Raw genomic sequence first — 461373 nt, forward strand, 5'->3', positions numbered from 1 at the left:
CTGAAACATCTAAGTAGCCAGAGGAAGAGAAAACAAACGTGATTTCCTTAGTAGTGGCGAGCGAAAAGGAAACAGTCTAAACTGTTTTAACATGATAAAGGTCGTAACCGTTGTGTTAGCAGGGTTGTGGGACGTATTTTGACAGAATTACGAATATGTCGAGAAGTTACAAATTATATTATTAACTGAATATTCTGGAAAGTTTAACTATAAAGGGTGATAGTCCCGTAAGTGAAAATAATATAACTTCTTGAAATATGTTCCCGAGTACCACGAAATGAGTGGAATTTTGTGGGAATCTACCAGAACCATCTGGTAAGACTAAATACACACTTGTGACCGATAGTGAATAAGTACCGTAAGGGAAAGGTGAAAAGTACTCCTAACAGGAGGGTGAAATAGTACCTGAAACCGTGCGCTTACAAGCAGTTGGAGTCCCGCTTGCGGGATGACAGCGTGCCTTTTGGATAATGAGCCAACGAGTTACTCGTATGTTGCAAGGTTAAATTCTTTAGGAATGAAGCCACAGCGAAAGCAAGTCTGAAATGGGCGATTAAGTAACATGCGGTAGACGCGAAACCGTGTGAGCTACCCTTGTCCAGGATGAAGTGAGGGTAAAACCTCATGGAGGTCCGAACTAGTGCGGGTTGAAAACCGTTTGGATGAGATTGAGGGTAGGGGTGAAAGGCCAATCAAACTCGGAGATAGCTCGTATTCCTCGAAATAGCTTTAGGGCTAGCCTCGATTAAAAGTATGACGGAGGTAGAGCACTGATTGGGCTAGGGCTGTCACAACGGTACCAAACCCAGACAAACTCCGAATTCCGTACATATGTTTTTCGGGAGTCAGGCTATGTGGGATAAGCCGTGTGGCCGAGAGGGGAACAACCCAGACCACCAACTAAGGTCCCTAAATAGTAGTTAACAGATAAAGGATGTTAGGTTGCTTAGACAACTAGGATGTTGGCTTAGAAGCAGCCATTCATTTAAAGAGTGCGTAATAGCTCACTAGTCAAGCGACCTAGCGCCGACAATACTCGGGACTAAACTACTTACCGAAGTTGTGGACCCGCTTTGCGGGTGGTAGAGGAACATTCTATACGCATTGAAGGCGAACTGTGAGGTTTGTTGGAGCATATAGAAAAGCAAATGTTGGCATAAGTAACGATAATGCAGATGGAAAATCTGCACGCCGAAAGTCTAAGGGTTCCTGAGCAATGTTAATCATCTCAGGGTTAGTCGGGTCCTAAGCTGAGGCCGTAAGGCGTAAGTGATGGTAAACAGGTTAATATTCCTGTACCTGGTTGAATTTGTTTGACTATAAGGAGGGACGTAGAAGTGAAGATCAGCCACCTGTTGGATTAGGTGGTCTAAGTGTGTAGGTGGAAAATGTAGGCAAATCCGCATTTTCTTAACACTGAGGCACAAACGGGAGAGCTTGCTCACAAACTGATCGTAATCATGCTACCGAGAAAAACTTCGTATAGGAGAATTTAATCAGTCCGTACCGCAAACCGACACAGGTAGACGGGATGAGTATTCTCAGGCGCTCGAGTGAGTCGTGGTTAAGGAACTCGGCAAATTAACTCCGTAACTTCGGGAGAAGGAGTGCCTCAATTAGGTGAAATTTTTACTAGTGGAGCCGAAAGAGGCCGCAGTGAAAAGGCCCAAGCGACTGTTTAACAAAAACACATGTCTCTGCGAAGTCAATTAAGACGAAGTATAGGGACTGACACCTGCCCGGTGCTGGAAGGTTAAGAGGAGAGGTTAGCCGCAAGGCGAAGCTTTGAATCGAAGCCCCAGTAAACGGCGGCCGTAACTATAACGGTCCTAAGGTAGCGAAATTCCTTGTCGGGTAAGTTCCGACCTGCACGAATGGTGTAACGATTTGGGCACTGTCTCAACCACGAGCTCGGTGAAATTGTGGTACCGGTGAAGACGCCGGTTACCCGCAGATGGACGGAAAGACCCCGTGAACCTTTACTGCACCCTAACATTGGGTTCGGATGGGTCATGTGTAGGATAGGTGGGAGACTTTGAAGCTGCAACGCTAGTTGTAGTGGAGTCAACGGTGAAATACCACCCTTGGTTTATTTGGATTCTAACTAAGACCCTTGAATCAGGGTTTAGGACATTGTTAGGCGGGTAGTTTGACTGGGGCGGTCGCCTCCTAAAATGTAACGGAGGCTCTCAATGGTTCCCTCAGCACGGTTGGTAATCGTGCGGCGAGTGTAAAGGCATAAGGGAGCTTAACTGCGAGACATACAGGTCGAGCAGATACGAAAGTAGGACTTAGTGATCCGGCGGTAGTGAATGGAAATGCCGTCGCTCAAAGGATAAAAGGTACTCCGGGGATAACAGGCTGATTTTGCCCAAGAGTTCATATCGACGGCAAAGTTTGGCACCTCGATGTCGGCTCATCGCATCCTGGGGCTGAAGAAGGTCCCAAGGGTTTGGCTGTTCGCCAATTAAAGCGGTACGTGAGCTGGGTTCAGAACGTCGTGAGACAGTTCGGTCCCTATCCTCTGTGGGCGTAGGATACTTGAGAAGAGTCGCTTCTAGTACGAGAGGACCGAAGTGAACGAACCTCTAGTGCGCCAATTGTCACGCCAGTGGCATAGTTGGGTAGCTATGTTCGGAAATGATAAGCGCTGAAAGCATCTAAGTGCGAAGCATACTTCAAGATAAGGTATCCCTTGTCAGTAATGGCACTAAAGACTCCTTGAAGATGACAAGGTTGATAGGCTGCAGGTGTAAGTGCAGTAATGTATTTAGCTGAGCAGTACTAATAGGTCGTGAGACTTAACCATTAAATTTATTTAAAGAAGGTATTATATTTGTAGATTTCTCATTCAATCTTAATTTTTGTTAAAATTTCTGGTGGCTATAGCTAAGGGGAAACACCTCTTCCCATTCCGAACAGAGTAGTTAAGACCTTAAACGCCGATGGTACTGCATTTTTAAGTGTGGGAGAGTAGGAAGTCGCCAGTTTATTATTGAAACCTCAATTTTTATAATTGGGGTTTTTTATTTTAAATCATCTAAATTCGAAAACTATTTTATTTCTCTCCCGCCTAATTCTTCAACAATACTTTTAATTATTGGATATTTAAAAATTTCATCTTCCTTAAATTCATTTACACTTTTTCCACTTGAACTATTTTTTTGAGTTTTTCTAAATTCAAATTTTGCTATGATATTTGAATCAAATAAAGTTGATAACCTTTTTGAAATATATTCAGATGAAGAATTTAAAATTGGAATATCTTCTTTATTATCAACCAAAATATGAAGAATATTTTTTTCTAATTTATCTGGAAAAGTATGTTCAAAAATTGATAAGGTAAACTTTTCTTTAATTATTGCTTCTTTTATTAAATTCCATTTTTCTTTAATTATTTCTATAGTTGGAGAGTTCTTAAATTTTACTTCATCGAGAGTTTTACTTTTTGCAATTGGAGAAGGTTTAATTTTTACGGATTTTTTTTCTTCCTTCAATATTGGAAATGCTTCTTCAGGGACAGAATTAATTACAATATTTTCTTCAGATTTTAGCCCAACATTAATTTTTTCAATTAATTCAGTTTTTTTTTTATCAGTTATTTCTTCTGCAATATCAACTTTTGCTATTAGTTCTGACAAAGTTGCGGATTTTACAAATCCAATTAAATGCGAAAGAGAAATCTCAACTTTTAATTTTTGATTTTGCGAAATTTTTATTTCATTTTGAGTTTTTGAAAGGAACGAAAGAATTCGTAACAAATCTCCTTCAGAAAATTTATCAGAATATTTCAAATATTTTGATTTGAGATTTTCTGAACTTTCAATAAAATTTGCAGATTTTGTAATTATAACTGTACTTATATTTCTGAAATGTTCAAGCAATCCATTTATAAAATCAATAAAATTCCAACCATTTGTATAAATATTTTCAGAAACTTCAAAAGCAGTTTTAAATGATTTTTCTAAAATTGCATCAGAAATTTGGAAATATACTTCATCATCAATTAAATTAAGCATTTTTTTAAGAATTGAAGAATCAACGGTATTTCCACAAAAAGAAACAACTTGATCAAAAACGCTTTCGGCGTCACGAAGTGCACCATCTGCTTTTTTTGCAATCAAAGTTAATGATTCATCATCAATTTCTATTCTTTCAGAATCAGCAATTTTATTAAGTAATTTTTTAATTTCAGAAAGTTCAATTCTTCTAAAATCAAATCTTTGGCATCGTGAAATTATTGTCAGTGGAACTTTATGAATATCAGTTGTTGCGAAAATAAAAATGGTATGTTCAGGCGGTTCTTCCAAGGTTTTTAAAAGCGCATTGAAAGATTCTGTGGTAAGCATGTGAACTTCATCAATAATATAAATTTTGTATTCACCGCTTGTTGGTGCATATTTTACAGATTCGCGTAAAGTTCTAATTTCATCAATTCTGCGATTTGATGCGCCGTCAATTTCAATAATATCTAACGATTGAGATTTGAGAAAATTTTCACAAGCATCACATTTGTTGCATGGTTCTCCGCCATTTGGATTTTTACAATTTAAACGTTTTGCCAAAATTCTTGCAGTTGTAGTTTTTCCAACTCCACGTGGTCCGGCAAAAATATACGCATGACCAATTCTATTATTTTCAATTGCATTTTTTAAAGTTGTTGTTATGTGTTGTTGACCAACAACGTCTTCAAATAATTGTGGTCGCCATTTTCTTGCTGTAACAATAAAAGTCATAATAATTTTTCAATTTTTGATTGAGTTATTTTCAATTTTTCCGAAATCATTTCACAAATTTTTTCTAACCAAATTTTATCGGTTTCATTAAATGCAGAAAACTCTTTGCTATCTAGATCTAAAACTCCAATAATATTTTCATCAAAAGAAATGGGAATTACAATTTCCGAATTTGTTTCAATATCGCAAGCAATATGTCCGGGAAATTCATGAACATTTGGAACTACTTGAGTTAATTTAGTTTCAACAGATTTTCCGCAAACTCCTTTTCCAATTTCAATTTTTGTACACGCAACTTTTCCTTGAAATGGACCAAGATATAACAAATTATTTTTGAATAAATAAAATCCAACCCAGCTAATTTTTTCAAAAGTTTGTTTAAATGCTGCAGTAATGTTTGATAGATTTGTAATTATTGGATCATTTGTATTTATCAAATTTTCAATCTGAAGAAATAATAATTTATAAGTTTCTTCCAAGTCCAAATTTTTATCAATATTAATTTCTAAACTCATTTTGAAACTTTTCTTGGTTTTCTTTTAGTTTTTGGTTTTTCAAAAACATATTGGAAAGCTTCTTTAATATCGTCAACCGGAATTATTTTTAAACCATCTTTTATTGCTGATTTTATTTCAACTAAATCATTTTCATTTCCTTTTGGAATTAAAACTGTAGAAATTCCGTTCCGTTTTGCTGCAAGAAGTTTTTCATTCAATCCGCCAATTGGTAAAACTTTACCGCGTAAAGTAATTTCTCCAGTCATCGCAACATCACCACTTGCTGGTTTTTTACTTATTGCCGAATACATTGCCAAAGTCATTGTAATTCCAGCTGAAGGTCCGTCTTTTGGAATTGCTCCTTCCGGCAAATGAATATGAATTTCTTTTCCCTTATGAAAATTTAAAGGTAATTTTAATTCTTTTGCATTTGATCTCAAATAACTAAGTGCAGCTTGTGCAGATTCTTTCATTACTTCGCCAAGTTTTCCGGTAAGAGTTAATTTCCCGGTTCCATCCATAATTGTAACTTCAACATTTAGAATTTCTCCACCGACGCTCGTCCAAGCCAAACCTGTTACACTTCCAATTTTTGATTCTCGTAAATTTTTCTGCATTCTAAATTTTGGAACACCCAAATATTTTTCAATTTTTTCCGGAGTAATTGCAAATCCTTCAAAGATCTTATTTTTTGTGCGGGACTTAGATTTGTTCATCACAATTTCTTTAGCAGTTTTTCTAAACACCGATGCAATTTCTCGTTCTAAATTTCTCACGCCGGCTTCTCTCGTATATTCCAAAATTATTTTTTGAACAGATTTATCATGCAATTCAACTTTCAACTTATTTAAACCGTGCGCTTCCAGTTGTTTAGGAACAATATGTTTTTTTGCAATTTCAATTTTTTCATGTTCAAGATATCCGGGCAATTCAATAATTTCCATTCGATCTTGTAAAGGCAAAGGAATATTATATCTAACATTTGCTGTTGTAATAAACATAACTTGAGAAAGATCATATTCAACATCCAAATAATGATCTGAAAAATTATGATTTTGTTCGGGGTCTAAAACTTCCAACATTGCAGAAGATGGATCGCCGCGGAAATCCATGCTCATTTTATCAATTTCATCAAGTAAAATTACAGGATTTATTGTTCCGGCTTTTTTCATTGATTGAATAATTTTTCCGGGAAGTGCGCCAATATAAGTTCTTCTATGCCCGCGTATTTCAGCTTCATCACGAACTCCGCCCAAACTTATTCGAACAAAATTTCTACCTAAAGCTCTTGCAATTGATTTGCCGAGCGACGTTTTTCCAACTCCGGGAGGACCGACAAAACACAAAATTTGTCCTTTCATTTGCTTAACCAAATTAAGAACAGCAATATGTTCAACAATTCTTTCTTTTGGTTTGTCCAAACCGTAATGATCTTCATCCAAAATTTTTCTAACATTTTCAATATCAAGAATATCTTTTGTTTTATTAGCCCACGGAACATCTGTAAGCCAATCAAGATAATTTCTAATGACCGTAAACTCCGGTGAACTTGGCGGAGTTTTTCTAAGTTTTTCAAATTCTTCTGCCGCTTTTGCTTTTGCATCTTTTGGCATTTTAGCTTTTGCAATTTTTTCTTTTATCTTTTTAAATTCCGGAGAAATTTCTTCCTCTTTACCCAATTCATCTTGAAGAATTCTAATTTGTTCCGCAATAATAAATTTACGCTGAGTTTTTGTAATATTTTCTTGAACTTTTAATTCAATTTCTTTTTCAACTTTTAAAATATCAACTTCAGAATTAAGCAATTTTATCACATCATAAATTTGATCGCGAAGTGAGAATTTTTTTAAGATTGATTGTTTTACTTGAATTGACTGATTAATATTTGCCGCAACGTAAAATAATTTTCTATCCGGTTCATCAATATTTTCATAAGCTGTGATTGCTTCCGCGGGAATATTTCTATTATTCTTTACATAATCTTTAAACTGATTACTTAATTGACGGATAAGTGCATTAAGTTCTTGAGGTTCAATTGGTTCAGAAAGAATTATTTCAACTTCCGCTTCAAAAAATTCTTTTCGGTTCGAAAATTTTTTAATTTTTCCTTGAACAATTCCATCAACCAAAATTTTCATTAATCCGTTTGGGAGTTTTAAAATTTGAATAATTTTTGCAATTGTTCCTTCTTCAAAAATATCTTCGGCTGTCGGATCTTCAAGATTTGCTCTTTTTTGTGCAGATAGAAAAATAAATTTTGAGTGTTCTAAAGAATAATTTGCAGCATTTATTGATTGTTCTCTTCCAACTAAAACCGGAAAAATCATATACGGAAAAATTATATTATCCCTTAAAGGCAATACCGGAAGCAGTTTTGGGATTTCATTAAGAATTGTAGATTCGTCGGAATTATTTTTTTTTGTCGTTGCCATAATTATTAATAAGTTTGAAAATGTAATTATTCAAAATACCAAATTATTGAAGTGCATTCAAATTAAAGAATTAGGAAAAAATTATGCTGCAGAAAATTATTGATATTTCTAAAGAAGCCGGAGAAATAATTAGAAATGGTTATAGAAAAAATATTTCGATAGAATTTAAAACTGATGCATCAAATATTGTAACAAATATTGATAAATCTGCGGAAAAAATTATTACGGATTTTATAATGAAAGAATTTCCAACTCACTCAATAATTGCAGAAGAATCCGGATTAACGACAAAAAATTCAGAATATCAATGGGTAATTGATCCGCTTGATGGAACAACAAATTTTGCTCACGGATTGCCGCTTTTTTCGGTATCAATCGGAGTTCAAAAAAATGATGAAACATTTTACGGAGTAATTTATGATGTAATGAGAGATACAATTTTTGCGGCAGAAAAAGGTTCCGGAACTTTTGAAAATGATAAAAAAATTTCTGTAAGCAAAAATGATAATTTGGCGGAAAGCCTTTTGGTTACAGGCTTTTCTTACGATATTAAGAATAATTATTTGGAAGAAGTAAATTATTTTGCACAATTTTTAACAAAAGTGCGTGCAATAAGAAGATTGGGTTCTGCGGCAATAGATTTTTGTTTTGTTGCAAATGGAATTTTCGACGGATTTTGGGAAGCAAACTTAAAAGCTTGGGATGTTTGTGCGGGGTTATTGATTGTTGAAGAAGCTGGTGGAAAAATTTCTGATTATAATGGAAATTTAGTAAATATAAATTCCCCAAATTTCTTGGCAACAAACGGAAAAGTTCATTCTAAAATGGTAGAAATTTTAAAAAGTAAATAAATTAAACTTTTTTCAAAACATTAAAAATCAATGTAAATCTTTTTTTTCTGTGTAATCAGTTTTCTATTAAACTTTTAATTACTAATAAGTTTTGAAATCCAAAGAATAATAACTGCTCCTAAAGTTGCGACTAAGATTCCGTGAATGTTAAAATCGGTGACTCCAGTTCCACCAAGTTGTGAAACTAAAAATCCTCCGACAAATGCACCCACAATTCCCAGAATAATATTTCCTAAACATCCTTTTTTATTTTTAGGAGTTACAATTTTAGTAGAAAGCCATCCGGCTAAACCTCCAACAATTATCCAGCTTATAAATCCCATTTTCTTCCTTTTAAATTTTCTAAACTATTATAATATAACAAATTAGAGGAAAATTTCTTTGGTAAAAAGTATTAATTTAATTACTTTTACAAACTATGCAAAAATTTATAATTATCGCAATTGATGGTCCGGCTGCAAGTGGAAAAAGTACAGTAGCAAAAAAACTTGCTGATAAACTTGGATTCTTATATATTGATACCGGAGCAATGTATCGTGCAATAACTTTTTATGCTCAAGATAATAATATTGAAGAAAATGAAAATGCTATAATTGATGCAGTAAAAAAAATTGATTTAGTTTTGAAATATTCAAACGGATTAACAAGTGTATTTATTGATGGAATTGATGTAACGGAAAAAATTAGAACTCCAAAAGTAAATTCTAAAGTAAGTGATATTAGTAAAATAAAAGATGTGAGAACAGAATTAGTAAAGCTTCAGAGAAAATTTGGAGAAAATAATAATTTAGTTGTTGAAGGTAGAGACACAACCACAGTTGTGTTTCCAAACGCAGATGTTAAAATTTATCTTACTGCAGATACTAAAGAAAGAGCTAAACGCAGATTTATTGAATATAAAGAAAAAGGTATCGAAATTTCTCAAGATGAAGTTGAAAAAAGTTTGTTAAATAGAGATTCAATTGATAGTACTCGTGAAGTTAGTCCTTTAACAAAAGCTCAAGATGCAGTTGAAATTGACACAACAAATTTAACAATAGATCAAGAAATTGAAAAAATTGTAGAAAGAATTAGAAGTAATGGAAAATATAATTAACAGCCATCAATAAAAAACTAATGTTAAACTAAAAAAGTAAATGTATTTCAAATCTTATGATGGTAAAGAAAAGAAATACATAAAAAAATAGTTGGAGTTTAAATGTCAGAAGAAAAAGAAGTTAAAAAGAGTAAAACTGTATTTGAATCAGCAAAATTCATGAATGCAGATGAATACTCAAATGAAGAACTTCAAACACTTGCCAGACTTTATGATCAATCATTTCAAGATCTTAAAGAAGGTGAAATTATCAAAGGAAAAATTGTTGGAATTACCGAAGACAATATTGTTTTGGATGTCGGTTTTAAATCAGATGGAACAATTTCCCGCAATGATTTCTTAGCAACTGAAGAAATAAAAATCGGTAACGATGTTGATGTTGTAATTGAAAGTGTTGAAGATGAAGACGGAAATTTGTTATTAAGTAAAAAACGTGCAGACTTCCTAAAAGTTTGGGCAAAAATTATTGATGCTCATGAAAATGAAACAATTCTTTCCGGAAAAATTCTTAAAAGAATTAAGGGCGGAATGGTTGTTGATATTATGGGAATTGAATCATTTTTACCAGGTTCACAAATTGACATTAGACCGGTTAGAGATTTTGATGCATTTGTTGGTCAAACAATGGATTTCAAAATTGTAAAAATAAATAACCAAACCGAAAATGTTGTAGTTTCTCACAAAGCATTAATTGAAGAAACAATTTCAGATCAAAGAAAAGAAATTCTTGAAGGTTTGGATAAAGGTCAAATTCTTGAAGGAACCGTTAAAGCAATTACAGACTTTGGTGTATTTGTTGATCTTGGCGGAGTTGACGGTTTAATTCACATAACAGATTTAAGCTGGGGAAGAATTAATCATCCAAGTGAAATTGTTAAACTTGATGAAAAAATTAAAGTTGTTGTTACAGATTTTGATATGGAAAGAAAGAGAATTTCTCTTAGCTTAAAGCAACTTCAACCACATCCTTGGGAAAAAATTGACGAGAATTATAAAATTGGCGATAAAGTTTCCGGAAGAGTTGTTTCTCTTACAGATTACGGCGCATTTATTGAAATTGAAAAAGGAATTGAAGGCCTAATTCATATTTCAGAAATGTGCTGGACTCAACACATCAGCCATCCTTCACAACATGTTTCAATGGGACAGAATATTGAAGCTGTAATATTGAGTCTAGATAAATCAGAAAAGAAAATTTCTCTTGGTATGAAACAATTAACACCGGATCCTTGGCAAGAATTATTGAAAAAATATCCAGTCGGATCTAAACATGTTGGAACTGCAAGAAATCTTACCAACTTTGGTGTTTTTGTTGAATTAGAACCCGGAATTGATGGATTAGTTCACATTTCAGATTTATCGTGGACAAAAAAAGTTCGCCATCCCGGAGAAATTGTAAAAAAAGGTGAAAAACTTGATGTTATTGTTTTAAGTATTGATACCGAAGAAAGAAAAATTTCTTTAGGACACAAACAAGTTTCTGATAATCCCTGGGATAATTTTGAAAATGTATATCATGTTGGAAAATTTGAAGAAGTTAAAGTTGTTAGAATTATTGAAAAAGGTGTAATTGCTGAATTAGCTTTAGGTGTCGATGGATTTATTCCAACATCACAACTTTCTCCATCAAAAATTAAAAATGTTTCACTTTCATTTCCGGTTGAAACAATTCTAAGTGCAAAAATTGTTGAATTCGATAAAGAAAATAAAAAAATTGTACTTAGTGTAATTGCCGCAATGAAAGAAAAAACTGATGCTGAGATTACAGATTATATTGCTAAACACAAATTAGAAAAAGTTACCATTGAAGATGTTAAAAATGCAGATGCCGGAAAATTTGATTCTTCAATTTTCCCCGGATTTGATGAACCTGAAATTCATGTAGCTGAAAAATCTGATGAAAAGAAAAGTGAAGTAAAATCTGATAAAGAAAGTAAATAGTTAGATATTTATTAAAGGCTGTAAAATTTTCACAAATGAATTTTTTGCAGCCTTTTTTTATTATTTTTTTTTTGCATTTTCTTTTTCATAATCTTAATCATAATCATAATCATAATCTTACTCTGTTTTTTAATTTTTTGTTTTAATCATCATATGTTACAAAAAGGATAAAGCTTAAGAAGAGTAAGAATAAGATTAAGAGTAAGATTAAGAAGAAAAAATTGTAAAATAAAACTTTTGAATTTAGAAAATTTATAGAAATGAATAAAAAAGTTTCTTTATATACACTCGGTTGTAAATTGAATTTTTCTGAAACTTCAATTATTGGAAATGAATTTTTGAAAAATGGATTTACAAAAGTAGAGTTTGAAGAAATTGCAGACGTATATGTAATTAATACTTGCACCGTAACGGAAAATGCTGAAAAAGATTGCCGTCAAATTGTAAGAAAAGCACTAAAGTTAAATCCGCAAGCTTACATAATTGTTACCGGATGTTATGCTCAATTGCGCGCTGAAGAAATTGCAAAAATTGAAGGAGTTGATGCAGTTTTGGGAAGTTCGGAAAAATTTAAAATTTTTGAATTGATAAAAGAATTTGATAAGGAAAATGTTTCGTGCATTTATGTAAATCCAACAGAAAATTTAAATGAATTTAATTCAGCACATTCTTCAGAAGGAGATGATAGAACTCGCGCATATTTCAAAATTCAAGACGGTTGCGATTATAAATGTACATTTTGTACAATTCCTTTAGCTCGCGGAGAAAGTAGAAGTTTAAATTCAGATTTAGCTATAAAGCAAATCTCAGATTTGGTGAATCAAGGTTATAAAGAAATAATTTTAACGGGTGTAAATGTTGGTGATTATGGAAAAAATATTCAAGAAAATTTTTATTCTTTGCTTCAAAAATTTGTAAATGTTGAAGGTGATTTCAGAATACGCATAAGCTCAATTGAGCCAAATTTATTATCAGATGAAATTATAAATCTTGCTGCAGAAAATCCAAAAATATGTAATCACTTTCATATTCCTTTGCAAAGCGGAAGTGATAAAATTCTAAAACTTATGCAGAGAAGATATAACACAACTTTTTATAAAAATGTAATTGAAAAAGTTGTAAATAAAATTCCGGATGTTGGAATTGGAATTGATATAATAATAGGATTTCCCGGTGAAACCGAAAAAGATTTTTTGGATACTTATAATTTTTTAAATGAACTTCCGGCTTCATATTTACATGTTTTTACATATTCAGAAAGACCAAATACTAAAGCAATTTTGATGAATGAAAAAATTTCTCATGAAGAAAAAAAACGTAGAAGCAGTATGCTGAGAATTTTAAGTGAAAAGAAAAAAAATATTTTTTACCGAAAAATGATAGGAAAAAATTTGCATGTACTTTTTGAAGAAACAGAAAAAGAAAATCATCTTTATGGTTTTACATCTAATTATGTAAAAGTTAAATATCCCTTTGAAACTGACTTGGCAAATACTTTCAAATTTGTTAACATTAAAAGTGTTAATGATAATATTTGTTTAGTAGAAAATTTTTCCAAAGAATCAAAACCGGTAGAAATTTTATTATGAAAAAATTACAATTGTTGATTTTATTATTCGTATTTACTCCACATTTTGTTGCACAAAATGAATCTTTATTAAATTTGAAAAGTAATCTTTTGGTGAATTACGAAATTAATTCATCATTAATGTTTCAAGATAATTTTGAAAAGAAAAGTGCCGCTTTAGCAGTTTTATATTCTGTTCTGCTTCCGGGAATGGGAGAATTATATGCCGGGAATTATTCAACTGGTAAATATTTTACAATTGCTGATGGGGTAATTTGGGGATTCTTTAGTGGATTTACAATTTACGGAAATAATAAAGAAAGTGATTATAAATCATTTGCAAAAAGTTATGGCAGTGTAAATTTAAGCGGTAAAGACGAAGAATATTTTGCGAATATAAGTTTATACGAAAACATTGAAGATTTTAATACCGAGCAAGAGTTAAACAGAGAATTTGATGCTGTATATAATGTTAATACACATTTCTGGGATTGGCAAAATTCTACACAAAGAAAAGTATATAGAGATTTATGGTCATCAAGCGAAACTGCTTATAGAAATGTTAGGTTTGCGGTTGGAGCATTAATCCTAAATAGAGTAGTTAGCGCAATTTTCGCTGTTAAAGCAGTAAACAATTATAACAAGCAGCAAAGTAATCAACTTTCATGGCGAGTTAACTTTGAATTTCAAAATCAACCGAATTTGACAAATAACTTTAAAATGAATTTTCAGCATTCATTTTAATTTTACAAAATCCCAATTGTGAATACAAAAGCTTTGTCGTTATAATCGTTAAATGTAATAATGTATTCAAAGTTTATAAAAAGTTGAACATTATAAGTATGTAAAACTCTAATTCCAGTTTTAAATCCTAATTCAATTCCATGAGAGTCTAATTCTTTATTCTGATAAATTCCAAATTCATCATAATTATCAAAATAATCATGTTGTACCCAATGAAATCCAAGTGAAGTTCCAACATAAGGACAAATATCCGTCGGCGAAAATAAATAATTACCGTAAATATTCATTGCAAAACCGTTTCGTGCACCAGCCATTAATCCAACAGCATAGTTTTCAATTTCATGATCAAAATAAGCATTTAGTGAAAAAACTTTTATTTCGTTATCATGTCCACTTGTTGGAAAAAGATATCCGAAATCTACACCAAAATTGTAACGTGAATTTCTCCTTAAAACTTCTTCAGATTCTTTAGCAACTATGTTTCCAATCTGCACATTTTCTTTAAACGAATTTTTGTTAGCAACACTAATTGCAACTCTTTTCATAACTGTTTCAAGATCGCCAATATTTGAAGAAGTTGCTTGTTCAATAAGGATTTTCTTCGCTGATTTTACATCAATTAAAATATATTGAACAATAACTTTGTCGCCCAAGGAATTTAATTTACAGATTAGAGATTCATCTGAATTTAATTTTGATCCTAATTCAATTGCGCATTCCTCTTCTGTACATTCACCTTCGGAAACAATTTCATATGTTTTTTTCTCTGAGATAATTTCAACATTTGAAAATTTACTTAACTCTAACCTTAAAATTGCTTCGGCAGTTTTGGATGTTGAATATTCAATTCCATTGGATACAATTGGCAAAACAACAATTTTACTTTGAGTGATATTTTGTGCGTAATTTGGAATGAATAAAAACAACAAAATTAAAAACAATAAATTTTTCATTTTAAAATTCCCCAAAATTACCAAATCAAATTACGTTGATAAAAATTATGTAACAATAAAAATTATATGTAAATATTTTTGACCATTAACATATTTAATTAGATGTAATTATTGAATTATCATTTATTTTTATTTGTTCTGTTGTTTTATTTTCAAGAAATACATTTCCAATTAATTTTACATTTTTTCCGAAAGAATAATTTCCATTAATAACTAATTTTTCGCAATTTACTAAAGAAAGTGGAAATGGAATTTTTTCATCTAAATCATCAACAAGTTTATAATTTTTTGAATCTAATCTTACAAACAAAGGCTGCAATTTTCTTTCCGGATTTATTATTACTCTAAAATTTTCAGTTAAAATATAGTTATCTGATCGAACAGCTAATAAATCATCTGTTGTTTTTACTGGTGCAAATCTTGTTCTGGGAACACAAATTGCCGAAGCATTATTAAAAACAGAAATCGCAGAACCCATTGCCGTTTCTAATTGAAATACACTTTGTGAATTTGAATTTCTCGGATCAACTGTTTTTTTATTTACAATCATTGGCAAGCCAAGGATATTATTATTTTCTTTTAAAATATTTTGCAGAGCTTTTAGGTTGATCCAAATATTATTTGTGTTAAAAAATTTATGTTTCTCAATATTTTGAAAATCGATTTCATCTGACTTTAAACACTGCGCTGATTCACGCAAAACAAATTGGTCGTTTTGGAGTTTTGCTAAATGTCCACCTTTTTTATCTGCTTCAGTTCTTTCTGTAACTTCCATTAAAAACGGAAATTTATTCTTGGCAAAATATCCTAAAATTCTCAAATCCATTACTGCGCCGAGATTATCTGAGTTCGAGATAAATGCAAATTCAAATTTATGCGATAATAATTTTTCCAACATTCCACTTGTAAAAAGTGCAGTATAGATTTCGCCATGTCCGGGCGGACACCATTCAAGATTTTCATTTTCTTTAAATTCCACAGGTTCATAATTATTAGAATTTATTTTTGGAATTTTATGTTGAAGAAAATCAAAAGGAATTTTATTATTTAATTCTGGATATTTTTTTAATACTTCCAATGATTTCTTTTCTGTATTAAAACTGTTCATCAGCACTAACGGAATTTTACTGTTAATTGTTTGCTTTACAATTATGTCTAAAAAAGTTAAATCATTTTTAATTTTAAGTAAAGATTTAGCTTCACTCAATCCCATGCTTGTTCCCAAGCCGCCGTTAAGTTTGATCATAACGGAATTTTGTAAAACTTCTTTACCAAAATTTTCAAACTCGTTATCTAATTTTTCTGAATTTTGTAAGGCATCAATTGGGAAAATTTCAGATTCGGGGAGCATTCCCGTTTCACCGCTTAATAATTGATTGTAATAAAATTCAAATGTATCAGTTACAATTTTAGGAAGATTCTCATCTTCCATTTTTTTTCTAAATTTTTCTATAGAATTTTTATGCAAAATTTCCTCCATCATTATTCGGAAATTACTTTTTTCCTTGAATATTTTATCTGCGATTTGTGTTTTTTTGATTCAATTCTTTTTTCTTTTGATAATTTTGTTGGCTTGGTTTTGTTTCTGGATTTTTCTTTTATTGCAGCTTTTTTAATAATTGCAATTAATCTTTCAATAGCATCTATTTTATTTTTTTCTTGTGTTCTAAATCGTTTTGCTTCAATAAGCAAAATTCCTTTCGAGGAAATTTTCTTACCGCCTCCTTTTATTAATCTTAACTTAACTTCTTCTGGTAAATTTTCGGAGGATTTTATATCAAACTTTAATTGAACAGCAGTTGAAACTTTATTTACATTTTGTCCACCCGGACCCGAAGATCTAATAAAAGCAAATTGTAATTCTTCTTCACTAATTTTTATGTCTGTTGTAACATCAATCAATTTAAAATCCTCTAGAAATTCAATTTAAATAAAATCAAACTGTAAAAATTTTTGACTTTTAATCTAAAATAAGATTTGCAAATTTAACTAAAAATAAAATTTAGAATTTGTCAATTATAAATAAATAGTTAAATGCAGATAAAATATAGCTTAATTGCATTTCAGACAGCCTTTAATTACTTTTAACATTCTGAAAAAATGGAGTAAAATGAATGTTAACTAGTTTAATAAGAAAGGTTTTTGGAGATAAAAATTCGCGTGCGCTTAAAGAGTTATGGCCAATCGTTGATTCTATAAAATTAGAATATGAAAAGGTTAAAGATTTATCGGAAGAGCAGCTTAAGCAGAAAACAGTTGAGTTAAAAGCAAAAATTGAAAGTGAGACTTCGGATTTAAAAAATAGAATTTCTGAATTAACTAACTCTTTAAAATCAAATGATTTTGAAGGCGATATTGAAAATACTCATATTGAATTAGAAGAATTAAATGAACAGCTTGATAATAAATATGAAGAAATTTTAAGCGCAGTTCTTCCTGAGGCTTATGCAGTTGTTAAAGCCACTTGTGCAAAATTAGTAGGTAAAACTTGGGACGCAGCCGGTTCAAAAATTACTTGGAATATGATCCCTTATGATGTACAACTTTTGGGAGGCGTTGTTTTACACCAAGGTAAAATTGCAGAAATGGCAACCGGTGAAGGTAAAACGCTTGTTGCAACACTTCCAATTTACTTAAATGCACTAACCGGAAGAGGAGTTCACATTGTAACTGTGAATGATTATTTGGCAAAACGTGATAGCGAATGGATGGGTGAAATTTTTAAATTTCACGGTTTAACGGTTGGATGTATTCTTAATACAATGGATAACGATACCAGAAAAAAAATATATGAATGTGATATTACATACGGAACAAATAATGAATTTGGTTTTGATTATTTGCGAGACAATATGGCTATTGCAAAAGAACATCTTGTTCAACGAGGTCATAATTTTGCAATTGTAGATGAAGTTGATTCAGTTCTTATAGATGAAGCAAGAACTCCGTTAATTATTTCAGGTCCGGTTGGAAATACCGAACATAAATTTGATGAAATGAAACCTAAAGTTGAAAGATTATTTAGAAAGCAAGCAGGCTTGGTAGCATCAATTGTTCAGGAAGCTGAAGATTTAATTTCAAGAGGAAGTGATAAAGAAAAAGCCGGAATAAATTTGCTTCGTGCTCACAGAGGATTTCCGAAAAATAAAAAACTTGCAAAACTTTTTAGTGAACCGGAAAATAAAAAATTAATGACAGCAACAGAATTAGAATTTCTTAGAGAAAAAGAAAAACGAATGCCGGAAATTGATGAAGAATTATATTTTGCAATTGATGAAAAAAACAATTCAATTAATCTTACCGAAAAAGGAAGAGAAGAATTAGCATACGGTTCTGCTGAAGGAAAAGAATTTTTTGTACTTCCAGATTTAGGAACCGAAATTAGCAAACTTGATAATGATGAATCGCTTAGCACTGATTTAAGACTTAAGAAAAAAGATGAACTTTACCACTTGTATAGTGAAAGAATGGATAGAATCCATACTATAAATCAACTCTTAAAGGCATATAGTTTATTTGAAAAAGATGATGAATATGTAATAACTGAAGATGGAAAAATTGCAATTGTTGATGAATTTACCGGCCGTATTTTACCCGGAAGAAGATATTCCGATGGTTTGCATCAAGCAATTGAAGCTAAAGAAAATGTAAAAGTTGAGCGTGATACTCAAACAATGGCAACAATCACACTTCAAAATTATTTTAGATTATACAAAAAATTGGCGGGAATGACCGGAACCGCAGAAACTGAAGAGGGGGAATTCCAGCAAATATATAAATTGGATGTTGTGGTAATTCCAACAAATAAACCAATTGCAAGAGATGATCAAGATGATTTTATTTATAGAACCAAACGAGAAAAACTCAATGCCGTACTTGAAAAAATAAAGGAATTAAAAGATGAAAAAAGACCTGTTCTTGTCGGTACAACAAGCGTAGAACTTTCTGAAACTATAAGCAGAATGTTAAAACGTCAGGGAATAGCTCACAATGTTCTAAATGCAAAGCAGCATAAAAGTGAAGCGGAAATTGTTGCCTTTGCTGGTCAACCTGGAGCTGTAACAATTGCAACAAATATGGCTGGTCGTGGAACAGATATAAAACTTGGCGAAGGAATTACGGAAAAAGGTGGATTATACATTTTAGGAACAGAAAGACATGAATCAAGAAGAATTGATAGGCAGTTAAGAGGAAGGTCGGGTAGACAAGGTGACCCCGGAACTTCAAAATTTTATGTTTCACTTGAAGATGATTTGATGCGATTATTCAGCAGCGATCGTGTGACAAATATTATGAGCAAAATTGGATTTGAAGAAGGTGAGGCATTAACACATCCGATGATTACAAAATCAGTTGAACGTGCTCAGAAAAAAGTGGAAGAAAACAACTTTGCTATTAGAAAAAGACTTCTTGAATATGATGATGTAATGAATCAGCAGAGAAGTGTTATTTATTCAAGACGACAAAGAGCTCTTGAAGGTGAAAGATTAAAAACCGAAATATTTGAATTATTGACCGAATATGTTGAAGTAACCGTAGACAAGTATTTTGATGATGTAAATGTTGATTCATTGAAAGCCGATTTGCTTCAGCATTTGCTCATTGAAGTAAAAATAAATCCGGAGGAATTTGAACAAAAAGGTAAAGCCGGAATTGCTGATTTAATAATGCAAACGGCAAAAGATTTTTATGCGCGAAAAGAAGAAATGATCGGCTCTGATTTAATGGCTCGATTAGAACGTTATGCAGTTTTAAGTGTTATCGATGAAAAATGGAAAGAACATTTGAGAGAAATGGACGATCTCAAAGAAGGAATTGGTCTAAGGGCTTACGGACAGAAAGATCCACTCGTTGAATATAAATCTGAAGCATATCATTTGTTTGTAAGCTTAATATCAGACATAAGAAATGAAGTTATTTCTTTCTGTTTCAAGTTTTTCCCTCAACAGCCAGATGAAGTTCAAGCTCGCAGAGCGCGTCAACTAAGGATGCAGACAGTTAAAGACAGTGTTCAAAATTTAGGTTTGCAAAATTCCGAAACAGCTAAGGAGAGCAGAAACAGAGGGAAACAACAACCAATTAAAGTTGAAGAAAAAGCCGGGAGAAACGATCCTTGCCCTTGTGGAAGTGGTAAGAAATATAAAAATTGTCATGGACGTGAATAGTGAAAAAAATTGAAGCGATTATTAGAACACATCTTTTAGAAAATGTTAAACAAGCTTTATTTGAGTTTGGAATTGGAGGCTTAACTATTTCTGAAATAAGAGGTTATGGAAGGCAAAAAGGACATAAAGAGATCTACAGAGGGAGCGAATACCAAATTGATTTTGTTCCAAAATTAAAATTAGAAATTGTAGTTAATGATAATATTTTTGAAAAAGTAATTAATACTATTATTGAAAAAGCTAAAACAGGTAAAATTGGTGATGGTAAAATATTTGTTTCGAATATAGAGGACGTAATTAGAATTAGAACCGGCGAAAGCGGACCAGAAGCACTTTAATTTTTATTTGATAAATGAATAAACTAAATAAAAAAAATATCGCTTTAATTTTCGTAACACTATTTGCAACAAGTTGTGGGTTTTGGACAAATTTCAAAACCTATTTTAATACATATTATAATGCAAATGAACTTTTCATTGAAGCTGAAACAGAGGTTTTAGAATTAAGAAAAAAACTCTTCAGTTTTGAAGAAGTAAAAGTTCCTAGTAATATTATTAAAAAGTTTGATGAAGTAATTGAGAAAACATCTGCAATAATGCAATATCACAAAGATTCAGATTATTTTGAAGATGCAATTCTAATGACCGGCAAATCATTTTATTATCAGCAAAATTATTCAAGAGCATTAAGAAAATTTGTTGAATTAGAATCAATACCAGAAAGTGAATTATCTTTAGAAAATAGTCTGTGGATTGGTAAAACCCAGCTTCAACTTAGAGAATTTAAAAAATCTTTGAACAAATTAGATGAAGTTAAATTAAAAGCACTGGAAGATGAAGATCAAATAATTTTGGAAGAAGTTTTTAAAACCAAAATTGGCTATTACTTATATGAAAAGGATTATCAAACTGCATCAAATGAAATTAAGGAATTTTTAGCAACAGAAATTTCAGATGAACTGCGTGCGGAAGTTCTTTATGAACTTGGAACATTATATGTTCTGCTTGAAGATTTTCAAGAAGCTGAAAAAGCATTAGTTCAAGTTGAAGAATATTCTCCAACACCGGAAACAGAATTTAAAAGCAGGTTTGAACTTGCTAAAATTCAAAAAGATTTTGGAAACACAGAGAAAAGTTTAGAACTTTTAAATGAATTAAGAGATGAAGGAAAATTTGCTGATAATTTGGATAAAATAGATTTAGAAATTGGTAAAATAAACTATGAAATTGGAAATATTGAGTCGGCTTTGGATAATTTTACAGAAGTTGATACAAGTTTTACTAAAACTGAAGCAGGTGGAATTGCCGGTTTTTACCGTGCAGAAATTATTGAAAATTATATTCACGATTATGACAGTTCATTGGTGCTTTATAAGAAAACAACCAGCTCTTTGGCAACTCAAGAAATAAAGGAAAAAGCAAAAAGTAAATCAATAGTTCTTGAAAAATATTTAACTTATAAAAAAGAAATTGCAAAACTTGATAGAGATTTTCAATATCTGACAAATGAAGAAAGATTTATTAAAGATTCGCTTGATTATGTTCAACTTTTACGATTAGATTCTTCAAGAACACAAAATCAAAATCAAGGAAATGTTAGAGGCGGAAATAGAAATGCAAAACAAACTACCTTAAAAATTCCAAAACCAATTAGACCAAAAATCAGCGTTGATTCAATACATGCCTTAAATAGTAAACAGTATTTTGAACTCGCAAATTTATTTTTTACTGAATTGAATTTCCCGGATTCTGCATATATCTATTATAAACTATCACTCGATGAAAAAGAGGAAAATCCAAATCAAGCTCAAACATATTATGCAATTGGAAGTTATTATCAAACAATTAATCAAAAAGCTAAAGCTGATAGTATGTTTACACTTGTGTTTGAAAAATTCCCTTTTAATAGATTAAGAAATGAAGCTGCAAAACATTTGGGTAAACCTCTCTATGATTTTGATAAAGATCCGGTTGAAGAACAATATACTATTGCCGCAGAAATGTATTACAAATCCGATTTTAAAAATGCCTTAAAGAATTTATTTAATATTTACAAGAATCATCCGAATTCTATTTATGCATCAAAATCACTTTATACAATTGGTTACATTTTGGAAAATAATTTAAATATGCCGGATTCTGCTGCATCAATTTATGATACATTAAGTACAAAATATAAAACAACAGAATATGCAAAATCAATTCAAGCAAAATTAAACGGACATAAACTTTCCAAAACAGAAAACACAAATAATGTGAAAACAAAAAAAATAAGTTCGGATACTTTAAAAACGAATCCAGTTATAATTGAAACAGAGATAGAAAATAAAACTGAAATTGATGAAGTTTTACAAATGCAAGATGAACAGAAAAATTTTGATGAAATAGAAAAAGTTAAAGTAGATGAAAAAAATATAAATTTTGACTCGAAAGGCGAAATAATAGAAAATGAAATTACAAAAAAGGATAGTATTATTGAATTAAATGAAAATGTTATTAATGATAAAAGTGAAGATAGTATTTTTGATTTAACAAAAATTCCCGTTGTTAGCAGAGATATTTACAAAAATGAAGAAGATTATTTTGTACAAGTTTCATCTTGGCAAACAGAAGAAATTGCAATTTCCGAGGTTGAAAAAATTAAATTAAAAAATTACAATTCCTTTTTTACCAAAACTTTTGTTACTGAGTTAGACAAAAATTACTACAGAGTTTTAGTCGGTCCTTTTAATACATTTACCGAAGCAAAAAAAGTAAGATTTAAGTTTAACAAATATTAATTCATTCTACCAATTCGATTTCCTCAATGAACCACAAGAAAATTTTGAGTTTGATTGAAAATGGTGAATCTCTTACCGTTGAGTTTAAGCAAAGATTTTCTGATTACAATAAAATAGCGAAAGAATTTATAGCTTTTGCAAATACAAAAGGCGGAATAATTTTATTTGGAATTGATGATGACGGTTCGGTGTATGGCGTTGACAGCGAAAAAAGTGAATACGAATTAATTAAAGAAACGTTTGAAAATTATTGCGAACCAAAAATTGATTATGAAATAAGTTATCACAGTTTGGAAAACAAAGAAATTGTTTGTGTAGAAATTTCTGAATCGAAAAATAAACCTCACAGAATTCAAGATTATAAAACAAATTTAGATTTAAAATCAGCACAAGTTTATATTCGTATTAATGATAAGAGTGTTCCAGCAAGTAAAGAAATGATGAAAATTTTGCAAAGCCGAAGCAGCGAACAAATATTAAAAAATTATTCAATTGGAAAAAATGAAAAAATTGTTTTTGAATATTTGGGTGAAAATGATTCTATAACTGCAAAAAAATTAAGTTCAATTGCAAATATTTCATCTAGAAGAGCATCGCGTACACTAATAAATTTAGTGAGAACAGATATTCTTGCAATTCATACAAAAGATGATGGAGAAGATTATTTTTCTAATCTTACATAGAATCAAAAATTTTTCTCAATTCAAAAATTGCAATTCCGTAAGCAACTGCAACATTTAAAGATTGTTTAATACCATATTGCGGAATTTCAATCGAAATATCACAAAGATCAATCAGCTCTTGGTTAACACCACTTATTTCATTCCCAACAATTAGGCATAATGGTAAATTATTTTTTTGTAAATCAGAATAAGAAATATTATTGTTTGTTTGTTCAAGCGCACAAATTGTGTAACCTTTCGATTTATATTCATGAATTACGGATTTTGCATCTTCCGAAAATTCCCAAGTAACACTTTCTTGTGAGCCCAATGCAGTTTTTAAAACGTCTTTATTAGGTGGATGTGGAGTATAACCACATAAATAAAGTTTTTCAATCATTGCACCATCTGAAGTTCTAAAAATAGATCCAACATTATAACTGCTCCTAATTGAATTTAATATTACTACAACCGGTAACTTTTTTACTGAATCAATATTTCCTAATGTTGCACGATTTACAGAAATTTCAGAATGTGTAAGTTTTTTCATAAATACAATATTTAATAACTTTTTTACTTTTGATTTTCGTTTATTGCAAGTTGACCGCAAGCTGCAGCAATATCATCGCCTTGAGTGTTTCTCAACATTACAAAAATATCTTTACTCATTAATTTTTCTGCAAATTCTTTAACTTGGTCCAACGGAGTTGGTTCTAATTTTGCAGAAAATCCGTCTTTTGCAATATGAGAAATACTGTTGAAAGGAATTATATTTACCTTTGATGGAAGTTGACTGCACAATTTTCTTAATGCATCCAAATCTTCTTTTCTGTCATTTATTCCCTTAAGCATTGTATATTCAAACATAATTTTTGTTTTGGTTTGCTTGGCATAATACTTTAATGCCTCAACATTTTCTTGAAGATTATACTTTAAATTTATCGGCATAATCTGATTTCGAATTTCATCAAAACAAGAATGAAGCGATAAAGCAAGTTTTACTCTCAATCCAGTATCTGCTAACTCCCTAATTTTATTGGGAATTCCCGCAGTAGAAACTGTAATTCGAGTTCTACCAATTTTATTTCCTAAATCTTGAAGCAATATTTTTAAAACTTTTTCAGTTGCAGAATAATTTAAAAGCGGTTCGCCCATTCCCATAAAAACAATATTAGTTACTTCATATGGTAGAATATGTTTTGATGTCAGCAAATATTGATCTAAAATTTCACCGATACTTAAATTTCTTGTATATCCCATAACACCGGTTGCACAAAATTTGCAATCAAGCGGACAACCGACTTGGGTTGAAATACAGAGTGTGCGTCTGTCTTTCTCCGGAATTATAACAGATTCAATTTTTTTTCCATCATTAGTTTCAAACAAATATTTTACAGTATCTGTAGATGAAGAAGATTTTTTTTGTGATAATTTTAATGAATTTAGATTTGTTTCTTCTTTTAATTTGTTTCGTAGTAAAATTGGAATGTTTGTCATTTCATCAAAATCATTTGCATAATTTTGGTAAATCCAATTAAAAATTTGTTTCCCTCTAAAAGCAGAATCACCTAAATCTTTAGTAAATTGTTGAATCTCGGAAAGATTGAAATTTTTTATATCAATTAATTTTGGTTGTGTTTTCATACATGCAAATATAAGCAAGTGATGATAATAATCTTATCCTAAACATCTAAAATTAAAAGAAAAATATTTATTTGAAATTTCGAAATACATTGTTAGTTTGAAGTTATTAAAGATGCTTTAATCCTATATTTTAAAATAATTAGGAGTTAAAAATGAATTTTGATTTCACGGAAGAACAACTAATGATTCAGCAAACTGCAAGGGAATTTACCCAAGCAGAAATTGCCCCAACAGCAATTGAGCGGGATAAAGAAGCAAAATTTCCGACAGAAATTGTAAAAAAGCTTGGGGAGCTTGGTTTCATGGGAATGATGATTGATCCCGAATTTGACGGTGCCGGAATGGATACTGTTTCATATGTTTTAGCAATGATTGAAATTGCCAAAGTAGATGCTTCAGTTGCTGTGATTATGTCTGTTAATAATTCTTTAGTTACAACCGGTTTACAAAAATGGGGATCGGATTATATTAAAGAAACGTTTCTTAAACCATTGGCAAAAGGTGAAAAATTAGGTGCTTTTGCTTTATCTGAACCGGAAGCCGGAAGTGACGCAACTCATCAGCAAACTTATGCAAATAAAGATGGAGATTTTTGGATTTTAAACGGAACAAAAAATTGGATAACAAACGGACAAAATGCAGATTATTTTATTGTAATGGCTCAAACAGATAAAGAGAAACGTCACAAAGGTATTACGGCATTTATGGTGGAAAAAGGAATTGAAGGTTTTACCCACGGTGTGAAAGAAGATAAATTAGGAATCAGAAGTTCTGATACTTGTACTTTAAATTTTACTAATTGTAAAATTCCTGAGGAAAATATTATTGGAGAGGTCGGGAAAGGTTTTAATTTTGCAATGGATACATTAAATGGTGGACGTTACGGAATTGCTGCTCAAGCTGTTGGAATTGCCGAAGGTGCTTTTGAAACCGCATTCAAATATGCTAACGAAAGAAAAGCATTTGGAACGGAAATTTTTAATCACCAAGCTATTCAATTTAAATTATCCGAAATGGCAACAGATTTAGAAGCCGCAAAACTGCTAACTCTGCAAGCGGCGGCACTTCGTGATGAGAAGAAACCATATATCAAACAAGCGTCAATGGCAAAATTATTTGCCTCAAAAGTTGCAGTACAAAATTCGCTTGAGGCTATTCAAATTCATGGCGGATATGGTTATGTAAGAGAATATCACGTTGAAAGATTTTTGAGAGATGCAAAAATTACAGAAATTTATGAGGGAACTTCAGAAATTCAAAAAATTGTGATCGCACGTGAATTGCAAAAGAAATATTATTATAAAAAATTCTAAATTTACAGTTATTGAAAAATTTATAAGGATAAAAATTGTGCCGTTAAATGAAAATGAAATTAGAAATCTGACTTTACAAATTATAAGTGAATTAGGCAGTAAAGCCTCGCCGGATTTGGTGAAAAAATTAGTACAAGAAAAAATTGAATCTCAAGAATTAAGTTCTCATTTTTCTCAAGCTGATAAATCAACTGGAAAAGTAATTCTTACTTCGTTTGGAATGAATCATCCCGGAATTATTGCTGCAGTTACAAAAGTTTTGAGCGATGCCAATTGCGATGTTTCTGATCTAAGTCAAAAATTAATGAGCGATTTTTACACAATGATAATTATTCTGGATATTTCTAATTCTCCAAAAAATTTATCTGAATTACAAGCTGAATTAAATAAAGTTGCTGATGAATTAAAAATTAAGATTTATCTTCAACACGAAGATCTTTTCAAATATATGCACAGAGTTTAAATTAGGAGATATCAATAAATGCAATACCAATTTGAGGAAATTCTTGAAACAATTAAAATGACGGAAATTGAGCATTTTGATATTCGCACGGTTACTCTTGGCATTAGTCTAAGAGATTGCGCTGATAGAAATCTGGAAATTACTAAAAGAAAAATCTATGATAAAATTTTAAAGTATGGTAAAAATCATGTTAGTTATGCAAATGAAATTGAAAAACAATACGGAGTTAAAGTTGTTAATAAACGTGTTTCAATTACTCCGGCATCAATTCCGTTTGATATGTTTAATGCAAATGAATTTGTTGAAATTGCTCAAGTTTTAGATAAAGCTGCAGCGGAAATTGGAATTGATTATTTAGCGGGATTTTCCGCACTTGTTCAAAAAGGAATGACAAATGGTGAAAGAGAGTTAATAAAATCAATACCGATTGCGCTTTCTGAAACACAAAGAGTTTGTGCAAGTGTTAATGTTGCTTCCACAAAAGCCGGCATTAACATGGATGCAGTTTTAATGATGGCAAATGTAATTAAGCAAACTGCGGAAAATACTAAAGATAGAGATTCTATCGGTTGCGCAAAATTAGTTGTATTTTGCAATGTTCCGGAAGATAATCCGTTTGTTGCCGGAGCTTTCCACGGAGTTAGTGAACCTGAGGTAGTTTTAAATGTTGGAATTAGCGGACCCGGAGTTGTGCTTGATGCAATTAAAAGTGCCGGAAATATTGATCTACAAAAACTTGCTGAAGTAATTAAAAAAACTGTTTTTAAAATTACAAGAGCCGGTGAATTAATAGGAAGAGAAGTTGCAAATAAACATGGAATTCCATTTGGAATTGTTGATATTTCACTTGCCCCAACACCAGCGCCGGGAGATAGTATTGGCGATATTCTTAAAGCAATGGGAGTTGAAGATGTCGGCGCACCCGGAACAACTGCAGCTTTAGCAATGTTGAATGATTCAGTAAAAAAAGCCGGACTTATGGCGAGCTCATCGGTTGGAGGATTAAGTGGAGCATTTATTCCGGTAAGCGAAGATCAAGCAATGATTGATGCAGTTGAAAGAGGAAATTTATCAATAGAAAAATTGGAAGCGATGACGGCAGTTTGCTCTGTTGGATTGGATATGGTTGCAATTCCCGGTGATACACCAGCAACAACAATTGCGGGAATTATTGCAGACGAATGCGCAATTGGAATTATAAATGATAAAACAACTTCGGCAAGATTAATTCCAGCGTATGGAAAAAAAGTTGGTGATTTTATTGATTATGGAGGCTTACTTGGCAAAGCTCCAATTATGAATGTTCGAAATTTATCAAGCCAAAATTTTGTTGGAAGAGGAGGGAGAATTCCCGCGCCAGTAAGAAGTTTAACAAATTAAAGAAATAAATAGGAGAAATAAATGAGTAAAGGAATAGGAATATTAATTGTAGTTGCAGTAATTGTTATTGGTGCAATTATGTGGGGAATGGGAATTTATAATAACTTAGTTGGTTTGGATGAAGGTGTTTCACAAAGTTGGAGTCAAGTTGAAAATCAATATCAACGAAGAGCTGATTTAATTCCCAATTTGGTTAATACTGTAAAAGGCGTAGCAAACTTTGAAAAAGAAACTTATACAGCTGTTACCGAAGCCAGAGCAAAAGTTAATCAAATAAATATGACTCCGGAAATGTTAAGCGATCCGAATGCATTTGCGCAATTTCAAAGTGCGCAAGACGGCTTAAGCAGCGCATTATCAAGATTACTTGTTACTGTTGAAAATTATCCTCAACTAAAAGCGAATGAGAATTTTTCCCAACTCCAAGCCCAACTTGAAGGAACCGAAAATAGAATTTCTGTTGAACGAAAAAAATTTAATGAAGTTGTACAAAATTATAATACAACAGTTAGAAGATTTCCAGCAAGTTTGATCGCCGGTTTTACCGGATTTACTCAAAAACAATATTTTAAAGCTGTTGCCGGTTCTGAGCAAGCACCAAAAGTTGAGTTTTAGTTGAGTACAAAAAAACTAAAATATTTTCTGTTTTTTATTTTCGCAATAAAAATACTTGCACAGCCGGAAATACCAACATTTTCAAACTATGCTGTTGATTACACAAAAACTTTATCTAATGATCAAATAAATTATCTAGATAATGGATTGAAAACTTTTGATGATTCTACATCAAACCAAATTGTGTTTTTTATGAACAAATCTTTGGATGGCTATCCGATTGAAATGTTTACGAATGAAGTTGCTGAAAAAAATGGAATTGGAACTAAAGAAAATAATAATGGAATATTATTTTACGTTGCAAAAGATGATAGGAAAATGCGAATTGAAGTTGGGTATGGTTTAGAAGGAGCATTACCGGATGCGTTGGCGAGTTCGATAATTAGAAATGAAGTTGCTCCATATTATAAAAATGAATTGTATTATGAAGGAACTGTTGCTGGATTAAATGCAATAATGTCTGCAACGAAAGGTGAGTATCAAGGAAATCCCACTAACCAAGAATCTCAGAAATTTCCTTTTGGACTTATAATAATTATAATTTTTCTTATAATTTTTTTTCTTTCAAGAAAAGGAGGAAAAGGCGGTCCAGGTGGATTTATATATTATGGCGGTGGTTTAGGCGGAAGTTCAAGAAGCGGCGGATTTGGCGGTTTTAGCAGCGGAGGAGGAAGTTTTGGTGGATTTAGCGGAGGTGGTGGTTCTTTTGGCGGCGGAGGTGCGAGCGGAAGTTGGTAAAAAAGATAAATAATACTAATTTATCTTGAATTTAGATATATGATTTCTTATTATTGGATACGTTATGATTGATATTTCTGAAGGTGTTCTTTTATTTAATGATTGTGATTTCTTTTCTGCACATGATTTTTTCGAAGAAATATGGTTTAATTCCAACCAAAACGAAAGAGAATTTTTTCAAGGATTGGTTCAAATTTCGGTTGGGGCTTATCATCTTATTTGTGGAAATCTAAAAGGTGCACAAAGTCAATTAACTAAAGGTAAAAATAAATTAAAAAAATTTTCATCATCATTTTATAAAATAAATAACCTTAAATTAATTGAAGAAATTTCGATTCTTTTAACAAACTTGGATCAAGAAAATATAATAAACAAGATTCCAAAAATTGAATTAACTACTTAACAAAACATTATTAGGAGATTAGTTATGGCAATAATGATAACTGACGAATGCATAAATTGTGGCGCATGCGAACCGGAGTGTCCGAATACTGCAATTTATGAAGGTGGAAATGAATGGACATTAGCTGGAAATACTTATGGTGAAGGTGATACAGCTCCATCCGGTGCAGAAGGATTCTTCTCATCAGATTATTTTTATATAGTACCAGATAAATGTACGGAGTGCAAAGGATTCCATGATGAACCGCAATGTGCTGCTGTTTGTCCTGTTGATTGCTGTGTTCCAGATCCAAATCGTGTTGAATCCGAAGAAGAATTATTGGCAAGAAAAGCACATTTAGATGAAGTAGAAGGAAGATAATTTTTTAATAAAATTAGTAAGAAACCGTATAAGAATTTTCTTGTACGGTTTTTTTATTTTTAAATTAAATTTATTTTGTAAGCTATGGAAATTGGAAAATACAAATTATCAATTTTAGAAACCGGGACTTTTGCTTTAGATGGTGGAGCAATGTTTGGAATAATTCCTAAACCTCTTTGGGAAAAGTCAATTATTCCCGATGAAAAAAATAGAATTAAATTAGGCTTGAGATGTTTACTTCTTGAATCCGAATCAAAAATAATTTTAGTTGATACGGGAATGGGAAATCTTTGGGATGAAAAGTCTATTTCAATATATAATTTAAACAATAATGAAAATGATTTACTAAAATCTCTTAATTCAAAAAACATTCTTGCCGATCAGATAACTGATGTAATTTTAACACATCTCCATTTTGATCATACCGGTGGCTCAACAAAAATTGAAAATGATAAATTAATTCCAACATTCCCGAATGCAAAATATCATGTTCAGAAAAAGCATTTTGATTGGGCGCAAAATCCAACTGAAAGAGATAAAGGAAGTTTCATCCCTAAATTTTACCTGCCTTTGTATGAAAATGGAGTTTTGAATTTTACAAACGGAGATGATTTTTTTGATGATGAAATTCAATTTTTAACAATTAACGGACATACAATCGCTCAGCAAATGGTGAAGATTTCGGATTCTACAAACACATTTTTATTTTGCGGCGATTTACTTCCAACAATGTATCATATTCCAATTCCTTACATAATGGGTTATGATATTCAACCTTTAGAAACAGTAAAAGAAAAAAAGAAATTTTTGCAATTAGCTGTTGAAGAAAACTGGAAACTAATTTTTGAACATGATTCTCAAAATGTATGTGCAACAATAATGAAAACTGAAAAAGGTTTTATATTCAAAGAAAGTTTTAAAGATTTAATATGAATGAATTATCTGATGAATTTACATTTGCTTGCTTTGTTTCTGAACTTAAAGAAAAAGTTGGGAAAAGATTATATATAAATAATGTTGATGTTGCAATATTCAAAGTAAATGAAAAAATTTATGCTGTAAGTAATATTTGTCCGCATCAACATACTGCACAAATTTATGAAGGATTTGTGGAAAATGAATGCGTGTATTGTCCATTACACGGATGGATGTTTAATCTTGAAACGGGAAATTTATTTGGTGGTAGCAAAGGTTTAGATGTTTATGAAACAAAAATAATTGATGATAAAATTTTTGTAAAAGCAGTTGATAAAAAGTGGAATTGGTAGATTTAGATATTTGATATTAAATAAATTCAGCATGACACAAGGAAATGTTTAAACAAAAAATCATAGCAAAAGCTAAACAACTCGGATTTGATCTTATCGGATTTTCAAAATATCACACGCTGGAACAAGAAATTAAAAATTTAGAAAAATGGCTTTCTAAAAATTATCAAGCTGGTATGAATTACATGGAAAAAAATCTTGATAAAAAGAAAGATGTAAAATTAATTTTGGAAAACTGCAAAAGTGTAATTTCTTTGGGAATGAATTATTTTGTAAAAGATAATTTTAGTGAAATAAATAATTCCGGAAAAGTTTCTCGCTATGCTTGGGGAAAAGATTATCATTTAATTATTTTGGAAAAGTTGGATGAACTAATTGAGTTTGCTAAAATTGAAAATCCAAATTTTGAAGCAAAAAGTTATGTTGATACTGGTCCGGTAATGGATAAAGCATGGGCAGTAAAATCCGGAATTGGTTGGCAAGGGAAAAACAGTAATATTATTAATACAGAAATTGGAAGCTGGTTTTTTATTGCTACAATTTTAACAAATTATAATTTTGAAGAATATGATAACCGGATAAGTGATTTTTGCGGAACTTGTACGGCTTGCATAAAAGCATGTCCTACAAATGCAATTGTTGAAGATTATATTATTGATTCAAAAAAATGTATTTCATATTTAACAATAGAAAATAAAAGCGAGATTTCTAATGAGTTTATTGGAAAATTTGATAATTGGATTTTCGGCTGCGATATTTGCCAAGAAGTATGTCCTTGGAATATTAAATTTGCAGAATCTACAAATCAAACAGAATTTTTAGAAATTAAAAATAAAAATTTATCATTTGAAGAGATTGAAAAGATGGAAGATTCTGATTTTAAAAATAAGTTTTGTGAAAGTCCCATTTTACGAAGTAAGCTAAAAGGTCTAAGACGAAATTCTGAATTTTTGCAAAAATTAAAGTGAAACTAAAAAAGGAAAATTGTATCTAACTTTGAAAAATTAAAAGAAATTTGGAGAATTATAATGTCAGGAAATCATCATAAAATTGTAATAATTGGTTCTGGTCCAGCCGGATTAACCGCTGCAATTTATGCTGCAAGAGCAAATATGAATCCCGTAATCTATGAAGGAATGCAGCCGGGCGGACAATTAACAATTACCACAGAAGTTGAAAATTATCCCGGTTTTGAAAATGGAATTCAAGGGCCTGAGTTGATGGATGTAATGAGAAAGCAAGCATGCAAATTTGGCGCAAAATGTGAATTCAAAGAAATTACAGAAGTTGATTTTTCGCAAAGACCGTTTAAGTTAAAAGCTGAAGATAAAGAAATTACTGCGGATGCAGTAATTATATCTACCGGAGCGAGCGCAAAATTATTGGGAACCGAAAGTGAGAAAAACTATATGGGTTATGGCGTTTCTGCATGTGCAACTTGCGATGGATTTTTCTACAGAGGTTTAAAGGTAATTGTTGTGGGCGGCGGCGATACTGCGATGGAAGAAGCAAATTATTTAACAAATTTTGCTTCAGAAGTTTTAATTGTGCATAGAAGAGATGAATTTAGAGCATCTCAAATTATGATTGATAGAGCAAAGAAAAATCCCAAAATAAAATTTGCTTTGAATCAAACAATTAAAGAAGTTCTTGGCGATGTAAACATGATGGGACATAAAAAAGTAACCGGCGCAATTTTGGAAAATACAAAAGACGGAAGCTCTGAAGAAGTAAAAGTTGACGGAATTTTTATCGCAATTGGACATCAACCCAATACAAAAATATTTAACGGAAAATTGGAAATGGATGAAACCGGATATTTAAAAGTTAAAGCTGGTTCTACTTATACAAATATTGAAGGAGTTTTTGCTGCTGGAGATGTTGCCGATAAAACTTACCGTCAAGCAATTACCGCAGCGGGAACGGGTTGTATGGCAGCTTTAGATGCACAACGCTGGCTTGAAGAAAAAGAATTAGTTTAAATATTCAATTTTAAAAAGATGCGGTCTTCTGAAAAGATCGCATCTTTGTTTTTGCTATTAAAAATTTTGTCAAAAATCTATAATATTTCAATATTAAAAATCTACAAACCGGCACGAAATTTTAGCTCAATTTTTCACTTTTTTCATCTTCTTTTTCAAATTTTCTTGAAATAAAAAATGCAGCCACAAAACCAACTCCGGTTAAAGTAATTATAGAAAGTGGAATTAAACCATGATTTAAATGTGCATCTTCTGCCATTACACCCAATCCAATTCCTAATCCGGCTCCAACAATTATAATACCTAACTTCAACCAAACATATGGATTCTTTTTTGATTTAAATAATTCTGCAATTTGTTCAGGTGTCAAACCTTTTTCAATCATCATTTGTCTTTCTTTTGATCGAAAATAATAGTATGTAACAATTACTAAGCCAATTATAAGTACAACTAAAATTCCACTTAATGGACCCATAATTTCTTCAGCTAACATTGCTTGTTCTGACATTTATTTATCTCCTAATTTTACTTTATGAATTTTTCCTTCAATTATTTTGACTAAAATGTAATACCGAAAGGTTACAAATTATTGATAATTATTTTTATGTAACCTTTATAAAAAATTTCAGTCTAAATTAGTGAGATGAAAAAGCTAACTGATAAAGAAATAATAGATTCTGTTTTAAAAGGAAATGCAAATGATTATTCACTACTAATTGATCGTTATAAACACAAAGCTTTTTCATTATTAGTTAATATGCTCAAAAACAAAATGGATGCTGAAGAAGCTTTGCAAGATGCATTCATCAAAACTTATAATTCATTAAATACTTTTCGAAGTGAATCTCAATTCTCAACTTGGTTTTATAAAATTGTATTTAATACCGGATTAACAATTTTATCTGCACAAAAAAGAAAAATTGAAATGCAGATGAACTCAATTGATGATTTTGATTTTTTAAAGGATGAAGACACGGAAATTTACTCCATTTCTGAAACAAAGAAACAATATCTGCTTAAAATGGTTGATAAATTGCCAATCCGAAATTCATTGGTTCTTATTCTATATTATATGGATAATCTTTCCATAAATGAAATTAGTGAAGTAATGGGTTTAACTTTGGTAAATATTAAAGTACTTTTACATAGATCAAGAAATTTGCTTAAAGACTTGCTAATTAAGCATAATTATCAAGAGGAATTATTATGAAAAATTATGATGAATTAATAAATAAATTTTTGGATAATGAAATTGAATCAACAGAGTTAAATGAATTTGATAATTTAGTTAAAACCGATTCTAATTTTAAAATGAATTTTGTTACACACAAATTTGTTCATGAAAATTTATATGATATACCAATTCAAATTGCGCCGGAAAATATAACAGAAAGTATAATGAGTAAAATTTTTAATTCAATTAGCGTTAAGTATAAAAAGAGTTATTTTTTCAGAGGAATTGTTTCTCTATTTATTTTAATGTTGATAACAAGTCTATTTCTATTTTTCTTTTATGCGTTAAATATTCCTTTTGTACAAAATTCACTTTCAAATGTTAAAGAATCAAAGAATTTTATTCAGCCTTTTTTTACTATTTTGAATAAAGTTTTAACAAGCGAATTATTTAAAACAATCTCGGCATCAATTGGATTTATTATTTTACTTAGTTTTTATTTTTCTCTAAACTCATTCAAAGATTTTAAAAATAGAATGAAACAATTTTAGATGATTATTTTTTCTCCTATAATAAATTAGTTTGTCATTCCCGAACGTTTTAATCGGGAATCAAAATACTTAATTAAAAGATCCGATCTTTGAAAAAGATCTGATCTTTAAATAATTCCACATCCACATTTCTTATTTAAAAAAATCCCAAATCATTTTTAATTATCTTTACAAATAATTTTTTATAAAACTATGAAAATAAGATCCGGATTTGTAACAATAATCGGCAAACCAAATGTTGGTAAATCAACTTTGATGAATAAATTAATCGGAGAAGATTTATCAATAATTACAAGTAAGCCGCAGACTACGCGTAAAAGAATTTTAGGAATTTTGGATACAAAAGAATTTCAAATTGTTTTTTTAGATACTCCCGGAATTTTAGAGCCAAAATATTTACTTCAAGAAAAATTACTGGATTACGTTGATCATTCGGTTCAAGATGCCGATATTCTTGTGTTTCTATTGGATGCGCAAAATATAGATGTTGAAATTAAATCTTTCGAAAAAGAAAGTATTAAAAAATTTATTTCAAATAAGAAGCAGAAAAAAATTCTTGCAATAAACAAAATTGATTTATCAAATGAAGAAAAAGTAAAAAATTCAATTTTATATTTTGAGAATGAAAAATTGTTTGAAAATATAATTCCAATTTCTGCTATTGAGAATTACAATATTGGTTCATTGCTTTCAAAAATTGTGGAATATTTACCGGAACATCCAAAATATTTTCCGGAAGATCAATTAACGGATGAACCAGAAAAATTTTTTGTCGCCGAAAAAATAAGAGAAAAAGTTTTTGAATTATACAAGGATGAGATTCCATATTCGGTTGAAGTAGTAATAGATCAATTTTTAGAAAGAGAAAACCGAAAAGATTTTATTTCTGCTTCAATAATTGTTGAACGTGATTCCCAAAAACCGATTATTCTTGGCAAAAAAGGAACATCGATTAAAAAATTGGGTGAACTTTCCAGAAAATCTATTGAAGAATTTTTAATGCGAGAAGTTTTTTTGGAATTGTTTGTTAAGGTAAAACCAAATTGGCGAAAGGATGAAAACATGTTAAAGAATTTTGGTTATAGTAATTAAATAATCAATGGAACGCAGATAATTATGATCATTATGATTTATTATATGATTTATTATGATCTTAAAAAATCATAATGATCTTAAAAATCAACGTTCTATTTTTTTTATGAAATATGATATTACAAAAAAAATACAAATCTGAAGCAATTCTACTTTTAATAACATTACTTTGGGGAGCAACTTTTGTAATTGTCAAAGAATCATTGAATGATATTTCTTCAATGGCATTTATTGCATTACGTTTTTTAATTGCCGGGATTTTTTTGCTTCCGTTTATAATTAAAAAAAAATTTACAAAGCAAAATTTTAATGCGGGAATTTTATTAGGTATTTTGTTGTTCATCGGTTTTGCAGTTCAGACTATTGGATTAAAATATACATCGGCAACAAAATCCGGATTTTTTACTGGAACAACTGTAATTATGATTCCAATTCTTCAAACAATTATTGAAAAAAGAATTCCAACAAAAGGAGTAATTCTCGGTTCTATTCTGGTGATGATAGGAATTGCATTTTTATCGAGCGGTGGAAATTCAATCTTTAGTTTATTTAATGATATTGCAACTAATTTTAATCTGGGCGATGGATTAACTTTGGTATGCGCTTTCTTTTTCGCAATTTATATTATCTATTTAGATATTGAAACAACCAAACATGAATTTTGGGTTTTACTTTTTTTGCAGATTATTACGACTGCAATTTTGGCAATTTTATTTTCCTTCATTTTTTCCGGAATTAATTTAGAACACTTTAAAATTGATTTAACAAATAATTTAATTGGCGGAATTTTATATACATCAATTTTTGCAACATTAATTACAACGGCGCTTCAAACAAAATATCAGAAAGATGTAACTCCGGCTAAAGCGGGAATTATTTTTTCATTTGAGCCAATATTTGCAGCAATTTTTGCATTCTTTATATTAGGAGAAAAAATAACTAATTTTGGATACTTCGGTGCAGCGTTGATTATGCTGGGTTTGTTTATTTCTGAATTGTATGAAAATATATTTATAAAAAATGGAAAACCAAAAAATTAGAGCGGAAATAATTGTTTCCGGTTTGGTGCAAGGAGTTGGTTTTAGATATTTTGTTTTGCAAAAAGCTTTGGAATTAAAATTAGTCGGCTACACAAAAAATCAATATGATGGTACAGTTTTAACGGTTGCGGAAGGTGAAAAATATCAAATTGAAGAATTATTTAATCATTTAAAAATTGGACCAATGCATGCCGATGTTAGAGATATAAAAATTTCTTGGAAAAGTTTTGTTGGAGAATTTTCAGCTTTCGAAATAAGGAGATATTAATGAATTTTAGAACCGGTTTCGGTTATGATGTACATGCATTTTCGGGAAATAGAAAATTATTTTTAGGCGGAATTGAAATCCCTTCTGAAAAAGGTTTGCTCGGTCACTCAGATGCAGATGTTTTACTTCATGCAATTTGCGATGCTTTGTTGGGATCTTTAGCGCTTGGAGATATTGGTCAACATTTTCCGGATACAGATCAATCTTATAAAAATATAGACAGCAAAATATTATTAAAAAAAGTTAGTGAACTAATTAAAAATAAAGGTTATAAAATTTCAAATATTGATTCAACAATTGTGATGGAAAAACCTAAACTGAAAGATTATATGTTTGCAATCAGAAAAAGTATTGCGGAAATATTAAATCTAAATGTTGATCAAATTTCAGTGAAAGCAACTACATCGGAAAAATTGGGTTTTGTTGGTGAAGAAAAAGGTGCGCAAGCATATTCTACTGTTCTCGTATTTCAAGATTTAGGTGATTAATGTTAGAAGAAATTATTGCTTACATCAGCACTTTAGAAACAAGTTGGATTTATATTATACTTTTCTTTTTTGCATTTATAGAAAATGTTTTTCCGCCATCTCCAAGCGATGTTGTGGTTGTTGTTGGGGCTTCTTTAATTTCGTCAACTTCAGTTGGGTTTTTTCCAATTTTATTAATTACAAGTATTGGAAGCGCATTAGGATTTATTCTTATGTATTACCTCGGATATTTTTTAAGCGAAAAAGTTTTACGCTCGGGAAAGCTTAAGTTTATAAGTCAAGATGCACTTCACAAAACTGATGAATGGTTTACCAAATACGGTTACAAAATTATTTTGGCAAATAGATTTTTGCCCGGCACAAGATCTGTAATTAGTTTTTTTTCCGGAGTTCACGAACTAAATGTTTATAAAACATTTTTCTATTCTTTAATAAGCGCACTACTTTGGAACTTTCTAATTATTTATTTGGGGATGACTTTAGGAAATAATATTCAGCAAATAGATTATTATCTTCAAACTTATTCAAACATTGGATTGGGAATTACAGTACTTGTAGTAATTTATTTTACGATAAAATATTTTCTCAAAAAAAGAAAGAACAATGCTGAAAAAGATATTTAGATCATATAAATCCCGTGAACAAAAAAAAGAAAATAGAAAGGAATTATTATTCGGTTTAATTTCCGGAATTTTATTAGCATTATCATTTCCGCCAATTCCGATGACTTATTTAATATTTTCAGCATTAATTCCTTACTTAATTGTAATTGAAAAAAGGAATACGCTTGCGGAGATTAATAGATTTACATATTTCACAATATTTTTCTTTAACATATTTACTCTTTATTGGGTTGGAAGCTGGACAAAAGACGCGGATCCATTCTTAATGCTTTCCGGATCAATATTAATGTTTTTTAATCCAATTGTATTTTTAATCCCTTCTACACTTTACTACTTTGCGAAAAAATATTTAAATAAAAATATCGCATTATTTCTTCTTCCATGGTTTTGGCTTTTTTATGAATATATTTATTCTATAACTGACTTTAAATTTCCGTGGCTTTCTTTAAGTAATGCACTTCCGTATTTAACATCATACGTTCAAATTGTTGATATTATTGGCTCTTATGGACTAACAGTATTAATAATTTACACAAATATTTTTGCGTATAAACTTTTTCAAAATTATAATGAAAACAAAAAGTGCAAATTTAATTATGCAATTTTATTCATACTGATTTTAATTATTCCAATTATTTACGGAATGATTAAAATTAATAATTATAAAAAAAGTACTAAAAAAGTTAAAGTTGGATTAGTTCAACCAAATTTAAATCCAAATAAAAAATGGGAAGTAGGAAATTTAAACGAGCAAATTAATTTGTATTTGGAATTATCGAATGAAGCAATTAAAAAAAATGCAGAATTAATTATTTGGCCGGAAACTGCTTTACCTGTTTATTTATTATTAGATAGTTATAAAAACGAAACTCTGAAAATCCAAAATTTTGTTGATTCAAATAAAATTTCAATTTTGACCGGAATGCCGCACGCAAATTTTTTCACGGATTCTTTATCAGCACCCGAAGATGCAAAACCGATGAAGAACAGTAAATATTTTTATACTAGTTATAACTCTATTTTATTTTTTTCACCAAATAAAAAAGTTGAACAATACGGAAAAATTAAACTTGTTCCTTTTGGAGAAAAAGTTCCTCTTGTTGATATTTTCCCAGTTCTTGGAAAATGGATTAAATGGAATGTTGGGATTTCAAGTTGGAATACTGGCACCGACACTGTAGTTTTTTCCACAAAAAATAATTTTTCTAATTATAAAGTTGGCGGTGTTATTTGTATTGAAGCAATTTATCCGGATTTTATTTCTGCGTTTGTTGATAAAGGTGCTGAATTTATTAGTGTAGTTACAAATGATAGTTGGTACGGAAATTCAAGCGGACCATATCAGCACAAAGAAATTCATGTTTTAAGAGCTGTTGAAAATAGAAGATCACTTGTTAGAGCTGCAAATGGTGGAATAAGTTGTATTATAAATCCATTAGGTGAAACATTATCAGATACGAAAATGTTTACTAAAACTATTTTAGTAGGCGATGTTGAATTAAGAAGTGATAAAACTTTTTTCACCGAACATCCATTGTTGCTGCCATATATTAGTATTGTGATTACATTTTTCGTAATTATATCTACTATTATCGGTAAGTTTTTTAATAAAAAATAAATTTAAATCGTCATTCCCGCGAAAGCGGGAATCTAGAAAATAATAATTTTGATTCCCGATTAAAGCATCCGGGAATGACAAGTTTAATTAAATTAAAGAGAGTTTATGAACAAAATAATTGATTTAAGAAGTGATACAGTTACTCGTCCATCCCAAGGAATGAGAAAAGCAATGTATGATGCAGAAGTAGGCGATGATGTATTTAAGGAAGATCCAACATTAAATAAGCTTCAAGCAATGATTGCCGAATTACTCGGCAAAGAATCAGCATTGTTTGTACCAAGCGGCGTTATGGGAAATCAGATTTGTTTGAATGTTCATTCAAATCCGGGTGATGAAGTAATTTGTGAAGCAGATGCACATATATTCCAGTATGAATCCGGTTCACCGGCAGTGTTAAGTGGAATTCAACTTTATCCAATTAAAGCAGATCGTGGAATTCTTAATCCGGAATTAGTAGAACCATTAATTCGACCAACAAGCGCATACTACATGCCAAGAACAAAAATTATTGAAGTAGAAAATACACACAACAGAGCCGGCGGAACAATTTATAAATTAGAGGAAATTGAAAAGCTTCAAACTCTTGTGAGAAAACATAATTTAAAATTTCATTTGGATGGAGCAAGATTGTGGAATGCTTCAGTCGCAACCGGCATAAAAGTTTCCGAGTATGCAAAATATTTTGATTCAGTTTCAGTTTGTTTATCAAAGGGTTTAGGAACTCCGGTTGGTTCTGTAATTGCCGGAACAAAAGATTTTATAAATGAAGCTTTCCGAGTAAGGAAAGCATTTGGGGGAGGAATGCGCCAAGCCGGAGTATTAGCTGCTGCTGGAATTTATGCAATTCAAAATAATATTGAACGACTTTCAGAAGATCATGAAAAAACAAAAATGCTTGCAAATTATTTAGTTAAAACTGGAAAGTTTGAATTAATAAATAAAGAAGTTGAAACAAATATTATTATATTTAAACCATTACAAAAAAGTGTTGAAGAATCTTTATCAATTTGCAAAGAAAATGGATTGCTTTTTTCGGTTGGACAAATTGGAACTTTACGAGCCGTAACTCATATGGATGTTAGTTTTGAAGATATAAATAAAGTTTGCGAAATTATTGAAAAAGTTTTTTAATAAAATATGGAAATAGAAAATTTCAAACATAAAATTACTGAAGTTGTAAAATTTCATGAAGTTGATATAATGGGAGTATGCAACAATGCAGTTTACTTCAATTATTTTGAAGATGCACGAATTAAATATCTTCAAGATTTAAAGAAGAATTATAATCTCAAAGTTATTTTAGAAAATAATTTATTTTTCATAATGGCTCATAATGAATGTGATTATATTCTTCCGGCAAAATTGGATGATGAGTTAGAAATTTTAACTAAAATTATTGAAATCAGAAATTCAAGTTTTAAATTTGAACATTTAATAATAAACAAAAATAATTCGCAAATTATTGCAAAGGGAAATGGAATTCTTGTTCATATAAATTTGCAAACAAAAAAGTCTGTTCCATTACCGGATGAATTTTATAATGCTGTAAACGATTTTGAAAAGGGGGTAGAAATTAATAAAAATCCTTAACTTTTTTTGAGGTAAAAATGGGAATTGTAATTGATATTGAAACCGTTGGATTTGAGTTGGAAAATTTGGCGGAAAGTCAGCAAGAATTTCTACTCAGATATGCGGAAAAAGAATCTGATCAAATTATAAGAGAAAATAAAAAAGAAGAAGTAGAAAGATTTTTAAGTCTTTATCCTTACACTGCAAAAATAATTTCAATTGGAATGTTGAACACAGAAACAAACGGAATTTTTGTTTTGTACGATGACAATTCCGAAGAAGAAATTATTATTGAAGAAAAAGGAATTAAGTACAAATCCATAAATGAAAAAGAACTTTTAAAATTATTTTGGAATTATTTATCCAAAACCGATAAAGTAATTACATTTAACGGAAGAAATTTTGATATACCCTTTTTAATGCTTCGCTCCGCAATGCTTGAAGTAAAACCTACTATAAATTTAATTCATAACAGATACAACATAACAAAACACATTGATTTGCTTGATCAATTTACATTTTACGGAATTACAAGAAAATTTAATTTGGATTTTTATTGCCACGCATTTGGAATAAAATCACCCAAATCTAAGGGAATTACCGGAATGGAAATTAAGGAATTATACAAAGCCGGAAAAATTAAAGACATTGCAATTTACTGTGGTGAAGATGTAAAAGCAACTTATGAATTATATAAGATTTGGGAAGATTATTTGAATATTTAGAAAAACTTGTTAAATAATTTTTAAATATGTTTTTACAAAATTGATTAAAGCATAAATGAAAAATTTCAGTTGCCCGAATTGTAAAAGTCCAATATCTATTAAAGAAATATTTCGTTTTAGAAAAAATCATCAAACAAATTGTAATAATTGTAAAACAATTCTGAAACCAAAAAATATTAAATCATGGAATTGGGGTTTTGGTATTGGTTTGTTATCTGTTGTAATTCCCGCAACAATTATTTTACATTTTTATGATAACTTTTTAATTGCAGCAATAATAAGCATTTGTTCTGCAGTAATTGCAATATCGTTAGTTGCATTGTATACTTATTTATCGGTTGAATTTGAAAAAGAATGAATTAATTTTGATAATAACAGTGGTTGAGGTTTTTAGAAGAGTTTGTTTATAAATCAAAAAATAGCAACAGGAATTTCATCAAAAAAATATATCATATAATAAGAATCTTAATTTATTGAATTATAAAATATTTTCTCAAAGATGCCATCTTCTAAAAGATGGCATCTTTTTAAATTTATTACTTTTTAGTTCTGCAATTAAAGCCGGAACTACTTCAAAAACATCTCCGGCAATTCCATAATCCGCAATTTGAAAAATTGGAGCATCTGCATCTTTGTTAATTGCAACAATACATTTTGATGATCGCATTCCGGCTAAATGTTGAATTGCTCCGGAAATTCCCAATGCAATATATAAATTTGGCGAAACTGTTTTTCCTGTTTGTCCTACTTGTTCTGCATGAGGTCGCCAACCAGCATCTACAACAGCGCGGGAAGCTCCGACAGCAGCTCCTAAAACTTCTGCTAAATCTTCAACCAGTTTAAAATTTGCAGCTTCTTTCATTCCTCTTCCGCCGGAAACAATTATTGATGCTTCTGCAACATCTAACTTTCCTTCAGCTTTTTTAACTTCAACTACTTTTGTTGAAAAATCCGGTGAAGAAATTCCTTTGACAATTATTTCTGAATTATTTTCAGTTGGTTCTCCCGGATTAAATACATTTGGTCTAATTGTAAAAACTTTTTTCTCTGAATTTATTTTAATATCAACTAATGCTTTTCCAGCGTAAATTGGTCTTGTTGCAATAATATTATTTTCGGATGTTTCAATTTTAATAACATCAACTGCAATTCCAGCATCCAATCTTGCAGCAATCCGCGGTGCTAAATCTTTTCCGAGTGAAGTATTTCCAAATAAAATTATATTAGCATTAATTTCATTTATAAATTCAGTTAAAGATTTTGAAAATGCTGAAGGTGAATATTTGGTAAATTCTGAATTTTTAAGAAGAGTAATTTTCTTAATTCCGTAGTTTCCAATTTTATTTAAATCAGAAATTTCTCCGCCATTAATTACAGCTTCAACTTCACAATTTAATTTTTGAGAAAGCTCAAATCCGGCTTTTGAAATTTCATTAGAAATTTTCTTTATAACATTATATCTTTGTTCAAGAACTACTAAAATTTTATTTGCCATATAATTCTCCTAAATTACTTTAGCTTCTTCTTTCAATAAACGAACTAATTCCGGAACAGCAGTTGAGTCATTTCCAAGAATTTTACCAGCTTGTTTACCAAGTGGTTTACTCATTTGTACAATTTCTAATTTATTATCAAAACTTGTTGCATTTTTTTCTTCAATTACTTTTTTCTTTGCTGCCATAATTCCTTTTAAAGAAGCATAACGCGGTTCGTTCAAACCTTTTTGACAAGTAATAATTGCCGGCGTTGAAGTTTCAATTACTTCTTTTCCACCTTCAATTTCACGTTCAGCAACAATTTTATTTTCATTAATATCAAATTTTACAACAACACTTACACAATTATATCCTAAAATTTCTGCAGTTAATTGTCCGGTTATTGAATTATCAAAATCAACAGATTGTTTACCCATAAAAACTAAATCTGCATTTTGAAATTTTATTTCATCTGCTAGGGCTTTAGATAAACTTAAAGAATCACGCATTCCGTTATCTTTTAGCAAAATTCCATTATCTGCACCCATTGCTAATGCTTTTCGAATACTTTCTTTATTTGAATCGTCACCAAGACTAATTACAACAACTTCTCCACCAAATTTTTCTTTGGTCTTTAAAGCTTCTTCGATTGCAAATTCATCATAGGGATTAAGAATGTAAGTTACATCGGTTGGATCGATTGATTTGGCATCACTGCCAATTTTAATTTTTGTAGCTGTATCTGGAACATGACTTATGCAGACAGCAATCTTCATTGTACCTCCTATTTATACCGAAATATTTTTAAAAATAGTATAAATTTTGATACAAATAAAGTTTTTAAGTCATGAAAAATTTAAAATATTTTTTTTATGGATTTCAGCAATTATGAAAAATATACAACTACAATTGATAACATTAAAATATGTAGAACCAATAAACTGCTGATAAATATTTTTTTTCTGTTTTGTTTTTTTTCATGAAGTTTATCTTCCTCAAAAACTCTTTTGCTGAAGAAATCTCCCATTGAAGGATTCCACTCTGGATGAGACATTGGATTTTGTATATATTGTGACACTAAAACCTCCTTTTTTAAACATATTAAAAATTTAATTAATACACAATTGAATTAATTTTCTTTTAAATTTCCTTGTTTTGATGTTTCAAAGTAATAGAAGTAAATTCCGTAGTTTGTGATTCATCTCACACGTTTTAATTCAACTTTCGCGAAAAAATGCCGATTATTTTTCTAAAGTTTATTACAATTTAAGAGAAATTGATATTTCTGTATTTTGTTATAAATCACTGATTTACAAACTCAATTTCTGCTTATTGCGGATAAAAATTGAGGTAAATTAAAATGAGTCTAATTGTTAAAGGAAATTCTGGTGAATTTTTTATTAAAAATGAATCCAGCATATTAGAAGTAAAAATTGATGAAACCGGAAATCAAACCGGAGAAAGTAAAGTTCATGTAATAACAGATTCTATAGAAAATCAAGAAGATAGAATTTTGGTAATACAAAAATTAAGAGAATTTAGAAAAAATTAACTAAATTTAGGGAAACGGTAATGTTAAATCTTCAAGAAAAAAAAGAAAATAATTCAATTGATCAATTTCAAAATAGATTAAAAAACAGATTTATAATTGAAGGTAGCTCTTTGTTAGGAAATAAAGTAGAATTCTCTAATTTTTTTGAAAAAGATTCTAAGTCTTCTTCAGAATTTACAATTATTAAAATTTTATTTGAGCGCGCAACCTTAAGAGAGGCTTCAAGTTTCAAATCATTTTTAGATAAAACTGTTGCTGAAGATAATAAAAGTATAATTGTTGATTTGAATGAGTGCGAGTTTGTAGATTCTTCGTTTTTCGGAGTTTTAGTTGCTGGTGTTAAAAGAACAAAAGCAATGGGCAAAAAGTTTTATTTAATTTATAATAATCAAAATAGATTACCAATCTTTTCAGCTACTGGTTTAGATAAAGTCTTTAAAGTATTTAACTCAATTAGTGAAGCAGAAAAAGCATAAGTTAGAGAATGTGTTTTTCCCCCGAATCCATTCTTTCAATGTATAACTGCGCAATTTCTGCTCCAATTAAAAATAATATTGAAGCATAAAAAAGCCAAAACAGTAATACAATTACAAGTAAAAATGCTTGGTAAAATTGATTTGTCTGAAGAAAATTTACCACATAATATCCAAAAGTAAATCTTGCAAATTCCCATAAAATTGTTGCCCAAAGTGCACCGATAAATACGGCTTTTTTATTCAATTTTGAATAAGGAATAATTGTGTAAAATAGAAAGAATAAAAATAATACAACAATTATTGAAGTTAAGGAATAAATTGAATGAATAATTTTATCGACTTTAAAATTTACAAGAATATCCAAATTTTCCGTTGCGGTAATAAATAAATTTATTGAAGGTAATACAAATGTGGAAATTAAAATCATAAGAATAACTAAAATTACCATTCCAAAATCTCTAAGTAAACCAAAAATAATTCCTTTCTCTTTATCGTAACCAAAAATTTCATTAAGGATTGTTCTCATACTGCTGAAAATCCATGTGGAAGTAAAAAATAAACCAATTAATCCCAAAACAAATGCAGTTGTGCTGTATTGATAAACTTCCGGAACTCTTTTTAAAATTGCAATTTTCGTAAATTCAGCGTATTCTGGATAAGGAATCATTGTTATAATTATTTTAGAAAGATTTTCTTCAATTGTTAGCGGATCAACAATTTTTCCCAAAATTGCAAAAAGTAAAAGTAATATTGGAATAGTAGATAAAATTAATGAAAATGCAATTCCGCCGCCGGCAAGAAAAATATGATGTTCGTCAATTCTCTTTAATAAACCAATTATATAATGATTGAAAAATCCTAAAATTTCTCTGTAACGATTAAAAGAAAAAAAATTTCCAATTAATCTTAAAAATTTGAATTTACTCATTCATCAATCTTGGAATTGATTCAAAATATAAATCAACAAGTTTTTCTAAAGAAATATTAATATTTGAATTTACAACAAAATCTTTTTCGGTTGTAATTCCCAAAGATTCAAAATGCAGTTTTGATTCTTTCACAATTTCCAAAAATTTATTTTCAAAATTTGGATTTACGGAGACAATAATTCTGCTTTGTGATTCCGAAAAAAGTGTAAAATCTTCTCTATTTTTAATTGGGATTTTAACTTCTGCCCCAATCAATTTTGGATTATTTATTATGCAGCATTCAGCCAAAGCGGAAATTATTCCGCCATCGGAAACATCATGTGCGGAATTTATTATTTTTTTATCAATTAATTCCAAAACTGTTTTATGAAGATTTTTTTCACTTTCTAAATTTATATTTGGAGAATTTCCTTTAACAATTCCATGAATTACGCTTAAAAATTCGCTTCCACCAATTTCTTCAAAATCTTCGCCAAGAACATAAATTTTATCTCCAGAATTTTTAAAGTATGATGTCATAATTTTATCAACATCATTTATCAATCCAATCATTCCAATTACGGGAGTTGGATAAACAGTTGTTTCCGGACTTTCATTATAAAAACTTACATTTCCGCCAGTTACGGGAGTATCAAAAAATCTGCAAGCTTCACCCATTCCATCTATTGATTCTTTGAAAGTCCAATAAATTTCGGGATCATAAGGATTTCCAAAATTTAGACAATTTGTAATTGCCAAGGGATTACCACCAGAACATACAATATTTCGAGCAGATTCGGCAACCGCAATTTTTGCTCCATTTTTAGGATTTAAATAAACATATTTTCCATTGCAATCCGTTTGCATTGCAATTGCTTTTTTTGTGTCTTTAATTCTAATTACGGCAGAATCGCATCCCGGACCAACAACAGTATTTGTTCTAACCATATAATCATATTGCTGATAAACCCATTTTTTAGATGCAATATTAGGCGATGAAAAGACTTTTATAAAAGTTTCCTGCAGATTTTCGGGTTTGGGCAAATTTGTTAAATCGTAATTTTGAACTTCGTCAATATATTTTGGTTTTTTGGTTTCTCTATAATAAACCGGAACTCCGCCGCCCAAAGCTAATTCAAACGGAGGAATATTTGCTTTTTTTTCACTGTGATAAGAAACATCTAATTTTTCTTCATCGGTAACAACACCAATAATTTCACAGTTCAAATCCCATTTATCGAATATTTTTTTCACTTCATCTTCGCAGCCTTTTTTTGCAACAACCAGCATTCTTTCTTGACTTTCAGAAAGCATAATTTCGTAAGCCGTCATAGTTTTTTCACGAAGCGGAACTTTGTTCAAATCTATAATCATTCCGGATTTTCCTTTTTCGCTCATTTCTGAAGTTGAGCAAGAAATTCCGGCTGCGCCCATATCTTGAATTCCAACAACCAAATTCTTTTTTATTATTTCTAAAGTTGCTTCAAGAAGTAATTTTTCAGTAAATGGATCGCCGACTTGTACCGACGGTCTTTTAGCTTCGGATTTTTCACTAATTTCTTCTGAAGCAAAAGTCGCGCCATGTATTCCGTCTCTTCCCGTTGCGGAACCCACAATCATCACCGGATTATTTTCGCCTTTTGCAACTGCCGAAACAGTTTTATGAGTATCAACAATTCCAACAGCCATTGCATTTACTAATGGATTTCCTTGATAAACTTCATCAAAATAAACTTCGCCGCCAACTGTAGGAACTCCGAAACAATTTCCGTAATCTGCAATTCCTTTTACAACTCCTTCAAACAAAAATTTGGTTCTGGGATTTGTAAGTTTTCCAAATCTTAAAGAATTTAGAGCTGCAATTGGTCGCGCTCCCATAGTAAAAATATCACGTAAAATTCCACCAACTCCAGTTGCTGCTCCTTGATAAGGTTCAACTGCAGAAGGATGATTGTGACTTTCTATTTTAAATGCAATTGCTTGTCCATCACCGATATCTACAAGTCCGGCATTTTCTTCTCCAGCTCCAACGAGCAATTTTTTTCCGCTTCTCGGCAAAGTTTTAAGCAATGCAATTGAATTTTTGTAACTGCAATGTTCGCTCCACATTACACTAAAAATTCCCAATTCCGTATAATTAGGAGTTCTTCCTAATTTTTCGCAAATTTTCTTAAATTCTTCTTCGGTTAAGCCATGTTCTTTGGCTAGTTCAAAAGTTACTTTTGGTTCGTTCATAATGTGATTTTTTAGATTTGATTAGAATTAAAGTGTAAAGATAAATTTTTTTTCACTTAGATGAAGAAAAAACAAATCTGCTGGAAAAAGTAAAATTGCTTAAGATTTAAAGTGATGTGATAATTCGATAAATGAAATTACAATAAATGCCCAGAAAGAAAAAATTAAATCATTCCCGGAAATTTCAAAATTTATATTGGTTTTTGAAGTAACTGCTAAGATTTTAAAAATTTCTATAAATGTTAAAACAATGCTAAACGCAAAAATTCCGCTTTTTAATGAAGAAAAAATCTTATTTTCGATGGAAATTGAAGATTCACTGTTTTTTACATTTTCAGATTTTACTTCAATTGGTTTCGTATTTATTTCTTTGTTTGTCATAGTTTTTCTTTTTTTTGTCTCAAAAAATTGTAGCTTCTTAAAACATGGAAGTTTATAAATGAAACATATTTTTGATTCAAATCTATTGAAATAATAAAATGTTGAAATGATAGAAATCACACTTTAACAATTGTTATTTATTAAATTGGCCAACTTCAAAACACAGCAAGAAAAATTGCTAAAAGATCAAAATTTATTAATCGTAAAATATTATAAAACAATATGTTAGCGGTATTTAACTTAGAATGTAAATTAATTTTGCCAAGGTTTAGAAATATTATTCAAAATTTGGTTTATAAAAATGAGTTAAAACACAAATTTTAGCTAAGTTTTTTCAAAATGTGATTCTTGGCATAAATAATGAATTATTCTTAAATACTTCAAAAAAAAGAGTGAAAAATGTATTTAGTAGAGTTAGATAAAACTTCAAAAGATTTATCAAAATTTGATAATATACAATTAGTTTGCTCATATTTTTTCTTGAGAAAAACTTATACTTACCTCTATAAAGAAAATTTGCGAAAATTGGATAAAAAGGAAAAACGTGCAATTATTTACGATTTAAACTTATTTCAAAATATTAAGAATAAAATCTACTATTTAAGAAATTGCAGTCCGCAAAAATGGCTTGAAGAATCTGAAGTTTATAGCAAATTAGTAAGCGAAATTGAGAAAAGAAAATTACCAATCAATCAATCAATTTAAAGTTTGTTAACAGAAAAATCAAAATCGTAAATTAAAATGAAAAACAAAAAATTTTACTACTATTCACCGGAAAATCAAAAACTGGTGCAAGTAGAAAAAATATATTTCAAAACAGTTTTAATATTTTTGATTGTAATAATTTCTACAGCAATTTTAACTTTTTTTGTAAGCAGTAAAATTCTTCTAAACAATTCAATTGACATTTCATACTTTAAAATTCATGCCGATAACAATGTTTTAGAAAATGAAATGGAAATTCTTGAGAAAAAATTTGAGGAATTGAATAAAAAAATAATTTCGTTAAATAATGAAAAAAATACATTACGATTGGCTGTAAATCTTCCGGTAAATGAAAATGAAAAGTTTGGAATAGGTGGTTCTGAATTTGAAAGTTTTTTTCCAGTTTCGATTAACAAAAAGAATAAAATTAAATCTATTTACGATTTTGTTAAAAATGTAGAAACCGGAATAAAACTTGAAAAGGAAAATTTCTCGGAAATAAAAACTAAACTGAACGAAAACCAAGAATTATTTAATCATATTCCGGCAATTAGTCCGGTAAATTCACAAATAGGAGATAGATTTGGGGTGAGATTTCATCCAATACTTAAACAAAAAAGAATGCATAACGGATTGGATTTTCTATCAAATATTGGCGAAAAAGTTTTTGCTCCCGGAGATGGAAAAATTACATTTATAGGTGAAGTAAATGGTTACGGAAAAGTTTTAAAAATTCATCACGGATTTGGTTACGAAACAGTTTATGGACATTTATCAAGTTTCAAAGTTAAGAAAGGACAAAAAATTTCTCGTGGTGAACTAATTGCATTAACTGGTGATTCCGGAAGTTTATCAACAGGTCCACATTTGCATTATGAAGTTCGCCACAATGGAATTTCACTTAATCCAAGAAATTTTATTTTTGAAAAAACAAATTTGTTTGATGAAATAAAATTTTAGAAAAAACTCCTCACAAAAATAATTAATAATTTACATAACAAAATTAATTTTAGATTTCTCGCACTCATTTTACATCTTCGCGTTTAATAATTATGATATATGAAGACTATTAATTCTTAGAAAACTCACACCAAAATTAAATTTAATTTTATTGCAACTTTCATCTCACATTTTTAACTTGCTTATAACATTTCAAGATGCAAAGAGGTTGTATGAAAAAATCGGATAAACCTATAAACCCATCACGCAGAAATTTCTTAAAAGGTGTTAGCTCCGGAATTGTAGGAGCCTATGCAATAACACCAAATTTAAAAATTGAAAATCTGCCAAAAGAAATTTCAGATTCAATTGAAGGAAAAGTAAAATTAACTTTAAAAGTGAATGGAGAAAAAATATCAAAAAGTGTAAAACCCAATACCACATTAGCTGATTTTATAAGAGAAGAATTAAAATTAACCGGTACTAAAATTGTCTGTAATCAAGGCGAATGCGGAAGCTGTACAGTATTGATGAACGGAGAAGCAGTTTATTCCTGCCATCTTTTGGCATTGGATGCAGATGGATCAGAAATTATTACGGTTGAAGGTTTATTAAATAATGATGAGTTAAATTCTGTGCAAAAGTCTTTTATAGATAATGATGGATTGCAATGCGGATTTTGTACTCCGGGACAAATAATTTCTGCATATGCTTTATTGAAAAATAATCCAAATCCAACTGATGAAGAAATTAAAAATGGGATGTCCGGTAATGTGTGTAGATGCGGAGCTTATCCCAAAATTTTTGATTCGGTGAAAGATGCAATAAATAAGAAAATTTGATATGTGGAGGAACAATGGCAATTAAAAAATCCAAACATTTTTTTGAAGAAGATTTTGTAGAAAAAATTGGCGAAGTCTCAGATGAAAAATACAAACCGCTTCCTCCTAATAAAGAATTAAAATTTATCGGAAAGAAAATTCCAAGATACGATGGATACAATAAAGTTAACGGAAAAGCTGTTTATACTTTCGATATAAATTTACCAAATATGGTTTATGGAAAAATTCTTCGATCAAATATTCCTCATGCAAAAATTAAATCGATAGATATTTCAAAAGCTAAAAACATAGACGGTGTTTTAGAAATTTTAACTTTTGAAAATACTCAAGAATATAATTGGTACGGTAATACAAGTAAATTATTTGATCAGCATCTAAGATATGAAGGTGATGAAATTGCATGTGTTTGTGCAACATCTCAAAAAATTGCAGAAGAAGCGGTAAAGAAAATTATAGTGAGTTTTGCAAAATTACCATTTGAAGTTGATGCGGAAAAATCTCTAAAATCTGAAAATCTAAAAATTCATGAAGCCGGAAATATTAGCAGAGAAAAACCGGATGAATATTCAAGAGGCAATATTGATGCTGGTTTTGAGCAATCTGAAGTAATTCTTGAAGATACATTTACAACACAAATTGCTATTCACAATCCAACGGAAGTTCATTGCAGTGTTGTAAATTGGGAGGGCGAAAAATTAAAAATTTGGGATTCTACACAAGGAATTTTTGAAGTTAGAAATTCAATTGCAAAAAGTTTGGGATTGAAAGAAGAAAATGTACAAGTAATAAAAGAATATATGGGTGGTGGTTTCGGCAGCAAATTGGAAGCTGGAAAATATACTTTGATGGCATCATTATTAGCTAAGAAATTAAAACGTCCGGTAAAAATTGTTTTAGATAGAAAAGAAATGAATTTGGCAGTTGGCAATCGACCGGATTCAAAACAAACTTTGAAAGTTGGAGTAAAAAAAGACGGAACAATTTTGGCATTAAGCCATCATTCAATTGCAAATGTTGGAGCTTATCCAAGCGGCGGCGGTTGCAGTTGGCCCGCAAGAAGTATGTATCAAATTCCTAATGTAAAAACTGTTGATTACAGCATTTTTACTAATACCGGAAGAGGACGCGCTTTTAGAGCTCCCGGACATGTACAAGGAACTTTTGCACTTGATTCAATTTTGGATGATGTTGCAGAAAAAATCGTAATGGATCCATTGGAGTTTAGAATAAAAAATTATGCTGAAAAAGATCAAGTTTGGGGAGCGAGTTATACTTCTAAAAAATTGAGAGAAGCATATAAAATAGGTGCAGAAAAAATAGGATGGAAAGATAGAAATAAAATTCCGGGAAAAGTTGAAGGATATTTAAAAACCGGAATTGGGATGGCATCACAAATTTGGTGGGGAGGCGGCGGTCCGCCAGCACACGCAAATATGAAAATTTCAAAAGATGGAATTGTTAATGTTTATTCCGGCACGCAAGATATTGGAACGGGAACTTATACTTTTATCTCCCAAATAGCAGCAGAAATATTAGAAATTCCTTTAGAAAAAATTAAAGTTCATTTGGGAAATACAGATTATCCTTTTGGCCCATCAAGTGGAGGAAGTACAACAGCTCCTTCAATTTCACCGGCAGTTAGAGATGCAGCGGAAAAAATGAAGAGAAAATTATTTTCAGCAGCTTCGGCATTGACTAATATTTCTGAAGATAGATTGGATTATTCTGAAGGAGTTTTTTCTTCGGAAAATAAGAATCTAATAAATATTGATGAAATTGCAAAACAAGTTGATGATGAAATGTTATTTACAAAAGGATCTCGCGAAGAAAATGTTGAAGGATTAATTGCTCAAACTTTTGGTGCTCAATTTGCAAAAGTTGAAGTTGATATTTTAACCGGAAATGTTAAGGTTAAAAAAATTGTTGCAGCACATGATACCGGACGAATATTAAATAGACAAACTTTGGAAAACCAATATCACGGCGGAATAATGCAAGGTTTAGGTTTTGCATTAACAGAAGAAAGAATTATGGATTCGGATTATGGGAAAATGTTAAACCCCAATATGCATGATTATAAAATTCCTACAATGCTTGATGCACCGGACGAGATTGAAATAATTATTGTAACTGAAATGGATGAACTTGCTAATAATATGGGAGTTAAAGGAATTGGTGAACCGGCAATTATTCCAACAGCTGCGGCTATTGCCAATGCAGTTTACAATGCAATTGGAGTAAGAATTAAAAGTCTTCCAATAACTCCGGATAAAATTTTAAATGCACTTTATAAAAATTGAGGATAAGCATGAACAATTTTGAATATATGCAACCGCAATCAATTGAATCAGCTTCAACTTACATAAAGAAAAATAATAAATCTTTTTTATATGCCGGCGGTACAGATATACTTGGGTTAATAAAAGATGATATTATTTCACCAAATCAATTGGTGAATTTGAAAAATATAAAATCGCTTAGTTACATTAAGTTTGATGATAAAGAAGGTTTGAAGATTGGTGCATTAACAAAATTAAGCGAAATTGAAAAAAGTGAAATTGTTAAAAATAAATTTAATGTTTTGCAACAATCAGTTAAAGAAATTGCAACATTACAATTAAGAAACGTTGGAACAATCGGGGGAAATATTTGCCAGCGTCCGCGCTGTTTTTATTTTAGAGGAGATTATGATTGCATACGCAAAGGTGGTGATACATGTTTTGCGGTAACCGGAAATAATAAATACCATTGTATTATTGGCGGCGGACCTTGTTATATTGTTCATCCTTCAGACTCAGCGGTTGCACTTTTAGCATTAAACGCAAAGTTTAAAATAAGTGATGGAAAAGCTGAAAAAATAATCCCGGCGAAGGAATTTTTTGTTCTGCCAAATGTAAATGATCAAAAAGAAAATATTTTAAAAGACGGAGAAATTTTAACTGAAATTATTATTCCAAGTGTACCTAATACAGTTTCAAAATATATAAAAGTTAAAGAAAGAGGTGCTTGGGATTTTGCCTTAGTTAGCATTGCCGGAGTTTTTGAAATCGAAAATAAAATTATTAAATTTGGAAAAATTACTTTTGGCGGAGTTGCTCCCATTCCTTGGGAAGAAGAAAAACTAAATGCAGAATTGACGAATTTTAAAATTGATGAAAGTAATATTGAAAAATTATCTACATTTGCCTTTGCAAAATCCGAAGCTTTAGAAATGAATACTTATAAAATTCAAATGGCGAAAAATTTGGTTAAAAAATTGTTATTGGAATTCGCTTAACAAAATTATTCCGGAATTAACATGGCAGAATATAAAGTTAAAGCCGATAAATCAAAAAATTTTTCTCTAACAAATAATGAAAAACTTCTTGGCAAATTAATTTATGAACATTGGTATTCGTTAAAAGCTAATGTAGAATTGATTGATAAGCTATTTAAAATTGAACCAAAAGGATTTTTAGGAACAACTGTTGAAGTTAAAGATAGTGATAAAATTTATTTAAGTTTTACGATGAGTTGGAACGGAAATATTGTAATAACTTCAAAACTTGAGAAAAAAGTAAAGCATTATTTTTTTAAACACAAGGGGATATTAAAAGATAATTATCTCGTTATGGATGAAAATGATAAAGAACTTATGGTTGTTCGCCCTAGTATTAAATGGAGTAAATTTAATTATGAATTTTCAATTTCAACTTCTGATACTTTTGAAAAGTTTAATAATAAAGAAATTTTATTAATTACAATCGCTCATTGCGCAAATTACTATTTGATGGTTTTTCCCACCATTTTTACTTAGTGAAAATTTAACGAATAGCAAAATATTTTCTTCTTTTCCAAATAAACCAGACTAATTTATAATCAAACATTTATTTAGTTTAATAAAATTTAGAATTGATTTTCGAAAACACTATTTTTCCTAAAATAAAATTTCACTTTATATATGTTTAAAAAAATCTGGAAAATATTTCTTTCACTTTTTCTTTTTTTTATAATTACAACAATTTTAATTGTGGGAATATTTAGATTTCTTCCAATTCCTACTTCATCATTTATAATTCAACAAAAAATCAAAAATGTTATTGATGGTAATTTTGAATCGGTAAAATATGATTGGACAGATTATGATGAAATATCTAATTCTGCAAAACTAGCGGTAATTGCAGCAGAAGATCAAAAATTTTTTGATCATTTTGGATTTGATTTCCAATCGATTGAAAAAGCTTTGAAGAGGAATAAAAAAAGTAAAATTACACGTGGTGCAAGTACAATTACTCAACAGACGGCAAAAAATTTATTTCTTTGGTCAGATAAAAGTTTTGTTAGAAAAGGTTTGGAAGTTTATTTTACTTTGCTTTTGGAATTAATATGGTCGAAAGATAGAATTTTAGAAGTTTATTTAAATGTAGCTGAGTTTGGAGAGAATGTTTATGGAGTTCAAGCAGCTGCAAAAAAATTTTTTAAAAGAGATGCTGATAAATTAACAAATCAAAATGCAGCAATGCTCGCTGCTGTTTTACCAAATCCAAAAAAATATAAAGTTAATACTTTAACCAATTACAGACAAAGAAGAGTTATATGGATTCAGAGACAAATGCGGCAATTGGGTGAGGAAATATTGAAAGAGCAAACAAAAGTGAAAAAATTATAAAAACTTTTATCTCATATCTATTACTAAAATTTGATTCTTGGTTATATTTCACACCATATTTTAATAAGGTATAATGGAAAATAATATTAGTGCGGTTATTCTTACTGCAATGGATCTTGAAGTTCATTACGGTGAACAAATTGTTTTAAATAAAGCATCGATTAGTATTCATGAAGGTGATCGGATTGGTTTAGTCGGCAGAAATGGTGCGGGAAAATCTACTTTTCTTAAAATTATTTCTGATCATATTCAACCAGATTTCGGGAATGTTGCAAAAAGAAAAGATCTTCAAATTGGATTTTTAACTCAAGAATTTACACTTAATCAAAATAAAAATGTTTTTCAAAATGTTATGGATGGTGCTGATTATATTTTAAAAATTATAAATGAATATGAAGAATTAAAATATGATTCGCCGAGAAAATTAATTTTAGAAGAAAAAATTAATTCTGTTGATGGCTGGAATATTGAAAATAAAATTAAACAAATACTTGAATCTTTAAATGCTCCAGAAGGAAATAGAGAAATTCAAAATTTATCCGGCGGAGAAATGAGGAGAGTTGCTTTATGCCGATCAATTATAGCTCAACCCGATTTACTAATTTTAGATGAACCTACAAATCATTTGGATACAACTTCTATTGAGTGGATTGAAAATTATTTAAGCAATTACAAAGGTACTTGCATATTTGTAACTCACGATAGATATTTTTTGGATAGAATTGCAAACAGAATTGTTGAATTATCTCAAGGTGAATTTATTTCGCACAGAGGAAATTATACCGATTATTTAATAAACAAAGCTGAAAGACAAGCTATAAAAGAAGTTGAAGAACGAAAGCGTCAAAACTTTTTGCGAAGAGAATTGGAATGGGTTGTGCGTGGACCAAGAGCCAGAAGGACAAAAGCTAAAAGTCGTTTAGATACTTATTATGAAATTGCTTCTCAACAAAATTTAGAAGTTGAACTAGATGTTGATTTGATAATTCCACCACCGGAAAAACTTGGGAATACAATTCTTGAGTTAAAAAATATTTCCTATTCAATTGAAAATAATCTTCTTATAAAAGACTTAAATTTCGTTTTTACTCCGCAAAGAAAGTTAGGAATAATTGGCGAAAATGGAATTGGAAAAACATCTTTACTTAAGATTCTACTTGGCAAGCTTAATCCGGATAATGGAGATATTTTAATTGGTGAAAAAACTAAATTCAATTATGTGGATCAGTCAAGATTGATATTGAATGACGAAGATTCTGTAATTGATGCAATTAGTGAAGGTAATAATTTTATAAAATTTGGTGATCAGCAGTTAACAGTTTGGTCATACTTAAGGAGATTTCTATTTACTGATGACAGAATAAATACATTAGTAGGCAGACTTTCCGGAGGTGAAAAAAGCAGATTAACACTTGCACAAATACTAAAAAACGGCGGAAACTTTTTAATGCTGGATGAACCGACAAATGATTTAGATTTACCAACATTAAGAATTCTTGAAGAAGCACTTCTTGCATTTAACGGCTGCGTAGTGGTTGTTAGTCATGATAGATATTTTCTAAATAGAATTTGCAATGGAATTTTAGCATTTGAAGGTAACGGAAATATTTTTTTTAGTGAAGGGAACTATGATTATTTCATTGAAAAAAAAACAAAGAGAAATTTTGCTGAAGATAAAATTACTCCAAAAGTTGAGAAGGAAATAATTTATGAAAAAGCTAAACCAAGAAAATTAACTTGGAAAGAAAAAAAAGAACTAGAAACTATTGAAGAAAAAATCATAAAAGCTGAAGAAGAAGTAAGCAGAATTGAACAAATTTTTTCGTTGGAAGATTTTTATGAAAAGTACGGAACTAAAACAACCGAATTAAATAATGATTTAAATTTAGCTCAAGAAAAAGTTAAAAATCTTTATAACAGATGGGAAGAATTGGAGAAAATAGGGAAAAGTTAAAATCCGTTTGCCAACGGATTCTAACTACTTTACAACTCAATTTCTTCTAAAATATTTTGTAAAACTTTTTTATCAAAATCATCTTTATTTTTAGTAATTGATTTTTCAATCTCCTCAATTTTATAAGACAATTTAGCTTTGATGTAAAAATTTTTCATTCTAACAGAAGCCAATTCTTTTTCTATTCTATCATATCCAATTGTTAGAAATGCAGCGCCTAAAATAAAAATTATGTGGTAAGCATAATGAACATCATATTGTATAAATGCCGAATACACTACAATAAAAAATCCTAAAATTAGAATATATTTTTTATTATTTGTTTTAATTGTATTCAATTCTTCTGAAAGCCTATCCAAAATTCCCCCTTGAAAATTTGTATGACTTGATTGTGAAAGGAATATTTTTATTTCCAACTAAAAATTAATAAAAAAATTTATAAGGTTTTAGAAAATTTAATTTTTACAATTTCTTGACAAGATTATGACATTTAAACTTTATTGAAATTTTATCTTTGAATAGAAATTCTCTGAGGTAAAAATGAAAAATGTAATTCTGATTTTGATAATTTCCATTCTTTCAACGGGCTGCAGCTTAATAGGTTTTGGTTTAGGTTCGTTTGTAAAAGTTGAAACAGAAAAGAATATTTCAATTGAAGATAAAATAGATCGAGATATGAAAATTACGGTTACAAAATTTGATGACTCAAAAATTGTGGGAAGTATTAACCAAATAAAGGAAAAATCAGAGGAAATTTATAAAACTGAATTTGAAAATTTTATGAATAAAAAAAAATTATTTGGTGTAATTCCAAATTTTGGCGAAACCTTAAAAGCCGAAAATATAAAAATTGATAATTATACCGAAGGTTTAAAACTTTATAATAAGAATTTCCTTGGTTTTGATTTCAATTCAATTTTAATTGGAGACTCTGCTTATAAAAACACTATAAAAATTCCATTTTCTTCAATAACATATTTTGGAAATGGGGAAATTGAAAACAATCAAATTAAAAATCTTGCAAAATTATATGAGAAAGGAGAACTTCCACTAATTTCAGATTTTGAAGTTTTTACACAAAATAAAATTTTAACTATTCCAGGTAACCAAATAAAAGAAATTAAGATTCATGATAAATCAAATTTGGCAGCTTATGGCTTAATTTTAGGATTAGCAGTAGATGCGTATATCATTTCAAATTTTAAATATGAGGGGATAATACATTTGGGAACAATAAGGTAAATGTAAATTTTCTTTAAAATAAAAAATGCGAATCTTAAATAGAATCGCATTTTAGTTGTAGCGGGACTAGGACTTGAACCTTATATATTTTGTGATATATTAAACCCTCCCGTTATAAGAAAATAATTATATAAGTATAAGTAAAACAATAAGATAGTCACATTTCAATAGAACAACCGTATACCTATAAATACAAAGTATATGTACTATTATGTAGAATAATTGTGTAGAATATGTGTAGAGAATATTGACATAGATTTCTTTAATGATTAAATTACACATATAAGAAAAATTATTAAAGTTATTATGACAATTCATTTTTATCTGCCTAGATATAAATCTAAATATCCAGAACAAACTATTTTTTGTCGATTTTACGAAAACAAAAAGGAATTTAATTTAAATACTGGGGAAAAAGTAAATCCAAATTATTGGGATAAAGAGCAGCAGCGAGCTTCTATTCGTAGTACGAAAAATCCTCTGTTGAAAAGTGTACTTTCAGACTTAAATGAAACTCTTGATTTGTATCAATTTAAAGCAAAAAAAATCTATAAAGATATAAAAGATAGAAATTTTTCAGCATCATTTGAAGAAATTAAAAGAGGTATAATTGGTGGTTTTGACCAAAAGGAAGAAATTACAGTTGTATCAATTTATGATGAGTTTTTAAAGTTTAAAGAAAGAGAAGGGAAAATAGTTTTTAGAACTATCCAAAAACATAAAAGAGTAAAAAGTATTTTACAGGATTTTGAAAAATATAAGAGAAAGAAATTACTTTTTAGTGACGTTAACGAAGATTTTATTAATGAAATTTTTCAATATATTGTAAATGAAATAAATCTAATAAATGTTACAGCAATAAAAAATATCCAACATTTCAAAACATATTTATATTGGTGTGCAAATAAGAAGAGAGGTTATTTAGATAATACCGATTTCGCAGCTTACAAGTTTGAAAAAAACAATGAATTTGAAGTAATTTATCTTACTAGTGATGAACTAATGAAATTATATAATCTTGACATTGTAAATGAAAAACTTCAGAGAGTAAGGGACTCATTTTGTTTTCAATGTTTTACTGGTGTTAGATTCTCAGATCTTGAAAAAATAGAATGGGAAGATATTAGAAATTCTACATGGAGTTTTAGATCAATGAAAACAAGGGATTTACTTAATATTCCGTTAAGTGGTTTTGCTCTTAGTATCATAACAAAGTATAAGGATCATGTAAAACCTCTTATAATTATATCAAATCAAAAGACAAACTTATATCTAAAAGAACTTTGTAAACTTGCTGAAATTAATTCATTGACCACCATAACAAGGCAACAGGGGAACGAGTGGAAAAAAATAACAAAACCAAAATATGAATTTATAGGTACACATACAGCAAGACGTACTTTTATCACTTTGTCCATTGAAAAAGGAATGAAGCCAGATGTGATTATGAGTATTACGGGACATAAATCTTATAGAATGATGCAGAAATATTTAACGATAGCTGAAAAACATGCACGTGATGAAATGGATAAAGTTTGGGGAAGCCCGCTTAGAATATTAAAATAAATTTTTAGCTTATCATTCAAATGAATCTCATTTCTAATAAAATTATCTGAAACAAAAGCATTTCAATTACCTCATTTATATCGGAATAAAACAGTCAAAAATGATCTAATAATATTTTGGAATTCTTGCTTTGAATATCATCACACAAAAAGACAAATTGTTGTTACTTATGATTTCAGAATTTGGAATTTTACTAAATGACCAAATAGCATTATTGAATAATTCTGGGAAAAGAATCATTCAAAAAAAAATCGCAAAATTTTCAAAGCACTATCTGGTAAATTTAAAACAAAGATACTCTTCAGAAAATCATGGTCGTCCGGAAAATATTATTTCAATCAGCGAGAAAGGAGTTAAACTTCTTCAAAATGAAAATTTAATTGATAGCAAAATTCCAGTTGAAAGATTTACAGCTGATAAAATTTATAACACTGAACATGAGATATTAACAAATTGGTTTAGAATACATTTGCAATATATTCAAGTTAAGATCTCTAATTTAAAAACAGAATTTATTTCATCAACAACACCATTTATTCCATTAAACAAAAATGGACAAACTTTAATATCAGAAAATCTGTTGATAGAAAATTCAACTGTGACATTAATTCCCGATGGAGTTTTTTATATAAAAAGTGAAAATCAAAATAAAAGTTTGCTATTCTTTCTTGAAGTTGATATGGGAACTGAATCACTTCAAAATAAAGGATTCAAATCAAACAGTATTGCTTCCAAAATCCAAAATTATCAAGCTCATTTTCAGTCAGAAAAATATTTGCGATATCAAAAAAAATGGAATACAATCTTTAATGGATTTAGATTACTCATTATAACGAACACAGCAAAAAGAAAAATTAGTATTTCGAATTTTATAAATTCTGATAGCTCAAATGATTTCGTTTGGGTAGCAGATCAATCCGAAATGTTTGAGAAAGGATTGGGTGGAAGAATTTGGTCAAGAGGAGGAAAGTTATCGATTCCGCAAGATTCTATTCTTGGTCCAACGATAAATTTTGAAGAAAGAATTATCCAGTCTAAATAATATTTCAAATCAATTAGAACATAAAAAAATCATTTCTCTCATTATTATTCAATAAATTTTTGTTCGTTTAGTCATTTAAAAAGTACGTTAAGTCCGGCGAAAAAGTTCGTTAAATACATAAAAAAAGTACGTTAAGTAAGGAAAAACAGTACATTTAACGAACACCAAATATCCTTGTAATCCTATATAAAACAATCAGTTATAAAGAGTACGTTAATTCGACTATATATAAATAAAGAAGTATTGATAGAAATTAATTAAATAGAATATTATTGCTTATTAAATATCATTTTAAATTACCTTAAAACTCTAAATATTATTTATGAATTAAGATAATACTTTTGAGAATGGTTTGAGTAATTTAATATTGAATATTTTTTATTAAGTAGGAATGTTGATTTAATTAAAAACCAATTTTCAATATTCTTCAGAGACAAATGACTGCGATAAAGATAACTTCCGAATCAATAAAAAAATAGAACTATCATTAGCTTGAATATATTTTGAATTAACAGAGGTTAAAATTTTTTTGATAATTATTTTATCATTTTAGTTGAAAGTATGTTTATTATTTGAGCTGGTGTAAATTATTTTACGCTTTTAATAAGTCTTGAGATAGTATGATAATTAGAAATACATAAATAAATCCATTTGAAAGTGTTAATGTGGAATTTACTCTTTTGAAGGATTCAGTAATTATGAATAATAGCGGTTCGACTAATGGAGGGTTATATTGTTCAAATTGTTTTTTAATTGAAAATATTTTTGGAAATAACAAAATATCGAATAATATTGCGAGAGATTCTGATTCTCATGATTTTGAGCATCAAAAATTTGCAAATTAAAAATCCGGTTAAATTTTTAGAGTAAATCTTCTATTACAATCTCTGCAGATTCTTATTTTTTTTGTTCTGGTTTGTGTTTGTCTATAACCTTTCTTAGTTGTATTAGTTCCGTTGCAATACGGGCATTTGAATGGTCTTGCCAATTTGTATTCACCTCCTTATAAAAATAATTTAACATTTCCCTATATTAAATTAGAGTTGGGTCTTTACGCCTAAAAGTTTATAAATCGGATACGTCATTTCATGACTTACTCATCGTAATCCGACTTTATAAACTTTTCCCTTTTCAAGGTCGGCTAACCCAAAGAACAATAAAAAAAATCACACGAAATCCTTATTCCTCCAACGGGGTCTCATTAAGTGAAGACCCCGCCGGAGTTAGAAAGGTAGGGCAAGGAGGAAAAGAAAATGGAATCGAAGATGTATTCAAAGAAACTTGTAAACACAATTAGGCAGATTGAAGCCGCAGAAACAATACACGAATATTTCGATGTAGTGGATTTCGGAATCGATGTAGTACTTTCTTGGTACGGAATCGTTGAAGAGTGGAATGAAGATGAATGCAAAGTATTAAAAGACTGTTTGCTTTCAAAAGCTTATTCAGATGAAATAAAAGAAGTAGATAGAATCGTTGAATTTGAAAACGATCCGTTGCTTGCTTCGATCCCGGATAGAGAAGCTCCAAGTCTAAAACTTTTAATAATTGAACATGCGATCTGGAAGAAAGAGATGGCAAACAAGAAGAAAACCGTTGAGAATCCTAAGGATTCTCAACTAAGTGTTGAGGTGAGAAAATGAATGGAAATAGACCGGTAAGGGTTTTTCGGGCGGGAGCGATTAAGGCTTCCGTTTTTGAAAATTCAGCGTTTGTTAAAGGGGTGAAGTCAACGATATTTAATGTGATTGTAAGTAAGACTTATAAGGATAAAGATAATAACTGGAAATCAACGAACAGTTTTTCGGTTTATTCTGAATTGCCAAAGGTTATTTTGGTTTTGCAGAAAGCTTATGAGTTTGTTGTTATAAACACTGATAAAGAAGCGGGGGAGGAAGAAGATGATGAGATGTGAGAAGAACTAAATAGTTCTTCTTGCACAGCTTAAAATGATTTTGGGTTTTTGATGTAAGTCATTACTTGAAAGTAATGACTTTACTTTTGATTCAATTTTTTCGTTGACTGCAACAACAATGATTCTATCGAAATTTGCTTCCAAGCATTTTTTTATATTTGTTAAAATATCGGATCTTCCGGTTTCAACTTCGATAGCAATACTTATATCATTTTTTGATGCTACAACATCAACATATTTTCCGTCGCCGATTGATTTTTCAAAAGTTATATCAAAACCCTCATTCTTTAATATCTGTGCATATTTATTTTTCCAGAATTCGTGAGTTATTCCGCCTTCACGAATATCTTGTGATATTGGTTGATCGATATTTGATTTGCCAATTTTGGTTAATTTAAGTACGATAACCCTTCCGCTTTTCGTTGGAATTTCTTCGGTTTCAATGAGTTGTTTTTTGAGTAATGAATTTTTAATTCATTACCTTTTCTTCTACTCCATTGTAATCTTGGTATCGTTCTACTACACCGGATAATTTATTTGAATGAATATCATGAAGTAAGATTTGTTCTTCCGAGGTTATTCCAACCTCTTTACTCCGTTGGTCATCATTTTGCGGAATCTGTCTCTCTTCGGCAGTGGTTAATGTTTCAGAGGCGGAACAAGCGGAATAAGGTCTCATTAGATCACTTATCATTAGATCACTTACAGAACCCTTTCTAATAGGAATATAAGGAACATTTATGAGAAATGGTTTGTTATCTCCTTGAATTTTAGCTTAGGCTTGGCCGGTTTCAAGCCTTCCTAAAATTTTTTTATCAGAAGATTCCTAAAAGAAGTGCACTCGCTGCTGAGTTAACATCTTTTGAATCCTTAAGGTTTAATACAATTGTACACCAAGTATTTCCACGAGCCGGTAAGGATAAAAGACTCGGGCATTGATCAATAATGATTACGGATTCTCCGAGTTCTCTGATTTCTCTTATAATTACATCGGTTATTGATTCACCGCCGACCAGATCACTTTTATCTTTGCCGATAACGTGATGAGCTTCTTCAAGAATTATTGCATGATCAAACTCCTCACGTTTTTGAGAAGGAGACGATAGTCTGTAATGATGTATCCATAATAAAATACTTTCCACTAAAAAATATTTTATCTGTATTGGTAAGGAATCCATCTCGAGTATTACTTGTTGACTTAATAAATCAACCATATTAGATTGCTGTCTTACATTGAATGTTTTCCCAGTTTCTCCGAAAGTTAAGGCACCAAGAGCTCTTAGAGTACTGCTCATCCAACTGGATTCTACCTTTACATCTGTGTGCTCAATAGTATTTAGTAAATCTTTGAGTGTCGGATAATTTACAACGGGTTTATTGCTGTATAATCCAAAATCATTGTAAGTTTTATCAAGAGCTTTTTTGTAATAAATACATTACTCCTTCACCGACAAAAGTAGCATGTGCAATTATTTCAATTAACTTTTTAACCAAGTTTTCGGAGAAGTACCCGGAGGAGGAATAAGAGGATTAAACATAAATGGAGCAACGTCTCTTCCAACTGTATAAACTCTTATATCTTTGCCAAAACTTTCAGTTACAATATCCCGGTAATTTCTTTTCCAATCCAAAACAAGAAAAGGTTTATTTTTATGTATAAAGTTCTTTAGAACTTGAAAACATAAGTTTGTTTTGCCCGAACCCGAAGCGCCGACTATTAACACGTGTTTTATCCAGTCATTCTCTCTTAAGCAAAATGGATAAAGTTTTTTACCGGCGTACATGATTTCTCCGATTGGGTATTCGCCTCGGACATTTTCAGCCGGAGGTGGAGCCAATAAATTATCAGCATTGTCTGAAGAAATTTCAGTATTCAAATTGTCTAAATAAAGCATATTAAGAATTTGTTCGATTTCTCTTTTGCCATCCATATCTTCAACTAAATAAGCCCGCCACAGACTATCAATTTTCTCGCCAAGTATTGGTCTTAACTTTACACAAATATCTTCAACTAACAATTCTAAAAAACCCCCGGATAACATTTTTGATCTTCTCTGAACATTTTTATATTCGCCGAGTGTTTCAAGTAATTCTTTGTAAAGCATGTTTTGATCCTTCCAGCAATTAAGCATTTCTTTTTGTTTTTCCAATTCCAGTTTTTGAATACTTGTCTTAAAGTCGGCTCTTTTCTTTTCAACCAATTGATTTGTAAACATTGGCCAAGACTCCAGATTCATAACTCCCACATCACACTCCCTTATCATTTTGTCCAGATCTTTTACTTGATCATCACGAATTTTACTTCTTTGTTCGATTTGAGATTTAAGATGATTTACCGTTGTTCCCAAGAAATTTAATTTATCATTTGTTATCATATCGGCTATATCGGTGCCGGATTTGTAGTTTTTATTTGTTGTTTCTAGAGTTGAGAAGTAATTTTTCTCTTTTGAATTATTTATCAAGTAATTTGAGTTTATTGGTAAGGCATAATTTTTTGAATCATTGTTTTTTATGCTTTCATATTCTTTTGTCTTTGGTAGGTATTGATAGTTGAATATCATTGGTATCACCCGTAATAAAATATTGTGATACTAGTATATAAACTTTTCGGTTTTTACTACCTTTTAGTAGAAAACTCTTTAGAAAATTTTAATCTGAACTGCACATGTTCAAACTTAACGACATCAATAAAAACCTCATGATCGCCATTCAACTTAGAATCAATATAAAAATAATTACTTAAAATATATCTAACACTACCCGGACTCTTACCAATCTCCCTAGCAATTTTCTTTATCGGAACTCTATCAAAATAATCCTCAAAAATATTAACGACAACATCCTTACAATCGGAATCAACAATAACATCTCTGCCAATAACTTTATAACCAAAAGGAGGACGATTCATAAAACGGGCATTAGACTTTGCTTTTTCTCTTCCACGATTTATTCTCCATTGCCTAAGATCAGTCTCAAACTCAGAGAACACAGCCCTAATCTTTTGAAATGCTTTTTCAAAAGGGCTGTCAGCCTCTCGTTCATTAACCAATAATAATTTTATTCCTTTCATTGATAAGTGAGTATCAATCCAACCAAACTGCAAAGTATTTCGTGAAATGCGGTCAGACTCAGTTGCAATAACTGTACTAGGCTTATCTACATCAATACGGTCAAGAAGATCCATCAGACCTTTTCTCTCGGTTAATTTTGTTCCGCTCATTGAATCAGTAAATTTTTCAATAATCTGAATATCATTATTCTCACAATAATTTTTAATCTCATCGAATTGAGCATCCAAAGAATAACCTTTTGCCTGTTCACCGGTACTAACTCTTAAATACACAAAAGCTCTTCTCATTTAATATTAACCTCCTTTAACCTAAACACCAAATCACCGCGTTCAATAAAAGCCTCAAGCACATCACCGCAAACCAAACGCAAACTTTTCGCAAGACCCCTCGGAATGGTAATCTTAAACTGACCGTTAGATTTTTGAAATTGGATTCTGACAAGATTATCACTTAAGCGGGGAAGCCGTTTAACTATATTATTCTGGAATTTTTGAATCGCAGCCATATAAATTTTATATGTATAGACTTATATATAAATCTATCGATAAATACGGTTTAAAGAGGGCGGGGAAGTAAAGTCTAACTTACTGCCCCCAAAATTATTGAAAGAAAAAATTACTACTGAAAAATGAAAATTAAAATATTACTACAAACAAATGATAAAATAAAATCATCACTAAAAAATAGAGATTACCATTTACAAATAAGGGAAGTAATTTTCCACTCTTAAGTAATAAAAATATAATTTAATTTAAATTTCAACAAAATTTAACAGACATTCATTTTCTTCATTTACTATTTCTTGATAAACATTTTTAATAACCTGAAACCTTTCAGAATTTAAAGGTACTATCTCCTTCCTATCCTTATGACCATTTTTGAATACTTTCAAATAACTTTGTGGTTTATGAGTATTGATATAAGCAGGGTGATAGTACTTAAATAAAATTTCATTTTCATTTATATTAATGCGCCATTCCCAGCTTATTACTTGTGTTTCTATATTCCTCTTACAAACCACATTACTGAAATTACTTTTCAGCCAAGTATTGTCTTCTGCCCTAAACGTATTCAAATCATCAACGGGTTGAATGTTTCTAGTTAATAATTCATTATGCTGAAAATTTGATTCGAGTTTAGAATTTGTTAATGTGTTAAAAAATTTCAACAATTCGGTTACCTTATTTTTTACTTTGGTTTTCCTAATATATTTTTGTTTGATTTCAAAAAATGTATTTTCACCTCTAATAAAAAGATAATATCGAATGAGCAATTGGTTTTTCGTTACATTAGTTACGAGTATTGCAAGAAAAAAATCTAAAATATAATTAGGATTATTTACATCACTAAAATAACTTCTTATATCACCGGTACTTAATTCCCCAAGTCCATTGCAATGATGGCTGTGCCAAGAACCAATATGATTAACTTTATCATCAAATAACTCAATTGTTTTGAATACTTTTTCTTGATAATTCCAATCCGGGTATAAATGAGTTTTTGATTTACTATCATTTATTCCAGAATCAATATAAGACTCAACATTAATTTCAAAATGGTTATTAATTTTTGAAATATTACCGATTAGTTTTCCGCCTTCTTCAACATCTGAACTTGATACTGTATAATAAATCCGGTCAAAAACTTCATCTGATATTTTAACTATTAAATTATTTGTATGCATTAGCCTTATTCCTATAGTTTGATTGGTTCTAGAGTTCTATTACAACTACATTCTTTCATAGGAGCAAATAAAAATTGTTTTGCTTCAAAATGTTTTTCAAAAATATTCTTTGCCGGTCTATTTGACCAAATAATCCAATTTGAATCCAATAACGGTAGTTTATTCTCTTCTGAATTTCTTAATAAAACCGAGAGTGCCATTCTTGACTGAATTAATGAAACCATTTGAATATCAATAGATAATCCAGAAGCTTTAAAATCTGCATCGTTCAAACCATAATTTCTTTTTTCTTCTTCAGACGTTAATCCTAAATCTTCATCTTTTAGATTAAGATCATTCAAAGCTGCATATAACTCTAAACATCTATAACAACCGGTTTTATATGGGATATAGGCAAAAATTTCCCCGCCAATACCTGTTCTAAAAACAGAAGCGGTAACAAAGGGTATTTTTGCTTCGACACAAATATCATTAATGTACTCTCGTACTGAGTTTTTATCAGGGCATGAAAGAACAAGATGTGAACTTTTTACCGAATCAATAAAATTTTCAGAATGCATTATATCTTCCGCAAATGAACTTACATTTGCGGAAGGGTTTCTATCAAGTATCCATTCCTTTTGAATATCAACTTTTAATCGGCCTAAGTCCTTTCTTTGACGGGGATGCTTGACTAAATTAATTCCATCAAGAGTATCGGGATCATAAAGATCCCAATTTCTGATTCCGTTCATCGTTAAGTTGTCGCAAATAGGTGCTCCGCCGCTTCCCAATCCGACGATTGTAATTTTAATATCATCGAAAATATCCGGATTAAGCAGATATTCAATCCTATCGAACTGCAATGTCTTCAATATGTTTGTGTGAATCTTTACCCGGCCATTCTTCTTTTCCATTTCTTCTCCAAATATCATATTTATTTAACCAAACTGCTGTTCTGGCAACTACGTATGCAAGGGAATATACTGAACTCCAATGATCTGGTCTCATAATACAGAGATTACCTGCATAATACTTATGAGGACATTCTTCATCAATTTCAAAATCAATTAATTCTATAATAGGGATTTCATATGGATAAGAATCTGTAACAGATATTCGAACATTATAAGAATTGTTTAGATTTGTAGTCAACAAACCTCTTACAGAAGTTATTTTCTTATCAATACCATAAAATTCGAATTGCGGAAAGAACATTTTAAGTTTTCTTTTTTCAGCGATAATTCTTGGTTCTAGAAAATCACTTCCTATAAATAATATATCACGGTTAACTTGTATTCCTTGCATTTCTGCCTCCTCGTTTATATTCGCCTTTGTTATCTCTGAAAATTACTGTTTTCTCTGTAGTACTTCTGGGAGCTTCTCCTGGAGCGTAGATATTCCCTTTATCGTTAACTTCAATAATTTCTTCTTTTTCTTTTTGTTCTTCGAAAATTTTCTTGGTTTCATTTTCTGTCGGCACATTGCCTCCTTTTAATTTATTGAAAAATATTATTAGCTTTATCAAAACTTGATAAGAATAAGGAGAATATTTGCTATTTATTAAATCTCTTAAATAGCAGATCGAGTAGTATCCATAGTAGGTTTAGAGATTTATGCACGAAATGAAAAAAATAATTTGAATATTGTCAAGGTAAATAAATATAAAATTAAATATTTTTTTTTATTTAAGCTTATCTTCTAATAAATTAAACTTGACTAATATTTAATTAATAAATTTTTTGTGATATTGAATTCAATCATTTAATTCTTGTTGTATATGAACCACAAAATATATAAATAAATATTCTTTACTCTCCAGTTATGACAACCAAAAACAAAACATTAAAAAACAATGAAAATAATTTTCAAGATGAAGCAATGAAATTATTAAAAGAAGTAAATCAAAAATTAGATTACATAATAAAATTGTTAAGGGAAGAAGAACTAAAATATCCATTTCATAATAACTATCAAGAATTCATTGAACATAACGATCATAAAAAATTATAGGACACTCACAAATCAAACTCACATTCACAACAACTAATTAAATTACAGCAGGCATATATCTCCATGATCAAAGAATCGGGATTGATAAAAGCTGCTGTAGTTTAATTATACCAACAGAAGTTTTCAATTAAAGAAAACAGTTATTTGGCCCGTTCCGGCTGAAATAAGCCCAAATACGACCAAATCCCCTAGATGAAAGACTGCAATCCTAATTCTCCAAAAAACTAAGAAAATAATTCTAAAATATTTTGCAGACTCAATAATAAATCACTTGAGTCTGCAAACTTAAGCGGAGGAATAAAAAATGAACTTAATCGAAAAACAAAATAATGGGACACTTTTCATAGACCCATCAAACAAAATAAAAACCGAATTAACGGAAAAAGAAGTAACTGAATTATTAACAAAATTAGATGAAGAAATTGAAAAGGATTCTTCATTAAATCTCAATATGTGGTCATTAAATTTTAACAACAAAGAAATCTATGGATTACTGGATGCAAGAGCCGGACCAAACGAAGAAGATCTACTAAGAATAATCTTTTCCGAAGAATTCTGACCCGAAACACTAAACTCAAATAAATAAAATAATTCATACAGACTCAATTAACATTACTTGAGTCTGTATAAAATAATCGGAGGTAAAAAATGAACATATTAAAAAACAAAATGAAGGCTCGCTATGCATAGTAGCCACAAGAGCAGTAGCAGCAAAACTGACACCGGATGAAATGCATGAAGCACTTCAAAAACTTGAAGTAAAAATGCAAAAACAAGATCCGCTTAACCCGGATCTTTGGACAGTATACGTCAACAACTATAAACTTTGGGGTATACTTGACCATAGAGCCGGACCAACAGGAGAGGATTTGCTAACTGTATTATTCCCGGAAGATTATTAAATCTTCCATATTTTTTTTACAGCCTCAATCACAAAGTACTTGAGTCTGTAAAACGAGGTGGAAAAGATGGAAATGCAAGAAAATAATACACTAGGAAGACTATATGTTATATATTCAAGGAAAGTAGCTTCAATATTAAATCAAGAAGAAAAAAAACAATTATTGGAAATACTAATCGAGAAAATCAACAACGAAAATCCGCAAGATATGGAAACATGGACTGTTAAAGTTAATAAGCATGAAATTTGCGGAATTTTCGATAAAGATGATGTTAACTTTTCCGCCGATTCACTAACTGTAGTATTCCTTAACGAATTCGAAAACCCTAAATTTTACATTTAACAATTTTGGAGATCAAGCATCAAAACTTGACAGTTGTTTAGCCTTATAGTAGTTTATAAGTATGAAAAATACTTCAATGAACATCATACCCACAATAGCAGAAATTCAAAAAGCCGCTAATAAAAACCTCATATTAAAATTCTCAACCTTTGCAAAGTTAAAAAACATCAACAGAAACATGGTTTATCAATTAAGAGATTCAAACTCAATTGATACCATAAAAATTGACAAAGTTGAATTCGTAATAATGAACGATAAAGCAAAGAAATACCAAAAATCCAAATAACATCAAACCCTCAAATTAAAACCAATCACAAAATAAAATAGTATCGGAAATTACTATAATAGGAAGATTGTGACCAACTGCTAAACAACTGCAAAGGAAAAGTTTGATCTCCTCAAAAAAAAAGGAGACCAAAATAATGCAGCACCAAATCAAAGAACAAATTTGCCAGTGTAATGACGGCAAATACAGACTAAAATCCAACTGCACCGAATTTAACGATGAATGGTATGAAACTTATTACCTAAACGAACAAACAATAGTTTTTAACCATGAAAGATTTTGGATAGATGATTGTATCTACTCAGAATACTTAAACAAATACTTACCCGAAGATGAATTTTACGACTCTCACTATTATTGTAATGGATGTGATAGATACTATCACCAAAACGAAGAAAGTGAACACGTATACGGCGGAACAAGTTATTGCAGTGAATGTTACTATCAAAACCACACATACTGCCATAATTGCCAAGAACCAATAACCAATGATGAATCATACTATTCGGAAATCACAAACAACGATTATTGCGATAACTGCTACCACGATTTACACAGCTACTGCGAAAACTGCGGAGAAGATTACTGGAGTGACGACGGTTGTGACTGCGGTGTCGCAATACATAATTACTCATACAAACCCAACCCAATATTCTTCAACAGTCCAAAAGAGAAAAACAAATATTACATAGGCGTAGAACTTGAAACAGAATCCAAAGGAAACGACAGGCAAAAATGTGCACAAGAAGTATGTGATATTTCTGAACTATTCTACTTAAAAAACGACAGCAGTATTGATGACGGATTTGAAATAGTAACACACCCATTCAGTTTTGAATGGTTCAAAGAACATAAAAACATATTCAAAAGTCTACTGGAAACCCTAAGAAGTAATGGATATAGGTCATATAACACAACCACTTGCGGAATACATATTCACATATCCAAAAAATATTTATCCGGACTGGACATAGCTAAACTGCATTTATTCTTCTGCCAAAATGAAGGATTTATAAAAACAATATCTCAAAGAAATCCAAACAACCTTGACCAATGGGGCAAGATAAAAAAAGACAAAAAAGCAATTTATGACCAAAGTAAAAAAAAGGGAGGAAGCGAAAGATACACCGCAATAAACCTTCAAAACCAACACACAATAGAATTTAGAATATTCAGAGGAACACTAAACGACTATTCATACTTCAAAAATATTGAATTCATAGCTGCAATATGCTCCTATGTGAAAACAACCTCACTACAACAACTAACATCAGAAACATTTTACAACTATGTAAAAAAAGACAAAAACTTCAAAAACCTAACAAAATTCATGGAGTCAAAAAAATGTGCATAATAATATTAAACACAAAAGAACACTTAACAAAAGAACTGTTAAATGAATGCTGGCAAACCAACAGCGACGGAGCCGGAATAATGTACGCAATAGATGGAAAAATAAACATCTTCAAAGAACTGAAAAATTTCAATACGTTTTATGAATATTACTCAACACTAAGAAAGGAATTTAAGAAAACAAAAATTGCACTTCACTTCAGAATAGCAACATCCGGAAACATAGATCTTTATAATATTCATCCGTTTTATGTAAATGAAAATCTCGCATTCATGCACAACGGAATAATAAACATACTGCTACAGAAAAAATCCAAAATTAGCGACACAATAGCATTCAACCAAAAAATACTAAAACAACTACCGCAAAACTTCCTAAACAACCACGCATTAGTTGAACTTATTTCAAGGTACGCAGAAAGATCAAAACTACTATTTATGAACAACCACGGCAAATACTGGATAATAAACGAACACCTTGGACATTGGGACAAAAAAGGTAACTGGTACAGCAATTACAATTACTGCGAACTGCCATTCCTAAAACAACAAAACATAACTTGGACACACGATCTACTCGACTACGAATTTTGCCAATACTGCGGAATAGAATTACTTGAAGAAAGGGAAGTGGTAAATGAAACTTGCTACGGGTGCATGCAAAAATTTGCAACTGAAATAGGGATATTTTAATAACTATGTTTTAAAGTAAATTCAGGAACAGAGTCTTGTTAAGATCTGTTCTTTATTAAAATAGAAATTGTGAATTAAAATAAAAAAGATTTTTTAGAATTTTCAATCATAATTTATGATTGAACAAGAGAGTGTAAAGTTTTTGTGTAAATAGAAAAATGAGATATTAAAATCAAGAAATCTTTCCTTAAAATGAACAGAAAAATTTGACAAAATAATAGCCCAGTTTTGAAATGGTAGTGTCCATTTTTTAGATAAATCTCTATAAGCAAGATAAAGCATTTTTTTAAGAACATCATTGTTTGGAAAAAGAGCTCTGTTTTTAGTTACTTTTCTAATCCGTTAGCTAACGGATGCCATTGTTCTGAAATAACAACTATTTTATCTGTAATATTTGAAACCAGAGTATGACTAATATCAATACCATATAACTCTGTTATATGAGATTGTATATCTCGAATTGTCATTCCTTTTGCGTACATAGAAATGATTTTATTCTCAATTGGTCCAATTGTTTTTTCATACTTTTATTACAATTATTGGATCAAATTCACCACTACGATCACTAGGAACAGAAATCTCAATTTCGCCGTTATCGTTCTTTAGAGATTAATGTGTTTTACCCTTTCTGGAGTTATAGTCGTTTTTACCAGCTGGTGAATATTTTTCATATCCTAAGTGTTCGGTTAATTCATTTTAGAGCATTTGTTCTAAGGATTGGGCTATAATTTTTTTTATTGCACCATCTTTGCCCATCAGACCATCATATGTTTTTGCTTTTGTAAGATCGCCTTTAATTGCTCAATCATTTTTTCGGTGAGCCTGCCTGCGGTAGACAGATTTCAATTTGTAATCTCCTTTTGGATTATGATATTAAATTAGTAATAATTTTTGAACAATTAAATGCTGTTTTGCTACAGTTTACCCCGCAATAGCGTTGTTCAACAGCATAAAATTAAGCTTCTTTATTAACCATTTACACAAATCTTTTTACACTACTAAAAAACTGTTAATAATTTAAAAACTATTTAATAAGATATTCTTTCAATTTTGCATATGCAATTTGATGTTTTTGTTTACTCATTTTTTCTAGATTCAATAGTTTCCATTTAACAGAAGGATATTGATCAAGATTTTTTATTCCGGATAATCCCCAATCCGGTTTTATATTCTTAAACGATAGGATAAACTCTTTTTGTTCTTCCGTTAATTTATTTTTAATATCAGTAATTAAATTTTTTCTAATATTAAGTAAATCTTCAAGAGAAACAATCACACTTGTCATTCCGATAAACTCGTTCTCATAAATTTGTTTTATTTCAATGAGATTTGGATTTAATACTTCCACCATTGGTCTATCGTGACTAATTAAATAAAAGATAAATGCAGTTATAATATCTTTGGTTATTCCTTCAATGCCAAATAAGAGTTTTATGTCAAATAAATCTCTAGGATGCTGCCTATCAAGAGCTGCACAAATCTTTCCTCCATATAAGTCAGCTAAAGATAAGCATTTTGCAGTGAGCGATAATTCGAATTCATCTTTTGCATTTTTGCATAAACTTAATTCTTTTGGATCAAAGACACTACCCCGAATAACTGTATTTGGTTCTATCTTTATTGTTGTTCCATTTTTATTTACAACAATTCCTCTAATAAATTTTGTACCGGATAAATATTTTTTTTGAATTGCAATTTCTGGAAATTGTCTCCCAATTAAATTACACACTTCATCTAGCCTTTTAGTAATATCTGCAAGTGATTCATCTCTAGATTTTAATTCTAAATATGTCAAATCGATATCTACAGATAATCTTGGAAGGTTTCTCACAAAAAAATTAATTGCAGTACCACCCTTAAGTGCAAATACTTTATGTTGATTTATAATTGGAAGAACTTGTAATAATAGTTCAGCCTGATTAAAATATTGAGTTTTGTTCATACTCTTTTGGTACTGTTATTTGATATTTTTTATCTAATGAACCGTCTTTTACAATGCTTATTTTACCTTTCCCAAAATCTACTTTCTCCAAATTAAGTTCTTTTATCCATGCATGATTATTTTTTTCTGCCATCCACATAAATATTCTTTTTACTTTAAATGAATCAACTTTTTGTAGTAATTGTTGAACTAGATCTGGACGGAGAGTTGTCAAATTTTCCATTATCAACATAACTTCATTAAATGATTGTTCAGAAGGTATAGAATATATCATTTCCATTGCAGCCAATTCCGCGGCTGATATTTTTATTTCAAAATTTCCCGCATTGTGATTAGTGAAAAAGTTTTTTTCATTATAGGGAAATACTTCTGTTTTCTTTAATACAATTCCTTGAAAATTTTTTAATACTAAGCTGTAGCTTTCATCTCTTTTTCCAAAAAAGTATTTGTCAGCTTCTCGAGCAAAATGTCCAAAACCTTTCAACTCCAATGCTGTTCTCGCACCGGCATGTATTGTTGTTTCTGTTTTATTCTGTATTCCATACAAAACTCCCATCCAGGTTATTTTATCTTCAGACAATTTATAAACTCCGCGGGAATATAGTTCAATCCAACCAGAATTTGAATACATTTTTAGTAACTGTGGAGAATAGCCTAATCTTTTCAGTTCTGTAACAGTTTTTATTGTACCGCGGGGCCAACTTTTTATAAGTTGGTTAGTTTTTGTTGTTTTTCGTATATGATTCATATATCATTATCTACATTTTTTAACCAAAGTTAATATTTGTTGAATTATGTATATAATATATATACGAAAATTAATATTTAATAACTAATAAATTTTCAAGAATTGTAATAATGTGAGTTTTAATCCGCATCGTTTTGGATTATTGGCATTTAGATTAAGTAATTAGGCATGGATACATCTCCAAATTGGAATTGGCGGGTTATGGTGTTGGAAGGAGTTGTGAGAAAATACTAAAAAATGTTTAAAATAATTAGTATAAATACTTATTTTAATAAAATGGCTTTAACACTGGTTACGAATTCTTTTTTTTGATTTTTATCACTAGCATAAATTCTTACAATATAAATACCACTTGACAAATTTATCGGTTTCCAGTTGAATACATGATATCCAGGATTATTTTCACCAATAGATATTGTTGTAACTTTCTGACCTAAAATGTTAAAAATTTCAAATTTAATTTCATAAAAGTCGGGAATGCCATATTCAAAATTTGTCTGATTATTAAATGGATTAGGATAATTTTGTGACATGACGAGTTTTTCGGGAATTGAACCTTCCAATGTTGTAAAATTCCAAATTTTTGACCAAGAACCAAAAACATTTTTTTTGCATTGTCGTACACGCCAAAAATATTTAGTTAATTTATTTAGATTATTGAAGTTGTAAATTGTATCCGGAAAAAAAATATTTTCTTTTAATACGAGTTGTACAAAATCTGAATCTAGAGAGATTTGTATTTGATAAAAATCAATATCAATTGATTTTTGCCAAACAAGATCAACTTTTTTTGAAATTTTTTCTGAATTATTAGTTGGAAAATTTAATTTTGGAGCTTGAATTTTACTTAATTCTTGGCCAAAGTAGGTATATGCTTTCCCATTATTATTGTATTCTTTTGAACTAGTTAGAATATCCATATAACCATCACCATTTATATCCCCAGCATTAGATACGACGGAACCAAATAAATCATCTCTATTTTCACCAATTAAAAAAATATCAGGTATTATATCCATTGAGCTTCCACCAAAATAAATGTATGCACTACCGGTATATGCATCGTAACCATGAGCACTAACAATAACATCATCATATCCATCTTTATTTATATCGCCTACTGTTGAAACTGAATAGCCAAAAGCATCATAAAAATTACCATCAGAAAGTTTAATATCAGGTTCAGAATCCATAGCATTTCCACCGAAATAAATGTATGAAGAACCAATCGATGTAGCAGAACCAGCCCCAATAATTATATCGGCATATCCATCGCTATTAACATCACCTGCAGCGGAAACCGATTGCCCAAAATTAACATCTGTTTTCTCGATAACAATAAATGAATTACTAATATCCAGTAAATTTTTATTGCCAAAATATATTGATACTGCATTATTATTGGGAACAGCGTTCTGATATGAAATTAAAAAATCATCATAACCATCATTATTAATATCGCCAGCAGAAGCTATTGAATGACCAAAATTAGAAGAACCATCTTTTTGAAGTATTAAGTCAGCAACATGATAAATATTATTACTACCCAAATAAATATTAACAGATCCATTTCCATTTTTATTTGAACCAATAGCTAAATCATCATAACCATCTCCGTTTATATCTCCAATTCCAGAAGCAGAGCTACAAAAATGATCATAAAATTTATTACCGATAAAAACTATATCGGGAATATTATCCATGAAACTACCACCAAAATATAAATATCCTTTTCCCTTATCAGATTCAAAAGAAGGTGCTCCAATAAAAACATCATTATAACCATCATTATTAATATCTCCGATCTTGGAGATTATTGTTCCAAAATAGTCTTGAGAGTTTTCTCCAAAACAAATAACATCAGCATAATTATCAACATCTGTACCTCCAAAATAAATATATGCACTTCCTTTATTTGAATCATAACCTCTTGCACTGATAATAATATCGTCAAATCCATCTTTATTAACATCTCCTAATGAAGATACAGAATAACCAAAAACGTTCTGTATGCCACTTCCTTGCATTGAAATTGTTGAAATATCATTAATTGAAGTGCTACCTAAGTAAATATTTGCTTTACCCTTATAATTGTAAAATCCATGAATTCCAATAATAAAATCAGCATACCCATCACTATTCACATCGCCAGCTTTTGAAACACAATTACCAAAAAAATCTACATTAGATTCACCGCTTAAAATAATGCTTGGCGAACTTGAAAATGGTTCACCTCCTAAATAAATATAAGCTCGACCTTGCGAAGATAAGTACGACGGATCTCCAATGCAAATATCATCATAGCCATCATTATTTATATCGTCAATAGAAGAGATGGAAAATCCGAACTCATCGTATTCTATATCATTACTTAAAATTATGTTTGGAGCGTCATTTAAGGATTCTCCTCCATAATAAATATAAACATTACCTTTTGTTGATGACTTCAATCCAATTATAATATCATCGTAACCATCTCCATTAACATCACATGCACCAGAAACAGATCTCCCAAATAAACCAATATCTGGCGAAGGAATTAATTCAATTTTAATGATATCATTTATTTCCTTATTCCCTAAATAAATGTAACATTTACCATTTGTCGAATTGTATCCATAGGCTCCAATAATAAAATCAGCATACCCATCGTTATTTATATCTCCTGCAAAAGAAATAGAACTACCAAAATAATTTTCTCTATCCTCTCCTTTTAATATAAGATCACAATTTAAATCAAAATCCTTACTCCCAAGAAAAAGATACGCTGCGCCGATGTAAAAATCGTTATCCGAACCAATTATAATATCATCATAACCATCATTATTAATATCCCCAACAGTTGCAACAACTTTACCAAATGAATACTCATCATAATTATAGCCGTTTATAATATAATCAACAATATCATCCATATTATCTCCACCTAAATAAACATATACCTTATTTGCAAGTGGGTCTCCAACTATAATATCATCATAACCATCATTATTGATATCACCTGCTGAGGAAACAGATTTTCCAAAAGAGTATCCATCTTCTTTTAAAATAATATCAGGTTTATTATTCATTGATGCACTCCCAAAAAAAATAGAAGCTTGATTGTTAATAAAGGCACCAATTATTACATCATCAAAACCATCATTATTAACATCACCTGCTGTGTTTACAGAATAACCAAATTGAGAATCGCCGGCTAAGTTATCTTCGGTAAAACCTAGAGAAAACTGGGTTTGACCATAAATATTTGAAAAAAAGTAAATATAAAAGACAAATAATATTGAGAGACTAGAGATAAAAGAGGTCATAAAGGAATTAAAAAGTTGTATAATTATTATTATTAGACTTTAACATTTTGATTAGTTTTGTATAAATAATAGTAATAACTTAAATATTAATAAAATGGGTTTCAAGTTTTTTTATATAGGATAGTAATAATATTTTGTTTTTTTTAATATCAGCTATTTCCTTTTGTATACTTTCTTAATTTTTGTAACCATGCCATTTCTCAAAATTACTTTCAATATCTGCATTTAGGTTAATTAATGAAGCTTGGACACTTCTCCAAATTGGAATTGGGCTTATGTTGTTGGAAGGAGCGGGGAGAAAATTGTGAAAAAAGTAAAAAATCAAGAATAGTTTATTTACAATGAACTTTATTTATTTCGTATTGAATGACTTAACAAAAACTAAATCAGTTCAGGATAATAATATTTTAATAAACCAGTAGTTAATTGATAACCTCGTAAAATTATTTTGCCCATTTCTTCTTTAGGCATTTTTGCAAAATCTGTTGGATAATCAATTACAATTTCTCTTGGAATTAAATCTTTAATATGTGGTTCTAATTTACCATCAATTTGGCCTAAGTATGCATTAACAAAACCATAAATTTTCTTAGTCTCTTTATAAATAAAAAGTTTATCGGTGTATAAATGGAGGACATTTTTAAATACTGTCGAAAAAGCTCTCGTCATCCTTGTTGCCCACCAACTAGGTTTGCAGTTTTTTCTAAATTGTCCATGGCCAGCGTTACAACAAATTATAAAATCCGATGGATAGTGGTTATAACTATATAATTCTTTCTTATTTGGTTCTAATACCGACACTCCAAGATTCTCGTATACTCCACCATCAGTAAGAAACAATCTTTCTTTTTTTATATCTCCATTTCTTTTTTCAATTTCCCAAATTCTATTCATAGCTGGTAGTAATACTGGAAAAGCTGCTGATGCTGTGACTGCCGTTGAAAGTTTAACATTATTACCTTTTACTTTACCATAACGCCAACAACCAGATTCTTTGTTGCCAAACCGAAATGCTGTGCCGGTAATTAATTCACATGCATTAAATACAACATTTATATTGTTTCTAGTTTTATCGGTTATTTTTTTTCCTTTTAGATATTTTTTTTCTAAATATTTTTCAAACAATGTTGTTCTATTAAACTTACGTGGTAAAGAAAAAGATATTTTTTTATTAAGTTTTTTAAAATCAAGAAAAGTTATTTTTGAAATTATTGTAAACACTAGTTTTATGAACAAAAGTAAAGCTTCAATCGGCAAGAAGAATAAGTAATTAAACATAATAAGTAAACCATAAACAGTATTAAAACCAGTAAAGAAAATACCCCATTGTAAACCTTTTGCTAACAATTTCTTTGTGTCCTTTTCAAATTTTTCAAAAGAATCATTATTATAAGAATATAAGGCTGAAATTACTGATCCACCGGATACACTAGAAATTGTATCAATGTCCTTTAATAAATTTAATTCATGTAATGCTTTCAGACAACCTAAATGAAATGCAATAGCCCTAGAGCCTCCGCCAGAAAGTGCCAGACCGACAGATATTTTTTTTTCATTAATGATTTTCAATTTTTATTTCTCACCAATTTAATTTGAATCTTTTTTTTCTATATAGCTTAATTAAAAAAATTGAGATTTATTAAAAACATATCCACCAAGATTTATATTTTTATTATTATATGCTATAATTAAAAGTAATGATTTTGGAGGAGACAATTTCGTGACAACTACCTTCATACTTACTTTATCGGTATTACTAAAACCTTTATCACCAAATGGATGGGAATGCCAAAGTCCAACAAAGTAAGATGAATTTCTATATTTTTTTTTAATAACCTCATTATATTCTTTTGTTCCCTCAATCCCACATTCAAAATAATTTTTAGATGATTTACTATCTTTAGGAGGTCCACTAACTTCATCAACATATAATACTTTGTTGAGATCATCCCATCCTCCAAATATCAAACCACCGGTTTCAAGTGGATAATGTCTATTTTTATTTTCTTTTTCTATAATCTTAATGATCTTTTTGTATGCTTCTTCATTAATAAATATTTTATAATTATTAATCGGATCATCAGTACACAAGTAATCCTTATATTCAGGTACTAATGTTTCAAAGTATTTTTCTTCACTAGTTTCAATGATATTTTGAGAAACAAAAATACACTTACTTAAATTGTTGTCATCAAATAAGTTTCTTGATATACAATTTAACATTAAGCCAGATAGTGTACTTAAATCAGTCTCAGATCCATAAAATGTCGGATCCGAGCAACCGGGTTCAGGTTGAATTAAAGAATCTGAATTATCCATTTGTTTTGGGAAAAATGCAGATAACCATTGTTCATTATTGTTTTCGCAAAGAACTCTATGGGATCTTCTAATTATGTCGATAATACCACAATTTGATTTATCAGCCTTAATAACAATCATTCCTCTCATCGCTTTACTATCAATAACAATTGAAAGTATTTTTCCTTTTAATTTTCTATTTAATAACTCACCATCTAATTTTCTTAACACTTTTTTCGAAGCAGTTGTATCAATAATAATTCTGCTGTTCTCCATCTGTTTTTCATCTAATAGACTAAGAATATTTAAATTGTAAGATTGAATTTCAACTTTATGTAAATGCGAATAAATTTTATTAATTCTATTCCCTAACGCTTTTGCTTTATTTTCCCCAATATCATTTTCATTAAATAATTGTCTTGATAATAATCCTGGCTTAACTATGCCATTGTCAAAAATATTTAATTTTTTAGGCTTAACTCTTACAAGAAATTCAGCAATATGGCTACCAACTGCACCACAACCCCATAAGTCTATGGTTTTGTTTCTAAAATAAGTTGTTGGAGAATTATTATCACGTGGGATTATTATTTCCTCTCGATTCTCTAAAATTTGACACCATTGTACTTCTGATTTTTGAGCGTACTCTATAAATTTCTCTAAATTTATATTTCTACCAATTGAATTTATATTCCTTTTAATATTTGAGAATCCTAATAAATATCTTGTCGCTTTAATGTTGATATACCATGCCAACAAATGTTGTTTGCGATTTATAGTAGGTCCTCGCATTGGAGTTCCTATTATTATAATTAATGGATTTGTAGATTTGTTTTTTTCAGCTACTAATTGAAGATGCTTAATACATTTTACTATATCTAATCCATTTTTTTCTAAAAGGAAAATAAGATGAGAAAGAGAAGATGGATATTCAAAAGGCATATCTTTTTTCATTAGAATTGCTGCGGCATTCAAAGCACTTTTTTTAATTTGTTTTAAATCTTTCCAATCGGAAATAATCAAACTTTCTTTGTTAAGTTTTATTAATTCAGTTGCTCCAAGCCAAAAATCTCCTTCAAAACTGGGAGTATTTTTGTTGGGAATTATTTTATAATCAATTTTTGCACTTAAATATGCTACCGGGGGATGCAAAGGAGCATCATCTAAATCTAATTGATTTAGAGAAGCCTTTTTAAGAAACAAATCTAGTCTTGATATATAACCAAACATCCCGTCTGCTGGGTCCCATTCAACATCTGGTGCTTGATATAAACAAATTTTTTTACCCCATTGAACGTGAGGTTTCCCTATATACCTATAGTCAGAAAAATACGTAGATGGAATTGTGTATGGAAAATCAGTATGAATTAGTATTGTCATTCTTTCTCGTGGGCGAAAATTAAAACCATCGGTACATTTTTCATATAATTTTGTCGGTATTGAAATATTAACAAATATATAGTCTGTATTAACCTTAAGTTCATCAATTTTTAATATTTCAAAATTGCCCTTATCTTCAGATTCAATAGCTTTTAATTGTTCAATTGCAAATTCTTGATTAGTATTCATAACAATCCAAAACCTGTCCTTGTAGATGGGGGTTCATGATTACCCCGTGCAGCTACTATTGATCCACCCAACGTTTCTTTAATAGAATTCATCTTCTTTTTTTCATTTTTAAGTTTTAGGTTATCTCCATCCAGTTCAAATACAATGGGTTGAGGTTCATCTTCTCCTTTATGTTCCATAGTACAAATAAATTCTTTTGAGACTATTTCTTCATATCGATTTTTCGCTTTAGCATGGGGAGGATTATCTCCTGTTTTATTCGTTGTTGGAATAGGCTCTGAAGATGCAATTATATATGAATCTTTTTCTCCAGATTTTTTTAGATCATCCAGTATATCTTGTTTTAACTTTTCTTCGACATCATTTTCACCTTTCCAATACATCACTTTTTTTGAACAGTGATGAGGAGATAACAGAACATCCCATTTAACATCCTTAGAATCCGATCTCTCATAAATCTTTTTAATTGTAAGGTAAGATAAATCTCCAAGAAGCATGAAATTGCAACAACATTTATCATTTATTAATCTAACTTGCATCGCAAGACTAGTTTCATTCCTATCATTTTCTGAGTCTTCCTTAAAGGGAGCATGAATAAATGCTCTAAAAACATCGGAGTGATCAACACCGTTAATTTCTTCAACTGAACTTCCAGGAACAGAGATAAATTTTTGGGGAAAATCTTTATAATCTTTGTTTTCCTTTATGTAATCATCGTATCCTATTAATCTTACTCGGTCACCATCAGTAACATTTCCATTTTTCTCAATCATTATTTTTGCTCTTCTTTTAACTTCACTTTTGAATGATATAGCATCATCACAAAGATCTTTATTGTATTCTCTAAAAACTCTAGGTGTGTGCCATATTTCTCCTATTTTTACTTTTTTCAACAACTCATTAAACCCTTGAATATGATCTTTATCTGGATGAGTTAAGATGAAGGCACTAAGAAATGGTTTATTATCTTTCCTTGGAAGAATTTTAATTAATTCATCAATTATTGCCACATGTGGATCATCTCTTTCATTACTTTTTTCCATATGATGTAAATCAACTTGTGCAACAGTATCTTTTGTAATACAGATTGTTGTACTATCACCATTTCCGATAGGCCAAAATATTATTCCTCGATCAGGTTTTAAAATTCCCATTTTATAACTCTCCTTTTAATTTTCAAACTTTTTAATCACAAATAATGCCAATTAATTTATTTGGAATATTAGTCGAATTATGAACTTATTAATTGTGGAGATGTTACTTATTTAACTTTGAACGTTATTTTAGTAACGGAAGTTTATTTATTTTTATTTTTTTCTTTGTGATTTCTTTGTCTTTCGGTACCAACATGCTGTTTCAATAGTTGGTCTACTTCACTATGTGTTTTTGCTATGGCTCTAGCTTTCTCAATAATTTTGTGTGAATACTCTGGAAGTGGTATTAGTAATGGTAATGGAGGTAAAAATACATCTATTTTATCATCAGCTAAAATACTTTCAATAAATCTTTTTGGTAAATCTTTATAATTAATTTTGCCACCGGAATTAAATCTTCTTAAAAGCCTACTTATAAAATTTTCTAAATCTCTAATGTTACCTGGCCAATTATAATCAACTAATACATCAACAATTTTTTGATCTAATATGACTGGATTTTGAATACTGTTCAATTTAGAATTAAGGTTAATAAAGTAGTTAACTAAAAAATTAATATCTTCTTTTCTTTCTCTTAACGGCGGGAGATTAATTATCTCATGAAATCTATCTTTAATATCTTGAGCAAAAATATTATCATCAGAAACATCTTTATTTGTTGCAGCAATTATTTGAATCTCTATTTTACTTGGTTTTGTTGAACCAACTTTTCTAAATTCACCATGAGTTAAAACTCTCAACAATTTTGATTGAGCTTCAAGAGAAAGATTTCCAATTTCATCAAGGAACAGAATCTTCCCTTTATATTCTTCAATAATACCTTTCTTGTCTTCAACCGCTCCAGTAAAAGCTCCTTTAACATGACCAAATAATTCAGAGGTAGCTAATTCAGTTGGAATACCACTGCAATCTATTGTATTTAGGATTTCATCTTTTTCACTATGATATTTTTCCCAAATAGCTTTTGCAACAATTTCCTTACCAGTTCCTCTTTCACCTATTATTAGAACATGAGTTTTTTGATTAATATCATTTAATATCTGATCCTTAATTTCAAGTATTTTTTTACTTTCACCAATTATTGAAGGAAGTTCTTGTTTAAGTTTTTCAATTTCTAATTTTTCTTCTAAATTTTCTTTTTCTCTTGAAAGTATTGTAATTTGTCTTTTCATCGAAGAAGGGGCAGTAATTTTTGGAAAATCATCAATATTAAAATTTACTTCTTCGGTTGTTTTACCTTTCCTAGAAAATTTTGATTGAAAAGACTGTACTGGAGTTGCGTTAGGAATTATACCAGATTGTGAAAGCAATACCCAGCAAGCCGTCATTGTTGGAGTGCCAGAAGTAATATTAATAATACTTCTCTCTTTTTTGATTTTATTTTTTTCTACAATCTCTAAAACTTTATCTAAAAGGATTGGATAAACAATATCATAATCAACGGGGTTTGGAATATTAAATTTTATTATTTCAATTTCAATTTTTGGTTTTAACTTTCTTATTTGCTCAATATTATCAGATGCAATTTTGTTATAGTTTACAATTCCAGTTGAAGGAGTAACAAATAAAAATATTCTATTTATCTCTTTTTGATATTCGTTAAATATGTTTATAAAAGCACCATATTCTTTTGAATCTGAATTGATTGAATCGTGGTTCCCGATGAATGAAAAATAAATCATATTAATAATTTTTAATATTGGTAAAATCGGTATCTGTTATTAAATTTCTTAAAGGATCGCTAAAATACTTCTGAACTTCATGCGTATAATAATAAATGATCCTATAATTAGAAATGGAATTGTTTTTTGAATAAAATGTATCTACACCCTTATTAATTTCTAAAGCAATTTTATCATCAAACATAATAAATCTGTCATGATCAAGTTTAGCGCTTCTATCGCAAAGCAATATTTCAACTTTTACATTATCAATTGATTTAATTGATTCTAAAATTTGCTCTTTAATTTCATGTTGTGAATATGCATGATGAGAATGAATCGATTTATGTTCACCTTTACGGGTAATAATTTTTAATTTAATATTTGAATTAATTTCAGCAATTACTTCGGCAAACTGTTTTAATCCATTCAAATAATTATCATCCCATTTTTCAAATAAGATAGTATCCAAAATAATAATTTCATGTGTACAAAGATTTATAATTGGGTGCCACATTTTTTTTATTATATTTTTTCCAATTTCAAATGAAAGCTCCAACTCACTTTCATAACAAGTCTTAATAAAATTTTCTTTATAGTACCCATTTGTTCGGTAATTAAAAATATTAATAAAAGAGTATTCTGAAATGTCGGCTGTTGTCAGCACAAATGATGGGAAATTTGAAATATACTTTTTGATCTCATTAATATTCTTGTCCAAATTACAACTATGCTCATCACAATCACAATTTCTGTTTTTGATATAAAAATGGTTTTTCTCTATTTTATCAAACCATAATACTTCTAACTCTTTCTTAAGAATCTCATCATCCGCTTCGCTTAATAAGTTTTTGTGTATCTCCTTTACTTCACATGCAAGATTATTAAATCTCTGCTCATCACTGCAATCAACTAAAATAGAATTTTTATTTATCGCATCAATAATATTGTTAGTTTTTTCTAAGCCTATTTCTAGATCATTTTCAAAGAGGTTATAGAAAAAATTATCCTCAAAAGTATAAGTAAAAACCATTATCCAATCTCATCTATTCGTTCTTCAAAAAATCCTTTTGGCCATTTTTCATTAAATCTTCCTCTCTCATTTACAGTTATTTTCTTAACATTGGTAAATATATCATCATTATCGATGTAGTAAATGTTTAGTTGTTCAGGAGTTAACTTTAGTGACTTGTCATCACTTTTTGAAGCATTTCTAACCCTTCTTAATAATCTCAAAATAAAATGTTCACTATGAGTTTCAATTAAGTAAATTGCTTCTGGATTTTTGTTGATCCCGTCAATAAATAAATCTGCAAGTTCAACTTGTAAAGCCGGATGAATATGCAGTTCAGGCTGCTCTATTGCCAATATTGGATTTTTTTGTGTTAATACAGCAATAATAATTGGAAGAACTTGAGAAATACCAATACCAACATCATGAGGCTTTACTTCTATTTTAAGATTGTTTTCAAATAAAGCCCAAATTGAATTGTCATCAATTTTCTTATTAAGTGATTTATCAAATTTATCAAATCCATCTTTTATTTCTTTATAGATATTAAATTCTAAACTATTTTGAAAAAGCGGGACATCTAAATCAACACTTTCAAATATTTGTTTTATTTGTTGTAATATTTCTTCTTCGGAATTATTCAACAAGCTTTTTAATTCTACCGAAGTTAAAGAAGTAAGTTCTTTTTTAAGTTTAAAATGATAATTGATCTTTAATTTTTGCAGCCATTCATTCAGTAAAATATAATTCACTTTTCTATTCAGAATTAAATCCCAAGCGGCTAAACCATTTGACCATCGTTCAATTTCATCTTCAAAATGTGGATCATAATTTCTGGGCGGTATTTCTCTTATTGGACCAATATATCTAAATCGGTTTAGTTCATCTTTTGCAAGAATGCCAACGCTTAAAATTACTTTCTTATATAATTCAATAATTTCATAGTAATTTTCATGTAATTCATTTGCTGTTTGTTTAGTATCAAACCAGTCCATTTCACTAGATGATAAAACTCCTTGTTCAAAAAATATATCTTCGTCAAGATTTGGGATAACAGAAGAATTACCCTTTATATTAATCCTAAACTCATCCTCACTTATAGCTGAATCCAAACCAAGAGCACTTAAAAATAATTCAATATTGTCGGAGAATGTATCATATCCCCTTATAACAGGATGGTTAATATTTAAATTAGATATATAAGTATGTAAGTTTCTGGGACTATTATAATCAAGACTGATAGAAATAAAATCTTCGTCATTGATATCAATACTATAATAAGTAGCTTCGGCTCTATTTAAAGTATCAATCCATTTCACGTGTATCATTAATGCTGCTGATTTAACTTGAGTGCTAAAATCAGTAAATATATCAAATCTATTTTTCTCTGAATCTAAGTCATCTGCCACATTTTGAGCCCCAGGTAAGTCTCCCATACTTAAATCAAATTCTAATTCCATTACAATAGGAATGCTTAGATCATGATTAAACACAAAATTCTTAAATCCGCCTAAATCTATTGCATTTCCGCCAAGTTTGGTTCCTCTTGGTGAATAATTTCTTCTATCTAGTATTTCTTTCAAGTAATGTATTACTTGAATTACTGAACTCTTGCCGGCACTGTTAGGTCCAAATAACAAAGTAATCGGCTTCAATTCAATTTCATCAAAGATCTTACCTTTAAATCCGGAGAAATTAATTTTCTTTAACATTTTTACAACTCTCCCTTAAATGCTCTTTGCATTAGTGAGTTAAATAGGTTTTCTGATTCTTCTAGACTTTGCTGGTATTTTTCTTTTAGCTTTTCTGTTTTTTCTACTATTTCAGCAAATTTGTTTTGGAGTTCGGGTGGAGGAATTGGAAACATAAATTCATTTACTACACTCATAGGTGGAAAATTTGGAATACCGCTGCCTCTTTGCGAACTGAACATTCTATTTTGTATACCGCGATAACTAAAAACAAATTTGAAATATTTGTTATTAATGACACTTTTGTCTAATGTAATTTTTAATAAGGCTTGATTTATAACACCAATTGGTGAATCTTGAGGAACTTCAGCTAATTTTCCTAAATAAACTCCAGAACAGCTAATTATAAAGTCACCAGGTTGAACTTTAAATGCCTTTAGTTCTTCGAATTTATTTTCATCAATAAAATATCTTTGATAAGAAAAATCGTTATTTAATGCGTGATATTGTTCATAAACTAAATAGCCTTCTGGGACAAATATATCTTTTCTTAATGAACTTCCAAACGGTCCTCTTCTTATAGCATTATCTTCCTCTTTTGCCAATTTCTTAAATGGCAGTTCATTCCAATTAAATGGATTCTGAACCGGATCACCAAACATTTCTAAAAATGTGGAGCGGAGAAATTCATCTGCAAGTTTTATTGTTTCTTTTCTTTTTTTACGGATTGAATCGGCTTTGTCGAGTAGTACGACTATATTTTGTTGATTTTTTTTATCTTTCGGAATAATAAATTCAATATCCTCCAAGACATCACGCTTTATATGAGGTATCGTAGCCCCATTTGTATTGTCTCTTAGGAATTGATATTTTGATTGTAATACCTTGCCGACCAATTCAGGTAGAACATTTGAATCAATTACATTTAATGATGCTAATGTACTTCCAATTATTCCTTCTAGACCGAATGACACTGTACCAGCATTTGCACCATCCCAAGCAATAATTATATCTTGCTTTTTTACTTCAACACCATCTTCAGTTGTATATTTTAGATTATTATCATTTCTTAAATCATCAATTTGAATAAACCTTTTACTATTCTTAGTTGGTTTATCAAAAATTTGATTTACTTTTTTCCCTTTTTTTATTTTGACAATTTCACCTACTCGGTACTTAATCATATTCCCTTCAATAATGTTTTCTGTGTCCTCTTCAATTCATCAACTAATACTTTTTCATCCGGCAATTTTAATTTATACTCTGCGGCTAAAACTTTATTTGGTAATCCTTCAAGAGAATATTTTGCAACAGCATTATCCTTTTGCGCACAAAGTATTAATCCAACAGGCGGGTTTTCATCTTTGTTTGTCCAGTTATCTTTTGCATAGTTTAAGTACATATGCATTTGTCCGGCATTGGCGTGTGTAAACTTCCCAACTTTCAAATCAATAACAACAAGGCATTTTAACTTTCGGTGAAAAAAGAGGAGATCAATTCTATACCATTCTGTTCCAATGCGCAATCTTTTTTGTCGACCTATAAAAGCAAAATCACTTCCCAATTCCAAAAGAAAATTTTCCAAATGCGTTATAAGTGCTTCTTCTAAATCGTTTTCAGAGTATTCATCTTTCAAACCCAAAAACTCAAGTATGTAAGGATCCTTTATTTCTTCTTCCGGAGTAACTAAATCATCCTTAATTGCTTTTTCACCTTTTTTCAGCATTGCTGCTTTATTCTTAGATAGCAATGATCTTTCATAAAATTGTGAGGATATTTGTCGGTTTAACTGCCTTACCGACCAGCCGTTTCTCAATGTTTCTTTCTCGTAAAATATTCGTGCTTCCGTATCTTTTACCGTAATTAAACTAACATATTGAGACCATGATAATGTAAAGTTTTTTGAAAGTATTTCGAAAACATTCTTTACATCGGGTTTATCGTTACTAACATTAGCTAAAGATTTAACAGACAGTGTCTGGCTTATCTCTGTTGTTTTTGAAGATTTGCCAGACGGTGTCTGGCTAATCTTTTGTATTGGGTAAAGTTCATAAAATTGTTTCATTAACTGTAAATTTTGGCGGGAAAAACCTTTGCCATATTTTTTCTTAAGATCGGAAGAGAGATTTTCCAGCAGTTTATCGCCGTAATATTCTGATCTTTCCATTCCGTGATATTCAAATTCTACAATACGCTTACCAACTAACCAGTATGAAGTTGTAAGAATTGCATTTACAGAAGTAGCAGTAAATTTGCGGGCACTATCCAGCAAAATGCTTATTTCAGAAAAAAGACTTTTATAATCTTTCTGATCATCAGCCTTATTTTTTATTTTACCCATTATTAATTAACTCTTTAATTTCTGCAATATCTTTATTTATTTCATTTTCCAGTGAAGTTATTTTATTAATAATAAATTCCGGTTTATCATATTCTAGTTCTTTATACTTAATTTCTTTATATCTGCTAATGCTTAAATCATATTTATTCTCTCTAATTTCATCTGCACTTACAAAGAAAGATTTTGCAGATCTATCAATTTTTTTACTTTCATCTCTTTTTTTGTATTGCTCAATTACATCAGGCAAATCATTCTCTTTAATTGGCTGCCGTTTATCATCTAAAGAAAATCCATCATTTTCTACATTGTAATACCAAACATTTTTTGTACTTCCGCCTTTTGTAAAAATTAGTATTCCCGTACTAACACCGGCATAGGGCTTAAATACACCGGAAGGTAAAGAAATAACCGCTTCAAGCTGGTTATTTTCAATTAGTTCTTCACGCAAAGCAACGTGAGCTTTGGAAGCTCCAAATAAAACTCCATCGGGAACAATAACAGCAGCTTTTCCGCCTAGTGTTAACATTCGTAAAATGAGAAAGTTAAAAAGTAATTCAGTTTTTTTAGTTTTAACTTTTGCAATTAAAGAAGGTTCAACATCTTCTGCATCCAAACTTCCTTTAAATGGCGGATTTGCAAGAATTATATTAAAACTATTTTCTGCATACTTTGGAAATCTTTCAATAAATCTACCGCTTAAAGAATCTTGATTATGTATTTGGGGATTATCAATTCCGTGCAGCATTAAATTCATTGCGGCAATTCTTAACATTGTTGCATCAAAATCAAATCCGGTTAATAATTCTTTTTGAATATGTTCGTTATGGTCAAATAATAAATCACCGGGATAAAATTTAGAACCGTCTTCTCTTGTTTCCACAAATTCGGGAGAAGTAAATTTTTTATTTATATATAAAAGCGACTCAAATAAAAAACCGCCGGTTCCGCAAGCAGGATCACAAATTCTATCTTTGGGTTTTGGATCAATAAGTTCAACCATCATTTGAATAATATGACGCGGTGTTCTAAACTGTCCCGCAATTCCCGATGTTTGAAGTTTGCTTAAAAGATATTCATAAAGATCACCTTTTGTATCACCTTTCTGTAAGGGTAAAGCATCTATAGTTTCAACAGCCATAACAAGCAGACTTGGTTTAACAATCATTAACTGAGCATCTTTCATATACTCAGAAAATGTTGATCCGTTTTGAATTGCTCTCTTAAAATGAGGAAACACTTCATCCCTAACTGTTACCAATAATTTTTGCGGATCAGAAATTTGTTTTAAGCTTTTCCAACGAAAATGCTGTTCATTATTTTTAAATATTGGATTCGGATATTGCTGATTTATTTGCTGAAATTTTCTTTCGTTGTTGCTCTCTTTTATATCCAACATGCGTGCAAACATTAAAAATGTAATTTGTTCAATTACAGTAAACGGATTAGTAATTCCACCGGTCCAAAAGTCAGTCCAAAGTTTATCTATTTTACTTCTCAGTTCAGCATTTAACATTAATTTAATTCCTAAGATTTATTCTTCAGCTCTCGGCTGGTCTGCTTGATATGGGTAATTATTAATTTCTCTAACAATATTTATTATTTGTGATGCTTGATGTTCATTTGGGAAAACACCGTAAACTCCTTCTGTGTGTACGGTTGTAAATGGAGGTTCAAATAAAGTCTCTAATTTCAACGAGCCGTATTTTGCAATATGATTCTTTAACATCTGAATAAACTTTATTTGAGTAGCATTTAAGTTTGTTTGATTGTCTACAAATTTAGTGAATTGCTCATCTAAGAATTTTGAATCGAGTCCAATAATTCTTCTAATAGCCAAATCTAAATGTCCGGCAGTTTCCGGGTAAAATTCATAAAGTAATTCCAAGTTCAAATCCGGGTGTTGAGTTAAAACCAATGAGATCAATTCTTGAATGTCTTTTTCATTTACCGGTTTACCGGATTTAATTTTTTGTAATGTCATACTTTCGCTAAACAATCTTGCTAAAACATCATCAACTCTTTCCTTATACTTTACCATTTCAGTACCGATTTTTATCGGTGTGTATTTATTTATTTCTATATCGCTGTCTTCTACATCTATTATTGGTCTTGTTACTTGCGGTGTTACAACATTATCACTAAATTTCATTATCGATCTCAACTCAAGTCTTATATTTTCTAAAGATTGAATAGTTGGATTTACCCAAAATTCATTATTAGTTACAAGCTTAATTGTTTCAGATTTTTCTTTAACTTGGTTAATATTTTTTGATAATGAGTTTAGCTGCTCAATAATATCATCTTTAAAATCATGTATTTTACCGCTTTTTGTTAACACAGCTTTTTGAGTATTTGCAATAAGTAAATCAAACTTATAAGCTTCTGAGTTGCCTCTGACATCAATCCACTGCATTAATGGAGCAACAACACTTTGCAAAAGAATTTTTGTATCAGTTGAAAATTGTTGTATTACATTATTTGATTGTAACTTCTTCAGATCAATCATTTTTTCTTTAACGGAAACAGTATCAATTTCCACTAAAGTATTTACATCTTTTAATAATAGGTCAGCAACAATGTTAAACGTATCTTTATCAAATTTTTCTAGTGCGGTTTCGGCCAAATCAAAACGGGCTTCAAATAATCTTTGAGTTAAAACTTTTGTTAGTGTAGGATCTTTTAGTTTATACTTAAAATCAAACCATTCAAAATTTCCCCAATGATCAAAAATTCTAAATGTTGTTTTATCTTCACCTGAACCGAATAAATCTTTTCTTATTCTTGTTCCTCTACCTATCATTTGCCAAAATTTAACGAATGATTTAACAGGTTTAGCAAAAACTAAGTTCAATATTTCGGGAACATCAATTCCCGTATCCATCATATCAACAGAAATAGCAATTGTTAAATTATGGTATTTAAAATCATCGATTAACTGATCAGCTCTTGGATCATAGTTATCAATGATTTTACAGAAGTTTCCACCGTAGTGAGGATACAACTCATTAAAAACTTCATCCATTAAAACCGCATGTCTGTGGTTTCTTGCAAAGATAATCGTTTTACCTAATGAACCATCCGGCATTTTCATTCCGTGATCCATTAGGTTACGCAAAATTTCTCTATTAGTATCTCTATTAAAAATGTAATTATCAATTTTAGGTGAATCGTATTCAATCTCATCGGCAGCTTCACCGAGTTGATCTTCAAGTTCAAGCTGCTGCGATCTTGACATTTCAGAATATCTAATTCCTTCACGTAAAAATTTAGTTGTAACAGTAAAAACTTCAAATTTTGAAAGGTATGGAGGTTCGTGTGTTACAGCATCTTCGTAACTAAAATGAGCCGTTGGATCTTGAGGTCTACAATCAAACATTGTAAAAGTGCTTCTATGAACAAAATTAACTGGTGTTGCTGTTAATCCAATTTGGTATGCGTCAAAATATTTGAACAATTCACTATAAACTTTGTAAATACTTCTATGTGATTCATCCGCAATTATCAGATCAAAAAAACCAACATCAAAATTTTGAAAATATTGATTCATTGCCGGATAGGTAGCAAGATAAATTCTACTTTCTTTATCATTTGCTGAATTAGCATTTAAAATAGTTAATGGTGCACCATCGATAAATTCTCGAAATACATTTTTAGCTTGTTTTCTTAATTCTCTTCGGTCGCATAAAAATAAAACTCTTTTAACTCTATCAGATTTCATCATAACATCAACTAAAGAAACTGCAACTCTAGTTTTACCGGTTCCTGTTGCAAGAACAATTAAAGCTTTTCTTCTTTTAGATTCAAATTTTTCTAAAACTCTTTTTATCGCTTCTTTTTGATATAAACGATTTGTAATATCATTATTTATGCTAATTGTTGTTGGCTGTTTAGCACTATTCCTTTGATAGATTAAATAATGTAAACTATCTTTTGAGTACATTCCAAAAATTTCTCTAGGCGGTTCACCAGCTCTATCATTCCAAATAAATGTTTTGTATCCATTCGTATAAAATAAGATCGGTCTTTGACCATATTTTTTTTCTAATCCATCTGCATAAAGCTCAGCTTGTTTTCTGCCAACAATTACATCTGCAGAAGTTTTTTTTGCTTCAATTACAGCAAGTGGTTTTTCATTTTCCGGATCAAACAAAACATAATCAGATTTACCCTTAACAATCCCTTCATCATACACATATTCAGTGGGCCATTCTTGTTTAACTTCATCTGTCCCTTCACCATTAGCTCCAACTTTCCATCCAGCTGATGAAATCATGGAATCAATAATCAACCTGCGTGTTTGTTCTTCATTAAATTCAAGTTCATTTGCAACTTCTTGAGAATGTTCCTTAAATTGCTCAGAATTAAACTTACTTTTAGATAATTCTATGTTCTCATTTTTAATTTTTTCCAACTGATCTTTCAGTTCAAATAATTCTCTTTCTTTATCATAAAGTCTTTTTTGAATCTCAAATGATTTTTCATCAAGTTTAGTTGGAGTTATATAATCAGAGAGTTCCTTTACATTACCACCGAGATAAGAAGCATAAATCCATTTGGCGATTTGATGTGCTTGTTTGATAACTTCTAAAATTAAAATACTATCAACAGCAGAGCCGTGTGCACCTCTGTTTCCAGTAATTCTAATTGAATGCAGGTAATGAATTACGGTTTGTGGCACAGAATTTTTAAATTCGTCAGTAGTTATAATATTGTACAGATTGGATTCTTCGAAATCATTTTGAAGATTTAAAATCGTTGAAATAATGACTACTACTTTCTCCGCAAACAATCTTAGTTTTACAGCAGCGCTTGAAGGATCAGCATAAACATACTGTTCTGCAAAGTCACCAAGAATTGCTAATTCAGGTAATTTCTTTTCAAGAAATTTAAAGTTGCTTGTTGACACTAATTCAAACATAGTTTATTAAAAGATTTATTAAAATAACAAATGATTTAGATTTTCTAAAGATTAAGTTACTTTTGTAGGAAACTATACACTTTCTGTGCCAGACTAAGAAAATATGATTTTTAAACTAAAATTGTATTTTGTTAAAAGGAGAGCGTTAGAGATATAATTATAGTGTTACTTAAGTAACGTTGTTTGGAACTGACATAATGAGATGTGTGCAAAACTATTGTTCATAAAATAATTATGAAATGATTAATATTTTTGAACTAAATCTATTTAAAATTCTTTTTAACTAAAGTAGAACTGAAGTCAAAACGCGATGGACTCGCATTAATTTTTATTTCAAAAAAATAACCAAAATTCATTTAATAAAAAAAACTGAGTCGAAATATTTATATACCAGCAGTTCGTTTAATACGTTAAGTGGAGTTTATACGTGGTAGGTAAATGGATATTAAATCATATATGCTTGAGAGGCGAAGTAATATTAATAACCAATCAAGTAAGATTTCAGACTATTCAATTTTTGATTTTAACTATGTTCCACAAAATCCACTCATAAGGGAAGAAACCAAGCAAATTATTGATGCATTTCTAAAGTATGAAAAAACAAATATTCCGGTTAACCAGGTTATTTTTGGATCACGTGGCAGCGGTAAAACATTAATGATCAAATATTTGCATCAAATTTTTAGTGAAGAATCTTCACTTAATATATTATATGCTAATGTCAGATATTATTCAACTTCATTTAAAATTCTTGCGCATCTATTAAATGTAAGTTCAAGAGGATTATCTCTTTCTGAATTATATAACCGGTTTAGAGAAAAGTACAATTCAAAAACAATAATCATACTTGATGAAGTTCATTTATGGGCACCAAAAGAACGTCAAAGAGAATTACTGTATTTTCTTTCAAGGGATAACAGAAACTATATGATTTTAATGTTGAGTAATGATCCCAGATTTTTGAATGAAATTGATCAAAGCGTAAAATCAACACTTCAACCAGAGTTAATTCACTTCCGAAATTATGATGCAGATGAGATAGAAAAAATTCTAAATGAAAGAACAAAAACCGGATTAAAAACAATTGAAGACGGAATAAATTCAAAAATATCAGCTTATACAGTAAGAGAAGCAAATTCAGATGTTCGGATTGCACTCAAGTCTTTGTTTTACTGGGCAACAAAAGACGAAGAAAATATTGAGCAATGTTTTGAAAATGCCAGACGGGATATATATGTTGATCTGATTGGAGATCTTTCGGATACTAATCTTCTAATTCTCAAAGCAGCTTGTCAGATTGTAGATAAATTTGCAAAAAAGGTACACACGAACTATGTGGATTTGGCAAGGAGCAATCGGGAGCAAGCGTGCTCCTACGTACATTTTTATAATCAATTATCATATCTTCAATCATTAGGACTAATTATGATGCTCTCAACTAAAGTAAATAAAACATATGCAAATAGAATTACAATTCTATGCAATGAGAAAATTGTGCATCAAATTTATAAAGTTCGTTATATTTGAATAATATTTACCTTGACTTTTCTATTTAAAATGTTTTATGTGTACGAATGTAATTTTGAATAATTAATTCCTAAGATGATAAATAATTCTGTTTCGGTGTGTATAGTTTATACGTAAATAAATAGTTCTTTAAAACTGAACTCGAATTTAATTACTACTGAACAGTGAAATATTTCCTCAAATAATTTAAAATTTTAAACGTATAAACTCCACACACTCTTTTCAAAATACAAATTGTAATTAAGTTAAAATAACAATTGCCATATTACCAAGAACAAAACTAAGAAAGGAGATGCAAATGTTTACTGGGAATATTAGATGTAGTAAATGTGGAAGAAGTAAATATTATTGCAAAGATTGTGGAGATGAAATTCATTTTTGCAGTACGGATGATAATTTCATTATTCCTGATTCTCACAAATGTTATCCTAAATACAATAATTTTTATCTTGTTGAAGATATTTATAAATATTGTCCTAATTGTGGAAGGAAATATCCTGAACCTTATTATTGTGAAAAATGCGGAGAAAAAATTTATCGCAAACACTATTGTAACGATGGTAAACCCATATATTTTTTTGATCTAGAAGACAATCATGGACATACATGTAAGTAATTTATAAAATAAGAAAATTAAGTAATCATTCATTTAATTCATTATTTGATTCAATTCTTTTTGTGTAAATCTCGTTAATTTTTTTTCTAAGTGTTCAATTTGATTTACTGCAGAATGTAGATTTTTTTCAAACTTTATTGTTTCATTAATTTGTGTTATTGCGTTATTGATGTTGTTTGTTTTTAAGGATTCGTATAGTAAATCAAGGTGGTATTTGACTAGTTGATCATATTTGTTTACTGCTAATTCAAGATTTAGTAGTTGTTTTTCGATATCTAATTTTTTCCATTCAATTCTTAGTTGTTTTTCGATTTTTATTTTTTCTTCCGGGGGCAAGGTTTTAAATTCTTGTTGTAGATTTTCAAAATTCTTGATATCAAAATCTGATACTTTTCTTACCATTTCTCTAAGTGTTAGTATTTTTGAGCTAATTTGCCTTTCTTTTGGAATTATTGCTTTAATTTTTTCTGCAATTAAGAATTGACCTTTTTCCGAATCCTTAAATTCCGTGATGATTTTTTTTAAGTTTTGGAAATCTTCAATTAGTTGTTTTGAGTCTTTCCCGGTTTCGTTTGATATTATTGCCAATTTCTTTTTGATATAATTTTCTTCTTCCTTTTCTTCTTTAACTTGGCTAATGAATTCAGTGGGTTTGGAGATAATATTTTTAAGATTTTTAGGAGATTTCTTTTCAGATTCAGAAGGTTCATCTTTGTTAGAAAAGAATAGCTTAATAATCTTATAAATAGATATTACCACAGCAATTAAAATAACAGAATGCAGCCATCCCATGTACTCATTATCTTTCATCCAGTCAAAGTAACTTGGAGCAATAGATCTAATAGAAAAATAAGTTACAACAAGAGATATTGAAATTGCTCCAATTGCTTCCATACCGGTAGATTTAATACCGTGATAAATTACAAATCCGACTAAGAAGATAAAAATGGTTGCTGCTAAAGGGCCAAAGGATCGTAAATTAAAACCTATAATAGATTCGCTTATAACTAATCCTATTGCCAGCACCAAGCCAATAGCAACAACCATAGCTTTACCGCCTCTGGAGTCGAAGATTTTACCAATAGTTACTTGAGAGAGACCAACAAAAAGTATTACGTATATAATAAAATCAATTATTGAAGAATAGGAATCATAAATTTCTGAAAAGTTGGTTGTTTCAAAAGGGGAGAGTATTTCTGTGAGTAAATTACCACTAGCGAATGACGAGTTTATTAATATTGAAAAAAATTATAAAAGAACCAATTATGAAATATTTATTGACGATCATAAGTGACCTAAAATCATTCAAGTATATAAATATTTCTATTTTAAGTTAAAATAAATTAAAAATATTAATATTCTTGAAAAATATTATTTAATTTTATTAAATTTAAATTATGTTAAAAAAAATCAATAATTGAATTGTTGAATGTGCAGATAAATGTGATATTTATTATGCTTGTCTAAAAAAGGAAAGTCATAGCTTTTACTTTATTGAAAAATGTATTAACGATGAACTTTTATTCATAACATATCAAAAAAGAAAATGTAATTATTTTGCAAAATATGGTGACAGCAATTTCTGTATGTGCCTGGTAAGAAAAGAAATTTATAAAAGATATCAAAATTAAGTTAAATAAAACCTTTTTTAAAAATAAATAAGTATTAAATATTAATTATAAAATGAATCTGTATTATAAATTCATTTTGAATATAATGATATATATTGCAATAATTATTAATAATAAGTTTATCCTCCATTAAAATAAAATATTAAAATAATATTTCTCAAACGTTAGATTTTGAAAAATCTTTGAATAGTTCAAAACCGAGAACATTTACACTCTAATTCTCTTTAACTCACCATTAATTAATTCTAGCGTCTATATGAGAATTTAAAGAGTAAATTAAAAATGTAAAGTATTTGTACTTACAAATTATTACTAAACAGTTACTAAAATTAAAAAAAACAACCATTTAATTAAATTTTCAATTATTTAAAAAATTTTTGAAAGTAAGTAGTTATACTGATGTTTTAAATTAAAATATTTTGTATATACGATTAACTTTAAAAATAAAACAATGTTAAATAATAATATTTGGCACAGTTTTTACTTTCTCTCTCTCTCTCTCTGATATTCCGGATAGAAAATCTCCTTTTATCTTTAACACCAATTTTTACTATTGCAACAACGAGCAATTATTTTTATAAATAGGTGGAATAATGTTAAACTTGGATTGTTATTTTTGTGGGTTTACTTGATAAAACCAATATTTTATTACGTTAAACAATTTCTTGAGGAATTTATGAAAAAAATATTTTTGGTAGTATTGTTAATAATAAACTTGCATGAAAAATTAAATGCACAGTGGGAAACCCAAGAAAGCAGGGTAACCGTTGACTTAATTGATGTATGTTTTGTCGATTCGTTAAATGGATGGGTAATTGGAGATAGTTCAACTATACTTGCCACAAACGATGGAGGTGAAAATTGGAAACTAGAAAAAATAGAAGAAGAAATTGGTTTTAAAAAAATATTTTTTATAACTAAAGAAATTGGTTTTGCTTGTGGAGTACTTGGTAGATTATTTTCAACAAAAGATGGTGGTAAAACTTGGTTGAGATGTGCAAATATTTTTGAAATAGATTTCCAAGATATTTATTTTGTTGATGAAAATCATGGTTGGGCAGTTGGCGAAAGATGGGGTGAAGATTTTGGAAGAGGTATGATTGTTCACACTTCAGATGGAGGTATAAACTGGGAAATACAATATGATACTATGTCAACGGAAAGATTTAATATGATATTCTTTAAATCTATCCGAATGAAGAATACCCAAGAAGGTTGGGCATTGGGTGGTGACTATTTTGATAATTTTTCACCAACATTTATTTATAAAACCGTTGATGGGGGGAAGGTATGGAATAAATCATCCTCCATTGATAGAGTTGGCTGTAACCTTGAAATTGCGAATATTGATACACTATGGATTGATGGATATGGAATTGGACCGCTTTCAACATCTACCGATGGTGGACTTACATGGATGACGTATAAAAATGAATACAAATATATTGGCAAAATATCGCCAATTAGTGGAGCTATAGGGTGGGCTTTTTTTAATGATATAAATAATCAAAATAGAAGTGCCTTGTTATACACTTATGATAGAGGGGAAACATGGAAAAAAGATCTAACTATAAGTGGAGTAATTGATATCGTTCAAAAAGATGGATATATATGGATAGTTGGTCAAAACGGTTTAATTATGAAAAGGAAAGAAATTATTTCATCAATTGATAAGCATGAATATTTTAATAATAGTTATAAATTATTTCCAAATTATCCCAATCCATTTAATCCAACAACTATTATAAGTTACTTTTTGCCTATATACACAGATATCGAAATAAAGATTTTTAATGTTATAGGGGAAATTATTAATGAATTTGTTTTTTATAATCAAACACCTGGAATTCAAACGTTCAGTTGGGATATAAGTAACAATTTACATATCTCATCAGGAGTCTATTTTTATCAAATTACGTTTATTCGAAAAAATAATAATGACATAATTAAAAAATCAAAAATGTTACTTAAAGTGAATATTTAAAAGGAGAGAAAATGAGAAATCTGATAATAATTAGTAATGTAGTAATAATCACATTTTTTTTGTTTAATAAAACGTTTGCTCAAGAAAAAATATATAAACTTGATGAATTAGTTAAGCAAAGTGATTTAATTGTAAATGCAAAAGTAATATCTATTACCCCCTGGTTTGGCGCAGATGATAGAATATATAGCGATATAAGCTTAAAAATAACAAAAGTATATAAGGGAAAACAAGAAGGATTTAAGAATTTAAAGTTTAGTTTTCTTGGTGGAAGAATTGGAACAAGGGGAACCACAGTGCTTGAATATCCCCATTATGAAAATGATGTAGAATCAATGCTATTTCTTAAAAATTTTAATGCTGATAATAGTGCTAAAAATGCATTTATGCCAGTTGGTTTAACTCAAGGGAAGTTAGACTTTCGGTATGAAAATAATAAGATTTATTTAACAAGAGATAAAAATTGCAATTTTGATTTGGATATTAAAATTAATAATAAAACAAAAAGTTTTAATAATGATGAGAAAGTATTTATTGATGAATTTGAAACTTATTTAGAATTGCTAATTAATAACTAGAGAGGGCAAAATGAAAAAAATATTGTTTGCATTTTTTTTTGAATATTTAACTTTTATACAAATAATTTATTGTGAAAATTATTTGGGAGGCACAAAAGGTTCTAACACTTTATTACACTGGAATTCCCAGAGCATACATTATAGAGTAGATTTAAATGGTGCTGTTGATAATGGTTTAGACTATAATGCCACTCGTAACCTCATTAATGCAGGATATTCCACTTGGGAAAATGTCTCATCAAGTACAGTTACATTTATAGATGATGGCTCTGTAACTGGGAATAGATCTCCATCCGATGGAATTAATGGTCATTATTGGATTTATCCACCCGATGCTCTATTTAATATAAATGGGATTTTTTATGACGATCCCAATACACCTAATAATGAAGCAGCTTCAGCTCTTACAATTATTGAAGACAATAATTATATTATAACAGATGTTGATATTGTTTACAATGGAAATAAAGAATGGTTAGGCAATAATCATTTAATATGGTGGAATGAAGTTCAGTCTGTTGCTATACATGAAATAGGCCATTCTTTAGGAATTGCACATGCAGACATTGGATTAAACCCAATTCCAGTAATGACAAAATCTTGTTTGCCATCAAGTGATAGACGAACTTTGAAATTTGATGATATTGATGCTGTTTCTTTTTTATACGGGGGCAATTTAATAACAAACGAAACATTTTCTGATACTGATTATTATAATTGGAATTTAACAGTAATGCCTGGTGTTACTTTAACAATAAATTCTGGTACAACATTAAATTTTAACAATAATGCGTCATTAACAATAAATGGTATTTTGGATGTAAATGGTGCAACTTCCAGCAAAGTGAATTTTAATTTCATCGCGCAAAGCTCAAGTCCAACAAATGGGATTAAAGTAAATTCATCGGGTTCAGTTGATATTCAACATGCAAATATTTATAATGCAAGATATGGTGTTTATTCAAATCAAAGCGATGTAAATATAAATAATAGTAATATTCACCATTGTTTCTATGGTTTATATTTTCTAAATACAAATACTGCTTCTTCAAATCCAATTGTAACAAATACCTATATTCAAAATAACACAAATTATGGTATTTACTTGTATAGGTCATCACCCACAATAGATAATAATAAAATAGAAAGTAACGGCTCAAAGGGAATTTATGCAGAGACCTATAGTGATCCGGAAATAACAAAAAAACACAATTAGATCAAACATCAATGATGCCATTTATGGATATTTATATAGTGATTTAGATTTTTATAAAAGCGGCGGTGGTAAAAATTTAATAACAAATAATTCAGGTGGTATAAAGATCGCCTATGGTTCAACAACTTATTCGAGCGCAATACCTAGTCCTGGTCCAGGTTATAATAGTATCTACTCTAATACCGGTTATGAGGTTTCTGCAATTAGCAGCAGCAATGCATCGATGATGACAAATTATTGGGGAGCTTCTTCACCGCCCGCAGGAGAATTTTATGCAGATGGAACAAGCAGTTATAACAACACTTACTATTTTTCCAGTGATAACGGAGCTGGTTCAACATTACCAAAAACAGTATTTAACGAAAATGATATAAATCTTGCTTATTCTTATATGGATGAGAAAAATTATGTAGAAGCAGAAAAGATATTCAAGAAAATAATTGAGGAAGAATTTAATCAGAATAATTCTGTTTATGCAACTATTGGTCTTAGTAAGTGTTATGATAAATCGAATAAAAAAGGATTTAAAGAATACTTAAAAAATAATGTTCAAAATAAAATACAAGATAAGAATGATAGCAAACTTACAATCAGTCTCGAATTAGATGCTTATTGGTCAGAAAAGGAAGGTAATTATTCAGAGGCAATAGAAACATATAATAAACTTCAAAATGAATTTATTGATAATAAAGAAGTCTGGTCAAATGCAAAAATGAATGAAGCTTTGATTTACTTAGACAGACTTGGTGATAAGAAAAAAGCAGAAGCATTATTTTCAGAATTGTTAAGCAAAAATAACGATGAGCATGTTTCGCAATTTATTAACACATGTTTAACTGAATTTAATACAGCAAATATTGTTAACAAGAAACTATTTGAAAATAAAGAAGACGAAAGCAATAATAATGAAATTGTGTTAGATTCTTACGAACTACTGGGCAATTTTCCAAATCCATTTAATCCAACAACAAAGATAAAATACAATATACCATATAATTCTCAAATTGGAATAAGAATTTACGATATAATGGGTAAAGAAATTAAGAGTTTTAATGATATTTCAAATACTTCCGGTGTTTACGAACTTGAGTGGAATGGAACAAATAATTATGGTGAACAAGTCTCAAGCGGAATTTATCTAATGAAATTTAATGCAAATTCTATTGAAGGAAATAATAAGAACTTTTCAAAAACGTTAAAACTTATGCTATTAAAGTAAAACTCGTTAAAATTATTCTATGCTACCATGAAATTAAATGTGGTAGCATAGAACTTAATATTTTTTGATAAATCATTTTTTTAAAATACCCCATAGAAACCTAGTAACTACAATTAGTATCTCTTTCAATAGTTTAGAACATATTGACTTTGTTTTCACTATTTGAGATATCACTTAAAGAACCTTAATAATCGGTGCTCTCTTGCTACATCAAATTGGAACAATTAAAAAGTTATCATTAAATAAAATTTATTTTAATAAAGAATTTAATTTGATCATATAATGTGAATTAAATGCTAAGGAAAGGATAAAACATCATTTTAAGCGCTAAAATTTAGGTTATACTCAACAATTATTTAATAAAGGTCTTATCCTCAACAAAAATAAATGTGGCTTAAAATCAAAAAAAAACGGCATTAAAACGATTTTATCTATTGTAGCTTTTTCATTTACTAATTATATTATTTTAATTGGAATAAAAATTAATTCTTTAATTAACTATTTAATGATTCTAAACAATCAATTAAAATGGTTATAAAATGAATGTCAAAGATACATATGGCTCAAAAGCCACATTAGAATTAATTAAAAACATTGTTTTAGAAAATAATGAAATTGCACTAAATTATTTTTTATCCAATCGAAAAGTTATTGCTTATAATAATAAACGTATCCTCCTCCCGGAATTCCTCAAAAAACTAAGAGACAATAATTTCTATGCAATAATTACTATATCACGCAATGAACAACATTTGGAAGAAAAATTAGATTTAACCTATAACCGAACATTGCAAAAGTTTTCCGTATTGCAAACGAATCAAGAAAAAATAGAAGGGCCGTACTGCAATAATCAATACCAAGAACTGCTAAATCAAATATTGGAATATCAAAAGCAAAAAAAGGAAGCAACTCAGATTGATGTAGAACTTAAAATAGAAGAACTTCTGAAAAGAATGATTATTAGACATATTAAATATTCTTGGCTGGAAGTATGCCGAATGTCAAATAGACTGTATCAGAGATACAGATGGGAGTTACAAACTGGAACAATTGAACTAAAAAAACCACAAGGAATAGATGGACGGGATTTCACTGAGTGGCTAAATAAAAATATTAAAGATCCAAATCCATTGCAAAAAAATGAAAAATACCGGGTTCAAAAAGAAATAGACGATTGGTTCGGACATTATGTAGAAGTTGATTATTCAGACGTAGAAAACTATCCTAGTAAAAATGAAAATATTTATTCGGAATCAGAAAAGTATCCGGAAAACTTTACAGAACTAATTGCGGACGAAAAATCAAAAACAGCGGATCAGCAGAGACCAGCAATCAGAAATCTTGGTCCAATGAAAATAAAATCACTTGTCATAAGAATTTTAGAAGACATTTTATATGAAAAGAAAAGCGATATAAAAATCGCACAAGAATTTGGAATAACAAAAGCAACTTATAGCAGATTTGCCGGAAGTGATTGGAAAAAGAATGAAGGCGGGGAAGTGCCGGATCTTTGGAAAAATATCGCCAAAATAATAATGCAAAATCCGATACTTACAGAACTTACATTTTCCTTGGGAATAAAAACAGCAGTAAATAGAATTTTAGAAATGAGGACTTAGGTTAAATTATGAGTAATAATAATTTATATTTTATACCGATTTTAATAAATGCAATGGAAAAGGAAAATCAACAAGAAGCAATTAAAAAAGCATTAATTGAGATACAAAACTTAGGCAAGCAAGACAGTTATAAAGAAGGATATCAGCAGTTCAATCAATTTCTTTTAAGCGGTTATGATCAAAATAAGAATATTACAGATTCAGATTTAAGAGAGTTAGTTGTAAAAATAGTCACAAACGAAATTGAATTATCAGAAACGGATAGAGAAACAATACTTAATAAAATTAAAACAGAAAATAAATTAGAATATGAGAAAATATTTGAAGTATTTAAAAATAAAGACGCAATTGAGATTGAGATTTATAAAGACGGACAGTTATTTAATCAAATAACAATAGATGAAAAAATAAAAGAATATAACATTACCAATATAGAACCCGGAGACTATGACATCAAATTATCTAACGGAAGAATATTACTAAAAGAACAATTAACTAACGAACAATTGGTATTAGATATTGAAGGACAAAAGTTCAAATATAATTTAGCCGCAGAAACTGACGAAATTGAAAAACAACCAAGTCTAGTTTTTGAACTAATAAAAGATGAAGTAAAATTGGAAGTCTACGCCGGATTAGAATACGGAAAATTTAAAATTCGAATAGAATAGAAATGAATGATTATATTGAACCGGAATCGATAGGCAGAGTTAATACAGTCTTAGTTGCCAATGAAGGGAAGGCAATTATTACATCCATAATTACTGGCATAATAGAAACAAATCTAAGTGAAAGAATAAAATTCACTGGATTAGTTGAATTTGATCCAAAAATACAAAACCACATAATACAAATTATAATACCGCACTTAGATGATATTCTTCAAAAATTCGGAATAGAAAAACAAACATATTCGTTATCGGTAAAAAATATTAGTGCAACATCTTCGAGTGATACTGAGTTTGCAATAAACGGATACTCAGCCGATACACCAATATTCTTAGCATTGCTATCAGCTTCATTAAAATTAAAAATTGACAATCAAACTGTAATTACCGGGCATATATCATCAGAAAAAGGAGATATATCCCAAGTCAAAGGACTTGCAGAAAAACTTGAAACAGTAGTATTTGAAAATAAATATAAGAATTTTATATACCCGGCAATGGATGGGGACAATTCATTAAAAATATTAAAACCAAAAGAATACGATACGTCCAACTCAAAACTAAGAAAGGAAAGAACAAATATAAATCTAATCGAAGTAAAAAATACATTTGAACTAATTCAAAAAGCAGTCGCAACAGAATCAATAGTTAATAGTTCTCTTGATATGAATTATTTCGAAAAACAAAAAATAACGGGCGAAGGATATTCAGATCAAATATTTAATTACCTAGTTGAAGAAAACAATAAAAGATTCTGGAAAGTAATTGAAGAGTTGATGTTAACAAAAAAAATAAATCAAGTACATCATTTGATAAATAAATACATAGACTATTTTATAAATAATAAAAAGTATCCCAATAATTTTGGAGTACAACTAAATAATATTATCAGATCGTTACCTTTATCGACAAAAAAGATGGCGAAACTATTTCCAATAGTACCTAAATCAAAATACTTGGAACTCATACAGTACGCAGATGAAAATGAATACGAAGACATAACAAAATTTCATGAAATAGCTTTTTACGATAAAATAAAAACTAATTCATTGGTGAATAATTTAGATGAAAATTGGACTAAGGAAAAAAGAGAAAAACAAATAATAGATTACATACTTGAAAAAATAAACCCATATAACATTGACACAAATCTATTATCAAAAATAGATGAAGCAAGGGCAAAATATACATTAGACAAAAATCAAGTTGAAACATATGAAGAACTAATTGAAACGATAAGCAGTTTTTACCTTTTTATATTAAAAGAAACCAATAATTCAAATATGAATATCGATGAAGAAAAACTTCAAATTGAAGCACTTAATTTATTCCGGAAAACATATAAGTACAAACATGAATATCAACAGGCAATTGTAAACGCATTAAATGGATTTGAAGGAGGGATCAGAACTATACTTGATGATATTACAAAGTATATTAAAACAGATACGAAAGAAAATTATGTAAACGCAGTGATAAATGAAATTGATCCCACAAATTATGAAATCAAAAAATCTTTAATACAAGAAATAATGAGTAGGGAAAAAGGTGATTTAAAAATCGACAAAGAATTACTAATCTCGGATAAATATATTGATGATTATATTGAAATAATCAGAACATATTCACAAAGCAAAGAACAATTAAACAAAATATTTGCAAGATTATAAAAGGAGGATGAAGTGAGCATCTTAAAAAATATTCTTGAAGAATTAGACGAAACATATATACTGGAACATGTAACTAAAAAACACGACGAAGCAAGAATACAATACCGGATATCAAGCATAACCGTACCAAACGACATCACATTTGATAACTTAATTGCAGATTATTATAACTATCATTTCACAAAATGCATATCAAACGGGGGATCATTACCAAGAGCAGAATCAGCCGGACGGGCAAAAGAAATAATAGAAAAACAATATAAAAGAAAAGGACTTGATAAACTCAATGCATATTCCGATGGAAGAACCGGAATGAACGGAGGCATGAGACTAATACTGGATATCATTATGGAAGCGATGAAAGAAGAAGCAGTCGAAAGACATTTCAGAGATGTAATAGACAAATACATTGCACCCAGCAGTTGGAATGAACAAGTAGAAATTATTAAAGAAATATTAAAAAAAATAAATGACTCACCTTATTTGGATAGAAATAATCCGGAAAGATATGCCAGAAACTATGAAGAACTGATAAGATTACTAGTAGAACAAATTAAAACAGAATCAAGATTATTTAGAAGAATGTAAAAATGATGAAATTAAAAATATTATTAAATGAAATTGAATATGGCAATAAATGGAAAACCTATGAATTAAAAATCGAAGAAGTAATTTCAAATTACAATCTGCGCGAAAATACTGTAAAAACATATGCTGAATATAGAAAACTGCTCGCAAATTTTATGAAACAAATATGGGCAGCTTTCTTTGATAACCCAAATTCAATAAATCATATTGATGAAGGTATTTTAATAAATAAAGCATTAGAAACTCTAAAAAATACTTATCACGATGATACAGATTTAGTAGTATTTAAAATAATGAATACCGGAGCAGAAGGAGGAGTATATCAAGTATTAAAAACTCTGGCAAAAAATTGGATAAATAATTTATATAATCAACACATTAGATTAAAGGTCAATGAATTTGTGGAAAAGCTGACTTGGCAAGAAAGAGAAACCACGGCAAGCGAATACTTGAATGAATTCAAAGATATACTTCCAAGCAATTATGTAAATGATCCATTGCAAGTTGCAATATCATTAAAAAATATTCTGATTGAACATCCCAAAATGATTAAACGTTTAAATGAATTATCAAATTTAAATTCTTAAAACCCGCACTGCAACAAAGACATTCAAAACACCACAATTACTTGAAAAAAACTAATTTTCAAATGTCAATTGAACGAACGATAATAAATAGATCACAAGCTAATAGTATTTCAACAATAGCAAAAAGTATAATAAGTATTGAAGCAGAAAAAGGCTGTTCACCAATAATTTATAACTATCCGGTTGAATTAGAACCAACATATCTAAATCCAATAAATTGGACAAATGAAAATCAAATACATAACAATAAAAATTATAAGAAATTAGAAAATCATTCCTCAAATGAATATGAAAGTTTTAATTGCTGGATATCAAAAGAACATGCACCAGATTGGATAAAAGCAGAAAGATTTATAAAATTATTAAACACCATTGAAAAAAGAATTTGTTTTGAGATAAATGGAAACAAAGAAAAAATCAATATTACTTTACATACTTCAAGAAATGATTCCGAAATACTAAAACTTGCAATAATGTCCGAATATCCAAATTGCATCATTACTCAAAACGAAGAAAATAAAAAACAATTTGGAAATATGTATTTCCGAGATTATTACCCGCAACCGCCTTATCATCATTTATTTACAAGACCAAGTGAAATAGTAAATTCACCTTACGATACGTATATATATGCGCTTACAAATTTGCCAAATGAAATAAAAGGATTTCTGCAAATATTATTTATACCGGTTAAAACGATTGGCATCAAAATGTAGAAATACTTAATGATCTGGAATTCATGAGCAAGACAATAAATGATCCTAGATCATATCAACGTATTAAGCAGCAGTTACCTTCGGGCGACATTAGAAATATGGCTCGTGATATAGAAACAAAAGCGCATAATGACAAACCATTCTTTTCAGTTTCAATCAGAGTTGGAGTAACAACAGAATATGATAATTTTAATTTAAGCGGATTAACATCTTTTATGAATTTATTTCAACACGGAGGAAACAAACTCAACTACATAACACAAAATGAATATTTAGAAAAAATTGATAACAAACAAATTATAGATATGATTGAAAATAATTTGACATATCGCTCCGGATTTCTATTAAACTCTTCAGAACTATCCGGCTTGGTACATATTCCAGCAATCAGTCATTTCACAGATAAAAACATTTATATGGATTATTTGGCAAATATTGAAACAATACCAATAGAAAAAGAACAAGAAGAAGGAATAATAATTGGTTACAGCAAATACTCAAATAAAGAAATTCCGGTAAGAATAACAGATCAAATAAGAAAAACCGGAATACATATAATCGGCAGATCCGGAAGTGGAAAAAGCACACTAATGGAAAATCTAATACTGCAAGATATTGACAACAATATTGGAATTGCACTAATTGATCCGCACGGCGATACAATACAGAGAATATTATCTCTTATTCCGGAAAATAAAATCGAATCAACAATTTATATCGACTTCGGAAATACAGAATTTATCCCCATTTGGAATCCCCTAAAGAGAATAAATAATCAAAGTATCGGCAGAACAGCAGACGATTTACTTGCTTCATTTAAAAGTATAATTAAAACCAATATGTGGGGACATAGACTTGAACATCTGTTAAGAAACGGATTTAACGGATTACTGCACATAGAAGATTCAACATTATTTGATCTTCTTATAATATTTGAACAATCAAGAAACATGAGCAGAGAAAAAGAATATTAACCGACATAATTAAAAATGCAGTTGAAAATGAGGTAGCAAAGCGATTTTGGCAAAAAGATTTTCCAAGTTATAAACGGGACGATTTTGCACCATCACACCACAAATTAAGTATGCTGTTAAACTCAGATGAATCAGTTTCATTAATGCTCTCACAACCAGACAACCAAATAAATTTTAACGAGATAATTAAACAAAATAAAATATTACTGCTTGATCTATCAAATGTAGGACCGGATACAAGAAAGATATTAGGATCATATTTGCTGTCAACTTTACATAATTATTCAATTTCAAGAAATAATATAGATATGAATAACAGAAATCCATTTAGTATTTATTGCGATGAAGCCCATAAATTCACACCGGATACATTGGAAGACATGATAACCGATGCTCGTAAATTTGGAATAAATCTAACTTTTGCACATCAATTTCTCAATCAATTCAATACGGATCAAAGAGATGCGTTATTAAGTATGGGTTCATCCATAATATTTAATGTAGATTTATTTGATGCAAAAAACCTCACAAACAATTTACAATCAAAAGTAGAAGTAAAAGATATCCTAACGTTAAAGACTGGTGAAGCATTCTCAAGAATCGGAACACAAATAATAAAATTCGAGACTAATAAACCAAAACAAATACTTGACGAAAATTTTAAAAATGAAATAATCAAAAAATCCATTGAAAAATATTACAAACCAATAAGTACAGTTAAGAAAATTGTCAATGAAAGATTAAAGAGATTCGGAATAGACATAGAACCAATCAAAATAAATGAAGAATTAGAATTAGATAAATCAGACTTTAAATTTGAATATGATGAATTTGACTGAAATACTACAACTTCTGGATGAAGATTTAATTAAACAAAAAATTGATAAACCAATCGATGAAATATTCAACCAAGTTTATTCAATAACTGAGCAAGTAAATTCACAAAGGAAACTAAAAAGAATAATTTATTTCTTAATCCGGAAATTAAAGAAGAATAAAATAATTTTAACAACGAATAGTCAATACTCGGATTTAGTATGGTTCTTAAACCAATATTATTCGCTAGATGGTTCGCTAGGTTATGAAAGAGCAATCTTTGACATAAATAATTACAAAAAAGAAGGGATATTTCTAATACTCGAAACAACATCAGAATCACTCAAAAAAGAAGAAAAAGAAAAATATTTACAATGGATTTACACAACAAAAATAGAACAAACTAACTGGGAATCTAAACTTATAATTGTAGAACAAATAAATAAAACTTCACAAATTTCTTCAGAACCAAATAGCCTAACTAACATTCAAAAAGCATTATATCTAAAAGAAATAATTCAACAACAACTTGAAACAAATCAATCCATAAAATCATTGTTGAAGCCTAAATCGTTTTAACAGTGAAACGATTTAGAAATAGTAACCACAAATCAATAAAACAATTGATTAAAATGATTGATAACAAAAAATTATCGGACAAAGAAAAAATAAGATTATTCTTTTCACTCTTCCATGGATTAGAAAGTGTATATGGTACATACAGTACACAAAGTGGAAAACACTGGCAGATCAAAGGGAAAGTTACAGAAAAGGTAATCGAAAACCATCTGAAGGGAAAACAACCATATGGATTCTACCCACTTATTGGTGAAAAAACTTCTGTTGCAGTTGCAGACTTTGATAATCTCGATCCAAGACCACCTATCGAGTTCATTAAAAAAGCGGAACACTATGGATTATTTGCATATCTGGAAAAAAGCAAATCAAAAGGATATCATGTTTGGTTGTTCTTTCCTAAGGATGGAGTAAATGCTAAAAAAGTAAGGCAAGTTATAAAATTTATTCTAAAAGAAATTAATTCAATAAATACAGAAGTTTTTCCAAAACAAGATTCAATCACAGATAGCGGATCATTTGGAAATTTTATTAATGCACCATTATTTGGAAAACAAATTTCAAAGAATAAAACATTTTTTATTGAACCAAACTATTCCTTAAAACCTTTCCAAGATCAATGGGAATTTCTAAACTCAATCAAAATAAACACAGAACAATTATTAGACTCAATAATATCTAACAATGATATAAAAGAAGAGAGTAAAGCAAAAGGATCAGTTAAAAGTAAATATGTAAATTCAAAATTCGGATTACCAATTTGTGCGAAGAAAATATTACGAGATGGAGTTACATATGATCAAAGAATCGCTTGTTTCAGATTGGCAATAAACCTCAAAAGAATAGGAACTTCAAAGGAACAAATAATAGAAATACTAAATTCATGGAAGCAAAGAAATAAACCAATAAATGGAAAAAGAATAATCACAAAGAAAGAAATAATAGAACAAGTCAAATGGGCATTTTCAAAAGATTACAAAGGTTATGGATGTGAAGTACCAATAATAAAATGTTTCTGCGATTCAAAATGCAAAATAAATAAATGATAAAATTTAATTACATGTAAAATAATTTTGAAAATCAATAACTTAAATTGAAAATGGAAAATAAATTTGTTTTAATAGAAATCGATCAACTTTATGCTATCATAAAACAAGCAATTTTAGAAGTAATCAAGAAAAAAGATAATGAAGACCAGCAAAAAGAGATACTGAATTTTAAAGAAACATGCGAATTTTTAGGAATCCATCCATCAACATTGAACAAATGGAAAGCTCAAAACAAAATACCATATAAACGATTAGGGAAGAGAATTTTCTTTTGTAGAAAGGAAATAATAGATACCTTAAAAAAATCTAATTATCAAAAATTTTGAAGTAAAAAATTTATTTAACTTAGTGGCAATTTTTTTGGATAATACCTAAGTATTTTATCAAATTCACAAAAAATATTATAATACTTCAAGTGCTTCTCATAAAAATGCTAAACTCAACCAACAACTTTTTTTTACAATATATTATTAAGCATGACCAACTATTATAAATTTTGATAATTTCTTTTTGAAAAAAGATCTGGATTTATATTATACTTATATACTTATAATGAGTGATAATTAATACTTTATAACTTATTTAAAATTATAATTAAAAATATTTAAAAATAATTTGATTAAATAACTAATTTTTTGTATAATTCAATCGGATAAGATTTCTAGAACCGTATAGAGATTCATACTCCAGATCCTTTTACACTAGTACATTGTCTTTACCACAAACCACCTTATCCAAAGTTACATATCTTAATTTTGTGGGAGTAGTACTTAAATGAAAGCTCTGAGTGGAATTACATTTACAAGTTTAATACTTACCCTCATTATTGTATATCTATTACAACCACTTAATGCAGGTGCTGTTGCAGTTGTATTTTTAATCACCTTAAGTTTTGTAACTCTTTTTTTTAAAGCTCTACATTTATTATTTAAATTCAAATCAACTGGGAATAAAAATGTCAATAAAAAATAGACTGATCGTTTTGCAATTTTTTATCCTTTTTCTTTATAGTTGTGGGGGATCGGTTTACTTGCCAGTTAGAGATTTTCTAAAATCAGATGAAGATCCTCAAGAAGGGTTTGGCGCTTATGGATACCTTTTATTTACACATCGTCCTATTGATTCTGAAAAAGAAAGATACTCCATAATCTGTAATTCATTCTTTTCAGAGATCATTGATATGAATGAATATTCTGAATATGACATCTCAAAATTTATGGTGACATTCTGGTTGATAAAAGATTCAAAAGATTTAACATCGAAAAATAATAATTGTGAAGAATATATTAGTAATTATGATTTTGCTAGAGCACAAGTAATTGCATCTAGTATTAATAGAAATAGTGTTGAAGGTCCTATCTTGGTTGCTTGGACATTACCTTTTTTATTGAACAATAATAAATCAGCACAACTAATTCTTGATATGTCAAATTTCTCCAATGAAGATATTTCTAGAGCATTTAGAATATGGAAAGATAGAATAACTCAAAATCCTGAAGTCTGGAATGACGGATTTGTAATGCAAATAATAGTAGAGGAATTTAGGAGTTTAATTCAAAAATATGGTCAAACATTTATTAATATTTTTAATTGAGGACAAAAGTTGCTTACACCTTTTTCTAAATCTATTTTATTAGAATTTAACGAAATTAAAATATTTTACGGAGTCACAATGAAATTTGAGACTAAAAAATACCAGAAAAATATGATTACCTCGCTCCAGATAATTCCGAAATAAGATTATTACCAAACGTTAAAGGTGGGGGTTTATGTCATTGCACACTTCCCTCTGGAAATATGATCAAGTTATTAATATATTATAACTTGGACATTGGCTAATAATAATATTCTTACAAATTACTACTACCTAAAACATTCTGCAGTAGTATAAAAAGATTTGTGTAAATGGTTAATAAAGAAGTTTAATTAAATGCCACTCTACTCAGCGGGATAAACTCCGCGAAACAGCACTTAATTGATTGAAAATTATTACTAATTTATTATCATAATCCGAAAGGAGATTACACAATGGAACCTGCCTACCGCAGACAGGCTCACCGAAAAAATGATCGAGCGACTTAAAGATGATCTGTCTAAAACCAAAACTTATGATGATCTGATGTGCAAAGATGGAGTAATAAAAAAACTTATTGCACAGTCTTTAGAACAAATGTTAGAAAGTGAATTAACCGAACACTTAGTTTATAAAAAATATTCACCAACTGGTAAAAACAACGGTAATTACAGAAATGGCAAAATTCATAAATCTCTCAAAAACGATCCGTTAGCTAACGGATGGTGAAATTGAGATTTCTGTTCCAAGAGATCGCAATGGTGAATTTGATCCAATAATTGTTAAAAAGTATGAGAAAACAATTGGACCAATTGAAAATAAAATTATTTCCATGTATGAATAAGGAATGACAACTCGAGATATACAATCACATATAATTGAGCTTTATGGAATCGATATTAGTCCTACTTTGGTTTCAAATATTACTGATAAAATTGTTGTGCTCGCAGAACAATGGCAGAGCAGACCACTTGAGAAAATTTACCCTATTGTTTTCTTTGATGCAATTCATTACAAAGTAAGAGATGAATCAAAGAAAGTAATATCAAAGGCAGCATACACTTGTTTAGCAGTTGATATTGAAGGACATTAGGATTTACTTGGTTTATGGGTTGGAGAAGCAGAAGGAGCTAACTTCTGGTGAAGTGTTTTAACAGAACTTAAGAATCGTGGGGTTGAAGATATTTTCATTGCTTCGATTGACGGCTTGAAAGGTTTTCCCGAAGCCATAAATTCTGTTTTCCCAAAAGCTGAAATCCAGTTATGTGTTATTCACCAAACCTGCTTGCAGCAGGCAAGTAAGAAATACTCTAAAGTATGTTGCATCTAAAGATCAAAAACATTTTATGTTAGAACTTAAAGAAGTTTACAAAGCTCCAACTGAAGAAGCTGCTTTGTTAAATCTTGATATCTTAGAAAATAATTGGGCTAACAAATACTCCCTTGTTATTAGGTCTTGGAAAAACAACCAGAATAATATATCTACTTTTTTCAAATATCCACAAGAAATTGAAACTGTAATTTATACTACAAATGCGGTTGTAACTGTGCACCGGCAGTTCAGAAAAGTAACAAAAAATAGAGCTCTTTTTCCAAATGTCGATGCTCTTAAAAAAATGTTATACTTAGCTTATAGAGATTTATCTAAAAAATGGACACTACCCATCCAAAACTGGACTCTTATTCTTTCTAATTTTTCTGATTATTTTAAGGAAAGATTTGATGAGTATTAGTAACTTAAAATCCCATTTACACAAATTATTTTACAAATTCAAAAAATCAAAACTCAGTATTACTACTGATTTTATTTAAAATTAATTTATTTATTTTCATTTCCATAGACGATAAGATAAATATCCTTATTCTAATTAACACCATATATTTAATTGTTTTGAACAACAATAATGTAATTTACATGGCGAAGCTACAAGTTATAATGAGATTGTAAGTTAATAAATATTAAAAAGTTAAATCAATCTTAAACGTAAGTCTAAAATAGAAGCAAAGTTAAGGAAATAGTACAGAGACAAATATTGACATTTTTATTTCAAAAAAAAATGAGGTAATACAATGAAAATTAACTATGGTAGTTCAAAGGGACTCGGAGAGATTGTTTTAAGTTTTGATGATGGACCTCATCCTATCAATACACCAAAACTTCTAAATTTATTAAAAAGGAAAATATCAAAGCCTTATTTTTTATTGTGGGACAAAATATTGAATCTGGTAAAAATTTTGATATAGTAAAAAGAGCTTTTGATGAAGGACATGTAATTGGGAATCATACTTATTCGCATAAAAATTTAAAAAAGTTATCTGACATGGAAATAAAATCAGAAATCTTAAGAGCAGAAGAATTAGTTGGAAATTATTTAACAATTCCCAAATTAATTAGACCACCATACGGTGCGGCTGACATGCGTGTAAATAAAATTATTCATGAACTCGGATATTTTAGTGTACTATGGAATATTGATACTCTTGATTGGAAAAATAGAAGTATAAATTGGGTTAATGATGCAATCAATCAAGTTAAGCTACGAGAAGATAGTATAATTTTAATGCATGATATACATAAAACCACTGTTGATAATGTTTCAAATTTAATTGCAAAAATTAGAGATCAAGAAAAGCAATTTAATTTTATTGCTTATGTATAAAGCATGTAAAATAAACTTATACGATTGTTTTTTTTTGTATGAATTACACATAGTACTCTATTATATATGGCATTAAGAATAAATTAAATAGCACGTTATTTGCAATACCTTTATGCCTATTTTTTAAATTAATAAATAAATCGGCACACAAATTTTATGAATGTTACAAAATTTGTTCAATCATGGTTACCACATGATGAAATATTATTACCATTTTATAAAGGAGTTTTTGAATTTATAGATAAACATTTAAACTATAAGTATTTAGAGGATAACGAGAATATTAAATCAAAAATAATTTCGGATCCTTTACTTGGTTATATCCATTTGACAGCTATTGAAGTTGCTATAATGGATACGCCACTTTTTCAAAGGTTAAGATACATCAAACAATTAGGTCTAGCATATCTTATCTTTCCATCTTTGGGCTATTCAAGATTTGAACATTCTTTAGGTGTTTTAGGAAGGTTAAATCAAATATTAAATAAGCTTAAAGAAAATAATTACAGAGTATATGAAGATGATACAATTGATAAAATTATTAAAAAATACGAAACATCAATCAGATTGGCTGCTTTATTACATGATTTAGGACATACTTTATTTAGTCATTGCAGTGAAAGAATTGTTAATAATTTGTCTCCAGATGAGAATTATCCAAATTCTAAAAAAATTAGCGAAATATTTACTGCTCATTTTCAAAAAGAAAAATTAATTCCATTCGCTGAATTATTTGCGATAGTCCTCATTGGGAGTAATAACTTTTTGGATTTTTTAACAAAAACTCAACTATATACACATAAACAGTTAAAACAGATTTTAGAATGGAGCGGTAGATTTATCCTTGGTCTACCGATTATTGAAGATAGTAGTAGTGTGTTTTTATCACAATTATTAAGTAGTGGGCTTGACGTTGATAAAATTGATTATATGACAAGAGAGCAGCACTATTCCGGCATTCGTTTAGAAATTGATTTGGATAGAATATTAAGTAAGATTCAGGTTTATGAACTAGAATCAAATGAAATTCCAAAACAACTTGAGTATTTAAATTCTCTTTATGAAGAAAACTCAAAATATAAAATTTTAGGATTTTCAAAAGGTGGACAATTTGCATTTGAAGAATTTTGTATAGCAAGACTAGCATTACATGTAAAAATTTATTTGCACCAAAAAGTCAGAGCTGCAGAATGTCAATTAGAGAGTTATTTAAATCAACTTACAAAAATTGATAATTTTAAATTAGCACATAATTGGCTTTTACTGCCTGAATCGTTAGTAAGATTTCCACAACTAATTGATTCAGTAATTAGTATTGAACCTGACTTATTTGCTGATCATCAAATTAGTAATATTGATCTTTCAGGTTTTAACAAAATTACAAATAGAGAATTACTATTAAGAGCATATGCTTTTGGTCCACTTAATAATTTTTCAGAAGGGTATGCTGATATAAATATCTCAAATATTTCTAAACCAGAAATTGATAACTTTTTCAACCAATTCAATACACATGAACTACTTGAAAAAATAAAAATTGAATGTATTGAAATATTTCGTTCATTAAATTTTGAAAATAATTTTGAATTAATAAATACCATAATAATTGATTTGCCGAGACTAATTAATATTCAGCAAGGGCAAGAATCAATTTATTTTGAAAATCCACCTTTAATGCCAATAAGATGGACCATTCCCATTGATAAAATTGTTGTTTATTTCCAAGAAAATAGAGCACTAGCTTATGTATTTTCCCCAAAAGAAATTGCGCATATTGTAGCAATTGCTTCAGAAAAAATTATCTTTAATTCAATTAATAAAGTTTTTAATCAAGAAAATATTATATCTAACCGCATTTTTAAACAGACCAAAGAAATTAAAAATGAACTAACAGATAAAGAGTATTATAAAAAATATCCCCAATTAAAGGGGGTTTCCGATTATCTTCAAAAGGCAGATGCATCCACCAAAATTAAGCAAATATATGAAAACCTAGCGAGTTTTAAGTCGTTAAATGATGAACGTATTACACTTAATAGAATTTTAACTTTTGTAAATCAATTTCCACAAGAATTACAAAGAGCATGCTTGGATTTTTTACAACATCTTAAAGTTTATAATGAAAGTTTATTAAAAATTGAATTAGATAAAGTTCTTGAAAAAATTGGTTCTGGTAAAAAAATTGGATTTGCATTTTTAGGAGGTGTTGCTGATAGTGGAAATAGGTTAGTATATCATCTTCGGGAAAGCATTGAAAGTTACAGTCTGGATGAGCCTAGTAAAATTGATGATGCATTGATAAATAACTCTGATTGTCTATTAATATTTGATGATAACGTAAATTCTGGATTACAACTAATTAATATTATTGGTGAACTTTTAAATGAAAAGGACAAAATAGATATTGAATTAATATTAAATGAGGCACATATAAACCCACTTACAACTGAAAGAGCAAAAAAGAGAATAAAAGAAATGGATATTTATTTTGTATATATAGTTGGCAAAAATAAAAGCGATAAACAAATAAAAAAACATTTAAATAAATTTTTCGGTTTCGATGAAGATAAAATACATTTTTCGATAAATACGATTTTAAAAGATGAGGATAGATTGTTTACTGGATCAAATTCTGATTTCAATCACGAAAAGAAAAAGGAATTACGTGTCTATTTGGAAGAAATAGGAGAAAAACTTCTTAGAAATGAAGGGAAAAATAAAGATAAAATCGATCGATGTAAATTAGGTTATTCTGCTGCGGAAGCTATGGTATTATTCCCATATAATGTCCCAACTATGACAATAACTGCTCTTTGGTGCAAAGGAAATTTGGATGAAGATATTCCTTGGTTTCCACTTGCCGAAAGAAGAAGAAGAAGCAAAAACGGAAAATATATTGGGGAGGATTAAAAAGTATAAATTACTAATTGATCTTTTCGTCATTCTTAATGCAAAGATTTGTAAAATCAACATAGTATTGCATAAGTTTTGTCTCAACAAATTCAATATAAATTGGTAGAAGTAAATTACAATTAAATAAAAAAGTAAGTTACAGTTTTTTGCTAAAGTAGATTTCCAAATTCGTGAGGACGGAATGATAAATTGTTAAGGTAATATTAACAAAAGTTATTTTGTAAATTTTAAGTGCTAGGCAGCAAGTTATGACAAAGGCATCCCTTTAGGATGTATCAATCCGTTATGTTACATTAGATACTTGGAGTAAATATGGATTCAATAAAATCCTTTAAAAAAAAATATGTTAAAGCTTTGAGAGATGATAATGCGGCAATTTTTGCTGGTGCTGGATTATCAATGCCTTCAGGTTATGTAAATTGGAAAGAATTACTTAGGGAAATCACAGAAGAGTTAGGACTGGATATTGAAAAGGAAAATGATTTAGTTGCTATTGCTCAATATCATAGGAACGAAAAAGGTAATCGTGCAAATTTAAATCAAGAAATTATATCGAAGTTTACGAAAGAATTTGAATTATCAAAAAATCATGAAATATTAGCAAGGTTGCCAATTAAATATTATTGGACAACTAACTATGATAAAATTATTGAAAAAGCTTTAACAAATTCAAATAAAAGGATTGATGTAAAAATCACAAAAGATAATCTATCCATAAATGTACCCAAACGTGATGTAATAATTTATAAAATGCACGGAGATGTCGAGCATCCAACAGAAGCTGTTATCACGAAAGATGATTATGAATCTTACAATTTGACCAGACAACTATTTACAACTACATTACAAGGTGATTTAATATCGAAAACATTTTTATTTATTGGATTTAGTTTTGACGACCCCAATTTGGATTATATTTTAAGTAGAATAAGAATTTTATTAGGTGAAAGCGCTAGAGAGCATTATGCAATTTTTAGAAAATTGAAAGAAATTGATTTCATAGACAAAGAAAAATACTTATATGCAATGACAAAACAAAAATTAAAAATTGATGATTTAAAGCGTTATTCAATTTCAGCTGTTTTAGTGGATGAATTTGAAGAGATTGAAGATATTTTAATAGACATAGAAAAACTATTTAATCTTAATAAGGTCTTTATTTCTGGAAGTGCTGTAAAATATGGCTCATGGTCGGAAATAAAAGCTAATACATTTATGCATGACTTATCAAAATCGCTTGTTGAAAAAGATTACAAAATTGTTTCTGGTTTTGGTATTGGTGTTGGGGGAACAATAATAAATGGAGCACTTGAAGCAATTTTTGAATCAAAATACAAAAATTCTAGTAATTATTTAGAACTTCGACCCTTTCCACAATTTAAATCTGGAAAAATTACTCTACACGAATTGTGGGAAAAATATAGACATGATATGATTTCAAAAAGTGGGATAGCAATTTTTCTATTTGGCAATAAATTTAACAAGAAAAAAGTTATTCAAGCAAAGGGTGTATACCGTGAATATCAAATTGCTAAAGAACTCGACTTATCTATCATACCAATAGGTTCAACAGGTTATACTGCCAAGAAAATATTTTATGAAATTAGTAAAAACATTGATAAATATGATTATTTAAAGGATTACCTAGATGTTTTAAAAAACTCAAAAGATTCTAATTTAATAATTAAAACTGTTCTAAAAATAATTACAAATATTTCGAAGGATTATCTTAATTAATAGGAGGAAAAAATGGCTCGAAAAGTTTTTTTTAGTTTTCACTATAAACCAGATAACTGGCGTACCTCACAAGTTAGAAACATTGGTGCAATTGAAGGAAACAAACCTGCTTCAGACAACAAATGGGAGGAAGTCACAGATGGTGGTGACGAAGCTATTCAGAAATGGATTGATGATAATATGTACGGTAGAAAATGTACAATTGTTTTAATAGGGGAAAATACGGCAGGGCGAAAATGGATAAATTATGAAATTAAGAAAGCTTGGAAAGATGGAAAAGGTGTTCTAGGAATTCATATTCACAATTTAAAGAACTCTTTGGGTGAACAAGCTAAAAAAGGAAATAATCCTTTTATTGGAATTTCGATAGACGGAACAACTCTAAGTGACAAGATAAAAGTTTATGATCCGCCTTACTCAACTAGTACATACGTCTATGACAATATAAAGGAAAATATTTCAGATTGGATTGAAAAAGCAATTGAAATTCGAAATAAATATTAAAGCGACAAAACTAAAAAAACTACATGTCCACTGCAATACAACCTAAATTAAAACAAGATCATCATTCCATATTACTATGGTTAAAAATTACATTTAGGTCAAATTAGAAAAGAGGATTATTTTATACTAAATCCAAATAGTAACCTTTTAAAACTATTTTTTAATTGTGTGAGTTCTTTTCTATATACATATTAAAGTAAATTAAAATAGTAGGAGATTAAATGACAAAAATTAAAGATTATTTTGGAATAGAAATACTACCAGAACCTAAAAGCCCTTCAATTAATTTTAATGCTTTAGAAACAAATGTTAGCAATTATGTTAAACAACTAAACAACTACGACGCTGAAAAGTTTAAAGTATATTTATATACAATTGCATTCAGTTTTCCTGCGGATAATAGGGCTGAGTCTATGACTAAACTTAAAAATGTTATGTGTCGTCTTAGAATACCAAAATATGAATATGATAAAAAAAGGATGATGATTTGGAATCCTTATATTCCAAAGGAGATAGCTCTAGTTAAACATACCGATGAAGATAAATACCAACCCTATAATCCATCTGAAATTAAAATTATTCCAAGTGTTAAAAGAATAGTATATCAGTTTTCTCAAAATTCACTTTCTAACATAAGATCATTTTTGCACACAATTGTACTTTCTGTCCATAATGATGTACCTGAAAAAAATCGTAAATTTAGAGTTGTTCTTACCTGCATTCCTACAATAGACTTTAAGAAGACTTTATTGAATAATTACAACCTCTCCGGGGCAACTTTAAAAGAACTAAATGACGAAGGTATTAAATCAAGCCATGAAATTAATCTTATTGAAGAACAACAAATTAATATATTCGGAGATGATTCAAGTTTATCTTTACCTACTTTTCATTCATTCTTGGCTTATCCCTCAAGTGATGAAACAGATGCTATAATATTTCAAGAAAGATTAGAAGAATTTGGAATAAATATATGGATCGATAAAAAACATATGATACCTGGATCTAATGTTTTAGACGAATTATCAAAAAGAGTGATAACTTGTAACTCAGTATTAATTGCAATTGGAAAATCAGGAATTGGTCCTTGGGAAAAAAAAGAGTTGGAGATTGCTATTCATGATGCTGTGAAAAAAGAGAAAACAATAATTCCTGTATTTTTACCAAAAGCACCTAAAGATGTAAAAATTCCACCTTACCTAAATAATTATTTATGGGTTGATTTTAGAAAGGGCTTTAAAACTGAAGAACTAAAAAGAATAGCAACAAGTGTAAAAAATAAAAGAGTTTTATAACTACAATAAAGACTATACATCGTTAAAGACGGCCAAATTAATTCACTCAGTTATAGTTAGGTTGTTTGCACAATGTTTTCATAGAAAAATAATAACTGTACTACCACAGAGGTAAATAATTATGATAAATTTAATCAAAATTATTTTAGAATATCGATTCATAAGCACAATCTTTTAACTCACTTTATTATCCTAAAAAGTTAAGAAATCAATCATATGAAAAATTTAAAATTGCTCATTTACATGAACAAGGGCAAGACATGATTATTGTCCCACTTAAATCTTCATTTGGACAACTTTCACAACACGAACAAAATGAAAACTTAAATGCACTACAATTATGTGCTTCAGAGGCTGGTTTAAGAGGTATTGTTTGTTTAGTTTGGAATATAGGGAGTGTGTTTAATTTTATGGCACCAGATGAGTGGTGTCCATTTTTCAATAGTATTGATATTCAGTTCGTTATGATGAATATTAATAGAGAACTTACCTGCACAAATGGATAATCTTTAACAAATAATGAAATGTTTTATGTTTCTTCATTTAATGCGATGTTCTTCAAAATATACTTTAGTATATAGTTATTATTTATTGTTTATTTATAAATTTTCAAATTTGATTGATATTATTAAACTTCCCCTCATATGTGGATACGAAGAATAAATTAGTAAATTGATTGTCAAAAAATATAATTAATTATCGTACACATGCAATGTAAACGAAAAAACTTTCAAGGTGTTTTACAATTCAGTTTTAACAAAGATATTACAAGTTAGCCTTCAATTAAATTTGATTCTAAAAATGTTTTCTTAAACTTAAAAATAAAAATATAAGTACAGTAATTTGTTTATTGCATATGAAGTATATTTTACAGGATTTATGAACTTGTAGCTAGTTTTAATAGTAGTTTCCAATTAAAGCTATTCAAATTCTTTTATAATAATTTGGAAGTAAAGGAACAGAAAATCATGCTCCCTTCAAATTCAGAAGAATGTGAAAAAATTTATACAATCCTTTCCGGAGATTTCAAAAATTATAGCAATCAAATAAAAAGCGTGTTAAAATCTCTAAGAAGTTCGGCAAGTCATTTAGCTGTTTATAGAGATTTGGTGATGAGTTAAATTTATGAAATTGATGCTGGGGTATTCTTATTATCAGGCATTATGGTTTATCTTAAACTTCAATTAATGTTCGGAAATAACGGAAAGAATAAATAATTCAAAAAAAATAGTTGTGAAAAATCATTTATCCATAATTGATATTAATGACAAAAGAATAATCAAGAGTTCTTCCGAATTAGCAAGCCTTTTACACTATTTAAAAAATGAACAAAAATTACTTGGACTTACATTTGATAACAACACTTTAAAACTAATTGATTATGATGAATTATTTAGTCCAAACAGATTTGAAGATTTTAATTTCAACACTACAATAGTACTTGATAGAAATCTATTAATTGCAGCGAGGAATATTTTTAATAATAGGTGTGCTCAAGATAATGTCGACAGATTCTTTCTCATGGTTTTATCTTATGCGATGTTTACAAATTCACTCATTGATTATAACATTTCACTATATGAGGGGGGTAATAATAAATTTATTTCTGCAATTGATGATCTTAAAAAAATTAGAGTCTTAGATAATTTATCTCTTGATATTATATTAAAATTATTATTTGGGGAAATAAAGAAAATACCCGTAAATGAATTTAAGAAAGCGAAACAAAAAACAAAGCAAATATCAGAATTTTTGCGAAAAGAAAATTATAATAAGCAATTAAGATTATACAAACAAACCTATCCTTATTTTTTAAAAGCTGCATCCTTACTCAGAGATAGAAATCTAAGCATTCAAGTTAGAATAAAACGATTCCGGACGTGGATTTATGATGAATATATCTCAATGAACATACCAATCATTATTGTTATGCATTCGATTCTTAATGAAGAAAATATCATGAAAAGTATATTTATTAATAATAAGGAGAAGTTGCTTAAAAATTTACGAAATGCAACATGGGACACAACAATTTTATCATACATGCGAGAACAATGCACCAAAAATCATGGACACTTTTTTATAATGGCAACATATGATGTAAAATTAGTTGAAATGATGAAATACTGCTTTGTAGCTGATGAAGAAATTGATAATGTCTTTAATGAAAATAAAATCGAGATAAAAAAAATTATTGAACAGAACAATAAAATTTTAAAATCAAAAAATAGAAAAAATGATGTTGAAGAGAGACTAAATAAATTAGATATAATTACTGAAGAATTAGAAAATGAACTTTTAAACCATATTTATGAGGCTCAAATGAAATCATTTGAAGATTTATTTATTGAAGCAATTCATAATTTAAAATTAGTATCCATTAAAATGAATTCTAACGAAAAAGGAATTATTCAACGAATTTGTGTTCCATTTGATTTTGGACCAAGTAAAAGATATAAAGACGGAATAAATAGATATCATGTACTTGACTTAAATAGTCCTGATGGTAAACATAATCTTGCAATATTACCAACTCAATTAATAGATCTGGAAATATTAGATGAAAGTTTTGAACCCGGTGATTATGTTACATGGAAAACGAATTGGATAGTTCCAAGGGATTGGGGTAAATATTCATGAAATATGTGAAATTTGAAATAGAAGGTTTACGTAGAATTAAAAAAGCCAATTTTATTTTCAGTGAAGCGACTTTTTTAATGGTGAAAATAATGTTGGTAAATCAATTGTATTTTGAGCTTTGGAAAAATAATTTACAGTTGATGCAAGATGCAAAATAGAAGATTTCTTTATACAAGAAAATGGGGAACAAGCTTGTTAATTTCACTATATGTCATATGTATTTGTATTTCTTGATGACATTATATTCTTAATATTAAATGAAATTGCTTGATAAAAAATGAAATACACCAATAACAAAAATAAAAAGAAATGGCAAAAGAAATTCATAGATGAAGTACTTAATCAAAATGTGAATACTGATTTCACAAAATCACTCTTAAATGATACAAATAAACTGAATGAAAAATCAAATTATATTCCTAAAAGTCTTTGTAAATATTATTGTCCTACATCAGAAAATATTTTAGATATACAGAAAAAATGCCTTTGGCTTTCAAATCCATATTATTTTAATGATCCTTTTGATTGTAAAACCGGTTATGATAGTATTGCTTATGAAAAGAATATAATTTTAGAATTTTTTAAAGAAAATGGACTTATTGATAAAACTAAAATTAAAGATGGATTTACAGAAGTTGAAAAGAATAGGATTTTAAACTCGAAAATTGTTGATTATGATTATTTGTGGACAAATTACGAAAATTATGATAGTGTAATTTATAAAATCCTAAATGAAAAGAATTATGATTTTAGGCGTAAGATTCATTCATTAATTAGAAAGTTGAAATTAGATATCGAAAATAAAATGAATCTACTTAGAAAATCAGAAATCAGAGTAGCATGCTTTTCAGAATTTAATCGATTAGAAAATTTTAAAAAAAATCTTCAAATGTGGTCTCATTATGCTGATAACCATAAGGGATTTTGTATTGAATATGATCTAACCCCTCTAAAAGAATTTACTTCATTTACAAAATCTGAGTCAGATTATTATTTAAATAAAAATGAATATATTGATGAGAAATTGAAAGCTGCCATTATAGCCGGATTGTTTCCAATAATTTATACATCAAATAGAGTAAACGTTCATGTTACAAAACTTAAAAAATTAAAAATAGATGATAATGGGAAATTGATAAACAATATTGATTTAAATAAGATATTGTTAAAAACCTTTATCATAAAATCAACAAATTGGAGTTATGAAAAGGAATGGAGGATAATAATTGATGAAGAAATTGCCGATCATTTTGATAATAAAATTCCCTTTCCATATATACATAGAATTTATCTTGGATGTAAAATGGATCGCTATACAGCAGATATGATATTTGAAATTGGGAAAGAGTTAAATATTGAAACTATACAACTTAAAATGGATGGGAAAAGATTTTTATTAGGAGAAGAAAGCTCATATTTACGAGAATGGGAAAAAGAAGAAAAAAAGAGGAGCAATCCTTTTAAACAATATTAAATATTACAACAACAAAATAAAAAGCGTATTACAATCTCTAAAAAGTTCTGCAAGTCACTTAGCTGTTTATAGAGATTTGGTGATGAGTTAAAATTCAAATCAAATTAAAATTGGAGGTGTTATGAATTCACTAATATGTGATGCTATACGCAATAAAAAATTATTGCAGTATTATTACAATGGAGGAACAAGGGTAGTAGAACCTCATTGTCATGGAGTAACTACTGCTGCGAATGAAGGTCTGCGTGCTTTTCAAGTAAGTGGTTATTCAGAATCCGGTAAATTAGGCTGGAAAATGTTTGATTTAGGAAATGCCAATAATATTACAAAATTAGATGAAACATTTGATGGACCAAGACCTGGTTATAGGAAAGGCGATAAGGGGATGTCTCATATTTATAGTGAACTTTAATTTATATAAATAATAATAAATATTTATTGGTTTAAAAAAAGAGGTTAAATTATGGAACGAAAACACGTGAATTCATCTAATTTAAAATCAGTCGGCTATGATAATAGTTCAAATATTTTGCAAATTGAATTTTTAAATGGCGGTCTATATGAATACTATAATGTACCGGAAAGTAAATATAATGGGCTAATGAATGCAACATCTCATGGTCAATATTTTGATCAACATATCAAAAAAGGCGGATATAGATTTAGGAAACTAAGATGAAAATTCGCAAAGTTGAGATTAGTAATTGGAGATCTATAAAACATGTAGATATTGAATTTCAAGACCTAATGATTTTTATAGGTCAGAATAATCATGGTAAATCAAATATCCTGACTGCCTTATTATTGTTTTTTGGTCAAATTCAAGCAAATGACATGGATTTCCATAGAGTGGAAAACGAATTATTCGTTGAAATCACTTTTGGAGAACTTAATGAAAGTGAAAAATCAACATTCACAAAATATGTTACTTCTCAAAATACAATTCGTGTTAGAAAGACTATTTCTAAGGAAGGAAGAAACGAATATAATGGTTACATTGAACAACCAAATGTAGAATGGTTAAAGGAAGAAAACATTACAAAATTCACTAAAAGAGAAATTGCCTCTACACTTCCTTTATATAATTTATTGCCAAAGGCTGGAAAGATTACACAAGAAGATTTTAAACAAGGTCAATTAGAATATATAAAAATAAATAATTCCAAGTTGAAGTTTAAGTATTCAATTGAATCTACACCATTTTTAGGTTTTAAGAATGTTGCAAAAGGTATTTTTGGTGAAGTCTTTTTTATACCATCAGTTAAAAATGCTAAAGAAGAATTATCAACTAGAGAAAATTCAGTTTTTGGTCAGTTATACTCTAGAGTTATTACAAGAATGTCTATTGAAAACAAAGAATATATTGATGCGAAAAATAAAATAACTCAGTTAGCTGGTGTTTTAAATAAGTTAACTGAGGATGGAAAACCCAACAAACAGAGACCCGAAGAACTCTCTAAATTGGAAGAATTATTAGATTTAGAATTAAAACGTTGGGATACAAAAATTGATGTTGAAATTACGCCACCGAATATAGATGATATATTTAAAGTCGGTGCAGAAATTTGGATTGACGATGGAATACGAACAGATATTGAGAGGAAAGGACATGGACTTCAAAGATACTTGATTTTTGCTTTAATTAAAACTTGGGCAAAAATTATTAGGGAAGATGAGAAGGAAAAAACAATCACTAACAAAGAAACTAGTATAAAAAAATCAAAAAGGAAGGCTTCTAAAACCAATTATTTTATTTTTGAAGAACCAGAATTATACCTGCACCCTCAATCTCAAAGAGAATCATTTTCTGCATTAGTAGAGCTTTCAAAAGAGGAGAATCAAGTGGTACTGTGCACTCATTCAAGTTCATTTATCGATTTAAATTTCCATAGATCGATATGCATTGTAAAAAAAGAAAGTATTGAAGTAGGATCAAAGATTTTACAATGTAGTGAAGATATTTTTTTAAAAAATGAAGACAAAAAACAATTTGATATGATACGTTGGATTAATCCAGAAAGAGGTGAATTATTTTTTGCTAAGAAAGTTATATTGCTCGAAGGATCCACAGAAAAATCTGTAATCCCATTGATTGCAAAAATTCTAAATGAATTTAAATATGATGTAACACTTATTGATTGTGGAGGGAAGGATAGTATTCCAGCATATATTAAATTATTGAATAAATTTTCACTTCCTTATACAGTAGTTTATGATATTGATAATCAACCTGAAAAAACTAAAGAAAGTAAAAGAAACGCTAATGAAAAAAATAAATTAATTGAAAATGCAATTGACAATACGTTTGGGAATTCAGTGAAATTTAAAAATGATATAGAAGACGAATTGGGAATAAAAGATAAACCTAAATCTGATAAACCATATAAAGCAATTAAATATATATTGAGCGATTCTTTTAAGATTAGCAAAAGTTTAAAGAAAAAAATAGAAACTATATATAATTAGATGAAAATATATTTTTAAATAAAAAATTTATTAAAATGAATTTTATAGACATATATTTTGATAGTCCAAAATCATTTGAATTAAGCAATGTTAAAACACTTTCCGGCATTGTTGGTTTATATTTTATTTTCTCAAGTACCATAGAAGTTCAATATCCTTTTACTACTTCAAAATTATTATATATTGGAATGAGCGAAAGGAAAACCAATAGTATTGGAACACGGCTTGATGGCCATTTTAAAGGTACATCTAAAAATGTTGGATTGATGAACTACAGAAAAGTTGAACCTTTGTTATTTACTTATATAAATTTTGATATAATTAAAAGTAATTGGAAACATAGAATAGAAGATTTAGAAAGTTATTTCATTTTGGATTTTGTTGATAAGCATGGAGTTTATCCAATTTGCAATAATAAAACCGGTTTTGAAGTACAAAATTCTATTCTGAAAACTGAATTTAAAATCGATTGGTCATATTTTAAATAAAGGTGTTTATGAGCAAAAAAGTAAAATCCGGTAAAGAAATATTAGATGAATTCTTCAATGATCTTAAAGAAATACAAGGTGTTGATTCAACAGTAGCAAATGCTTTATATGACCTCTATAATGAAGATAAATTTTCAGATGCTAACGTAAAAAATAAACTCCAAGAATTGCGAGATAAAGATGCCAGTAAAGATTAAAAATATTGAGATAAAAGGTTTACGAGGAATCAAAGAAAAACTTACTATCAAATTAGATGGTAAGTCAATATTGTTGTTTGGTGAAAACGGCTCCGGGAAAAGCAGCATTACAGATGTAATTGAATGGTATTATACGGATAAAGTTTCGCATTTAAGTGGTTCTGAGATTGACTTAAAGGAAGCATTAAGAAATTCCAACTTATCAGAAGCTGATGAATCTACTGTGAAAATAAATTATAGTTGGAATGTCTTAGATTGTGAAAAGAAACTATTTTTTAAAAGAAAAAAACTTAGTACTGAATTATCAATTAATTCTGAGGATTACACGAATTACATAAAATCTTCAGAAAGTGAAAACTTAGTGTTAAGATATCATGCGTTAAGAAACTTCATTGATATAACAAGGGGAGAAAAATTAAAATATCTTTCAGATATAATTGGTTACTCAGATGTTACGAAAGTAAAAGAGATTTTAAAAAAAAGCCGTTAATTCGATAAAATCAGAAATTAGAAGTCAGAATTTTGAAAATCAAACTAATACTCAAAAACAGATTTTAATAGATAAGATAAAAGCTACTGTCGGTCGGGAGAAAGATTTATTTGAAAAAATAAATGAGATTATAAAACCTCTGAAGATAGGTATTGAAATAAACTCTTTTGCTGAAATAGATGCAGCTCTTGAAAAAATTAATAAACCTTCCAACAATACTTTTGTTTTAGAAAAAGAATTTCTGGAAAAATGTAAGGAATCACTTAAAAGCATAAAAAATGAAATAACCTTTTATGACGAAGAATATCTTAAATACTATAACGAATTTGAAAAAATTACCAAAGATGTTCAAGGTATAATGCAAACATTTTTATCAGAACTTTTAATTGCCGGTAAAAATGTTATTACTAAAAAGTATCACGAAGAAGAGACTTGTCCTTTGTGTTTGCAATCAAAAAAGCTTGAAGAATTGAAACAAGAAATAGAAGCTAGACTAAAACTAATTGAAGAATCCAGCTACAAGAAATCCAGTTTTGATAATGCACGACAAACTGTAATTAATTTTAGCACTGATAGGATCAGAAGACTCGATACATTGTTATCTGAAAGATTGTTGAGTGGGGAAAGTAATAAAAACATTAAAGATGCTGTTGAATCCATCAAATCAAAAATTGGTGAGTACCAAAAAGCCGGAAAAATAAAGGTTACTTCCGGTGATAATTTAATTGAATGTAACACTTTAAAATTAACCGAAGATGATTTCAAGATTATATCTGAAATTGATAACAGAATATTAGCTATTGATAAATCATTTGAAGAAGATAATTCAACAATTATCTATTCGAATATTACTTCCTCTAAAGACGCATTTTTACAAATCAAAAATATAGAAAAAGCTCAAGAGAAACTCGAAAAGCAAAAAAGTTCATTACAAATTATTTATGACGAATTTATTAAAAAGCAAAAAGAAGAACTTGAGAATTTTATTTTATCTTTTTCATCACCGATTAATGAATTCTATCAGTTTATGAATCCTGGTGAACTTATCCATGAAATTAAAATTGTTATTATTGGCGAAGAAGATGAGTTAAACGGATTAACGATTGAATATGATTTTAACGGTAACTTAACCACTGCACCACAAAAATATTTTAGCGAATCTCATTTGAATTGTTTTGGATTAGCATTCTTTCTAGCTTCAGTAAAAGCATTTAATAATAAAAATCAGTTTATAATATTGGATGATGTAATTTCTAGCTTTGATACAACACACCGTGAAAGATTTGCAAACCTATTATTTGAAAAATTTGCAGACTACCAAATAATATTATTAACACATGAACATGAATGGTTTCAATATGTTAGACAAATAGCGAAAAAAAAGAGTTGGTTAATAAATGAAATAAGGTGGTCAAACGAAAAAGGCACTTATTTAGATCAAGAGCCTAAGGAGTTAAAAGAGCAAATAATTTATAAATTAAATAATGGTATTGTAGATAATCTTGGAAATTCCATCAGAAAATATCTTGAACATTTACTTAAAGAAATTTGTTATAATCTTGAAGTAAAAGTTGGTTTTCGTTATAACGAGGTTAATGAGAAAAGAATGTCTGATGAATTATTGAATGAACTTAAATCTAAAATTTCAAAACATAGTAACGATTTAAAAGATAAAACCGAAATTATAGACAGAGTTGCAAACTCAGCAATTCTGGGTAATTTATCTTCGCATGACAATCCTTTCAACCTATCTCTTGGTGACTTGAAAGCTTTTTGGGCAGATGTAAAAGAATTAGAAAAACTATTTTATTGCGGTAATACTGAATGTGAAAGACCAATTACATTTAATAAATATGATGATGTAAATAAAAAGATTAGATGTAGTTGTGGTAATTTAAATTATCATTGGAGAAGATAGGCAATCTAAATTTGCACAAACTGAATAAGAAATAACCTAACATGAATTTAATGGAAAGCTCATTGTTGAAGATTCCTAAGAAAAAGAAAAAGTAAATATTTTGGATTTGATGTTAAAGGGGGACTGGGAAAGTTTTATAAATATTTGGTTCTGAGTATGAAAATCTTTTACAAGAAATGAATAGAGAATTAGCAGCATAATGGAAAAATATGTAATTTTCATAAATTCAATTTATACTTATTACATAAGTAGTAATAAATGACTTGATAATCTACGATAATAAACATAAATTTGGATATCCACTTGGATTGGGAAATTAAGGATAAAGAGCTGATAAAATTATATGAAACAGGAAAAAGTAAAAAGTTTCGTATTCAAAAATATGTATTAGAAAAATTTTTTATTAGAATACAGCAAATTGAAGCAGCAAATACCATTCATGACTTATGGCAAACTTCTTCTCTAAAATTTAAATATCTTGAATCAGAAAAAATATACTCGATGCGTATTGATGGAAAATACAGGTTAGAAATTGAAGTTGAATGGGAAAATGATGAGAAAACTATCGGTAAGTTTAATATAATTAACTTATCTAATCATTACGAGGATTAACATGGCTAAATTAAAACCATATTTAAATATTGGTCCGGGAAGTTTTATAAAAGAAGAAATGGAAGAAAGGGGTTGGTCGAATGAAGATTTAGCCCAAGTATTAGGTTTAAATCCGAAAACAATTAGTGAATTGTTAAATAACAAACAAAGAATAAATATTAATACAGCTACATTATTAAGTAAGGCGTTTAATCAATCTCCTCAATATTGGTTGAATCTTGAGAATAATTATAGATTGCGGTTAAAGGAAAATGATTTAAAAATTTCAGATGTTGAAATTAAAAGCAAGATCTATGAAAGAATGCCAATAAACGATATGGTTAAAAAAGGTTGGATTAAGAAACCTAAAAATACGGAGGAACTTACATCTATATTTACAAATTTTTGGGATGTATCAACTTTAGATTTCAGTTTTATTGACAATCTGGCATTCCCGAATTGCAGAAAATCTGATGCTTTTGAAAGTTTTAATAAGTATTTTTTACTTGCCTGGACAAAAAAAGCTCAATCTGTTTCTGAAGAAATCTCAGTAAGTAAATACAATAAAAAAGGCTTAAATGAAATTGCTAATGATTTAAGCGCTTATTCAGTTCAAAAAAATGGAGTATCTAAATTTATTGCAGATTTAAATGAAGTTGGTGTTAAATTCTTATGTCTTAGCCATCTTTCAAAAACATATCTGGATGGTGCTGCTTTTATTCACAAGAATAATCCAACTATTGTTTATACAAAAAGATACGATAGACTTGACAATTTTTGGTTTACTATAGCGCATGAAATAGGACATATTTTATTGCATGTAAAAAACAAAAATGATGTTTTTATTGATAATTTGAATGATGAATCTAATTTAGATGTTGAAAAAGAAGCTAATGATTTTGCTGCCAGTATTCTTAAGACAAAATTGATATTAGATTATTTTGAAGATATCAGACATTATATTTCAGCTTATAGAGTTGATGCTGCCACAAGAGAATTAAATCTTAATCCTTCAGTAATTGTTGGTATACTTAAATACTACAAATACCTTACATATAATAGATTAAACGATTATAAAGAAACAATTGCAGATAAAATTCCAAAAAAATATTTTGTCGAGAATTAAATTTAAGTGAGTAATAAAAGTAAATTCCCTCCCTTTTCGATTTTAGTCAAACTTGGTGATGCCAGTGAGAAGTAATAAGGTGTTAAATAAGGCATAAAATACATAAAATTTAGATAGAACTTCCATTTGATGCGAAGGTGAGCTTGGCAAGTTCTATAATTTATTTGGTTCTGAGTATGAAAAATTTTTACAAGAAATAAATAGCGAATTAGCAGCTTAAATATTATTAAGTTTGGGAGATGAAATGGAAATAAATTTAACACAAATAATAATAGCTCTTATTAGCCTTTTTACAATGGGTTTAGTTATTAAAACAGTAATAAAAAAAAATCAAAATAAAGTAAAACAGAAAAATATTCATGCAAAAGGAGATGTTGCTGGTAGAGATATTAAAAAATGAATAAAGTTACTCAAAAAGAAATAAATACTGGCGGTCATGTTGCTGGTAGGGATATAAACATTTTTAACGAAAGTGAAAAAAGAGCTAGTTATTTATGTAAGTTAATGCAGAAATTCAAAAAAGAAAGAGATGATAATATTCTTGTTGATAAGATTATTGACGAATTAATGCATTATAAAGAAGCAGTTGATAGAAATGAAATTATTGGGCTTAATGAAAAACTAAAAAGAGGTAACCGCGAAGATCTACTTGAAGATGCTTTAATTATGAAAGAAAAGTTTGCAAAGAAACTGTTAAAATATGAACTCTTTGAATCTGCGCAAGAAATTTATGCAACTCTTTTAGCACATGTTAATTATAACTTTAAAACTTTTATACTACCCAAAATTCAAGAAAATAAATTAAGTAAAGCTGAAATAAATCAGCTGATTGATTCAAAAGTGATTCAGCCATTATTTGATGAACTTGATGAAAATTATCTTAGAATTTACAAGGATGAAATAAATGGAATGTTATATTTTTTAACAGGTAATTGTCATATAAAATGGGAATGAAATGTTAATTTATAATCCAGTTTTCGATCTTTTTCATTGTACTTTTAGAATGCTACAGATTCTTGAAAAGAAAAAGGATGAAATTCAAATTGAAAAGTTAAGAATTTTTGATTTTTACTTAGCATTCCCAAATGAAATAGGAAGAATTAGATTACCAAAGGATATTGGTCATTTGAGGAGAAATTTAATTGGCACATACAATCCTTATGAAATTATAATTGACAGCACAAAAATTTTTTTGAAAATGAAACCTTATCAATTAAGCGCAATAAATTTTTTAAATTCTTTGAATTTAATCCAATCAGATTCTTTAATGGACAATTTAGTTAAGCGAAATGATAGAAAATTACCAGGAGTGTTAAAAGAGCAAATTGAATTAAGAAATAAAGAGAATGAGTTGGTTATTAATACAATTACACAAGTACTAAATAAAATTTCACTTAATGGTCACGACGGATTAAAAGCACGTACAAAATTGATGGAATACAAATATGATGTATTATAAACCATATCTAAAATTACAACGGTTAGTTGTTATTGGCCAAAATGGACAAATTGGTTTTGATGAGAAATTTATGTCAAAACTAAATATTATTAGAGGAACAAATAGTTCTGGAAAATCCACCATATCTAATTTTATATTCTATGTTTTAGGTGGTGATTTTAATAATTGGACTACAGAAGCTAGCAAAGCAGACTCTGTAATAGCTGAAATTTCTGTAAATGATTCAATTTTTACACTTAGGCGTTTAGTTACCCAAAATTCACAGCAACCGATGTATGTTTATTGGGGAAAATATGAAGATTCTAATTCATCTGAGGGTTGGCAAATATTCCCATATCGTCAAACTGATAACCAGAGAAGTTTTTCGAATATTTTATTTTCAACTTTAAATATGCCTGAACTTAAAAATGACAATGAAAGTAACATTACACTTAATCAAATTTTGAGACTTATTTATATTGATCAAAAAAGTCCAACTTTATCTTTGTTCAAGCATGAAGATTTTGATTCACCATTAACAAGGAAAGCAATAACTGAATTATTATTTGGTATATATGACAATGATTTATATAACGATAGACTTTCTCTAAGAGACTTAAATAGAACTTTTGATGATAAAAAAAAGGAAACGCATGGTATTTTACAAATATATGCTGAACTTGGTAATAAAATAGATATTAATGAAATTGAGATGGATATTCAAAAAGCGGAGGAAGAATTAAAAGATGTTCAGAATAAATTAAAGGAAATAAAAGAAAAAGAACATGTGGTTTTAGATAGTCGAAAAAAATTAGTTTATACTAAGTTAAAATATGAAATTATTAATGAAAAACATGCTTATTCACAAATTCTTGAGGACATTAAAAAATATGAATATGATATTGAAGATTCAAATTATTTTATTGAGTCACTTATTAAGAGAAAAAAGTCTTTGGATGATTCGTCTTTAATAAGAGAAAATCTTGGATATCTTAAAATAACACATTGCCCAAACTGTTTATCTCCATTAGAAGATAGCTCTATTAATGATATTTGTTTTTTATGTAAAAACCCAATTAATAAAAATGAAGAACAATCAACTCTTTCCCGAATGGGAATTGAATTAGAAAATCAAATAAAAGAATCAAAGAAATTACTTGAAGAAAAAAAAGAAAAATTAAAAGGATTGAATTTAAAAACTGCAACGATCATTGAAAATATAAAAAGATATCAAAGAAATATTGATGAAATTCTTGAGGAAGTTAGAAGCACAAGGGACAGTGAAACTGAATCTTTGTATGTTAAAAAAGGTCAATTAGAAGCACAAATCCAATTTCTTGGAAAAGAATTGAACGCATCAAACCAGTTAAAATTACTAAAAGAAGAGTTATTAAAATTAGAAAAAGAAATTAACTTAATAAAAGATAAAATTTTACTCGCAGAAAGAAAACAAAACGAAAGATATGGTAAAAGTCTTGCAACAATTGAAAAATATACATTATTGATCTTGAAAAAAGATCTTGAAAGACAAGATGAATTTAAATATGGTCTAAATGTCGAACTTAGTCCTACAAAAGATACTTTTACACTTGATGGTAAGAATAACTTTTCAGAAAGCTCAAATACTTTATTAAAAAATGCTGTACGTTTCGGAATTTTCTTTGCCTCACTTGAATTAGATTTTTTCAGATATCCCAGATTTATAATTTGTGATAATACCGAAGATAAAGGTATGGAAGAAATAAGAAGTCAGAGGTTTCAAGAAAATATTCTTGAATTATCAAGCAAGTTTGATGTTGAGCATCAAATTATACTAACTACATCAATGATATCATCTGATATGAATAATGACGAATTATGTATTGGAGAAGAATACTCTGTAAATAATAAAACTCTTAAATTTAATGACTAAAACCCTCCCTCCCAACTGGTCTCTGATTAAGCTTGGTGAAATTAGTGCTAAAATTCATTATGATTATACAGCATCTTCAAATATTACAAAAGTTGGTCTTAAACTATTGAGAATTACAGATATCCAAAATGGAAATGTAAATTGGGAAATTGTTCTTTTTTGTGAAATTGAATATGATGAATTGAATAAGTATTTATTAAAAGACAATGATATTGTTTTTGCTCGTACAGGGGCGACTGTTGGGAAGAGTTTTTTAATAAAAGGAAAAATTCCAGCTTCTGTTTTTGCATCATATTTAATTCGAGTTCAATTGAAGGACAATACTTGCTCCAATTATATTTATCTTTTCTTTCAGTCAAATAATTACTGGATTCAAATCAAAAAAGTTCAGCAGGTATTGGTCAACCAAATGTTAATGCAAAAAAACTTGTAATTTGGAAATCCCACTCCCCCCACTTCCAGAGAAAAAAAATTGTTGAGAAAATTGAAAAACTTTTTAGTCAGCCAGAAATCAGAGTTGCTTCACTCAAAAAAGCAATTGAGCGAATAAACTATACCGCCGTAGGTTTAGGTATATAGAGAATCAGTATGCCAAAGGTTAAAAATAAAAAAAAAAGATGTATTACCTGAAGGTGTAAAATAAAACATTTTTTGTTACCGATAATAGAGTTAGTTATTTTTAGAATCAAAACTAAAAAAAATATTATATGTACTATAGAAGAAAAATACTGCTAGCACTTTTGGATGTTTTCGATTCTAATTAGGAAAAATAGATTTACAGAAATTATTATTTTTATTTACTAGAGAGCAACCAGAACCTTCTTTTCATTTTGTGCCTTATAAATACGGTACATTTTCCTTTCAGACAAATGCTGATTTAAACACAATGATTAAGTATAATCAAATTGATGCTAAAAATAAAGCTTGGATTAAAATTGACAAGAAGAATTATCTTAAGGAGATTAAAAATCAAGATAGAATTACAATAATAAATTTGTTTGAAAAATTTAAAAATTATAACACGGATGATTTAATTAAATATACATAGGTAAATTATCCTTATTATGCAATTAAAAGTACAATTGCTGAAGATAGATTGAGTAAAAAAGAAATTGAAAAAGTAAAATCAGTAACTCCTAATTCTAGTATTAAAAAACTTTATACAATTGGGTACGAAGGTTTAACTTCAGAAGAATATTTTAATAAACTGATTGGACTGGATGTAAAAGTTTTATGTGATGTAAGAAATTTTCCGCGAAGTATGAAATATGGATTTTCTAAAAATCAGTTAAAAAATGCATGTGAAAATTTGGGACTAAAATATGTACATCTTCCGGAATTGGGAATTGTATCTGATAAAAGAAAAGAATTGAATACGCAATTAGATTATGATATGCTTTTTGAGGAATATAATAAAACTACATTAAAATCGAATTTGGAAGACCAACAATTTATACTTAATCTTCTGGATAAATATAAACGAGTTGCATTAACTTGTTCTGAAAAAAATACACATCAATGCCATCGAATCCCATTAGCAATGTCGATAAAAGATTTGTCAACGAGTAAACTTTCTGTTCAAAATATATACTGGCAATTAAGAAAATTCTTATTACTGTTAAAACATATCCAACTTTATCAAGAAGATATGATGAATTAGTATTTACTGCAGGTGTTCTTGAAGACGGGACCTGGATAAGATTATATCCGATACCGTTTAGAAAATTAGATTACATATTTCAATATAAAAAATATGATTGGATAGAAATTGATATTATAAAAAATAAAAGTGATTGCAGACCAGAAAGTTTTAGACCAGTTACTGAAGATTCACCAATTAAAATTATTAAAAATATTGGAACCGAAAATAATTGGTTTGAAAGAAAATATTTAGTTCTACAAAATAAAGTATATACTAACCTCACAGAATTGATAAAAGATGCGAAAGATCGTAATAAAGTAGTTTCTCTGGCAACATTTAAACCAACTATAGTACATGATTTTATAATTCAAAAAGATACTAATGATTGGGATACTCAAAAAAAAGAAGCATTATCTCAAATGAATTTATTTGAGAAAAAAAACCAAAATTTTCAAATTGTTAGAAAACTACCATATAAATTTTCTTATAAATTTGAAGATGATTCCGGTAAGATTAGCAAACTAATGATAGAAGATTGGGAGACAGGTGCATTATATTGGAAAATGTTAATTAAATATAAAAATGAAAAAATTGCAAGTGAGAAAGTAAAAGAAAAATACTTCGATGATTTTGCAAAAACAAAAGACCTTCTCTTTTTCTTAGGAACAACAAAATTAAATCAGTTTAGAGCGCCAAATCCATTTATTATTATCGGAACTTTTCATCCAAAGAAAGAAGAAAAAAATTTGTTTGAATGATTGTAATGATTTTATGTGTCTTCTTATTTGAGTATTATTTTTTATACAAATAAGAAATAAAGGTTTCCGAAATATTCAATTTGTCATTGCAGTGCAGACCTACCCGAAGCAGAATGGTAGTACTCTATTAGATTTTCTCTGGATTCCCACTCCTGCTTACCGCAGGCAAGTCCGTGGGAATAACAGTTTGTAAAAAAATTTTCAGAAGTCTCAAATAATTACTTCCTACAAATTATTTAATACAAGTGAACTGACTTTTGGTATAATTTGATTTTTTTTAATCAAATCAGTAGTTCTACTGATTTAATGGCGATTTTTTTGTAGTATATTACTTTTTGAAAGAGAATGGAAATATTTACGAAAGAGAAGAAATAAAAATTAAAAAAAAATCATTGGAGGATTTATGAAATTTCATGTTTACAAAGATAGCAGAGCAGAATGGCGTTGGAACTTAAGAGCTTCAAATGGTAAAATTATTGCAACTTCCGGAGAAGGTTATAATAATAAATTAGATTGTTTGCATGCTATTGATTTAATTAAAAAATATGCACCAACAGCAGTAGTTGTTGAAGATTGATTTAATAATTGCTTTTAGTATTGAATAATGAATTTTATTATCAAGATAGAATTCAGTAAATAAACTATTTTTCAACAAAGGATAACTAAAGGTTAACTGTTAAATGCTACCAACTTTTGTAGGTTTATTTTTGATTGCGTTACTTTTATTTGCCCATTATTCAGTAACCAATAAAAAGAAATCGCTAAAATTGGATATTGATGAGGATTTACCTTTTCCTGCCGCAGGTCAAGGTAGTTCAATTTTTTCATTAACTGCATTGTTCGGTGCATATTTAGCGATCTTATTTGTTGTAGGAATATTAGCGGTTTTAGGACTTGTTGTAGGAACTATTTTAGGACTTTCTTTAATCAGGTACCGATCTATAAAGTATAAAGAAAATTCATTCCAAAAATTTCTTTTTGAACATTTTAATACTAAAGACAAATCGAATGTGATCTTTATTAGTCTCATTGCGATCACACAAATACTTTTTGCAACTTCAGAATTACTATTATTGAAAGGTGTCCTATCAATAGGTTTTCAAATTTCTTCTAACTATGCAGCAGTAATTTCCGTTCTTTTAGGCATGATAGTTTATTTTTATAGTTTAACAGGTGGATACCTAACTGTCTTTCGGACAGATATTGTTCAATTTATTGCAATTATTTCGATGTGTCTTGTAATTATTTTTCACGTTATTGTTTCCCCACCTATGGTTTTTTCTTTCAAATCCTTAAATATTCTTTCATTAAGCTGGTCACTCGGCATAACGAATTCTTTTATTGTTTATATATTTCAAATTTTTTGGGGCTTCATAATGGGATTTTCTTTTATAATAGCTAGCCCTGATACCTGGAAGAGAGTCTTTATTTCAGTAAAAAGTAGACATAAAAATCAATTTCTGATGTTAGTACTTGCGGGTGTATTACCATTTGTTGTACTATTACCATTAAAATTTTATTACGACCCAGGAAATATTCTTAGCGTTGCTAGTCTAAAATTTCTTATATCAACGATAATTAATGAGAATCAGTTATATCTGTCTATTGTACTTGTTGGAGTAATCTCAAGTTTTATGTCATCATTTGACAGTTCACTAATTACTTCAGTTCATTTATTTGCAATCAATGAGACAAAGTCTAGTACTTTATCACAGGTTGAGGATAAAAAAATATTTATAAAATACATGGGAATTAATTTTTTACTCATAAACCTTATGTTCATTGTCATTCCAGGTCTGAGTATTAAAAATTTATATTTCCTTCCCAATTTATTAATCGGAGCATATGCAATTATTGGGGGTTATTTAACTGGGACAAGGGGATTACTTAGCAAACTACCATTAAAAAGCTTACTTGTAGTAATAATTATTGGATTAGTTTCATGGTTTATTTATTTAGTAAGTATTCCTAATATTATAGAATATCCGCAAGTGAATCAAATAGAAACCGTACCTTATGGGATTTTACTTTTTATTATTATTGTCAGTTATTCATTTTTTTTTTCTAAAAAAGATGAAAGTATTAAAAATAGCTGAGAGTATTTTATGTCAATTACACTAGAAACATTAATCAACATAATACAAAGAATTCGGGAGTTAAGTCCTCCTAAAAGATGGTCTTTTTTTTCTTATTTCTTACTACCAATTTTTATTTTTCTTTATTGGATACCTACTACGGGAATATCAAATTTGTTGAGTGCAAATAATGATCAATTAATAGCGTATCCCCTTATTACCACAATTAATAATAATGGTTTAATAAAATCACAAGATGGTATTTTATTCTTAGTTGACAATTTTCAGTCAGAATTTGCTATTCCCACAAATAATGACTCCAATAAGATATGGACTTCATTAAGTAAAGATGCTCTCGATTTAAATAAGAATAAGTTTTTTATTGACAATAATTACCTAAAAGTTTCTTCTAATATTTTAGGTGAAATGAGTCCTTATGCAGTCATTATTAATGGAGTGAGGCCTAATACAGTGGTTTTACCAAGAGAAAAGAAAAATATTGAAGATTTTTACCCTACTTCAGTAGAAAGTAAATCCGTTTTACTATGGATTTTTATAGCTTCCATATTTGGGTTTGGATTATTAATCCCTGCTTCTGAAGTAAATTCTCTCTCTGTATAGAAACGCCGTAGTTAGTATAGAACACAAAAACATAAACCATAAATCGTTTATTGGCACACTAAATAATCTAAGCCCAGGATCATTTGGATATGACCAAGCGCCTATCTTAATTGCGAAATAATCCCAAGGGTATCCAATTAGTATAATTATAAGAGATACGTTTAAAGTTACTTTCAGACATTTAATTGACTTCACTTTAATTATAAGAAACACAAGTGTAAAAATTGTTAATGATATGTTAAATAGAAAATAGTTACTCATTTCTAAATATTTGAATGAGCATATAGCATACGATTGAATGAAGTAAGAACAATATGTATTCTTCTAAAGGTAAATTAAAAAATCTGAAATTTAACGTTTTACCTATAGGAAATGACCAAAGATTTAGATGTATCGCAATTTGATCAATAATAAACCAGAAAATAATCAAAGCAATAAATTTTAAAATTAATTGCTTATTCAAAAACTCTCTGAACTGAATAAAATTCTGTGCAATTATAGCGATTGTAATAAAGATTGCTATTTCAAGAAATATATATGATAGGTTATTATTCATTGAATATTATTAAGAAATAACAGTTAACCTTTAGTTATCCTTTGTTGAGGAAAACTAAGATTCAAGCATAATGAGTTCTTTACGCGGGTGTTTTAATTTTAGGATTTGTTTTTGTTTTGTGTTATTTACTTGAGTATAAATTTGCGTTGTCAGAATGGAACTATGTCCTAACATTGATTGGATATATTTTATATCAACATCTTTTTCGAGTAGCAATGTTGCAAAAGTATGTCTAAACATATGGGGAGTAATTTTTTTTTGAAAAGATGAATTTAATGCAAGGTTGCGAACTATGGTTCTTACAGATTGGTCAGATAACTTTTTACCTAATCTATTAATTAAAAAATATCCACCACAACCTTCGATTTTTTTTATAAATAATTTGTAGTAATCTTGTAATATTTTAAATGTTTCTTTATTACAAATATTTATGATTCTTTCCTTGTTTCCCTTCCCTTTAATTTTAATCAATCCGGAATAAATATTTACATTCTCTTTTTTAAGATCAGCAATTTCCGATACCCTCGCACCAGTAGCAAATAACAACTCTATTACAACAATATTTCTTAGTTTTTCTGCATAAGAATATGCTGTTTGACTACATTCTGAAGATATTTGCTTGTATGCGGTCTTAAAAATACTATAAACTTCAGTCTTATTCATGGCTTTAGGAAGTACTTTTGGTTCACGTATTTTGATTCTCATTTTTCTAAATGGATTTATTACTATTGCATCTTCAAATTCAAGATAATTGAACATTGCCTTAAGCACAGCAATTTTTCTTTTCACTGATTTCGGCCTTAACGCGGAAATAGAAATAAGATATTCTCTAAGTTCATGTTTTGTTATTTCAGAGATATCAACAGAGTAATCATTATTAATTAAGAAATTAAATAGTTGACTTAAATCAATTTTATATGACTTTATGGTTTTAGGACTTAAGTTTTTTTCGTAGATACAATGATTTATGAAATCATTTATGGCTTTGTTGATTTTAATCATAAGTTTTTAGGAAATTTGAATTGTAATTATGCAAAGTGTTTAATTTGGTATTGATTATTATTATAAGCTTATAATTGTAAAATTTATAATCGGTTATTATTAGCAATATCTTAATTCATTAAAACTGAACTTCCCATTATTCAAGCACCAATTGTTAAGAAATTATATTCGTAAAATAATTCGTTATCTTACGGAAGTAATATTAATTATGGAAAAAGGGCAAAAAGCAATCACTATGAAACTGAATTCAGGAGATAAGTATTCCCGCGGAAATATACTTTTTAAATTAAGGAATTTAAATTGTGATATAAATTAGCTTAAATCAACTGAAAAAGAAATAAGAGAATTAACCTTTTGCAAAATTAACTATTTAGAATCTTTCATAATTTTGATTTTAATTTAACTACACTTATCCCCATGGATATTATGGTTCAAGTAGAATTTTTACATACAAATACAATGAATTTTGATCCTTGAATAATATTTGGATCACTTTTTAAGGGGCATGTCAATCTAGATTAAAAGTGATATTCTAACTGGCATAAGAAGGTAAAACCTCTAGTAAGTCCCTTGAAGTAACGGATGGGTCTGTTCTTATAACTTTTTTATTATTTTCATCTATAACTGTTAAATAAATTTTACCAACATTTGGAATACTTACAAAGTATTTATATAATCCGCCTTCTATATGCTTAATAGCATAATCAGCAGCAACCGGTGACCAACCCATAAATTGATTTCTAAGGGCTACAATATCACCTAATTGATTTCTCTCGATTTTAATAATTTCTCGCTCTAGCATTGTGATGTTCAATTTTGCTAGTAATATACAATAAAATGATAAGTAGTGAATCAGTAGTACTACTGATTTAATAAAAAAATTATTTTTATATTTTTATATAAAATAATATTTAATAAATGAGATATTCACTAGAATAAAAATGGAACCAAAACATATATTCGACATATTTTTAAGCTTAGAAAATCCAGCGCTATATGCACTAATTTTTCTGATTGTCGTTTTGATTTTGGTATTATTAATAAAACGAGAATTTATACATCCTCTTGCTGTTAGAAAAAGGAAATTAGAATTGGAGAATGCAAAACTAACTGCATTATATTCTGAAGTTGATCCAGATCCAATAATAAGAATTAATAATTCATGGAATGTAATTGATATGAATAATGCAGCTAAAATTATTTTTGAAAATGAAAATCATTCAATAAAGAATATATTAGATGAATTGAAAGAGAATTTAAATGATCAAAGAAAGCATATTGTAAAAATTAATGATAATTATTATTCATCAACTATAAAAGAAATTGAAGAATTGGAATTTAAGCATATTTATTTACATGATATAACTCAAAGGAAAAGTTATGAAGAAAAAATCAAGAATTATCAAGAAAATTTAAAAATGCTAAGAACTAAAGTAGATACGGTAAATGAAGAGGAAAAGAAGAAAATAGGAGGAGAATTGCATGATAGTGTTGGGCATAGTATTTCACTTTTGAAAATTGATTTACAAAACATTATTGAAAAAGAGCAAATAGTTAAGGACAAAAATGCCTTCAAAGGATTATTTAATTCATTAGATGAACTAGCTCTGGAAGTAAGGGATATATCACATGAATTAAAACCTCCAATATTGAATGAATTTGGTCTATTACATGCTATTCAATCATTAGTCGACAAAATAAATACTAAAACAGATATTCAGGGTTATGTTAATTATAATACTGAATTTCGAATTGAGTATCAGGATATAGAAGTACAAATATATAGAATTTGCCAGGAAGCATTTACCAATATAGAGAAACATTCATGTTGTACAGAATTTAATATTGATTTTTATTTTCTGAATAAGTTACTACAAATATCAATTTCCGATAATGGAAATGGATTTGATTTAGAAACAAATTATGAAAAAAAATCACCTTCCTTAGGACTACTTAACATGAAAGAAAGAGCAGAATCAGTTGGCGGAACATTCGAAATAGACTCAATAATTAACATGGGAACATCTATAAACTTGGAGTTCAATTTCAATGAAAAATAAAATGATAAGAGTATTTATTGCAGATGATCACAATTTATTTAGAGAAGGTATTATCACACTTTTAGAGAAACAAAATGATATTATTGTGGTAGGAGAAGCTGAAGATGGATTTTCTTTGATTGCTCAGTACAATGAGAAAAAGCCGAATATTCTTTTAGCAGATATTTCGATGCCCGGAAAAAGTGGACCCGATGCAGTAAAATCAATTACAAATGGGAATAAGGATATTAAAGTTTTGTTTCTCTCACAACATACGAGTGATGATTATATTTATGCCGTTATTCAATCCGGCGGTAATGGATTATTAAGTAAAAATTGCATGAAGTCAGAATTGATTTTAGCCATTAAAACAGTAATGAAGGGAGAAAAATATTTTTTAGGAAAAACACAGAAAGAATTAGATGCTATAATGAATAGGTTTAACTTACTTAGTAAGAAAAAATCTAAAGAAAACACAGATGCATTAACAAAAAAGGAAAAAGAAGTACTAATTTTAGTTGGTGAAAATTACTCAAGTAAAGCAATCGCTGAAAAATTAAAAATATCAATCCGAACAGTTGATTCACATAGAATGAATATTATGGCAAAGTTACAATTAAAATCCTTACCCGGATTGATTGTTTTTGCGCGTGATTATGTTAGAGAGCAAAATACCGAAAATTTATGATTTATATATTTTTTTAATATTGATAAATGCATCCTCTTTTAAAACTATTAAAAAAATATGTATCAGAATTATTCCAATAATTCCAGCAAAATAAATATCCAATCCAATTTTTAAATCCCTAATAAATTGCATAAGATTAAAAATAATTAACAATTGATATAAGGTTAAAATTAAATATAAGATTCTAAATTCATCTTTTTGAACAAATTCTGTAATTAGTAACCTCAGAAATAAGAACATGATAATCACATTTATCATTAAAACAAAATACTGTTGTATTTTTACTGTTGAGTATTGATTTAATAATAAGATTAAAATTAAACCAAATAAAATATAAATCTTCCATTTTTTAATGAAAGATTTATTTGTGGAAAACAATATTAAATAAAAGATAGGTATCCAACTGGATTGCCCAGAAATTGAGAAAAATGTCCAGAGAACAAATCCAATTATATCATTTAATGCCAATAATCCAAAGAATATACTTAATGAACTTGATCGATATTTAAAAGCAGCAATTAAAATTGTAATTAATGATAAGTATTGTAAAATTTCAAAAAATTTCATTTAAGGACAACTTGGTGGACACGGGAATGATAATTCCAGTGTAAATTCACCATTTGAAATGGAAAAAACATTTTCTCTGTTTTCAAAATAAGTTTGTGTGCTGCCTCCCATAGTTAGAAGCTCAATCACTTTACTTTTACTATACATATGAAAGATTTCATTAGATTCATTATAATTTAAATTTGAAAAAAGTAAATTTCTTTGATCGCCTAAAACAACCAAATTATCTTTCTCTAATTTAAACATAACTTTATCACTTGTAGAATTCAACCATTCTTTTAAAATTGAACTTGAAACTGATTTACTTTCAAGCACTTTACCAAAATTAGCATTTGCTTCATCTAAAGGGAATATTTTACCAATCTCTTGGCCAAATGTTAAATTATTTGATAATGTAAATATGCAAAAAAATATAATGAATGAGATATTTTTGTTGAACATTGAAGACTCCTATTAATAGATTGTTAAAAACTTCGTAAATCTATCTTTGATGGAGTTTAATAACATCAGTAGTACTACTGATATTATCAGCTTAAGCAGAAATGATATAATTGTTAACTGTTTTAATTAAAAAAAAATAATTTTTTCGTAATATTTTTTTTTTGAAATGAATAAAACTAAGTAGTACTACTGATAAAATTTTAATTAAAGGCTAAAATTTTAATAATTAAGAAAAATATTTTGATTCTAATATTACTCAAAAGGTTTGAAAATAGATTAAAAATGAAAGATTTTTAATTTTGTGTATTCTAAAAGGTAAAATGAAAAAATTAAATACGAAAAAATAACTTTTTCCGTAGTACTACTGATTCATTAAAGTGTCATTTAGTTTATTTTATAATCAAATTTATTAGATAGGAATGAAGATATAAAAGAAACTTAATATTGGAGGAATTATGGCTGGTGCGTTTACCCATATGGCAGTAGCCTTTGAAGCGAAAAAAAACCTTTTTAGGTAATTCAGAATTTGCAAAATTATTCGAGAATTTCATAATTTTTTTACATTAAGTAGTATATGTCCCTATATACCATATCTTACATATTTAAGTGCCGATAATGAAGAAAAAAGTTTTGATTGGGCAAACTTTATGCATTATCATCAGACCGGAAGAATAGTAAGTATTCAATATACTTAGTTGAAGAAGGATCGAAAGAAATATTAGCTATGCAAGATTTGTATTGGTTGAAGAACTTGACTTTCAATTATAACAACAAACTTAAATTGAGAAATTAATCCATCAGTTTATGTACACAATTAGTCAAGTATATAAGTAAAGTAAAACGAAATACAAATTCAGAAATGAAATTTAGTTGGATTGCAGTAGCTACTTTGGAAATTGGAAACAAAATGAGAAGAATCAATAATTACAAAAAAACTACATTTACTTAAGAATATCAATAAAAATCGAATTAAATATCAAACAACATAAAGTGACATTACATTAATTTGGAGTCTCGGTTAGAAATAAATTACAACTAATTTTGATTTTATACTAATTAAAAATATTAGTAATATTAAATAAATAATATAAGATATTAATATATTTAATATTAAAAACTGTTTAATACATTTTAAATATAAAAATTAAGTAAATGCTATTTTAGTAATTTAATTTTGAGGTACTTTTGAAAGCTAAAATAAAATCAACTGTAGAAAATAATTTTACTGATCCTAATTTTGATGTGAATAAATTAGCAGAATTATTAGGGATTTGTAGAAATTACTTATATCTAACGTGTCAATTTGAATAAGACTGTTCCCCACATGAATATATTGAATTCTTTAGAATTCAAAAATCAAAAGAACTTCTCTTAAATGGATTAAAAATCATTGAGGTATGTAAAAAGTCAGGTTATAATAATAAAAAAACCTTTTATTCTGCATTTAAGCGGAAGTTAAAAATAACTCCAATCGAATTTGTTAGGAAAAACATATTAATTATTTCATTAGCTAATTTAATTTTGAACATTTCCATGTTACAAATTTACACTCCATTTTGAGTCTTGACAAGTACAAATTTAAATACATAAATTTAAAACATTATAATATATAAATAAAACAAATCATACAATTATGTATAATTATTGGAAATTACTAGTCGTCATTATATTATTTACATATGTAATAATATTTTATTTTAACAAAGATGCAAACAAAAAGTTTGATCTTGTTGACGATAGAATTTCTCATTTTAAAGTTGATAATCAATTTATAAAATTAAATGATTCATATAATAATACACAAAATCAGTATATAGCTCTTTTGTTGATGGAATACACTACTTGCTCGCCCTGCATATATGAAATTACAGAGTATTATAACTTTATAAAAATTACCAAAAATATAATTCCATATATCGTAATACATAATTGTCAATTTGAGGATGCGAAAAGATTAGTAAAAATAATTAATTCAAATTATAATTTCATGTATATAACAAGACTACCCGAAAATATTAATATAAATTCAAATAGTAATTCCATATTATTTATTAATACAAAAAGTAATCAAATATTTTGTAAAAGATTTTTACCTAATAGTATTATTAGTTCAACATCAAAAAAAAATGAATTTCTCAAATGGGTCCAAAATAAAATATGGACTCTTAATTCAAATAAATAAAATAAGGAGTTAATATGGAAAAAATCAAAAAGAGAAGTTTAAACATTGCGTTAGTTTTAGGATTTGTTTTATTCCTTTTTACATTCATAACTCAGACTTTCGCTTTAAGACAAGCCGCTTGTTATTTTTGTGATAATAATAAGTGTTTGCAAGCTAGTGGAAGTGGCTGGAGTGGGTGTACAACTGGGAATGAATCTTGTGGTTTTTACGGATCATCTTGTGGAAGTTAGTTAATACTTATAGTAAGAAAGCATCTATTGATGCTTTCTTTTTTATATAGGAGCCTTATGAAAATAAAAAATAATTTTGTTGTAACATTGATTTTTATTCAATTATTTATAAATTCAATTATTTATTTACAAAACGAAAAAAAAGTTAATTATGAAACTTTACTGACGATTGGCAAGGATGTTTTAGGGGATGTAGAGTATTTGTTTAATGATCCGAAATTTGTCTTAACAGATAAGGAAAATAATATTTATGTTGCTGAACGATCTGAACTAACAATAAGAGTTTTTGACCCAAATGGAAATTTTCTAAGGAGAATTGGAAGACGCGGTAGAGGTCCAGGAGAATTTTTAGATATTACGTTAATGTTTATAAATTCAGATGACGAAATAATTGTTTTTGATAATTTTAATGCCAAAATAAATTTCTTTAAAATTAATGGGGTATTTATTAAACAGATCACATTCAAATTTGATGATATTTTATGGCCAAGAAGTATTATTGAAAATAATAAACATTACTTATTAGGTTTTAAATTACCAAATATTAATGGCAGTTTTCATTTATTTAATAAAAACTTTTCTAAATCAAAAATTAAATTTCCCAATAAAATATTTAATGAAAGTGATGACAAGCTTGTGGATGAAATAATGTCATTAGCATTTAAAAACAGCTCTGTATTTTATAATAATAATACTATTATTTTAGCAAAGCACTTTTATGATGGAATTATATATATATTACAAGAGGAATCATCAGGATGGATAGTGAAGTCAAGAATTAAAGGTTTTGTAGGAAAACCATTTGCATATGAAAGAGTAAGTTCAAATAGTAATGTATATAATGATGATGGAGAGTTAATTTATGAGTTAGTGACACAATATGAAGGTGAGAAAATAATTGCAAATATTTTTAATGAAAGTTTTGGTTTTTTCAAGTTAAAAAATGGACATATTTTACACTTTACTAATGTTCTTAATAAAGGTCGAAAGTATTTAGGATTTGAACATTATAATAATAAATATAACTTAATTGAATATAACTATTTGGAATTTAAAAATTATGATCAAAATAAAGCTGTTTTCTTTGATAAAGAAATTGTATGGAAAGATAATGAAGATAATTTCTATTTAATAGATAGATCAAAATACCCTAAAATTCTAAAAATAAAATTAAAAATGTGACAATGTTTACAATATTCATTAGGATTTTTATATTTCTTGTTTTTTTTCTTTCTGGAACAACAAAATTATTAAATTCAGAAGGCGCTGAAAAGCTAATTAATATTTCGTTCAATTTCCCTTATAATAATTTAATAACAAAATATTTTATAATGATTTTATCAATTTTAGAACTATTATTATCTTTTCAAATCTTGATATTTAATAAAAAAAAAAATTGGATTTTTGCACTTGGATTAATTCTTATTTTTTCATTCTTTTTGGTTTGTGTATCATTATTTGAGATAAAGATTCCTTATTGTGGTTGTTTTGGATCTCTATTACCTGAAAATTCGATATTATTAACTATTATGCGCAATATAATATTAATTGTTCTAATCACAATTTATTTGCAAAAAATGAATAACAAGTAATATTTATTCTTTTGCTTTATAAATTATTTTAACATCGATTATTAAGTATAAAAAAGTAATAATACTTCTATTAACCTACTTATTATTTCATTTTATAATAAATATTAGCACTATTGTTAGTATTTATAATTTCTTTATAATTGCCCAACAATATTCGACTTATTTGAAAAAAAAGAATTCCTGCTTTAGAAAAACATTTTAATGTATCAAGTGATGTAATTAAATACAATAAATAGTGTATAGATTAGAATAATTTGTATCTAAATCATAATAAAAATGCATTAATTGAGATATATAAATGAATATATTAAAGAAAATATAAAAAAATTAAACTAATATTATTAAAAATAAACTATTTAATAAAATACATTTATAGTTAATATTATATTTACTAGAACAAAATTAAATATCCTAATTCTATGTTTAAGTTCCATGTTACAAATTTACACTCCATATTGAGTCTTGATTATTAAATAATTAAATAAGTAAATTCACACAGTAAGATTTTATACTTAGAAAATTATATAAGAGAAACAATGGAAATTGCTGAAAATAATTTTTTAAATAATGTAAAAAAAATTGACTATTCATTAACTTTATTCAACATAACTTATTATTGCATTGTCATAATTTTACTATTTAGTGGATTATCAAAAATCATTAATCCTTTACCTTTATTAGAAACTCTTGAACTTTTTTCTTTCTCAGAAGATCTAAATTTAATCGTTACACTACTATTGCCAATATTTGAAATTATTCTTGGGTTATTACTTTTATTTAAGATAAAGATTAAAACAACTTTACTTATAGTATCAATATTATTTTTATCTTTTGTTGCATTCAGTATATATGTAACAGTAATTGGAACTGATGGCGATTGTGGATGCTTTGGAAATGTAATTAAAAGTGAGTTTGGTTGGGGTATGATTATAAGAAACATCATTTTTTTTATTTTTTCAATAATATTATATATTAAACAAAAAAGTCTAAATAAATTAAATAGAAAGTTAGTTACTGAATTAATTAAATAAAAAATGTTGACTATAAAATCAATACTAATTCATTTACATTCAATAAGCCCATTTTACTTTGTATTATTTTTATTTCTTATTGATATCGTAATAAGATTTAATGTAATAAATAATTATAATTTTATTGAATGGTTAATTTACTTAAATAGTGTTTTATTCCTTAATGAGTTAATCAAAACACTAACAAAATTAAGTTATAATAAATATAAACATCCAAATTATATTTTCTTTTTTTGTGTAATTATATTACTTATTCTGCTTATTCTCCTAACTTTAATATCATATGGAGTTTATTTCTATTTTGGAATGATGCCTAATAAAGGAATTATCAAATATGTTATTAACGAACCACTTTCGACATGGTCACTTGTAAAAAATTATATTGAAAATTGGGAAATTTTATTAACAATTATTGGAATAAGTTTGTTCTTTTTTCTTTTCATTAACAATGCTCCCAAAATATATCTTGATAGAAAAAATTGGTTAGTAAATTTCGGAATTAGTTTATTTACTTTAGTTTCAATACTTAGCATTACTCAAAAATTTGACCAATGTGGTTTACCAGCTTCTCAGACTATAACCGCAGGCTTGGATTTCATTTTAATAAGTAATGAAGAAAAGAAAACAAAAACCTTAGTAAAAACCGGGAATATAAAAATTCCTAAACTCGATAAAACTGCGGATTTTAATGTTATTTTGATTATTAATGAAAGTGTTAGGCGTTCTGCTGTGCAAATATTTAATGATACATTAAAAACAACGCCTAATTTATTTGAATTTAAGGATAGACATAAAAATGATTTTTATCAGTTCAATTGGGCACGTACAAATGCAACACTTACTTTCCTATCAGTGCCATCAATTCTAAACGGATTATCGCCATTTGCAGATAAAAACCTATGGCTCGCTACTCCACTTTTTTGGGATTACGCAAAATCTATATCGCTGGAAACATTTTTAATTTCTTCCCATTGTTTTACGTGGGGAGGATGGAAAAACTATATGCTACAAAGTGAAAATTTAGATTATTATTATACAGAATGTGAATTTAACGATGAAAAGAATGACCAAATTAATCATCCTCTTGGAATTGGAGATGATAACATTTTTATTACCAAAACAATTAATCATATTGATTCATTATATAAATTGAAAAAACAATTTTGTGGTGTTCTTCACTTGTTTGGCCCCCATGCACCATATTGGTACAAGGCAGAAAATAGAAAGTTTACACGGAATTCAAGAGAAACAGATTATTTTAATTCTATATATGAGCAAGATTTATCGTTAAACAAATTGTGGAATTATCTGGAAAAAAATCAATTAATTGATAAAACAGTAATTGCATTTACTTCAGACCATGGAGAAGCATTTGGTGGCAGAAATATCAACGGTCATCTTACTAGTTATTTTGAAGAAACGATTGGAATACCATTATGGCTTTATATTCCCAACAATTTACTAAACGAAAATGAGAAAAAAATATTACAAAAAAATAGTAATAATAATGTATCAAATATTGATATACTACCAACTATTTTAGACCTACTTAATATACCAGTTGTTAAAGAGATAGATGAAAAAAATTATGGGAAATCTCTTTTACACCGGATGGATAAAAAAAGAGAAATCTTTATCACAAACTATAATAATATAAATTATTTAAGATTCGATAAAAGTTATTGTTTAATTACAGATTCATTGAAATATATTTATAAGAAATTCAATGAGAAATTAGAAATAAGAGTATATAATTTTCTTAAAGACCCAAAAGAAAAATTTAATTTGTTTAATAAAAAGATACCTATTGTTGATGAAAATACAACTTTGATAAATAACTTATAATTAGAAAATCGGATTAAATTAGATTAAATATAAATTTTATAAAAATTGCTTGGCCGAGCATAAAATAACATAAACTAAAATAGGAGACAATAATATGTCTGTACAAACTAAAAAAAGGTTTAAAAATGTTGGTAGAATTATAGGAATTTTACTGTTTGCAACAATTATGTTAACTAATATTAAGGTTGCATTATTAAGTGATGAAGAAATCATGAAAGGTGATTTAAATTTACTTGGCTATAATATTGAATTATTTTCACCAGCTGCAGCAGAAACAACATCAGCCTCATGTGGTGATATTTGTACTTCACAGCCTAACCAAATTTGTACTTATCTTATTTCAGTTGGCTGGTGTTTTGGTAATTTTAGATAAGGAAGAAAGGCTAGTATATTTAAATACTAGCCTTAATTTTTTGAATGAGGGAAAGAGAATGAGAAACTGGAAATAATTGTATATAACTTTCTTGAAGACCTAAATGAAAAATTCAAATTGTTTAATATAAATGTTCCTAATGTTGATGAAACTTCAATTTTAATTAATAATTTAAAATTTAAAAATGTTACTAAATTAGATTAAGTATAAATTAATAAAGCCTGATTGGCAAAGCAAATAAACATCATTATCAAAAATAGGAGATAATAATATGTCTTTACAAATTAAAAAAAGGTTTAAACATGTTGGTAGAATTATGGGAATTTTACTTTTTGTAACATTTATGTTTACTAATATTAAGGTTGCATTATTAAGTGATGAAGAAATCATGAAAGGTGATTTAAATTTACTTGGCTATAATATTGAATTATTTTCACCAGCTGCAGCAGCAACATCGACAGAATTATGTCGAGATATTTGTACGCCTGCTCCTAATGAAATATGTACTTATCTCTTGTTTAATGGTTACTGCATTGGCCGTCCTATATAATATTTTAGAATGTGAATTTGGTTAGTATATTTAAATATATTAACCAAATATTACTTTAGGAGGAAAAAGTTTAATGAGAAAATTAAGACAAGATATATTTTACTTTATTGTTATTATACCAATTTTATTAAATACTTGTACGGAAAATTCAAATAGTAAAAAAGTTGGTATGGAGAATAATGAAACTAGACCTATACAATTCGGAAAGACAAAAAAGGAATTAGTATTTACTTTTAATAAGGTAGATGATGATGATTCACAAAGAAAAATATCAGAAATAAATTTGAATTCTAAATTAGAAATTGGTGGAATAGACACAAATTTATTTCTTTATCCTTCAAATGTAAGAATTGATGAGAAAAAAAACATTTATATCGTAGACAATCTAGATTGCTCGGTTTCAAAATTTGATAAATCCGGAAACTTCATTACAAAATATGGTAGGAAAGGAAAAGGTCCAGGAGAATTTGATAATGCCTTTTATTTTGACGTAACACAAGATGGTAAGGTTGCTATTGTTAGTCCTAATGACTTTAAATTTACTGTATTTGATAATGATAAAATGTTTGAAGTTAAAGATAAAAATAGCCCAAATAGATTGTGTTTCTTTTCATCAGAAGAAATAATTATCTTTCAATTATTTGATCCAATTACCACATCACCAATTGTAAAAGTTAATTTTAAAAATAGAGAATTATTCGAATATCAAAATATTTTAAGTAAAAAAACATTTGGAGGAGAAAATTTTGGAATGCTACCTTTACTCTTAGGTGATATACATAATTATAATAAAAACCAAATTGTTTACATTGCTCGAGTTCTGGGTTATATTATTATTTATAATGAAACCGGAAAAATTTCAAAAGTCTTTAAACAACTAAATAAGTCTAAAACTCCTGGTTATGAAAGAATTGAGAGCAAGAATAAAGATATGGATTCACCAATTATTAGATTCCCGCGTCGAGAAGAACTACTATTTAGATGTACTAATGTTTACAAAGACAATCTATATATTTTACTTGAAATGGAAGATGAAAACTCCGAGGAGTTTATTGTAGACATCTATTCTTTACAAGAATGTAAATATAAAAATTCAATCATTCTGAAAGGATTTGGAGATATTATTGGGACATACTTTACGGATAAAGAATTATATGTTATTAAAGGAAACACAGAACTTGAAGTTTTAGAATATATAATTATAGATGAGTAGATTATGAAAACGAAAATTTATAAATATGGATTTTGGTTATTATTATTAGTTTCGCTAACATTATTTAATTTATGGCGTATTTCTAAAAACCGTTCAGAAAAAGAAATATTAAAGTATGAGGAAAAAAACAAATTCAGGATATCTTCACTTATAAATATTCATGCAACAGGAAGAATTGATAAAGTTGTTGGTAAAAACGTTTTAAACATGGGAAAAAAGACGGATCTATTTCTTAATAAAAGTATTGCTATTTTGCTTTCTGAGTTTAGATGTAATAATTGCCAAGAAAAAGAACTTTTAAGACTAAATTCATTGCAAAAAAAATTAAAAACTTATGGAATTGAAATAATTGGGATTACTACACAAGCAAAAAAAAATATGACTGCCATTCAAAAAAAAAAATTAAAGTTAAATTTTCCTATTTATTGGGTTGATGATACAACGTTTAGTGAAATATCTGTTAGTAATGACTACCCTCAAATAATTTATGTAAAAAGTAAAATTATTCAATCAAGTTTTATTCCCATTCCGTTAGATGATGAGTTTTCAGAAATTTATTTTGATTTTTTTCTTAAAAAAATACATGGATAGTTGACATTTATTATCATTTTATCAAAATTTAATAAAAAGTATTTTAAATAAATCGATTAGTATTTATTAATTTTTCTTATACCTTAATGACAGCAAATTACATTTAAAAATATGATTTACCTGTGTTGCTAATAATGTTTTATACATAGTAAAAACTATGATTGCCAAATTATTAAAAATTAGTCGCATATTTTAATTGGCGTTACATATTACTTACAAATAGATTTGAAAAACTTAATACTGAATTTCTAGAAAGAGAATTTAGAAAATAAAAGAATAAAAAAAATAATTTATAATAATAATAATATCTAATTTATATAATTACATAATTATTTAAATTCAAATTTGGCTATTGTTAAAACATCCATATCCCGTCCAGTAACAATAACTATGCTATTCATTGGTATAGCATTCGTGGGTATTTATTCTTTTTCAAAATTGGGTATTGATCTTCTTCCAAACCTTACTCTACCTCATTTGGTTGTTCACACAACATATCAGAACTCTACACCAGAAGAAATAGAAAAACTTGTTACCGAACCTTTGGAATCAGCAATTGGAACAGTAACAGGCGTTAAGAAAATAAATTCAATATCAAAAGAAAGCATATCGGTTATTTCAATTGATTTTCTTTGGGGAACAAATATGGATATGGCTGTGCTTTCCCTAAGAGAAAAACTTGACAATATCAGATTTGCTTTGCCCAAGGATACTGGTAGACCAACAATTATAAGAGCTGACCCATCTTCTGAACCGGTTCTTAGTTTAGCATTGACGTATAGACTTAAATTAAAAGAAGATAGATGGAAAGCGAGTAAAAATGGAAGCCATGTGTCTGAATCAGCAATACGGTATGTTGATCATGATTCACCGGAATATGATATAAAACGATTAATTGACTTAAAAGAGGCAGCAAGAGTTATATTTAGAAGAAGATTTGAACAATTAGAAGGAGTTGCTCAAACAATCGTTACAGGTGGTTTGGAAAGGGAAATTTTAGTTGAGGTTAATCCACAGAAATTAACTTCCTACAATATTTCATTCAACGATATTGAATCAGCATTAAAATCCGCAAATATAAATATGCCTGCCGGTTCAATAATGAATGGATTATTTAGATATTCTTTAAGAACATTGGGTGAATATGACAATATAAATGAAATAAAGAAAACCCTCATTAGTTACAAAAATAATAGAGCAATATTATTAAGTGATATTGCCGATGTGAAAGATAACTTTAAAGAACGAGATGGTTTAACGAGATTGGATGGCTCTGAAACAGTTGGATTACTTATTTATAAAGAATCTGGTTCAAACACAGTTTCAATTTCCAAAACAATAAAAGAAACAATAAAAACATTAGAGAAAGAATATCCAGAATTTAAATTAATTGTAGTTTCTGATCAGTCTGGTTTTATTGAGAATGCAATTGCTAACGTAAAACAAGAAATTCTATATGGGGGTATTCTTGCAGTATTTGTTTTATTCTTTTTTCTCGGAAATTTACGCAACGTATTTATTATTGGCATAACAATTCCTGCTTCACTTGTTCTAACAATATTACTTATGTATTTATTTCAAATAAATTTCAATATTATTTCACTTGGCGGTATTGCCGTCGGTGTCGGTATGCTTTTGGACAACGCAATAATTGTTATTGAAAATGTTGTTAGGTATAGAGAAGAGGGATTATCAATTCACCAAGCCGCTCTTAAAGGTTCGAGTGAAGTTTCAATGCCGATAGTAGCCGCAACACTTACAACTATTGCAGTATTCTTACCATTGATATTTGTTAAGGGAATTGCCGGTGAATTATTTAAGGATCAATCTTATGCAATAGCCTTTTCGTTGACTTCATCAATAATTGTTGCACTTACGTTAATTCCAATGCTGGCATCAAGGAAGAAATATTTTTCTTTAAATAAAGATCAAAGAAAGGAATTTATTTTAATAGAAAAAGGAAATCGTTCAAATATTTTTATAAGTATAATATATTGGATAAAATTTCCATTTCAGCTAATAATTAAAACCATACAGTTAATTTTATTAAATGTGTTCATTTATTTATCAGAAAGATTATCTTTTTATTTCAATAAATTTTATAAGATTTGTAATCGCTGGCTTGATAAATTAATAGTTAAATATGAAATACTCCTTGAGTGGTCACTAAATAACAAAAAATTAGTTCTCTCAATAACTGCTTTTTTACTTTTCATAACAATATTGGCAGGAATTGATATAAAAAAAGAATTTATTCCCGCATATGAACAAGATGAATTTATTGTTGAATTAATTTATCCAAAAGGTACTTCGTTAAAAGGCAATGCATATTTAACATCGGAAATAGAAGAAAAAATATTAAATATTCCTCAAGTGAAGAATATTGTCTCAAATATAGGACGTGTAAATGAATTTGATTTTATTAACAAAGAACAACAATCTGTCAACAAATCAAATCTGATTGTTAAGCTTGATTCGTATAAAAGTTTTTATAAAGTTATTTCAATACTAAAGCAAGTATTTAAGAATATAGGTATCACTAAATATTCTTTTAAACATATAAAAACAACTTATTCTGAAATTATTCAACCTTCAGAATATGATATTGAAATAAAAATAAAAAATAAAGACTTAGATATAGCTTATTCAACTGCCAATGAATTGACTGAATCTTTAAACAATAATAAAATTGAGGGAGTAACAAATATAAGAATGGGGGATAATAAAGGAATTTCTGAATATAATTTAACAATTGATGAGAAAAGGTGTAATGTATATGGCTTAACAACAGATGAAGTATCAAATAGAATTTGTTATTTAGTTAAGGGTAATGAAGCAACTTTATTTTCTGATTTTGATAAAAAGATTGCAATAAATATAAAAACAAAAAGTAAAGCTCGTGATGATATCAGTAAAATCTTAAGTCAATATATAATTAAAGGTAATACAAGTATACAGATTAAAGAATTAGTTGATGTAAATTTAAAGAACAGTTTTAGTCAAATTCGAAGAGAAGATCAAAGCCGAACAATCTTTATTTATGCAGATATTAATAATATTAGTGTTGATGATGCAGTGGATAAACTTCAAAAACAAATTGGTAAATTACCTAAAATAAAAGATCAAACAATTATTATTGGCGGTGCAAATGAAGAACTGCATAGTTCATTTTCCCAACTGTTTATTGCATTATTAATATCAATATTTTTAATGTATATGGTTCTAACAATGGAATTTGAATCTTTTTTATTTCCTTTTATAATAATTATTGCAGTCCCTTTGGGATTGATTGGTGGTATTTTATCTTTATATATTTTAGGTGAAAGTATAAGTATAATATCAATTATGGGATTAATTATTTTAGTTGGTATTGCTGATAATGATGCGGTTGTAAAAGTAGAATTTATTATAAGGAAAAGAAAAGAAGGATTAAATATACATGATGCAATATTGCAAGCTGGTAAAGAAAGATTTAGACCAATAGTGATGAACTCTATGACAGTTATCTTTGCTCTAATTCCAATGATAATAGGTGTGGGAGCTGGAACTCAATTAAGAATATCTCTTTCGTTGGCTGTTGCTGGCGGACTTTTCTCCGCAACTTTTTTAACATTAATAGTAATTCCGGTTTTATATACTTATTTGGAAAGATGGTCAAAAAAAAGAATTTTAAACTGATATTTTATTTTAAGATTATAGAATTAAATATTTAGAATTTAGAAGTGAGTATTTTATGAAAATTTCAAATAAAATTATTTATATCATTGTTACAATAATTCTCTTATCATTATTTGTTTATTCAGTTATACCGAATCAAACAAACGAAGAAACAGAGGCAAATTCTTATAATGTAGATTATAATAAACTTGATGAAATAATTTTTAATGTTAAAACAACTAAAGTATTTAAAGGTGATTTGGTTCAGACGATTACTGCAAATGGAATTGTTCGTGCCGAGAAAGAATTGGATATAACATCGAATATTAATGGCATTATAAATGAAATAAATATTTATGAAGGGAAATATGTTAATAAGAATGAGGTTTTAATTTCTTTTGATGATAGAGAGTATAAAGTTGATTTAAGAGAAGCAGAAGAAAGGATTATTGAAGCAAAAGTTAGTTATGGATTGCTTATAAAAGATGCACCAGCTGATACAGTTGGCAATATAAAACAAATTGAAATTGAAAAAAAATTAAAAAAATTAGAAGAAGATTATACAAACAATCAAATAGCTGAAAATGAGTACTTAAAATTAAAAGAAGACCTTGAAATGAAGCTAATATTTACGGGAGCCAAACGAGAAGAATTAATACTGAACAAAAGCGGTTATAATGCAGCCATTAATCAAATTGATCGTGCTAAATTAAATTTGGAATATACAAAAATTAAAGCTCCATTTAGCGGAGTTATAGGCAATTTCGATTTAGTAGTAGGGCAAAGAAGCACTGCCGGCAATACTCTTTTCAAATTATTCAGTTCAAGCATAATGCAAATTTCTATAGATGTTTTGGAAAGTGAATTAAATAAAATTAAGATTGGCAATAAAGCTGAAATTGAAATACCTGCCTTTCAAAGTGAAAAATTTATTGGCAAAGTTGAAAGAATAAGTCCTTATATAGATACTGAAAATAGAACATGTAAAGTAATTATTTCGTTAAAAAATATTGATCATAAGGTAAAACCAGGAATGTATGTAAATGTTAAAATTACTTCAAACATTTTAACCACAAGAAATTTAATCCCAAAAGAAGCATTGTTAAATAGAGATAAAAGAAATTTAGTGTTTACGGTTGAAGATAGTTTGGCTAAATGGAAATACGTTGATATTGGGGAACAAAACGATGAATATATTGAAATATTAAATGGAGTTGAAGCTGGAGAAAATTTAATCATAGAAGGACAATTTAATTTAGCTCATGATTCTAAAGTTAGAATAATTAATTAGTCAATCATGAAAAAGATTTTCTATATTTTCTTATCTCGTCCCGTTACGGCGTCAATGCTTTTTTTTTCAATTATAATTTTAGGATTAGTAGCATCATTTAATTTGCCTCTTGAACTTTCTCCGCATGTTGAATTTCCCAAATTGACAATTAGTTTTTCCTGGTCAAATGTATCACCAGAAACAATTGAAGCTTTTGTTACTTCACCAATTGAATCTGAACTCGCCGGAATTAGGGGAGTAAAAAGCATTAATTCTAATTCTTCGCAGGGTTCTGCCTGGATAACCGTGGAGTTTTATCCAGATATAAATATGGATTTTGCAAGAGTTGAAATTAATGAGAAAATTTCCGCATTGAAAGATGAATTGCCTTATGGTATTTCACCGCCAAGAGTTTCATCATATATACCAGATGATTTTAAAGATTTACAAGGATTTATAACATATTCCGTATCAAGCAATGAAAGTGCAAACGCTACAAGGAAATATGTGAAAGAAAATTTGCTTTTTCCGCTTAGGTCGATTTCAGGTATTTCAGATGTTTCAATAAGAGGCGGAAACGAAAGAGAAATTAATATAGAAATCGATTATGAAAAAGTTAAAAATTTGGCAATAACTAATGATGAAATCTCGAAGAGTATAGCTGGTATTGAAAATATGCAATCCCTAGGTAAAATAACAAAAGATGGTAAACAGTATTTTATAAAAGCCAATAATTCAGTTACCAGTATTGAAAAAATTAGCAATCATACGGTAAAGATTTTTACAAACGGTAAAATTATTAAATTAAAAGATATTGGTTCAGTTTTCGATGACTTCAAAGAAACAAGCAACTATTATCGAATAAATGGAAAAGAAACTATATCATTGGTTATCAATCGAGAAGAAGGTTATAATGCATTGGATGTTGCAAAAAAGGTATATGAAAAAATTACGGAACTAAAATCTAAATTACCCGCAGATTATATAATATTGAAAGAAATTGATAAAAGTGAATCAATACGCGAGGAAATAAGGGAATTAACAAAAAATGCGGTTTATTCATTTATAATTATTGTAATCGTATTACTTCTAATATTTCGTTCAATTAAAATTTCACTAATAATATCGGTATCGATTATTTTTTCATTATTCTTTTCCTTTTTACTTTTTTTCCTTTTTGATATACCGCTAAATATTATTACCATTTCTTCTTTTATACTTGGTTTTGGTTTTATGGTAGATAATTCGATAGTTGTCGTTGATTTTATTGAACAACATTATTCTAATGATGGTATAAAACGGCTTTCAATTTTATTAACAAAGATATTTAAACCTGTTTTTGCGGCAACATTAACAACGGTTGCAGTTTTTATTCCATTGCTTTTTTTAACGGGTGAGCTAAAGCTGTATTTTGAACAATTTGCATTAGGAATAATATTTACACTGTTTGCCTCGTTGGTCGTTTCTTTTACAATAATTCCAATGCTGGTTATTAAATATCACAAAAAACTAAAAAATTCCAGTGCTGTTAAGAAGATAACAATTTGGGATAAAAGTTATTGTTTAATTGAGAGGTTTATTTTCCACTGGAAAAAAATGAGTCTTATTTTATTGATTCTAATTATTGGATTGCCTGTATGGCTTATTCCCACTAGGCTCGAAGAATCAGCTTTTGCTCCAATATACAATTCAATTTTCGATACTGAAACTTACAGTGAAATCAAACCGTACTTAGACTATGCCTTAGGAGGCAGTTTAAATTTATTTTTTAATCATATTAATAGGGGAGAACCCTGGCAGTTTGGAGAAGAAACATATATTTATGTTAGACTGGAATTGCCCAATGGAAATAAAATCGACAGAATTAATAAACTGACGAAAGATTTTGAGAAAGAAATTTTAAGATATAAAGATAATATTAAAACACTCATAACTAACGTATATGATGAAGAAAATGCAAATTTGAGAATAGATTTCAACAGCAAACAAGGTCAAACGGCATTTCCATATATGTTAAAAAATTATTTGACCTCTTACGCAACCCGATTAGGCGGATTAAATGTTTCCGTGTATGGTTTTGGTCCGGGCTTTTCAAATGCGGGCAGTTCATTTAGTAATTTTTCCGTTATATCCAAGGGTTTTAATTATCTCAATACAAGAAAGCTGGCGGAAGATTTTAAGTCGCGATTAATCCAAAATCCCAGAATAGATAATGTTGATATTGATAAATCTGAATATTTTTGGGATAAAGATACTTATGAAATTATTGCAAAAGTAAAAAGAAAAGAACTTGCAGGTTTTAATATTTCACCAGATGAAATTATTAGTACTATTGCAAAAAACACCGAGGGCAACTTAAGCTGGAATACATTTCGGATGGATAATGACGAAGTGGAGTATAATATAAAATTCTCCAATTATAAAAATATTCAACTTAACGAATTAGAGAATTTATTTGTTGTTATTAAAAACAGCAGTTTGTTAAAGGTTAAAGATGTAATGGATTTTGAAGTAAAAAAAGTTCTTTCGTCAATTAATAGGGAAGATCAACAATATATACGCTATATAACTTTTGATTACAAAGGTCCATTTAAATATGGAGATGAATTTATAAAATCAGTTATTTCAAAAATGAATATTAAAGAAGGGTATTCACTTGCTCAAAGAGAATTTTCTTTTCGATTCGGAGAGGAGGAAGAAGTTGAAGTTTGGAATATTTTATTCTATGCAGTAATCCTAATATTTATGATTACTGCTAGTCTATTTGAATCATTAATAAAACCGATTTTAATTATAACCGCAATACCATTTGCTATTATTGGTACTTTTTTTCTTTTTTATTTTACTGATTTAAATCTGGATAGAGGTGCTTATGCAGGTATTCTTTTGCTTATTGGACTTGCAGTTAATAACTCGATTATTTTAACTGATTATATTTCAAAGAATAAAAATGTTCTTGATTTTAACGAGATTATTAAGTTATCCTCACAAAGATTGCGTCCAATATTTACAACAACACTAACTACTATTGCCGCTTTAGTACCTTTGTTGATTAGGTCAGAAGCTACTTTTTGGCGAAGTCTAAGTTATAGTGTTTTGGGAGGACTATTATTATCATCAATTGTTGTAGTTTTGTTTATACCTATATTTTATTATTTAATTTCAAGAAACAAAAAAACAATTAAATTGTATTATTCTCATAATTAACTCATATAGTTATTTTATAATAATCTGATAAAAATTTTTATATATATTTTTTTTCAAATTTATTAGTTTCATATTTATTTTTAGATCACTTCTAAGGTGAAATGTAAATTATCATAAATCATTAAATAATTTTATTCCAGCAGATGTTTATTTTGGAATAAATATAAAAATTGAAAAAAAATAAATAAAATAAAAAGTAGGAAATTAGGACTAAGAAAAAAAATGAATTTATTTCCAGATTAATTATTTTTATTCATTAAGAATATTTAAATCTGCCTATTAAAATATTAATACTTCTGTCCATTTTCTTTTGAAGACTTACAGTTTTTTTTTTAATTTCATCATTCAGAAATTATTTCAGTCATATCCATCCAAATTTATTACGCTTTGATTTCTCCATTGTGGCTTTAACTCGTTCTCCGGTAAGGTCTCTTTCAAACTCAGCTAAAGCGAATATCATCGTAAACCATTTATTCCAGTAGGGGTTGAGGTATCAATATTTACATTGTAAGGAAAAAACAAACATCTAAAGTTTTAAATTCCACAGAGCATCCACATTCTCTTTGGTTGATTAAGCTAAGCAGTCAAGCTTCCAAACTCACACAACATCACATTTTCTTTTTCTTACATCATCAAACATCTTGAGATAGTTTTCCTGGTCGCTTTTACTACCGGACCCATAGTCAACATACTCTTTAACTATTTTGAATTTCCGGGCTTTAGCATAATATCGAAGATCCTCAATCTGCATTTCCGGATTTTGGTCTCGAGTGGAAACTCGGGAGTAGATAAGGGCTTTTTTCATATATCCAAAATATTAGAAAATTCCAAAAAAGACAAGATTTATGGAAAAAAACAAGTTAAGGTTTTATTTTAAATTAAATCAATTATAAAAAATTATATTTTAATTTTAAAAGTTTTTTTTTATTTTAATAAAAGATAATAATATCAAATTATAATTTTAAGGGAATTAGAGCTATGATTAGATTTATGATATTTACAATTTCTTATTTTCTTTCCGTAAATACTTTTTTCTCACAGAACCTATTTAATAATCAATGTGATTCAAGTGAAATTTTAGGAAAAAGATATATAGTAGGAGGAGGAATAGGAATAAAATATTTATTTCCCAATTCTCAAAATAAAACCATAGATAATAACACATCACTTTCAAGTTTATTTGAATTCGGTTTTCTTCTGGGGGAATCCCGTAAAAATGTTGTAGGCGTTGAGTTAAAGACTTATTCTTATAAACATAGAATAAAAGGTGAATATAAGCCCGCATTATATTATATAACTATATTTTATAGACACCCATATCAGCTTTTAAATAATTTTTACTTATCGCCTGAAATAGGAGTTACAGTTTTTTCAAATAATCTCTATATGTTACTATCAACACCTCTTTCTTTACAGGTTGAATATAATTATAGAAATATTGGATTTTTTGTGAAAAATACAATTTTTATTAATCTAGATTATTTAGCATACTTCCCTTTAACAACAAATGTAGGAGTTAATATTAAACTATGAAGAAAAAACCCTTAATACTTTCTGTAGAAACTATTTTCTTTATTATTTTACTTTTTAACATATCTAATTTTGGACATTCTCAAAGAACCCACCAATATGCCGTAAGAGAGGCCTATAAATTACTAGAGAAGCATTATAGAGGTTCTGTCCCTGATATAAAAAATAATTTAGGAAACACGCAAACTGGAAATTTTAATGGACATTTTCCACTTGATAATGGTACTCCCTGGACGGATGGAAAAATTGTGGCAGGTGCATTTCGTGAGGACGAAGAAGATGTTATTTATCACATCGGTGAATCTATTGGAGATGTTTCTAGATACGCATGGGCTTCAGTATCTCACTTTTGGAATGCCGATGATGGACCAAATGCTCTTACAAACCTTTCTTTTCTTGCTGGGTCCGATCCTAAGCCGAATGCCTATCAAAAAATAATGACTTATGCAACAAGTGGAAATGGAATATATATAATGGTATTATGTCGTTTGCCGGGGAAAGTGTGGGGTACTGCAAATTTATATATAAAATATAACTCTCTACCTGATTTATATAAAAATCGTAATTTATACATAACCAGAGCTGAATATTTGGGACAAGGTTCTACGAACTATAATCCAGCCTTAAAATTGGAAAACAGCTATTTTAGCAATGGAGTGCTTCAAGATTTAATAAATATAATTAGTTGGGAAGTCTTGGGACGCATGACACATCTAATTGCTGATATGTCAGTCCCAGCCCATGTTCATAATGATGACCATGCTGGAGGAGATGGTTATGAAGATTATATGGGACATGGTGTAGACGATCCTTTGCCCTCTGCTACAACTTACTGGGACGCGAATAGGGTGTTTAATGCTTTTGGGAATATTATGAACCCTTATGTAAGTTATGAGGGTCCACTTTATCACCTTATGTATACAGTAAATCAACTTGCTGATCATTTTGCTAGCAATGATGCTAACGGAGATGATACCTTTGATCATAATAATAATGAACTGGAGCAATATTATCCTTACGGTATTGGTCCTACAACAAAAGCACAAGTCAATCAGGGATCAACCACAAATTATAATAATATTAGGAATGCAACATTTCCTCATTCAATAAGAGCAATAGCAGGTTTATTCCATTGGTTTGTTACAGAGTCCAATTTACAAATAATAACACCAAGTTATGTTATCAATCCCACGGTAAGAAACGTAGGAACCGTCTACGGTGGATACGCTCAAATCCCAGGGTCATTTAGTATATACAATAATGGACAAATACCAATTCAAATAAAGGTTAAGACAACCAATCCTCTATATGATCTTGATATTTCTACTACACCTAAAGACTATGAGAAAACAATTTCCCTTGCTCCGTGGCAAACACATACTATTAATTATCACGCAGTTGCACCTTTATATGCTGGCTCTTTTACGGAAGTGATTACTATTGATGCAATAGACTATAACATACATAAAACACATACTATTATTGGAACTGTACCTATTCCAGATTTTTGCTTTGCAGAGACCAATAGAATGATGCTCTCTCCTGAGGAACAATTGTTTGACGAAGCATTTTTGGATTCTTTTTATGAGCTTGATACACTAGATGCTATGGAAAAAGTAAAACTTAAACCGAAAGACAAGATGAAATTTGCTTATGAAATGTTTGAGCTCCCTGAGACTGAGTTGGTAAGCAATGTTTGTATGCAAAGCATTAAAACCTATCCCAATACAGAAATGGATATGGCTTTTTATGCATTAAATGTATTATGGGAATCAGCGCTGGAAGAGCCTTCTTCCAAAGATTATGATATTAAAGATTTTATAAAATATCTTAAGAAACTTGCGAAGGAAAAGAAAAAATATCGTGTTTATGGTTATGGAGAGTTAATTTTATCATTAATTGAAGAGGAAGAACGTTTAGAAAAATTAACTAATGTGTATAATAACTATTCTGATCAACCGTTGGCGGAAATATCATTGTTTTATCAGTTCATTTATTATTTTATTCAAAAAGATGATATAGCAACAGCCAAATCACTGATCAATCAAATGGATAAGGAATTTAAATATTCCAAATATACCTATCAAGCTCATATGATTTTAGAGGATGTAGGATTCACTTTAGAAGGCTTAAAAGATTTAATTGATAAAAATGATGAACTCTATTACGAAAAACCATCATTAGCAAAGAAAAATATTAAAAATCTATTAGAAAAAGAAAATATAGTTCCCAACGAATATTTGTTATCTCAAAATTATCCAAATCCATTTAATCCAATAACTTCAATTAGCTATTCAATTCCCGACAATTTACAAGTAAGTTTAAAAGTTTATAATTCCATGGGACAACTTGTTAAAACATTGGTGTCAAGAGATAAACTTGCTGGAACATATAATATTGTTTGGGATTCAACAAATGAATCTGGGAATATTGTTTCTAGTGGAACTTATATTTATGTGTTGACAACACCCAATAAGGTATTATCAAATAAAATGATTTTATTGAAATAAAATGATTTTATTGAAATAAAATGTATTTGATAAATTTAATGGGGCTATTTATAGCCCCTCTTATACTCTTTTATAACAGTATTTTATCTAGTACGATTGATGATACACAATTATTAATTCTCAATAACAAAAAAATTATTATTCAAGCCGCAGAGGCTTTTGATATTAATCCAACCTATCTAGCCTCAATTATTTATACAGAAAGAAGCTTAAACTATGATTGGACAGACGATGTTTTTGACAAAGCATTGGCTCTGGTTGGCAAAAATAGTTCAATAGGCTTTTGTCAAGTTAAACTCAAAACAGCATACTTTATTGAACGTCAATTAGCAGATTCTAATAGTATTTTCTATCCTGGAAATAAATATAAAAATATCCTCAAGGTTAATAATAATCCCTATAAAATAATTGAATATTTACAAGTTGATTCACTAAATATATATTACGCAGCAGCATACTTAAGAATTATACAAAGTTTTTGGTCAATGTCGGGGTTTTCTATCGATAATAAACCAGAAATTATTGGTTCATTATACCAACTTGGTTTATTTAGAGAAAATGGTGAGCCCAGGGAACCACATTTTAATCCCCAAGAGAATAATTTTGGAAAGACGGTGTTGGCTTCTTTATATTTATTTTCTGATTTCAGTCGGAACGGTCAAAATTTTATTTTTAAGTAATAAAAAAATCTATGTCTTAGAAATTTTCCATAAAACTAAAGATTTACGGAATAATAAGAGTGGTATAGAGTTAAATTTCTATATCCACACAAAAAATTATTTTTTCTTTTTTGATGATTCCAAAACAGTTGTTTTTGGATGGCTTTTTGCGTAACCTTTAGTAACATATTTGCCACTTATAGCACTTCGTGCTTTTGATCCTGAATTTCCTTTCGATTTTGACACTATATACCTCGAAAGAATTTATTAATTAGTCCTTTAAGTGAAAAATGCGATTTGTTTTTAACCCAAATTATTTTACTATTTTTTACAAAGAAATGACTTTTACAACCTTTATTTCGCCATATTGAAGGGGAGACAGATATTCTATCATTAAAAAATTTTACTTTCCAATGAGGTTTATCAAACTCAACCAAGCTTAGTTTAATTAGTTCATTACAACCGCAAGGACATTTCATTTCTAGGAAATCAAAATTTGATTCATATCCAATTAAACAAATTGTATTCTTACTAACATTTTCCTGAAAATCATCACAAATATTATAACTATATTTTTTTTTAAATAATTTAATAAACCATTTTTTAATCTTTATCATTTGGTTTCTCCATTTTAGAAAAAACAGGCATATCTAGTAGAGGATACATATCACCCCTGCCCACATATTTGTTAAAAATGTTAATCTGATTAAAAGATGTTTCATCATTATAAACTAAACTCCAATCACAAAAATTAAAGCTTGTCGAAGCATAATTACTATTCTCCTCATACCTATATTGGTGAATCCTTGCAAGAAAATCATTTATAGCTAAAGCTGAGATTTGGTTATTTATTGAAATTACAGCAGGTTTTTCAACATCAATGCCTTTAATATATTTTTCTTTGATTTGCTTTTGATATTCTTTAGGATCTGTTCTAAATAGATCTGCACTATATAAACCATTTAATGTATAAACATTACGACTTTGTAAAGTTGATTTTCCAGGTTGTAGATAATGAACAGTTCCTACAATATTTTCAATACCACCATTCCCATCAGAAACTAATTTTACACCTAAATCAAAAAAAGGTAATAAGTAAAAATTAGAAATCCTATTAAGTAGGTGCCTTCCATCAATTGAATCCATGCAACCAAACAATATATCAGAATTAGCAACTTCATTTACAACATTGTAATTGTATAAATTGGAATGAAAAGCTTTTACCTTTGTTCCTGTTTTCATATTTTTGATGGCTTTTTCAAAAACAAAAACTTTTGGTGTTGAAGCAACAACATCATTATAAAATGAATTAACTATCCTATTTAAATTTCTTAATTCAATAATATCTGGATCAACTAAGATTAATTCTCCTACACCTAATCTAGCTAATTGTTCAATAATAAAACTTCCAGTTCCTGAACAACCAATAACTGCAATTTTTAATTTCTTTAGTTTACTAAAAGTCCCTTCACCAAAGGCTTGTCGATGGCTTAAAGCAAAATCATCATCGTTTTCAGAATATTTTTCTTCAGAGGATAATAATTCAATATTATTACCTATTTTATTTATTTTGCTAATATTAAGAAATTGTCCATTTTGTAGTACTATTCGACCGATTATTTTACCATCAGAAAACATTATAAGACTACCATGTTTATTATCAGAATCTAACCAATTATAGATTTGCGGAAAAAGTTTTTTATCAGACTCATCATCTATTTCTGAAAAATTAGAATATATTTTATCATGGTTATGGATTTTAAAAACAGATAATTTTTTCTTTTCGGCTTCTTCTAAAATAGGTTTTAAAAAATCGGTTGACCATTTAACTTTTACATTAGTTCTCAAAAGATATTCTTCAAAAGGAATGGAAAAAATTTTATGTACAAAAAATTTTTCAGTATCAGAATAACTATGGCAACCACAAAGAATTATAGAAACAGCTTCTTTATTATCACCAGAAAATAGGTGTTTTTTAATATTATCGTGTTGAGAATCTGTGAGATTAAATGCAATATTCACTTTATATTATCCCTTTTTTAATTCATTTTTAAGCCATTCGTTTACTAGTAACAAGTGAGTTGAAATATCATCAATTCCAGGTCGCCAAGGATTATTTCCAGTTCGGTGGCGTGACCATCTCTGCCATACTTTACCATCAAAAGAATCAATTGCAATTGCTTTTATTTCAACATTATCATTTCTTGAAAGGGGAGGATTCAAATATACCATATCAATTTGTGAATCGGGATAACTTGCCTCGATTCGTAAATTCAAATCAACCTTTTCGACATTATAACCAACGGGAATAGGATAGTCATAAAAAACTATCCTTTTTAAATTATTTTCAATTACAGTTTCCCAATTAAGTTGTAGCAAAGAAAGATTTTCTAAATCTGATTCTGGCAAGTCAAACATGCGCCGAAGACTCCCCCGGCCTTCAGTTTGATCTAAGGGCAAGGTGACAAATCTTTCCACTCCGGGAAAAGTGAAATCTACTTCTTCATCAAGGGTGATTCTCTTGGTAAAACCACCATGCAATTTCTGGTAAAGTGCATGTTGTTCTATTGGAGTTTTATTAGCTAATTCTAACAGCTCTCTACCCGACATGTGGTCTATAGAAACGGTGTAAAGAGTTTTATCAATTCGTATACGGTATTTTTTCCCTTTCGGAATAGGTCTGTTTGATTTTGAATATTCTTCAATATCAATAATTTCTTCTTCTCTTATTTGATCCCCAGACATTATATGTCTCCTTTTTAGGTGTTATACAAATGTTGCACAAAAGATACAATAAAAAATATTGTATTGCAAGTAATACTTTTGTATTTTGTATAATACAAACAAATAAAATGGAGGCAAAGTATGAGTTCTCAATTAGATACTGAGAAACTCGCAACCATGTTAAAAACAAAAAGGGGGACATTAGGGCTCAGAGGTTTAGCTTATGAAATTGGGGGAGTAAGTGCTTCAACTCTGTCAAGAATTGAACAAGGTAAGCTTCCCGATATTGATACTTTCCTAAAAGTATGTGAATGGTTGGAAGTATCACCAGATTTTTTTAGTAAAAATAAAAAGGGAGATTATAACACAAAAGAAAAAGTAGTTGCACATCTTCGAGCTGATAAAAATTTATCACAAGAAACAGCAGAAGCAATAATACATATGATTAAAATGGCTTATAACACTAAAGTAGGATATTAATGAAAGGAAATACATTAAGAAGAGGTTTTAAAGCTTGGGCGGATGATAAAGCTATAGAATATAGGAAGAAATTAAATCTATATTATTATGATCCCTTACCTGCAAAAAAATTGGCGACTCTTTTTGATGTATTATTAATAACTCCAGATAAATTATTACATGACAATCCAAAATATTTATCAATTCTAAGCCAGAACGGATCATCAGAGTGGTCAGCAATAACTGTAAGAAACCAAGAAAACAAATATGTTGTGGTCCATAACCAAAAACATTCAAAGTCAAGACAAGAAAGTAATATAATGCATGAACTTGCTCATATTATTTGTAATCATGAACCAGAAGAATTTGAAGCAAGAGAAAACTTCCCTTTTCAATTTTTAAGAAATTACAATACGAATCAGGAAGAAGAAGCAAAATGGCTAGGTGCTTGTTTGCAGTTACCAAGAAAAGCTTTAGAGTGGTCATTTAAACAAGGTATGAATGAAACAGATATTGTTGATTTCTATAATGCTAGTAGTAGTATGGTTAAATTTAGAATAAACACAACAGGAATTAAATATCAATTTTCTAGGTATAAAAATAAACTGAAAAAATTATCCTAGATATTTCCCAAATAATTTTAAAGCGTGGACACAAAAAATTGTTCCACGCTTTATGAGAAAATTTCTATTTAACAAATATTAACTTAGCAGATTTTTCAAAATGTTGATTGTTTTTTAGAGTAGTTGCTTCAAATCTATAAATATAAATACCACTTGCTACTCTTGCACCATTACTATTCGTACCATCCCACATAATCTTATACTTACCGACATATTGAATATCTGATGTCAATGTTTTGACCAATTCGCCCATAATATCATATATAATTAATTTTACATTTGCATCTTGAGGTAGTGAATATTCAATTGTTGTAGTTGGATTAAATGGGTTGGGGTAAGCCCCATTTAAGATTATTTCATTTTCATCGCTTTTTATTAAAACATCTTTTTTTTCTAAACCTTCATATATGTTTAAAGTTTGAGTTTTGTTACCAATATACGCTATTTCATAAATAGAATTTATCGTATTTAATACGGCTACCGATGATGTTTTTGTTATAAGCTCTTTAAAAATAGTATTTGCATTGTTAATATCGTCATACTTAAAAATTAAATCATTAGCATAATTTATTCTTAATTTGACCTGCCCCCGATAAATGTACCAATGATTAAGTCAGATCTATACTCTTACCTTCCGTATGCATTACTTCTGCTTCTCGCAATTTATTTATGATTTGTTCTGTTGTAAATTTGACCTTTCCCATATTTTTTCTCCTTTTGATCCTAATATACAAACTGGATCACTTTTTGGGGGGCATGTCAATTGGGGGCAACATAAACTGTTCTCCAACTCATGGATAATAAATCTCTCTAACAAATAATAAACGATTCTATAACTAAATTATTTTGGATTTGCTATTCTGTAATTCAATATTTATTAATTAACGAAACAAATTTATAATTCTACCACATTATTACTTGAATAAAGTTAAAATTTAGAATAATCTTAGTGGAAAGAGTGATGGAAAACAAACTAGTATTGATGGAAAGAGATACCCTCTATACTCTAATCAAACAAGCTTTGAATGAAGTTTTAATAGAAAACCAAAAAATAAAAACTAAAAAAGAACTTATGAATTTTAAGGAAACATGTGAATTCTTAGGAATTCATCCATCCACATTAAACAAATGGAAAGCAAACAATAAAATCCCTTATAAAAGGCTAGGTAAAAGAATATTCTTTCAGAGAGAAGAAATACTTAAATCACTTAAAGAATCTAATTACTATAAACTAAAAAAGATTTACAGTCAATATAATTGACATAATAATTTTCATATCTCACTTCACGAACATCAAATTATCCTTAATTTTATAACAATAAAAAATATTGCTAACCAAATTTTTTTTTCAAAAATTAAAATTATTTTAAAAATTTTTTTTCTATCATTGATTTTTTATAGTTATTGTAAGTTGTTGCAAACAAAAAAAATCATGGTTCATTTGAATATTATGTGAATTAAAACTCAGCTTATGAACAAATTAAGATAATTGTATAATTAAATACGAAAGGAAAAAACATAAAAATTTTGTAAAATCGTGTGTAGTAATTGTGTAGATAAAAAATAAGCCCTTATAAAATAAGGGCTTTAGTAGCGGGACTAGGACTTGAACCTAGAACCTTCGGGTTATGAGCATGGTTAATAGGTTTATTTATACGCATTTAACCCAGGTAGTGCGTCATTTAGTGCTAATTTGATAGTTAAGTGTTTAGGAGATTATATATGTATCTGTCTAAACACAAAAGCGGTATTTATTATATCTATTATACTACGGAAGAAGGGAATAGGTCCAAAGTTTCAACCAAAACTAAAAACAAAAAAGAAGCTAATAAAGTTTTCAAATCTTTTAATATCAATACAGTAAAAAAGAGCAAGATTGTTACAAATATCAAATTAAAAGAACTCACCTGGAAATTTCTTATTCATTCGGAAAATCTTCATACTTGGAAAACTACACTTCAGTATAAAACGACCTTCAATTTTCTTATTAGATTTTTGGGAGATATTAGTGTCAGCAAAATTAAAACTTTTCAAATTGAAGAATTTATTCAATATAGAATTCGAAAAATATCATTGCATGCTGGAAGGAAAGACTTAATTAATATTAAAGCTGCTTTTAATTGGGGGACAAAGATGGAAATTATTGAAAATAACCCAGCAAAAAATTTAAAAAGGATAAAACCTCCTGAAAAATTGCCTTTATTCTTTTCGAAAGAAGAATATTCCAAACTTATTGACTTAATTGATAATCCAATAATTAAGTCTATTGTTGTAATTGCTGTTAATACTGGAATGAGGCAGATGGAAATACTTTCACTAAGATGGAATCAAGTAAGTCTAATGGAAAATTTAATTATACTAAATAACCAAAACCATATTACAAAAGGGAAAAAAATAAGAACAATTCCAATAAATAATAATTGTGTTAAAATATTTGAAGAGATGCAAAAAATGAAGAATGGAGATCAAGTTTTCCATATTGATGGTAAGCAAATAAAACAAGATTATATTGTAAAAAATTTTAAAAGGTATTTAAAGAAATGTAATATTAATGATAAACTGAATTTTCATTCTCTACGACATACTTTTGCCAGTTGGCTGGTTCAAAGTGGAGTAAGTATATATCAAGTATCAAAGTTATTAGGTCATGCTGATATTAAAACAACTGAGATTTATGCACACTTGAGAGCGGAGGATTTAAGAGCATCTGTTAATGTATTGAGTGATAGTCTGTAGATACTCATATTTTAGTTAAATGTTCTAATTCACGAGAGGATTTTAGAAGAAACTATTATTAGCAATGGTTTTCTATATCTCCACTTAGTTTGATAGAAATTCACCTCTTAATTCTGACATTTTATTGGTTCTGAATCAAATCTAAAGGATATACCTTTGCTAATTGAAACGAGTAACCATCTGTCAATTAAGTAAGCTTTTAATTCATTCAGATTTAAGAGCAACATAAATTTATACTCATTAAAGAAGTGAAGATTTGAGAGAATCCGTTGAAATGTTAAAATAAACTTAAGAGTGAATTATTGAGGAATTGCTCTTAACCATTTTGAGATTTTCAAAATAAAATTGTGTTAATAGAATTACTAGTATGAGTAATTACTAATTCATACTAATTTTTATTAAATTCCTATTATTAAAATTTATATAATTTGTCGAATATGAGAAATCTACATTTCCCAATTTTTGTAATTCACTTCAACTTATTTAATCATAAATTTTTAAGGACCCGAAATGAAAAATTTTATTGAATTTATACCAAATAAGGTCAAGAGTATTTATGTACTTTGGATATTATTAAATATTTTCTTTTGGTTTTATGGCGGATTGGGTGGTTTGAAATACCATAGGGAGTTTTTCCCTTATTATCATTGGCATTGGGTTAGTTTAAGGGAGTATGATTTGTCAGAATTATTAGTATATACAATAGTTCCAATTGTATTGTATTTTGCATACTATCTTTTTAAAAAAGACAATTTACTTAAATAGTATAATTAAAATTACTCTACTAAATACAATTTGATGTTCTTAAAATTACTATAAAATTTTTACTTGATGATTCATTAATCTAATCTTCAAAAACTTTGATAAACTTGAGATTGATAATTTTATATGCTTAAAGCAAGTTATTTAATACTAAGTAACTTAATGTAAATATTTAATAAATCACAAATTGAGTTGGAAAATGAAAATCATTGTTTTAATAGCTATCTCTTTGCTTTGGGGATGCAGTGAAAATATCGAACATGTAAAAATCCGATATAATAATGGTAACCTCTTTTGTGTTGGTAAATACTGGATTTCTCATTCATTTTATTCTTTTAAAAGGCATAAAATAGGAGAATGGAAATTTTATAATATTGACAATAGTTTGCATTCACAACAAAATTTTGATGATGATGGAAAATTAATTCAGTTAAAAACTTATTCTGAAGATAATAAACTTCTAAAAAGTTTTATAAAAAAAGAAGGTATCTCATTTACCACTAATTATTACACAACAGGCGAAATAAAAGAGGAAATTATTGAAACAATAGAAGTTGCGGGAAATGAGGAAGATAATTGGCAATATAAAAATTCTGAGTATAAAAAGTATTATAAAAATGGAATTCAGAAAGAGAATTGTACTTATGAAGATGGTGTAATTCAAGGTATATATAAAATCTGGGATGAAAATGGAAATCTCATGGCAGAGATTAAATATATGGATGGAATGGTTGTGCCAAATGATGAAGATAAAGGAACCATTTTAAAACTTTGGTAACTCAACACAACATTTTCTTTATTCACCCATGAACCAATAAATAGTATCAAAATTACTTTGTTTTTATTGGATTGTACCCTTGAGTTAGACTTTTCTATTGAAAAATTTGAAGATTATAATGCAATTAACAAAGAAATTTTTAAAAAATTAATAGCAAAAATATATGAAGTAAATACTTACTAGAAATAATCACAAATAAAAAACTACCCCCCCCCCCACTTGATTTATCTTTTCACTAAATATTTATGAATAATGTTAATAGCCGTTTGACTAACGCTATTAACAAAAATATCAGAGGTGAAAGGTGATCACATTTAGAAAAACATCTTATTTGACCTATCCAAATAAATCTGTTCCATATATCAGACTAAGCGGTAAATGGTTAGAGAAGTTAGGATTTAAAATTGGTTCTAGTTTTAAGATTGTCAAACTTGAAGATAAACTATTACTGATACCTTCCGAATCAACAAATCTGAATAATTAAATAAACTTGAGTTAACTCATATAATTGGTACAAGAGCGAAAAGAACCGCTTAGAGCATTGGTTAAGTAACTTTTGTACCAAAATAATTAATCACAAAATAAAAGGAGGTTGTATGAATCCATACACAGAAATTGAAGTTACTCCACTTTATTCCAAAGATGGCATGATATCAAACGGAAAATCTGTTAGAATCAAAAATGATAAAGAATGGAATGAAATCGGAATAGTTTCACCAAATTATTTATTGGTACACAATAAAAAAGTTAAAGATGTTGTTGACCAATTAGCACGCTACTCACCATATAAAATATGGAAACCTACAAAACAATTCTTTGACGGCAGAAGATTTATTTATTCGCTCGTTACTGATAATCTTACAGTTGAAATTACACCTGGAGATTTAATAAGATTTGGTTTAATTGGTTACAACAGTTATGATGGTAGCAGAGCTTTATCCGTTGGTATGTATGCCGAACATTTAGTTTGCAGTAATGGAATGACAAGTTCATTATTTTTTTCAAGATTCACATTTAAGCATAATCAAGGTAATTTCAATTGGAATGAACAAATTGAATCTGCATTTAAAACTATTCTTCCTCACTCAGAAAATAAACTAATTGAATTTGCAAATTCTTTAAGAAAACTGAAATCAAAAAGTCTTGATACCAATTCCTTAAAGCAAATCAGAAAAGAATATTTAACAGACTTAAATATTTCTTCTTGGGGAAAAGTTGTTGATCAGTTTTTATTAAATGAACAGCACAATGCATTTGGTTTATTGGATGCCTGTACAAATATATTCTGGCATAATAAGAAACAAAATTATTCAGACTATAATAATAATTCCTATGTAACAGATTCAATGCTTAAGTATGCCAATACTTTTTTGAATTAGGTTAGTAGCGTTTCTTAATAAAAAATAAATGGAGGTTAAAATGTGTATGTCTTCAAAAGGTTATGGACAAAAATAGTATTTATTTAATAGACAGTTTAACTCATTCTGTTATGTTAAAAATAATTAATTAGTGAATAAGTTTGATTTTTTTCTTTGCCTTAAAGTCCTCCATTTTATTTCTTTTCTTTTTGCTTCAATGTCAATATTTCTACCAAAATAAACATCAGCTGGTGTAACATTATTTAATGCTTCATGGTAACGATGGTTATTATAATTGTCAATAAACCTTCCAATCTCAGCTCTTAAATGATCCGGGAAATAATAATTATCAAGCTTTACTTCATTCTTCATAGATCTGTGGAACCTTTCTATTTTTCCTTGAGTCATTGGATGATATGGTGCTCCTCTTGTATGAGTTATCCCATTGTTCTCAAGATATTCTTGTAATTCTCCAGCTAGATAACACGGCCCATTATCAGATAATAATCTTGGTTTGTGTCTGACTGATACTTTCGATATTTCTGTTTTTTCTACTGCCATATCAAGCAGTTCTTTAACATCTTTTGCTGCCATAGTTGTAAATAATTCCCATGTGATTATATATCTTGAATAATCGTCCAATATACTTCCCAAGTAATACCAACCCCAGCCGATTACCTTAAAATATGTGAAATCTGTTTGCCACAATTCATTTACTCTTCTTGTCGGATGAATAAACTTATCCCTGGCACTCATTACAATATACGCCGGTGATGGTATTAAATCATACTCCTTCAATATTCTATAAACACTTGATTCTGATATATAATACCCATATTTATCAGTTATATACCATGCTAACTGTCTTGGTGATTCTTTCGGTCTTTCCAAAGCTATGGCTGCAACTTTTTCTCGTTCTTCTTTGGGTATCTTGTTCCATACCTTCTTTGGATTACTTTTCTGATTTGAGAGCCCTTCAAATCCATTCTCCTCATACTTACGGTACCACTGATAGAATGTGCTTCTGTTGACTTCCAACTCTGACAATGTCTTTCTAACACTTAAATCTGAGTTCTCTACCAGCTTTATTATTTCCATTTTCTCTGCTTGTGTATATCTCATCAGTCGTCCGATTCTGCTTCCATACCAACTAAACTTTTTTTAAGTATTCTATTCCTCAAACTAAGTTCTGCTACCAAGTATTTTAACTGTGAGTTCTCCTCCTTCAATTCACTTACTTCACTACTGGTTGCTTCTCTCTGTGTATCTCCTTGTAATCTTTTCTTCCCCGATTCTAAAAACTCTTTGCTCCATTTATAATACATATTTGGATTTATTCCTTCTTTCCTGCAAAGTGAGGCTATGCTTTCTTCTCCTCTTAATCCTTCCAGTACTATTCTGATCTTTTCTTCACTGCTATACTTTTTTCTAGTTCTTCTTTTTATCTCTCTTACTATGCTTTCTACTTCTACTTTCTTTTCCATGGTTTTAATCCCTTCTCTTATCTTCGAATATCCTAAAACCATCTCTTAATTTCAATACCTTTTTGGTCCTCTACGTGCTGAAGGTTTACAGAGAAAATTAAAATGACACTTACAACAGAAAGCAGATTAAAGCAAAATTTATATGGAAAAGGAGTTTATATAAATTTAGTTAAAATTATTGATGCAGAAGATATTTCAAATACACAGCCATTTTTCCTTAATAGTCCAATTGATATTGGTGTAAAATTAACATTAAATATTGGTCGAGAAGATTTCTTTCCGGAATTATCAATATTTGGTCAATTTGAAAGAGATACAAATACAAATGAAATTATTGGCTGGGGTAATTCGTTTTGCACTCAAGAATTATTTTATAAGCTTGGTTTCCGAGGTCATTTGAAAGATAATAATGAAATTCCAAATGAAGCTATTGAATTATTAAAAGGTAAGAAATTTTACAAGTTAGCCTATGTATCCGGAATTAAAGATGATGGAAATCTAAAATATTCTAATTGGAATTTAATTGCTGCTGAAGAAGAAGATCCTAAAACTCTTGCAGATAGATTTCATAAAAGTGTTAATAGTGGTTACCCCAGAAATTACCGTCCTGAGTTAGTCGATATTTTTGAAGATTCAATTGCTGAAGAAGTAAATCAAATGATTTATTAAATTATAATCCCCTAATTTTTTAGGGGATTTTTTTGTTATTGGCGGTTTGAAAATTTATTAAGTGATTTGTTCTTATAATTCTTATAACAAATCCATTAAATAAATTTAAAGTTATTAAATGCACGTATATTAATTTATTGCTCAAATTATAATTTAATAATAATGGGAGGCGTCAAGCCTCCCGATAAATAAAAAGAAGTTTGTAATTTCTAATCCATATACTCAAACCGCTATTAACTCAATAATCAAAAATTTAATTTTGTTAGTAGCGGTTATAAAAAATATGAATATTTCAATTTATACTTGAGTATTATAATTGAATCTAGTTTATTGAATATATTAATGAATCTATATTATTATGATTCTATATTATGTTAGTCAACTTTGTATAGATATGAATACTCACATTTGACGTCAGCCTATGCCATAAATGCTATGAGGATAGGAACCTCTTTCTGAATGTTGCCAAATATGATTTAATACATAATAAATACTTGTTTTACTTTCTCCTCGATTAACAACTTCTATAAGTTTGAGATTTTTTAATTCATTAATATATCTGCTAATTGTTTTTTTTGAAACTTGCAATTCAAATGCGAGTTTCTTTTGTGAAGGAAAACAAAACTCATTCTTACCAATAAACATAAGAATCCTACCGTATAGTAATTTTGCTCCCGATGAAACTTCTTTTTGCCTTAATAACCAGATTGGAACATTAATACAAATCCATTTTTTATAAGGTTGTATTCTACTATTATCATATTCCATTTGATATAATTCCATTTCATACTCCTTTTAATTTTCAATTTTCTTTTATTTTTTTTCTAACTCAACATCACTGTTTGAGAATAACTTAGCTCAGTAATGTTTTCCTTAGGCGATTGATTAATATCTATATTTTTAAGGTTGAGATAAGCATTTTTATTGCCAATTCCTTTACGATTTGGATTCGTCCCCATTCTAAATGGATATAGTGGACAATCTGTAATGTGACATTTTTTTACTCTCACTAATTCATAAGCAGAACACTCAAGACAATTTTCAAAAATATCTTTAAGATTTAATCTTCCAAACGGAATTGACATTCTTGGATTTTCATTTTTTGCTTTTGCTAAAGTTCCACAAACATCTTGACGGATATATTCTTCTACGGCTTCAGTTGGAGAAAGTACTTTATTTTTCATTTTTTCCTCCAATTGATTTAAAAGATTGAAAGTTATCAATGTGTAAATAGTTTAGCGGATTAATGCAGTCTTCAACATTACCATTCCAACGCCAAAATGATCTGCTAATTGAATAAATTCTTCTTTTTGTTTGAATTAGAATTTTATCATAATCCAAAGATTGATCAGTTAATAAAATATGAGGGATACCAAAGGACTCAAAAGTTTTAGAATATTTACGGTGATTTTTAGAAATGAAAATTGTTTTGCGAATAGGATCGAATGTGCAAAGTTCTTTTTTTTGCTTTTTAACAAAACAATAAATCTTAATTAAAGATTTGTCATTTGTTGATTTTTTAAAAAGATTTTCTTTATGTTGTATCAACATAATTAATCTCCTTTCGATTGATTATGGAATTAGCCGATAAGTAAGCAACCTGCGAAAGGGTTTTACTTGTTGGCTTTTTTTATATTTCTAATTTAATATGGGAGACAAACAAAGACGTCTCTAGGGTTTGTCTTTTATCGATTGGTTTTTGAATAATCGTGACGTTGAAGAATTCTTCTTATTGTTTTTATACTTGTTTGAGGAGTCGTTAATCTTTCTTTTTTTACTATTTCAAATATTTCTTCTAGCTTTTTCGAAGGAACTGTTTTATATTTTTCCAAATTCAATGTTTCTGCAAGTTCTATTACTCTGTAAGAAAGCTTTCCATGATTCGAATTTGATATTTTTTCATTATACGACAGTGGGATCAATTGATTTCTAGAATACCATTCAAGAAAATTATTTTTTAATTCGTAAAATTGTTTTAATAATAAGGGATGATCATTATTATTTGGATATTCTAACTTGTCTTTTTCAATGTAATTTATATACTCATTTATAAATTTTAATTTAAAATCGTTGTAGATTTTACATATAGTAATTTCCGATATGTTGCTGTTTTGTCTGAATGAATTTATTATGTGACTCTCTAATTCGCCCTCCAAGGTATCTAAATGATTGAGATTTCTATGCCCTTTATGATAAGTGAATCTTTTATTTTCAATTTTTAAATTTTGTTTATCAATTTCAAAGCGTAAATAAAGCACTTCAAAGTACTCTTCATACTGTGTCTCATAAAAATCATCAAATAAAATATATTCCATAAAAAATCCATTCACTCGTTTGCTTACCCATTGCTGTGGGCTCTGGTATTCCAGAACGAATGAACGGATTATTAAACTTTCTTTAGCAATGTTATAAGCGATTCAATGTTAAAATAATAAATCTATTTCTAAATTTGAATTTAATTTATGTGTTAGTAGCGGTGTTGATAATAAAATAAATTAGAAAAAGTATTTATATAAAAGATAAATGTTATATTGAAGAAAATTTAAAATGATAGAAAATAAAAAAAACGACTTTCTCTACTTCGTTATGTTGTAATAAGAAAAGCAGTTTATAATTAATTATTATTTCATATTAATAATGACTTAATAATTATTAAATTATCTTGAAACACGCAATTAACCAATTTCAAGCCATCAAATTCTTATTTTTTTAAATATTTTTTGCTTAAATTAAAGTTAAATCTTATAAAATTTTAAGATACTTTATGCCAACTCCAGAACAACTTGCTCGTGAAAATATAGACGACCTACTAACCAAAGCTGGCTGGAAAATTCAAGATGTAAATCATCTTAATTTGGGTGAAAGTTTAGGAGTTGCTATTCGTGAATACCCGACAAATTCTGGTCCTGCTGATTATATACTTTTTGTTGAAAGAAAAGCTGTTGGAGTTATTGAAGCTAAATCTGAAGGAACTACTTTAAGTGGAGTTTCAGAACAAACCTATAAGTATGCAGCTAATTTTAAATCTGAAATTCCTCATGTAAAATTACCGCTTCCTTTTTTATATGAAAGTACTGGAACAGAGACCTTATTTAGGGATTTAAGAGACCCAGAATCACGCTCAAGAAGAGTTTTCGCATTCCATAGACCAGAAACATTACTTGAATGGTCGAATCAACCTGAAACTTTAAGGAGCAGAGTTAAACAATTTCCTAAACTTCAATTAGACAGACTTTGGAAACCTCAGTTTGAAGCTATAAATAATTTAGAAGAATCACTTAAGCAAAACAGACCGAGAGCTTTAATTCAAATGGCTACTGGTTCTGGAAAAACTTTTACTTCCATTAGTTTCATTTATCGTTTAATAAAATTTGCTGGTGCAAAAAGAATTTTATTTTTAGTTGATAGAAATAATCTTGGTCGACAGACAAAATCAGAATTTACTCAATTTGTTGCTCCCGATGATGGAAGAAAATTTACTGAACTTTATAATGTTCAGCATTTAACATCAAACACTATTGATCCAGTTAATCGAGTTGTAATCACAACAATTCAGCGTTTGTTTTCAATGCTTAAAGGTGAAGATCAATTTGAACCAGATTCCGAAGAAAGTTCGATGTTTGATATTACTCCAACCGCTAAACAGCCAATTGAAGTAAAGTATAATCCCAAAATTCCTATTGAAACTTTTGATTTTATTGTAACGGATGAATGCCATCGTTCAATTTATAATCTTTGGCGGCAAGCTTTAGAATATTTTGATGCTTTTCTAATTGGACTTACTGCAACTCCATCAAAACAAACAATAGGATTTTTCAATAGAAATTTAGTTCAAGAATATACTCACGAAAGAGCTGTTGCTGATAATGTTAATGTCGATTTTGAAGTCTATAAAATCCAAACAAAAATCTCAACCGAAGGAAGTAAAATTGATTCTGGATTCTTTATTGATAAAAGAGATAAACTTACAAGAAAAGTTATTAGTGAAAAACTGGATGAAGAATTTCAATACGCTAATAACCAATTAGATAGAAGTGTTGTTGCTATTGATCAAATCAGAACAATAATTAGGACTTTTAGAGATAGATTGTTTACTGAAATATTTCCTGGTAGAACTCACGTTCCTAAAACTTTAATATTTGCAAAAGATGATTCTCACGCTGAAGATATTGTTAATATCGTTCGTGAAGAATTTGGCAAAGGAAATGATTTCTGTAAAAAAATTACTTACAGAACTACTGGAGATAAACCAGAAGATTTAATTGCTAACTTCCGTAATTCGTATAATCCAAGAATTGCAGTTACCGTTGATATGATTTCCACTGGAACAGACATCAAACCTATTGAATGTGTTTTCTTTATGCGCGATGTAAAATCTCCAATTTATTTTGAACAGATGAAAGGAAGAGGAACAAGGGTAATAAATTCAGCGGATTTGCAGTCGGTTACTCCCGATGCAAAATATAAAACTCACTTTGTAATTGTTGATGCTGTTGGAGTTACGGAAAGTGAAAAGGTTGCTCCTACAACAACACTTGAGAAAAACAGAACTATTCCTTTTGATAAACTTTTAAAAGATGTTGCAGTTGGTATCAGAACTCCAGATATTCTTTCTTCGCTTGCTTCTCGTTTAACCAGACTTGATAAAATTATAGATAAAGATCAAAAAGAAGAATTGAAAAAGCTTTCTGAAAATAAACCACTTTCAATAATTTCAAACGGACTTCTTTCTGCTATTGATCCAGATATACAGATTGAAACTGCAAAGAAAGAATTTAATACAGAAGAACCAACCGACCAGCAAATAAAAGAAGTAACAAAAAAATTAACTGATGAAGCTTGTAAAGTTTTTGATAATCCCAAATTCAGAGACAAGCTTTCTGAAACAAAAAGATTATCCGAACAAATTATTGACGTTGTAAGTTTAGATGAAGTTTTGACCGCTGAGTTTGATGAAAAATCTAAAGAAAAGGCAAAGAGTGTTATTGATACATGGAAGAAATTTATTGATGAAAACAAAGATGAAATTACAGCACTTCAAATAATATTTAATACACCTTACGGAAAACGTCATTTAACTTACGAGCAGATTAAACAGCTATCTTTGGCAATTGAAAAACCGCCTTATAATTTAAGACAAGAAGTTGTTTGGAAAGCTTATGAACAGCTTGATAAAAGTAAGGTTAAAGGAACACCGTTAACAATTTTAACAAATATAATTTCTTTGCTAAGGTTTACAATTGGTGAAGCTGAAGAACTTATTCCTTTTAATAATATTGTTGAACAAAAATTTGCAAATTGGATTAGCGAACAAGAACAGAAAGGAAGAATATTTAGCATTGATCAAATTGAATGGCTTACAATGATTAAAAACCATATTGCTACATCTCTTGAAATTTCAAAAGAAGATTTTGATTCAGTTCCATTTTATGAAAAGGGCGGATTGATGAAAGTTTATAATTTATTTGGAGAAGAATTAAATACACTTCTTGAAGAATTGAATAATAGGTTAGTAGCGTGACAAATAAAGATTTAGAATCTTTAAATTTCCCAAACACATGGATTAAAATTACCTTAAATGAACTTTTAGAACTAATTAGAAATGGATTAAGTCGAAAGCAAAATAAGAGTAATATTGGAATACCAGTTTCTAGGATTGAAACAATATCTAATGAATTAATTAATTATGAAAAAGTTGGATTTATTGAAAACTTAACTGAAGAAGAAGTAAAAAAATATTCTTTGCAATACGGTGATATATTATTTAGTAACATAAATAGTGATTCTCACCTTGGGAAAACTGCAATATTTTTTAATCATCAACCATTATTACATGGGATGAATTTGTTGTTAATTAGAGTGGATAAAAATATAATTTCATTTTCATTTTTGAATTCAGTTTTTCAGCTATATAGATTTAGTGGTGTTTTTATTTCTATTGCGCAACATGCTGTAAATCAATCATCAATAAATCAATCCAAACTAAATAATTTACTTTTTCCACTTCCTCCACTAAACGAGCAACACCGAATTGTAGAAAAAATAGAAGAACTATTCACCAAATTAGATGCATCAGTTACAGAACTTAAAAATGTAAAAAAGCAGCTCAAACGCTACAGACAGTCAGTCCTAAAATCCGCCTTTGAAGGAAAGTTTGACTCTTCAAAAAGTAAATGGAATATATATACTTTAGGTGAATTAATTCTGGAAAGTCAACTTGGTTTGGTTCGTTCAAAAAGAGAACAAAACAATTTACACCAAGGGACAGCATACATAAAAATGAATAATGTAGGAATGGATGGAAGTGTCTCTCTTAATAATCTGGTATACGTTGAAGTTAGCAATGAAGAAAAAAATAAATATTTACTTAAAGAAAGCGACATTTTATTTAACACTAGGAATAGTCTCGAATTAGTAGGGAAAACTGGAATAATAACGAGGTTATCAGAAGAGATTATTTATAACAATAATTTAATGAGAATAAGATTTGGGGAGAACATCAATCCACAATTTATAGTTTACCAAATGTGTTCTTTAGAGTTTCGCGCAAACATGGAATTAGTTAAGAAATCAACAACAAATGTTGCAGCAATTTATGCAAAAGATTTATTCCCATTGAAAATTAAAGCTCCTTCAATTGATGCACAAAAACTAATAGTTGAAGAAATCGAATCTCGTTTATCAGTCGCAGACAAAATAGAAGAAGAAATAGACAAGAACTTAAAGCGGACAGAACAACTCCGCCAGAGCATACTCAAGAAAGCATTTGAAGGCAAACTAGTTCCCCAAGACCCAAACGACGAACCAGCAGAGAAACTTTTAGAGAGAATAAGGAAAGAGAGAGAATTGAAAAAATGAGGTTAAAATGATACCTGATAATATAACACATTCTCATTTAATTCAAGCAATAAAAAGAATCAAAGTACAAGGATATGATCCCAAAAGAAAATCTAGAGATTATGATTTATATTTTGGGAAAAAAAGATATCCTCCAAAAATAGTTGTTGAATATGCAAATGAAATTGCTGGCAATGCTCCAATTGAATATCATAGTGGTGGAATTGAACATGATAATGAATATCTTCAAAAAAAAGGTTTTGTGATAATTGGTAAAAATAACAAACCAGAAGATGAATTTTTTAATGAACATGAAATACAGTTTTTATTAGCACATAGCTTTCAAAGATATTCTGATAAGAGTGACTTACATAAAACAATTAGTAACTTGTTTAATAATTCTCTATTTCCAAAAACAGATCGATGGGCTTCAGAAGTAATTCCCAATAAATTTGAGTTAGTGAAACACCATAGATATTTAAAACGTGATTCTGGCTTTATGAGAATACAAGGCTATACTTGGGCTAGTTTTTTTCCAAAAGGTAAAAAAGATAAAAATATATACTTCACTGTAGGTATTCATGCAAATACTAAGGTCTTTAAACCTGGTCTTATTTATAAAATTGACTATCAAAAAGATGGATTATCAAATGAACAGAGCATTTTATTTGATGAACTTTATCAAAAATATAATTTAGAACCTATAACCATTCCTATTTCAAATTTGAAAAGTTATACGTGGGAAAAATTATTTGAAGAATCAAAAAAATACTTTGATGATAATATTGAAAATCTTAATAAGCTCATTATAGAAGTTTGGAATGATTCAATTCCTAAAAAGAAAATTGGTGGACCAAAGGTCGAAACAAAGATTTGCAGATTATGTTGGAATACTAATAGTTGGATAAAACCTTCTGGAAGACTTGGTAAAGCAAAAACTAAATCTCATGAGTTAGAATTTGGATTTGGCCATGAAGAATGGCTTTTTGATTTTGATAAGATTATTGATGGATATAAATATGCATTCTTGGAACCAGTCAGAAAATTTCAAAAAAAATATGAAGGAGAAAAGTTTAATATTCTACTTTATTCTATTGATGGAAAAACTAAACAAAAATATTGGATTGGTAAAATTAATAATTTGGAAGTTATCTCTGATAATACCGCAAAAATTATTTTGCAAAAATTTGAAGAGAATTCTTGGTTGAATGAAATGGAAGAGGATTTAATAAATTTAGGAATTGATCCTAAAGTTATTACAAATAAATATATAGAACATACTGAAATTCTAAACGTTAGATTCAAAAGAAAAGACTGTGAAATATTTAGTGAATTAGTTCCTATTATCGATAATTCTATAATTACCTCAACAAGATACAATCTACTTAATCTTAAAGATGGATTCGGTGCAGATGATATAAAATTTTCAGACAAACAATATGATCCAAATAGCGGTTCAACTGATGTTTCTAATTTATCAAAAAAATATAAAAAAACATTTGAAAAAAGAGAGATTGAATTAAATCATAATCATAATATACTTACAGAAACTTTTTTTAATCATTTGAAGAGTGCATACCCAAATGATACTATTAGAAATGAAAGTACTGCGCATGGGCAAGCGAGAATTGATATTGTTCGACAGACACAGAATGGCGATATATTTTATGAATTAAAAACTTATAATAATTTTATAACTAGTTTAAGAGTAGCATTTGGACAGTTATTTGAATACTGTTTTTATCCAAATGCTCAAAACGCAATTAAATTAGTCTTAGTTACAGACACTAGCCCAAAACAACAAGAGATAGAATATGTTAAACATCTAAATGATTTTATAAAAATACCTTTTGAAATTATTTACTTTAATACAGATACAAAGACAATTGAAATGGAAATAAAAGTATGACAGACTCAGCAACAATTGTATCAAAACTTTGGAATTATTGCAACGTGCTCCGTGATGACGGTGTTAGTTATGGAGATTATGTAGAACAATTAACCTATCTCCTATTCCTAAAAATGGCAGATGAACAAACTAAACCACCATTTAACAGAGAAGCAATTGTTCCAGATAAATATAACTGGCAAAAACTTACTACTCTAGACGGTGATGCTTTAGAAGTCCAATACCGACATACGTTAGAAAACCTTGCAAAAGAAGAAGGAACACTTGGAATAATATTTCGTAAATCTCAAAATAAAATTCAAGATCCAGCAAAACTAAAAAGGCTAATAACACTTATAGAAAGTGAAACTTGGATTGGCTTAGACATTGATATTAAAGGTGAAATTTACGAAGGACTATTGCAAAAGAATGCTGAAGATACCAAAAGTGGAGCTGGTCAATATTTTACACCAAGAGCGCTAATAAAAGCAATTGTTGAAGTTATAAATCCAAAACCAAGTGAAACAATTTGTGATCCTGCTTCTGGTACTGGCGGATTTTTGTTAGTAGCGCATGATTACATTTCTCATAAATATGATTTAGATATAGACCAAAAGAAATTTCTAAAAAGTAATACTTTTTTTGGTAATGATATTGTCGATGGAGTTGTAAGACTTTGCGTAATGAATTTATATCTTCATGGTATTGAAGCAAATATTTCAGCTGAAGATAGTTTAGTTTCTGATCCTGGTAAGAGATATAATATTGTAATTACCAATCCACCTTTCGGAAAGAAGAGCAGCATAACTGTATTTAATGGTGAAGGTAAAGCTGAGAAAGAATCTTTGGTTTATGAAAGACCAGACTTCTGGACTACCACTTCAAACAAGCAATTAAACTTCTTACAGCACATTAAAACGATTCTTGATATAAACGGAAGAGCAGCCGTAGTACTCCCAGATAATGTTTTATTTGAAGGCGGGGCTGGTGAAAAAGTTCGTAAAGAATTACTCAAGCAATTTGATTTGCATACAATCTTAAGATTGCCTACTGGAATTTTTTATGCACAAGGAGTAAAAGCTAATGTATTATTCTTTGATAAAAAACCAGCAAGTGAAACTAACTGGACAAAAAATGTTTGGATTTATGATTTACGAACAAATATTCATTTTACATTAAAGACTAATACACTGAAATATTCAGACTTAGAAGATTTCATCAAATCCTTTAACTCAGCTAACAGATTTGAAAGAAAAGAATCGGAAAGGTTCAAACCATTCACCTACGAGGATATAATCAAAAGAGACAAGACTAGTTTGGATATTTTCTGGTTAAAAGATGAGTCCTTAGAAGACACCGACAACTTACCAGATCCAGATATTCTTGCTGATGAAATAGCAGATAGTTTAGAATTAGCTTTAGAACAAATTAGAGAAATACAAAATTTTTTGACGACATAAATAATGAAGACATTTGATAAAAAATTTTGGTTATCACTAGTTCCAATTATAATTCTAATACTATTAGCTGGATTTACACCATATCTGTTTACTAGAAAAGAAATACTTGGTTTTTGTTTTTCAGAGACAGGGCAAATAGGTGACACAATTGGTGGAATTTTTGGACCAATGATTGCAATAATTGCAGCAATACTCACTTACATGGCATTTTGGGTACAATACAAAGCAAATATTCAATTAAGGGATGATATTAGAATTGATCGTTTTGAAACTAAATTCTATGAAATGCTAAAATTACATAGACAAAATTTATCAGAAATTGAACTTGATGAAATGACTGGTAAAAAAGCTATTGAAGCAATGTTCAATGAATTGTATTATGGCTTTATGATTGTTAAGGAATGTTTAGATGGGACTTATCCACTAGAGACAAGAGTTTTTGATCGAAATTTAACCAAACCAGAATATAAAAATGATGAGAAGTATTTAGATTTAGCTTTTAATGTCTTCTTTTTTGGCAAACAATATTTTAACAGAGATCATAAAAATTATAATTTCATCTTTGATTATAATAGAGAATTTATATTAAAACTATTCAGAGTATTCCATAATATTAGCGAAAATAATGAGTTCAGACGTATTCACTTTTCTAGTCTTGAACCAATTGTTCCAAAACATAAACTATTTATTGGTCAAAGTTCAAATCTTGGAAATTATTTTCGTTTACTTTACCAAACTGTAAAACATATTGATGAAATGAAACAAGAAAATATTACTGAGTTAGATAAATATAATTATGTCAAAACTCTACGTGCTCAGTTATCAAATCATGAACAATTGTTATTGTACTATAATTCACTTTCTAAAATGGGAGAAGCTTGGATAAAAAATAATTATATTCAGAAATATAAATTGATCAAAAATATTCCACTCCCTTTAGCTGATTTTGGAATAAACCCCGAAGAAAAATTTAAAAAAGAAATTTTATCTTATAAGGAAAAAGGACAGAAATTTTTTGAAATGCAATGAGTCTAACAAGTAATTAAGGAACTCCAATCATGGATACAGATAATGCAATTCATGAATCTAATAGAGCACAACATCTAATTCGATTTCTGAAAAAATTACCAATCTCTAATTATCTTAATAAATCACTGGAAAAAACACTTGAGGACTATTTACAATCTGAAAATTCAAAAAAGAGAAAGTCTTGTGAAGAATATAAAAGTTATGATAAATCAAATAAATTAGACAATTTTCATAAAGTATTGTATATCGAACTTAAAAAAATACACACACCAAGAAAATTTGCATTGATACCTTTAAGTATTGAAAATAGGAAATATTTTCCAGGCTATAAACAGGACTTTTATTTAGATACTGAAACTGGTCGATTAATTGTTCATGTTACATCGGGAAATGATGGTGATATTTTGGGAGATAGAGAAGCTGGAAATTATATTGTTGGTAAATTACAAGACTGGTTTAGATTTCATAAGAAGTTAAAAGATGGATCAATTTTAAGAATTGACATTATTGAAAGAGAAAAACTTTATAGATTGTCAGTGCAATCTTATTAAAATAATAGTAAGAAGTGCTCTATTCAATGTTAGTATCATTTTGCAATATTTAAACATTATAGAATAAAATATTTTCTCAGAATTGCTTAACTCACCATCTTAATATTTATTTACTATTCTCATCCTTTGTTCGACTACTACATTGAATTGTATTCCAAAAATTCTATTACTGAGTTAAACAAATCAAATCAAGAATTAAAGGTTAATAGCGTTGCACAAAATAAAATAATTTATTTATTACACACCGCTATTAAATTCTTGATTTTTATTTAGATAATCCTATTTTTGTAGTATAGTCAAAAACAACTAAATCACCATATAAAAAATAAGTTTTTAATAATGATTAAGCCTATTTGGTTTATTGGTTTGTGGTGAACCAGTTGTTCCAGATGGGCTTTTTCATTTTAAAAAAACATTTAACTATCTGTTCTTTTAGTAATGGAAGTATTGAAAAAATGGTGCTTAAAGTAGTGCGTAAACTGGTGCAAAAATTATTAAAATGTTGCTCTAATTGCTTTTTGGATAACCCCCATAAAATAAAAAAGCCTCAATTTTGTTAAATTAAGGCTTTAGTTGTAGCGGGACTAGGACTTGAACCTAGAACCTTCGGGTTATGAGCCCGACGAGCTACCAATTGCTCCATCCCGCGATCAAAATTTATTTTAATAACAAATCATTTCATAAATGGGTTACTAAACTAATTCCTTTTAGCATTAAATGCAAGAAACTTTTAATATTATTACATAATCACTAATTTTGAAGAATAATTTTCAAGCACTATTATTGCATATGCTAACTTCATTAGAAATTAAAGATTACGCCCTTATTGAAAAAATTCATGTCAATTTTGGCAGCGGATTAAATATTATTACCGGCGAAACCGGAGCTGGTAAATCAATTTTAATTGGTGCTCTTGGTTTATTACTTGGCGAAAGAGCTTCAACAGAAACAGTTAGAAAAGGTGCTGAAAAATCTGTAATTGAAGGAATTTTTGAAATCGGAAATAATAAAAAAGTATCAAATTTGTTGGAAGAAAACGAAATTGTAAATAATGCAGAATTAATTTTAAGAAGGGAAATTTCCGTAAAAGGTTCAAATAGATGCTTTGTAAATGATACTCCGGTTCAGCTAACTTTTGTTAAACAAATTGGAAATTTGCTTATTGACCTACATGGACAGCATGATCACCAATCGCTTTTAAATAATGAAACTCATATAGATTTTCTTGATGAATTTTGTGATTTGGAAAATGAACTTTTGGAATATTCGAAATTAAGAAAAAGACTTTCAGAAATTTTAACGCAAATAAATTCTTTAAAATCGAATGAAAAAAATCTGAAAGAAAAAGTTGAGCTTTATCAATTTCAGTTAAAGGAAATTAATTCTGTTTCACCAATTGAAAATGAAGATGTAAATATTGAAAAAGAACTCATAATTTTAGAAAATTCAGAAAAACTTTTTGAAACTTCCTCACAAATTTATTCATCGCTTTACGATGATGAAAATTCAGTATTTGAAATTCTTACGGTAATTAAAAATAAAATTGATGAACTGAAGAAAATTGACGAAAGTTTTATCCCAAAATTTGAAGACGCAAATTCAGCTTTGGAATTGCTTAAGGATGTTGCACATTTTACTAGAGATTATAAAGATAAAATTGATATTGATCCCGAAAAAATTGAAGAATTGCGAAATAGAGCCGGAGCAATTTATTTACTCAAAAAGAAATATGGCGGAACTTTAGAAAATGTTTTAAAACACAAAAATAAAATTGAAGAAGAATTAAATATTGCTGAAAATTTTTCGGATAAAATTGAAAGTTTGACAAATGATGTTAATGAAATTAGAGAGAAGATTAAAAAAATTGCACTAATAATCAGCGAAAAACGAAAAAAAGAATCATCAAAAATTGAAAAGGAAATTGTAAAAATGTTGAGTTTCCTTGGAATTAATGATTCTCAATTTAAAATCAATTTTGATTACGATAAAAACAATTCAACCGAAAATTTTATAAATCTGAATTCGCACAAAATAAATCTGCAAAATAACGGAATTGATATTGTTGAATTTTATATTTCCACAAACTTAGGTGAAGATTTAAAACCGCTCTCCAAAATTGCTTCTGGAGGAGAAATTTCTCGCGTTATGCTGGCTATAAAATCCGTTCTTGCAAAAACTGAAAAACTTCCGTTATTAATTTTTGATGAAATTGATACTGGCGTTAGCGGAAGAATTGCTCAAAAAGTTGGTAAAGTTTTAAGCGGACTTTCACAATCTCATCAAATAATTTCCATTACACATCTTCCTCAAATTGCTGCTTATGCAAATCAACATTTCTCAATAGAGAAAGAAATAAAAGGTGAAAGAGTTATAAGCAAATTAGTTAAGTTAAATGAAGAAAATAGAATTACCGAAATTGCAAAACTTCTTAGCGGTGAACATATTACAAAAAGCAACATTGAAGCAGCCAAAGAATTAATTTTAAATATCAGAAATTGAGTTATTAATTTTAGAATAAATTTTTCGATTATATTCAGCTTAACTTTTCAGTTGCAGTTTATCTGAAATTCATTAAATTAGTTTTAACTTTAAAAATGAAATAAAATTTTACCAACAAATTAGGGGGGTAATAGATGAAAAAAGTACTATTCCCAATATTGTTCATTTTACTTGCAATACAAACACAAGCCCAGTTTGAAGATCGAATTAACGAACTTTCCGAAGATTTACAAAAGGGTTATTCAACTCCTTTGGCTACCTGGACGGGAACATATCTAAATTCCGGTGGATATTTTACTGCTGGTGTTTCAAAAACTTTTGGGTTCAAATTAAGTTTAATTGGAATGATGATTATGATTCCGGAAGATCAAAGAACATTTAAACTTGAAGATGGAACTGAAACCGCAACATTTTTTGGAGAAAAAGGCGCTGCTATTCCAGAAAGCGAAGGATACTTAGTTTATCCTCCCGGGGTTAATCAAACATCAGTTCCGGCTGCAATTCCGCAAGTTGCTTTTAGTGCTTTGGGTTCAGAAGTTATGTTAAGATTTGTACCTGAAACTGAAGTTGAAGATGTAAAAATTGATTTACTTGGAGGAGCTTTTAAACACAGTATTAGTCAATATATTCCGCTTTGTCCGGTGGATATTGCGGTGCAAGCAATGTATAATAAATTATCTATCAATTCACCAGATTTGGAAATGTCTACAACCAATTTAGCGTTTAATGCTCATGTAAGCAAATCATTTGGAGTTGCAATTTTATACGGCGGACTTCAATATGAACAAACAAAGATGGATGTTGAATATACTTTCAAAGGTGATGATTTGGAAGGTGTTTTTGAAGATGATAAATTAAAAGTTAACTTGGAAGGTGAAAATCAAATTAGATTAACTGTTGGGGCAGCATTAAAATTAGCCGTTTTTGTTATTAATGCTGATGCAAACATTGGATCTCAAACTGCATTTGTTGCCGGTTTAAACTTTGTATTTTAAGGAGAAATAAAATGAAAAATATATTTAACAAAATTTTAATTTTAGCTTTTATTGTCGGTATTTCTTTTTCCGTTGGTTGTGATGAATTAAATAATCTTCCAATAAATGTTCCTATTGTTGTTAATTTTTCTACTTCTGGAAATAATACAACAATTTCAGAATCTGAAAACTTCTGTCTTTCTGATTATGAAAAATGGAGAGAAAATCAAGATAAAGTGCAATCTGCAACATTTGTTTCAGCTGCTTATTGGACTGAAAGCGCATCAGCTGGATTGCAAGGCGATGTAAGTGTTCAACTTTCCGACCAATTTGGAAATACAATTTTTTCCGTTACTTTAAATAATTACAAAGCTGCAGATAATATTGATAAACCATTTACTTTAGAATTAACCGAAACTCAAATTCAAGCAATGAATGAATATTTGGAATCATTGAGTGAAAATGAAAATGATCAATGTTTTAATTCAAGTTTAACAATTTCCGATATTACCGGAACGGTAACTCCATATCAATTAACCGGAAGAGTTGAAATAGTAATTGAAGCTGATGTTGAACTTTAACAATATTTTGGAGGACTAGAAATAGTCCTCTTTTTTACACATCAAAAATTCCCCAAAGTTTGTTATTATACATCTCAAAATATTTACAAATTACAAATTGAAAAACACAGCAATTTATATCCACATCCCTTTCTGCGATCACAAATGTATTTATTGTGATTTCTACTCGCTCATTAATTACGAAAATGTTGAAGAATATTTGAAAGCTATAAAAACTGAAATAAATTTTTATGCAAAAAAATATTCTGAAAATAGAATTATAAATACTATTTTTTTTGGCGGAGGAACACCGTCTTATATGACTCCAAATTATATCGGTGAAATTATAAATGAAATTTCCAAGAACTTTAAAATTGCTGAAAAAATTGAAATTACACTCGAGACAAATCCCGGAACAGTTGATAAATCAAAATTGATTGATTTCAAAAAAAGTGGAATTAATCGAATTAGCATTGGCATTCAAACTTTTGATGAAAATGAATTAAAATTTCTTACAAGAATTCATGATAAAAAAACTGCAATTCAAACTGTAAATTTTACGGCAGAAACAGGAATTGAAAATATCAACATTGATTTAATTTTTAGTCTTCCAAATCAAACAAAAAAAACTTGGGAAGAAAATTTAAATATTGCTGTAAATCTGCCGATCAAACATATTTCTGCATATAGTTTGATTTTAGAAAAAGGTACAATTTTAAATAAATTAGTTTTAGATGGAAAAGTTAAAATGGCTTCTGAAAATTATGATGCCGAACTTTATGAATTTACAATGAATTTTTTAGAACAAGAAAATTTTATCCAATATGAAATTTCAAATTTTGCAAAACTTGCTTACGAATGTTTACACAATAAATTTTATTGGGAATATAATGATTATATCGGCTTTGGAACAGCAGCGCATTCTTTTGTAAACGGTAAAAGATGGTGGAATTTCTCAAGTCTTAAAAAATATATTTCTGAAATAAAAATTAATGGGAATGCAATAAGAGATTCTGAAATTTTAACACAAAATCAAAAACTTGAAGAATATATAATGCTAAGCCTTAGAAGTAAAGGAATTAATATTTCAGAAATTAATAAATATTCACCAGAATGGTATTTTGAAAAAAAAGAAATTATAAATAGCTTTATAAATGAAAGTTATCTGGTAAAAAATGAAGATTTACTTATCTGCAGTAAAAAAGGTTACATTATTTGCGATGAAATTATTTCTAAGCTGCTTTTAAATTAAAAATGAGAAAAATAGCATTACATTGGCAAATTTTAATTGCACTAATTATTGCAATAATTTACGGAATTTATTTTACCGAATATGTTTATTTTATTGAATGGATGGGCAAAATTTTTCTTAGATCACTAAGAATGATTATTCTTCCACTTTTGCTTACTTCAATAATTTCCGGTGTTGCTAATATTGGAAGTGGAGAAAATTTAGGTAGACTAGGAATTAAAACATTTGCATATTATATATCTACAAGTCTGCTTGCTATTTTAGTAGGCTTATTTTTTGTTAATATTTTGAAACCGGGTGTTGGTGCTGAGTTAGGTTTAGCAAAAAAAGTAGAAGGTCTAAATGCATCAACAGAATCGCTCGGAGACACTATAATAAATATTATTCCGTCTAATCTTTTTGTGGCGTTTACCGAAGGTCAGATGCTTTCAATCATTTTTTTCTCTTTACTTTTTGGGTTTTTTATAACAAAAGTCGAAAAAAAATATATGTTAAATTTAACAGAATTTTTCAATTCGGCATTTGAAGTAATGATGAAAATGACAATGTTTATTATAAAGTTTACTCCATTGGGAATTTTAGGAATTGTGGCCGGAATTGTTGCTGAGCAGGCTGGAGATGTTGATAGTTTACTAACTATTTTTGGCAGACTTGGCATTTATATGTCAGCAGTTTTATTGGGATTATTTTTACACGGAACCTTAACCTTACCTTTAATTTTAAGGTTTGTAGGTAATGTAAATCCATTAAAGCATTTTAAATCAATGAGAACACCATTGCTTACTGCATTTTCTACTTCATCATCCGGGGCCACTTTACCGCTTACAATGGAAGCTGTGGAACATAATTCGGGCGTTTCGAATAAAATTACTAGTTTTACTCTTCCGCTTGGAGCCACAATTAATATGGATGGGACAGCACTTTATGAATGTGTTGCGGCAATTTTTATTGCACAAGCTTATGGTGTTGAATTAACATTTGTTCAACAGCTCATTGTTATTTTTACTTCTTTACTTGCTTCAATTGGAGCAGCAAGTATACCAATGGCTGGTTTGGTTATGATGACTATTATTCTTACAGCCTTAGGTTTGCCTTTGGAAGGCGTTGGATTAATTTTAGCTGTTGATCGTATTTTAGATATGTGCAGAACAACAATTAATGTTTGGAGTGATAGCTGCGGTGCGGTTGTTATTGCCAAAAGTGAAGGTGAAACTTTAAAAGTATAGAGGAAATAAATGAGTATTAAAAAAACTATTTCAATTATTGGTTGCGGAAATATTGGCACTGCAATTGCAAATGGATTGGTTAAATCAAATTATAAATCAAATAAAATATTTTTGACAAAAAGAAAACCAGATGATTTAGTTGAGTTTAAGTCGCTTGGATTTAAAACAACAACAGATAATAATAAAGCGGTTTTACAATCAGATATAATAATTTTAGCAGTAACTCCTCAACAACTAAATGTTGTTTTGGAAGATATAAAATCTGCAATTCAACCAGAAAAACATATTGTAATGTCGGTTGTTTCTGGTGCTTCAATCAAGCAAATTAAAAAACATTTGGCAAGCGAAGTTCCGGTTGTGAGAGTTATGCCGAATACAGCAATTGCGATTCAGGAATCAATGACGTGTATTTGTGCAGATGAAAAAGATATAGAATCCGTTAAGATTGCCAAAGAAATTTTTGATTCGGTTGGAAAAACAATTCAGATTAATGAAGATTTAATGGGAGCCGCAACTGCATTGTGCGCTTGCGGAACAGCGTTTTTCTTGCGCGCAGTTCGTGCTGCATCTCAAGGTGGAATTGAAATTGGATTTCATGCACATGAGGCTTTAATAATGGCGGCACAAACAGCAAAAGGCGCTTCATCAATGCTGCTCAAAGAAGGAAAACATCCCGAACGAGAAATTGATAAAGTTACTACTCCGCAAGGAATTACAATTTCCGGTTTGAACCAAATGGAGCATAACGGATTTAGTTCATCTATGATTAAAGGAATTGTAACTGCTGCTGAGAAAGCACAAAAAATTTATGCAAATAATGATTAGTTTTTTTCGAAAATCTTGATATAGTTTTTTTTCTTAATCATAATCTAAATCTTTTTCTTACTCTGCTTTATTTTATTTCTCTTTTATGATATAAGCAAAAAAATAGATTAAGAATAAGAATAATAATTTAAAAACATTATAACGCATTATTTAACAAAACTGCAATTCGTTATATAAATGTTGGAATTGTGTAATATTTATGTTAAATTTTGCAGTCTAATTTTCGCCCGTAAGGGCGATTTTTGTTTCAATTACTTATGAAAAATACAGTAAAAAATATTGCTCAAGAAATTGCAAATGAACGTGGTTTATATCTAGTAAATCTTGTTATTAGAGGAAGTAATAGAAAACCTAGTTTTGAAATTTATATCGATAACAAAGATGGCATAACTACTGATATTTGTGCCGAATTTAGTAGAGAATTAAAAGCTAGAATTGAAACTACTGAATTTTCGGAATATGATTATCAACTTATTGTATCTTCTCCCGGCGTTGATGAACCGTTAAAATATCTTGATCAATTTTATAAACATCAAAACAGAGAATTTAAAATTTCTTATGATGATGGAACAACAATACAAAGTATAGAAGCGAAGTTAATTCTAATAGAAAATGATGAATTAACATTTTTGTTTAAAAACGAAGAGTTAAAAATAAATTATAAAAATCTTAAAAAAGCAAAAGTAAAAATAAGTTTTTGATGATGGAGGCTTAACAAATGAATAGTTCTATTGTTGAATCGTTTTCCTATATGGTAAGAGAAAAAGGTTTAGATAAAGACGTTCTCGGGGGAATTATAGAAGATGTTTTTGGCGTTCTTGTAAAAAAACAATACGGCCAAGAAGCTAAATTTGAAGTTGTTGTAAACATGGATAAAGGTGATATCGAAATTTTCCTTGAACGTGAAATTGTTGAAGAAGTTAATGATCCAAATACTGAAATTAGTATTGATGAGGTAAATGCAAAAGGGAACGAAGATGAACTTGAAGTTGGGGAAGATTTTATTGAAAAAATTGACTTAAGCGCATTTGGAAGAAGACATATAAATCTTGCTCGCCAAAACTTGAATCAGAGAATTAGAGAAATTGAAAAGGAAATAGTTTATAAAGAATATTCAGAAATGATTGGTGAAATTGTTGTTGGCGATATTTACCAAGTTAGAAAAAATGATATTCTTGTAAATCATAACAAGAATGAATTGATTTTACCTCGCTCAGAACAAATCTTAAGGGAAAAATATAGAAAAGGCGATACAATCCGCGCGGTAATTAAAGAAATTAAGAAAACTCAAAATGGTCCTGTAATAGTAATATCAAGAGCAGATAATCTTTTCTTAAAACGACTTTTCGAAATTGAAATTCCGGAAATTTATGATGGAATAATTGAAATAAAAGATATTGCAAGAGAACCCGGAGAAAGAGCAAAAGTTTCAGTTGTTTCGCATGATGCAAGAATTGATGCTGTTGGAGCTTGCGTTGGAATGAAAGGCGTACGAATTCATGCAATAGTTAGAGAACTAAGTAATGAAAATATTGATGTAATTAATTATTCTGATGATCCAATTATTTATATTCAGAGAGCAATTGCGCCTGCAAAAATAAAGCAATTGGAATTAGACGAAGAAGAAAAAAGCTGTACCGTTACTGCGGATAGTGATCAAGTCTCTTTACTTGTTGGAAGAAACGGCGTAAACATAAGACTCGCAATTAAATTAACTGGATTTGAAATTGAAATAATCCGTGAAGAAAAACATTTTGATGAATATGAAGATGACATAGAATTAGTAAGTCTTAGAGAAGAATTGGGTTCAGATATCGTTGATTTGCTTATTAACAACAGATTTGATACAGCCGTTGAAGTGCTTTCTGCTGGTGTTGATAAACTAAAAGACATTGAAGAACTGGACGAAGCAAAAGCAAAAGAAATTATTGAAATTATTAAAAGTCAATTTGAAGAAGAAGAATAAAAACGGTACATAAACTATGTCTGATGATAAACTAAAGAAATTAAGAATTTATAAATTTGCGGCTGAGTATAATCTTTCGACGGATTCATTGGTTGAATTTTTAAAATCCAAAAATTATAATGTAAAATCTCACTCCTCAATTTTAACAGATGAAATGATTGACGATATCCGCATTCATTTCAAGAAAGATATTGAAAAATCAGAACACCACTACAGAAAAATTTCTGAATTTCAAAAAAGTCTGGGTAACATTAAAAAAGAAGATGAGCCAGCTCCGGTTAAAGAGCAAGAAGTTGTTGAGGTTGTTGAAAAAGAACCAGAAATTGTTGAAGAAATAAAAAATGATGAAGTTGAAGAATTACAAATTCCGATTGATGAAAAAGTAGTTGAAGAAATTATAGACGATAAAATTGAAGTAGTTGAAGAAAATGAAAAGGTTGATCAACCGTTACCTGTTGAAGAAAAAATTGGTAATTACAAAACTCAATCAGAACTTGAGCTTCAGAAAAGAAAATCTGGATTGAAAATTGTCGGGAAGATGGATCTTCAAACCGAAAAGAAACCCGTTAAACCAATAAAAGAAAGAGAAATTCCACAGCCAAAAGTTACTGAAGTTGTTCCTCCGGTTGTTGAAGAAAGTGATGATGACCCAGATGGTAAAAAAAGAAAGAAAAAATTAAAAGCTAAAAATAAATCAAAATCAATTGAGCTAAGTGAAGAAACAATTAAAGCTAAGAAAAGTAAAAAAGTTAAAAAATTTGTTATTGATAAAAGAGAAGTTGATGCTTCAATTAAAAGAACTTTACAAGGAGTAGGCACTACTGGATTAGGCGAAAGAGCTGCAGCAAGAAAAAAGAAAAGAAAAGAAAAACATGAAATTCAAGAAGAAATTTTAGAACAAAAACAAATTGAAAAAAGCACAAAAATTTCCGTTACAGAATTTATTGCCGTAAATGAATTAGCTAACTTGATGAAAGTTTCTGTTAGCGAAGTTATTTCGAAATGCATTAGTTTAGGTTTAATGGTTTCAATAAATCAAAGATTGGATGTGGAAACAATAACATTAATTGCTGATGATTTTGGATTTGAAGTTGAATTTCAAGAAGAATATACTTCTGATGTACTTGAAGATAGTGATGATACAGAGGAGAATTTAGAACTTCGTCCTCCGATTGTAACAATTATGGGTCACGTTGATCATGGTAAAACTTCATTACTGGATTATATTAGAAAAGCAAATGTTGTTGCTGGGGAAGCCGGTGGAATTACACAGCATATTGGTGCATACAAAGTTGAACTTGGCGAAGGAAAAGAAATAGCATTTCTAGATACTCCGGGTCACGAAGCTTTTACTGCAATGCGTGCAAGAGGAGCAAGAGTTACAGATATCGTTATTTTAATTGTTGCTGCGGATGATGCCGTAATGCCGCAAACTGTCGAAGCGATAAATCACTCACTTGCAGCCGGTGTTCCAATAATTGTAGCAATAAATAAAGTTGATAAACCCGGTTCAAATATTGATAAAATAAAACAACAATTGGCAGATAGAAAAATTTTGGTTGAAGATTGGGGCGGTAAATATCAATGCGTGGAAATATCTGCAAAAACTGGTTTGAATATAGATTTATTGTTGGAAAAAATTCTTCTCGAAGCTGAATTGCTTGAACTCAAAGCAAATTATAAAAGATTAGCAAGAGGTACCGTTATTGAAACTCAGCTTGATAAAGGCAGAGGAATTACATCCACAATTTTAATACAAAAAGGAACTATGAAAGTTGGCGATCCCTTTGTTGCCGGTAATTATCATGGAAGAGTAAGAGCAATGTTTGATGAACGAAATTCTAAACTTACTGAAGCTGGTCCATCAACTCCGGTTTTAGTTTTGGGTTTTGAAGGAGCTCCGCAAGCTGGTGATACATTTGTTGTGGTAGAATCAGAAAGAGAAGCACGTGAAGTTGCTATAAAACGTCAGCAATTGCAAAGAGAACAAGATCAGCGTCAAGTTAGAATGGTAACATTGGATGATATAGCAAGCAGAATTGGTAAAGGTGAATTAAAAGATCTTCCGCTTATTGTTAAAGGTGATGTGGATGGCTCGGTTGAAGCTCTTTCGGATTCGTTAATGAAATTATCCAATAACGAAGTTAGAGTTCAAGTTATTCATAAAGGTGTAGGAGCAATTTCAGAAGGCGATGTTCTTTTAGCTACAGCATCAAGTGCAATTATAATTGGTTTCCACGTAAGACCAAATACAAATGCACGTCGACTTGCTGAAAGTGAAAAAGTTGATATAAGATTGTACAATATTATTTACGATGCAATCAATGAAGTTAAATCTGCTTTAGAAGGAATGTTGTCACCAATTTTATCAGAGAAATTAGTTGCAACAATTGAAGTTAGAGAAACATTCAAAGTACCAAAAGTTGGAACAATTGCCGGCTGTTATGTTCAAGATGGAAAAATATTGAGAAATAACAAAATCAGATTATTTAGAGATGGAATAAAAATTTACGAAGGTCATTTATCAACCTTAAAAAGATTTAAAGACGATGTACGTGAAGTTGATGCCGGTTATGAATGTGGATTAAACATAAATAATTTTAACGATATTAAAATTGGCGATGTTATTGAATCTTATGAAATAGTTGAAACAAAACAGAAACTTGAGCAATAATGTCTTTACGTCAAGAAAAAATATCAAACCTTGTTAAAGAAACATTGAGTTTAATTTTCCTTCAGAAAGTTAAAGATCCAAATCTTGGATTTATAACAATTTTACGTGCAAAAGTTAGTCCGGATTTAAAAATTGCGAATGTTTACATTTCAGTTTATGAAAAGGAAAAACGCAAATATGTAATGGAGCATATTGAATCTATTAAAGGATTTTTGAGATCCGAATTAGCAAAAAGAGTAAATTTAAGAATTACTCCGGAGCTGAATTTTTTCTTAGATGAAACTCAAGATTACGTTGATAAAATGAATGAGATTTTGAACTCGATTAAAAATGATAATAAAGAAAACGACGAAAAAAATTAATCTTTCTGATTTAACAGAAGGAGCTGTTCTTTTAATTGATAAACCAAAAAATAAATCATCTTTTTTTATTGTTAATGCTGTAAAAAAAAAGTTTGGAATTAAAAAAGTAGGGCACGCCGGAACTTTGGATCCAGCAGCAACGGGTTTATTGATTGTATGTATTGGTAAGAAAACAAAAGAGATAAGCAAATTTCAAGAGATGCATAAAGTTTATACTGGAACAATAACTTTAGGTGCTTCAACATTATCAATGGATTGTGAAACGGAATTAATAAATATTGTTGAAGTTAACGAACTTGATAAAAATAAAATTCTTGAAATTAGAAATTCATTCGTAGGTGAAATTGATCAAATTCCGCCGATGTTTTCTGCATTAAAATATAAAGGGAAATCTCTTTATAAATATGCAAGAAAAGGAATTGAAATTGAGCGAGCTCCAAGAAAAGTTAAAATTTATAGTTTCGAAATTGTTGAAATAAATAAACCAAATATTGTTTTCGAAATAGAATGTTCTAAAGGTACTTACATTCGAGTAATTGCAAATGATTTTGGAAATAAAACTGGTTTCGGCGGTTATTTGAGCGAATTAAGAAGAACTCAAATTGGAGAATTTAAAGTTGATGATTCCTTCAATTTAGATGAAATGGAAAAATTGGCAATTGAAAATTATAATTGATTAAAATTTAGTTGTATGGAAATTATTAAGGATACGAAAAAAGAATTAAATGTAATTAGTAGTGTTGTTACAATTGGTACTTTTGATGGGGTTCATCTTGGCCATCAAAAAATTATTAAAAATTTAAAAGAAAAGGCAAAAGAACTAAATTTAAAAAGTGTTTTAATTACCTTTTATCCGCATCCGCGAGTTGTTTTGGGTGAAGGAAATGAAGTAAAACTATTAACTCCAATTGATGAAAAAATAAAAATTTTTGAAAAATTAGGAATTGATTTCGTTTATATTATTCCTTTTACAAAAGAATTTGCTACAAAAACTTATCAAGAATTTATTGATGAAATTGTATTTGCAAAAACAAAGGCAAAATATTTGATAATTGGTTACGATCATAAATTTGGTAAAAATAGAGAAGGTGATAAAAATAAATTACAAAATTACGTTGAAGGGAAAATTGCTGAAATGATTGTTGTTGGTCCGGAAGAAATTGATAATCAGCCGATAAGCAGCACAAAAATTAGAGTCGCAATTAAAAATGATAATTTAGATTTAGCGAATGAAATGTTAGGCAGATATTATTTTATTGACGGAATTGTTGTTGAGGGAGCAAAACGGGGAAGAACTTTAGGATATCCAACAGCAAATTTAAAACCTTCGGAAAATAATAAATTAATTCCGCAAAACGGAGTTTACTTTGTTAAGGTTTTATATAACAATCAAAATTATTTTGGCGTTGCAAATATTGGGCTACGCCCTACTTTCAATAACGTGAAAGAACCGATTACGGAAGTTTTTATATTTGATTTCAACAAGGAAATTTATGGTGATAAAATTTCAATTGAATTCATAAAAAAAATGAGAGATGAAAAAAATTTAATTCAATTGAAGAATTGGAAAATCAAATACACAAAGATGTTGATGAAGCAAAAAATTTAATAAATGAAGTTAATTAATTAGTTCCGGTATTCAACTGGAACTTAATCGAATAAAAATAAAGGAGTAAAAAATGTCTGTTACAAAAGAAAAAAAACAAGAAATAGTAAAAAAATATGGAGCAACTGACAAAGACAGCGGTAAAGCAGAAGTTCAAATTGCAATATTAACAGAAAGAATTAATGATTTAAAAGAACATTTTACAAATCATCTAAAAGATCATGCATCAAGAAGAGGTTTAATGCAAATGGTTGGTAAAAGAAGAAGATTATTGGATTATGTTAAAAGAAAAGATGTTGAAAGATACAGATCTTTAATTAATGAATTAAATATTAGAAAATAACGGGGCAATGAATGATATATACTAAAGAAGTAGAAATTGATGGTAAAATAGTTTCAATTGAATACGGAAGATACGCAAAGCAATCAAATGCTGCAGTTATGGTAACTTCCGGTGAAACAATGGTTTTGGTTGTTGCAACAATGGCGCAAGAAGCTAAAGAAGATCAAGACTTTTTTCCACTTTCGGTTGAATATAGAGAAAAATCATTTGCAGCAGGAAAATATCCAGGCGGTTTTATTAAAAGAGAAGGAAGACCATCCGAAAGAGAAATACTTTCTGCAAGATTAATTGATAGACCAATTAGACCATTATTTTCTAAATCATTTAAAAATGAAGTACAAGTAATTGCTCAAGTTTATTCGTACGATGGACAAAATGATCCGGATGTTTTGGCTGCTATTGGAGCATCGGCTGCATTAACAATTTCTGATATTCCGTTTTTAGAGCCAATTGGCGAAGTAAGAGTTGCAAGAAATGATGGTAAATTTATTGTAAATCCACTTAAATCTCAAACAGCAGTATCAGATTTGGAGTTAACAATTGCTGGAACTGAAAGTTCAATTGTAATGGTTGAAGGTGAAGCTAAAGAAATTAGCGAAGAAGAATTATTAGAAGCTCTTAAAATTGCTCATGATGAAATTAAGAAAATTGTAAAAATTCAAAATGAATTAAGAGCTGAATGTGGAAAAGAAAAATATTCTGTAACCGAAAAACAAATTGAAGAAGAAATAATTAAAAGTGTAAATGAGTTAGCACTTGGAAAATATTCAGAAATTGTTGCAACAAAATTGAGCAAAGAAGAAAGAGCTTTAAAAAATTCTGAACTAAATAAATTTGTATTGGAATCTTTATCAGAAAAATTTCCTGAAAAAGAAAATGTTATAAAAGAACTTCTTCATGATCTTGAAAAAGATTTAATGAGAAAACAAGTTCTTGATGGCGGACAGAGATTAGATGGAAGAACAACAACTCAAATTAGACCAATAACAATTGAAAACGGATTGTTAAAGAGAACTCACGGATCTTCACTTTTTACAAGAGGTGAAACTCAAAGTTTAACTACATTAACTTTGGGAACAAAATCCGATGAACAAAGAATTGACGGATTGGATGAAGAATATTCAAAAAGATTTATTCTTCATTATAATTTCCCTCCGTTTAGCGTTGGCGAAGTTGGAAAATTTGGTGGTACCGGAAGAAGAGAAATTGGTCACGGAAATTTAGCGGAACGCGCGCTTAAATTTGTAATTCCTGCAGAAACAGTTTTTCCATATTCAATTAGACTAAATTCCGATATCTTAGAATCTAACGGATCATCATCTATGGCAACAGTTTGCGCCGGTTCATTAGCATTAATGGATGGAGGAGTTCCATCAAAATGTGCAATTGCCGGAATTGCGATGGGCTTAATAAAAGAAGGTGAGCAATATTCAATTTTATCAGATATTTCTGGTAACGAAGATCATCTTGGTGATATGGATTTTAAAGTTGCTGGCTCAGCAAATGGAATTACTGCAATTCAAATGGATATTAAAATTCAAGGTTTATCACTTGAAATTATGGAAAACGCTTTAAGGCAAGCAAAAACTGGAAGATTAGAAATTCTTGAAAAAATGAATAGCGTACTTTCAGAACCTAAGAAAGAACTATCAGTTTATGCACCAAAACAATTAACTACACAAATCAATCCGGAGAAAATTGGAACAGTAATTGGCCCCGGCGGAAAAATGATTCAAGGAATTCAGAAAGAATTTGGTGTTATAATAAATATTGAAGAAAATGGAAATGTATTTATTTCTGGTCAGCTTTCTGAAAATGTAAGACTAGCAAAAGAAAAAATTGTTGGATTAGTTTCTGAACCAGAAGTTGGAAAAGTATACAAAGGTAAAGTTGTTAAAATTGCTGACTTTGGTGCTTTTGTTGAATTTTTACCAAATCAACAAGGATTGTTACATATTTCTCAGATTGACGTAATAAGAGTTAATAAAGTTGAGGATGTTCTTAAAGAAGGTGAAATTATAAAAGTGAAACTTTTAAAAATTGAAAATGGCAAATTCAGTTTATCAAGAAAAGCTTTATTAAAAGAACCTGAAATTGAAAAAAATAATTCAGATGAACAAACGGTTTAATTATTTGATTTCAGTTTGAAATAGATTTGTTCTTTAAAGTTAAATTTGTTGTTTGGTAAAGAAAGGAAAATCAAATGCAGATTGGTAAATTAAATGTTAACAGTCGTGCTTTATTGGCACCAATGGCTGAAGTTACCGATTTTGTATTTAGAAAAATTGCTAAAGAATTTGGCGCTGGCTTAACATTTACACAAATGGTTAGCGCCGAAGGCGTTTTAAAAAATAATTTTGAAACATTAAGGTTATTCACATTTAACAGATCTGAAAAACCAATAGGTGTTCAGTTATTAGGTAATGATCCGGAAATTATTGGTAAAGCTGTAAAAGAAATTGCAAAATTCAAACCGGATGTTATTGATCTTAATTCCGGCTGCCCGGTAGAAAAAGTTTACAGTTGTAAAATGGGAGCTTATTTACTTTCCCAACCGGAACAGCTTGGAAAGATTGTTAAAGAAATGGTTAAAAATTCTCAAGGAATTCCAATTTCTGTTAAAATTAGATTGGGACCAAAAGACAAAATTAATGTTCTAGAAAATGCAAAAGTAATTGAAGAAAATGGTGCTTCAATTATTATAATTCATGCAAGAACAAGACATGATAGATACGAATCTGAAGCCGATTGGGAATGGATTAAAATTGTAAAAGAAAATGTTAGTATTCCGGTAGTTGGAAATGGATCAATATTTTCTGCAAAAGATGCAATTGAAATGTTTAACCAAACAAAATGCGATGCTGTGCTTATTGGTCGTGGAGCATTAGGAAATCCTTTTATCTTCAAACAAATTAATGCTTTGCTTGATGGAAAAGAATTTAATCCAACTATTTCTGAAATATCTGAAGTTGCAATTAACCATATTGATTTGCTTGAAAAAGAACAAGGCTTTGTTAAAAATTTAGATAAAGCTAAAAAAAATGTAATTTGGTATTTTAAAGATCATAACGGTGTGTGGGAATTAATTGATAAGCTCTATGCCGAAAATACTTTTGATGGAATCAAAAATGTATTAAAAGATCATACTGAAAAATTACATGAAAATTTTTACCCGCATTTAAATGTGGAAGACATAAATAAGAAATTTAATAATAAAGTTCTTTTTTGGTTAGCAAAAGAGGAAGAAAAAATTTAAGTAATTATTTTATGAAATACTTTTTGAAAAATCTCTTTTATCATTTTAAGTATAATTTTGGTTTATAAAAATTACAAATTATATAATCCCAAAATTTTTGTAAATTAAAATGATTTAAATTTGTTTAATCGTTATTTCAGAAAAAGTAATTATCCTCAAATCTTAAAATTTCTTTCCGCTTTTGCAAAATTGAACTAATGTATACTTAGAGTTTATATGCAAAAAGAAATTATAATTAATTCATCCACAACTCAAAACAGAGTTGCAATAACCGAGGATGGAACATTAATTGATTTTTTTGTTGATAGTGCAGAAAAAAGCAGAATGGTTGGCAATATTTATCTTGGAAAAGTTGCCAGAGTTTTGCCGGGTATTAGAGCTGCATTTATTGATATCGGTTTAAAGCACGATGCGTTTCTTCATTTTTCTGATATTGGAGATCAATTTCGAGAATTTCAAAATGTTTTGGATGAAGATGATGAAAACGAAATTGGAATTGACGAAGATGATCAAACAGAAAATGTTAAGCAAATTGAAGCAGAAAAAAAACCTCCGCAAATTCCAAAACTTCATAAAGGACAAGATATAATTGTTCAAATTATAAAAGAGCCGGTTGCGAATAAGGGTGTTAGAATTACATCATCAATTTCAATTCCCGGAAGATTTTGCGTACTTCTACCGTTTGATAATAAAATTGGAATTTCTAAGAAAATTTCTGATTTCAAAGAACGGAAAAGATTAAAAATTTTATCTAGAAGTATATTGCCGGAAAATTGCGGATTAATAATTAGAACTGCGGCAAAAGAGCAGGAAGAAAATTCTTTAGAAAGTGATTTAAAATATTTAGTAAATAGTTGGAAAAATATTCAAGCAAAAGTAAAAGAATCCAAACCGCCAGAATTATTATACAATGATTTAACAACCACCACAAGTGTAATTAGAGATTTATTTACTCCAGATGTTTCAAAAGTTTTTATCGATTCAAAAAGTTTATTCAGAGAAATTAGAGATTATGTTCAATTGGTTCAGCCGGAATTAGTTCCCAAAATTGAGTTTTACAAATCGCGAATGCCAATTTTTGAAACATTCAAAATTGAAGAGCAAATTAAAACTTTAATGGGTAGAAAAGTTCCGCTTCCAAACGGCGGACATATTATAATTGAACATACAGAAGCAATGACTGTAATTGATGTAAACAGCGGAAGATATGCTGCTAAAAAAGAACAAGAATTAAATTCATTAAAAACAGATTTGGAAGCCTCTCGTGAGATAGTTAGGCAATTGCGTTTAAGAGATATCGGCGGATTAATTGTTATAGATTTTATTGATTTGGAAGAGGAAAAAAATAGAAAAAAAATCTACGATGAATTGAAAAAGGAATTTAAAAAAGACAGAGCAAAAATTGCTTTGCTTCCAATGACTGATTTTGGAATTGTTCAAATAACAAGACAAAGAGTACGTCAAAATATTATTCAATCTATAAATGAAGTTTGTCCTTACTGCAACGGCTCCGGATTGATGACTAAAAGATCAAGCGTAATTCACGATATTGAGGAATGGTTTAAAAGATATAAATCGCAAGGAAAAATTAGAAGTTTCATTTTAAGTGTACATCCATCATTAAGCAATGATTTGAAAATCGGATTTTTCTCAACTTTAAATAAACTTCAACTGAAATATTTTTTTAGAATCAGATTAGAAGATAATGAACATTTAAATCCGCAAGATTTTGAAGTTAAATCAAAAAAAACCGGTGAAAAAATAGCTTAAAAAATTCTTAATAAATTTGAGGAATTCAAATGAAATTTTTTATTGATACGGCAAATATTAGTGAAATTAAAGAAGCGGCTTCAATGGGATTGTTAGATGGAGTTACAACAAATCCATCTTTAGTTGCAAAAGAAGGAAAAGATTTTAAAGAACTTCTTAACGAAATTGTAAAAATTGTTGATGGACCAATCAGCGCGGAAGTTGTTTCAACAGATTATAGCGGAATGCTGAAAGAAGCAGAAGAATTAGCTGCAATTCATCCAAATATTGTTATAAAAATTCCCCTAATTCTTGAAGGAATTAAAGCTGTAAAAACTTTAACTTCAATGAATATTAAAACAAATGTTACGCTTTGTTTTTCTGCATCTCAAGCAATTTTAGCAGCAAAAGCCGGTGCAACATATGTAAGTCCGTTTGTTGGAAGATTAGATGATATAAGTCATTCCGGAATGCAATTGATTGAACAAATTGTAACAATTTACAACAACTATAATTACAAAACACAAGTATTGGTTGCAAGTATTCGGCATCCGCTTCATTTGGTTGAGGCTGCAGAAATTGGAGCGCATGTTGCCACAATACCATTTAGTGTAATTAAAAAATTATTCAATCATCCTTTGACTGACAGCGGATTAGAAACATTTTTGAAAGATTGGAAAAAATTAAACGGATAAAAAATGAAACAGACAAAATTTATTGATGTTCACAAAAAGTTTGGTGCAAAATTAGTTGAGTTCGCTGGTTACGAAATGCCAATTCAGTATTCTTCAATAATTGCTGAACACAAAACTGTTAGAAATTCGGTAGGAGTTTTTGATGTTTCGCACATGGGTGAAATTTTTATTAGAGGAAATAATGCATTAGATTTTGTTCAATATATTACCGTAAATAATGCTGCAACTTTAACAGATGGAAAAGTTCAATACTCTGCAATGTGTTATGAAGACGCCGGAATTGTTGATGATTTACTTGTTTATAAAATTTCTGATACCGAATTTTTACTCGTTGTAAATGGAGCAAATAAAGATAAAGATTTTGAGTGGATGAAAAAGAATAATAAATTCGACGTAGAAATTTCAGATGAATCTGATGAATATTCCTTGCTTGCTGTACAAGGACCAAATTCTCAGATCGTAGTTGAAAGATTATTAGCTCAAAAAATTAATTTGGAATATTATACATTTTTCAAAACTCAGTTTGATGGAAATGAAATTATTGTTTCAAGAACCGGTTATACCGGAGAATTAGGATTTGAATTATATTTCAAAGGTTCAAAAGAATTTGCTGAAAATGTTTGGGAAAAATTATTTGAGTACGGAAAAGAATTTGATATTCAACCAACCGGATTAGGATGCAGAGATTCACTTCGATTAGAAATGGGATTTTGTCTATACGGTAATGATATTGATGAAACAACAAATACTATAGAAGCTGGGTTGGGTTGGATTACAAAATTGAAAAAAGGTAATTTTATTGGGAAAGATGTTTTAGAAAAAATTAAGGAAAATGGAATTACAAGAAAATTAGTTCCAATAATATTTAATGATAAAGTTTTTCCGAGAAAAGGTTATGAGATTTTAAAGGATGGAAAAATTATTGGTAAAATAACTAGCGGTACAGTTAGTCCGATTACAGATAAACCAATTGCATTAGCTTATGTTGCAAATGAATATTCGGAAGAAGGAACAATTCTTCAAGCAAATATAAGGGGAAAGGGGGTTGATTCGATAATCACTAATTTACCATTTATAAAAGAAAAAAAATGAAAATTAATACTTTACTTACCCCGCTTAGTGTTGATGAACTCTATTTTACGAAAAAAAATGTTGTAGTTATTGATGTACTTAGAGCAACAACAACAATTGTTACAGCTTTGAAAAACGGTGCAAAGGAAATTATTCCAGTTAGTTCTGTTGAATTTGCCATGACTGTTTCTGGAAATTCTTTTAAAGGACATACTTTACTAGGAGGCGAACGAAATACTCTAAAAATTGAAGGATTTGCTCTCGGCAATTCTCCACTTGAGTATATTAGAGAAATTGTTGAAGGGAAATCAATTGTACTTTTTACTACTAACGGATCAAAAGCGATAGTAAAAGCTAAATATGCTACAAATCTGATTATTGCATCATTTCTTAATGCAAATGCAATTAAAGAAAAAATGCTTGAAAACAATGAAGATTGGGAAATTCTTTGCTCAGGAAATAACGGAAAATTCTCATATGAGGATTCAGTTTGTGCGGGGATGATAATTTCACAAATTCTTGATTCGAAAGAAGATATATTTTTAGATGATTCGAGTAAAACCTGTAAAATAATTTTTGATAAACACAAAAAGAAATTAAGTAAAATGCTTGCCGAAACCGAGCATGGACAAAAATTAATTGAATCCGGTTTTAAAGAAGATTTAAATTTCGCATCACAACAAAATATTTTTGAAATTGTACCTTTTTATCAAACCGGTGTAATTAAAACGACAGCAAAATAAATGGCTAAACAAAATAAAAATAATCAAAATTCCAGTGATCAAGGCTACTTTATTGTTTCTCTTGAGAAGAAGAAAAAGTTAATTGGATTATTTTTAGTAATTTCTGCAGTTTTACTTTTGCTAAGTATTTTATCTTTCTCAAGTTACGATCAAGCAAGATTACATTTTAATTTTACTGATTTCTTTAAAGTTTTTTCAACAGATCCGGATTATATTCATCGAACTCAGTATACACATAATTGGCTTGGAATTTTCGGAGCATATACTGCACATTTTCTCATTCATTCAACAATAGGATATTTCTCAATTGTAATTCCAATTGTTTTATTTGTTTGGGGTTACACAATCTTGAGAAACGGTGAAAAAAAACTTGCCTTAAATATTTCAAACTTTCTATTAATATTTGGAATTATTTTAGCATCTTTTTTTGGTGTAATCAGATTTAATACTGATCAAGAATTTTTTTTAAATAATATTACTTTAGCTGGAAATATTGGTGATTTCTTCGGCACTGCATTAAGCAGAATGTTTGGAATGCTTGGGGGAATAATTGTTTTATTAACTTCAATCTTTATTTCATTGTTCATTGCCTTTGATCTAAGATTTAGAGCAGTGAGAAATTATATTTCAAATTATCTAAATAGAGAAAAACCCGAAGAAAAAATTAGAATAAATATTGAAGAAAAAGATAAAATTTCTGAAAGCATTGAGAAGATTAAAAAAATAACAATTCCAAAGAAGAAATTATTTAAGTCGGATGAAAAAAATGAAGATGAAATTGATGAAGAACAAATTCAACCGGAAACTAAAATTAGAATTGTTAGAACCGAAGAAGAAGTAAAAGTATCAAAGCCGCAAATTGAACCCGAAGTAATAGTTACAAGCAGTAAAACAAAAGATACTGATGAAATTATTCAAGCAGTTGATAAAAAAATTGAAGCTGATCTTCCGGATCAATGGGAAGAAAATATAAAATTTATTTCACCTACTTTAGAATTACTTGAATATTCAGAAGATGAATCTGTTGCTGTTTCTGAAAAAGAATTAAAACAAAATGCAGAACTTCTTAAAGAAAAATTAAAACTTTTTGATATTGATATTGAAGATATTTCTGTTACACCCGGACCGGTTGTAACTTTATATGAAATTGTTCCGGCACCTGGTGTAAAAATAAGCAGAATTGTAAGTCTAGAACATGATATAGCATTAGCACTTGCCGCACGTGGAATTAGAATAATTGCTCCAATTCCAGGTAAAAGTGCAATTGGTGTAGAAATTCCAAATGAAAAATCACAATTAGTTAGCGCACGTGCAGTTCTTGCTCATTTAGGAAAATCAAAAGCGGAATTACCTATTGCATTGGGTAAAACAATTACCGGCGAAGTTTATATTACTGATTTAGCAATTATGCCGCACTTACTTATTGCCGGTTCAACCGGTTCTGGAAAAAGTGTTGGAATTAATATGCTTCTCACAAGTTTAATTTATGCAAAGCATCCATCGGATATAAAATTTGTAATTATTGATCCGAAGAAAATTGAACTTTCTTTTTACGGAAAATTAAACAAACACTATTTAGCAATTTCACCGGATTTAAGTGAAGAAATTATTACGAATCCGCAAAATGCATTGTTAGTTTTAAAATCTGTTGAACATGAAATGGAAAAACGTTATGATAAACTTGCTAAACTTGGAGTTCGTCATATTGTTGATTATAATAAAAAAATTGCAAATCCTAAACAGCGACCTTTAGATACGGAAAATATGAAGCATTATAAACTTCCTTATATTGTTGTTATAATTGATGAGCTTGCTGATTTGATGATTACATCTGGGAAGGAGGTGGAAGCACCAATTACTAGACTTGCACAATTAGCAAGAGCTGTTGGAATTCATCTTGTTGTTGCTACACAAAGACCTTCCGTAAATGTTATTACAGGAGTTATTAAAGCAAATTTTCCGGCAAGAATTGCATACCAAGTTGCAACAAAAATTGATTCAAGAACAATTCTTGATATGAATGGCGCAGAACAATTATTGGGCCGCGGTGATATGTTATTTCTTCCAGGAGGTGTTCCAAAACCAATTAGAATGCAGAACGCTTTTGTATCAACGGATGAAGTTGAAAAAGTTACAAATTTTATTTATGCTCAAGGCGGATATTCCAAAAGATATTTTCTTCCCTCAATGTATGATAAAAAAAGCAGCGAAGGAGCTAATTTTCTTGAAGATAAAGATCCAATGTTTGAAGATGCAGCACGTGTAATTGTTCGTCATCAGCAGGGTTCTGTTTCACTATTACAAAGAAGATTAAAACTTGGTTATTCTCGCGCGGCAAGAATTGTTGATCAACTTGAAGAAGCTGGAGTTGTTGGTCCATCCGAAGGAAGCAAAGCACGTGAAGTAATTATAGAAAATGAAGAACAACTTGAAACTTTGTTAAGGTCATTATGATATTATTATTTTTGCTGATCATTTCTCTTTTTCAGAATCAAACTGAAACATTAATTAAAAAAATTCAAGAAAAGTTTGAAATAACAAATAATTTAAAAGCAGAATTTGTTCAATCGGCAAATAATGTAAATGTAATGAATGGAAAATTTTATTTTTCACAAAAAAATAATTACAGAATTGAACTCGAAAAAAATACAATTATTTCAGATGGAAAAACTATTTGGAATGTTGATAATTCTAAAAAGAAAGTAATAATTTCAAATGTTGAAGATGATCCTCTGGCTTTTTCCTTACGAGAATATATTTATGATTATCCAAAAGGATGTAAAGTAACGGAAGAAAAAATTGATGAAAATAATTTTATAATTTTTTTAGATGCAACCGATTCAAATTTTAATTTTAAGAATGCCAAGCTTTGGATAAATTCTGATTTTATTATTACAAAAATTTTAATTGAAGATTTCAACGGCGGTAATTTCGAATTCAGATTTTCAGAAATAAATATTAATACAAATTTGTCTCCATCAATTTTTAACTTTCAAGAAAATAAAGGATTGAAAATTATTGACCTCAGATAATTCAATTTTTGCAAAACTCAAAAAAGTATTTAGTTATACTTTTCCGGTTTTATTGATGTTTGTATTTCTTTACATGGCATTCAGTAATATAAATTTTGAAGAAGTTATTTCAATATTGTCAGATATTTCAATTCCATGGTTTTTACTTTATTTATTGGTTTGGGCAATGTCGCATATTGTTAGAGCCCACAGATGGAAAATTATAATTAAATCCGTAAAAGAAAATACATCTCTTCTCAATTTGTTTGGTGCAGTAATGGTTGGATACGGAGTTAATTGTGTTGTCCCTAGATTAGGTGAACTTTATCGCGGATTATTTTTAGGAAGATGGGAAAATATTTCTCGTTCTTCCATGGTTGGAACTATTGTTGTTGAAAGAGTAATTGATATTTTAGTCCTAGGTTTTTCTGTTTTAATTAGTGTTGCAATTTACTCGGGAAATCTTTATTCAGAAATCAGCTGGCTTAAATCAACAGTTTATGTTGGCTTTGCAGTTATTCTTGGTATTATTGTTTTCTTAATTTTATTAGTTCAATTCAAAGAAAAATTTTACAATGCAATTTTGCAATTCGTAGGAAAATTTTCTGTAAAAATTGCAAATGTTTTAGCAAAAGGCTTTCATTTACTTACTGATGGATTTGCAAGTTTAAAGGGAACAAAAAATTTCCTACTTGTAATTTTTCTATCCGCACTTATAATGTATCTTTACGGCTTAACGGCATATATTGCTTTTTATGCAATTCACATGGATGAAATTCAAACTGTTAGTTATTCAATGGCTTGGATAGTTATGACTATAAGCGCATTTGGTGTAATAATTCCAACACCCGGCGCAACCGGTTCTTATCATTTAATTGTAATTTCCGTGTTAGTAACTTTATATAATTTTAATAGTGAAATCAGCGGAGCATTTGCGATATTAACTCACATAACTTCATATATTTTATTTATTGTTTCTACAATAATTTTATCTTATGGAATAAATAAATTACAAGTGAAAAAAGGTTTACCGGTAGCAAATTTTTTAACAGTATTTAAAAGTAAAGAAAAATTATAATGAAAAAATCATTTTTAATTTTATTCTTCTTTTGTGTAAGTAATTTTTTTGCACAATATGAAATTGGTGGCGGTATGGGACTTTCATACTTTAATGCACCCGATCTTGTAAATTATATTGAAACAAATTTTTCAAATGATGAAGTTCCTTCTTTTTCATCTTCTGCAGATTTCTTTCTCCAATTTAATTATAATATAACAACTTTATATCAATTGAGTTTAGAATATAATTATAACATTTATTCTTACAATTCTGATTTTAGTGTTGGCTTTTATGATTTTGAAATAAATCAACATAAACCTTCCTTAATTGGATATTATTTGTTAAGAGGAGAAGGTTATAAATTTAAATTCGGCGGAGGTTTTGGATTAAGAATTGCTCAAGCTCAAGAAAAAATAGGTAGTTATGGAAGCTCGAGCATTTATAAAACTACCGGTTTTGGATTTATTGGTAAAGCACAAGGTGATACGAAAATAGGAAGCGATTTTTATGCATTAATTTCCGGTGAAATTATTTATGATTTAACCGGTGAAATAACAACTGTAACTAATAATAAAATTGATTTAAGTTCCTTTGGCATTGGAATTAAACTTGGCGTAATTTATTACTTTTAGGAAAATTAAGTGAATATTATAGAAGCAATTATTTTAGGTATAATTCAAGGTTTAACAGAATTTTTACCAATTAGCAGCACCGGTCATCTAACCGTTGCTGGAAAATTAATGGGACTAATTTCTGAAGAACATCCGGAACAGTGGACATCATTTATTGCTGTAATTCAATTAGGGACATTAGTTGCAATATTAATTTATTTCTGGAATGATTTGTGGAAAATTACAATTGAATTTCTTAATGAAAATTTGTTGAAAAGAAAAAGTTTCGGAAAGCAATCAGAAAATTCTAAAATGGGTTGGTATATAATTTGGGGTTCAATTCCGGTTGTTTTAATCGGAATGGGATTTAAAGATGTTATTGAAGGGGCACTTACAAAAAATTTATATGTAATTTCAATAAGTTTAATTGTGTTGGGAATTATTCTTTCAATTGCTGAAAAATTTGGAAAATTTAAAAAAGAGCTAAAAGATATAAAATGGTATGATGCATTAATTGTAGGATTTGCACAATCACTAGCATTAATTCCTGGTTCATCAAGATCTGGTACAACTCTTACTGCTGGAATATTTTTAGGATTTAAAAGAGAAACCGCTGCAAGATTTTCTTTTCTTCTAAGCGTGCCAGCAATTTTAGGAAGCGGTTTGCTTCAGCTTTATGAAGCTTTAGAATATATTGATGGTTCCGGAATTGTAACTTTAGTTGTTGCAACAATTGCATCGGCAATTAGCGGATATCTAACAATAGAATTTCTGCTGAAATTTCTTAAGAAAAATTCAACAATGGTTTTCGTTATTTATAGAATTGTTATTGGAACTATAATAATCTTTATGATTTTTAATAATCTTATAAATCCATAAGGGGGAAAAATGAAATATTTTGGAATATTTTTTTTAATTTCAATAGTATTCATTAGTTGTAACGAAAAACAATCATTAACAAAAGATGAAAATTTAAAACAAAATCCATATGAGGTAAAAGTGAAAGAACTAATGACTTTAAATCCAAACGAAATGTTAGTTGCAAAATTTAATACAAGTATGGGAGATTTTGAAATAGAATTGTTTGCAGATAAAACTCCTAAAACCGTTGAAAATTTTGTGGGATTAGCAATTAAAGATTATTATAATGGAATAAAATTTCATAGAGTAATTGATAATTTTATGATTCAAGGGGGAGATCCAACCGGAACCGGCTCCGGCGGTGATAGTTTTTGGGGAGGATCTTTTGCAGATGAATTTCATAAAGATTTAAAACATACCGGACCTGGAATTTTATCAATGGCAAATGCCGGACCAAATACTAATGGAAGCCAGTTTTTTATTACGCTTGTCCCAACTCCTTGGCTCGATGGAAAACATTCGGTTTTTGGAAAAGTTGTTTCCGGACTTGAGGTCGTTCAAAATATTGGAAAAGTTGCAACATCCAAACCTTTTGATAAACCGTTAAAAGATGTTGTGATGAACAAAGTATCAATTGAAAAAAAATCCAAATAAATTTTTTGAGTTCATCTAAAAATAATTTATATACTTAAATTGAATAAAGTTTATAAAGCAAAATAAAATTTTCGTAAATGCAAAAAGTTAATTTTAGATGAACTCATTCTCAAAATAATGTATAGAAATAAAGAAAATACGGCTTCTATATATTCGCTAATATCCGAATTACCAAAATCAGATTTGAAACCGATTTATTTCTTTTTTGGTGAAGATCATTTTACAATTAATAATGCAATAAAAGTTATTGAACAAAAAGCTTCGCAATTTATTTCAAGTGATTTTGATAAAGAAATTATTGATATAGAAAAAAAAGATTCAATAACAAATTTGGTTGATCTTGCATTAACTTTTCCGTTTGGTTCTGGGAAAAAATTATTAATTGTTAAAAATTTTGAAAATTTTGCAAACAAAAAACAAATCAATTCTTACATTATAAATCCGGCTGAAAGTACAATTCTTGTAATTGCAAATTATGGAGCAATTTCAAATTTAAATTCAGAACCATATAAAATTCTTTCAGAGAAAAATTATCTTTTTGAAGCAAAAGAATTAAAAGGTGCAGATTTAGAAAATTGGGTAAAAAGAAGATGTTCGCAGCTTGAAATTGAAGTTACTTCAGAAAATATTAAAATGTTGATTGAAATTATCGGCGAAGATAAATCACTGTTAGAAATGCAATTTCAAAAGTTAAAAAGTTTTTTAAATGATAAAAAAGAAATTACTGCTGAAGAAATTAAAAGTTTATCTTCTGCAACAAAAGAATACACAATTTTTGATTTGCTAAATTCCATTGGAAAGGGAAATAAAAGCAATTCTTTAAAAGTATTGTTTAATCTACTTGAAACCGGTAAAGATTTAATTTTTGTAATTTCAATGCTTACAAAATATTTCATGGTAATTTCTCAATCATTTGAGTTAAAGCAGCGCGGATTAAATGATGCAGAAGCATCTCAAGCAATTGGAGTTTCAAAATATTATTATATTAATTGTAAAAATGCTTCGTATTTTAATAATGAGAAAAAAGTTCAAAAAGCTTTCATTGCACTTTTTAATGCAGATTTTACGTTAAAAACATCCGGAATTGAAGAAAAAACTTTAGCAACAATTTTATTAACAGAAATTTTTGAAGAATAGAATTATTTGAATAGAATTACGTAATTTTTGAAACATTTTTTTAAACTAAAAGTATAAAGATCATTGGATAGAAAACTAAACGATTTAACTGACGAAGAATTAATCCAAGAATTTCAAGAAAATAATACTCTTGAAGCTTATGAAATTTTGGTTAACAGATTTAAAGATCCGTTAACAAATTATGTTTATCGTTTTTTAGGCGATAAAGATCTTTGTACCGATATTGTTCAAGATACGATGATTAAGTTTTATTTGCATAAAGATTCATATAAATCTTTTGCAAAATTCTCAACTTGGATTTACACAATTGCCGGAAATTTAGCGCGCAATGAATTGAAAAGACGAAAAAGACGAATGATTTTTTCTCTGGATAATGATGATGATGAAAAGAAAATTCAAGTAGAAGATACTTCTTTTGTTTCGCCGGAGCGAGCAACAGATAGCGAAATGAAAGGTGAAATTATTCAGAAAGCATTGTTAAAAGTTAAACCGGTTTATAGAGAAGTTGTAATTTTAAGAGATATTGATGGTTTATCTTACGAAGAAATTGCTGAAATTACGGATTTGTCAATCGGAACAGTAAAATCTAGAATAAATAGAGGAAGAAGACATCTTCAAGAATTATTAAAAAATATTTACAGTGGGTAATTTATGGAGCAAAAATTCTACAATTCTAATGATGAGCAATATAAACATGTAATTAATTTGTTAAGGGAACTTCCTAAAGTTAAAGCGGAAAATAATTTTGAATATAATCTAAAAGTAAAAATTCAGAATAAAAATTTTGCCTTAAAGACAGAAAAAAAATATTCGTTTTTTCCATGGAAAGTTTTAATTCCGGTTGGAAGTTTTGCAACTGCAGCAATTGTAATCTCATTATTTTTTCTAAATACAGATCCAGAAAATTTTGAAAACCCGTTTCAGATTTCTCCTAAACTCAGAACAGAGATTTCTGGAAGTTTGTTGAATTCAAAAAATCTTACTGCAAATAGTGAAATCAATCAAAATGATGTAATAATTAAGAAAAAAAGAGAAATTGCTCAAAATAGTAAAAATTCTAATTTACAAAACAAAGAAAAAGAAAATCAAATAATTACCGAAAACAATAATAGTACAAAATTTCCGTTTAGTAATTATAAATCAACCAATTTGGACCAAGCTTTGCAAAATGAAAATAAATCAACAAATATTGATAGAAGAGCAACTTTAGCAAGTAGAAATAATTCTCCGTTTTTTAACGGATTTTATATGCGAGAAGAAGTTGATAAAAAGTATGTTGAAACTTTAAAAGCTAAACTTGATTCATTAAAAAGAGAAATGTACAAACAAAAAGAAAGATAAATTAAGAATATTGAATTTTACTGAAAGATTTAATATTTTTATGGGCTAAAATTTATCGGGTTCAAAATGAAAAAAAATATTCATCCAAATTATCAAAATTGTGAAGTAACTTGTGTTTGCGGAAATACTTTTACAACAAAATCAACTGTTGATCATATAAAATTAGAAATTTGCTCTGATTGTCATCCATTTTTTACCGGAAAACAAAAATTGTTAGATTCAACTGGTAGAGTTGACAGATTCAATAAAAAATACGGTTTAAAAAAATAATTTAAAGCTTTCAAAAAAATAAGCACACAAAATTGTTTATTTTATGAAAGCTTTTTCATTTCTTAAAATCTAAAATTCTTTATTTTCTTTTCTTTTTGTTAAATTTAACGCACATTTAATAAATTAATTATTTGAACTTTTATGCAACAAGTCGTAATTGGTTCTGAAACAAATCTATATTCCGGTGTTAGAGGAATTGCAGTTAAACTGCTTAATAGGGTTGATAGAACCGACGCCTATTTAGAAAAATTATTAGATATTGAAATAAAAAATTCGGAATTATCCGGCAAAGATAAAGCGTTATTATTTGAAATTGTGCATGGTGTAATAAGATGGCTTGGGAGAATTGACTGGATTTTAAATGGATTTTACAAAGGTCAATTTTCTAAGTGCATTCCGAATGTAAAAAATTCAATGCGTGTTGCACTTTATCAAATATTGTTTTTGGATAAAGTTCCCGAGCATGCCGCGGTAAATGAATCAGTAGAGTTTGTAAAAAAACTTCAAGGTGAAAAATCTGCAAATCTTACAAACGCAGTTCTACGAAATATTATTAGAAGTAAAGATTCAATAAGATATCCAAATAAAGAAGAAGATATTGTTGGATATTACGCTGCTTATTATTCGCATCCAACTTGGATGGTAAAAAGATGGATTAAAAGATTTGGAGAAGAAGAAACAAAAAATTTGTTAATCGCAAACAACAACCGACCAAAACATACACTTCGTGTAAATTTGCTTAAAACAAATATTGAAGAATTAAAAACATTATTAGATTCTGTTGATCTCAAATATAAAAACGGGAAATATTTAGATGAATATCTTGAATTAACTACACTTACAAATATTACAAGCTGGGAATATTTTCAAAAAGGATATTTTACAATTCAAGATGAAAGTACCGGATTTGCATGCAAAGCACTTGATGTAAAACCGGAAATGAAAGTTCTCGATCTTTGTGCCGCTCCCGGTGGTAAAACTGCATTTTTAGCTGACGAAATGAAAAATCAAGGAGAAATTGTTGCTGTTGATAAATTTGAAAATCGCTTAGATATTCTAAAGAAAAATATTGAAAGATTGGGAATTAGTAATGTTAGAACAGTTGTAAAAGATTCTTTAAATTTTAATGAGAATGATTTTGATAGAGTTCTTGCAGATGTTCCATGTAGTGGAATTGGAACTTTAACAAAAAAGCCGGATATAAAATGGAAAAAAGATTTTGGTGATATTCGAAAGCTTAATGATATTCAAATTAAATTATTAGAAAAAGCAGCAATGTCTGTAAAAGTTGGTGGAATTTTAGTTTACAGCACTTGCACAACAGAACCCGAAGAAAATATAGAAATTGTAAATAAATTTTTGGCATCAAATATAAATTTTGAGTTGGTAAATTTAAATGGAACTTTCAATCCGGAAGTTATTGATGAAAACGGATGTGTACAAACTTTGCCAAGTAAAAATAATATGGATGGAGCGTTTGTAGCAAAAATTATAAGGAAATTCTGATAGGGGGAAAAAATGAATGAAATGTTGAAAAAATTTTCGGAGCAATTAAAGAAAAAACGTGAAGAAAAGAAAATTTCCATTGATCAAATTCATTCAAAAACCAGAATTGATAAGAAATTTATTGAAGCAATTGAAGAAGGCAATTTTTCAATAATGCCGGAATTTTACATGAAAGCATTTTTAAGAGAATATTGCGGAGCAGTTAATCTAAATACGGATGAAATTGTTTCCAAATTTGAGCTTGCAAAACAAGGTTTGAATTTTGAACCAAGTGAAACAAATGAAAATGCAAATGATGAAAATGAAAAAACAAAAGAATCCAAATTACCAAAGAAAAAAAATGTTAAAACTCCAGAAATAATAAAAGATGTAAATCCTCCCAGCATTGAAAATTTTAAACAGCCACAAGTTTCAAAACATATAGAAAAAAATTATCCAGTTTATTATTCTCTACTTGCAATAGTTTTAATGTTAATAATATTTGTGGTGTATAATACATTTTTACGCGATAAAGAAAATTCATTTATTACCGAAAAACCGTTTGAGGAAACTTTACCGCAGAAAGTAGTAATTGATACACTTTCTTCAGATACTTCATTTGTAAAAACAGATAGTTTAAATTCAACAATAAAGGATACTGTTAATCAAATTGATGAAGAAATCTTAAACTCGCAAATTGTTCAACCTCAAAAAAATGGACTTGAACTAAAAATTGTTTGTGATGATAAAGCTTGGATACGCGCAGTTATTGATGAAAAAGATAATAATGAATTTACTATAACTTCCGGCATGACAAGAGTTTTCAATGCGCAAGAACAATTTTTATTGCATATAGGAAATTCCGGTTCAGTGAAATTATTTTTAAATAGTAAAGAATTAGCTTTTAATAAAGCAGTTGGAAGAGCAAGAAAATTAATAATCACAAAAAATGGAATTGAATATTTATCATTGAAGAAAGCAGTTACAAATGAGTAATAATATTCAGAAAAATATTGAAGAACTAAGAGATAAAATAAGAGAATATGATTATTATTATTACGTTTTAGCTGAAAGCAAAATTTCAGATTTCGAATATGATAAACTTTACAAAGAACTTCAAAAATTAGAAAATGAAAACCCACAGCTAATTACTCCAGAATCACCAACTCAAAGAGTCGGTTCCGATTTAACAAAAGAATTTTTACCGGTTATACATAAATCTCCAATGCTAAGCATAGAGAATTCATACAATGAACAAGATCTTCTTGATTTTGATAAGAGAATTAAAAATTTTTTTAAAACTGAAATTGATATTGAATATGTTGCCGAATTAAAAATTGATGGCGTTTCAATCAGCATAACTTATGAAAATGGAATTTTAAAAAATGCCGCAACAAGAGGAGATGGAATTACCGGCGAAGATGTTACAACAAATGTTAAAACTATTAAATCGGTTCCTTTAAAATTGACTTATGCAGAAAATATTCCTCAAAAATTTGAAGTACGCGGGGAAGTATTTATGGAAATTGCGGAATTCGAAAAATTAAACAAACAAAGAGAATTAGAAAATTTAAAATTATTTGCAAATCCAAGAAATTCAGCAGCTGGAACATTAAAATTGCAAGATCCCAAAATTGTTGCCTCCCGACCATTAAATATTTTTACGTACTATTTTTATTCTGAAGAACAAGATCTATCTACTCATGAGAATAATCTTAAATTATTAAAGCAATTTGGATTTAAAGTAAACGAGAATTATAAACTTTGTAAAAATATAAATGAAGTAATTAAGTATTGTGAAGTTTGGGAAAGGAAAAGAGAAAATTTACCATATGAAACTGATGGAATTGTTATAAAAGTTAATAATTTATTTGACCAAAAATTATTAGGAAATACAGATAAATATCCAAGATGGATAAGAGCATTTAAATTTCCTCCAAAAAAAATATCTACAAAATTATTAGCAATAACTTGGCAAGTTGGAAGAACGGGTGCCATAACTCCGGTTGCAGAACTTGAGCCGGTATTTTTAGCCGGTTCAACAATTAGTAGAGCAACTTTGCATAACAAAGACGAAATTGAAAGAAAAGATTTAAGAATTTGTGATACTGTAGTTATTGAAAAAGGCGGAGATGTAATTCCGAAAATTTCTGAAGTTGTGTTTGAAAAAAGGGAACCAAATTCTGCTAAAACTGTAATCCCCAAAGTGTGTCCGGTTTGCGGAGAAAATTTATACTTTCCGGAAGAGGAAGTTGCAATTTATTGTATTAATAATTTATGTCCAGCGCAAATTAAAGGAAGCATTGAACATTTTGCATCACGCGGAGCAATGGATATTGAAGGATTAGGCGAATCAATAATTTATCTTTTTGTTGATATGAAATTGCTGAATTCATACGTTGATATTTATAAACTTCCCGAAAGAAAAGATGAATTAATTTCAATTGAAAGATTTGGCGAAAAAAGTGTTTTAAATTTGTTTAACGCAATTGAAAAAAGTAAATCAAAACCATTTGAAAAAGTTTTATTTGCAATTGGGATAAGATTTGTAGGAGCCGGCGCTGCTAAAAAGTTAGCAAATCATTTTGGAAATATTGATAATTTGATAAATGCCTCAGCAGAACAGATTGAAGATGTTCCGGAAATTGGACCTAAAATATCTGCAAGTGTAAAAAAATTTTTCAGCAATCCGCAAAATTTAGAAATAATAAATTCTCTTAAATCATTTGGATTGAATTTTGAGTCTGAAAAAAAAATACTGCAAAATATTATTTTTGAAAACTTAACTTTTGTACTTACTGGAACTTTATCAAAATTGACTAGAGATGAAGCAAAAAAAATAATTGAACTAAATGGCGGCAAAGTTTCATCATCAATAAGTAGTAAAACTGATTTTGTTCTTGCAGGTGAAAATGCAGGATCTAAATTAGATAAAGCTCAAAAATTAAATGTAAAAATTATAGACGAGGAAAAATTTAACCAAATGTTAGAGAAAAAATAATTGTTTGAGGAAATTAAAAATAGAATTGGTTATTACGTTTTCAAAAAGAAAATGTTAAAGAATTTTGATAACAAATTTTCATTTAATAATTTCATAGAAGAATCTCTAGATTATATTTTGATTTTACCTTTAAATGATAATGATTTTAATAATAGTTTGGATGTTGCAAAATATTTTCAGATACATAAAAAAAATGTAACTTTATATTTGCCCGAGCATAGAAAAAATTTAGTTAGATTGCCAAATAATTTTAATGCAATTACATATAGTTTTGATAATTTGACCAAACTGGGTTTGCCGAATAAACAATTGAAAGAAAAAATTGACAACCAGAAATTTGATGTTCTTGTTGATTTGGAAAGAGAAGAAAATCTTTTTTTAGTTTCTTCGGTAACTTTAATAAACGCAAAATTTAAAGTCGGGTTTAAAAAATATAACGTAGAAAATCTATATAATTTTCAGCTTGTAAATACGGAAATAAATTCTGAAATATCATACAGAAATTTGTTAAATTCATTAAAGATGTTTTGATTTTAAATTTACTCAAAATGAAAAATAATGTATTAATATGAACGAAAACGTAAACTTTGAATTCAAAAAAAATGGCGATGTTGCAATTTTCAAATTACATGAAAAAACATTTGATGCTTCAATTGCCGGCTTAGTAAAAGGCGAATTAACTATTTTATTATCAAATGAAGATATTCAAAAATTAGTTTTTGATTTATCTGAAATTGAATATTGCGATAGTTCCGGTTTAAGCGCGATTTTATTATCGTTTAGAATACTACAAACAAATGACGGACATATAAGATTAGCGGCTCCTCAAAAAAGTGTAAGAACTTTGATTGAAATTTCGCAATTAAATAGAGTTTTACCAATAAAAGAAACTGTTGAAGAAGCCGTTAATGAGTTAAAAGCAATTTAGGTCTAATTGTGGATAAAACTTTTGACTATGTTATAATTGTTCTTTTTCTAATTGGAGTAGCATTATTTGGAATCTTTAAAGGTGGAAAACAAAAATCAATTGAAGATTATTTTCTGGGCTCTAAAAATATTCCTTGGTGGGCAGTTTGTTTTTCAATTGTTGCCGCAGAAACTAGCACATTAACATTTATTTCAATTCCCGGTTTAGCTTATTTAACAAATCTAAATTTTCTTCAGGTAACTTTTGGATATTTATTGGGAAGAATTATTATCGCAAAATATTTTCTTCCATCATATTTCAAAGGAGAATTAAATACTGCTTATGCGTTTCTTGAAAACAGATTTGGATACAAAACCAGATCATTTTCATCAATAATATTTTTGTTTACAAGAACTGCTGCTGATGGTGTACGACTTTACGCAACCGCAATTCCTCTAAAATTAATGTTGGGAATTGATTATACAACAGCAATAATTATTATTGCAATTATTACTCTGCTTTATACAATAACCGGCGGAGTTAAAGGAATTATTTGGGTTGATGTTCTGTTAATGTTTATTTACTTAGGCGGAGCTTTACTTGCAGGATATTTTTTATTATTTAAATTTTTACCGGATGGATTTACAACATTAATTTCATCGGCAGTAACTGAAAATAAATTAAATGTTATTAATCTGAATTTTGGTAATTCAATTTCAGAATTTTTTGGGCAACCATATACTTTGCTAAGTGGAATTATCGGAGGAGCATTTTTATCAATGGCTTCACATGGAACAGATCAATTAATTGTACAAAGATTATTAAGCACAAAAAATTTAAAACAAGCTCAAAAAGCTATTATTGGAAGTGGAATTATTGTAATTATACAATTTGTAATTTTTCTTTTAGTTGGAATTGCATTATTTGCATTTTACGGAAAATTAGATTTACGATCTGATGAAATTTTTCCCAAATTTATAATTGAAAATATTCCTTCACCTTTTTCCGGAATTATTATTGCTGGTTTATTTGCTGCGGCAATGTCAACTTTAGCCGGTTCAATTAGCGCACTTTCCTCTTCAACTATGATGGATCTTTATCAACCTTTTTTTAAAAATAGAAATAAAAATATTGATTTAACGGTTTCAAGAATTTTCACAATAATTTGGACAATAATGTTAATTTTTGCTGCATTATTTTTTATGAATTCTTCTCAAACTGTTGTGGAATTGGCGTTAAGTATTGCCTCATTTACATACGGTGGTTTATTGGGAACATTCATGCTCGGATTATTTGTTAAGAATGCCAATCAAGAAGATGCGTTGGCGGCATTTACCGGCGGCATTTTTATTATGATTACGGTAATTTCATTAAAGTTAGCTGCTTGGACTTGGTTTACACTTATTGGAGTTACTGCTACCATACTACTTGGAACTTTTTTATCTTACTTGAGTAAAAAATAAATTTTTCCTACATCAGAATATTTTATGGTTGATCCAAACAGATTAAAAAAAATAGAATTAGTAGTTTTTGATCTAGACGGTACTTTGCTAAATGAATATGCAGAGATTGGCTCTAAATCTATTGAATTAGTAACCGAATTAAAAAAACTTGGTGTTAGGTTTACTTTTGCAACCGGCAGACTTCATAATTCAATGATTGAATATGCAAAGATTTTAAATATTGCTACACCGTTAATATCTCTGGATGGCGCAATAATAAAAAGTTATCCGGCAAATGAAATAATTTTTGAATCATACATAAAACCAAAATATGTAAAAAAAGCTATTAATATGGCTGATGAATTATTGCTTAAAGTTGCATTAAGTCATGATGAAGCAATTTACTATACAGAGCAAAATTCACTAATTCCGAGATTGATGGATAAATACGAAGCAAAGTTTGAAGAAATTGAATCGTATGATAATTTAATGGATAGAACTTTAGAAATTGTAATTACTGGTGATTATAAAAATTCAATAAAGTTAATTGAGAATAAAATGAAGTTTCCAAGTGCGTTTGGATTGAAAACATCATTTTACAAATCTCAAGATCAAGACGGGGTTTACTTTTTAGAAATTAGAAATAAAAATTGTTCTAAAGGTGATGGATTATTGAAATTACTCAAACATCTTAAAATTAATATTCATAATACAGTTGTAATGGGTGATTGGTACAATGATAAATCGTTATTTAGTACAAAAGCTTTAAAAATTGCTGTTGCAAATGCTGTAGATGAAATTAAAAAATTGGCAGATCACGTAACATCAAAAACCAATGAAGAAGACGGAACCGCAGAATTTTTAGAAATGATACTAAGAGCTAAAAAATGGCAGCAATAATTAGCAAAGATTCGATAAATATCGCAAAGAAAAATAAACAATTAAGAGTTTTAATAATCTTAATCGGAGCAGTTCTAATCGCTTCTATGTTTCCAAGAGGAGAGGCATTAGAATTTGATGTTCCTGTTGGTGCAATATGGATTCAAGATGATTTAATTGCAACAATGCCGTTTGAAATATTAAAAGAGCCGGAAACTTATCGAATCGAAAAATTAAATGCTTCCGAAAGTGTTTTACCGGTTTTTGAGATTAAAAGAAATATTCAAAAAACTGTTTCAGACTCAATTAAGAATTTCAATGTAAAACTTTTAGCAAATATAGATAAACAAATTGATCAAAATGAAATTACAAATAGTTTTGGATTTCTGAGTTCAGAAAGTTTTGCAAAAATTAAAGAAATTAGAAAATTTGAAAACTCACTTTCTGTTAATTATCCAATTACAACCTCAAAATTATTTTCAAATATTTTAAAAATTAGTGAAGAAATTTATAAGAATGATTTCTTCAATTTAAATTACGATGAAATTGAAAAGGATACAATAGCATTAAGAGTTGGAAAATTTGAAAACTTAATTTCTAAAAAAAGAATTTTAGATAAATCGGCATATGAAAAAATACTGAACAATTTGATAAGTTCAACCAAACCGGATGATCCGGAAATTATGTCCATATATATTGAATATGCGCAACATTTTTTTAAACCTTCGGTAAATTTTAATAAAGAACTTACTGATATAGAAATTAAACTTGCACAAGATAGAGTTTCAAGGAATATAGGAATTGTTGAAGAAGATGAAAGAATAGTTGCAAAACATAATAGAATAACCCCTGATATAAAGCTTAAAATTGATTCATATAGAATTGCGCGAGGTGAAGAAAGAGGATTTTGGTCAAAAATGCTTCAAGGATTGGGCAAAGTTCTTCATATTCTTGTGATAATAGCTTTATTTAGTGTTTACATATTTTTATTCCGCCCCAAAATTTTTAATGATAATTCAAAAATATTTTTAATAAGTGTAATAATTGTTTTAATAAGTTTTATTGCATTTCTAATAAATCAGATAAATGTAAATGCCCCAATTGAATTATTGATTTTAGTTCCGGTAGTTTCAATGCTGATAACAATTTTCTTTGATTCTCGAATAGGATTTTATTCAACAATAGTAATGTCATTAATTGTCGGCGGCTTACGTGGAAATGATTATTCCTTAGTTGTTATGAATATTGTTGCCGGAGGTTTAGCAGCTTATACAGTTAGAGATATAAAAAATAGAAATCAAATATTCCGATCTTTCTTATTTATTTTATTGGGTTATATGACAAGCATTCTTGCTTTCGGCTTGGAAAGATTTGCTCCATGGGAAGAAATTGCTGTGCAGATTGGATTTGCTGCATCTAATGCTTTATTTAGTCCGGTGCTAACTTATGGCTTAATTATTTTCTTTGAAAAAATATTTAAAATTACAACTGACATAACATTACTTGAACTTACTGATTTTAATAATCCACTTTTAAAAGAATTAGCTAGAAATGCACAAGGTACTTTTAACCATTCCCTAACAATGGGGAATATGGTAGAAAGCGCTGCAGCGGAAATTGGCGCAAACCCTTTACTAGTAAGGGTTGGTGCATTATATCATGATATAGGAAAATCTCAAAATCCGAGTGCATTTGTAGAAAATCAAATTGATAATTATAATATACATGATCAGCTTACAACTGAACAAAGTGCTGAAATGATTATTGAGCATGTTGCGCAAGGTGTAATTATGGCTCAAGAAGAAAAATTACCACAGGAAATAATTGAATTTATTTTAACACATCATGGCACTTTACTAGTTTCGTACTTTTATGAAAAGGCTATCGAAGAAAAGGGAATTGAAAATATTGATATTAATAAGTTTAGATATCCTGGACCAAAACCAATAAAAAAAGAAACTGCACTTTTAATGTTAGCTGATGCTTGTGAATCAGCAGTTAGAGCTATGACAGAACCAACTCCAGAAAAGATTGAAAATATTATTTCGAATATTTTTAGCAGCAGATTGAAAGAAGAACAACTCGAAGATTCACCGCTTACATTTTCTGATTTGACGAAAATTAGAAAATCATTTTATTCAACTTTAGTTGCTTTGCATCATAAGAGAATTCGTTATCCAAAACAAGATGAAATGGAAAACGAAGTTAAAGATAATTCAAATTAGTAATGCAAGAATTTGTAAAAGAATATTTATCTTTATTGAAAATTGAGAAAAACCTTTCGGAAAATTCTATCTTATCATATAAAAATGATTTGAATAAATTGATTGATTTTTTTGATAGAAAGAAAATATTAGATTTAAATGAAGTTAATAGTAAACTTATTGTTGAATATTTTGCTCGGCAGAGAGAAGATGGTATAACTTCAACTTCAGTGAGTCGATATTCATCATCTGTAAAAGGTTTTTTTTCTTACTTAAAACAACAAGGTTATATTCTTACAAATCCAACTACAAATTTAAACTCTACAAAATTATCGAGAAAACTTCCGGCAGTTTTGTCATTCCTCGAAATAGAAAAAATTCTTGATTCTCCGGATTTAAACGAGAGATTAGGATTACGTGACAAAGCGATTTTGGAAGTTTTGTATTCTTCCGGCTTGCGGGTTTCTGAAGCAATAAATTTAAAAATATCAGATTTATTTTTGAATGATGAGATAATTCGTGTTTTGGGAAAAGGATCAAAACAAAGAATTGTGCCAATTGGATCTAGTGCAATTAATTGGTTGAAAGAATATCTAACAAAAGTTAGACCGCTGCTCCAAAAAAATATGAAAAGTGAAAATATAGTTTTCTTGAATTCAAAAGGTTCAAAACTTTCAAGAATGGCAATTTGGAAAATTGTAAAAAAGTATTGCGATATAGCTGAAATTAAACGAGAAGTTCATCCGCATACTTTTCGTCATTCATTTGCAACGCATTTATTAGAAGGCGGAGCTGACTTACGCGCAGTTCAAGAAATGTTAGGTCACTCCGATATTTCTACTACACAAATTTATACACATATTGATCGTGAATATGTGAAACAAGTTCACAAAGATTTTCATCCAAGAGGTTAAATTTGCCCGAAATTGAAATAAGTGAAAAATTAATTTTAATGTTTTATTTTCTTCCAATTTTCTTAATTTCATTAAGTATACATGAATTTGCACATGCATTTTCTGCAAACAGATTTGGTGATGATACTGCAAAATTGCAAGGGAGATTAACATTAAATCCGTTAAAACATATTGATCTTATTGGAAGTATAGTTATGCCTATATTAGCATTTACGTCCGGATTTATGTTAATCGGCTGGGCAAAACCGGTTCCAGTAAATCGAAGCAAATTAAGAAATCAATTTCGTGATGATGCAATTGTTTCATTTGCGGGACCATTATCAAATTTGGTTTTAGCAATTTTAGTTTATTTAGTTTTTAATTTATTCTCTTTTATGCAAATTGAATTAAGCAATATTTTTTACAATATAATTAGGTTAACTATAATTTTTAATATTTTTTTATTTTGTTTTAACTTACTTCCAATTCCACCACTTGATGGCTCACATATTTTATTTGATATTTTTCCAAATCAATACACTGCTAAATTGTTAAACTTAGGAATTTATGGAACTGTAATTTTGTTTGTATTTATTTACAGTCCACTTTGGAATGTATTTATGGAATTTGTTAGTTGGCTGAATGGATTTTTTATTTTATGAGAATTGTGTTTTGAGTTACAAGAACTTGTTATTATTTTTCAAAATGAAAACATGAAATGTGATAAAAAATAATTATGAAAATTAGCGGATTTTCTTTTGTAAGAAATGGAATTTCACTTTACTATCCGATAGTTGAGTCAATAAAATCAATACTTCCTATAGTTGATGAATTTTTTATTGCAGTTGGAAAAAGCAGTGAAGGTGACGATACTCGCGAAAGAATTGAGAAAATTGGCGATCCAAAAGTTAAAATTATTGATACGGTTTGGGATGAAAAATATTTTAAAAAAGGAATTATAAATTCAATACAAACTGATATTGCTATGCAAAAATGTTCCGGTGATTGGCTTTTTTATTTGCAAGCAGATGAAGTTATTCATGAAAAATATTTAAATGTAATTCAAAAAAGATGTGAAGAATTATTGGATGTTGAAGAAGTAGAAGGATTACTTTTTGGGTATAAACATTTTTGGGGTGATTACAAACATTATCATAATGGTCACGGCTGGTATCCAAATGAAATTAGAATTGTTAGAAATTTACCGGAAATACATTCTTGGCAAAGTGCACAATCATTTAGAAAATTTGAATTTTATGATAATCCGCGACAAGAAAGCGGACATTCTAAATTAAATGTTGCTAAAGTTGATGCCGAAGTTTATCACTATGGATGGGTTCGCCCACCGCATTTGATGCAAAATAAAAAACGTGCATTGGATTCTGTCCATTGGGGATTGAACCGTGCAATAGATTATTATGAAAAAGCTCCAAAAGAATTTGATTATGGTCCGTTAAATTTACTTGCTGATTTTACTGAAACTCATCCAGAAGTTATGAAAGACATAATTAGCAATTTTAATTGGGAAAATAAATTGCAGTATTCCGGAAAGCCAAATAAATATAGAGAACCACATAAGCATGAAACTTTAAAGTATCGATTTATTTCATTTGTTGAAAAATATTTACTTGGCGGCAAAAATATTGGCGGATTTAAAAATTATAATTTATTAAAAAATGTTTAATGTCGTTTTTCAAAACAAAAATGAATTGTAGACTTTGTGGTTCAAATACACGAGAATTATTTTCAGCAAAAATTTTAAAGAAATTTGATATTCATTATTTTCAATGTAACAATTGTAATCTTTTGCAAACCGAAAATCCTTACTGGCTAGATGAAGCTTATAATAATCCTATCAATTTAACTGATACGGGTTTATTAAAAAGAAATATTTATTTCCTTGAGAAAACTAAAACAATATTATTCTTTTATTTTAACAAAGAAGCAAAGTTTCTTGATTATGCCGGTGGATATGGTGTTTTCACGCGTTTGATGCGAGACAATGGTTTTGATTTTTATTGGCACGATCCATATACACAAAATATTTTTTCCAAAGGGTTTGAATTAAATGAATCAACTAATAATTTCGAATTAGTAACTGCTTTTGAATGTTTTGAACATTTTGTCAATCCTTTGGATGAAATAAAAAAAATAACAAAGTTTAGTAGAAACATTTTATTCTCAACAAATTTATTGCCGAATCCAATTCCCAAGCCGGAAAAATGGTGGTATTATGGTTTAGAGCACGGACAGCATTTATCATTTTACACAAAAGAGACTTTAGAATATTTAGCAAAAGTATTTGAATTAAATTTATATTCACCCGGAAAAATTTTACATCTTCTTACCGAAAAAAAAACAAATAAAAATATTTACAAATTTGTTCTTAATAAAAGCAGTAACTTAAGTTGGTATATAAATAAAAAACAAATATCTAAAACATTTCTTGACTCGCAAGAATTGAAAAAATAACTGGTTAAGAATTTTGAAAGTATTTTTTGATTATCAAATATTTTCCTTGCAAAAATATGGTGGAATTTCCAGATATTTTTTTGAGCTTATGAATCACTTTTCAAAATCTGAAGAAATTAATTTTGAACTTCCAATTTACTTTTCAAATAATCAATATTTAAGAAATGCAGAATTCGTTAAGGTAAAATCTTTTTTCCCTAATTTAAAACTAGGTATAAAAAATTATTATACTCGATATTTAAATTCAATTAATTTTAAAATGAGTGTGGATTTTGCAAATAATCAAAATTATGATGTAATGCATCCGACATACTATAATTCATATTTTCTGAAATCAATTAAAAAAAAACCTTACGTAATTACAGTGCATGATTTGACTTATGAAAAATTTCCAAATTTACTAAAGAACTCTGATACCGAAACAAAAAGGGAAATTTATAATTCAGCCAGAAAAATTATAGCAGTTTCGCAAAACACAAAAGAAGATTTATTAAAGTTTTACAAAATCAAAGATGAAAAGATTTGTGTAATTTATCATGGTAATTCATTATTGGTCAATAATGATGATTTAAATAACAGGAAAATAGATTTACCAGAAAAGTATTTACTATTTGTTGGCAAAAGAAATAATTACAAAAATTTTTTGAATTTTGTAAAAACTATATCCCCATTGATGAATGAAGATCGCAAATTATTTGTTGTTTGTGCTGGTGATGAATATTTTAAACCAAATGAAAAAAAAATATTTCATGAACTAAATATTGTAAATCAAATTAAGCATATTAAAATTGATAATGATATTCAATTAATTCAGTTGTATAAATCGGCAATAGCTTTTGTGTATCCCTCACTTTATGAGGGATTTGGAATTCCAATTCTTGAAGCATTTGCGTGTGATTGTCCGGTGATTGCAAGTAATAATTCTTCGCTTCCGGAAATTGCAATAGATGCAGCAATTTATTTTGATCCGCAAAACAATAATGATATGAGAGAAAAAATTTCTGAGGTAATTAGAAATATTGACATTCGAAATCAAATAATTAATCGCGGAAGAAAAAGATTAGAATATTTTAGTTGGCAAAAAACAGCAAATGAAACAAAGAAAGTTTACGAAAGTGTAATATAAAATTATGACTGCTGATTATAAAATTTCAATAATGACAGTATGTAAAAATTCCAGCCGAACAATTGAGAAATCAATAAAAAGTGTTGTTGAGCAAAATTATAAAAATATTGAATACATAATTGTGGACGGGGCTTCTGATGATAACACACTTGAAATTATAAATAAATATAAAAATACGATTGCAAAAATTATTTCAGAAAAGGACAGTGGAATTTACAATGCAATGAATAAAGCATTGGATTTTGCAACCGGTGATTTTTTATTTTTCCTAAATGCAGATGATAATTTGTACTCACCAAAATCAATTCAAAATTTTGTTAATAATGTATCGGAAAATATTTTTAAGAATAATGATATTTTCTACGGCGATGTAATTATTAAAGAAAATGAAAAAATTGTTAATCATTGGAAGAGTTCGCCGGTTTCAAAGTTTTCAATTTTTAGAGGATCAATTCCTCATCCGGCAACATTTTATAAAAAAGGCAGTTTTGAAAAATGTGGTAAATTTGATGAGAGTTTTAAATTGGCTGCGGACTATGAATGGTTTATGCGCGCATTGATAAAATATAATTTAAAATTTTATTACTTCGGTGAAATTATTTCAGAGTTCTATAAAGGCGGAGTTTCTACTAAAAAGAATTACGCTAAATTAATTAAAACTGAAAAACAGCAAGCACGAAAAAAATACTATTCTGATATTGAAAGATTATATTATAACTTTCGGTGGCGATTGAAAAAAATATTTAATATTTAATAAGCTCTTAATTTTTTATAGATGGAAGATTTTTCGGTTATAATTATTGTTTATAATAAAGTTGAATTACTGAGAAAATCATTAATTTCTATTAATCATCAATCTCTAATTCCTAAAGAAGTTATCATTACTGATGATGGTTCTGAAGATAATATTATTGCAGGAATTAGTGATCTTATTCCATCATTTAAATTTGAATTAAAATTTATTAAGCAACCTCATAATGGTTTCAGAGCTGCCAAAGCAAGAAACAATGCAATCAAAATTGCAACTTGTGAAAAAATTATTTTCTATGATCAAGATATTATTTCTACAAAAAACTATGTTAAAACCTTTATTGAAAATCTGAATGAAAATAAATTTATTGTTTCGTATCCAATTAGATTAACGGAAAGTCAATCAATAAATATTGATGAAAATAAAATTGTGAATTTTGATTTTTCTAACGATTTATTTATCAAACAAAAATTAAAAATTAAGCAACAATTCCTAGAAGATGGTTATGCTTATTTAATGAAGAAAAATAAATTAATTAGAAAAGGTGTAAAATTACGTGCCGGAGTTTTTGCAACTAGAAAATCAGATTTAATTTTGGTTAATGGATTTGATGAAAATTATTCGGATGGTGGTAGAGAAGATGATGATTTGGGGAATAGATTAAATGCAATAAATATTATTGGTTTCAATCCATTTTGGAATGAATATCCTTTACATTTGTTCCATTTGCCAAATTACCAAAGCGAAAAAAAAATTAATAACAATTATTATAAAAATCGTAAAATTGAAATTTCAAACGGATTAGTAAAATGTGAATTTGGTTTGGATAATCCAAAAGGTGAAGATAAAGTTGCTGTTTTGCAATTAAAATAATATGAATAAAAATAATTTATCTGTTGTGATAATTACACATAATGAAGAATCAAACATTGAACGATGTTTGAAATCTTTATTTTGGGTTAATGAAATTATTATAGTTGATTCATATTCTACTGATAAAACAATTGAAATTTGTAAAAAATATAATTGCAAAATATTTCAGACTGAATGGAAAGGATTTGGGAAAACAAAAAAATATGCAGTTGAAAATTCTACTAATGATTGGATTTTATCAATAGATTCCGATGAAGTTGTAACAGAGCAACTAAAAAATAAGATTGAAGAAATTTTAATAAATCCAAAATTTAATGGATATAATATAAAACGAAAATCTTTTTATCTTGGTAAAGAAATTAAACATTGCGGTTGGGATAAAGATTTTCCGTTAAGATTATTCAGTAAAAAACATGGAAATTTTAATGAGGATTTAGTTCATGAATCAGTTGTTTTAAGTGGTGAAAAAACGAAAATATTTGAACCGCTACTTCATTATACTTATCCTACAATAAGTCTGCATATTAATAAAATGAATCGCTACACTGATTTATCAGTAATTAAAATCGGCGATAAAAAATATTCAATTTTAAGTTCATTATTTTTTGGAATAAATAAATTTCTTAAAATGTATTTTTTGCAGAAAGGTTTTCGTGATGGAAAGATTGGATTTATTCTTAGCATTCATTCTGCGTTTGGTGTTTATCTTAAGTACATAAAAATTTGGCAAAAGAATAATGAAAATTCTCCACATTGATACCGAAAAATATTGGCGTGGCGGTCAGCAGCAAGTTTTATATCTTCATGAAGGTTTAGTAAAACGCGGAATTGATTCAATACTAATTTGTAATAAAAATTCAGAATTGAAAAAAATTTGTATTGAAAAAAAACTCCCCTTCATTGAAATAAATATTTTTGGAGAACTAGATATTCTTTCTGCCTATAAAATCTCTAAAATTTGTAAAAAAACAAATGTTGATATTATCCAATCCCACTCGGCACATTCTCAAACAATAGCAATTTTTGTGAAATTATTTTCACCTAAATTGAAACTTATTGCAGTAAGAAGAGTTGATTTTAATATTAACAAAAACGTTTTAAGCAAGTTAAAATATAGTACAAGTAAAATTGATAAAATAATTTGTATTTCGGGATTTATAAAAAAAGTTTTATTGGAAGATGGAATTAGCGATAATAAATTATTAACAATTAGAAGCGGTACTGATATAAATAAATTTGATAACTTTATTGCTGATGAAAAATTTTCTAAATCTTTGAAGGAAAATTCAAATGCATTTTTAATTGGAACAGTTGCGGCATTTGTCGGACACAAAGATTATCCCAATCTCTTAAGAGCTTTTAAATTAGTTAAAGAGAAAATTAATGATACAAAATTATGTATTGTTGGTGATGGGCCACAAAAATATGAAATTGAAAATCTTGCAAAAGAATTAAAAATTATTGATGATATAATTTTCGTCGGATTTCAAAAAGAAATTGGAAAGTACCTTAAAGTATTTGATATATTTGTGTTATCATCAAAGAAAGAAGGATTAGGAACATCTATAATTGATGCAATGTCTATCGGACTTCCAGTTATTGCTACAAATACTGGAGGAATTCCGGAGCTAATAAAAAGCTATCACAATGGAATTTTAGTTGAACCTAAAAATCCAAGCCAACTTGCTAAAGCAATTTTTGAAGTTATTGCAAATTCTGATCTTAGAAAAAGTATTTCTGAAAATGCAAAAAAAGAAGTAGTTAATTTTTCAATTGAAAATAATATTGAACAATATTTAAAACTTTACAATGAGTTACTTTTAAAATAAAATGCCAAAATTACAATTAAGTGAAAAAGAAAAAAAAAGTATCAAAAAAATTCTTGTTATACAAACGGCATTTATTGGTGATGCAATTTTAAGTACTCCAATTTTAAGAGAAATAAAAAAAATATATCCAACTTCAAAACTTGATATTTTGGTAATTCCTCAAACAAGTAATTTGTTTAAGCATAATCCGCACATTAGTAAAATTATTGAGTTTGATAAACGTGAAAAATTAACACGGATATTTTCTTTCTTTAAAGTTCTAAAAATAGTTTTTATAGAAAAATATGATGCTGTAATTTCAATTCAAAGTTCGTTTACATCTTCAATCATAATGTTAATCGGAAGAATAAAAATTAGAATTGGTTATCCGCGACAAAAATTACTTACTCATACAATTAATTTGATTAAAGGATTGCATTTAAGGAAGCGTGTTTTAAAGTTATTAGAACCTTTTGGTGATTTTATTTTTAACGATGAAACTGAATTATTTTGGAGTGAACAGGAAGAAAAAAAAATAGATATGTTGTTAAATAGGTCAGATGGAATATTTAGACTTGGAATAGCTCCAAGCTCTGCACAATTTACAAAACAATGGCCTAAAGAATATTTTAAAGAATTAATAAAATTATTGAGCAATCATAATTTAGAAATATTTTTAATTGGCGGAAAAGAAGACAAGTTATTGTGTAACGAAATTGCAGAAATAAATGCAGCAAAAATTAAAAATTTAGCTGGAGAATTATCTCTCCTTGAATCAGCAGCATTAATTAAAAATATGAATTTAATTTTATCAAATGACAGCGCACCGATGCACATTGCAAACGCGGTAAAAACAGATGTTATTGCTATATTTGGTCCGACAGTTAAAAATTTTGGATTTTATCCATACAGAGAAAATGATAAAATATTGGAAGTTGAATTAGATTGCCGTCCTTGCGGAAAACACGGTGGAAGCAAATGCCCGTTGGATCATTTTAAATGTATGCTTGAATTAAAACCAGAATTTGTTTATCAAAAAATAAAAGAAAAATTAACTTAGTATGATAGAATTGGATAAAATTGATTTTTCTAAAATAATTTTACTTACTGGAAAAAATAATTTTTTTGGTCAAACCAGAAAACCTTGGGTAAGTATGGATACTCAAAAAATTAATAAGCAACTTATTGAAAATGATTTTAAAGTTGAAACTTACGAGTTCCAGAAAGTTGTAAACAATAATATTGAAATTATAAATTCAATAATATTTTATACTTTTAGTCAGAATGAAAACGTTAGAAATTACATAAAAGATTTAATCTATCATCTTAGCAAGTTTAATAATCTAATTATTCCTTCATATGATTTACTTTTGTGCCATGAAAATAAAGGTTATCAAGAACTATATCGAAAGCAATTATATTTAGATTCACTTAAAAGTTTTTATTTTAATGATAAATCTGAAATAGATTTTTCCCAATTATTTTATCCAATTGTCTTAAAGCATGTAAATGGGTCGAATGGTAAAAATGTTTTCCTTGTAAATAATAAAGAAGAGCTAAAAACAAAACTTGATAAGTTTGAAAAAATTGGAATATTTACAAAATTAGATTTACTCCGAAGAAAATACTTTAGAAAGAAAAAACATTATAAGCTTTATCCAAATTACAGTAATGAAATTGATTACATAGAATACAAAGAATATGTAACCGAAAGAGATAATTTTATTCTGCAAGAATTTATTCCAAATCTGAAAGCTGATTATAGAGTTTTAATAATTTATGATAAATATTTTATAACTAAAAGACACAATAGAGATAATGATTTTAGAGCAAGCGGTGCAAAGAAATTCGATTTCAATTTTGAAGTAAATAAAGATCTTCTAAGTTATGCAAAATCCTTTTATGAAAAATTCGATTCTCCGTTTTTATCAATAGACATTTGCGAATCAAATAATAAATTTTATACTTTCGAATTTCAAGCATTACATTTTGGTATAAATGTTTTTGTGTATTCCAAAGGTTATTACTACTATAAAAATAATGAATGGAATTTTGTAGATAATAAAAATTCAATTGAAAATGAAATTGTATACGGATTAACAAAATTCATTAATTCAAAAAAAGCAAATTAAGAAATGGTATTTTCAGAAATATTTTTAAAAATTCCTTATACAATTGCTTGGCACCTAACAAATTCAAGAAATAATCCTTTTCCGATTGTTTTTTATTGCTCTGATTTTATTGACTATGAAATTTTTGAACCACTCTTAAATTATTTCCCAGAAGTATCTATAGCTTCCAAAAATAGAAATGTTCAAGAAAAACTTTTTGAACATGGCGTTTCCTCAATACTGTGGCCAGTTTATCCGGAAGTTGTAATTATGGCAAGACATTCTTTACATATGTTTCCCGTAAAAAACATTATTAAAATCGGTTTGCGGCATGGAGCTTATAATTTTAAGAATTTTATTGGAAAAGAAAAATATAACAAATTTGATTTGTACTTTTTTACTTCGCAGACAGAATTAATCGAAGCAAAGGAAATGGGAATTAAAAATGGTGAAATCGGCGGATTTCCCAAAATAGATATTTTACATAATGATTCGATTACAAAAGAAGAATTAGAAAAGTTAAAATCAAAATTTAATTTTAATAATAATAAACCAATAATTTTATTTTCAGCAACATGGAATAAATCGAAATTATCTGCAATTGAAAAGTGGTATGACAAACTAAATCTTTTAACAAATAATTATAATATTTTAGTTACTGTTCATTCGTTCACAGAAAAAAAAATTGTTGAGAAAATAAAATCCACACCAAAAATTTATTTTATAGAAGATGAAAAAACAGCACCGTATTTATTACTTGCAGACGTTTTAATTGGAGATTCATCATCAATAATTGCTGAATATTGTACTTTAGATAAACCTATAATTACCTTCAGAATTGATGAAAAAGAAAGACTTACAAATAAAATTGTTACAATGTTAAACGAAATATCTTTTAGAGTAAATTCATTTGAAGAATTATCTGAAATTTTGCCGAATGTTTTATTAAATAGCAATCTGCATTCGGAAAAAAGAAAATATTATTCAAATATTATGATTAATAAATTTGATGGAAATTCAGCAAAAATTATGGCTGAGAAAATTAAAGTATTTCTTGAACAAAAGGGAATTTTCATAAAATAGATTTTTGCCATCAATTTGTATTGCTATTAAGCTTTGCCTATTTTTACATATCACACTAAATAACTAATAAATTTGAATACCTATAAAAGAATTTTAACCTTTGTAATTCCTTTCTGGAAACACTTAATTGTAACAATTATTTCTGTAATTTTATTTTCACTTCTTCATGGAGCAACTGTATATTTAACTATACCTTTGCTTGATACACTTTTTCAACAAAAAGAAATTACTGCTGCTAAAATTGAAAAAACGCAGATAGAAGAAAAAAGTAATATTCTTCCAAATTGGATAAATGAAGAATTGGAATCAATATCCAAAACTTTCCATAAATTTATTTTTGCCGGAGAAACAAGCGATGTTTTATTTAGAATATGTTTGCTAATTCTTCTTTCTTTTTTAGGTAAAAGTATTTTCTCATACATTCAAGAATATTTTCTTGCATATGTTCAACAAGGAATAATAAAAAATATTAGAGATGCTGCTTATAAACATTTGCATAAACTTCCAATGAGTTTTTTTAAAAATGAAAAAACCGGTGATTTGATTTCAAGAATTACAAATGATGTTTACATAATGGAAGCGAGTTTATCTTCGGTGTTTTTTTCACTTTTCCGTGAACCACTTACACTTGTAATATTTGTAATTATTGCTGTTTCAATCAGCTGGAAATTATTTGTAATCTCATTATTAATTCTTCCATTCTCAATCTTAATTATTGTTTGGCTTGGAAAAAGATTAAGAAAACAATCAAAAATTCTTCAAGGTCAAATGGGAAATTTAACAACCATTTTACAAGAAACTTTGAGTGGAATTAAAATTGTAAAAGCCTTTGGAATGGAAAAATATGAGAATGAAAAATTTGTTTCAGAAACAAGAAGATTCTTTAAAACTTTTTTAAAGAAAGCTCGAATTCAAAATATTGCTTCGCCAGCGACTGAATTTATTGCAGTTTCAGTTGGTGTAGTAATTATTTATTATGGCGGATTATTAGTGCTTGAACAAAAATCATTAAGAGCAAGTGAATTTTTAACATTCTTGTTTGCAGTTTTTCAAATGATTCCTATCCTCAAAACAATTGCAACTGTAAATAATAAAATTCAAGAATCAATCGCCGCTGGTGATAGAATTTTTGAAATTATTGATACCGAACCAAAAATTAAAAATGTCGAAAACCCAATAGAGATCAATGGTTTTAGTGAAAATATAGAATTTCAAAATGTAACATTTAAGTATGATGATTCGGATGAAATTATATTAGATAATATTTCACTAAAAGTTAACAAAGGTGAAATCATTGCACTTGTTGGCGGAAGTGGTGCGGGAAAAACTACTTTTGTTGATTTGATACCAAGATTTTATGATCCAACTTCCGGCAGAATTTTTATTGATGGAAATGATACAAAATTAATCTCGCTGGAAAGCTTACGAAAATTAATGGGAATTGTAACGCAAGAAACAGTTTTATTTAATGAATCGATAAAAAAAAATATTGCTTATGGATTAAAAGATTTTCCAGTGGAAAAAATTATTGAAGTTGCAAAAATCGCAAATGCACATAATTTTATTGAAGATATGCCTAACAAATATGAAACTGTAATTGGGGAGCATGGTACAAAAATTTCCGGCGGACAAAGGCAAAGATTATCAATTGCGCGCGCACTTTTGAAAAATCCACCAATTATGATTTTTGATGAAGCAACTTCGGCGCTTGATAATGAATCGGAAATGTTAGTTCAAGAAGCAATAGAAAGACTTATGGCAGAACGTACAACATTTGTTATTGCACATAGATTAAGTACAATAAGAAATGCAAGCAGAATTTTAGTTTTAGATAAAGGTAAAATTGTTCAGCAAGGAAAACATCAAGAATTATTAAATGATGAAAATGGTTTATATAAAAAGTTATATGAACTTCAATTCAGAAATTTAGAATAAAATTAAAATAGAAGATCATAAAATGATTGTTGGAATAACACCAAACTATCAGAAAAAAGAAATATTATTATTTCTTAAAGAATTTATAAATAAACTATCTGAAGCTAATTTAGATTTTGCAATAAGTAATTCTGTATTAAAAGCTCAAAATGAATTGGAAATTAATTGGGAAAATTTCTCATTATACAGTGATGAAGAATTATCGAAAAAATGTGATGTAATAATTTCAATCGGCGGCGATGGTACTTTACTGCACACAGCATTTCATGCAAGATTTACGCAAACTCCAATTATCGGATTAAACTTTGGCAAACTTGGATTTTTAACCGAATATGATTCAGATAGAATTGATGAATTAATTTCGAATATTAAAAAAGAAAATTTAATAATTGAAAAAAGAAATACACTTCACGGAAAATGTTTATCAGAAGAAGGTGAAACATTTTACGCAATAAATGATATTGTTATTGATCGTGGTAAATATCCCAAAATGATTGAAATAACAATTGAAATTGATAACGAACACGTAAGCACTTTTTCTGCAGATGGAATTATAATTGCAACTCCAACCGGTTCAACCGGATATTCTTTATCAACCGGCGGACCAATTGTAAATCCTCAAACTCATGCAATTACACTTAGTCCTATTTCTCCGCATACGTTAACAATGCGACCTTTAGTTATATCAAGCAATCAAAAAGTTATAATAAAAGCTTTTTCTCCGTTTCAAAATGTACAAGTAATTTGCGATGGGCAAAGAGTAAGTTATTTAAAACCAACAGCAGTTCTTGAAATTACAAAAAGTGATTTTGATTTAAATTTAGTACACAGTTCACATAAACATTATTTTGAAATTTTAAGAAAAAAACTATATTGGGGAATTGATATCAGAAATACAAATAATTAACGGAATATTTATGAAATTAATTTTATTCTTTTTTATTACGTCATCATTATTTGCACAAAATTATAAATTGGTTGAAGATGTGAAATCAAAAAAAATAATGCTAATTGGAATTTCAACTCGTGAAGCATTTGAAGATTCAAATTTTGCAGGTTGGTTTAATGTGGAATATAAAAATTATCTAGTTGATACAAATTTAATTAATAATTTAAAATCTGAAATTGTTGGGAAAAAAATAAAAATCGTTTTAGGAACTTGGTGCAGCGATAGCAGAAGGGAAGTGCCACGATTCTTTAAAATCCTTGATTCTATTGGCTTTTGTGATGATAATTTAACTATCATAAATGTAGATAGAACTAAAAATGGATTAACAAATGAAACCGTAGATTTAAATATTGAATTTGTTCCAACATTTATTATTTTAGAAGATGATGAAGAAATTGGAAGAATAATTGAAACACCGAATGAAACTTTAGAAAAAGATTTATTTGAAATTATTGATTGAAAAATTATCCAATTGTTGCATAACGTAAATTTTCTGAATAATAATCTTTTAGTTTTTTCTTAATCATAAAATGTTTTGGATCTTTTAAACTATTATCATTTGCAACAATATTAAATGCATCATTTTTTGCTTTAATTAAAATTTGCTGATCAGCAACTAAATCCGCAAAAACTAAATTGGGGAACCCGCTTTGCATTTTACCAAAAATATCGCCAGGTCCGCGAAGTTTCAAATCAATCTCAGATAATTCAAATCCGCTTGAATATTTTACCATTGCATTCAATCTAATTTTTGATTTGTGGAAATCAATTTGTGCTTTTGACAAATAATCAAAATTAAAATTAAAGTTTTTTGTTTTTGCTGATAAATCATTTTTTGTAACTAAAATACAATATGCTTGCTTTGTACCTCTACCAACTCTTCCTCTTAATTGATGAAGTTGAGAAAGTCCAAATCTTTCCGCATCATTTATAATAATAATATTTGCATCTGGAATATCAATTCCAACTTCTATAACCGTTGTAGAAATCAGCACGTCAAATTCTTTATTTTTAAATCTGTGCATAGTTTCGTCTTTTTCTTTCCAACTCATTCTTCCATGAAGTAATCCTAATTTTAATTTTTGAAGATATGAAGACCTTAATTTATCATAATAAACTTCTGCGGCTTTTAATTCCATTTTCTCTGATTCTTCAACTAACGGAAATACAATAAATGATTGATATCCTTCATTATGCTTATCAATTACAAAATTATAAATTTCAGGTAAACTATTTTCACCTCTCAAAACAGTTTTTATTTCAATTCTGTTTTTTGGAAGTTCTTCAATAATTGATAAATCCAAATCTCCATATAACGTCATTGTTAAAGTTCGCGGAATTGGAGTTGCAGTCATTATTAATACATCCGGTGAAATGCCTTTCGTTATTAGCTTTCCGCGGTGTGCAACTCCAAAACGATGCTGTTCGTCAATAATAACTAATCCAATTTTTGCAAATTCAACATTTTCTTCAATTAAAGCATGAGTTCCAATAATTATATTGCAGTTTCCATTTTTTATTGATTCAAGAATATTATCCTTTTCACTTTTTTTTGTTCCACCGATTAATAGTTCAATTCGGAAATTAAAATTCTTCAATAATTCCATAATTGTTAAAAAATGCTGTTGAGCAAGTATTTCCGTTGGTGCCATAATTACAGCTTGATAATTATTACTAACTGCAATCAGCATACTTATTATTGCAACAATTGTTTTTCCACTTCCAACATCACCTTGAAGAAGTCTATTCATTGGTTTTGTTTCTGTCATATCAAGTTTTATTTCATGCAAAACTTTTAACTGATCTTTTGTTAATTCAAATGGAAGATTGCTTAAAAATTTTTTAATAGTATCAGCATGAATTAAAAATGATATCCCCTTAATATTACTAATGAATTTATATTTTCTAATTGCTACCAAAGTTTCGATGAAAAACAATTCTTCATATTTAAATCTATTTTTAGCAAGATCGAGTTTTTCTAGATTTTCTGGAAAATGAATATTTTTTACCGCATATTTTAATTGCATTAAATTATTTTCGGAAATAATATTTTCCGGAAGTGTTTCTGAAATTAAATCTGAATAATCATCAACTGCTTGTTTAATAATTCGCCTTAATCCGATATCACCAATATTTTTATCCTTTAATTCTTTTGGAATTGTATAGAATGGAATTACTTTTCCGGTGTTTACAAAATCATTAGTTTCGTCAATGCTGAATTTATCAAAATCCGGATGCGTGAATTGAAGATTTCCATATTTTGTTAAAACCGGTTTTGAAGAAATAGCATAGTATTCATCAACTTTAAAATATGTTTTAAAATATTTTATTCCTTTAAACCAAACACATTCAAACAATCCGCTATTGTCTTTTAAAATAACTTTGAAAATTTGTTTCTTGCCATAATTTATAAATTCGGAATCAATAACTTTTCCAACAATTGTAACCTCACCATCATAACCATTCACAACTAATTGAGAAACTTTAACAGCACTTAAAATTTTTGTTCTGTCTAAATATTTTGAGGGGAAATAAAAAAGTAAATTTTCTATAGTTTTTATTCCAAGCAGATTAAAAGATTCTGATCTTTTAGGACCAACTCCGCTAAGAAATTGAATTGAATCTGATATTTGTTTGGTTTGCATATTTTTATCGGAGGGAAATTATAAATTATTTAATGTTCCGATTTCATATCTCTTGCCATTAATTCATAAGTTGCTTTCTTAGGATCTTTATCAAGAAAAAGTGCGCTAAATACTGCATCAACAATTGGTGTAGCAACATTATGTTTTCTTGCTAATTCATACGTCGATTGACAAGTTGCAACTCCTTCTGCCACCATCTGCATTGAGTTAAGAATAGCTTTTAATTTTTTCCCGGAACCAATTTGTTCACCAACATATCTATTGCGACTGTATTTACTCATGCAGGTTACAATTAAATCTCCAACACCGGAAAGTCCGGAAAATGTTTCCGGTCTAGCACCCATTTCAATTCCAATTCTGGAAATTTCAGCAATTCCTCTTGTCATAATTGCAGCTTTGGTATTATCGCCAAATTTTGCACCGTCAACCATTCCGGCGCCTATTGCAATAACATTTTTTAAAGCTCCACCTAATTCAACACCAATAATATCTGTTGAATAATAAACTCTAAAATATGAAGTAGTAAAAGCGGCTTGAATTTGCTGGGCAGTTTCAATATCACTTGATGCAGAAACAACTGCTGTTGGAATTTTTAATGCAACTTCTTCAGCATGACTTGGTCCAGAAAGCACGCCAATATTTCTATTTTCAATACTTGGAATTTCATCTTTAATAATTTGTGAAACCGTAAAAAGTGTTTTCTGTTCAATTCCTTTTGCAACACTTATAAATGTTGTATCATCAAAATCAAAACTTTTAATACTTTTTAAAACACCTCTTATAAATTGTGAAGGAATTGCAAGAACAATCATGTGTTGATTAATGCATCCTTCTTTAAGAGAATTCGTAATATTTATTTCTTTAGGAATTTTTACTTTTGGGAGATAAATCTTATTCTCACGAGTTCTTTTAAGTGTTTTGTAATAACCTCTTTTGTATTCCCAAAGAGTTACGTCATGACCGTTGGATTGAAGAATAATTGAAAGAGCCGTTCCCCAGCTTCCAGCTCCTAATACTGAAATTCGCATTAATTATTTAATTTTTTTTTGAATAGTGAAATTTTGTTTTCACTTCCTTTTATTAATCTATCAACATTTGCTCGATGAGTGTAAATAACTAACAAAGCTAAAGCAATTACAAATGGTAAGATATTATGGTAGCTTGGAATATCAACACCAAAAATATTTTCTCTAATGATCATGATTAAGGGAACAGAAACTGCTGCTGACATTGAAGCTAAAGAAATATATTTTGAAAAATAGACGACAATTAAAAATACACCTAAAGCCATTATCATATCTAAAGTAACAATTGAAACTAAAACGCCTAATCCGGTTGCAATTCCTTTTCCACCTTTGAATCCTGCAAATATTGTCCAAATATGTCCGATTACGGCAGAAATTCCTGCAATAATTTGAATCAATGTAAAATCATCAAATGGAGTATTATTTGGGAAAGGAAAATTACCAAAGTATAATCTTGAAATAAAAACTACAGCAATTACACCTTTGAATGCATCTAAAATAATTGTTAAAACTCCATATTTTTTACCAAGTACGCGAGAAACATTCGTTCCACCTGCATTTCCACTTCCAAAATTGCGTACATCAACACCTTTAACAAGTTTTGTTAAGATTATGCTTATTGGTATTGATCCAACTAAATATGATAAAACAATTATAAAAAGAAGATTTGGCATATTCTCCTCAAAAATTTATTCAAGATATTGAATTACATAATTATTTTCAATAGCAAAAATTGATATGTAAATAAAAAAGTTAAGAAAAATTTTTAATTAATTTTTCTACTAAATCTAGATCGTTGTTTTCAGTTACTTTAAAATTTGTAAATTCACCGTTAACAATTTTCACATCAAATCCTGCGTTTTTAACAAGCATCGATTCATCCGTTGCCATGAAATTTTGTTTTATAGCAATATTAAAAGCTTTGATTAATATTTTAAATCTAAAAATTTGTGGAGTTTGAGCATAATAAATTTTTGATCTATCTTCATAATTTTCTACAATTTCATTTCCGCTGATTAGTGTATCTCTTGCTCTAATTGCAATTACAATACTATCGAATTTTTCAGCTACTTTTAAAGAATTCTTAAGCAGTGATTGAGATAAAAGTGGACGAGCAGCATCGTGAACGAGAATTAAATCCTCATCATGAAATTTTTTTGAAGTTAATCCATTGTAAACTGAATTTTGTCTTTCTTTTCCACCTTCAATTATTTTTGAGATTTTTGTGATATTATATTTTTCTTTAAGTGAAAGTAGAAATTCAAAATATTTTTTTTCTGCTGGGATTATAATTTCATCAATTTCATTACAATTTTGAAATATTTCAAATGTGTAAACAATTAACTCTTTCCCCAAAACCTTAACGTATTGTTTTGGAATTGGGGAATTAAATCTTGAGCCTGAACCAGCAGAAGGAATTATAACAATATTGCTCATTATAAAATCAGCATTGCATCACCGTAACTTAAGAATCTATATTTTTCTTTTAATGCTTTTTTATAATTTTTCATTACTTCATCATAACCGCCGAAAGCAGCAGCAAGCATTAATAAAGTAGATTCCGGTTGGTGGAAATTGGTGATAAGTTTTTTTGTTATTTTGAATTCGTAAGGTGGAAAAATAAATTTATCAGTCCAGCCATAATTTGGTTTAACAAAACCTTCTGCTGTAACACTACTTTCTAAAGCTCTTGTTGCACTAGTTCCAACAACAAACACATTCTTTTTTGCTTTTAGAGCTTCATTAATTGTTGTAGCAGTTTCTTCCGGAATTTCAAAATATTCTGAATCCATTTTATGTTTTGTTAAATCTTCAACTTCAACAGGTCTGAAAGTTCCTAATCCAATATGTAGAGTAACTGGAACAATATTTACACCTTTTTTCTTAATTTTTTTAATTAACTCAGCGGTAAAATGTAAACCGGCTGTAGGAGCAGCTACTGATCCATCGGTTTCTGCAAAAAGTGTTTGATAATCATCTCTGTCAGTTTTTTCTGTTGCTCTCTTTATATATGGCGGAAGTGGAGTTTGTCCAATTTTTTCAATTGCCTTATAAATATCATCACCATCATAATTGATTCTAACGGTTCTACCTCTAGAGGTTGTATTATCAATAACTTCGCACCAAAGTTTATCATTGAAATAGATTCTATTTCCAATTCTTACTTTTCTTGCCGGATCAACAATTACATCCCAAATTTTTTCTTCTCTATTTAACTCACGTAAAACAAAAACCTCAATCTTTGCATTTGTTCTTTCTTTTTGCCCGAATAACCTTGCCTGCATAACTTTTGTATTATTCACAACAAGAACATCACCCTTCGCCATATAATCAGAAATATCTTTAAATTGCTTATGCTCAACATTTGTGGTTTCTCTTTTAAAAACCATCATCTTTGCAGTATCTCTTGGTTTAACCGGATATTTAGCAATTGACGGTTTTGGCAAAGTGTATTTAAAATCAGATAATTTCATTTATTCTCCTATATCATAAAATTATTGCTAATTAAATCTAATTAGTTTTAATCTATAATTATTATTTATTAAAACAACTAACCAAACTTATAAAGCTTGGTTAGTAAATTTTAGATTAATCAGCTATTATTTTCTTAGTGCAGCTCTTGCTGCAGCAAGTCTTGCAATTGGCACTCTAAATGGTGAACAACTTACATAATTCAACCCGGTTCTATGGAAAAATTCAACAGATTCAGGTTCTCCGCCATGTTCGCCGCAAATGCCAACTTTAAGAGTTTTGTTAACCTTTCTACCTTTTTGAGTTCCGATTTGAACCAATTGACCAACACCATTTTGGTCAATACTTTCAAACGGATCGCGAGGTAAAATTTCTCTATCAACATAAAGTGGTAAAAATTTACCAGCATCGTCTCTTGACAAACCAAATGTAGTTTGAGTTAAATCATTTGTTCCAAAGCTAAAGAATTGTGCAACTTTTGCAATTTCATCGGCAATTAATGCAGCTCTTGGCAATTCGATCATTGTACCAACTAAGTATTCAACTTTTTTACCTTTTTCTTTGAAAACATCAGCAGCAACTTTTCTTACAATTGCTTCTTGAAGTTTTAATTCTTCTAGAGTTGCAACTAACGGAATCATAATTTCCGGTTTAACTTTTACACCTTTTTTAGCAACGTCAACTGCAGCTTCAAAAATTGCACGAGCTTGCATTTCTGTAATTTCGGGATAGCTAATTCCTAAACGGCAACCTCTAAATCCAAGCATTGGATTGAATTCGGCAAGTGATTCCATTTTGGTTTTCAATTTTTCTACCGTAACTTTTAATGCATCTGCAACTTCTTTTTGTTCTTTTTCTGAATGAGGTAAAAATTCATGTAGCGGTGGATCTAAAGTTCTGATAGTTACTGGTTTACCTTTCATTACTTCAAAAATTTCTGAAAAATCTTTTCTTTGTAGAGGTAATAATTTTACAAGAGCTTTCTTTCTTCCTTCTTCAGTTTCAGCAAGAATCATTTCTCTAACTGCAAGAATTCTATCACCACCAAAGAACATGTGTTCGGTTCTGCACAATCCGATACCTTCTGCACCAAATGCAATTGCATTGGCAGATTGATCAGGTTGATCCGCATTTGTTCTAATTCCTAAAGTTCTTGCAGCATCAGCCCAGCTCATTAAATCTTTATAAGTTCTATATACTTTTGATTTGCTTGGGTCCAATTCTTTTGTAATTAAAACTTGTACAACTTCTGATGGTTTTGTTTGAATTTCACCTTGAATAACTTCTCCGGTTGAACCATCGATTGAAATATATTCGCCTTCTTTAACAACTAAATCAGAATTAGCAACTTTCATTGTTCCTTTTTTATAATCAATTTCCAAAGCACCGCATCCAGCAACGCATACTTTACCCATTTGTCTTGCAACCAAGGCTGCGTGAGATGTCATTCCACCTTTTGCAGTTAAAATCCCTTCGCTTGCATTCATTCCTTTAATATCTTCTGGAGAAGTTTCAATTCTTACAAGAATTACTTTATCACCTTTCTTAGCCATTTCTTCTGCATCTTGAGCTGAGAATGCAATTTTACCTGCAGCAGCACCAGGTCCAGCATTCAATCCTTTTGCCAATAATTTGCCTTGAGAAATTGCTTGTGTTTTTTGTTTTGTATCGAAAATAGGTCTTAATAATTGATTTAATTGTTCAGGATCGATTCTCATTAAAGCTTCATTTTTAGAAATTAATTTTTCTCTAACCATATCAACAGCAATTTGAACAGCTGCAAATCCGGTACGTTTTCCAACCCTTGCTTGTAGCATCCACAATTTACCTTGCTGAATTGTGAATTCAATATCCATCATATCTTTATAATGTTTTTCTAATTTTTTTCTGATATCATCTAATTGTTTATAAACTTTAGCATTGTCTTTCTTAAGTTCAGAAATTTTATGCGGAGTTCTAATTCCAGCAACAACATCTTCACCTTGTGCATTAAATAAATATTCACCATAAAATAAATTTTCACCGGAGGCAGGATCACGAGTAAATGCAACACCGGTACCGGAATCTTCACCCATATTTCCAAAAACCATTGATTGAACGTTTACAGCAGTTCCCCAGCTTGCGGGAATACTATTTAATTTTCTATAAACAATTGCTCTTTCATTCATCCATGAACTGAATACTGCACCAACTGCTCCCCATAATTGTTTCATTGGATCAGTTGGGAAATCATGTCCGGTAATTTTCTTAATTTCTGCTTTAAATTCAGCAACTAATTCTTTTAAATGTTCAGCAGTCAAATCAGTATCTTTTACAATTTTATTATCACTTTTCTTTTTCTCTAAAATAACTTCAAAAGGATCATGATCATGCTTATCTTTTGGTTTTAATCCTAATACAACATCGCCGTACATTTGAACAAATCTTCTGTATGAATCATACGCAAATCTTGGATTATTTGTGCGAGCTATTAAACCTTCAACTGTAACATCATTTAATCCTAAGTTAAGAATTGTGTCCATCATTCCCGGCATTGAAGCTCTTGCACCACTTCTTACTGAAAGTAATAAAGGATTATTTTTATCTCCGAATTTTGCACCCATTTCTTTTTCAATTTTGGTAAGATTATTAAGAACTTGTGCTTCTAATTCTTTAGGATATTTTTTCTTATTATCATAATAATAAGTACAAACTTCGGTTGTAATTGTAAAACCTGCCGGAACAGGTAAACCAATATTTACCATTTCTGCAAGGTTAGCTCCTTTGCCACCTAAAAGAGCTTTCATTTCAGCTTTTCCATCAGCTTTTTTACCGCCGAAGAAATAAACGAATTTGGTATTTTGTTTCTTTGCCATCTCTTTTCCTCGAATCATTATTGTTTGAATAATTAGTTAAATATTTTTGAATCTATTTTTTCAAAAAATTTTTTTTCATCTTCTATAATTAATTCTATTTTTAGAAAATAAATATCTATGTCATCAAGTTCTTTGTTGAACTCCATTAATTTTACTGCATCTTTTTGCGTAGTTAAAACTGAATGAGAATTTGTACTGTAAAATTCTTTTCGAATTTGTTCAACTTCTTTTATTGTATATTCTTTGTGATCAGTAAAAATAATTTTATTCTTAATATTAATGTTATTTTCTTCCAAAACTCTTAAAAATGAAAATGGTCTTGCGATTCCGCAAACTACTAAACTATTTTGACCTTCAAACTCATTGATGGAATATTTTTTATAGTTTTTAACATCATAAATTCCTTCAACTTTGTAATAAGAAAAATATACTTCCTTTTCGGAAAAATGATGTTTGAGTTTTGTTGGAATATTAATTTTTGGTGAAAATTTTCTATTTATGATTACCATATCTGCACGACTAACAGATTCAAATGGTTCGCGCATATTTCCCAATGGTAATAAATTTTGTTCGATATCATTAACACTACTTAGAAATTTTTGATCAATTATTGCTATATCCAAATCACGCTTAATCCATCTGTGCTGAAATGCATCATCCAGAACAATTGTTTCTAATTCAACATCCATTAAAAATTTCTGTGCTCCTTCAACTCGTTTTTCAGCTACTGCTGCTGGAACTTTACATTCATTTGAAACGAGAATTATTTCATCACCGGATTTATTAACATTTAGCAAAGGAGTTCCATCTTTTGAAACAAGCAAATATCCATTGCTGTTTCTTCCGTAACCTCTACTTAAAACACCAACTTTATTATTTTTACTTTTTAAGTACTTTGTTAACATAATAACAAAAGGAGTTTTGCCGGAACCACCAACGGTAATATTTCCAACTGAAATAACCTTGCAATCAACTTTCGTTTGTTTGAAGATATTTTTATCAAACAGATCATTACGAAGATCAATAATGAGCTTATATAAAATTGTTAACGGAGATAAAATTATTCGGATAAACTTTATCAATTTATCTCCAGACTGGTTTCCAATTTAATTAATTCTTCTTCTAAGAATTTTATCATTTTATCAGTTTCTTCAAAAGAAAGATTTTTATCAATTTTATAAGGTTGAGAGTATTTTAAATTAATTTCACTAAAAAATTTTGGGATTTCAAATTTATCCCAATTCCTTAAAACAAATTTATTCTTATTTGAAACTCCCAAAAGAATTATAGGGACATCACTTTTTTTTGCTGTAATTACAGCTCCGGCTTTCATTTTATGAATTGGTCCTTTGGGTCCATCCGGAGTAATTAAAACATTTTTTCCATTTTGGGCAGAAAGTATTAAACTTTCCAAAACCTCTTTTCCACCTTTACTACTTGAACCTCGATGAACATCGTAATTCCATTTTCCCAAAATATTTGCTAAAATGCTTCCGTCTTTACTGCTGCTTATTATTGTTGATGAATTTGTATTTCTAAATAAAAACCATGGAGCAATCATTTTTCCGTGCCAAAATGCTAAAACATAATTTTGATTTTTTTCATCAAGCGATTCAATTATTTCCTTATTCTGTTCAGTTATTTTTAGTGAACCACAAAGCATGTTTACCAAAATACTTGCAAAGTGTTTTCCAATAAAATTCAAAGAACGTTTTTTAAAACTTTTAATTAACATTTAGTTCCGAATAAATTATTCCCGCAGCTTTTTTACTCGGATTTCCTTCCGTGTATAATTTATTTTTAATCTCACCCAAATCAATTTTTAATTTGGAAATTTTTTCTTCACTGCTTAAAATATCATCAACTACTTTAAAAATATTCTCTGGATTTACATCATTCTGGATTAATTCTTTTACAATAGTTTTTCCCGCAACAATATTTACCAAAGCAATATTTTTAATTTTGATTAAAGTTTTACCAATTAAATAAGTTAGAAAATTTGTTTTGTAGACTACAATAAAAGGTGTTCCAATAATTGCGGTTTCCAAAGTTGATGTTCCAGATTTAACAATTGCAAATTTTGAATTTCTTAATAAACTGTATGTATCATTTTTGATTACTTTGAAATTTTGTAACGATGAAAAATTTCTGATATAATTTTCATCGATATTATCTGCGCAAGCAACAGCTATTTGATAATTATATTTTTCGCTGATTTTTTCAGCGCTGACCATAAGTTCATTAAAGAACATACTAATTTCTTGTTTTCTACTTCCGGGAAGAATTGTAAGCAATTCTTTATTTGTATCTAAATTATATTTTTTAATTATTTCATCTTTTGTTAAAAAATTATAATTATCAATTTTACTTACCAATGGATGACCAACAAAATCCGAGTGAATTTTGTTTTCATCATACATAACTTTTTCAAAAGGGAAGAATACAATCATTCTAGAAATTAGATTTTTAATTTTAGAAATTCTTCCTTTTCCCCAAGCCCAAATTTGTGGCGAAATGTAATAAATATTTTTTATGCCTAATTGTTTAAAACTTTTTGCAATACTTAAATTAAATCCGGGATAATCAATAAGAACTACTGTTTTAATATTTTCATTTTTCACATGAGTGATTAAATCATTTTTAACTTTTTTTATAAACGGTAAATGTTTTATTATTTCAAAAAAACCAAGAAAGGACATTTCACTTATGTGATGTAATTTTTTCAATCCGCTCTTGATCATTCTATCGCCACCAATTCCGGAAATTTCTAAAGCTGGATCAATCTTTAAAAGTTCATCAATTAAAGATGAACCGTGTAAATCTCCAGATGCTTCACCGGCAATTATCATAATTTTTTTATTCACATTAACTAAAAATAAATGTCAAAATAATTATTAAAGAAATTATTACAATTGCTTGTAATGTTCTTCTTTCTGATTTTAATCCAGCTTTCAATTTCAACGGTTGATTTTTTGTATCTTCAGTTTTATACGCAGAAATTCTTGGAAATAATTTTGGAACATTGATTTTATATTCTTCATATTTCTTACCAAAAGTTTTTGTAAGAAATTCTTCTTCTTCAGCAATTATGAAAAAATATTGAAAAATAAAAAATGCCAATGCAATTATTTGAAGATATGGAAATAACGCCATTGACATTATTCCAATTCCCAAATAGATCAAAATATTTCCGAGATAAAGCGGATTTCTCAAGTGAGCGAATGCACCGCTAATAATTAACTGATTTGCACCAACGCCGGATGTAGTTCGTGTTGCGCTTCCAGCATAAACAACTCCCCAATATCTAAAAAGTTCACCGATTACGACAACTGCAAAACCAATTAAAATACTTACTAAAGTTGCCTTTTGAAAAATAATCATCAAAATTACAAATGGAATTGGGGTGTAGCTTCTGTTCTTAAAAAGTATTTTCCCTAATTTTTTACTTATCGTCATTATTTATCCTTGCATAAATGCATCTCGTCTTTTCAAAGATGCTTGATGTCTTTTTTTAATTTTTTTCTTATTCGCTAACTGAGTTACAATTTTCAAAACATCATTAAAATTGTTAAATGGGAAATACGGAATTCTATTTTTCTCACAATATTTTAGAAGTGATCTTTTTGCAAATATATAATCACAATGTTGAGCTGCGCAAGTATCGGAATATCCATCGCCAATATAAATATTTATATCTTCCTCACTTGAAGAATTGAGAATATGATTTCTTTTGCAATTTGCACAATCTTTGCATTCCTCATCTCCATAAGGGAAAGAGGGAATGAGCGAATTATTTTCATTGATCAACAGTTTATTTGAGAAAATTTTTAAATCATCAAATTTATATTTCTTAGAAATTTTATTGATGTAATAATCTAAACCATCACTTAAAATAGTTGTGGAAAAATTATTTGTTTTACAATATTCAACAAATTCAAGAAAATAAGGATCTAATTCAACTTCATCTAAAAATTTATCAAATTCAGTTTCATTAAAATTTTTTACTGTTTTGCATAACTCAATCCATACTTTTACGGAACTAATTTTGCCGTCAACCCATTCATCAATCACACTTTGACATTTTTGTGGATCACCGAATTTAATAAACATATGCTCGCCAACATCAATGTTGGTAATAGTTCCGTCAAAATCTATATAAATATTAAATTTTTTATTTTGTAAGTTTTGCATTAAGCAGAAACACTTATTTCTTCGTTAAATTGAACACCGACTAATTTTGAAATTCCTTCTTCTTGAATTGTAACACCGTACATATTTTCCGCTGCTTCCATAGTTCTTTTATTGTGTGTAACAATTATGAACTGGGTATTATCACTAAAATCTTTCAGCAATTTTGTAAAACGATCAATGTTTGCATCATCAAGCGGCGCATCAACTTCATCCATAATACAAAACGGACTTGGTTTAACAAGATAAATTGCAAACAGTAATGCAGTTGCAGTTAAGGTTTTTTCCCCTCCGGATAAAAGTTCAATTCCGGTTGGACGTTTACCTTTTGGTTTTGCAATAATTTCTATTTTTGCTTCTAACGGATCTATGCCTTCTTCAAGAATTAAATCTGCTTCATCACCGGGATTAAAAACGGACTGAAATATTTTCTGAAAATTTTGTTTAATTAAAGCAAATGTTTCCATAAAAACCGTTTCAGCAGATTCATTAATTTCTTTAATTGTATTTATCAAATCTTTTTCAGAATTGACTAAATCATTTCGCTGTTGTTCTAAAAATTTCAACCTTTCATTTTCTTCTTCATATTCTGAATATGCAAGTAGATTAATTGGACCAAGATTTTTTAATTTTTCTTTAAATGAATGAACTTCTTCCGAAGTTGACTTGAAATTAAAAGTTTCGATATCATCAAATTGTTTTGGCTCAAGCTGAATGCTGTATTCATCTTTTATATGATTTGTGAGATTTTCCAATCTAATAGAAATCTCATTTTCTTTAACTTGAATTTGATGAATTCTATCAGAAATATTTTGTCTTTCATTTCTAACGGAATTTAATTTATGTTCAAGTTCAGATGAATTATTTTTCTTTTCAAATAATTCTTTTTCAATTTTTGTGATTTCTTCAGCTTTAATAATTTTATCGGCATTTATTTCATCATATTCCGCTTGAGTATCTTCAATCATTGAGCTGATTGAATTTATTTCGCTCTGAGAATTATTTATTTCTTGCAAAAGTTTTTCTATTGTTTTTGAAAGTGAATTGCTCGTTTCTTTCGATTGATTAAGCAAATTGGAAGTATTCTTACTCTCACCTTTTAATCTTTCAAGCTCAATTTGGAGTGTATTAAATTCTGATTGGAATTTTGAGAAATCTTCTTCTTGATGCTTTAGTGAAATTTCAAATTGACCTAATTCATTTTGTAAATTATTAATTTGAGTTTTCTTTTCATCGAATTGCAAATTATAATTTGTTAATTCATTTTCTGTAAGATTTAATCCACTAACAGTTTCTTGAATTTCTTTTTGAATTCGTTCGATATCATTTGCAGATTTGCTTTTTTCATATTCAAGTTGAGAAATTTGTTTTTCAATATTATTAATTTCGTTGATTAAAATTTTTCCTTGATCGGAAATTATTTTCAAATTAATTCTTGAAGCTTCCTCTTCTTTCTCTTCAATAAAATTTCTTAACTTGCTTAAATTATTTTCCAATTTTGGATATTCATTTTTCAAATCATCAAGCAATTTTCTTCTTCCGAAAAGAGAATCTTCCAAACTTTCCGAAGAACCAGCTTCTACAATTCCGGAACTTGTGATATAATCTCCTTCAACAGTAATAAAATTAAACTCCGGAAAAATTTTAATTAAATTAAAAGCACTTTCTAAAGTTTTGATAATAGCTGTATTTGATAAACTTTGATCAAAATAATCTTTCCATTTTGGTTCAACTTCAATTAAAGTATTTGCCCAGCCAATAAAATCAATATGTTTTTCAATCTTTTTAGATTTGCGTGATAAGGAATAATTATTAATTTTATTCAACAATCCTTTCTTCTGAGAAGTTTCTTTAATTAAAAAGTATGCTTTACCTAATTGATTTTTTTTGAGATAATCAATTGCAGATTTTAATTCATCAACAGAATCAATCAAAATATTATTCAACACAGTTTTTAATGTTGTTTCAATTACAAATCTGAATTCTTCTTTTGGCAATCCAACATCGGCAAGAATAAATTTATCTTTTGTCGTCCAGCCTTCGCTTTCAATCAAAGCTTTAGAACCTTGCGAAACACCTTCTAAATTATTAATTAAATTTTGGAAAAATTCTATTTTGTCTTTTACGTTATTTATATTACTTTTTTCTTCAAGTTCTTTAACTCGTAATGCAGAAATTTCTTTTTCTAAATTCTCTTTTAGTTCAAAATTCTTAGCATAAATTTGTTCAGATTCTTTAAACTTTTGCTCGACTTGCATTTTTTCATTTTCTAAATCTTCTAAAAATCCAACACTTTTAGCAATGCTTGAAGTTATTGTTTGAATACTATTATTAAGCTTTGCCAAAGTTTGATTGAATTGTTCAATAGATTTTGTGTTGTTTGAAATTTTATTTTCTAACGATGAAAATTCTTTTTGAGAAATATTAAAATTTTCAAAATTGGATTTATAAATTTCTCTATTTGAAAATAAATCAGATCTTTTTTGCTCAAGAATAGTTTTATTTTCCGAAACAATTAATTCTTTTTGCTCAAAATCAGAATTTAACTTTTCTAACTTTTGTGAAAAATTTATAATGTTTTGTTCAGCATCTTCTTTTTCAATTTTATAATCTTCAATATTATTTTCAAATCTGTTGATATTATTTTTTAATGATTTTGTTCGTTCTTGAGAAACAGAAATATTTTTGTTTAGGTTAAATATTTTCTCGGTGAGCTGAGAAATTAAATTTGATTTTTCTCTGTAAGAAGATTCAATCAAACTTATTTCTTGTCGAAGCTGAATTAATTTTGCTTCAATATCTCTTCGCTGATTATCGATTTCTTCTTTTTGATTTTGTAAAACTGAAGATTCATTTGCAAAATTACTAAGCTGATTAGTGAACAATAAAAATTCTCGTTCGGCCAAACCAAGTTCTAATTCACGCAATTCTGTTTGCAATTGATTATATCGATCGGCTTTTTTCGCTTGTCGTTCTAAAGATTTTACATTTTTATCAACTTCAGAAACAATATCATTAACGCGTGTTAAATCTTTTTTTACTTCATCAAGTTTATTTAATGAAAGTCGTCTGCGGAGCTTGTATTTATTAACTCCGGCAGCTTCTTCAAACATTCTTCTTCGCTCTTCAGCTTTATTGCTTAAGATAGTTTCAATCATTTTTAATTCGATAACGGAATAAGCATTTGTTCCCATTCCGGTATCCATAAAAAGATTTGTAATATCTTTCAATCTGCAAATATTTTTATTTAGCAAATATTCGCTTTCACCGGATCTGAATATTCTTCTCGTAATTGTAACTTCGGAAAAATCTGTTGGAAGAATTCCTTTGTCATTCATTATTGTTAACGAAACTTCAGCCATTCCCATAGGTTTTTTGGTTCTAGTTCCATTAAAAATAACATTCTCCATTTTGTCACTTCTTAAAGTACTGCTTTTTTGTTCACCTAAACACCAGCGAATTGCATCAACAATATTTGTTTTGCCGCAGCCGTTTGGACCCACAATTCCGGTAATTCCTCTTGTAAAATCAACAACGGTTTTATTAGCAAAAGATTTGAAACCGAATATTTCTACTTTTGACAGATGCAAATAATTTTTCCTTTATATCAGTTCAAACTGCTTAAGAGCTAAACTGATGTAATCAATTGTGTTTGTAAAATATTGAAAATAGATTACAAGAATTACTGTTGCAAAAATTAAAAAGGCAAAACTAAACAAATAGACGAAGAAAGGTCTAACATCAAAAATAACGTAAATGCCTTTAAGAAATCTTTGAATGTTCCAGACAAGAAAGACAATTAAAATTCCATATATAAAATAATTGTATGAATTTAATTGAAGAATTTTATAAAGTATTGTTTCAAATGGAACTAATAATGCTAATGGTAGAAAAGCCCAAATTGCAACAGCATATACACTTGAAAACAAAACTCTCGTTTTCACAAAGAAAGATGATGCATGAAATATTAAGCTTAAAACTATAAAAAGTACAATTGTGAAAATGAATAAGTAAATAAATGATTCAAGTGGATTCCAAGATAAATAAGATATAATCGAACTTAGTTTATAACTTCCAAAAGCAATTATAATTTTTTCAAAAAGAATATTTGATTTTAGATAATATAGAATTATTGAAAAAAGTAGGGAATTAGAAACTGCTAACAATACCATTAAAATATTTGATTGAAAACCGGTTAATATTCTTTGGTCTCTAATATCAGCATAAAAATTGTAAGGTCTCAACAAAGCGCGAGTTGTATCTTCTCTGAATTTCCTTTTGGAATTAATAAGCAATGCAATAATTATTGAATTTAACAATGCAGCAATAATAAAAATTAAAGGTGCATCATCGCTGGTGTTTCCAATTGGAATTGAAGTTTTAGAATCTGAAGTTAATCTTGATTTTATTACATTATAACTTAAACGAGATTCTTCATCATTTTGTGGTAAGATTCCAATTGAATAATTTCTTTTTGCATTATATCCGGAAAAAAACGGAGAGAAATCGCCATTAAAATCAAACATGGAGTTGAAAATAAAACCTTTTAAATTTGATTCATTTGTAACATCCATAATTCCATCAAAAAATTTAGCTTGTCCTTCAAAAGAAAATTCATTTAAATATCCGTTTGTGGCACCATTGTATGTTGGGTAAGTAGCTTCACTAATAAAATAATAAAGTGAATCATCTTTTGTTTCATTGGTAAAATTATTTATAAATAGAGATGGTTCTTCCGCATAAATTTCAATTCCGTATAAATCTAATCCTTCAATAATCTCGCCATTATATTTTCCAAAAAACGATGAATATGTAAGTTTATTTTTTGCGTTGGATTTAATTGTTTTATTTATAAAACTTAAAAACTGTGAGTGACTTTCTGAATTTCTTAAATAAGAACCACCGGCTCCAAATGCTAATATTGAATTGTATTTATTAAAATACTTTATTGTATTGGTTAAATATGAATTTGCTCTATTTCTAAAATTATTATCATCTGTAAAATTTTCTGGAATGGAATTTACAGGTAGTTCAATTAGTGAAAACAATCCATATTTTTCGCAAAGATAAACTGCATATGGATGTGGAGTGGATCTGCTAAATCTTACTGTATTAAATCCAGCTTCTTTAATTTTTCTAATATCATTTTCAATTCTGCGTAAACTTGAAATTGATTCAGAATTAGATCTAATATAAGTAACCCCTCTAATAATAAAATCATTACCATTAACGGTAATGGATTTATTATTTTTTTTTACATCAGTAATGGCAATACTTCTTTTAAATTCATCAAAAACATAACCAGTGTTATTCGTCAATTTTAAAGATATAATATATGATCTTGGAGATTTTGGATGCCATAAAGTTGTTTTATTTAACAGGAAACCAAATTCAGTTTTAAAATTTCTATTACCGGTTGGGTTAATGTTCCAAATATTATAATAAATTCCGGAAGTATCGAAATTCATTTTTACAGAAGCTTGAAGTTTTAAATTTCCATCATAATATTGAAATGTAGTATCAGAAAGTATTTTTGAAATATTTTCTAATTCAACTTCAAAATTTACGTTGTTTTCAATTTTATATGAAATATCTTTAATACTGATTTTTGGTTTGATCAACAAATAAACATCTCTAAAAACTCCGCCGAAATTTGTTGGAAATAAAAATCTCTGCAAAAGTGGAATTGTGCTTTCAGAATTTATATCATATTGAATTTTAATTCTTAGTGTATTTGGTGAATCATAATTTAGTAAAGATTCGGAAAGATCAATTTTAAAAGGAATTTCCCCGCCAGCGTGTTTATAAATGGTTGCATTATTTAAAAATATTTCTGCTGAGTAATTCAATCCTAAAAAATTGAGTTGAAATAAATTTTTCGAAATTTTTTCACCGTCAAAAGAAAATTCTTTTTCAAATATTACAGTTTTTTTAGATGTAAACTTTAAAGGAAAATTAACTTCACTGTAATTCTCCGGTTCATCAACAAAAAACACTTTCCAAGATTTATTTAGATTTTGAATCGATCTTGTTTTTGTAATTCCCAAAAATAATGAGTCTTTTAATTGATCCAAATCAGATGGTAACTGATCAATTTTAAACTGAGCTAATAAATTTGTTTGAAATGTTATAAAAATGAAGAGAAGAAGATATTTTTTTAGCATTTAAGTAAGAAATTTGTAATAAAATAGTCTGAAAATATACTAAAAAAAAGGAGGGAAATCAATTTGTTGTAAATTTGTTAAATTATTGTTATTAAACAAGTTAGAAGATTTTTACAAAATTATTTTAAATTTTTAGCAAACATGCCATATTTATAAATACGGCATGTTATTTGTAAATTTAAACACTTAATATTATATCTCTGAAAGAATCAGCTTTTAAACATGCACCGCCGACTAATGCTCCATCAATATCCGGTTTTGATAATAATTCTTTTGCATTTTTTGCGTTTACGCTTCCACCATATTGAATTGTAATTTCGGATGCAATTTCTGAGTTTGTTAAATTTGTTAAAAGTTTTCTTATAAATTCATGAACTTCTTGTGCTTGTTCCGGAGAAGCTGTTTTACCGGTTCCTATTGCCCAAATTGGCTCGTATGCAATTACGGTATTTTTGATTTCCTCATTTGATAAACCATTTAAACATGCTTTAATTTGAGTTTCTACAACATTAAATGTTGTTGCGTTTTCTCTTTCTTCCAAAGATTCGCCGCAACATAAAACTGGAATTAAATTATTTTTTAATGCTTGTTTAACTTTTAAATTGATAAATTCATCAGTTTCACCAAAAATAGTTCTTCTTTCTGAATGGCCCAAAATAACGTAATCGCAACCGACACTTTTTAACATATCTGCTGAAATTTCACCAGTAAAAGCGCCGGAATCAACAGAATGCATATTTTGTGCACCTAATTTTATTACAGAATCTTTTATCAATGATTTAACAGCTTCCAATGAAACAAATGGTGGGGCAACAACTACTTCTGCATTAATTGTCTTTCCATCTAATTCAGTTTTCAAATCTGAAACTAATTGAATTGCATCGGACAAATTTTTGTTCATTTTCCAATTTCCGGCAATAATATACTTTCTCATTTTTCTCCAAATTTAATTTATTGATTCAACTCTTTTTATTTGTGGAATTGCGTTCATTAAAACTCTTTCAACACCGGCGCGTAATGTCATTGTGGACATTGGACAATTTAAACATGCGCCAATTAATTTAACTTCTACAATTCCGTCATTCGTGATATTTACAAGTTCAATATCACCATTATCTTCTTTTAAAAATGGTCTTATTGATTCTAAAGTTTGTTCAACAAGATTAAAATCTATTTGTGTCATTTTACAATTCTATTTCAATTTCTGATGATGAGGAAGCATTATTTTCAACCGATGTAATTAAATTTTGTGCAATTCCAATTATTATTTGTGATTCTTCACTTTCAGGTAAAACTTGAACTATTGGTTTCCCATTGTCTCCGCCTTCACAAATTCTTGGATCAATTGGAATTCCGCCCAGAAATCTTGAGTTTAAATCTTTTGCTAAACTTTTACCGCCGCCGGTACCAAAAATATTATATTTATTGCCGGTATCTGGAGCAATAAAATAACTCATATTTTCAATAATTCCGTAAACTGGAACATTAACTTTTTCAAACATTTTCAAACCTTTTTTCGCATCAATTAATGAAACTTCTTGAGGAGTTGTAACAATAATTGCTCCGGTTAAGGGAATTGTTTGCACCAATGTTAATTGAATATCTCCGGTCCCAGGAGGTAAATCATAAATTAAATAATCAAGTTCTCCCCAATCAACATCAGACATAAATTGTTTTAATGCACCGCTTGCCATTGGTCCGCGCCAAATTACGGGATTATCGTCATCAATTAAAAATCCAATTGACATCAATTTAATACCGTAATTCTCCAACGGAATCATTTTATTATTTCCTTCACTTTGAAATATTTTTGGTTTTCCGGTAATTCCCATCATTAATGGAATACTTGGACCATAAATATCCGCGTCTAATAAACCAACTTTTGCACCTAATTTTGCTAAAGCCAAAGCTAAATTTACTGAAACTGTACTTTTTCCAACTCCACCTTTTCCACTAGCAACAGCAATTGTATATTTTACGTTAGGTAAAAGTTTTGTGTGTAAAGTTCCTATTTGTCCACTTAAATTTTCCGCCATTTTCAAAATCTTTCTTTTAAAATTTTTAATATCTAAAAATATGAATATCGAGTTTGATAACCAAGTTACAAAGTTTTAGAATACTTAATTAAATAAATAAATTATACTTGATTCTAAAATTAAGTATACTTAACTTTAGTTTATATATGGCAACAATATCTAAAGAAAACTATTTAAAGACAATTTTTTTGCTGAATAGTATTAGTGGGAAAATTATTACTTCATCTGAATTGGCAAAAGAGATGAATGTAACAAAAGCAGCAATTTCAGAGATGGCAAATAAATTATCTGAACAAGGTTATGTTGAATATCAAAAATTCAAAGGAATTAAATTATTAGCAAAAGGGAAAAAAATTGCTGTTGATGTAATTCGTAAGCACAGATTATGGGAATTATTTCTTATAAAAACTTTAGGATTATCTTGGGATGAAGTTCACGCAGAAGCTGAAAAATTGGAACATTATACAACTGCAAATCTAATTGATAAAATAGATGAACATTTAAATTTTCCGGTTTTTGATCCGCATGGAGAACCGATTCCAAATAAAAAAGGCGAGTTTCGCGCCGAAAAAAATGATATTCCTTTGAAAGAAAGTTTAGTTAATAAAAAATATATTATCGCTCGAGTAAATGACAGATCAGATGAACTGATGAAATATTTATCAAAAATTAATATTTCCCTCAACAAAGAAATTTCTATTATGGAAAAAATAAATTTTGATGGATCAATAATTATTGAAAGTGATAAACATAGACAAATGTTAAGCGAGAAAATAACCGAAAATATTTATGTGAGGGAAATTGAAAAATGATTATTAATCCAATAATATCTTTGATATTATTTTTAGTTCTTATAATAATATTGATTGCAATTTTTTATCCGCAAAAAGGAATTTTTGCAAAGTATAAAAAATTGAAAATTTCCAGTCAAAAAGTTCAACTTGAAGATGCATTAAAACACATTTTTGATTATGAATACCAAAATTTAAAACCAACTATAAATAGCATTGCCGGAAATCTTGAAATTTCAACAGATGCAACTTCTAAAATTGTAACAAAGTTAAAAAAGTTTAATTTAATCGATATTAATGAAAATGGAATTTCGCTTACGAACTCTGGAAAAAATTATGCTTTGAGGATTATAAGAGTTCATAGATTATGGGAAAGTTATTTAGCAGATGAAATTGGAATTAAAGAATCAGATTGGCATGATCAAGCTGAATTAATTGAACATTCCATGACTCCGGAAGAAGCTGATATTTTATCGGCAAAAATTGGGAATCCTAAATTTGATCCGCATGGCGATCCAATTCCTACCAACGATGGAATTTTACCGGAGAAAAAGGGAATATCATTAAATGAAATTTCAGTTAACTCAACAATAAAAATTCTTCATATTGAAGATGAACCGAAATCAATTTACTTAAATCTTGTTGAAGAAAAACTGTTTCCCGGAAAAGTTATAAAAGTTGTAAATAAATCATCAAAAAAAATTACAATTCTTATTAATGGAGAAGAAAAAAACATTTCTCCATTATTAGCACAAAATGTTCACGTTGAATTAGTTGACCAAAATGAATTTATTGAAGAAATTCAAAAAGATTTATTAAGCTTAAAAGTAGGTGATACTGGAGAAATTTTACAAATTCTTCCGGAGTGCAGAGGTCAACAACGAAGAAGATTATTAGATTTTGGAATTGTTCCCGGAGCAAAAATTTCTGTTCTGATGAAAAGTCCATTAAATGATCCAATTGCATTTGTTGTAAAAGATACAATTGTTGCATTAAGAAAAGATCAAGCAAAACAAGTAATACTCAAGAAAGTTGGTTAGGAAATGATAAATCAAAATAGTGATTGTGTAAACTGTCCGGCTCATAATTTACAAAATCTTGTAAAACTTGGTGTTGATATGCAAGGCTTTAATTATGTAGTTGCGTTAGCCGGAAATCCAAATACTGGAAAAAGTACAATATTTAATAACCTTACTGGTTTACGTCAACACACTGGAAATTGGCCCGGAAAAACTGTTACTCGTGCAGAAGGTGGATTTGAATTCAGAAACAATAAATTTAAAATTGTTGATTTGCCTGGAACATATTCACTTTTATCAACAAGTTCAGATGAAGAAATTGCGCGAAATTTTATTTTGTTTGCACAGCCGGATGTTACAATTATTGTTGTTGATTCCACAAAACTTGAACGAAATTTGAATTTGGTTCTTCAAATTTTAGAAATTACAAACAGAGCAATTCTTTGCCTAAATATAATAGATGAAGCTCAAAGGAAAAAAATTATAATCAATCAGCGTGAATTATCAAAACAGCTGGGAATTCCAGTTGTATCAACATCTGCAAGAAGTAAATTTGGAATGGATAATTTACTGGAATATATTCATCAAGTTGCAAAAGGTGAATATGTTTGTAATCCGCATAGAATTAAAGGATACTCAAAAAGAATAAATAAAATTATTGATCAACTTAGTGAAAAGATAAAAAATGTTTTTCCTGATTTACCAAATGTAAGATGGGTTGCAATAAGATTGCTAGAAGGTGACCAAACAATTATTGATGCAGTAAAATCCGGTGAAATTGGAAAAATTGGAAAAATTTCTCCGGTTCAATTAGGGGAAGCAGTATGAATAAATTAGATAATTCTTTTACAGATAAAAATATTGAATTATTAAGTTTTGCTGATTCTTTGCGTTGGGATTTGAAAGAAAATCTTCATGATTCAATTACTGAATCAATTTTCAAAGATGCAAGTTTAATTGCATCTAAATCCATCACAAATGAGAAAAGTAATTTAAGAACCAATTGGGAAATTTCTTTAGATAAAATTGTTACAAGCAGAATGCTTGGTTTTCCGATAATGTTTTTTTTGTTAGCAATAGTTTTCTGGCTTACAATTCAAGGTGCAAATTATCCATCAAGTTTAATTGCAGAATTCTTAATTGATAAAATTCACCCAATATTAAAAACATTTTCTGCATCAATTGGAATACCATTTTTTATTGATGGACTTTTAATAGATGGCGCATATTTAGCTATGGCTTGGGTTATAAGCGTTATGCTTCCTCCAATGGCAATATTTTTTCCGCTTTTTACTTTGTTAGAAGATTTTGGTTATTTACCAAGAGTTGCATTCAATATGGATAAATTATTTCAAAAAGCCGGAGCTCATGGTAAACAAGCTCTAACAATGAGTATGGGATTTGGCTGTAACGCTGCTGGAGTAATTGCTGCAAGAGTAATTGATAGTCCGAGAGAAAGACTAATTGCAATTATTACAAATAATTTTTCATTATGCAACGGAAGATGGCCCACACAAATTTTAATTGCATCAATTTTTATTGGGGGGTTGGTACCGCCAAATTTAGCAAGTTTAGCTTCAGCATCGGCAGTAGTTGGTATTGCGCTTTTAGGAATATTTTTAAGTTTAGTTACATCTTGGGCACTTTCAAAATCTGTATTAAAAGGTGAGGCTTCAGCATTTAGTTTAGAACTTCCGCCATACAGACCGCCTAGAATTTTACAGACTCTTTACACATCTTTAATTGATAGAACAGTTTTTGTTTTATGGCGTGCAATTGTTTTTGCTGTTCCGGCGGGGATTGTAATTTGGTTAGTTGCAAATATTAACATCAATGAAATTTCTTTAGCAAAATATTTTATTGATTTTACAGATCCCTTTGCACTATTTATTGGGTTGAACGGAGTAATTATTCTTGCTTACGTTATTGCAATTCCGGCAAATGAAATTGTAATTCCAACTATTTTAATGTTAACGGTATTAAGTGCGGGAATTACTGATGCTGGAGCCGGTTCCGGAGTTATGTTTGAATTGGATTCCGTAAATGAAACTGGAGAAATTTTAAAAGCCGGAGGTTGGTCACTTTTAACTGGAATTAATTTAATGCTTTTCAGTCTTTTGCATAATCCGTGCTCAACAACTATTTATACTATTTATAAGGAAACGGGAAGTTTAAAGTGGACAATATTTTCTACATTATTTCCGATAATTTTGGGATTATCAGTTTGTTTTTTAGTTGCTCAAGTTTATAGATTATTTTAGTAAAGAAATAAATTTATTTTAACGAATATAGAGAATTACCTTTCATTAAAATTTCTTGAACAGAAATTTCTTCTTCACCTTCAGCTGGAGAAATTCTAAAATATTCACCATTTGAATCTAAAATTCTTGCTTTCGTATTATCATCAAGAAAAACTTGCAGAACATTATTAAAAATATTTTCCTTAATCTTTTTATTTTCAATAGGGAAGGTTGTTTCAACGCGTCTATCTAAATTTCTCTGCATTAAATCGGCGCTACTTAAATAAATATCATTATTACCATTATTGTAGAAATAATATATTCTTGAATGTTCTAAAAATCTTCCAATTATACTTCTAACATTAATATTTTCACTAAGTCCTTTTACTTGAGGTTTTAAGCAGCAAATACCTCTAATAATCAAATCAATTTTAACACCATTCTGAGATGCATCATAAAGTGCAGCAATTATTGCGTTATCTACAAGAGAATTAAATTTAAATATTATTTTTCCTTGGCCGCCATTTTTAACATTTTCAATTTCTCGACTAATTAAACCAATTATTTTATTTCTTGTATTTATTGGTGATACAATTAATTTTTTAAATTCAGTTTTTTCAGAGTATCCAGTCAAATAATTAAATACTTCGGAAACATCTTCGCAAATTTCTTTATCGGCTGTAAATAAACCAAGATCGGTATATAATTTTGCAGTTGATGCATTATAATTTCCAGTTCCTAAATGTACATATCTTTTAACACCGTCACTTTCACGTCTTACAACCATTGTCATTTTTGAATGAGTTTTTAACCCAACCAAACCATAAACAACATGAACTCCGGCTTTCTCAAGTTCTCTAGCCCAAAAAATATTATTTTCTTCGTCAAATCTTGCTTTTAATTCAACTAAAACTGCAACTTGTTTTCTGCGTTCAGCAGCTTCAATTAAATATTTTACAATTGGGGAATCTTGTCCTACTCTATACAAAGTTTGTTTAATTGCTAAAACATCCGGATCTTGCGATGCTGATTTAATAAAATCAATAACCGGAGCAAATGAATCATACGGATGATGAAGTAAAATATCACCTTTTCTAATAAGTGAAAATATGTTTTCATTTTCATCAATATTTATAAATGGTTTTGGCTGGTGCGGAGTTTCTTTCAAATGATGAAACGGAAGATTATACAATTCCATAATGTTGCTTAATCCCAAAGGACCATCAATAAAATGTATATCAGTATTTTTGATATTTAAATTTTCAATAAATGTTTCAATCATAAAATTTGGAATATCTTTTTCTACCTCTAATCTAACAACCGAACCGAATTTACGTTGCTTAATGTTTTCTTCAATTACTTGAAGCAAATCATCGGCTTCATCTTCTTGAATACTGATATCGGTATTTCTTGTTATTCTAAAAAGATGAGAACATTCAATATTAATTCCGGGGAAAAGAAAATGTAAATTCTCTTTTATTAAATCTTCTATCCAAACAAATTTTGCAGATAGTTTACCATTCTTTTTCGGCTGATTGGGATATAAAATTTTATCAATTCTTAAAAGTCTCGGAAGTATATTTGGAATTTTAACCCGCGCAAAATGTTTTTCTTTTTTTGATGTAGAAATTAATACTGCAAAACTTAAACTTAAGTTTGATATATATGGAAAAGGTCTTCCGGGATCAAAAGCAAGTGGAGTAAGTACTGGAAATATTTCATTATGAAAATATTGGCTTAGTGCATCTTGTTCATTTTTGGGCAGATCAACTAATTTAGAAATCAAAATATTATTTTGTGTTAAATCTGGAATTATTGTGTTTTTCCATAGTTCAGAAATTTGATTCAACAAACTATTAACTTCTTTATCAATTGCACGTAATTCTTGGAAAGGTGTTAATCCATCTATTGTTGCCGTAATTATGTTCGCTCTAATTTGTTCTTTGAGTGCAGAAACTCTGATCATATAAAATTCATCAAGATTTGTAAAAAATATTGAAATGAATTTTATTTTATCAAGCAAAGGTAATTTGGGGTTTAAAGCTTCTTCCAAAACGCGCTTATTAAACTCAAGCCAGCTTAAATCCCGGTTTATAAAATTTTCGGCTTTGTAATATTTTTGAAAAATATCATTCGACATTTTACTCATCTTTCTTAATTTCCTTTGCGGAAGAATAATTTTTCAAATCATAATTAATAGAATTTTTCGGAATTTCCAATCGTCTAATTTCAACATTTGCAATTTTAAAGAATTCTTCAGCTTTTGTATCATGATAATCGGAAAAAATAACAATTTCCTTAATTCCCGCTGCAATTAAAGCTTTTGAACAGTTTGTACAAGGCATATTTGTAATATATGCAGTTGCGCCAAGCGTGCTTACTCCGTGAATTGAACATTGAATTATTGCATTCATTTCTGCATGAATTGTTCTAACACAATGATTATCCACAATCATACATCCGTCATCTTCACAATGTGCATCTCCGGGAATTGAGCCGTTGTAACCGGTTGATAGAATTCTTTTATTTCTAACTAAAACACATCCGCAATGCATCCTTGGACATGTAGCTCTTTCCGAAACGAGCATTGCAAGTTTTAAAAAATATTCATCCCAAGACGGTCTATTGTCGCTCATAATTATTCTTGAACCTTAATAAATTTTTTATATAAAATTAGTAAAAAAGTTGTTCCCTCGTTAGGAATTGAAGATTTTAATAAAAGTTTTCCCTTGTGATAATCTTCAATTATTCTTTTTGATAAACTTAATCCCAAACCCCAACCTCTGCTTTTTGTACTGTAACCAGGTTTGAAAATATCTTTTCTGTTTTTGGGATTTATTCCTTTACCGTTATCTGAGACTTCAATTTCAATAGTGCTTTCTTTTTCTTCAACGGAAACTAAAATTTTACCTTTTTTGCTCCCAATTGCATCTATAGAATTTTTAATTAAATTTTCAATCACCCATTCAAAAAGTGAAGCATTTAAATTTAAGAAAATAGATTTCTGATTTAAATATATTAACTCTACTTCTTTGCCGGTTTGTGGAATTCTTTTTTCAAAATATTTTAATACCGAATTTATTACTTCATTTAAATCATTTTTTTTGAGAACCGGTTTTGAACCAATTTTAGAAAACCTATTTGTAATTTTATCTAAACGAGTTAAATCGCTTTGCATTTCATTTGCAACATTTACAACTTCTTCCGGTTTTTGATATTTTAATTCGAGTAATTCCACCCAGCCCATTAAGCTTGAAATTGGAGTTCCCAATTGATGAGCAATTTCTTTTGCCATTCCAACCCAAATATTACTTTGCTCAGTTTTTTTAACATAACTAAAACTAATGTAGGAAATTGTTAAAAACAAAATTGCAAATAAAACTTGAAGAAAAGGATAATATTTCAACTTTTGAATTAAAACAGAATTCCCAAAATAAATTTTATTAAATACTTTTTCTTTTCCGTCTAAATCTTTAAAAGAAACATTTATTGGGTTATGCACAGTTGCTAATTCTTTTACTTTGTTTATTAAAAAGGCATCAATTTCTGGTTGTGTTAGGTTTGAATCTATTTCAATATTTTTAATTCCAGCACCTTGACTTCCGCTTATTGGAATACCACTTGTATCAGTCAAAATTAATGGAAAATTTATTCTCTTAATTATATTTTCAAAAATGAAAGTTAAATCAGCATTATTATCAGAATTTGGATTGGCAATAAATTCAAGAGTATTTGCATAAAGTTCTGCTACTTGAATTTCTCGTTTTTGTAATTCGTTTACAAGAGATTGTGTGTAATAAAATGTTCCTGCAGTAATTGACAAAGCAATTACAAGTAAAACAAGTTTAAAATTCATATTACATTTTTTAGAATGTTGAAAATTTTTAGTTTAAAATAATTCTATTGAAAACTAATAAATATGCGGAAGTTTTAAAAGTTATTCTGTAGTACTTTTTTAAAGTTCAATAGTTTGTGATCTTTTAGGACCAACAGAAATATATTTGATTTCAAAACCGCACTGAACTGAAATAAATGTAAGATATTCTTTAGCTTCAGTCGGAAGTTCATCATAATTTTTGATTTCAGAAATATCTGATTTCCATCCTTTTAATGTTGTATAAATTGGAACAACATTATTCAATTCAGCAGATGAAGTTGGAAAATATTTTAATTTTTTTTTGTTTAGTTCATAACCGGTGCAGACTTTGATTTCATCAAAATGACCAAGCACATCAAGTTTGGTAATTACAACTCTTTCAATTCCATTTATCTTTCTTGAATAATTTACAAGAAATGCATCAAACCAACCGCATCTCCTTGCTCTTCCGGTTGTTGCGCCAAATTCAGCACCAATTTTGCGTAAATTTTCACCGTCTTCATCAAATAATTCTGTTGGGAAAGGACCTAAACCAACTCGTGTTGTGTATGCTTTTACAATTCCGATTATGTCTGTAATTTTTGTTGGAGGAATTCCGGTTCCGGTACAAGCTCCGCCGGAAGTTGGATTTGAAGAAGTTACGTAAGGATAAGTTCCGTGATCAACATCAAGTAAAGCTCCTTGAGCTCCTTCTAATAAAATTGATTTATTTTTTGAAATTGCATCATTCAAATATTCCGCAGTATCAGTAATATATTTATCAATTTTTTTATCGAATTCAATACATTCATTAATTATTTCATCAATATTTAATTCTTCTTGATGATAAATATTTTTTAGCAAGTTATTTTTTTCGTCAAGATTTTTTTTGATTTTTATTTTCAATTCTTTTTTATCAAGTAAATCTGCAATTCTAATTCCCCTTCTCGCATATTTATCAATGTAGCAAGGACCAATTCCTCTTCCGGTTGTTCCAATTTTGGAATTTCCTTGTTCATTTATTGAATCAATTAATTTATGATACGGCATAATTAAATGTGCGTTATGACTTATAAATAACCTTCCTTCAAAATCAATTCCTTTTTGATGCAGCATTTCCAATTCATCAAGTAAAGCTTTTGGTTCAATTACAACACCGTTTCCTATTACACAAATTACATTTGGATGCAATATTCCGGATGGAATTAAATGGAAAATATATTGTTTATCACCAATTTTTATTGTGTGTCCCGCATTTGCGCCGCCTTGATATCTAACAACTATATCAACTTTTGAACCTAGTAAATCTACAACTTTTCCTTTTCCTTCATCACCCCATTGACTTCCAACGACAATTGACACACCCATAAATTTTCCTCAAAGAAATTTAAATTTGATCGAAAGATTTGATTGAAATTAAATATTGCGAAAAAGACAAAAAATAACCCAAATCATTTATAATAATTTGGGGTAAAAATATTTAATTTATAAAAATAAATTAGAAACTTTTTACTGCTTCATCAACAGAATCAAAATTATCAAATATTGTTATTAATTTTGTTATAACAAGCAGACTATTAATTTTTTCTGTTGCTCTTGCAAGTTTAAGTGAACCGCCGCCGTTCTTCATTGTTGTAAAACCACTTATTAACATTCCCAAACCGGAACTGTTCATGAATTTTACACTGCTTAAATCAACAACAACATTTTTTTTATCTTCATCTAAATAACTATGCAAAAGTTTGCTAAATTCTTCAGCTTCAGGACCGCCAATAACGTTTCCTTTAAGTTCAATTACAACTGCTGAATATTTTTCAGAAGTTTTTATTCTCATCTTTGCTCCTAATTATTTGATGGTAAATTAGTTATAAGTAATTTTTAAATCAAGAAAAGTTTATTAAAAAATGCTTAAAAACATTAGAAGTAATATAATTCTTAAAGTTTATTTGTGCAGACAATTTTATATATTTATAAATAATGAATAAAATACATAATTAATATTTTGAACTTTATTTCAACAAACATCGTCTAAATTTTGAACTCAGAAGAAACAGAATTAAATAATATCCTTGATGATGATTTCCCGATAATTGAGAAATTTAAACAAGGTGATGAAAGAGCTTTTACGGAATTGATTCAAAAGCATAAGGATAAAGTTAGGAATTTGGTTTTTCTAACTTTGGGCGATGTTGATTATGTTGATGACATTTCTCAAGACGTTTTTATAAATGTTTATCATAAGCTTAAAGAATTCCGCTTTGAATCAAAATTTACAACTTGGCTTTACAGAATTACAGTTAATAAGTGCAGAGATTATTTACGAAAGAAAAAAGTTAGAAGTATTTTTGTTCCAATTCATGATGATGATTATGAGAAACGCGGCAAAACTGATAATGAAAATTTTGATTTACAGAAAATTGTGCAGAAAGCAATTTTGAAACTTCCGGATAAATTGAAAACTCCACTAATTCTTAGAGATATTGATGGTTATAGTTATCAAGAAATTGCAGAAAAACTTGAGTGCGAAGTTGGCACAATTAAATCAAGGATATTTAGAGCTCGTGAAACTTTGAAGATTATTCTTGAACCTTACAAAGATGAAATTAGAGGATAAAAGTTAATAATAAATTTTGGTAAACAATTTTGCAAATCAAAAATTCCAATTCGTTTAGCAATAAAAAATTAGAAAACGCAGTATTCATTTCCGTTGTTTTTTTTATTTTCAAAATTATTTTTCCTGTTAATGATTCTCTACTTTTTTTAATTGTAAACGAACTTCTTGTTTTAATAAGCGTTTTTGCTTGGGTAAACTATGTTTCGGAATTTATTGATCCAAAATTAAGCAAACCACTTTCACTTGTTGTAAATGTTGGAATTTTAAACGCGTTAATCTTTTTTATAATTTCATTAACATCTTGGCTCTTTAGCGAAAGTAATGCGGGAATTTCATCCGGTTTAGTTTACATTTTATTCTCAACATTTATTGTTTTTGTTTTTATTGGATCCTTGGCTTACATTTTTTCCGTTTACAAAAAACTTTGTTTTCACCGACAGAAAAAAGATCCGAGTTTATACTTTAACACATTAATTATTTTTATAATTTTAACTTCACTTTCCGCATCATTTTTAAATGTTACAAAATCTGGAAATGGAATTGTTGTAATTGCAGACGGCGATTATGATATTGTATATAACACATTTTTTGCAATATCAGTCGGACTAATTTTTTTAAATTCCTTACGTGTTGCATGGATTGCATTTCTAAATAAAAAACAAAAAATTACACTTTTAGTAATTTCTATCTTGCTGATTTCATTATCCGCAATAAATTTTGCAACAACGCAAGAAGAAGATTTCAGCATCATCAGAAACTTCTCGCCGGCGCTTGAATATTTTGCAAGTTTAGTAATGCTTTTTGGAATCATATATTTTTCAGTTATATTCTTCACAACTTTATTTCATCTTCCAACCGCAGAAGCTATTGATAGAAAATCCGAAGAACTTACAAGCCTTAAAGATATAAGTATTTTGATGAGCCAAGTTTTTGATTTTGAAGAACTTTCGGAAACAATAACTTCTACAACAATTAAAGTAAGTAACTCTGATGCCGCATGGATAGTAATCAAAAAAAATAGCGGATTTGATATTCACTCAATTTCGGGAATTGGCTTAGTTGATGCAAATCATATTTCTACATTTTTAATGAATAATAATTTATTGATAGAAAATGATGTTAAGACAACGGATTTACAAATATTTGATAAGAAACATAAATTACCAAATTCAATAAAATCAGTAGTTTCCGCTCCGTTACTAATACAAAATAAAAATAACGGATATTTATTTTCGGCAAGAAAAACAAGCAGAATATTTGAAGAAGAAGATAGCAAATCAGTAAGCACATTTGCGGGCATTGCATCTGTTGCAATTGAAAATGCGAAGCTTTTGGAAGAATCAATTGAGAAAGAAAGATTAGAAAAAGAACTCGATGTTGCACGAGATGTTCAATATAAAATTTTACCTCAGCAAACTCCTAAATGTGAAAGTTTAGAAATTTCTGCATTATTTGTGCCCGCGTTTGAAGTTGGCGGCGATTATTATGATTTTTTCAAAATTGATGAAAATAAATTAGGAATTGTAATTGCTGATGTTTCTGGTAAGGGAATTGAAGCGGCATTTGTTATGGCGGAAGTTAAAGGAGTTTTTTCATCACTTTCTAAATTGATAAAAAATCCCAAAGAAATTTTAGTTCAAGCAAATTCCATTTTAGAAAACTGTTTATCCAAAAAAAGTTTTGTTACTGCAATTTATGGAATTATGGATACTTCAAACGGAATTTTTAATTTTGTAAGAGCTGGTCACGCTCCATTGTTTTACTTTAATGGAAATAATGTTGAAAAATTGATTCCGGAGGGAATTGGACTTGGTTTGGATTTTACAAACAAGTTTAGCAACAATTTAAAAGAAATGGAAATTCAACTAAATAATAACGATATTTTGATATTGTTTACGGACGGAATTAATGAAGCTTTAAATGAAAATAAAGAAGAATTTGGATACAATAGATTGGTTGAAGTAATTAATAGTAATTCACAATTATCGGTAGATGAAATATCAAATCAAATTATGACATCCGTAACAACGTTTTCAAAAAATAATTCTCAGCATGATGATATTACGTTAGTTTTATTAAAGTGGAATTCCCACAAAATAGAGGGAGAAAGTTAATGGCAGATTTTTATGTTCGCAAGGAGGGGGTTGGCAAAGTTAGTGTGCTTAATGTTAAAGGATTTTTAGATGCGCACACAGCGCCCGAGCTTGAAAATGCTTTTAATTCGCTTATTGATAATAAGCAGTTTAATGTTGTTGTAAATTTTAGAGACCTTCAATATATAAGCAGTGCCGGTTTGGGTGTTTTTATGGCTTACGTGGAAACTATGCGCGAAAATAACGGCGATATTAAATTCACCAACCTTAAAGATGATGTTTTCAACATTTTTGATTTACTTGGATTTCCTTTATTGTATGAGTTTTACAAAGAAGAAAAAGAAGCAATAGATAAATTCAATTTGGTAAAATAATTTTGAACAATATTAGGAAAAATATTGCCAAGAGAATTTCTGTAAACAGCAGCACGGATAATTTATCTGTTATTAGAGATTTTATTCGCTCAGCAGCAAACGAAGCCGGATTTGATAATGATACTTCTGGAAAAATTGTTTTAGCTGCCGATGAAGCTTGTACAAATATTATTAAACATGCATATAAATTTTCGGAAAAAGGTAAAATAGGAATTAATGTTTCGGTCAAAAGTAATAAATTCACGATAGCTATTACCGATAGCGGAGAACATTTTAATTCAACTTCAATTCCGGAGCCGGATTTGAAAAAATATTATCAGGAAAAGAAAGTTGGCGGTTTAGGAATGTTTCTGATGAAAAAATTAATGGATGAGGTAAAATATTCTCAACCAAATGACAAGAAGAATAAAGTAACACTTGTCAAATATCTTTCATAAGTACTTATGAACTTGCCAGATAGTAACATTGCACTTCGTAATTTTTCAGCTCTCGTTGATTTTTCAAATAATATTAACTCAAATTTAAATTTAGATTTTGCGCTAAACAATTTGCTTTTAACGTGTTTCGGAAAACTTCAAACCACAAAAGGAATTATTGCACTTTTCGATGAAAATAATCTTGATCCTAAATTGTTCAAAGGTTTTAATCAAATTGATGCAAAAAGAATTTCAAGTTTGATTGAAAATAATTTAGATAAAAATTTTGATGATTTGTTAATTCAAGAAAATATAAAAATACATGAAAAAATAATTTCATCTGATCAAACTATCGGATTTATATTACTCGGTGGAAAACTTTCTCAAAAAGATTATGATGAAGAAGACAAATTATTTCTTTCAACAATTGTAAAAATTGGAAGCGCAGCAATTAAAAATATTCAAAATTTTGAAAAGTTGAATGAGATCAATAAACAACTTGATGGAAAAATCAATCAGTTAAATTCTTTATTTGATTTAGGAAAAGAATTCAGCAGTATTTTGGATATTGATAGAGTTTCAAAATTGTTAACTTTTGCAATAAGTGCACAAATGCTTGTTTCAAAATTTGCAATTGTGTTAATTCAAAATGAAACTTTTAATATTCTTGAAAGCAAGTTCAACAATAAACTTTTAACAGATTTAATAAATCATTGCGAGTGTAAATCTGTCTCAACCCCAATCCACGCAAGCAGTTCGCCAAAGTTTGATGAATTAAAAAAAATTGGAATTGAAGTGATAATTCCGATGATAATTAAAAATGTTACAAAAGGAATTATTTTTCTCGGCAAAAGATTATCAAATAAGAATTATACACAATCAGATTTGGAATATTTATCATCAGTTGCAAGTTTGGCAATTATTTCAATTGAAAATAGTTTACTTTTTCAGCAAGCTTTGGAAAAACAAAAAATTGAAAAAGATTTAGAAATCGCAAAAAATATTCAAAGAAATTTACTTCCGCGCAAATTACCAAAATCAGCAAAGTTTGAAATTGAAGCAATTAATAAAACTGCTAAAATGGTCGGCGGAGATTTTTACGATGTTGTTCAGCTTACTGAAAATAAATTGCTAATTGCAATTGCAGATGTTTCCGGCAAAGGAATTCAAGCATCATTGTTAATGGCAAATCTTCAAGCATTTCTTAAAGCAATCTATAAACAGAACTATAAATTAGAAGAAGCGTCTAATTTTTTGAATGATGTAGTTTCTGAGAATACGACAAACGGAAGTTTTATAACATTTTTCTGGGGAATTTTTGATTCAAACACAAAAGAATTTTCGTATGTAAATATGGGACACAATCCGCCGCTATTGATTAACAAAGACGGAATTAAAAAATTAAGAAAAGGCGGAATGATTCTTGGTGTAATGAAAACAATAATTCCATACGAGATGGAAACTATAAATTTAAATTCTGATGATGTAATTTTATTATTTACTGATGGAATTACCGAAGCAATGGATTTTAACAATAATGAATATACCGATGAACGATTGGAAAATCTTATGTTAAATTGTTTTAATCAAAATTCGAAAATGATATTGAACAATATTTTAGAAGATATAAATCTTCATACAAAAGGATCAGAACAATCTGATGATATTACGTGTCTAGTACTAAAAATAAAATAAATTATGTTAAGTAAATTTTTAGCAAAATACAGAAAAAAATTAATTCTTCCAGTAACAATTTTACTTGGAATAATTGGGTTTATTAATCTGTATTTCATACTAAATATAACGCCAAGAACAAATGATGAATGTTTGTGGAAGCAAGAAAAAATTGGAAAAGACAGCGTAAGAATTTATTTCGATTTGGTAAAACACAAAGGAATAACTTGGAACGCTGGAATTAGAGACGGCGATACATTCTTAAAAATTGACGGGAAAAAATTAAGAAATTTATTTCACGCTTCATATTTGGCAGATAGAAAACCAACCGGCGATTCGCTTGTATTTACGGTATCAAGAGAGGGAAAAGTTTTTGATACAACAATTAAAGTAAAGAAAATTATTGATATCGGCGGATTGGCTTTTGCAATTCTTGGAATTATTTGGCTTGCTGTTGGATTTGTTGTTTTATCATCAAAACCTTATGGATTTCCGCAATTATTATTTTATAGAATTGGAGCTCTATTTGTTCTCACAAACACAGTTTACCTTTTTTCCGGAAATCAATTATTAAATCCATTTTTTGAGTATAAAATTTTAACGCTTTTTGCTGATTTAAGCTGGGTAATTTCATCAATATTTCTTCCGTTTATTTTTGTTTATTTCTTTTGGGTTTTTCCGCTTGAAACAAAAATTATTAAAAAGAAATACACTTCTAAATTTTTAATTATTGCACCAACAATTTTTGCATCAATTGCAGTAATTTCAAGAATATATTTTATTTATTATCCAGTTGCAAATTCAAATCCATTTGATAATAAATCCACATTTATTCTAATTGGTTTTATTAACATTTTAATTCTCCTTGCGTTACTTGTTGGTTTAATTTCTTTATTCAGAAGTTTTATGAAATTAAAGGATCCAACCGAACGAGCTTCAATATTTGTTGTATTGATCGGTTATACAGTTGGAGTAATTTCAATAATTTATGTAAATACGTTTGCAAATGTTTTGGCAGATTCAATATTTAATAATCCGGAATATTATCTACCAATATTTTTAATAATTCTTCTTCCGTTAAGTTTTGGATATTCTATTTTCAGATATTCACTATTAGATGTAAGCGATGTTTTAAAAAACACAATTTTATATGGAACAGCAACAATTACAATTGCCGGAAGTTATTTTTTAATAATTTATGTTTTGGGTCAATATATAAGTGAAGCAGTAACTTCGGAATATCAAGGAGTTGTAGCTGGAGGAATTTTTATAATTTTTGCTCTAATATTTCAATCCACAAAAGACCGATTTCAAAATGTTATAACAAAATATTTTTATCCAGAGCAATTTGCATATCAAAAAGTTTTGATGAAATTCAGCAACGATATTTCTACAATTGTTGGAGTTGATAATATTTTAGATTCGGTTTTAGAAACTTTTGTTGATTCATTAAAAGTTGAAAAATTTGGAATTGCAATAAAGGATTTTAATTCAAGTGAATTTATACTAAAAAGGGAAGATGGTTTTGCAAATAAAAATTTAACATTTACAAATTGTGAAAATTCAATTGAAACAAGAATAAATGAAAAAGTTGACCTAAAACATCCTATAGCTTTTGATCAAACCGAATTTGAAAATATTTTTCCTTGTGTTTCCAAAGAATTAATTACGGAAGGAATTTATACAATAATTCCTCTTTATATTAAAAAGAAAATTATTGGATTATTACTATTTGGATTGAAACATTCGGGAGCGCAGTTTGCTGGGAAAGATATTGATTTATTAATCGCCGCAGCAAATCAAACAGCGGTTTCTTTAGAAAATGCAAGATTGTATGAAGAAGAAGCCAAGAAAATTAAGCTCGAAAGGGAATTAGTTGTTGCACGTCAAATTCAAGAAGGATTGCTTCCAATTAATATTCCGAAATTAAATAATTTAGATATTTCTGGAATTATGATTCCCGCAATGCAAGTCGGCGGAGATTATTATGATGTAATTAAAATTACAGATACACAAATGTTTATTGTTGTTGGAGATGTTTCCGGCAAAGGACTTTCAGCATCTTTTTATATGTCAAAACTTCAAACAATGATACAGCTTTTTTGCACTGATACAAGATCGCCAAAAGAAGTTCTATATGAATTAAACAAAAGAATTACTGGAAATATTGATAAACAATGGTTTATAACATTAACGGTTGCGTTTATAGATGTTGCAAAAAGGCAAATAAAAATTTGCAGAGCTGGTCATACCCCAACAATAAAAATTACAGACGGAGTTGTTCAATACTTAAAACCAAAAGGGATTGGAATTGGTTTAGAAAACGGTGATTTATTCAAAAATAATTTAGAAGAATTAGAAGTAAGTATTTCACCTCATGACATTTTTATATTTTCTTCAGATGGTGTTAACGAAGCTATGAATTCCAATAATGAATTATTCGGTTACGAAAAATTAATTTCAGTTATTAAAGAAAAATCTCAATTAAGTGCTAAAGAAATTTTGAATTCATCATTACAAAATTTAGAAGTTTTTAGAGGCAACACTGCTCCAAATGATGATATAACAATGGTAGTTTTAAAAGTTTTATAATCTTTAATACATTTATGATCTAAAATAAAAAAGGCAACAAATTAAGTTGCCTTTTTACTTTACAAAATATAATTCATTTTAGAATTGAATTTTCTGTCCGCGTTTTTTAGCATATTCTAAAACAAATGCGCTCGCAACAAAAATAGATGAATATGTACCAATTATAATTCCGAAAAATAATGAGAATGCAAATCCGCGTAAAACTTCACCGCTGAAAATAAGAATTACAATTACGGCAAATAAAGTTGTTAAGCTTGTAATTACGGTTCTTGATAAAGTTTTGTTTATTGCTTTGTTCATTACGTCTTCAAGATTTGCGGTTTTGTGAATTTTTATATCTTCTCTAATTCTATCAAAAACAACCACAGTATCATTAATTGAATATCCCACCAAAGTTAAAAATGCCGCAACAACGCTTACAGAAATTTCCAAATTTAATCCGGGTATTAATCCGTACAATAATGAAAATGCTCCAAGCGTAATTAAAACGTCATGGAAAAGTGCAATTACTGCACCAAGCGCAAACCCAAATTTAAATCTGAAACCTAAGTAAATTAAAATTACTATTAACGAAAGTATAACAGCAACAATTGCATCAAACTTTAATTCTTCACCAACCTTAGGACCAACTTTTTCTTCTTTCAAAACTTGGAATGGATTATCAGAATGCAATTGAATTAAATTTTCTTTAATCCAATCTGCAATTGTTAAATTTATTGTAATCTTTGTATTGTTGATATCATCAGTAGCACGCGAAGTTTGGAACCCATCAATAAATAGTTTTTCCATAAGTGTACTTGCTATTTCTGAAGAAGGGAATTGATAAGTAAATGAATTTAAAGAAGAATCAACAATTGATTTTTGAACTCCCGGATAATATTTATTAATTGCTTTATCTAATGATGAAACAACGTTTGGAATAATATTAGCGGGAATTTCTTGTAATTCAGTTCTAATTAAAACTCCGGAATTATCACCAAAAGTTTTTACTTCAACATTTCCTAATCCAATTGAACTCAATTCTTGTCTTATGTCGGTAATTTCAATTGGTTTTTCAAATTGAACTGCAATTTCGGAACCACCTTTAAAATCTATTCCTAATTCAACACCTCTAATAATCAAGCTGAAAATACCAATTAAAAGAAGAACGCTAGAAATTATATAACCAATTTTTCTATTTCCGAGAAAATTATAATTTAAAGAATCAAAAATTCGTGATCTGCTTCCAACATTTATTGAATAACCTTTAGCAATTGCAAATTCAAATAATAATTTAGTAATTACTAAAGCACAGAATAAACTGGAAAGAATACCAATCATCAAAGTTAATGCAAAACCCTGAATTGGTCCGCTGCCAAATTGATAAAGAATTATTGCTGTAAAAAATGATGTAATGTTGGAATCAAAAATTGCTGAATAAGAATGAGAAAAACCGCCTTGAACCGCAGCTTTTACAGTTTTACCGGTAGATAATTCTTCTCTAATTCTTTCGAAAATAAGTACGTTAGCGTCAACTGCCATTCCAATTGTTAAAATAATGCCCGCAATACCGGGAAGTGTTAAAGTTGCGTTGAATGCTGCTAAAATTCCCAATATAAATAAAATCGTAAAGAACATTGCTAAATCAGCAAAAGCTCCCGATTTTTTGTAATAAGTAAACATGAAAAATGCTATAATAATAAAAGCAATTATTGTTGAATTAAAACCTTGATTAATTGAATCTTGTCCTAAAGATGGACCAACTGTACGTTCTTCGATAATATCAACTGGAGCCGGTAATGCACCAGCTTTTAAAACAATTTCAATAAGTTTTGCTTCTTCCAAATCATCCATTCCGGAAATTTGAGAACTTCCAGAAGGAATTTTTTCATTAATATTTGGTGCGGTATAAACATATCCATCCAAAACAACGGCACATCTTTTATTAACATTTGCGCCTGTAATTCTTGCCCATTCTCTTGCGCCTTCAGAATTCATTTGCATATTTACAACTGGAGCGGTTGTTTGTTGATTAATATTAGCCTGAGCATCAACAATAACTCCGCCGGTTAATTCAGCCTGTTTATTTACTAAATATAAACTGTAATATGTAATTCCATCTTGAACGGCGTAAGGTTTTGCAGAATATAAAAATTCAACATTATCAGGAATAACTTTTTTAACTTCCGGTCTGTTTAAATAATTATTCAAAAGTTCTTTTTTACTTTCCTCAACAATTGCATCGGCGCTGTTTTGAGATATTAACTTTGCAACAGAAAAGAAAGGATGTTGCTTTTCAGATTCTTCAGTAGAAAGTTCAGTATCCGATAGTAAAGAATCTTTTATTGCAGTATCTGTTGTATCTTTATTTGAATTTGCAAGAACTTCATCAATTTTATTCATAATTGGGAAAGTAAATTCCGGGTCTTTCACCAATTTGAATTCAAGCATTGCTCTTCCTTGAAGAAGATTTTTTGCTTCTTCTTTTTTTGCAACGCCCGGTAATTCAACAATTATTCTTCTTGCACCTTGTTTTTGAATTGAAGGTTCTGATACTCCGTATTGATCAATTCTATTTCTGATAATTTCGATTGCTCTTGTTACTGCATCTGATTCTTGTTCTTTAAGTTCATCAATAATTTCAGAATCTTCTTGCCTAATTGATCCAAAATATCTTCTAAGTTCTATATTATTTTGAGAAAGTTTTCCGGTTAGAATAGAAACAAAATCTTGATCGGAAGTTTTTGCAATTTCCGTAGTTTCTTTAAGAATATTTTGAAAACGAACATCGGGATCATTTGCTAGTCTTTCAAGTAATTTTGCAGTATTAACTTCCATTACAAGATACATTCCGCCTTGCAAATCCAAACCTAATTTTATTCTTTTTTCGCGCGCAGCTTTTATATCGGGATCTGCAACGCGAATGCTATCTTCTTTAAACTCAAGAATGTTTTGAATTTGCTCATCGGATAATTTACTATTTGATGTCTTAATACTGTCTTTAAGACTTGAGATTGTTTTTGTAATTTCTTTATTATTGTTATAATCTTGAAAAGTAGGATACAGCAGATAAACACTTAGTGCAACTGCTGCAATTACTAAAATTGACCTAAATCTTAACTCTTTCATAATGCCCACAGTGTAAATTAATTATTGTTTTATTTTAACTAAGTTTGAAAATATAGATAGATGAGTTATGAAAATCAATTTTTCTATTTTTGTACAAATCATCAATCTATTCTTAAATAAAAAAAGCCTTCGTTAAAATTGCGGAAGGCTTTTATATTTTTTTTCTTCTCAATATTATTCTCTTACAACCCAAGTTTTTACAACAGCGCTAACTTCGGGATGAAGTTTAATATTAACACTATAAATTCCCAATGCTTTAATTGGTTCTTCCAAATCAATTTTTCTTTTATCAATATCATATTTCTTTTCTTTTAAAGCATCTGCAATCATTTGGTTTGTTACAGAACCGAATAATTTATCTTCTTCACCAACTTTAACGGGAATTGTTATAGAAACATTTTCTAATTCCGAAGCTAAAGATTTTGCAGAAGAAAGTTCTTTTGCTTCTTTTTTCACAATTTGTAATTTTTCTTCTTCTAAGGATCTTATATTTCCTTTAGTTGCAATGTATGCAATTTGCCTTGGTAATAAAAAATTTCTTGCAAAACCGTCTTTAACATCAACAAGATCACCAATTTTACCAAGCTGATCATAATTTTTTCTTAGTATTACTTTCATTTTAAACTCCTACTTAACTGCTTCTGAGACAAATGGTAAAATTGCAACTTGTCGTGCTCTTTTAACAGCTTGAACAAGTTCTCTGTGTTGTTTTGCGCTTAATCCGGTAATTCTTCTTGGGATTATTTTACCTTGATCAGAAATAAATTTAATAAGTTTTTTACCATCTTTGTAATCGATGTATTCGTCTATTACTCTTCTTGCTTTTTTATTTTTCATTTGCTCCCTCAACTATTTATCATCATTGATAAGATTAGATTCTTCATCATTTAAGAATTTATCAAATGATGTATCTTCAATTAGGCTGTCATCAGAATCTTCGGAAGCAGTATCCGGAAATTCTTCATTTGATTTACCTAATTTATTTAAAAATTGAATTCGTTTTGCTTTAATTTCTACTATTGTTCTATTCTTTCCGTCTTCTGTTTTAAATGTTCTGCTTTGTAATTCGCCATCAACAAGAACTGCACTACCTTTTCTTAATCTGTCTTTACAGCTATCTGCTAATTTATTCCATGCAACAACACCAACGTAGCAAACATCTTCTTGCCATTGATTATTGCTATCTTTGTATCTTCTATTTGCTGCAACGTGAAAGTTAGCAACAGGTGTATTATTTGAAGTTTCTCTAAAAATTGGATCTTTTGTTAGGTTACCAGCAACAATAACATTATTTAATTCAGGCATTTTCAATTCAGCCATTTCTTTCCTCCATCTAATCGTTTTTTGTTTAACTTATTCTAACGTTGATTTTTCAAGAACTTCAGATCCTTGTTCAGAAGCTGGTTCTTCTTTTTTATTTGCAGCATTTTTAAGATATTCTAAAGCTTTTTTATCTAATGCAATTGTAAGATATCTAATTACATTTTCATCAAGCTTAAGTGATCTTTCAAATTCGGAAATCATTGAAGGCGCTGCTACGAATCTGGTAATTAAGTAGTATCCGCTTTTAGCATTGTTAATTGCGTAAGCGAGACGTTTTCTTCCCCAATTTTCTACGTCAGTAATTTCACCGCCGTTAGTTTTAATATTGTGATGAATTGAAGTGATAATTTCCTCAATTTGGGGGTCTTCAAGTGTTGCGTTGAGTATTACAACACTTTCATATTGTCGTGTTGCCATTGTTCCTCCCTTTGGCCTTTAGGCTATTAAAATTATTTTTAATAGCAGGGTTTATAAAAAATAGATTGTAAATTTACTTAATTAATGGCGCAATTACCAAAGAAACTACAGACATTAATTTAATTAAAATATTTAGCGATGGTCCGGATGTATCTTTTAAAGGATCGCCAACCGTATCACCTACAACCGAAGCTTTGTGTGGTTCCGAACCTTTTCCATACATCTTTCCGTCAATATTTAAATTTCCTTCAATCAATTTTTTTGCATTATCCCAAGCTCCGCCGGCGTTTGATTGAAAAATTGCCATTAAAACTCCGGAAACTGTAACTCCGGCTAATAAACCGGCAAGCATTTCTTTTGAAATAAATCCTATAATTACTGGAACGGAAATTGCCATTAATCCGGGCAAAATCATTTCTTTGATTGCTGCTTTAGTTGAAATTTCTACACATTTTGAATATTCGGCTTCAGCAGTTCCTTCACGCAAACCGGGAATCTCTCTAAATTGTCTACCAACTTCAATTATCATTTCTCTCGCAGCTCTTCCAACGGCACCCATTGCCATTGATGAAAATAAAAAGGGAAGCATTGCGCCAATAAATAATCCGCCCATAATAATTGGTTTTGCTAAATCAATAACACTAATTTCCGCTTGCTGCATATAAGCTGAAAATAAAGCTAATGCAGTTAAAGCGGCTGAACCTATCGCAAAACCTTTCCCGATTGCAGCGGTTGTATTTCCCACGGCATCTAATTTATCAGTTCTTTCTCTAACTTCTTTTGGTAATTCAGCCATTTCGGCAATTCCACCAGCATTATCAGATATTGGTCCATAAGCATCAACCGCTAATTGAATTCCCGTTGTTGAAAGCATTCCCAATGCGGCAATTGCAATTCCGTATAAATTAGCAAATTCATAAGCGCCAATAATTCCAAGTGCAATAATTATTATTGGAAGTGCAGTAGAACTCATTCCAACGCCCATACCGGAAATTATTGTTGTTGCCGCTCCTGTTAAAGATTGATATGCAATTTTATGGACTGGTTTATAATCTGTACCAGTATAATATTCTGTGATAATTCCAATAAGTGTGCCGGCAACTAATCCTATTAAAGTGGCAAAGAAAACACCAAGACTAGTATATTCAAAATTATTAAATGACCAAGCTTTGGGAAGCATTAAATTAATTATAAAATAAGAAGCAACAACCATCATTCCAGCAGCTCCAAACTCGCCAAGATTAAGTGCTTTTTGTGGATTTCCACCTTCTTTAACTTTTACAAGAAGTGAACCTAAAATAGATAAAATAATTCCTACTCCGGCTAAAACTAAAGGTAATATTACAGCTTCTAATTTCAGTTCGGGAACATCTGGAGTAACAAAAACTGCACCCAAAACCATTGTCCCAACAATTGCACCAACATAACTTTCAAATAAATCCGCTCCCATTCCGGCAACATCACCCACATTATCCCCAACATTATCAGCAATTGTTGCGGGATTTCTATGATCATCTTCCGGAATTCCTTCATAAACTTTTCCGGCTAAATCTGCTCCAACATCTGCAGCTTTTGTATAAATTCCTCCGCCTACTCTTGCAAACAATGCAATTGATGAAGCACCTAAAGAAAATCCGGATAAAACATTTATAATTTTTACGATATCCCAATTTAAGTTTGAGTAAAAAATAAATAATGTACTTAATCCTAAAACACCCAAACCAACTACGTTCATTCCCATTATTGTTCCACCGGAAAATGCAATTTCAAGTGCTGGACCAAGTCCTTTGCGCGCAGCTTCAGTTGTTCTAACATTTGCTTTTGTAGCGGCATTCATCCCTAAAAATCCCGCCAATCCAGAACTAAATGCACCAATAATGAATGAAAGTGCAATCATCCAAGACGATTCTTTGCTTGAATAATTAGAAAATGCAAGTAAAATTGAAACAATAAGAATTACCCAAAAAAGAACTTTGTACTCTGTTTTAAGAAATGCAATTGAACCATCTCTTATATAATTTGAGATTTTTGTCATATTTTCAGAGCCGGTACTTTTTTTGGAAATCCAAGAATTCTTGTAATATGAAAATGCAAGTGCAGATAAACCAAGAATCGGTATAGTGTAGATTAGTAATTCCATAATTTCATTCCTCATTGTAAGATAATTTGGAAGTATTTTTATTTGATTCTTTACTATAAAAATCTAACATCTTTTCATAACCTTTAATAATATATTCAGAAAGTAAGTTAAATATAAAAGGAAGTTTTTCTTGAATTATATTTATTTCATCATTCGAAAATTTACTTAAAACGTAATCTGCTAAATTTTGATTATCGTATTCGCTTTTTATTCCAATTCGGATTCTGGGAAATTTATCCGACTGCAAATGATAAATAATAGATTTAATTCCATTATGTCCGCCATCGCTTCCGTTTTTTCTTATTTTAATTTTTCCAAGTTCAAGATTAACGTCATCATAAATTACTAATAAATCATCAGCAGTAACATTAAAATTATCAACAAGTTCCTTTATTACCAAACCAGTATTGTTAACGTATGTAGTTGGTTTTATTAATAAAAAATGGAAAGTATCAATGTTACTTTCCATTTGCCAAAAATCACTTTTTGTTGGAGAAAATTTTTTTTCGAATTTATTTGCAAAATTATCTAAAATGTAAAATCCTATATTATGTCTGGTTCCAACATAATTTTTTCCGGGATTTCCAATTCCGATAATAAATCTCAAAAATTATCCTTCAGAATCTTCTTGGGATTTACCTTTTCCAATAAGTTCAGGTTCTTTTGGAGCATCTTGAAGTAAATCAGTTTTATCTTCATCGGTTGTTTCTTTAATGCTTGTTACGGAAACAACAACCGTATCTTTTGCACTTAAGATTTCAATATTTTCATATGATAAATCACTCACAAGTATTGATTTTCCGATATGAAGATTTGTAATGTCAATTTCAAGATGTTGAGGAATATCTTTCGGAAGACATTCAATATCTAGTTTATGAATATTTTGCTGAATTTTACCGCCTTCTTTAACACCTATAGCAGATCCAACAAATATTACCGGTACTTGAAGTTGAATTGCTTTTCCAAGGGTTACAGCTTGAAAATCAACATGAATAATACGATCGGTTAAAGGATCAAATTGAATATCTTTTAAAATTGACCTAACACCTTCTTGTTCATCAATTTTAAGATTTACCAAATGAACTTCAGAAGTGTAAACAACTGGTTTAAGAGAAAGCTCATTAACAGTAATATTTATTGGTTCCAATTCTTTTGAATATAGAACACCGGGAACATTTCCTTCTCTTTTAAGCTTATTAACAGCTCCTTTTGTTGATTTTATTCTTTTCTGCGCAGTAATGTTAATATCTGACATAATTTATTTACTCCGATTTTTACTCTAAATTCTAACCTTTATCAATATCAAACAATGAACTAATAGATTCATGATTGTGAGTTCTTCTGATAGCTTCGGCAAGCAAATTTGAAGCTGAAAGTACAACTATTTTATTTAAATTTTCATTTCCCTTGAGAGGAATAGAATCTGTTACATATAATTTTGTGATTGCAGAATTTTCAATTTTTTCAATTGCATCACTGGAAAGTACGGGATGTGTTACAGCACCATAAATTGATTTTGCACCATTTTCAATTAAAGCATTTATTGCAGAAATAAATGTTCCGCCAGTATCAATCAAATCATCAACTAATAAAACATCTTTTCCATTTACATCGCCAATAATATTCATAACTTCTGCTTGATTTTGCTTTGGTCTTCTTTTATCAATAACAACTAAATTTGCATTAAGTTTTCTTGCGTAAGAACGAGCCAATTTAATTCCGCCAACATCTGCAGAAACCACAACTAAATCATTTGAATGATTTTTGAAAACATCTAGGAAAACCGGAGAAGCATATAAATGATCTGAAGGAATATCAAAAAATCCTTGAATTTGAGCTGCATGAAGATCCATTGTAATTACTCTATCAGCACCGGCAACAGAAATTAAATTTGCAATTAATTTTGCGGTTATTGCAACTCTTGGCTGATCTTTTCTATCTTGTCTTGCATATCCGAAATAAGGAATTACGGCTGTAACTGTAGCAACAGACGATCTTTTTGCAGCATCAATCATAATTAATAATTCTAAAAGATTTTCTGCTGGCTGATGAGTTGATTGAACTAAATAAACATCACTTCCACGAATATTTTCTTTATACTTTACCCAAATTTCTCCGTCTTTGAATTTCTTCAAATCAATTATTCCAAGCGGAATTCCAATATAATTTGCAATTTTTTTTGCTAATTCTGGATTTGAAGAACCAGAGAATATTTTTGGACCAGCTGCAGCCATTTTTTAAAATTCTGTTTGATTTTTTTTATACAAGCTATAAATATAAGTAAAACTATAAGTTAAGTCAAACAAGATATCTTTAAAAAATATTCTGGAATTCTTATTTTTTGCTTTTTTTAAGCAAGAAAACTAGAACAATAAGTATTACTAAACTGGCTAAAATGTAAATCCAAATAGGTGTTTCTTTAAGTTTAAAAGGAATATACGTTGCAGAAATAGTTTTTCCGCTTCCTACTTCATCAGCGGTAAAATTCCATTCAAGTTTATTTCGGTAAAGTGAATTGGCATTATGTCTAATGATATTTCCAGGTAAATAATATGTATATATAATTGAATAATTTTTTTCAGATAACCCGAATGTTGTTGTAATTGGTTGAATGAATTGTGAGAAAATTTTTGTATCGTCCGGTCCATCAATAATAGAAAGTTCAGAGTGTTTAAAGAAATTTAAAAAATTCAATGAATCGAAATTTGTAAATTCAAATTCTATTTGAGCATGAAGTGTACTGTCGGTAAAATCATTAAAAATATTCGTATAAATAATTGACGTAAAAGACGAAGAAAAATTTTGAGTTAAACTTTCTTTGTTAAACAATCCAATTTTGTTTATTAGAAGTGAATCAAGGTCCGGATCCATTTCCACCCAATAATGTATAAACATTTTTCCGGAATTATCAGTTTTTAAAGTTGTTATTTGATTATAATTTAAGCAAGAATTTAACAAAATTGCAATTATCGCAAAGGCTGTAAGTTTTATTCCTTTCATATCCATAAATACTTTTTGATAAGTTAGTTAAATAGAAATTGTAAATTAAATTTTATTTTAGATATAAAATCTATAAATTTGCCACTCAAATTTCAGAGGTTTTTATGCCGACTTATGATTATAAATGTATGGAATGTAATTTTACATTTGAAGAACTGCAAAAAATGACAGATGAACCGTTAAAAATATGTCCAAAATGTTCAGGTAAGTTAAATAGATTAATTGGTGCAGGAGCAGCACCAATTTTTAAAGGTTCAGGTTTTTATCAAACAGATTATAAAAATTCGAAAAATTCTTCGGAAAATACTGTAAAAAAAGACACAAATTCAGAAAAAGATTCTTCAAAAAAAGAAACTAAAAAAGAAGTTAAATCTTCAACAGAAAATTAAAAATCTAATCCTAACGAAATATAATATTTAGGTTTGGAGTATTTTTGAGCATCATAAGACCATGCAACATCAAATTTCCATAGAAATAAGAAATATAATCTTGCTCCAAAACCGCCGCCTAATAATAAATCATTAGTAACAGTTTTTCCTTCTGAGGTTTTTCTAAATAATCTTAAACTGCTATTTTCATTCCAAGCTGTTCCGGCATCTATAAAAGCAGTTCCTAAAATATTTTGGAAAAACAAAGGAATTCCTCCGGTTAACAAATATCTTATTAATGGAATTCTTAATTCCAAATTTATCAACGAGTATTTTGTTCCAATTTGTTCCGCGTAATCAAAACCTCTTAAAGGAAGTGCCGGAGTAAGAAAAACAAAATCCGAAGCAGATGTTAATGGAATATCTTGAGTGGCAAAAGTTCTGTTAATCCAACTATCTGTTCCGCCAATAAAAAATCTTTGAGCATTTACACCAAAAGAATATCCTCCGGAAAATCTTGCTGCAAATCCATTATCATAAAAAAATCTAAAATATTTTCTATAATCCCAAGTTAAAGTTCCAAAACTTTGCTTTGAATTTGTTAAACCGGGATTTCCCATTAGTGTAAAATTGTATCTTGAACCTTCAATTGGTGAAGTGTATCCCCACATTACGTTATCTTTTACATAACTAATTGAGGGGATTATAAAAGTTTCTTTCTCAATCGGTTCTTCAATAAAATCTAAATTTTCTCTGGAAACTCTTAAAACACTTAAATTTGCTTCAATTCTGTGAAATGTATTTATAGGATAACTTGCAAATAAATTTCCACCGTAACTTCTAAATCTGTATAAATCACTTCCAAAAAATCCGGAGAGATATACAAATCTTGCAGTGTGATATGCTGCAATTCCAAAATTAATTCTTTCGGGTAAATAAAAATATGCTAGACCGTAATCACTATTTTTTAAATCTATCTGTAGACTTGTAGTTCCAATTAATCTATGATTTCCTAAAACATCGCTGAATGATAAAACTGTTGTTCCTAAAACGCCGTAAAGAGAACTGTAACCCGCATTGGCATAAATTAAATCCGGAGAAAAATCAACTTTGTATTTATTTACAAGAAAATTTCCCTCATTATCTAATTTTTCTCTAAATAATAATTGCGGTTTATTTTCGAATTCATCGTTATTCAAAACATCATTTTTTGCAAAGACAAAATCGGTATAATCGGTTTTTATTGTATCTTTTAATTCTTCGCCATGATCAATTATTTGTCCGATAAAAATCTTTGAATTGTTTTCAGAAGAAGAATCTTTTTTCATTTCATTAGAAATTATAAATTCCTTGCCAACTTCAGGTTTTTCTGTTTCAACAATTTCCGTTATTTGAGGAATATCTTCTTCGTAAAATTGACTCATATATTTTGTGAATTCAATATCTTTAACTTCTTCAATTTCAAACGGGTTATTGATCATAAAAATATTGAAGCCGGCGTTATAAAATGCAGAGAATACTAATTTTTTTGCATCTTGCGAAAGTGAAATGCTTTCAATTTTATTTAATGAATTTGTTAAAGCGATTGCGCGTGTTTCCAAAATTGAATTTACTGTATCATCTTTAGTAAGTGAAATTCTTTTCTTATAAAGATTATCAATTCCGTTAAAATCCGAAATAAAAATTATTTCATTTCCATCACTTGAAAATACAGCTTGTTTTTCATCACTAAATTGCCAATCTGTTACTCTATCAATTTTTGAAGTTTCAACATCAACTAAATAAAGATCCATTTGAAATCCTTGCAAAGTTGACATTGAAAATCCATCTTGCTGAAAATTATTTTTCGTAAATCCATTTCGATCAGATGAAAAAATTATTTTTTTACTATCCGGAGACCAGCTTGGAACGTATTCGCTAAAGACATCATCTGTTATATTTGTAAGTTTTTCAGTCTCAAAATTATAAATGTAAATATCGGATTGTTTTGAATTACTCCCAAGAAAAGCAATATTTTTTCCGTCCGGTGCCCAGCTAACAGATTCAACTCCGTGTAGTTTAAATGGCAAATTTTCTTCTTCCTCAGTTTCAGTATTTATAATTTTTATTACATCATATCCATCGCTTTTGCTGGAAAGAGCAATTCTGATATTATCCGGAGCCCAGCTTATTGCGGGAAAAAGAACATTTAATTCTTCCAGATTTTCGGTTCTTCCGCTTTCAATAACTTTTTTTATAACTTCGCCATCAAAGGAATTCATTAAATAAATATCGAAATAAATATTTCTATCTGAAATGAATGCAATTTTATCACCTTGCGGAGAAATTGCCGGGCTAATATTATAAAATCCGCCAAGTTTTTTATTATCTGTTAATCTTTTTGCAAATTCATCGGGATCTTTTCTTGATGCAATTTCCGGCCAATAATTTCTTTTAATATCTTTTTTCCATTTTTCATTTAATTCTTCTAGATCAATTCCAATAGATGATTTAAATCCGCCAACAACATTTCCTTTTCCTTTAACATTATGTAAAAGTTCTGCAATTTTTTCTTCACCATAAGTATCTGCAATATATTTGAAGAGAGCTTGTCCGCCTCTGTAAGCAAAATATCCATCAAGTCTATTAATATCCGGAAGATATTCATTTATAATTGCATCACGAATAAACATATCGGAATTTGTTTCCCAGCCACTTGATAAATATTCAGCCATTCCTTCATGATACCAAATTGGTAATTGCAGAGTAATTCCTTTTGCAATAATATTCTGAATTGTTCCGCCGTAAAGCATATCGCGCATAACTGCGTGAACTAATTCGTGATGTATTACATGTCTATATTTACTGTACGATCCTTCGAAAGGGAATACAACTCTATTTTTGAATGGTTCTGTAAATCCGCCAATTCCTTGTGAAAGATATCCATCGGTTGTATTTGTTTCTTGAAATTCATTATGTGAATTATATACAACAAGAGAAATTCTGTTATTTAATTGGTAGTCCAATCTTTTCTGCAAATCTTCCAGTGCAGATTCTGCAGCTTGTGCAGTAAATTCTGCAGCGTCTTCACCATGCTCAGAAAAGTAAATATCAAAATGTTTTGTTTGAATGTAGAACCATTCGTGTTCTCTGTATTGAACTCTATTCTTTCCAAATTGAGCAAATATTATATTTGAAATAAACAAAATTGCTAAAAATGTTTTCAATGTAATTTTCATCATAAATTCCGAATCATTTTTATATAATTATAAAAATTATTTAATCATTAAGAAAGAGTAAAATCAATCGCTCTTTTTTCTTCATTAACGCGTTTTAATTTTACGACAATTTTATCACCCAACCTAAACTGCTTATTTGAATGTCTTCCTTTTAATGAATAAGAACTTTCATCAAAAATATAATAATCGTCATCCAAATCTCTCATTGAAATTAAACCTTCAGCTAAATTTTCGTTTAATTCTACAAAAATTCCAAAATGAGTTATACCGGAAATAATTCCATTAAATGTTTCACCAATTTTATTTTGAAGAAATTCAATTTGTTTTAGTTTTACAGAAAGTCTTTCAGCACTTGCAGCATTTCGTTCGGTAAAAGACGAATGTTCGCAAATTTCTTCTAATTGCTTCCAAGTGAATTTCGGTTTTTCATTATTCAAATAATCGTAAATTAAAATGTGTGCAATTAAATCCGGAAATCTTCTAATCGGTGAAGTAAAATGCGAATAATATTTAAATCCCAAGCCGTAATGACCGATGTTCTGAGTTGAGTAAACAGCTTTAGCCATTGATCTAATTGCGATTTCATTAATTACAGCTTCTTCTTCCGAACCCTTTACTTTTTCCAAAAGATTTTGTAACTCTTTACTTTTATTTGTTACTTGTGGATTAAAAGTATAACCCAAAGATTGAACAAATTTTGCAAACTCTTGAATTTTTTCTTCGCTTGGTAAATCATGAATTCTATAGACAAAAGGATTTTTTTCTTTTTTTCTTGTTTTAGAAATGTGCTGCGAAATTATTTTATTTGCCAAAAGCATAAATTCTTCAATAAGTTGATGGCTTTCATTACTTTCTTTAATTTTGATGGCAACTGGAACGCCATTTTTATCTAATTCAAATTCAATATCCGGAGTTGTAAAATTTATACTTCCGTTCTTTGTTCTTTCTGATCTTAAAAATTTTGCGATTTCATTTATATCTTTTATTTCATTAACAAAATCACCTTTTGAAGTTTCCAAAATTTCTTGTACTTCTTCATAAGTAAATCTGCGTTTGCTGTTGATAATGGTTTTTGTAATTTTATAATCTTTCAACTTAAAGGATTTATCAAATTCCACAATTACGCTGAATGTAAGTCTGTCTTCATTAGGAACAAGCGAGCAAATATTATTTGATAGAATTTCCGGAAGCATGGGAATTACTTTTCCAACAATGTAAACACTGGTTCCTCTATTTTCAGCTTCCTTGAAAATTGAGGAATCTTTGGGAACAAAATGACTTACATCCGCAATATGAATTCCAACAAGCGAATTTCCATTTTCCAACTTTTGAATTGAAACTGCGTCATCAAAATCTTTTGCGGTTTTCGGATCGATTGTAAAAACATTTACATTTCTAAAATCTATTCTATTTTCAATTTCACTTTGCGGAATTTTGTTTGATAAATTTTTTACTTCCTTCAAAACTGAATTAGGAAATTTGTATTTTATTCCAAACTCTCTTGCAATTGAAGCAATTTCCGCATCGTACGAACCAGCTTTACCAAGAATTTCTGTAATTACTCCTTCCGGATTTAAATGCGAATTTTCCCATTCAATTTTTGATACAACAACTTTATCACCATCTTTTGCTTTATTAACATTTGCAGATGAAATATAAAAATCCCGATGAATTTTAGAATCATCCGGTTCTACAAAATAAAATGATTTAGTTTTTTTTAATACTCCAACAATTTCTTTTCTTTTTCGCTCAATTATTTTTGTAATTTCACCTTCTAAATTTTTGCCGGTTCTTTTTGCAAAAAGCGCAACTTCAACTTTATCACCATCAAATGCCGTATTTAGATTTTTTTCAGAAATAAAAATATCTTTCTGATTTTTATCTTTAAAAATTACAAAACCATAATTCTGTCCGTTTACAAGTTGTAGTTCACCAATAATTTTCTTTTTAGCTTCAAGGTTAAGTTTATATCGTTTGCCAGATTTTTTTATTATTCCTTCTTTAGCAACCGCATAAAGTTCTTGTTTAAAAAACTCGAAATCTTTCTTTTTGATATTTAGAATTTTTCCAAGTGATTTTGAGTTAACGGAAATATTTGGATTTGCGATAAAATATTCTTTAATAATTTTTTTCATTAAAACTCAAATTTATATTTTAAACCTAATTCTTGAATTTTTTCTCCGGTTGTAGTTTCCACAATCGGGTCTTTTTGTTCAACGCGAATTAAAAAACTCGGATTAAACATATACTCAAATTTAATATCTGTTTTATTCCATTCCATAAATTTTGTATTGCCACCGAATGAATAACGAATATTATTATATTTTCCGGAGAAGAGTAATTTATAACTATCGCTTGAATATTTATTAAAACGGATATTGCTAACCAAACCGCCAAGTGCTGAAGAAAAGTAACTTGTCAATTGTGAACCAAGAAAAGAATAAGCAGTATTTTCCGCAACATCATACAAAGTTGATTTTTGTTCATCAGTAATATCATCCATACTTAATTGATTTAGAAGAATGAATGAAAGCGCATTTGATGCATCATATTTTGAATCGGGAACATCATTTTCAATATTTGATCTTCCGACATAAACCGATAGATTTTCATTTTCTCCGGTTAGATTTTTCCCTAACGTTGAAAGGGGAGAATTGATTTTTAATTTAACGGCAACTTCTTCAACTTTCCCGGATTGTGCAAAATTTTCGATCTCACCAATATAAGTTGCAACAATATTTAAATGTGGATCTGTAACATCACTTTCAAATCTGATAGTTCCTTTAGCGTCAAAAGTTTTGAAGAATTCCATTCGAGAACCATCTAAAAGAGCAAGTGTACCTTGAGTTTTAATATCATCAGCAATTGTTTGAAATTCCAATTGTCCGGTTGTTTCCACATTTAATTTTTGGTTTAATTCCGGATTAATTAAAAAATTTAAAGTAGCAATATTTTTAATAATTATATTTGTGTTAAAATCAAATTTAGTTGAACTGGGCTTTGTTATATTTTTTTTGTTATTACTTTCATTAAGAATTTTTATAAACTTTTGCGTCTTCCAATTTATTTTAGAACTGTCTTCAACAAATTTGTAAATAAGTCTGTTGTTAAATCTTGAGTTTTGTTGGTTTCGTGAAGCATAAACTAAATCAGCTTTATCAACAATAATATCTCCGTTAAAAGTATAAACATTGTTAGCAAATTCAAATTTCCAATTATTATCTGTCTTTATAAATAAATCTCCATATATATTTGCATCTTTTGTTTTTGATCTGCTGCCAAGTAAAGCCAAATCGCCATTAAGGGTGATATCAATATTATTAAACGGAAATTCTTTTAATTCAATTATTCCATTTGCAATTATTTTGCCAGAGTAAATTGAACCAGCGTGATTAGAAATTTCAAACTTATCAATTGTTGCATATTGATTTCTAAAATTAATATTTGAAATAAGTGAATAATCTAAATTATTTTCGAGAAATGTAAATTTCCCGTTATCAAGATTTATAAATCCGGTTGTAATTGGATTTGCATAAGTTCCGCTAACTTCAATCTGCGAATTTATAATTCCAGTTTGATTTGTAACATATGGAATCAAATTTCCTAGAGCGCCAACATCAAAATTTTCAGAATTTAAATTAACTTCAATTTCAGATTGTGGAATAATAAAATCATTTCCGCCAAGATAATTAAGATAAATTGGAAGTCGTGCAGTTAAAGTTAAAATAGGGTCAACGGAATTTATATCCGAATTATTAAAAAAAACGGCAACACGCGATAAATTTTTGTAGTGATTTAATGAGCCAATGAGTGTTCCAAATTTCGAGTTATTATACGAAATATCGTTAACAGAAATTTCCATATCCAAATCTGGTTCTGTTAAAAATCCGGAAGAAGAAAATTTTACGTTTACATCACCTTCAATTGGTTTTCCATTTTCATCAACAAAATATGTTGATAAAACTGCCGCCGGAAGATTTTCAACATCAACAAAGAAATTATGACTTTTATCATTATTAATTTGACCATTTAATTTAATTTGTGCATTTGTGTTTTCTAAATTTAAATTGGAAAGCTGAATTCCGTTTTCTGAAAAACTGACAGAACTTGTATCAAAACTATTCCAAGGAATATTTTTGTAATTCAAATTAATATTAAAAAAATCAATTTTATCCGTTGCAAAATAAGTATCAACTGAGCCTTCAAACTCAGCGGTCAAATCGTTTTCAATTCCTAATGAAGAATTAAAGAATAATTCATTTTGATTAAATATAAAATCAGCTTGAACATTATTTAGTTCAATCCCGGTATATATTTTTTCACTTTCTATTGAAACTGTTCCGAAAATTTTATTAAATAATATTTCTTGATTATCTCTATTAAAATTTAAATTTGCCGAAGTGTTTGAAAGATAAAATAAAAGACTATCGCGTTTGTTCAAAAGATTTTCAATATTTATTTCTGTGGTTATTGTAAAATTCAGCGAGTCATTTTTTACTAAACCTTCTCCGGAGCCTGAAATATCAAGCTCATCATTCTTCAAAAACAATGCAATTAATTTGAAATCTTTAAACTTAAAATTATAATTAAATTCAACTTTCTCATTTATAATTGGATCAATTTTAACTGAATTATTTGAATGGGAACTACTGTCTTCCATTGGATTTAATTCTTCAATTTTCTGTGCAATTAAATTTGTAATTGTTTCCACCTCGTAAACTAAAAGGTTTACAGCCTTCTCAAGAGAAAAATTTCCGCTTATATTAAAATCAACAAAATCAGAAATCAAATTTATATTTCTTTCTTGCTCATTTTTTGATAAAGCAATACTGATGTTGGTTTCATCAATATTTATTTCTCGTAAAAACGAAGGCTCTAGTTTAATATTAAAATTCCCAACTATATTTTCCAAATCAAGATTGTTTCCCTTTGCAGAAAAAGCAAAATTCAGATTTGACGAATCATTTTTTTCATTTGTAAAAGTCTGCAAGTTTAAATTATTTATTGTTCCATCTAAATCATAAACTGGAAGATCAGAATTAGTTAAATCCAAAATACCTTTAATTGAAGTTTTGGCATTATTAACAAGTGAATATAAATTCAGATTAAAAATTTTTGAGTTGATTTCGCTTTCAATATTTAGTGAATCAAATTCAATATTATTAAATATTGAAGAATTTATTTTTGCATAAAAATTTGAATTCATATTTTTTGGATTTGTGCCAACACCTTTTAGTTTTCCGGAACTATTTATTGATGAAGATATTCCGAAAATAGGGAAAAGGTCAATATTTTCCGATGTGAAATCAATATCATATTCCATTTTTGATTTTTGCAGATTAAGAAATGATTTGATGTAAACTTTTCCATTATTTACATTTCCAGTTAACTCCGCATTGAATTTTGTTGGTTCCCCTTGATATTTAACATTTGCGTTTGTTAAAATTAGATTGTCGTATTTAGGAATTTCCAAACCTTTTATTAAAAAATAAACTTCGGATTCAACAATTGTAGAATTATTTATTTCCACATCTAAAAATAATTTCTCCGGAGTATGTAGATTTTTAATATTTCCGTGCATATTTAAGTTTGTATTTTGATAATTCATACTAAGTTTGGAAATATCAAAATCCCCAAAAAATCCTTTTGCTCTCATTTGAACATCAACATTTCCCTTAATAAAATTAGTAGCTTCAATAAATGTAGAAAGATCATCAAAGTTGAATGGGCTTGCATTTAATTCAACATCAAGCGGATAATCATTAAAGTCTTTAAGTTCAACATCGCCAAGTAGATTTAGTTTATCAATTTTAGCGTTCAAAGAAAAATTTGAACTATCTGTTTTTATTTTAAGATTTCTTACTTGAGCAAAATTTTCATTTAATTCAAACTCACCGGAAAATTTATTCAAATTAAAAGAATTAAAATTAGGATTAACGGAAAAATTATTTAGGTACAATCTTATAAGAGATGAATTAATATTTGCAAAAATTTTAGCATCTAAAAAAATCTCATTTAATTTGAGATCCTCAGTATTTACATGATCATAGAATTTATTAGAATTTAAATTTGGAAATGTCTGTCTTGTGAAAGAAAGATTTTGAAAATTTAAATTGTTAACTTGAATTGTAAAGGGAAATGTTGATTTTGATGTATCTTCCGGCTCATTATCTGGTTTAAATATTTTATTAATATTCCAATTTCCGTCAATATCTTGAAGTAACTTTATTGAAGTATTTTTAATAGAAATTTCTCTAACCAAAATTCTCTTTAAAAGTAAATGAACCGGACTTGTTTTAATCACAATTTCATCAGCATTTATTAAGGTATCTTTTTCGGAATATAAAATTGTGTTGTGTAAAATAACAGAAGAAAAAATAGATCCATCAATTTCTTTAATAAAAAGATTCCCGTTAATTAATGGAGAAACTTGAGAAATAATTTGATTTCGTAAAAATTCTCTAAACGTTTTTGTTTGCGAGAACCCAAAAAAAGCAACTAATAAAAAAAGAAAAATTGCAAAGAAGCCAATAAAGGCATTTACAATTTTATGCAATAACGATCTTTTAAATCCGTTATTTTCTTTTTTTTTATCATTCATTATAAGTATCTAGAACTTTCTTAATAATATTGGTTGTTGATTGCGAAGTTACAAATTGAATATTTTTTACTTCACCGCCATTTGCTTCCACAACATCACGACCTACAATATTCTCAATTGCCCAATCGCCACCCTTAATTAAAACATCCGGAATAATTTTATCAATTAATTCTTTCGGAGTTGGATCATCAAATAAGACAACATAATCAACACATTTTAGATTATTTAAAATAAATGCTCTCTCTTCTTGAGTAACAATTGGTCTTTTTTCGCCTTTAATTTCTCTAACAGATCTATCACTATTTAATCCAACAATCAAAATATCTCCGCATTCTTTTGCTTTTATTAAATAATCAACATGACCGGCATGTAAAATATCAAAGCAGCCATTTGTGAATACAACTTTTTTATTATTTTGTTTCAATTGTTTTCTAATTTCAATTAATTTATCAAAGTTTATAAGTGCATTTTTCATTTTAATGATTCCCGCATGATATTAAAAAGTTTTGATTTTTCAATTGGTACAATTCCAATTTCTTCGCAAACAATTCCCGCCGCAAAATTTGCGATATAGGCAGCTTCAATAATTGATACACCACTTGCTAAAGCTAAACTTAATGTTGAAATTACAGTATCTCCGGCACCAGAAACATCTGCAACTTTCCTTGCTTTTGTTGGAATTCTGATTTCATCTTTTCCATTTTCAAAAAGTGCAATACCTTTTTCACCTAATGTTATCAATACATATTTTGCTTTTAACATTTCTAATAATTTGTTTCCAGCTTGTGAAATTTCCTTATCGGAATTTATTCTCATTCCAAGTATGTCTTCAGTTTCTTTTCTGTTAGGTTTAAATAAAGTTACATTTTGAAAATTTTTGAAATTAATAAATTTGGGATCAACGGTTACTATTTTATTATTCTCGTTTGCAAGTTGAATAATTTTCTTGATTAAATTTTCTGTTAAAACACCTTTGTTGTAATCTTGTAAAATTATTGCAGAAATTGAATTGATATGTTGATAAAGAAATTCAATAATATTTTTTTGCAAATTATCATTTAAAAAATTTTTACTTTCTTTATCAATTCTTACAACATGTTGTTTCCCGGCAATTACACGAGTCTTTGTTGTTGTTGGTCTTGTATTATCTTTAAATATTCCCGAACTATTAATATTTTCTTTTTGCAATAATTTTAAAAATATTTCGCTATCAGTATCATCCCCAATAATTCCAATCGGTAATGCTATGCCTCCTAATGTTTTAATATTTAAAGCAACATTTGCTGCACCGCCAAATCTGAAAAATTCATTTTCAATTTCAACAACAGGAACCGGTGCTTCCGGAGAAACTCTAGATACATCACCCCAAAAATATCCGTCAAGCATCATATCGCCAATTACGGCAACTTTATGATTGCCAAACATATTTTCTATTTCATATAATCTATTTAATGATATCATGTTTTTTGTTTTGAAAAATCTGGAAGAAAATCTGTAACTAAATTAATCTTGAATAATCCATTGCTCGAACCGAGCCAAACATTGTTGCCATCAAAATGAATTGATAAAATTGTATCAGGAATGAAATCAGAATTTATTTTTTTTATGCGGAAATTTTTTTTATCAATTAGAAAAATTCCTTGCCCAATTAATTCTTTTGATTTTGGATCAAATTTGTAAATAGATGTCCAAACATATTTGCCGGATTTTTCCAAAGAAAATATTCCGTTAGCTTCAAGCTTATTTAACTCGCTGAATTTTGTCCAATTAATTTTTCTATCGAATAAAAATAATCCTCCGATATTAAATTCCGGATTATCTTCTGTAATAAATTCATCGGTTCCGAACCAAATAAATTCATTGTCCGGTAAAATTCTTGAAACCGAAACTTGCTTTCCTTCACCTAAAAAATAATCGTCATTATTATCATAATAAATAATTTTTGGATTGCCATCACTATTTTTAGCGTTTTTAAGTAATTTATGTAGCCCAGCTTCAACGCCAATCCACAAAAGGCTATCACCATCTAATGATAAATGTTTAATCGTATTTGTTTGATCATTTTTATTTATGGTTAAATCTATATCTGAATATTTTTGATTTGTCAAATCATATTTAGTTAAATATTTAAATCTTCCAATCCATAAAATATTTTCAGATTTATCATATTCCAAACTTCTAATCCAATTTCCAAATTGTCCGCCTAGTGAAAATTTTCTTTTATCCCATCTATTTCTTCTTTTATCGTAAATGTATAAGCCGTCAGCTGATCCGGCCCAAATAAATCGTGGACTTACTTCAATGCAGTAAAAAAAATCTTGTTTAAGTTTACGGTTATCTGATGAAAAATTGGTCCACTGATCTTTAAATTTATTGTATTTGTAAACTCCGTTTCCTTCAGTTGCAACCCAAAGATCAATGCCGTCACTTTTAATATCGGTTATTATTTTTCCGTTAAGAAAATTTTCAACAGAATCTTTTTGTGAAAAAATAAAATTATTGCAAAATAAAGCTAAGACAAATAAATGAATGATTAAACTTTTAATATTCACTTTAGTTAAATTGATCATATAAAATTTTGCTTAGGTTAGAAGAAGAGAAGATTCTTGTTTAGCGAATTCTGTGTTAAAAATATTTTCAAAACCCAATATTATATTATGCTGAAGTTCAAAAATGTTTATGCTTCTTTTTAGGATTGAAGATATTTCTATGGTTTTATTTTGCATTTCAGTTTTAAGCTCTGTTTTATTTTCTTCTGCTATGTTTAAATAATTAACAATATTTAAATGATTTTTCCCAATTAATATTGATCCATGCTGAAGAATTTTATCTCCTAATTTTCTTTGTGCACTACCTACAAGTTTTTTACCTCTGAATTTGATTTCACTTTTTGCAGTACTAGCAAAACAGAGTCCGCCGGAATGTTCTTTTATTAAATCGGAAAAGTTTGGCTGATGATTTTCTAATTCAACATCATTTAGTTGGGAATCATATTTTCTTAATCCAATAACTATTGCTTCAGAAATTTGTTCATAAATTAATCTGCCGCTTAAATTTTTATAGTTAGGAATAACAACTGAATAAGTTAATTCTTCGGAATGCAGAATTGCGCGTCCACCCGTAGGACGTTTAACCATATCAATATTTTTTATTTCAGCTAAATTTTTATTAATATCATTATATGATTGATTTGCTCCAAGAGAAATACAATTTGGTTCCCAACCATAAAATCTTAAAAATGCTTGTTCTGAAGTACAATTTTTAACTAATTGTAAATCGAAATCCATATTGAATTTACCGGAAAAAGTTTGATATTCTAAAAGATTCCAAATCACTTTTTAATAATTCCTCTTTTGCTATTAGCAAGAAAAGTTAAAATCGATTCTGCGAGTTTGTCATTCGGAAATTTATTTACAATTTTTTCTTTTGCTTGTGTTAAGTTAAAATCTTGCATGAAAATTATACTGTACAAATTTTTTAATCTAGAAATTTCATCATTCGTGAAACCCCTTCTGCGTAAACCAATTGTATTTAATCCTTCAAATTTAAGAGGATCTCCGGCAGCTAAAACATAGGGCGGAACATCAACAACAACTCTGTAACCTCCGCCAATCATAACATGCTGTCCAACTTTCCCAAATTGATGTACAAGTGAACCGCCACCTAAAATAACCCAATCACCCAATTCAACATGTCCGCCTAATTGAACGCTATTTGCCAATATACAATTATTTCCAACAATACAATCATGTGCAACGTGCGAGTAAGCCATTAACAAGCAATTTTTACCAACTTTAGAAATTTTGGATTCTTTTGTCCCTCTATGTAAAGTGGCAAATTCTCTAACCACGGTATCATCACCAATTTCAAAAACAGATTCTTCATTCGCAAATTTTAAATCTTGAGGATGATTTGAAACTGAAGCACCTTGATAAATTTTTACTCTGTTTCCAATTCTAGCACCTTCATAAATTCCAACATGTTGACCAATTATACAATTCTCGCCAATAATTACATTTTCTTCCACAACAGAATAGGGACCAATTATTGTCCCGTTTCCAATTTTTGCATTTGGACTTACAATTGCTGTTTGATGAATTTTTATTTCCATATTTACTCTTGTTCTATTCTATCAACAATTGCTGCTTTTAATTCTGCTTCAGCAACTAAATTATTATTTACAAAAGCTTTTGCACCAATTACAATTATACTGTTTCTTTTATTTAACAAAGTCACTTCCATTATTAATTGATCACCTGGAACAACTTGTTTTCTAAATTTCGCTTTATCAATTCCCATAAATAAAACTAATTTTTCTTCTGGATTTGGGATTGAATTTAACATTAATATTCCACCGGTTTGCGCCATTGCTTCAATTATCAAAACTCCCGGCATAACAGGTCTTCCAGGAAAATGTCCGGTGAAAAAAGGTTCGTTTGCAGTTACTGATTTAATTCCGACAACTTTTTTATCCAACTCAAGATGAATTATTTTATCAACTAATAAAAATGGATATCTGTGAGGAAGAATTTTTTGAATAGCAATATTATCAAATACAATTCCTTCTTTTTTAACATGTTGATATTTTTTTTCAAGTTGTTTTTGCTGATATAATTTTCTAATCTTTTTTGCAAATTCAACATTTGATTTATGTCCTGGTCGTGCAGCAAGAATTTGTGCTTTTATTGGAGCACCGATTAAAGCTAAATCGCCAATCATATCAAGCAGTTTATGTCGTACAGGTTCATTTTTAAATCGCAAACTGTATTCGTTTAAAAAACCATTTTTACCAACTGTAATTTTTTCTTCCAATCCTAATTTTTCTGTTAATTGATCCAAATAATCTTCGGATACTTGTTTATCAACAATAACAACAGCATTTTCTAAATTTCCACCTTTTATTAAACCTTGATTTGCAAGAGTTTCAACTTCACTTAAAAAACAAAATGTTCTTGTTGGAGCAAATTCAGAAACAAATTCTTTTTCCAAATCAAATAAACCGGTATGTTGACTTCCCAGAGCCGGATTGTGATAATCAACCATAACTGTCATTCTAAATCCATCTAGCGGAAGTGCAACAATATCTACTTGTTCTTCTTCATTGTGGAAAGTAATTGTTTCATCAATTATTAGATAATTTTTTGGCTGAGTCTGTTTAACAATTCCAGCTTCAAGAAGTTTATCTACAAATGGTTTTGAACTTCCGTCAGCAATTGGCGGTTCAATTCCATTGATTTCAATTATTATATTATCAATCTGCAAACCGGCTACTGCAGCTAAAACATGTTCAACAGTATGAACTTTTATATCGCCAATTCCAAGAGTTGTTCCCCGAGAAATATCAACCACATATTCTGCAAAAGCTGGAATTTCAAGATGATCCGCCAAATCAGTTCTAATAAATTTTATTCCAAAATTATCCGGAGCGGGTTTAAATGTTAAAGTGCAAGATGTACCGGTGTGAAGTCCATCTCCAGAAATTGAAATTGGGTTAGCTATAGTGGTTTGGAGATCAAGCATTAAATATTTTCCTTTAATTTTATCGATTCATTTTCAAGTTGATTAATTTTTTCTTCTAATTTTTTTATTCTTTCTAAATAGTTTGGGAGTGCTCTAATGTGTGCTTCTAATTTTAAAGTTGATCTTAATTCCATAGCCGGTGAACCAAAATAGGTTCCGGATTTAGTTAAGGATTTTGATATTCCACTTTGCGCACCTACCATAACTTTATCAGCAATTTCAATGTGACCAGTTGCACCAACTTGTCCGCCGAAAACACAATTTTCACCAACTTTTGTACTTCCCGAAACACCACTTTGTGCAGACATAACGGTGTTTTTTCCAATTTTTACATTATGAGCAATTTGAATTAAATTATCTAATTTAACTCCTTTTGAAATTATTGTTGAACCAACTGCAGCTCTATCAATTGAAACGTTTGAACCAATTTCAACATCATCTTCAATTATAACATTCCCGATCTGTGGGATTTTGTGATAAACTCCGTGTGAATCTGGAGTATATCCAAATCCATCCGATCCAATAACAGTTCCGGAATGAATAATTACATTATTTCCAATTATGGTATTTTCTCTAATTGTAACATTAGGAAAAATCAAAACGTTGTTTCCAATTTTACAATTTTCTAAAATTACTGTGTTGTGATAAATTTTAGAATTGGATCCGATTGAAGAATTTTTTCCGATAAAAACATTTACTCCAACTGAAACATTATTTTCGAGTTTAACATTTTCATCTAATACAGCGGATTGATGAATTCCTTCTAGTCGGAATTCCGGATTAAAATATTCTAAAATAATTTTTTGAAAAGCTAAGTTTGGTTTGTCAACAATAATGTAAGTTAAATTTTTATTTGTTTGTTCAATATCTTTATTTATTAAAATTGCTGAAGCTTTTGTTGAATTTAGAAAGTGATTATAACTTGACATGTATAAAAATGTTAAATCTCCATATTCTGCATCTTGTATATTTTGTAATCTAGAAATTTCTAAATCTGAATTTCCAATAATTTTGCCGTTTACAAGTTCAGCAATTTCTTCAATTTTCACTTTCATTTTTTTATCAAAATAATTTCTATTATTGTAATTTTCTTAAAACATCCGGAGTAATATCATATTCTTCTTTTGCATAAAGAAATATTAAATCTCCGCTTCTATCAAAAACAAAATCTAATTCTTTTTCAACGGCAACTTCTTCTATTACTGCAAAAACTTTATTTTGGATTGGTTTCATTAATTCGTCTTGTTTTTTATAAAGTTCTCCGTTAACTCCAAATTTACCTTGTCTAAACGTTTCAATTTTGTCTTCCATTGAAACAAGTTCTTTTTCAGTTTCGGCTTTTTTCTGATTGCCCATAATTAATTTTCTTTTTTCGTAATCATCAAACTTAACTTGCCATTCTTTTTTAAGAACATCTAATTCTTTCTGCCATTCATCAATTTGAGCATCTATTTTTTTTTGTGCATCTTGTGCATCAGGAAGTTGACTAATTACTGTTTCGGAATCAACATAACCAATTTTTAATTGAGCAAATAAATTTGTTGAAACAAGAAGAAAAATGAACAATATTAAATGCTTACTGATTTTCATAACTAATCTCTCCTAAATATGCTGTTTAAAATAACATAGAGGTTTGAAACTTGCTAATTTTATTTATGCAAATCCCAAACCTCTATAATAATTGTTAAAAAAATTATCCTCTTTTTAATTTGTCTAAAACAATATTTGTTAAGTCAAATTGAGGATCTGCAAAAAGTAAAAGTACATCACCGGTTTTATCAAAAACAAAGTTCATGCCTTCTTGCTGTCTTACTTTATCAATTGCATCAAGAATTTTTGCTTTAATTGGTTTTAACAATTCATCTTGTTTAATAAAAAGTTCGCCGTTCGGTTGAGCAAATTTTTGTTGGCGGAACTGTTGAATATTTTGTTCCTTTCTAACCAAATCTTGTTGAACTTCTCTTTGTTTTTCCGGAGTCATATTTGTGAATTGTTTTTGAGCATCAGCGTAAGCAGTTTGCAAATCTGTTGTCATGCTATCAATTGATTTTGACCATTTTGAAGTAAGCGCATCTAAATCACTTTGTGCTTTAATTGCCGGAGGATATTGTTGTAAAATAATTTCAGAATCAACCCAGCCGATTTTTTGTGTTGATTGAGCAAATAGTGAAACACTAATTATAAAAAATAGTAGAAAAAGAATTGTTGTTCTCAATTTAACCTCATTTTTTGTTTGATTTTGTTATTAAAATCCCTTTCCAAATTGGAAATGAAATTCCCATTTAGGATCTTCGCCATCGACAGCTTTTCTGTCAAAACCGTATCCATAATCAAATCCAATTAAACCAATTGGATTTATTAAAATTCTTGCTCCAATTCCGGCAGATTTTCTTAAATTAAATAAATCTGCTGTAGGAAGATCTTCAAAAGTATTTCCAGCTTCTGCAAATGCTAAAACATAAATTGGCATTGGTTCAAGTGTAAGAGCTGCTCTAATTTCTGCAGTATATTTTGTTTTTACTCTTCCGCCAATTGTTAAACCTGTACTGCTTTGCGGACCAACGGATCTATCTGCATAACCTCTTAAGGGAGTTGTTGCAATTACTAAACCGTTTCCACCCATGTAGAAAAATTCAAATGGTTGTATTGTTGTTCCTTCAACAATTTCATGAATATATCCAATATCAATATTGGAATAAAATGTTAAACGATTTGAATTAAATAATCTTCTATACCAATCCGCTGAAAATTCAATTTTGTAATAATCAACATCACCGGGTAGTATTGGTCCTCCGGATAATTCTCCGCTTAACAAGAATTTTGATCCGATTGAAGGGAAAATTGGATTATCAATATCATTTCGTGATATATTAATTCCACCGGTATATTGGCGCGAAATTCCTTCTGCATAATAACTTCTTCCGTCAATAACATCATTATATTGAAATCTTAGCAATCCTTGAATATAAAATCTATCATCCGGCCAAGTTAATCGTCTTCCGGCGCGTAATGAAATTCCACTTTGTCTTAAGTAGTAAATATATTGTTGTCTTGTATCAAATAAATCAAATCCAAGGGATGTTGGTGTATCCATAAACCAAGGTTCTGTAAAACCTAAAGTAAAAGTTCTATAATAATTTCCTACTCCAAATTGCCAGCTAAAATTAACTATTTGTCCGCCGCCAAGTTGAAAAGGTTCCGTGATAGAAAAGTTTGTTAACGTAACTCCAACAGATCCGCTAAATCCGTAAGATTCGCTGTAACCCACCGAAGCGTTAATAAAATCACTTGATTTTTCTTCAACATTATATAACAGATTTACAATACTATCAGTTGCTGGTCTGTAATCTACTCCTTTTTGATAAAGTTTTTCTACATTAAAATAGTTAAGATTTGCAAGTTGCTGAATACTTCTGAAGATATTGCTTCTTCTAAAATAATCACCCGGAATTGTATAAAGTTCTCTTCTAATAACTTTATCTTTTGTTCTATCATTTCCGTTTATTTCAACTTTACCGATTCTAAATTGATTATTTTCAGAAACTTTTATTGAAATATCTATTGAATCTTCTGCAACTTTATTTTCAGTAGCTTCTTGACGGTAAGTTAAATATCCATTATCTAAATAAAGAGAAGCAACATCTGTTTGGGCTTGATTTCCGGATAAATTTTGATTAAACAATTCCAAATTATAAATGTCACCTTTTTGAAATCCAAGTCTTTCCGTTAAAATTGCACTTGGATAAACCGTGTTTCCAATCCACTCAATATTTCTGATTTTATATTGCGGTCCTTCATACACATTCAAAGCAATATCCATAAATTTTTTATCATCTGAAAGTTTTATTGAGTCATCTAAAATTTCAAAATCTCTATAACCATTTTTTTGATAAAATGTTGTAAGCAATTTTTTATCTTCCACAAAATCTTCTTTTTTAAAATTAGCAGAACTCCAAAATCTCCACCATGCATCTTGAACGGTTTCTTCAAGCTCTGATCTTAAATCATCATCTTCAAATGCTTCATTTCCGTTAAAAGAAATTCTTTGAATAATTACTTCATCACCTTCTTCAACATCTAAAACAAGAAGCAATCTTTCTTTTATTCTTGAGATAATATTTGATCTTCTTTCCGGACTGTATTCATAAATTGTTTCTTCAATATCATTTGGATTGTTAATATTAACCCAAGTAACAATTATTTCTTCGTCGGTTGTATCAGCTTTTTGAAATGAAAATTTTTGCGGAGTTATAATTGCGTTTAAATATCCGTCATCAATATATAATTCCTTAACTTTTGTAATGATTCTTTTTATTTCTTGTGGTTTTAACGTTTGTCCGCTAATAAAAGAAATTTCTTTGGTAATATCTTCTTCGTCAATTTCATCATTTCCACGGAAAATAACTTTTTCCATTCTTTGAAATTCTTTTACTTTAATTAGAAGGAAAACACCGGTATCAATTTTTTTATCAATTAAAATTTGAACATCTTCAAAAATTCCTAATCCCCAAAGTCTTTTAATCGCATTATTCGTAGCATCACCAGGAATTTCTAATTCGCCGCCTTCCTTCAAACCACTGTTTGCAATAATTGTATTTGCATCGGCGGTTTTGTTACCTTCAACTGTAATTCCTAAAATTTTATAATTTACTCTATTAAACTGTGCAAAAGTTATTGAGTTAAAAATTAAAAATGTTACAAACAGATGAATAAACAGGTTGTTTGGTATGTGTTTCTTATGTCTGAATTTTTTTGCGGGTATCAGAAACCTGTTTACTGATGAGTCCAAATCTTCTCTCTCTATTTTGATAATCTTCAATTGCTTCAATTAAGTTTTTACAAGTAAAATCTGGCCAAAGTACTTTTGAAACGTAAAGCTCAGAATAAGCTATTTGCCAAATTAAAAAATTGCTAATTCTGTGTTCACCGCCGCTTCTAATCATTAAATCCGGATCTGGAATTCCAGCGGTTGTTAAATTTTTTGAAAAAAATACTTCGTTGATATCTTCAACCTTAACCTTTCCATCTGCAAAATATTGTGCAATTTTCTTAACTGCTTCAATAATTTCCCAACGACCACTATAACTTAAAGCTAAATTTAAAACAAGAGCATCATTATTTTTAGTTTTTTGTTTAGCTTGTTCAAGTTCATTTTGTACAATTTTTGGTAAACTTTCTGAGTTACCAATTGCAACAATTTTTACATTATTTTTGTTGAGTTCATTGGTTTCATTTTTTAAACTTCTAACCATTAACCTCATTAAAGTAGAAATTTCTTGCTGAGGTCTATTCCAATTTTCCGTTGAAAAAGTATAAAGTGTTAGATACTGAACACCTAAATTGATGCAAGATTGCACCATTGTTCTAACGGTTTCAACACCTCGTTTATGACCAGCAGCTCTTGGCAACCTTTTACTTTCTGCCCATCTACCATTGCCATCCATAATGATGGCAATATGTTTAGGAATATTTCCTTTTACTTTTACAGCTTCAATTAACGCTAAGTCTTTTGAACTAAGTGTTTTGGACAAAAAATTCTCTCAACTTGTTTTAAATCCGAATTTGCAAAATAACCGACCTAAAACTAAATGTCAAGGTTCTTTAAATATAGATTACTTACTCAATTCAATTGGTTTGTACAATTTGATTGTGAATAAGTTCTCAAAAATTATTAAAAAATTTAGGTCAAAAATTAAGTTGGTAAATAATTATATTTTTTGCGAATTGAATTACTAAGAGTTTTTATATTTGTTTTCATCACTAATAGCAACTACTTTAATATTTTTTTGAGCTTCTGAGGTAAGATTTGTTAAACAAATTTTTACTTTATTAAATAATTCCTTTGGAACGCCAACAAATAAAGTAACTTTGCTATTGGAAAACTTAGTATGCCGCGTAGCTAAAAATTCCAATTTAGAATAAACTTTCGGATCATTAAGTTCTTCTTCGGATAATGTAACTCCGATGGCATATTTTTTCTTTAGTTTGCCAATTGCATCAACTTCATAATTCCCAATATTAGTCGGTTCCGGTAAATACTTCCCATATTTTCTGCTTAATGTTAAATATCCATTCCGCCAAAAATGATTTACCAAATCATCTACTTTTCTTTGTCGTAAACTTTCTTTCATATCTAATCTCCAATACTAATTTAAGATTGGAATAATTGGAGAAAATTTTGATTTACCCAAAATTTTAATATTGAAAATTTTGTTAAACTCAAACATTTTTATTTCATTAGAAGAATTTACTCTTCCATAAATAACTTTGTTCCCACTTTTATTTTTTGATAAATAATATGGTTCAACTTCAACTTGATTTAAATTATATAAGAATTTCAACCTTCTTCTTTGATTTATAGCTGAATTAAAAATTTCTGTTTTCATTTTTCCCCTTAATTATAAGTTCTAAATACTGCAACAACTTTACCCAAAATTGAAAAATCATTTTTTCCTTTAACAATTATTGGATCAAAATCTTTATTTGCCGGAATTAATTCAATTCGATCATTCTTTTTATAATATCTTTTTACCGTAGTATCATTATCGAGCATTGCAATTACAATATCATTATTTATTGCATCATTTTGTTCTTTTACAATTACAGTATCACCTTCTAAAATTCCATCATCAATCATACTTTCACCACGAACTTTTAATCCAAAATACTTAAAACCTTTCTTAATTAGACTTGCATCAATTAGCAAAGTTCCATCCATATTTTGATTAGATAAAACCGGATAACCAGCTGCAACTTTTCCAAGTATTGGTATTTCTACTGAATTATTTTCTTTTTTTGTATTAAATAGTGTATCAGATTTTTCTGTTAAAGTAATAGATCTGTTTGAATTAGTAAACACATTTAAATATCCCTTTTTCACTAATGCATCAAGATGACGTTTAACACCGAATGTACTACTTATATTAAAATGACTTCCAATTTCTCTATAAGAAGGTGGAAATCCGTTTGTATCTACAAATTCTTTAATAAAATTTAGAATACTATTTTGGCGTTCAGTCAATTTTACCTCTAGTGTTATTTTGTACACTATAAAAATAGTGAACAAACGAGCACTTGTCAAGTAAAAAAAATATTATTTTTTTTTGAAGATTTATATTGACAATTATCAAAATTTTATGTTATGTATCGACGCAATTTTTTATAAATAATTAAATTTTTCGATGATTTATTATTCTTTAAATAACAATTATTTTCTAACAATTTTTGTAGAGAGGAAACATACAGTCAATGGAAGAATTGCAACTTTTTGGGGAGAAAGACGAGCCTCCGAGTTCGACCTATTCTCTAGAAACTTCAATAGAAGTTTCACCAACCAACATTCAAACAAAAACCTCATCAACTAATATTAGCACCTTATCGGAAAAGCTAAATAACAAATTTACCCAAAGACAAAAAACAAAAAACGAAGAAACAACTCTTAGTGTTGTAAGTAAATTACTTTTTCCTATAAGTAAAAAAAGTCAGTCTTTCCGTAAAAAATATTATCCTACAATTACAAATGAACAATGGAATGATTGGCATTGGCAAGTTAGTAATAGAATTAGAACAATTGAAAAATTAGAAAGAATAGTAATTCTTTCTAAAGATGAAAAAGAAGGAATTCTTGCTCATAGAGGACCTTTGCCATTTGCAATTACTCCATATTATGCAAGTTTAATTGATGGAATGGACGAAAACCAACCTTTAAGACGAACTGTAATTATGGTTAGAGACGAAGAAATTCTCTCACCTGGAGAAGCTGCAGATCCGTTAAATGAAGAAGGTGATTCCCCCGTAAAAGGTTTGGTACATAGATATCCTGACCGTGTATTATTTTTAGCAACTGGTTTTTGTTCTGTTTATTGTAGATATTGTACCCGATCAAGAATGGTTGGAAATCCCGGCGGTGAATATAAGCATGATCTCAAGCAATGGGAAAATGCAATTGATTATATAAAGTCACATCCAGAAATTAGAGATGTTTTAATTTCTGGTGGTGATCCACTAACTTTAGCTGATGATAAAATTGAGTGGCTACTTTCGCGATTGAGAAAAATCCCACATGTTGAATTTATTAGAATGGGTACAAAAGTACCGGTTGTCCTTCCGCAAAGAATTACTCCGGCTTTAACAAAAATATTGAAAAAATATCATCCGCTTTGGATGTCAATACATTTTACGCATCCTGATGAATTAACTCCGGAAGTTCAAGAAGCATGTTCTAGATTAGCTGATGCCGGAATTCCTTTAGGAAGTCAAACTGTATTATTGAAAGGTGTAAATGATTCAGTTGATATTCTAAAACCTCTTTACCAAGGCTTACTAAAGATAAGAGTAAAACCTTATTATTTATATCAATGCGATCCGGTTCAAGGTACAGCACACTTTAGAACTCCAATTTCAAAAGGATTGGAAATGATTCAAGGTTTACGCGGACACACATCAGGTTACGCAGTTCCTCAGTATATTGTTGATGCACCTGGCGGCGGCGGTAAAATTCCTTTATTACCGGAATATTTTCAAGGCAGAGAAGGGAATTATATTTTATTGAAAAATTATGAAGGGAAAATTTTTAAATATTATGATGAAATTTCTGAAATTCATCAATAACTAAAAGGTAAATTGCGAATTAATGAATATTGGAATTACTTTTGATCTTCGCGATCAATATTTGAAACTTGGTTTTGGTGAAGAAGAAACTGCTGAATTTGATAAAGAGAGTACAATTTCGGCAATTGATGATACTTTAAAAGAATTAGGTTACACAACAGAAAGAATTGGAAATATTTGGGATCTTACAAAAAAACTAAATAAAGGTAAATCTTGGGATTTAGTTTTCAATATTGCAGAAGGCTTAAGAGGAATTGGCAGGGAAGCACAAGTCCCTGCTATTCTTGATGCGTATAATATTCCATATACTTTTTCTGATCCGTTAGTTTTATCACTTACTCTTCATAAGGGAATGACAAAAAGAGTTTTGCGTGATTTAGGAATACCAACTCCAAATTTTTTTGAAGTTCACAAAATTGGAGATGTTAAAAAAGTAAAATTGAAATATCCGTTATTTGCAAAACCTAATGCAGAAGGTACAGGAAAAGGGATTTCTGCAAAATCAAAAATCAAAAACAAAAAAGAACTTTTTGAAGTTTGTGAAAACCTCTTAACTACATTTAAGCAACCAGTTTTAGTTGAAGAATTTTTACCGGGAAGAGAATTCACAACAGGCGTAGTTGGAACTGGAGAAAATGCAAAAGTTATTGGTTCAATGGAAGTTATACTTTTAGATTCTGCAGAACCTGATGCTTATTCTTATGCAAATAAAGAAGATTGGCAAGGAAAAATTAATTACAAATTGGTAAATGATAAAGTTGTAAAGAAAGCTGAGAAATTTGTGCTTGATGCTTGGAAAGGTTTAGGATGCAGAGATGCGGGTCGAGTTGATGTTAGAGTTGATAGAAATGGAATTCCAAATATAATTGAATTAAATCCGCTAGCGGGAATTCATCCGACACATTCTGATTTGCCAATTATCTGCTCAATGAAAAAAATTGAATATAGAACATTGTTGAATTGGATTATTGAAAGTGCATCAGAAAGAATTAAAATAAAAAATATTTCTGCAAAATAAATTTCCACTAAATGAAAGTTTTAATTGTTTATAATCTTCCTTCAGAAAAAAATGCCGCAGATGATTTAGATGTTCTTGCTCAAGTAAATGCAGTTGAAAAATCCTTAATAGAATTAGGTCACTCAACAGTAAAATTTGGTGTTGATTTAAATCTTGAAATGTTTGAAAACTTTCTACATCAATATAAACCAGACTTCGTTTTTAATTTAGTTGAATCAATTAATGGTGTAGAAAAATATCTTCATTTTATTCCTGTAATTTTAGAAAAATTGAAAATCCCATTCACGGGCGGAAATTCAGAATCGCTTTATGTAACAACAAATAAAGTTCTAACAAAAAAAATATTCGATTTACAAAATATTCCAACTCCTAAATGGTTTACATCAAAGAATTTTTCAAATAAATTAAATTTTCAAATACCATGTATAATTAAACCAATTTTTGAAGATGCTTCGGTCGGACTTGATGACACTTCAGTAATTTTTGAAAATCAGAAATTAAATGAAGAATTAACCAATCGAATAAAAAACTATGGCGAATGTTTTGTTGAAGAATTTATTGATGGAAGAGAATTTAATATTTCCATTATTGAAACGAAAAAAGATCCATTGGTTTTACCAATAGCAGAAATTAAATTTGAAGATTATCCAGAGAATAAACCAAAGATTGTGAGTTATGATGCAAAGTGGAATGAAGAATCTTTCGAGTATTCTCACTCAATTAGATATTTTGAAAATAAGGAAACAGATAAAAGTCTTTTTGAAAAACTTAGAAATATAACAATTGATTGTTGGGAAAAATTTAATTTAAATGGTTATGCACGAGTTGATTTTAGAGTTGATAAAAATAATAATGTTTATGTTTTGGAAATAAATGTAAATCCATGCATTTCTCCAGATAGCGGATTTTATGCGGCTAGTGAAAAATTTGGCTGGAGTTATACTAAAATGGTTGATGTGATTTTAAATTCAGAAATAAAATGAATTGAATAAATGTCATTCCCTAATGACTTTTTCGGGAATCCACAAGAAAGAAATAAAATTTCCTTTTGCTTAAAAGCTATAAAAGAATTGGCTAACAATTTAAAAAAGAAAAAATAAAATGAATTATGTATTAAGAAATACCGCAAAAAAAAAGGATATTGAAAACATTAGAGAAATTGTTTCATCTACCGGATTTTTTTCTAATGATGAAGTTGATATTGCAGTTGAACTTGTTGAAGAAAGATTAAGCAAAGGGATTGAAAGTGGTTATTACTTTTTATTTTTAGAAATGGATGGAAAAACAGTCGGTTATTCTTGCTTTGGACCAATACCAGCAACGAAATTTAGTTTTGATCTTTATTGGATTGCGGTTCATAAAGATTTTCAAAGTTTAGGATTAGGAAAAATTCTTTTAGTTGAAAGTGAAAAAGTCATTTCGAATTTAGGCGGAAATAGAATTTATGTGGAAACATCAGGACGTGAACAATATATTTCAACACGTAAATTTTACTTAGCTTGCAATTACAAAGAAGAAGCAGTTTTACAAGATTTTTATGCTCCTGGTGATGCAAAATATTTGTATTTAAAAGTAGTTGGAAGTAAGCAGGTAGCAAAGGAAATTTAAGGAGATTCCCGCAAAAATCATGCGGGAATGACAAATAGACAATTACTAATCTATATAATCCAACCAGCCAAATTTATCTTCTCTTTCTCCGTATTGAATTCCCAATATTTCTTCATACAATTTTGTTCCTAATTCTCCGGCATTTTCATCGCTGAATTGTAATAAATTTTCATTGTATTTTAGTTTACCTATTGATGAAATTATTGCAGCTGTTCCGGTTCCGAATAATTCAACTAAATTTCCATTTTTGTAACCTTCAACAACTTCATCAATAGAAATTTGTCTTTCATTCATGTTATAACCCCAATCTTTAAGAATATCAATTACAGACATTCTTGTAATTCCAGGTAAAATTGATCCGCTTAAATTTGGAGTAACAACTTCATCTTTAAATTGAATAAAAATGTTCATTGTTCCAACTTCTTCAATATACTTTTGATGAATTCCATCAAGCCACAAAACTTGGGAATATCCTTCTTTCTTTGCTTCGCGCTGAGCTAATAAACTTGCTGCATAATTTCCTGCAGTTTTGCAATCGCCAATTCCTTTACGAATTGCGCGAACATATTTATCTGTTGTTAAAATAGGTACTGGTTTAAATCCTTCGGGATAATAAGGTCCAACCGGACTTAACATAATCATAAATTTAAATTGATCACCAGCTTTAACCCCAATATATGGATCGCACGCAAACATAAGTGGACGAATATATAAAGAGTGCCCGGGTTTTGTTGGAATCCACTCATGTTCTAATTTTACTAGTTCTTTTAAAGCAGTTAAAGCCAAATCCATATCCAATTCTGGCATACATAATCTTGCAGCGGAACGGTTCATCCTTTTCACATTTTCATCTGGCCTAAAAAGTGCAATTTTTCCATCTGAATGCTTATAAGCTTTTAATCCTTCAAAAATTGCTTGTCCATAATGAAATACTAAAGCCGCCGGAGAAATTTGAAAATTTCCAAATTTTTTAATTGTTGGATTATACCAACCTTTTCCAGTTTCATAATCCATTTCAAAATAATGTGTTGAAAAATTTTTGCCAAAAACTAAATTGTCCGGAATTTGCACATCCGATGATTGTTCAATTGCTAAATAATTGATTGCAGACATAATATACCTAACTAATTTTTTTAGAAGTTTATAAATCTATTTAAAATATATAAGAAAATATCAAGATATCAACACAAAAAGTATTCTCAAATACTCAATTTTCTATTTATTATGAGTGTGATGTTTTCAAAAATTTCACTTTTTTAACTACTACAATGTGTAGTTATATTTTGATAAATAATTTTATATATTCTTTACGAAAAAAAATTTGAGTTTAAAATTGTTTGAAAATATTTTCTCCTTTGTTGGAAGAAAAACAATTAACTTCTTTCAAGAATTTGGACAAGTCTCAATTCTTTTCCTAAAAGTAATCGGATTTTTTCCGAAAATATTTAAAAATAGAAAATTAGTTATTGCACAAATGGAACACATTGGTGTTGGCTCACTTCCTCTTGTAATTATTATTGCAATTTTTACTGGAGCTGTTGCTGCATGGCAAGCTGCTTATCAGTTAAAAGGTTTAGCGCCAATTTCATTTTTGGGAACTGCAACAAGCAGAGCTATTATAACAGAACTTGGTCCAGTTTTAACAGGAATTATTATTGCAGGAAGAGTCGGTGCTTCAATTGCGGCAGAATTGGGTTCTATGAAAGTTACCGAACAGTTGGATGCTCTTGAAACAATGGGAATTAGTCAAATTAGATATTTAGCAATGCCAAGATTTTTTGCATCAATTATTATGCTTCCCATTTTAATAATTTTTGCAAATATTATTGCTGTACTTGGAGCTTATTTAGTTTCAAATTTTTTCTTGAATGTTTCATATGCGGTTTTTTTTGATTCCGTAAAAAGATTTTTTACGATGGGTGATTTTTTATTCGGGATGTTTAAGGGAATGATTTTTGGTGGAGTTACTGCATTACTTGGATGTCATATAGGATTCAGAACCGAAGGCGGTGCAGAAGGTGTGGGAAAATCAACAATCCGTTCTTTTGTAGTTTCATCTGCAGTAATTTTAATTTTAGATTATGCATTATGGTCAATAGTATTTTAGGGTATAAATGTTAAGAAGAATTTTCGATTTAATTTTCTCATTGGTATTCTTAATACTTTCAATTCCTTTTCTAATAATTTCATCAATCATAATATTATTCGAATTAAAAAGTTTTCCATTTTTTATTCAAGAAAGAGGACTTACTTTAACAAAGAATCGATTTAAAATTTATAAAATTAGAACACTTCGAAAATCCATAAAACCAATTACTCACAATTCTGAAAATGATATTTTTTTCAAATCAGTATTACGTACAAATATTACACCATATGCTAAATGGCTTCGTAAAACCGGACTAGATGAACTTCCTCAATTATTGAATGTTTTAAAAGGTGAAATGAGTTTAATAGGTCCAAGACCATTAATGTTAGATGATCTAATTACAATTCAGAAAACATCTCCAGAGCTTTATTTGAAAAGAGGGAATTTAAAGTATAAATCTGGAATTTCGGGACTTTGGCAATTATTCGGAAATAGAAATGACGGACTAATGGGAATGTTAGCATTAGAATCACTTTACGAAAAAGTTGCTGCACCAATTTTAGATATAAAATTAATTTTATATACTACATCTGTGGTACTTCAGGCAAAAAACTCAGATTCAATATTTTTTACACCAAGTTCAAATGGGATGAGAGTTGATACATTTATCGATAATTCTTCAAATTTAAAGGTATCATTAAATATGCCGGATGGTATTGCAAAATTTATTTTGGAAAAAGTTAAAAAAACAGAAGGAAAGTACACAATAGAAATTCCATCAGATTGGTGGTATGTTAGTGATAGTTACAAAAATGCGAAAAAGGAAAAATCCGAATTTGTACTTTACAAAAATCCTCAAAACCAGCCAGATAAAAAAGACATCAAAAACTCATAACTTAAATTTAATGATTAGTAATTTATCTAATTATTCAAATTGCAATTAATCTATTTAAAAACATTCAATTATTAATTTGATTGAATGGAAAAGAATTGCTATTATTAATAGTAAAGATTCAAATATTTTAAAAATAGTATTTCTAAATTTCTATTGTATATTTAAAAAAGGAGTAATTTTAAAATAAATGGAGGTATAATGAAGAGGACAATTACATTTTTGTTGTTATTAAGTAGTTTGGTTTTTGGACAAACTTTTCAAAATGGAACATTTGAGTTTTGGACGGGAAATAATCCTGATGGCTGGTTTCTATTTGATGAGAGTGGCGATGTTGTTTTTAAACGTGGGGAAAACTTAGGAAAAACCGGAGATGCATTAATAGTGGAAGCAGTAAATAATAACTCTGGTTTGGACGGATACATTCAAGCTTTTATAACAGAAATTTCCGGAAACACTGATTATAATTTCTCTATTAATTTGAAATCAAATGATGACCAAATAAATGCAAGATTTTATAATTGTGAATGGATTGATAATAATGAAGAAGTAATTTCATCTTTTAATATTTCTGGCTATAGCCAGCCAACAGGAAATAATTGGATTGAATTATCAACAAATAATATTACTTCACCATCAAATGCTGTTAAAATCAAAATTGATATTAAATTTTATATTCAAACTGATTTCATTCAAAATAATTCTCAAATTCTTGTTGACGATTTATCAAATAACAATTCACCTCTCCCCGTAGAACTCACAACTTTTTCAGCTTCAGTTATTGATAAAAATGTAAAACTCAATTGGGAAACCGCAACTGAAGTAAATAATTATGGATTTGATATCGAAAGAAAATCTGAATTTGGAAATTGGAACAAACTTGCATTTGTTCAAGGTAACGGAAATAGTAATTCACCAAAATTTTATTCATTTAAAGACAACTCAATTAAAGAATCTGGTAAGTATTTTTACCGTTTAAAGCAAATTGATATTGATGGAAAATTTGATTATTCTGATGAAGTTGAAATCTGTTTTGCCTCACCACAAAAATATGAATTATTGCAAAATTACCCCAATCCGTTTAATCCGGTAACAAAAATTACATACTCAATTCCGGATAATATTCTATTTCAAAACCAAAAAGTCACACTAAAAATTTACAATGTTTTAGGTCAATTGGTAAAAGTACTTGTTGATGAAATTAAGCAACCTGGTATTTACGAAATTGAATTTGACGGAAGTAAATTCATTAGTGGCGTATATTTTTACAAACTTGAAACTGGTGATTTCACCCAAATGAAGAAAATGATTTTAACAAAGTAAATAGAAAAATTTATTATATAAATAAAACCCGTTCTGCGGGTTTTTTTATTTAACTAAACATTTAGCATACAAATTATCAGTTTTGAATAATTAAAAAATCACTTGCGAATCATATTTTATGCTCTTATGTTTAACATACTAAGATATCCGATATAGATAATTTCTACATCGAAGAACTTTGGGGATAAAATGTCTATTATTACAAAAAATTCTGGATATAATAACAAATAATTTCCCCAACTTTCGTTATAAATTTTGATGATAGTAAACATTCTATATTAATAATTAAAAATTCATTAAAAATTTTAGAGAGAAATTTATGTCAGATTACGTAAAAAAAATTATTGCTGATGTAAAAGCAAAAAACCCAAGTGAACCGGAATTTCATCAAGCAATTGAAGAAGTAACCGAATCTTTGGATTTAGTATTAGAAAGACATCCGGAATATCAATCCGCAAAAATTTTAGAAAGAATGGTTGAGCCGGAAAGAGTAATAATGTTTAGAGTTCCTTGGATGGATGACCAAGGTGAAATTCATGTTAACCGTGGATTTAGAATTGAGATGAATAGTGCAATTGGTCCTTATAAAGGCGGTTTGCGTTTTCACCCTTCTGTTACTTTAGGAATTTTAAAATTCTTAGCATTTGAACAAGTATTTAAAAACAGCTTAACAACTTTACCAATGGGTGGAGGAAAAGGCGGATCCGATTTTAATCCCAAAGGAAAAAGTGATAACGAAATTATGCGATTCTGCCAAAGTTTTATGACGGAATTATTTAGACATATTGGTGCAGATACGGATGTTCCAGCCGGTGATATTGGAGTTGGAACCAGAGAAATTGGTTATCTTTTTGGCCAATACAAAAGATTAAAAAATGAATTTACTGGAGTGTTAACCGGAAAAGGTTTGAATTGGGGAGGTTCTTTGATCAGACCAGAAGCAACGGGATTTGGCGTTGTTTATTTTGCGCAAGAAATGTTGAAAACAAAAAAGACTACTTTTGATGGAAAAACTGTTGCTGTGTCTGGATTTGGAAATGTTGCTTGGGGTGCAGTTCAAAAAGTAAATGAACTTGGAGGAAAGGTTGTAACATTAAGCGGTCCCGATGGATTTATTTATGATAAAGATGGCGTTAGCGGAGAAAAAGTGGATTACATGTTAAAACTTAGGTCAAGTAATAAAGATATTGTTGAAGATTATGCAAAAGAATTTGGTGCTGAATTTTTTGCCGGAAGAAGACCTTGGGAAATTAAAGTTGATGTCGCTTTACCATGCGCAACCCAAAATGAAATTGAAGAACAAGATGCAAAAAATTTAGTTAACAATGGATGTATGTGTGTTTGCGAAGGTGCAAATATGCCAACAACTATTGGCGGATACAAGATTTTTAGTGAAGCCGGAATTTTATATGCACCCGGAAAAGCATCAAATGCTGGCGGAGTTGCAACATCCGGATTGGAAATGTCGCAAAACAGTATGCGCCTTCCTTGGTCGAAAGATGAAGTTGATAAACGTTTGCATGAAATTATGGTTCGTATTCATAATACATGTATAACAACCGCAGATAGATTTGGAACTCCGGGAAATTATGTAAACGGTGCAAATATTGCCGGATTTTTAAAAGTTGCCGATGCAATGTTAGATCAAGGATTAGTGTAAAAAGTAAATATGATTAAAAATCTATTGACAGATAACGAAGTTAAAGACGTTTTTGGTAGCCGTCTTAAAAAATTTCAAAAATTAATGAAATATAAAATAAGAGACATACTACTTGTCTCTAGTTTATATGATAATTATTTATTTGAGGAAGACGGCAGACTTTACGAACTAATCCGAGAAGAATATCATACATTAAATTTAAGTCACACTCCGGAAATTGTACACGTTACAACTGGCGTCGAAGGAATCGATCTTATTTCAAACATCAATAGTTTTGATTTGGTTATAACCACTATGCATATTGAAGATATGCATGTTATAGATTTTGCCAAACGTGTTAAAAAAATAAATCCCGATTTGCCAATTGTACTTTTGGCATATGATAATCAAGAACGAAAAGAAATAAAACACACACCAAATTCTCACATTTTTGATAGATTTTTTATTTGGCAAGGCGATTACCGTTTGCTAATGGGAATTATAAAATATATTGAAGATAAAAAAAATATAGAAAATGATACTTCCGTTGTTGGAGTTCAAGCAATAATTTTAGTTGAAGATGATGTAAAATTTTACTCACAATATTTACCACTTATTTATACACAAGTTTTTAAACAATCACAAAGATTAATTTCTGAAGGTGTAAATACTTCTCACAGATTTTTAAGAATGCGCGCTCGACCAAAAATTCTTCTCTGCACAACATATGAAGAAGCTTGGGAATATTTTGAAAAATATCAAAAATATATTTTGGGAATAATTTCCGATGTAAATTTTCCTCACAATGGAGTTAAAGATCCCGAAGCTGGTTTAAAGTTTGCAAAACGTGTAAAAGAACTTCAAGATGATATTCCGATTTTACTTCAATCAAGTCAAGCAGATCACGCATCAATGGCGCAAGAAATTCAAGCATCATTTTTGCAGAAAACTTCACCAACATTATTAGCTGACTTAAAGAAATTTTTAATGACCAATTTTGGATTTGGTGATTTTATTTTTAAAATGCCGGATGGAACAGAAGTTAGTCGCGCAAAAAATTTAAAAAATCTCGAAGAACAATTAACAGTTGTTCCCGATGAATGTGTAGCTTATCATTCCGAACGAAATCATTTCTCAAATTGGCTTAAAGCGAGAACGGAGTTTTGGCTTGCTCAACATTTTAGACCAAAAAAAATATCAGATTTTAAATCTGTAACTGAATTACGGAATGATTTAATTTCCAATATAAAAAGTTATCAAGAATTGCGTCAACGCGGAACTGTAACGGAATTTGATAGAGAAACTTTCGATCCTAAAAATAGTTTTGCAAGAATTGGCGGCGGATCGCTTGGTGGAAAAGCAAGAGGATTGGGATTTATAAATTCCTTAATAGTTAATTATGATATAGAAAATAAATTTGAGGGCGTAGAAATTTACGTTCCCAGCGCGGTTGTTTTAGCAACGGATGTTTTTGATAGTTTTCTTGAAGAAAATGATTTATTGAGTTTCGCAATTAATGAAAAAGAAGATAAAAAAATAATCACAAAATTTTTAGAAGCGGAAAAATTTCCGAGCGAAGTAATTCTAAAATTGATTGAAGTTTTAAGTTTGATAAAAACTCCGCTTGCTGTTCGTTCATCAAGTTTATTGGAAGATTCTCAATTCCAGCCGTTTGCTGGTGTTTATCAAACGTACATGATTCCTAATAATGATATTGATCTTGATACACGTTTAGATGAACTTTTACAAACAATAAAATTAGTTTATGCTTCAACTTTCTTGCAAAGATCAAAGGATTATTTAAAAGCTACTTCTTATAGATTAGAAGAAGAAAAAATGGCTGTAATAATTCAGAAACTTGTTGGGACTCAACATAACGAAAGATTTTATCCGGATATTGCCGGAGTTGCAAAATCATATAATTTTTATCCGATTGCCCCGCAAAAATCTCAAGATGGAATTGCTTTAGTGGCTTTGGGATTAGGCAAAACAGTTGTAGAAGGTGGAAATACAGTAAGATTTTGTCCTCGTTATCCAAAACATTTAATGCAGTTTTTCACAACAAAAGAAACAATGAAAAATGCTCAGCAGAATTTTTATGCACTAAATATTGAAGGAAAACTTTACACCGGATCAAATGAAATTCCCAACAATTTAGTTCAGCAATATAAACTTGAAATTGCCGAAAAAGACAATACACTTTTTTATACCGGATCAACATATTCTTCGGAAAATGATGCTGTGTACGATGGAATTTCAAGATCGGGAACAAGAGTTGTAACTTTTGCCCCAATCTTAAAACAAAATATTTTTCCACTTCCACAAATTTTAGAATTGATTTTGAACTTTGGTACTTACGGAATGGGAACTCAAGTTGAAATTGAATTTGCACTAAATATGTCGGTGCCAAAAGGTGTACTTAAAGAATTTGCAATTCTGCAAATGCGCCCAATGGTTATGACGCGCGAAGCAAGCAATATTGAATTTCAAGAAGTAAATAGAAATGAAATGCTTTGCTCAACAAAACAAGTTTTGGGTGATGGAATTTATGATAACATTCGCGATTTAGTTGTAGTTGATAGAGAAAAATTTGAGAGAAGTAAAAGTAAAGATATTGCTTATGAAATAGCAAAAATTAATGAAAAACTTGTAACTGCAAAAAGACCATATATTTTGATTGGCGTTGGCAGATGGGGAAGTACTGATCCTTGGCTTGGAATTCCGGTTACTTGGGATCAAATTTCGGGAGCTTCGGTAATTATTGAAGCGGGATTTAAAGATTTCAGTGTAACGCCATCTCAAGGTTCACATTTTTTCCACAATATTACTTCTTTTGGAGTTGGATATTTTACAATTGCAGAAACTCCCGGCGAATGTTTTATAGATTGGGATTGGTTAGCACAAAAAGAATCTATAGAAGAATATACTTTTACAAGACATTTGAGATTTGAAATTCCGCTCATTACAAAAATTAGCGGACAGAAAAATAAAGGAGTGATTTATAAGCCGAAAAGTTAAAAGTGAATCGAGAAACGTAAAAACGTGAAACGAAAAACGAGAGACGAAAAACGTAAAAATAAATTCGTACATTCGTGGCAAAATTTAATTCCCATCATTTCGGTGGGATTTTTTATTGATTTCTATCAATTGCTAAAAAGAACTTTATAAGGTAATTTATCAAAGTTAAATTTTAAAATTTGAGGAAATGATGAGCAATCAGATTAATGCGGCAATTAGAACAAATAATATAACTTATGCCGTAAGAGATATTTTGTTAGTTGCAAATGAAGTTGCAAAAACCGGAAAAGAAATGTTGTACTTAAATATTGGCGATCCTAATATTTATGATTTTGAACCTCCGCGACATATGATTGAAGATACTTATAAGGCAATGCTTGCAAATTATAATGGATATTCTCCTTCCTCCGGAATTAAACCTGCGCTTGATGCAATTGCTAGAAATGCAGAAAAAAAGGGAATTAAAAATATTCAAGATTTGTTTATTACAACCGGTGCAAGTGAAGCAATTGATATTTGTTTAACATCTTTGGTAAATCAAGGTGAAAATATTTTAACTCCAACTCCCGGATATCCTTTGTACACTGCCATTCAAAGCAAATTGCAGATGTTTGAAAATCCATATTTTCTTGATGAAAAAAATAATTGGCAGCCGGATGTTGAAGATATCAGACGAAAAATTAATGATAAAACCCGCGCAATAGTTTTGATAAATCCCAATAATCCAACCGGATCTAATTATAGTTTGGATGCATTAAGACAAATTATTGATTTAGCACTTGAACATAATCTTATAATTTTTGCAGATGAAATTTATGATAAACTTTTAATGGATGGGGTAACGCATACTTCGATTGCATCCTTAAATTCGGAAGTTCCGGTAATTACTTTCGGCGGATTATCAAAAAATTATATGGTCCCGGGATTTAGAATCGGCTGGGGAATAATTAGCGGAAATAAAAATCGTTTATCAAATTATATTGAAGCAATAAATAAAATTTTGCGCTCGCGACTTTCTGCAAATCATCCCGAACAATATTCAATTGTAGGAGCTTTGGAAGGTTCACAAGATCATCTTCAAATTGCAATGCAAAAATTAACATCACGAAGAAATTTAACTGTTGAAATGTTGAATTCAATTCCCGGAATTTCTTGTGTAAAACCGGAAGGAGCATTTTATGCTTTTCCAAAATTAGAAATTAAAAATTCGGATAATCATTTTGTTGCGGAATTAATTAAAGAAACCGGTGTTGTAGTTGTACCCGGAACCGGTTTTGGACAAATACCCGGAACAAATCATTTCAGATTGGTATTTTTACCGAATGAAGAAATCTTGCAAAAAGCATATAATAAAATTGGTGATTTCTTTCAGAAATATGTTGAAAAATTTGAGAAATAATTTTTAGAATTTTATTGAAAATTTAAATGCCGGTTTCTGATTTGAGGAATTCCGGCATCTGTATTTTTTAAGGAGAATTTTTGAGTAAATATAATATTACGAAATTGGAAAATGGAATAAGAATCGCAAGCGAAAAATTGGATTACGTAAATTCATTTTCATTAGGATTTTGGTTTAATGTTGGCTCACGTGATGAAAATAAAAAAATAAATGGAATTTCTCACCTAATTGAACATATGTTTTTTAAAGGAACAAAAAATAGAAGTGCAAGAAAAATTTCTCTCGATATTGAATCTCTTGGCGGTTATTTAAATGCATTTACATCTAAAGAACATACATGTTTTTACGGAAGAGGAATAAGTAATCATATAGAAAAAACTTTTGAAGTATTATCTGATATGATTCAAAATTCTTTGTTCGCACCAAAGGATTTAGCTAAAGAATCAAAAGTTGTAATTGATGAATTGTTTGATATTGAAGATTCGCCGGAAGAATTAATTTTTGATAAATTCGAATCAAACTTATTCAAAGGAAATCCTCTTGAATATGCAATTATCGGAACTGAAAAAAATATTGCAAATTTTACGCAGCAAAATTTATTGGATTATGTGAGTAAACATTATTCAATTAATAATTTGTATATAATTGCTTCGGGAAATGTTGATCACAATAAGTTAATTCATCTTACCGAAAAATATCTTACAAATTTGAAATTAGTAAAATCTAAAAATAGAAATTTTTTTACACCACAGAAAAAAGTTGAAAATTTATTTGTACAAAAAGATATTAATCAAACTCATTTAATTGTCGGCGGATTAACTCATGGTTATAATCACAAAGATAGAGCAATAAGCAATTTAATTACAAATATTCTTGGTGAAGGAAGCAGCTCGCGATTGTTTCAAAGTTTGCGTGAACGAAACGGAATTGCATATCAAATAAATTCCTTCATGAATTCCTTTTATGATATTTCTTCTTTTGGAATCTATTTTTCCACAAATGAAAGTTCATTTAAAAAAGCAAAAAAGATTGTTGATTTTGAATTTGAGAAATTTCGCGAAAAAAGTGTTAGTGAGAAAGAATTGCAAAGTGCAAAAGAATATATTAAAGGTCACGTTCAAATGAGTTTGGAAAGTACTTCAAACAGAATGATGCGTATGGGAAATTCACTTTTGTATTTTGATAAAATAAAAACAGTTGAAGAATCAATGAAGGAAATTGACGCTGTTAATAAAAATGATATTTTAAATTATGCACAAATTTTACTTAATCCGGAAAATTTATCATCAGTTTTAATTTCTTCCAAAAACCTTATTTCATAGTTATGGTGTAGAATTAAATAAAGTTAATTGTTAATTTTTGAAGTGATTTTTAAATTTAGCTTATGATAAAAATTTTACGTTTTATAATATTCTTAAATATTTTTATTTTACAAATTTTAGGAGATTCTCAACCTTCAATTGTGAGAATAGATTTTCCGGAATATGTAATTGCGGAAAATTCATTTGAAGTTTCTGCAGTTTTCAAATTTTATGAAAAGCCTTCAGAAACATTTAGATTAAATTTTAGCAAATCAGATTTTACCTCAATAAAATCAGCCTCAATTTTAGTCAATGAAAATAAAATTCCATTAAAAATTAATTATGCAAAAAATGATGAAAACTTTTCTATTTCAATTAACCCAGAAAAAATTCAAATTTTAGAAAATATTCCTTATCAAATTATTTTTATCTGTAGAAATTTTGGAAGTAATTTAACAGCTGAAAAATTTATTACTTATAAAAATGATTCCGCAAAGAATAATTCAAATCCAACAAAAACAAAATATGATAATGTTATAAATTTTTATAAAACACAAGAAATTGCCGGAAATTGTTTAAGTTTAAAAGAACAGTCAAATTTTGAAATTGAATATAAAAATGAAAGTGAAAAAATTCCGCTTTTATTTGAGTTTTGGTTTAAAACGAATTCTGAAGTAAAAAATTTATTTACAATTTTTGATGCCAATTCTTATGATACTGTATTTGCATTATCAAGAAATGAATTGGGATTTGCTTCAACTCCGTTTGATAAAAATGATAAAATAAAAAATGATGTTTACATTGCAAATTCAACATGGAATTATTTTTCAATCCAGTTCAAAAAAGAAAATAACGGGATAAAATTAAGTTCTTACATGAATACAAAATTGATGAGCACAAAATTAATTCCCGAAAAAAATCTTAAAACTTCTTTAAAATTTACTTTTGCAAATTCCCATTACAAAAGTTTTGAAATAGATAGAATTTATTTAACAAAATTTGGAAATAAAATAAATTTGGCATTTGAGAATAAACACTTTTTAAATTTTGATGCGGATAGCTCAACTTTAATATGCAAATTTAATTTTGATGAAAAATTTGATCAAACAAATTACAATAAATTTGAAAACATTGCTGTAAAACCAAAAGATATTGAATTGAAAAAATCTTCCGCACCAATTTTTTCGAGAGCGCCCAAACTGACTGTAACTATGGGCTCATCTTATAATTCAATAATTTGGTATGTTCAAGAATTTTATGCGGCAAAAGAATTTATTTTAGAAAAATCTACGAATAATAGTTCATTTAGAAATATTTTTAAAACTTTTGCAGATGATGATCCGTTAAAAATTTATTATTTCACTGATGATCTTTTAGGTGAAAATGATATTGCATTTTATCGTTTGAAGCAAATAAATAAAGACAATACGGAAGTTTATTCCGGCGAAGTTAAAATTGGAAATAAAAAAATTGAAGAATTTAAACTCAATCAAAATTATCCCAATCCATTTAATCCAAATACAAAAATATTTGTGGATGTTATTATTCCATCTGAATTTGAAATTAATGTTTTTGATTTAGTTGGCAATAGAGTTGCACATTTACATAAAGGATATTTAACAGAAGGTTTACATTCTTTTGAATTTAACGGTGTAAATTTACCTTCGGGGATTTACTTTTATGAAATCCTTTCCCCACATTCGCATGCAGTAAAGAAAATGATATTAGCAAAATAAATCTAAATTATATAGATTTAAATTTTAACAATATCAAACTTATAAAATGCTTTCTAAAGTTTTTTCAAGCGCAACTTACGGGATAGATGCTTTTATTATTGAAGTTGAAACTCATTGCGAAAAACAAATTCCATCGTTTACAATTGTCGGTTTGCCGGATAATGCAGTAAAGGAAAGCCGAGAAAGAGTTTCTGCAGCAATTAAAAACAGCGGCTTTGAATTCCCACTGAAAAAAATTACAATAAATCTTGCTCCAGCTGATATAAAAAAAGAGGGAAGTTCGTTTGATCTTCCAATTGCTGTTGGATTATTAGCTTCAAACGGACAAATTCAAGATGAAGAAAAATTAAACTCAACTTTAATTTTAGGCGAATTAGCTTTAGATGGAAATTTAAGAAGAATTAAAGGAGGACTTTCAATTGCTGTTGAAGCAAAAAAAAGGGGATTTAAAAATTTAATTGTTCCTTTAGATTCGGTAAAAGAATCTTCAATAGTAGAAAATTTAAATGTATTCGGATTTGAAAATCTTAAACAAGTAATTTCATTCTTAAACTCCGAAGAAAATTTCGAACCCAATAAATCAAATTTAGATGAAATATTTTCTGAAATAAATTATTATCATTTGGATTTTTCTGATGTGAAGGGACAAGAAAATGTAAAACGAGCTTTAGAAATTGCAGCAGCCGGAGGACACAACATTTTAATGATTGGGCCTCCTGGATCTGGAAAAACAATGCTTGCTCAAAGATTTCCATCAATTCTGCCGCCACTAACTTTTGACGAAGCACTTGAAACTACAAAAATTCATTCTATTGCCGGAATTTTACCAAAAGAAAAAGCATTGGTTACGGAAAGACCTTTTAGAAATCCGCATCATTCAGTTTCTGATGCAGCTTTAATTGGCGGAGGATCATTTCCCAAACCTGGAGAAGTTTCTTTTGCACATCATGGAGTTTTGTTCTTGGATGAACTACCGGAATTTAAAAAAAATGTTTTAGAAGTTTTACGTCAACCTTTGGAAGATTCAAAAGTTACCATTAGTCGATCTAAATTGTCACTTGAATTTCCGGCAAATGTTACTTTAGTTGCTGCTATGAATCCGTGTCCTTGTGGATTTTTTACTGATCCAAACAAAGAATGTACATGCAATACCGGAATGATACAAAAATATATGTCAAAAATATCTGGACCACTTTTAGATAGAATTGATATTCATATAGAAGTTCCAGCAGTGAAATATAAAGATCTATCATCTTCGGAAAATGGTGAAAAATCTTCGGTAATAAGAGAGCGGGTTAAAAATGCTAGAAAAAAACAGCAAATTAGATTTGAAAATAATAAAATGATCTTCAATAATGCAGATATGGGATCAAAAGAAGTAAGAAAATATTGCAATTTAGATGAAGTTGGAGCAAATTTATTAAAAATTGCGATGACAAAATTAGGACTTTCAGCAAGAGCTTATGATAGAATTCTTAAAGTGAGCAGAACAATTGCAGATTTAGAGAATTCTGAAAATATTCTTCCGCAACATATAAGTGAAGCAATTCAGTATAGAAGTTTAGATAGAGAACTTTGGAATCACTAAAATTCTAACTTTTGGTTAAAAGATATTAGCTATATTTTCCAATTTTAATAAAATCTCACAAAAAATCAAAAAAAAAGAAATTTCTTTTGGCAGAATATTTGCTTTTTAAAAAAAGGAATCATAAGTTTATACTCTTGAAAAAAATGTACTGATGGATTTGGGCGGACGCCGGAGTTGGAGAGCCGGGGCGGACTGTAAATCCGTTGGCGAACGCCTTTGGGGGTTCGAATCCCTCGCCGCCCACTTTTCCCCAAAACATTAAGCGGGGGTAACTCAATTGGCAGAGTCACAGCCTTCCAAGCTGTTGGTTGCGAGTTCGAACCTCGTCCCCCGCTCAGACTAAATGGGGATTTTGTTTTTTAAATTTTCTCTGCTTTTTCAAGCTGACGTAGCTCAGTTGGTAGAGCACATCCTTGGTAAGGATGAGGTCACCGGTTCAATCCCGGTCGTCAGCTCTACAAGCTAAAAATTTTGTAAGTAGTTATTGAGGAAAAAATGGCAAAAGCTAAAAATGCTAGACAAAATATTATTTTAGAAAGTACAGCAAAAACTGGGTATCGTTATACTACAACAAAAAATAAAAGAAATCACCCAGCACGTGTTGAATTCAAAAAATATGATCCAATTGTAAGAAAACACGTAATTTTTAAGGAAACTAAATAAATACGTCAGTGGCTCAATTGGTAGAGCAGCGGTCTCCAAAACCGCAGGTTGGGGGTTCGAGTCCCTCCTGACGTGCAACTAAAACTTTTGGTGTTATGAAAGAAAAAATAATAGAGTTTTTTAACGGTGTTGTAAAAGAAATGAAAAAAGTTACTTGGCCAACTCAAGAAGAGTTAAAAGAGTCAACTACTATTGTAATTGTTGTTTGTTTAATAATTGCTGTTTTTACATATGCTGTTGATATGGGTGTAACTCAGTTATTTCAAGGAATATTTTAGTTTTGGAAAACTCAAATCTTAAATGGTATGTTGTTAGAACTTTTTCCGGACACGAAAACAAAGTAAAATCAATTATTGATCTTGAATTAGCTGATAATACTGAACTTAGAGCAAGAATTGAAGAAGTGTTGGTCCCGGTTGAAAAAGTTTTTGAAGTAAAAGATGGAAAAAAACGAACAAAAACAAAGAATTTTTTCCCTGGTTACATTTTAGTAAAAGCTGAACTTGATAATAGAGTTTTAGATTTTATTTCTAATACTCCTTCTGTAATGGGCTTTCTTGGTGGTCAAAAAAAACCAAATCCGCTTCAGCCTGATGAAGTTAAGAGAATTGTTGGAAGAATTACAAAAGATGAAGAAACTGAAAGAACTGATACAATTTTCAGATCTGGTGATTATGTGAAAATAATAGATGGTCCATTTAATAATTTTTCCGGTGTAATTGAAGAAGTAAATGAAGATAGATTAAAAATAAAAGTACTTGTATCAATTTTTGGCAGAAAAACACCTGTAGAAATTGATTTTGTTCAAGCAGAATTAGAAAAATAAATTTAGGTTCAAAAAATGGCTAAAAAAATTGATAGTTATATTAAGTTACAAATTCCTGCCGGTGCTGCAAATCCTTCTCCACCTGTAGGTCCAGCATTAGGTCAAAAAGGTGTTAATATCATGGAATTTTGTAAGCAGTTTAATGCAAGAACTGCCGATAAAGCTGGGTTGATTATTCCTGTTGTAATAACAGTATTTGCCGATAAGAGTTTTACATTTGTAACAAAAACCCCACCCGCTGCAGTGTTGTTGAAAAAAGCAGCTAAAGTAGAGAGAGGATCGGCAGAGCCAAATAAAACAAAAGTTGCAGCAGTTACTGAAGCTCAAATTCAAGAAATTGCAGAAACCAAAATGGCTGATCTTAATGCAAATGATGTTGAGCATGCGAAAAGTATGATTGCTGGTACAGCAAGAAGCATGGGAATAACCGTTAAATAAAAAAAGTTGGATAAAATGAAAGTATCTAAAAGAGTTAAAAATATAAAAGAAACCGTTAAAACAGCTAAAGAATATTCGTTAGAAGATGCAATTAAAACTCTTAAAGAAGTAAGTAAAGTAAAATTTACTGAATCTTTAGATTGCGCAATAAGATTAGGAGTTGATCCTAAACATGCAGATCAAATGGTACGCGGAACAGTTTCCCTTCCACATGGAACTGGTAAACAAGTTCGAGTACTAGTTATTACTAAAGAACCAAAAGCAAAAGAAGCTTTGGAAGCTGGTGCTGAATACGCTGGTTTTGAAGAATATTTAGAAAAAATTAAAGAAGGCTGGACAGATATTGATGTTATTATTGCATCACCGGATTCTATGGCTGAATTAGGAAAATTAGGAAGAATTTTAGGACCTCGCGGTTTAATGCCAAATCCCAAAACAGGAACTGTAACTCCGGATGTAGCTAAAGCAGTAAAAGAAGTCAAAGCTGGTAAAATAGATTTTAGAGTCGATAAAACCGGTATTGTTCATGCTTCATTGGGTAAATTATCATTTACAGAAAATCAATTAGTTGATAATGTAAAAGAATTTCTAAAAACAATTATTAAACTAAAACCATCAGCAGCAAAAGGAACTTATGTTAAAAGCTTATTTTTAAGCAGTACAATGGGACCAGGTTTGCAAATTGCTAAAGATGATGTTTTAGCAAATTTTAAATAAGAATTACGCACTCAAAATAAATATAAACAATAGCTTCGTTGTTTATTTTTGAATTATTGAATCGGGTAAAAGATGAATAAGAATGAAAAACTAGAAAGCATGTCAGAAATACGTAAACTTGTGGAAAAATCTTCAGGAATGTACCTTGTTGATTATTCCGGAGTTAATGTTGAAGATATCAGTTTTCTAAGAAGAGAATTTAGGAAAGAAAATGTTACCTATAAAGTATTTAAAAACACTTTTCTTAAAAGAGTTCTTAAAGAAATTGGCGGATATGAAAAATTTGAACCGCTTTTAGTAGGTATGATTGGTGTGGCTTTCACTAGTGATAATTTTGTTGCTCCAGCTAAAATTATTAAAAAATTTAGTAAGGATAAAAACAAATTTACATTTAGAGGAAGTTATCTTGAATCGCAATTTTATGGTGCTGATGAGTTAGATAGTTTAGCATCAATGCCAACAAAAGAAGAAATGATGGCTTCAATTATTGGTAGTATTGCTGCTCCTGCTTCTGGTATTGTTGGAGCAATTAACGCAGTTTTAAGAGATTTAGTAAGCGTTGTTGATGAAATCAGCAAACAGAAAGCTGCATAATATTAAATGAAATTAAGTAATCGATAGGAGATAAAAAATGTCAGAGAAAATAACTGAAATTGTTGAAAAAATTAAAGCATTAACATTGGTTGAAGCTTCTGAATTAAAAAAAGCATTAGAAACTGAATTTGGTGTAACCGCTGCTGCTCCGATGATGATGGCAGGTGCTGCTCCGGCTGGTGAAGCTGCTCCAGTTGTTGAAGAAAAAACTGAATTTAATGTTGTTCTTACTTCATTTGGGGATAAGAAAATTAATGTTATTAAAGTTGTTAGAGCTCATACTGGATTAGGTCTAAAAGAAGCTAAAGATTTAGTTGATGGTGTCCCTAGTGTAGTAAAAGAAGGTGTTTCAAAAGATGAAGCTGAAAAAATTAAGAAAGAACTTGAAGAATCTGGTGCATCAGTTGAACTTAAATAGTTTATCTTAACAATTTTTTACAAAATATTCGAAGTGGTAATGTGGAAAAACGCGTTACCACTTTCGTGCATTTAAAAACAAATTTTTAGTTTAATTCTTTTGAGAGGTATCGGCTTGGAGAAACATAAAATTAACAAGAAAAATAATCGTATCACATTTGCCTCCATTATGCCTACGGTTGATATTCCGGATTTATTAAATGTTCAATTAGATTCTTTTGAAGAATTCTTACAGTTAGGTGTACCTCCGGAAAAAAGGGAGAATAAGGGCTTACAAGCAACATTTATTGCAAATTTTCCAATTTTTGATAATAAAGAATTTTATAGACTGGATTTTATCAGTTATAATATCGAAAAACCAAGATATTCCATTCGTGAATGTGAAGAAAGAGGACTAACTTATGCTGCCCCTCTAAAAGCAAAATTGAGATTATCAACCAAAGATGATGAAACCGAAGAATATGTAAATTCAGTAGAACAAGATGTTTATTTAGGCAATCTTCCATTTTTAACTGATAGTGGAACATTTATAATAAATGGTGCTGAGAGAGTAATAGTAAGTCAGTTACATAGATCTCCCGGAGTAGCTTTTTCACAATCTTTACACCCAAATGGAACACCAATTTATTCAGCTAGAATTATTCCATTTAGAGGTTCTTGGGTTGAATTTGCAACTGATATAAACCATGTCATGTATGTTTATATCGATAGAAGGAAAAAATTTCCAGCAACAACTTTGCTTAGAGCAATAAATTATACAACTGATGAAGACATTCTAAAGCTATTTAATTTAGTTGTTGAAGAAAAAATAAATTCGTTAGATGAAACATTTGTTGGCAGATTATCCGCTGAAGATTTAATTGATACAGCAACCGGTGAAATTTTTGTTGCGAAAGATGAAGAATTAACTGAAGAAATTATTGATAATCTAAAAGAATCCGGACTTAAAACAATTAAATTAATTAATTCCGATTCTAATCAAGAGCAAAATTTAGTTCTCAATACTTTGCGAAAAGATTCTGCAAAAACAAAAGAAGAAGCACTTTTTGCCATATACAGACAATTAAGATCCGGTGAAGCTCCAGATATTGAAACCGCAGAATCTTTAATTGATAAATTATTTTTCAACGAAAAAAGATATGATCTTGGTGAAGTTGGAAGATTTAGAATGAATGATAAATTAGGATTAAACATTCCACTGAATATTACAGTCCTAACTCCGCAAGATATTGTTGCAATTATGGCAAGCATAATTAAGTTAAAAATTGGAAACGTAAATGTTGATGATATAGATCATTTGGGAAATAGACGCGTAAGAACTGTTGGCGAGCAATTAATGCAGCAATATAATGTTGGTTTAGCAAGAATGGCTCGTACAATTAAAGAACGTATGAATATGCGTGATACCGAAAATATGCAGCCTCAAGATTTGGTAAATGCACGCACAATGAGCAGTGTCATAAATGCATTTTTTGGAACGAACCAACTTTCACAATTTATGGATCAAACAAATCCATTATCTGAATTAACGCACAAGAGAAGAGTTTCTGCATTAGGTCCTGGTGGGTTAACGAGAGAAAGAGCTGGGTTTGAAGTTCGTGACGTTCACCATTCTCATTACGGAAGATTGTGTCCAATTGAAACTCCAGAAGGACCGAACATTGGTCTTATATCATCTTTAACGATTTATTCAAGAGTAAATAGCTATGGATTTTTAGAAACTCCGTATAGAAAAGTTAAAGATGGAAAAGTTTCAAAAGAGGTACATTATCTAAATGCAGATGAAGAAGATGCTTTTACAATTGCTCAGGCAAATGCTCCAATTACTGATAAAGGTGAATTCATAAATCCAAGAGTAAAATGTAGATATAAAGGGGAATTCCCAGTTGTTGTTCCAGATCAAGTACATTTTATGGATGTTGCACCATCTCAAATAGTTAGTGCCGGAGCTGCTTTAATTCCATTCTTGGAGCATGATGATGCTAACCGCGCATTAATGGGTTCAAACATGCAGAGACAAGCTGTCCCTCTTTTAAAACCTCAAGCTCCAATTGTTGGTACTGGAATGGAGCAAATTGTTGCTCACGATTCACGCTCAGTTGTTGTAGCCGAAGATTCTGGATATATAGAATATGTTGATGCAAAGACAATTATAGTAAAGTATGATATTGATTCGGATAGCGAAGAAGCAATTACAAATTTTGATGATGAAAGAAGAATTGAATATAAATTAACAAAGTTTACAGGAACCAACCAAGAAACTTGTTTTAATCAAATTCCGGTTGTTAAAATTGGACAAAAAGTTAAAAAAGGTGATGTACTTGCTGATGGTCCTGCAATAGATGGCGGTGAACTTGCTCTCGGAAGAAATGTTTCCGTAGCTTTTATGCCTTGGAATGGATATAATTTTGAAGATGCTATCGTAATTAGTGAAAAAATGGTGGCGGATGATGCCTTTACTTCAATCCATATTGAAGAATTTGAACTTCAAGTTAGAGAAACAAAAAGAGGTGAAGAAGAATTAACAAGAGATATTCCAAACGTTAGTGAAGAAGCTACAAGAAATCTTGACGAAAACGGAATAATTCGCGAAGGTGCAATTGTTCAAGAAGGAGAAATTTTGATTGGAAAAATTACACCTAAAGGTGAATCCGATCCAACTCCCGAAGAAAAATTGTTAAAAGCAATATTTGGAGATAAAGCTGGCGACGTGAAAGATGCTTCTCTAAAAGCACCTCCTGGATTAAAAGGCATTGTAATAAAAACTCGTCTTTTTAGCAGAAAGAAAAAAGATGCAGAAGCTAAAAAAATTGAGAAAAAAGAAATTGAGCATCTTGAAAAGAAAAATCAAGAAGCAACAGAAAACCATTATAAAAAATTGGTTGCAAAACTTACCAAAATTGGTGAAGGAAAAACAACAATTGGTATTAGAGATTTGGATAGTACTGTTGTTTTAAGAAGTGGAACTGTAATTAAAGATGCTACGTTCCCAGGAATTGCGGATGTTGCTAAATTAGATTATACTCAGGATTGGTATAAAGATGCGACCGATAATAAATTAGTTAAAAAAGTATTTGTAAATTATTTTAATGTGCTTTCTGATATAAATGAAGAATTTAAAAGAGAAAAGACAAATATTCAAAGTGGCGATGAATTACCTCCCGGAATTGTTCAATTAGCAAAAGTTTATGTAGCTAAAAAAAGAAAACTTTCTGTTGGCGATAAAATGGCTGGTCGACATGGAAATAAAGGTGTTGTTGCTAAAATTGTTCCTGTTGAAGATATGCCATATCACGAAGATGGAACTCCTGTTGATATAGTTCTAAATCCATTAGGTGTACCATCTCGTATGAACCTTGGTCAACTTTATGAAACTGCATTAGGTTGGGTTGGTAAAAAATTAGGAGTAAAATTTGAAACTCCAATATTTGATGGAGCAAGCTATACAAATGTAGATGAATTTTTGGAAAAAGCTGGACTTCCAGCTGGAAGTAAAGCAACTCTTTTTGATGGAAGGACCGGTGAGAAATTTGATCAAAAAGTTACTTGCGGTTACATATATATGCTTAAATTAGGTCATATGGTTGAAGATAAACTTCATGCTAGATCAATTGGACCATATTCTTTAATTACTCAACAACCATTAGGTGGAAAGGCTCAGTTTGGTGGTCAAAGATTTGGTGAAATGGAAGTTTGGGCACTCGAAGGTTACGGAGCAGCTCATATCTTGCAAGAAATTTTAACTGTAAAAAGTGATGATGTTACCGGTAGAGCCAAAACTTATGAAGCGATTGTAAAAGGCGAAAATTTGGGCAAACCAAATGTGCCCGAATCATTTAACGTGTTAATTAAAGAGCTTCAAGGTTTAGGCCTTGATATTAAAGTGAACTAATTAAAACTAAATTATTTTGTGTTTTAAGGAGAAAGTTTAATGAGATTTAGAAATCAAGAAGCTAAAGTAAAGCATATTGATCAATTAACTGTAAGTTTAGCAAGTCCGGATGATATTCTTTCACGATCACATGGTGAAGTTACCAAACCGGAAACAATAAATTATAGATCATTTAGACCAGAAAAAGATGGTTTATTTTGTGAAAAAATATTCGGACCTGTAAAAGACTGGGAATGTGCTTGCGGAAAATATAAAGGTATTAGATACAAAGGAATTGTTTGTGATCGTTGCGGTGTTGAAGTTATTCTAAAAAGTGTAAGACGTGAAAGAATGGGACATATAAGCCTTGCTGTTCCAGTTGTTCATATTTGGTTTTTCAAATCTTTGCCTTCCAAAATTGGAAATATTATTGGAATGAAAACAAAAGATTTGGAAAAAATAATTTATTATGAATCTTACGCTGTTATAAATCCCGGTGTAACCGGATTAAATCATAAAGATTTAATTTCCGAAGATCAATATTTTGAAATCCTAAATTCACTTCCACATGATAATGATGCTTTAGATGATGATAATCCTAAAAAATTCGTTGCTAAAATTGGTGGTGATGGAGTAAGACATCTTCTTAAAGGTGTTGATGTTGAAAAAACTTTTAGAGAATTAAAAGCTGAATTGAAAACCGAAACTTCACAACAAAAAAGTGCAGATATTCTTAAAAGACTTAGAGTTTTGGAAGCATTCAGAGAGTATGAAGGAAAAGTTCCAAACAGACCAGAATGGATGGTACTAAGTGTTGTTCCAGTAATTCCACCAGAATTAAGACCTTTAGTTCCTTTGGAAGGAGGACGCTTTGCAACAAGTGATTTAAATGATTTATATAGAAGAGTAATTATTAGAAATAATCGTTTAAAAAGGTTAATTGATATAAAAGCTCCTGAAGTTATTTTACGAAACGAAAAAAGAATGCTACAAGAATCTGTTGATGCATTATTTGATAATTCAAGACGTTCAAGCGCAGTTAGAAGTGATGGAAATCGTCCTCTAAAATCTTTAAGTGATATGCTTAAAGGTAAACAAGGAAGGTTTAGACAAAACTTATTAGGAAAAAGAGTTGATTATTCTGGAAGATCAGTAATTGTTGTTGGTCCGGAATTAAAACTTCATGAATGTGGACTTCCCAAAGATATGGCTGTTGAGCTTTTCAAACCTTTTATTATTAGAAAATTATTAGATCGCGGTTACTATAAAACTGTAAAAAGTGCAAGAAAAGCAGTTGATAGAAAAGAAGCAATTGTTTGGGATATTTTAGAGAAATTAATTGTTGGTCATCCGGTATTGTTAAACCGTGCTCCTACTTTGCACAGGCTAGGAATTCAAGCATTTCAACCAAAATTAATTGATGGTAAAGCAATTCAGCTTCATCCAATGGTTTGTACTGCGTTCAATGCGGATTTTGACGGCGACCAAATGGCTGTCCACGTTCCATTGTCTTTTGAAGCTCAATTAGAGGCATCGGTATTAATGCTTTCAAGTCATAATATTTTATCACCGCAAAATGGTAGTCCAATTGTTGTTCCAACTCAAGATATTGTTTTGGGATGTTATTATTTGACAAAAGTTAGAGCCGGAGCAAAAGGTGAAGGCTCAATGTATAGTACTGAAAAAGAAGTTGTTATTGCTTATAATGCTGGTGAATTAGATTTGCATGCAAAAATTAAATATAAGTTTGAAGGAAAATATATTGATACCACAACTGGTAGAGTTTTATTCAATCAAATAGTTCCTAAAGAGATGCAATTTTTCAACGAACTTTTGATCAAAAAAGTGTTCAGCGGTTTTATTTATAAAATGTTCATAAAATTAGGCAATGAAGTAACTTCTAAGTTTTTAGATAATTTAAAAGATACTGGATTTAAGTATGCTACAAAAGCCGGCATTTCAATTAGCTTCAGCGATATGATTGTTCCGGAAGAAAAGAAAACTTTGATAAATGATTCTAACAAAAAAGTTTCATCAATATTAGACGAACATGAACAAGGTTTAATAACTGATGCTGAACGCTACAACAAAATTATTGACGTTTGGACGCATACAACAAATGATGTTTCTAAATCATTAATGGAAAAAATCAAAGTTGATCAGCACGGTTTTAATTCACTTCATATGATGGTTGATTCCGGTGCGAGAGGTTCTCAAGAACAAGTTCGTCAGTTGGCTGGAATGAGAGGATTGATGATGAAACCTCAAAAAAGTTTAACTGGTCAATCCGGTGAAATTATTGAAAATCCGATTGTAGCAAACTTTAAGGAAGGACTATCAGTTCTCGAGTATTTTATTTCAACTCACGGTGCGAGAAAAGGTCTTGCAGATACTGCTCTTAAAACTGCAGATGCTGGTTATTTAACGAGAAGGCTTTGCGATGTTGCTCAAGACGTAATTATTTCTGAAGTTGATTGTGGAACAATTAGAGGTGTTTATATTTCAGCACTTAAAGATGTTGAATTAGAAAGAGAACCACTTGCAGAAAGAATTATTGGAAGAACAACTCAAGAAGATGTTTACGATCCTAAAACTGATGAATTAATTATTGAAGCAGGTGAATTGATTTCCGAAGAAATTGCAGAAAGAATAGATGAAGCAAATATTGATTCTGTATATATTAGAACTGTTTTAACTTGCGAATCTAAACGCGGTGTTTGTGCAAAATGTTACGGAAGAAATTTAACTACAGGAAATATTGCAGATATTGGTGAAGCGGTTGGAATTGTAGCTGCTCAATCAATTGGTGAACCTGGTACACAATTAACACTTAGAACCTTCCACCTTGGTGGAACTTCTTCGCGTATTGCAAGTCAATCTCAAGTAGAATCTAGTGTAGAAGGAAAAGTTCAATTTGATAGAATTACATATGTAGAGAAACAAGATTTTAGAGGAACTGTAAAAGTTGTTACCGGAAGAAGAGGTTCTATCGGAATTTATGACGATGATAATCGTCAAATTAAAAAATATGATATTCCTTATGGTTCTGAACTTTTGGTAAATGAAGGACAATTGGTAAAGAAAAAATTTCCATTGTATAATCATGATCCTTATAATGCTGTAATTCTTACAGATTTAGCAGGAAGAGTTACCTTTGTGGATTTTGTTGATAATGTAACTATTCAGCAAGTTGCCGATGAGCAAACAGGACACGTTCAAAAAGTAGTTATTGAATCAAAAGATAAAAATTTGACTCCAAGTATAAAAATATTAGGTGATGATGGAAGTGAAAAAATATTTAACCTTCCTACAAATGCATATTTAGCAATTGATGAAGGTGAAAAGGTTGATGCTGGAACTATTCTTGCGAAAATTTCTAAATCAACTTCTAAATCTAGAGATATTACGGGTGGTTTACCGAGAGTAACTGAATTGTTTGAAGCTCGCAGTCCGCATGATCCAGCTGTTGTTTCAGAAATTGAAGGAATTGTTAAGTTCGGAAATAGAAAAAAAGGCTCACGTGAAATTATAGTTGAATCATTCGATGGATCAATCCAAAAAGTATATAATGTGTCTTACGGAAAACATATTTTAGTTCAAGAAGGTGATGAAATTCCAGCAGGTGAAAAAATTACCGACGGTCCAATTGATCCGCATGATATTTTGAAAATTAAAGGTACAAATGCTGTTCAAGAATATCTTGTAAATGAAATTCAAGATGTTTACAGACTTCAAGGAGTAAAAATAAACGATAAACATATTGAAGTCATTGTTAGACAAATGCTTCAAAAATTACAAGTTATTTCATCAGGTGATACTTCATTTATTGAAGAAGATTTGGTAAATAGAATCAAATTTATTGAAGAAAATGAAAAAGTAAAATCTATGGTAGTTGTTGAAAATCCTGGTGGAGCTAATTTAATGGCTGGAGATTTGATTACCAGAAGCAAACTTAGAGAAATAAATACTGAACTTACAAGGAAAGATAAAGAAAAAATTGAAATTAGAGAATCAGATCCAGCTACTTTTGGTAATATTCTTTTAGGAATTACTCAAGCAGCTCTTTCAACAGAAAGTTTCTTATCAGCAGCATCATTCCAAGAAACAACAAAAGTTCTAACAAATGCAGCTATATCTGCAAAAGTTGATACTTTAGGTGGATTAAAAGAAAATGTTATAATGGGTCATATTATTCCAGCTGGAACTGGTTTGAAAAAATATGACAACATTATTTTGACTACGGAAGTAGAAAATATTGAAGTTGAAAAAACAGAAGTATCTGAACAAATAGAAATGTAAATATTTAATAAAAATGTATAAAAATTATTCAATGTCCCTTGCTAATACCAAGGGATATTTTTATATTTTGAGTCTGAATTTTTTATAAGTGCTAAAGTAAACGGAGGAAATAAGTGCCAACAATAAGTCAGTTGGTTAGAAAAGGTAGAACACAAATTCTTGCAAAAAACAAAGCGCCAGCATTAAGTGCTTGTCCTCAAAAGCGTGGAGTTTGTACAAGAGTTTATACAACAACACCAAAAAAACCAAATTCTGCATTGAGAAAAGTTGCAAGAGTTCGTTTAACAAATGGTAATGAAGTAACAGCATATATCCCAGGAGAAGGGCACAATTTACAAGAACACTCAATTGTTCTTATAAGAGGCGGAAGAATTAAAGATTTACCTGGAGTAAGATACCATATTATAAGAGGCGCTTTAGATACAAGTGGTGTTGATGAAAGAAAAAAAGGTAGATCAAAATACGGCACTAAAAAACCAAAATCAAAATAGAAAATTATGAGAAAAAGACGCGCAGAAAAAAGATACATTAAACCAGATCCTAAATATAATGATCTGCTTGTAGCAAAGTTTATAAATTATATTATGTGGGATGGTAAAAAAACCGTTGCGAGAAAAGTTGTTTACGGAAGTTTTGAAATTTTAGAAGAGAAATCTAAAAAACCTGCACTTGATGTATTCAAAAAAGCAGTAGGAAATGTTCAACCATTTATTGAAGTTAGAAGTAGACGAGTTGGTGGTGCGACATATCAAGTTCCTATGGAAGTAAGACCAGAAAGACGGGTAGCACTTGCGTTTAGATGGTTGAAAAATTATTCAAGGGATAGAAAAGATAAAACAATGACAGCAAAATTGGCAGCTGAATTATTAGCTGCATCAAATGGTGAAGGATCTGCTGTTAAGAAAAAAGAAGATGTTCACAGAATGGCTGAAGCAAACAAAGCGTTTGCTCATTTCAAATGGTAAAGGAAATATAGAATATAAATGGCTGTTAAAAGAGTAGATATTGCAAAAGTAAGAAACATCGGTATAATGGCTCATATTGATGCCGGTAAGACTACGACCACTGAAAGAATTTTATACTATACAGGTAGAGTTCATAAATTAGGTGAAGTTCATGATGGTGCTGCTACAATGGATTGGATGGAACAAGAGAAAGAACGTGGAATCACAATTACCAGTGCTGCAACAACTGCCGAATGGAAAGGTCATCAAATTAATATTATTGATACACCAGGTCACGTTGATTTTACTGTAGAAGTTGAAAGATCCCTAAGAGTTTTAGATGGCGCAATTGCTTTATTTTGCGCAGTGGGTGGTGTTGAACCACAGTCTGAAACAGTATGGCGACAAGCTGATAAATATAAAGTGCCAAGAATTGCATTTGTGAATAAAATGGATAGAGTCGGTGCTGATTTTTATCATGCAGTTGATATGATGAAAGAAAGATTAGGTGCTAATGCAGTGCCAATTGCATTGCCAATTGGCGAAGGAGATATGTTTGCTGGAGTTATTGACTTAATGACAATGAAAGCAAGAATGTATAATGATGATACTTTAGGTGCAACTTTTGAAGATATTGATATTCCTACAGATTTAATGGGAATTACAAATAAATATAGAACTTTAATGCTTGAAGCAGTTTCGGATGTTGATGATTCACTACTTGAAAAATACTTGGAAGGAAAAGAAATTACCGAAGCTGAAATTAAAAAAGTACTTAGAAAAGCTACAATTGAATTAAAAATCATCCCAGTTTTATGTGGTTCATCGTTTAAGAATAAAGGTGTTCAGAAATTACTTGATACAGTTGTTGACGTTTTGCCATCACCAATTGATACACCTGAAATACAAGCGCATCACATTCATAAAGATGATAAAGTAATTCGTAAAGTAGATGAAAAAGAATATTTCACTGGGTTAGCATTTAAAATTATGACTGATCCTTATGTTGGTAAATTAACGTTTGTTAGAATTTATACCGGAAATTTAAAAGCTGGATCATATGTTTATAATTCAGTATCTGATAAAAAAGAAAGAGTTGGCAGGATCTTAGAAATGCATGCCAATCATCGTGCAGATGTGGAAGAAATTAGAGCTGGTGATATTGTAGCTTTTGTTGGATTAAAAAATACAAGAACTGGTGATACATTATGTACTGAAGATGATCCAATAATTCTTGAAAAAATGGCGTTTCCGCAACCTGTTATTCAAATTGCAATTGAACCGAAAACAAAGGCTGATCAAGATAAGTTATCTGAAGCTTTACAAAAATTATCTGATGAAGATCCTACTTTTAAAGTTATGGTTGATGATGAAACCAATCAGACTCTAATAAGTGGTATGGGTGAATTACATTTGGAAATTCTCGTTGATAGAATGAAAAGAGAATTTAAAGTTGATGCAAATGTTGGAAAACCTCAAGTAGCTTACAGAGAAACTATTACTCAAACTGTTCAAGCTGAAGGTAAATTTGTTAAGCAGAGCGGTGGAAGAGGAAAGTACGGACATGTTTGGTTGGAAATATCACCCAATGAACCTGGTAAAGGTTATGAATTTGAAAATGCAATTGTTGGTGGTGTTGTTCCAAAGGAATATATCACTCCAGTTTCTAATGGTGTTCAAGAAGCAATGAAAAACGGTGTTTTAGCCGGATATCAAGTGGTGGACGTAAAAGTAAAGATTTTTGACGGTTCATATCATGATGTTGATTCTGATGAAATCTCTTTCAAAGTAGCTGGTTCAATGGGCTTTAAAGAAGGTGCAAGGAAAGCAAGTCCAGTTATTCTTGAGCCATTAATGAGTGTAGAGGTAACTACTCCAGAAGAATATCTTGGTGATGTTATGGGAGATTTAAATTCTAGAAGAGGAAAAATTGAAGGATTTACTTCAAGAAAAGATGCTCAAGTAATAAAAGCAGTTGCACCTTTAGCGGAAATGTTTGGTTATGCAACTACAATAAGATCTATGACTCAAGGAAGAGCTATTTATTCAATGCAGTTTTTAAGATACTCTGAAGTTCCAAAGTCAGTTGCACAAGAAATAATTGAAAAAACACAGTCTAATAAAAAATAATATAGTTATATAAATTTAGAAAAGAGAAAACAACAAGGAGAGAATCAATGGCAAAAGAAAAATTTGATAGGAGTAAGCCTCACGTTAATATTGGTACTATCGGACATGTTGATCATGGTAAAACTACTTTAACAGCTGCTATCACAATGTCACTTTCTAAAAAAGGTCTTTCTGAAAAGAGAACTTTTGATAGTATTGATAATGCACCTGAAGAAAGAGAAAGAGGTATTACAATTGCAACTGCGCACGTAGAATATTCTACTGCAAATAGACATTATGCTCATGTTGATTGTCCAGGTCACGCAGATTATGTTAAAAACATGATTACTGGTGCTGCTCAGATGGATGGCGCTATCCTTGTTGTAGCTGCCACTGATGGACCAATGCCTCAAACTAGAGAGCATATTCTATTAGCACGTCAAGTAGGTGTTCCTAAAATTGTTGTTTTTATGAATAAAGTTGACATGGTTGATGATCCTGAATTGATTGACTTAGTAGAAATGGAACTTAGAGAATTATTAACTCAATATGAATTCCCTGGTGATGAAATTCCGATTGTAAAAGGATCTGCTTTAAGAGCACTTGAAGCTTCAAGTGATGATTCAATTCCAGCTAGTGATGAAAGAATGAATTGTATTTGGGAGCTAATGGATGCAGTGGATACATATGTTCCAATACCTGAAAGAAGTGTTGATAAGCCATTTATTATGCCAGTTGAAGACGTTTTCTCAATTACAGGTCGTGGAACTGTTGCTACTGGTAGAGTTGAAAGAGGACAAGTAAAATTAGGGGAAGAAGTTGAATTAATTGGTTTAGGTGTTCATAAGAAAACAGTTGTAACCGGTATTGAAATGTTTAGAAAAGAATTGGATGCAGCTATGGCTGGGGATAATGCTGGAATTCTTATGAGAGGCGTTGATAAAAATGAAATTCAAAGAGGAATGGTTTTAGCAAAAACTGGATCAATAACCCCTCACAAAATTTTTGAAGGCGAAGTTTATATCTTATCTAAAGAAGAAGGTGGAAGACATACACCATTCTTTAACGGATATCGCCCACAATTCTATTTTAGAACAACAGACGTAACAGGTGTTGCTACTTTACCAGAAGGTACGGAAATGGTTATGCCTGGCGATAAAGTTAATATGAAAGTTGAATTGATCACAGAAATTGCAATGGATGAAGGTTTAAGATTCGCTATTCGTGAAGGTGGTAGAACAGTTGGAGCAGGACTCGTAACAAAAATTTATCAATAACAAAAATTATATTTGGCTTAAGTAATTGCTTAAGCCAAATTAAATGCTGGAGAAAAAGTGGCAGGACAAAAAATTAGAATTAGATTAAAATCATATGATCATATTTTGATTGATAAATCTACAGATAAAATTATTAAAACTGTAAAAAGTACAGGAGCGGTTGTTTCTGGTCCTATTCCTTTACCAACAGATAGAACACTTTACACAGTTTTAAGGTCGCCGCATGTTGATAAAAAATCCAGAGATCAATTTGAAATTAGATCTCATAAAAGAATAATTGATATTCATAATTCAAATAACAAAACCGTCGATTCTCTTAGTAAATTGGATATTCCGGCGGGTGTTGATATAGAGATTAAGTTATAATAGGAATTTAAAATGCCAGGGTTGTTAGGAAAAAAAATAGGAATGACAAATGTTTTTAGTCAAGATGGTAACTTTTTACCAGTAACCATTCTTGAAGTTGGTCCTTGCAAAATTTTTGCAAAAAAAACAATTGAGAAAGATGGTTATAAAGCACTTCAATTGGGATTTGGACAACGTAAAAACAAAAATCTTAATAATTCGCAAAAAGTATTTTTTGCAAAAATGAATTCCGAACCAGCAAATATACTGCGTGAGTTTAAGAATTACTCAAATTTTGATGAACTCAATGTTGGTGAAGATTTAAATACCAGTCTTTTTAATGAAGGTGATAAAGTTACTGTTACCGGAACTACTAAAGGGAAAGGCTTTCAAGGTGTAATGAGAAGACACGGTTTTGGCGGAGTAGGTGGAACAACTCATGGTCAGAGCGATCGTTTAAGAGCTCCCGGATCAATTGGAGCAAGCTCATTCCCGTCAAGAGTTTTCAAAGGTCAGAGAATGGCTGGTAGAACTGGAAATGATAAAAAAACATTGAAAAGTGTTAAAATTGTTAAAATTATTCCGGATAAAAATTTAATATTAGTTAAAGGACCAGTTCCTGGTGCGATTAATTCCATAATTGAAATCAATAAGTAATTTTGGTATGCAGATGAATTTAGATGTTTATAAAATAGATGGTTCAAAAACTGGTGATCAAATCACTCTTAATGAGAGTATATTTGGAATTGAACCAAATGATCATGTAATTTATTTATCGGTTAAAGCTCACTTAGCAAATAAAAGACAAGGTACGCATAAAGCTAAAGAAAGAAGTGAAGTTAGCGGTGGTGGCAAAAAACCTTGGAAACAAAAAGGCAGAGGTGGAGCGAGAGCTGGTTCTTCAAGATCACCTTTATGGGTTGGCGGCGGAACAATTTTTGGACCCAAACCAAGAAACTATTCACTATCGATAAATAAAAAAGTAAATAAACTTGCACGAAAATCAGCATTATCATATAAAGCAAAAGCTGAACAAATTATCGTAGTTGAGGATTTTAATTTTGATTCACCAAAAACTAAAGATTTTGTCTCAATACTTAAGTCACTAAATCTTAATGGTAAAAAAACATTGCTTCTAACTTCAGAAAATTTGGTAAATGTTTATAAATCAGGAAGAAATGTTGAAAAAATAAATATATTGGAAGCAATTAACGCTTCAACCTATGACCTTTTGAATAATCAAATTTTACTTGTTCAAAAAGGTGCTATTGAAAAAATTGAAAAAATTCTAAATTAAATTATTGGTAGAAAATGAGAAACGTATTAATTAGACCTTTAATTACAGAAAAGATGAATGCTTTATCAGAAGAGAAAAAACAATTTGGGTTTGTTGTTAATGTTAATGCCAATAAAATTGAAATTGCTAAAGCAATTAAAACAAAGTTTAACGTTGATGTTATTGATGTAAATACTATTAAATATAAAGGGAAGAGAAAGACTCAGTTTACTAAAAAAGGTAGATTTGAAGGTAAAACTGCTTCCTTTAAAAAAGCAATTGTAACTTTAAAAGAAGGTCAAACTATAGATTTGTTTGGTGAAGCTTAGTTTAGTACTGGAGTAATTTAAGAATGGCAATCAGAAAATTAAAACCAAATACACCCGGAACAAGATTTATGTCAGTTTCCAATTTTGCGGAAATTACAAAATCTGAACCAGAAAAATCATTAACTTCATCGTTAAGTAAATCTGGCGGAAGAAATAATCTTGGAAGAGTTACTTCTCGTCATATTGGTGGTGGACATAAAAGAAAATACAGAATTATTGACTTTAAACGAGATAAAGATGGAATTCCAGCAAAAGTATTTTCTATAGAATATGATCCAAATAGATCTGCAAGAATTGCTTTATTACATTATGCTGATGGAGAAAAAAGATATATTTTAGCTCCAAATGGATTAACTGTTGGCAATACAGTTCAATCTGGTGAAGGAAGTGAAATAAGAGTTGGGAATGCATTAAAATTGAAAGATTTACCATTAGGAAGTGTTATTCATAATGTTGAATTAAAACCTGGAAAAGGCGGACAAATTGGCAGATCTGCCGGTGTTGAAATTCAGTTAACTGCCCGAGAAGGAAAATATGCTCAATTAAAAATGCCTTCTGGTGAAGTTAGATTAGTAAGTATTGATTGTAAAGCAACTTATGGAACTGTTGGAAATTCATCGCATGAAAATTTAAGCTTAGGAAAAGCCGGAAGAACAAGATGGTTAGGAAGAAGATCAAAAGTTAGAGGTGTCGCTATGAACCCAGTTGATCACCCAATGGGTGGTGGAGAAGGTAAAACATCTGGTGGTGGTCATCCAGTCTCTCCTTGGGGACAAAAAGCTAAAGGCTTGAAAACTAGAAAAGTTGTAAATAATTCAAATAAATATATCATAAAAAGAAGAAAAAGCTAGAGTAAATTATGCCAAGATCGGTTAAAAAGGGTCCTTTTATTGACTTGAAATTACTTGCAAAAGTTCAAACAATGAATCAATCTGGACAGAAAAAAATTATTAAAACTTGGTCACGATCAAGTACAATTTCACCAGAATTTGTTGGGCATACAATTGCAGTACATAATGGAAATAAAATGATTCCGGTTTATATATCTGAAAATATGGTTGGACATAAATTAGGTGAATTTTCACCAACAAGGATATTTAGAGGTCATCCAGGTACTAAAGCTGAAAAAGCTTCAAAAATGAAAAAATAGGTTTGAGGAAATTTTAATGGAAGCAAGAGCTACGCACAAATACATAGGCACATCACCAAGAAAGATGAGATTAGTGATTGATCTAATTAGAGGAAAATCTGTTGATAAAGCAATTGAACTTCTTCACTTTAATCCTAAACATCCTTCTAAAGATGCGGAAAAAGTTTTAAGATCTGCTATTTCAAATCTTTTCAATAAAGATGAGCAATCTAAACATGAACCATCAGATCTGTATGTGAAGGAAGCATTTGTTGATGAAGGACCTTCTATAAAAAGAATACTTCCTGCACCAATGGGAAGAGCTTATAGAATGATTAAAAGATCAAATCATGTTACAATTGTGGTTGCGTTAAAAAAAAATTTGCAGGAGGTTTAATTGGGTCAAAAAACTAATCCAATAGGTCTAAGGGTAGGAAAAATTCGTGGTTGGGAATCGAATTGGTATGAAAGTAAAAGTTATTCTTCAAAATTAAAAGAAGATAAAGAAATTCGTAGCTACATTAAACAGAGATTAACGAAAGCTGGTGTTTCACGTATTATTATAAATAGAACTTCCAAAAATGTAATTTTAACAATTCACACATCAAGACCCGGTGTTGTAATTGGTAAAAGTGGAAAAGAAATTTCACAATTAGAGCAAGAACTTAAAAAAGTTATAAATAAAGAAGTAAAAGTTCAAATAAACGAAATTAAAAGACCGGAACTGGATGCGTTTTTAGTTGGTGAAAATATTGCAACTCAATTAAAAGGTAGAGTTTCTTTTAGAAGAGCAATGAAACAAGCAATTACTTCATCAATGAGAATGGGTGCAGAAGGAATTAGAGTAATGTGTTCCGGAAGATTAGGTGGAGCAGAAATGGCTCGTACAGAACAATATAAAGAAGGAAGAATTCCATTACATACAATTAGAGCTGATATTGATTATGCAACTACAACAGCTCATACAATTTATGGTGCAATTGGGGTAAAAGTTTGGATTTGTCGCGGTGAAATTTTAGGCAAAAGAGTAACCGATTAAGATAACGAGGAGTTTTTATTTATGTTAATGCCAAAAAGAGTAAAATTTAGAAAAGCCCAACGCGGTAAAATGAAAGGGAAAGCTACAAGAGGAGCACGTGTTGCCTTTGGTGATATGGGACTAAAAGCTCTTGAACCTGCTTGGATAACGAGCCGACAAATAGAAGCTTGTAGAATTGCAATTACAAGAAAAATGAAAAGAGATGGTAAAGTTTGGATAAAAATTTTCCCAACAAAACCAGTATCTAAAAAACCTCTTGAAACTAGAATGGGTAAAGGAAAAGCCGCTCCGGAATTTTGGGTTGCTCCTGTTGAACCTGGCAGAATTATGTTTGAAGTTGGTGGTGTAACAAAAGAGTTAGCCGTTGAAGCTCTTAGTGTTGCTGCACATAAGTTGCCAATAAAAACTAAAGTAGTTACAAGACCAGATTTCGAATAATATTAAGGTAGAAAAAAATGAAAATGTATGAAATTGTTGAAATGTCTGATGAAGAAATTATCAAAAGAATAAAAGAAGAAGAGTTGAATTTAGTTGATTTAAGATTTCAGCATGAATTAAAAAATTTAACAAATACTGCAAAACTTAAAACAGTAAAAAAAGATATAGCTAAAATGAAAACTCTTTTAAGAGAAAGACAACTAAAAATTTCAACAAAAAAGTAAAATAATTCGGGAGTAATTTTTAATAAATGGAAAATCGTAACCTTAGAAAAACAAGAGTTGGAACAGTTGTCAGTACAAAAATGGATAAAAGCATAATTGTTGCAATGGAAAGAAAAGTTGCACATCCACTTTATAGAAAATATTATAAGAAAACTGCAAAATTTATGGCTCACGATGAAAAAAATGAATGCGGAGTTGGTGATACTGTTAAAATAATGGAAACGAGACCATTAAGTAAATTAAAGAAATGGCGTTTAGTCGAAATTTTAGAAAAAGCTAAATAAGGTTTTATAGGGGATTTTATTTCAAATGGTACAAGAAGAAACAAATTTAGTGGTAGCCGATAACTCCGGTGCAAAAAAAGTTAGATGTATTAGAGTTTTAGGCGGAAGTAACAGAAGATATGCTAGCGTTGGTGACTTAATAGTCGTTTCCGTTAAAACTGCTTTACCAAATGCAGGTGTAAAAAAAGGTGAAGTTTCCAAAGCAGTAATTGTGAGAACAAAAAAAGAAGTAAAACGCCAAGACGGTTCTTATATCAGATTTGATGAAAATGCTGCAGTTTTGTTAAATGCACAAGATGAACCAAGAGGAACAAGAATTTTTGGACCAGTTGCAAGAGAACTGAGGGATAAAAAATTTATGAAAATTATTTCATTAGCACCTGAAGTATTATAAAGAGGATTTTAATGAGAGTTAAAAAAGAAGATAATGTAATTGTAATTTCGGGAAACTTTAAGGGAAAAAGTGGTAAAATACTGAAAGTTTTTCCTAAGAAAGACAGAGTAATTGTTGAAGGTGTGAATCTAAGAAAAAGACATACTAAAGCAAATCAGAAAAACCCGCAAGGCGGAATAATTGAAAAGGAAGCTCCAATTCATTCTTCTAACGTAATGTTATTGGATCCAAAAACAAACAAGCCATCTAGAATTGGCAAAAAAATTATAATTGATGATAAAACTGGAAAGAAGAGATCAGTTCGCGTTAGTAAATCCAGTGGAGAAATGTTGTCATAAACAAAAATGACTATTGAGAAAAAAATGGCAGAAAAAACTAAAAAAGCAACAAAAAAAGAAGCACCAAAAGAACAAGAAGCAACTGTAAAAGTTACGCCTCGTTTGCATGATAAATATAAAAATGAAATTGTTCCTTCACTTATGAAACAATTTTCATATAAAAGTATTATGCAAGTTCCAAAACTTGATAAAATTGTTATTAATATGGGTCTTGGTGACGCAGTTCAAGATTCAAAAGTATTGGATGAAGCAGTTAAGGATTTGGAAACTATTACCGGACAAAAAGCTAGTATTAGAACAGCTAAAAAAGCTATTTCTAATTTTAAGTTAAGAGAAGGAATGAAAATCGGTGCAAAAGTTACTTTGCGCAGAGATAGAATGTATGAATTTTTGGATCGTTTAATTACCATTGCAATGCCAAGAATTAGAGATTTTAGAGGAGTTTCGGATAAATCATTTGATGGAAGAGGGAATTATACACTCGGATTAAAAGAACAAATAATTTTTCCTGAAATAAATATTGACAAAGTAACCAGAGTTTTGGGTATGGATATTACTTTTGTTATCAAATCAGGAAATGATCAAGAATCATTTGAATTGTTGAAATCATTTGGATTTCCATTTAAGAAAAAAGAAATTAATAACGCATAATTAGGGAAATTTTATGGCAAGAAAAGGTCTATTAGCCAGAGAAGAAAAACGCAGAAAATTAGTCGAAAAATATGCAGCATTACGTAAAGAATTAAAAGAAAAAGGAGAATGGGATGAATTACAAAAACTCCCAAGAAATTCTTCTAAAATTAGATTAAGAAACAGATGTGTTATAACTGGCAGACCAAGAGCATATTCAAGAAAATTCGGTATTTCAAGATTAGTATTTAGGGAAATGGCTCTTAAAGGTGAAATTCCCGGAATTAAAAAAGCTAGCTGGTAAAAGGAGGAGATAAATTTAATGGCAGTTACAGATCCGATTTCAGATTTTTTGACAAGAGTTAGAAACGCAATTAGTGCTAAAAAGAAATTTGTTGATATTCCTTCTTCTAAAATGAAAGTCAGAATGAGTGAAATCCTTAAAGAAGCAAATTTTATTAAAGATTTTAATGTTGTTGAAGATAATAAGCAAAATATATTAAGAATTCATTTGAAATATAGTAACGGACAATCTTCAATAACCGGATTGAAAAAAATTAGTACACCAGGTTTAAGAACATATTGTGATCATGATAGTATTCCTAGAGTTCTTAATGGATTAGGCTTAGCAATTATTTCTACTTCAAAAGGATTACTTTCTGATAAACAAGCTAAGAAAGAATCTATTGGCGGCGAAGTAATTTGTCATATTTGGTAATTTAAGTTACGGAGAATAAAAGTGTCAAGAATTGGTAAAAAACCAATAAATATTGCAAATATTGAATTTACACAAAAAGGAAATTCAGTAAAAATTAAAGGTAAATTAGGCGAGCTTGAAAAATCTTTTCATCCAAATATTAAAATTAATGTTGAAGGTTCTGAAGTTCTCGTAACTAGACCAAATGATTTAAGGGAAAATAGAGCTTTACACGGTTTAACAAGAGCTCTAATTAATAATATGGTTGAAGGAGTTTCTCAAGGTTTTTCTAAAACTTTGGATATTGTTGGCGTAGGTTATAAAGCCGAACAAAAAGAAAGTAATATACTTTTTACAATTGGCTATTCGCATCCAATATTTTTTATGCCTCCGGATGGAATTAAATTGGAAGTTGTAACTCCAACTCAAATTAAAATCTCCGGTTGTGATAAAGAATTGGTAGGACAAATTGCAGCAAAAATTAGATCAATTAGGAAACCAGAACCATATAAAGGTAAAGGTATAAAATATTCTAACGAAACAATAATTCGTAAAGCTGGCAAGACAGCTGGTAAATAGGGTTTGGGAATTTAAAAATGAAAGAAAAAAGATTAAAAAATAAAATTAGAGTTAGTAAAAAAATTTCTGGAACTTCAGAAAGACCAAGAATTGCTGTTTTTAGAAGTTTGAATCAAATATATGCGCAAGTAATTGATGATGTGAATAAAACAACATTAGTAGCTGCTTCATCCTTATCAAAGGATATTCAAGCTGAAATAAAAGATACAAAAACTAAAATTGCTAAAAGTAAATTAGTTGGTAAATTATTGGCAAAAAAAGCTGTTGAAAAAGGAATAAGTTCAGTTGTATTTGATAGATCTGGTTATAGATATCATGGTAGAGTTCAAGCTATTGCCGAAGGAGCAAGAGAAGGCGGATTGAAATTTTAATTAGTGCCGGATCGTCTAATGGTAGGACAACGGTCTTTGACGCCGTCTGTAGAGGTTCGAGTCCTCTTCCGGCAACAAAATATTGTAATTAAGGAGTATAAAATTGAAGCATAGAAAAGTAAGTGGATTAGAAGGATTAAAAGAAAAAGTAGTTCACATAAATCGTGTCGCAAAAGTTGTAAAAGGCGGTAGAAGATTTAGCTTTAATGCTATTGTTGTAGTTGGTGATGGCGATGGTCATGTTGGAATTGGTCTTGGCAAAGCAAACGAAGTTACAGATGCAATTTCAAAAGGAATTGACGATGCAAAGAAAAATGTTTATAGAGTTTCACTTCATAAAGGAACAATTCCACACACAATTATTGGAAAATATGGCGCTGGAAAAGTTTTACTAAAACCGGCATCTCCGGGTACCGGACTAATTGCTGGCGGTGGAGTAAGAGCAGTTTTAGAAATGGCCGGCGCACAAGATATGTTAACTAAATCATTAGGGTCAAGCAATCCTCACAACCAGGTAAAAGCAACTCTACACGGATTGTTAAATTTAATTGATGCAAGAACAATGGCTGCAAAAAGAAATATGGAAATTAATCAGTTATTTACTGTTTAATGAGGAAATAGATTAATGAAATTAAAAATTACACAGACAAAAAGTGTTATCGATCGTCCGAAAGATCAGAAACTAACAATTAAAGCTTTAGGATTAGGTAGACCAAATTATACCAAAATTCATAAAGATACACCTCAGATTAGAGGAATGGTAAATAAAGTTCATCATTTAGTAAAGTTTGAAGAAATAGAAGACTAAGGATTTATAATGGATATTTTAAGTAATCTTAAATATGCTGAAGGTTCAGTTAAAAAAAGAAAAAGAATTGGTCGCGGTGAAGGAAGCGGACACGGCGGAACAGCTACTAAAGGTATGAATGGACAAAAATCTCGTTCGGGTCATAAATTTAGAGCATGGTTTGAAGGCGGTCAAATGCCTTTACAAAGACGTGTTCCTAAAAGAGGATTTAAGAATATATTTAAAATTTATTATCAACCAATAAATGTTGATGTTTTACAAAAATTATTTGATGCTAAAAAAATTAATGACTCGGTAAATGCAGAAATCCTACATCAATATGGATTAATTAAAAATTTAAATGAACCATTTAAAATTTTAGGAAATGGTCAAATTACAGCAAAATTAAATGTTGAAGCTAAATATTTTAGCAAATCGGCAAAAGAAAAAATTGAAGCTGCTGGTGGAAAACTAAACGAGATTAAAGATTAATGGGCAGAATTCAGGATACTTTTAGAAACATATTTAAAATTCATGAGCTTAGAGATAGAATTCTCTATACTTTAGGATTGTTAATTATTGTTAGAGTTGGCGCACACATTACGCTGCCGGGTATTGATTCTTATTTATTAGCTGAAGCAATGGCAAACAAAACTTCAGATAATCTATTGGGTTTGTATGATATGTTTGCTGGTGGTGCTTTCTCCAATGCAGCAATTTTTGCGTTGGGTATTATGCCCTATATTTCAGCATCAATTATAATTCAATTAGGCGGGGCAGTAATTCCTTACTTCCAAAAATTACAAAAGGAAGGAGAAGAAGGTAGAAAAAAAATTACTCAGCTCACAAGATACGGAACTGTATTAATTTCCTTATTCCAATCATTAGGAATTGTTACCGGCGTTATAATGAATTTATCATTCAATGGAGTTTCGGTTGTTCCAGAGGAAGTTAGAGGTTTTGGATTTGTAGTTTCTTCAGTTATTATCTTAGTAGCCGGTACTATTTTTATGATGTGGATGGGTGAACAAATTACTGAAAAAGGAATTGGAAATGGTATCTCATTGATTATTTTCATAAATATTATAAATAGACTACCTTTTGCCATTTTAGATGAAATTAGATTGATTAGCTCGGGAACTAGAAATATAATTGTCGAAATAGCAATAATAGTTTTTATGGTTTTTATAATTGCTGGAATTGTTTTAGTTACACAAGGAACAAGAAGAATTCCGGTTCAGTACGCAAAAAGAGTTGTTGGAAGAAAAGTTTATGGTGGTGTTACTCAGTATATTCCTCTTAGAGTAAATACTGCTGGTGTTATGCCAATTATTTTTGCTCAGGCAATAATGTTCATTCCTAGTACAATTTTATCATTCTTTCCGGATAATGAATTTATTCAAAGTATTGTTGAGTATTTTAATTATACATCTTTTACATATTCATTCTTTTATGCAATTATAATTGTGTTCTTTACATATTTTTATACTGCAATTGCATTTAATCCCCAAGAAGTTGCAGAAACTATGAAAAAACAAGGTGGATTTGTACCGGGAATTAGACCTGGAAAACAAACTTCGGAATTTATTGATAATATTTTAACAAAGATTACTTTACCTGGATCAATATTTTTAGCAATTATTGCAATTTTACCAGCATTTATTTCTAAATTGGGTGTTTCGGGAAATTTTGCATCATTCTTTGGTGGTACAAGTTTATTAATTATGGTTGGTGTGGCATTAGATACATTACAGCAAATTGAATCACATCTCTTAATGCGGCATTATGATGGTTTTATGAAGTCGGGAAAAATTAAAGGTAGAAGGTAATTACTTTTTGTGATTTTAATTAAAAGTAAAAAAGAAATAGATTTAATAAGAGAAAGTTCAAGATTAGTTGCTGAAACATTACAATTAGTAAAAAGTTATTCTAAAGTTGGTATAACAACTTTAGAATTAGATAAAATTGCGGAAGATTATATTTTAAGTAATGATGCGATTCCGGCATTTAAAGGATATTCACAAGCTGGATCAATAGATTTTCCCGGAACAATTTGTTCTTCACTTAATGAAGAAGTAGTTCACGGAATACCAAGTAATAGAGTTTTAAGTGAAGGTGATATACTTTCAATTGATGTTGGTGTTCAGAAAAATGGATATTTTGGAGATGCAGCTTTATCAGTTGCAATAGGCAAAGTTTCAGATGAAAATAAATCTTTGCTTGAAATTACTGAAAAATCTCTATACGTTGGAATTGAACAAGCAAGAGAAAATAATAGAGTTGGTGATATTTCTTCGGCAATTCAAGAGTATGTAGTGAAAAATGGATTTTCAGTTGTTAGAGATCTTTGTGGACATGGTGTTGGAAAATATTTGCATGAAGATCCGCAAATTCCAAATTTTGGAAAAGCTAATAGTGGTGCAAAAATAAAAAGCGGAATGACTTTTGCAATTGAGCCAATGATAAATGTTGGTAACTTTGATGTAAGAGTTAAATCAGATGGTTGGACAGTTGTAACAAAAGATGGTAAAGCATCTGCTCACTTTGAGCATACTATTGCAATTATAAATGGATTTCCAGAAATATTATCAGTGTGTTAATGGCAAAACAAGATTCAATAAAAGTAGATGGAATAATTACAGAAACATTGCCAAATGCTCATTTCAAAGTGAAATTAGAAAATGGTCATGAAATATTAGCACATATTTCCGGTAAAATGAGAATGCATTTTATAAAAATATTAGTTGGTGATAAAGTTGCAATTGAATTATCACCATATGATTTGAACAAGGGCAGAATAACATATAGGTATAAATAACGGAGCTATAATGAAAGTTCGAGCATCTGTAAAGAAAATGTGCGATAATTGTAAAATTATTAAAAGAAACGGATCAGTAAGAGTAATCTGCAAGAATCCAAAACATAAACAACGTCAAGGTTAAACCAAATTTAGGAGATAAATAGTTTGGCTCGAATCGCAGGAATTGATTTACCAAAACAGAAAAAAACTTTTATAGGGTTGACTTATATTTACGGGATTGGTCGTCATACTTCTATGCAAATTTTAGAAAAAGCGAAAGTAGACCCACATAAGAGAATTGCTGAATTAACTGAAGAAGAAGTTGCCAAAATTAGAGCAATTATGACAGCTGATTTAAAAGTTGAAGGTGCTTTAAGAAGTGAAGTTCAGCAGAATATTAAAAGACTTATGGATATTGGGACCTATCGTGGAATTAGGCACAGAAAAGGTTTACCGGTAAGAGGACAAAGAACAAAAACCAATTCTAGAACTAGAAAAGGTAAGAAAAGAACCGTTGCGGGTAAAAAGAAACCAGGTCTCAAGTAATATAAATTAAATTTTTAAGGAGTTTTATCTTGGCTAAAGTTACAAGAAAATCTAAAAAGAAAATTCACGTTGATGCTGTAGGAGTTGCGCATATAAAAGCATCATTTAACAATGTTATTGTAACAATTACTGATGTTTATGGAAATACCATTTCTTGGTCATCGGCTGGTAAAAATGGATTTAAAGGATCGAGAAAAAATACTCCTTTTGCAGCTCAAGTAACTTCTGAAGTTGCAGCAAAAGAAGCTCATGATCTAGGTTTAAAAAGAGTAGATGTTTTTATAAAAGGTCCAGGTTCCGGTAGAGATGCAGCAATTAGAGCATTAAATACTGCTGGTTTGCATATAATGTCAATTAAAGATATAACACCTATTCCGCACAATGGATGTAGACCACCAAAACGTAGAAGAGTATAATTAAAAGGAAATAATATAGATGGCAAGATATACCGGCCCTAAAGCAAAATTGGTTAGAAAGTTTGGAGAAAATATTTTTGGTAACCCCAAATTTGATAAAATTTTAGGCAATAAACCATATGGTCCAGGTCAACATGGTGCTGGAAGAAAAAGAGTTTCAGATTATGGTTTACAGTTAAAAGAAAAACAAAAATTAAAAATTATGTACGGGCTTTTTGAAAGACAGTTTAGAAACTTGTTCAAAAAAGCAGAAAGAATGCGTGGCATTACTGGTGAAAATCTTCTACAATTATTGGAAAGAAGACTTGATAATACTGTATTTCGTTTGGGATTTGCTACTTCAAGAGCTCAAGCCCGCCAATTGGTTCTTCACAGACACTTTAATGTAAATGGAAAACTTGTAAATATTCCATCATACATATTAAAAGTTGGCGATGTAATAAGTGTAAAAGAACAGAGTAAAAAAATGGATGTTTTTCATAATGCGTTAAGAATAAGAAAAACAAATCCATATGAGTGGATTGAAATTGAAAAAGCTAATCTCTCTGGAAAATTACTCAAACTTCCAGAAAGAAGCGAAATTCCAGTAAATGTAAACGAGCAATTAATAGTTGAGTTATACTCAAAATAATTGTAATTAAATAAGAAATTCAAATTAGAGGATATTAAATGAGTTATCCCTTTATTAAAATGCCAGATGGTGTTATTTTAGATGAAGCTTCATCAAATCAGAAATATGGCAAATTCACTATCCAACCTTTAGAAAGAGGTTTTGGTGTAACTTTAGGCACGGCTTTCAGAAGAGTTTTACTATCTTCTTTAACTGGTGCTGCAATTACAGCAATAAAAGTTGATGGTGTTTTGCATGAGTTTACAACTATTCCGGGCGTTGTTGAAGATGTAGCAGAAATTATTCTAAACTTAAAGCGAGTTAGAATAACAGTAATTAATAAGCAAACTAATAAACTTGACATATCTTTATCCGGACCGTGTGAATTTAAAGCTGGCGATTTATTGAAAAGCTGTCCAGATATTGAAATTCTAAATCCAGAAGAACATATTGCAACCTTGAGTGACGGTGCAAAATTAACAATGGAAATTCGTTTTGGATTTGGAAAAGGTTATGTGCCAGCAGCAAAACAAACTATTCCGGATCAAACAATCGGAATAATTCCAATCGATTCAATATTTTCACCTATTGAAAATGTTAAATATGAAATTGAGAACGTAAGAATTGGCGAAAGCAATGAATATGAAAAGTTAGTTTTAGAAGTTATGACAGACGGTTCAATTACACCAGAAGAAGCAATGTCTGGCGCTGGCGTTATTCTAAGAGATCATATTAATATGTTTATCAATTTTGATGTTGAACAAGAAGAAGATAAAGTTGATAATGAAAAAGATTTGGAATTTGAAAGAATTAGAAAAATTCTTATAACAAATGTTGATGATTTGGAATTAAGTGTTAGATCACATAATTGCTTAAAAGCTGCCAATATTAAAACTATGGGTGATTTGGTTCGAAAAGATGAAAGTGAAATGTTAAAATTCAGAAACTTTGGAAGAAAGTCTCTTGCTGAGTTGATGGAAATTGTTGATCAATATAATTTAGAATTTGGAATGGATGTTGACAAATACATTAATGATAAATCTGATAATAATTAATTTCTGTAAAAGGTTGAAATAATGAGACATAGAGTTAAAGGTAGAAAATTAGGAAGAACGGCTTCCCATAGAACTGCAACACTGCGTGCTTTGGCAATTGCTTTAATAAAGCACAAAAAAATTACAACAACCGTTGCAAAAGCCAAGCAGTTGAGATTGTTTTTTGAACCAATGGTTACCAAAGCAAAAGAAGATACTGTTCATGCAAGAAGACTTGTTGCTCGCGATATTAATGATAAAGATATCATAAAAGAATTATTTACCGAAGTTGCAAAAAAAATTGGGGATAGACCAGGCGGATATACTCGAATTGTGAAATTAGGAAACAGACTTGGCGATGCCGCTGAAATGGCAATAATTGAATTAGTTGATTACAATGATATTAATTCAAACAAAACAAAAACTCCCAAAAAGAAAACAGAAGCAAAAGAAAAAACAAAAGTTGAAACTAAACCAATTCCTCAAAATGTAGAAGAAGCAACCGCAGAAGTTGTTGAAGAAAAAGTTACAGAAAAAACAATTGGTGCTGATGATTTAACAAAAATAGAAGGAATTGGACCTAAAATTTCTGAATTACTTGTGGATGCCGGAATTACTACATTTGCTCAACTTGCTGAAACTGAAGTTGTAAAATTGAGAGAAATTCTTTATGAAGCTGGAAGTAAATTCAAGTCTCATGATCCAGAAACATGGCCAGCACAATCTCAGTTAGCTGCTGATGGAAAATGGGATGAATTAAAGAAATTACAAGATGAATTAATTGGCGGAAAAGCCAAATAAACAATTCCAAATTTAATTTTTAATTGAGCAGCTAAAAGCTGCTCTTTTTATTTATGCTTGATATAAAATTCACAAAATCAGTTTTCGAAATTAAAAATTTACCAAGTGAACCTATTGCTGAAGTAGTTCTCTGCGGTCGTTCAAATGTTGGTAAATCTACGTTTATTAATTCTTTATCAAAGCAAAAAAATGTTGCAAAAACAAGCTCCACTCCCGGAAAAACAAGATCAGTAAATTATTATTTAACGGAAAACAAATTTTATTTTGTTGATTTACCCGGATATGGTTATGCAAAAATTTCTATTGCAGAAAAAGTAAAATGGCAGAAATTAATAAATGAATATTTGACTAAAAGTAAAAATATTTCATTAGCATTTCATTTAATTGATAGCAGACATAAACCAACGGATTTGGATATTTTGTTAAATAACTTATTGATTGAAAGCGAAATTCCATATGTAATTCTGTTATCAAAAGTTGATAAATTAAATCAATCAGAAAAAGCCAAATCCATAAAAATGATAAAAGAAGTTTTCCCGGAATTAAATTTGGAAGACAATCTCTTTTTATATTCATCATTAAAAAATATAGGTAAGAAAGAAGTTGAAATAAGATTATCTAAATTATTCCTTTAATGCTATTTATAAAAACTTTTATTATTATTATTGAATAAAAAAATTAAATTATTTAAGCCTCTCAACTAAATTTTATAACAATGTTTAGTTCAAGAAATAAGAAAAGAATATTAATTTTTTCAATAATTCCGCTTTTAGCAATTATTCCAATAATTTCTGAAGATATTATTATAAAATCTATTTCTGCTGGGATTTTAGTTATTTATGTTGCATTTATAATTTTTCTTCGTGATTCGGTTAGAATGAGAGATATTCTTTCTGAAGATGATAACTATCCCATTAACGAAGATGAAAATGACGAAAAATTTTCAAACCCTTCTTACGATGCAGATCTTGGCGAAGATGTAAAAATCATTACAAAAAAATCTTCAAATTCAATTATCACAGAACATAATTATAAACCCGTTCTTAATTCCGGATTAAAACATTTGGTCAGCTCGGATGAGTTAAAAGAGCAATTTGGTAAAATTATTACAGAAGAACTTCCAGCAGATATAAATAGCGATGAACAATTTTTATTTGTACTTGAAAAAATACTAAATGTAATAAAAGATGCATATTTAGCAAATACGGTAATCTTCTTTTGGTTTAATGAAACAAGGCAAGAATTAACACTTCAGAAATATTTTAGTAATTCACCGGAAGCAATTACTAAGAAGAATTTTCCTTTGGAAGATGATATAATAAGTAAAATAGTTCACAATGAAGAACCTGTTCATCTTACTGAAATTTCTCCGAATGCAGAAATGGATGTAATTAGATATTATGATAATCCTCAAGGAATAAAAAGTCTTGTTGGTGTGCCGCTATTTTTTGCAAAAACTTTAACCGGTGTTTTAGTTGTTGATTCAAAAGCTCCCGATGCATTTGGGATTGAAACCGTTTATTCGCTTGGCAGATTTGTTAGAATAATTGCAATTATAATTTCATTGTTTGATGAAAAGTTTTCCGGCTCAACCGCAGAAAATAGATTGGAAACTCTTTTAAGTATTCTTAAAACTGAAAAGAAATTTGACAATGATAAAGACATAATTGAAACGATAGATACAACCATAAAAAATTTACTTCATTATGATGCTTTCAGTTTTGTTTATTTTGAACCGACCAAACAAAAATTTTTAGTAACAAAAGTTGATAATAAAACTTCATTAAAATATATTGGCGAAAATTTAGAAATTGAACTTGAAGGAACATTAGTCGGGAAAGCTGTATTAAGTGGAATGCCAGTAAATATTGAGGATACGGCTGCTAATCAATTTATAAGATTTGTAAAAAATGAAGATGTTGGTTTAGGCGGATCTTTTTTAGCGTTGCCTTTAGTTTATGATAATCAAAATTTTGGTGTTTTATGTTTTGAAAGTTTAAAGAAAAAAATCTACTCAAATTCAGATATCAAATTTATGCGCAACGCAGTAAAGATATTTTCATTTTTTGTTTATACTTATTCTACTCATACAATTTTGAAAAATCTATTGAGTGTTGATGTTGAAACTAGAGCAATGACTTATAATTCATTTCTACAGCATGTTGAAGCTGATTTAATTAAAGCGAGAGAATTTGATGCGCCAAGTTCATTAGCATTAATTCAAATTGATGAATTTTTAGAAGAGCGCTCACTATTTGAAACCGATCCATTCCCAAAAGTTTTAGCTTCAATAAATGAAGCAATAAGATCTGAAATTAGTCCCTTAAATTTAGTTGGAAGATTAGGCGAAAAATTATTCGGCGTATTTTTCTTTAATGCATCAACAAAAGATGTATTTCTTTGGGCAGAAAAATTACGAATCAAAATTGCGCGAAAGCCAATATCTGTAGTATCAAAACAAACAACATTTACAGTTTCAATTGGAGTTGCTGCGGCTCATAAAAAAACTGAAGTGGAAGAAGTTTTAAAAAATGCTGAACTTGCATTAAACAAAGCAATTCAAAAAGGCGGCAATACCGTAAAAAGTATAAACTGATCGGAACAGAATTGAATAATTTTTTATTGGTAATTTTAGATGGAGTTGGAATTGGAGAATTACCAGATGCTGAAAAGTTTGGTGATAAGGGAAGCAATACACTTGGAAACATTTCTAAATTTGTCGGCGGATTAAAACTTCCGAATCTGCAAAAATTTGGTTTGGCAAATATTGAATTTATTCTAAATTATAATTCCATTGAAAATCCTCAAGCTTCATATGGTAAAATGAATGAAGTTTCAACCGGTAAAGATTCTACAACCGGGCATTGGGAAATTGGTGGATTGCATTTAGATTTTGATTTTCCAACTTATCCAAATGGATTTCCGCAATCAATAATTGAAAAATTTCTTTTAGAAAATAATTTAAAAGGTTATTTAGGAAACAAACCCGCGTCTGGTACTGAAATTATTGATGAATTTGGTAAAGAACATTTACAAACCGGATTCCCGATTGTTTACACTTCTGCAGATTCAGTATTTCAAATTGCAGCACATGAAGAAATAATTCCTTTAGAAAAATTATATGAAATTTGTAAAATTACTCGTAACAAAATTTGTATAAATGAACATTCAGTGGGCAGAATAATTGCAAGACCTTTTATGGGTGAAGTTGGAAACTTTACAAGAACAACCAATAGAAAAGATTTTTCCTTAAATCCGCCTTCCGATACAATTATGGATCTGTTAGTTAAAAATAATATTAACACTGTTGCTATCGGAAAAGTTAACGATCTTTTCAATTATTGCGGAATAAAAAAACAAGTAAAATCAAAATCAAATTCTGAGGGAATGCAGAAAATAATTGAAAATTTGAAATCTGAAATGAATAGTTTAATATTTGTAAACTTAGTTGATTTTGATGTTTATTATGGACATAGAAATGATCCAGAAGGATTTCATAAGGCTTTGATAGAATTTGATAAATTCTTACCGGAAATAATTAATCAGCTTGATTCATCTGATCGATTAATAATTACTGCTGATCATGGAAATGATCCTACAACTATAAGTACAGATCATAGTCGCGAATATGTTCCATTATTATATTATGCAAAGGATAAAAAATCTAAAAATTTAGGTATAAGAAATTCATTTTCTGATGTTGCCAAAACAATTGCAGATTTTTATAAAATTGAAAATAATTTTCTCGGAGAAAGTTTTTTAAATTAAATAATATATTTTTTGGAATCATTTATCAACCTTGAAAAATTAAAATAAAGAAGTTAATATTAGAATCAAATATTCATAAAATTATAGGAAAAGATTGTGGTATTAGGTAAAGTTATTGGTACGGTTTGGTCAACTCGAAAAGATGAAAAATTAGTTGGGTCAAAGTTTCTAATTGTTAAAGAACTCGACTTAGAAAATAAACCAAAAAATAATTTTGTTGTTGCGGTTGATTCTGTTGGAGCGGGAGTTGGTGAAACGGTTTTATATGCTTCAGGAAGCTCTGCAAGAGCAACTGCTCAAACAAAAGATAAACCGGTAGATGCAGTTATAATGGCAATTGTTGATAAACTTGATGTCTCTGTAAAAGAATAAAGTATGTTATTAGGAAAAGTAATTGGTACAATTTGGGCAACAAAAAAATATGAAACTTTGAAGAGTTATAAAATGCAGCTAGTTCAACCAATAAATTCATCGATGGAAAAACTTGGCGATCCGTTAATTGCTGTTGATACTATTGGCGCTGGTCCTGGAGAAATTATTTTTTATGCAACTTCAAGTGAAGCAATTATTCCATTACATGATAAAACAACTCCGGTAGATGCATCAATTGTTGGAATTGTTGATTCAATAAATTCAGAATTTAAATAGGAGAATCTTTTGAAGATCTCTAAACAATTTACAAATCGTGATAGTCATTCACTCGATAAATATTTGCAAGAAATTGGCAAAGTAGAATTACTTAACGCAGAACAAGAAATTGATTATTCAATCCGTATTAAACATGGAGATCAAGTTGCATTAGAAAAATTAGTAAAAGCTAATTTGAGATTTGTTGTTAGCGTTGCTAAACAATATCAAAATCAAGGATTGTCTCTTGGCGATTTGATTAATGAAGGTAATTTGGGATTAATAAAAGCCGCAAAAAGATTTGATGAAACAAGAGGATTTAAATTTATCTCTTATGCGGTATGGTGGATTCGTCAATCAATTCTTCAAGCTTTAGCAGAACAATCAAGAATTGTGAGACTTCCGTTAAATAGAGTTGGTGCATTAAATAAAATTGGAAAAGCTTATAATAGTCTTGAGCAAGAGTATGAGCGTGAACCAACAGCAGCAGAAATTGCAAATGAATTGGAAATGGATTTAGAAGAAGTTTCGGAAACTTTGAAAATGTCAAATCGACATATTTCAATGGATGCACCGTTCACTCAAGGTGAAGAAAATAGTTTACTTGATGTTTTAGAAAGTGATGAAAATCCTTTGCCCGATAATTCGCTAATGTCAGATTCGTTAAAAAGTGAAATTGAAAGAGCGCTTTCTACATTAACTGAACGAGAATCTGAAGTTATACGTTTATATTTTGGATTTGATGGTGAACATTCTTTAACTCTTGAAGAAATTGGCGAACAATTTAATCTTACAAGAGAACGTGTAAGACAAATTAAAGAAAAAGCTATTAGAAGATTAAGGCATACATCAAGAAGCAAAAATTTGAGAGCCTATCTTGGATAATTAAATAATGCAAAAAATTTTAGAAAAATTAAAACAATTTCTAATTATAATAATTGCAGTATTAATTACTTCTTGTTCTTCCTCAAACTATATTCAAAAAAACTCACCCAAAGTTATTAAAATAAATAAACCTTCGGATCTGCCTAGAGTAAACCAAGAAATTGAAGAAGAGGAAATTCCAAATATTTCTGTAACGACAGAAAAAACAGAAGTAAAATCTTTAATTGAAAATTTATACACAATTGTTTCATCAAATAATAAAAAAGAAAAATTTTTGGATGAAATTGTAAAATTCCTAAACACACCTTACAGACGCGGTGGAGAATCGCAATCTGGTTTTGATTGTTCTGGATTTACTAAGACTGTTTATTTTAATACCATGAATATTGAACTTCCTCGGACAGCAAGAGATCAATACAAAATCAATGATATATTTAACGACAAATCATTATTAAAATTTGGCGATTTAGTTTATTTTGATACTTCAAAAAAATATTTTCCAGGTCATGTAGGAATTTATTTAAATGATGACTTATTTGCGCATGCGAGTACATCAAACGGTGTAATTATCTCATCACTTAATGAAGATTATTATTCAAAAAGATTTATTGGTGCAAATAGAGTAACAAGAAAAAATAATTAAATAAAAAGAGGGTATAATGAATTTTAGAATTGAAACAGATACTATGGGTGAAGTTCAAGTTCCAGTTGATAAATATTATGGAGCGCAAACTGCAAGATCACTAATGAATTTTAAAATTGGTGGAGATAGATTCCCAAGAGAAATGATACGTGCTCTTGGAATTCTTAAAAAAGCAGCAGCACTCGTAAATAATGAATTAGGAATGTTAAGCGAAGAAAAAGCAAATCTAATTTCTCAAGCTGCTCAAGAAGTAATTGATGGAAAACTTGATGATCATTTTCCGTTAGTTGTTTGGCAAACCGGAAGCGGAACACAAACTAATATGAATGCAAATGAAGTTATTTCAAACCGGGCAATTGAATTATCTGGCGGAATTATTGGAAGCAAAAAACCAATTCATCCAAATGATGATGTTAACAAAGCTCAATCTTCAAATGATACTTTCCCTACCGCAATGCACATTGCCGCAGTTGAAGAAATTAATAGAAGATTAATTCCTATGGTTACAAAACTTCGTGATGCATTAAAATTAAAATCTGAAGAATTTTCTGAAATAATCAAAATCGGCAGAACACACTTAATGGACGCAGTTCCGCTTACATTGGGACAAGAATTTTCCGGTTATGTACAACAGTTAAATTACGGTTTAGATAGAATTAATGGATGTTTACCTAGATTATCTGAATTAGCTCTTGGTGGAACTGCGGTTGGAACAGGGTTAAATACTCATATAAAATTTGCAGAATTATCAGCTCAAAAAATTTCAGAAATTTCCGGGAATAAATTTACATCGGCTCCAAATAAGTTTGAAGCACTTGCTGCTCATGATGCAATTGTTGAAGCTAGCGGAGTGTTAAAAACTTTAGCTGCATCATTAATGAAAATTGCGAATGATATTCGTTGGTTAGGTTCCGGTCCAAGATGTGGAATTGGTGAATTACTTTTACCCGAAAATGAACCAGGAAGCTCTATTATGCCCGGAAAAGTAAACCCAACGCAATCCGAAGCGATGACAATGGTTTGCGCACAAGTTATGGGAAATGATACAACAATAAATATCGGCGGCTCAAGCGGAAATTTTGAACTCAACGTTTTTAAACCAGTAATTATTTATAATTTACTTCAATCAATTCGTCTTCTTGCCGATGCATGCGAAAGTTTTACAGATCATTGTGTTGTTGGAATTGAGGCAAGTAAAATTAACATTCAAAAGCATTTAACAAACTCTTTAATGCTTGTTACTGCATTAAATCCTCATGTTGGTTATGATAACGCAGCAAAAATTGCGAAAAAAGCACATGCCGAAAATACAACTTTAGAGGAAGCCGCAATAGCTTTAGGACTTTTAACAGCTGAACAATTTAAACAATTTGTCCGACCAGAAAATATGATTGGTCCAAAAAGCTAAACAATTTTTAGGATAGTAAAAAACTTTACTATCCTAAAATTTATTTAAAAACTTTTCGAATTTTTAAAAAAAATCCAAATTTTATTAATGAAAATTCAGTAATTTTGAACGGTTCAAAAGTTTAATAAATTTAATCAATAATTTTTAAGAGAATTGAAATGGCTGAAAAATCAAATCAAATTCAAGAGAAATGCATTAATACCATAAGATTATTAGCTGCCGATGCAGTACAAAAAGCAAATTCAGGTCACCCAGGAATGCCGATGGGATTTGCTCCAGTTGCATATTTGCTTTATTCGAAAATTATGAAACACAATCCCGCAAATCCGAAGTGGATGAATAGAGATCGTTTTATTTTATCTGGCGGACATGGCAGTACTTTGTTATACAGTATTCTACATTTAAGCGGATACAAAATTTCAATTGATGATGTCAAAAATTTTAGACAATGGGAAAGTATTACTCCAGGTCATCCGGAATTTGGCTTAACTCCCGGTGTAGAAACTACAACTGGTCCTTTAGGACAAGGCTTAACTAATGCCGTTGGAATGGCAGTTGCACAAAAACATTTAGCAAGCAGATTTAATAAAAAAGGACATAAGCTTATAGATCATTTTATTTATGTTGAAGTTGGTGACGGCGATTTGATGGAAGGAATTTCTCATGAAGCTGCATCTTTTTCCGGACATAATAAATTAGGAAAGTTGATTGTTTTTTATGATGATAATGGAATTTCAATTGACGGACCAACTAGTTTATCATATTCTGATGATGTAGCAAAACGATTTGAAAGTTATAATTGGCATGTTCAAAAAGTTAATGATATTAAAAATTTAAAGGATATTGAACAAGCTGTAAAAATAGCACAAAAAGAAACAGAAAAACCTTCAATAATTATAGTTAAAAGTATAATTGGATACGGAAGCCCAAATAAACATAATACTTCTGAAGTTCATGGATCTCCGCTTGGTGAAAATGAATTAATACTTACTAAGAAAAATTTGGGATTTGATGAAACGAAAAAGTTTTTTGTTCCGGATGATGTAAAAAAACAATTCTCAACATTAAAAGAAAAAGGAAAATCTGAAGAAGAAAAATGGAATCAATTATTCAAAAATTATAAAGAGAAATTTCCTAAAGAAGCCAAATTGTTATCTGAAATGATTAAAGGAAATTTGGGAAATTCTTGGAAGAAAAAATTACCAAAATTTGAAAATTATGGTGAATCGATGGCAACTCGTTCAGCTTCCGGAAAAGTATTAAATTCGATTGTTTCAGAAATTCCTTCACTTTTGGGAGGTTCTGCAGATTTAACACCATCAAATAATACAGATCTTAAAGGATATGCAGATTTTAGTACAAAATCTCCAGATGGAAGATATATAAGATATGGAGTTCGTGAGCATGCAATGGCTGGAATTATGAATGGTATTGCAACTTACGGCGGATTGATTCCATATGGCGGAACATTTTTGGTTTTTGCAGATTATTTAAGACCATCAATTAGAATAGCTGCAATTTCTAAAATTAAACCAATTTACGTTTTTACACATGATAGCATTGGAGTTGGTGAAGACGGACCAACTCATCAACCGATTGAACAAATTGCTTCTTTAAGATCAATTCCGGGTTTAATTTTAATTCGTCCTTGTGATGCTAATGAAACTTCTCAAGCTTGGAAATTTGCAATTGAACATAATGGAAGTCCGGTAGCACTTGCATTAACTCGTCAAAATTTAAAAATTGTTGATAGAATAAAATTCGGCTCAGATGAAGGTCTTCAAAAAGGTGCTTACGTTTTAAAAGATTCTGAAGGAACACCAAATTTAATTTTAATTGCAAGTGGCTCAGAAGTTGATTTAGCACTAAAATCTGCCGAAGTATTAGAAAAAGAAAATATTAAAGTTAGAGTTGTTAGTTTTCCGAGTTGGGAAATTTTTGAAAAACAATCTGAAGATTATAAAGAATCAGTTTTCCCTAAATCTGTTCGTGCAAGAATTTCAATTGAAGCTGGAATTAGTCAAGGTTGGGAAAAATATGTAGGCTTAGATGGAAAAACTATCGCAATTGATAATAAATATGGAGCTTCTGCACCGCAAAATATTATTTTTGAAAAATATGGTTTTACTGTTGAAAATGTTGTGAATCAAGCAAAAAGTATTATATAAAAAATAATTTTGAGCTAAGGAGAATTTCTCTTTAGCTCTATTAAAATAAATATTTAATTCCTACAAAACCACCGATTAGCAAAACTGTAAATCCGATAGCTAACCAGTTAAAATATTTATCAATAAATCCTTTTATTTGCGGACCAAATTTCCAAATCAAAAAAGCTACTAGGAAAAATCTTCCTGCTCGGCTAATTATTGATGCAATTACGAAAAGAAAAATATTAACGTTTAAAGCACCCCCGGTAACTGTAAAAACTTTATAAGGAATTGGTGTAAATCCGGCAGTAAAAACTATCCAGAAATTCCATTCATCATATAGTGATTTAACTTTGTAGAAAATTTCATGGTTAAACCCTGGAATTTTTTCAAAGAAGAAATTTGCAAGCGCTGAAAATTCATTTCCATTCCACCAAGCAAAATGTCCAATTCCATAACCTAATAAAGCTCCTAAAACAGAACCAACTGTACAAATCATTGCAAATCTAAATGATTTTGTTTTTGCACCCAATGCAAGTGCAATTAATAATGCGTCTGGTGGAATTGGGAAAAAAGATGATTCTGCAAATGCCAAAATAAATAATGCTATTGACCCATGTGGAGTTTCTGCCCAATGTAAAACCCAATCGTATAATTTTCTGATAATTTTCATTAATACCAACTTAAATAAATGTGTAAAAATTAAAGCATAAAGAAATAGATAAAAAGTTATATAAGCAAATTATCGTGCGCAAGATCATAATATTTATTTGTATTTTTTGAATAAATAAAAACAAAAATGACCGAATAAAATTATGAATAAGCAAGAAAGATTAGTATCGCTTGATGTTTTTAGAGGAATTACAATTGCTGGAATGATTTTGGTAAACAATCCAGGTACATGGGAATTTATTTATCCTCCTTTAAGACACGCTGTTTGGCATGGTTGTACACCAACAGATTTAGTTTTTCCGTTTTTCTTATTTATTGTGGGCGTTGCAATTACATTTTCTTTATCAAAAAGAAAGGAAAGCGGAGATAATCAAACAAAACTTATTCTTAATATTTTAAGACGAAGTGCTATACTTTTTTTATTGGGAATGATATTAAGTGGATTTCCGAATTTTGATTTTACGAAAATTAGAATTCCTGGTGTATTACAAAGAATTGCAGCGGTTTATTTAGTAACTTCAATTATTTTTCTTAAGACAAAAATAAATACTCAAATATTTTTCACGGTTTTTTTCTTAGTTATTTATTGGATCCTAATGACATTCATTCCCGTTCCGGGTTTTGGTCCAGCAAATTATGAAATAGGTACAAATTTAGCTGCTTGGTTTGATTCTCAAATTCTATCCGGACACATGTGGTCCGTTACAAAAACTTGGGATCCAGAAGGAATTTTAAGTACAATCCCAGCAATATCCACAAGTTTAATTGGTGTTTTAACCGGTTATTGGCTGCAAAACAATTCAGATAAACCGAAAATCACAAACGGTTTATTTCTTTCATCAAGTATTTTAATGTTTTTGGGGTATGTTTGGAACGGATGGTTCCCAATGAATAAAAGTATCTGGACAAGCTCTTATGTTCTTTTCACCGGCGGATTAGCACTAAATTTTTTAGCAATTTGTTTTTATGTTATTGATGTAAAAAAAATTACTTGGTGGATAAAACCATTTCAAGTTTATGGAATGAATGCAATAACAGTTTTTTTTCTTTCCGGAATTATTGGAAGAATTTTATATTTAATAAAAATTACAGAAAATACCGGAGAAAAAATTTCGATAAGTGAATATTTATTCAATAATTATTTTCTTTCTTGGTTAGAACCTATAAATGCTTCGCTTCTTTGGGCAATAGTTTATGTTTTAATTTGGCTTGGTTTAATGTGGATACTTTATGCAAAGAAAATATTTATTAAGGTTTAAAAGAAATTTGCAATTTTAATTCAAAAATCTCTATTTGCATTTTACTACTTTCTAAGCTATTTTTATTGAAATTTTCTTTGGAGAAACGATGCCGCCCATTAAGAATTTCAAAACAATTCCAGAAATGTTTGATGAAGTAACAAAAACATACGGAGTTAATAAAACTTACATTAAACACAAAATTGATGGAAAATATGTAGATGTAAATTATCAAGAAGTGAGAGATATTACAGAAAACCTTGCACTTGGTTTAGCTTCGTTTGGAATTAAACGTAGTGATAAAGTTGCAATTATTTCTGAAAATAGACCCGAATGGTATTACTCTGATTTTGCGATTCTTGGTTTGGGTGCAATTGATGTTCCCATATATCCTAATTCCACTTCGGATACAATTGAATATATTATTAATAATTCTGAATCAGTTGGTGTTATCGTTTCTACAAAATTTCAATTAAATAAAGTTTTAAAGGTTAAGTCAAAATGTAAAAACTTAAATTTTATAGTTGTAATAAGTAACGAAGATACTGAAGGCGAAAACGGAGTTTACACATTTAATCAAACACTCGAAAAAGGTAGAATTTTTAAGAGAGAAAATCCTTCCCATTTTGCAAATTGTATTGAATTGACTAATGAAAATGATTTATGCACAATAATTTATACTTCCGGAACAACTGGTGAACCTAAAGGCGTGATGCTTACAAATAAAAATATTTTATCAAATGTAAAAAGTGCTTGTGAAGTAATTCATGTTTCTGATGAAGATACATTTTTATCATTTTTGCCACTAAGTCATATATTCGAAAGAATGGCTGGTTTCTATCTTGCATGTTCGTGTGGATCAACAGTTGCATTTGCAGAAGGAATTGAAAAAGTTGCGCAAAATATGGGAGAGATAAAACCCACTGTTATGACTGCAGTTCCAAGGTTGTTTGAAAGAATTTACAGTAAAATAAAAAAGAATTTAGAAAAACAACCACAGAAAAAACAAAAAATATTTGAATGGGGAGTTGCAATAGGACAAGAATTTAGAGAACTTAAACGAAATGGAAAATCAGTTCCTTTTACTCTAAATATAAAACATAAACTAGCTGAAAAATTAGTTTTTGCTAAATTGAAACATGTAACCGGAGGAAATTTACGGTTTTTTATTTCTGGCGGTGCAGCGTTGGCAAGAGAACTAGGAGTTTTTTTTGAAGCAGTTGGAATTTTGGTTTTGGAAGGTTATGGATTAACAGAATCATCTCCCGTAATAACTGTGAACAGAGAAAATGATTATAAATTTGGAAGTGTTGGAAAACCAATTCCCGGTGTAGAAGTTAAAATTGCAAAAGACGGAGAAATTTTAGCTTATGGACCAAATATTATGCAAGGATATTTTAAGAAGAAAAGAGAAACCCAAGAAATGATAATAGACGGCTGGCTTCATACCGGAGATATTGGAGTTTTTGATGCAGAAGGATTTTTGATTATAACAGATCGAAAGAAAAGTTTGTTTAAAACTTCTGGTGGAAAATATGTTGCACCAACTCCAATTGAAAATCTTTTCTTAGGAAGCAAATATATTGATCAATTTATAATTATTGGTGATAAACGAATGTTCATAAGTGCATTAGTTGTTCCGGATTTTGAAGCATTAAGAGAATATGCAGATGCACACAGAATTCCATATAAAACAAATGAGGATTTGATAAAATTGAAACAAATTGAAGAAATGATGGAAAAAGATTTTATGCAATTCCAAAAACAACTTGCGAGTTATGAGAAAATTAGAAAGTTCACATTATTAAGTACTCCATTTACAATTGAAAGTGGTGAAATGACTCCGTCTCTAAAATTGAAAAGAAAAGTTATTGAAGAACGATACAAAGATTTAATTGAAGATATGTATAAAGGAATTCAAAACTAATCAAAATTTTATGGGGGAAATTTTAAAAATTTTCCTCCTATAAATATCGCATGCAAATTTATAAGAAATTTTAACCCGCTTCAAAAACCAAATTTTATGTATATTTAGCATTCATTTTTCAAATCTTGAGGCAATTTTGAGTAAAGAAAAAATTTTAGTTTCTTCTGCGTTACCTTATGCAAATGGCCCAATTCATTTAGGACATTTAAGCGGTGCTTATTTGCCGGCAGATATTTATGTTCGATATAAAAGACTAAAGGGCGATGATATTATTTACATTTGCGGATCTGATGAACATGGAGTTCCAATCACCATTTCTGCCGATAAAGAAAAAGTTAAACCTCAAGTAATAATTGATAGATATCATGAATTGAACAAATCTGCATTCGAAAAATTTGGAATGAGTTTCGATATATATTCACGTACAAGTTTGCCAATTCATCATGAAACCGGAAAAGAATTTTTCAAAGATTTCCATGATAATAATTTGTTGATCGAAAAAAAATCAATGCAGTTTTATGATAATAAAGCAAAAATGTTTTTACCGGATAGATATGTTGAAGGAACTTGTCCACGCTGCGGATTTTTAGAAGCAAGATCAGATGAATGTGAAAGTTGCGGATCACTTTATGAACCACACGAATTATTAAATCCAAAAAGTAAAATCAGCGGAGATACTCCTGAACTTAAAGAAACTTCACATTGGTATTTTCCGCTTGGAAATTATCAAGATTTTTTGGAAAAATATATTGAAGAAATGAATCAGAAATATGTCTGGAAAGAAAATGTTCTTCAATATTGTAAAAGCTGGTTTAAAGACGGATTAAAAGATAGAGCCGTAACAAGAGATTTAGATTGGGGAATAAAAGTTCCACTTAAAAATTCAGAAGGAAAAGTAATATACGTTTGGTTCGAAGCAGTTTTAGGTTATATATCCGCAACAAAAAAATTGGGCGAAGAAAAAAATTATCCAAATCTTTGGAAAGAATTTTGGCAAGGAAAGGAAACAAAATATGTTGCGTTTATCGGAAAAGATAATGTTGTTTTTCATACAATAATTTTTCCTGCAATGTTAAAAGCATGGAATGATAATAATGAATCAAAATATATTTTACCTCAAAATGTTCCAGCAAATGAATTTCTAAATTTTGAAGGAAAGAAATTTTCCAAATCTCGCGGTTGGGGAATTGATGTTGATGAATTTTTAAATTTGTTTCCGGCTGATCCTTTGCGATATACTTTGGCAAGTAATTTACCGGAAAATAAAGACACCGATTTTTATTGGAAAGAATTTCAAGCAAAAAACAATAATGAACTTGCTGATATTTTAGGAAATTTTATTAACAGAACTTTCATCTTTGTTAGTAAACATTTTGAAAATTCAGTTCCGGAAAGAAAAGTATTATCCGAGCTTGATAAAAATATGTTGGATTTTATAGAATCTTATCCGAATAAAATTTCCGAACTTCTTGAAAATTATAAAGCAAAAGATGCAGTTCTTGAAATGATGAACTTAGCAAGAAATGCGAATAAATATTTTAATGATTCAGAACCGTGGAAAAAAGTAAAAACTAATAGAGATGAATGCGGAACAACAATAAATATTTGCCTTCAAGCAATTTATACTTTAGCAGAAATTTTCTTTCCAGTAATTCCATTTTCATCCGAAAAAATATTTACAATGTTGAATGCAAAACCAACAGATTGGATGAATTGCGGTAAAAATAATTTACAATTTGGGCACAAATTAAATTCATCGGAAATATTATTTAACAAAATTGAAGATGAAGAAATTCAGAAACAAATTGATAAATTGCCCAATACTGTTGAGGTTAAAAAGGATTTAGAAATTAGTTATGATGATTTTCTTAAAACAAAATTAAAAATTGCAAAGATTGTCACTGCAGAAAATGTAAACAAAAGTAACAAATTATTAAAACTACAAGTTGAAGTTGGTGAAGTGAAAAAACAAATAATTGCTGGAATTGCACAAAGTTATTCACCCAATGATTTGATAAATAAAAAAGTTGTAATTGTAAATAATCTTAAACCAACAAAACTTTTTGGTGAAGTTTCTGAAGGAATGATTTTAGCTGTTGAAGATAACGACGGAAAATTAAATGTAATTGAAGTAAGTGAAAATGTTAAAACTGGAACAGAAGTAAAATAAATTTTAATGGATAAAAAAAAGTTTTCTGATAAAAATAGAACTTTGAGAATTTCAGATGAACAAGAAAAAGTATTATCTGAAAAATTACTAAAAATAAATTCAAAAATTTCTGCTGATCTTTTAGAAAATAAAATTATCAATCAAGATTTTTTTGATGTTGCAGAATTTTTGCCGGAAAAATTTATCGATTTACTTTTTATTGATCCACCTTACAATTTGAGCAAAACATTTAATTCAAATAAATTCAATAAACTCTCAATTGATGATTACACAAATTGGCTAGATAATTTAATTCAAAAATTAATTCATGCTTTAAAGCCGTCAAGTTCAATTTATGTATGCGGGGATTGGCTTTCATCAACATCAATACATTTAGTTCTTAATAAATATTTCAAAGTGAAAAATAGAATTACCTGGGAACGCGAAAAAGGAAGAGGTGCAAAGCAAAATTGGAAAAATTCATCTGAAGATATTTGGTTCTGTACTTTTTCAAATGAATATAATTTTAATGTTGAAAATGTAAAACTGAAAAGAAAAGTAATTGCTCCATATAAAGAAAATGGAAAACCGAAAGATTGGGAAAATCATGAAAATGGTAATTTTAGATTGACGCATCCAGCAAATATTTGGACAGATATTACAATTCCGTTTTGGTCAATGCCGGAGAATACAGAACACCCAACACAGAAGCCAGAGAAATTACTTGCGAAAATTATTTTGGCAAGTAGTAAAAAAGATGATTTAATTTTTGATCCGTTTCTTGGTTCCGGAACAACTGTTGTTGTTGCAAAAAAATTATCTAGAAAATTTTGCGGAATTGAAATAGATAAAAAATTTGCGTCTTTGGCTTTAAAGAGACTAGAATTGGCAGAACAAAATTTAGAAATTCAAGGTTATAAAAACGGCGTTTTTTGGGAACGTAACACCCTTGGTTTACAAAATAAGAAAAACTAAATGCAACACGGAACTTTTGTTACCTTGCATTTATATTTTACTATAACTAAAATTTAAGATTAAATAAAAACTTTTTCGGAGGATTTTTAATGTTTAAAAAACTGATTCTTATTTCACTTAGCACAATTTTGGTATTTCTTGTTTCATGCTCGCCAAAACATTCTGAAATTGTTGTTGCAGAATATGGCGATTACGAAATTAAAATGGATGAATTTGAAAAAGCTTATGCAAAAAATGTTGGTGGAATTGAAGCTGCTAAGCAAGACTCAATTGATGAATACAATAAATTCCTTGAATTATTTGTAAACTTTAACATGAAACTGCGTGATGCAAAAGTTCGTGGATTAGAAAATGATCCGGCTATTTTAGAGGAATTAGATACTTATAAAAAAAATATTGGCGTTTCATATTATTTGGAAAAAGAATTAGTTGATAAAGGAATTAAAGAATTATATGATAGAAGAAGAGATGAAATTAGAGTTAGTCATATTTTGATTAGAAAAGATAAAATTACAGATGAAGAAGCTAAAGCAAAAGCTTATGAAATTATTGGCAGATTGAGAAAAGGTGCAAAATTTGAAGATGAAGTTAATGCAAATTCTGATGATCAATTTTCAAAAAAAAATAGCGGAGATATTTATTATATAACTGCCGGTTCTGTTCTTCCGGCATTAGAAGAAATTGCATATTCAACACAAGTTGATTCGGTAAATCCAGAGCCGCTTGCAACACAATATGGATATCATGTAATAAAAGTTACAGATAGAAAAAAAAGAACCCCGCAAGTTAGAGCAAGTCATATATTAATTGCAAAATCAAAAACCAATAATGATTCGTTAAATACAATTGCTTTGGAAAAAGCAAAAGGAATTTTGGAAAGAATTAAAAAAGGCGAAGATTTCGGTACATTGGCCAAAGAATTTTCTGAAGATCCCGGCTCAAAAGAAAATGGCGGTGATTTAGGATTTTTTGAAAGACGACAAATGGTTCAACCTTTTGACGAAACTGCATTTAACCAAGAAGTAAATCAAGTATCTGATATTGTTGAAACTCAATATGGTTATCATATTATTAAAACACTTGGAAAAACTGAATACCCAAGTTTTGAAGATGAAAAGCAAAATGTTAGAAATATTTATGAAAAGTCAAAAAGAAAAGATGATTATCAAAAATTGCTAAATCAATTTTCTAAAGAAATTGAAATTGTTACAAACGATGCAAATTTAAAAGAAATTATTTCAAACAGCGATTCAACTATTGTGAATGAGGATTATTGGAATTCAAATTTACATCAGAATTTTGGCGATAAAGTTGTAACAATAATTGATAATCAATCCTTTGAATTCGATAAAATTGTGGATTATGTTTTGCAAAATCCTAAAAATGCAAATGCTATTTTAGATGGAAAGTCAATCCCTAATTTCTTAAACGGTTTTAAGGAAGATAAAATTTTTGAAATTCAAGTTGCAAAAAGATTAGCAAACGACGAAAACTTTAACAGTCTGATGCAAGATTATAAACATGGAATTATTATCTTCAAATTACAAGAAGATGAAGTTTGGAATAAAATGAAAATGGATTCAACAGCAATAAAAAATCTTTATGAACAGAATAAAGATAATTATACTTTGCCGGATAGAGTCCAATTCAAGGAATTATTATCTAAATCAGATTCGCTTATGGAAGTATACAAAAAGGAGCTGCAAAATGGAGCAAATTTTGATTCTCTTTTGATTAAAAATAAAACCAAAGGAAGATCAGAAAATTTACCGTATCAAAATGAATTAAAAGAAGTTTCACAAAATAAATATGCACAAGCCGCATTTGCTTTATCAAATCCGGGAGATTTAACAGATATTATTGGAGATGAAAAAGGTAAAAGTATTTTGCAGCTTGTTAAAAAAGATCCGGCAAGACATAAAACTTTTGATGAAGCAAGACCTGAAGTAACAAGCGCATATCAAGATATTGAAAGCGCACAACTTGAAAATGACTATATATCACGATTAAAAACAACATATAAACCGGTTTTATATTACGATGAATTACAAAAAGCTTTTAAAAATTAGTTTTACGTTTTTTATTTTTTTATTCATTACTTGTGATGAAAAAATTGATAGAAATGAAAAAATTGTTGCTCAAGTTGGAACAAGTAAATTAACAGAAGATGAGTTAATTAATATTTTAGCAAGTAAAAGTAATTCGAACAAATACAAAGAAGAATTTATAAAAGAATGGATTGAAACAGAAATTTTGTATCAGTTAGCTTTTGAAGAAAAACTTGTAACAAAAGAAAATTATTACAGAATTCTAAAAGAATCCGAAAAAGAACTTGCTTCAGCAATTGTAATAAACAATATATTGGAAACGCACCCAATAAAATTTACGGATGATGATTTATTGGAATATTACAATTCCAAAAAAGAAGATTTTATTTTTGGAACTGATGCATTTATTCTTAATCTAATTTCGTTTAGGAATGAAGAAAGCGCAATAAATTTCAGAAATAGTGTAATCGAAAGTAATTGGCAAATCGCTTCTGAAGAAATAAGAAACAAAAAAGATTTGATTGAGGATTACAAGAATAAAACTTATCGTTCTTCACAAATTCATTCAAGTAAACTTTTAAGAATTTTAATGGAATTATTTCAAGATGAAATTAGTCTTGTTGTTGAAACGGAACCAAATAAATTTGTAATTGTTCAAATGATTGATAAAATTGATCAAAGCACTATCCCGCAGTTTGAATATGTAAAAGATAGAGTTAGAGAAAGTTATATTCTGAATAGCCAAAAAGAATTAATTTCTCACTTCCTTGATAGTTTAAAAATTGATAAAAAAGTAAAAATTTTTTAAGGAATTCGGATGAAAAAAATTACTATTGTTATTGCTTTATTTGTTACCATAAATCTAAATGCTCAAGATGTTGTTGATAAAATTGCTGCGGTAATTGGAGATGAAATTATTCTTAATTCCGAATTAGAATTTCAGCTGGCAATGTATGCAGCGCAAAGAAAAATGGATCCGCAAAATCCGGAATTAAAAAAGATACTTCTAAACAAAATGATTGAAGATAAACTTCTTTATGCTCAAGCACTTTTAGATTCTATTGAAGTTACAGATGAAGATGTAAACAGACAATTGGAACAAGTTATTGCTTATTATACATCTCAGTATGGTTCGCAAGAAAGATTAGAAGAAGCTTATGGAATGAGTGTTGAAAAAATTAAACGCGAAATGAAAGATGATACAAAAAAGAATCTGATGGCAGAAATGTTAAAAGGTCAAAAATTTGCACAAGTTGATGTTACGCGCAGAGAAGTTCAAGAATTTTTTGAAACATATCAAGATTCTTTAGGATTAATTGCAGAAAAATTTGAAATTGCTCATATTTTTATCAATCCAAAATCATCAGATAAATTAAAAAAGAAAGCAAGAGATTTTGCACAAGCTTTAAGAGATTCAATTAGTAAGGGTGCAAATTTTGAAGAACTTGCAAAGAAAAATTCGGATGATCCCGGAAGTGCAAAAGCCGGCGGTGATTTAGGATTTGTGAAACGAGGCGTATTTTATCCCGAGTTTGAATCAGCTGCATTTGCATTAAAGGAAGGAGAACTTTCAAATATTGTTGAGTCTCCGGTTGGATTTCATATAATTGAACTAATTGAAAAACGTGGTGAATCGATAAGAGCACGACATATTCTAATCAAACCTAAAAGTGATGATGCTGCTGATATAAAAGCAATTGAAGAACTTACTGATTTACGAGATAGTATTTTAAGTAATAAAAATACTTTTGATTACTATGCAGCGAAATTTAGTAACGATAAAGAAACTGCAAAATTTGGCGGAGTTCTTGGAACTTTTGAAGCTGGCCAACTTGAAAAACCTTTGCTAGATCAAGTATATAAACTTCATGAAGGCGAAATTAGTTTTCCAAAAAGATTAGAAATCAGCGGAAATGAGTATGGATTTCACATAATAAAATTAATTAAGAGAATTCCTGAACACAAACCAAATTTAGAAACAGATTATAATGAAATTAAAAAAATTACGGAATTTAGAAAAAGGGAAAAATTAAATAAAGAATGGATTGACGAAATTAAAGAAAAAGTTTTCTTGGAAGTTAGGATTTAATATTGAATACAAAAATAATTTCAGATGATGTTGAATTAGTACAAGAGCTTCAAACTTCGGTTAAAGAAATTAAATCAGAAGTAGCAAAAGTAATTATTGGTCAAAACGAAATAATTGACAATCTATTAACTTCACTTTTTTCAAAAGGACATTGTTTACTTGTCGGTGTTCCCGGCTTAGCAAAAACTCTTCTCATCAAAACAATTTCACAAGTTTTGGATTTGCAATTCAGCAGAATACAATTTACTCCGGATTTAATGCCAAGCGATATTACAGGAACGGAAATTCTTGAAGAAGATCAATCAACAAAAAAAAGAGAATTCAAATTTATTAAGGGACCAATTTTTGCAAATATAATTTTAGCTGATGAAATTAATAGAACACCACCCAAAACTCAATCTGCATTATTGGAAGCAATGCAAGAAAATAATGTAACTGCTGCCGGTCGCAAATATATTTTACCAAATCCGTTTTTTGTTCTGGCAACACAAAATCCAATTGAACAAGAAGGAACTTATCCTTTGCCGGAAGCTCAATTAGACAGATTTATGTTTAATTTGTGGCTTGATTATCCGAGTTTTGAAGAAGAAGTAAATATCATAAAACAAACAACTAGCGGAAATGAAATAATTCTAAATAAAAAAATTGATAATGAAGAAATTTTAACATTTCAAAATTTAGTAAGAAGGGTTCCAGTTGCTGATAATGTAATTCAATACGCAGTTAATATTGTAAAAAGTTCAAGACCGAATGAAAACAATAAAGAATTAAAAAACTTAATTAGCTGGGGAGCAGGACCAAGAGCTTCGCAGTATTTAATTTTAGCGGCAAAAACTTATTCAATTTTTGATGGAAGATTTACTCCGGATATTGATGATGTAAAAAGAGCACTTCTTCCGGTTTTACGACATAGAATAATTCCAAGTTTTAATGCAGAAGCCGAAGGAATTTCTTCTGTTGAAATTATTGAAAAATTGCTAAATCATAAAACTCTAATTTAGAATTCTACTTATGAAATTTTTTAAGAAAGTAAAAATATTCAATACGGCATTATACTTTCTTAATATAATACTTTCTTTTAGCTGTACCGATATTGAAGAAAATAACCCGCCACAAAATTTTATTGAAACGAATATAGAGTTTGACAAATTTGGCTTTCCAATTGATTCATTTTACGTTGTAAAAGGTGAAGTTAAAAGAAATCAAATTTTAGCAGATATTTTACATCCAAACAATGTTTCACTGGAAAGAATCAATGAAATTTATGCTAGAGCAAAATCATATTTTGATTTTAAGAAAATTAGGCCAGGGAATAAATATAGATTTTATTTAAACCAAGATTCAGTTACATCACTTAATTCATTTGTTTATGAAATTAATCCAATCGAATTTTTGATTATTAATTTGCAAGATTCTATTTCAATGAATTATGTTAAGCGCGAAACTGAAATTGTTGAGAAAACAATTTCCGGTGTAGTAAATTATTCACTTTATCAAACTTTTTCCGATTTGAATTTATCACCAATGTTGGCGATAAAACTTGCAGAAATTTTTGCATGGCAGATTGATTTTTACACAATTCAAAAAGATGATAGTTTTTTTATCGTATACGAAGAAGAAAAACTCGGAGATGAAGTTATAGATATTAGAGAAATTAAAGCCGCAAAATTTATTCATAACGGAAAAGAATTTAACGCTTTTCTCTATAATAATGATGGTAAAGATGAATACTTTGATGAGAAAGGAAAAAGTTTAGTAAGAGCATTTCTAAAAGCTCCGCTAAAATTTAATAGAATTAGTTCAAACTTTTCTCGTAACCGACTTCATCCAATATTAAGAGTTTATAAACCTCATTTGGGAATTGATTATGCAGCAGCGGTCGGAACTCCGGTTCAAGCAATTGGTGATGGTGTAATTTTAGAAGCTCGTTATAATGGTGCAGCCGGAAATTACGTTAAAATTAATCACAATAATTCTTATGCTTCCGGTTATATGCATTTATCAAAATATGGGAAAGGAATAAAAAAAGGTGCACGAGTAAAACAAGGTCAAGTTATAGGTTATGTTGGTAGTACCGGAAGATCAACTGGTCCGCATTTGGATTTTAGATTTTGGAAAAATGGCGTTCTTGTAAATTATCTTACACAAAAATTTATTTCTTCAACATCAATCTTGGAAGAAAATTTTGCATATTTTGAAATACTTAAAGATAGTTTAAATGCTAAAATTGAAAGAATAAAAGAAATAAATACAAATTCTATTCTGGCACATGAACCAAAAAAAAATCTTTAGCAGTTTTGCCAATTTTTATTGCTTGATCTAGAGTTAAATGCAAATCATTTTCTTCATTATTTTCAGCGCCGGCTTCAATAATTGCAAGATCAGAATCTTTTGCCATTTTTATTAAACTTTCGCAATACGCAGTATCTCCGCCATAACAAATTGATTTTTCATTATTATTGAATTTAAACCCAAGTGACGGAACTTCAACTGAAACTCCTTTAATTTCTGTAGGTTCACGGTGATTAACTTTAAATGGTTTTATAACAATATCTTTTTTCTTAAAACTTTTACTGTTATCAATAGGTTTTAAAGAAATTTTATACTTTAATTCATGCGAATAAACTTCATGAAAAGCTTTATAAATACTTTCAATTTCCAAACAACCTTTTGGATAATAAATATTTAGTGGTGTATTTTTTTTCATAACAGAAAGATAAGTTAGAAGCGACCAAACTCCGCCAACATGATCATGATGTCCGTGCGAGATAAAAATATCTGAAATTTCCAAAATTTGTTTTGATGAATAATCTTTATTTAAATCTCTTAAAATTCCGTCTCCGGGATCAACAATAAAAGTTGCATTTTCTGTTGTTATTATAATACCCGTAGCAATATTTGGAATTGAACAATAAATTTTGATAAAAAAATTATTCTTTTTCCAAGTTAGTGGATATTTAGGTTTATATGATTTTGCCATTTGCATCTTTCTATAATTACTTCAAATATTTACAGCTTTTTTCATTTTTACATTTGCCAAAAATATTGAAACTGTAGCCAACACTTTCAAATCCTAAATCATCACATACATTTTTAATTATTTCTTGAATATTCGGTGAAGTGAATTCCGTAATATTTCCGCAATTAATGCAAATTAAATGATCGTGATTTTTCCTATTGTAACTTGATTCATAACGCGTTATTCCATCTCCAAAATTTCTTTTTGCAAGTAAATTACATTTTGCCAAAAGTTCCAAAGTATTATAAACTGTTGCGCGGGAAACATTTGATTTTTTATTTTTCATTTGAATGAATAAATCATCAGCACCAAAATGTCCTTTGTAACCCAATGAATAATCTAAAACTTCAAATCGTTCCGGAGTTATTCTATGTTTTTCTTGCTTAAGAAACTTTTTGAATTTTTCGTGTGCGGTTTCGTTTTTCAATTTTTTACCAAAATCTTTTTTTATAAAAATAATTAAATTATTTCAATGTTGTAATATTTTGAAAAATAAAAATTGACTTTAATAATTACAGTAAATTGACTAACTTTTCATAATATTAAAACCAATAAAGAAAGGGAAAAAATGTCAAAATCATTTGAAATAATTAATAGAGTTGGAATTTCAAACGAAAGCATTTCAGACGCAGTTAAAAATGCTGTAACAGAAGCTAAAAATGATGGCGGTGTTTCTTGGTTTGAAGTTGTTGAACAACGCGGAAGAGTTACAAGTGAAGACAAAATTGAATTTCAAGTTACTGTAAAAATTGGAAGAAAAATTAGTAGTTAATTTTCATTCATATTTTAAATTGATTTAATAAAAATTGAATTAAGAAAGGAAATTGTAAATGGTTGAAATTGGTAAAAAAGCTCCGTCAATTTCGCTAGAGGATTCTTTTGGAAATAAAAGAACTTTAAAAGAATTTTTAGGTAAAAATGTAATTTTATATTTCTATCCCAAAGATAATACACCTGGATGCACGACTGAAGCTTGTGATTTCAGAGATTCATTTTCGGAATACAAAAATTTAGATGCCGTGGTAATTGGAGTTAGCCCGGATTCTGTTAAAAGTCATAAAAAATTTGCAGATGAGTTTAATTTACCGTTTATTTTGTTAAGTGACGAAGAAAAAGAAGTTATAGAAAAATATGATGTGTGGAAAGAAAAAAGTATGTACGGAAAAAAATATATGGGAGTTGAACGAACAACATTTTTAATTGATGGAAAAGGAATTGTAAGAAAAATTTATGAAAAAGTTAAAGTTCCAGGTCATGTTGAACAAGTAAATAATGATTTAAGAGAAATTAATAAATGATTTACGTTTCAAGAAGAGAAGTATTTAGCACATCACACAGACTTCATAATGCAAATTTAAGCGATGAAGAAAATTTTGAATTATTCGGAAAATGTAATAATCCAAATGGACACGGACACAATTATGTTTTAGAAGTTATAGTTGCCGGTGAAATTGATGAAAAATCCGGTTATGTAATTGACTTAAAAAAATTGAAAAAAATTATAATTGAAAACATCATCAGAAAAGTTGATCACAAACATTTAAATTTTGATGTTGATTTTATGAAAGGTATAAATCCCACAACGGAAAATTTTGCAAAAAAAATTTGGGATGAACTTGTTGATAAAATTCCGAATGGAAAATTGTACTCAATAAAATTACATGAGACAGAAAATAATTATGTAGAATATAAAGGAAAGTGAAAATTTTGAATCAAAATAAAGTTGAAAAAAATATATATTCCTTATTAGAGGAAATTGGTGAAAATCCCGAAAGAGAAGGTTTAAAAAGAACTCCGGAAAGAGTTGCAAAAGCTTACCAGTATTTAACTTCCGGTTATACTAAGGATATTGAAAAAGTTTTAAACGGTGCAATTTTTTCGGAAAAATATGATGAAATGGTAATTGTTAAAGATATAGATTTTTTCAGTATGTGCGAACATCATCTTTTGCCTTTTTACGGAAAAGTTCACGTTGCTTACATTCCAAATGGAAAAATTGTTGGACTTAGTAAAATTCCAAGAATAGTTGAAGTTTTTGCTCGAAGATTGCAAGTTCAAGAGAGAATGACGCAAGAAATTGCAAATACAATTAATCATTATCTGAAACCGATTGGTGTTGCTGTTGTTGCCGAAGCATACCATATGTGTATGATGATGCGTGGAGTTGAAAAACAAAATTCATATACAGTTACAAGTGCAATGGTTGGCGGTTTTAAAAATGATGCAAGAACAAGAGAGGAATTTTTAGATTTGATTTCCCATAAAAGGATTTAATTGTGGGAAAACAAAACGCAGTTTGGATTACCGGCGCAAGTTCTGGAATTGGTAAAGAATTAGCAAAAAAATTTTCCGAATCAAATTTTAATGTTATTGCTTCTGCAAGAAGAATTGAACAAATTGAAAAAATAAATGGCGAAAAAAAATCTTCTGCAAAAATAATTCCACTTCAAAATGATATTTCAGACTTTACAGATTTATCTGAAAAAATTATTAATCTGAAAAATGAGTTTAACATCAATTGCTTAATAAATAATGCCGGAATAACATCATTCAAACCGTTTGTTGAAAATTCCATTGAAGAAATTGAAAACATTATAAATGTAAATTTGCTTGGTGCAATTTATTCTACGAAATTAGTTTTACCGGAAATGATTGAGAATAAATCCGGAACAATAATAAATATTTTATCAGTTGCCGCAAAAACAGTTTTTACAAAAAGCAGTGTTTATGCAGCTTCAAAAGCTGGTTTGGATTATTTTTCCAAAGTTTTGCGAGAAGAAGTTAGAAATCATAACATTAAAATTATTAATATTTTCCCAGGAGCTACTTCAACAGAAATTTGGCCTTCTAATGTTTTAATAAAATATTCCGATAAAATGATGAATCCCGAAAATCTTGCCGAATTAATTTTCAATTTAGTAAATACCGATAAAAATTTAGTTGCTGAAGAAATTGTTGTTAGACCAATAACTGGAGATTTATAATTTTTGAAAAGAAAAACTGCAATTGTAACTGGTGCAAGCAAAGGAATCGGGAATTCCATTTCGCTAAAATTAGCCGAAGAAAATTTTAATGTTATGATTTTTGGAAGAAGTGAAAAAAATTTAATTTCGGTAAAAAAAGAAATTTTGAAAAATAATGTTGAGTGCGAATATTTTATTGGAGATGTTGCAGATCAAAATTTTGTTAATATTTCCATTAAACAAATATTAAAGAAATATAAAAAAGTTGATATTTTAATTAACAATGCTGGTGTAGCAATTTTCAAAAAATTTTCAGAAACAACTTTAGAAGATTTTCAAACTCAAGTTAATACAAATGTTTACGGAGTTTTCAATTTTACAAAATCAGTAGTTGAAAATATGATAAACAACGAAAATGGAACTATTATTAACATTGTTTCGCAAGCTGGTAAATTTGGATTTGATTTTGGCTCAACTTATTCTGCAACAAAGCACGCAGTTATGGGTTTTTCAAAATCCATTTTATTGGAATTGCGAAAATTTAATATTCGAGTAATTACTGTTTGTCCCGGTTCTACTGATACTGATATGATAAAAAATTCGCCAATCCATAAAAATTTAAAGCAATTTCTAAAACCAAAAGATATTGCAGAAATTGTGATATCCGCAATAAAACTTCCGCAAAATGCATTAATTAGCGATTTGGAAATTCGTCCTACAAATCCTTAATGTGATTTAAATCACTAAACAATCATTTTTGTAAGACGATTATTGAATAGGCTAATTGCGCTTATTCATGAGAGTTTAATGGTTGTAGGTAAATTTAATTACCATAAGATTTTATTTACTTTAGATACTTTATCAACTACAGAAGAAAAAATTAGTTTTCTTTTTGGAGTTAAACTTGAAGTAAATAAAGTTATTCAATGTTTTACTCAAACAAAATTTCAGCCTTTAAGAAATTATATTAGAGAAAATAAATTTGCTGATGACGGTTGCGAAGAATTAACCGAGTTCCTAAAAAAAATTGTTAGTTTTTATAATTCGCCGTTGTATTCAAACAGATTTATAAGCGAAGAAATTCTGAAAAGACATCTACGTGAAGAAGTAATAAATTATAAAAAGTTTGCACGACTTATTGATTCTGAAATAAATTACTGGATTGAACGAAGAGAAAAATTAAGTAAACAAAATGAAAATCAATTTGATAAAAGAGAAAAAAATATGGAAGAATTAAAGAATACTCACAATGAAATTGAAGAAGAAAATCAAAACCAATTTGAAGATGAAAATTTATCACAATTTGAAAATTCAACTTCAATTCGTGAGCTAAAAGAAAAACAGAAAAAAATAGTTTGGAAAGGATCAAAAGAAGATTTGATTTATTTCTTTGATCAACTTTACGGATTGCAGTTATTAAAAATTAAAGGATATGATGAAATATTTTCAATAGTTTCTCATTATTTTATTTCTGAAAACGGTGAGCCAATGTTTGTTGAAAAATCAGCATCTGCAAAAATGAATTTAACTGGACCCAAAATTCCCGAAGGTTATCAAAGATATATGAGAAGTATTGAAAAACTTAAAACAAAAGAAAAATAAAAACCGGAAAAATTAAATTCCCGGTTTATAAAATTTGTATAAATAAAATTAATTTTCGTCTTCATGTTCATCTTCTTCATTTTCCTCATTTGGCGGAGGAGGCATTAATTTTCCCATTTCTCTTTCACCATCAAACTTTCTCATTTTTCTAAATTCTCGCGCACGTTCTCTAAATTCATCAGGCATATCAGCAAAGTGATTTTGCCACTCAACTTTTTGATTCTTATCAAGAATTTTATATACATCCAGCCACATTTTTGTTCTTAAATCAGATAATTCATTTTTTAATTTATTTGCATTTTGAGTTAAGTTTACAAATTCATTTTCGCTAAAATTTTCAGATTTAAATAATTTCTGAATTTCCAATCTATTCTTTTTTAACTTTGCTTGAATATCAATAATTTTTTCATCATGATTAAATTGAATTTGATCAAATTTTTTCTTTTGTTCTTCAGTAAGATTTAATTTTTTAACTCCAAGAAAACGGTCTTTTACTCTTTTGGGACCTTGTGCATAAAAATCACTTGCTTGCGATAAAACCATTGTTGCAATTAAAATTAACATTATTATTTTTTTCATTTTTACTCCTTTTTATTTGTGTTTTGCATATTTGACAAAATAATTTTTGCGCGGGTTTAAAATCAAAAATTTAAACCACCGACTAATAATTTTTGTCTAAATTATTGCTCAAGGAAATTTATGGCTGATGAAAAAGAATTTGAACTCGTTAATAATTTCATAAATGGAGATGAAAAATCATTTAATAAAATTGTTAATGAGTATCAAAAATTAATTTATTGGAATGCGCGAAGAATGCTGGGGAATCATTATGATGCCGATGAAATAACTCAGCAAGTAATAATTGTTCTTTATAATAAATTGAAAACTTTCAAATTTAATTCCTCGTTAAAAACGTGGATTTATAAAATCACTTTAACAAGAAGTTTAAATTTGATAAAAAAAAATAAAGTAAAAAGTTTTTTTAATTTGGAAGATCCAATTGCAAATGTAAAAAATGAAAATGATATTATTAAAAATTTTGAAGACAAAGAAAAATTAGAAAAATTAAACTCAGTTTTAAATGAATTGCCGATTAAACAAAAAGAAGTTTTTATTCTTAGAAAATTTGATGAATTGAGTTATGAAGAAATTTCTGAAATAACCGGAAAAAGTATTGGCGGATTAAAAGCAAATTATTTTCACGCGTTAAATAAAATTTTAACTAAGCTGGAAGATTATGAATAAAAATTTACAATTTATTAGATATGTAGAAAATGAATTTTCTGAAATTGAAAAAAAGAAATTTGAAACCGAACTTTTAAAAGATGAGAATTTGAAATTAGAGTTCAATAAATTTCTTAAAAGGTACAAAAGTCTAAATCCGGGAATAAATTTCAATGAAGAATATTTTATAAATTTACTTCCAAAAGTAAGAGAAAGAATTTCTGCAAAAGAAAAATCATTTTTAAATTTTAATAAAATCCCTAAAACTGCTTTTGTAATTCCAATTATTATAATAGCGCTTGTAATACTATTTTCAGTTTTTAATAATCAAAGTAAAATAGAAGAAAAAATAAATTTTGAAAATTTAGTTTCGGAGTTTATTGAAAATAATGAAATAGCAAATGAACTTCTTAGCGAATCATTTGAATTAAACAGAAGTTCAAGTTATGATCCAAATATTTATTCATATATCTATGATGAAAGTGATTACGAAAATATTATCATAAATTATATTGATGAAAATAATCTCACATTCGAGTTAAACGAAAATGTAATTAATCAATTATCAGAAGATGAATATAATTTAGTTTATGGTGAACTTATTAATAAAAAAATTCTATAGGTAAAAAATGAAATCAAAATATTTTATAGTTGTATTATTTTTTGTCGGAAATATTTTTGCACAAGAAATGGGGAAACCACCATTTGATCCGCCAAATAAAAAATACGAACAACTTGAACAACTGAAATTATTAGAAATACTTGACCTTGAAGAAGATATTGCAGTAAAATTTGTAACGCGTAGAAATAAAAGTAGAGACAGAGTTTTTGAAATTATGAAATCGTTCGATTCTGATCTTGATAAAATGGAAAAGAATTTACGAAATGAAAAAGGTGATAAGAATTATTCGGATTTTATTGAAAAATGTATAAATTATGAAAATAAAATTACTGAAGAAAAAAATAATTTTATAAAATCACTTGATGATATTTTAACCGAAGAACAGATTGTAAAAATAATCCTTTTTGAAAGAAAGTTTAAGAAAGATGTGCGAGATATTCTTTTAGAAAAAGGAAGAAAAAGAATTAAGAAAGAGAGAGAAAATTAGCATAAAAAATTTCCTATCATTTGGAACAATTAAAAAATCGTATTGTTTACTTCTTCACATTTCGTAAAATAGTGTGGATTTAAGATATTGCATTTTTATTATTATAACTTTATCTTTGAAACCTATTTTGCGGAAGTGGTGAAATTGGTATACACGCTATCTTGAGGGGGTAGTGCCCGTAAGGGCATACGGGTTCAAGTCCCGTCTTCCGCACATGTTTAACTTAAAAAAAAGGAAAGGTGAGATTAATGAAGAAAATGATTAAAATCCTAATTACTCTACTGTTTACTTTTGTTACTGTTTTTGCCCAAGAAGCAGAAATGAATGTAGATGCTGCAAAACTCTATAATGAGGGCAATAAACAAATGAAAGCTGGAAATTTTGCTGGAGCTTTAGAAAATTATAATAAGGCATTGGATATTGATAAAGATTATAGAATATATTATCAGATGAGTTCTGTTTATAAAAAACAAAGAAATTTTGAAAAAGCTGAAGATGCATTAAAAAAATGTATAGCTGCAAATTCAAAATTTGCTACAGCGTATAATGCTATGGGAACAAATTATTATGCCTGGGGCAAATATGATTTAGCTATTGAAAATTTCAAAAAATTTAAGGAAATGAATAAAGAAAAGAAATTTCAAGAACAAGCTGCAAAATATATTGGTTTAGCTTATACAAAATTAGGTGAAGATGCTCTAAAAGATAAAAATTATGAAAAAGCTTCCGAACATTTACAAAATGCTGTTGCAAATTATAATTATGATGCCGCTTACTTAAAATTAGCCGATTTATACATTGAAACAGCCAAATATGATGATGCTCTTAAAGCTGCAGATAATGCAATTAATCATAGAGAAGCAAAATCTGAAGTTCCAAAAGGTGCTGCATATTTTTACAAAGCAATGGCATTTAAAGGATTAAATCAAGTAGAAAAAGCTAAAGAGAATTTCAAAATTGCAAGTGCTGATAAACAATATAAAGATAGAAGCAATCACGAATTAAAATATCTTAATTAAACTTCCCGAAAAAGAAATATATAAACCCAGTTAGAAAATTCTAATTGGGTTTTTCATTTCTATAACACAAAATAAACTAATGAGTTAAGAAGATTTTGTAATATTTGTCTTTAACTTATTCTACTAATTACTTATATTTTAGAAATATATTTATCAAAAAGTTCGGAAACATTTCTAATAAATTTTTGGTTTAATTAGTTATTGTAGAATTTTAAGATTTCTAAAAAACTATGAAAAATTCAATCAAACTGCTTATTGTAATTTCGTTATTTTCATCTTACCAATTTGCTCAACAAGATATTTCATTTTACTCAGATGGAATGAAACATTTTCATAGTGAAGATTATTCACGCGCTATTTCAGATTTCAATCAATTTATATGTCAATCAGAAGTCGATGAAAATTTGTTATCAAGTGCCAAATTGTATATTGGCGAAAGTTTATTAGGTTTGGAACAATTTGACGGTGCAATTGCACAATTTGAAGAATTTGTTGAAAAATATCCGACATCAAATTTAAGAGAATTAGCACTTTATAGATTGGGTAATCTTTATTTTGATAAAAAATTGTATGATAAAAGTCGAGATAATTTAGTAATTCTTGTAAATAAATATCCCAACTCGGAATATTCCGGTTCTTCATATCATTTAATAGGTGAAACTTTTATTGAAGAAAACGATTTGAACAAAGCCGAGCAATTTTTTAGTTCAGCTGTAAATTCTAAATATAATAATAAGTTTGTAGACCACAGTATTTTTTCATTAGCGAATGTTTATGAAAAAAAAGGAGAATATCTAAAAGCTGTTGAATATTACGATAAACTTTTAGGATTTCATAGAAACAGCGAATTAGCGGCACAATCTCAATATAGAATTGGTGTTTGCTATTTTGAACTTAAGGAATATGATAACGCAATTTTGGAATTATCAGATCCGTTAATAGAAGAATTGGAAATTGATGATAAAAATTACTCCGATTATATTTTGGCAAATTCGTTTTACAGATTAAAAGAATTTAATAATGCTTCGGAAGCATATAAAAGAATTTTGAATAATTCGCCTTCTGATGATATGTTGAATAAAATTAGATATGGTTTAGCATGGATTAATTTTCAGCAAGGCGATTATGAAAGTGCATACAAACTTTTTAATTCGCTATCAAACAGCAAAGATGATTCAATAGCAATTAAATCTTTTTATTGGAGCGGCGAATCAAAACGATATGAAGGTGATTATAATGAATCTATAGAAATTCATAAAAAATTTGCAGAAAAATATCCGAATCATCCGCTTGCGCAAAGAGTTAAACTAAATATTGGAATTAGTAAATTCAGTGAGAAAAGTTTTGATGAATCAGAAGAATCATTACTACAATCATTAAAAAATTCCGATCCATTTACTCGTTCAAAATCATATACACTTTTGGGTGAAATAAGTCTTCGAAGAAAAGATTATGCAAAAGCTAAAGAATATTTTCAATACGGATTAAACATTTCTCAAATTCCAATTCAGTTAAAAGACCGATGCCATTTGGGTTTGGGTGTTTCTAATTTTTATTTGAAAAATAATAATGAAGCTTTGAAGAATTTTAATTCAATTAACGAAAGTGAAACTGAAATTGAGAAAAGTAAATTACATTTCTATCGTGCAGAAACAAACTTTATGCTTGAAAATTATTCAAAATCACTTTCTGATTACAACAGAATTAATATTGAAGATGAACAATTTGCTAATGATGTAATTTATGGTAAAGGTTATTCATATTTTAATTTAACGGATTTTTCCAAAGCTGCATATTATTTTAATGAATTTATTAAAAATGCGTCAGGAGATAAACGATTTAATGAATGTCAGTTAAGATTAGCTGATTGCTATTATGCACAAAAAGATTTCATCAAAGCGGGAAATTATTATCAAAGAGCTTTAATAAATTCGGCTGAGTTTAGTAATGATGAAAGAGCATTTTTTAATTATGGACAAAGTTTATTCAAATCCGGTGATTCCGAAAATGCTATTAAAGTTTTAGAACAAATTCAAAATAAATTTTCGTCTTCAAACTATGCTGATGATTCACAATATTTAATTGGATGGATTAATTTTCAGCAAAATGAATTTGAAGAAGCAATATATCATTACAATTTATTATTTGAAAAATATCCCCAATCAACTTTACTGCCAATTGCACTTTATTCAATCGGCGATGCTTATTTCAATCAAGGTGAATATGATGATGCTGTTTCAAATTATAATAAAGTAATTTCACAATATCCTAATACACCGTATGTTTATGATGCTGTTAATGGAATTCAATATTGTTATGTTGTTCAGGATAAGCAAGATGAAGCAATAAGTTATTTAAAAAATTTTATTAATGAGCATCAAGGATATGAATACATTGATAAAATTCAGATGAAAATTGGTGAAATTTATTACAGTTCCGGTCAATATGAACCAGCAATTCTTGAATATGAAAAAGTAGTAAATAATTATCCGCAAAGTGCATCTGTTCCGCAAGCTTATTATTGGATGGGAAAAAGTTCAGGATTGTTAAATAATCCAGATAAAGCAATTCCATATTTTGAGTATGTTAAAAATAATTCCTTAAATTCTGAAGAAGGATTTAATTCTGTTTTAGAACTTGGAAATATTTATAGAACGCAAAATAATTCTGCTGAAGAAATTAGTTTATATGACGAAGTTTTAAGTAAGATTGGCGATACAAAAAGAATTTCGGAATTAAAATTAGCAAAAGCACAAAGCTATATTGCTAACAACCAAATTCCATCGGCATTTCAAGCATTGCAAGAAATTGTTGATAGTAAAGATGGTTCACTATTTTACCACAAAGCGGAAATTGAATTGGGAATTTTAGAACTCGCAAGAAATAATTACGAATATTCCCTCAATTTATTTAAAAATGTTTCAGAAAGTAGAAAAGATGATATTGCTGCACAAGCAATGTATTATGTTGGTTTAAATTATTTTCAACAAAAGAAAATTCCCGAAGCAATTACCGAATTAATAAAATTGCGTTCTGTCTATAATATGTATGATGAATGGTATACAAAATCATTGTTGCTGCTTGGTGATTGTTATGTTGCAAATAATGATAAAACAAATGCAGCAGAAATGTATAAAGCAGTTTTGAAACGTCACAAAAAAAATCAATTTGCTCAAGAAGCTAATGAGAAATTAAAACAATTATGAAAAAAATAATATTACTTTTAATTTTAAGCATTTCTGTTCTTTTTGGTCAAGAAGATAATTCACAGGGAATTGAACTTCCAGATTTTGTAATTACCGGTAACGAAAATATTACTGTTCCAAAAATGCAAAAGTCGCAGCCAAATTTAATCCCTCTGTTATCAAAAGATTTTTTCACTCCGCTAAATATTAGTGATGATCAAACAAGTATTGCGCTTCCAAAATTTGAAAATCAAGTTGTTAGTATTCCAAAATATTTACAATTAACAAATGCATTGTTAAGACTAAACGCTGGATTGCACACTTGGCCTTCTGGAGAATTTTATTTTAATGATTGGAGCGAAAATTTATCATACAATGCACATCTTTACGGTTTGAACGAATTAGAATATGTTAAAAATGCGGGATTAAGTTATGCTGGAATTGGACTTGGAACAAAATATTTTGTTGATCATGAATCAAATTTTTTACCCGGGCTTGAAATAGATTTACACGGAAATTATTTGTATGAATCATACAATTTTTATGGCTCAGAAAATGGAAATCTTGAAAGAATTACAAATGATGGATTTGTTTCTCTTTCGTTTAATTTTGCAACTGATTCATACCGAAAATTTGGTTTAACATTTAACAATGAATATTATAAGCAAAAAGATGATGCAATAAGTGAAAATATATTTTCAACAAATGCTTATGTAAAACTTAAATTAGCAGAATTTGATTTTTTGATTAATGGCGGTTTTAAGAATCAATCATTAAATTCAAAAGAATTTAATGAAGGAAATAATTCGTTCTTTATTACAAATGCTAATTTGGCTTTCAATCCGTTTTCATTTTTATATGTAAAAGGTGGTATTTATTTTGCAGAAAGTGAAGGAAATACTTTTTTTGCTCCAAATGCTTATGCAAGTATAAAATTTAATAAAAGTTTTTCAGTTTTCGGTGAGCTTGCTCCATCAACTGAATTTTTAACTTTAAGCGATTTTAGAAATGGAAATAGATTTTATGAATTAAATAATTTTGTAAATCTTTTTCTTGAGAATAATTTCAATTTGAAAATTGCAGCCAAATTTGAATACGAAAAATATTTTGAAATAAGCGGCGGGTTTGGTTATGTAAATTCTGATAACAATTTTTATTTTCAAGATGATTCGTTAAATGGAATTTTTAAAATTCACAAAATAGATACAGAAAAAGCATTTGCGTATTTAAATTTTCTTTTTCGTAAAGGACCTTTTGGTGAATTTTATGGGAACTTAGTTTTGCAAAATTTATCTGGATCGAATTCTAAGGATTTACCTTATAATTCTTCATTTTTAATGGATTTTAGTTACACGTATAATTGGTCTAAATTCGGACTAAATTTAACTCTAAATTATTTTGGTAAAACTTTTACAAATATTGAAAATACAAATGAAATTCAAGAAGCTGCAAATATTAATGCAAATTTCAATTATGAATTATTTGAGAATTTCGATTTAACTTTATCATTGCAAAATTTGCTTAATGATAAATACTATTATTTTAGGAATTATAAAGCAAAACCTTTTGATTTGATTGCCGGTTTTGAGTTTAGATGGTAAATGAATTTTAACCATTCCTAAGAGGATAAAATGGATAAACAAATATTAGAACAAAAGTTTGCAGAAATTTTGGGAATAAATGAAAGCGAAAGCAGTTTCGCTTTTAATAAATTCAAAGAAAAAATTGTTGAAAATCTTTTTGTTGGTGATGCACTAAAAGTAAAAGATTTGGGTGTGTTTCAGATCAAAGAGCAATTAAATGATGAATCCAACAAACTTAGTATTAGAAAAAAAACACTATTATTTTCTCCGGTTCAATCTCTTTCCTCTGATGATTCACTTTTTCTCACATTAGATATTCAACAAAAATTTGGTGATGCAATAGAATTTGATGAAGGAATTTTTCAATTGGGAATTGGCAAGGCAATGATAAAACTTGATGAAAATCAAGATAGCGAAAATGTTGATCAAAGAGCTTTAGAAATTGAAAATAAAATAGATGAACTCATTAGAACTTCCGAAAGAATACAAAATTATGATATTTGGGAAGATTATTTAGAAGGTAAAGAAAGCAAAAGTATTCTTGATGATGAAGATATTAAAGATGAATTGGATTCATATTTTGATGATGATTTAGATGTCAAATCAAAACAGCTTTTTGAAAATGATTTTGAAGAACTTAACGAAGATGAAATATTTAAAGAAATTATGAATGATGAAAAATTAGAAAATAAAGATTTAGATGAAATAACGAATGACGAAAAATTAAATGAAAAAATAAAAATTGATTTGGAACAAGAAACTATTGAAGAATCTTTGGATAAAGAGAATTCCAAAATAGAACTTGACGAATTTGAAAATATTTCTGAAATAACAAATAAAGAAATTCCAACTTTTACAGATGAAACATTAGAGAAATTTCCAAATGAAGAAATCAAAGTAGAAATAAACGAACCGGAAATTCCTAATGAATTTGAAAATAATTTTAATGAAAAAATATATGATGATATTGAAGAAATAAATAAAGAAATAGTTTCGGAAAAAAATGTAATCGATGAAATTATACAAAATACAGTTGCAGAAGAAAAAACTGCTGATGAAAATTTAATTTCGGATATAATTGATAATCAAGATAAAAGTGAAACAGATATGAGAACAAAAATTCCAAAAAGAAGAAATAAGACATTAGTTAATTTTTTAATTGGAATATTTCTTTTAATTGCAGCTGTTGGAATTTACTTTTTATTTTTTGCAAACCCAACTTGGCTTTATGATGAACACGAAGTTGAAGTTGCATTAGCAGAAAAGAATGAAGAGATTTTAAATAGTACAGAAGAAGAAATTCCAATTGATAGTGTAAGTTTAGAATCAACAACTCTACCAAATATTCCTTCTGATTCTACAGTTAATAATAATTTAGATGAAAAAAAAGAATTGATTGTTGAAGCTGAAAAAAAAGTCGAAGAAAAAAATAATTCGCCGATTACAAAAGTTGAACAAAAATCTGAAAATAAAATTGATAAAGCTAAAACAAATATTAGTAAGAATGAATCGCAAAAATTAGCAAATATTAAATCTGAAATTAAAGATATTGATCCGAATGAAAATGAAGTTACTGATAATATTTTTTCAAACGGTACAAGTTTTTCTGTACAAGTTTCATCTTGGAAACAGAAAACAATTGCAGAAAGAGAAGCGAATAAATTAGTAAGTAAAGGTTTCAGCGCATATGTTGTAAAAGTGTTTATCCCTAAATTTAATGGATATTGGCACAGAGTTAGAATCGGTCCGTACTCAACATTAGAAGAAGCAAAAAAAAATCAGTCAAAATTATAAAAGAACTAAAGGAATAAAAATGTCAATATTATCAATGCTATCAAAAGGCGGATGGTTAATGATTCCGCTGTTCATTAGTTCAATAATTGCAGTGGGAATTATTATTGAAAGATATATTGTAATAAAAAAATCAAAGTTAAATGTTCCGGCATTTTTAGTTAAAATTAGAGGAATGTTAATTAAAGAAGATATTTCCGGGGCAATTAGTTATTGCATCGAAGAAAAATCTCCGGCTGCAAATATTATTAAAAGTGGATTGAAAAAATATCATTTGGGTCATGAGAGAGTAAAGGAATCAATTGAAAATGCCGGTAGACAAGAAGTAGCAAAATTGGAAAAAGGTTTATCGATGGTTGCAACTATTTCCGGAATTGCACCTTTGTTGGGATTTTTAGGAACAGTAACGGGAATGATTCAAGCATTTATGAGAATTCAAGATTTACAAGGTTCTGCAAACCCAAGTGATTTGGCCGGTGGAATTTGGGAAGCATTAATTACTACAGCTGTAGGTTTGGCAATAGGAATTATTGCATTAGCTTTCTATAATTATTTAACAACCGGAATTAGTAAATTAATTCTTGATATGGAAGTTGTAACAAATGATGTACTTGATATTATTGAAGAAACAAGCCGCGGTAACAAAGTGATTCAAGAAGATATTGAAATAGAATTATAGGATTACTATGAAATTTGAAATGAAAGAAAAACCCTTAAGCGCATTTAACTTTTCATCATTAACGGATATAGTTTTTTTACTTTTAATATTCTTCTTACTTTCTTCACAATTTGTAATTCAAACCGGAGTAAAAGTACAACTGCCGGCTTCAAAAATGAATGAACAAAGTATGTCAACAAAATTAATTGTATCAATTACAGAAGAAAAAGAAGTTTATGTTGGAAGTGAAAAAACTGATATTGCTTCGGTTGCGTTAAAATTAGGTGATTTAATGAAAGATATTACAGAAAATAATTTAGTAATTCGTGCTGATAAAACTGTTGATATTGATTTAGTAATTCAAGTTATTGATGCCGCAAAAGCTGTTGGAATAGAAAAATTTACAATTGAAACTGAGAAACAATCATTTTGAAAAATAGAAAAAATCCATATTTATTTTCAATTGCAGTTCATTTGATTTTACTAATGATTTTATATTTCATTAAAATCAATTCAGAACCAGCTGAAGAAGAATTTGTTACAATTGGATTTGGATCAATTGGGAATTTAAGTTCAGCCGGAGTTCGTGCGGAAAATCCTACAGAAGAAAAGCAAATTAAAGAACCAGAAAAACAACAAACAGTAAAAGAAGAAATTGTAAAAAAAGTTGAATTACCAAAAGTTCAAAATCCGGATGAAACTAATAATGTTGTTGTAAGTGCAGATAAAAAACAAAATGATAAAGTAACAAAGCCGGAGGAAGTTGAACCAATTCCAACCAAGGAAGAAGAAGCTGGAAATGGTACGGAAGAAACTGGTGAAGGTGATGCAAGTTTTGGATTTGAAATTGATTTCGGCGGAAAAGGTAAAAGAAAAATTTATAGTTATTCGCTGCCGCCATATCCAGAAGGTGTTTCCAAAGAAATTGATGTTAAACTAAAATTTACAATTCTTTCTGATGGAAGTGTTGGAAGAATTTTACCACTTATAAAAGCCGATTCAAAATTGGAATTGGCAGCAATAAATTCTTTACGACAATGGAGATTTGAACCGCTTCCGGAGAGAGCAAAAAATATTGAACAAACTGCCGTAATTATTTTTCCGTTTAGACTTAGGTAGTTTTTATATCTTTATAATAAAATTTAAAAAAGAAATATTCTGCAATTGTTAATAAAGTTAAAGTAATTGTATCTCTATCAAAAAATCTTCCAAACCCTTCCGGCTCAAAAACCAATTTTACAAGCATTCCTGAAATTGACCAACCGACACTAAAAAAAATTATAATGAAAGCTAAATTAATTAACGCAGAACTAAGGGATTCCTTTTTAAGTTTTTTTATAAAAATGTATCCCACAAAAATAATATGTAATAAAAAGATAAGAACAATTATCATAATTTTATCCCGGAGTTTTTTGAATTATAATATTTCGTTCCAACCAATCCGCCAATCAAACCAAATATTGAATCTACAATCAAATTATTAAAAATTACCGATATTGTATAAAGTGCAGAAAATCCTTTTTCTCTAATAGATTCAGCCACTTCTTGCATCAAATTAATAACTTCATTTTTTATTTCTTGTGCAACTGGAAAATTATCAACCATAACGTTTAATTCGTTTATCGCTTCTAAAATATCATTGTTTCTTGTTAAAAACGTTACGAAAATATCAAAAAAGCTTCCGAAAAAAGCTGCGAACAATCCGGTTAAAAATCCTAATAATGCGCCTCTTTTAATATTAAAATTTCCAGTTAAATTTTCAGATTTTGCTGCCAAAGTTATTGCAAAAAAAGCGGCGATTGGAATGATTAAACAGCACGTTAATGATTTTACAATTGGTACAACATGTAAAACTCCAGCTGAAAATCCGGCAACCAAAGCCGGTAAATATTTTTTCAAATTCATCCTTGATGTTTTATGAATAAAAGTAAAATTTGCTTGTGAATATATGAAAAACCGACGGAACCTAAAAGTAAACCGGTTATAAAAGAAATTAAATGAATGTAGGAATAAATTCCAAAAGATGTAAAAATTACGTCAAGAAAAAGAGGAATTGAAAAAATAAATAATTGTTTTGTGGAAACGGATTTCTCAATTCTAAATAAAATTAAAATTATACTAAATAAACTTCCGAAATAAATTCCGGAACATCTTGCGCAAACCAAAGTATGATAACCAAAATAGTTAATTAATTTTTCTGATTGTGTATGACAGACAATTGTGTAATTATATTTTAAAAATGGGAAAATGTAAAATATTGCTGGGAAAGTATCTAAAAATAATTCTGCCAAAATGCCTAAACACCAAATAAGAATTATGAAAAATAAAAATAAATTTAATGTTTTAGGTTTTATGTCAAACAAAATTATTTAATAATAAAATATTTTATAAGCCGGTGTTGAGTTAAAACAATTAAATGATTTTCCAATATTTCAGCATCTACAATTTTTTCATCATTCAAATTTGGGAAGTTTAAAAATTTACTAATTGTTTTTTTTTCTGAAAGATCGAAAATTTCAATTTGATTTTTACTGATAAAAGCTAAATTATTTTCAACAATTTTTATTTTTTCAGCTTCAGAATTTATTTTAAAATAGAAAAGATCATTTCCATATTGATCAAAAACTTTAATTGTTTCTTCATCAAGAATGAACAAATTATTCAAATCATCAATTGTTAAACTTACCGGATTATTTATTGCAAAATTTCCGGCATCGTTACCGCCAATTTCTTGAAGAAATTCCCCGGTTAAATTGAATTTCAAAATTTTGTTATTATCGGAATCTAAAATAAATAAATCACCAATGTTAGAAATTTCAATACAAATTGGGTAACCAAACTCAATTTCATTTTGAGAATTTTTGCCGGAATATTCAGAAAGAAAATTTAAATCTTTATCAAACCTTTGAATTCTATTATTGTTTTTATCGGCAACATATAAACTTAAAGTATTTGTAACTAAATCTATAGGTTCATCAAATGTGGAATTTTCCCAGCCAAATCCGCCGATTGAATTTAATAATTTTCCGGTTGAATCAAATTTTGAAATCGTATTTGACTTAATATCTGCAACAAAAAAATTGTTTGATAAATCAATATCAAACGCAGAAGCATTTTCAAAATTTCCAAAATCATCTACAAATTGCAATGATTGAGAAATAGAAATTGAATGCAAAACAAAAAGTGCAATAATTATTTTCATAAAATAAAATTAGGTAAAATGTTATTTTTAGAAAAGTCAATATTGAAAAGAATTTTGTAAATGAAAAAAGTTGAGCAAAATAGAATTGAAAAAATATTTCGAATTTTAAAGGAAGAATATCCTAATACAAAACCGCAACTTGAGTTTTCAAATCCTCTCGAATTACTAATTGCAACAATTCTTAGCGCACAATGCACAGATGCAAGAGTGAATATTGTAACTAAAGATTTGTTTAAAAAGTTTAATTCTGCAGAAGATTTTGCAAAAGCAAATATTGGGGAATTGGAAAAGTATATTTTTTCAACCGGTTTTTATAAACAGAAGGCTAAAAATATTAAAAATTGCTGCAAAATTTTGGTTGATAATTTTCATACAAAAGTTCCAAATGATTTTGATGAATTAGTAAAACTACCGGGAGTGGGAAGAAAAACTGCATCGGTTGTTGCAGGACATGCTTTTAATATTCCCGCAATTGCTGTTGATACACATGTAAATAGAATAACAAATTTGCTTGAAATTGTAAATTCCAAAAATCCGGAAATTATTGAAAATAAACTGAAAGAGATTTTACCAAAAGAAGATTGGGTAAATTCGACACATTGGTTTATAAATCATGGAAGAAAAGTTTGTATTGCAAGAAGACCAAAATGTGAAATTTGCATGATTGAAAATTTTTGTCCAAGTTCAAAATTGAAAAAGGAAAAGTGAATGGAAAGAAATCGTGAATTTTGTCATAATCTTTTAAAAGAATATACTCAAAATGAAAGTCTGCTAAAACATGCATATTCTGTTGAAGCTTGCGTAAGATCATATGCACAAAAGTTTAATGAGGATACTGAGTTTTGGGGGAATGTTGCATTGCTGCATGATTTTGATTATGAAAAATTTCCAACAATGGAAGAACATCCGTTTCAAGGTGAAAAAATTCTAAAGGAAAAAGGATTTTCAGAAGTTTTTACTCGGGCAATTTTATCTCATGCAGATCATGCAAATGTTAAAAGAGAAAGTTTGTTAGAAAAAGTTTTATATGCTTGCGATGAATTATCGGGATTTATAACTGCGGTAACTTTAGTGAGACCAAATAAAAAAATTGATGAAGTTGAAGTAAGTTCAGTTAAGAAAAAAATGAAAGACAAAGCTTTTGCAAAGGCAGTTAGCAGAGATGATATTAAAAATGGAGCAGATGATTTGGGAATTTCGTTAGATGAACATATTCAATTTTGTATAAGTGCAATGCGAGGAATTAAAGAAAATTTAGGTCTTTAATTTTACACTATTTTTCGACTTAAAATTTTTCTACATTTGTTCGAAAATTATTATAAGTGTTCTAAAAATAAGTTTTGATGGATTGTTTATTTGGATGACAAAAATATTTTGACTTGACAATTTATACTAAACTTATCTAATTTGAGTCACTAAATTTTTAATTGTTACCGAGAAGGAAATTTATATAGAGTATTTGTTACCATTTAATTTGATTTACAAATAATTAATTGTCTAAGTTTGTAATCTAATTTAACTAAGTTAATTTGGGGATTAGTAAGTGAACAAATACTTTTTAATAGGTTTCCTATTTTTTTATTCTTTTGTTTCCGCCCAAGATGATTTTAAAATTTTATCATCATCAACTAATTCCTTAATAATTGAATACACACCGATTTACGAAGATACATCACTTTCGTATTTCAATTCCGAAATGTATAGAAATTCAGAAATTCGAAATTGCTTTAAAAAAGAAACAATTCAAGGAATGCCTCAAGTTCCCATTAGAGTTTTTAATATTGGTGTTCCACAAGAATTTGGAAACAATTTACGAGTTTTGAAATCAGATTATAAAATTTTGCATGGAAATTTGAAACCACTTCCGAATATTAAAAAGATAAGTGGATTTCCAGAATTATCATATATAAAATCTACCGATTATATTAATTATAAATATCCTGAATTAGTTTCATTTGGTGAATTTGGTAAAATCCGAGAAGCTCAAGTTCAAGATATAATTGTAAATCCGGTTTTATTTGATCCGGTAAATTCTGAAATAAAATTCTACACAAAAGTTATTTTCCAAATTGATTTTGCAAATTCTTCAAATCAGAACAGAAACAAAATTTCGGAATTTGCAGCAGATTTAATTATTAATAAGGAAGTTGCAAAACACTGGGGAAGCGAAAAAAAACTTTCAAAAGTATCTGCACAAAATTCTGTTCTTGCACAAGGTGATTGGTATAAATTTGAAATTACCGAAGAAGGAATTTACAAAATCGATAAAACTTATTTAACTGAATTAGGAATTTCTGTAAATTCAATTGATCCAAGAACAATAAAGATTTACAATAACGGCGGTTATATTTTACCTTGGAGTGTTTCTTCTTCAAGACCACAGGATTTAGTTGAAAATGCAATTTATATTTCCGGCGAAGAAGACGGTACTTTTGGAGATAGTGATTACATTTTATTTTACGGGAGAGGTGTAAATTTCTGGGAATACAATAATGTATCTAATAGAATAACAAGAAATAAAAATTATTATTCAAATAAAAATTATTATTGGATTACGTTCGGCGGATCTAACGGTAAAAGAATGGAAATACAAAATAATTTATCTGCATCGCCAGATTTTACTCAAACATCAACAAAAGCTTATGTTTATAGAGATGAAGACAAACAAAATTTAATGAGTACTGGATTATTGTATGTTGAAGATACTTATACTTCTTCGGCAAAAACAAAAACTTATACAAATTTATTAAATGAATTTATTCCGGATAGTTCAATCAATTACACTTTTCAATTTGTGAACGGAGCAGCAAAACAGAATTTACTTACAATTGATGAAAATTCCACAAGAATTTTATCAAGATTAATTCCCGGACCATCAACAGATGCTACTTACACTTATGGAACTGCTTTCCGAAGTTTTGCTACTTTTCAGGGGAATTTACCGGAAAATAGATCTGTCCTAAAATTTACTTTTACTCCGGGTGAAATTTCTGATAAAGGACATTTAGATTATTTTGAAATTGAATATCACAAAAATTTAACTGCAACTGATAATGAACTATTGTTTTTTTCAAAACAAGTAAATGGAAATATTAAATATAGTGGAAATAATTTTAGTGGAAGTGATTTTAAAGTTTTCAATTTAAGTGATTTTTCTAATACTAAAATTGTTGATGTATCGATTACCGGCGGAAATTTTGAATTCACGAGTTTGGAAAATTCTGACTTGGTTTCAAAATATTTAGCTGTTCATTCAAGCAAATTTAGAAAACCAAATAAGGGAATTAAGGAAACAAATTCGAATATTAGAGGAGAACTTTTAGGAGTAAAAAATATAATTATTTCTCCGATCATATTTAAAGATCAAGCTGAAAGATTAAAAAATTATAGAGAGAGTGAAGCTCAATTTCCAATTTCTTCTGAAGTCTTTTACATCGAAAATATTTATAAAGAATTTTCCGGAGGATTACTTGATCCAACTTCAATTCGAGATTTTTTAAAATATGCGTTTGAAAATTGGCAGATAAAACCGGAATATGTTTTACTCTTTGGAGATGGTGATTATGATTATTTAAACATTGAAGAAATCGGTAAAAATTTTATTCCAACTTATCAACAACTTGAATCTATGTACGAAATTGATTCCTATCCTTATGATGATTTTTATTCAAGAATTTCTGGAAATGATATAAAAGCTGATTTAGGAGTTGGAAGATTAAGTGTAACTAATCTAAACGAAGCAAAAATTGTTGTTGATAAAATTATTAGTTATGAAACTGATCAAAATGAAGGTCTATGGCGAAACAGAATTACCCTTTTAGGAGATGATGGATGGGCAGGTTATAATAATATAACCAATAAAGATGATGATGATGGAAGTTTGCACACAAATCAATCTGAAAAACTTGCAAAACAATTTATTCCAAACAATTTTGATAGAAAAAAAATTTACTTATCAAATTTTCAAACAGTAAGAACAGGTATTGGAAGAAGAAAGCCGACATGCAATACTGAAATTATAAATGCGATTAATAATGGAACTATAATTTTAAATTACTTCGGACACGGTAGTCCAAACGTTTGGGCAGATGAACAAGTTTTTGAAAGGGCTGTTTCTATTCCTCAACTTAAAAATAAAGAATTGTTTTTCTTAACTGCCGCAACCTGTGACTTTGGAAAATATGATGATCCAAATTTGCAAAGTGCAACAGAAGAAATGATCTTAATGGAAAATTTTGGAATGATTGGAGGAATTTCTGCAGTTAGACCTGTTTATTCAGGTGATAATTATGCATTAACAACTACATTTTATAAATATATGCTGGGATTAAAGGACAGTATAGGCTTACCAATACGAATTGGGAAAGCATATTATAAACTCAAAAATGATAGATCTGGTGATAATGATGAAAGATTTCATTTGTTTTGTGATCCGGCGTTAAGATTAAATATTCCCAAATTACCATTAAAAATTACATCTGTAAATAATTCTAATTTAGTACAGCCGATAAATATTTCTGCTTTAAGTTCTGTGAATATTAGCGGAAAAGTTTTAAATGCAGATTCTGCAATTAGCAATTTTAATGGTGAAGCAATAATAACTGTATTCGATTCTAAAAGAACAATTCATCTTGAAGATATTAATTATAATATGGAAGACCAAGGCGGTGTAATTTTTAGAGGAAGAGCTTCTGTAAATAATGGCGAATTTTCAACAAGTTTTACTGTTCCGAAAGATATTTCATACGAAAATAAAAATGGTAAAATCTCAGCTTATTTTTTTAATGATGAATTTGACGGAATTGGTTACACAGAAAATATAATTATCGGAGGAACCGATACAACAAATTCAAATGACGGAAAAGGTCCAGATATTGAAATATTGTATGATGATGAATTGGAAAATTCGTATTTGGTAAATCCTAATTTTAAGTTGAGAGTAAAACTTTTTGATGAAACTGGATTAAATACAACCGGTACCGGAATTGGTCATAAGCTTGAAGCAATTCTAAATAATGATGAACAAAATTCAATTGATCTCACAAATTATTTTATTGGCGATTTGAATTCTGGAGGAAAATCTGGCGAAGTTAATTATAATTTTTCATCGTTAGAACCCGGAGAATATAAAATAAAAATTAACGCTTGGGATGTTTTCAATAATTTTTCATTCGAGGAAAATAGTTTTACAGTTGTTGATGGAGATAAATTAGCTATTCGTGAAGTTTATAATTATCCAAATCCATTTAGTTCAAATACACTTTTTACATTTCAGCATAATTTAAGTGATGCTGTAAATGTTAAAATTAAAATATATACTGTTGCTGGAAGAGTTATAAAAGAAATAAATGCATCAAATGTTGAAGATAAATTTGTAAAGTTAGAATGGGATGGAAAAGATGAAGATAATAATAAAATTGGAAACGGTACATATTTATATAAACTAATTGTAGAAAGTATAGATGGAGAATACACCGAGAATATTCTTGGAAAATTGGCGGTTATTAGGTAAAATTAAAATCGCCTTGTTTAAAAATTTTTATCAATTTGGAGGTAGATTTAGATGAAAAAACTAATAATGACATTGGTATTTTTACCAATGTTAATAATATTTACTAATAAAATTCATGCTCAAGGTGAAGCTGCTGTTCCGTTTTTATTACTTGCTCCGGATTCAAGGGCTGGTGGTGTTGGTGAATCTGGCGGTGGACTTGCAGATAATTCGGCAGCAATTTTTTGGAATCCTGCCGGAATTGCATTTTTAACCGGATCAGAAGCAAGTATAACACATAGTAAATGGCTGCCGCAATTCGGACTTGATGATTTATTCTATGATTATCTAACATACAGACAATATGTGGAAGAAATTGACGGAAGCATTACATCAAGTATAACATTTATGAATTACGGAACTTTCATCAGAACCGGAGAAGATTCACCAACTGAGTTAGGAACTTTTAGATCATTTGATGCAGCTTTAACAATTGGATATGCAGCTAAATTACATTCCGATTGGGGATTAGGTTTAAATTTTAGAGTAATTCATTCAAGATTATCTGATAAACCAACTGCTGGCGAAAAAGGTGAAGGAGTTTCTACAACCGTAAGTTTTGATCTTGCAACAATGTGGAGACCCGAAGATTTAAATATTCCGTTAATTGGAAATATTGGAAATAAATTTAGTTTGGGATTAAACTTAAGTAATGTTGGACCAAAAATATATTACATAGATCAATCGCAAGCAGATCCAATTCCTACAAATTTTAGATTTGGTATGGCATTTAGATTAATGGAAGATGATTTCAATTCTCTTACATTAACTACAGATGTTAGCAAACTTCTTGTTGATAGAGCTGATAGCGCATCCGAAAGAGCAGAATTCTACGAAGCAATTTTTACTTCCTGGATGGATGATGATTTTAACACAGAGTTGAGAGATTTAGTAACTTCTGCCGGATTGGAATATTGGTACGGAGATGAAGATTTTAAATTTGCATTACGAACCGGTTTCTTTTATGAAGATCCTAAATTTGGAAATAGAAAATTTGTTACTATCGGTGCCGGAATTAGATATGATTTATATGGATTTGATTTCAGTTATATTACAACAGATTTATTTAAAGATGGCGAACAACATCCACTTTCCGATACTCTAAGATTTACATTATCAATTGGTTGGGGAGCTACAACATCAAGTATTGGAAAAGGATTTCCGCGGGGAATTTAATTAAAATTATGAATTTCAAATATTTTTCTATTTTTCTGCTATTTAGTTTGGGTAGTATTTCTGCCCAAACTTTTTTCCCAAAAATTTCCGCACTTCAAAAAAATGTTACTAATGATGCTGCTCAATCAATTAATATTTTAGCTGTAATGGTTGAGTTTCAGCCGGATAAATTTGAATTAACTTATGGCGACGGAACATTCGGATCAATTTATACTCAGAATTATGGAAATTCTATTATTGATCCTTTGCCGCATGATAAAAATTATTTTGAAGATCATTTAAAATTTGCGCAAAATTATTTTAATAAAATCTCGAACGGAAATGTTGATGTAAACTTTAATGTAATTCCGGAAATTGTTAAGGTTTCTAAATTTATGAGAGATTATTCTCCCGAAGAAGATGGAAGTTTTAAAGTTTTGGGAGATTTTGCAACTGAAGTTTGGAATTTAACTAATCAGCAAAATCCCGATTTGGATTTTTCTCAATATAATTTATTTATGATTTTTCATGCCGGAGTTGGGAAAGATATTTCAACTTCAAATTTACTAGGTGAGCCAAGAGATTTACCATCAATTTATATTAGTCTTAATTCTTTAAAAGATTTTTATGGAAATAATTTTGATGGAATAACTTTATCAAATGGATTTAAAATTACAAATACAGCAATTTTACCGGAAACTGAATCAAGAGAAGAAAGTGGAATTGGCGGAACAGTTTTAATAGAACTTTCTATAAATGGTTTAATAGTTTCTAACATTGCAAGTTATTTAGGATTGCCGGACTTATTTGATGCCGAAACCGGAAAAAGTGCAATTGGCAGATTTGGTTTGATGGATGGACAATCGCTATTTGCTTTTGGCGGATTGTTCCCGCCAGAACCATCTGCTTGGGAAAAAGTTTTTTTAGGATGGGAAGAACCAATAACTTTTGATTTTGATAAACCAAGTATAAATGTTGTAACTCGTCTCGCTTATGCATTGAATCGTGAACATTATAAAGTTGTTAAAATTCCAATTAACTCTACAGAATATTATTTGATTGAAAATAGACAACGTGATGCAAACAAAGATGGTGCAAAAATTACATATAAAACAGATGGACTAATTAGAACAATTACTTTTGATAAAGATTTAGATAATTTCAATAACTACATAATTGATACATTGCGCGGAGTTGTAATTGATGTTGATGAATTTGATTGGGCAACGCCGGGTAATGGAATTCTAATTTGGCATATCGATGAAAAAATTATAAATGAAAATTTATCTACAAACAGAATTAACGTTGGAGAAAATCGCGGTGTTGATTTGGAAGAAGCAGATGGAATACAAGATATCGGCGAAGAATTTCAAACAATTTTTGGAGATATTGTAATTGCCGAAGGTGATTCAAGCGATTTTTGGTTTGCAAGCAATCCTTCAAAATTATATAAAAATATTTTTTCTTCTGATACAAAACCAAATACTAAAACAAACAGTGGTGCAAACAGCTTAATTACAATTTCCAATTTTGCCGATTTTGGAAATGAAATGACTTTTAGCCTAAATTTTGGTTCTGATAAAGTTGATCTTATAAGCAGAATGGAAAATTTTGGTGAACATACAAATTTAAAAATTACCAAAAAAAATCCATCAAAAACTTTTACCGTTCAAGAAAATGGATTGGTTATTAATTTCGGAAGTTTATTTATTCCAAATTTTTCTGATGTTGATTTTGCACTTGTTGAAAATAGAGTTGGTGAATATGTAGTTGGTTCAAAAGATAGTTTGCTAAATATTTTTTATTACGAAATTGAAAAAAATAATGAGAGTATAAATATTGAGGAAAAATGTACTTCACCAATTGTTGTTAATCAAATAAATGAAAATGAAAGCGTAATTTTAGTTGGACTTGCAAATGGAGCAATCAAAACTTACAGGAATAATATTGCAATAAATTCCGCTCCAATCTTAGAAGAAACACTACAAATGTTTGATTCTGAAATAACGCAAATTGCAATTCTTGAAAATCAAATTGCGGCAATCAGCAAAAACAAATTCAAATTTTCAAATGAGAATGAAATTAGCTTTCCAACAGATATTAAAAATTTTGTACTAACAAAAAATAAATCAAATAAGTTTACAGTAATTATTTTAACTTCAGAAAATTCCTTATATTCTTTCGTAAAAGGAGAGCAAACTTCAGAAAAAATTTATTCAAGTGAAAATGGAATTGATGGAATTGCAGTTTGTGATTTGCGAAAAACCGGCGAAAATTATATTGTGTTTAATTCCGGAAATCAAATTCAAGCAATAAATTTTTTGGGAACTCAAGCAGAAAATTTTCCATATCAAAATAATTCAACAAATAATTTTGTTGGAATTCCAAATGTTGCTGATATAAATAATGACGAAAATGCCGATATAATTTCATTAAATGATAATGGCGATATTTATGCAATTTCCGGAACAGACGGAAAAATTATTTCCGAATTTCCTCTTTCTACCGGTGGAGAAATTTCCAGATTAAATACAATTATTAAACGGGAAAATGATTTATTGCTTTCGGCAACTTCATCAAAAAATGAAATTTTTTATTGGAGTATTAACTCAAGCGGAAACGTTCTTTGGAGAAGCAAATATGGTGATAATTTAAATAATTCTTCAATAAATTCTGCATCAACAGAAAATCATATTTCAGAATTTTTTCCTAAAAATAAAACTTATAATTGGCCAAATCCGGTTTATGGAAATGAGACTTTTATAAGAACTTATGTTTCAGAAGATTCAAAAGTTAAAGTGAAAATTTTTGATTTAGCCGGAGATTTTGTCGATGAATTTAATTTTAACGCAGTAGGTGGCCTAGATTCTGAATATTCTTGGAATGTGACAAACATCCAAAGTGGAGCTTACTTAGCACATCTTGAAGTAACTTCAAACAGCGGAAAATCTGAAAATAAAATTATTAAAATAGCTATCGTTAAGTAATCAATTCTTATATGAAAAAAATCGCATTATTCTTAATTGTTTTTTCAATAAATATTTTTAGTCAAATTGATGATTTTGATCCTGACTATAATTGGTACACAATTGAAGGTGAACATGTTGCAGTTCATTATCACATCGAAGCTGAAAGATCTGCTAGAACTGTTTTAAAAATTGCCGAAGAAGTTTGGGATCCAATAACAAGCTTATATAATTATGAACCGGAAAAAGTTCATTATATAATTAAAGATATTGATGATTATTCAAACGGTGCAACATATTTCTTTGATAACAAAATTGAAATTTGGGCTTCTGCATTGGACTTTGATTTGCGTGGTTCTCATAATTGGTTGAGAAATGTAATATCTCATGAGTTTACACACATGGTTCAAATTCAAGCCGCAATGAAGGTAAGTAGAGCAATTCCGGCATTCTATCTGCAATTTCTAAATTATGAAGACAAACGTCGTCCCGATATACTTTATGGATTTCCCAATTTTATTGCTTCTTATCCAATTGCAACTATAAATATGCCCGCTTGGTTTGCAGAAGGAACTGCACAATACATGCGCAAAGAATTTGATTATGATAATTGGGATTCACATCGTGATATGATTTTGCGATCTTATGTTCTTGATAATAAAATGCTCACGTGGAATGAAATGGGAGTTTTCAGCAAAACTAGTTTGGGAAATGAATCAGTTTATAATTCCGGGTTTGCGTTAACAAAATATATTGCTCAAAAATACGGTGAAGATAAATTAAATGATATAACCCGCAAATTGGGTAAACTTACAAACTTTACTATTGATGCGGCTTTTGAAGATGTTTTGGGAAAAGATGGAAATGAAATTTATAATGAATGGAAAGATTATCTTACAAAAGATTATAATGAAAGAATTAAAAATGTTAAAACAAATGAAGTAAAAGGTAAACAAATTGTTGATGAAGGTTTTGGAAATTTTTATCCAGTTTATTCACCAAACGGAAAAGAAATTTATTTTATTTCAAATTCCGGCGGAAATTATTTTGTTAATTCCGGTTTGTACAAACTCAATTTAGAAACTAAAGAAAAAGAACTTGTCAAATCCGGAATTCGTTCAACATTCAGTTTTATAAAAAACACAAATAAAATTGTTTTTGCAAAATTGAGTGAAGAAAATCCAAAATGGACGAACATTCACGATTTATATATTTATGATTTAGATAGTGAAGATGAAAATAGAATAACATACGGCTGGCGTGCAAATAATCCAAGTGTTTCTTTAGATGGAAAAAAAATTACTTTTATATTTCAAAGAGATGGAACAGCAAATATTGGAATTTGTGATATTGATGGAAAGAATTTTAAGAAGTTAACATTTTTTGAAAAAGGTGAACAAGTTTTTAATCCCAAATTTTCCAAATCCGGAAACGAAATTTTATTTGAATATTCTTACCATCATGGAAGAGATATTGCAAAAGTAAATATTGATGGGAGCAATTTTGAATATTTATTAAAAGAAAAAATTGATGAAAGAAATGCGTTTTATTCAGATGAAAATAAAATAATTTATTGCTCAGATGAAACCGGAATTTTTAACATTTATGAATTTGATATAATTACCAAAAATAAAACTCAAATTACAAATGTTGTTGGAAGTGCATTTATGCCTTCAATGAACGAACAAAATAAAATTGTTTATGCTGGTTATACTTCAACTGGATATAAGATTTTTGAATTAGAAAATTATTCAGCAAATTCTGTTAACTCGAATATGAAATATATTCAATCGGCAAATCCACCATTGAATATTGATAAATCAAAAGGCGATATTTCTGATGAAGTTTATACAAGACTCAGAAATTTTAATGATTTTGAAATTCCTAAAGTTCAAGAAAAGAATTACTCAAGCGCATTTACAAAACTTACAATTTTACCTTTTATTCGTTACGATAATTACAATACATCAAATTCTGCAGTTGATAAAATTAAGCCCGGAGTTTATTTAACTTCATCCGATATGTTAAATCGTTATTCTTTTTTTGCGGGGGGTTCAATAAATACAAGGCTTGAACGCGATTTATTTTTAACCTTTATTTTTAAAAATAAAGTTCCGCTGTTATATAGTTTAGGATTAAAACCGGAATTATCTGTTGATGTTTACTCAATAAGTAGAAAAGCAGATGTTGATATAATGTTTGGAGTTGATAGCTCTTACACTCCTCCAAGACCGGAAAGTGAAGTAAATACTGATGTAACCTATAATTTATTTGAAGTTGATTTTGCTGCAAAACATAAAATTTTCAATCCAATGCATAATTTGGAATTCAGATTTATTTATAGTCAATACTCTGCAGCAATAGAAAGTTTCGTATTTCCTAATACCACAACCTTATATCCAAGTAGTAGCGACAATTATTTTATCGGAAAAAATTTGCAATTAACTTATTCTTTCAATTCGATTTATCCAACAACCGATAGCGATATAAATCCAGTGGGAATTGAAGTTGAAGCAAAATACAATTATGAAATGAATAAATATAATCCCGATGGAGAATATGATATTAAAAATGGCGTGCTCGTACCAATTTATAAAAATTTTAGTTTTCATAGATTAGAATTGAACTTAAAAAATTATTTCCAGATTTATGATGAACATACTTTATCAGCAAGATTTAGATTGGGAACAATTCTAGGTCCGCAAGTTCCGGATTTTTTTGATTTTTATCTTGGCGGATTAATTGGGATGAAAGGTTATCCATTCTATGCAATTAGTGGAAATGAACTTGCTTGGATAAATTTAACTTATAGACTTCCGGTATTTAAAAATATTGATTACAGACTTGGTCATTTGTACGTAGATAAATTATTCTTTTCGGTTAACGCAGATTATGGAAACGCATGGAATGATGATTTCCCCGAGTTTAGTGATTTCAAAAAAGGGGCCGGTGCCGAATTAAGATTAAAAATGATTTCATTTTATTTATTTCCGACAAGTTTATTTTTTAACGCTTCATATGCTTTTGATGAATATGAAAAAATTGTTAGGGACGAAAAAATTATGTACGGAAAAGAATGGAATTTTTACGGCGGAATTTTATTTGAATTTAGTTTTTAGGAATTTATATGAAAAAATTCTTTTTTTATTTTATACTTTGTAACACGTTTCTATTTTCGCAGAATTCTGATAAAATTTTATTAAGCGGTTCTTTAATAAACGATACAAAAATTGTAAATCAAAAATTATTAATTGATCAAAATTTAAATTCATCAACAAATTCAAAAAGTAGAAAAACCCCAATATTAGCTGGACTTATATCATTTGCAATTCCCGGAGCCGGCCAATTTTATTCAGAAAGTTATTTGAAAGCCGGAATTTTTGCTGCTGTTGAAGTTAGTGCGATAGTCTTTGCTGTAATCTATAATGGTAAGGGAAATGATCAAACTGAATTTTTCGAAAATTATGCAAATCAAAATTGGAGCGCTTACCGTTACGCAAATTGGACAATACACAATGCATCAACAATAAATCCGGATGTTGATCCAAATAATTATAATGTGATAGATCAAAATAATAATGTAAATTGGAATGAATTAAACAGACTTGAAGGTGATATTGGAAATTATTATTCACACCGTCTTGCTCCTTTTGGTGATCAACAGTATTATGAAATGATTGGAAAATATTCTCAGTTTAATGTTGGCTGGGTGCAGTTTGGTGATGATCCAACAAAATCATATGTTTACGGTGATCCGCTTGTTGAACAATTTGATTATTATTCAACAGAAAGAGGAAAAGCGAATGATTTTTACACAATTTCGAAATGGGCAGTTGTTGCAGTTGTATCAAATCACTTTATTAGCGCTTTAGATGCTGCTTGGACAGCGAATTCATATAATAAAAAATTCAATTTAAATGTTTCAGTAAAAGAAGAACAAATAGGATTTTATAAAGAATATTTTCCTCAATTGAATATTCAATATAACTTTTAAAATTTATGCCTACACCATTAGTTGTAATTGTCGGAAGACCGAATGTTGGTAAATCAACTTTATTTAACAGATTAACAAGAAGTAAAACTTCAATTGTTGATGACCAAAGCGGTGTTACTCGAGATAGAGTAAGCGGCGAAGTTGAATGGAACGGAAAAATTTTCAAAATAATGGATACCGGCGGTTATGTTAAGCAAAGTGATGATAAATTTGAAATTGCAATTAAAGAACAAGTTGAAATAGCAATTGAAGAAGCCGATGCCTTATTATTTGTTACCGATGGAAGACTTGGCGTTACGCATCTTGATAATGAAGTTGCAGCATTATTGAGAAATACCCAAAAACCAACTTTTGTTTTAGTGAACAAAGCAGATTCGGCAAACTTTGAAAATGATAAATTAGAATTTTATTCTTTCGGTTTGGAAAATGTTTATGATATTTCTGCATTAAACGGAAGAAATATTGGTGATGTTTTAGATGATTTAATTTCCAAATTAAATTTTCCTGAAAACGAAATTGAACAAGATAAAAGATTAAGAATTGCCCTTCTCGGCAAACCTAATGTTGGAAAATCTTCATTAACAAATGCACTTCTTGGTTATGATAGAAGTATTGTAACTGATATTCCGGGAACAACCAGAGACAGTATTGATTCCATTTTGAAATATTATGGTGAAGAAATAATTCTTGTTGATACTGCTGGTTTAAGAAAAAAAACAAAAGTAAAAGAAAATATTGAATTTTACTCAACTGTAAGAACCTTAAGAGCATTAAGTATTTGCGATGTTGCAATTATTATGATCGATGCTCAAGCCGGATTGGAAAATCAAGATCAGAAAATTATTGATGAAGCAATTCAAAGAAGAAAAGGTATAATTCTCGCGGTAAATAAATGGGATTTAGTTGAAAAAGAAACCAACACATCTAAAAAATTTGAAGACGAAATAAAACTTACTTTGGGCGGAATAAATTATTTACCTATTATTTTTATTTCTGCATTAACAAAACAGAGAATTTATAAATTAATAGATCTTGCCAAAACAATTCAAGAAGAAAGATCAAAAAAAATTCCTACGAATGAGTTAAACGAAATTCTTATTGAAGAAATAAGAAAAAATCCGCCGCCATCAACAAAAAGAGGAAATGAAATTAATATTAAATTCATTTCGCAAGTTGGTGAAAAATATCCTATATTTTTATTTTTCTGCAGCAATAGTAAAGAAGTTCCGGAACATTACCGAAAGTTTATGGAAAATAAAATTCGTGAAAATTTCGGATTTTGGGGTGTACCAATTACAGTAAGTTTTAAAGAAAAATAATTATATTAAACCTCAAATATTTTTCTATTTCCAAATTAAATGCAAACTTCAAAAAGAATTATTGTTGTTGGTGGAAATGCCGCAGGACCAAGTGCTGCAGCAAAAGCGAAAAGAACAAATCCTTCTGCAGAAGTTATTTTGATTGAAGCCGGTGAATTTATTTCTACGGGAACTTGTGAACTTCCTTACTTACTTTCCGGAACTATTGAAGATTACTCACATTTAGTTTTTTACACACCCGAAAAATTTTATCAAGAAAAAAATGTAAAAGTTTTGATCAATAATTTTGTGAAAAATATTGACAACAAGAAAAATGAAATTGAAGTTTTTGATAAAAAAAACAACTCAACACAATTTTTAAAGTTTGATAAATTAATTTTAACCACCGGATCAATTGCGAAAGAATTGCCGGAAATTCCTTTCACATTGGAAAATGTTTTTTGTTATAAATCTGTTACAGATTATATAAGATTAAAAACATATTTTGATAAAAATAAAATTGAAAAAATCCTGATCGTTGGTAGCGGTTATATCGGATTGGAAGTTGCTGAATCTCTTAAATTAAAAAAATATGATGTTACAATTTTAGAAAAAGAAAAACTACCTCTTCCATCGGCTGATATTGAAGTTCAGCATTTGGTTAAAGAAATTTTAGAAAAAAATAAAATCAAATTATTGAATTATGGAAACGATACAAAATTTTTAACAAAAGAAAATAAATTCCATCAGTTAAAAAATGAAGGAAGATTTTTAGATTTTGATATTGCAATCGTTGCTGCTGGAATTAAACCAAATAATACTTTAGCAGAAACTGCAAAATTAAAATTAGGAAAATTTGGAGGATTGGTAGTTGATACAAAATTAAAAACTTCTAATCCAAATATTTTTGCGGCTGGAGATAATATTGAAATTATAAATAGAATTACAAATCGAAATGATTATTTTCCTTTGGCAACCTACGCACATCAGTTGGGACATATTGCCGGTGAAAATGCAGCTGGTGGAAATAAAATTGCTGAATCGGTTATATTAAATTCAACATTTAAATTTTTTGATAAATTCATTGCACAAGTTGGTTTGAACTTGAAACAAGCAAATTTGAATTTCCATAATGTAAAAGTTGTTAATGCAGTTACAAATAATAAAGTAAAGATAATGCCAAATTCATCCAAAGTTTTTGGTAAAATTATTTTCGAAAGAAATTCAAATTTAATTTTAGGTGCTTCTTTCGTGGGGAATGAAGAAGTTTCGGGATATGCCGATATTATAAGTTCATTTATTTATAATAAAATTCCCGCAAGAAATTTGGCAAAAATAAATTATAATTACACACCGCCATTATCACCATTTATAAATTTACTTTCAGTTTTAGGAAGAAAGATAGAGGAGAATTTTTGATGAAGAATCTTAAAATAGTTTCTAATCCACTAATAAGCAGAGATATAACTTATTTAAGAAATAAAGAAACAAGAGAATATCAATTTAGGTTGGCTGTTAGAAGAATTGCCTATGCACTTGCAATTGAAATAAGTAAGGAATTTGGAACAATCGAGTTTGATGTTGAAACTCCGCTTGAAACTACAAAAGGTTATAATCTTGCGAAACAAATAGTTTTAGTTCCTGTATTGCGCGCCGGATTAAGTTTGGTGAATTCTTTTATCGAAATGATACCAAGTGCAAAAGTTGGACATATTGGTTTGCAGCGCGATGAAAAAACTTTGAAACCAATTGACTATTATTATAAAGCTCCTAAGAATTTAGAAATATCAAAAGTTATAGTTTTGGATCCAATGCTTGCAACGGGCGGAAGTTCATCAGCAGCAATGACTTTCCTAAAAGATCGCGGTGCAAATGATTTGGTTATGGCTTCACTAATTGCAGCACCGGAAGGAGTAAAAAGATTAAGTGATGATCACCCAGATGTGCCAATTTACACAGCAATGCTGGATAGAGAACTTAACGAACACGGATTTATATTGCCCGGATTGGGCGATGCCGGGGACAGAACTTTTGGTACGCTATAGTTTTTTTTTCTTTTTTATTGTCTCTCAAATTTTTGCACAAAAATTTCCCAACCAGAAAGTTGATTCACTTTTAAATCTTGGCATTCACAATATTTTATTAGAAAATTATGGACGTGCAAAAAAAATATTTAAAAATCTAGATAAAGATTTTCCTGATCTACCTTTTGGAAAAATTTATTTAGCGGCTACACACATTGCAGAATCTGTTGATTATGAAAATATTCCCAATAAAAATTATATTGATTCAATTTTAACACTTGCTGAAGATCAAACAGAATTACTTCTTGAATCAGATGAAGATAATTTATGGAACAATTATTTTGTAGCAACAATTTACGGCTACAGAGCATATTTTAATTCATTAACATCAAATTTGATTTCAGCATTTGCAGATGGAATTTTATCGCTCCATAGTTTTCAAAAATGTTTGAATATTGATAATAATTTTAATGAAGCATTAATTGCAAACGGAATTTATAAATATTGGAAAAGTGCTCAAACAAAATCTTTAAATTGGCTTCCGTTTGTAAAAGATGAAAGAGAAGAAGCAATAAAAATGCTGGAAAATTCAATTAAACAGAAATCATATAATCAATATTTGGGAATAAGTTCTTTAATTTGGATTTATATTGATAACAACGAAAGCCAGAAAGCTATTGAATTATCAAATAAAATGCTGGATCAATATAAAAATTCAAGATACTTTATGTGGGCATTAGCTCGTGCTTATCAAGATATATCCAAGGAAAAATCAATTGAAATTTTTGAGCAGATTTTATCATCAGTTGAAAAATTAAAAAACAGAAATTTTTATAATGACATTGTGTTAAAACATAAAATAGCAATGCTGTATTTTGATTTGGGAAATTATAATAAATCATATCAATTGTGTTTGCAGATACTTGATTTTGATTTAAAATCTAAAGAAATTAAGAATAGATTAGATGAAAGATTAGATAGAGTTTATGAATTAAAAAATGAGATTGAAGAAATTTTGGAAAAAAATAAATGATAATTTTGGATGACATACAATTAGATACTTTACTTTCTGATTTACTTGGATTATGCAAGAAAAATCTGCATTCATTTAACGAAGAACTTGTAACCAAAGCTTTTAAGTTAAGTTTTGAAGCACACAAAAATCATTTCAGAGCTTCCGGGGAACCTTATTTTCTTCATCCTTACAATGTTACAATGATTGTAGCAAAAGAAATTCCTTTGGATGATATATCAATTGTAAGCGCTTTATTGCATGATGTTGTTGAAGATACAGATATTAGTTTAGAATTTGTTGAACGTGAATTTGGAAAAGAAGTTGCAGAAATTGTAGATGGTGTAACAAAAATTAGTGGAGTTTTTAGAGGTCACAATATTACTCAAGCTGAAAACTACAGAAAATTGCTTCTCTCAATGGTTAATGATGTAAGAGTAATTTTAGTAAAATTTGCCGATCGTCTTCATAATATGAGAACACTGGAATTTGTTTCGCCACACAAACAAAGAAGAATTGCAACAGAAACTTTGGAAATTTATGCGCCGTTTGCACATAGATTCGGCTTGGGAAAAGTTAAATGGGAATTGGAAGATCTCGCATTTAAGTATTTAAATAAAGATGCATACAATGAAATTGCAAAAAAACTTAATGAAACAAGACGAGAACGAGAAGCATATATAAAATATGTTACAGAACCAATCAAAAAAAGATTAGATGAACACGAATTAATTTATGAAATTGGCGGACGACCCAAACATTTTTATAGTATTTATAAAAAAATGATTAAGCAGAATAAACCTCTTGAAGATATCTATGATCTTTCTGCAATTAGAATAATTTTAGAAAATAATGATCAAAATGATTGCTATTATGTTTTGGGTATTATCAATCAATTGTTCAGACCAATTCCGGATAGATTTAAAGATTTTATTTCCATTCCTAAAAAAAATAATTACCAATCAATCCATAATACTGTAATTGGTCCGGAAGGAAAACTTGTAGAAATCCAAATTAGAACAAGAGCAATGCATGAAATTGCAGAGAAAGGTGTTGCTGCTCACTGGAAGTATAAAGAAAATATGTCATCATCAAATAGAGATTTGGAAGATTGGGTAAATTGGATTAGAGATATTTTTGAAAGTGTTTCGCGTGATGAAGCTAGCAACGAAATTTTAGCAAGTTTCAAATTGAATTTATATCAAGATGAAATTTATGTTTTTACACCCAAAGGCGATTTAAAAATTCTTCCACTCGATTCAACACCAGTAGATTTTGCATACGAAATTCATAGCAAAGTTGGATATCATTGTATTGGTGCAAAAGTTAACGGTAAAATTGTACCGCTTAGCAGTCCTTTACAAAGCGGCGATCAATTGGAAATTTTAACATCTAAAAATCAGCACCCAAATAAAAGCTGGCTTCAATTTGTTAAAACACATAAAGCAAAATCAAATATCAGAAAGTACATCCAAAAAGAAGAAGATAGAATTGTTGAAACCGGAAAAGAAATTTGGGAAAGAAAACTTAAAAAGTATAAACTTTCTTTTTCTCAGGACGATATAAATAAATTAGCAAAAAAATTAAAGTTTGAAAATCCATCAAAATTTTTTGTTGCAGTTGCCGAAGATCAAGTCGATTTGGAAAGTATTTTAAATCCCGAAGAAATTAAAGAAGAAGAATTAAACGATTTAAAATTTGATAGCTTTGCAAAATTTGCACGTGAAAGTATTGGTGAAGTTGTTGTTGAAGGTGCACACAAAGGTTTTGTATACAATTATGCAAAGTGCTGTAATCCAATTCCTGGTGATCCGATTGTTGGTTATATTACGATTGGTGAAGGAATTAAAATTCACAGAAAGAATTGTAAAAATTTATTGCAGCTATCTGAGAATAATGAAAATCGCTTAGTTCCGGTTGAATGGCCCGGTGAGGCTGGATCATTTTTCTTAGCTGGAATTACAATAAAAGGTGAGGATCGTCCCGGAATTTTAAAAGATATTTCAAATACAATTGCTGGATTTCATAATACGAATATAAAATCAGTTACTATAAATACTTCGGAATCTGTTTTTAACGGACACATTGCTGTTCATATTCAAGATGTTAATAACTTAAATCGACTTATCGATCGATTAAAAAGAATTAAGGGAGTTTATTTGGTAGAACGATTCGATTCTCCAAATCAATAAAATGAAAGACGAAATAGAAAGAATTTTAGCAATTGATTATGGTGAAAAAAGAGTCGGACTTGCAATTTCAGACCCGCTAAAAATATTTGCAATTCCTTTAATAACACTTGAAAACAACAAAGATTTTTTTGATAATCTAAAAAAAATATTTTCTAAATATAATTTCATTAGTACAGTATTGGGTTATCCATTAAAAGAAGATGGAACAAAAACCAAGTTAACAGAAACTGTTGAAAAATTTAAAACTGAAATCGAAAAATTATTCAATATTAAAGTAGTATTTATTGATGAAAGATATTCTTCTTCAATTGCTTGGGAGCAAATTAAAACCAGTGTGGTTTCTAAAAAAAAGAGAAAAGATAAATCTTTAATTGATAAAAATGCAGCAGCAGTAATACTTGAAGATTATTTATCAACATTGAAAAAGTAAGAAAATTGATTGATGCAATTATTAAAATAATTGACATTATTAAATATATAAGCTATTTTTCTATCAAATTTTAACCAATTTGGGAGCATTTTATATGACACTTGACGCACTTGGAATGATTGAAACCAAAGGTTTGGTTGGTGCAATTGAAGCTGCAGACGCAATGGTAAAAGCCGCAAAAGTTGAATTATTAGGCAAAGAAATTATTGGCGGTGGTTATGTAACAGTAATGGTTAGAGGTGATGTTGGAGCAGTTAAAGCTGCTACAGATGCCGGTGCTGCTGCTGCACAAAGAGTTGGTGAATTAGTTTCTGTTCATGTAATTCCAAGACCACATTCTGATGTTGAATTAATTTTACCAAAACGTAAATAAAGTTTTATGGATCAAGCATTAGGTTTAATTGAAACAAAAGGTTTAGTTGCGGCAATTGAAGCTGCAGATGCAATGGTAAAAGCTGCCGATGTTAAAATCATCGGTAAAGAAAAAGTTACCGGAGCACTGATTTTAATTAAAGTTTCTGGTGAAACTGCTGCTGTTAAAGCTGCTGTTGATGCTGGATCTGCTGCTGCGCAAAGAGTTGGTGAATTGGTTTCTGTCCATGTGATTCCAAGACCGGATGATGAAATCGATAAAATTGTTTATGATAATTTAAATTTGCAATCTGAAGAAATTTCTTCTGAAAATATTTCTGAAGTAAAGGTTGAAGTTAATGAAGTTATAAATATTTTTGAAAAAAAAACTGAAGAAATTGAAATTATTGAAGAAGTTGAAAAAATCGAAAAATCAGTTACCGAGCTTAATTCTTCTAAAGCGCCAGAAAAAGTAGTTTATAAAAATATTCCTAAAAAAGAAAAAATTGTAAAACCGATTGAAAATAAAAATTCATATTCAAATGAAATTAATTTAAGTGAATTAGAAATTTTAAATGTACATTCTCTCAGAAAAATTGCAAGAGGATACAACAATTTTCCGATTAAAGGTAGAGAAATTTCCAAAGCAAACAGAGGACAACTTTTAGATTATTTTAAAAAAATGTAAAAGATTATTTTACAAAAATAGATTTTAGTTTGAACTCCACAAGAATGTGGAGTTTTTTATATTTATAATATGAAAAGAAAAATTTTTACAATTTTATTTATTGTTACTTTTTCGGTTTTACTTTGGGTATTTGTATCATTTTCGGGTGAGTTTTCAATAACTTTAAATTTACCTCCTCAAGTAATTGATGTTCCCGAAAATTTAGCGGTAAGTTCAATTTCTGCAAATGAAATAGTTATAAGTTTAAAAGGTCAGGGCTGGCAATTAGCTCAACATACTTTAGGAAGAGATCCAAAATTTTATATCCCATCACCAGTTGAAATTGGTGAAACTACACTTTCCTCAAGAAATTTAATTCCAGCAAATTCTTGGCTTTCATCAACACTTCAATTAGCTGAAATTAGTCCCGAAAAATTTTCGGTAAAAATTGAAAAGCGAATTACAAAAAAAGTTGAAATTCTTCCAGTACTTTCTTTAACATTTAAACCGGGTTATGATTTAGTTTCAGATGCAAAAATTGAACCAGATTCTGTTGAAATTACAGGTCCGGAAAGTATAATAAATGATTTTGGAATTATTAATACTTCTGCAATGAAATTCAGCAATTTAGAAAAAGAAGCAAATTTTAGAATTCCACTGCAAATTCCCAAATATGTTGAATTAAATATTTACGAATGTAAAGTTGGTCTTGATATTCAAAAAATTGTTGACAAATCTTTTGAAAATATTCCGGTTGAAACAAAAAATATTCCAGATAAATATGAATTAAATCTTTCTCCGGAAAATGTTACAATTGTAATTCGCGGCGGAATAAATTTGTTAAGCAAACTAAAAAGTGATGAAATTTCGGCTTACGTAAGGTTTCAACAAGCGCTAAATGATACAACCGGATCAATTGAACCGGTAATTGAAATTCCAAAATTCACATCGATAATTGATATCAAACCTAAACGATTAGATTACATAATTAAAAAATACTAACATGTTTATAACTTTTGAAGGCTTGGATTTTTGTGGAAAATCCACACAAGTAAAACTTTTACATGAATTTTTAATTTCGCAAAATTTTAAAGTTGCGTTAATTAGAGAACCGGGCGGAGTTCAAATTTCTGAGAAAATTAGAAATATAATTCTTGATAGAAAAAATGAAGAAATGTTTTTTGAAACCGAACTTTTACTATTTTCTTCAAGCAGAGCTCAATTAGTGAGAGAAGAAATTATTCCCAAATTAAATGATGGATTTATTATTATTTCGGATAGATTTCATGATTCCTCAATTGCTTATCAAGGTTATGGCAGAGGACTTGACGTAAAATTTGTTTCTGATCTTCAAAAATTTGCAATAGGTAATGCAATTCCTGATTTAACTTTTTTTCTTGATATCCCAATTGAAGAAGTAAACAAAAGAAAATCAAATATTCAGAATTCAGAACTTGATAGAATTGAAATTTCGAAAAATTCATTTTATGAAAATGTAAGAAACGGATATAAAAATATTGCAAAAAATGAGGAACGGTTTATCACAATTGATGGTTTAATGTCCAAAGAAAAAATTCACGAAGAAATAAAAATCATTGTTGAAAATTTATTAAAAGGTAAAAAAAATAATGAGTAAAAATATCTATAAATTTTTTGCTGTGTTGTTAATTATAATTTTGGGCGGATTTATAAACAGCGATTCGGATATTTATTTTAAAATGTCTAAAGCAATTGATATTTACGGAAGAGTATATAAAGAAGTTACACTAAATTATGTTGATGAAGTAAAACCTGAAGAATTTATGCTGCAAGGAATACAAGGAATGCTTGAAGCTTTGGATCCTTATACAGTTTATATAGATGAAAAACATCAAAAAGATATTGAACTTATTACAAAAGGGAAATACGGCGGAATTGGTGCAACCGTTGGTTTGTACAATGATAAAATTACAATAGTGGATTTGATTGAAGGATATTCAGCTCAGCGTCAAGGAATTAGAATTGGCGATGTTATTAAAAAAGTAGATTCAATAAATATTACTAAAGAAAATTATGATGAATTGGGTAATTATTTAAAACGTGAGCCCGGAACGGAAATTTCCCTAACAATTGAAAGAGAAGGTGTAAAAGGTGAAATTATTTTTAACTTGGTAAGTGAAGAAATTGAAATAAAAAATTTAACTTATTATGGATTTGTACCTGAAAACAGTAATAATGTTTATTTAAAGTTAAGCAGTTTTTCACGTAGTGCCGGAGATGAAATAAGAAAAGCATTACACGAGTTGAAAATTCAAAAAGATATAAATTCTGTAATTCTTGATCTTAGAGGAAACCCCGGCGGATTGCTTGATGCGGCAATTGATGTAAGTGAAAAATTTCTAATAAAAGGACAAAAAGTTGTTTCAATAAAAGGTCGTGATGAATTAAAAGAACAAATTTTTAATGCCCAAGAAGAACCAATTGCGGGAAAATCAAAATTAATTTTGCTTGTTGATAATGGTTCTGCATCTGCATCAGAAATTGTTGCCGGTGCAATTCAAGATCATGATCGTGGAATTATTATTGGTACAAAATCTTACGGAAAAGGTTTGGTTCAAACTGTAATTCCTTTATCATTTAATACATCTTTAAAAATGACGACTGCAAGATATTACACACCAAGCGGAAGATGTATTCAAGAAATTGATTACTCGCAAGAAAAAGAATTGTTTACTGAAAATGTTGATAAAGATAGCACAATTTATTTTACGGATAATAAAAGAGAAGTTTATTCTAAAGGTGGAATTGTGCCTGATTCTATTGTTACAAATTCATCAGAATCTCATTTAGTCAGAAGTTTATTGGCTAAAGGAATGTTTTTTAAATTTGCCACAAACTTTTTTAATACTTCGGCAAACGGAAATTTGAAAAATGAAAATGATGATTTATTTAATTCATTTTTAAAATATTTGGAAAAAGAAGATTTTAATTATCAAACTCAGTCAGAAATTTTGATTTCTGAATTGAAAGAATCAATTAAGAAAGAAGGTTATAATTCAAATTTGATAGATGAAGTTTCAAAATTGGATTTGAAATTTGACGATGTAAAAAAGAAAGAATTAAATAAATATAAAACGGATATAATTTCTGAAATTAAACAAGAACTTGCCGCAAGAAACGATGGAAGAAAAGGCAGAATAACCGAATCTCTTAAATATGATAATCAGTTTGCAACTGCAATAGAAATAATAAATAAAAATAAAGTTTTTAATTCTTTGTTAAATTCAAAAAATTAATTTTTTGCAAAATTTACTTTTGTAATGCAAAATGGATTTCAGCATCTAACATAAAAAAATTCCGAAATAATCTTACTTTCTGTAATCAGTTTCGGAATTACAAAATTATAAGTTTATTTTATTGCTAAAAGTTTTAACTATTCATAAAACAAATTTTTTTGAAAAATGTTAAATTTACTTTTGAGTTTAACCTTTTTTGCATTTCTGCATCAAATTAGAGATTAAAAGTAAAATATGAATAAAATTAGGAGGAATAATGTCTGAAACACAAGTAAAAGAAACACTTGAATTTAAAGCCGAGGTGAAACAACTTTTAGATATTTTAGTTCACTCGCTTTATACACACAAAGAAATATTCTTACGTGAATTAATTTCCAACGCTTCCGATGCAATGGATAAATTACGGTTTGAATCGAATAAAGGAACGGATATTGCTGATAGCAATCTGGAATTGGAAATTAATATTTCTGCAAATAAGGATAAAAAAATTATTACAATTTCCGATACGGGAATTGGAATGACGCATGATGAGATTATCCAAAATATCGGCACAATCGCAAAATCGGGAACTTCAGATTTTCTAAAAATACTTAAGGAAAATAAAGAAGATTCCAGCAATATTATTGGAAGATTTGGAATTGGATTCTATTCCGTATTTATGGTTGCTAAAGAAGTTGTTATCAAAACAAAATCTTTTAAAAAAGACGAACCGGCGATGAAATGGATTTCTGATGGTTTGGGAACTTATTCAATTTCCGAATTTGATGAACCATTTAAAAGAGGTACAACAATTGAAGTTCATTTAAAAGATGAAATGGATGAATTTTTAGAAAAATACAGATTGGATTCAATCGTAAAAAAACATTCAAGTTTTATAAGTTTTCCAATCAAAGTTGAAAACGAAAGAGTAAATACAGTTTCTGCTTTGTGGCGAGAACCAAAAACAAATATTAAACCGGAACAATACACCGAGTTTTACAAATTTTTAACTTATGATCAAGATGAACCTTTAACAACAATTCACAGAACAGTTGATGCGCCGATTCAATTTACAAGTTTGTTATTCATGCCCAAAAGGAATATGGATATTTGGGGTTACAATCGTGAAGAATACGGTTTAGATCTTTATGTTCGCCGTGTATTAATTCAGCATCAAAATAAAGATTTATTACCGGAATATTTAAACTTTGTTAAAGGTGTTGTTGATTCTGAAGATTTGCCTTTAAATATTTCCAGAGAAACTTTGCAAGAAAATATTATTTTCACAAAAATTGCCGGAAGTGTGACAACACAAATTTTATCACATCTTCAAACTTTGTCTGAAAAAGAAGAAGACAAATTCAAAACATTTTGGAAAGAACACGGCAAAACTTTTAAAATGGGATATATGGATTTTCCAAATCATGAAAAATTCAGCAAACTTTTAAGATTTAATACTTCTGTTTCTAAAGATGCAGATGAACTTTTCAGCTTGGATCAATATGTTGAGAGAATGAAAAAAGATCAAAAGGAAATTTATTACTTAGCTGGAAATTCAAGAGAATCAATTATGCTGGATCCTCAATTGGAAATTTTCAAAACAAAAGGAATTGAAGTTTTGTATTTGTATGATCCGATGGACGAATTTGTAATGGATTCTTTGAGAAAGTATAAAGACTTTGAGCTTAAATCAACTGAACAAGCAGATGTGAAAAAGTTAAATAAATTAGATGATGTTGAAGAAAATAAAAAAGATAAAGTTGAGGAACTTACCAAAGATGATAAAAAACATTTTTCAAGTTTGATGAAAAGAATGAAAGATATTTTAGGCGATAGAATTAAAGACGTAAAAGAATCCGATAGATTAACCGGAAGCCCAATTGTACTTGTAAATCCTGAAGGTGGAATGACATCAACAATGCAAAAATTGATGAATATTACCGGAAAAACATCCACGGTTCCGCAAAAAGTTATGGAAGTAAATAAAGATCATAAACTTATTAGAAATTTGCTAAAAGTATACAAGGCAAATGACAAAGATGAATATATTATAACAGTTGTTGAGCAGCTTTATGAATCTTCACTTTTACTTGAAGGATTTTTATACGATCCGCATAAACTTGTAAATAGAGTAAATTCTCTTTTGGAAAACTCAAGCGATTGGTATACAAACGTTAACAAACTCTAAAATTACACTTTAAGAACATTCCATATTTTTTAATATGGAATGTTTAAAATTCACCACAAACAATTAAAAAAAAATTAAACCCATTTCCAATCGCCCGAATTCCGTCAAACAAATCAGCAATTTGATAAGTGAAGAGAAATAATATAGGATAAAAAATATACGGCTTAATTAAAGATAGTTGAAATATTTTCTTAACAAATTTTGAATTAACAAAATATTTGTATGAAATATAACTAAATGCAATTCCGATAATTGCACCGACAAAAATATCCGATGGATAATGTAATCCTAAATAAATTCTTGGAAAAGAAATAATAATTGCTGTATAAATTATTGCGAAAAATCCAACAATTCGTGAAATAAAAAATAATCCGGATGCCAAAGTAAAATATAAAACCGCATGATCGCTCGGCATTGAACTCCAGCCTTCCAATAAAAATGCGTTCATTCCGTGAGGAACTTCAAAACTAAGTTCGTCATCATGAATTGGTCTATGTCTGAAAGGAAGAATAACAGCTAAAATTCTTGCTGTTGCCATTGCGATAAAACTTCCTACTAAATTTGAAATTACCAAAATTCTGTTTCCAAAATTTGAATTTCGATTAAAAAACCATGCCCACCAAATTGCAAAAGATAAAATGCCGCCTTTTAATAAATTATTGTTTGAAAGAAATACAATGAATTTATCAAAAAATAAGGACTGCTGTGAAAATTGATTTAAATATTCTATGATTATTAAATCTAACATTAACATTTTTTTGCTTTCTAATAATTTTGATAAATATATTAATAAAATTTTCCCATTTTGGAAATGAAAATCGAAATTGTATGATTTAAATCATGTTTAATAAAAAAATTATTTAGAATTTATTTTATGAAAAAATCTAAATGTGATTTATCTCGTTTGATCGGAAAATTTATTCAATATTTTTAACTTTATTATTAACAAAATTAAAATTTATGAACGCAAGTATTTCACTCGATTTGGATAATCAATGGGCTTATATGAAAGTTCATGGCGATGCCGGTTGGGAAAATTATCCTTCCTATTTAAATAAATTTCTTCCCCACGGATTGGAAATGTTGAAGAAATATAATTTAAAAATTACATTTTTTATTGTTGGTAGAGATGCTGATGATGAAAAAAATTCTGATGCAATAAGTGAAATTTCAAAATACGGGCACGAAGTTGGAAATCATTCATATAACCATGAAGCTTGGTTTCATCTTTATAATAGAAATGAAATTTTGGATGAATTAAATAAAACCGAAGAAGCAATTGAAAAAGTTACGAGTTTAAAACCAATTGGTTTTAGAGGTCCGGGTTTTAGCAGAAGTAAATTATTATTTGAAATTCTGAAAGAAAAAAAATATTTATATGATGCTTCAACTTTGCCAACGTGGATTGGTCCGCTTGCAAGAACATATTATTTCCGTCAATCGAATCTAACAAAAGAAGAAAGAAAAACCCGCGAAGGTTTATTCGGATCTTTTTCCGATGGATTTAAAACTATAAAACCATTTAAATGGAATTTGGGAAATAATTCAGAATTATTGGAAATTCCAGTTAGTACAATTCCAATTTTAAAAGTTCCATTTCATTTTAGTTATTTACATTATTTGGCAAAAGTTAATGTGGGCTTAATGAATTCGTATTTGCAGACTGCAATTTCGCTTTGCAAATTAACAAATACAGAACCAAGTTTTTTACTTCATCCGCTTGATTTAATTGGCTGTGATTTAATTCCAGAACTAAACTTTTTTCCGGGAATGGATTTATCAAGCAGTTATAAAGCTGAATTATTTGATATTGTTATGGAAAAAATGACTTCCAATTTTAACTTAGTTTGTATGAGCGAACATGCAAATGAAATTTTAAAAAGAAAAAATTTGCCAATTAAGATAGTTTAACGGACGGCTTGACACTCAATAAAATAATCCATTAAAAAAACTTTCTATCGATAATTTTGAAATTTCACATTTCTATATAAATCTTCTTTTGAAATGTAATCTTTCAAGTAATGGACTTTTATTTTATTTCTATTTTTAACAAGCCAGCTTAAAGAAATTTTAATTTTCTCTAAATCTTTTTCTTCCATTCCAGTTAAAAGTTGGAATGTATTTTCAAAATAATCATCAAGTGCGGCATCAAAGAAATCTTGATCTTTCAAAAAATAATCTTTTATATAAACTCTACCTTCCAAAAATAAAATGTAGTCATTAAATTCAGAATCTTTAATTTCAACAAGTGCGTTAACTTTGTTAATCGGCTCAGCCAGAATTGAAGTTCTAGTTAATTGATTTAAAATTAAATTTACTGTATCGCGCATTTCAGCAGCTTCTTCATATTTTTGTTTTTCTGAAAATTCCTTCATTTTATTGAGTAATCTGTTTACTGCATTTTGATTTTTCCCGGATAAAAATTCATATACATTTTCCAACTCAATTTTATAATCTTCAGAATTAACTTCAGCTATGCATGGGGCAGAACATCTTTTTATATCCAGTAAATAACATTTTTTATTTTTATTTAATTCTTTATCGGTGCATTCACGCAAAGTAAAAGTTTTATCAACAATTTCTCTCAAAGAATTTGCTGTAACTCTGTTTGAATATGGACCAAAATAATCATTCCCATCAAAATCAAAATCAGTGTCTACTTTTAAATCCGGAAATTCATGATTGAGATTAATTCTAATAAAATAATTTTGCGAAAATTTTTTTAACAGAGTATTAAATTGTGGTTTGTGAAGTTTTATTAATTCGGCTTCTAAAACCAAAGCATTTAATTCAGAATTAGTTTTTTGAAATCCTAACCGATTTGCTTTTCTAACAATTTTTCTGGTTTTTCTTGGTGCCGAACTCGAAAAATAATTTTTTACACGATTCTTTAACGACTTTGCTTTTCCAATATAAATTATATTTTCTTTAGCATCTTTGAAAAAATAAACTCCGGGTGAATCCGGCAAACTTGCTAAATCTCCCACTAATTTTTTCTTAACTAATCTAAAACTTTTTGATAATTGCTGACTTACCTGAAAATCCAAAAGATCGGAAATATTTTCATAATTGTATTCATCTTTTAATTTTTCTAAAAGTTTAAGAAATAGTTTTGCCGTAGCAGTTGCATCACCCAAAGCTCTATGTGCATCTTTGTGTTTGATATTGAAATGCTGAATCATACTTCCAAGAGATTTGCTTTTTAATTCCGGAAAAATTTTTCTGGAAATTTTTAATGTGCAAATTTGATCTAATTTTGGCAGCTGAATATCAGCAAATTCAAACTCGGATTTTAAAAACGCAAAATCAAAAGGTAGATTGTGTCCGACCAATATTGTCCCATCAATAAAATCTTTTACATTTTGGGAAATTGTTTCAAAAGACGGTGCGTCAAACAAATCATCATTTGAAATTCCGGTTAACGAAGAAATAAACGGCGGAATATTTTGTCCCGGATTAATTAATGAATGAAAACTATCAGTTAATTTTCCATTTTCAATTCGTACAATTCCAATTTCAATTGCGCGACTTCTTGGCGGTGAAGTTCCGGTAGTTTCAAAATCTATTACAGAAAATGTTGCTTCGGAAAAATTTTTTTCTTTTTGATTCATCAAACAATAATAATATTTTTCTCAGCAAATCTATAAATAAACTTTGATGAATTAAATTTTCGCAAAAAAAATTGAGTTAAAAATGTATACAATTTATGATTTTATTGGAAACGTTGGAGTTTTTTTAATAATCACCGCATTTTTACTTTTGCAGTTAAACAAAATTAAAAGTGAAAATATTTATTATTCTTTAATGAATCTTTTTGGCGCTACATTTGTAATAATTTCTCTAATTAATAATTTCAACTTTTCCGCATTTATTATTGAAGCATTTTGGATAATTATTAGTTTAATTGGAATTGTTAATTTTTATCGAAATAGAAATAAATAATTTTCCATAACAATGATTTCATCTTTACGAAAACTTAATTTGTTATTATTCAAAGATTTAAAAATTTCTTTTAAAGTTTATTGTTAAAAAAATCCTAAAAAATATTTAATTACAATAAAGAAAATTTCAAAATTTACTCTTCTTTTGTTATAATTATATTCAAAATTATAAATATATTTTCGGAGAAGTTATGGCTGATAATATTCCTTTGGAATTTGAAAATATTGGAGAATATAATAAAGCTGTTTTACAGCAATTAATAGATAATAACGCATTGTTACGAGTTTTGTTAGATTATGAAGTTGAAAAACAAGTTTACCGTCAAGCTACGGAGGACGGAATTGAGGAAATGAGTTTTGGTGAAATTGAAATTAGAAAAAGAGAAATTTCGCAATCTCTAAATGATAAAATTAGAGAATATAAATTACACGCTTTGGCAGAAATTAATTTAAGAAAATAAATTCTTATAAAACTTTTAAAACAAATGGATTTAAATATTTTATTTATTGGCGATGTTGTTGGAAAACCCGGAATGGATATTACAACATTGTGGCTTCCGAGTTTGATAAAAAAATACAGAGCTGATTTGGTAATTGTAAATGCTGAAAACGCTGCTGACGGGAAGGGCTGCACAGAAACGGAAGGAAAAATTTTATTTAATCTTGGTGCACAAGTTTTGACCGGCGGAAATCATACTTGGGATAAACATCAATCGCAAGAATATTTAAAAGTTGAAAAACGCGCACTTCGTCCTTTAAATTATCCAAAAGGAACTTACGGAAACGGATATATAATTATTGAAACTAAAAAAGGCAAAGCAGCAGTTGTAAATCTGCAAGGCAGAACTTTTATGTCAACAATTGATTGTCCATTTAGATCAGCAGAATGGATTTTATCAAAATTAGCACAAGAAACAAAAGTTATATTTATTGATTTTCATGCTGAAGCAACTGCAGAAAAATTAGCTTTGGCAAATTATATTGATGGAAAAGCAAGTGTTTTTATTGGAACTCACACACATATTCAAACTGCTGATGAAAGAATTTTTCCTAAAGGTTTGGGATATATTACAGATTCCGGAATGACGGGACCTTACGATTCCGTAATTGGAATGAAAACTGAAGCCGCAATTAATAGATTTATTTTGCAAACACCTCAAAAATATCAAACTGCAACAGAGAACAATCATCTTTGTGGAGTTTTTACAAAAGTTGATATTGAAACCGGCAAAACTGTAGAAATTGAAAGAATTTTAATTCCAGAATTTGAAACAAAATCCGCAAAGGAATGAAAAATTTTCCACTTCCTCGAATTGATAAAGATCCAATTTTAAAAAATTATCTCCAAAAATATTGCCGAATTCAAAACGGTGAAATTTGGATAGATCCATTAAATAAACATAAAGTTGGATGTTTCGATTCTTCAGATGAAAACTCAATTATTAATTTTGTGGAAAATAATAAATTCCAATTGGCAATTCATGATCCGCCATATAATATGATTGCGTTCGAAACTTTTGATTCTGCAACTTTTGTAAATTGGTGTAAAAAATGGATAGATATTTCAAACAAAATTCTTGAAGAAAATTCCTCACTTTATATTTGGTTTGGCGCAGATCAGAAAAATCATTTTGAACCTTTTGCAGAATTTATTTTGATGATGAAAAATTCTGATTTTAATTCACGGAGTTTTATTACAATGCGAAATCAGCGCGGTTATGGAACTCAAAAAAATTGGATGTCAATTAGACAAGAACTTTTATACTATGTAAAAGGAAATCCAATTTTCAATATTGATAAAGTGTATACGGATATTCCCAAGGCGGTAAAAGGTTATTACAAAGAAGTGAATGGAAATATTACGGAAAATTTGGAGCGAAGTAAATCTGATAAAATTCGTGCCGGAAATGTGTGGATTGATATTCAGCAAGTTTTTTACCTTCGAGAAGAAAATGTAAACGGATGTTTTGTGCAAAAACCTTTAAAAGCTTATGAAAGAATTATAGAAGTTTCCAGTTGTGAAAATGATAATATAATCGATTTTTTTTCACATTCCGGAACAACAACTTTAGCGGCAGAAAAATTAAAAAGAAAATCATTTTCTGTTGATATAGACCCAATTTATTGTGAAATTACAATTCGAAGATTGGAAAGATTTAGAAAGACTGGTAAATTAGGATGGCAAAATTCCAATCCTTTTGAAAATGAAATTTTAGAAAATATTGAGTTAAGAAATTATTTATCAGAAAATTATAATTTAGAGTTTAAAGAATAAATTGGTTTAAAATGCAGATTATTGATGGGAAAAAAATATCAGCAGAAATTAAAGAGGAAATAAAATCCAAAATTAATTTGTTGAAAGAAAATGGGGAAAAAGTTCCGGGTTTGGTTACAATTTTAGTTGGCGAAAATCCCGCATCTAAAGTTTATGTAAATAGTAAAATTAAATCATGTGCAGAAATTGGAATGCATTCCAAACTTGAAAAATTAGATGAAAATATTAGTGAAGACGAACTTCTGAAAATTATTGAAAATTACAATAATGATGATTATTTTCATGGAATTCTTGTTCAGCTTCCTTTGCCAAAACATATTGATGAAGATAAAATTATAGAAGCGATAAATCCACAAAAAGATGTTGATGGATTTCATCCAATCAGCGTTGGAAAATTGGTAATTGGAAAAGATACATTTAAATCTTGTACACCATTGGGTATAACGGAATTAATAAAACGATATGGAATTGAAACAAAAGGAAAACATGTTGTTGTAGTTGGCAGAAGTAATATAGTTGGAAAACCAATTGCTAATTTAATGTTACAAAAAGAAGATGGAGCAAATTCAATTGTAACAATTTGTCATTCTGCTGCAAAAGATATTTCCGTTTACACAAAACAAGCGGATATTTTAATTGCTGCAATTGGTAAAGCAAATTTTATTACGAAAGAAATGGTTAAAGAAAAAGTTGTTATAATTGATGTTGGCATAAATCGTATTGAAGATCAAAATAGTAAAAATGGATATAAATTAGTTGGAGATGTTGATTTTAATGGAGTTTCTGAAAAAGCATCTTTTATTACTCCGGTTCCCGGCGGAGTTGGACCAATGACAATTGCAATGTTGTTAAGTAATACTTATAAAGCATATACTTTGAAGGAAATAATAAATTAGATTTTTATGGAAAATGTTATAGATAAAATTGTAAATCAAGTTTTTACCGAAAAAGCATTACATGATTTTTATTGTGTTGGCGAAACTTGCAAAGGTTGGGAAAGAAATGTTGTTGATCAACCAATAGCAATAAATAAAATTGTTGAAAATGGTGCAGAAAGAATTTCTGCTGGCAAAGGCATAGGTAGTGAAATTAGAGATATTTCGTTAGCAAGAATGATTGATCACACAATGCTTAAACCGGAAGCAACTCCCCAAGAAATTACAACATTATGTGAAGAAGCAAGAACTTATAATTTTGCTAGTGTTTGTGTAAATCCAAGTTATGTTCCGCTTTGTCACCAATTATTATTCGGAACACAAGTTAAAGTTTGTACGGTAATTGGATTTCCATTGGGTGCAACAACAACAGCAACAAAAAGAGCTGAAGCAGAAGAAGCACTAAATAATGGTGCTGAAGAAATTGATATGGTTATTAATATCGGAAAGTTAAAAGCCGGTGAATATGATTATGTTTTTAATGATATTAATCAAATAGCTTTGGCGGCAAAAAGTAAGAATGCTGTTTTAAAAGTAATTATCGAAACTGCACTATTAAGTGATGAAGAAAAAATTAAAGCGTGTATTTTAAGCAAACAAGCAAAAGCAGATTTTGTTAAAACTTCAACCGGATTTAGTAAAGGCGGAGCAACCGCATCGGATATTGCTCTAATGCGTTATGTTGTTGGATCATCAGTTGGAGTTAAAGCTTCCGGCGGAGTTAGAACTTTTGAAGATGCGGAATTGATGATTAAAAGCGGTGCTGATAGAATTGGTGCAAGTGCAAGTGTAAAAATTGTTTCCGGCGATAAATCTAAATCAGAAGGATATTAGTGGTTTTAGATTTAGTTACAATTAAGTCTGATGATGGTTTTACAGCCGAAATTCCTTCTATTAAAGGATGTGAATGTTGGGCGCATAAAGAAGATGAAGTTATTGAAAAATCAATTGAACTTTTGAAATACTACTTAAAACTTGGTTCTGATTCTGAAATTAATATTGATAAAGCACGTGGAAATAAATTCAAAACAGTTTACAAATTAGTTTTTAATAAAGACCTTCCGTGAAAGAATTCAAAACAGAAAAAAGATTAAAAAAAATTGAAAAAGTTCTATCAGAACGGCAATTTTCACTGCGTATGGTTTTAGAAAATATTCATGATCCACATAATGTTAGCGCAATTTTTAGAACTTGCGATGCTGTCGGAGTTCCGGTTGTTGATTTAATATATACTTTCGAAACTTTTCCTAAAATCAGTAAAGTAACATCTGCTTCATCAAAAAAGTGGATTGAACAAAATAAATATGATTCTGTTGAAGTTTGCATAAATAATTTAAAATCTGAAGGTTTTGAAATTTATGGAAGTATTTTATCTGAAAATGCTGATAGTATTTACGATGTTGATTTCACAAAAAAAGTAGCGATAATAATGGGAAACGAACATCGCGGTATTTCTGAGGAAATTACAAATTTAATTGATAAACAAATTTATATTCCAATGCATGGAATGATTCAAAGTTTAAATGTATCTGTCGCAGCAGCAGTAATTCTTTATGAAGCTCAACGTCAGAGATTAAATAAAAAAATGTATATAAATAGTGAACTCACAAATAATCAGTTAGATAACTTAATTAATGTTTGGTGCAACAAATGATTCAGCAAATTAAAAAAGTAAATAGTGTTAACGGAACTTTAATATTACCGGGTGATAAATCGATATCACATAGGGCAGTTATGTTTTCCGCACTTGCCGATGGTGAGTCGGAAATTTTTAATTGTCTTATGTCTGAAGATGTTAATGCAACAATTAGCGCATTCAGAAATATGGGGACCAAATTTGATATTGAAAAAGATAAAATAATAGTCTGGGGAAATGGTTTCAGCGGATTAACTGAACCGGAACGTGAATTGGACCTAGCAAATTCCGGAACTACGACAAGATTAATTTCCGGAATTTTAGCTGCACAAAAATTTCCTTCAACAATAATTGGCGATGAATCTTTATCGAAAAGACCAATGAAAAGAATTATTACTCCATTACGACAAATGGGTGCTAACATTACGGGAAATAATAATTGTCTTCCACTTATAATTAAACCAACAGATTACTTAAGACCAATTCATTATGAGTTACCAATTGCAAGCGCACAAGTTAAAAGTTGCATTCTGTTAGCTGGTTTATACTTGGATGAAGAAACAGTCGTTGTAGAAAACGTAGAAACAAGAGATCATACAGAAAAAATGTTGGGATTAAAAGTAATTCAAGAAGGAAATATTAAAACAATTTATTCTTCATTAGATAAATATCCGGTTGCCTCGGAATATAAAGTTCCATCTGATATTTCAACTGCAGCTTTCTTTATTGTTTTGGCAAGCCTAGTAAAAAATTCTGAACTAAAAATTACGGGAGTTTCATTAAATGAAACTCGAACTGGAATTATTTCTGTGTTGGATGCAATGGGCGCCAATATTTCTGCTGAAAACATTAGTGAAATTAATGGTGAATTAAGAGGTGATTTAATTATTAAAAGTGCGGAATTAACAAATGTTGAGTTCGATGAAGAAATAATTCCAAATATTATTGATGAAATTCCAATACTGGCAATTGCGGGAATTTTTGCAAATGGTGATTTTGAAATTTCCGGAGTTAAGGAATTACGCACAAAAGAAAGTGATAGAATAAATTCAATTTGTAGAAATTTGGAAAAGTTGGGATTACATGTTGATGAATTTGAAGACGGTTTTGCAGTTCGCGGAAATATTACAAATAAAACAGCAGCTTTTGATAGTTATGGAGATCATAGAATTGCAATGTCTTATGCAATTTTGTCATCCATAATAGAAGGAGATTTTACGATTGATAATTTTGATTGCGTGGCTGTTTCAAATCCGGATTTTATAAATCAATTAAAGAGTATAAGTAATTAATAATTATAATCTTCTTAATCTTGCTCTTAAGCATAATCTTAATCTGAGTGTAAAAAACTTAAAATAAAATTAAGAGTAAGAATAAGGTTAAGAGTAAGAAAAATAAAAATCATAAAAAGTTTTTGCGGAGAATAAATGAGCGTTGATGATAAAAAAGTAATTTACTCAATGATTGGAGTGAGTAAATATTATGATAAAAAAGTTATACTTAAAAATATTTATCTTTCTTATTTCTACGGTGCTAAAATTGGAGTTCTTGGGCTAAACGGATCTGGTAAAAGTTCACTTCTAAAAATTCTTGCCGGGGTTGATAAAGAATTTAACGGAGAAACGGCTGTTTCTCCCGGTTATACAATTGGGTATTTGGAACAAGAACCACAACTTGATGAAACAAAAACCGTAAAACAAATTGTTGAAGAAGGAGTTCAAGAAATTGTAGATACTTTAAAACAGTATGATGATATTAATGCAAAATTTGCTGAAGAAATGACCGAAGATGAAATGACTGAATTGCTCGAAAAGCAAGGAAAAGTTCAAGATAAATTAGATTCTATGAATGCGTGGGATTTAGATTCGCGATTAGATATGGCGATGAATGCATTAGGTTGCCCTCCCGGAGAAACATCAATTAAAGTTCTTTCCGGCGGTGAAAAAAGAAGAGTTGCTTTATGCCGATTATTATTGAAGAAGCCCGATATTCTTCTTCTAGATGAACCGACAAACCATCTTGATGCCGAAACTGTGTTATGGCTTGAATCAGAATTAAATCGTTATCCCGGGACTGTAATTGCGGTAACTCACGATAGATATTTTCTCGATAATGTTGCCGGCTGGATTTTGGAATTGGATAGAGGCGAAGGAATTCCGTGGAAAGGAAATTATTCTTCTTGGCTTGAACAAAAACAAAATAGATTAAAACTTGAAGAGAAGAGAGAAACAGAGCGACAAAAAACTTTACAACGTGAATTAGATTGGATTAAAATGTCGCCGCGTGGAAGACAAGCAAAATCCAAAGCGAGAATTACTTCTTATGAAAATATGTTGAAGGATGAAAAAGAACAAACTCAGAAAGAATTGGAAATTTATATTCCAGCCGGACCAAGATTAGGGAATGTTGTAATTCAAGCAGAAAATGTTTCTAAAGCTTTTGGAGATAAATTACTTTTTGAAAATTTAAATTTTTCACTTCCACCTGGAGGAATAGTTGGTGTAATTGGTCCAAATGGTGCTGGAAAAACAACTTTATTTAGAATGATTATTGAACAAGAAAAAGCAGATTCGGGAAATTTTAAAATTGGCGAAACCGTTAAATTAGCATATGTTGATCAAAGCAGAGATGTTTTAAAAAGTGATAAATCAGTTTGGGAAATAATTTCCGAAGGCTCTGATATTATTAAATTGGGAAATAGGGAAATGAATTCTCGCGCTTATGTGGGGCAGTTTAATTTTACTGGAGGAGATCAACAAAAAAAAGTTGGAGTGCTTTCCGGAGGTGAAAGGAATAGAGTTCATCTTGCAAAAGTTTTAAAAGAAGGCGCAAACGTAATTTTATTGGATGAACCTACAAACGATTTAGATGTAAATACAATGCGTGCTTTGGAAGAAGGATTATTAAATTTTGCCGGCTGCTCAGTTGTTATTAGTCACGATAGATGGTTTTTAGATAGAATTTGTACGCACATATTAGCTTTCGAAGGAAACAGCCAAGTTGTTTGGTTTGAAGGAAACTTTTCTGATTATGAAGAGAACAAAAAAGAAAGATTGGGTTCTGCAGCTGATATTCCACAAAGAATAAAATATAAAAAGTTGGTTAGATAATTTTTTGAAATAGAATTTTTTATCTAAAACTGTCATTCCGAATTTATTTCGGAATCTTTGATCAAAAGTTTAGTAAGATGCTGAAATAAATTCAGCATGACAAAAAATAAGATTTTATTAATTTAATATTTTCTCATTTATCAATTCATTTAAAATTTTACTTATATCTTCTGCTTTAGAATTTATCATAAAATGACTTCCATCAATTACCTTAATTGGATTTGAAATTAATTTTATAGGAAATGTTTTATCATTTGTTCCATGAATATGAATTAAATTTGTGTGAATTATTTTTTCACTTTCCCAATTAACAATTTTATCAAAAGCCCATCTAAAATAATTATCAGAGCAGTTATTTAACATATTAATAAAAAGTGATTTACCTTTATCTGAATTATATCCAAATAGATTTGCCCATAATGGGAAAGTTTTTAGAACTAATTTTTTATTAAACAATTTATAAATTGGTAAGTGCTTAAATATCAATAAAGAAAAGGGTTTTTCCTTGCTTAGTTTTATGCTTGAAATAATTATTACTTTTTCAACATTAATTACTTTAGAAATTTCTTGAACAACAATTCCACCAAAAGAATGGCCAATCAAAATTAATTTTCTATCGGAAATATTTATAAATTTAGAAAATCTAATTATATAATTTTTTAAACTTTCATTTTTCTCAGGTTCGAGCCAATTTAAATAAATAATATTATCAGAATTTAATTTTAGATTTTCAAATAATCTCTGATCAAAACACATTCCGGGAATTAGATAGATATCATACATTTTTAGAGTTCAAGAATCTGATGTTTAAATTCATGAATATCTAATTCATTGTATAGCCAATCGAAAAAATCAAATCCATATTTATTAATGAAATTTAAAATTCCCAATTCTCTTTCTTGGAGATTATCATTTGGGAAAATGTTATTCTTTGCTTTTTTAATTTGTCTAATTGTAGAATCAAATTTAGTTTCTTGCAATTTCAAAGATTTTGATTTAAGTATTTCCAATTGATGTAATATTTTTTCCGAAGAATTTTTTGTAGAATCTGCTAGAGTTTTATCAATAGATTCAAGCACATTAGATAATTGCATTAACTCATTTTCAATATTCTTGGAAGTAGTGTTAAAAATTTGTTCAACACTATTATCAGAAATGTTATTTAGAATTTCATCTTTTAATATTTGGAAATCACCAAAAAATTGCTGAGAACTTAAATTATATTTTATTAGGATTTTTGCAATTGTACTTTCTATTATAGTTGCTGAAGTTCGTGGAAATATGAACGGATGTTGAATATCAAAATATTTGTATAGTGGAATTGCTTGTGCATAGTAATTAATTTCTGCTGGACCGGCGATATAAAATCCGGTTGGAAATAAAAAATCCTCACAAATCGGTCGAAGTAATACGTTCGGACTAAAACATTCCGGTTTTTCATCAAGTAAATTTAATATTTCATCGAATGTAATTTTTTTTCTTTTCCCTTTTAGTCTAAAATCTTCATCAGCGGGTTCAATTAAATGTCGTCCGGTTTCATCTGAGATAAACAAATTTATTGGCTTTACTTTTACTTGGGAATGGTAATTTTCATCCAAATCAACGCTTGTTAATAAAATGTCCTTAGTATGAGTTTTAAAATTCAAAAGTTCCTTTTTAAAGATTGGAACAAGTAATTTCTTTACCGAATTATCTTGCGGATTAAATATTATTAATCCGGTTTCATCAAAAATTTTGTAAGTAAATTTGAAAAAAGATTCTGCAATTGTAATATCTGATTTTAAGATTTCATTTATAAAATCTTTTACTTCATTTGTAAATTCAGTTTCTCTTAAAGAAGCAAAGATTTTGTTTTTAAAATCTTTAATGGAATTTGTGAATTTAAGTGAGCCAACGCTTCCTTTATTTTCAACATTTAAAATTTCATCATTATAAAAAAAAGTTTCAATTTCATTTTCACTATTCAACAAGTTTAAATTTGAAATTTCTTCAAAATCATGGTCATCACCAGCCATCCAAAAAATTGGAATGAAATTGTAACTGGTGAATTTTTCATTCAAATATTCACTCAATTTAATTGCAGTAAAAATTTTATAAATTGTATAAAGTGGTCCACCAACTAAACCAAGCTGTTGACCGGTAAAAACGGCTATTGTATTTTCTTTTTTGAGCAATTCAATATTTGATTTTGTTTTTTCTGAAGGTGTAGAAAAACCATATTGTTTTTTAATAATTTCAGAAAGTTCATTACCATTTTTGTTGGTTATTTTGCTGAAAATATTTTCGTACGAATTCTCATCTTTAAAATTTATATTATAATAATTTCTTACTTTCTCAAAATTATTTATGTAATCTTTAAACAGTTCACTCATTCCCGGAACTTGATTAAAATCAATTTGCATTTTTTCTCCAATTATAAACTTTACGTTTACAAAAATAAGAATCTTAATAATTGTTTACATGTAATAAATTTTTCGCTTTCATAATTCAAAATCAATACTCATCCAAAAATTGATTATCTTTATTTTTGAAGGTCTTTTAACTAACTTTAATTCAAAATTTATTAGTTATCTTTGGTTATAAATACATTTAGTATTTTAGATAAAATTCCCCAAAATCATCAATGATTAAAAATAAAATAAAACTTTTTACCAAAATAATAATTGCAATTCTATTATTAGTCTATTTGGTTCAATATGTTAATTATGATGCAATAATTTTTGCGATTAAAAAATCCGATAAATTAATTTTGGCATTTGTTTTCATACTTAGTTTTTTGAATATATATATGCAATTTTTAAAATGGGAAGTTGTTTGCAATTCACTTTTGAAAATTAAAGATAAAAATAAAATTTTACTTTCTTTGTTTTACGGTTTTAGCGGCGGAATTGCTACACCAATAAGAATTGGGGAATATGTTGGTCGTAAATTAGCTTTTGAAAACATTGGATTAATGAAAGTTACAATTGCTACAATAATTGAAAAATTTACTTCTTTAATTTTTGTGTTAGTTTTTGGATCAATTTCAACAATATTATTTTTGAATAAATATTACTCATTTAAGTTTGCTGCCATAGCTTTTTTAATTTTTGTAGTTTCCATCATTTCGATTTATTACTTTATAATCGGTGTAAGAAAATCAACCGGAATTGTAAATTATCTTAAGGAAAAGTTTACTTTTTTCAAAAATCTTATTGTTGAATTAAAATATGTAAAAGAGTTAGGTAAAGTTAATTTACGCAAGTTAATTTTCTATTCAATATTCTTTTATTTTCTCTACATATTTCAATATGCATTATTAGTTGTAGCTTTTAACAACGGTGGAAATTTAATATACTCATTTTGGGCTGGCACTATAGTAATGTTTGTAAAAAGCGTTTTATCGTTTATTTCTTTTGCCGATTTAGGAATTAGGGAAAGTTCTTCAATTTTGGTTTTATCAAAAATGAGTTTCTCAAAAGCTGTTGGATTTAATTCCGCAATATTTTTATTTCTATTTAATCTTTTAATTCCATCAATTATTGGTTTAATATTACTTATTAAAAAAAATAAATGATTATTCTGTTTATCATATTTGCATTTCTCGGATTTTATTATCTAATCTTTCTAATAAAAATTGTTGAAGGAATTAAGATTGTTAAAAGTGAGAATTCGGAAATTAAAAATGATGAATTTGTAAGTGTAATAATTCCATTTAGAAATGAAGAAAAAAATATTTTTAAAAGTTTACTAAGTATAGAATCACAATCAATTCCCCAAAATCAGTATGAAATTATTTATGTTGATGACAATTCCGATGATAATTCTTTTGAGATATTACAAAGTTCGGTCACATCACAAAATGTAAAAATTATTAAATCCAATTCAAGTTTAACAAATCGCGCACACAAAAAACTAGCACTTAATCAAGCAATTGAAATTGCAAAAGGTGAAATTATTATTACCACAGATGCTGATTGTATTCATGGTAAAAATTGGTTAGAAATAATGAAAAATAAATTCGATTCTGAAACTGGATTTGTTTCCGGTCCGGTTGAATTTATCGAAGACGAAAATTTATTTTCGAAATTACAAAGATTAGAATTCTCAAGTTTGATTATTGTTGGCGCAGCTTTAATTGGAATTAAAGAGCCGATAATTTGCAATGCTGCAAATTTAGGATTTAGAAAATCCGTTTTTAAAATGGTTAACGGTTATGATGATAATTTAAATCTTTCTTCCGGAGATGATGAATTTTTAATGCAAAAAATTTCATCCAATACAAATTTTAAAATAAAATTTTGTTATGATAAAAATGCAATATCATTTACAAATCCAAATTCATCAATAAAGGAATTTATAAATCAGCGTAAACGTTGGGCAAGTAAAAGTTTTTATTATGTCAAAAAATCAATAACAATAAAATTGGCAATTATATATTTGTTCTATTTCAGTTTTTTAGCTCAATTTTTACTTGGATTATTTTTTAATAAATTATTCTTCGTGAGTCTTATCTTCAGTTTTATTTTTAAATTAATTTCAGAAAACTATATCATGCGGCAAGAATCGGTCGATTTGTTTAAGAAAGTAAATATGAAATTATTTTTCGTTGCAGAAATTTTACATATTCCTTATATAATATTTGCCGGAATTTCCGGATTATTCGGCAACTACGAATGGAAAGGAAGAAAAATAAAAAGATGAAATGGAAATATAATCCGCCAAGTTTACTAAAAAATATTTTCTCAGATTTTCAATGGGAATCTTATATTAGTAAAATACTTTTAACTTTTGATGATGGACCAAATCCAAATACAACAGAAATTATTTTAAAGGAATTGCAAAAAAATAATATTAAATCAATATTTTTCTGTGTCGGTGATAATCTTCAGAAATATAATTCATTGGCTTCAGACATTTTAGCTGAAGGACATGAAATTGGAAATCATACTTTAAAACATCAGAAAATTTCAAAATTAAACTCTTCGGAAATTCATTCTTCAATAAAATCAGTGCAAAATTTTGCTTGGGAAAAATTAAATTATAGAATAAAATATTTTCGCCCGCCTTATGGAAGATTTGATTTTCGAACAAAAAAAATTCTTAATTCATTTCAACTCAGAAATGTACTTTGGTCATTGCTTACATTTGATTACAAAAATGAAATAAATATTGTTAAATTTGCCGTACAAAATTATTTAACTCAAAACTCAATAATAGTTTTGCACGATAGCAATAAATCAAAAGATATAATTTTAGATACGATAAAAATTATTGTGGAAGAATCGGTAAATAAAAATTATCAAATTGGAAAACCTTCTGAATGTTTGAGACACTTTTCATAATTGCAGTTTCACTTTATTTCATTCAAGCAATTTTAATTTCAATTGGTGCAAAAAAGCAATTCACACAAATTAATGATGAAAAATTGCCAAACTGTTCTGTAATTGTTGCAGCAAGAAATGAAGAAAACAATATTCTGGAATGTTTGCAATCGTTGGATAAATTAATTTATCCTAAAGAAAAATTGGAAATAATTATTGTCGATGATTATTCTGATGATCAAACAAAAAATATTATTGAAAATTTTATTGCGGATAAACCGGTTTTTAAACTCATTCAACCAATAAAAAATTTTGGTGAAACAAAAGGAAAAGCCCACGCAATTGCAAATGCTATAGAAATTTCAAAAGGTGAAATTATTTTCACAACTGATGCTGATTGTGTTGTAAATCAAAATTGGGTAAAAACTTTAGCAAGCTATTATACAGATAATGTTGGAATGGTTTGTGGTTATACAAATCAAAAAGCAGAAAATATTTTTGAAGCAGTTCAAGATGTTGACTTTATTTATTTGTTAATTGTTGCTGCTGGTTCAATAAATATTTGGAAACCAATTTCTGCAATTGGAAATAATATGTCATACAGAAAATCTGCATATTTGGAAGTCGGTGGATATGAAAAAATTCCATTTTCTGTAACAGAAGATTTTCAATTATTAATGGCAATTTATGATCATAAAAAATATAAAATAATTTATCCGCTTGATGCCGGAGGATTAGTTACGTCAAAACCGTGTGCAGATACCAAAACTTTATTTCGACAGAAAAAGAGATGGGCAGTGGGTGGATTAAATGTAAGGCTTGATGGAGCTTTTGTAATTGGAACAGCAATAACTACAATGTTGATGTCGCTTTTAATTCCTTTATTTTATTCTTCAACATTAATTTATCTTTTGGTATTCAAAATACTAACAGATTATTTTATGATTTCAAATGTATATAAAAGCTTAAAACTCAAATTAAAAATTGTGAATTTTATTGCTTTTGAAATTTATGTTCCAATTTATTTTTTAATTACCGGAGTAAATTTATTTTTTAGCAGAAAAGTGATGTGGAA

433 protein-coding genes, 7 tRNA genes, 2 rRNA genes and 4 pseudogenes (2 of these 446 running past the window's edge) are annotated in these 461373 nt (G+C 29.1%); 329 read left to right on the forward strand and 117 right to left on the reverse strand.

Annotated features, from left to right (window positions below):
* Positions 1–2809 (forward strand): 23S ribosomal RNA (locus IPM32_08395) (it extends 193 nt beyond the left edge of the window).
* Positions 2810–2875: 66 nt separating this feature from the next.
* A 5S ribosomal RNA gene (rrf, locus tag IPM32_08400) occupies positions 2876–2990 on the forward strand.
* A gap of 63 nt (positions 2991–3053) precedes the next feature.
* On the opposite strand, the gene dnaX is transcribed toward rrf, so the two are convergent.
* The 3 genes from dnaX to lon are packed head-to-tail and all read right to left on the reverse strand — an operon-like array spanning position 3054 to position 7665.
* Positions 3054–4739 (reverse strand): DNA polymerase III subunit gamma/tau, encoded by a 1686-nt coding sequence (gene dnaX, locus IPM32_08405; protein ID MBK8945274.1) that lies wholly within the window; start codon positions 4737–4739, stop codon positions 3054–3056.
* A complete protein-coding gene (locus tag IPM32_08410; GenBank protein MBK8945275.1) occupies positions 4733–5251 on the reverse strand; it encodes a GAF domain-containing protein in 519 nt (172 codons plus the stop codon). The genes dnaX and IPM32_08410 overlap by 7 nt, the downstream gene beginning before the upstream one ends.
* Positions 5248–7665 (reverse strand): endopeptidase La, encoded by a 2418-nt coding sequence (lon, locus tag IPM32_08415; protein MBK8945276.1) that lies wholly within the window; start codon positions 7663–7665, stop codon positions 5248–5250. The genes IPM32_08410 and lon overlap by 4 nt, the downstream gene beginning before the upstream one ends.
* A gap of 83 nt (positions 7666–7748) precedes the next feature.
* On the opposite strand from lon, the gene IPM32_08420 reads away from it, so the two are divergent.
* Positions 7749–8516, forward strand: coding sequence for an inositol monophosphatase (locus IPM32_08420; protein ID MBK8945277.1), 768 nt, complete (start codon positions 7749–7751; stop codon positions 8514–8516).
* A 74-nt stretch (positions 8517–8590) separates the two neighbouring features.
* Here IPM32_08420 and IPM32_08425 read toward each other — a convergent pair whose 3' ends face one another.
* Positions 8591–8839 (reverse strand): GlsB/YeaQ/YmgE family stress response membrane protein, encoded by a 249-nt coding sequence (locus IPM32_08425; GenBank protein MBK8945278.1) that lies wholly within the window; start codon positions 8837–8839, stop codon positions 8591–8593.
* A 95-nt stretch (positions 8840–8934) separates the two neighbouring features.
* On the opposite strand from IPM32_08425, the gene IPM32_08430 reads away from it, so the two are divergent.
* From IPM32_08430 to IPM32_08445, 4 genes are all read left to right on the forward strand, one after another.
* Complete coding sequence (locus IPM32_08430) at positions 8935–9612, forward strand: (d)CMP kinase (GenBank protein ID MBK8945279.1); 678 nt, start codon at positions 8935–8937, stop codon at positions 9610–9612.
* A 102-nt stretch (positions 9613–9714) separates the two neighbouring features.
* Positions 9715–11553: a 30S ribosomal protein S1 gene (gene rpsA, locus IPM32_08435; GenBank protein ID MBK8945280.1), complete on the forward strand. Its 1839-nt coding sequence runs from the start codon at positions 9715–9717 to the stop codon at positions 11551–11553.
* A gap of 260 nt (positions 11554–11813) precedes the next feature.
* On the forward strand, positions 11814–13142 hold the full coding sequence (gene mtaB / locus IPM32_08440) for a tRNA (N(6)-L-threonylcarbamoyladenosine(37)-C(2))-methylthiotransferase MtaB (GenBank protein ID MBK8945281.1): 1329 nt from the start codon (positions 11814–11816) through the stop codon (positions 13140–13142).
* The gene (locus tag IPM32_08445; protein ID MBK8945282.1) at positions 13139–13864 is read left to right on the forward strand and encodes a hypothetical protein; all 726 of its coding nucleotides are present in this window, start codon (positions 13139–13141) and stop codon (positions 13862–13864) included. Before mtaB ends, IPM32_08445 begins: the two co-directional genes overlap by 4 nt.
* A gap of 2 nt (positions 13865–13866) precedes the next feature.
* On the opposite strand, the gene IPM32_08450 is transcribed toward IPM32_08445, so the two are convergent.
* From IPM32_08450 to arfB, 3 genes are all read right to left on the reverse strand, one after another.
* Entirely contained in the window at positions 13867–14817 is a 951-nt protein-coding gene (locus tag IPM32_08450; GenBank protein MBK8945283.1) for a hypothetical protein, read from the reverse strand.
* A 94-nt stretch (positions 14818–14911) separates the two neighbouring features.
* Positions 14912–16285, reverse strand: a complete 1374-nt coding sequence (locus IPM32_08455; protein ID MBK8945284.1) for a UTP--glucose-1-phosphate uridylyltransferase — start codon at positions 16283–16285, stop codon at positions 14912–14914.
* Positions 16286–16299: 14 nt separating this feature from the next.
* Positions 16300–16719: an aminoacyl-tRNA hydrolase gene (gene arfB / locus IPM32_08460; protein MBK8945285.1), complete on the reverse strand. Its 420-nt coding sequence runs from the start codon at positions 16717–16719 to the stop codon at positions 16300–16302.
* A gap of 212 nt (positions 16720–16931) precedes the next feature.
* Between arfB and secA the strand changes: the two genes are divergently transcribed.
* Genes secA through IPM32_08480 form a run of 4 tightly spaced genes read left to right on the forward strand, consistent with a single transcriptional unit; the run spans position 16932 to position 23444 of the window.
* The gene (secA, locus tag IPM32_08465; GenBank protein MBK8945286.1) at positions 16932–19982 is read left to right on the forward strand and encodes a preprotein translocase subunit SecA; all 3051 of its coding nucleotides are present in this window, start codon (positions 16932–16934) and stop codon (positions 19980–19982) included.
* Positions 19982–20320, forward strand: a complete 339-nt coding sequence (locus IPM32_08470) for a P-II family nitrogen regulator (GenBank protein ID MBK8945287.1) — start codon at positions 19982–19984, stop codon at positions 20318–20320. The genes secA and IPM32_08470 overlap by 1 nt, the downstream gene beginning before the upstream one ends.
* Positions 20321–20334: 14 nt before the next feature.
* Positions 20335–22761, forward strand: coding sequence for an SPOR domain-containing protein (locus tag IPM32_08475; GenBank protein MBK8945288.1), 2427 nt, complete (start codon positions 20335–20337; stop codon positions 22759–22761).
* 26 nt (positions 22762–22787) lie between these two features.
* Positions 22788–23444: an ATP-binding protein gene (locus IPM32_08480; protein MBK8945289.1), complete on the forward strand. Its 657-nt coding sequence runs from the start codon at positions 22788–22790 to the stop codon at positions 23442–23444.
* On the opposite strand, the gene IPM32_08485 is transcribed toward IPM32_08480, so the two are convergent.
* A complete protein-coding gene (locus IPM32_08485) occupies positions 23437–23973 on the reverse strand; it encodes an RNA methyltransferase (GenBank protein ID MBK8945290.1) in 537 nt (178 codons plus the stop codon). The genes IPM32_08480 and IPM32_08485 overlap by 8 nt on opposite strands.
* Before the next feature lie 23 nt (positions 23974–23996).
* Positions 23997–25067: a 23S rRNA (adenine(2503)-C(2))-methyltransferase RlmN gene (gene rlmN / locus IPM32_08490; protein ID MBK8945291.1), complete on the reverse strand. Its 1071-nt coding sequence runs from the start codon at positions 25065–25067 to the stop codon at positions 23997–23999.
* Between the two features lie 152 nt (positions 25068–25219).
* Here rlmN and IPM32_08495 point away from each other — a divergent pair, with 152 nt between their 5' ends.
* The 11 genes from IPM32_08495 (at position 25220) to trxB (ending at position 33589) form a co-directional block, all read left to right on the forward strand.
* The gene (locus tag IPM32_08495) at positions 25220–26380 is read left to right on the forward strand and encodes an acyl-CoA dehydrogenase (protein ID MBK8945292.1); all 1161 of its coding nucleotides are present in this window, start codon (positions 25220–25222) and stop codon (positions 26378–26380) included.
* A 37-nt stretch (positions 26381–26417) separates the two neighbouring features.
* A complete protein-coding gene (locus tag IPM32_08500) occupies positions 26418–26843 on the forward strand; it encodes an ACT domain-containing protein (protein MBK8945293.1) in 426 nt (141 codons plus the stop codon).
* An 18-nt stretch (positions 26844–26861) separates the two neighbouring features.
* On the forward strand, positions 26862–28223 hold the full coding sequence (locus IPM32_08505; GenBank protein MBK8945294.1) for a PFL family protein: 1362 nt from the start codon (positions 26862–26864) through the stop codon (positions 28221–28223).
* A 21-nt stretch (positions 28224–28244) separates the two neighbouring features.
* Entirely contained in the window at positions 28245–28838 is a 594-nt protein-coding gene (locus IPM32_08510; GenBank protein MBK8945295.1) for a LemA family protein, read from the forward strand.
* On the forward strand, positions 28839–29576 hold the full coding sequence (locus tag IPM32_08515) for a TPM domain-containing protein (GenBank protein ID MBK8945296.1): 738 nt from the start codon (positions 28839–28841) through the stop codon (positions 29574–29576). It abuts the gene before it with no gap.
* A 64-nt stretch (positions 29577–29640) separates the two neighbouring features.
* Complete coding sequence (locus IPM32_08520) at positions 29641–29979, forward strand: DUF309 domain-containing protein (GenBank protein ID MBK8945297.1); 339 nt, start codon at positions 29641–29643, stop codon at positions 29977–29979.
* 24 nt (positions 29980–30003) lie between these two features.
* Positions 30004–30339, forward strand: coding sequence for a 4Fe-4S dicluster domain-containing protein (locus IPM32_08525; GenBank protein ID MBK8945298.1), 336 nt, complete (start codon positions 30004–30006; stop codon positions 30337–30339).
* A gap of 84 nt (positions 30340–30423) precedes the next feature.
* Positions 30424–31272, forward strand: coding sequence for an MBL fold metallo-hydrolase (locus IPM32_08530; GenBank protein MBK8945299.1), 849 nt, complete (start codon positions 30424–30426; stop codon positions 31270–31272).
* Entirely contained in the window at positions 31269–31607 is a 339-nt protein-coding gene (locus IPM32_08535; GenBank protein MBK8945300.1) for a nitrite reductase (NAD(P)H) small subunit, read from the forward strand. Before IPM32_08530 ends, IPM32_08535 begins: the two co-directional genes overlap by 4 nt.
* Before the next feature lie 44 nt (positions 31608–31651).
* On the forward strand, positions 31652–32575 hold the full coding sequence (gene queG, locus IPM32_08540; protein ID MBK8945301.1) for a tRNA epoxyqueuosine(34) reductase QueG: 924 nt from the start codon (positions 31652–31654) through the stop codon (positions 32573–32575).
* 60 nt (positions 32576–32635) lie between these two features.
* A complete protein-coding gene (trxB, locus tag IPM32_08545; protein MBK8945302.1) occupies positions 32636–33589 on the forward strand; it encodes a thioredoxin-disulfide reductase in 954 nt (317 codons plus the stop codon).
* Positions 33590–33710: 121 nt separating this feature from the next.
* On the opposite strand, the gene IPM32_08550 is transcribed toward trxB, so the two are convergent.
* Positions 33711–34097, reverse strand: a complete 387-nt coding sequence (locus IPM32_08550; GenBank protein MBK8945303.1) for a hypothetical protein — start codon at positions 34095–34097, stop codon at positions 33711–33713.
* 135 nt (positions 34098–34232) lie between these two features.
* On the opposite strand from IPM32_08550, the gene IPM32_08555 reads away from it, so the two are divergent.
* The 12 genes from IPM32_08555 (at position 34233) to IPM32_08610 (ending at position 43098) form a co-directional block, all read left to right on the forward strand.
* Positions 34233–34799 (forward strand): sigma-70 family RNA polymerase sigma factor, encoded by a 567-nt coding sequence (locus IPM32_08555; protein ID MBK8945304.1) that lies wholly within the window; start codon positions 34233–34235, stop codon positions 34797–34799.
* Positions 34796–35314 (forward strand): hypothetical protein, encoded by a 519-nt coding sequence (locus IPM32_08560; GenBank protein MBK8945305.1) that lies wholly within the window; start codon positions 34796–34798, stop codon positions 35312–35314. The genes IPM32_08555 and IPM32_08560 overlap by 4 nt, the downstream gene beginning before the upstream one ends.
* A gap of 192 nt (positions 35315–35506) precedes the next feature.
* Positions 35507–36406 (forward strand): GTPase Era, encoded by a 900-nt coding sequence (gene era, locus IPM32_08565; GenBank protein ID MBK8945306.1) that lies wholly within the window; start codon positions 35507–35509, stop codon positions 36404–36406.
* A gap of 113 nt (positions 36407–36519) precedes the next feature.
* Positions 36520–37446, forward strand: coding sequence for a DMT family transporter (locus IPM32_08570; protein ID MBK8945307.1), 927 nt, complete (start codon positions 36520–36522; stop codon positions 37444–37446).
* Positions 37427–37714, forward strand: a complete 288-nt coding sequence (locus IPM32_08575) for an acylphosphatase (protein MBK8945308.1) — start codon at positions 37427–37429, stop codon at positions 37712–37714. The genes IPM32_08570 and IPM32_08575 overlap by 20 nt, the downstream gene beginning before the upstream one ends.
* Positions 37714–38202 (forward strand): 2-C-methyl-D-erythritol 2,4-cyclodiphosphate synthase, encoded by a 489-nt coding sequence (locus IPM32_08580; protein ID MBK8945309.1) that lies wholly within the window; start codon positions 37714–37716, stop codon positions 38200–38202. Before IPM32_08575 ends, IPM32_08580 begins: the two co-directional genes overlap by 1 nt.
* On the forward strand, positions 38202–38825 hold the full coding sequence (locus tag IPM32_08585) for a DedA family protein (GenBank protein MBK8945310.1): 624 nt from the start codon (positions 38202–38204) through the stop codon (positions 38823–38825). Before IPM32_08580 ends, IPM32_08585 begins: the two co-directional genes overlap by 1 nt.
* Entirely contained in the window at positions 38806–40443 is a 1638-nt protein-coding gene (gene lnt, locus IPM32_08590; GenBank protein ID MBK8945311.1) for an apolipoprotein N-acyltransferase, read from the forward strand. The genes IPM32_08585 and lnt overlap by 20 nt, the downstream gene beginning before the upstream one ends.
* 105 nt (positions 40444–40548) lie before the next feature.
* Positions 40549–41577 (forward strand): low-specificity L-threonine aldolase, encoded by a 1029-nt coding sequence (gene ltaE, locus IPM32_08595; protein ID MBK8945312.1) that lies wholly within the window; start codon positions 40549–40551, stop codon positions 41575–41577.
* Positions 41578–41583: 6 nt separating this feature from the next.
* The gene (locus IPM32_08600) at positions 41584–42036 is read left to right on the forward strand and encodes an acyl-CoA thioesterase (protein MBK8945313.1); all 453 of its coding nucleotides are present in this window, start codon (positions 41584–41586) and stop codon (positions 42034–42036) included.
* 17 nt (positions 42037–42053) lie between these two features.
* The gene (locus tag IPM32_08605) at positions 42054–42740 is read left to right on the forward strand and encodes a ribonuclease H-like domain-containing protein (GenBank protein ID MBK8945314.1); all 687 of its coding nucleotides are present in this window, start codon (positions 42054–42056) and stop codon (positions 42738–42740) included.
* Positions 42741–42795: 55 nt separating this feature from the next.
* Positions 42796–43098, forward strand: coding sequence for a hypothetical protein (locus tag IPM32_08610; GenBank protein ID MBK8945315.1), 303 nt, complete (start codon positions 42796–42798; stop codon positions 43096–43098).
* 135 nt (positions 43099–43233) lie between these two features.
* On the opposite strand, the gene IPM32_08615 is transcribed toward IPM32_08610, so the two are convergent.
* From IPM32_08615 to IPM32_08625, 3 genes are all read right to left on the reverse strand, one after another.
* Complete coding sequence (locus IPM32_08615) at positions 43234–44235, reverse strand: electron transfer flavoprotein subunit alpha/FixB family protein (protein MBK8945316.1); 1002 nt, start codon at positions 44233–44235, stop codon at positions 43234–43236.
* A gap of 9 nt (positions 44236–44244) precedes the next feature.
* A complete protein-coding gene (locus IPM32_08620) occupies positions 44245–44991 on the reverse strand; it encodes an electron transfer flavoprotein subunit beta/FixA family protein (protein MBK8945317.1) in 747 nt (248 codons plus the stop codon).
* A 110-nt stretch (positions 44992–45101) separates the two neighbouring features.
* Positions 45102–45293 carry a hypothetical protein gene (locus IPM32_08625; protein ID MBK8945318.1) on the reverse strand — a complete coding sequence of 64 codons (192 nt, stop codon included), beginning with the start codon at positions 45291–45293 and terminating at the stop codon, positions 45102–45104.
* Between the two features lie 282 nt (positions 45294–45575).
* On the opposite strand from IPM32_08625, the gene IPM32_08630 reads away from it, so the two are divergent.
* Positions 45576–45767 (forward strand): hypothetical protein, encoded by a 192-nt coding sequence (locus IPM32_08630; protein MBK8945319.1) that lies wholly within the window; start codon positions 45576–45578, stop codon positions 45765–45767.
* A gap of 20 nt (positions 45768–45787) precedes the next feature.
* Positions 45788–46243, forward strand: coding sequence for an STAS domain-containing protein (locus tag IPM32_08635; GenBank protein ID MBK8945320.1), 456 nt, complete (start codon positions 45788–45790; stop codon positions 46241–46243).
* A gap of 1 nt (position 46244) precedes the next feature.
* On the opposite strand, the gene IPM32_08640 is transcribed toward IPM32_08635, so the two are convergent.
* The 3 genes from IPM32_08640 to IPM32_08650 all read right to left on the reverse strand — a co-directional run bounded on the left by IPM32_08640 (position 46245) and on the right by IPM32_08650 (position 49767).
* Positions 46245–47171 (reverse strand): YihY/virulence factor BrkB family protein, encoded by a 927-nt coding sequence (locus IPM32_08640; protein ID MBK8945321.1) that lies wholly within the window; start codon positions 47169–47171, stop codon positions 46245–46247.
* Positions 47164–49386 (reverse strand): phosphoribosylformylglycinamidine synthase subunit PurL, encoded by a 2223-nt coding sequence (purL, locus tag IPM32_08645; protein MBK8945322.1) that lies wholly within the window; start codon positions 49384–49386, stop codon positions 47164–47166. Before purL ends, IPM32_08640 begins: the two co-directional genes overlap by 8 nt.
* A gap of 99 nt (positions 49387–49485) precedes the next feature.
* Complete coding sequence (locus tag IPM32_08650; protein ID MBK8945323.1) at positions 49486–49767, reverse strand: hypothetical protein; 282 nt, start codon at positions 49765–49767, stop codon at positions 49486–49488.
* A 399-nt stretch (positions 49768–50166) separates the two neighbouring features.
* Between IPM32_08650 and IPM32_08655 the strand changes: the two genes are divergently transcribed.
* From IPM32_08655 to IPM32_08690, 8 genes are all read left to right on the forward strand, one after another.
* Complete coding sequence (locus IPM32_08655) at positions 50167–50472, forward strand: hypothetical protein (GenBank protein ID MBK8945324.1); 306 nt, start codon at positions 50167–50169, stop codon at positions 50470–50472.
* A 36-nt stretch (positions 50473–50508) separates the two neighbouring features.
* On the forward strand, positions 50509–51432 hold the full coding sequence (locus tag IPM32_08660) for a peptidoglycan DD-metalloendopeptidase family protein (protein ID MBK8945325.1): 924 nt from the start codon (positions 50509–50511) through the stop codon (positions 51430–51432).
* A gap of 212 nt (positions 51433–51644) precedes the next feature.
* Positions 51645–52253 (forward strand): 2Fe-2S iron-sulfur cluster binding domain-containing protein, encoded by a 609-nt coding sequence (locus tag IPM32_08665; GenBank protein MBK8945326.1) that lies wholly within the window; start codon positions 51645–51647, stop codon positions 52251–52253.
* A gap of 14 nt (positions 52254–52267) precedes the next feature.
* On the forward strand, positions 52268–54553 hold the full coding sequence (locus IPM32_08670; protein MBK8945327.1) for a xanthine dehydrogenase family protein molybdopterin-binding subunit: 2286 nt from the start codon (positions 52268–52270) through the stop codon (positions 54551–54553).
* A gap of 8 nt (positions 54554–54561) precedes the next feature.
* On the forward strand, positions 54562–55530 hold the full coding sequence (locus IPM32_08675; GenBank protein ID MBK8945328.1) for an FAD binding domain-containing protein: 969 nt from the start codon (positions 54562–54564) through the stop codon (positions 55528–55530).
* Positions 55531–55551: 21 nt separating this feature from the next.
* Positions 55552–56049: a hypothetical protein gene (locus IPM32_08680; protein ID MBK8945329.1), complete on the forward strand. Its 498-nt coding sequence runs from the start codon at positions 55552–55554 to the stop codon at positions 56047–56049.
* 144 nt (positions 56050–56193) lie between these two features.
* Positions 56194–56901 (forward strand): monofunctional biosynthetic peptidoglycan transglycosylase, encoded by a 708-nt coding sequence (mtgA, locus tag IPM32_08685; protein MBK8945330.1) that lies wholly within the window; start codon positions 56194–56196, stop codon positions 56899–56901.
* 73 nt (positions 56902–56974) lie between these two features.
* Entirely contained in the window at positions 56975–58855 is a 1881-nt protein-coding gene (locus IPM32_08690) for an ATP-binding cassette domain-containing protein (GenBank protein MBK8945331.1), read from the forward strand.
* A 29-nt stretch (positions 58856–58884) separates the two neighbouring features.
* On the opposite strand, the gene IPM32_08695 is transcribed toward IPM32_08690, so the two are convergent.
* Positions 58885–59214, reverse strand: coding sequence for a hypothetical protein (locus IPM32_08695; GenBank protein MBK8945332.1), 330 nt, complete (start codon positions 59212–59214; stop codon positions 58885–58887).
* 181 nt (positions 59215–59395) lie between these two features.
* Here IPM32_08695 and IPM32_08700 point away from each other — a divergent pair, with 181 nt between their 5' ends.
* The 5 genes from IPM32_08700 (at position 59396) to IPM32_08720 (ending at position 64620) form a co-directional block, all read left to right on the forward strand.
* The gene (locus IPM32_08700) at positions 59396–60097 is read left to right on the forward strand and encodes a hypothetical protein (GenBank protein MBK8945333.1); all 702 of its coding nucleotides are present in this window, start codon (positions 59396–59398) and stop codon (positions 60095–60097) included.
* Positions 60098–60403: 306 nt separating this feature from the next.
* Entirely contained in the window at positions 60404–61663 is a 1260-nt protein-coding gene (locus IPM32_08705) for a tyrosine-type recombinase/integrase (protein ID MBK8945334.1), read from the forward strand.
* 169 nt (positions 61664–61832) lie between these two features.
* Positions 61833–62705, forward strand: coding sequence for a replication-relaxation family protein (locus tag IPM32_08710; GenBank protein MBK8945335.1), 873 nt, complete (start codon positions 61833–61835; stop codon positions 62703–62705).
* Positions 62706–63958: 1253 nt separating this feature from the next.
* Positions 63959–64348, forward strand: coding sequence for a hypothetical protein (locus tag IPM32_08715; protein MBK8945336.1), 390 nt, complete (start codon positions 63959–63961; stop codon positions 64346–64348).
* Entirely contained in the window at positions 64345–64620 is a 276-nt protein-coding gene (locus IPM32_08720) for a hypothetical protein (GenBank protein ID MBK8945337.1), read from the forward strand. Before IPM32_08715 ends, IPM32_08720 begins: the two co-directional genes overlap by 4 nt.
* Before the next feature lie 469 nt (positions 64621–65089).
* On the opposite strand, the gene IPM32_08725 is transcribed toward IPM32_08720, so the two are convergent.
* From IPM32_08725 to IPM32_08760, 8 genes are all read right to left on the reverse strand, one after another.
* Positions 65090–65299 carry a hypothetical protein gene (locus tag IPM32_08725; GenBank protein ID MBK8945338.1) on the reverse strand — a complete coding sequence of 70 codons (210 nt, stop codon included), beginning with the start codon at positions 65297–65299 and terminating at the stop codon, positions 65090–65092.
* 136 nt (positions 65300–65435) lie between these two features.
* Positions 65436–65915: a hypothetical protein gene (locus IPM32_08730; protein MBK8945339.1), complete on the reverse strand. Its 480-nt coding sequence runs from the start codon at positions 65913–65915 to the stop codon at positions 65436–65438.
* Positions 65916–66098: 183 nt separating this feature from the next.
* Positions 66099–67181: a DUF87 domain-containing protein gene (locus tag IPM32_08735; GenBank protein ID MBK8945340.1), complete on the reverse strand. Its 1083-nt coding sequence runs from the start codon at positions 67179–67181 to the stop codon at positions 66099–66101.
* A 56-nt stretch (positions 67182–67237) separates the two neighbouring features.
* Complete coding sequence (locus tag IPM32_08740; GenBank protein MBK8945341.1) at positions 67238–67978, reverse strand: recombinase family protein; 741 nt, start codon at positions 67976–67978, stop codon at positions 67238–67240.
* A gap of 464 nt (positions 67979–68442) precedes the next feature.
* Positions 68443–69375, reverse strand: coding sequence for a hypothetical protein (locus IPM32_08745; protein MBK8945342.1), 933 nt, complete (start codon positions 69373–69375; stop codon positions 68443–68445).
* Positions 69376–69386: 11 nt separating this feature from the next.
* Positions 69387–70271: a ThiF family adenylyltransferase gene (locus tag IPM32_08750; GenBank protein MBK8945343.1), complete on the reverse strand. Its 885-nt coding sequence runs from the start codon at positions 70269–70271 to the stop codon at positions 69387–69389.
* Positions 70207–70662 (reverse strand): hypothetical protein, encoded by a 456-nt coding sequence (locus IPM32_08755; protein ID MBK8945344.1) that lies wholly within the window; start codon positions 70660–70662, stop codon positions 70207–70209. Before IPM32_08755 ends, IPM32_08750 begins: the two co-directional genes overlap by 65 nt.
* Positions 70643–70837, reverse strand: coding sequence for a hypothetical protein (locus tag IPM32_08760; protein MBK8945345.1), 195 nt, complete (start codon positions 70835–70837; stop codon positions 70643–70645). Before IPM32_08760 ends, IPM32_08755 begins: the two co-directional genes overlap by 20 nt.
* 341 nt (positions 70838–71178) lie before the next feature.
* Here IPM32_08760 and IPM32_08765 point away from each other — a divergent pair, with 341 nt between their 5' ends.
* The 7 genes from IPM32_08765 (at position 71179) to IPM32_08795 (ending at position 74943) form a co-directional block, all read left to right on the forward strand.
* The gene (locus IPM32_08765) at positions 71179–71367 is read left to right on the forward strand and encodes a hypothetical protein (GenBank protein ID MBK8945346.1); all 189 of its coding nucleotides are present in this window, start codon (positions 71179–71181) and stop codon (positions 71365–71367) included.
* Positions 71368–71671: 304 nt separating this feature from the next.
* Entirely contained in the window at positions 71672–71926 is a 255-nt protein-coding gene (locus IPM32_08770; GenBank protein ID MBK8945347.1) for a hypothetical protein, read from the forward strand.
* A gap of 172 nt (positions 71927–72098) precedes the next feature.
* A complete protein-coding gene (locus IPM32_08775) occupies positions 72099–72269 on the forward strand; it encodes a hypothetical protein (GenBank protein MBK8945348.1) in 171 nt (56 codons plus the stop codon).
* 66 nt (positions 72270–72335) lie between these two features.
* A complete protein-coding gene (locus IPM32_08780) occupies positions 72336–72611 on the forward strand; it encodes a hypothetical protein (protein ID MBK8945349.1) in 276 nt (91 codons plus the stop codon).
* Between the two features lie 61 nt (positions 72612–72672).
* The gene (locus IPM32_08785; protein MBK8945350.1) at positions 72673–72897 is read left to right on the forward strand and encodes a hypothetical protein; all 225 of its coding nucleotides are present in this window, start codon (positions 72673–72675) and stop codon (positions 72895–72897) included.
* A 136-nt stretch (positions 72898–73033) separates the two neighbouring features.
* A complete protein-coding gene (locus IPM32_08790; GenBank protein ID MBK8945351.1) occupies positions 73034–74251 on the forward strand; it encodes a hypothetical protein in 1218 nt (405 codons plus the stop codon).
* Positions 74242–74943: a class II glutamine amidotransferase gene (locus IPM32_08795; protein ID MBK8945352.1), complete on the forward strand. Its 702-nt coding sequence runs from the start codon at positions 74242–74244 to the stop codon at positions 74941–74943. The genes IPM32_08790 and IPM32_08795 overlap by 10 nt, the downstream gene beginning before the upstream one ends.
* 326 nt (positions 74944–75269) lie before the next feature.
* Here IPM32_08795 and IPM32_08800 read toward each other — a convergent pair whose 3' ends face one another.
* From IPM32_08800 to IPM32_08865, 14 genes are all read right to left on the reverse strand, one after another.
* Positions 75270–75410: a hypothetical protein gene (locus IPM32_08800; GenBank protein MBK8945353.1), complete on the reverse strand. Its 141-nt coding sequence runs from the start codon at positions 75408–75410 to the stop codon at positions 75270–75272.
* A gap of 557 nt (positions 75411–75967) precedes the next feature.
* Positions 75968–76885 (reverse strand): nucleotidyl transferase AbiEii/AbiGii toxin family protein, encoded by a 918-nt coding sequence (locus tag IPM32_08805; GenBank protein ID MBK8945354.1) that lies wholly within the window; start codon positions 76883–76885, stop codon positions 75968–75970.
* Positions 76863–77633: a type IV toxin-antitoxin system AbiEi family antitoxin gene (locus IPM32_08810; protein ID MBK8945355.1), complete on the reverse strand. Its 771-nt coding sequence runs from the start codon at positions 77631–77633 to the stop codon at positions 76863–76865. Before IPM32_08810 ends, IPM32_08805 begins: the two co-directional genes overlap by 23 nt.
* A gap of 263 nt (positions 77634–77896) precedes the next feature.
* Entirely contained in the window at positions 77897–80941 is a 3045-nt protein-coding gene (locus IPM32_08815) for an FG-GAP repeat protein (protein ID MBK8945356.1), read from the reverse strand.
* Positions 80942–81322: 381 nt separating this feature from the next.
* Entirely contained in the window at positions 81323–82510 is a 1188-nt protein-coding gene (locus IPM32_08820; GenBank protein ID MBK8945357.1) for a patatin-like phospholipase family protein, read from the reverse strand.
* Between the two features lie 51 nt (positions 82511–82561).
* Complete coding sequence (locus IPM32_08825) at positions 82562–84808, reverse strand: ThiF family adenylyltransferase (GenBank protein ID MBK8945358.1); 2247 nt, start codon at positions 84806–84808, stop codon at positions 82562–82564.
* The gene (locus IPM32_08830) at positions 84805–85962 is read right to left on the reverse strand and encodes a hypothetical protein (protein MBK8945359.1); all 1158 of its coding nucleotides are present in this window, start codon (positions 85960–85962) and stop codon (positions 84805–84807) included. Before IPM32_08830 ends, IPM32_08825 begins: the two co-directional genes overlap by 4 nt.
* A 143-nt stretch (positions 85963–86105) precedes the next feature.
* The gene (locus IPM32_08835; protein ID MBK8945360.1) at positions 86106–87644 is read right to left on the reverse strand and encodes a sigma 54-interacting transcriptional regulator; all 1539 of its coding nucleotides are present in this window, start codon (positions 87642–87644) and stop codon (positions 86106–86108) included.
* A gap of 1 nt (position 87645) precedes the next feature.
* Positions 87646–88656 (reverse strand): hypothetical protein, encoded by a 1011-nt coding sequence (locus tag IPM32_08840; protein MBK8945361.1) that lies wholly within the window; start codon positions 88654–88656, stop codon positions 87646–87648.
* Positions 88656–90347 carry a DUF3696 domain-containing protein gene (locus IPM32_08845; protein MBK8945362.1) on the reverse strand — a complete coding sequence of 564 codons (1692 nt, stop codon included), beginning with the start codon at positions 90345–90347 and terminating at the stop codon, positions 88656–88658. The genes IPM32_08840 and IPM32_08845 overlap by 1 nt, the downstream gene beginning before the upstream one ends.
* A gap of 2 nt (positions 90348–90349) precedes the next feature.
* A complete protein-coding gene (locus tag IPM32_08850) occupies positions 90350–91510 on the reverse strand; it encodes a restriction endonuclease subunit S (GenBank protein MBK8945363.1) in 1161 nt (386 codons plus the stop codon).
* Positions 91507–92667 carry a DUF1016 family protein gene (locus IPM32_08855; GenBank protein MBK8945364.1) on the reverse strand — a complete coding sequence of 387 codons (1161 nt, stop codon included), beginning with the start codon at positions 92665–92667 and terminating at the stop codon, positions 91507–91509. Before IPM32_08855 ends, IPM32_08850 begins: the two co-directional genes overlap by 4 nt.
* On the reverse strand, positions 92660–94180 hold the full coding sequence (locus IPM32_08860) for an SAM-dependent DNA methyltransferase (GenBank protein MBK8945365.1): 1521 nt from the start codon (positions 94178–94180) through the stop codon (positions 92660–92662). Before IPM32_08860 ends, IPM32_08855 begins: the two co-directional genes overlap by 8 nt.
* Before the next feature lie 18 nt (positions 94181–94198).
* The gene (locus IPM32_08865; GenBank protein ID MBK8945366.1) at positions 94199–97585 is read right to left on the reverse strand and encodes a DEAD/DEAH box helicase family protein; all 3387 of its coding nucleotides are present in this window, start codon (positions 97583–97585) and stop codon (positions 94199–94201) included.
* A gap of 438 nt (positions 97586–98023) precedes the next feature.
* Here IPM32_08865 and IPM32_08870 point away from each other — a divergent pair, with 438 nt between their 5' ends.
* Entirely contained in the window at positions 98024–99112 is a 1089-nt protein-coding gene (locus tag IPM32_08870; protein MBK8945367.1) for an orc1/cdc6 family replication initiation protein, read from the forward strand.
* Between the two features lie 649 nt (positions 99113–99761).
* On the opposite strand, the gene IPM32_08875 is transcribed toward IPM32_08870, so the two are convergent.
* The gene (locus IPM32_08875; GenBank protein MBK8945368.1) at positions 99762–100775 is read right to left on the reverse strand and encodes a hypothetical protein; all 1014 of its coding nucleotides are present in this window, start codon (positions 100773–100775) and stop codon (positions 99762–99764) included.
* Between the two features lie 1260 nt (positions 100776–102035).
* Between IPM32_08875 and IPM32_08880 the strand changes: the two genes are divergently transcribed.
* The 46 genes and pseudogenes from IPM32_08880 to IPM32_09105 all read left to right on the forward strand — a co-directional run bounded on the left by IPM32_08880 (position 102036) and on the right by IPM32_09105 (position 146137).
* Positions 102036–103343: a T9SS type A sorting domain-containing protein gene (locus IPM32_08880; GenBank protein ID MBK8945369.1), complete on the forward strand. Its 1308-nt coding sequence runs from the start codon at positions 102036–102038 to the stop codon at positions 103341–103343.
* Positions 103344–103354: 11 nt separating this feature from the next.
* Entirely contained in the window at positions 103355–103921 is a 567-nt protein-coding gene (locus tag IPM32_08885; protein ID MBK8945370.1) for a hypothetical protein, read from the forward strand.
* Positions 103922–103931: 10 nt separating this feature from the next.
* Positions 103932–105137: a right-handed parallel beta-helix repeat-containing protein gene (locus tag IPM32_08890; GenBank protein MBK8945371.1), complete on the forward strand. Its 1206-nt coding sequence runs from the start codon at positions 103932–103934 to the stop codon at positions 105135–105137.
* Positions 105138–105360: 223 nt separating this feature from the next.
* Positions 105361–106356, forward strand: coding sequence for a T9SS type A sorting domain-containing protein (locus IPM32_08895; GenBank protein MBK8945372.1), 996 nt, complete (start codon positions 105361–105363; stop codon positions 106354–106356).
* A 539-nt stretch (positions 106357–106895) separates the two neighbouring features.
* Positions 106896–107975, forward strand: coding sequence for a hypothetical protein (locus tag IPM32_08900; GenBank protein MBK8945373.1), 1080 nt, complete (start codon positions 106896–106898; stop codon positions 107973–107975).
* An 8-nt stretch (positions 107976–107983) separates the two neighbouring features.
* On the forward strand, positions 107984–108646 hold the full coding sequence (locus tag IPM32_08905; GenBank protein ID MBK8945374.1) for a hypothetical protein: 663 nt from the start codon (positions 107984–107986) through the stop codon (positions 108644–108646).
* A gap of 2 nt (positions 108647–108648) precedes the next feature.
* A complete protein-coding gene (locus IPM32_08910) occupies positions 108649–110313 on the forward strand; it encodes a hypothetical protein (protein ID MBK8945375.1) in 1665 nt (554 codons plus the stop codon).
* 12 nt (positions 110314–110325) lie between these two features.
* Positions 110326–110901 (forward strand): hypothetical protein, encoded by a 576-nt coding sequence (locus tag IPM32_08915; protein ID MBK8945376.1) that lies wholly within the window; start codon positions 110326–110328, stop codon positions 110899–110901.
* 2 nt (positions 110902–110903) lie between these two features.
* Positions 110904–111488 carry a hypothetical protein gene (locus IPM32_08920; GenBank protein ID MBK8945377.1) on the forward strand — a complete coding sequence of 195 codons (585 nt, stop codon included), beginning with the start codon at positions 110904–110906 and terminating at the stop codon, positions 111486–111488.
* A 62-nt stretch (positions 111489–111550) separates the two neighbouring features.
* A complete protein-coding gene (locus IPM32_08925; protein MBK8945378.1) occupies positions 111551–112204 on the forward strand; it encodes a hypothetical protein in 654 nt (217 codons plus the stop codon).
* Between the two features lie 23 nt (positions 112205–112227).
* Positions 112228–113178, forward strand: coding sequence for a DUF87 domain-containing protein (locus IPM32_08930; GenBank protein MBK8945379.1), 951 nt, complete (start codon positions 112228–112230; stop codon positions 113176–113178).
* A 110-nt stretch (positions 113179–113288) separates the two neighbouring features.
* Entirely contained in the window at positions 113289–114017 is a 729-nt protein-coding gene (locus tag IPM32_08935) for an ATP-binding protein (protein MBK8945380.1), read from the forward strand.
* A complete protein-coding gene (locus IPM32_08940) occupies positions 114010–114573 on the forward strand; it encodes a hypothetical protein (protein MBK8945381.1) in 564 nt (187 codons plus the stop codon). The genes IPM32_08935 and IPM32_08940 overlap by 8 nt, the downstream gene beginning before the upstream one ends.
* A 53-nt stretch (positions 114574–114626) precedes the next feature.
* Entirely contained in the window at positions 114627–115616 is a 990-nt protein-coding gene (locus IPM32_08945; GenBank protein MBK8945382.1) for a hypothetical protein, read from the forward strand.
* A gap of 53 nt (positions 115617–115669) precedes the next feature.
* On the forward strand, positions 115670–115945 hold the full coding sequence (locus IPM32_08950; GenBank protein MBK8945383.1) for a helix-turn-helix domain-containing protein: 276 nt from the start codon (positions 115670–115672) through the stop codon (positions 115943–115945).
* Positions 115946–116649: 704 nt separating this feature from the next.
* The gene (locus IPM32_08955) at positions 116650–117213 is read left to right on the forward strand and encodes a hypothetical protein (protein ID MBK8945384.1); all 564 of its coding nucleotides are present in this window, start codon (positions 116650–116652) and stop codon (positions 117211–117213) included.
* 471 nt (positions 117214–117684) lie between these two features.
* Positions 117685–118925: pseudogene (locus tag IPM32_08960) on the forward strand (IS256 family transposase).
* 435 nt (positions 118926–119360) lie between these two features.
* A complete protein-coding gene (locus IPM32_08965) occupies positions 119361–119852 on the forward strand; it encodes a polysaccharide deacetylase family protein (protein MBK8945385.1) in 492 nt (163 codons plus the stop codon).
* Between the two features lie 156 nt (positions 119853–120008).
* A complete protein-coding gene (locus IPM32_08970) occupies positions 120009–122762 on the forward strand; it encodes an HD domain-containing protein (GenBank protein MBK8945386.1) in 2754 nt (917 codons plus the stop codon).
* A gap of 315 nt (positions 122763–123077) precedes the next feature.
* Positions 123078–124502 carry an SIR2 family protein gene (locus IPM32_08975; protein MBK8945387.1) on the forward strand — a complete coding sequence of 475 codons (1425 nt, stop codon included), beginning with the start codon at positions 123078–123080 and terminating at the stop codon, positions 124500–124502.
* A gap of 12 nt (positions 124503–124514) precedes the next feature.
* The gene (locus tag IPM32_08980) at positions 124515–125006 is read left to right on the forward strand and encodes a TIR domain-containing protein (GenBank protein MBK8945388.1); all 492 of its coding nucleotides are present in this window, start codon (positions 124515–124517) and stop codon (positions 125004–125006) included.
* Positions 125007–125227: 221 nt separating this feature from the next.
* Positions 125228–126301, forward strand: a complete 1074-nt coding sequence (locus tag IPM32_08985; GenBank protein ID MBK8945389.1) for a toll/interleukin-1 receptor domain-containing protein — start codon at positions 125228–125230, stop codon at positions 126299–126301.
* Between the two features lie 260 nt (positions 126302–126561).
* On the forward strand, positions 126562–126807 hold the full coding sequence (locus IPM32_08990; protein ID MBK8945390.1) for a hypothetical protein: 246 nt from the start codon (positions 126562–126564) through the stop codon (positions 126805–126807).
* Positions 126808–127269: 462 nt separating this feature from the next.
* Positions 127270–127422 (forward strand): hypothetical protein, encoded by a 153-nt coding sequence (locus IPM32_08995; protein MBK8945391.1) that lies wholly within the window; start codon positions 127270–127272, stop codon positions 127420–127422.
* Positions 127423–127534: 112 nt separating this feature from the next.
* A complete protein-coding gene (locus IPM32_09000) occupies positions 127535–128941 on the forward strand; it encodes a hypothetical protein (protein ID MBK8945392.1) in 1407 nt (468 codons plus the stop codon).
* Positions 128938–129099, forward strand: coding sequence for a hypothetical protein (locus tag IPM32_09005; protein ID MBK8945393.1), 162 nt, complete (start codon positions 128938–128940; stop codon positions 129097–129099). The genes IPM32_09000 and IPM32_09005 overlap by 4 nt, the downstream gene beginning before the upstream one ends.
* 119 nt (positions 129100–129218) lie before the next feature.
* Positions 129219–130415 carry a DUF2971 domain-containing protein gene (locus IPM32_09010; GenBank protein MBK8945394.1) on the forward strand — a complete coding sequence of 399 codons (1197 nt, stop codon included), beginning with the start codon at positions 129219–129221 and terminating at the stop codon, positions 130413–130415.
* 121 nt (positions 130416–130536) lie between these two features.
* Positions 130537–130827 carry a hypothetical protein gene (locus IPM32_09015; GenBank protein MBK8945395.1) on the forward strand — a complete coding sequence of 97 codons (291 nt, stop codon included), beginning with the start codon at positions 130537–130539 and terminating at the stop codon, positions 130825–130827.
* Between the two features lie 51 nt (positions 130828–130878).
* Positions 130879–131094, forward strand: a complete 216-nt coding sequence (locus IPM32_09020; protein ID MBK8945396.1) for a KTSC domain-containing protein — start codon at positions 130879–130881, stop codon at positions 131092–131094.
* On the forward strand, positions 131091–132881 hold the full coding sequence (locus IPM32_09025; protein ID MBK8945397.1) for an AAA family ATPase: 1791 nt from the start codon (positions 131091–131093) through the stop codon (positions 132879–132881). The genes IPM32_09020 and IPM32_09025 overlap by 4 nt, the downstream gene beginning before the upstream one ends.
* Positions 132882–132916: 35 nt before the next feature.
* Positions 132917–133369, forward strand: a complete 453-nt coding sequence (locus IPM32_09030; protein MBK8945398.1) for a hypothetical protein — start codon at positions 132917–132919, stop codon at positions 133367–133369.
* Between the two features lie 8 nt (positions 133370–133377).
* Positions 133378–133566: a hypothetical protein gene (locus IPM32_09035; GenBank protein MBK8945399.1), complete on the forward strand. Its 189-nt coding sequence runs from the start codon at positions 133378–133380 to the stop codon at positions 133564–133566.
* Positions 133550–134056, forward strand: coding sequence for an AAA family ATPase (locus tag IPM32_09040; GenBank protein ID MBK8945400.1), 507 nt, complete (start codon positions 133550–133552; stop codon positions 134054–134056). Before IPM32_09035 ends, IPM32_09040 begins: the two co-directional genes overlap by 17 nt.
* A gap of 358 nt (positions 134057–134414) precedes the next feature.
* Positions 134415–135974 (forward strand): hypothetical protein, encoded by a 1560-nt coding sequence (locus IPM32_09045; GenBank protein MBK8945401.1) that lies wholly within the window; start codon positions 134415–134417, stop codon positions 135972–135974.
* Between the two features lie 303 nt (positions 135975–136277).
* A complete protein-coding gene (locus IPM32_09050; protein ID MBK8945402.1) occupies positions 136278–136586 on the forward strand; it encodes a type II toxin-antitoxin system RelE/ParE family toxin in 309 nt (102 codons plus the stop codon).
* Between the two features lies 1 nt (position 136587).
* Entirely contained in the window at positions 136588–137691 is a 1104-nt protein-coding gene (locus IPM32_09055; GenBank protein MBK8945403.1) for a HigA family addiction module antidote protein, read from the forward strand.
* 244 nt (positions 137692–137935) lie between these two features.
* Positions 137936–138091: a hypothetical protein gene (locus tag IPM32_09060; protein ID MBK8945404.1), complete on the forward strand. Its 156-nt coding sequence runs from the start codon at positions 137936–137938 to the stop codon at positions 138089–138091.
* On the forward strand, positions 138088–138645 hold the full coding sequence (locus IPM32_09065; GenBank protein MBK8945405.1) for a hypothetical protein: 558 nt from the start codon (positions 138088–138090) through the stop codon (positions 138643–138645). The genes IPM32_09060 and IPM32_09065 overlap by 4 nt, the downstream gene beginning before the upstream one ends.
* 1 nt (position 138646) lies before the next feature.
* Positions 138647–139150: a hypothetical protein gene (locus tag IPM32_09070; protein MBK8945406.1), complete on the forward strand. Its 504-nt coding sequence runs from the start codon at positions 138647–138649 to the stop codon at positions 139148–139150.
* The gene (locus IPM32_09075; protein ID MBK8945407.1) at positions 139137–141041 is read left to right on the forward strand and encodes an AAA family ATPase; all 1905 of its coding nucleotides are present in this window, start codon (positions 139137–139139) and stop codon (positions 141039–141041) included. Before IPM32_09070 ends, IPM32_09075 begins: the two co-directional genes overlap by 14 nt.
* The gene (locus tag IPM32_09080) at positions 141034–141474 is read left to right on the forward strand and encodes a restriction endonuclease subunit S (GenBank protein ID MBK8945408.1); all 441 of its coding nucleotides are present in this window, start codon (positions 141034–141036) and stop codon (positions 141472–141474) included. The genes IPM32_09075 and IPM32_09080 overlap by 8 nt, the downstream gene beginning before the upstream one ends.
* A gap of 274 nt (positions 141475–141748) precedes the next feature.
* Positions 141749–142701 (forward strand): annotated as a pseudogene (locus IPM32_09085) (DUF488 domain-containing protein).
* Positions 142632–143441, forward strand: a complete 810-nt coding sequence (locus IPM32_09090) for a hypothetical protein (GenBank protein MBK8945409.1) — start codon at positions 142632–142634, stop codon at positions 143439–143441. Before IPM32_09085 ends, IPM32_09090 begins: the two are co-directional and overlap by 70 nt.
* A gap of 403 nt (positions 143442–143844) precedes the next feature.
* Positions 143845–144018: a DUF1508 domain-containing protein gene (locus IPM32_09095; protein ID MBK8945410.1), complete on the forward strand. Its 174-nt coding sequence runs from the start codon at positions 143845–143847 to the stop codon at positions 144016–144018.
* A gap of 103 nt (positions 144019–144121) precedes the next feature.
* Positions 144122–145537 (forward strand): hypothetical protein, encoded by a 1416-nt coding sequence (locus IPM32_09100; GenBank protein MBK8945411.1) that lies wholly within the window; start codon positions 144122–144124, stop codon positions 145535–145537.
* Positions 145538–145546: 9 nt separating this feature from the next.
* Positions 145547–146137, forward strand: a complete 591-nt coding sequence (locus tag IPM32_09105; GenBank protein ID MBK8945412.1) for a hypothetical protein — start codon at positions 145547–145549, stop codon at positions 146135–146137.
* A 610-nt stretch (positions 146138–146747) separates the two neighbouring features.
* On the opposite strand, the gene IPM32_09110 is transcribed toward IPM32_09105, so the two are convergent.
* Both IPM32_09110 and IPM32_09115 read right to left on the reverse strand, forming a co-directional pair.
* Complete coding sequence (locus IPM32_09110) at positions 146748–147695, reverse strand: tyrosine-type recombinase/integrase (GenBank protein ID MBK8945413.1); 948 nt, start codon at positions 147693–147695, stop codon at positions 146748–146750.
* 532 nt (positions 147696–148227) lie between these two features.
* Entirely contained in the window at positions 148228–148497 is a 270-nt protein-coding gene (locus IPM32_09115; protein MBK8945414.1) for a hypothetical protein, read from the reverse strand.
* Positions 148498–148636: 139 nt separating this feature from the next.
* On the opposite strand from IPM32_09115, the gene IPM32_09120 reads away from it, so the two are divergent.
* Entirely contained in the window at positions 148637–149755 is a 1119-nt protein-coding gene (locus IPM32_09120; GenBank protein ID MBK8945415.1) for a hypothetical protein, read from the forward strand.
* Positions 149745–150422, forward strand: a complete 678-nt coding sequence (locus tag IPM32_09125) for a response regulator transcription factor (protein MBK8945416.1) — start codon at positions 149745–149747, stop codon at positions 150420–150422. Before IPM32_09120 ends, IPM32_09125 begins: the two co-directional genes overlap by 11 nt.
* 567 nt (positions 150423–150989) lie before the next feature.
* On the opposite strand, the gene IPM32_09130 is transcribed toward IPM32_09125, so the two are convergent.
* On the reverse strand, positions 150990–151430 hold the full coding sequence (locus IPM32_09130; protein MBK8945417.1) for a hypothetical protein: 441 nt from the start codon (positions 151428–151430) through the stop codon (positions 150990–150992).
* Positions 151431–152762: 1332 nt separating this feature from the next.
* Here IPM32_09130 and IPM32_09135 point away from each other — a divergent pair.
* The 13 genes from IPM32_09135 to IPM32_09195 all read left to right on the forward strand — a co-directional run bounded on the left by IPM32_09135 (position 152763) and on the right by IPM32_09195 (position 169171).
* Positions 152763–152990 (forward strand): hypothetical protein, encoded by a 228-nt coding sequence (locus tag IPM32_09135; protein MBK8945418.1) that lies wholly within the window; start codon positions 152763–152765, stop codon positions 152988–152990.
* Between the two features lie 636 nt (positions 152991–153626).
* A complete protein-coding gene (locus IPM32_09140; GenBank protein MBK8945419.1) occupies positions 153627–153842 on the forward strand; it encodes a hypothetical protein in 216 nt (71 codons plus the stop codon).
* Positions 153843–153899: 57 nt separating this feature from the next.
* A complete protein-coding gene (locus IPM32_09145; GenBank protein ID MBK8945420.1) occupies positions 153900–155024 on the forward strand; it encodes a 6-bladed beta-propeller in 1125 nt (374 codons plus the stop codon).
* A 2-nt stretch (positions 155025–155026) separates the two neighbouring features.
* The gene (locus IPM32_09150) at positions 155027–155434 is read left to right on the forward strand and encodes a hypothetical protein (protein MBK8945421.1); all 408 of its coding nucleotides are present in this window, start codon (positions 155027–155029) and stop codon (positions 155432–155434) included.
* A 536-nt stretch (positions 155435–155970) separates the two neighbouring features.
* Positions 155971–156465, forward strand: coding sequence for a methylamine utilization protein (locus tag IPM32_09155; protein MBK8945422.1), 495 nt, complete (start codon positions 155971–155973; stop codon positions 156463–156465).
* A 306-nt stretch (positions 156466–156771) separates the two neighbouring features.
* A complete protein-coding gene (locus IPM32_09160) occupies positions 156772–158310 on the forward strand; it encodes a sulfatase-like hydrolase/transferase (GenBank protein ID MBK8945423.1) in 1539 nt (512 codons plus the stop codon).
* A gap of 94 nt (positions 158311–158404) precedes the next feature.
* The gene (locus tag IPM32_09165; GenBank protein MBK8945424.1) at positions 158405–158683 is read left to right on the forward strand and encodes a hypothetical protein; all 279 of its coding nucleotides are present in this window, start codon (positions 158405–158407) and stop codon (positions 158681–158683) included.
* A gap of 271 nt (positions 158684–158954) precedes the next feature.
* Positions 158955–159233, forward strand: a complete 279-nt coding sequence (locus IPM32_09170; GenBank protein MBK8945425.1) for a hypothetical protein — start codon at positions 158955–158957, stop codon at positions 159231–159233.
* A 73-nt stretch (positions 159234–159306) separates the two neighbouring features.
* Positions 159307–160446 carry a 6-bladed beta-propeller gene (locus IPM32_09175; GenBank protein ID MBK8945426.1) on the forward strand — a complete coding sequence of 380 codons (1140 nt, stop codon included), beginning with the start codon at positions 159307–159309 and terminating at the stop codon, positions 160444–160446.
* Between the two features lie 3 nt (positions 160447–160449).
* Positions 160450–161037 carry a hypothetical protein gene (locus tag IPM32_09180; GenBank protein MBK8945427.1) on the forward strand — a complete coding sequence of 196 codons (588 nt, stop codon included), beginning with the start codon at positions 160450–160452 and terminating at the stop codon, positions 161035–161037.
* 390 nt (positions 161038–161427) lie between these two features.
* Positions 161428–164715 (forward strand): efflux RND transporter permease subunit, encoded by a 3288-nt coding sequence (locus IPM32_09185; protein MBK8945428.1) that lies wholly within the window; start codon positions 161428–161430, stop codon positions 164713–164715.
* A gap of 55 nt (positions 164716–164770) precedes the next feature.
* Positions 164771–165985 (forward strand): efflux RND transporter periplasmic adaptor subunit, encoded by a 1215-nt coding sequence (locus tag IPM32_09190; GenBank protein MBK8945429.1) that lies wholly within the window; start codon positions 164771–164773, stop codon positions 165983–165985.
* A 6-nt stretch (positions 165986–165991) separates the two neighbouring features.
* Entirely contained in the window at positions 165992–169171 is a 3180-nt protein-coding gene (locus IPM32_09195; GenBank protein ID MBK8945430.1) for an efflux RND transporter permease subunit, read from the forward strand.
* A gap of 598 nt (positions 169172–169769) precedes the next feature.
* On the opposite strand, the gene IPM32_09200 is transcribed toward IPM32_09195, so the two are convergent.
* Complete coding sequence (locus tag IPM32_09200) at positions 169770–169976, reverse strand: recombinase family protein (GenBank protein MBK8945431.1); 207 nt, start codon at positions 169974–169976, stop codon at positions 169770–169772.
* Positions 169977–170161: 185 nt separating this feature from the next.
* Here IPM32_09200 and IPM32_09205 point away from each other — a divergent pair, with 185 nt between their 5' ends.
* The 3 genes from IPM32_09205 to IPM32_09215 are packed head-to-tail and all read left to right on the forward strand — an operon-like array spanning position 170162 to position 173891.
* Positions 170162–170704: a hypothetical protein gene (locus IPM32_09205; GenBank protein ID MBK8945432.1), complete on the forward strand. Its 543-nt coding sequence runs from the start codon at positions 170162–170164 to the stop codon at positions 170702–170704.
* On the forward strand, positions 170701–173211 hold the full coding sequence (locus IPM32_09210; protein ID MBK8945433.1) for a T9SS type A sorting domain-containing protein: 2511 nt from the start codon (positions 170701–170703) through the stop codon (positions 173209–173211). The genes IPM32_09205 and IPM32_09210 overlap by 4 nt, the downstream gene beginning before the upstream one ends.
* A gap of 20 nt (positions 173212–173231) precedes the next feature.
* Positions 173232–173891, forward strand: coding sequence for a hypothetical protein (locus tag IPM32_09215; protein ID MBK8945434.1), 660 nt, complete (start codon positions 173232–173234; stop codon positions 173889–173891).
* 96 nt (positions 173892–173987) lie between these two features.
* Here IPM32_09215 and IPM32_09220 read toward each other — a convergent pair whose 3' ends face one another.
* The 5 genes and pseudogenes from IPM32_09220 to IPM32_09240 form a co-directional block, all read right to left on the reverse strand.
* Positions 173988–174116, reverse strand: a complete 129-nt coding sequence (locus IPM32_09220; protein ID MBK8945435.1) for a multidrug transporter — start codon at positions 174114–174116, stop codon at positions 173988–173990.
* On the reverse strand, positions 174116–174487 hold the full coding sequence (locus IPM32_09225) for a hypothetical protein (GenBank protein ID MBK8945436.1): 372 nt from the start codon (positions 174485–174487) through the stop codon (positions 174116–174118). Before IPM32_09225 ends, IPM32_09220 begins: the two co-directional genes overlap by 1 nt.
* Positions 174474–175892, reverse strand: a complete 1419-nt coding sequence (locus IPM32_09230; protein MBK8945437.1) for a ThiF family adenylyltransferase — start codon at positions 175890–175892, stop codon at positions 174474–174476. Before IPM32_09230 ends, IPM32_09225 begins: the two co-directional genes overlap by 14 nt.
* 6 nt (positions 175893–175898) lie before the next feature.
* Entirely contained in the window at positions 175899–176288 is a 390-nt protein-coding gene (locus IPM32_09235) for a hypothetical protein (protein ID MBK8945438.1), read from the reverse strand.
* Between the two features lie 9 nt (positions 176289–176297).
* Positions 176298–176615: pseudogene (locus tag IPM32_09240) on the reverse strand (multiubiquitin domain-containing protein).
* Positions 176616–176735: 120 nt separating this feature from the next.
* Between IPM32_09240 and IPM32_09245 the strand changes: the two are divergent.
* Positions 176736–177074: a helix-turn-helix transcriptional regulator gene (locus IPM32_09245; GenBank protein MBK8945439.1), complete on the forward strand. Its 339-nt coding sequence runs from the start codon at positions 176736–176738 to the stop codon at positions 177072–177074.
* Positions 177074–177676: an ImmA/IrrE family metallo-endopeptidase gene (locus tag IPM32_09250; protein MBK8945440.1), complete on the forward strand. Its 603-nt coding sequence runs from the start codon at positions 177074–177076 to the stop codon at positions 177674–177676. Before IPM32_09245 ends, IPM32_09250 begins: the two co-directional genes overlap by 1 nt.
* 64 nt (positions 177677–177740) lie before the next feature.
* On the opposite strand, the gene IPM32_09255 is transcribed toward IPM32_09250, so the two are convergent.
* Positions 177741–178274 carry a T9SS type A sorting domain-containing protein gene (locus IPM32_09255; protein ID MBK8945441.1) on the reverse strand — a complete coding sequence of 178 codons (534 nt, stop codon included), beginning with the start codon at positions 178272–178274 and terminating at the stop codon, positions 177741–177743.
* Positions 178275–178637: 363 nt separating this feature from the next.
* On the opposite strand from IPM32_09255, the gene IPM32_09260 reads away from it, so the two are divergent.
* From IPM32_09260 to IPM32_09280, 5 genes are all read left to right on the forward strand, one after another.
* A complete protein-coding gene (locus tag IPM32_09260; GenBank protein MBK8945442.1) occupies positions 178638–178937 on the forward strand; it encodes a helix-turn-helix domain-containing protein in 300 nt (99 codons plus the stop codon).
* Positions 178938–179809: 872 nt separating this feature from the next.
* Entirely contained in the window at positions 179810–180412 is a 603-nt protein-coding gene (locus IPM32_09265; protein MBK8945443.1) for a site-specific integrase, read from the forward strand.
* Positions 180413–181373: 961 nt separating this feature from the next.
* The gene (locus IPM32_09270) at positions 181374–181952 is read left to right on the forward strand and encodes a hypothetical protein (protein MBK8945444.1); all 579 of its coding nucleotides are present in this window, start codon (positions 181374–181376) and stop codon (positions 181950–181952) included.
* A 304-nt stretch (positions 181953–182256) separates the two neighbouring features.
* Complete coding sequence (locus tag IPM32_09275; GenBank protein ID MBK8945445.1) at positions 182257–182436, forward strand: type I addiction module toxin, SymE family; 180 nt, start codon at positions 182257–182259, stop codon at positions 182434–182436.
* A gap of 112 nt (positions 182437–182548) precedes the next feature.
* A complete protein-coding gene (locus IPM32_09280; protein MBK8945446.1) occupies positions 182549–183331 on the forward strand; it encodes a DUF932 domain-containing protein in 783 nt (260 codons plus the stop codon).
* 123 nt (positions 183332–183454) lie between these two features.
* Here IPM32_09280 and IPM32_09285 read toward each other — a convergent pair.
* Positions 183455–184794, reverse strand: a pseudogene (locus IPM32_09285) (IS3 family transposase).
* A 102-nt stretch (positions 184795–184896) separates the two neighbouring features.
* On the opposite strand from IPM32_09285, the gene IPM32_09290 reads away from it, so the two are divergent.
* Complete coding sequence (locus IPM32_09290; GenBank protein ID MBK8945447.1) at positions 184897–185463, forward strand: hypothetical protein; 567 nt, start codon at positions 184897–184899, stop codon at positions 185461–185463.
* Positions 185464–185877: 414 nt separating this feature from the next.
* Here the strand turns inward: IPM32_09290 and IPM32_09295 are convergent, their stop codons facing one another.
* From IPM32_09295 to IPM32_09310, 4 genes are all read right to left on the reverse strand, one after another.
* Positions 185878–186246 (reverse strand): helix-turn-helix domain-containing protein, encoded by a 369-nt coding sequence (locus IPM32_09295; GenBank protein MBK8945448.1) that lies wholly within the window; start codon positions 186244–186246, stop codon positions 185878–185880.
* 41 nt (positions 186247–186287) lie between these two features.
* On the reverse strand, positions 186288–186647 hold the full coding sequence (locus IPM32_09300) for a hypothetical protein (GenBank protein ID MBK8945449.1): 360 nt from the start codon (positions 186645–186647) through the stop codon (positions 186288–186290).
* Positions 186637–187014 (reverse strand): hypothetical protein, encoded by a 378-nt coding sequence (locus tag IPM32_09305; GenBank protein ID MBK8945450.1) that lies wholly within the window; start codon positions 187012–187014, stop codon positions 186637–186639. Before IPM32_09305 ends, IPM32_09300 begins: the two co-directional genes overlap by 11 nt.
* Positions 187015–187148: 134 nt before the next feature.
* Complete coding sequence (locus tag IPM32_09310; GenBank protein MBK8945451.1) at positions 187149–187778, reverse strand: hypothetical protein; 630 nt, start codon at positions 187776–187778, stop codon at positions 187149–187151.
* A 449-nt stretch (positions 187779–188227) separates the two neighbouring features.
* Here IPM32_09310 and IPM32_09315 point away from each other — a divergent pair, with 449 nt between their 5' ends.
* From IPM32_09315 to IPM32_09340, 6 genes are read left to right on the forward strand one after another with little or no spacing between them, the layout of a single operon-like run.
* Positions 188228–190984 carry a DEAD/DEAH box helicase family protein gene (locus IPM32_09315; GenBank protein ID MBK8945452.1) on the forward strand — a complete coding sequence of 919 codons (2757 nt, stop codon included), beginning with the start codon at positions 188228–188230 and terminating at the stop codon, positions 190982–190984.
* Positions 190981–192321: a restriction endonuclease subunit S gene (locus tag IPM32_09320; GenBank protein MBK8945453.1), complete on the forward strand. Its 1341-nt coding sequence runs from the start codon at positions 190981–190983 to the stop codon at positions 192319–192321. Before IPM32_09315 ends, IPM32_09320 begins: the two co-directional genes overlap by 4 nt.
* Positions 192322–192328: 7 nt before the next feature.
* On the forward strand, positions 192329–194209 hold the full coding sequence (locus IPM32_09325) for a hypothetical protein (protein ID MBK8945454.1): 1881 nt from the start codon (positions 192329–192331) through the stop codon (positions 194207–194209).
* A complete protein-coding gene (locus IPM32_09330; GenBank protein MBK8945455.1) occupies positions 194206–195648 on the forward strand; it encodes an SAM-dependent DNA methyltransferase in 1443 nt (480 codons plus the stop codon). The genes IPM32_09325 and IPM32_09330 overlap by 4 nt, the downstream gene beginning before the upstream one ends.
* 3 nt (positions 195649–195651) lie before the next feature.
* Positions 195652–196677, forward strand: coding sequence for a putative phage abortive infection protein (locus IPM32_09335; protein ID MBK8945456.1), 1026 nt, complete (start codon positions 195652–195654; stop codon positions 196675–196677).
* A gap of 29 nt (positions 196678–196706) precedes the next feature.
* The gene (locus IPM32_09340; GenBank protein MBK8945457.1) at positions 196707–197228 is read left to right on the forward strand and encodes a hypothetical protein; all 522 of its coding nucleotides are present in this window, start codon (positions 196707–196709) and stop codon (positions 197226–197228) included.
* 576 nt (positions 197229–197804) lie between these two features.
* Here the strand turns inward: IPM32_09340 and IPM32_09345 are convergent.
* Positions 197805–197877, reverse strand: a tRNA-Met gene (locus IPM32_09345).
* Between the two features lie 140 nt (positions 197878–198017).
* Here IPM32_09345 and recN point away from each other — a divergent pair.
* The 52 genes from recN (at position 198018) to IPM32_09605 (ending at position 252353) form a co-directional block, all read left to right on the forward strand.
* Complete coding sequence (gene recN, locus IPM32_09350) at positions 198018–199727, forward strand: DNA repair protein RecN (GenBank protein MBK8945458.1); 1710 nt, start codon at positions 198018–198020, stop codon at positions 199725–199727.
* A 134-nt stretch (positions 199728–199861) separates the two neighbouring features.
* Entirely contained in the window at positions 199862–200722 is an 861-nt protein-coding gene (locus tag IPM32_09355) for a hypothetical protein (protein ID MBK8945459.1), read from the forward strand.
* An 11-nt stretch (positions 200723–200733) separates the two neighbouring features.
* Positions 200734–201282 (forward strand): hypothetical protein, encoded by a 549-nt coding sequence (locus tag IPM32_09360; protein ID MBK8945460.1) that lies wholly within the window; start codon positions 200734–200736, stop codon positions 201280–201282.
* Positions 201283–201379: 97 nt separating this feature from the next.
* Positions 201380–202513, forward strand: coding sequence for a radical SAM family heme chaperone HemW (gene hemW, locus IPM32_09365; GenBank protein MBK8945461.1), 1134 nt, complete (start codon positions 201380–201382; stop codon positions 202511–202513).
* Between the two features lie 2 nt (positions 202514–202515).
* Positions 202516–203739: a dicarboxylate/amino acid:cation symporter gene (locus tag IPM32_09370; GenBank protein ID MBK8945462.1), complete on the forward strand. Its 1224-nt coding sequence runs from the start codon at positions 202516–202518 to the stop codon at positions 203737–203739.
* 9 nt (positions 203740–203748) lie between these two features.
* Entirely contained in the window at positions 203749–204564 is an 816-nt protein-coding gene (gene proC, locus IPM32_09375) for a pyrroline-5-carboxylate reductase (GenBank protein ID MBK8945463.1), read from the forward strand.
* Between the two features lie 257 nt (positions 204565–204821).
* Positions 204822–205265: a hypothetical protein gene (locus IPM32_09380; protein ID MBK8945464.1), complete on the forward strand. Its 444-nt coding sequence runs from the start codon at positions 204822–204824 to the stop codon at positions 205263–205265.
* Positions 205266–205282: 17 nt separating this feature from the next.
* Positions 205283–206530 carry a transcription termination factor NusA gene (gene nusA / locus IPM32_09385; GenBank protein MBK8945465.1) on the forward strand — a complete coding sequence of 416 codons (1248 nt, stop codon included), beginning with the start codon at positions 205283–205285 and terminating at the stop codon, positions 206528–206530.
* 16 nt (positions 206531–206546) lie between these two features.
* Entirely contained in the window at positions 206547–209204 is a 2658-nt protein-coding gene (gene infB / locus IPM32_09390; protein MBK8945466.1) for a translation initiation factor IF-2, read from the forward strand.
* Positions 209201–209566: a 30S ribosome-binding factor RbfA gene (gene rbfA / locus IPM32_09395; protein ID MBK8945467.1), complete on the forward strand. Its 366-nt coding sequence runs from the start codon at positions 209201–209203 to the stop codon at positions 209564–209566. The genes infB and rbfA overlap by 4 nt, the downstream gene beginning before the upstream one ends.
* Positions 209535–210242 (forward strand): tRNA pseudouridine(55) synthase TruB, encoded by a 708-nt coding sequence (gene truB / locus IPM32_09400; GenBank protein ID MBK8945468.1) that lies wholly within the window; start codon positions 209535–209537, stop codon positions 210240–210242. Before rbfA ends, truB begins: the two co-directional genes overlap by 32 nt.
* Positions 210243–210257: 15 nt before the next feature.
* On the forward strand, positions 210258–211175 hold the full coding sequence (ribF, locus tag IPM32_09405) for a riboflavin biosynthesis protein RibF (GenBank protein ID MBK8945469.1): 918 nt from the start codon (positions 210258–210260) through the stop codon (positions 211173–211175).
* A gap of 70 nt (positions 211176–211245) precedes the next feature.
* A complete protein-coding gene (gene rpsO, locus IPM32_09410) occupies positions 211246–211515 on the forward strand; it encodes a 30S ribosomal protein S15 (GenBank protein MBK8945470.1) in 270 nt (89 codons plus the stop codon).
* Between the two features lie 11 nt (positions 211516–211526).
* Positions 211527–213644, forward strand: a complete 2118-nt coding sequence (pnp, locus tag IPM32_09415; GenBank protein MBK8945471.1) for a polyribonucleotide nucleotidyltransferase — start codon at positions 211527–211529, stop codon at positions 213642–213644.
* A gap of 74 nt (positions 213645–213718) precedes the next feature.
* Positions 213719–214771, forward strand: coding sequence for a tRNA dihydrouridine synthase DusB (dusB, locus tag IPM32_09420; GenBank protein MBK8945472.1), 1053 nt, complete (start codon positions 213719–213721; stop codon positions 214769–214771).
* Between the two features lie 216 nt (positions 214772–214987).
* A complete protein-coding gene (locus tag IPM32_09425; protein ID MBK8945473.1) occupies positions 214988–216541 on the forward strand; it encodes an Rne/Rng family ribonuclease in 1554 nt (517 codons plus the stop codon).
* A 29-nt stretch (positions 216542–216570) separates the two neighbouring features.
* Positions 216571–217215 (forward strand): fructose-6-phosphate aldolase, encoded by a 645-nt coding sequence (gene fsa / locus IPM32_09430; GenBank protein ID MBK8945474.1) that lies wholly within the window; start codon positions 216571–216573, stop codon positions 217213–217215.
* Positions 217216–217218: 3 nt separating this feature from the next.
* A complete protein-coding gene (gene gcvT, locus IPM32_09435) occupies positions 217219–218307 on the forward strand; it encodes a glycine cleavage system aminomethyltransferase GcvT (protein ID MBK8945475.1) in 1089 nt (362 codons plus the stop codon).
* The gene (locus IPM32_09440) at positions 218304–219029 is read left to right on the forward strand and encodes a 2-phosphosulfolactate phosphatase (protein MBK8945476.1); all 726 of its coding nucleotides are present in this window, start codon (positions 218304–218306) and stop codon (positions 219027–219029) included. The genes gcvT and IPM32_09440 overlap by 4 nt, the downstream gene beginning before the upstream one ends.
* On the forward strand, positions 219030–221483 hold the full coding sequence (locus IPM32_09445) for a DNA translocase FtsK (GenBank protein ID MBK8945477.1): 2454 nt from the start codon (positions 219030–219032) through the stop codon (positions 221481–221483).
* A complete protein-coding gene (locus IPM32_09450; GenBank protein ID MBK8945478.1) occupies positions 221480–222061 on the forward strand; it encodes an outer membrane lipoprotein carrier protein LolA in 582 nt (193 codons plus the stop codon). Before IPM32_09445 ends, IPM32_09450 begins: the two co-directional genes overlap by 4 nt.
* Positions 222048–223118: a flippase-like domain-containing protein gene (locus tag IPM32_09455; GenBank protein MBK8945479.1), complete on the forward strand. Its 1071-nt coding sequence runs from the start codon at positions 222048–222050 to the stop codon at positions 223116–223118. Before IPM32_09450 ends, IPM32_09455 begins: the two co-directional genes overlap by 14 nt.
* Positions 223118–223732 carry a hypothetical protein gene (locus tag IPM32_09460; protein MBK8945480.1) on the forward strand — a complete coding sequence of 205 codons (615 nt, stop codon included), beginning with the start codon at positions 223118–223120 and terminating at the stop codon, positions 223730–223732. The genes IPM32_09455 and IPM32_09460 overlap by 1 nt, the downstream gene beginning before the upstream one ends.
* Before the next feature lie 9 nt (positions 223733–223741).
* Positions 223742–224590, forward strand: coding sequence for an undecaprenyl-diphosphatase UppP (uppP, locus tag IPM32_09465; GenBank protein ID MBK8945481.1), 849 nt, complete (start codon positions 223742–223744; stop codon positions 224588–224590).
* 9 nt (positions 224591–224599) lie between these two features.
* Positions 224600–225226, forward strand: coding sequence for a peptidylprolyl isomerase (locus tag IPM32_09470; protein ID MBK8945482.1), 627 nt, complete (start codon positions 224600–224602; stop codon positions 225224–225226).
* A gap of 117 nt (positions 225227–225343) precedes the next feature.
* Positions 225344–226363, forward strand: a complete 1020-nt coding sequence (holA, locus tag IPM32_09475) for a DNA polymerase III subunit delta (GenBank protein MBK8945483.1) — start codon at positions 225344–225346, stop codon at positions 226361–226363.
* A 63-nt stretch (positions 226364–226426) separates the two neighbouring features.
* Entirely contained in the window at positions 226427–227011 is a 585-nt protein-coding gene (locus IPM32_09480) for a sigma-70 family RNA polymerase sigma factor (protein MBK8945484.1), read from the forward strand.
* Between the two features lie 3 nt (positions 227012–227014).
* Positions 227015–227704, forward strand: a complete 690-nt coding sequence (locus IPM32_09485) for a hypothetical protein (GenBank protein MBK8945485.1) — start codon at positions 227015–227017, stop codon at positions 227702–227704.
* Between the two features lie 66 nt (positions 227705–227770).
* Positions 227771–227974, forward strand: a complete 204-nt coding sequence (gene rpmE / locus IPM32_09490; GenBank protein MBK8945486.1) for a 50S ribosomal protein L31 — start codon at positions 227771–227773, stop codon at positions 227972–227974.
* Positions 227975–228115: 141 nt separating this feature from the next.
* Positions 228116–229480, forward strand: a complete 1365-nt coding sequence (gene rsmB / locus IPM32_09495; protein MBK8945487.1) for a 16S rRNA (cytosine(967)-C(5))-methyltransferase RsmB — start codon at positions 228116–228118, stop codon at positions 229478–229480.
* Positions 229481–229492: 12 nt separating this feature from the next.
* Positions 229493–230455, forward strand: a complete 963-nt coding sequence (locus IPM32_09500) for a helix-turn-helix domain-containing protein (protein MBK8945488.1) — start codon at positions 229493–229495, stop codon at positions 230453–230455.
* Complete coding sequence (gene ligA, locus IPM32_09505) at positions 230448–232460, forward strand: NAD-dependent DNA ligase LigA (protein MBK8945489.1); 2013 nt, start codon at positions 230448–230450, stop codon at positions 232458–232460. Before IPM32_09500 ends, ligA begins: the two co-directional genes overlap by 8 nt.
* 51 nt (positions 232461–232511) lie before the next feature.
* Entirely contained in the window at positions 232512–232991 is a 480-nt protein-coding gene (locus IPM32_09510) for a hypothetical protein (protein ID MBK8945490.1), read from the forward strand.
* Between the two features lie 37 nt (positions 232992–233028).
* Entirely contained in the window at positions 233029–233388 is a 360-nt protein-coding gene (locus tag IPM32_09515; GenBank protein ID MBK8945491.1) for an STAS domain-containing protein, read from the forward strand.
* A gap of 5 nt (positions 233389–233393) precedes the next feature.
* Positions 233394–234830 carry a sodium/solute symporter gene (locus tag IPM32_09520; GenBank protein MBK8945492.1) on the forward strand — a complete coding sequence of 479 codons (1437 nt, stop codon included), beginning with the start codon at positions 233394–233396 and terminating at the stop codon, positions 234828–234830.
* 24 nt (positions 234831–234854) lie between these two features.
* Entirely contained in the window at positions 234855–235709 is an 855-nt protein-coding gene (locus IPM32_09525; protein MBK8945493.1) for an HAD family hydrolase, read from the forward strand.
* The gene (locus IPM32_09530) at positions 235697–237913 is read left to right on the forward strand and encodes an HDIG domain-containing protein (GenBank protein ID MBK8945494.1); all 2217 of its coding nucleotides are present in this window, start codon (positions 235697–235699) and stop codon (positions 237911–237913) included. Before IPM32_09525 ends, IPM32_09530 begins: the two co-directional genes overlap by 13 nt.
* Before the next feature lie 2 nt (positions 237914–237915).
* Positions 237916–238806 carry a site-specific tyrosine recombinase XerD gene (gene xerD / locus IPM32_09535; protein MBK8945495.1) on the forward strand — a complete coding sequence of 297 codons (891 nt, stop codon included), beginning with the start codon at positions 237916–237918 and terminating at the stop codon, positions 238804–238806.
* A gap of 2 nt (positions 238807–238808) precedes the next feature.
* The gene (locus IPM32_09540) at positions 238809–239447 is read left to right on the forward strand and encodes a site-2 protease family protein (protein MBK8945496.1); all 639 of its coding nucleotides are present in this window, start codon (positions 238809–238811) and stop codon (positions 239445–239447) included.
* Positions 239448–239521: 74 nt separating this feature from the next.
* Entirely contained in the window at positions 239522–240469 is a 948-nt protein-coding gene (locus tag IPM32_09545) for a hypothetical protein (protein ID MBK8945497.1), read from the forward strand.
* A gap of 20 nt (positions 240470–240489) precedes the next feature.
* Complete coding sequence (locus IPM32_09550) at positions 240490–241257, forward strand: class I SAM-dependent methyltransferase (protein ID MBK8945498.1); 768 nt, start codon at positions 240490–240492, stop codon at positions 241255–241257.
* 13 nt (positions 241258–241270) lie between these two features.
* Entirely contained in the window at positions 241271–242383 is a 1113-nt protein-coding gene (locus IPM32_09555) for a glycosyltransferase family 4 protein (GenBank protein MBK8945499.1), read from the forward strand.
* A gap of 4 nt (positions 242384–242387) precedes the next feature.
* Positions 242388–243137: a glycosyltransferase gene (locus IPM32_09560; protein MBK8945500.1), complete on the forward strand. Its 750-nt coding sequence runs from the start codon at positions 242388–242390 to the stop codon at positions 243135–243137.
* A 21-nt stretch (positions 243138–243158) separates the two neighbouring features.
* A complete protein-coding gene (locus tag IPM32_09565) occupies positions 243159–244007 on the forward strand; it encodes a glycosyltransferase (protein MBK8945501.1) in 849 nt (282 codons plus the stop codon).
* A 1-nt stretch (position 244008) separates the two neighbouring features.
* A complete protein-coding gene (locus IPM32_09570) occupies positions 244009–244764 on the forward strand; it encodes a glycosyltransferase family 2 protein (GenBank protein ID MBK8945502.1) in 756 nt (251 codons plus the stop codon).
* Positions 244745–245836, forward strand: a complete 1092-nt coding sequence (locus tag IPM32_09575; GenBank protein MBK8945503.1) for a glycosyltransferase family 4 protein — start codon at positions 244745–244747, stop codon at positions 245834–245836. Before IPM32_09570 ends, IPM32_09575 begins: the two co-directional genes overlap by 20 nt.
* A 1-nt stretch (position 245837) precedes the next feature.
* Positions 245838–246875, forward strand: coding sequence for a lipopolysaccharide heptosyltransferase II (gene waaF, locus IPM32_09580; GenBank protein MBK8945504.1), 1038 nt, complete (start codon positions 245838–245840; stop codon positions 246873–246875).
* 1 nt (position 246876) lies between these two features.
* Entirely contained in the window at positions 246877–247947 is a 1071-nt protein-coding gene (locus IPM32_09585; protein MBK8945505.1) for a hypothetical protein, read from the forward strand.
* 3 nt (positions 247948–247950) lie between these two features.
* On the forward strand, positions 247951–249009 hold the full coding sequence (locus IPM32_09590; protein MBK8945506.1) for a CDP-glycerol glycerophosphotransferase family protein: 1059 nt from the start codon (positions 247951–247953) through the stop codon (positions 249007–249009).
* 72 nt (positions 249010–249081) lie between these two features.
* The gene (locus IPM32_09595; GenBank protein ID MBK8945507.1) at positions 249082–250944 is read left to right on the forward strand and encodes an ABC transporter ATP-binding protein; all 1863 of its coding nucleotides are present in this window, start codon (positions 249082–249084) and stop codon (positions 250942–250944) included.
* A gap of 22 nt (positions 250945–250966) precedes the next feature.
* Entirely contained in the window at positions 250967–251851 is an 885-nt protein-coding gene (locus IPM32_09600; protein MBK8945508.1) for an NAD(+)/NADH kinase, read from the forward strand.
* A gap of 10 nt (positions 251852–251861) precedes the next feature.
* Positions 251862–252353, forward strand: coding sequence for a thioredoxin (locus tag IPM32_09605; GenBank protein MBK8945509.1), 492 nt, complete (start codon positions 251862–251864; stop codon positions 252351–252353).
* A 4-nt stretch (positions 252354–252357) separates the two neighbouring features.
* Here the strand turns inward: IPM32_09605 and recG are convergent, their stop codons facing one another.
* The 16 genes from recG to IPM32_09685 all read right to left on the reverse strand — a co-directional run bounded on the left by recG (position 252358) and on the right by IPM32_09685 (position 273278).
* Positions 252358–254538 (reverse strand): ATP-dependent DNA helicase RecG, encoded by a 2181-nt coding sequence (gene recG, locus IPM32_09610; protein ID MBK8945510.1) that lies wholly within the window; start codon positions 254536–254538, stop codon positions 252358–252360.
* A 29-nt stretch (positions 254539–254567) separates the two neighbouring features.
* Positions 254568–255566: an NAD(P)H-dependent glycerol-3-phosphate dehydrogenase gene (locus IPM32_09615; GenBank protein MBK8945511.1), complete on the reverse strand. Its 999-nt coding sequence runs from the start codon at positions 255564–255566 to the stop codon at positions 254568–254570.
* Positions 255566–256237, reverse strand: coding sequence for a glycerol-3-phosphate 1-O-acyltransferase PlsY (plsY, locus tag IPM32_09620; protein MBK8945512.1), 672 nt, complete (start codon positions 256235–256237; stop codon positions 255566–255568). Before plsY ends, IPM32_09615 begins: the two co-directional genes overlap by 1 nt.
* 79 nt (positions 256238–256316) lie before the next feature.
* Positions 256317–257000: a 2-C-methyl-D-erythritol 4-phosphate cytidylyltransferase gene (ispD, locus tag IPM32_09625; protein MBK8945513.1), complete on the reverse strand. Its 684-nt coding sequence runs from the start codon at positions 256998–257000 to the stop codon at positions 256317–256319.
* Positions 257000–258037 (reverse strand): tRNA preQ1(34) S-adenosylmethionine ribosyltransferase-isomerase QueA, encoded by a 1038-nt coding sequence (queA, locus tag IPM32_09630; GenBank protein MBK8945514.1) that lies wholly within the window; start codon positions 258035–258037, stop codon positions 257000–257002. The genes ispD and queA overlap by 1 nt, the downstream gene beginning before the upstream one ends.
* 126 nt (positions 258038–258163) lie before the next feature.
* Entirely contained in the window at positions 258164–260890 is a 2727-nt protein-coding gene (locus tag IPM32_09635; protein MBK8945515.1) for a pyruvate, phosphate dikinase, read from the reverse strand.
* A 32-nt stretch (positions 260891–260922) separates the two neighbouring features.
* Positions 260923–261972: a tetraacyldisaccharide 4'-kinase gene (lpxK, locus tag IPM32_09640; protein ID MBK8945516.1), complete on the reverse strand. Its 1050-nt coding sequence runs from the start codon at positions 261970–261972 to the stop codon at positions 260923–260925.
* Positions 261969–262625 carry a lysophospholipid acyltransferase family protein gene (locus IPM32_09645; protein ID MBK8945517.1) on the reverse strand — a complete coding sequence of 219 codons (657 nt, stop codon included), beginning with the start codon at positions 262623–262625 and terminating at the stop codon, positions 261969–261971. The genes lpxK and IPM32_09645 overlap by 4 nt, the downstream gene beginning before the upstream one ends.
* The gene (gene lpxB, locus IPM32_09650; protein ID MBK8945518.1) at positions 262615–263754 is read right to left on the reverse strand and encodes a lipid-A-disaccharide synthase; all 1140 of its coding nucleotides are present in this window, start codon (positions 263752–263754) and stop codon (positions 262615–262617) included. The genes IPM32_09645 and lpxB overlap by 11 nt, the downstream gene beginning before the upstream one ends.
* Position 263755: 1 nt before the next feature.
* A complete protein-coding gene (locus IPM32_09655; GenBank protein ID MBK8945519.1) occupies positions 263756–264346 on the reverse strand; it encodes an isoprenylcysteine carboxylmethyltransferase family protein in 591 nt (196 codons plus the stop codon).
* A 3-nt stretch (positions 264347–264349) separates the two neighbouring features.
* A complete protein-coding gene (locus tag IPM32_09660) occupies positions 264350–265081 on the reverse strand; it encodes an MtnX-like HAD-IB family phosphatase (GenBank protein ID MBK8945520.1) in 732 nt (243 codons plus the stop codon).
* Positions 265081–268668, reverse strand: coding sequence for a chromosome segregation protein SMC (smc, locus tag IPM32_09665; protein ID MBK8945521.1), 3588 nt, complete (start codon positions 268666–268668; stop codon positions 265081–265083). The genes IPM32_09660 and smc overlap by 1 nt, the downstream gene beginning before the upstream one ends.
* 12 nt (positions 268669–268680) lie before the next feature.
* Positions 268681–271242 (reverse strand): hypothetical protein, encoded by a 2562-nt coding sequence (locus IPM32_09670; GenBank protein ID MBK8945522.1) that lies wholly within the window; start codon positions 271240–271242, stop codon positions 268681–268683.
* A gap of 178 nt (positions 271243–271420) precedes the next feature.
* Positions 271421–272176 carry a triose-phosphate isomerase gene (locus tag IPM32_09675; GenBank protein ID MBK8945523.1) on the reverse strand — a complete coding sequence of 252 codons (756 nt, stop codon included), beginning with the start codon at positions 272174–272176 and terminating at the stop codon, positions 271421–271423.
* 12 nt (positions 272177–272188) lie between these two features.
* Positions 272189–272425, reverse strand: a complete 237-nt coding sequence (locus IPM32_09680) for a NifU family protein (protein ID MBK8945524.1) — start codon at positions 272423–272425, stop codon at positions 272189–272191.
* 1 nt (position 272426) lies between these two features.
* Entirely contained in the window at positions 272427–273278 is an 852-nt protein-coding gene (locus tag IPM32_09685; GenBank protein ID MBK8945525.1) for an Mrp/NBP35 family ATP-binding protein, read from the reverse strand.
* A 146-nt stretch (positions 273279–273424) separates the two neighbouring features.
* Between IPM32_09685 and IPM32_09690 the strand changes: the two genes are divergently transcribed.
* From IPM32_09690 to IPM32_09705, 4 genes are read left to right on the forward strand one after another with little or no spacing between them, the layout of a single operon-like run.
* Positions 273425–274090: a metal-dependent transcriptional regulator gene (locus IPM32_09690; protein MBK8945526.1), complete on the forward strand. Its 666-nt coding sequence runs from the start codon at positions 273425–273427 to the stop codon at positions 274088–274090.
* Complete coding sequence (locus IPM32_09695) at positions 274087–275109, forward strand: metal-dependent transcriptional regulator (GenBank protein ID MBK8945527.1); 1023 nt, start codon at positions 274087–274089, stop codon at positions 275107–275109. Before IPM32_09690 ends, IPM32_09695 begins: the two co-directional genes overlap by 4 nt.
* 3 nt (positions 275110–275112) lie before the next feature.
* Positions 275113–275916: a 50S ribosome-binding GTPase gene (locus IPM32_09700; protein ID MBK8945528.1), complete on the forward strand. Its 804-nt coding sequence runs from the start codon at positions 275113–275115 to the stop codon at positions 275914–275916.
* Complete coding sequence (locus IPM32_09705; protein ID MBK8945529.1) at positions 275913–277349, forward strand: ferrous iron transporter B; 1437 nt, start codon at positions 275913–275915, stop codon at positions 277347–277349. Before IPM32_09700 ends, IPM32_09705 begins: the two co-directional genes overlap by 4 nt.
* A 13-nt stretch (positions 277350–277362) precedes the next feature.
* On the opposite strand, the gene ppk1 is transcribed toward IPM32_09705, so the two are convergent.
* The 5 genes from ppk1 to IPM32_09730 form a co-directional block, all read right to left on the reverse strand.
* Positions 277363–279477, reverse strand: a complete 2115-nt coding sequence (gene ppk1, locus IPM32_09710; GenBank protein ID MBK8945530.1) for a polyphosphate kinase 1 — start codon at positions 279475–279477, stop codon at positions 277363–277365.
* Positions 279470–279964 carry a dCMP deaminase gene (locus IPM32_09715; protein MBK8945531.1) on the reverse strand — a complete coding sequence of 165 codons (495 nt, stop codon included), beginning with the start codon at positions 279962–279964 and terminating at the stop codon, positions 279470–279472. The genes ppk1 and IPM32_09715 overlap by 8 nt, the downstream gene beginning before the upstream one ends.
* A gap of 2 nt (positions 279965–279966) precedes the next feature.
* The gene (locus tag IPM32_09720) at positions 279967–281184 is read right to left on the reverse strand and encodes a HAMP domain-containing histidine kinase (GenBank protein ID MBK8945532.1); all 1218 of its coding nucleotides are present in this window, start codon (positions 281182–281184) and stop codon (positions 279967–279969) included.
* 99 nt (positions 281185–281283) lie between these two features.
* Positions 281284–282552 carry an adenylosuccinate synthase gene (locus tag IPM32_09725; protein MBK8945533.1) on the reverse strand — a complete coding sequence of 423 codons (1269 nt, stop codon included), beginning with the start codon at positions 282550–282552 and terminating at the stop codon, positions 281284–281286.
* Between the two features lie 130 nt (positions 282553–282682).
* Positions 282683–283018 (reverse strand): STAS domain-containing protein, encoded by a 336-nt coding sequence (locus IPM32_09730; GenBank protein MBK8945534.1) that lies wholly within the window; start codon positions 283016–283018, stop codon positions 282683–282685.
* Positions 283019–283216: 198 nt separating this feature from the next.
* Between IPM32_09730 and IPM32_09735 the strand changes: the two genes are divergently transcribed.
* The 6 genes from IPM32_09735 to IPM32_09760 are packed head-to-tail and all read left to right on the forward strand — an operon-like array spanning position 283217 to position 290947.
* Positions 283217–283798: a sigma-70 family RNA polymerase sigma factor gene (locus IPM32_09735; protein MBK8945535.1), complete on the forward strand. Its 582-nt coding sequence runs from the start codon at positions 283217–283219 to the stop codon at positions 283796–283798.
* A 29-nt stretch (positions 283799–283827) separates the two neighbouring features.
* A complete protein-coding gene (locus IPM32_09740; protein MBK8945536.1) occupies positions 283828–285912 on the forward strand; it encodes a SpoIIE family protein phosphatase in 2085 nt (694 codons plus the stop codon).
* Entirely contained in the window at positions 285912–286265 is a 354-nt protein-coding gene (locus IPM32_09745; protein ID MBK8945537.1) for an STAS domain-containing protein, read from the forward strand. Before IPM32_09740 ends, IPM32_09745 begins: the two co-directional genes overlap by 1 nt.
* An 11-nt stretch (positions 286266–286276) precedes the next feature.
* Complete coding sequence (locus IPM32_09750) at positions 286277–286702, forward strand: ATP-binding protein (GenBank protein ID MBK8945538.1); 426 nt, start codon at positions 286277–286279, stop codon at positions 286700–286702.
* Between the two features lie 6 nt (positions 286703–286708).
* Positions 286709–288376: a SpoIIE family protein phosphatase gene (locus tag IPM32_09755; protein ID MBK8945539.1), complete on the forward strand. Its 1668-nt coding sequence runs from the start codon at positions 286709–286711 to the stop codon at positions 288374–288376.
* A gap of 3 nt (positions 288377–288379) precedes the next feature.
* Positions 288380–290947, forward strand: coding sequence for a SpoIIE family protein phosphatase (locus IPM32_09760; GenBank protein ID MBK8945540.1), 2568 nt, complete (start codon positions 288380–288382; stop codon positions 290945–290947).
* A gap of 78 nt (positions 290948–291025) precedes the next feature.
* Here the strand turns inward: IPM32_09760 and secD are convergent, their stop codons facing one another.
* The 10 genes from secD to IPM32_09810 all read right to left on the reverse strand — a co-directional run bounded on the left by secD (position 291026) and on the right by IPM32_09810 (position 300941).
* On the reverse strand, positions 291026–294055 hold the full coding sequence (secD, locus tag IPM32_09765) for a protein translocase subunit SecD (GenBank protein ID MBK8945541.1): 3030 nt from the start codon (positions 294053–294055) through the stop codon (positions 291026–291028).
* 174 nt (positions 294056–294229) lie between these two features.
* The gene (locus IPM32_09770; protein ID MBK8945542.1) at positions 294230–294673 is read right to left on the reverse strand and encodes a 50S ribosomal protein L9; all 444 of its coding nucleotides are present in this window, start codon (positions 294671–294673) and stop codon (positions 294230–294232) included.
* 9 nt (positions 294674–294682) lie between these two features.
* Positions 294683–294892, reverse strand: a complete 210-nt coding sequence (locus IPM32_09775; protein MBK8945543.1) for a 30S ribosomal protein S18 — start codon at positions 294890–294892, stop codon at positions 294683–294685.
* A gap of 12 nt (positions 294893–294904) precedes the next feature.
* Positions 294905–295375 (reverse strand): single-stranded DNA-binding protein, encoded by a 471-nt coding sequence (locus IPM32_09780; protein MBK8945544.1) that lies wholly within the window; start codon positions 295373–295375, stop codon positions 294905–294907.
* A 33-nt stretch (positions 295376–295408) separates the two neighbouring features.
* Entirely contained in the window at positions 295409–295795 is a 387-nt protein-coding gene (rpsF, locus tag IPM32_09785; protein ID MBK8945545.1) for a 30S ribosomal protein S6, read from the reverse strand.
* A 73-nt stretch (positions 295796–295868) separates the two neighbouring features.
* On the reverse strand, positions 295869–297935 hold the full coding sequence (locus IPM32_09790) for a sodium-translocating pyrophosphatase (protein MBK8945546.1): 2067 nt from the start codon (positions 297933–297935) through the stop codon (positions 295869–295871).
* Between the two features lie 4 nt (positions 297936–297939).
* The gene (locus IPM32_09795) at positions 297940–298542 is read right to left on the reverse strand and encodes an aminoacyl-tRNA hydrolase (GenBank protein MBK8945547.1); all 603 of its coding nucleotides are present in this window, start codon (positions 298540–298542) and stop codon (positions 297940–297942) included.
* 3 nt (positions 298543–298545) lie between these two features.
* Positions 298546–299190, reverse strand: coding sequence for a 50S ribosomal protein L25 (locus tag IPM32_09800; protein MBK8945548.1), 645 nt, complete (start codon positions 299188–299190; stop codon positions 298546–298548).
* 31 nt (positions 299191–299221) lie between these two features.
* Positions 299222–300169, reverse strand: coding sequence for a ribose-phosphate pyrophosphokinase (locus IPM32_09805; GenBank protein ID MBK8945549.1), 948 nt, complete (start codon positions 300167–300169; stop codon positions 299222–299224).
* A 100-nt stretch (positions 300170–300269) separates the two neighbouring features.
* Positions 300270–300941 (reverse strand): hypothetical protein, encoded by a 672-nt coding sequence (locus tag IPM32_09810; protein ID MBK8945550.1) that lies wholly within the window; start codon positions 300939–300941, stop codon positions 300270–300272.
* A 98-nt stretch (positions 300942–301039) separates the two neighbouring features.
* Here IPM32_09810 and IPM32_09815 point away from each other — a divergent pair, with 98 nt between their 5' ends.
* Positions 301040–301324, forward strand: coding sequence for a zinc ribbon domain-containing protein (locus IPM32_09815; GenBank protein ID MBK8945551.1), 285 nt, complete (start codon positions 301040–301042; stop codon positions 301322–301324).
* Here the strand turns inward: IPM32_09815 and IPM32_09820 are convergent.
* The 17 genes from IPM32_09820 to lexA form a co-directional block, all read right to left on the reverse strand.
* Positions 301321–304509, reverse strand: a complete 3189-nt coding sequence (locus IPM32_09820) for a PD40 domain-containing protein (GenBank protein ID MBK8945552.1) — start codon at positions 304507–304509, stop codon at positions 301321–301323. The genes IPM32_09815 and IPM32_09820 overlap by 4 nt on opposite strands.
* 59 nt (positions 304510–304568) lie before the next feature.
* Positions 304569–306656 (reverse strand): ribonuclease R, encoded by a 2088-nt coding sequence (rnr, locus tag IPM32_09825; protein MBK8945553.1) that lies wholly within the window; start codon positions 306654–306656, stop codon positions 304569–304571.
* The gene (locus IPM32_09830) at positions 306656–311122 is read right to left on the reverse strand and encodes a hypothetical protein (GenBank protein MBK8945554.1); all 4467 of its coding nucleotides are present in this window, start codon (positions 311120–311122) and stop codon (positions 306656–306658) included. Before IPM32_09830 ends, rnr begins: the two co-directional genes overlap by 1 nt.
* On the reverse strand, positions 311115–311597 hold the full coding sequence (gene rfaE2 / locus IPM32_09835) for a D-glycero-beta-D-manno-heptose 1-phosphate adenylyltransferase (GenBank protein ID MBK8945555.1): 483 nt from the start codon (positions 311595–311597) through the stop codon (positions 311115–311117). Before rfaE2 ends, IPM32_09830 begins: the two co-directional genes overlap by 8 nt.
* A complete protein-coding gene (rfaE1, locus tag IPM32_09840; protein ID MBK8945556.1) occupies positions 311594–312583 on the reverse strand; it encodes a D-glycero-beta-D-manno-heptose-7-phosphate kinase in 990 nt (329 codons plus the stop codon). The genes rfaE2 and rfaE1 overlap by 4 nt, the downstream gene beginning before the upstream one ends.
* Positions 312580–313692 (reverse strand): hypothetical protein, encoded by a 1113-nt coding sequence (locus tag IPM32_09845; GenBank protein ID MBK8945557.1) that lies wholly within the window; start codon positions 313690–313692, stop codon positions 312580–312582. The genes rfaE1 and IPM32_09845 overlap by 4 nt, the downstream gene beginning before the upstream one ends.
* 12 nt (positions 313693–313704) lie before the next feature.
* Complete coding sequence (locus IPM32_09850; protein MBK8945558.1) at positions 313705–314457, reverse strand: hypothetical protein; 753 nt, start codon at positions 314455–314457, stop codon at positions 313705–313707.
* Entirely contained in the window at positions 314454–315233 is a 780-nt protein-coding gene (gene lpxA / locus IPM32_09855) for an acyl-ACP--UDP-N-acetylglucosamine O-acyltransferase (GenBank protein MBK8945559.1), read from the reverse strand. The genes IPM32_09850 and lpxA overlap by 4 nt, the downstream gene beginning before the upstream one ends.
* A gap of 2 nt (positions 315234–315235) precedes the next feature.
* On the reverse strand, positions 315236–316642 hold the full coding sequence (locus IPM32_09860; GenBank protein ID MBK8945560.1) for a bifunctional UDP-3-O-[3-hydroxymyristoyl] N-acetylglucosamine deacetylase/3-hydroxyacyl-ACP dehydratase: 1407 nt from the start codon (positions 316640–316642) through the stop codon (positions 315236–315238).
* Positions 316642–317697, reverse strand: a complete 1056-nt coding sequence (gene lpxD / locus IPM32_09865; GenBank protein ID MBK8945561.1) for a UDP-3-O-(3-hydroxymyristoyl)glucosamine N-acyltransferase — start codon at positions 317695–317697, stop codon at positions 316642–316644. Before lpxD ends, IPM32_09860 begins: the two co-directional genes overlap by 1 nt.
* A 22-nt stretch (positions 317698–317719) precedes the next feature.
* On the reverse strand, positions 317720–318232 hold the full coding sequence (locus IPM32_09870) for an OmpH family outer membrane protein (protein ID MBK8945562.1): 513 nt from the start codon (positions 318230–318232) through the stop codon (positions 317720–317722).
* Positions 318233–318335: 103 nt separating this feature from the next.
* Complete coding sequence (locus IPM32_09875; protein MBK8945563.1) at positions 318336–318857, reverse strand: OmpH family outer membrane protein; 522 nt, start codon at positions 318855–318857, stop codon at positions 318336–318338.
* Between the two features lie 30 nt (positions 318858–318887).
* Positions 318888–321281: an outer membrane protein assembly factor BamA gene (gene bamA, locus IPM32_09880; protein MBK8945564.1), complete on the reverse strand. Its 2394-nt coding sequence runs from the start codon at positions 321279–321281 to the stop codon at positions 318888–318890.
* A gap of 97 nt (positions 321282–321378) precedes the next feature.
* The gene (locus tag IPM32_09885; GenBank protein ID MBK8945565.1) at positions 321379–322173 is read right to left on the reverse strand and encodes an isoprenyl transferase; all 795 of its coding nucleotides are present in this window, start codon (positions 322171–322173) and stop codon (positions 321379–321381) included.
* Between the two features lie 201 nt (positions 322174–322374).
* Complete coding sequence (locus tag IPM32_09890; protein MBK8945566.1) at positions 322375–322773, reverse strand: hypothetical protein; 399 nt, start codon at positions 322771–322773, stop codon at positions 322375–322377.
* Between the two features lie 15 nt (positions 322774–322788).
* Positions 322789–323028: a hypothetical protein gene (locus IPM32_09895; protein MBK8945567.1), complete on the reverse strand. Its 240-nt coding sequence runs from the start codon at positions 323026–323028 to the stop codon at positions 322789–322791.
* Between the two features lie 8 nt (positions 323029–323036).
* A complete protein-coding gene (lexA, locus tag IPM32_09900; GenBank protein ID MBK8945568.1) occupies positions 323037–323663 on the reverse strand; it encodes a transcriptional repressor LexA in 627 nt (208 codons plus the stop codon).
* Positions 323664–323890: 227 nt separating this feature from the next.
* On the opposite strand from lexA, the gene IPM32_09905 reads away from it, so the two are divergent.
* The 4 genes from IPM32_09905 (at position 323891) to IPM32_09920 (ending at position 327878) form a co-directional block, all read left to right on the forward strand.
* Positions 323891–325252, forward strand: coding sequence for a KamA family radical SAM protein (locus tag IPM32_09905; protein ID MBK8945569.1), 1362 nt, complete (start codon positions 323891–323893; stop codon positions 325250–325252).
* Positions 325253–325274: 22 nt separating this feature from the next.
* Positions 325275–326270, forward strand: coding sequence for an ATP-grasp domain-containing protein (locus tag IPM32_09910; GenBank protein MBK8945570.1), 996 nt, complete (start codon positions 325275–325277; stop codon positions 326268–326270).
* A gap of 11 nt (positions 326271–326281) precedes the next feature.
* The gene (locus tag IPM32_09915) at positions 326282–327253 is read left to right on the forward strand and encodes an ATP-grasp domain-containing protein (GenBank protein MBK8945571.1); all 972 of its coding nucleotides are present in this window, start codon (positions 326282–326284) and stop codon (positions 327251–327253) included.
* Between the two features lie 118 nt (positions 327254–327371).
* Positions 327372–327878 (forward strand): GNAT family N-acetyltransferase, encoded by a 507-nt coding sequence (locus IPM32_09920; protein MBK8945572.1) that lies wholly within the window; start codon positions 327372–327374, stop codon positions 327876–327878.
* Between the two features lie 45 nt (positions 327879–327923).
* Here the strand turns inward: IPM32_09920 and IPM32_09925 are convergent, their stop codons facing one another.
* Entirely contained in the window at positions 327924–328991 is a 1068-nt protein-coding gene (locus tag IPM32_09925) for a branched-chain amino acid aminotransferase (GenBank protein MBK8945573.1), read from the reverse strand.
* Between the two features lie 208 nt (positions 328992–329199).
* Here IPM32_09925 and IPM32_09930 point away from each other — a divergent pair, with 208 nt between their 5' ends.
* From IPM32_09930 to tkt, 66 genes are all read left to right on the forward strand, one after another.
* Positions 329200–329985 carry an ABC transporter permease gene (locus IPM32_09930; GenBank protein MBK8945574.1) on the forward strand — a complete coding sequence of 262 codons (786 nt, stop codon included), beginning with the start codon at positions 329200–329202 and terminating at the stop codon, positions 329983–329985.
* Positions 329986–329992: 7 nt separating this feature from the next.
* Positions 329993–330862, forward strand: coding sequence for a sugar transferase (locus IPM32_09935; protein ID MBK8945575.1), 870 nt, complete (start codon positions 329993–329995; stop codon positions 330860–330862).
* A gap of 198 nt (positions 330863–331060) precedes the next feature.
* Positions 331061–332182, forward strand: coding sequence for a T9SS type A sorting domain-containing protein (locus tag IPM32_09940; protein MBK8945576.1), 1122 nt, complete (start codon positions 331061–331063; stop codon positions 332180–332182).
* 319 nt (positions 332183–332501) lie between these two features.
* Positions 332502–333842, forward strand: coding sequence for an NADP-specific glutamate dehydrogenase (gene gdhA / locus IPM32_09945; protein MBK8945577.1), 1341 nt, complete (start codon positions 332502–332504; stop codon positions 333840–333842).
* Positions 333843–333926: 84 nt separating this feature from the next.
* On the forward strand, positions 333927–336839 hold the full coding sequence (locus IPM32_09950) for a histidine kinase (GenBank protein ID MBK8945578.1): 2913 nt from the start codon (positions 333927–333929) through the stop codon (positions 336837–336839).
* A 190-nt stretch (positions 336840–337029) separates the two neighbouring features.
* Positions 337030–338238, forward strand: coding sequence for an aminotransferase class I/II-fold pyridoxal phosphate-dependent enzyme (locus IPM32_09955; GenBank protein ID MBK8945579.1), 1209 nt, complete (start codon positions 337030–337032; stop codon positions 338236–338238).
* Positions 338239–338318: 80 nt separating this feature from the next.
* On the forward strand, positions 338319–339560 hold the full coding sequence (locus tag IPM32_09960) for an insulinase family protein (protein ID MBK8945580.1): 1242 nt from the start codon (positions 338319–338321) through the stop codon (positions 339558–339560).
* Between the two features lie 62 nt (positions 339561–339622).
* A complete protein-coding gene (locus tag IPM32_09965; GenBank protein MBK8945581.1) occupies positions 339623–341275 on the forward strand; it encodes a T9SS type A sorting domain-containing protein in 1653 nt (550 codons plus the stop codon).
* Positions 341276–341321: 46 nt separating this feature from the next.
* The gene (locus tag IPM32_09970) at positions 341322–342863 is read left to right on the forward strand and encodes a YifB family Mg chelatase-like AAA ATPase (GenBank protein MBK8945582.1); all 1542 of its coding nucleotides are present in this window, start codon (positions 341322–341324) and stop codon (positions 342861–342863) included.
* A 159-nt stretch (positions 342864–343022) separates the two neighbouring features.
* Positions 343023–343106: transfer RNA gene (locus IPM32_09975), tRNA-Tyr, on the forward strand.
* Between the two features lie 19 nt (positions 343107–343125).
* Positions 343126–343198: transfer RNA gene (locus tag IPM32_09980), tRNA-Gly, on the forward strand.
* Between the two features lie 47 nt (positions 343199–343245).
* Positions 343246–343318: transfer RNA gene (locus tag IPM32_09985), tRNA-Thr, on the forward strand.
* A 40-nt stretch (positions 343319–343358) separates the two neighbouring features.
* Positions 343359–343526 (forward strand): 50S ribosomal protein L33, encoded by a 168-nt coding sequence (gene rpmG, locus IPM32_09990; protein ID MBK8945583.1) that lies wholly within the window; start codon positions 343359–343361, stop codon positions 343524–343526.
* A gap of 2 nt (positions 343527–343528) precedes the next feature.
* Positions 343529–343601 (forward strand) — tRNA-Trp (locus IPM32_09995).
* A gap of 20 nt (positions 343602–343621) precedes the next feature.
* The gene (gene secE / locus IPM32_10000; GenBank protein ID MBK8945584.1) at positions 343622–343804 is read left to right on the forward strand and encodes a preprotein translocase subunit SecE; all 183 of its coding nucleotides are present in this window, start codon (positions 343622–343624) and stop codon (positions 343802–343804) included.
* Between the two features lie 2 nt (positions 343805–343806).
* Positions 343807–344352, forward strand: coding sequence for a transcription termination/antitermination factor NusG (gene nusG, locus IPM32_10005; protein MBK8945585.1), 546 nt, complete (start codon positions 343807–343809; stop codon positions 344350–344352).
* A gap of 15 nt (positions 344353–344367) precedes the next feature.
* Positions 344368–344790 carry a 50S ribosomal protein L11 gene (gene rplK / locus IPM32_10010; protein MBK8945586.1) on the forward strand — a complete coding sequence of 141 codons (423 nt, stop codon included), beginning with the start codon at positions 344368–344370 and terminating at the stop codon, positions 344788–344790.
* 15 nt (positions 344791–344805) lie between these two features.
* Complete coding sequence (locus IPM32_10015) at positions 344806–345507, forward strand: 50S ribosomal protein L1 (GenBank protein ID MBK8945587.1); 702 nt, start codon at positions 344806–344808, stop codon at positions 345505–345507.
* A gap of 72 nt (positions 345508–345579) precedes the next feature.
* Entirely contained in the window at positions 345580–346101 is a 522-nt protein-coding gene (locus IPM32_10020) for a 50S ribosomal protein L10 (protein ID MBK8945588.1), read from the forward strand.
* Between the two features lie 37 nt (positions 346102–346138).
* Positions 346139–346519 carry a 50S ribosomal protein L7/L12 gene (gene rplL, locus IPM32_10025; protein MBK8945589.1) on the forward strand — a complete coding sequence of 127 codons (381 nt, stop codon included), beginning with the start codon at positions 346139–346141 and terminating at the stop codon, positions 346517–346519.
* A 114-nt stretch (positions 346520–346633) separates the two neighbouring features.
* Positions 346634–350410 carry a DNA-directed RNA polymerase subunit beta gene (gene rpoB / locus IPM32_10030; GenBank protein ID MBK8945590.1) on the forward strand — a complete coding sequence of 1259 codons (3777 nt, stop codon included), beginning with the start codon at positions 346634–346636 and terminating at the stop codon, positions 350408–350410.
* Between the two features lie 39 nt (positions 350411–350449).
* A complete protein-coding gene (gene rpoC / locus IPM32_10035; protein MBK8945591.1) occupies positions 350450–354688 on the forward strand; it encodes a DNA-directed RNA polymerase subunit beta' in 4239 nt (1412 codons plus the stop codon).
* A 113-nt stretch (positions 354689–354801) separates the two neighbouring features.
* Positions 354802–355179 (forward strand): 30S ribosomal protein S12, encoded by a 378-nt coding sequence (locus tag IPM32_10040; protein MBK8945592.1) that lies wholly within the window; start codon positions 354802–354804, stop codon positions 355177–355179.
* A gap of 6 nt (positions 355180–355185) precedes the next feature.
* Positions 355186–355653, forward strand: coding sequence for a 30S ribosomal protein S7 (rpsG, locus tag IPM32_10045; GenBank protein ID MBK8945593.1), 468 nt, complete (start codon positions 355186–355188; stop codon positions 355651–355653).
* Between the two features lie 18 nt (positions 355654–355671).
* Entirely contained in the window at positions 355672–357762 is a 2091-nt protein-coding gene (gene fusA / locus IPM32_10050; GenBank protein ID MBK8945594.1) for an elongation factor G, read from the forward strand.
* 47 nt (positions 357763–357809) lie between these two features.
* Positions 357810–359018, forward strand: coding sequence for an elongation factor Tu (tuf, locus tag IPM32_10055; GenBank protein MBK8945595.1), 1209 nt, complete (start codon positions 357810–357812; stop codon positions 359016–359018).
* Positions 359019–359075: 57 nt separating this feature from the next.
* A complete protein-coding gene (gene rpsJ, locus IPM32_10060; protein MBK8945596.1) occupies positions 359076–359384 on the forward strand; it encodes a 30S ribosomal protein S10 in 309 nt (102 codons plus the stop codon).
* 12 nt (positions 359385–359396) lie between these two features.
* The gene (rplC, locus tag IPM32_10065) at positions 359397–360020 is read left to right on the forward strand and encodes a 50S ribosomal protein L3 (protein MBK8945597.1); all 624 of its coding nucleotides are present in this window, start codon (positions 359397–359399) and stop codon (positions 360018–360020) included.
* Positions 360021–360033: 13 nt separating this feature from the next.
* Positions 360034–360660 carry a 50S ribosomal protein L4 gene (rplD, locus tag IPM32_10070; GenBank protein MBK8945598.1) on the forward strand — a complete coding sequence of 209 codons (627 nt, stop codon included), beginning with the start codon at positions 360034–360036 and terminating at the stop codon, positions 360658–360660.
* Between the two features lie 14 nt (positions 360661–360674).
* Positions 360675–360968, forward strand: a complete 294-nt coding sequence (gene rplW, locus IPM32_10075) for a 50S ribosomal protein L23 (protein MBK8945599.1) — start codon at positions 360675–360677, stop codon at positions 360966–360968.
* A gap of 23 nt (positions 360969–360991) precedes the next feature.
* Positions 360992–361819 carry a 50S ribosomal protein L2 gene (rplB, locus tag IPM32_10080; protein ID MBK8945600.1) on the forward strand — a complete coding sequence of 276 codons (828 nt, stop codon included), beginning with the start codon at positions 360992–360994 and terminating at the stop codon, positions 361817–361819.
* Positions 361820–361827: 8 nt separating this feature from the next.
* Positions 361828–362118, forward strand: a complete 291-nt coding sequence (rpsS, locus tag IPM32_10085) for a 30S ribosomal protein S19 (protein ID MBK8945601.1) — start codon at positions 361828–361830, stop codon at positions 362116–362118.
* Positions 362119–362134: 16 nt separating this feature from the next.
* Positions 362135–362494 carry a 50S ribosomal protein L22 gene (gene rplV / locus IPM32_10090; protein MBK8945602.1) on the forward strand — a complete coding sequence of 120 codons (360 nt, stop codon included), beginning with the start codon at positions 362135–362137 and terminating at the stop codon, positions 362492–362494.
* The gene (gene rpsC / locus IPM32_10095; GenBank protein MBK8945603.1) at positions 362495–363136 is read left to right on the forward strand and encodes a 30S ribosomal protein S3; all 642 of its coding nucleotides are present in this window, start codon (positions 362495–362497) and stop codon (positions 363134–363136) included. It begins immediately after the preceding gene.
* Between the two features lie 21 nt (positions 363137–363157).
* A complete protein-coding gene (rplP, locus tag IPM32_10100; GenBank protein MBK8945604.1) occupies positions 363158–363574 on the forward strand; it encodes a 50S ribosomal protein L16 in 417 nt (138 codons plus the stop codon).
* Positions 363575–363591: 17 nt separating this feature from the next.
* Entirely contained in the window at positions 363592–363798 is a 207-nt protein-coding gene (rpmC, locus tag IPM32_10105; GenBank protein MBK8945605.1) for a 50S ribosomal protein L29, read from the forward strand.
* A gap of 26 nt (positions 363799–363824) precedes the next feature.
* Positions 363825–364082 carry a 30S ribosomal protein S17 gene (gene rpsQ / locus IPM32_10110; protein MBK8945606.1) on the forward strand — a complete coding sequence of 86 codons (258 nt, stop codon included), beginning with the start codon at positions 363825–363827 and terminating at the stop codon, positions 364080–364082.
* 25 nt (positions 364083–364107) lie between these two features.
* The gene (gene rplN, locus IPM32_10115) at positions 364108–364476 is read left to right on the forward strand and encodes a 50S ribosomal protein L14 (protein MBK8945607.1); all 369 of its coding nucleotides are present in this window, start codon (positions 364108–364110) and stop codon (positions 364474–364476) included.
* A gap of 11 nt (positions 364477–364487) precedes the next feature.
* A complete protein-coding gene (gene rplX, locus IPM32_10120; GenBank protein MBK8945608.1) occupies positions 364488–364814 on the forward strand; it encodes a 50S ribosomal protein L24 in 327 nt (108 codons plus the stop codon).
* Positions 364815–364838: 24 nt separating this feature from the next.
* Positions 364839–365465 (forward strand): 50S ribosomal protein L5, encoded by a 627-nt coding sequence (rplE, locus tag IPM32_10125; protein ID MBK8945609.1) that lies wholly within the window; start codon positions 364839–364841, stop codon positions 365463–365465.
* A gap of 13 nt (positions 365466–365478) precedes the next feature.
* The gene (rpsN, locus tag IPM32_10130) at positions 365479–365748 is read left to right on the forward strand and encodes a 30S ribosomal protein S14 (GenBank protein ID MBK8945610.1); all 270 of its coding nucleotides are present in this window, start codon (positions 365479–365481) and stop codon (positions 365746–365748) included.
* 18 nt (positions 365749–365766) lie between these two features.
* Entirely contained in the window at positions 365767–366162 is a 396-nt protein-coding gene (gene rpsH, locus IPM32_10135; GenBank protein ID MBK8945611.1) for a 30S ribosomal protein S8, read from the forward strand.
* A 21-nt stretch (positions 366163–366183) separates the two neighbouring features.
* A complete protein-coding gene (gene rplF, locus IPM32_10140; protein ID MBK8945612.1) occupies positions 366184–366720 on the forward strand; it encodes a 50S ribosomal protein L6 in 537 nt (178 codons plus the stop codon).
* A 17-nt stretch (positions 366721–366737) separates the two neighbouring features.
* Positions 366738–367091: a 50S ribosomal protein L18 gene (locus tag IPM32_10145; protein ID MBK8945613.1), complete on the forward strand. Its 354-nt coding sequence runs from the start codon at positions 366738–366740 to the stop codon at positions 367089–367091.
* Positions 367092–367095: 4 nt separating this feature from the next.
* A tRNA-Gln gene (locus IPM32_10150) sits at positions 367096–367166 on the forward strand.
* Positions 367167–367188: 22 nt separating this feature from the next.
* Positions 367189–367701 (forward strand): 30S ribosomal protein S5, encoded by a 513-nt coding sequence (rpsE, locus tag IPM32_10155; protein ID MBK8945614.1) that lies wholly within the window; start codon positions 367189–367191, stop codon positions 367699–367701.
* A 15-nt stretch (positions 367702–367716) separates the two neighbouring features.
* Positions 367717–367899, forward strand: coding sequence for a 50S ribosomal protein L30 (gene rpmD, locus IPM32_10160; GenBank protein ID MBK8945615.1), 183 nt, complete (start codon positions 367717–367719; stop codon positions 367897–367899).
* Positions 367900–367908: 9 nt separating this feature from the next.
* Positions 367909–368370: a 50S ribosomal protein L15 gene (gene rplO / locus IPM32_10165; protein MBK8945616.1), complete on the forward strand. Its 462-nt coding sequence runs from the start codon at positions 367909–367911 to the stop codon at positions 368368–368370.
* Complete coding sequence (gene secY / locus IPM32_10170) at positions 368370–369707, forward strand: preprotein translocase subunit SecY (protein MBK8945617.1); 1338 nt, start codon at positions 368370–368372, stop codon at positions 369705–369707. The genes rplO and secY overlap by 1 nt, the downstream gene beginning before the upstream one ends.
* Positions 369708–369716: 9 nt before the next feature.
* Complete coding sequence (gene map / locus IPM32_10175) at positions 369717–370478, forward strand: type I methionyl aminopeptidase (protein ID MBK8945618.1); 762 nt, start codon at positions 369717–369719, stop codon at positions 370476–370478.
* Positions 370478–370696 (forward strand): translation initiation factor IF-1, encoded by a 219-nt coding sequence (infA, locus tag IPM32_10180; protein ID MBK8945619.1) that lies wholly within the window; start codon positions 370478–370480, stop codon positions 370694–370696. The genes map and infA overlap by 1 nt, the downstream gene beginning before the upstream one ends.
* Before the next feature lie 10 nt (positions 370697–370706).
* Positions 370707–370820 carry a 50S ribosomal protein L36 gene (gene rpmJ, locus IPM32_10185; GenBank protein ID MBK8945620.1) on the forward strand — a complete coding sequence of 38 codons (114 nt, stop codon included), beginning with the start codon at positions 370707–370709 and terminating at the stop codon, positions 370818–370820.
* 23 nt (positions 370821–370843) lie between these two features.
* On the forward strand, positions 370844–371224 hold the full coding sequence (gene rpsM / locus IPM32_10190) for a 30S ribosomal protein S13 (GenBank protein MBK8945621.1): 381 nt from the start codon (positions 370844–370846) through the stop codon (positions 371222–371224).
* Positions 371225–371253: 29 nt separating this feature from the next.
* Complete coding sequence (rpsK, locus tag IPM32_10195; protein MBK8945622.1) at positions 371254–371640, forward strand: 30S ribosomal protein S11; 387 nt, start codon at positions 371254–371256, stop codon at positions 371638–371640.
* 19 nt (positions 371641–371659) lie between these two features.
* Positions 371660–372271, forward strand: coding sequence for a 30S ribosomal protein S4 (gene rpsD / locus IPM32_10200; protein ID MBK8945623.1), 612 nt, complete (start codon positions 371660–371662; stop codon positions 372269–372271).
* A 38-nt stretch (positions 372272–372309) separates the two neighbouring features.
* Positions 372310–373305 (forward strand): DNA-directed RNA polymerase subunit alpha, encoded by a 996-nt coding sequence (locus tag IPM32_10205; protein MBK8945624.1) that lies wholly within the window; start codon positions 372310–372312, stop codon positions 373303–373305.
* A 21-nt stretch (positions 373306–373326) separates the two neighbouring features.
* Positions 373327–374085 carry a 50S ribosomal protein L17 gene (rplQ, locus tag IPM32_10210; GenBank protein MBK8945625.1) on the forward strand — a complete coding sequence of 253 codons (759 nt, stop codon included), beginning with the start codon at positions 373327–373329 and terminating at the stop codon, positions 374083–374085.
* A 53-nt stretch (positions 374086–374138) separates the two neighbouring features.
* On the forward strand, positions 374139–374720 hold the full coding sequence (locus tag IPM32_10215) for a YihA family ribosome biogenesis GTP-binding protein (GenBank protein MBK8945626.1): 582 nt from the start codon (positions 374139–374141) through the stop codon (positions 374718–374720).
* Positions 374721–374800: 80 nt separating this feature from the next.
* Positions 374801–376681, forward strand: coding sequence for a GAF domain-containing protein (locus IPM32_10220; protein MBK8945627.1), 1881 nt, complete (start codon positions 374801–374803; stop codon positions 376679–376681).
* 11 nt (positions 376682–376692) lie between these two features.
* Entirely contained in the window at positions 376693–377853 is a 1161-nt protein-coding gene (locus IPM32_10225; protein ID MBK8945628.1) for a phosphopentomutase, read from the forward strand.
* Between the two features lie 96 nt (positions 377854–377949).
* Positions 377950–378225, forward strand: coding sequence for a EutN/CcmL family microcompartment protein (locus IPM32_10230; GenBank protein ID MBK8945629.1), 276 nt, complete (start codon positions 377950–377952; stop codon positions 378223–378225).
* Positions 378226–378228: 3 nt separating this feature from the next.
* Positions 378229–378501 (forward strand): EutN/CcmL family microcompartment protein, encoded by a 273-nt coding sequence (locus IPM32_10235; GenBank protein ID MBK8945630.1) that lies wholly within the window; start codon positions 378229–378231, stop codon positions 378499–378501.
* A 9-nt stretch (positions 378502–378510) separates the two neighbouring features.
* Positions 378511–379365, forward strand: coding sequence for an RNA polymerase sigma factor RpoD/SigA (locus tag IPM32_10240; GenBank protein ID MBK8945631.1), 855 nt, complete (start codon positions 378511–378513; stop codon positions 379363–379365).
* Between the two features lie 7 nt (positions 379366–379372).
* A complete protein-coding gene (locus IPM32_10245; GenBank protein ID MBK8945632.1) occupies positions 379373–380008 on the forward strand; it encodes a C40 family peptidase in 636 nt (211 codons plus the stop codon).
* Positions 380009–380024: 16 nt separating this feature from the next.
* Complete coding sequence (gene fumC / locus IPM32_10250) at positions 380025–381416, forward strand: class II fumarate hydratase (protein MBK8945633.1); 1392 nt, start codon at positions 380025–380027, stop codon at positions 381414–381416.
* A 158-nt stretch (positions 381417–381574) separates the two neighbouring features.
* Positions 381575–383584 carry a transketolase gene (gene tkt, locus IPM32_10255; protein MBK8945634.1) on the forward strand — a complete coding sequence of 670 codons (2010 nt, stop codon included), beginning with the start codon at positions 381575–381577 and terminating at the stop codon, positions 383582–383584.
* A 40-nt stretch (positions 383585–383624) separates the two neighbouring features.
* Here tkt and IPM32_10260 read toward each other — a convergent pair whose 3' ends face one another.
* The gene (locus IPM32_10260) at positions 383625–384236 is read right to left on the reverse strand and encodes a DedA family protein (GenBank protein MBK8945635.1); all 612 of its coding nucleotides are present in this window, start codon (positions 384234–384236) and stop codon (positions 383625–383627) included.
* Positions 384237–384378: 142 nt separating this feature from the next.
* On the opposite strand from IPM32_10260, the gene IPM32_10265 reads away from it, so the two are divergent.
* The 9 genes from IPM32_10265 to IPM32_10305 all read left to right on the forward strand — a co-directional run bounded on the left by IPM32_10265 (position 384379) and on the right by IPM32_10305 (position 396953).
* Positions 384379–385494, forward strand: a complete 1116-nt coding sequence (locus tag IPM32_10265) for a DUF5009 domain-containing protein (protein ID MBK8945636.1) — start codon at positions 384379–384381, stop codon at positions 385492–385494.
* An 88-nt stretch (positions 385495–385582) separates the two neighbouring features.
* Entirely contained in the window at positions 385583–387400 is a 1818-nt protein-coding gene (locus IPM32_10270) for a long-chain fatty acid--CoA ligase (protein ID MBK8945637.1), read from the forward strand.
* 136 nt (positions 387401–387536) lie between these two features.
* Positions 387537–389570, forward strand: coding sequence for a methionine--tRNA ligase (metG, locus tag IPM32_10275; GenBank protein MBK8945638.1), 2034 nt, complete (start codon positions 387537–387539; stop codon positions 389568–389570).
* 6 nt (positions 389571–389576) lie between these two features.
* Positions 389577–390524: a DNA adenine methylase gene (locus tag IPM32_10280; protein ID MBK8945639.1), complete on the forward strand. Its 948-nt coding sequence runs from the start codon at positions 389577–389579 to the stop codon at positions 390522–390524.
* Between the two features lie 89 nt (positions 390525–390613).
* Entirely contained in the window at positions 390614–392593 is a 1980-nt protein-coding gene (locus tag IPM32_10285) for a peptidylprolyl isomerase (protein MBK8945640.1), read from the forward strand.
* Positions 392565–393380, forward strand: a complete 816-nt coding sequence (locus IPM32_10290; GenBank protein ID MBK8945641.1) for a hypothetical protein — start codon at positions 392565–392567, stop codon at positions 393378–393380. Before IPM32_10285 ends, IPM32_10290 begins: the two co-directional genes overlap by 29 nt.
* A gap of 9 nt (positions 393381–393389) precedes the next feature.
* Positions 393390–394661 (forward strand): peptidylprolyl isomerase, encoded by a 1272-nt coding sequence (locus IPM32_10295; GenBank protein ID MBK8945642.1) that lies wholly within the window; start codon positions 393390–393392, stop codon positions 394659–394661.
* 2 nt (positions 394662–394663) lie between these two features.
* Positions 394664–395662: a MoxR family ATPase gene (locus tag IPM32_10300; GenBank protein MBK8945643.1), complete on the forward strand. Its 999-nt coding sequence runs from the start codon at positions 394664–394666 to the stop codon at positions 395660–395662.
* A gap of 10 nt (positions 395663–395672) precedes the next feature.
* Positions 395673–396953, forward strand: coding sequence for a peptidoglycan DD-metalloendopeptidase family protein (locus IPM32_10305; protein ID MBK8945644.1), 1281 nt, complete (start codon positions 395673–395675; stop codon positions 396951–396953).
* Here the strand turns inward: IPM32_10305 and IPM32_10310 are convergent.
* Positions 396919–397641: a ribonuclease Z gene (locus tag IPM32_10310; protein MBK8945645.1), complete on the reverse strand. Its 723-nt coding sequence runs from the start codon at positions 397639–397641 to the stop codon at positions 396919–396921. The genes IPM32_10305 and IPM32_10310 overlap by 35 nt on opposite strands.
* Positions 397642–397657: 16 nt before the next feature.
* Positions 397658–398107 (reverse strand): transcriptional repressor, encoded by a 450-nt coding sequence (locus IPM32_10315; protein MBK8945646.1) that lies wholly within the window; start codon positions 398105–398107, stop codon positions 397658–397660.
* Positions 398108–398248: 141 nt separating this feature from the next.
* Between IPM32_10315 and IPM32_10320 the strand changes: the two genes are divergently transcribed.
* The 7 genes from IPM32_10320 (at position 398249) to IPM32_10350 (ending at position 402245) form a co-directional block, all read left to right on the forward strand.
* The gene (locus tag IPM32_10320) at positions 398249–398452 is read left to right on the forward strand and encodes a dodecin domain-containing protein (GenBank protein MBK8945647.1); all 204 of its coding nucleotides are present in this window, start codon (positions 398249–398251) and stop codon (positions 398450–398452) included.
* 58 nt (positions 398453–398510) lie between these two features.
* The gene (bcp, locus tag IPM32_10325) at positions 398511–398978 is read left to right on the forward strand and encodes a thioredoxin-dependent thiol peroxidase (protein ID MBK8945648.1); all 468 of its coding nucleotides are present in this window, start codon (positions 398511–398513) and stop codon (positions 398976–398978) included.
* Entirely contained in the window at positions 398975–399382 is a 408-nt protein-coding gene (locus IPM32_10330; protein MBK8945649.1) for a 6-carboxytetrahydropterin synthase, read from the forward strand. The genes bcp and IPM32_10330 overlap by 4 nt, the downstream gene beginning before the upstream one ends.
* A 5-nt stretch (positions 399383–399387) precedes the next feature.
* Complete coding sequence (gene folE, locus IPM32_10335) at positions 399388–399954, forward strand: GTP cyclohydrolase I FolE (GenBank protein MBK8945650.1); 567 nt, start codon at positions 399388–399390, stop codon at positions 399952–399954.
* A 2-nt stretch (positions 399955–399956) separates the two neighbouring features.
* Entirely contained in the window at positions 399957–400664 is a 708-nt protein-coding gene (locus IPM32_10340; GenBank protein MBK8945651.1) for an SDR family NAD(P)-dependent oxidoreductase, read from the forward strand.
* Positions 400665–400667: 3 nt separating this feature from the next.
* A complete protein-coding gene (locus tag IPM32_10345; GenBank protein ID MBK8945652.1) occupies positions 400668–401372 on the forward strand; it encodes an SDR family NAD(P)-dependent oxidoreductase in 705 nt (234 codons plus the stop codon).
* Positions 401373–401450: 78 nt separating this feature from the next.
* Positions 401451–402245 (forward strand): hypothetical protein, encoded by a 795-nt coding sequence (locus IPM32_10350; protein ID MBK8945653.1) that lies wholly within the window; start codon positions 401451–401453, stop codon positions 402243–402245.
* A 48-nt stretch (positions 402246–402293) separates the two neighbouring features.
* Here IPM32_10350 and IPM32_10355 read toward each other — a convergent pair whose 3' ends face one another.
* The gene (locus IPM32_10355; protein MBK8945654.1) at positions 402294–402824 is read right to left on the reverse strand and encodes a periplasmic heavy metal sensor; all 531 of its coding nucleotides are present in this window, start codon (positions 402822–402824) and stop codon (positions 402294–402296) included.
* 120 nt (positions 402825–402944) lie between these two features.
* On the opposite strand from IPM32_10355, the gene IPM32_10360 reads away from it, so the two are divergent.
* The 11 genes from IPM32_10360 (at position 402945) to IPM32_10410 (ending at position 413933) form a co-directional block, all read left to right on the forward strand.
* A complete protein-coding gene (locus tag IPM32_10360) occupies positions 402945–403490 on the forward strand; it encodes a sigma-70 family RNA polymerase sigma factor (GenBank protein ID MBK8945655.1) in 546 nt (181 codons plus the stop codon).
* On the forward strand, positions 403483–404091 hold the full coding sequence (locus tag IPM32_10365; protein MBK8945656.1) for a hypothetical protein: 609 nt from the start codon (positions 403483–403485) through the stop codon (positions 404089–404091). The genes IPM32_10360 and IPM32_10365 overlap by 8 nt, the downstream gene beginning before the upstream one ends.
* 7 nt (positions 404092–404098) lie before the next feature.
* Positions 404099–404578 (forward strand): hypothetical protein, encoded by a 480-nt coding sequence (locus IPM32_10370; GenBank protein ID MBK8945657.1) that lies wholly within the window; start codon positions 404099–404101, stop codon positions 404576–404578.
* 129 nt (positions 404579–404707) lie between these two features.
* Positions 404708–404791: transfer RNA gene (locus IPM32_10375), tRNA-Leu, on the forward strand.
* A gap of 35 nt (positions 404792–404826) precedes the next feature.
* Positions 404827–405597 carry a tetratricopeptide repeat protein gene (locus tag IPM32_10380; protein MBK8945658.1) on the forward strand — a complete coding sequence of 257 codons (771 nt, stop codon included), beginning with the start codon at positions 404827–404829 and terminating at the stop codon, positions 405595–405597.
* Positions 405598–405827: 230 nt separating this feature from the next.
* Entirely contained in the window at positions 405828–408803 is a 2976-nt protein-coding gene (locus IPM32_10385) for a tetratricopeptide repeat protein (GenBank protein MBK8945659.1), read from the forward strand.
* Entirely contained in the window at positions 408800–410383 is a 1584-nt protein-coding gene (locus IPM32_10390) for a hypothetical protein (protein ID MBK8945660.1), read from the forward strand. Before IPM32_10385 ends, IPM32_10390 begins: the two co-directional genes overlap by 4 nt.
* Before the next feature lie 30 nt (positions 410384–410413).
* On the forward strand, positions 410414–412159 hold the full coding sequence (locus tag IPM32_10395; protein MBK8945661.1) for an SPOR domain-containing protein: 1746 nt from the start codon (positions 410414–410416) through the stop codon (positions 412157–412159).
* Between the two features lie 19 nt (positions 412160–412178).
* The gene (locus tag IPM32_10400) at positions 412179–412835 is read left to right on the forward strand and encodes a MotA/TolQ/ExbB proton channel family protein (GenBank protein MBK8945662.1); all 657 of its coding nucleotides are present in this window, start codon (positions 412179–412181) and stop codon (positions 412833–412835) included.
* 7 nt (positions 412836–412842) lie between these two features.
* A complete protein-coding gene (locus tag IPM32_10405) occupies positions 412843–413247 on the forward strand; it encodes a biopolymer transporter ExbD (protein MBK8945663.1) in 405 nt (134 codons plus the stop codon).
* Positions 413244–413933 (forward strand): energy transducer TonB, encoded by a 690-nt coding sequence (locus IPM32_10410; protein ID MBK8945664.1) that lies wholly within the window; start codon positions 413244–413246, stop codon positions 413931–413933. Before IPM32_10405 ends, IPM32_10410 begins: the two co-directional genes overlap by 4 nt.
* Here IPM32_10410 and IPM32_10415 read toward each other — a convergent pair.
* The 4 genes from IPM32_10415 to IPM32_10430 all read right to left on the reverse strand — a co-directional run bounded on the left by IPM32_10415 (position 413926) and on the right by IPM32_10430 (position 416016).
* On the reverse strand, positions 413926–414207 hold the full coding sequence (locus tag IPM32_10415) for a hypothetical protein (protein ID MBK8945665.1): 282 nt from the start codon (positions 414205–414207) through the stop codon (positions 413926–413928). The genes IPM32_10410 and IPM32_10415 overlap by 8 nt on opposite strands.
* Positions 414204–414713 carry a DUF4199 family protein gene (locus IPM32_10420; protein MBK8945666.1) on the reverse strand — a complete coding sequence of 170 codons (510 nt, stop codon included), beginning with the start codon at positions 414711–414713 and terminating at the stop codon, positions 414204–414206. Before IPM32_10420 ends, IPM32_10415 begins: the two co-directional genes overlap by 4 nt.
* A 2-nt stretch (positions 414714–414715) precedes the next feature.
* On the reverse strand, positions 414716–415105 hold the full coding sequence (locus IPM32_10425) for a DUF2085 domain-containing protein (GenBank protein ID MBK8945667.1): 390 nt from the start codon (positions 415103–415105) through the stop codon (positions 414716–414718).
* 74 nt (positions 415106–415179) lie between these two features.
* Entirely contained in the window at positions 415180–416016 is an 837-nt protein-coding gene (locus IPM32_10430) for an NHL repeat-containing protein (protein MBK8945668.1), read from the reverse strand.
* A 60-nt stretch (positions 416017–416076) separates the two neighbouring features.
* Between IPM32_10430 and nth the strand changes: the two genes are divergently transcribed.
* From nth to htpG, 19 genes are all read left to right on the forward strand, one after another.
* Positions 416077–416724, forward strand: coding sequence for an endonuclease III (gene nth, locus IPM32_10435; GenBank protein MBK8945669.1), 648 nt, complete (start codon positions 416077–416079; stop codon positions 416722–416724).
* On the forward strand, positions 416725–417282 hold the full coding sequence (locus IPM32_10440) for an HDIG domain-containing protein (GenBank protein ID MBK8945670.1): 558 nt from the start codon (positions 416725–416727) through the stop codon (positions 417280–417282).
* Between the two features lie 277 nt (positions 417283–417559).
* Positions 417560–421528 (forward strand): type IX secretion system sortase PorU, encoded by a 3969-nt coding sequence (porU, locus tag IPM32_10445; protein ID MBK8945671.1) that lies wholly within the window; start codon positions 417560–417562, stop codon positions 421526–421528.
* 51 nt (positions 421529–421579) lie between these two features.
* Complete coding sequence (locus tag IPM32_10450) at positions 421580–422743, forward strand: PorV/PorQ family protein (protein ID MBK8945672.1); 1164 nt, start codon at positions 421580–421582, stop codon at positions 422741–422743.
* A gap of 8 nt (positions 422744–422751) precedes the next feature.
* Positions 422752–425709 (forward strand): T9SS type A sorting domain-containing protein, encoded by a 2958-nt coding sequence (locus IPM32_10455; protein ID MBK8945673.1) that lies wholly within the window; start codon positions 422752–422754, stop codon positions 425707–425709.
* Between the two features lie 11 nt (positions 425710–425720).
* Complete coding sequence (locus IPM32_10460; GenBank protein MBK8945674.1) at positions 425721–428807, forward strand: PD40 domain-containing protein; 3087 nt, start codon at positions 425721–425723, stop codon at positions 428805–428807.
* 8 nt (positions 428808–428815) lie between these two features.
* Entirely contained in the window at positions 428816–429682 is an 867-nt protein-coding gene (locus tag IPM32_10465) for a hypothetical protein (protein MBK8945675.1), read from the forward strand.
* Positions 429683–429687: 5 nt separating this feature from the next.
* Positions 429688–431001 carry a ribosome biogenesis GTPase Der gene (gene der / locus IPM32_10470; GenBank protein ID MBK8945676.1) on the forward strand — a complete coding sequence of 438 codons (1314 nt, stop codon included), beginning with the start codon at positions 429688–429690 and terminating at the stop codon, positions 430999–431001.
* A gap of 39 nt (positions 431002–431040) precedes the next feature.
* On the forward strand, positions 431041–432399 hold the full coding sequence (locus tag IPM32_10475; protein ID MBK8945677.1) for an FAD-dependent oxidoreductase: 1359 nt from the start codon (positions 431041–431043) through the stop codon (positions 432397–432399).
* Complete coding sequence (gene upp, locus IPM32_10480; GenBank protein MBK8945678.1) at positions 432399–433025, forward strand: uracil phosphoribosyltransferase; 627 nt, start codon at positions 432399–432401, stop codon at positions 433023–433025. Before IPM32_10475 ends, upp begins: the two co-directional genes overlap by 1 nt.
* Positions 432994–434037, forward strand: a complete 1044-nt coding sequence (locus tag IPM32_10485) for a hypothetical protein (protein MBK8945679.1) — start codon at positions 432994–432996, stop codon at positions 434035–434037. The genes upp and IPM32_10485 overlap by 32 nt, the downstream gene beginning before the upstream one ends.
* On the forward strand, positions 434034–436208 hold the full coding sequence (locus IPM32_10490; GenBank protein MBK8945680.1) for a bifunctional (p)ppGpp synthetase/guanosine-3',5'-bis(diphosphate) 3'-pyrophosphohydrolase: 2175 nt from the start codon (positions 434034–434036) through the stop codon (positions 436206–436208). Before IPM32_10485 ends, IPM32_10490 begins: the two co-directional genes overlap by 4 nt.
* 1 nt (position 436209) lies before the next feature.
* Entirely contained in the window at positions 436210–436638 is a 429-nt protein-coding gene (gene ruvX, locus IPM32_10495; GenBank protein MBK8945681.1) for a Holliday junction resolvase RuvX, read from the forward strand.
* A gap of 94 nt (positions 436639–436732) precedes the next feature.
* On the forward strand, positions 436733–437011 hold the full coding sequence (eutM, locus tag IPM32_10500; protein MBK8945682.1) for an ethanolamine utilization microcompartment protein EutM: 279 nt from the start codon (positions 436733–436735) through the stop codon (positions 437009–437011).
* Positions 437012–437017: 6 nt separating this feature from the next.
* On the forward strand, positions 437018–437677 hold the full coding sequence (locus tag IPM32_10505; protein ID MBK8945683.1) for a BMC domain-containing protein: 660 nt from the start codon (positions 437018–437020) through the stop codon (positions 437675–437677).
* Positions 437678–437746: 69 nt separating this feature from the next.
* A complete protein-coding gene (locus tag IPM32_10510; protein MBK8945684.1) occupies positions 437747–438658 on the forward strand; it encodes a hypothetical protein in 912 nt (303 codons plus the stop codon).
* A 1-nt stretch (position 438659) separates the two neighbouring features.
* On the forward strand, positions 438660–439292 hold the full coding sequence (tmk, locus tag IPM32_10515) for a dTMP kinase (GenBank protein MBK8945685.1): 633 nt from the start codon (positions 438660–438662) through the stop codon (positions 439290–439292).
* The gene (locus tag IPM32_10520; GenBank protein ID MBK8945686.1) at positions 439285–440931 is read left to right on the forward strand and encodes a S41 family peptidase; all 1647 of its coding nucleotides are present in this window, start codon (positions 439285–439287) and stop codon (positions 440929–440931) included. Before tmk ends, IPM32_10520 begins: the two co-directional genes overlap by 8 nt.
* 256 nt (positions 440932–441187) lie before the next feature.
* Positions 441188–443098 (forward strand): molecular chaperone HtpG, encoded by a 1911-nt coding sequence (htpG, locus tag IPM32_10525; GenBank protein ID MBK8945687.1) that lies wholly within the window; start codon positions 441188–441190, stop codon positions 443096–443098.
* A gap of 43 nt (positions 443099–443141) precedes the next feature.
* Here the strand turns inward: htpG and IPM32_10530 are convergent, their stop codons facing one another.
* Positions 443142–443852, reverse strand: a complete 711-nt coding sequence (locus IPM32_10530) for a phosphatase PAP2 family protein (GenBank protein ID MBK8945688.1) — start codon at positions 443850–443852, stop codon at positions 443142–443144.
* A gap of 206 nt (positions 443853–444058) precedes the next feature.
* On the opposite strand from IPM32_10530, the gene IPM32_10535 reads away from it, so the two are divergent.
* A complete protein-coding gene (locus IPM32_10535; GenBank protein MBK8945689.1) occupies positions 444059–445009 on the forward strand; it encodes a polysaccharide deacetylase family protein in 951 nt (316 codons plus the stop codon).
* Between the two features lie 44 nt (positions 445010–445053).
* Here the strand turns inward: IPM32_10535 and IPM32_10540 are convergent, their stop codons facing one another.
* Positions 445054–446709: a GIY-YIG nuclease family protein gene (locus IPM32_10540; protein ID MBK8945690.1), complete on the reverse strand. Its 1656-nt coding sequence runs from the start codon at positions 446707–446709 to the stop codon at positions 445054–445056.
* A gap of 70 nt (positions 446710–446779) precedes the next feature.
* Between IPM32_10540 and IPM32_10545 the strand changes: the two genes are divergently transcribed.
* The 10 genes from IPM32_10545 to ettA all read left to right on the forward strand — a co-directional run bounded on the left by IPM32_10545 (position 446780) and on the right by ettA (position 454995).
* Positions 446780–447040: a hypothetical protein gene (locus IPM32_10545; protein ID MBK8945691.1), complete on the forward strand. Its 261-nt coding sequence runs from the start codon at positions 446780–446782 to the stop codon at positions 447038–447040.
* A 190-nt stretch (positions 447041–447230) separates the two neighbouring features.
* Complete coding sequence (locus tag IPM32_10550; GenBank protein ID MBK8945692.1) at positions 447231–447500, forward strand: hypothetical protein; 270 nt, start codon at positions 447231–447233, stop codon at positions 447498–447500.
* 24 nt (positions 447501–447524) lie between these two features.
* Positions 447525–448331: a TIGR00282 family metallophosphoesterase gene (locus IPM32_10555; protein MBK8945693.1), complete on the forward strand. Its 807-nt coding sequence runs from the start codon at positions 447525–447527 to the stop codon at positions 448329–448331.
* Positions 448328–449314 (forward strand): site-specific DNA-methyltransferase, encoded by a 987-nt coding sequence (locus IPM32_10560; protein MBK8945694.1) that lies wholly within the window; start codon positions 448328–448330, stop codon positions 449312–449314. Before IPM32_10555 ends, IPM32_10560 begins: the two co-directional genes overlap by 4 nt.
* An 11-nt stretch (positions 449315–449325) precedes the next feature.
* On the forward strand, positions 449326–450210 hold the full coding sequence (gene folD, locus IPM32_10565) for a bifunctional methylenetetrahydrofolate dehydrogenase/methenyltetrahydrofolate cyclohydrolase FolD (protein MBK8945695.1): 885 nt from the start codon (positions 449326–449328) through the stop codon (positions 450208–450210).
* Positions 450211–450216: 6 nt separating this feature from the next.
* Positions 450217–451083 (forward strand): deoxyribose-phosphate aldolase, encoded by an 867-nt coding sequence (deoC, locus tag IPM32_10570; protein MBK8945696.1) that lies wholly within the window; start codon positions 450217–450219, stop codon positions 451081–451083.
* Entirely contained in the window at positions 451083–451316 is a 234-nt protein-coding gene (locus IPM32_10575) for a hypothetical protein (GenBank protein MBK8945697.1), read from the forward strand. The genes deoC and IPM32_10575 overlap by 1 nt, the downstream gene beginning before the upstream one ends.
* On the forward strand, positions 451313–451903 hold the full coding sequence (locus tag IPM32_10580; GenBank protein MBK8945698.1) for an RNA methyltransferase: 591 nt from the start codon (positions 451313–451315) through the stop codon (positions 451901–451903). The genes IPM32_10575 and IPM32_10580 overlap by 4 nt, the downstream gene beginning before the upstream one ends.
* Positions 451900–453177, forward strand: coding sequence for a 3-phosphoshikimate 1-carboxyvinyltransferase (aroA, locus tag IPM32_10585; GenBank protein MBK8945699.1), 1278 nt, complete (start codon positions 451900–451902; stop codon positions 453175–453177). The genes IPM32_10580 and aroA overlap by 4 nt, the downstream gene beginning before the upstream one ends.
* Before the next feature lie 135 nt (positions 453178–453312).
* Complete coding sequence (gene ettA / locus IPM32_10590) at positions 453313–454995, forward strand: energy-dependent translational throttle protein EttA (protein ID MBK8945700.1); 1683 nt, start codon at positions 453313–453315, stop codon at positions 454993–454995.
* A gap of 117 nt (positions 454996–455112) precedes the next feature.
* On the opposite strand, the gene IPM32_10595 is transcribed toward ettA, so the two are convergent.
* Positions 455113–455778 (reverse strand): alpha/beta hydrolase, encoded by a 666-nt coding sequence (locus tag IPM32_10595; protein MBK8945701.1) that lies wholly within the window; start codon positions 455776–455778, stop codon positions 455113–455115.
* A 2-nt stretch (positions 455779–455780) separates the two neighbouring features.
* Positions 455781–457397, reverse strand: a complete 1617-nt coding sequence (bshC, locus tag IPM32_10600; GenBank protein ID MBK8945702.1) for a bacillithiol biosynthesis cysteine-adding enzyme BshC — start codon at positions 457395–457397, stop codon at positions 455781–455783.
* Between the two features lie 221 nt (positions 457398–457618).
* On the opposite strand from bshC, the gene IPM32_10605 reads away from it, so the two are divergent.
* The 4 genes in view from IPM32_10605 to IPM32_10620 are tightly spaced (each overlapping or abutting the next) and all read left to right on the forward strand, a layout consistent with a single transcriptional unit that may run on beyond the window.
* Entirely contained in the window at positions 457619–458551 is a 933-nt protein-coding gene (locus tag IPM32_10605) for a flippase-like domain-containing protein (GenBank protein ID MBK8945703.1), read from the forward strand.
* The gene (locus tag IPM32_10610; GenBank protein ID MBK8945704.1) at positions 458548–459678 is read left to right on the forward strand and encodes a glycosyltransferase; all 1131 of its coding nucleotides are present in this window, start codon (positions 458548–458550) and stop codon (positions 459676–459678) included. Before IPM32_10605 ends, IPM32_10610 begins: the two co-directional genes overlap by 4 nt.
* On the forward strand, positions 459651–460319 hold the full coding sequence (locus IPM32_10615; GenBank protein ID MBK8945705.1) for a polysaccharide deacetylase family protein: 669 nt from the start codon (positions 459651–459653) through the stop codon (positions 460317–460319). The genes IPM32_10610 and IPM32_10615 overlap by 28 nt, the downstream gene beginning before the upstream one ends.
* Positions 460298–461373, forward strand: the 5' portion of a protein-coding gene (locus tag IPM32_10620; protein MBK8945706.1) for a glycosyltransferase. 16 nt of this gene lie beyond the right edge of the window; the window shows 1076 of its 1092 coding nt (coding positions 1–1076); it begins with the start codon at positions 460298–460300; the stop codon falls past the right edge of the window. The genes IPM32_10615 and IPM32_10620 overlap by 22 nt, the downstream gene beginning before the upstream one ends.

Source organism: Ignavibacteriota bacterium (genome assembly GCA_016716225.1).
Classification (GTDB): Bacteria; Bacteroidota; Ignavibacteria; order Ignavibacteriales; family Melioribacteraceae.

Bases quoted from the DNA above. Each gene is read 5' to 3' on its own strand.
- plsY (MBK8945512.1), bottom strand. From the start codon at position 256,237: ATGCCAAATCTTCTTTTTATAATTGTTTTATCATATTTAGTTGGATCA.
- waaF (MBK8945504.1), top strand. From the start codon at position 245,838: ATGCCAAAATTACAATTAAGTGAAAAAGAAAAAAAAAGTATCAAAAAA.
- IPM32_08505 (MBK8945294.1), top strand. From the start codon at position 26,862: ATGCAATACCAATTTGAGGAAATTCTTGAAACAATTAAAATGACGGAA.
- IPM32_10550 (MBK8945692.1), top strand. From the start codon at position 447,231: ATGGCTGATAATATTCCTTTGGAATTTGAAAATATTGGAGAATATAAT.
- IPM32_08725 (MBK8945338.1), bottom strand. From the start codon at position 65,299: ATGAGACCTTATTCCGCTTGTTCCGCCTCTGAAACATTAACCACTGCC.
- fumC (MBK8945633.1), top strand. From the start codon at position 380,025: ATGAATTTTAGAATTGAAACAGATACTATGGGTGAAGTTCAAGTTCCA.
- IPM32_10605 (MBK8945703.1), top strand. From the start codon at position 457,619: ATGATTAAAAATAAAATAAAACTTTTTACCAAAATAATAATTGCAATT.
- IPM32_09700 (MBK8945528.1), top strand. From the start codon at position 275,113: ATGATAAATCAAAATAGTGATTGTGTAAACTGTCCGGCTCATAATTTA.
- IPM32_09425 (MBK8945473.1), top strand. From the start codon at position 214,988: ATGCAAAAAGAAATTATAATTAATTCATCCACAACTCAAAACAGAGTT.
- IPM32_08950 (MBK8945383.1), top strand. From the start codon at position 115,670: ATGGAAAATAAATTTGTTTTAATAGAAATCGATCAACTTTATGCTATC.
- IPM32_09250 (MBK8945440.1), top strand. From the start codon at position 177,074: ATGAAAGGAAATACATTAAGAAGAGGTTTTAAAGCTTGGGCGGATGAT.
- IPM32_09760 (MBK8945540.1), top strand. From the start codon at position 288,380: ATGTTAAGTAAATTTTTAGCAAAATACAGAAAAAAATTAATTCTTCCA.
- IPM32_08925 (MBK8945378.1), top strand. From the start codon at position 111,551: ATGTCAATTGAACGAACGATAATAAATAGATCACAAGCTAATAGTATT.
- IPM32_09715 (MBK8945531.1), bottom strand. From the start codon at position 279,964: ATGAGCGACAATAGACCGTCTTGGGATGAATATTTTTTAAAACTTGCA.
- ettA (MBK8945700.1), top strand. From the start codon at position 453,313: ATGAGCGTTGATGATAAAAAAGTAATTTACTCAATGATTGGAGTGAGT.
- rpsD (MBK8945623.1), top strand. From the start codon at position 371,660: ATGGCAAGATATACCGGCCCTAAAGCAAAATTGGTTAGAAAGTTTGGA.
- IPM32_08710 (MBK8945335.1), top strand. From the start codon at position 61,833: ATGATTTCAGAATTTGGAATTTTACTAAATGACCAAATAGCATTATTG.
- IPM32_09675 (MBK8945523.1), bottom strand. From the start codon at position 272,176: ATGAGAAAGTATATTATTGCCGGAAATTGGAAAATGAACAAAAATTTG.
- IPM32_08620 (MBK8945317.1), bottom strand. From the start codon at position 44,991: ATGAAGATTGCTGTCTGCATAAGTCATGTTCCAGATACAGCTACAAAA.
- IPM32_10280 (MBK8945639.1), top strand. From the start codon at position 389,577: ATGGATAAAAAAAAGTTTTCTGATAAAAATAGAACTTTGAGAATTTCA.
- rplE (MBK8945609.1), top strand. From the start codon at position 364,839: ATGGCAGAAAAAACTAAAAAAGCAACAAAAAAAGAAGCACCAAAAGAA.
- IPM32_08985 (MBK8945389.1), top strand. From the start codon at position 125,228: ATGACAAAAATTAAAGATTATTTTGGAATAGAAATACTACCAGAACCT.
- rpmC (MBK8945605.1), top strand. From the start codon at position 363,592: ATGAAAATGTATGAAATTGTTGAAATGTCTGATGAAGAAATTATCAAA.
- IPM32_09440 (MBK8945476.1), top strand. From the start codon at position 218,304: ATGAAAATTAATACTTTACTTACCCCGCTTAGTGTTGATGAACTCTAT.
- IPM32_08730 (MBK8945339.1), bottom strand. From the start codon at position 65,915: ATGAGCAGTACTCTAAGAGCTCTTGGTGCCTTAACTTTCGGAGAAACT.
- rpsF (MBK8945545.1), bottom strand. From the start codon at position 295,795: ATGGCAACACGACAATATGAAAGTGTTGTAATACTCAACGCAACACTT.
- IPM32_09005 (MBK8945393.1), top strand. From the start codon at position 128,938: ATGAAATATGTGAAATTTGAAATAGAAGGTTTACGTAGAATTAAAAAA.
- IPM32_08450 (MBK8945283.1), bottom strand. From the start codon at position 14,817: ATGAAAAATTTATTGTTTTTAATTTTGTTGTTTTTATTCATTCCAAAT.
- IPM32_09140 (MBK8945419.1), top strand. From the start codon at position 153,627: ATGGAAAAAATCAAAAAGAGAAGTTTAAACATTGCGTTAGTTTTAGGA.
- IPM32_10595 (MBK8945701.1), bottom strand. From the start codon at position 455,778: ATGTATGATATCTATCTAATTCCCGGAATGTGTTTTGATCAGAGATTA.
- IPM32_09080 (MBK8945408.1), top strand. From the start codon at position 141,034: ATGACTAAAACCCTCCCTCCCAACTGGTCTCTGATTAAGCTTGGTGAA.
- rfaE1 (MBK8945556.1), bottom strand. From the start codon at position 312,583: ATGATATCATTAAATAGATTATATGAAATAGAAAATATGTTTGGCAAT.
- IPM32_09245 (MBK8945439.1), top strand. From the start codon at position 176,736: ATGAGTTCTCAATTAGATACTGAGAAACTCGCAACCATGTTAAAAACA.
- IPM32_08510 (MBK8945295.1), top strand. From the start codon at position 28,245: ATGAGTAAAGGAATAGGAATATTAATTGTAGTTGCAGTAATTGTTATT.
- IPM32_09845 (MBK8945557.1), bottom strand. From the start codon at position 313,692: ATGATCAATTTAACTAAAGTGAATATTAAAAGTTTAATCATTCATTTA.
- IPM32_09355 (MBK8945459.1), top strand. From the start codon at position 199,862: ATGAAAAAAGTACTATTCCCAATATTGTTCATTTTACTTGCAATACAA.
- IPM32_09830 (MBK8945554.1), bottom strand. From the start codon at position 311,122: ATGAATGATAAAAAAAAAGAAAATAACGGATTTAAAAGATCGTTATTG.
- rpsH (MBK8945611.1), top strand. From the start codon at position 365,767: ATGGCAGTTACAGATCCGATTTCAGATTTTTTGACAAGAGTTAGAAAC.
- IPM32_09235 (MBK8945438.1), bottom strand. From the start codon at position 176,288: ATGTTTGACTTGCCAGAATCAGATTTAGAAAATCTTTCTTTGCTACAA.
- IPM32_08785 (MBK8945350.1), top strand. From the start codon at position 72,673: ATGAAAAATACTTCAATGAACATCATACCCACAATAGCAGAAATTCAA.
- ispD (MBK8945513.1), bottom strand. From the start codon at position 257,000: ATGAGCAATATTGTTATAATTCCTTCTGCTGGTTCAGGCTCAAGATTT.
- IPM32_09895 (MBK8945567.1), bottom strand. From the start codon at position 323,028: ATGAAAACAGAAATTTTTAATTCAGCTATAAATCAAAGAAGAAGGTTG.
- IPM32_08795 (MBK8945352.1), top strand. From the start codon at position 74,242: ATGTGCATAATAATATTAAACACAAAAGAACACTTAACAAAAGAACTG.
- IPM32_08745 (MBK8945342.1), bottom strand. From the start codon at position 69,375: ATGCATACAAATAATTTAATAGTTAAAATATCAGATGAAGTTTTTGAC.
- bshC (MBK8945702.1), bottom strand. From the start codon at position 457,397: ATGCAAATTGATTTTAATCAAGTTCCGGGAATGAGTGAACTGTTTAAA.
- htpG (MBK8945687.1), top strand. From the start codon at position 441,188: ATGTCTGAAACACAAGTAAAAGAAACACTTGAATTTAAAGCCGAGGTG.
- IPM32_08780 (MBK8945349.1), top strand. From the start codon at position 72,336: ATGGAAATGCAAGAAAATAATACACTAGGAAGACTATATGTTATATAT.
- IPM32_09150 (MBK8945421.1), top strand. From the start codon at position 155,027: ATGTTTACAATATTCATTAGGATTTTTATATTTCTTGTTTTTTTTCTT.
- infB (MBK8945466.1), top strand. From the start codon at position 206,547: ATGTCTGATGATAAACTAAAGAAATTAAGAATTTATAAATTTGCGGCT.
- IPM32_09130 (MBK8945417.1), bottom strand. From the start codon at position 151,430: ATGTTCAACAAAAATATCTCATTCATTATATTTTTTTGCATATTTACA.
- rlmN (MBK8945291.1), bottom strand. From the start codon at position 25,067: ATGAAAACACAACCAAAATTAATTGATATAAAAAATTTCAATCTTTCC.
- IPM32_10505 (MBK8945683.1), top strand. From the start codon at position 437,018: ATGGATCAAGCATTAGGTTTAATTGAAACAAAAGGTTTAGTTGCGGCA.
- IPM32_10310 (MBK8945645.1), bottom strand. From the start codon at position 397,641: ATGGCAAAATCATATAAACCTAAATATCCACTAACTTGGAAAAAGAAT.
- IPM32_08990 (MBK8945390.1), top strand. From the start codon at position 126,562: ATGATTATTGTCCCACTTAAATCTTCATTTGGACAACTTTCACAACAC.
- IPM32_09200 (MBK8945431.1), bottom strand. From the start codon at position 169,976: ATGAAAAAAGCCCTTATCTACTCCCGAGTTTCCACTCGAGACCAAAAT.
- IPM32_09190 (MBK8945429.1), top strand. From the start codon at position 164,771: ATGAAAATTTCAAATAAAATTATTTATATCATTGTTACAATAATTCTC.
- IPM32_08585 (MBK8945310.1), top strand. From the start codon at position 38,202: ATGTTAGAAGAAATTATTGCTTACATCAGCACTTTAGAAACAAGTTGG.
- IPM32_08640 (MBK8945321.1), bottom strand. From the start codon at position 47,171: ATGAGTAAATTCAAATTTTTAAGATTAATTGGAAATTTTTTTTCTTTT.
- IPM32_10365 (MBK8945656.1), top strand. From the start codon at position 403,483: ATGAATAAAAATTTACAATTTATTAGATATGTAGAAAATGAATTTTCT.
- IPM32_10490 (MBK8945680.1), top strand. From the start codon at position 434,034: ATGATAATTTTGGATGACATACAATTAGATACTTTACTTTCTGATTTA.
- IPM32_08855 (MBK8945364.1), bottom strand. From the start codon at position 92,667: ATGGGTAAAATAAAAAATAAGGCTGATGATCAGAAAGATTATAAAAGT.
- IPM32_09530 (MBK8945494.1), top strand. From the start codon at position 235,697: ATGGCAGCAATAATTAGCAAAGATTCGATAAATATCGCAAAGAAAAAT.
- IPM32_09045 (MBK8945401.1), top strand. From the start codon at position 134,415: ATGCAAACATTTTTATCAGAACTTTTAATTGCCGGTAAAAATGTTATT.
- IPM32_10285 (MBK8945640.1), top strand. From the start codon at position 390,614: ATGTTTAAAAAACTGATTCTTATTTCACTTAGCACAATTTTGGTATTT.
- IPM32_09575 (MBK8945503.1), top strand. From the start codon at position 244,745: ATGAAAATTCTCCACATTGATACCGAAAAATATTGGCGTGGCGGTCAG.
- IPM32_08715 (MBK8945336.1), top strand. From the start codon at position 63,959: ATGGAATCGAAGATGTATTCAAAGAAACTTGTAAACACAATTAGGCAG.
- IPM32_08705 (MBK8945334.1), top strand. From the start codon at position 60,404: ATGACAATTCATTTTTATCTGCCTAGATATAAATCTAAATATCCAGAA.
- IPM32_10390 (MBK8945660.1), top strand. From the start codon at position 408,800: ATGAAAAAAATAATATTACTTTTAATTTTAAGCATTTCTGTTCTTTTT.
- ligA (MBK8945489.1), top strand. From the start codon at position 230,448: ATGAGTAATAATATTCAGAAAAATATTGAAGAACTAAGAGATAAAATA.
- IPM32_09265 (MBK8945443.1), top strand. From the start codon at position 179,810: ATGGAAATTATTGAAAATAACCCAGCAAAAAATTTAAAAAGGATAAAA.
- IPM32_09605 (MBK8945509.1), top strand. From the start codon at position 251,862: ATGAAATTAATTTTATTCTTTTTTATTACGTCATCATTATTTGCACAA.
- lpxD (MBK8945561.1), bottom strand. From the start codon at position 317,697: ATGAAAGTGAAAATTGAAGAAATTGCTGAACTTGTAAACGGCAAAATT.
- IPM32_10305 (MBK8945644.1), top strand. From the start codon at position 395,673: ATGAAATTTTTTAAGAAAGTAAAAATATTCAATACGGCATTATACTTT.
- rplO (MBK8945616.1), top strand. From the start codon at position 367,909: ATGGATATTTTAAGTAATCTTAAATATGCTGAAGGTTCAGTTAAAAAA.
- IPM32_08995 (MBK8945391.1), top strand. From the start codon at position 127,270: ATGCTCCCTTCAAATTCAGAAGAATGTGAAAAAATTTATACAATCCTT.
- IPM32_09280 (MBK8945446.1), top strand. From the start codon at position 182,549: ATGAATCCATACACAGAAATTGAAGTTACTCCACTTTATTCCAAAGAT.
- IPM32_10290 (MBK8945641.1), top strand. From the start codon at position 392,565: ATGAATTACAAAAAGCTTTTAAAAATTAGTTTTACGTTTTTTATTTTT.
- IPM32_08480 (MBK8945289.1), top strand. From the start codon at position 22,788: ATGAACCACAAGAAAATTTTGAGTTTGATTGAAAATGGTGAATCTCTT.
- ltaE (MBK8945312.1), top strand. From the start codon at position 40,549: ATGAACAAAATAATTGATTTAAGAAGTGATACAGTTACTCGTCCATCC.
- IPM32_10015 (MBK8945587.1), top strand. From the start codon at position 344,806: ATGAAAGTATCTAAAAGAGTTAAAAATATAAAAGAAACCGTTAAAACA.
- IPM32_09570 (MBK8945502.1), top strand. From the start codon at position 244,009: ATGAATAAAAATAATTTATCTGTTGTGATAATTACACATAATGAAGAA.
- IPM32_09615 (MBK8945511.1), bottom strand. From the start codon at position 255,566: ATGCGAATTTCAGTATTAGGAGCTGGAAGCTGGGGAACGGCTCTTTCA.
- rpmD (MBK8945615.1), top strand. From the start codon at position 367,717: ATGAAATTAAAAATTACACAGACAAAAAGTGTTATCGATCGTCCGAAA.
- IPM32_08530 (MBK8945299.1), top strand. From the start codon at position 30,424: ATGGAAATTGGAAAATACAAATTATCAATTTTAGAAACCGGGACTTTT.
- IPM32_08495 (MBK8945292.1), top strand. From the start codon at position 25,220: ATGAATTTTGATTTCACGGAAGAACAACTAATGATTCAGCAAACTGCA.
- IPM32_09755 (MBK8945539.1), top strand. From the start codon at position 286,709: ATGAACTTGCCAGATAGTAACATTGCACTTCGTAATTTTTCAGCTCTC.
- IPM32_09070 (MBK8945406.1), top strand. From the start codon at position 138,647: ATGTTAATTTATAATCCAGTTTTCGATCTTTTTCATTGTACTTTTAGA.
- IPM32_08870 (MBK8945367.1), top strand. From the start codon at position 98,024: ATGGATATTAAATCATATATGCTTGAGAGGCGAAGTAATATTAATAAC.
- IPM32_09870 (MBK8945562.1), bottom strand. From the start codon at position 318,232: ATGAAAATCAGTAAGCATTTAATATTGTTCATTTTTCTTCTTGTTTCA.
- ppk1 (MBK8945530.1), bottom strand. From the start codon at position 279,477: ATGAGTAAAATGTCGAATGATATTTTTCAAAAATATTACAAAGCCGAA.
- nusA (MBK8945465.1), top strand. From the start codon at position 205,283: ATGAATAGTTCTATTGTTGAATCGTTTTCCTATATGGTAAGAGAAAAA.
- rplC (MBK8945597.1), top strand. From the start codon at position 359,397: ATGCCAGGGTTGTTAGGAAAAAAAATAGGAATGACAAATGTTTTTAGT.
- IPM32_10475 (MBK8945677.1), top strand. From the start codon at position 431,041: ATGCAAACTTCAAAAAGAATTATTGTTGTTGGTGGAAATGCCGCAGGA.
- IPM32_09805 (MBK8945549.1), bottom strand. From the start codon at position 300,169: ATGGCTGCAGCTGGTCCAAAAATATTCTCTGGTTCTTCAAATCCAGAA.
- IPM32_09155 (MBK8945422.1), top strand. From the start codon at position 155,971: ATGGAAATTGCTGAAAATAATTTTTTAAATAATGTAAAAAAAATTGAC.
- IPM32_09095 (MBK8945410.1), top strand. From the start codon at position 143,845: ATGAAATTTCATGTTTACAAAGATAGCAGAGCAGAATGGCGTTGGAAC.
- rpmJ (MBK8945620.1), top strand. From the start codon at position 370,707: ATGAAAGTTCGAGCATCTGTAAAGAAAATGTGCGATAATTGTAAAATT.
- IPM32_09065 (MBK8945405.1), top strand. From the start codon at position 138,088: ATGAATAAAGTTACTCAAAAAGAAATAAATACTGGCGGTCATGTTGCT.
- IPM32_10360 (MBK8945655.1), top strand. From the start codon at position 402,945: ATGGCTGATGAAAAAGAATTTGAACTCGTTAATAATTTCATAAATGGA.
- IPM32_08665 (MBK8945326.1), top strand. From the start codon at position 51,645: ATGAAAAAATCGGATAAACCTATAAACCCATCACGCAGAAATTTCTTA.
- IPM32_09925 (MBK8945573.1), bottom strand. From the start codon at position 328,991: ATGTCTGCAATCAATTATTTAGCAATTGAACAATCATCGGATGTGCAA.
- IPM32_10215 (MBK8945626.1), top strand. From the start codon at position 374,139: ATGCTTGATATAAAATTCACAAAATCAGTTTTCGAAATTAAAAATTTA.
- IPM32_08410 (MBK8945275.1), bottom strand. From the start codon at position 5,251: ATGAGTTTAGAAATTAATATTGATAAAAATTTGGACTTGGAAGAAACT.
- IPM32_09270 (MBK8945444.1), top strand. From the start codon at position 181,374: ATGAAAATCATTGTTTTAATAGCTATCTCTTTGCTTTGGGGATGCAGT.
- IPM32_08825 (MBK8945358.1), bottom strand. From the start codon at position 84,808: ATGAATACTAATCAAGAATTTGCAATTGAACAATTAAAAGCTATTGAA.
- IPM32_08660 (MBK8945325.1), top strand. From the start codon at position 50,509: ATGAAAAACAAAAAATTTTACTACTATTCACCGGAAAATCAAAAACTG.
- secA (MBK8945286.1), top strand. From the start codon at position 16,932: ATGTTAACTAGTTTAATAAGAAAGGTTTTTGGAGATAAAAATTCGCGT.
- IPM32_10615 (MBK8945705.1), top strand. From the start codon at position 459,651: ATGGAAAGGAAGAAAAATAAAAAGATGAAATGGAAATATAATCCGCCA.
- IPM32_09730 (MBK8945534.1), bottom strand. From the start codon at position 283,018: ATGAGAATAAAAACTTCTGAAAAATATTCAGCAGTTGTAATTGAACTT.
- IPM32_10330 (MBK8945649.1), top strand. From the start codon at position 398,975: ATGATTTACGTTTCAAGAAGAGAAGTATTTAGCACATCACACAGACTT.
- IPM32_09015 (MBK8945395.1), top strand. From the start codon at position 130,537: ATGAATTCACTAATATGTGATGCTATACGCAATAAAAAATTATTGCAG.
- IPM32_09290 (MBK8945447.1), top strand. From the start codon at position 184,897: ATGACACTTACAACAGAAAGCAGATTAAAGCAAAATTTATATGGAAAA.
- mtaB (MBK8945281.1), top strand. From the start codon at position 11,814: ATGAATAAAAAAGTTTCTTTATATACACTCGGTTGTAAATTGAATTTT.
- IPM32_09180 (MBK8945427.1), top strand. From the start codon at position 160,450: ATGAAAACGAAAATTTATAAATATGGATTTTGGTTATTATTATTAGTT.
- rplK (MBK8945586.1), top strand. From the start codon at position 344,368: ATGGCTAAAAAAATTGATAGTTATATTAAGTTACAAATTCCTGCCGGT.
- IPM32_10510 (MBK8945684.1), top strand. From the start codon at position 437,747: ATGAAAAGAAAAATTTTTACAATTTTATTTATTGTTACTTTTTCGGTT.
- IPM32_08975 (MBK8945387.1), top strand. From the start codon at position 123,078: ATGGATTCAATAAAATCCTTTAAAAAAAAATATGTTAAAGCTTTGAGA.
- IPM32_08485 (MBK8945290.1), bottom strand. From the start codon at position 23,973: ATGAAAAAACTTACACATTCTGAAATTTCTGTAAATCGTGCAACATTA.
- IPM32_09970 (MBK8945582.1), top strand. From the start codon at position 341,322: ATGCTTTCTAAAGTTTTTTCAAGCGCAACTTACGGGATAGATGCTTTT.
- IPM32_10220 (MBK8945627.1), top strand. From the start codon at position 374,801: ATGTTTAGTTCAAGAAATAAGAAAAGAATATTAATTTTTTCAATAATT.
- IPM32_09325 (MBK8945454.1), top strand. From the start codon at position 192,329: ATGATACCTGATAATATAACACATTCTCATTTAATTCAAGCAATAAAA.
- IPM32_08890 (MBK8945371.1), top strand. From the start codon at position 103,932: ATGAAAAAAATATTGTTTGCATTTTTTTTTGAATATTTAACTTTTATA.
- IPM32_09010 (MBK8945394.1), top strand. From the start codon at position 129,219: ATGAAATACACCAATAACAAAAATAAAAAGAAATGGCAAAAGAAATTC.
- rpmG (MBK8945583.1), top strand. From the start codon at position 343,359: ATGGCAAAAGCTAAAAATGCTAGACAAAATATTATTTTAGAAAGTACA.
- IPM32_10555 (MBK8945693.1), top strand. From the start codon at position 447,525: ATGGATTTAAATATTTTATTTATTGGCGATGTTGTTGGAAAACCCGGA.
- IPM32_08880 (MBK8945369.1), top strand. From the start codon at position 102,036: ATGAAAAAAATATTTTTGGTAGTATTGTTAATAATAAACTTGCATGAA.
- tuf (MBK8945595.1), top strand. From the start codon at position 357,810: ATGGCAAAAGAAAAATTTGATAGGAGTAAGCCTCACGTTAATATTGGT.
- IPM32_09370 (MBK8945462.1), top strand. From the start codon at position 202,516: ATGAGAAAAATAGCATTACATTGGCAAATTTTAATTGCACTAATTATT.
- IPM32_09450 (MBK8945478.1), top strand. From the start codon at position 221,480: ATGATATTATTATTTTTGCTGATCATTTCTCTTTTTCAGAATCAAACT.
- IPM32_09780 (MBK8945544.1), bottom strand. From the start codon at position 295,375: ATGGCTGAATTGAAAATGCCTGAATTAAATAATGTTATTGTTGCTGGT.
- IPM32_08865 (MBK8945366.1), bottom strand. From the start codon at position 97,585: ATGTTTGAATTAGTGTCAACAAGCAACTTTAAATTTCTTGAAAAGAAA.
- IPM32_09695 (MBK8945527.1), top strand. From the start codon at position 274,087: ATGATTATTAATCCAATAATATCTTTGATATTATTTTTAGTTCTTATA.
- IPM32_09965 (MBK8945581.1), top strand. From the start codon at position 339,623: ATGATAAAAATTTTACGTTTTATAATATTCTTAAATATTTTTATTTTA.
- IPM32_10610 (MBK8945704.1), top strand. From the start codon at position 458,548: ATGATTATTCTGTTTATCATATTTGCATTTCTCGGATTTTATTATCTA.
- rpoC (MBK8945591.1), top strand. From the start codon at position 350,450: ATGAGATTTAGAAATCAAGAAGCTAAAGTAAAGCATATTGATCAATTA.
- IPM32_09485 (MBK8945485.1), top strand. From the start codon at position 227,015: ATGGAGCAAAAATTCTACAATTCTAATGATGAGCAATATAAACATGTA.
- rplX (MBK8945608.1), top strand. From the start codon at position 364,488: ATGAGAGTTAAAAAAGAAGATAATGTAATTGTAATTTCGGGAAACTTT.
- secE (MBK8945584.1), top strand. From the start codon at position 343,622: ATGAAAGAAAAAATAATAGAGTTTTTTAACGGTGTTGTAAAAGAAATG.
- IPM32_09310 (MBK8945451.1), bottom strand. From the start codon at position 187,778: ATGGAATATATTTTATTTGATGATTTTTATGAGACACAGTATGAAGAG.
- IPM32_09300 (MBK8945449.1), bottom strand. From the start codon at position 186,647: ATGAAAAATAAAGTACTTTCTCCAACTGAAGCCGTAGAAGAATATATC.
- rplW (MBK8945599.1), top strand. From the start codon at position 360,675: ATGAGAAACGTATTAATTAGACCTTTAATTACAGAAAAGATGAATGCT.
- IPM32_09075 (MBK8945407.1), top strand. From the start codon at position 139,137: ATGATGTATTATAAACCATATCTAAAATTACAACGGTTAGTTGTTATT.
- IPM32_08770 (MBK8945347.1), top strand. From the start codon at position 71,672: ATGAACTTAATCGAAAAACAAAATAATGGGACACTTTTCATAGACCCA.
- rpsS (MBK8945601.1), top strand. From the start codon at position 361,828: ATGCCAAGATCGGTTAAAAAGGGTCCTTTTATTGACTTGAAATTACTT.
- IPM32_08680 (MBK8945329.1), top strand. From the start codon at position 55,552: ATGGCAGAATATAAAGTTAAAGCCGATAAATCAAAAAATTTTTCTCTA.
- IPM32_08790 (MBK8945351.1), top strand. From the start codon at position 73,034: ATGCAGCACCAAATCAAAGAACAAATTTGCCAGTGTAATGACGGCAAA.
- ribF (MBK8945469.1), top strand. From the start codon at position 210,258: ATGGAAATTATTAAGGATACGAAAAAAGAATTAAATGTAATTAGTAGT.
- IPM32_10245 (MBK8945632.1), top strand. From the start codon at position 379,373: ATGCAAAAAATTTTAGAAAAATTAAAACAATTTCTAATTATAATAATT.
- IPM32_09295 (MBK8945448.1), bottom strand. From the start codon at position 186,246: ATGGAATTATATCAAATGGAATATGATAATAGTAGAATACAACCTTAT.
- IPM32_09260 (MBK8945442.1), top strand. From the start codon at position 178,638: ATGGAAAACAAACTAGTATTGATGGAAAGAGATACCCTCTATACTCTA.
- ruvX (MBK8945681.1), top strand. From the start codon at position 436,210: ATGAAAGACGAAATAGAAAGAATTTTAGCAATTGATTATGGTGAAAAA.
- der (MBK8945676.1), top strand. From the start codon at position 429,688: ATGCCTACACCATTAGTTGTAATTGTCGGAAGACCGAATGTTGGTAAA.
- aroA (MBK8945699.1), top strand. From the start codon at position 451,900: ATGATTCAGCAAATTAAAAAAGTAAATAGTGTTAACGGAACTTTAATA.
- IPM32_09600 (MBK8945508.1), top strand. From the start codon at position 250,967: ATGATTGTTGGAATAACACCAAACTATCAGAAAAAAGAAATATTATTA.
- IPM32_08445 (MBK8945282.1), top strand. From the start codon at position 13,139: ATGAAAAAATTACAATTGTTGATTTTATTATTCGTATTTACTCCACAT.
- IPM32_10350 (MBK8945653.1), top strand. From the start codon at position 401,451: ATGGTTGTAGGTAAATTTAATTACCATAAGATTTTATTTACTTTAGAT.
- IPM32_09380 (MBK8945464.1), top strand. From the start codon at position 204,822: ATGAAAAATACAGTAAAAAATATTGCTCAAGAAATTGCAAATGAACGT.
- IPM32_08765 (MBK8945346.1), top strand. From the start codon at position 71,179: ATGACAACCAAAAACAAAACATTAAAAAACAATGAAAATAATTTTCAA.
- rplB (MBK8945600.1), top strand. From the start codon at position 360,992: ATGGCAATCAGAAAATTAAAACCAAATACACCCGGAACAAGATTTATG.
- IPM32_09770 (MBK8945542.1), bottom strand. From the start codon at position 294,673: ATGAAAGTAATACTAAGAAAAAATTATGATCAGCTTGGTAAAATTGGT.
- holA (MBK8945483.1), top strand. From the start codon at position 225,344: ATGTATAGAAATAAAGAAAATACGGCTTCTATATATTCGCTAATATCC.
- IPM32_08630 (MBK8945319.1), top strand. From the start codon at position 45,576: ATGAGTCTAATTGTTAAAGGAAATTCTGGTGAATTTTTTATTAAAAAT.
- IPM32_09815 (MBK8945551.1), top strand. From the start codon at position 301,040: ATGCCGACTTATGATTATAAATGTATGGAATGTAATTTTACATTTGAA.
- IPM32_09025 (MBK8945397.1), top strand. From the start codon at position 131,091: ATGAAAATTCGCAAAGTTGAGATTAGTAATTGGAGATCTATAAAACAT.
- IPM32_08945 (MBK8945382.1), top strand. From the start codon at position 114,627: ATGATTGATAACAAAAAATTATCGGACAAAGAAAAAATAAGATTATTC.
- IPM32_10020 (MBK8945588.1), top strand. From the start codon at position 345,580: ATGAATAAGAATGAAAAACTAGAAAGCATGTCAGAAATACGTAAACTT.
- IPM32_08755 (MBK8945344.1), bottom strand. From the start codon at position 70,662: ATGCAAGGAATACAAGTTAACCGTGATATATTATTTATAGGAAGTGAT.
- IPM32_08920 (MBK8945377.1), top strand. From the start codon at position 110,904: ATGATGAAATTAAAAATATTATTAAATGAAATTGAATATGGCAATAAA.
- IPM32_10205 (MBK8945624.1), top strand. From the start codon at position 372,310: ATGAGTTATCCCTTTATTAAAATGCCAGATGGTGTTATTTTAGATGAA.
- IPM32_08810 (MBK8945355.1), bottom strand. From the start codon at position 77,633: ATGAATCATATACGAAAAACAACAAAAACTAACCAACTTATAAAAAGT.
- IPM32_10145 (MBK8945613.1), top strand. From the start codon at position 366,738: ATGAAAGAAAAAAGATTAAAAAATAAAATTAGAGTTAGTAAAAAAATT.
- IPM32_09680 (MBK8945524.1), bottom strand. From the start codon at position 272,425: ATGACACAAATAGATTTTAATCTTGTTGAACAAACTTTAGAATCAATA.
- IPM32_09225 (MBK8945436.1), bottom strand. From the start codon at position 174,487: ATGATAAAGATTAAAAAATGGTTTATTAAATTATTTAAAAAAAAATAT.
- IPM32_09670 (MBK8945522.1), bottom strand. From the start codon at position 271,242: ATGCTAAAAAAATATCTTCTTCTCTTCATTTTTATAACATTTCAAACA.
- IPM32_09115 (MBK8945414.1), bottom strand. From the start codon at position 148,497: ATGCTAGAGCGAGAAATTATTAAAATCGAGAGAAATCAATTAGGTGAT.
- infA (MBK8945619.1), top strand. From the start codon at position 370,478: ATGGCAAAACAAGATTCAATAAAAGTAGATGGAATAATTACAGAAACA.
- IPM32_09590 (MBK8945506.1), top strand. From the start codon at position 247,951: ATGGTATTTTCAGAAATATTTTTAAAAATTCCTTATACAATTGCTTGG.
- IPM32_09360 (MBK8945460.1), top strand. From the start codon at position 200,734: ATGAAAAATATATTTAACAAAATTTTAATTTTAGCTTTTATTGTCGGT.
- IPM32_08845 (MBK8945362.1), bottom strand. From the start codon at position 90,347: ATGTTAAAGAAAATTAATTTCTCCGGATTTAAAGGTAAGATCTTTGAT.
- IPM32_09040 (MBK8945400.1), top strand. From the start codon at position 133,550: ATGCCAGTAAAGATTAAAAATATTGAGATAAAAGGTTTACGAGGAATC.
- IPM32_09920 (MBK8945572.1), top strand. From the start codon at position 327,372: ATGAATTATGTATTAAGAAATACCGCAAAAAAAAAGGATATTGAAAAC.
- IPM32_09105 (MBK8945412.1), top strand. From the start codon at position 145,547: ATGTCAATTACACTAGAAACATTAATCAACATAATACAAAGAATTCGG.
- IPM32_08425 (MBK8945278.1), bottom strand. From the start codon at position 8,839: ATGGGATTTATAAGCTGGATAATTGTTGGAGGTTTAGCCGGATGGCTT.
- IPM32_08605 (MBK8945314.1), top strand. From the start codon at position 42,054: ATGGGAATTGTAATTGATATTGAAACCGTTGGATTTGAGTTGGAAAAT.
- IPM32_09955 (MBK8945579.1), top strand. From the start codon at position 337,030: ATGAGCAATCAGATTAATGCGGCAATTAGAACAAATAATATAACTTAT.
- IPM32_08900 (MBK8945373.1), top strand. From the start codon at position 106,896: ATGAATGTCAAAGATACATATGGCTCAAAAGCCACATTAGAATTAATT.
- IPM32_08475 (MBK8945288.1), top strand. From the start codon at position 20,335: ATGAATAAACTAAATAAAAAAAATATCGCTTTAATTTTCGTAACACTA.
- IPM32_10265 (MBK8945636.1), top strand. From the start codon at position 384,379: ATGAATAAGCAAGAAAGATTAGTATCGCTTGATGTTTTTAGAGGAATT.
- mtgA (MBK8945330.1), top strand. From the start codon at position 56,194: ATGTTTAAAAAAATCTGGAAAATATTTCTTTCACTTTTTCTTTTTTTT.
- rplN (MBK8945607.1), top strand. From the start codon at position 364,108: ATGGTACAAGAAGAAACAAATTTAGTGGTAGCCGATAACTCCGGTGCA.
- dusB (MBK8945472.1), top strand. From the start codon at position 213,719: ATGCAGATTGGTAAATTAAATGTTAACAGTCGTGCTTTATTGGCACCA.
- IPM32_10440 (MBK8945670.1), top strand. From the start codon at position 416,725: ATGGAAAGAAATCGTGAATTTTGTCATAATCTTTTAAAAGAATATACT.
- IPM32_09030 (MBK8945398.1), top strand. From the start codon at position 132,917: ATGAATTTTATAGACATATATTTTGATAGTCCAAAATCATTTGAATTA.
- IPM32_10415 (MBK8945665.1), bottom strand. From the start codon at position 414,207: ATGATAATTGTTCTTATCTTTTTATTACATATTATTTTTGTGGGATAC.
- IPM32_08675 (MBK8945328.1), top strand. From the start codon at position 54,562: ATGAACAATTTTGAATATATGCAACCGCAATCAATTGAATCAGCTTCA.
- IPM32_09565 (MBK8945501.1), top strand. From the start codon at position 243,159: ATGGAAGATTTTTCGGTTATAATTATTGTTTATAATAAAGTTGAATTA.
- queG (MBK8945301.1), top strand. From the start codon at position 31,652: ATGTTTAAACAAAAAATCATAGCAAAAGCTAAACAACTCGGATTTGAT.
- IPM32_09645 (MBK8945517.1), bottom strand. From the start codon at position 262,625: ATGTTAATTAAAAGTTTTAAAAAACGTTCTTTGAATTTTATTGGAAAA.
- IPM32_10295 (MBK8945642.1), top strand. From the start codon at position 393,390: ATGAAAAAAATTACTATTGTTATTGCTTTATTTGTTACCATAAATCTA.
- IPM32_09210 (MBK8945433.1), top strand. From the start codon at position 170,701: ATGAAGAAAAAACCCTTAATACTTTCTGTAGAAACTATTTTCTTTATT.
- secY (MBK8945617.1), top strand. From the start codon at position 368,370: ATGGGCAGAATTCAGGATACTTTTAGAAACATATTTAAAATTCATGAG.
- proC (MBK8945463.1), top strand. From the start codon at position 203,749: ATGAGTATTAAAAAAACTATTTCAATTATTGGTTGCGGAAATATTGGC.
- IPM32_09500 (MBK8945488.1), top strand. From the start codon at position 229,493: ATGAATGAAATGTTGAAAAAATTTTCGGAGCAATTAAAGAAAAAACGT.
- IPM32_09020 (MBK8945396.1), top strand. From the start codon at position 130,879: ATGGAACGAAAACACGTGAATTCATCTAATTTAAAATCAGTCGGCTAT.
- IPM32_09775 (MBK8945543.1), bottom strand. From the start codon at position 294,892: ATGAAAAATAAAAAAGCAAGAAGAGTAATAGACGAATACATCGATTAC.
- IPM32_10405 (MBK8945663.1), top strand. From the start codon at position 412,843: ATGAAATTTGAAATGAAAGAAAAACCCTTAAGCGCATTTAACTTTTCA.
- recG (MBK8945510.1), bottom strand. From the start codon at position 254,538: ATGCAAACCAAACAAATATCAGATTCAATTCAATTTCTTAGCGGAGTT.
- IPM32_08635 (MBK8945320.1), top strand. From the start codon at position 45,788: ATGTTAAATCTTCAAGAAAAAAAAGAAAATAATTCAATTGATCAATTT.
- IPM32_10450 (MBK8945672.1), top strand. From the start codon at position 421,580: ATGAAAAAACTAATAATGACATTGGTATTTTTACCAATGTTAATAATA.
- IPM32_09720 (MBK8945532.1), bottom strand. From the start codon at position 281,184: ATGAATTTTAAACTTGTTTTACTTGTAATTGCTTTGTCAATTACTGCA.
- IPM32_09550 (MBK8945498.1), top strand. From the start codon at position 240,490: ATGAATTGTAGACTTTGTGGTTCAAATACACGAGAATTATTTTCAGCA.
- IPM32_08740 (MBK8945341.1), bottom strand. From the start codon at position 67,978: ATGAGAAGAGCTTTTGTGTATTTAAGAGTTAGTACCGGTGAACAGGCA.
- IPM32_10320 (MBK8945647.1), top strand. From the start codon at position 398,249: ATGTCAAAATCATTTGAAATAATTAATAGAGTTGGAATTTCAAACGAA.
- gcvT (MBK8945475.1), top strand. From the start codon at position 217,219: ATGAAACAGACAAAATTTATTGATGTTCACAAAAAGTTTGGTGCAAAA.
- IPM32_10395 (MBK8945661.1), top strand. From the start codon at position 410,414: ATGGATAAACAAATATTAGAACAAAAGTTTGCAGAAATTTTGGGAATA.
- IPM32_10355 (MBK8945654.1), bottom strand. From the start codon at position 402,824: ATGAAAAAAATAATAATGTTAATTTTAATTGCAACAATGGTTTTATCG.
- recN (MBK8945458.1), top strand. From the start codon at position 198,018: ATGCTAACTTCATTAGAAATTAAAGATTACGCCCTTATTGAAAAAATT.
- pnp (MBK8945471.1), top strand. From the start codon at position 211,527: ATGATATATACTAAAGAAGTAGAAATTGATGGTAAAATAGTTTCAATT.
- IPM32_09060 (MBK8945404.1), top strand. From the start codon at position 137,936: ATGGAAATAAATTTAACACAAATAATAATAGCTCTTATTAGCCTTTTT.
- IPM32_09215 (MBK8945434.1), top strand. From the start codon at position 173,232: ATGTATTTGATAAATTTAATGGGGCTATTTATAGCCCCTCTTATACTC.
- IPM32_09035 (MBK8945399.1), top strand. From the start codon at position 133,378: ATGAGCAAAAAAGTAAAATCCGGTAAAGAAATATTAGATGAATTCTTC.
- IPM32_10455 (MBK8945673.1), top strand. From the start codon at position 422,752: ATGAATTTCAAATATTTTTCTATTTTTCTGCTATTTAGTTTGGGTAGT.
- IPM32_10530 (MBK8945688.1), bottom strand. From the start codon at position 443,852: ATGTTAATGTTAGATTTAATAATCATAGAATATTTAAATCAATTTTCA.
- rnr (MBK8945553.1), bottom strand. From the start codon at position 306,656: ATGAAAAAAATTATTAAAGAATATTTTATCGCAAATCCAAATATTTCC.
- IPM32_08520 (MBK8945297.1), top strand. From the start codon at position 29,641: ATGATTGATATTTCTGAAGGTGTTCTTTTATTTAATGATTGTGATTTC.
- IPM32_09445 (MBK8945477.1), top strand. From the start codon at position 219,030: ATGGCTAAACAAAATAAAAATAATCAAAATTCCAGTGATCAAGGCTAC.
- IPM32_08830 (MBK8945359.1), bottom strand. From the start codon at position 85,962: ATGGGAATTTTAAAACCTGATCGAGGAATAATATTTTGGCCTATCGGA.
- rpsA (MBK8945280.1), top strand. From the start codon at position 9,715: ATGTCAGAAGAAAAAGAAGTTAAAAAGAGTAAAACTGTATTTGAATCA.
- IPM32_10485 (MBK8945679.1), top strand. From the start codon at position 432,994: ATGCCGGGGACAGAACTTTTGGTACGCTATAGTTTTTTTTTCTTTTTT.
- rsmB (MBK8945487.1), top strand. From the start codon at position 228,116: ATGCAACAAGTCGTAATTGGTTCTGAAACAAATCTATATTCCGGTGTT.
- IPM32_08805 (MBK8945354.1), bottom strand. From the start codon at position 76,885: ATGAACAAAACTCAATATTTTAATCAGGCTGAACTATTATTACAAGTT.
- fusA (MBK8945594.1), top strand. From the start codon at position 355,672: ATGGCTGTTAAAAGAGTAGATATTGCAAAAGTAAGAAACATCGGTATA.
- IPM32_08615 (MBK8945316.1), bottom strand. From the start codon at position 44,235: ATGGCAAATAAAATTTTAGTAGTTCTTGAACAAAGATATAATGTTATA.
- IPM32_10465 (MBK8945675.1), top strand. From the start codon at position 428,816: ATGAAAAAATTCTTTTTTTATTTTATACTTTGTAACACGTTTCTATTT.
- IPM32_09175 (MBK8945426.1), top strand. From the start codon at position 159,307: ATGAGAAAATTAAGACAAGATATATTTTACTTTATTGTTATTATACCA.
- rplV (MBK8945602.1), top strand. From the start codon at position 362,135: ATGGAAGCAAGAGCTACGCACAAATACATAGGCACATCACCAAGAAAG.
- lnt (MBK8945311.1), top strand. From the start codon at position 38,806: ATGCTGAAAAAGATATTTAGATCATATAAATCCCGTGAACAAAAAAAA.
- IPM32_09560 (MBK8945500.1), top strand. From the start codon at position 242,388: ATGACTGCTGATTATAAAATTTCAATAATGACAGTATGTAAAAATTCC.
- IPM32_09100 (MBK8945411.1), top strand. From the start codon at position 144,122: ATGCTACCAACTTTTGTAGGTTTATTTTTGATTGCGTTACTTTTATTT.
- lon (MBK8945276.1), bottom strand. From the start codon at position 7,665: ATGGCAACGACAAAAAAAAATAATTCCGACGAATCTACAATTCTTAAT.
- IPM32_09745 (MBK8945537.1), top strand. From the start codon at position 285,912: ATGGCAGATTTTTATGTTCGCAAGGAGGGGGTTGGCAAAGTTAGTGTG.
- nth (MBK8945669.1), top strand. From the start codon at position 416,077: ATGAAAAAAGTTGAGCAAAATAGAATTGAAAAAATATTTCGAATTTTA.
- IPM32_09515 (MBK8945491.1), top strand. From the start codon at position 233,029: ATGAACGAAAACGTAAACTTTGAATTCAAAAAAAATGGCGATGTTGCA.
- rpsG (MBK8945593.1), top strand. From the start codon at position 355,186: ATGAGAAAAAGACGCGCAGAAAAAAGATACATTAAACCAGATCCTAAA.
- IPM32_10385 (MBK8945659.1), top strand. From the start codon at position 405,828: ATGAAAAATTCAATCAAACTGCTTATTGTAATTTCGTTATTTTCATCT.
- rplQ (MBK8945625.1), top strand. From the start codon at position 373,327: ATGAGACATAGAGTTAAAGGTAGAAAATTAGGAAGAACGGCTTCCCAT.
- IPM32_09460 (MBK8945480.1), top strand. From the start codon at position 223,118: ATGAAAAAATCATTTTTAATTTTATTCTTCTTTTGTGTAAGTAATTTT.
- IPM32_08905 (MBK8945374.1), top strand. From the start codon at position 107,984: ATGAGTAATAATAATTTATATTTTATACCGATTTTAATAAATGCAATG.
- IPM32_10460 (MBK8945674.1), top strand. From the start codon at position 425,721: ATGAAAAAAATCGCATTATTCTTAATTGTTTTTTCAATAAATATTTTT.
- IPM32_10270 (MBK8945637.1), top strand. From the start codon at position 385,583: ATGCCGCCCATTAAGAATTTCAAAACAATTCCAGAAATGTTTGATGAA.
- IPM32_09690 (MBK8945526.1), top strand. From the start codon at position 273,425: ATGGCAACAATATCTAAAGAAAACTATTTAAAGACAATTTTTTTGCTG.
- IPM32_08525 (MBK8945298.1), top strand. From the start codon at position 30,004: ATGGCAATAATGATAACTGACGAATGCATAAATTGTGGCGCATGCGAA.
- IPM32_09940 (MBK8945576.1), top strand. From the start codon at position 331,061: ATGAAGAGGACAATTACATTTTTGTTGTTATTAAGTAGTTTGGTTTTT.
- rplD (MBK8945598.1), top strand. From the start codon at position 360,034: ATGAATTTAGATGTTTATAAAATAGATGGTTCAAAAACTGGTGATCAA.
- rplL (MBK8945589.1), top strand. From the start codon at position 346,139: ATGTCAGAGAAAATAACTGAAATTGTTGAAAAAATTAAAGCATTAACA.
- IPM32_08750 (MBK8945343.1), bottom strand. From the start codon at position 70,271: ATGGAAAAGAAGAATGGCCGGGTAAAGATTCACACAAACATATTGAAG.
- IPM32_10520 (MBK8945686.1), top strand. From the start codon at position 439,285: ATGAGTAAAAATATCTATAAATTTTTTGCTGTGTTGTTAATTATAATT.
- IPM32_09335 (MBK8945456.1), top strand. From the start codon at position 195,652: ATGAAGACATTTGATAAAAAATTTTGGTTATCACTAGTTCCAATTATA.
- IPM32_08835 (MBK8945360.1), bottom strand. From the start codon at position 87,644: ATGATTTATTTTTCATTCATCGGGAACCACGATTCAATCAATTCAGAT.
- IPM32_09525 (MBK8945493.1), top strand. From the start codon at position 234,855: ATGGTTGATCCAAACAGATTAAAAAAAATAGAATTAGTAGTTTTTGAT.
- truB (MBK8945468.1), top strand. From the start codon at position 209,535: ATGATAATAAAGAAAACGACGAAAAAAATTAATCTTTCTGATTTAACA.
- IPM32_09950 (MBK8945578.1), top strand. From the start codon at position 333,927: ATGAAATATAAAATAAGAGACATACTACTTGTCTCTAGTTTATATGAT.
- tmk (MBK8945685.1), top strand. From the start codon at position 438,660: ATGTTTATAACTTTTGAAGGCTTGGATTTTTGTGGAAAATCCACACAA.
- IPM32_08430 (MBK8945279.1), top strand. From the start codon at position 8,935: ATGCAAAAATTTATAATTATCGCAATTGATGGTCCGGCTGCAAGTGGA.
- IPM32_10370 (MBK8945657.1), top strand. From the start codon at position 404,099: ATGAAATCAAAATATTTTATAGTTGTATTATTTTTTGTCGGAAATATT.
- IPM32_09315 (MBK8945452.1), top strand. From the start codon at position 188,228: ATGCCAACTCCAGAACAACTTGCTCGTGAAAATATAGACGACCTACTA.
- IPM32_09160 (MBK8945423.1), top strand. From the start codon at position 156,772: ATGATGCCTAATAAAGGAATTATCAAATATGTTATTAACGAACCACTT.
- IPM32_08895 (MBK8945372.1), top strand. From the start codon at position 105,361: ATGATGACAAATTATTGGGGAGCTTCTTCACCGCCCGCAGGAGAATTT.
- IPM32_09685 (MBK8945525.1), bottom strand. From the start codon at position 273,278: ATGGCGGAAAATTTAAGTGGACAAATAGGAACTTTACACACAAAACTT.
- IPM32_08840 (MBK8945361.1), bottom strand. From the start codon at position 88,656: ATGGTTTTTACTTATACTTTTGAGGATAATTTTTTCTATAACCTCTTT.
- rpsN (MBK8945610.1), top strand. From the start codon at position 365,479: ATGGCAAGAAAAGGTCTATTAGCCAGAGAAGAAAAACGCAGAAAATTA.
- IPM32_08550 (MBK8945303.1), bottom strand. From the start codon at position 34,097: ATGTCAGAACAAGCAATGTTAGCTGAAGAAATTATGGGTCCATTAAGT.
- IPM32_08575 (MBK8945308.1), top strand. From the start codon at position 37,427: ATGGAAAACCAAAAAATTAGAGCGGAAATAATTGTTTCCGGTTTGGTG.
- IPM32_08860 (MBK8945365.1), bottom strand. From the start codon at position 94,180: ATGTTAAATGCTGAACTGAGAAGTAAAATAGATAAACTTTGGACTGAC.
- IPM32_09305 (MBK8945450.1), bottom strand. From the start codon at position 187,014: ATGTTGATACAACATAAAGAAAATCTTTTTAAAAAATCAACAAATGAC.
- IPM32_08935 (MBK8945380.1), top strand. From the start codon at position 113,289: ATGCTGTTAAACTCAGATGAATCAGTTTCATTAATGCTCTCACAACCA.
- IPM32_09205 (MBK8945432.1), top strand. From the start codon at position 170,162: ATGATATTTACAATTTCTTATTTTCTTTCCGTAAATACTTTTTTCTCA.
- era (MBK8945306.1), top strand. From the start codon at position 35,507: ATGAAAATAAGATCCGGATTTGTAACAATAATCGGCAAACCAAATGTT.
- IPM32_08815 (MBK8945356.1), bottom strand. From the start codon at position 80,941: ATGACCTCTTTTATCTCTAGTCTCTCAATATTATTTGTCTTTTATATT.
- IPM32_08885 (MBK8945370.1), top strand. From the start codon at position 103,355: ATGAGAAATCTGATAATAATTAGTAATGTAGTAATAATCACATTTTTT.
- tkt (MBK8945634.1), top strand. From the start codon at position 381,575: ATGGCTGAAAAATCAAATCAAATTCAAGAGAAATGCATTAATACCATA.
- purL (MBK8945322.1), bottom strand. From the start codon at position 49,386: ATGAACGAACCAAAAGTAACTTTTGAACTAGCCAAAGAACATGGCTTA.
- rplP (MBK8945604.1), top strand. From the start codon at position 363,158: ATGTTAATGCCAAAAAGAGTAAAATTTAGAAAAGCCCAACGCGGTAAA.
- IPM32_09725 (MBK8945533.1), bottom strand. From the start codon at position 282,552: ATGGGTGTGTCAATTGTCGTTGGAAGTCAATGGGGTGATGAAGGAAAA.
- IPM32_09705 (MBK8945529.1), top strand. From the start codon at position 275,913: ATGAATAAATTAGATAATTCTTTTACAGATAAAAATATTGAATTATTA.
- IPM32_09810 (MBK8945550.1), bottom strand. From the start codon at position 300,941: ATGGATATGAAAGGAATAAAACTTACAGCCTTTGCGATAATTGCAATT.
- IPM32_08970 (MBK8945386.1), top strand. From the start codon at position 120,009: ATGAATGTTACAAAATTTGTTCAATCATGGTTACCACATGATGAAATA.
- IPM32_08560 (MBK8945305.1), top strand. From the start codon at position 34,796: ATGAAAAATTATGATGAATTAATAAATAAATTTTTGGATAATGAAATT.
- IPM32_08690 (MBK8945331.1), top strand. From the start codon at position 56,975: ATGGAAAATAATATTAGTGCGGTTATTCTTACTGCAATGGATCTTGAA.
- IPM32_08650 (MBK8945323.1), bottom strand. From the start codon at position 49,767: ATGACAAACAAAGAAATAAATACGAAACCAATTGAAGTAAAATCTGAA.
- xerD (MBK8945495.1), top strand. From the start codon at position 237,916: ATGCAAGAATTTGTAAAAGAATATTTATCTTTATTGAAAATTGAGAAA.
- IPM32_09170 (MBK8945425.1), top strand. From the start codon at position 158,955: ATGTCTTTACAAATTAAAAAAAGGTTTAAACATGTTGGTAGAATTATG.
- IPM32_09120 (MBK8945415.1), top strand. From the start codon at position 148,637: ATGGAACCAAAACATATATTCGACATATTTTTAAGCTTAGAAAATCCA.
- IPM32_10560 (MBK8945694.1), top strand. From the start codon at position 448,328: ATGAAAAATTTTCCACTTCCTCGAATTGATAAAGATCCAATTTTAAAA.
- IPM32_09655 (MBK8945519.1), bottom strand. From the start codon at position 264,346: ATGACGATAAGTAAAAAATTAGGGAAAATACTTTTTAAGAACAGAAGC.
- IPM32_09110 (MBK8945413.1), bottom strand. From the start codon at position 147,695: ATGATTAAAATCAACAAAGCCATAAATGATTTCATAAATCATTGTATC.
- IPM32_08980 (MBK8945388.1), top strand. From the start codon at position 124,515: ATGGCTCGAAAAGTTTTTTTTAGTTTTCACTATAAACCAGATAACTGG.
- IPM32_09890 (MBK8945566.1), bottom strand. From the start codon at position 322,773: ATGAAAGAAAGTTTACGACAAAGAAAAGTAGATGATTTGGTAAATCAT.
- IPM32_09330 (MBK8945455.1), top strand. From the start codon at position 194,206: ATGACAGACTCAGCAACAATTGTATCAAAACTTTGGAATTATTGCAAC.
- IPM32_09905 (MBK8945569.1), top strand. From the start codon at position 323,891: ATGGAAGAATTGCAACTTTTTGGGGAGAAAGACGAGCCTCCGAGTTCG.
- IPM32_10260 (MBK8945635.1), bottom strand. From the start codon at position 384,236: ATGAAAATTATCAGAAAATTATACGATTGGGTTTTACATTGGGCAGAA.
- IPM32_08850 (MBK8945363.1), bottom strand. From the start codon at position 91,510: ATGATTAAGTACCGAGTAGGTGAAATTGTCAAAATAAAAAAAGGGAAA.
- IPM32_09800 (MBK8945548.1), bottom strand. From the start codon at position 299,190: ATGTCAGATATTAACATTACTGCGCAGAAAAGAATAAAATCAACAAAA.
- IPM32_09165 (MBK8945424.1), top strand. From the start codon at position 158,405: ATGTCTGTACAAACTAAAAAAAGGTTTAAAAATGTTGGTAGAATTATA.
- upp (MBK8945678.1), top strand. From the start codon at position 432,399: ATGAAGAATCTTAAAATAGTTTCTAATCCACTAATAAGCAGAGATATA.
- IPM32_09660 (MBK8945520.1), bottom strand. From the start codon at position 265,081: ATGCAAAACTTACAAAATAAAAAATTTAATATTTATATAGATTTTGAC.
- IPM32_09910 (MBK8945570.1), top strand. From the start codon at position 325,275: ATGAATATTGGAATTACTTTTGATCTTCGCGATCAATATTTGAAACTT.
- rfaE2 (MBK8945555.1), bottom strand. From the start codon at position 311,597: ATGAAAAATGCACTTATAAACTTTGATAAATTAATTGAAATTAGAAAA.
- IPM32_08800 (MBK8945353.1), bottom strand. From the start codon at position 75,410: ATGACAATTCGAGATATACAATCTCATATAACAGAGTTATATGGTATT.
- IPM32_09635 (MBK8945515.1), bottom strand. From the start codon at position 260,890: ATGGCAAAGAAACAAAATACCAAATTCGTTTATTTCTTCGGCGGTAAA.
- IPM32_09145 (MBK8945420.1), top strand. From the start codon at position 153,900: ATGAAAATAAAAAATAATTTTGTTGTAACATTGATTTTTATTCAATTA.
- IPM32_08570 (MBK8945307.1), top strand. From the start codon at position 36,520: ATGATATTACAAAAAAAATACAAATCTGAAGCAATTCTACTTTTAATA.
- IPM32_08700 (MBK8945333.1), top strand. From the start codon at position 59,396: ATGAAAAATGTAATTCTGATTTTGATAATTTCCATTCTTTCAACGGGC.
- IPM32_09860 (MBK8945560.1), bottom strand. From the start codon at position 316,642: ATGCTTGATCTCCAAACCACTATAGCTAACCCAATTTCAATTTCTGGA.
- IPM32_09915 (MBK8945571.1), top strand. From the start codon at position 326,282: ATGAAAGTTTTAATTGTTTATAATCTTCCTTCAGAAAAAAATGCCGCA.
- IPM32_10540 (MBK8945690.1), bottom strand. From the start codon at position 446,709: ATGAATCAAAAAGAAAAAAATTTTTCCGAAGCAACATTTTCTGTAATA.
- IPM32_09195 (MBK8945430.1), top strand. From the start codon at position 165,992: ATGAAAAAGATTTTCTATATTTTCTTATCTCGTCCCGTTACGGCGTCA.
- IPM32_09185 (MBK8945428.1), top strand. From the start codon at position 161,428: ATGCTATTCATTGGTATAGCATTCGTGGGTATTTATTCTTTTTCAAAA.
- IPM32_08775 (MBK8945348.1), top strand. From the start codon at position 72,099: ATGCATGAAGCACTTCAAAAACTTGAAGTAAAAATGCAAAAACAAGAT.
- IPM32_08930 (MBK8945379.1), top strand. From the start codon at position 112,228: ATGAGCAAGACAATAAATGATCCTAGATCATATCAACGTATTAAGCAG.
- IPM32_08720 (MBK8945337.1), top strand. From the start codon at position 64,345: ATGAATGGAAATAGACCGGTAAGGGTTTTTCGGGCGGGAGCGATTAAG.
- secD (MBK8945541.1), bottom strand. From the start codon at position 294,055: ATGAAAGAGTTAAGATTTAGGTCAATTTTAGTAATTGCAGCAGTTGCA.
- IPM32_09585 (MBK8945505.1), top strand. From the start codon at position 246,877: ATGATAGAATTGGATAAAATTGATTTTTCTAAAATAATTTTACTTACT.
- rpsO (MBK8945470.1), top strand. From the start codon at position 211,246: ATGTCTGTTACAAAAGAAAAAAAACAAGAAATAGTAAAAAAATATGGA.
- IPM32_09340 (MBK8945457.1), top strand. From the start codon at position 196,707: ATGGATACAGATAATGCAATTCATGAATCTAATAGAGCACAACATCTA.
- IPM32_08420 (MBK8945277.1), top strand. From the start codon at position 7,749: ATGCTGCAGAAAATTATTGATATTTCTAAAGAAGCCGGAGAAATAATT.
- IPM32_08670 (MBK8945327.1), top strand. From the start codon at position 52,268: ATGGCAATTAAAAAATCCAAACATTTTTTTGAAGAAGATTTTGTAGAA.
- queA (MBK8945514.1), bottom strand. From the start codon at position 258,037: ATGAAATTATCTGATTTTAAATACACTTTGCCAAAACCGTCAATTGCT.
- gdhA (MBK8945577.1), top strand. From the start codon at position 332,502: ATGTCAGATTACGTAAAAAAAATTATTGCTGATGTAAAAGCAAAAAAC.
- bcp (MBK8945648.1), top strand. From the start codon at position 398,511: ATGGTTGAAATTGGTAAAAAAGCTCCGTCAATTTCGCTAGAGGATTCT.
- deoC (MBK8945696.1), top strand. From the start codon at position 450,217: ATGGAAAATGTTATAGATAAAATTGTAAATCAAGTTTTTACCGAAAAA.
- eutM (MBK8945682.1), top strand. From the start codon at position 436,733: ATGACACTTGACGCACTTGGAATGATTGAAACCAAAGGTTTGGTTGGT.
- IPM32_08910 (MBK8945375.1), top strand. From the start codon at position 108,649: ATGAATGATTATATTGAACCGGAATCGATAGGCAGAGTTAATACAGTC.
- rpmE (MBK8945486.1), top strand. From the start codon at position 227,771: ATGAAAAAAAATATTCATCCAAATTATCAAAATTGTGAAGTAACTTGT.
- IPM32_10380 (MBK8945658.1), top strand. From the start codon at position 404,827: ATGAAGAAAATGATTAAAATCCTAATTACTCTACTGTTTACTTTTGTT.
- IPM32_08875 (MBK8945368.1), bottom strand. From the start codon at position 100,775: ATGGTTGTTGCTATTGGCTTGGTGCTGGCAATAGGATTAGTTATAAGC.
- IPM32_08655 (MBK8945324.1), top strand. From the start codon at position 50,167: ATGTATTTAGTAGAGTTAGATAAAACTTCAAAAGATTTATCAAAATTT.
- IPM32_08610 (MBK8945315.1), top strand. From the start codon at position 42,796: ATGAAAAATTTCAGTTGCCCGAATTGTAAAAGTCCAATATCTATTAAA.
- IPM32_08600 (MBK8945313.1), top strand. From the start codon at position 41,584: ATGGAAATAGAAAATTTCAAACATAAAATTACTGAAGTTGTAAAATTT.
- fsa (MBK8945474.1), top strand. From the start codon at position 216,571: ATGAAATTTTTTATTGATACGGCAAATATTAGTGAAATTAAAGAAGCG.
- IPM32_09545 (MBK8945497.1), top strand. From the start codon at position 239,522: ATGAAAATTAGCGGATTTTCTTTTGTAAGAAATGGAATTTCACTTTAC.
- folD (MBK8945695.1), top strand. From the start codon at position 449,326: ATGCAGATTATTGATGGGAAAAAAATATCAGCAGAAATTAAAGAGGAA.
- IPM32_09935 (MBK8945575.1), top strand. From the start codon at position 329,993: ATGTTAAGAAGAATTTTCGATTTAATTTTCTCATTGGTATTCTTAATA.
- IPM32_08535 (MBK8945300.1), top strand. From the start codon at position 31,269: ATGAATGAATTATCTGATGAATTTACATTTGCTTGCTTTGTTTCTGAA.
- IPM32_09790 (MBK8945546.1), bottom strand. From the start codon at position 297,935: ATGGAATTACTAATCTACACTATACCGATTCTTGGTTTATCTGCACTT.
- rpsQ (MBK8945606.1), top strand. From the start codon at position 363,825: ATGGAAAATCGTAACCTTAGAAAAACAAGAGTTGGAACAGTTGTCAGT.
- IPM32_10430 (MBK8945668.1), bottom strand. From the start codon at position 416,016: ATGAAAATAATTATTGCACTTTTTGTTTTGCATTCAATTTCTATTTCT.
- trxB (MBK8945302.1), top strand. From the start codon at position 32,636: ATGTCAGGAAATCATCATAAAATTGTAATAATTGGTTCTGGTCCAGCC.
- IPM32_10535 (MBK8945689.1), top strand. From the start codon at position 444,059: ATGAACGCAAGTATTTCACTCGATTTGGATAATCAATGGGCTTATATG.
- IPM32_09125 (MBK8945416.1), top strand. From the start codon at position 149,745: ATGAAAAATAAAATGATAAGAGTATTTATTGCAGATGATCACAATTTA.
- IPM32_08555 (MBK8945304.1), top strand. From the start codon at position 34,233: ATGAAAAAGCTAACTGATAAAGAAATAATAGATTCTGTTTTAAAAGGA.
- lpxA (MBK8945559.1), bottom strand. From the start codon at position 315,233: ATGGAAATAAAAATTCATCAAACAGCAATTGTAAGTCCAAATGCAAAA.
- IPM32_10400 (MBK8945662.1), top strand. From the start codon at position 412,179: ATGTCAATATTATCAATGCTATCAAAAGGCGGATGGTTAATGATTCCG.
- IPM32_09470 (MBK8945482.1), top strand. From the start codon at position 224,600: ATGAAATATTTTGGAATATTTTTTTTAATTTCAATAGTATTCATTAGT.
- IPM32_09510 (MBK8945490.1), top strand. From the start codon at position 232,512: ATGTTAAAGAATTTTGATAACAAATTTTCATTTAATAATTTCATAGAA.
- IPM32_08735 (MBK8945340.1), bottom strand. From the start codon at position 67,181: ATGATATTCAACTATCAATACCTACCAAAGACAAAAGAATATGAAAGC.
- IPM32_10235 (MBK8945630.1), top strand. From the start codon at position 378,229: ATGTTATTAGGAAAAGTAATTGGTACAATTTGGGCAACAAAAAAATAT.
- IPM32_08580 (MBK8945309.1), top strand. From the start codon at position 37,714: ATGAATTTTAGAACCGGTTTCGGTTATGATGTACATGCATTTTCGGGA.
- IPM32_09055 (MBK8945403.1), top strand. From the start codon at position 136,588: ATGGCTAAATTAAAACCATATTTAAATATTGGTCCGGGAAGTTTTATA.